This window comes from Pseudoalteromonas sp. L1 (genome assembly GCF_021728095.1).
In the GTDB taxonomy this organism is placed as follows: domain Bacteria; phylum Pseudomonadota; class Gammaproteobacteria; order Enterobacterales; family Alteromonadaceae; genus Pseudoalteromonas.
Genome location: NZ_JAKKCT010000004.1, coordinates 115,344 through 467,799, shown reverse-complemented (window position 1 = coordinate 467,799; position 352,456 = coordinate 115,344). Strand labels below are relative to the sequence as shown.

Genomic DNA, 352,456 nt, shown 5'->3' with positions numbered 1-352,456 from the left:
TGCGGACATTAGGCACTTTACTAGCAATGGCTATCGCAATAGCATCGTTTGCATCTGTTTTTTGACCTTGTCTAAATGCTTTAACAAATAAAGGGTCAAGCAACATGACTTTATGACCAAAGGATTGCGCAGTACGTGCAAAATATTGAGCGCTTGCGCATGCTTCCATAACAACAACGGATGGTTTTGCTTTAACTAATAATTCAAGCAATGCTTTGCGGTTGGTTTGTTTATTAAATTTAAGTTTATTACCTTGAAACTGCGCAACTTGGAAAATGTTTTTTGCTAAATCAATAGCAATTAAATTAGACTGTGTCATGTATGGACTCCTTAATTGGTAAAAGATGTTTTGCAATTTCTTTATACCGTACTCTCCCGTTAATGGGGAGGAGTCCATACATCTGCTACGTGACAAGGCCACCCCAACGCATTTGTCGTCGCGATTTTATATCGCGCTCTATGAGCGAACAGACAACCCATGGATAGTGAAATGGCATATACCGTCCACCTCTGCCATTAAGGTCACTAAAATAAGCCGTAGGCCTCAGTTTCTTCCTCTTCTTGGTTGCTCAGATGTTCTGGGCGAAATATAGCGCTTGGGTCAATGAGTAACGTATGCTTATTTTTCATTTTTATTAAACCGCGCATCATATTTTTGGTTTGTGGGTCTACATCAAAGCCGACGGACGTTAACTTATCTAAGGGTTTAATATCCTCTTTTTTAACGTTGATGTTGTCTTCTACTTTATCAACCAGTAATCCTATATGTGGTGTGATGCCATCCTTTGTAGTGAAAATAATAATCGGTTTATAGTCGAGGATTATCTGTTCTCTAGCAGACTCAAATAAACGTATTAGTTGGTTAAAGATGTGCCTCTTTTTTTCTTCAAATATATGGATTAACTTATCTTTAGGAAGGTTCTTTTGTAATTCGAGTAACTCACCAGCCATTGCATGTAGTGCTCTGTGGGGAGTATCAAATTTGTTAAGAATGTTTTGCAAGTCTTCATTGTCTGTTTTGAAGCTATTATACCACCGGCCAAAAGCGCATTTGTCAGGATCGGTTGATTGTGTAAACACAGCACCAGTGAGCAGGCTCTCTTCTAGTGCATTTAACCAGAGTTGGTGCTCTTTTTCTTTCTCAGCTAATAAATCTGTTAACGCAGCATTTGTTTTATGAGTCGATTGGTTATTAAGTACAATTCCTAAGTCAAATATAGGAGTGGGTGTATCCATATAGTCTTTAACGCCAATAAAGCTTTTATTTTCATTAGGTAGGGACGTTAGGTTATTTTCGTAACGTTCTGTTAGAAGAATATCGAGTATTTTAAGTGAAATGGTCTTATGCCCAACACGAAAATTAATCAGATCCATATTTCCCTCAAAGCCTTATTAAGTCTTTAAAGCATAGAACATTATTCTGATTTAGCAGTAGTTAATCTTGATTACTTTTAAAATATGAGCGATAAATTTTTTTATCACTATTACCAGTCTGCTCACTAAATAACTTTGCGAAGTCAGTATCTTCTTCAAATAGTGCATTTAACTTGGAAAGTAAGCATTGATTATTTAAAGGGGGAGAGCACTTTTGAGCAGCACTAACCAGTGCCACTGCATTTAGATAACCTTCAAAAATTATGCGATTTGCCTTCCTTTGGTAGGGCTTAATGTCTTCATTGAATTGCACGCACCAAGCGTTATCACACCGATTAGGATCGGGGACGACTTCGGTGACCATAATATTGCTTGGATGCTTAATTCGCTTGTATAGTTCATGGCTTGATGCAAAAGAAACGGCGGTGTAGTCGGGTGTGAAACCCTGCTGATAGCCTTTATTGATAAACTCAGCTAACGGTTTGTATGTACCTACCATACAGATTGCAGTCGCTTTACTTTGTTTAAGTTGCGTTAGTGCCTTTGCAATATCTTCGCTATTACGTTTAAATCGGGCAACTTCAATAGGTTTTATTTCATATTTTTCTAAAGCTAAAATTAAATTACTTTCAACAACATAACCAAATTCGTCAGCTTGAATCATTAAAGCAATTTTCTCATGCTGACGTTCTTTTACTAAATAATCAATTTGTTCAGACGCTTCATCTTGATAGCTTGCACGTAGGTTAAATACATTCGGCATTGAATCATTATGCAGGAAATCTGCACCTGTAAAGGGCATCAGAAAGGGAGTTCGATGCCTATCAAGCAAAGGTTTAATGGCATGTGCAGTCGGTGTTCCCATTGAACCAAATATTGCGTGGATGTTGTCGCTAAATAAAAATTGCCGTGTATTTACAACCGTATTTTTTGGCTCATAACCGTCGTCAGCAATTATCAGCTTGATATTTTGACCATTAATACCGCTATCAGCATTTATCTTATCGAAATAAATATTGCTGCCGAAAGCTAATTGCTCGCCAATTTCTTTTGCTGGCCCTGATAATGCTGTAGACATACCTAATTTTATAGGGGGGAGAGTGTCTTCGGCATGACCCAAAGTGGATAAAAGTGAAAGAGATAACAATATGCTCTTAATTGTCGATATTATTGAGAAGTTTAAAGTGAGCATACCAACCTTGCACTGCGGCTTTGAATTGTGTGTTTAATTCTTTTTTTCCGGACAGATTTGCTTCACTAATGAAGTGATCGGTACAGGATTGTTGTAATATTAGCCGAATAAGTATGAATTTTGTATCTTGATTGAGCAAGTTTAGACTAATTGGTGTATGCCAGATCAGTTGCCACAGTAAGGGTTGAGCATTAAATAACGAAAATTCAGAATTTATAAGGCGCTCAGCCCTGCTTAATAATACAGTTGGACATTCGCTTTGTGGAAAATGGGGTAATAATTCAGCAATCAGCTGCCAAGGTAAGTGACTAAAGTGGCCTAAAAGTTGTAACGAGAAGTCGTGTTTAAACTCACCAATGAGCTGTGTGGCTGAGTGCTTCGCTTGGCGGGTAAGTGGCTTTATGACTAAAGCCGAATGTTCCGCAGTTGCTTTATCGTGGCTAAAACCCAACTTAATGACCTTAAAACCATTACTTTGCCAAAACTTAACCAAGGATGCATTTGCGCCAAAGCTCGCACCGAAATAGTCGCAATTATCTAGTTGTTTTTCGCAGTAATTTAATAGGGCTGAACCTATACCTTGTTGATGACACTCTGGTGCGACAGCTATTCTCACAACTCTTGCAGAGCGTTTACATAAATCTTCTGTACTCTGGCTCAGTTGAGTAATGGTTTGTGCCATTAAATGGCCATGTGGTCTGCGCTTACCTATTTTAACTTGTTCTGCGATCTTAGCCGTTAAACCACCCTCAACAGCCACCAAACAAACTGCTTTTAGTGCATTTTCTTGCTTACAGATAGACAGTTGTAACTCGGGCGCATCAAGCAGTTGGCGTAAATCATTCACTGTGGTTTGGTAATGAGCCAGCGCCAGTAATGCCATTATTTGGCTAAGTAGTTGCTCATCATCAACGAGTTGTTCTTTGCTTATGTTTGCAAATTGGAATGGCTCACTACTTTGCGTGCTTGGGTACTTTGCATCGAGTAATAATAGTTTGCGTAGGCTATTTTCTAAAGGATCATGTTTAGCAAAGCGAACTGGCTCATCCAAAGTGATAGTCTTTAGTGATTTAAATTGACTACGTAAGTACTGTAAAAAACGTAACGTGTAACCTCGACCATTTCCTTCATAACCAACCATAGTGCTAGCAAATACGATTCGCGGATAGCTTTTCAGGATCTGTAATAGCATAGGAACCGGAATCGCCGCTGCTTCGTCGACAAATAGCAGATCGCAGTCAGGTTTTTCATGTAGGAGTGTATCTGGCGCAATATAGCTAAGGTTAGCTAGTTGCTTACAATTTTGCTCTTTAGTTATACCAAGCTCAGATGCTAAATGTTTAAAGCTTGTTTGTACGGCCTTGGCTTGGGTGGCACAAATAAGGATTTTTTTATCTTGAAGATTTGCAGCTGCAAGCCCTAAAGCAGCTGACTTACCACGACCCCGGTCTGCACTGATCACAAATGGGCGATTAGCGCGCCCTGTTGCGGTTTTAATAATTTGCTCAACACATGCTTGTTGTTGCTGATAATTTATCTCAGCAGTTGCTGGCGAAATGGATTGGTAAGTAGGAAGCGAGTGCTCAGTAAAATAATGTGGCTGCAATTTTAGCTTGGCGAAAAAACGCTGATTAAAAAAGCTGTGTTGAATCACTTCGCCATAAGAGGTAATACTTGTGAGTGCTGGGTCTTGCCACTTATCGTCATCGGGCAGCAAAAGTATCAGTACACCACCTGCTTTTACGGTACCTGCAAGCGCGGCTAGTTTATCGGCATATAAGCCGCTAAAACCATCAAAAATAGCGTGTTGAAACTCTTGGCCAAGAATTTGATGAGCATGTTTTGGAAACTTACTATTCGCTAATAGTGAGCTAGCGCTTAAAACATAGGTATTTTTAAGCGCTAATTGGTTTGCAAACTGATGGCACCAAGTTTCGCTGCCTTGCACAATGACAAGCTGGCGATGCTTTGCAATCACCAGCTCATTACACAGTGCTGTTATATACTCATTATAAGGCTTGAAGTCTTGCATACTGTGTTACAAGCCATTTGCTGCCTAGGTCATCAAAGTTCACTTGAATACGTGACTGTGCGCCGCTACCTTCGTAATTGAGTACGGTTCCTGCACCGAACTTGGCGTGTAAGACGCGTTGTCCTAAGTTAAAGCCACTATCTTCAAATGCAGCATGGGTTACTGATGGACTAAAACGACCTGCAGCAGGCGGTCTTGAAACTTGTGTTTTAATTCGGATTTCTTCGATGCAGTCTTCAGGCATTTCACGTAAAAAGCGTGATGGGCTGTGGTACTTTTCTTGGCCGTATAAACGGCGACTTTCTGCATGGCTAATATATAGTTTTTCCATCGCGCGAGTCATACCAACATAACATAGGCGGCGTTCTTCTTCTAAACGGCCAGACTCTTCATTACTTTGTTGTGATGGGAACATGCCCTCCTCAACACCAACCATAAACACCAGAGGGAATTCTAGGCCTTTTGCTGAGTGCAGTGTCATCATTTGCACCGCGTCTTCGTGCTCGTCAGCTTGACCTTCGCCAGACTCTAGTGAGGTATAAGCCAAAAATCCCTGTAGTGGTGAGCTGAACTCTTCATCTTCAGGGAGTTCGTATTGACCACAAGCACTAATAAGTTCTTCTAAGTTTTCTACGCGGGCACGGCCTTTTTCACCTTTTTCAGCTTGATACATTGCCATTAACCCCGAGCTTTGAATGGCGTATTTCGCTTGCTCTTCTAAGGTGAGATCGCTGATCTTATCTTCGATATGCTCAACAAGCTCTAAGAATTTAGTGACGGCACTCGCTGCACGGCCAGATAAGTGTTGCTGCTCGATAATAGCTTTTGCGGCATACCAAAGTGGCAATGACTCATTACGCGCGCAATCACGAATGTGGCTTAGTGTTTTATCACCAATGCCGCGAGCAGGGGTGTTAATAACGCGCTCGAAAGCGGCATCATCTTGACGGTTACCCACTAAACGTAAATACGAAAGTGCATCTTTGATCTCTTGGCGCTCGAAGAAGCGCATACCGCCGTAAATACGGTATTTTAAACCTTCTTGTAGCATCGCTTCCTCGAGTACACGAGATTGTGCGTTGTTACGGTATAAAATCGCGGCATCTTGTAATGCATTACCTGCATTTAGCCAACTACGTAGTTTGCTGCTGACAAAGCGCGCTTCGTCTAATTCATTAAACGCAGCGTAAACAGAAATAGGCTCACCATCATTGCCGTCTGTCCAAAGGCTTTTGCCCATGCGTTCAGCATTGTTTTTGATCAGCGCATTTGATGCTTTCAAGATTGTTGCCGTTGAACGGTAATTTTGTTCAAGGCGAATGGTTTCGGCTTCGAAGTCAGTTAAAAAGCGTTTGATATTCTCTATTTTTGCGCCACGCCAGCCATAGATACTTTGGTCATCATCACCTACGATCATAATACTGTTAGTGTTACCTGCGAGTAATTTTAACCAAGCGTACTGAATAGTATTGGTATCCTGGAACTCGTCTACCAGCATGTGGGCAAAACGCTGTTGATAGTGACGTAAAAGTGTTGGGTGGTTTTTAAGTACTTCGTAGCAGCGCAGCAGTATTTCTGCAAAGTCGATTAAACCAGCACGGTCGCACGCTTCTTGATATGCAGCATAGACTTTTAGCATCATCTGTTCATTAACATCGTAGGCTTGAATGTCTTTAGGTCGTAGACCTTCATCTTTTTTCGCGCTGATATACCAACCAAATTGTTTTGCTGGCCACTTTTTATCATCGATGTTCATCGCTTTAAGTAAGCGTTTGATCATACGTTGTTGATCGTCAGAATCTAAAATTTGAAAGCTTTCAGGCAAGTTCGCTTCACGGTGATGGGCGCGTAAAATACGATGAGATAAGCCGTGGAAAGTACCAATCCACATACCACCAACCGGTGCTTTTAAGGTTTCTTCTACACGAGTTCGCATTTCTTTCGCGGCTTTGTTAGTGAAGGTTACCGCAAAGATACTGTATGCAGAAGCTTGCTCAACTTGCATGAGCCATGCGATGCGATGAACAAGTACTCGAGTTTTACCAGAACCCGCACCTGCAAGTACTAGCATATTTTGCAATGGGGCTGCGACTGCATCCCGTTGTTTGTCATTTAAGCCATCGAGTAATTCAGAAACGTCCATCGTTACGCCTTTTCAATCTATAATGGGTGGAGTATAACAGGTGTTTATGCAAGGCTAAATAAAATACTGTTTTTATAAACAGCTATTTTGGCAAGTCATTAAAATTGTAAATAAAAATTGTGAATTTGACCGATTTTTAGCAAAAAGAACTAAAATCAAAATAACGGTATTTTTTAACACTTTGATTTGTAAGTCATAATAAGTTGGCATAAAGTGTGTTTATAAAAAGTATAATCATTAAAAACTACAGAGGTTAGTATGGCAGAGCAAGGTTCTGGCGGTAATGTAATCGCAGCAATATGTAATATCTTTTTTCCTGGTTTAGGACAATTGGTACAAGGTCGTTTAATGGCGGCGATTGCATTCTTTTTAGCATGGGTTATCAGTGGCGCGCTAATTTATGTTGCGATCGGTTTTGTATTACTGCCGATTGTCTATTTGTGGGCAATTATTGATGCTGCTCGTTTTAAATCACGACTCTAGCTGTTTTAAATAGCATAAACACGAGCGCCACTATGGCGCTCGTGTTGTTTAAGGCCGCAAAACTCGCTACGTTTAGCTGTAAACGGTATAATTAGCGTAATAACGTATTACGAGTACTCTTCATGGAATATCAATTTATCCGCGACCCAATTAGTGGTTTACGCATTAAAATCTCTTCTGAGCACGGCGTTATTGGTCGCTGGCTGAATGAAGAAATCGGTAAAGAAAAAGTCGCAATGGTGCAAGCTTTAATTGCTGCAGTGAAGAGCAGTCATGAGCCTTTAACCTTGCAAGGCCAAGAAATTGATTTGATTTTAAGTAAAGACGAAGCATTATTTGAAGCCCATGCACTACATCAAGACAACGAAGACTTAGTCGCCTACCAAGATGATGATTTAATGCTTGAAGAAGAGGGCTTATGCAGTGGCTGTGGTTTTGAAGACTTTGTTGATTTAATTGAATCTTGGCAAGAGTTTACGCAAGGGCGATAAGCAGAAACAGGTTCTGCTTATCAGTGGCTAGTTTATTGTTCATTGACTGATTTAACAGCTGCAAGTAATAAGTCTTCAGTTAAACGTACTTTATAATTTGGATTAGCATACTGAAAGTGAATTAACCCTTTTGTGTCAACCACAAAAACAGCAGGTACAGGTAAAGCCACCTTTGCTTCGCCATCTAGCGACACAAAGTTAACGCCAAGTTTATTACGATAGATTTTTGCGGTTTTATCATCCAGATAAAATGCCAATCCTAGTTGTTGGCTCAATGCCAAACTATCATCAGATAAAAGTTGATAGTTTGGGGAAGATATTTTGCTTTCAGCTAGCTTTTCTGGGCTATCTGGCGATATTGCGATAATTTGTGCATTGAGGCTTGCTAATTGCTTTTCAATTTTTTGCACACTGGCTAATTGCCTTGAACAATATGGGCACCAACCGCCACGATAAACAATTAATACCGTGGTTTTTTCTTTAAAACGTTCACCTAAAGAAATGCTTTTTCCAAACTGATCTTTTAAGTCAACACTTGGCATAGTTAAGCCTGGCAGTAATGGGCTAACTTGCTCAGCTGAGTTTGCAATATTCGTTGCTGTAGCTGCAATTGCTTGGCTAGATAGTACAAGTAATGCAGTAATAAGTAGTGATCTAAACATTAGGATCCTTCATGATTCTTTCTCGATTTTACAAACGACCTGTTTATAGGTGTTTTTATTTCATCAATGCCAAATTTAACTGTAGTATATAGGCAAATAAAAAATGCAAGTTGGGATAAAAAATGTCTGCTAATTTACAAAAACTCGTTGTTATGCTCGAAATGCAAAATGCGATGAATACCAAAGTTCATGAGCAATGGTTTAGCCAAGGTTTTGAATGGTATCGTGCAATTTGGGTTGAGTGTGCTGAAATGCTTGATCACTATGGTTGGAAGTGGTGGAAAAAACAAACTCCAGATACCGAACAAGTTATTTTAGAGTTAGTTGATATTTTCCATTTTGGTTTATCTTTACGCATTGATGGTGAAACCAGCTATGAGCAATTAGCCGCGCAACTTGAATCGGAATTAAGTGCGCCAGTTCAAGCGGATGACTTTAAACAAACACTAGAGCAATTAGCTGCGTCAGCAGTCGCTGAAAAGCGTTTTAATGCCGCTGCATTTGCAGGTTGTATGGCGAAAATCGGTATGGATATTGATGATTTATACCGCGGCTACGTTGGTAAAAATACCTTGAACTTCTTCCGCCAAGACCATGGCTACAAAGACGGTAGTTATATCAAAGTGTGGAACGGCCAAGAAGATAACGAACACTTAGTTGAAGTAGTTAAAAGCCTAGATACAGAGCATGCTGATTTCGCAAAGCTTGTTTATCAAGGCTTGGAGCAGCGTTACCCGAAGTAATACCAATCCGCAATAATACTTAATCATCTTGAGGGATAAAACCTGTCGCTAGCTGCGTTAAAAATTTCTGATTTAGAACAACTAAATAACGAAATTTTTGCCTTGCTATCAACAAGGTTTTATTGCCTCAAAATAGACTACTTAATTAAGCGAATTGGTATTATTCAACGGGTATAAATTCGCGAAAATCGATGGTCGATAAAAAGCCATCGAACTGCTTATGCGGTTGCTGACTATCAGGGTTGGCAACCGCAAGAATATGGCCAATACCAAACTCTTTTGCCGCATCGAGCACGGTAGGGCTGTCATCCACAAATAAAGTCCGTTTCTTATCAAACTTCCACTCTTGATGTACTTGTTGCCATAATGGTTGATGCTCTTTACTCACGCCATATTGGTGAGTTGAAATTACCCCATCTAAGTAATTATCAATAGCAGTGTGTTCAAACTTTAACATGGCACAATCTGGGTGCGCGTTAGTGAGCATGATCAATTGCTTACCAGCTTTTCTAAGCTCAGTTAGAAATGGCGGTACGTCATCACGCACTTTTATTAAATGTTGAATGTCACGTTTTAGCGACATTATTGGCAAATCGAGTTGTTGTTGCCAATAGTCTAAGCAGTACCAATTAATTTGCCCATGAACTTGTTGATAACGATGCAAAATGTCAGCTTTTGCTGCGTCTAAACTGATTTTATGTTTACGTGCATATTGCTCGGGAATAACAGTAAGCCAGAAATAATTATCAAAATGCAAATCGAGTAGGGTGCCATCCATATCTAACAACACAGTATCGATTTTTGACCAATTTAACATAGGCAATTCACTTTAAAAGATTTATGATGAGCATAACTGCCATGATAGCAAATTAATGCCAATGACACAGAAAAAGCATCCTACACCACCGCAAATTTTGTCTAATGAAGTTGTCGCTAAGAGTCGACTGTTCACCGTTGAATCCCTTGAGCTGAAGTTCTCAAATAACGAGCAAAGGCAATACGAACGAATTCGTGGTGGTGGAAGAGGTGCCGTCATGATCGTGCCTGTAACGGCTGATAACGAGCTGTTATTGGTGCGAGAATATTGTGCTGGCACTAATGATTATCAACTGGGCTTTCCAAAAGGCTTAATTGATCCAGGTGAAACTCCCGAACAAGCAGCAAATCGTGAGCTTAAAGAAGAAGTAGGCTTTGGTGCTAACTATTTTGCCGCCCTTAAAAAAGTCAGCATGGCACCAAGTTACTTTAATGCCACTATGCATATTTTGTACGCCGAAGACCTCTACCCTGAAATCTTACCAGGTGATGAACCTGAGCCACTTGTTGTTGTGAAGTGGCCGATGAGTGATTGGCCGTCTTTATTGCAACAAGAGGACTTTACAGAAGCACGAAGTGTTGCAGCTTTGCTATTATTAACAAAGTACTTAGAGTCGGGAGCTACCAATGAGTAATTTTTTAGAGCCTTGCATTCGTCTAGCTGAACAAGCAGGTGATGCCATTATGGCTATTTATCAGCAAGATGATATTGGTGCCGAGCAAAAGTCCGATCATACGCCCGTAACTAAAGCTGATTTAGCATCAAATGAAGTATTGATGGCAGGATTAAAAGCGTTGGCACCAGATATTCCTATTATGTCAGAGGAAACGCCAATCCCTGCACTTGCTGACAGAAAGCATTGGCAGCAATACTGGTTGCTAGATCCCATGGATGGTACGGGGGAGTTTATTTTAGAAAGTGGTGATTTTGCGGTTAATATCGCACTGATTGAAAATAATCGTCCAGTATTAGGTGTTATCCATTGGCCAGCGAAGCACGTTACTTATTTTGCAACTTATCAGCAAGGCGCGTTTAAGCGTGAAAATGGCCAAGATCAGAAAATTTCGGTTGCAACACCTGATAATTTAACTTTAGCTGTGAGTCGTCGACAAAAAATTGAAGCGGTAAGTCAGTATTTAAATACCCAATTCGCAACGGTCGCATTAGGCTCATGCTCATTAAAAGCGTGTATTATTGCAGAAGGTAAAGCGGATTGTTTTTTACGCATAGGGCCAACAGGTGAGTGGGATACAGGCGCATCTCAAGTGATTGTTGAAGAAGCGGGTGGCTGCATTACGGATGCTGAATTTAATCCTTTAACTTACAATCAACGAGAAAGCACAGAAAACCCAGATTTTATCGTTATGGGCCACCCTGATTGGGAGTGGCAAAAAATGATAAGTCCTCACCAACGAGCTTTTTAACAGCACTTTGTGTGCTTTTTGTTCGTTTGGTGGTGTTTTATTACTATAACTCTTGATTTCTAATCTTATTGCTATATGATAGCGCTCTCTTCGAAACAAGGCATCAATAACATGCTGTTGTTACTTAGAGATTACAGGCGCGGGATGGAGCAGAATGATAAATCATTCGTCGGACTCGCAAATACCTGAAGTCGAAGGTCGTCGGTTCAAATCCGGCTTCTGGGACTCTAAACATACAGGCGCGGGATGGAGCAGCCTGGTAGCTCGTCGGGCTCATAACCCGAAGGTCGTCGGTTCAAATCCGGCTCCCGCAACCAATTTTCTTAATTGGCTGACTTCTTAAATTAAGTGAGAAGTAAAACAAACTTAATATTCAGGCGCGGGATGGAGCAGCCTGGTAGCTCGTCGGGCTCATAACCCGAAGGTCGTCGGTTCAAATCCGGCTCCCGCAACCAATTTTTAAAAGATTGGTGTAATATTGGAACTATAAAGGTCGTCGTCACGGCGTGAGGCATTCACTCTTCACCTTCACAGCTCCCGCAACCAATTCTTTGAATTGGCTGACTTCTTAAATTAAGTGAGAAGTAAAATAAGCTTAATAATTTCAGGCGCGGGATGGAGCAGCCTGGTAGCTCGTCGGGCTCATAACCCGAAGGTCGTCGGTTCAAATCCGGCTCCCGCAACCAACTGAAATTACATAATAGACACGCTAAAGCGTGTTTTTTTATGCCTGAAATTCAGGTGTTTAGGCTTATAACCTAAAGGTCGTCGGTTCGTCCTCAAAGTTCACAGCTCCCGCAACCAACTGAAATTACATAATAGGCACGTGAAAGCGTGTTTTTTACGCCTATAGAAAGTGAAGATGCTCTTGAGGATCGAAAAAATCTTTTTATCTCATCATAATGTTTGTATTAATAGGCAATAATATGAAATCATTGTCTGCTAATAATATGGTTTCTTGCTTCAAAATAGTTCTCTTTATTAAACAGATTAATATTTTCCTTCTGCTACGTTTAGTGACTTGCATAATCTTCTCTTAAAAGATTGAAAAGTTTATGTTACAAGGTAGGTAAAATTACTTTTTAGTTACAAGTATGACTGAACTTTACCACTGGTTTGACTTAATTGGCGTGGCTGTATTTGCTGTATCAGGTACGCTGCTGGCCTATGATAAAAAAATGGATGGCTTTGGGGTTGTTGTACTTGCCACCGTAACGGCAATTGGTGGTGGTACGTTACGTGATTTAATCCTAGATGTTCCTGTTTTTTGGTTACATGATCAAAGCTATTTTTGGGCTATTTTATTTTCGGTATTTGTTACTACACGTTTAATTAATAAGCAGCGTTCGATTGAATTTAATACGCTACAGATAGCAGATGCATTTGGCCTAGCATTTTTTGCTGTTATGGGTGCTCAAAAAGCAATGTTGGCAGGTATGCCTGATACAACGGCTATTATTATGGGCGTTATTACAGGTTGCTTCGGCGGCATGATCCGTGATGTGCTCGCAGGTAATATGCCTATGCTATTGAAAGGTGAGTTATACGCAATTACCTGTATTGCAGGCGGAGTCGCTTATACGCTGGGTATTTCTTTTGGTTTTGTAACAGAGCTTGCGATGGTGATTGCAATGCTAGTGACGCTTGTTTTACGACTGGCGGCGATGAAATGGCGGCTAACGTTGCATATTTTTAAATATTCTGATTAAACTATAACTTAGGACTTGTTATAGGGACAGATTAAACGTGTCATTAGCTCGTATTTTTTCTCGTGCACAAATAGGCGTACAAGCACCTGAAGTTATAGTTGAAGTGCATTTAGGTAATGGTTTACCGGCTTTTCATATAGTTGGTCTACCCGAAACATCTGTGAAGGAAGCGAAAGATCGCGTAAGAAGCGCACTTGAAAACTCACAGTTTGGCTTTCCTGATCAGCGGATCACTGTTAATTTAGCGCCCGCAGACTTGCCTAAAGAGGGAGGGCGCTTTGATTTAGCCATCGCCGTAGGCATCTTGGTGGCATCAGGGCAGATTAGTTGTCCCGATATTCATCGTTATGAATTTTATGGTGAGCTTGCCTTAAATGGGGAAGTAAGAGGTGTGAATGCGATTTTGCCTTCCGTGCTCGGTGCTAAAGACAAAGGCCGTTGTTGCTTTCTTCCTGCCGATAATGACTCCTTGGCGAGTCTTGTTTCAGGGGTCGCACGAAAAGCAGTATATTCTATTCAGGATGTCTGGAACGATTTACTTAACCAGCAACCCCTTCCTTTGAATATTGAATACCCAGAGCAGGAATTAGATAGAGAATCTCTTCTCGATTTAAGCGATGTTAAAGGGCAACCAGGCGCGAAACGAGTATTAGAAATTGCAGCTGCTGGTGGGCATAATTTGCTATTTTTAGGCCCCCCAGGGACAGGTAAATCTATGCTCGCACAGCGTATGCCGACAATTATGCCCGCAATGTCTGACGATGAAGCGATTAGTACCGCAGCCCTCTATTCAATTATTGGTCAATCAGTCGATTTAGCGAATTGGCGGGAGCGTCCCTTTCGCAATCCTCATCATACGTGTTCAGCGGTCGCGCTTGTTGGTGGTTCGTCAAACCCAAAGCCAGGGGAAATTTCATTAGCCCACAATGGAGTGCTTTTTTTAGATGAGCTGCCTGAATTTGAGAGAAAAGTACTCGACTCATTGCGTGAACCTATGGAAACGGGCGTAGTAACGATATCAAGAGCTGCGAGGCAAATGGAGTTCCCTTCGCAATTTCAGTTGATTGCAGCTCTTAACCCAAGCCCAACAGGTAGCCATACAGATAAGCGAGCAACGCCTGATCAAGTGCTACGTTACTTATCTCGGGTGTCTGGGCCATTTATCGATCGTATTGATTTACAAATTGAGTTGCCAAGATTGACCAGTAGCCAACTACAAAGTACTGAAATAGAAGAAAGCAGCGAGCAAGTTCGCTCACGTGTTGAGCGTGCCTACGCAATTCAGCTTGAAAGACAAGGCAAAGTGAATGCGCGCTTGAATAATAAAGAAATGAATCGGTACTGTATTTTAGCACCTGCAGAACTTCAGTTTTTAGCTAAAGCCAGTGAAAAACTGGCTTTATCGCCTCGCTCTTATCATCGGGTGATTAAAGTGGCACGCACCATCAGCGATTTAAAAGCTCAGCCAAATATAACCTTAAGTGAACTAAAAGAAGCATTAAATTATCGGGCATTTGAGCGGCTAATTAGTCAGCTAACGCAACTCTAAAAGCTTAAATCGATAACATGTAACCTTTACCACGCACTGTAACAATACGCTTCTGATCCTTTTCATCACTTAATTTTTTACGTAGTCGACCAATCAATACATCGACGGTGCGATCACTAGGGCTCCAATCTGGTTGGCCAATCTCTTCTGAGATCTTTTCACGTGATGTTGCTTTACCTGCATTTGCAATTAAGCAAATAAGTACCTTGTGTTCAGCTTCTGTTAGGCGCGACTCTTCACCGTTAGGGGTAATCAAGGTTCGATTATCAGGGTGTAACTTGAAGTCGGCATATTCAATAAACTCTTCGCTTTCATCATCGTTTTGAGAGCTCTTGAGACGTTTGTGAAGTGCACGCATTCTAAGTTCGAGTTCAAGTAAGTCTACGGGCTTACATATGTAATCATCTGCACCTTGGGCAAGCCCTGCAATGCGATCGGCTTGAGAGTCTCTGCTTGATAGCATAATTACGCCAATTTCTGTGAGCGCATTGAGTTCTTTTGCTAATAGCAGACCATCACGTTTGGGCAGTACTATATCGATGATAGCTAAAGAGATTGCATTTTGTGAAGGGGCGCGAGATTGCACAATGCTCAGTGCATCGGCGCCTGTTGAGTCTACCTCAATCTCAAATTCAGTCTCTTTAAAATGGTTGAGAATACGTTTGACGAGTAGCTCATCATCTTCAACCAATAAAACTTGAATAGTCATTAGCTTCTATTTCACACTTGATTTGTTGTTATGTTAGCACTGTATGACAAAGAGTGAGAAGTGTAATGGATAGGTTTATAACTATTTCTTACAATTTAATTAGTTAGGTGTCGTAAAGTGAAAGAAAAGTTGAGTACTTTTGTAGTACTCAACTATATAAAAATCTACTTTTCAGCGTAAAGGTATTGCCACCATTGTGGCTGCTCTTTTAGATTTTTATCGAAATAAGCGAGCATGGTGTCCCACCAATCAAAGCGTTTGTCGCGTGCAAATATCTGATGGTCTGCGCCTTTGTACTCAATGAGTTCGACATCTTTTCCTAGTAACTTTAATGCCGTGTACATATTGTGACTTTCTCCAACCGGTACATTCGTATCCGAATCACCATGCAGTAATAATAATGGTGTGGTCACCTTGTCGGCATGAAAAACAGGACTATGTTGGCTGTAAAGGGTTGGATTATTCCAAGGGTAGCTATTTTTAGACGCCTCGTTAGAGTATAAGTACCCCCACCAGCCTTGGCCCCAATACGACGTAATATTAGAAATGCCAGCATGGGCGATTGAAGCACTAAACATATCCGTTTTGGTAGCCAGTAGCATAGTCATAAAGCCACCATAGGACGCACCTAAGTTGCCAACACGTTTGCTATCCACGAAGTGATACTGGTTTAAAAACGCTTTTGTGCCATCGATGATATCGTTCGCGGTGTACTCACCCCATGCATTTACGTGTTTAGCTGAGAACTCTTGGCCAAAGCCTGTTGCGCCCGTTGGTTGCACAACATAAACAACGTAGCCATGCTCAGCCCACAAGTTAAATGGATAGCGACCTGTAAAACCACGAGTAACAGGTGATGTACCGCCATAATAATAGACCAGTGCAGGGTACTTTTTGCTTTTATCTACGTTGTGCGGCAAGTAAACGCGGCCTTTAATTTCAATACCGTCTTTATTGGTAAAGTTAAACTCTTCAAGTGAGGCAATGGCAGTATCTTTATAGGCGATCGGTTTTGAATCCCATAATATTTTCGCGCGGCTTTTACCTAGGCTTAGTTGTTTCAGTTGCTGAGGTGTTGAAGCTGTAGTGCCAGTGAGCAAAATGCTGGGGTTGCGTTCTTTTGAATAACTAAATTGCTCAACAACATCAAAGCCAGCGTTCACCTTATTAAAGCGCTTTTTACTGAGATCATACTGGTAAAGTTGTACTGTATCTTGCTCTGTAACTTTTATAAGTGCATCACCATTTTCAAGTACATTGAGCTGGCCAATTGCAGGGGTAAATTCTTTGCTTAACGCTGTGGCTTTTTTACCGTCCCGACTTAACAGGTAAAGTTGCCCATCGTAGTTATTAGCAAGCATGCCTTGTGGTAGGTTACGCCCTAAACCATTGTTAAAGTCAGGACCTGCCGTTACATAAATCCCCTCGTTTGTGTATTTAGCCTGATTAAAGGTTTTAAATTGGCCAAGTACATTCAGCGCTGATGTAGCTAGGTTTAATTCAACCAGCTCAGTTGCAGGCTCGGGTGATAGTTGCATAGCTTGTGCTGAGCGACTCATTAATATGCTGCCACGTTTGGCATCAAAGTCTTCAAGTGAGTGGCTAAGTGGGCCTTGGCTTACTATTTTGCTAAGACCTGTGGCAATATCGAGCAAATAGACTTGCGATGTCGTACGAGCATACGACCAGCGATCTTGTAGGCCTTGATAGTGCTTAGTGAGCTTACCATTATCTTCAGGTGATTTTGACCAGTTAAAGATCAAGCTGTTTGAGTCATAAAATTGAAAGCCGTTCGCTCCAGAGAGGTTTTTAGCGATGACACTCAGCTGCATGGTTTTTAGATTTAAGCGTTTAAGCTCACCATTTAATAGATACACTAAACGTTTGCTGTCAGGGCTCCAAGTTATATTACTTGGCTGAGCTGACTCGAAACGATACAAAGTATTATTCTTGGCGTCTTTAAGCTCTGTAACATATTGAGCTTGATTGGCGGTGGCATCTTCGTAATGACGTTTGCTAGTGATGAAATAATCGCCATTGGGTGCCATTGACACAAAGTTAATTGTTGGCGCATCGAATAATTGCTTAGCCGATAAACCATGTTGCTGTTTAGCGCTAAATTGTAAAGCGTCTAGTTCAGATTTAGCCGTAAAATCAAGCTCAACCTGATTCCAGTTTGCGACTTGCTCCGTAATGATAACAATTTGATGATCGCCTTGGCTTAAGGCTAATTCATAGGCTTGATTTTTTTCTGTTTGTTTTTCGCCATCAATGAATAGCTGAGCGTTTTCAATGCCTTTTAAGGTCAATGTGCCTTGGCTGAATCGATCTGTTGAGGCTGTGAATTTAAGTGCTTGTAACCCACCAAGAGTTAACGCACTCACTTTGTCGAATGCTTGCCAGTCAACGTCATTACCAAACAAATGTATACTGTCACTGCTTGTTTGTAAGCTTGGCAATAAGTTTGCGATGATGGTATCTCGATGATCGGTTTGATACGGCTTAAGTTGCATATCTTCTGCAAGTGGGCCAATAAACTGAATGGCTGATTTGTCGATTGGGTCAGCCAAAGAGGTTGTGCTTAAGGCGCTGAGTACGAATGCACCAAGTGTTATTTTTAAATGGGTAGACTTATTCTGCCAAGTTCTTCTAAACGTCATAATTGAGCCTATAGTCGGTAATTTGAGCTAATATAGCACGCGCTAAAAAAGCCAAAAAGTGCTCTGCGTTAGAATGCAATCAGGGTTTGAGGTTAAGTCATACACTTGTTAAGGTGAGCAAGTTACCCCAAAGTGAGGATAGATAGTGACACTTTTACTTGTTTACATGGTCGTCGCCATTACGATTTCGTTTTTGTGCTCTGTGATGGAGGCGGTGTTATTAAGCATTACGCCCAGCTATGTTGCATTAATACGTAAACAACAGCCTCATTTAGCTAAACGTGTCTCTAAACTTAAAGATAATATAGATCAGCCGCTTGCCGCTATTTTAACTCTCAATACCATTGCGCATACCGCAGGTGCTGCGGGAGTTGGGGCTCAAGCAGCCGTGGTTTTTTCTGATGCCGCCGTGGGCGTTGCATCAGCTATTATGACATTATTAGTGTTGGTGCTGTCTGAGATCATCCCTAAAACATTAGGCGCTAATTATTGGCGCGCTCTCACGCCTATTGTCAGCCTTGGCTTAGTTGGCTTGGTGTTTATGTTAAAACCCTTTGTCTGGTTTGCAGATATTCTTACTCGTTTCTTGGGTCGCAATTACGATGAAGCCTATTATATTCGTCAAGAAATTGAGGCTATGGCGGATATTGGAACGGAATCGGGAGCGCTTGGTCAGGATGAATCTGAAATAATAAGAAGCTTATTACACTTTCGCCACGCTAAGCTCGATACGATCATGACACCACGTACTGTATTGTTCAAAGTACATAAAGACTTAACCGTTAATCAGTACTTGTCTGAATATGGCTCTTCGTCATTTTCTCGTGTACTGGTGTATGATCAAAATGGCGATGACATTATTGGTTTTGTGCATAAGAACGATATTATGCTTGCTTACCACCGATTAGGTGAAGACTATAAAATCAGTAAGTTAGTAAAACCTATCTATACTGTGCCGGAAACATTACACGTGCCAACCTTGCTTGAAACACTGTTGACTGAACGCACTCATATTTGCCTAGTCGTGGATGAGTACGGGGATGTGCAGGGAATTGTCACGCTTGAAGATCTCATTGAAGCGTTGATGGGCCTCGAAATAGTTGATGAACATGATCAGTCAGCCAATATGCAGCATGTCGCCAAGCAGCGTTGGCGACAGCGCCTAGAAAGTAGCAATACGATTGTCAGTGATGATAAGCGTCAGCCTTAACGCCTATAGCCAGCTGCTGTTTTAACCATTTGCCGCCATGATAAAGACCAATTTAAAAAGTCGTCTTTGGATTTTGGTCGGCATAGTAAAAAACCTTGCATAAGAATAAACTCTTTATACCTATCAAGGTAATCAAGCTCTTCAACGCGCTCGATTCCCTCTGCAACAATCGATAAGTCCTCTTGTATAGCAATATTTACTAAACTACTGACGATAACTTGTGAAAATTGGTCGGTTTCAATATTGCTGATCAAGGTTCTATCTATTTTTATTTCAGTAAAGGGCAGCGTTTTTAGTTGCTGCACATTGGTAAAACCTGTACCAAAATCATCAAGGGATATGCCAAAGCCCCTCATGCGTAAGCGATTAAGCGTTTCTAGCTGTGCCGCACTTCGTAAAGCATATTGTTCTGTTATTTCTAGTATTACTTCACTGGGAGTGAGCTTATTAAGGTGTAGGATTAGGGCCAACTTATCAGGGCAGCTTAAGTCTTCTAACTGGGAAGGGGATAAATTAAATGCCAGTTTTAAGTTAGGATCAAAATGCTCTTTTATCTCATTAAAGTCATTGGTTGCTTTTTCGAATAACTGAAAAGTGATGAGGTTAATGAGGTCTAAGTCTTCAGCAATGCAGATAAATCGATCAGGCAAGACGACTTCATCTTCTTTACTGGTGTTTATACGTGCCAATACCTCAATGCTTTCTACCCGATTATCATGGCGATTGATTTTGGGCTGATAGTAAGGAAGCACTTCATTGTGACTTATCGCATGCAAAAGCAGCGACTCTGAAATAGGTGATTTTGTTCGTTCAATGTGAACAGAAAAATGCTCAAGCTTTTGCAGCAATAAATAAACCTGATTCAATTGTACAGGTTTTGAAATGTTGCCAATCAGGTGGGCGTTATGCTTACGTGCCAAATCTGCCGCTAAATCAATGACTTTTGGATCCATTTCAGAAATAATGGCTATCGCACCATTGTATTTCATTTCACCTAAGTGTCGAATAAGCTCCATACCATCCATATCTGGCATATTTAAATCTGTAAATACGGCATCAAAGTAATGGGGTGCTTTTTTGATTTTCTCCAACGCATCAGCTGCACTTAAGCAGGTTGTGATATTTGTTATCTCGAGCTCATTCAATATGGCTTGCATAACAATTAAAATTGCTTTGGAGTCATCTACTACAAGTATGTGTCGGTTTGATTTCACCTTATTCACTCCATGAATAAATTAATCTTCTTTAAAAGTAGTAGGAAAAAAGTAGTTCGTCATGTTTTATGCTGGTCAGTGATGAAAAAAAACGCTACTTTAGAAATATTGTCAGTAATCTGGAATTATGCTTTTTCTAAATGTAATAGCTTAATACAATAATAGCGTTTAAAATCATTATGATAACGATACAGCTAAGCCTAGCAGATGAAATTTTTACCGTGCACCTTAATGGTTCGCAATTAGTAGGACTTTTTCATCACCAACAAGCTATTGCCTTTGAGTCGCCCAAGCAGTATTTGTATGAGTTTGACTTTCGAGGTGAGCGAGTCGGCTTAGATACGTGTAATGTTGATAACCGCTGCTTAGCTATTTACATAAATCAGCAATTTGCTCACCGATTAGTGATACCCACGATGACACCGACCAAACCCAAAAGAAGCGTTATTGGCCTTGTCGCTTTAGCGTTTAAATTATTTAAAAGTGCAAAAGTTGTTAAAGCAGCACTTGCTGGAGCATCCGTAGCGGGTTATGCATGGCTATTCTCGATAGAGTTTGCGTTGATGCTAATAGGGTGCTTGGTTGTGCATGAATATGGGCATGTCAGAGCAATGAAGTATTTTGGTATAAAAACCAAAGGTATTTACTTAATTCCATTTGTCGGCGGGCTTGCTGTTTCAGACGATAAAATTACGACTCGTTGGCAAGATGTTGTTATTTCATTGATGGGGCCTGCATTTGGTTTGATCACATCAGTGCTTGGTGTGGTGCTTTATTACGCAACTGAGATGGAGATATTCGCGGGTGTAGCAGTATTAAGTGCATTGCTCAATCTCTTCAATTTATTACCAATTCTCCCTCTAGATGGAGGGCATGTGCTAAAAAGTATTAGTTTCTCAATGCGCTCGTGGATTGGCCTAACAATGTGTTTAGTGGGTGTGTTATTAGGCCTTTGGCTTAGCTACACTTTCGGACTGATGTTGTTAGTGTTTTTCTTGTTTATTGGTGCGCTGGAAATACTTTTTGAGTGGCGTGAACGACATAATTCACATCTTGTACCATTAGATACTTATGGGCAAACCTTCTCAACTGTGATGTATGCGCTGGTGGTCGCAGGCCACGTAGCCGTAATGATGCACTTTGCTGATTCACAAAGCGCAATCTTAAGTCTGCCAATGAAAATCCTATCAAGTTAGTTTATAACGGAAGCCTGAGTCATGCTTCCGTTACTAGGAGCTAGGGATAAAAACTCAGCATTAGCGCAATAAACACACCGGTGATCACCAGTTGCACTAAACAAAAGCCCATAATATCTTTTGCTTTTAGTCCTGCTATCGCAAGTACAGGTAGGGCCCAAAAAGGCTGAATGAGGTTTGTCCATGCATCACCCCAAGCAACGGCCATAGCAACACGGGGTATGTCTGCACCAAGTGTTTGTGCCGCAGGTATGACGATAGGTGCTTGAACAGCCCATTGGCCTCCACCCGATGGCACAAATATATTCACAAAGCCAGCGCTTAAAAAACTCCAGAATGGCAGTGTTTCGGCTGTGGCTATTGCGATGAATCCTTCGGAAATTTGCTGGGCAAGGCCCGTGTTAACCATGATAGCCATAATGCCTGCGTAAAATGGAAACTGCACTACGATTCCAGCACCGCTTGGGATTGCTTGCTGTAAGCTTGTAAGTAAGTTATGAGGTGTTTGGTGCAATAAAATAGCACTGAATAAGAAAATGGCGATAACACTATTTAAATTTAAGCCACCGTTACTCAGTACAAAGTAATAAACTAGATAGCCAAGGCCGATGAGTCCCATTCCTATACCCAGTATACGGCTATGCTCAATCACTTCAGCAGGGCGGCTAGGGCTTACCGACTGAGTCGGTTCATCATCTAGCTTTGCAGGGTCAATATATATACTGTCTTTGTTGCTTGGCAGCATGTAGCGGTTTACAAGTGGCATAACAATAAATAAGCCAATGACAATTGCGATATTAAACCCTGAAAAAATAGTACTGTCTGTACCTATTACGCCGATACTTTGCTCTGAAAAGTGCCCGTCAGTTGCGATAGTCAGTGGTACTGAGCCTGCTAAGCCACCATGCCAGACAATAAAGCCTGAATAAGCACTGGCAACGAGTAACCGGTAATCAACGCGGACTTGTTTGGCAATCGCTTTTGCAAACAAAGCACCTGTTACTAAACCAAAGCCCCAGTTGAGCCAGCTTGCTAATAATGAAACGAACGTAACCAGTATAATTGCCTTGGCAGGTGTGCTAGCTAAGGCCGCAAGCTTGGTTAATAGATGTCGCATTACAGGCGTACTTGCCAGCATATAACCGGTTAGTAGTACTAACAGCATTTGCATGGCAAATTGTAATAAATTCCAAAAGCCGCTTCCCCAAGCCGTTAAAATTTGTACCGGTGTAGATGGTGTGAAAATACCCGCAACGATAAAGCTTAAAAAAGTTAATAAAATTACAAAAATAAATGGATCTGGCAGGTAACGCTCAACCAGTTTTGTGAATGGCTTTGCAACATGATTTAGCATAATTTTTATTGTTGTCAGTAAATTGATTGTGCCAATTAATCATGAAAACAACTAATTGGCAAATTGACGCGTCGCGGTGGGGTTTAAACTGAGCCTCTTAAAAAGTGCCCATCAGCATTTTTTGCGTTATTTAAAAGGCAATTATTTAAAAGACTATTTTTGCTGCTCAAGTACAGCTCTTAAACGAGATTGTACTTCCTCGACAAGCAAAATAGGTTGGAACTTAGACAAGAACGCATTACACCCTACCTTTTCAACCATTGCTTGGTTAAAACTACCACTCAAAGAGGTATTCAAAACAATATGTAAGTTTTTCAGACGGCTGTCTTGGCGAATTTCGTGGGTGAGCCTATAACCATCCATTGCCGGCATTTCAGCATCGGTGATCACCATCAGTAATTCTTTTTCAACATCCTTGCCCTCGTCTGCCCAGCCTTTTAGCATCTCTAATGCTTCAAGACCATTACGAGCAGGAATTATTTCTATACCTAATTGAGTGAGTGTATCACTTACTTGTTTGCGCGCAGTCGGGGAGTCATCGGCATGTAAAATTTTACGACCTGTGAACTCGTTGACTATATTTTGATCTAAAATGTCATCGCTGATTTGCACTTCGTATTCGATAATTTCAGCTAAGACTTTTTCAACATCGATAATTTCAACTAGGTGCTCTTGATTATCACGCTTAATTTTTGTCAGTGCAGTTAGGTAATGGTTTTTACCAATAGCGGTAGGTGGCGGCATTATGTCAGACCAGGTCATGTTGATAATCTGATCGACTTTGCCAATTAAAAAGCCCTGTACAGTGCGATTATACTCAGTAATTACTAAGTTAGTATCTTCAATGTGTTTCGCCTCTGGCATGTTAATCGCTTTACGCAAATCGATCACGGGAATAGATTCACCACGGATATCGACAACACCAGATACTTTCGGATGTGAATTAGGTATTTTGCTTAAGTGAGGAAGTTTAACAACCTCTTTTACTTTGAATACATTGAGCGCAAATAAGTGGCGGCTGTGTAGATAAAACAGCAAGAGCTCTAAACGATTTTCACCAACTAATTGTGTACGTTGATCGACTGAAGCTAGAACACCAGACATATTGCACCCTTAATACTTAATACAGAGAAAGTATAGTCTACTATTATTTTTCATCGACATGCATTAGGAATTTTCCACCAGTTGCTAAAACCTATGCATTACAGTACCGTATCGGTTAATTTCTTCTAAGATACATTGCAAGGATTATGCATCATATTTTTAACCGCTTAGTGGTACTTATACGCAGTCATATTGATCAGGTTAGCTGGCAGGCTGTGGTAATAACAACACTTTTCCATATGTTGCTTATTTGGTGGTTACTCGTGCTTGCAGGGGAGCAGGATCTCACGCCAATTAGCACCTACTTTTACTATTATGTTGTCACGACTTCTACAGTCGGTTATGGCGACTTCAGTGCCAGTACAGAGCTAGGACGCTGGATCGTTGCACTTCTACAAATTCCTTTTGGTTTGGCATTATTTGGTGTTCTGTTAGGAAAAACAGGGCAAACAGTTACTTACTTGATTAGGCGCGCTATGACGGGTGATAAAAGCTTCTCACATATTAACAATCATATAATTATCTTCGGTTGGCATGATACGCGGACAAAAAAGATGATTGACTATATTTTGGCAGATAACAAGCGTCTTGATCGACGCATATTGTTAGCAGTGACCGAGCAAATGGAACATCCATTTCTAGCCAATACACATGTTGATTTTGCTCGCTTAAGTAGTTTTACCGATATTGATGAGTTAAAACGTGTGGCTATAGAGCGGGCAGATAAAATCATTATTGATGGTCAAGACGATGACCAAACATTCACAACGGCATTACGCATCAGTAAATTGGTCAATGAGCAGTGTCATATTAGTGCTCATTTTGATGATGAGACTAAAATTGAGATGCTACTTGAGCATTGTAATAATGTTGAATGCAGTAGTTCTAAGTCTGCAGAAATTCTTGTACGTTCGATGCAAGACCCAGGTTCAAGCCGTGTGCAAGAAGAATTATTATCTACGCTACACGGTGACACGCAATTTAGCTTGCCAATACCGAAAGGTGTAAAAGCCATGACGTTTGGTAATTTATTCCATCACTTTAAACAAAGTCATGATGCGATTTTGCTTGGTGTGGCGCATAACTTGAGTGCTCAGAATATGGATTTAAATCCACCTCTTGATTATACCGTCAGTGAGGGGGATATTTTGCACTACATCGCTGTTGAACGTGTACTTAGTAATGAAGTTGATTGGTCTTCATTGGTGAGCGAATGAATGAAGTTGCGTTTTTAATCATTGTATTGAGTGCGTATATTTTGCCTGTAGTGATTGTTTTAAACAGCAAACGGACTCAGGGCCATGAAAAAAATGCATGGTTAATAGGGATTATCTTTTTTTCGTGGTTAGCACTCATCATGTACTTAACCATCGTGCCCAAGCATGGGCACGTTAAAAAAAATAAAAAGGTGAAAAGTAAACACTAAGTTATTTTAACTGTTTTAGTTTGTGTTCAATAACTGGATCGTCAGGAGCCAGTTGTTGCGCCACTTCAAGCAATTTTACGGCATCTTTAGGGTGTTGCTCTTGGTGTTTTAGAGCAACATCTAACAAAGGTTGCACATCAACGTTTTCTTGCTCTTCTTTTACATGCTCCGCTTTTTCATCAATTAAAATGTTATGGGCTGTACTCAATAGTGCCAAGCGGTGTGCAGAACTTGCATTCGCTTTGTTTAGACGGCGGTAGTAGTCTTCTTTAAAACGCAATGTACGTGTTTGCTGGCGGAACTGCGCAATATCGACTTGCTGGTGGCGCATAAAGTCAACGGCGACATTTTTATAAAATCCAAACTTACTTAGGTAAGTGGCATGCACACTGTGCCCCATCCCGAATACCCTTAAATGATTAAGCTGTGGGTAGCGCTTAGCGTGGGCACGGTCGATGCGATTCGTTGGGTCGTAAATAATGTAGCCTTTAGCGTGGCCTAAATCTAAGTCATGGTAATCGCCGTTCCAATCAAATTTTTGTGCGATATCTGTGCTGGAGCGATCATCCCATGGCGCTTTATCTTTGTTTTTGGTGCTGACAGGGTGAAATAATAAAACTTTATCAAGCTTTAATAAGTTGGCAAAGGCGCCTACAGCAAACCCACCTCGGCTCAAACCATAACCTAACCGTTCTTTAAACCCACTAATGAGAGGCGCTAACTGTTCAATGAAAAACAACAGATTACGGTGCCTAAACCAGTTGCTAATGCCTAAATGTTGAAAGGCGATAATATTTACATCTTGCTTTTTCGCGAGCTTATAAGCCCAAGGCGAAAAATCATCAGTAATATCATGTTCTTGATAATTTGTTCCAGCAGGAGAGAAGGTAATTAACAGGGGCTTGTTGGCATCAATGATATGATATTTTACATAAACATCGCCGAGCAAATCACCGCCAGCCATAGGCACAAGGCTTTGTTGCTCATCGCGGGTGAGGGTGGTCCATTCCTCTAACCAATATAATAATTTCATGCATGCCCCTTAGTACCTCTAAAATAAAGGGGCGAAATTATAGCAAAAATAGCAGCTCATTAAAAATGGCCACTACTTTATATGCTTAGCGTTCGCTCATTGCTATGATCTGTTGCCAGTCATGTTCGGTGACAGGCATTACTGACAGTCGTCCACCTTTTTTAAGGGCGATTTCGGTAATTGAGTCATTGGCTTTAATCGCTTGCAGGCTAACTAGCTTTTTAAGGTGTGCTTGATATTGCACATCGACCACAAACCAGCGCGGGTTATCAGCGGTTGCTTTGGCATCGTAGTAATCGCTATTTAAATCAAACTGTGTTGGGTCAGCATAGGCTTCGCGAGTCACCGTAGCGATACCTGCAACACCCACCTGTTTGCAACTTGAATGATAAATCATCACCAAGTCACCTTGCTTGATATCATCGCGAAGAAAGTTGCGGGCTTGATAATTGCGCACCCCATCCCACATAGAGGTTTGCTCAGGTGCGTTTTTTAGATCATCAATTGAAAATGCATCGGGTTCGGTTTTAAAAAGCCAATAAGCCATAATAAGGTGCTCTTACAAAGATTTACTTCCAATTAGTCTATAGTATCATTAAACGCTTGTCGGGATTGAGGATAAATAAATGAGCCAAGTATTAGATGATTTGCTGTCATTAATGGCGCTAGAAGAAATTGAACAAGGCTTGTATCGTGGCCAAAGCCAAGATTTAGGGTTTAGAGCCGTTTTTGGCGGCCAAGTAATGGGCCAAGCTTTATCGGCAGCCAAAGAAACGTTACCCGAGGGGCGTATTGTTCACTCTTTGCATTCTTACTTTTTACGCCCAGGCGATGCTGCTAAACCGATTGTTTATGATGTAGAAAATATTCGTGATGGTAAAAGTTTTAGTACTCGTCGAGTTAAAGCCATTCAATACGGTAAACCTATTTTTTATATGACGGCGTCCTTCCAAGGTGATGAAGAAGGGCTATCTCATCAAGCGCAAATGCCAAGTGTGCCACAGCCTGAAGAGCTAAAGTCGTCTCTTGAATTTTATCAAGCGAATGCCGAGCTTATCCCTGAACCTATACGCAATAAGTTCATTCGCGAAGTGCCGATTGAAATGCGCCCTGTGACTTTTCATAATCCATTTAAGCCACAAGTTATGGAGCCAGTGAAACATATTTGGTTTAAAGCCAATGGCGAGATGCCTGACGACCAGCGCATTCATAATTATTTACTTGCGTATGCATCGGATTTTGAATTTTTACCAACAGCCTTACAGCCCCACGGTGTATCGTTTATGCAGCCGAATATGCAGGTTGCGACGATTGACCATGCGATGTGGTTCCACCGCCCGTTTAGACTTGATGATTGGATTTTATATTCGATTGATAGCCCAAGTGCGAGCTCTGGACGTGGTTTGGTGCGAGGCCAATTCTTTGACCGTCAAGGCAACTTGGTTGCCTCAACGATCCAAGAAGGGGTCATGCGTCAGCGTTAACCTTTTGAGTGCTTAGCTTGGCTTTGCACTATGTCGTCAATTGACTGCCAGACGCGTGCTGGCAGTAATGCCTTAAGGTATATATACACTTCACACAGCTCACTGCTACCCGTTAAGCCTTGTTCTGTTTCAGTGATCAGCTTTTGCTCACGTAAACTTGTAATAAAACCAATGAGTACTTTCTTATCAAAGAATTCAGGGGTTTTAATGCCATGTAACGTCCCTAAACGCTCTGCCAATACTTGGCTTTCATGCTCAAGTTCAGCACGTTCAATGCCATGACTGGTTTGAATAAAACCAATAACGATTGCATAACGTTGTAAGGTTAAACTCAGTGCACGGCCTAGTATTTCTAGTTTTGCCAAGCAATCACTGCTGTTGGTGATTTTTATATTATCACCGTCAATTTCAATTAGGTCTTGATCAACAAAGCTGGCAAGAACACGAGTAATGTAGTTTTCATCTAACTCATGTAAGAACCACTCTTTGGCAAATAGTGGGTAAAAGCGTGCAATCAAGGCGTGGCAATCTGCCATCGTCGTTTTATGCGCTTTAAATAAATGCAGTGCAAGCAAGCTTGGCACAGCAAATAAGTGCAATACGTTATTACGGTAATAGTTGAATAACGTTTTCTCTTTGTCGTTGATAGCAATGATTTCACCAAACTCATCGCTGATAACATCAAATTTATTAAGCTTAAGCGCATGCTCTAATAGCTGCTCAGCCGTTTCGTCAGGTGTTGTTACTTTGTCGCTATAACTCGCGCTGCGTTGTAAATGTAGATAAAACTCAAGCTGAGCAATCAATTTAGGCTTACTTAACGCATGTTTATCATTAACCAATAAAATCATGGCCAGTAGATTCACCGCATTGAGTGCCGCGGCGCTATTAATATTAACCATGACTTTATCAGCAAGGTTGGCGACCTGTGGCCCAAGCCACTGTGGTTTTTGTACATCGGTTGGGTGAATAGATTCACGCCAATCAGGTTGCTGCTCATTCAGATATTGGTTTATTGAAATAGGATCGCCAAAGTTTAAGTAACCACGTCCATAGTTTTTCAGGTTTTTAATCGCTTTAAAGATACCTAATATCGACTCACCTTTTTTATCGTTACCGGCAAGTTCTTTTAAGTAGGTATTAATTTCCATTACGTGCTCATAACCTATGTATACAGGTACAATCGAAATAGGGCGATCAATACCGCGTAGCATGGCTTGCAACGTCATAGCGAGCATACCTGTTTTTGGCGGTAACAAACGACCAGTACGGCTACGGCCACCTTCAGTATAAAACTTTACTGAATAACCTTTGATAAACAGCTGACTCAGGTATTCTTTGAATACTGATGAATACAGTTTATTGCCCGCGAATGAGCGGCGAATAAAGAACGCACCGCTACGGCGGAATACACCACCTGCTGGGAAGAAGTTTAAGTTAATACCAGCAGCGATATGCGGCGGTACCAAACCTAAATGGTAAATAGAGTAGGTCAGTAATAAGTAGTCCATATGAGAGCGGTGACACGGCATATAAATAATCTCGTGGCCTTTATCAGTCAGCTCATTGACTTGTTCAGAAAACTTAATATCAATACCGTTGTAAAGCTTATTCCATAACCAAGTTAAAACGCGATCAGCAACACGAATGGTTGCATCACTGTAATTTGCCGCTATTTCATCAAGAAGTTTCAGCGCATTTTGGCGTGCTTGTTGTTGGCTGATATTTTTTTCTTTAGCTTCAATTTGAATGGCTTTTTTAATTGTTGGTGAAGCAAGTAGCGAATTGAATAGCTGCTCTCGCGATGGCATTTTAGGGCCTGTCGCAGCCAGTTTTTGACGTTTAAAGTGAACGCGTGCAACACGTAGTAGTTTGTGTGGTAGCTCATCTACGTCTGCTTTTTCGTTCACTAGCAGTGATAAGTCCAAGGGCTGACTAAAACGAATAAAATTATCGCGCCCAGAGAATAGCAACACAAAGAACTTGCGGAACCAACTTGGTGTGAGTGAGTGAGATACTAACGTCCCTAAGCCCGGTTTTTCTTTACCAGGGTTACGACCCCATAAAATAGTAACAGGGATCACTTGTACGTTTTTCTCACCTGATTGCATCAGGTGGTCAATAATTTGTTTGCCTTGCTGCAGGGCATTGCTTGGTTTGCTTTTGTTACCAAATAACGGTGGTGGGTTTTGAATACCGATAAAGCGATCAAGTTCCGCATTACCTAATAACTGCTCTTCGGTCGGGTTAGGTAAGCCGTATTTTTTACACACGCGTGCGAGTGCTGCCAAATCTGAGCGTGCATTAAGCTTAACTATATAGAAAGTCGGGTTAGCTGGGTTTAGGTTATATTGTTCAATCGGGTTGTCGGGCAGCACCTTGCTTCTTACAAACAAGCGGTTCATACCTGCCGACATAAAATTCAAACAACGATTAATGATACGCATCAACTCACCAAAGTAAATAAAGTAGTAATAGAGGCAAAAATAAGCGCAATAGAATAGCAATTATTAACTGGACTGACCATTTAAAAGCGATGCTTGCGCGCCTCAGACTGCACAAGTATAAAGTAAAGACGGCAATGTTATTGATAAAGTTCGAAAATTAAACAAATTTTAATTGGGCCTGTGGATTTTTTCAAAATTGTTGTTGCATTTATCACCAATATCACTATAATACGCAGGCTTTCAAAATTCCCTCGGGAACTTGGAAGGAAAGATTAAGCTTGGATTTCAAGCTAATAAAACAGGAACTCCGATTTGGAGTTCAACGTAGATATAAGAAAGCAGCCGACATCTTAGTTAGTAAGATTGTTTCGGTCGTTTTTTTATGCTCTTTTTAAATGCTCTTTATATTGAGGTTTAAGAATGTCAAATCAACGCATTCGTATTCGCCTAAAAGCTTTTGACCACCGTTTGATTGACCAATCAACGGCGGAAATCGTGGAAACTGCGAAACGCACTGGCGCACAAGTACGTGGTCCAATCCCACTACCTACACGCTTTGAACGTTTTACTGTACTAACTTCACCGCACGTTAACAAAGACGCGCGTGATCAGTACGAAATCCGCACCCATAAACGTCTGATCGACATCGTAGAACCAACTGACAAGACTGTTGACGCTCTTATGCGTTTAGATCTTGCTGCTGGTGTTGATGTTCAAATCAGCCTGGGTTAATCGGAAGATTAGAGAGGTTTTAGGAAAATGGCATTAGGTCTAGTCGGTCGTAAAGTGGGTATGACACGTATCTTCACTGAAGATGGTGTATCTATCCCTGTGACAGTTATCGAAGCGACTCCTAACCGTATTGCTCAGATCAAATCTGAAGCAACTGACGGTTATAACGCGCTTCAAGTAACCGCAGGCACTAAAAAAGCAAGCCGTGTAAACAAAGCAGCAGCGGGTCACTTCGCTAAAGCTGGTGTTGAAGCGGGTCGCGGTCTGTGGGAATTCCGCCTAAATGGTGGTGAAGGCGATTTTGAAGTAGGCGCTGAGCTTACTGTTGAATTATTCAACGAAATCAACAAAGTTGACGTAACCGGTACTTCTAAAGGTAAAGGTTTCCAAGGTGGTGTTAAGCGCTGGAACTTCAGCATGCAAGACGCGACTCACGGTAACTCTCTATCTCACCGTGCTCCTGGTTCAATCGGTCAAAACCAATCACCTGGTAAGGTGTTTAAAGGTAAGAAAATGGCCGGTCACATGGGTGCTGAGCGTGTAACGACTCAAAACTTAGAACTAGTTCGCGTTGACGCTGAGCGTAACTTGCTTTTAGTTAAAGGTGCAGTACCTGGCGCTATCGGCGGTGACGTTATCGTTAAACCAGCTGTTAAAGCATAAGTCCTGGAGATTTAGTGATGGAATTAGCAATTAAAGACGCTTCTGGCGCTCTTGAAGTTTCTGAAGCTACTTTTGGACGTGAGTTTAACGAAGCATTAGTACACCAAGTAGTTGTTGCTTACGCAGCAGGTGCTCGTCAAGGTACTCGTGCTCAGAAGACACGTTCTGAAGTAAGCGGTGGTGGTAAAAAACCATGGTCTCAAAAAGGTACTGGCCGTGCACGTGCTGGTACAATTCGTAGCCCAATTTGGCGTTCAGGTGGCGTTAGCTTCGCAGCTAAACCACAAGATCACAGCCAAAAAGTAAACCGTAAAATGTACCGCGGTGCGATCAAAAGCATCTTATCTGAATTAGTTCGTCAAGAGCGTTTAATCGTTGTTGAACAGTTTGGTCTTGAAGCACCAAAAACTAAAGAACTAGTTGCTAAGCTTAAAGAACTTGAGCTTAAAGATGTTCTAATCGTGACTGAAGAAGTAGATGAGAATCTTTTCTTATCGGCACGTAACCTATACAAGGTTGACACGCGTGATGTAGCTGGTATCGATCCTGTAAGCCTAATCGCTTTCGATAAGGTACTTATTACAGCTGCTGCTGTTAAGCAACTTGAGGAGGCGCTAGCATGATCCGTGAAGAACGTCTTTTAAAAGTGATCCTTGCTCCACACATCTCTGAAAAAAGCACTATCGCTGCTGAAGAGAACAACACGATTGTTTTCAAAGTAGCTTCTGATGCAACTAAGGCTGAAATCAAAGCTGCAGCAGAAAAGCTTTTTGAAGTAGAAGTAACTGGTGTTCGCACACTAAACGTTAAGGGTAAAACAAAACGTACTGGCATGCGTTTCGGTCGTCGTTCAGACTGGAAGAAAGCTTACGTTACTCTTAAAGAAGGTAGCGAGCTAGACTTTGTCGGCGGCGCCGAGTAATAAGGGGAGTTAGAATTATGGCACTTCAAAAGTGTAAACCAACTTCTGCGGGTCGTCGTCACCTGGTTAAAGTGGTTAACCCAGATCTACATAAGGGTAAACCTTACGCACCACTACTAGAGAAAAACTCTAAGTCTGGTGGTCGTAATAACAAAGGTCGTATCACGGTTCGTCACATCGGTGGTGGTCACAAGCATCATTACCGTGTAATCGACTTTAAACGCACTAAAGATGGCATTCCAGCTGTTGTTGAGCGTCTAGAGTATGATCCAAACCGTAGCGCAAACATCGCTCTTGTATTATATGCAGACGGTGAGCGTCGTTACATTATTGCACCTAAAGGCTTAAAAGCTGGTGATTCAATCCAGTCTGGTGTTGATGCACCAATCAAAGCTGGTAACACATTACCAATGCGTAACATGCCTGTAGGTTCGACTGTTCACAACGTAGAATTAAAACCAGGTAAAGGTGCGCAAATCGCACGTTCTGCTGGTGCATACGTTCAAATCCTTGCACGTGAAGGTCAATACGTGACTCTACGTCTTCGTTCTGGCGAAGTTCGTAAAGTTCCAGCTGACTGTCGCGCAACACTTGGTGAAGTAGGTAATGCTGAGCATATGCTTCGTTCACTAGGTAAAGCTGGTGCAAATCGCTGGCGTGGTATCCGTCCGACAGTTCGTGGTGTTGCCATGAACCCGGTAGATCACCCGCACGGTGGTGGTGAAGGTCGTACATCTGGTGGTCGTCATCCTGTGTCTCCATGGGGTAAACCGACTAAAGGTGCTAAGACACGTAAGAACAAGCGTACTGATAAGTTTATCGTACGTCGTCGTACTAAATAATAGTTGAGGAATAGCCATGCCACGTTCTCTCAAGAAAGGTCCTTTTATTGACCTACACTTGCTGAAGAAGGTAGAGAAAGCGTTGGAAAGCGGTGACAAGAAGCCAATTAAAACTTGGAGCCGTCGTTCAATGATCATACCTAACATGATCGGATTGACCATCGCTGTCCATAATGGTCGTCAGCACGTTCCTGTGTTTATCACAGACGAAATGATCGGTCACAAACTGGGCGAATTTGCACCAACTCGTACTTACCGCGGTCACGCTGCGGATAAGAAAGCGAAGAAACGTTAAGAGGGGAATGATAAATGCAAGCATTAGCTAAACATAAATTCGCCTCTGGTTCGGCGCAAAAAGCTCGTCTAGTTGCAGATCAGATCCGCGGACTTCCGGTTGATCGCGCTCTAGAAATCCTGGCGTACAGCCCTAAAAAAGCGGCTGTATTAGTTAAGAAAGTACTTGAGTCTGCTATTGCTAACGCAGAGCATAACGAAGGTGCTGACATTGATGAGCTACGTGTAGCTACGATCTTTGTGGACGATGGTCCTACAATGAAGCGTATTATGCCACGTGCTAAAGGACGCGCAGATCGCATCCTTAAGCGTACAAGCCACATCACTGTTGTGGTTTCAGATAGCTAGGAGTATAAGTAATGGGACAAAAAGTTCATCCTACTGGTATTCGCCTAGGTATCTCTAAACCTTGGGTTTCTACCTGGTACGCGAATTCAAAAGATTTCTCTGATCAGCTTTTTGGCGATCACAAAGTACGTAAATTCCTTACTAAGGAATTAAAAGCGGCTTCTGTGTCTAAAATCGTTATTGAGCGTCCAGCTAAATCTATCCGTGTAACAATTCACACAGCTCGTCCTGGTGTTGTTATCGGTAAAAAAGGCGAAGACGTTGAAAAACTACGTCAAGCAGTAACTAAGATTGCAGGTGTTCCGGCTCAGATCAATATTTCTGAAGTTCGTAAGCCTGAACTTGATGCACAACTAGTAGCTGACGGTATTGCGTCACAGCTAGAGCGTCGTGTTATGTTCCGTCGCGCTATGAAGCGTTCGGTACAAAACGCAATGCGTATTGGTGCAAAGGGTATCAAAGTTGAAGTTAGCGGTCGTCTTGGCGGTGCTGAGATCGCACGTTCAGAATGGTATCGTGAAGGTCGTGTACCTCTACATACTTTACGTGCTGATATCGACTACGCAACTTCTGAAGCCTTAACCACTTATGGTATCATTGGTGTTAAAGTTTGGATCTTCAAAGGCGAAGTTATTGGTGGTTTACCACTAGTACAAGAGCAAGAGAAGCCAGCTAAACGCGCGCCAAAGAAAGCCAAAAAAAGTGCTAAGTAGAGGTAGCGAGTAATGTTACAGCCAAAACGTACAAAATTCCGTAAAATGCACAAAGGCCGCAACCGCGGTTTAGCGCAAAACGGTAACAAAGTAAGCTTCGGTACTTTCGGTTTGAAAGCTACTGGTCGTGGCCGTATGACTGCTCGTCAAATCGAAGCAGCTCGTCGTGCTATGACACGTCACGTAAAGCGTCAAGGTAAAATCTGGATCCGTGTATTCCCAGATAAGCCAATTACGAACAAACCATTAGAAGTTCGTATGGGTAAAGGTAAAGGTTCTGTTGAATATTGGGTTGCTGAAATTCAACCTGGTAAAGTACTTTACGAAATGGAAGGTGTTTCTGAAGAGCTTGCTCGTGAAGCATTTAACCTTGCAGCGCGTAAATTACCATTCACAACAACTTTCGTAACTCGGACGGTGATGTAATGAAAGCTAGCGAACTAAAAGACAAAAGCGTAGAAGAGCTAAACGCTGAACTTCTAGGACTTCTTCGTGAGCAGTTCAACCTGCGCATGCAAGCAAGCACTGGTCAGTTAGCTCAGACACACACGCTAAGAACAGTACGTCGCGATATCGCGCGTGTAAAAACAATTATTAACCAGAAGGCAGGTCAATAATGAGCGATAAAATCCGTACTCTTCAAGGCCGTGTAATCAGCGACAAGATGGATAAGTCTTTCACTGTTGCTATCGCACGTTACGTGAAGCACCCAGTATATGGGAAATTCATCAAACGTACGACTAAACTACACGTACATGACGAAAACAACACAGCTCAAACTGGTGACGTAGTTACTATCTCTGAGTGTGCTCCTATTTCTAAGACTAAGTCTTGGACTTTAGTAGACGTTGTTGAGCGTCCAAAGAAAGCTTAATTTTTAATTAAGTTTACTTTTAAAAAGCCCCGGCACTTGCTGGGGCTTTTTGTTTTTGAACTTTAAAAACCATGTCAGTCAGTGTTTACTGTAATTCATCTTGGTATGAAAAAGCTTGCGTGATTTGATTTACAGCAATTCGCAATAGCGATCAAAAATAGACCACTCAATTAAATAGAAAATAACGATTGAAGTAATAAAGTTAACCGTGTCGTTTTAAGAAAGAGATATTTAATCATTTTTTTATAAGCGGGCTCAAAAATTATTATTGCCAAAAATAAGTGATGAAATACTTTTTCAGAATCAATCTTAAATAATAGGTTTATTTTTGAGCTATATTGTTGCCTTATTGTTTTATTTTTAATTTTGCATATGTTTTTTATCCAGTTTTATGTTTTTGTGAATTTATTGTTTATATGTAATATTATAATTAATAATGTGAGGTGTGGAGATTTCTTCTCTCTCAAGTTGCTGATTATATTGGTTATTTATTTGATTTACATATATTTACATATGTATCAATAGTTTTATTTAATTGTTCCTTTTTAAATTTATAATGAGCTTTGCGTTTATGTACCTTTATTGGTTATTGATATAGGTGTATTGATGTAAAACGCAAATAAAAAATAAAATAATCATTTGGAAGGGAAAATGAGCAAGTTAAACACATTATCATTTAATATAAAGGCTGCCCTATGTATAACAGGGCTTGGTTTATCACATGTTGCCACTGCTTCAGATGAAGCTAATGAGCAAGTTGAGCGTATTCAAGTTACGGGTTCAAAAATAAAGCGTATTGGTGATTTGTCTCCAACTCCTGTTACTGTTATTACGGGCGATGCGATGGTTAATGCGGGTATTACTAATGCCGCTGAACTATTAAGCGAGATGCCATCGGCTACAGTTGGTTTATCACCTGAGACAACAAACGATAACGTTTTTGCTAATGGCCTCAGTAATACAGACTTACGAGGTTTAGGTGCAGAACGTACGCTCGTACTTGTTAATGGACGCCGCTTTATTGCGGGTGCTCCTGGCAGTAGCGCCGTCGACTTAAATAATATTCCAACCGCAATGATTGAGCGTATGGAAATCTCAACAGGTGGCGCTTCTGCTGTATATGGTTCAGATGCGGTCGCTGGTGTGGTCAATATTATTACTAAGAAATCATTCCAAGGCTTTGAATTTGATGCATCAACATCGCAGCCTCAACAAGACGGCGGTGAGGAGTCTTATGTATCATTCACTTTTGGTAACGAAGGTGAAAAAGCAAGCTTTGTAACGAATATCTCTTATTCGGATTCAAAACAATTACGTGGCGATCAACGAGACTTTATTCGTAACGGTGTTATTTCTTTAGACCACCCTGATAACTTAAATGATGAAGATGGCATTCCTCGTCGAATCATTTATGATCAAACAGGTAACACAACGCTTGGCTTTTATAGTCCAACAGGTGATTTCTTCACATCTGATGGTCATTATATCTTTGCTGATGATGGTTCAATTCGTCCATTTGCAAGTGGTGAATATTTACCAGCAAGTTCAACGCCAGGTAGCCGTAATACGCAATATTATGTTGGTAATGAAGGCGATGGCTATCATTTCTTAAATCACAAATATGTACGTACACCACTTGAGCGTTTAAATTTATCATCGAATGTGAACTATGAGTTTAGTGATGCTCATTCAATGGCATTTGAGCTTACGTATTCAAATACGCATGCCTATGGTGAAAGCTCGCCTGCATTCCATACTTTAAGTGGTATGCGTACAGATAATGCGTTCTTTAGTGATGAGACAAAACAGTTTTTCTCTGATCGTGATATGGACACATATACAGCGTATATTACTACAGACGCACTAGGTAACCGCGTATACGATCAAAAGCGTCAGCTTATTCAAGGTGTTTTAAGCTTTGAAGGTGAAATAACTGATAACTGGTTTTACTCAGCTTATGTGCAACGTGGCTCAGTACAAGCGGATACAACTTGGCACGGTGAAATGCTTGTCGACAATTTTAATAAGTCATTAGATGCCGTTGAAATTGATGGCGATATTGTCTGCGCCGATCGTTCTGGAGATGAAGTAACTGCTCGTGAAGGTTGTGTGCCTCTTAATATTTGGGGAACAGGTCTTGCCTCGCAAGAAGCGCTTGATTATGTAAAGACAGATGCAACTCGCCGTGCAACAGTTGATCAAACAACTTATGGTGTAACGTTTAGCGGTGATTTATTTGAGCTAGAAGCGGGACCAATTGCTACAGCATTTACCATTGAGCATCGTAAAGAAGCATCATCAACATTGCCTGATCCCGCTATGCGTAAGGGATTGATTTTTAACAATCAATCTGAGGCATTATCAGGTTCATTTGATGTCAGTGAGGCCGCAGCCGAGTTCTCTATTCCGCTTGTTGTAGATGCATCATTTGCCGATGAAATTTTCCTTGAGGCGGCATATCGTTACATGGATTACTCATCAACAGGCACTGATGACGCATGGAAGTTAAGTTTTAACTATGTACTTAATGATGATATTCGTTTCCGTATTAATAAGTCTAAATCAGTTCGTGCACCGAACATAAATGAGCTTTATCAAGCCCGTTCAGAGACTTTTAACAGCTTTGATGACCCATGTGAACAAGGCCAAATTGATAATGCAGGTGAGTATAAAGAAAACATCATCAATAACTGTCGTTCGCAAGGCATTCCTGAAGGTTGGGTTCCAAGTGAAGACTGGAAGCGTACTAACCACTCTGGTTTCAATTTAGGTAATATTAATCTTGAAAATGAAAGTGCGCACGATTTAACTGTTGGTGTTATATACACACCTTCATTTGTTGATGGTTTAAGTATTACTCTTGATTATTGGGAGTTCGATCTTGAAGATATGATCCGTACACCTAAAGCAAAAACAGTGATTGAAAGCTGTTATGAATTTGAGAGTACAGATAATCCATATTGCCCACTTATTTATCGTAATAAAGATACCTTTGAAATTGATTCGTATGACCTGAAACCTATTAACTCTGCAAGTAACAGTATTGCGGGTACGGATATGGAAGTAACGTATTCATTTGATACAACATTTGGCTCATTCAGAATGAATATGCTTGCCACTTACATGTCTAAAAACGATGAAAACTTAACAGGTAAGGAAGCTGATAAACGTAATGCTGCAGGCGAGTATACAGATCCACGCTGGAAGGCACGTTTCACAACGAACTATACCTATGAAAACTTACAGGTAAATTTAATCGGTGCCTATCGCCACAGTACTGTTTGGTCAAACGACTGGGTAGCTGAAGATAATAACTATAACGATATCTCATCTTATACGAAGTGGGATTTAACAGCGCGTTATAATATTACTGATGGCCTACAAGTGCGTGGTGGTATGTTAAATGTATTTGACCGCACTCCACCAAGACACCCAAGTCTTTATGATGACGGTGAATACTTTGATTTGAACGGTCGCACCTTCACACTAGGTGTTAACTATAAGTTTTAATCCTTAAGTGTTTAGACAGCCCCAGCAAATGCTGGGGCTTTTTGATTGCGTTAACTCACATACTCAAAAAGGTACTGTTTTTTGTATCTGTTAAAGCTTTGGGCACTGAACTATTTCGTTTTTTTAACACTCTTAAAATAAAAAATGAGGAGTTTAGGTGTTAAAGGGAAGCTACAAAGCATGGATGATTTCAATTGCGCTGCATGCTGTAATCTTGTTTCTATTTGCGCAGCATATGCGGTCTGTATCTGTATCTGTATCTGTATCTCCTGTCTCTGATTCTGTGAATGTAATACACGCGTACGTTAGTGTTGATCTGACGGCTTTACCTAGTATAAAAAAAAGTGAAAAAATAACCTCAAAAGAAAAGCAGAATGACTCAAGGCTGAAACCGCAAACAAAAGAGGCTGAACCCAGTCATTTAGGACAGTCAGCTGATACAAAAGCGGCTAATCATTCCTTGATGAAGCCCAAAGCAGTTCAAGCTGTAGCCGCTAAACCCAGTAAAGGGGTAGAAACTCTAGCTGCTAAGCCTAAAACGAATAATGAAGAAACAGCTGAAAAATCATTTAAAAAGCTGAATCCTTATGCGCCAATCCCAGAGCTTAAGTTTGAAAATGGCTTTTCTAATGCTTCAGCACTTGGTCAGGTTAATGCTGCAAATAATAATTTGCCTGTAGGCAGGGTTACAGTGCCTACACAATTAACGGTCTCTGATAAAGCAACAATACTTTGGCAAAATGGCAATGGCAGCAAGCGAACAGAAATGCTCAATGGGCTATGTTACGATATCGATTTCAATTCGGTGTTTGGTAAATCTGGAGTACCAAGCGGATCGCCCAGACCCTGTGAGGATAAAGAGGCTAAATTATTTAAGGAAATAATGAATAAATGGCGCAAAAAATAACAAAACACTTTACCTCAACTTAACTTGAGCTTTTAAAGTAGCGTTTTTAAAAGGACGCTATTATGAACTCATTAGAAAACTACTTATTAAGTTTGCAACTTAATAACTATAACACTTCAATTTCACAAATCGTCGAAATACAGATTCGTACTTGGCAGTCGCTGCAATCGAGATCGCTTTATGCTCGGGAGTTGTTAGAAACATTAAAGGTCACGCATTATTCACTACAACAGCAACACCATGAGTTATTAAAGCACGTGCTGCCGCTACTTGGTTATCAGACCAAGCAGCAACACGACAACACGCTGTTGATAGAGCATAAACGACTCGCTCATTGGTTAAATTTATCTTGAATTGTCATTCACAAGTAACACTGCTAGCGTCAAATAAGCTGTTTTAAAAAGAGAGAAAAGTCGCTTAGTTTATGCAAGAGCAGCCAAAAATCATTATTTTAGGTAATGGTCCTATCAATACAGATCTTACTGAGCAAGTAAATAATTGCCCACGAGTGGTTAGGTTTAACCATTGTGCAGCAATGCCTGATTATTTAGGGCAACGTTGTACTGACTTGTGGTTGGTTGGGCGTGGCCGACAAGCCCTGAGTTTATTAAACACACCACAAATGTCTCTTGAAGGGCTGAGCCAGGTTATGATCACCGATCCAACTCCTAATCCTGTAGCGCAATGTTTTTTTAAATTGATACAACGTAAAAGTAAGATAGATTTCGGGGAAGCTCTAACTTCAATCTATGCGCAAAAGTGCCAAGTAGAGCGTTTAACAGCACAGTTTCGCCAATCATTATTAAATGAATTATTAGCCCTTGGTTCACCGATACATCGGCCTCGTTGTGTTAGTTCTGGTACTTTGGCAATTGCTTACTTTTTAGCGCAGTTTAAATACGTACATATTGCTGGTTTTGGTTTTCAAGGTTGGAAGCGTCATCCTTGGAACCTCGAAAAACAATTTGTGGAGCAACTCGTCGCCGAAAAACGAGTTATATTGTTAGATAGTTAAACCAGACACCTAGTTGAGCTAAGCGTCTGGCTTATGATGTTACCAAATCATCCCAACAAATTCAGGGTGATCGACAAATGGATTACGGTTACCTTGGTGCTCATATGCCGCTTGGTTGCGATCAAGCTCCAATTGACTAACAGGGTCCTCGTTGTGCCATTTCAGTAGCATTGCGACTACCCAATTCTCAAATACTTGATTTGATGTGCCGTTAAGTACAGCGTTACTGTAAGTAGTTTTATTTTGCCAACTTGCAATGACATTTTGATAGCGTGTTGCCATATAGAAATAGGCTCTTGCAAAATCGCCTTTAAACTCATCAATAGGTTCAAATACAGTACCTGAGTAATTTAAAGAACTCGCTGCGCTGCCCAGTTTACTACCATTACTAGAGGTATAGCTTGCGCTTCCTACTTCACCAAATGGGTAGTTACTGCGTTTAGAGTTTACATAACCATCGGTTGCGAAAATGTGGTGTACATCAGAGTTCATAGGCTCAACAGTGCCGCCAAACCAGCTTTTCGGAAAAGAGTGTTCACGGTTGTAGCAATCAGCTTCACTGTTATAAGTACCACATTGATCGCTTACGGCTACATAGTTGTAGCTATCTTGACCTGTCGGGTTTTCTGAGTAGCGGTCTAGAATTGAGTTATCGTTTTCAAAATACTTATCGCGTGAGGCAATGTCATAAAAACTCCAAATAGCAGAGTAACCTTGTGAGTTGTGATCTTTAATAATGTTGTACAACTCTGTTTTTAGAGCATAGCCTGTAAGGCCTTGTGTAGTCACATAATAGCCTGTCGGATCAGGTGGTGTTGTACCGCCATCATCACCGCCGCCAGCGCTATCACCTAATGTAAACGGTGTAGCCTCTGAGCTTTGGAAGCTTGCGCCACTGGCAAGCACAGTTTGGCCTAGAGAGAGGTTGTAGCTGCCATTACCGAACGAGCAGCACATGCCATCACCGTAACTATCAAAAATAGTGAATGTGTAGTCACCATCAATTAAACAGGCTTGCTCAATATACTGAGTATTCGCTGCATAGCTGCCGCCTGATGCCACCGTACTGCCTTGGGCATTCGTTATTTGCCAACTTGTTTCTTCACCATAGTTGTCAGTTGTGAGCGCTAACGAAACTTGATTATCAGTGCAACTACCTGTCGGTGGTGGGGTTGTGCCTGTACTAGGTGCGAAATTATCAACATAAACCACTTCGCTGCCATCAAAACCTGCTACGTCGTAAAAACGTAAGCCAACATTAATAGCGGTTGTTGTTGGAGCTGTGTACTGGTAGCTAATTTGTTGCCATTGATTGGTTAATGCTGAATTTGAATAATCTTGATAGCCATCAACCACTAAGCGTGCTTTCACACCACCTTCGGTATGGTAAACCCAAGCAGAAAACTCGTAGCTTTCACCCGCAACAACATCAACGAGCTGCTGTAAATCGGTATTGCTTTGTGTGCCAGTGTTAACTGTGACTTGTGCTGAATACTCGCCAGAGTAAACCACACTGTTGTTAGCAGTAATGCTGATGCCACTATCAATCGTGCTCCAAGCTGTTGGTGTGTTTGCTGACCAAGTTTCAAAGTCTGCATTATGAATATTTGCAAACGCTGTGTTGCTTAAAAAAAGTAAGCTGCTAGTAAGTATGAGCTTTTTCTTAATCCCGTATGACATAGATTTTCCCTATTACGTGTTTTCAAATGGTGGACAATAGATGATAACAATGACAGGTTTTTTACAGAATTGATAATTTTTGGATTATTTTATATACGCATTTGTTAATTAAAATTTACATTTCTGCATTGTTTGTATTTTGCTCACTTTCTAGTTTTGTTCCTATTTTAGGTTTGTCGTGTTACTTCTAAAAGCACTGTTATAGTTCTGTGGTGTAAAGATCACCCGACTTCAACAGCAATAATCAAATAATAACAGCTTGTTTAGGGGTCAAAATGAAGAAATATAATTTATTGGCGCATAGCGTTAAATTTGCTTTGTCATTAACTGCACTTTCTACTGTGGGTTATTCAATCGCAGCTGAAGAGGGAGTTGATGAAGTCGAGCGAATTCAAGTCACAGGGTCTCGTATCGCAAAACCAAAGCTTTCTCAGCCTACGCCAATCGTAACAATTGGGGCGGCTGAAATAGCCAAAGCAGGTACACCAGATTTAGGGAGTATTCTAGCCGAGTTTCCGTCTATAGGCGCGACCGATACTCTCTTTGGTAATAATGATGACAATGATGATGCAGGTATCAGCTCTGCTGATTTAAGGCGCCTTGGAGCCGCACGTACACTTGTTTTGGTTAATGGCAAGCGCCATGTTGCAGGGTCGCCAGGGTCATCTCAGGTAGACTTATCAACAATTCCAGCTGCACTCATTGACAGAATTGAAGTAATAACAGGAGGTGCATCGGCAGTATATGGTTCTGATGCGGTTTCCGGTGTTGTAAACGTGATTCTAAAAGACAATTTCGATGGCTTACAATTAAAGGCATCAGTTGGTAATTCAACCGAAGGAGTCGGCTCTAAAAATACCTCATTAAGTATTTTAGCGGGGACAGATATTGCCGGCGGTCGGGGTAATATCACTTTCTTTGCTGGCAAAGACCATATTAACGAAGTGATGGCAAATGACTTACGCCAGTCGGATAACTGGGGAACAGTTGATAATCCGCTCAGTCAAGGCGAGGAAGATGGTATCCCTGATCGTTTATCGAGGCCTCGTGTTTATTCGGATCGTATAAGTGAAAATGGTGTGTTAAACCCATTTGGTGCGCTTGGTGAAATTACCACGTTTGCAGATAATGGCACACCTGAATTAATGCCGATTCGTGAGTTCACAAATAGCTTTGCATTCGGTAATTTCCCTGATGGATGTGAGCACTGCTTTAAACTTCAAGACTATGAAAATGTATTACCTGAGCAGGATAAAATAACCATCGCATCAACACTTAATTATAATATTACTGACAACCATACATTTTACAGTGACTTTAAGTTCGTTCGCTCAGACATTAAACAACAGTTTCAGCCATCTTTTCGCTTTGGTGATATATTTATTAACGTAGCGGACAACCCCTACCTTGATGAAACGCTACGCCAGTCGTACCTTAACCAAGGTATTACAACAATAGAAATGTCTAAGTTTTTTGCTGAATTCGGTAATCGAAGTGCTGATAACCGCCGTGAGCTATTTCGATTCGTTGGTGGGGTTCAAGGCTTATTTACTCTAAGCCAAACTGATTTTAACTATGATGTTTACTATGTATATGGGCAAACAGATAACCGCCGGAACTCATTAAACGATTTAATTTCAGGCAATCTTGATGCTGCGCTTGATGCTGTTATTAACCCTGATACGGGCGAAATAGTATGTCGCAATCAAGTACCCGACTTACAATTACCAGATGAGGATGGAAATGAGTATGTTAACCCTGCCACTTTAAACCCCGCAGATTGTGTTCCTTACAATGCGTTTGGTTTTGACCAAGCATCAGGGGCTGCAAAAGATTGGGTAACGGCCGATGTGTCGCGTACAGATGAAATAACGCAAGAATTAATTGGCGGTAATATAACATTTGATACTGGGGAGTTTTTTGAGCTACCTGGCGGGCCAATCGGTTTAGCTGCTGGTTTTGAATACCGTGAAGAAACATCAGAAACACGTACAGATGAGCTGACAAAATCAGGTGTTTTAGCACAGGCAGCTACACCCGATGCATTTGGTGAGTATGATGTAACTGAAGGTTTTATAGAGGTGAGCTTGCCTTTACTGGCAAACCTTGCTTACGCGAAAGAACTTACCTTAGATGCCGCATATCGTTATGCTGATTACTCGCATGCTGGCGATACTGACGCGTGGAAGGTTGGTGTGTTGTATCAGCCTATTGAGGATATTCGTTTGCGAGGTACTTATGGTCAAGCGGTGCGTGCGCCGAATATAGCCGAAGCCTTCTCACCGATCTCTCCAGGCTTTGGCCGTGTTGCCGATCCATGCGATGCTGATAGTATTCTCGATAACCCTAATCGCGTTGCTAATTGTGCCGCAATCGGCATACCAGCAGGCTTTGAAGCAAACGATAATGCGAGTATAGATACTATTAGTGGTGGTAACTCTGAACTTGAATCTGAAACCTCAACCTCATTTACGGCAGGCATTGTTTGGACACCGAGCTTTTTTGAAAACTTTTCAATGACTCTAGATTATTATGATATTGAAATAGAAGACGCAATTTCATTTATCGCGACACAAAGTATTGCTGATAATTGTGTGGATGCCCCAGGAGGCCCGGACGAAAGTTTTTGCTCGCAAGTTGAGCGAGACCCAACAACGAATAATGTGACTTTAGTTCGATCTGGCTTTTTAAATGCAGCAGCTTTGACAACTAGAGGCCTTGAAGCTGACTTTGATTACAGTATGAAGCTGTCTGATTATGGTTTGGCAGGGGATTTAAGTTTAAACTTATTTGTAAATCATCTTTTAGAGCTAGAGGTTTTTGAATTCCAAAGTCGACCAGATAAAGTAAATGTGGAAGACGGTGAAGTGGGGGATCCTGAATGGCAAGCTCGCTTTTCAGCAACCTATGCTATTAACGATTTAGTTGTAAACTGGTCATCACGTTTAATAGATCGTTCTGCTCGTATCGACCTATCACCTGAAGGGGATATACCTGAAGATTTGAGCCCTGCCTTTGTGGGATCAATCGTGACCCATGACTTGTCTGCTAGCTACCAGTTATTTCAAAACACGCGAGTTGGTTTAGGTATTCGTAATTTAACCGATAAATTACCACCTGCTTATATTGCAGCCAGTGGAGCTAATGATGCAATTTACGATGCTATTGGTCGTCGTTTTTTTGCAAATGTTGTTATTGATTTTTAAGTAAAAATCCGTTTAAACAAAAAGACACTTACTTATATGTTAGTGTCTTTTTTTTAGTTATTTATAAAATTAATAACTAAATGGAATATCAAAGCAGATTCTATTCTTTTTTAATCGCGCGAGACCTCGTTATTCTTCACGCTCAGATAAACCTTTAAAGCGTTTTTATTTAGTCTTTAAAGTCGAAAAAATTGTTCGCGAAATGACAGTAGCAAGTTCGTTTCGCAGTTAACTTTTCAGGGTTACGAGGAATAAATTCATGTTGTTAAGTCAACTAAATGCAGCGGCGAGCCCGCTATCGCAAGAGCAAGTACAAAAGCTGCAAGGCTTAGTGGCTGAACTTAATCCAATTCAGCAAGCGTGGGTAAGTGGTTACTTAGCTGCGAGTGCCAACGCAGGTGCATTAACCGGTGGTGTTGCTGCGGCTCCAGCAGCGGGTGATGCAGCGCCGCTAACTATTTTATACGGCTCGCAAACGGGTAACGCAAAAGGCGTGGCAAGCAAGTTAAAAGAACAAGCCGAGTCACGTGGTCTATCGGTTAAGCTAGTAAACATGGCTGACTACAAACCAACTGCCCTGAAAAAAGAAAAGTTCATCACGGTTGTTGTTTCAACCTACGGTGAGGGTGAGCCACCAGAAGACGCTGAAAGCCTGCATGAATTCTTAACGACTAAAAAAGCACCAAAGCTAGATGGTGTTAAAGTGGCTGTGATTGGCTTAGGTGACTCAAGCTACGAATTCTTCTGCCAAACAGCAAAAGATTTTGAAGAGCGTTTTAACAAGCTTGGCGCAGAAACTATTTTCCAGCGTGCTGACTTAGACGTTGATTACGATGATGAAGCAGCTAAGTGGATTGATAGTGCACTTGATGCGTTTGAGCCAGATCTTAAAGCACAGCAACAAGCAAGTGGTGGTCAAGTTGTAGCGATGCCATTTGGTGCAGCGGCACTAGCAGCAAGCCAATACACCAAGCAAAACCCATTTGCTGCAGAGCTAAGTGTTGTGCAAAAAATTACCGGTCGTGATTCAAGCAAAGATGTGCGTCATGTAGAAATCTCATTAGAGGGTTCAGACATCACCTATACACCGGGTGATTCGCTAGGCGTGTACTTCTTAAATGACGAAGCGCTTGTTGATGAAGTACTTACGCTTACACAAATCGATGCATCTAGCACGGTTAAACTAGGCGACGAAGAACTATGTATTCGTGATGCATTAATCGAAAAATTAGAGTTAACCCAGTCATACCCTGGCTTTGTTGAAAAATACGCAACAGCAACGGGCAACCCTGAATTATTAAAGTTAGTTGAAGATAAAGCGGCAATGCGTGAGTACATCGAACCTCGCCAAATCTTCGATATTATTCGCCAAAATCCAGCTCAGCTGGAAGCGCAAACCTTAGTCGACTGCTTGCGTAAACTACAAGCACGTTTATATTCGATTGCATCTAGCCAAGCAGAAGTTGAAGAAGAGGTTCACTTAACGGTGGGTCTGGTTGAGTTTGATGCATTCGGTAGCGAGCACTTAGGTGGTTGTTCTGGCTATTTAGCTCGTCGTGCTGAAGAAGGCTGCAAAGTAAAAGTATTCAGCGAGCATAACGATAAGTTCCGTTTACCGGCTAATGATGAAACGCCAATTATCATGGTCGGTCCAGGGACGGGTATTGCCCCATTCCGTGCTTTTTTACAAGAGCGTGATGCCCGTGAAGCAAGCGGTAAAAACTGGTTATTCTTTGGTAACCCACACTTTACCCAAGACTTTTTATATCAAGTAGAAATTCAAGGTTACTTGAAGTCAGGCTTACTGACTAAAGTGGATGTGGCGTTTAGCCGTGACCAAGCGGAAAAAGTATATGTTCAAGACAAACTTCGCAAAAACAGCCAAGAGGTATTTGCTTGGTTAGAAGCGGGTGCACATTTGTATATCTGTGGTGATGCAAACCGTATGGCGAAAGATGTTCATCAGTCGCTTGTAGACATTATCAAAGAAAATAGCGGCAAAGATGATGAACAAGCTGAGCAATACTTAAAAGATTTACGTAGCGCAAATCGCTATCAGAAAGACGTGTACTAATCACGTTTAAAGCTAACAGCCGTCACTGTAACAAATTTAGGAAATACCATGAGCGAACAAGACAAAAACGTAAAGCTTTCTGATAACGAGCGTTTGAAAAGAGAAAGTAACTTTTTACGTGGCACAATTGAGCAAGATTTAAAAGACGAGATCACCGGTGGTTTCACTGCTGATAACTTCCAACTGATCCGTTTCCACGGCATGTATCAGCAAGATGACCGTGATATTCGCCCTGAGCGCGCTAAACAAAAATTAGAGCCGTTACATAACGTAATGTTACGTGCTCGTATGCCTGGCGGTATCATCAAGCCAGAGCAATGGTTAGCGATTGATAAGTTTGCTGAAGAGAAAACCAGCTATGGCAGTATTCGTTTAACGACGCGTCAAACGTTCCAGTTCCATGGTGTGCTTAAGCCAAATATTAAAGGCATGCACCAAATGCTTAATAGCGTGGGCATTGACTCAATTGCAACGGCGGGCGACGTAAACCGAAACGTATTATGTACAACGAACCCTGTTGAGTCTGAGCTTCACCAAGAAGCGTACGAGTGGGCTGCAAAGATCTCTGAGCACCTATTACCAAAAACCAAAGCATACGCTGAAATCTGGTTAGATGGTGAAAAGAGCGAAACCACAGAAGAGCCAATTTTAGGTTCAACTTACTTACCGCGTAAGTTTAAAACCACAGTAACAATTCCACCGAACAATGAAGTGGATGTGCATGCTAACGACTTAAACTTCGTGGCAATTGCAGAAAATGGCAAGTTAGTTGGTTTTAACGTGTTAGTGGGTGGTGGTCTTGCGATGACTCACGGTGATACAGCAACGTATCCTCGTAAAGCGGATGACTTTGGTTTTATCCCCCTTGAGCACACGCTGAAAATTGCTGAACACGTGGTGTCTGTGCAACGTGATTGGGGTAACCGCTCAAACCGTAAAAATGCAAAAACTAAATACACACTAGACCGTGTAGGTTCTGATGTATTTAAAGCAGAAGTTGAAAAACGTGCCGGTGTTCAATTTCAGCAGAGTCGCCCGTATGAGTTCACTCACCGTGGTGACCGTATCGGTTGGGTTGAAGGTATTGATGGTAAGCACCACTTAACGCTGTTTATTCAAAGTGGCCGTATTTTAGATTACCCAAATCAACCTCTTAAAACAGGCTGTCGTAAAATTGCCGAAATTCACCAAGGTGATTTCCGCATGACAGCAAACCAAAACTTGATCATCGCAGGTGTTCCAGCTGATCAAAAAGCGGTAATCGAAGAGATTGCTCGCAACCATGGCTTAATTGATGACAGCCATACAGAGCAGCGTAAAAACTCAATGGCGTGTGTGGCATTGCCAACGTGTCCGTTAGCAATGGCTGAAGCTGAGCGTTATTTACCAAGCTTAATTGAGAAAACTGAAGCGTTATTAGCTAAGCACGGCATCGGCGATGACAACATCATTATGCGTGTTGTGGGTTGCCCGAATGGCTGTGGCCGTGCAATGTTGGCAGAAGCGGGTCTGGTTGGTAAAGGTCCGGGTAAATACAACGTGTACTTAGGTGGTAACCGTGAAGGCACGCGTATTCCTAAATTGTATTTAGAAAATGTTGGCGAAGACGTATACCTAGAGGCATTCGATAAGCTAATTGGCCAATGGGCAATTGAGCGTAATGAAGGCGAGTGTTTTGGTGATTTTGTCATTCGCAAAGGCATTGTTGCTGAAGTTAAAGTTTCAGTAACCGATTTTCACGCATAATTTTATAAGCGACACCGCTTTAAGGTTTGGAATTAACCATGAGTGAATTTAAAAACATCTTAACGATGAGCAAAGAAGACCAAACAGCTATGCTGGCTGATATTAATGGTCTTCTGGCTGATAAAAGCGCAGAGGAGCGTGTTGCGTGGGCACTTGAAAACTTACCAAGCACGCACTTTTTGTCGTCGAGCTTTGGTATTCAAGCGGCGGTGATGCTGCATTTAGTGACATCACAGCAGCCAGATATTCCTGTGGTACTGACTGACACTGGTTATTTGTTCCCTGAAACCTATCAGTTCATCGAGCAAATGACAGAGAGGCTATCGCTTAATCTTAAAGTTTATAAAGCCCAGCTTAGCCCAGCGTGGCAAGAAGCGAAGTTTGGTAAACTTTGGGAGCAAGGTGAAGCTGGCATCAAGCAGTACAATCAACTGAATAAAGTTGAACCAATGACTCGTGCTTTAAACGAACTGGAAGCGGGCACTTGGTTTAGTGGTTTGCGCCGCGGGCAATCATCTAGTCGTGCTGACAAGCAAATTGTTGAAATTAGCCGTGGTACTGTGAAAGTGTATCCACTTATTGAGTGGAACAACCGAGATATTTATCAGTATCTAACTAAACATGATTTACCGTATCACCCACTTTGGGAGCAAGGTTATGTATCTATGGGCGATGTCCATACAACCCGTAAACTTGAACCAGGCATGACAGAAGAAGAGACGCGTTTCTTCGGTTTAAACCGTGAATGTGGCTTGCACATTGATGGTGATGGTATTTAATCCTATTTTCCTATCAGAAAATTCATAAAGCGCGACTTAGGTTGCGCTTTTTTTGTATCTTTTGTGTACAATTCGCGGCTTAGTAGTAGCATGGGGTCGTCGATGAGTCGTTTTGTAGTTTTCTTATTTTTTGTAGTACCGTTTTGCCAGTCAGAAGTATTGCGGGTTGGGCTACCAGACAGCGATTACCCTCCCTATCATTTTATGAATGCCGAACAAGGCGGTATTGTTCAAGACATACTGCAACGCTTTAGTGAGCAATATGCTATTGAGGTACAGTATTCGTATGCGCCAGAAAAGCGTTCGCAGAAAATGCTTGATGATGGGTTACTCGATGGGCGCATTGAATCTATAGATTGGTATACAGGGAGTAACCAGTACTATTGGAGTGAGGCGATTAGCTTTGTAGAGGATGTGTTAGTCATGCCATATGGCTGCCATATACCACCCATTGATGAACTAACAGGCTATGTATTTATGGGTCGCTATGCTTATACTTATCCCGAATTTGAGCATTATTTTGACAGCGGGGCGATGCACCGTGAGAATTTTTATTCAGAACGAGAGATGCTCTTAGCATTAATGGACTGGGATCATAATCAGCGTATTGCCGTTATTTCTCTAGATGCATTAAACTGGTATGTGAGCCGAGATGAAGTATTCAAAAAATTAACTGTAAGCACTTATAACGTGGGAAAAGCGCCACTTCAATTACAGTTTTCAGCAACAGCAAAAACATCTTTAATCAAAGAGCAGTTTAATGACTTTATAAAAAGTCTTAAAGCCTCAGGAGAATTTGCTAAGATTGTAAGTCGCTATCAATAGTAGGTAAATGGAAGGATGAAGCGTTTTTGTTATTTTGCAGTCATGTTGCTGCTGATTAGTGTTGCCCTGCTGTTTTACATTAAAAAGCCAGACGGTAAACCTTACCTAGAGCTGAGCATGTTCGAGCGTTACTCAGAAAAAGTAAGTGGTAATGTGAGTGATTTTGCTTCGCAAGGTGCCGATGTATTAAGTACACAGGCTAAAAAGTTAACCGAGAAATTGAGCTTTAGCAAAGACGCACATGCACCTGTCGTCGTGTATAAATGGCAAGATGAACATGGTCAGTGGCACTATGCTGATGCCCCTCACCCTAATTACGTTAGTACCGCGGTAAGTTTAGATCCTAACGATATTACTGTATTACCTGCAGAGACATTTCAAGTTGATGATAATCAACCATCAACCGTTAAAGCTGACGAAACATCTTCGGTACTTGGGGTATACGATGCTAAAAATGTACAAAAGATGATGCAAGACGCTGAGCGAGTAAAACAGCTTATGGAGCAACGTACCAAGCAACTTGAGCAGCAGCTAAAAGAGCAAGGTGGGAATTAACTTTGTTTGTTTTGTGCTGTGAGGTCGCTTTCTATTTTCATCAGTAAAATAGTGAGATAAATTTTGGTGGGCAAAGAGAACAGCACGCCAACAGCAATGCACGCTGCGCTGATCATAATGCCATGCACACCCATGCTATCACTTAAGTAATTACCAGCTAATAAAGAATGCCCCAGTACAATTAGGCAAATACCTAAAATAATAAAGGTTTTTAAGATTCGAATGATGGTTTGTTCAGTCATACAAGCACCTCACTTTAGCCTTAATTAAAGTGTAGGTGCTGTTGTTACTGACTGGATTGTTCTAAATCAAGCAATGTGTAACTTTCTGAAAGCTTTCTATGGTTGTGGATTAAAGTAAATTACTCGTAGATGGGGAGCATAGAAAGCCATCTTCTAAAGAAGATGGCTCGTTTTACTTGAAAAAACTACTGCTCAGCCAGCATATTACGCAGTACATACTGTAAAATACCGCCGTGTTTGTAGTAATCCCACTCTTTAGGAGTATCTATACGCACATCAACACTAAAGCTAATTTGTTTGCCTTCGCTGTTAGTAGCAATCACACTGACTTCATTGGTTTTGTCATATAAGCCTTCAAAGTCGAATGACTCTTGACCCGTTAGACCCAATGACTCATAGCTTTCACCTTCTTTAAATTGTAGGGGTAAAACACCCATACCAATTAGGTTTGAACGGTGAATACGCTCATAGCTTTGTGCAATAACGGCTTTAACACCAAGCAGAAGTGAACCTTTAGCAGCCCAGTCCCGTGATGAGCCTGTGCCATACTCCGCGCCCGCTAAAATAATCAGTGGCGTGCCATCTTGCTGATATTGCATCGCTGCATCATAAATACTGGCAAGCTCATCGCTTGGCTGCATACGGGTCACACCACCTTCGGTGCCTGGGGCTAATAGATTACGTAAACGTACATTAGCAAAAGTACCGCGCATCATCACTTCGTGGTTACCACGGCGCGAACCATATGAGTTAAATTGTGCCTTTTGCACACCGTGCTCTTGCAAGTAAAGACCTGCTGGGGCATCCGCTTTAATCGCACCTGCTGGTGAGATGTGGTCAGTGGTTACTGAGTCACCTAATTTTGCTAAACAACGCGCGCCACTAATGCTTGGGATCCCTGGTGGCTCAATCTCCATACCATCAAAGAAGGGCGCTTTTTTGATGTAGGTTGATGCATCGTCCCAGTCGTACAATTTGCCATCAGGAATTTGAATTTTCTGCCAGCGATCATCGCCTTGATACACATTGCCATAGCTTGATGCGAACATTTCTTTGGTCACGGTCTCTTTTACTAATTCATTGACTTCACTGACACTCGGCCAGATATTTTTCAGGTAAATGTCATTCCCATTAGGGTCTTGTGCTAGCGGCTCGTTGTACACATCAATATCTGTGCGGCCTGCAATAGCGTAGGCTACAACAAGTGGTGGCGAAGCTAAAAAGTTCATTTTCACATCTTGGTGAATACGACCTTCAAAGTTTCGGTTACCTGATAAAATAGAGCTGACTACCAGTTTGTGCTTTTGAATGGCTTCGCTGATCTCATCAGCCAGTGGGCCAGAGTTGCCAATACAGGTTGTACAGCCATAACCAACAAGGTTAAAGCCTAACGCATCTAAATCATCCATTAAGTCTGCTTTTTTCAGGTAGTCAGTCACTACTTGAGAGCCAGGTGCCAATGAGGTTTTAACCCAAGGTTTCACTTTTAAGCCTAATTGTTTTGCTTTTTTAGCGACTAAGCCCGCAGCTAAAATAACACTTGGGTTTGAGGTATTTGTACAGCTTGTAATTGCAGCAATGACACACGCACCGTCATTAAGCTCAAACTCCTCGCCTTTAAAGTTAACCTTAGCCGCCCCCATAAATTGTGCTTCGTTTACTGGCTCATCAGGGTTGGTTGTAGGGCCCTCATCTTCAATGCGCGCCTCTTGAATATCGCTTTTATCGCGATGCTGCATACGTTCATCTTGGAAGCCCTTTAAGTGCTCACCAATGATGTCGCCCGCTTTATCAAGGGCAATTCTATCCTGTGGACGTTTAGGACCCGCAAGGCTTGGCACCACATCATCAAGCGATAGCTCAAGAGTATCGGTGTAATGAGCTTCATCGCCAGGGTTTCGCCATAAGCCTTGATGTTTTGCATAATCCTCGATGAGTTTAAGTTGTTTATCGTCGCGGTTTGTTAAGCGCAGATAGTTAATGGTTTCATCATCAATAGGGAAAATACCGCAGGTTGCACCATATTCTGGTGCCATGTTGGCGATAGTAGCACGGTCAGCAAGTGGCAAATCGGCGAGTCCGTCACCATAAAACTCAACAAATTTACCCACCACACCGTGCTTACGCAGCATTTCTGTTACGGTTAGCACAAGGTCAGTTGCAGTCGTGCCTTCTGGCAGACGACCATTTAGCTTAAAGCCGATAACTTGTGGGATCAATAAGCTGATTGGTTGGCCTAGCATGGCGGCTTCGGCTTCAATACCACCTACGCCCCAACCAAGTACACCAAGACCATTAATCATGGTTGTGTGTGAGTCTGTGCCGACAAGGGTATCTGGATAAGCCAGTGATTTACCATTCTTTTCATCATTGAACACCACACGGGCTAGGTATTCTAAGTTGACTTGGTGAACGATACCGGTTGCTGGTGGCACAACTTTCAAGTTATCAAAAGCGGTTTGTCCCCAGCGTAAAAATTCGTAACGTTCTTTGTTGCGCTCGTATTCAAGTTTTGCATTTAAGTCGAATGAGCCATCTTCACCGTAGCCATCAACTTGCACCGAATGGTCAATCACAAGTTCAGCGGGTGAAAGTGGGTTAATTTTTGCTGGATCGCCACCGAGTTTTTCCATGGCGTCACGCATAGCGGCTAAATCAACAATGGCGGGCACACCTGTGAAGTCTTGCATGACAACACGGGCAGGCGTAAACGCTACTTCTGCTGATGGTTTAGCTTGCGGATCCCAGTTTAATAAAGCTTCAATATCTTGCTTTTTGATATTAACGCCATCTTCATTACGTAATAGGTTTTCGAGTAAGATTTTTAACGAGAATGGCAAGCGCTTTGCTTTATCGCCTAAGCCTTGTAAAGAGTGAATATGGTATTGTTCACCATTGATTGTAAGCTGTTTTTGGGTATCAAAACTGTTATTCATTATTTGCCCCTGTGGTTTTAACAAGCCGAGCTTGTTTTGTGTTTCCTTTTCGAGATATACACTAGCCTGTTGCAAACTTAATACCAGCTAGTAAATTTATTTTGCTGACGAAAAAGTATGCTACTTAAATAGTGTTGATGCCGACACTATTTATTTCAAGGGCAAGGGGGGATAAATAGTCAGTTAATTAAGGTGACTATTAAAAAAAGAATGTTTAGCTGAGCCATTCTTCGTGTTGACTTTTATGACTAACAAAAAGCAGTACAAGCCAATGATAATGACACAAAATGGTATTGCCAGTAATAAGATGCTAGCGAGGCTTGCTGAAAGTTCCGCTATAATAAAGGCAAGCGTTGAGCAAGGAGGGATATCTAGGCGGCTTGCTGCTTAAGCAAGTAGTTTTAGTCAAGCGGGAGGAGTCATAAATCACCTTTTATTGTTGTTATTATCGCATTCAATTAAAGGTGATTTATGTTAACTAAGCAAGCTCTAGTTAACCAAACGAGATAGGGCGACGGCCGGTTTTTTCGTCCACTTTTGGCTTTTTAGTACGCTTGCGTTTTGTTTTTTTCGGTGCCGTTTCGCTCGTTTCCGGTTGCGCTTTTTTCGGTGTTTCTGGTGGACGAGGATTCGGTGTTGCATCTTCGCTTAATGTTAATTGAAACAACTCACCATCAAAAGCGAGCACATCACCACTGTATAATTTTTTCCGTTTTATTGTACAAATTTCATAGTTTACTCCAACATAACCTTCACCTATTAGTGCTTTTGCCTGGCCTCCGGTTTCGACTAGGTCGAGCACTTTTAGCAAATTGCATAACTCTATAGGCTCTTCTTCTAGTTCAATTTCTATGAAATCTTCGTTCATGTTGGTCTCTCGTCATTTAATCCTAGCCATTATAAAGCCTAGCACTGGATTGAACCAAGATTAAATTTTTAACTTTTTAAAAGGGTTAAAACTGCTTTCGGAAAAATAATGATATTTTTTCAAAAGTAGTAAAAAAATTGCAGCATTTGCTGGGTACACTGCGCCCGTTCTAAATTGGTGTACTAATTGCTATAAGCAATCTCGTTTCATTTTAAATTCGTTCTGGAGAAGTAGTAATGGGCGTAAGAACAGCACTAAGAAAAGAGTTAATGGGGTTACAGGATTCGTCACTATTAGCCGCAGATGATGTGCGAGCTTTGCTTACAAAAGCAATCAAAGCTAAGCCCGAAAAGTCAGAACAAGGCTTCGCGTTAATTTCACGATTTAATGATAATCACAGTCAACTGGTTTTTGGTGAAAGTAATAAAGAAAAGCTACTCGAATATCAGACCCATCGTTTATTCAAAGAGATTTTATACACACGAAAAAGTTTTGATAAGTGGTTAAATAAATATTTAAATTAATTGTATTGTTTTCTTATTTAGACTACATTTGTAATCTTTATGAGGGAGCACTATGAAAAGGATTTATATACTATGCATGCTGTTTCTGTTAGCTAGCTGCCAGCAACCTACGGTCTACGTTTACACCGAAAATCTTGATGCGCAAAAAAAGAGTCAATTAGAGTTAGCATTACGCAATCAAAGTTTGCCTTACGAGTATGTTCAGCTTGATATTCCACGGGAGTTCTCTGAAGCCACACTCATGCTTTCGCAAGATAAAATACTGACTCATGAAGCAGAGCAACTAGGTGACATTATGCTGCAGCTTGGCTATCAACCCGTTATTAAATACATCACTGAAGCAAATCATGTTTACAAAAATGGTAACATCGGCTTTTACTTGAAAGAGCCAAGTGAGAAAGGCGAGTTTTCAATGCCTAGTCGCGTTTTAACAACGGGGTGTGATGAAGATAAGTTCAATGATCTTGTCGTGACATTCACAGATACACAGGCAGAGTTCACACTTAGAAGCGGTACGAAAGTGGTGCTCAACTGGGAGTATTTATACGGTTACCTAGTTATTTACTATAAAAATTACTCGCAAACGTATGCGCATTCTCAGCCTTTTATTAACACCCCATTTGGTGAAAAGCCCTCAGACACCTATTGGTTTACTGCACGGGTTAATGAACCAAGCTGGCTGAATTGCTCGTTACAAATTGTGTATATGGATTAGCCGCGTGACTCTAAATAATTACTGAGCTTAATGATGCGTTCACTCATTCCTTCGATGATACGATCTTTTATTTTCTCACGGATTACGTTTGGTAGGCGAGTAAGCGCTTCTGGTGTGATTGCCAGTACGATAGTATCGATCTTAGCCCGTGCACTGGTGCTTCGTTCACGGTTATTGATAAACGCGCCTTCACCAATAAATTCACCAGGCTCTATGCTGCCTAGCTCAACTAAATGGCTTTGCTTAAATACGGTAAGAGAGCCACTTAGTACAATATAAAGACGTTTGTCATTATCAAATTGTTTAAAAACCGCACGGCCTTGTTGTACTAAATATAAGTGACTAAACGATTCTAATAACACCTGTCGTTCACTGAGAGAAAACTCTCTAAAAAACGACAGCCTGTTAATGATTTCCATTTGTTTAATAAGCGGAATATGCTCGATTAACTTCATTGATTCACTGCGTTCATAGTGTGAAATTTAGCTAATATTGCGCTCTTTTAGCTTGCGGGTCAATGTATTACGCCCCCAACCAATTTTGATGGCTGCTTCTTGTTTGTGGCCTGCACAGTTTGCTAGTGCGGTTTTAATTAAGCGAGTTTCTAATTGTGCTTGAATCGCAGGCCAAATATTCTCTTTACCTTGTTTAAGTTCAAGATTAAGCCATTGTTGAAATGCATCTAGCCAGTCGCCTTCATGCTCTGTAGGGGCTGCGGCAATAATTTCGGGAGGTAAATCTTGCTCGCTGATAAGCTCGCCAGGTGCCATAACAGTTAACCAACGGCAGGTATTCTCTAGTTGGCGAACATTGCCAGGCCAATTGAATAGGCGTAATTGCTCAGTGGCTTTAGGGCTTAATATTTTGCTTTCGACTTGCAGTTCTTTAGCACTTTTATGTAAAAAATGTTGTGCGAGGCGTTCAATATCTTCGGTACGTTCACGCAGGGCGGGTAGGCGCAAACGCACCACGTTTAAACGATGGAATAAGTCGTCACGAAACTTTCCTTGTTTTACCAAGTCTTCAAGGTTTTGGTGTGTTGCGGCGATAATTCGCACATCGACCTTAATGCTTTGATGACCGCCAACACGGTAAAACTCACCATCGGCGAGTACACGTAATAAGCGAGTTTGCACATCGAGTGGCATATCACCAATTTCGTCTAAAAATAATGTTCCGCCATTTGCCTGTTCAAAGCGGCCTTTACGAATGCTGTCAGCTCCTGTGAATGCGCCTTTTTCATGACCGAATAACTCTGACTCCACTAATTCTTTAGGAATGGCAGCCATATTAAGGGCGATAAACTGGTTTTCTTTACGTGGGCTGTGGTTGTGTAGGGCGCTGGCGACAAGTTCTTTACCTGTACCCGATTCGCCATTGATTAACACACTCATACTTGAAGCTGATAATTTACCAATCGCACGAAACACCTCTTGCATGGCAGGTGCTTCACCTATGATATGGGCATTGGTTTGCGGTGCTAATTTACGTTTGGTTTTTTTTGTTGAGTTAGCACGACAGGCGCTTTCTACCAATGCTACGGCTTCATCTAAATCAAACGGTTTGGCAAGGTACTCAAATGCCCCTTTTTGAAACGCATTAACTGCTGAGTCGAGATCTGAGTGGGCAGTCATGATGATCACAGGTAAGCTAGGGTTTTGCTCAGCAATTGTTTCTAACAATGCCATGCCGTCCATACCTGGCATACGCACGTCAGAGACGAGCACTGTGGGCTGGCTAAATTTTAATGCATTAAGTACATCTTGTGCATTTGCATAGCTTTGGGTTTCAAATCCTGCTCTTGCCAGCGCTTTTTCTAATACAAAGCGTATTGAGGCATCATCATCAACTAACCAGACTGTTTTCATGATTACTCCAAAAAACCATTAATCCGTAAAAGGCAAATAGATATTAAATTCTGTATGACCAGGCCAACTGTCACAGTCTATGTGTCCGTCATGTTGGTCAACCAAGGTTTGCGCGATGGATAAACCAAGCCCTGAACCATTTTCTTTATTGGTGATCATTGGATAGAACAAAGTTTCTTTTAGATTCTTATCTATACCTGGACCATTATCCGAAATTTGGATCAGCAAGGTTTTTTTCGGCGCTTTACCAGGACGTCTATGCTGGTGGTTAATACGAGTTTTTATTCTAATTTCACCACCATCAACGAGAGCCTGTTGGGCATTACGAATAATGTTCAATACCACCTGCTGAATTTTACTTTGATCTATATACACATTAGGTATGCTCGGATCATAGTCTTTTACTAAGGTGATATTCGCACTATTATCTAGCATGCTTAGCTTGATTACTGACTCAAGTGCTTGGTGAATATTGCCATAGGATTTGTGTGGCAACTGATTCGGACCAAGTAATCGGTCGACTAGCTCTCGCAACCTGTCTGCTTGCTCAATAATAAGCTCTGCACATTGATCTCGTTCTTGCTGATCAACCTCGTACTGCAATAATTGCGCCGCTCCGCGAATTCCGCCTAACGGATTTTTTATTTCGTGTGCTAAACCGCGTATTAAATTACGCGCAGCTTGATATTGATGCATTTGATTGGAGGCTTGATCGTGACGAATTTCATCGTCCATTTGGCGGCATTCAAACAAAATGTAGTTTTCATTTTTGCTGCTGAGCCGTCGCGTACTGATTGTTAATTTAGCATGACGAGAATCGATGAACACCACGTCAGCTCTATGCTGATGGCAATCAACACCATCGAACAACGAGTACTGGGCGATACGTTTTAAATCAATTGAGTGATAGTTAAATAGATTATCGAATGGTTGGTTGATAATACGTTTTGGGCCTAAACCTAAAAGCTCACTTGCACTGTCATTTGCATAAACCAGTTTGAAGTTTCGGTCGAGCAAGATAACTGCAGTACTTAAATTTTTCCAGATACTGTCGAGTATTTCTGAGTCGAAGGGAGTATTACTGAGCATGTTTGCACCATTTTAGTGCGTTGCGATTAAGCATAGCTTAGCACAGCCATTCTGCATTGTGAGGTATCTATTTTAAAAAGTTAATTGCTGTTTAATACAGATGCTCTATGCATAAAAAAGGTGCTTACTGGGCTAACCGAAACGAGTTTATTATTCTCATTAAAAAGCTTAGCTTGCAGTGTGTGTTCGCCTCGATTGACTTCTCTAAGTGCAAAGGTTGTACTGCTACTGGCAACACCTAAAGGAGTGCCATCAACAAAGAGTTGTACCTTAAAGCCTGTTGCAAAGCGTGGGCTAATACGAGTCGTTACATAAACGGAACCGGTATTCTCTCTAACGGTGGCTTCATTTTCAGGTGAGGCTATTGTCACTTTAAAATTAACCGGTGTAACGTTAGGGCTGCTATCTAGAATGCTCGTATCGGTTGCTGGCATAGTGAGATTTTGCGTATTTAGCTTTACTTCAGTTGCGCCTGGACGTGGTGTATCAGAAAAGACTAAAACACCATTTCTATCCTTCCACGAATACACTTTCTTCTGAGCGGTACTATGACTAAAAGTACTAACAAAAGTTAGTACTGCTAACAATAAAGTTATGCTTTTCACTCTGCAACCCTGCATTTCTTAATCTATTTAAAACTGTAGAGGAGAATACGTCGAATTACCATTAAAAAAGCCCGCAAAGCGGGCTTGAGAACACACATTTATTATCTGATATAGATAATTCTGCTACAGCGTAATTACACGCTGTAGTACATTTCAAACTCAACTGGGTGAGTTGTCATGTTAAGCTTTTCAACTTCTTTGTTCTTCAGTGAGATGTATGCATCGATTAGATCGTCAGTGAATACACCACCTTGGGTTAAGAACTCACGGTCAGCGTCTAAAGAAGCAAGTGCTTCGCTCAGTGAAGAGGCAACTTGTGGGATCTCAGCAGCTTCTTCAGCTGGTAAGTCGTATAAATCTTTATCCATAGCGTCGCCAGGGTGGATCTTGTTTTTGATACCGTCAAGGCCAGCCATAAGCATTGCTGAGAATGCTAGGTATGGGTTAGCTGTTGGATCAGGGAAACGTACCTCGATACGACGTGCTTTTGCAGACGGTACCACAGGGATACGGATTGAAGCAGAACGGTTACGTGCAGAGTATGCAAGCATTACTGGTGCTTCGAAGCCTGGTACTAGACGTTTGTACGAGTTAGTTGACGCGTTAGCGAATGCGTTGATTGCTTTAGCGTGCTTGATGATACCACCGATGTAGTAAAGTGCTTCTTCAGAAAGACCCGCGTATTTGTCACCAGCGAAGATGTTTACACCATCTTTACCTAAAGATTGGTGACAGTGCATACCAGAACCGTTATCACCTACAAGTGGCTTAGGCATGAAGGTTGCTGTCTTACCATAAAGGTGAGCCATGTTATGGATAACATATTTCATCTCTTGGATTTCGTCTGCTTTTAATACCATGGTATTAAAGCGTGTTGCGATTTCGTTTTGACCCGCAGTTGCAACTTCGTGGTGGTGAGCTTCTACAACTTGGCCTAGTTCTTCAAGAACTAAACATGTAGCTGAACGCCAGTCGTGTGATGAATCAATAGGTGAACATGGGAAGTAGCCACCTTTAACACCTGGACGATGACCTTTATTGCCGCCTTCGTAGTCTTTATCTGAGTTCCATGCAGCTTCGATATCATCAATTTTGTACATAGAACCAGACATGTCTGATTTGTATTTTACATCATCAAATAGGAAGAACTCTGGCTCTGGGCCGAATAAAACAGTGTCAGCGATACCTGTTGAACGCATGTATTCTTCAGCGCGCTTTGCAACAGAACGTGGATCACGCTCGTAACCTTGAAGTGTTGAAGGCTCAACAACGTCACAACGTACGATTAAAGTAGCTTCTTCAGAAAATGGGTCCATTTTAGCAGACTCAGGTACAGGCATTAGTACCATGTCTGATTCATTGATGCCTTTCCAGCCAGCAATTGAAGAACCGTCAAACATTTTGCCATCTTCAAAGAACTCTTCATCAATTTGGTGATGAGGAATAGAAACATGCTGTTCTTTACCTTTGGTATCAGTAAAGCGTAAATCAATGAACTTAACGTCATTTTCTTTGATAAAATCTAAAACCGATTGTGACATGTGTCCTCCAATTGTTGGGTTTTATTTTTGCTGCATTATTGCTTTTGTTTTATATAAGCTGATTTCATGCCATATTTTTAACGTGTTGTTTAGGCTTATAAAAAAAAATAGAATAGGGTTTTGTTAAAACTTTTTGCACAATTTTGGTGCGTAAAAGTTTCATTATGGTGCATTACTTTTTCACGATGCCAAATGCACATAAATTGAACATACCTAATCGTTGAACTCTGCGCTTAATTTACTCTCAAAATATGGCTCATTACTCAGAATATCGCCAGTTTTTACTATTTGAAATGAATAAATTTCATAAATTTGTCATTTATAAAACAGATACTTAGAAAAAGCCTGAAGAAAGTTTATAAATTTATATTGGATAAACTTTCATCCATGCCATTATTAAGGGATAATATGCGCCCTTTTAAATCCTATGCTGGGACATCTGGTGAAAACTCAGATGAGTGCGTAGATCTTGCAGGATCAATGAGATTCAATTTCTCTGAGAAAAAATATGAGCATCGAAAAGTTAAGAAATATAGCGATTATCGCCCACGTTGACCACGGTAAAACAACTTTGGTTGATAAACTGCTTGAGCAATCAGGCACATTAGAAACGCGCGGCGGTAACGAAGAGCGCGTAATGGACTCAAACGACATTGAGAAAGAGCGTGGTATTACCATTTTAGCTAAAAATACAGCTATCTCTTGGAATGACTACCATATCAATATCGTAGACACCCCAGGACACGCCGACTTCGGTGGTGAAGTAGAACGCGTACTTTCGATGGCTGACTCAGTATTACTACTTGTTGATGCTCAAGAAGGTCCAATGCCACAAACGCGTTTCGTAACGCAAAAAGCATTCGCACAAGGTTTAACGCCGATTGTTGTTATCAACAAAATCGACAAACCAGGTGCACGTCCTGACTGGGTTATGGACCAAGTTTTCGATTTATTCGATAACCTAGGTGCAACTGACGAACAGTTAGACTTTAAAGTAATCTATGCATCAGCTATCAACGGCTGGGCAACAATGGATTTAGACACGCCATCTGACAACATGGAACCTATGTTCCAGATGATCGTTGACGAAGTATCTCCACCGGATGCAGATCCTGAAGGTGCTTTCCAAATGCAAATTTCTCAGCTTGACTACAACTCATACATCGGTGTTATCGGTGTAGGTCGTATCAAGCGCGGTACTGTTCGTCCTAACCAACAAGTAACGATTGTTAGTGCAGACGGTACTAAGCGTAACGGTAAAGTTGGCCAAGTAATGAGTTACTTAGGTCTTGAGCGTCACGAAGCAGAATCTGCGGGCGCGGGTGACATCATTGCTATCACAGGTCTTGGTGAGCTGAAAATTTCAGACACTATCTGTGATGTAAATACCGTTGAAGCATTACCACCACTAAGCGTTGATGAGCCTACAGTAACAATGACGTTCTCTGTAAATACATCACCATTTGCTGGTAAAGAAGGTAAATTCGTAACTTCACGTAACATCCTTGAGCGTTTACAAGCTGAGCTTGTTCACAACGTTGCGTTACGTGTTGAAGAAACTGACAACCCTGATAGCTTCCGTGTTTCTGGTCGTGGTGAATTACACTTAGGTATCTTAATCGAGAACATGCGTCGTGAAGGTTACGAGCTTGCTGTATCTCGTCCACAAGTAATTTTACGTGAAGTTGATGGTCAAAAAGAAGAGCCATACGAAACTCTTACAATCGACTGTCAAGAAGAGCACCAAGGTTCTATCATGGAACAAATCGGTCTTCGTAAAGGTGAACTAACAGACATGTCTCCAGATGGTAAAGGCCGTGTACGTATGGACTTTATGATCCCAAGCCGTGGCTTAATTGGTTTCCAAACTGAATTTATGACATTAACCTCTGGTTCTGGTCTTCTTTACCATACATTCGATCACTATGGTCCACACAAAGGCGGTACTATTGGTGCACGTAAGAATGGTGTAATGATTGCGAACGCAACGGGTAAAGCACTTACTAACGCGTTATTCAACTTACAAGACCGTGGTAAGCTATTCATCGGTCATGGTGTTGAAGTATACGAAGGTATGGTTATCGGTATCCATAGCCGTGATAACGACCTAACTGTAAACGCACTTAAAGGTAAGCAACTTACAAACGTTCGTGCATCTGGTACTGATGAAGCACAAACACTGGTACCACCACTAAACTACACGCTTGAGCAAGCGATTGAGTTCATCGATGATGACGAGTTAGTGGAAGTGACACCTGAGAACATTCGTATTCGTAAACGTCACTTAACTGAAAGTGACCGTAAACGTGCGAGCCGTGCAGCTAAAGACTAATAACGTCTTTTAGTTACAAAAAATATAAACCGCCGTATTGAAAAATACGGCGGTTTTTTTAGGCCTTTAAAATAAAGAAAAATAGAGCTTCTAGCTCCAACCTTTAACTTGTAAAATAAGGCTGCCTACAAAAACAAAGGAATCGATTTAATGGACAAGGAGCAAATGGACGCGCAAATTGCTTTTTCTCAGATGCAGCGAAATGAATCCATCAATGAGAAAATAGATGCGCTCAGGCCTAAGTGGTGGTCTATTATCAGTAAGTATGCAAGTTTTATTTTCACGCTTTTAGTTGTGCAATACTTCTTTCCTGAAACGATTGACCAGCCTGTTTTCTACTTTATTTTACTAATGATTTTTAATGTAAGTATTGCCCAGTACCATGAAAATAAACAATTACATAAACGATTAGACTTACTGCACAGTTTAATAAAAGAGACGAAAGTCTAACCGCTTTAGTGTGCTAGATTGATAGGGGCAAGACCTTACTACAATGACACTTGCTCACCTTCATTCAATATGTATAGAGGAACTTGGCTGCTCATGGCCTTTTGCATGTGCAGTAATCGCAGTAATGCAGAGTGACTAGAATGGTCGCCCATTTGCCAGCTTGAGTTACCATACCCCCATGGGATCATCACTTTACAGCTTAGCTCCTCAGCTGCATTTAACGCATCTTCAGGTGTTGTGTGTACATAGCGATACCATTTGCCGCTTTCTTGGTGGTAATAGGACGCTATCGGCATCAAACATACATCAATTTCGCCGTATTTTTGTTTAATATCCTGAAAATGTTTTGAGTAACCGGTATCGCCAGCGAAAAATAAGGTTTTTCCGTTTTGTTCGAGTAACCAACCATTCCATAAATCTTTATTGTGATCTTCATAAATCAAAGGCACTAAGATACGGCTGCTAAAGTGGTGAGCTGGCACGGCATGAATCGTTAAATCATTAATTTTAGTGCTTGCGTACCACGCCATCTCTGAGATAGTAAAACCACCGGTAGGAAAGTTATCTGCAAATCCTAAAGGCACTAAATAGCGTGGGCCATTGCCAATTTCTTCTATATCCGCTTTGTTAAAATGATCATAATGAATGTGTGAATACATCACCGCATCTAGGCCATCCAGCTCTACTTTTGTTGGCCAAAAACCAGGTTTGCGATAGATACCGCCTGCGAGTTTGAAGGCCAAGTCTACAGGTGAATCAAACTGATCCTTAACGGGGTCAAACAACAACTGCTCACCACTGGGTGATTGAATATAAAAGCCTGCATGACCCAACCAGCGAACTGTAAAGCCTGAATCGACTTTAGGTACTATTTGTTCGCTTTGATAGTGGCATTGTGAGTTGCTGTCGTTGCATACAAGCAGTTCAGACGTTTCATAGCAATTGTCGGTGCAAGTTGTTGGGTATTCTTTGTCACCGGGGTAAAGGTTATGGTAACGACCTGCCTGCTCTCCTTCGGTTTTTAACGGGGTAATCGTACCTTCGCCAGCAATAACATTAACAGTGTTAGAGTTGCTACAAGCTGCTAAAAGTGCAGCGGCGATAAGTGTAGGAAGTGTTTTTAAATGCATAACATGCTTACTTTTTATTCTTTGCCATGAGTTTAGCAAAATAAGATTTAAGATAAATCATTAAAAAGTAACAAGAGGTTACATAAAAAAGCCTACGTTTAAGTAGGCTTAGTGAAATGTGCGTAAGATGACTAGCTTGCTTTATTCATTTGCTCAATGAATTTATTTGAGTCTTCAATCGACTTATTCATGTCATCCATTAAAATTTTGATGTCGCGTTTTAGATTCGTAAACTCGCCTTTGATAGCTGTTACAGCTTGTGCATTAAGATTATGCTTTAGGTACAGTACGTTATCGTGAAGCGATGTTAATACAGGCTCCATTTTACTTTCAGCACTGCGCATTGAGCGTAACAGTTGGTCAAATTGGCGCTTGGTTGCATTAAGCTTTTTGCTGCTTTCACGCTTTAGAGAAGCGCTTTTATATTGTTCAAGCTCATCGCTCCATTCATCGAATAGCGCTTCGGCTACATCTTCAACTTTGTTGATGTTGGTGGTTACTTGATTCGCAGCTGCAAGGCTTGATTCATAATCATCATTGAGTTGGTTGTAGGCATCTTGTAGTTCGCCACCATCAAAGTTGATTAATGTGGTCAGCCTCTCTAATGCTGATTGAAATTCTTCTTGTGACTCTTGTTGAGACTCTTTAGTTTCTTCAACACGGTCAACTAAAATATCGCGCTTATGGACACCTACAGACTCCATGGCTGAATAATAAGCTGACTGACAGCCTGATAATGCCATGGTAACTGCAAATAGTGGTGCGCTTAAAAGTGTCAGTTTTTTCATTGAGTTCCCTTTTTGGATGCCTGTCATTTCAAATTATGTGGCGGATTGCTATGATTATCAAAACATTTTAGCAGAAAGTTGATTCTATGGATGAGAAGCTCAGTCGTTATAAGCTGCAAATAAGTATTTTCCTAAAGCAGCAACCTGGTTGGTGGATGCAGTATTTGACGCGATGTATCGATGATCAAATTACGGTTAATGCTGGCTATTTGGCGTATGTGACCTTGCTATCGATTGTGCCACTTGTTGCCGTAGGCGTGGCGATATTTTCTGCATTTCCTGGGTTTGAGAGTACCTTAGTGACAATCGAAAACTTTCTATTTACTAACTTAGTTCCCACATCGACCGATGTGATTAAGGAGCATATCAGTTCTTTTGCTGGTAACGCAAATAAGATGACGGCAGTTGGTGTGGGCTTTTTAGCTGCTGTGTCGTTGTTATTGATTAGAAATGTCGATGCCACTCTCAATCGTATTTGGCGAATTAAGAAAAAACGGCCGATGATGATTTCTTTTGCCGTGTATTGGATGGTTTTAAGCTTAGGGCCTGTGTTATTGGGCGCAAGTATTGGCGTGACTTCTTATATTGTGTCGTTAGTGTCGTTTGCTGATCAAGGAATCCCCGGTTTTAGTGGATTCTTATTAAAGCTTTTACCTTACGTTATTTCTATGGTGGGCTTTATTATGCTCTATACTTTAGTACCTAACACACGAGTTCCATTTAGAGCGGCAATACCAGGGGCTTTATTTGCAGCTATGTTGTTCGAGCTGACTAAAAAAGGCTTTGCACTGTATATCAGTCATTTCCCATCCTATGAAGTTATTTATGGGGCCCTGGCGACCATTCCTATTTTGTTTGTATGGGTATATTTGTCGTGGATTGTTGTATTACTCGGTGCAGAGTTTACGGTCTGTATCAGCCCAGAAAATATTGAAGACACCCCTGATATAGATATCTAAACTGACTGCACCTAAGGAGAACGAGGTGCAGTTTCATCCACAATACGTAGCTAACCGCGACTATCATCTGAGTGTAGGGGATGGTCATCAAATTCATGTTCAGGAATTCGGAGAGCCCAGTGGCATTGCTGTCGTTGTCTGTCATGGGGGGCCTGGTTCTGGACTATGTTCTGAAAACTGCCGATTTTTTGATCTTCAGCGCTATCGTGTAATCATGTTTAGTCAGCGAGGATGCGGTCACTCTACACCTCACGATACGCAAGCGAATACGACACAGGATTTGATCTCTGATCTTGAATTTTTACGTATCCAACTTGGCGTTAAAAAGTGGCTTGTTAGTGGTGAATCTTGGGGGGCAACATTGGCTTTGCTTTATGCTATTAGTCATCCTGAATCCGTTGCAGGGCTGCTTTTACGAGCTAGTTTCTTAGCCTGTGAAAGTGATTTTGCATGGTTGTATTCACAACAAGGTGCAGGCGCCCAATTTTACCCAGAAAGCTATAGAGAATTTGCAGGAGAACTACGCGATTGGTCGCAGCTATTAGATTTTTATCAATGCCAGCTTAGTAGTGAAGACCAAATAAATGCTAATAAGTATGCAAAAAGATGGTGTCATTGGGAGCAGGTTTTATGTCACGCCGAGCCATGTACAAGCTGGTGTATATCTGAACCCCACTCAGCACTGAATCAAGCACGATTAATGGTTCACTACTTTCGTCATCGTTGCTTTATTGAGGATCGCTATATTACGAAACACAGTGATATATTGGCACATATTCCTACTTGGTTTATTCATGGTCGAGCTGATTTGGTGTGTCGTTACAGTGCGGTGCAGCAATTAGCAGAGCAGCTCAATGCGCAATTGTTGATATTAGATGGCATTGGGCACAGCAGTGATAATCAGGTATATTTGGCGGCAATGCGACGTGCCGCAGATTTAATGTATATCAAGTTATCGAGGGATCAATGCAAGGCTTAATTCAAAGAGTTACACAAGCGAAAGTTGAAGTGGCAGGCGAGGTAGTGGGTGAAATTTCACAAGGTATTTTGCTGCTATTAGGTGTGGAAAAACAAGATACTGAGCAAAGCGCTCAGAAGCTTTTACATAAAGTTACTAATTACCGCATTTTTACCGATGAACAAGGAAAGATGAACTTAAGTTTGAATGATATCAAGGGAGAGCTTTTAGTGGTTTCGCAGTTTACGCTAGCGGCTGACACTAAAAAGGGCATGCGTCCAAGCTTTTCAAGTGCAGGTACACCAGCGCAGGCAAATGAGTTATATGAGTATTTTATCGCTCAAGCAAAAGAAGCTGGTTTACGTGTAGCGACTGGGCAATTTGCAGCTCACATGCAAGTGAGCCTGTGCAACGATGGCCCTGTAACGTTTAACCTATCAGTATGATTACTTTGTGATCATCACAATATGATTGACGTAGTTAGGAATTTTTTCAATACTTGGGCGTTTACCAAATTCAGTGATGAGTAAATGCTCAAGTTGTTTTAGTTGTGATGGGTGGTTAGATAAAAAGTTGATGAATAGTAAGCCATTTTTTGCCATTGCTGCACGTAACTTGGCATAAAATTGATGTTTAAATAAAAATAATGGTGCATCTACTTCACTGAATAAATCTAAAATAATCCAATCATACTCATGCCCTTGCTCTAACACCTGCTGAGCATCGAAACAGCGTAAATTATTATCATGATGACCACCAAAATAACGTTTGTAGCAGTGAATAATATCGGGGTTTTTATCAACAGAAGTTAAGTGGCTTTGTGGGTAGGTATGCTGTAAATAATTTCGGATAGCACCTCCACCTAACCCCAGCTCGAGTATTTTGTTGGGTTCTTCTAACTCTTGCCAAAGCCTTGCAAGGTACTGTAAGTGAGGGAAAAGTAATCGTGCTGGGCGGCGCTTTTCGACTACAGATTGTAATGTTTCATTAATTAACAGCCAGCGAAACTGATTCATTTGTCTTACTTGAATAGACTCTCTACCTTGCTTGTGCCAATAAATAAGTTGCCCGAGCCTGTGGCAATCTTCAATAAAACACTGTTTTATCGCGCCACTGGGTTCAAAAAAATGTTCCATATTTCGGGCCTTTAACTTTGTATGTATAAAGTATGACAATTACTTCAGCATAGACCAGCCTCGCTAAAGTGCCAATTGTGCAGTAGTTTTTACAGCGAAGAATAATAATTTTGGCTAGGTCACCAAAGTATTATTCCAACTTGATGGAAGATAGCGTATCGTAATTTGCATTCGTTAGGCCACGAAAAAACAACATGAGATGGCTGAATTATCACAGGAGTATTTATGTTTAAAGTGACCACCCCACAAAGCAGCGAAGATTGGCAAGCGTATTATTCATTGCGTTGGCAGGTTTTAAGAGCGCCATGGGGCGAGCCGCGCGGTTCTGAACAGGATGATTTAGAACAAGACGCAGAGCACCGCTTTATCAAAAATAATGATGGTGAAGTATTAGGTGTGGCACGCCTTCACTTTAATAATCATCAGCAAGCGCAAGTACGTTACATGGCGGTAGCCGAAGGTAACCGCAATCAGCATATTGGTAGCCGTTTATTACATGAATTAGAAAAAATCGCATGGACTCAAGATGCCGATGAGCTCGTGTTGTTTGCTCGTGAGCGAGCTCTTGATTTCTATAAGCGTCATGGCTATGAGTTAAAAGAAAAAGCGCATTTAGCTTATGATGACGTACAGCACTGGAAAATGGTTAAACAAAAACCTTCTGAACCAGGCTGGTTCCGCCACCCAAACTGGACACAAGTACTACAAAATACATGGCGTGAATCAATTCCAATTAGTGATGCGATGGGTATTAAAGTTGAAAGTTATACTGATTGGCAGTTTACTACCCGCGCTGATTTAGATGCGAACTTAAACCTTCACAACACTATGTTTGCTGGCTCTATTTATAGCTTAGCGACCTTAACAGGGTGGGGAGCAACTTACCTTGCGCTGAAAGAGGCAGGCTTTGAAGGAAATATCGTGTTAGCTGATGCTAACATTAAATACTTAAAACCACTTAATACCGACCCTCGAGGTTGTGTTGATGTGAAAACTTGTAAAGGTAACCTTAGCGAACTGGAAACAAAAGGCAAAACCAGTTATGTAGTGCCTGTCACTATATTTGATGGCAACGACGTTGTTGCAGAGTTTGAAGGGGTGTTTGTTGTGGTTATGTAGCATTAGTTGATTTTATGTTGATCTCTTAGATTTCTTGGCTATAGTTTAAGTTCCGATTATGGGTACATTGAAATAGGGATTGATATTATGTATAAATTTATTATCTGCTTAGTTTTGCTAAGCGTGTCAGGGAAAGCATTTAGTCAGGATTTTAAGGCTAGGATCTGTAAAGACTGTACTTATTCAGAAGCTAAAGAAATTGCGAAAAAGTTAAAGCCAAAACTTGTATGCCAGCAAGTTGGTAGAAATCCTAATCCTGTATTTGGAAGTGAAGAGCAATGCTATTCAACAACAAATAAAGTATTAGTGGTTAACCAAGCTACCCGTGAAATATTCGGTTTTTATAATGAGCATAGTAATCAAGGTACACCGCGTTACAATATGTCAAATACACTTAGAGATATGAGTAGCTACCCTACAGCAGTTGATACTTTGATTAATGACGTACTAGATACATATGCTCAGCTAGATGAGATCGCAGCGCAAGTTACAGCTGACTTTAATCAAGGGACGATGCCAAGTAGTACAGAAAAATTAAAATTCAATACATACAGTACTGCTAACACAACAAATGCGACTTGTGACAATGCGCCTGAGGCTAAAGCTATGAATGCGATGCTTGACGGACGAAATATGGCGAATGTTCAAAACCGTGCACAAGAATACGCAAGGCAAAAACAATTAGATACTCGCTCATTTCACAAGACACGCTTCACCGGAGTTAATTTTGGGGTCAGCGCTGGGGGTGTTTCTGTTGGTGGGACGTGGGAGTATATCCCTGAAAATAGAACTGTCATTCAAAATTTTACACTAAATACCGACGTGCCAGTAAACTATCCGCGAAATCAAGTAGCCTATGAATTAAGTTTAGATAGTGCTGGATTTATCGGGATTGAACTTAATAAAAATGCCACCATACTCGACGGTATATCTCTAGGCGTATTGAAGCAAGTTAATTTCTCTGTTTCACAAATTTCAAACTGCTTAGCTGAGTTGTTTGACAAAAAATTTCCAAAGTCAATAAGTAGCCCTGGAGGTGGTGCCATAGGTACTCCGGCAGGATCAGGAAGTGCGCCTTTAGGTTGGGGAAATATACCAGTTGTAAGAGGTGGTGGTAGATTAGGCACTTCTGGAGGTGGCGGCACGTGTACCCACCACTATTATGATCATCATGGCCATCCAATGGCGAGCATCCAGGGGGCATGCCCTTAACTTATAGTTAACTAAGCTAAAATGTAAAAGCACTAAACGTAGAATTGTTTAGTGCTTTTTGCTTCTCACTTAAAATCAACTAAATTAATACAAGCTAAAAATGAAACTTAAAGTAAGTCAGTTAACAGAATACCCACGCCAAAGCGTTCAATATCGGCGTTGTAATCAATCAAACTCTCACCATAACCATTAAAGTACTGTGCGTAACCTCGTAACCTGCCCCAAAGAGGGAAAGACCAATCGAGTTGAATTGCCCCGCGATTATCTGAGTTTAGATTATTGCGTGTCATAAAGCTGAATTCATGTTCGTTATAACGATAAGCGCCAGAAAACTCAAAGTACCCCATGTATTTATAGATATCAGGGTTGTCATCACCACTGGCTTCTAGCTCATCTTCTTTTTCATCTTCTGGGATGCGGTACCAAGGTTTAAAGCTAAACACAAAACCATCTTTTTCCCATAAAAAGTCTGCATAAATGCGATTCCATGAACGAGAATTCGGTTGGCTTCGGCCATTTGATTGATGTGATGCACCAATCGCAATTGCCATTTCATCTCCCCATAAGACATTTTCTTCATCAAGGTAGTTTATCCAGAATACCTCTGGCTCATAGTTGGTTTCACGAAATGGTGAAGAGATATCTTTGTTGTAAAACTGCCAAAACGACTGCATCGTAAACGCAAAGTACACACCTTGGTCTTTATCTGAGAAGCCTTCAAAGATAGGTACCTTAATTGACAGCTGATATTTTACTTCGAGGTTGTCGAGTGGCTCACCATTTGTTTCTTCTGCTAGATCTTTTAAACCGTCAAAAGGGCGAGTATTTGGATGCGATACGTAAGACAGTGGCAAGATATAGTTACGTTTATGTGGCGTGATTACATTGCGGTTTTTTTTACTTACTTCTTCGCGTGCTTTTCGTTTATCAAGTGCTGTAAGTTTTTTACTTTCATCTAAATCAGAGCACTTTTTTCGAAGCTCTTCGAGTGTTTGTTTACCGTCACCACCAATCGCTTCATTTAAAATACATTGTTTTACTAATTCGAGCGCGTCATCTTGTTCATTGGTTTTTGTTTCTTCTGTCTGCGCCATAACAGGTACAGAAAATAAACTAGCGACAGCTAGCCACGTGCGCCATCCCATTGCGATTTCCTTATTGAATAGAGGTGAAGTTAAGATAAGTATAACGATTTTTACATAAGTAACCGTGAACTTGTACTGAATTGTTAAATTTTTAGGTAAATAGAGCCCCAAGCGAAACTTGGGACTCTGCTGTTACGGCCTAAGCCGTGACTCTCACGCAATGAGAAGGGATGAGCTTATAGCTCAAATACGTTGGTAAAAAACTTATATAATTCGGTGCCTTGATTCACGCTTGCTGAAGCAAAATGTAAAATGGCTATTGCATCTTTATCAAAACTGAGTGTTTGTAATGGTTGTTCTGATAGGTAGCGCTCCATTCTTAAAATATGGGCTATAGGTTCACCTGCTTTAATATGGCCACCCAGTGGCGCTAGGTACTCCACCATGCCGCCCATGGGAGCGTAGTAAGCAATATAATCTTTGAGCATACAGGCATAGCGTGTCATCGCTTTGGGTTGATACGCTGCATCAACTAATACCTCTTTGTGGTTGAGGTAACTTAAAATGCTATTTGCATCTTCAAAGGCTGCACTTAAATCGATTTTTTCTTGGCTACCTAGCTCAACGGTGAATGCCTCGACTTGGACAGCGAATTCACGGCCTTGTTTTCCAAGCTCTTCAGATAACGACCACCATGGACAGAAACTCGCTTCATCCATCGCGCCATCAAAATCATTCGGGATCAATAACACATGTTCGATGTTGAAGTAGCGCGCGCTGTCTTTGGCGTATTCAGGGCAATATAAGTGCTGACTTGAGATAGGCCCAGTGTGAAGGTCTAAAACAATATCAGCCTGATGGGCAAGCTTTTGTAAGTTAAGGGCAATACGCTTACCTGTTGTTAGGCTGTAATCAGGGCCTGTTAGTTGGCTGTCGATATCAGCAACCAGTGCTTCTTTAAACGCCGCTTTAAGGGTCGCATCATCACTGTCTTTGTGCTGTTCAGCAATTTGTGATGGTAAGGCTTTGTTAAAGCGGTACATGCGGTTCCAGTTGGTGCCAGTAATTGGATCGAAGCGACCTAGCGTAAATTCACCTGACTTTTGGTTACAACCAATTGGGTTGGCATAAGGCACTAGAGTAATATCGCCACGCAGCTTGAGTGATTTTAGCTGCTCTAGCAATTGATAAATTACTGCATTACCTTGCACCTCAGCACCGTGCATATTGGCTTGTATATATACGTTTGGGCCTGTGCCATCGCCTTTTAAGCGATACACAGGAATTGTCAGTGGTAGGCCGTTGGCAATCTCGCCAACCACAATATTCTCTTGGCTAATGAATTCTTTACTCATGGCGATTACCTCAAATAATAGCTGGCATCTTCAGCGCTACGAATGCACTCAATATTGCCTTGTTCAAGGATGTATTCAGCTGCTAATTCGTGGCATAAAAAGTACGGCATACTTTCGGTAAAGCCATATGCCCCACATTGGCTGAATACCAACCAGTCTTGTTCATTTAAATCGCTTGCTAATTGGTGTTCACCCAAGCAATCAAGGGCGGTGCAAAGCGGGCCGTATAAAGTCATTGCCTTAGGTTCAGCCGTTGATTCGCGTAGTAACGCCGCAGGGAAATCTTGGCTTGTTACAGCAGGGCGAAGTAAATGGTTAATACCCCCTGATAAAATCACCTGCTGTTGATTGTAATTCTCTTTGCGCTCAACAACCGGTGTTGCGTAATGGCCACATTCGCCAACCGCATAGCGGCCAAGTTCCATCCAAAGCTCTTTGACACCAGCATCTGCTTTAATGCTCGCCAGGGTCTCGATAAGTGCAGACCAATCAAGTTGGTTAGCATCTTGGGTATAAGGAATGCCTAAGCCACCCCCTAAATCGAGAATATGAAGGTTAATATTTAATGAGCGTGCTAGCTGTTGTAATGGCGCAATCATCGCGCGCCATAGCTCGGCGAGCTTGTTAGTGCTCAGCATATTGCCCCATTGGAAAATATGCAGACCATCAAAGCTAAGAGCTGGATAATCACTTGCAGTGAGTGCTTGCCACTCATCACAGCCTAAACCAAAAGGAGTAAGGCTATCGCCGCCAAGTGGATTCTTTTCGCTGTCTGGCCAACGAAGTTGTACACGCAATAGAATTTGCAACTGACAATTTGCTTTTGTTGCTTCCTCATTTAACCAGCGAACTTGGTTAATGCTCTCGGCCACGAAGGTACGTACGCCGCGAGCAATAAAATGTGAAATTTGTTTAGGGCTCTTTGCAGGCCCTGTGTTGAGCACGCGCTCGCTATCGATGCCTTGAGCAAGTACTTGCTCAAGTTCACCTTTACTTGCAACATCAAAGTTAAACCCTGCGCTGTCTAAACATTGAATAATGCGAGACAGTGGGTTGGCCTTAACGGCATACCAAAGTTTCACATCGGTTTGCGCAGTTAGTTGCTTTAAATGTGCAGTTAATTTATCTAAATCATAGACAAAAAATGGCGTATCAAGATGCGTTGAAACGTGTTCAACCGCTTGCTTGATGGGCGTGCTCAAAAAGCTCATTAACGTAAAACCTCTTCTAACAGTAATGATGCATCGCTTTGTTCGTCACGGTATTTCACGATCAATGCACAAGACATGCTTAGGCCTTGCTCGCGAGCCCATGCATTTGAAGCTGGGCGAGAACCTGGGATTACAATCGCGTTTTCTGGGATTGCTTCACCTTTGTCTAGCTGGCGCTCATTCACACAATCGTAAACAGGAATGGTTGCCGATAAGCGCACACCCGGCGCAAGCACAGCCCCTTTTTTCACAACCACACCTTCAACAATAACGCAGCCTGCGCCGATGAATGCATCATCTTCAATCACTACTGGGCTGGCACCAATTGGTTCAAGTACACCACCTAATTGTACTGCTGCACTTAGGTGAACATTTTTACCTACTTGTGCACATGAACCCACTAGTGCGTGGCTGTCGACCATCGTGCCTTCGTCGATGAATGCACCAATATTTACATACGCTGGTGGCATAATAATCGTGCCTTTAGCAACGTGTGCGCCCCGACGAACACTGCTACCACCTGGTACCATACGCACGCCTGCATCGGCTGCAAAGCCTTGTGGTGCCAAGTTGTGCTTATCAACAAAACCACCTGGGAACTCAGTATTTGTGCCATTTTTGAAAGCTTCTAAAATGCCTTGTTTAACTTCTACATTGGCGTGCCAGTTGCCGTTCTCGTCTTGTGTCGCTGCGCGAACTGCGCCTGATTCTAAGTTGTTTAATAATTCTAACCAGCTCATGATAAAACCTGTTTTTAGTTCCAAGATAAAATTGTGTTGTTTGCGTGGGTGATGCTGTCTGTTTGCTCAAGCTCTAAATGCGTAAGCGGCGGACGTAAATGCGGGGTATTTATTTTACCTTGCAGGTGCATCAGTACTTTTACGGGGATTGGATTTGCCACAGCGAACAAACTTTGGATTGCTTGCGACCAATCGGTGAATAGATTTGGGTATTGACCACTTAAACTGCGTTTAACAAACTCATGGGTTTGACTCGGCCAAGCATTCGCGGCAACCGACACTAAACCTTTTGCACCAGCTTGAGCAAAATATGGCATAAGTGCATCATCGCCACTGAAAATGGCCAGAGTTGGTGATGCCGTTCTAAAACCTTCAAATTTACTAATGTCGCCACTGGCTTCTTTTAAAGCCCAAAGGTTTTTGTGCTCAGCAAGGTTTTTGATCACCTGCGGTGCAATCTCAACTGCACTTCTTCCTGGTACGTTATACAACATACAAGGGTGATGACTTGCGTTAAGTAGGCTTTCAAACCAATGTGTTTGGCCAACAACCCCTGGCTTTGCATACAGAGGTGAGCCCAATAGATAGCCATGAATAGGTAGTTGATTGCAGTATTCAACCCAAGCAATTTGTTGCTTAAGGTTCATACCGCCCACAGCAACCATGAGTGGTACTCTCGGTGCTAATTGGCAAACATGCTCAACAATGGCTTGTTGCTCTTTAAGTGAAAGCGCCAGTCCTTCACCGGTACTGCCAAGCAATAAAATGCCGTTATTTGCATCTTGCTGCTCAGCCACTAGTTGTTCAAGGGCCGTGTAATCGACCTCGCCAGATTCAGAAAATGGCGTGACAAGCGCTGTCCATAATGGATAGTCGTTTAAATCAAAATTGTTGATCATCTCTCACGAACTTATAAGGTATTCGAAGAGTTTATGCGGGAACATTTGAATGGAGCCGCATGTCGTCGTTCGAACAAGGTATAATTCGAAGAGCGAATGGGCTTAAAATAATAAAGACGCGACGGCCTTATTATACTAAGACCAGAAGCTCTCCACCAAACTAATCAATAGCAATTTGCTATTGTTGGTGACAGTCGCTGGGATTCAGCCCAGTCGCCCGAAATAAGCACCTCACAAACGGTGTTACTTCTCGGCGTTAATTCCCCTCACGTATGATCAACAGAGTCTGTGCTCTTCCCATACGCTACCTGAATAACGCACCTCTTCCAGCCCTTTATGCTCGCTTTAAAGGTTAAAGCCAACATAGTTAAATAGGGTATATTCGGCGATTAAAGCATTTTAGCCATCTAGGTGTCAAGACGAAGGATTTGTTTTTTAGTGACCGATTTTGCAACATGGTTACGTATAAGCGTGTTTTTACGTACACTTAGCGTTAACCAAATAAATTGGAAAAATGATGGAAAAATTTAACGATATTTATCAACGAGCCGTATCTCGAAAGGGCAGCGAAGAAATGCTGCATGCACTGTTATCAAACCCGCTCGATGATACTGATATTGCCAAAATACATGACGATTTATGGTTAGAAGAGTTCACGCGCAAAGTTTTTCAAAGTGGCTTTTATTGGTCTGTTATTAATAACAAGTGGGCAGGTTTTCGCGACGTGTTTTGGGATTTCAGTGTAGAGAAACTGTTGATGATGCCGCCAGATATGCTTGAGCAAAAAGCCAGTGACGAGCGAATTGTTCGTAATTTTAAAAAAGTACAAACGATCCCTGAAAATGCGTACATGATCCACGAAGTTGCCGAAAAACATGGCAGCTTCAGCCAATTTATTGCGGATTGGCCAACTGACAATATTATTGGCTTGTGGGCCTATCTTAAAAAACATGGTGCGCGTTTAGGGGGAAATACAGGCCCTTACGCTTTGCGAGCGCTTGGTAAAGATACCTTTTTACTTTCTCGCGATGTAGAAACCTACTTGCGTGCCCACGAGTTGATAGACGGCGGCTTACAAACTAAAAAATCGTTACAAGCAGCGCAAGATTTTTTCAATGAACTACAACAGCAAAGTGGCTATAGCCTGCAAGCACTTAGTCAGCTTGTGGCCTATGGGGTAGGTGATAACCGCGTAGGTGTAGCCACACGTTAAGGACAGTTATGAAACTGCAAACTCGATACACAGATATTAGTGAACTGCTCGCTATTGAAGATATGCCGAGCGCCGTTGCTGAGCCGCAATTGCTGCTCTTCAATGACAAGCTCGCTGATAATTTTGCGATTAATCACGACAGCGAATTCTTAGCTAAATTGCTATCTGGTTCAGCGATAGATAACGCCGTGGCACCGGTTGCACTTGGTTACTCAGGTCATCAGTTTGGTCATTTTTCACCGCGTCTTGGTGATGGCAGGGCGCATTTGCTTGGCGCTATTACAGATCAAGATGGAACATTGTGGGATGTGCAATTAAAAGGCGCAGGAGCAACAGTGTTCTCACGCGGTGGTGATGGTCGTTGTGCCATTGGCCCTGCAGTGCGTGAGTATATTATGAGTGAGGCGCTTGATGCGCTAGGTATCGCGACTACGCGCTGTTTAGCTGTGGTGACTACTGGTGAAACGGTATATCGAAATCCTCCTCGACCTGGTGCGGTCGTCACGCGTTTAGCTAAAAGCCATATCCGTGTTGGTTCATTTCAATACTTAGCAACACAGGGTGATATAGAAGGATTAGAAAAGCTTGTCGATTACGCTATCTGTTGTCATTTTCCTGAAATTAATAGCACTGGAGAACAGCGCTATATCGACTTTTTAACAGCTGTACAAGACAAGCAAATTGAGTTGATAGTAAGTTGGATGCGTGTCGGTTTTATACACGGTGTTATGAATACTGATAACACCTTGATAAGTGGTGAAACCATTGATTATGGTCCTTGCGCTATGATGAACAACTTTGATTTTGATACTGTGTTTAGCTCAATTGATCACCAAGGGCGCTATGCATTTGGCAATCAGCCGACGATTGCTAATTGGAATTGTGCGCGCCTAGCTGAAAGTCTATTACTTTTATTTAAAGACGAAAAACAAGCGCTTACAGACCTTTCAACGGTTATAAATAGTTTTTCAACTCGGTTCAATGACGCCTTTAATTTTATGTGGCAAAAAAAGCTGGGCTTAGAAAGCCTGGAAGGAGATGATCATATACTTGTTTCTGAATTGTTGACGTTAATGAAGCAACATAAATTGGATTATACCAACACATTTAATCTTTTGACTGAGTCATTACAGTCTCCGGTAACCATACCTGCCAATATAAAAGAATGGTATAAAAAATGGTTTTTAAGAACATCTACTCAAAGTTATAAAACGATGCGTGCTGTTAATCCTGCAGTCATTCCACGCAACCATAATATCGAAATGATTATAGGTGAATATGAGAACTCTGGAAAAAGCGCTTCACTGGAAGCATTTTTGAAAGTGATATCAAATCCTTATATTTATAAAGCTGAAAATACACATTGGTATGAGCCTCCTAAGGAAGGTGATGCGAATTATCAAACTTTTTGTGGAACTTAAAAAATTCCAGAAAAGGCTGATTGTTAGCTACTGTGCCTAAGTGTAATATTTAACACCTATGCTAAGAAATATGACTGAACACTTTTTATATAAGTTAACGCACCTAGTTATTAAGTCTATTTTTTAGTTAATTTATAGTCGTTGTTAATTAACAATAATAACGAGTTGTTAATTTGAATGACGATTTAACTATAGTATTAGGTAAGTTTTATATTATCACCTATAGTTTCTAATGACCTGAATCAAACTATGATTTGAGTTAGTAGTATAACCTGTTACCTATTAAGTATAGGTTAACAAATCGAAGAGTATTCTGCTTATAAAATGGGCTGGGATGACTTAGCTGAAAATTTTAATTGTGAAAATGGGAAGGAAACAATGAAATTAAAATCACTTACTATGGCGATCGCATTAGCTGCAACTAGTGCATCAACATTTGCTGCAGAGAAAGAAGGTTTTTATATCGGTGTATTCGGTGACTACTACGATGCATCTTGGATTGCAACAGATTACTCACCTAACGTGAGAACTGGTTATGCAACAGGTTTCGGTGCTGAGATTGGTTACCGATTCTCAGATTACTGGAGCGCTCGTTTAGAGTACGCTGATGGAAATATTGATACTGAACACCTAATCACGGGTGATAAGTACGACATGGACATGGATAGATACGGCATCGACATGCTGCACCATTTTTCTGGTGGTCCATTCTACGGTGTGTTAGGTCTTAAAGAAATTGATGTGTACGAGAAAAGTACATTTGCAAATATTGGTCTAGGTTACCAACACTTTGTAACTGAGGGTCTATCAGTTAACTTTGAAACATCTTACTACAGAGGTTTAGAGTTCAGTGAGTCAGACTTAAATGCTAAGTTTGGTGTAAGCTACTTATTCGGTCAATCAAGCGAGCCAGCGGCACCTGTTGAGCCAGCTCCAGTTGTTGTTCAAGAGCCAACAGATTCAGATTCTGATAACGATGGTGTAATTGATGCTGATGACCAATGTGCAAACACGCCGATGACAGACGCTGTAGATGCAACGGGTTGTACTTTGTATGAAGAGAAGCCAGTAACAATTAGCCTACTAGTTAGCTTTGCTCATGACTCAGCGGCTGTTCCACAACGCTACTTTGATGACATTGCTGAAGTTGCTACCTTCATGAAGGAAAATACAGACGCAACGGTTGTTTTAGAAGGCCATGCCTCAGCAGTAGGTGATGCTGAGTACAACATGACTCTATCTAAAAAGCGTGCTGATGATGTTGCTGATGAATTAATCAAAGACGGCATCTCTGAAGATCGTATTTCAACAAAAGGCTATGGTGAAGAGCGTTTGAAGAATGAAGCAAACACTTTAGAAGCTCACGCTGAAAACCGTCGTGTTGAAGCGCAACTAACGTCAACTCAACGTGTAAAAGTTATGCGTTAATAGTGAGTTGTAAGTTTTGAGAAACCCAGCCATATGGCTGGGTTTTTTTATGCCTAAAATAAGAATGATTCTTACTTAATAAATATTCATCTGAATAGCTTTTTTTTTAACTACTATTCATGTTATTTATAGTGAATATAAAGTGCCTAACCGCAGCATGGATTTTCATCTATACTTAAAAGCTTTATAATCAATCGTCAGAATACTATAAGTACTGGGTTATATATTTGGTATTTAGTTTAATACTACCGAGTACTTTCACGTCACCAAGAGGGCAATATTGTGCTACAAGAATATCGTAAACACGTAGAAGAACGTGCCGCGTTAGGTATCGTACCAGCGCCATTAGATGCTCAGCAAACGGCTGATCTTATTGAACTAATTAAAAATCCACCAGCAGGCGAAGAAGAGTTTATTCTTGATCTTCTTGTTAACCGCGTACCACCAGGTGTTGATGATGCAGCTTACATCAAAGCAGGTTTCTTAGCTGCAGTTGCAAAAGGTGAAGCGAGCTCTCCATTGGTATCAAAAGAAAAAGCTGCTGAGCTACTTGGTACTATGTTAGGTGGTTACAACATCGCGCCTATGATTGATCTTTTAGATGACGCAGCGTTAGCACCAATCGTTGTTAAAGGTTTATCAAATACATTATTAATGTTCGATGCTTTCTACGATGTAGAAGAAAAAGCGAAAGCAGGTAACGAATTTGCTAAGCAAGTAATCGAGTCTTGGGCAAATGCAGAGTGGTTTGTAAATAAGCCAGCTGTTGCTGAAAAAATCTCAGTTACGGTATTCAAAGTAACTGGCGAAACAAATACAGATGACCTTTCTCCTGCACCAGATGCATGGTCTCGTCCTGATATTCCATTACACGCTTTAGCAATGCTAAAAAATGAGCGCGAAGGTATCAACCCTGAAAAACCAGGTGAAGTGGGCCCAATCTCACAACTAGAAGAGCTTAAAACGAAAGGTTTACCTCTTGCTTATGTTGGTGATGTAGTTGGTACGGGTTCTTCTCGTAAATCTGCAACTAACTCTGTACTTTGGTTCATGGGTGATGATATTCCTCACGTACCAAACAAACGCGTTGGTGGTGTATGTTTAGGCGGTAAAATCGCGCCTATCTTCTTCAACACAATGGAAGACTCTGGTGCATTGCCAATCGAACTTCCTGTTGACGAGCTAAACATGGGCGACCAAATCGATATCTTCCCATACGAAGGTGTTGTTAAGCGTCACGGTACTGATGAAGTAATCTCTACTTTCTCCTTAAAATCAGACGTAATTCTTGATGAAGTGCGTGCTGGTGGTCGTATTCCACTAATCATCGGTCGTGGTTTAACGGATAAAGCACGTGCATCACTAGGTATGGAAGCTGAAGATATCTTCCGCAAACCTGCTCTTGTAACTGATTCTGGTAAAGGCTTCACATTAGCTCAGAAGATGGTTGGTAAAGCATGTAACATGCCTGGCGTACGTCCTGGTCAATACTGTGAGCCGAAAATGACCACTGTTGGTTCGCAAGATACAACAGGTCCTATGACGCGTGACGAACTTAAAGATCTTGCTTGTTTAGGTTTCTCTGCAGACTTAACAATGCAGTCTTTCTGTCATACATCAGCTTATCCTAAACCAATCGACGTAAACACTCACCACACACTTCCTGATTTCATCATGAACCGTGGCGGTGTATCACTACGTCCAGGTGACGGTGTAATCCACTCATGGTTAAACCGTATGTTATTACCAGATACAGTAGGCACTGGTGGTGACTCGCATACTCGTTTCCCTCTAGGTATTTCATTCCCTGCGGGTTCAGGTGCGGTAGCATTTGCAGCAGCAACAGGTGTAATGCCTCTTGATATGCCTGAGTCAATCTTAGTTCGTTTCAAAGGCGAAATGCAGCCAGGTATCACACTACGTGACCTAGTTCATGCTATCCCTTACTTTGGTATCAAAGAAGGTCTTCTAACAGTTGAGAAGAAAGGCAAAATCAACGAATTCTCTGGTCGCGTACTAGAAATCGAAGGTGTTGAGCACCTAACTGTTGAGCAAGCTTTCGAGCTTTCTGATGCATCAGCTGAGCGTTCAGCGGCAGGTTGTACAGTTAAGCTTTCTAAAGAGTCTATTGCTGAATACCTAGAGTCAAACATTGTAATGCTTAAGTGGATGATCTCTGAAGGTTACGGCGATGTTCGTACTATTGAGCGTCGTATCACCGCAATGCAAGAGTGGTTAGCGAATCCAGAGCTTATGGAAGCGGATGCTGATGCAGAGTACAAGCATGTAATCGAAATCGACCTTGCAGATATCAAAGAGCCAATCCTTTGTGCGCCAAATGACCCTGATGATGCACGCCTTCTTTCTGACGTTACTGGCGAGAAAATCGATGAAGTGTTCATCGGTTCTTGTATGACTAACATCGGTCACTTCCGTGCTGCAGGTAAACTACTAGATGGTTTCAGTGGTCGTATCCCAACTCAACTTTGGGTTGCACCACCAACGAAGATGGATAAAGACCAACTTACTGACGAAGGTTACTACGGTATCTTTGGTCGTGTAGGTGCTCGTATCGAAACTCCAGGGTGTTCACTATGTATGGGTAACCAAGCGCGTGTTGCTGATAAAGCAACGGTTGTGTCTACCTCTACGCGTAACTTCCCTAACCGTCTAGGTACTGGCGCAAACGTATTCTTAGCATCAGCAGAGCTTGCTGCAGTAGCAGCAATCTTAGGTAAACTTCCTACACCTGCTGAGTACCAAGAGTACGCAGCTAAGATCAATGCAACGGCAGCTGATACTTACCGTTACTTAAACTTCCACCGTATGCCTCAGTATACGAAAAAGGCAGATGAAGTAATCATTCAGCAAGCTGTTTAATAAGTAAATAGCGTATTTTTACTTTAAAGCCCGCATTTTTGCGGGCTTTTTATATTTTAGATTAAATTTTCATTATTTTGACTTTATCGATCTTAAAATTGATCAATAACTGCATTGAGTTTACATAATAACGCAATATTTTCCCTTCAATTGCATTAAAATCCTCGCCAATATTCTCAACATTTAAGGCGAGATCTTTATGACTACATTAAACAACCAGAACCTCTTACAACTTCGCTTTGTAAGCCAAGCACATATTGACGCAGTAAAGCCTTCTTTTGCTAACCTTCCTGCTAATCCATACGCAGATGGTGAATTTCGTAAGCGTCGTTATTCAGTAATTAAAGTTGTTGATGGTGAACTAAAACTACAAGCAACAAAAGCATTCGTACAAGACGACTCAATCAATACCTTTCAAGGTAATGTTGAGCGTACTTATGAGAACTTAGAAGATAGCCTATTAGCCACTGATGGCATGAAGCAAATCGTTAATCAGTTCCGCGATATGACGGGTATTAGCGATGACCGCGATATTGAAATTCACCAATTCAGAATGCTTGCGATCGACAGCGACACACCTGCTGCGCCAGAAGGTGTTCATCAAGATGGTTTTGATCACGTGTGTGTATGTGGTGTATCGCACGAAAACTTAGAAGGTGGTGAGCTACTTGTTTATGAACACCAGCAAGCAGAGCCATGTTTCAAAATGGAAATTAAAGACGGTATGTTCGCACTGATTAATGATCGTGAAGTATGGCACAACGCTACACCAATGAATAAATTAGACGCAAGCAAAGAAGGTTACCTTGATTGCTTCGTACTCACTGCGTAAGGGTATAGTATGAACTTAACGCAATTACGTCGCCAATTTCCTGCACTTATGCAACAAGTCGCAGGTCAGTCGCCGATTTTCCTTGATGGCCCTGGTGGCTCGCAAGTGCCGCAGTCAGTTTTAAGTGCCATGACTGCTTATTTGGGTTACTACAACTCAAACTTAGGCGGTGCATTTTTCTCAAGTGATAAAACTGTTGAGCTAATGGCAAACGCTCGCCAAGCCGCAGCCGATTTATTAAATGCGCCAGCTAAAGAGCAAATCGTGTTTGGTGCAAACATGACAAGCTTAACGTTTAGCTTTAGCCGTGCAATTTCGCGTGATTGGACTGAAAATGATGAAATTATTGTCACGAATGCTGATCACTTCTCAAACGTTTCATCGTGGCAGCAAGCTGCTGAAGATAAAGGTGCGACAGTAAAAACGGCGCTTATCAACGAAGCTGATTGCAGCTTAGACATGGCGCACTTTGAAAGCCTTTTATCTAGCAAAACAAAGCTTGTTGCTGTGACATATGCATCAAACACCACTGGTTCAATTAATGACATTAAACGCATTGTTGAGCTTGCTCATGCCGTTGGTGCGTTAGTCTATGTTGATGCCGTTCATTACGCACCTCATGAGCTGGTTGATGTACAAGCGCTTGATTGTGACTTTTTAGCGTGCTCTGCATACAAGTTCTTTGGTCCTCACCTTGGTATTGTCTATGGTAAACGCGAGCACCTTGAAGGTTTCACACCATACAAAGTTGAACCTGCAAAAGATGTTGTGCCAGGTCGCTGGGAAACCGGTACACAAAGCTTCGAAGCCCTGGCTGGCCTTATTGCTGCGGTTGATTACATTGCTGCAATTAGTGAGCTTGATGATAGTCATTCACGCCGAGAAAAGCTCGCTGCTGCATTTGCTACCACTAAACAACACGAAATGTCACTCAGTAAGCATTTCTTAACTCGCTTAGCAGATTATCCACGTATTAAGTTATTTGGTATTAATGATTTGGCGCGTTTAGAAGAGCGTACACCGACTTTTGCTTTAACGTTTGAAGGTATCGAGCCGCGTATCGTGTCTGAATTTTTAGGCAAACAGCATATCTGTGTGTGGGATGGTAATTTCTATGCACAAGGTTTGTGTAAGCAGCTAGGTGTATTAGATACCGGCGGTGTAGTACGTATTGGTTGTATGCATTACAACACTATTGAAGAACTCGATCAGGTTTTCGATTTATTTGATCAGTTATTAAAGATGTAAACACGTTACTAGTTAGCTATCAGAATGTCGTTTCTGATAGCTAATATAACAAGTTTACGACTGCGGCTGTCCATAAATTTGTTCTGCGCGGTTGAATAAAATCCACGACGTTAAAATATACTTATCATTTGAAATGGGCTTGTTGCCACGGTGAGTATGCGTGAAGTAACCTGGCGCTATTACCATAGAGCCTTGTTTTGGCGATATTTTACGTTGTTGATAGTAAAACTCTGTTTCTCCACCTTCTTCGACATCATTTAAGTAAAACATAAATAACAGCACACGATGCAAGGTTTCGTTATGGCCAATTTGTGGGTATACCTCACTATGCCAATACGGGTAGCCACCTTTATTAATATCGTACTTTTGTGCCTGAATAGGACCCATTCTAAAAATTTGCTGGACTAATAATGGCAGTTGAGGTTTACCGACTTCTTCATAGTTATCTTGTGTTAAATCAACTGGTTTTCCTGTTTTGGGATGATACACTTTCAACCCAAAGGCACCAATCATCATGAATATGTGCTCTTCAATGTATTTAAAGACGTAACCAGCAGTAACTTGCTGAATGTGTTTTAATTGTTCAGCATATTCTGGATGATTACTCAGATATAAGTCATGACTATCTTTCTTTGCTAAATCGATGCCGCCAGAGGTCATGCCCTGCTTTAAATGCGCGCTTTGTTCAAATAGCGTGATAAAGTTGTCGCAAAATTCTTTACTAAGGGCGTTTTCGTATACACGAATAAAGTCCGTCATGAGCTACCTTTTATTTATATTTTTTTATAGGGTTACTATGTTTACAGAAAAAATCTCGCCTCGTTTTAGCGAAACGGATGTTCTAGGGCACATCAACAATACCGTACTCCCCATATGGTTTGAAGCAGCGCGTGTCCCTATTTTTAAATTTTTTACACCTGATTTAAACCCTCACGACTGGAAATTGATTATTGCTAAGGTTGAAGTCAGTTTCGTCGGCGAGCTATTTTACGGCCATGAGGTTGAAATAAAAACAAGCGTGGAGCATATCGGTTCAAGTTCATTTGTAGTGAGGCAAGAAGCTTGGCAGCAGGGCACATGTTGCGCAGTCGGTAAAACAGTGTTGGTGCGCTATGATTTTAATAATAAATGCTCAAAAAAGCTTGATGAAGATGAAAAAACGGCACTTGCAGCACATTTATTCGCTTCAGAATAGGGCATTTATGCCGACATTCTTTAGTGCTTGAGGTAATATACGCGCTCATTATTTTGAGTCCGTATTTCTGGGTTACATGCAATGCTGTTAATGATTGATAATTATGATTCGTTTACCTATAACTTAGTGCAGTATTTTCAGCGCTTAGATCAAGATGTATTGGTAAAACGAAATGATGAAATCAGTATTGCTGAAATCAAGCAGCTCAAGCCTGAGCATATTGTGCTTTCACCTGGGCCTTGCTCTCCCAACGAAGCTGGTATTTCACTTGAGGTTGTTGAACAATTAAAAGGCCAGTTGCCAATTTTGGGAATTTGTCTTGGTCATCAATCTATTGCACAAGCTCTTGGAGCAAAGATCATTCGGGCCAAGCAGGTGATGCATGGTAAAACATCCGTTATTCAGCATACCAATCAAGGTGTTTTTACTGGGCTTGAAAACCCGCTTCGCGTGTGTCGTTACCACTCTTTGGTTGTTGATAAGCAAACATTACCCAATGAATTGACGGTTACCGCATGGACTGAAGTAAACCATGATTTAGACGAGATTATGGGCTTAATGCATCGTAACTTAGCGCTCGAAGGGGTTCAGTTTCACCCCGAGGCAATTTTGACAGAGCAGGGGCTTGAACTACTTGCTAACTTTTTAACTCGCTTCTAATCTTAAGTTTATTGAATTAACAATTATGAACGAAAAAACGCCTGTGCAAATAACTGAAAAAGATCGCCAACAAAGGATTGCAATGATGCTCGACGAGCGTGCGCATGACTTATTGCTTGGTCATAGTTTTGCACAACGTCAAATTGGTTATATTCATACACTTGAAATTGACTATGGTGAAAAAATCGAGCAACGCACTTTATTAGAGGTGGAAGTTGCCGCTCATAAGAAGCGCCAGAAATCCAGCACGGCCCACCATAAATACCGCGCACAAGCGAGTAAGCAATTACACCAAGTTATCGAAACGGCAATGAACAAGCAGCTTGAGGATATTGATTCTGTTATCCATGAAACAATTGGTATACAAGATGCTGTTCCAGCAATTATTGATATCCTCGCTGTAAAATCGGCTTCTGTAGGGCGAATTGAGCCTTTGGTACAAGACTTATCTTGGTTAGGGCGAGAGTTGGTCGCGCTTGTTAATTTGCCTTTTTATCGTAAGCAACGCAGTAAAAATACATCAGTTAAGGTCGATAACCCGTTATTAGCACTACGTTATATCGGGCTGGATAATTTAAAGTTTGTTGTGCCTACGTTTGCTGTACGTCATTGGATGCCTCATAGCACTGAACCATTTCCATTGTTAAAGCGTCGCTTACGTGATAATTCGATGGCGTGTGCGATTGCAGCGCAAGAGATAGCAAAGTTGAATGACGTTAATGAAGAACAGGCATTTACTCTTGGCATGCTAATGGATGTAGGCAAGATTGCCTTGGTAAGATTGTACTTGCGTACATTCGAACGTGTATGGCAACGTAAAGTGACTATGGCACGTGAAGAGCAGAATAAGGATCTTCATACCGCCCTGCTTGAACTTAAACCAGACCCATTATTTTTAAGTTCTTTATTGAGTAAGTTATCAATGACGATTACTACTAAAGTGATTGAACAAATGGCTTTTCGCTATTTGCCTTTCAAGGCGGTCATGGAGCAACTTATCTCGCCACATCCGATTAGCGATGAAAGTTTACCTTTAACTCGTGTTATTTTAAAAGCACGATGTTATGCACAATTTTTGAGCTTGAACGAACATCAGTTAGTTGAAAAAGACGAAATTCAGTCTTGGTTTACGTATTTTGGTTTTACTCAAACAGAGCTAAAACATCTGGCTAAGTGCAATTTTGAGAATTTCAATATCAAAATAAATTAAAAAAATTAACATTTTTTTTGCGACTATTCATTCATAGTTGAGTTCAATTCATCAACAATGTTTCGCTAATCTATATAAGCTTGCCCTCCTAGTATCGCGCCTTTTTCTTGTAATTTACTGATAAAATCACTTTCAAATACTTATTCACTATCTATGAAAAAATATCTCAAGCCCTTTATTTTCAAGGGCTGCATGAAAGTTTTCTAAGAGACAGATGGCAAATTTTCTGAAATAATGGATGAATGAAAATTGAACCAAAGAGTAATTTTGGTGATTTTGCGCTAAGCTCAATCGGCTCATTAAAAGGGCTTGTTTTTTACTTGCTAGTGCCATCTTACTCTGTGTGTGCTTACAATTATGAGGATATAAAATGACAGTCAATCGCGAATTATTTGATCAAGTAATGGTTCCAAACTACGCACCATCAAGTGTTATTCCAGTTCGAGGCGAAGGCTCTCGCGTGTGGGACCAAGAAGGTCGTGAGTTTATCGACTTTGCAGGTGGTATTGCTGTTAACTGTCTTGGCCATTGTCACCCAGCTCTAGTAAATGCATTAAAAGAGCAAGGCGAGAAAATTTGGCATCTATCAAATGTAATGACCAATGAGCCTGCACTGCGTCTTGCTAAAAAACTGACTGACGCTACGTTTGCAGAAAAAGTGTATTTTGCTAACTCGGGTGCAGAAGCAAATGAAGCGGCGCTTAAATTAGCACGTCGTTTTGCACTTGATAACTATGGTGAGCAAAAGTCACAAATTATCTCATTCAATAAAGGTTTCCACGGCCGTACATTCTTCACAGTAACGGTAGGCGGTCAAGCCGCATACTCTGATGGTTTTGGTCCTAAGCCGGGTGACATTGTTCACTGTGATTATAACGATTTAGCAGCATTTGAAGCGCTTATCTCAGACAATACGTGTGCGGTAATGATGGAGCCTCTGCAAGGTGAAGGCGGTATTATTTCTCCAACTGCTGAGTTTGTTGAAGGTGTGCGTGCGCTGTGTACGAAACATAATGCATTATTAATTTTTGATGAAGTACAAACGGGTGTTGGTCGTACTGGTGAGCTTTACGCGTACCAAGGTCTTAATGTAACACCAGATATCTTAACGACTGCAAAAGCGTTAGGTGGTGGTTTCCCAATCGGTGCGATGATCACGACAACTGATATCGCTAAGCACTTAAAAGTAGGTACGCATGGTTCTACTTATGGCGGTAACCCACTTGCGTGTGCAGTAGCAGAAGCAGCGTTTGATACAGTAAACACACCAGAAGTACTTAATGGCGTTAAAGAAAAATCTGCATTATTCCGTGAGCTACTAACGAATATTAACGACAAGTACAATGTATTCACTGAAATCCGTGGCGAAGGTCTTTTAATTGGTGCTGTTGTTACTGAGCAATTTAAAGGTCGTGCAAAAGAATTCTTAGTTGCTGGTACAGAAGAAGGCGTTATGTCTTTAGTTGCTGGTGCAGATGTTGTTCGTTTCACACCGTCACTTGTTATTCCAGAAGCTGATATCCGCGAAGGTATGGCTCGTTTCGAAAAAGCAGTGGCTAAAGTCGTAAACGGCTAATTATCCAACTGTCATTTCAGGGCAAGTATTTGCTTGCCCACATTTCTTATTTACCGTTATTTATAAGGGAGCAAGCGGACTCATGATGATCCTTCGCCCAATCCAGCAAAACGACTTTTCAGCATTAGTAAAAATTGCTGATGAATCAGGCCATGGCTTTACGTCTTTGCCGAATAATGAAGAGTTGTTACAAAAGAAAATTGATCACTCTGTAAGCTCGTTTGCAAAAGCTGCATCGCAACCAGGTGATGAAGGTTACTTGTTTGTTCTTGAAGATAGCGAAACCGGTGAAGTGGTTGGTACCTCAGGTATCGAAGCGGCGGTTGGCTTGGATGATGCGTTTTATCACTATCATTTGAGCAAGGCAATTCATTCATCGCGCACACTGAATGTTTACAAAGCGGTTGATATTCTTACGCTATGTAATGACTACACGGGTGCAACAGAGCTTTGTACTTTGTTTTTAAAAGATGGTTACCGTAAAAATAATAACGGTAAGCTTCTTTCAAAAGCGCGTTTTATGTTTATTAATCAACATAAGCAACGTTTTGCAGAAACAGTTATTGCAGAAATGCGCGGTGTTTCAGACGAAAATGGTGAAAGCCCATTTTGGCAATGGCTAGAAGAGCACTTTTTTTCAATGGATTTTCCGACTGCCGATTACTTAACAGGTATTGGCCAGAAAGTCTTTATTGCTGAGTTAATGCCTAAATACCCAATTTACGTCAACTTACTGAGCAAAGACGCACAAGCAGTTATTGGGCAAGTGCACGACAACACACGTCCAGCCATTGAACTGCTTAAAAGTGAAGGGTTTACCTTTAATGGCTATGTGGATATTTTTGATGCAGGCCCGACAGTGGAAGCAAAAGTAGATAATATCGCTACCATTCGTAACGCTAAAACACTTAGCGTAGAAATTGGTGAATGCCAAGGTGAAACTACCGCACTGATAGCAAACGATAAACTTGTCGATTTTAGAGCGACTGTAGCGCAAGTTAATTTGCCATGTGATGCAGATACAATCACATTATCAGCAGAACTTGCAAAAGCACTCCACCTTAATGCAGGTGACAGTGTATCAGTTGCCGCACTTTAAATTTAGGAGAGACAGTCATGACGCATGCAGCGCAATTTATTAATGGTCAATGGCAAGCAGGCCTTGGTCATGCATTTCAATCTGTAAACCCTGCAAACAACGACGTTATTTGGCAAGCAAACACAGCAACTGCCGAACAAGTAGATAGCGCAGTTAGTGCTGCGCGTGAAGCATTCTACAGCTGGGCTGACAAATCATTTGCAGCGCGTTTAGCGATTGTAAAAACATTCGCAGAAACATTAAAAGAGCACAGCGAAGAATTAGCGGTTGCTATCGCACAAGAAACCGGTAAACCACTTTGGGAAACACGCACTGAAGCAGGTGCTATGGTGGGTAAAATTGCTATCTCTGAAAAAGCATTTTTAGAGCGTACAGGTGATGTTGAAAACCCAATGCCACAGGGCCGTGCGATGATTCGTCACAAGCCTCATGGTGTTGTAGCTGTGTTTGGCCCTTATAATTTCCCTGGTCACTTACCAAATGGCCACATTGTACCTGCATTATTAGCTGGTAATACCGTGGTATTTAAACCGTCTGAGCTAACCCCCGCTGTTGCTGAGTTAACGTTAAAGTTATGGCAAAAGGCGGGTCTGCCTGCAGGTGTTATCAACCTTGTGCAAGGTGAAGTTGAAACAGGTAAAGCACTTGCATCTCATAAAGGGATCGACGGTTTATTCTTTACAGGCTCTTCACGCACAGGCCACATTTTACATGAACAGTTTGCAGGTCAGCCTGGTAAAATCTTAGCCTTAGAAATGGGTGGTAATAACCCTCTAATCGTTACTGATGTTGCAGATACAAAAGCAGCTATTCACGATATTATTCAATCAGCGTTTATCTCTACAGGTCAGCGTTGTACGTGTGCGCGTAAGCTGTTTTTACCAGCAGGTGAGCAGGGTGATGCAATCCTTGCAGGCCTTATTAAGGCGACTAAAGCGATTAAAGTGGGTGACTACGACGCTGAAGACCAACCTTTCATGGGCTCGATGATTTCAGCAGCGGCTGCTGCCGGTATGGCTGCTGCGCAACAGCAACTTGTTGAGCTTGGCGCTGAGGTGCTAGTTGAGCTAACGCACAAAGAAAATACCGGCTTTGTAACACCGGGTATCTTAGAGTGTACAAATGTAGCTAACTTCCCAGACGAAGAGCACTTTGGACCACTACTTAAAGTATTCCGTTTCACTGATTTTGATGCTGCTATTGATAAAGCGAATGACACAAGCTTTGGCTTGTCAGCAGGCTTATTAAGTGACAGCGCAGCAGATTACGACCACTTCTTACGTCGTATTCGTGCTGGTATTGTGAACTGGAACCGACCAATCACGGGCGCATCAAGTGCTGCACCATTTGGTGGTATTGGCGCGTCGGGTAATCATAGAGCGAGTGCTTACTATGCGGCCGATTACTGTGCTTATCCAGTTGCTTCGGTTGAGCTAGAAAAAGTAGCGATGCCGGCTACCTTAAGCCCAGGTCTAAAAATTGATTAATCGGTACTTATAGTTAAAAAAGCAGCCTAGGCTGCTTTTTTTGTATTAGCTTTATAGCAAAGGTAGCAATTAAAAGCGCTTTCTGCTTAAATCAATAGAGTTATAAATTTTATTAGGTGTACAGTGGTATGGTTTTAGATAGGCAAGGATACGATGATCTCGTCATGTATCTCACTCAAAATTTAGCGCTATTTGAGAAGCCTGGTCAAATAAAACCAGGAGCTCCTACCGTTTTAGAGTTAATTGAAGATGTTATTGCTGAGAATGTGATGCTTCTTTGTGAACAACATACAGAGCTAAACACAGAACAGCGAAGCCAAATAGTCCGTGAAGTTGACGGTATTGTGTATGACTTACAAGAAGTACTCAGTAGTGTAACTAATCAGCCAGTCACTGTTGAGCAGCATGCGTTTATCGATGAGTTTGCTGGCCTTGTGAAAAACTTGTTCGACAATGCCGTTATAGAGAGCGCATAACCTTTCAAAGCCTAATATCGTTTTTCGATTGCATATCAGTGTGACTTGCTTACAATCAAGCAAAAATAATTGTAAGAGACAAAACATATGCAAGCGAATGTAAAATGGGTAGAAGGTGACACTTTTATCGGCCTTTCAAATTCAGGCCACAATGTAGTATTTGATGCGGGTAGTGACAGTGCTGCACCAAGCCCAATGGAAATGGTGCTGATGTCAGCGGGCTGTTGCTCATCTGTTGATGTAGTAAGCATTCTTAAAAAAGCCAAACAGTCGTTTAGTGATGTACAAGTAAAGTTAACTGCTGAGCGTGCTGAGTCAGCCCCTCGCGTGTTTACTAAGATTAATCTACACTTTGTGGTTACTGGCGATAATGTCTCTGAAAAACACCTCGCCCGTGCTGTTCAACTGTCTGCTGAAAAGTATTGTTCGGTAGCCTTAATGCTTGATAAAACAGTAGAAATCACTCACAGCCATGAAGTTGTGCAAGAACAGGTAAAATAACGCTTTTTCCGAGCAGAAAATTCGTATAAAATCCGCGAACTTTTATTTCTGCTGGTGCAGGTTTCACTCGTTTTAAGGTTGGTTTAGCATGAATAAACCCTTCGATAAAATTAAGCTTCATGGCTTTAATAACTTAACTAAGAGCTTAAGCTTTAGTATTTACGATATTTGTTACGCAAAGACGGAACAACAACGTAAAGAATACATTGAATATATCGACGAACAGTACAGTGCTGATCGCCTTACCGATATTTTAGGTGAAGTTGTGGATATTATTGGTGCAAACATTTTGAATGTTTCTCGCCAAGATTATGATCCGCAAGGTGCCAGTGTAACTATTTTGATTTCTGAAGAGCCGATTGAGCAACAAACAACGTATGACGTTGATGAAGCGCCAGGTCCTCTTCCTGAAACGGTTGTAGCACACTTAGATAAGAGCCACATCTGTGTTCATACATACCCAGAAGCTCACCCTGATGACGGTATTTGTACGTTCCGTGCCGATATCGAAGTATCAACCTGTGGCATTATTTCGCCATTAAAAGCGTTAAACTTCTTAATCCACAGCCTAGAGTCTGATGTTGTAACAATTGACTACCGTGTACGTGGTTTTACCCGTGACGTAGATGGCGTTAAGCATTATATCGACCACGCGATTAACTCAATTCAGAACTACATGACTGAAGATACAAAAGAAGCGTACCAAATGATGGACGTAAACGTGTATCAAGAGAACTTGTTCCACACTAAGATGATGCTAAAAGAAACTGACTTGAATACTTATTTATTCGGGGTTTCTACAGCCGATCTTTCTGAAGAAGAAGAAGAAGTTATCTATTCTAAATTAACCCGTGAGATGCAAGAAATCTTCTACGGTCGTAATTTACCTGATACAGAGTAAGTTACAGGAAGAATTAAAAAACGGCGTATAAGTTAGCTTATACGCCGTTTTTTTATGCTTCTAATAGAGCACTGAATTGACTGCGCTTTTAAGGACTTATATGCTGATAAAAAGCTTCTGTTAAGGACAACTATGACAGTTAATCTCTCTCATTCTGTATTTCTTGCCGAGCAAATCTGCAAAAATGAAGGGCTTGCTGCTACAACAAGCGCAGTAACTCTTTATGAATTGATGGAACGCGCAGGAAAGGCCGTTTTTGACCATACGTGTGCTTACTTTCCTAATGCTAGCAGGTACGTGGTATTAGTCGGTGTGGGTAATAACGCCGGTGATGGCTATGTGGTTGCCCGATTAGCAAAACAAGCGGGTAAGCAGGTGACAGTGATCGCCGCCTTGCCTGACAAGCCATTAAAAGGCGATGCACTCACTGCTCAACAAGCGTGGTTTGATGCTGGTGGTACAATTACGAAGAGTTTAAGCGCATTCGATCAAGCCGATGTCATCGTTGATGGTTTACTTGGTACGGGTATTCAAAATGAAGTTCGCACGCCGTTTAGTCAACTTATTCAATTAGCGAATAGTAGCCGTGCCCCAATAATTGCGATAGACCTACCCTCAGGTATTCATGCTGATACTGGCTCAGTGTTAGGTGTCGCGATTAACGCCTTTGTTACTGTTACCTTTGTTGGGATTAAGCAAGGCCTTGTTACGGGGCAAGGAAGAGCACAAGCAGGCGTATGTGAATTTACCGACTTAGGGGTTGGTGAGGCCTTTTTAAAGCTTACAGAGCCAACGGCAGCGCTTATTAGCTATCAAAATTCCGATGCACTGCCTGCCAGAGAGAACAATAGTCATAAAACAAGTCATGGCAAATTACTATGTGTCGGTGGTAATACGGGTACTGCAGGAGCAATTCGTTTAACAGCAGAAGCAGCTCTGCGTACTGGTGCGGGTATGGTTAGAGTGTTCACGCATTCAGAATCTGTGCTTAGTGTGAGTATTGGCAGGCCAGAGCTGATGGTGAGTGCAGCAAACTTAACCGCTGCACTTGAGTGGGCAAGTTGTATAGCAATAGGCCCAGGACTTGGTTTGGATACTTGGTCAGAAGAGGTCTTTGAAACGGTTATGCAGTATTGTTTTACGCATAACAAGCCTTTGGTAATCGATGCAGATGCACTGACATTGTTGGCTCAGCACGCCTCTTCATTTCCAATTGTAAATTCGGTGATCACTCCACACCCTGGTGAAGCTGCCCGCTTACTTAACTGTAAAGCAAGTGATGTTGAAGCAAATCGCTTTGCTGCGGTAAGTGAGCTTGCACATAGCTACACAACAACCTGTGTTCTAAAAGGTGCAGGAACCTTAATGGCTAACAAAAACCAAGTATGGGTGTGTACAGATGGTAACCCAGCACTTGCTGTTGGTGGCAGTGGTGATGTTCTGACTGGCATTATTGCAGGGCTGCTTGCACAAGGGATAAATACAACGCAAACGGCCACTTTAGGTGTTACCTTACACGCAAAAGCGGGTGATATTTTAGCAAAGGCTGAAGGAGAGCGTGGAATGTTACCCTGTGACTTATTTAGCGTTGTAAGGCAGTTGATTAAGGAATTGGCGAGCACGAGCGATGACAAGTTTAGCAGGTGAGCCAAAAAAGTTTTCGGCTCAGTCTAACACAATCCTAGCTTGAACAAGCCAATATTGAGTTAACATTTTCATTGATTCAACTAAATCAAAATAACTAGATGGCTTGGTCATGAAAGCATTCGTACCTAAGCTGTAACATTGCTTAATATCAATTTCTGAGTCAGAGGTTGTAAAAATAATAATCGGAATATGACGATAACGCTCTGATTTTTTTAGCTCAACTAATGCTTCTTTTCCGCCCTTTCTTGGCATGTTTAAATCTAATAAAATAAGACTTGGTAAAATTTTATTTTTATCAAGTGACTCAAGTAATTGCATGCCGTCATCGACAAATTGAATTTTATTTTCGTCGACATTGTTTTCAACAAGGGCATCACGGATGAGCTCTTGATCATCAAGATCATCATCAGCAACTAAAATATAGCTCACAGAGCGTAATTTTTTAGTAAATAATTTGTCGTTAAACATTGGCAACCCCTGAATTTATAGAATGTGGCTTATCTGTGTTATGTAGCTACTTTTTCATAAAAAACAACAAATTAAATAATTAGTTACTCGAGTAGTATATACTTTAGCTAAGCAAGTGTTATATTAACTTGCTTATACCTATAATACAAACATAAGTTTATTAATAACGCGATGATATTAAATAACACTAGTACAAATAGAGTGACAGCTCTACGCGAAAAATTGAACCTTTCTCAACAAGAGTTTGCGGATAAAATAGGCATAACTCAAGGTGCTTTATCGCAATTAGAATCTGGCAAGTCGACCTTATCTCTCAGTACGATTACTAAAATCAGCCAAGTGTTTAATGTTGACTGCAATTGGCTTATTTTGGGAATAGAGGGGTATGATGATTCGCATTTTCAGAGCTATCAAAAAGTCTTAGAGACTTCATTCATTCCACTTGTAAAGGAAGAGGCTCATGCTGGTTATATAGATCAATGCAATGATGAAGGTTACATCAAAACCTTAGATGTCTATAAAATTCCAGGATTTGAAAATGGTAACTATCGACTCTTTGAAGTAGAAGGCGACAGCATGTTACCCACTATTCGCCCGAGAGAAACGGTTATCACTGAGCAAGTTAAAGACATCACACAGTTAGAAAACGGTTCTGTTTGCGTTGTTGTCACTAAGGATGGCATTGTTGCTAAGCGCCTGTTCCGTCATGACACAAACCCTGTCAGTTACTTATTTAAGAGTGATAACCCTGAATACAAAACATACTCTATTCAGGGAGATGATATTTTAGAGATCTGGCATGTGAAGGCAAAGATAAGCTCAATAACTGATCAGGAATCATATATTCAAAATCAGCGTTTTCAGTCCATTGAAAATGAAATTAGACAACTAAAAGAGCATATTAGTAGAGTTTTACCGCCACAAACGTAGCGGTAAAATACTAAAGTTGAGTTAACTCTACTTCTCTTAGCGGTAAAGTAACGTAAAATTGCGCACCTTCATTGATACTCGCTTGTGCTGTAATTGAGCCATAGTGGCGTTCAACTATTTTCTTACAAATTGCTAAGCCTAGGCCTGTGCCTTCGTAGGCATGTTTAGAGTGAACCCGTTCAAAAAGGTTAAATATTCTGTCTTTAAACTCGCTATTGAAGCCGATTCCGTTATCAATGACAGCGATAACAATATGCTCGTCTGTTCGCTCAACTGACTTAATTTCTATAATGGGTGGTTGATTTGGATGGCTAAATTTAAGTGCATTGAGAATTAAGTTTTGAAACAAGCGCTGGATTTGTCGTTTGTCGCCATAAATCTCACCAGCCTCTTCGATGTGAAACACCGCTGACTTGTCAGCTATAATTAGCTCAAGATCATCAAGAATATCATCAAAAATATCTTGTGCTAAAAAGCGACGAAAACCTTCACCTTTTCGATTGATCCTAGAAAAGCTCAGTACCCCTTTGATGAGTTTCTGCATTCTTTCTGCAGAGTACATCATACGTGAGATATACGACGCGTTTCTTTCTCCAATCTGCTCTTTAGAGTTTTGTAGGCGATCTCCGAACATTTGGATTTTACGTAACGGCTCCTGTAAATCATGGGATGCAACAAAAGCAAAACGTTCTAACTCTTTGTTAGACTCCTCCGCTTTTCGAAGTGCGATTTCAAGGTCAAGCTCGGCTTGTTGTCGGGTCAGTATTTCCGCTTTTAAAGCGACGGTTCGCTCATTCACTTTAGTTTCTAACACGTTGTTTAGCTTTTTAAGTCGCTCTGATTTTTCGATTACATGATTAATCAAATGATTGCGAAACTTTAACGCGCAAGAGATTTCGTTGGCTTTCCAAGGAGTGCACTTATTGCGAACATTTTCTTGCCATAAACGAAACGAGCTGCGAGGCATCAAGCGGTGACTACCGTCATCAAGAAACTCAATTATTTTTTCGGGTTTCCCTCCCCAATTCTTTGTTTCAATGACCTCTTTACGAAACCACATAATAAATAGGTTTTCATTCGTAGAGATGGGCATAGCAAGTACGCCACTTGCTACATTAGCAAACTTATTAAAGTCAGCATGCTCATTAGATAAATGATGATTATGATAAAGTAACTCATCTTCTAGATGGTGTTCTTTTATCCATTCAAACAAATCATTAATATCATCGTTTGCGGGCACATCACCAAAACTTTCAATATCTTTTTCTAGTCGCCATGCAACGCCATCTGCGTTTAGCATGCTAAGCAGAGCAGGGGCCTGTTTGCGTAAACCATCAATAAAAAAGACCTCTTCAGACATATGCTCTGCTATTTCTGCACTGATTGAAGTGGCATTGGCCTCTTGGATTGCTTCAACTGACTGTGTTTTCAGTGAGATAATATAAGAAAGCATCAAGCCCATATATTGCGCAACTTGTCGTGCTTCAAATGGAACAACATGACTTGAATAATGGTGGCAAGCAATCAGTCCCCATAATTTACCAGCAATAATAATACTGATGGACATTGATGCCTTAACCCCCATGTTGCGCAAGTATTGGCAATGGATAGGGGATACACTTCTTATTATACACGTGCTTAAATCTACCGGTTTATCTTGCGGGTAGATAGGGGATACCTCAGCATCTACATCGGCAAGTAACCTAATAGGATTACGCAAATATAAAGCGCGCGCTTGCTTAGGAATATCTGACTCGGGAAAGTGTTGGTGCAAAAATGAGTTTAACTCATCTTTTTTGGCTTCTGCCACGACCTGACCATTATATTCATGGTCAAACTGATAGAGCATCACGCGATCAAAGCCGGTTAAGTTGCGAACCTCTTTTACCGCCGTGTCGTATGATGAGCTTAGCTCTTTTGAATCTGCAATCAAATGAAGTGATTGTTTCATCAAGTAATTCATAGGGTCGAAACTTGAGTGCTCTTTCTTTTGATTAAACTCAAGCTCAATAAGTAGGTATTCATCGTTACGAGAAATAGCGCCTTTAATCGAGGTATCGGGCGATGTTCCTTTTATCTCAATATTAAGAGGATTAATTGCATGAAAGTCTTTTTCAGCTTTATTTTTCTCGATAATGTCGGCTGTATTTGCTGCAAACACATCACTGATATGTGAGCCCAGTAAGCGCTCTTTTTGTGTGTTTAAAAGTGCTAAAATGTTTTCGCTGAAATAGCATACTTTGAGTGTTTGAGGGTCAACAACAAGCAAGTAGCCATGCGGTTGAATAGAACCTGGAATATGAATGGGTTCTTTATGGCAATTATCTAATGAGACTTCAAACTTATTGCTCAATTTATATCTCCAAGTGATTGAGAGATTACGCTAAATGCGGTGTTCGCTCCCAATAAAATATCATCAGCCGAATTTGGATTATGGTTATGATACTGTTTTAGTGCTTGTATATATTGAGCCCACTTTTCACCCCTGAGCTCGCCATAACTATAAAAAAAGCGGATCCCTTCAAGCTCATTTATCCAACTGTGCTTTTTAAGCGCTTTAAATATGTGACCTCCACCCATAGTGGCACCCTCCATTACATACATCATTCCAAATGCTTGTGATACGTTATGGATATTATTTAGATCAACGTGCTTGTTTGAATTAGCAGATGGGACTTTTTGGGATGCCTGTAAATAAGCAATATCTTGCTCTAACCATTCAAGCTTACTGCGGCCAACAAGCAGTTGCTGGGTGGCACCATAAGCTGATACAGAGTGCTCCATCATTGAATAGCTATTACGCATCGCGATTAAAATGTTTAAATACGATTGCTGCGTCATATTTTTATCGAACAATACCGCACCGAGTTGTTTTTCTACGCAAGAGTGAAGCGGATCGGTACTCTTTTTTATAAAAGTATGAATGTTACTTTGACTGCTATCCTTAGTATTTATATCGGTGGCGTGTAATACAGCTGAATCCATTATTATCCTGAAGGCTTTTTTTAGTGCATGTGTGACGTACTTTGACCAGTATATACTTAGGTACAAGTATGTAAAATAGAAATTTAAGACTTTAGTAGGTGAGTGATAACTAAAATGCGCTTTTTAAATAACTTATCCCGCTAGTAAGTAACTATTTACTTTTAAAAGATAAATCAAAAGCAAAAACCCAGCCGAAGCTGGGTTTTTAAAGCAAAGAGCTTAGGAAGGGATGTTTATGTCGGGTAAGGAGTAGCCATTACTGGCTACCCCTCCCCTAAGAACCGTACGTGCGAGTTTCCCCGCATACGGCTCAAGCCTTTATAAATCTGAACCTAAGTACAGACCAGCGACACTAAAAATGATTTAATGTTCGGATAGATTAAACTTACTTATTAGTGAGTTTATTTCTTCTCCATTACCATTAGTCCATATTACCGTTGTGTGGCTACTATTCCGTTCAAAAGTAATTTCTAAAGTTAGAACTCTATCTTCTGGTAGTTTAGTATCATCATCGATATTGCTATGATTCCACCCGTTCGGCGTAAGATGCCAATGTACGCGTTTTTCTGTTGTCATTAATTTCTCCTTTAGTTGATTAACTTAAGCTTTAGGAACAAGTGTTCGTAAAGCTACCGCCACTATTCATTAGTGTTACTTCTATTAACGAGTCAACAATCAAAATCGTCCCATTAATTGTGTAACTGCCTATGACAATTAGGAGCGACAACAATAAATTATTCAGGTCATCTAAATCGCTTTTTACTATTTTCATAATATGGTGGGTATTCTAGTTGGTAATGGTATAGAAGTATCTTTGCTATCTGCGCAAAAGTACCTTCTTTATCTTGATGGTATGTTGCTTTCAGTTAGCAAAATGATGAGTTTAATAGAGTCAGTAAAACTTCGTAATCATGAATATAAACTACATAGTTTTCAGTGATTAGAATGCTTAAACGATTTGAGAAAAATATATCATTTAGGATGTACCATTTTAGTAATTATGAACTAGTATTATTTTATTAACTAAAATGAGAAGGGAAGCATCGTTGAATAGGTCATGTGTATTATTTGTTATTAGTCTTTTGTTTAGTTCTGCTTTAGACGCTCATTCTGGAAGAACTAACTCATCTGGTTGTCACACTAATCATTCCAACGGTAGTTATCATTGCCATAATAAAAAAACAACAGCCTCTGATAAACAAACATACTGCCATGTGCTTAATGATGAAAAACGCTGTGGTTACGCATACTCTACTTGCCAGTCCTTGAAAAAGAAATATGGTGGGTATTGTGAAATGTCGTAGTGGTCGAAGTTGAATATGTGCTCAAAAGCGAGTTGTTAGGTAATTTCTATAAGCGTTTGGAATCAATAATTTATTTCACTCTTAGCTAAAAAGCAAAAACCCAGCCGAAGCTGGGTTTTTAAAGCAAAGAGCTTAGGAAGGGATGTTTATCACATCATGCCGCCCATACCACCCATGCCGCCCATACCGCCCATGTCTGGAGCAGCTGGTTCATCTTTAGGGATCTCAGCAACCATTGCTTCAGTTGTGATCATAAGACCCGCGATTGAAGCTGCGTACTGTAGTGCAGAACGCGTTACTTTAGTTGGGTCTAAGATACCCATCTCAATCATGTCGTTGTACTCGCCTGATGCTGCATTGTAACCGTAGTTACCTTCACCACCTTTTACTGAGTTAACAACAACAGATGCTTCATCGCCTGCGTTAGTCACGATTTGACGAAGTGGTGCTTCCATCGCACGTAGTGCAACTTTAATACCGTGGCTTTGGTCTTCATTGTCACCAAGTAGTTCAGCAAGTTTGCTTGCTGCGCGTACTAGTGCAACACCACCACCTGGTACTACACCTTCTTCAACCGCTGCGCGAGTTGCGTGTAGTGCATCTTCAACACGATCTTTCTTCTCTTTCATTTCGATTTCAGTCGCTGCGCCAACTTTGATTACTGCAACACCGCCAGCTAGTTTAGCCATACGTTCTTGTAGTTTCTCTTTATCGTAGTCAGACGTTGCTTCTTCGATTTGTGCTTTGATTTGTGCAACACGGCCATTGATGCCCTCTTCTTCACCTGCACCGTCGATGATCGTTGTGTCATCTTTAGTGATAACAACACGCTTCGCTGTACCTAGGTCTTCGATTGTTGCTTTTTCAAGCTCTAAACCGATTTCTTCAGAAATGACAGTACCGCCAGTTAATACTGCGATGTCTTGCAGCATTGCTTTACGACGGTCGCCAAAACCAGGTGCTTTAACCGCTGACACTTTAACGATACCGCGCATGTTATTTACAACAAGTGTTGCAAGTGCTTCACCTTCAAGGTCTTCAGCAATGATAAGTAGTGGCTTGCTCGCTTTAGCAACCGCTTCTAATGTAGGTAGTAGCTCACGAATGTTAGATACTTTTTTGTCTACAAGTAGAATGTAAGGGCTGTCTAGCTCTACCGCACCTTTTTCAGCGTTGTTGATGAAGTAAGGAGACAGGTAACCACGGTCAAACTGCATACCTTCAACTACGTCTAGTTCGTTTTCTAACGACTGACCTTCTTCAACTGTGATAACACCTGAGTCACGGCCCACTTTTTCCATTGCTTGTGCAATGATGTCACCGATTTCTTTGTCAGAGTTAGCAGAAATAGTACCTACTTGTGCAATCGCTTTCGTGTCTGCACAAGGAACAGAAAGCGCTTTAAGCTCTTCAACTGCTGCAATGACTGCTTTGTCGATACCGCGCTTAAGGTCCATTGGGTTCATACCCGCTGCAACCGCTTTTAAGCCTTCGTTTACGATAGCTTGCGCTAATACTGTTGCAGTTGTTGTACCGTCACCTGCAGCGTCATTCGCTTTAGACGCTACTTCTTTAACCATTTGTGCGCCCATGTTTTCGAACTTGTCTTCAAGCTCGATCTCTTTAGCTACAGATACACCATCTTTAGTGATGACTGGCGCGCCGAATGATTTGTCTAATACAACGTTACGGCCTTTAGGACCTAAAGTTACTTTTACTGCGTTTGCTAAAATATTTACGCCAGTTAGCATTTTGCCACGTGCGTCACCTGCAAAAAGTACTTCTTTTGCTGCCATGATTAAATTCCTCTTAAATTCTATAAACGGGTTGCTAAACGAAAAGTAGGATTAGCCTACAATGCCTAGAATGTTGTCTTCACGCATGATCAGGTACTCTTGACCTTCGATCTTTTCAGTTTTTTCAACGTATGAGCCGAATAGCACTGTGTCACCAGCTTTTACTTCTAGAGCTCTTACTTCACCGTTGTCTAAAATACGGCCATTACCAACAGCGATTACTTCTCCGCGCGTTGATTTTTCAGCTGCAGAGCCAGTTAATACAATACCGCCAGCAGACTTAGTTTCTTCTTCTAGACGCTTAACGATGACGCGATCATGTAAAGGGCGAATGTTCATTTATTTAGTTCTCCTAACAGTTTCTGAACAGTACAGAAAAAATCGTGTGTTTTGCATGGGAGGTTGAGCCACCCGATGCATTTCATTGCCTTCAATAATGGGGGTGGCTTAAAAAAATCCAAGTATAAAAATTAAAAAATTTTAATCTTTTCTTTCATACTCACCATCAATCGTTGTTGGTTGGTGAGTGGGCTCTTCATGTTGTGGGGTTTTGCTATGGTATTGAAAGTGAGCAGAGCTGTGATTTGCTTGTGAACTCATACGCACCGTTGCTTGACTAGCAAGGCTTGCAGCAAGTTTGTTACGAATCGCAGGTGTTAGCAATAAAAAGCCAAAAACATCAGTCATAATGCCTGGTGTAACGAGTAAAACACCGGCAATAATCACACATAACCCTGTAAATAACTCTTTTGCTGGCATTTGCCCTTGTGCCATCTGTAATTGCACGCTTTGAATGGCGCCTATACCTTGTTGCTTCACTAATTTCGCGCCAACTATGGCGGTCACAATTACAAGTGCTATGGTGGCAAAGCCGCCGATCACTTCACTCACTTGGATGAGTAAAGCAATCTCCACGATGGGCACTAAAATAAATAATAAAAACAAAAATCTAAACATAACACTCTCTAAAAATGCCACTCTTACGAGTCAATGAAATATAAATAAGGGTGAACAGGTCTTTTTTCAAGGTGGAACCATGGATCACTGTCGCCGCTACACATTGTATCCGCTATCGGCTACTATGGTGCGACTCAAGTAATCAAATAAAGGTTCCTTATGACAACGCATTTTCGACTTATTTTTACGACCTGCGCAAATGATGCAGAGGCTCGTCAGTTAGCACAACATTTAGTGAAAGAGAAACTAGCTGCGTGTGTGAACATTTTGCCAACTGTTGAGTCCATTTATATGTGGGAAGGTGAGGTAACGAGTGAAACAGAAAGCAAGTTACTGATTAAAACTAAGTCAGAAAAAATGAATGAGGTGATCCAAACTATCAAGAAGTTGCATAGTTATGAGATACCTGAAATTCAGGTCGTTGATGTTGCTACAGGCAATTTAGCCTATTTTAATTGGATGGATGAGGTACTCAGTTAATGCGATCGTTCTTTTTATTACTCTGTGCGCTATGGCTAATGCCAGCCAGTGCAAGTAATAGCAACTTACTTGGAAACTTATTACAGCAACCCGCTGAGCAAACCTTTTTACCCGTTGATCAAGCATTTGTTTTTGACTTTGATCAGCAGGGCAAAACGTTATTTATTGGTTGGGATATTGCGCCAGATTACTATTTGTATAAAAAGAAAATTGAAATTATTGCAAAAGGTGCTGACATTGAAACGCCTGATCTGGGTGAGGGAGTCATCATCGAAGATGAGTTTTTTGGAAAGACTGAGGTATTTTTTAATTCTCTCAGTATTATCAATAAAGTCAGTAATGTTACTGAGGGAGCGGTTGTAAAAGTACGTTTTCAGGGCTGCGCTGAAGCGGGGCTCTGTTATCCGCCAGAAGTGCGTACTATCCCTTTATCTGTGATTGCTGGTGAGCAAGTTTCTGACAATGCGTCTACGGGTAACGCCTTGGCTGCATTAGGTGTAAATGCTGAGTCAGCTACTGTAAACCAAACGACTATTGATGAGAGCGCCAAGCCAGCTCAAGAGCAATCTTATACTGATAAATTGGCATCACAAGGACTACTTACCAATCTAGTTATTTTCTTTTTAGTGGGTATTGGCCTTGCGTTTACACCTTGTGTATTTCCGATGTTCCCTATTTTGTCTAGCTTGATCGCGGGTCAACAAAACCTATCAACCAAAAAGGCGTTTTCGTTGTCGTTTGTTTATGTGCAAGGCATGGCCGTCACATACGCTGCATTAGGGTTAGTGGTTGCGTCACTGGGTGGCCAAGTGCAAGGGTATTTACAGCATCCGACAGTGCTTATTAGTTTTAGTATTTTATTTGTGCTTTTAGCAATGTCGATGTTTGGTTGGTACGAAATTAAGCTGCCAAGTGGCATGATGAATAAGCTCACTCAGGTAAGCAACCAGCAAAAAGGCGGTAACTATGTGGGCGTCTTTATGATGGGAGTTTTATCTGGCTTGATAGCCTCACCGTGTACAACAGCACCGCTATCGGCAGCGCTTTTATATGTAGCGCAAAGCGGTGACTATCTAGTGGGTGGTTTAACCTTGTATGTGCTGAGTTTAGGCATGGGTATACCCTTGTTATTGTTAGGTACATCAGGCGGTAAGCTATTACCCAAAGCGGGTGGCTGGATGGAGCAAGTAAAAACCCTGTTTGGTTTTATCATGCTCGTTGTGCCGCTTATTCTGCTAGAGCGTATTGTTGATATTGAAATCATTTGGTTAATGGCGGGTTTATTAGCACTTGCTACAGCGCTTTATTTACACCATTGGCAAAGCGGGCAATCACAAGGCAAGTTAAAAACTGCATTATGGTTTGCTGCAACTTTATTAGTTGTTACTGGTGCGAGTTTAACAAAAAATTATTTTTGGCCCAGCCAAACTTCTGTAGTTGGAGCATCAGCACAAACACATGGCTTTAAACAAGTTGCTAATTTAACTGAATTGAAAGAAGAGATTGTTCAGGCAAGTAGCGAAGGGCGTTTAGTGATGGTCGACTTATATGCCGACTGGTGTGTCGCGTGTAAGGAGTTTGAACATTACACTTTTCCAGATACAGCTGTACAAAGCGAGTTTGCATATTTTGAACTGATCCAAGTTGATTTAACTGAAAGTGACGCTAAAACCATCGAGCTGATGGAAGAGTACACCGTATTTGGTTTACCGAGTATTTTATTCTTCGACACACAAGGTAATGAGTTAGTTGAGCAACGTGTTACAGGTTTTTTAAATGCCAAAGATTTTGCTGAGCATTTAGCAAAAGTACGAAAAACAGCAAAATAAGCGTAACTTTGCAGCGAAATCTTAAAACGCTACTCACTCGAGTGGCGTTTTCGTTTTTTATACCACTTTCAATTTGCAAATCTAATACATTAGGTTTGCTTTTTTTGAGGATAACTAGTTTTGTTTAGACTCAAAGCGTTTTCCTAATGAAGTTGTGTGCCTTGCTATACCTGCTCTTCACTTATTTGGATAGTGATTAGACCAGTATTTTGCTGCTATTTACGTCGAAATATCTATAATAGGTGGTTAACGTGAGAAATAGTTGCTATTTTTCATTTGAGCCCTTAAGTTAAGAAAGGGTTTAGAGTGAATATAGTTAAACTAGTTACTTAAAGGATATATCGCGTATTATGGCTGCAAAATTAAAGCTTTTAGTTATAAATGGGCCTAATTTAAACATGCTTGGCAAGCGAGAGCCTGAAAAGTACGGCACACAGTCTCTTGACGAGATTATGGCTGAACTTAGCAAGGTTGCTGTTGGTCACAATGTTGATTTGGCACATTTTCAAAGCAATAGTGAAGCCGCGCTCATTGAGCGTATTCACCAAGCTTGGCAAGCGGTTGATGCAATTATTATCAATCCTGCAGCCTATACGCATACCAGCGTCGCATTGCGAGATGCATTATTGAGTATAGACGTTCCCTTTTACGAGGTGCATTTAAGTAATGTACATGCTCGAGAAGCATTTCGTCATCATTCGTATTTTTCGGATGTAGCACAAGGCGTTGTAATCGGATTAGGTGCAATGGGTTATAAAGTAGCGTTGGAAGCTGCTGTTAACCGATTGCAAAACACACAATAATTTTTAAATAAACTAACAGGCGGGTCGTTCAATGGATATTCGCAAGATCAAAAAACTTATCGAATTAGTAGAAGAATCTGGTATTGCTGAATTAGAAATCACTGAAGGTGAAGAGTCAGTACGCATCAATCGTAACAATATGTCTGCAGCACCTGCAATGCAGTATGCACCACAACAGTTTGCAGCACCTGCGCCAGCAGCGGCACCAGCTCCAGTAGCAGAGGCACCAGCAGCAGAAGCGGCTGCTCCAGCTGCACCGACTGGCCACCAAGTTAAATCACCTATGGTAGGTTCATTCTACTCAGCAGCTTCTCCTGAAGCAGCACCTTATGTAGAGGTAGGTTCTAAAGTAAATGTTGGCGATACGTTATGTATCGTTGAAGCAATGAAGATGATGAACCAAATCGAATCTGATAAAGCAGGCACAGTAAAAGCTATCTTAGTTGAAAATGGCGAGCCGGTAGAATTCGATCAACCTTTATTCATCATTGAATAATAGCGCAACAAAAGGCCAACTCTATGTTAGATAAAGTAGTCATTGCAAACCGAGGTGAAATTGCACTTCGCGTATTGCGCGCCTGCAAAGAGCTTGGGATCAAAACTGTTGCTGTGCATTCAACGGCAGACCGTGATCTTAAGCACGTGTTACTGGCAGACGAAACAATTTGTATTGGTAAACCAGCAGCTACTGAAAGTTACTTAGATATTCCGCGCATTATTGCAGCGGCAGAAGTAACAGATGCGGTTGCGATTCACCCAGGTTACGGTTTCTTATCTGAAAATGCAGACTTTGCTGATCAAGTTGAGCAAAGCGGCTTTGTATTTATCGGTCCTAAAGGCGACACGATTCGTTTAATGGGTGATAAAGTTTCTGCAATTGAAGCAATGCGTAAAGCCGGTGTACCTTGTGTACCAGGCTCTGATGGCCCATTAACGGCTGACAGCGAACGTAATATCCAAATCGCTAAGCGTATTGGTTACCCTGTAATCATTAAAGCAGCAGGCGGCGGCGGCGGTCGTGGTATGCGTGTTGTACGTAATGAGAAAGAGCTAATTGATTCAATCGCACTTACACAGCAAGAAGCGAAACAGTTCTTCGGTAATGGTATGGTTTACATGGAGAAATTCCTTGAAAACCCACGTCATATCGAAGTACAAGTACTTGCCGATGGTCAAGGTAATGCGGTTCATTTAGGTGAGCGTGATTGTTCAATGCAGCGTCGTCACCAAAAAGTAGTTGAAGAAGCGCCAGCACCAGGTATCACAGCTGAAATGCGTAAATTCATCGGCGACCGCTGTACTCGTGCATGTATCGAAATTGGTTATCGCGGTGCAGGTACGTTCGAATTCTTATACGAAAACGGCGAGTTCTATTTCATCGAAATGAATACCCGTATTCAGGTTGAGCACCCAGTAACAGAAATGGTCACTGGCGTTGACTTAATCAAAGAACAGCTAAAAATTGCAGCTGGTCAACCATTATCATTCACACAAGAAGATGTGGTTATTCGTGGTCATGCAATTGAGTGTCGTATAAATGCGGAAGACCCTGAAACGTTTATTCCATCACCAGGTAAAATCACGCGATTCCACCCTGCTGGCGGATTAGGTATTCGTTGGGACAGCCACATTTACGCAGATTACACAGTACCACCTCATTACGATTCAATGATTGGTAAGCTTATCTGTTATGGTGAAAACCGTGATGTAGCAATTGCCCGTTCACGTAATGCACTGAACGAATTAGTGATTGATGGTATTAAGACGAATACACCACTGCACAAGAAAATTTTGTCAGATGAAAACTTCCAAAATGGTGGAACCAATATCCACTATTTAGAGAAAAAATTAGGTCTGTAAATCGTTTTAAATTGAAAAAGCCGGCACTTTGCCGGCTTTTTTGTGTCTGATTGAAGGTATGCTGGATTCTCGCCTTAAAAAAATATTCTGGTATGATTAATAAAGTAATGTGTTTCAAGTATTTCATGAGGTAATAATGACCAACAGCGTTGGCTTTCCATTGGCAGATGAAGCTGCCACAGTAAATATGGGCAAGCAACTTGCAATATTAATGGAGCAAGGGGCTGTGATTTATTTACATGGAGACTTAGGTGCCGGTAAAACCACCTTAACGCGTGGTATTGTGCAAGGTTTTGGTCATCAAGGTAAGGTTAAGAGTCCCACTTATACACTGGTTGAGCCGTACCAATTAGCTAAAGCGGATATTTATCACTTTGATTTATATCGCTTGGGCGATCCTGAAGAGCTTGAGTATATGGGGATCCGTGACTATTTTTCTCCACACGCTATTTGCGTAGTAGAGTGGCCTGAAAAAGGGGGAGAGTTTATACCCACGCCAGATCTTGATGTTACATTACGCTATGAAGGTGAGGCACGTGCTATTTTAATAAATAGTTTAACTGAGCGTGGCCATTCGATTGTAGAGAAATTGAAGAGCACGCAATAATAAACAGATAAAAATAAAGGTGTATTAGCAAAAATGGGTCGTTGTACATTTAAACTATTAACTATCTTAATGTTTTTGGTTGTAAGCCAAGTTGCGCTTGCACAAAATACAATTAATAGCGTACGTGTGTGGCCTTCCCCAGACAACACTCGGGTGGTGTTTGACTTAGATGATAAGCCTGACTTTAGCTATTTTATGCTGAAAAACCCAAGCCGTTTAGTCATTGACTTGAAAGACACTGACAAACTTAAAACGTTGCCAAGTATTCCTAAAGAACATCAAATTGTATCTAAATTACGTTACTCAAAACCTAAAGATGCAAAAAGCGTTCGTTTTGTATTTGAACTAGCCGGTGCAGCGAAGCCTGTTGTGTTTGCTTTATTACCAACAGGTCCTTATAAGCATCGTTTAGTTGTTGACTTACATGATAAAAGCTATCAATCGGCGCCCGCCGCGACAAACAGCACACCAGTTAAGAAAAGAGCAATTAACCAAGAGCGTGATATTGTGATTGCGATTGACGCGGGACACGGTGGTGAAGACCCAGGCTCAATAGGTCCATCTGGTACCTATGAAAAAGATATTACATTACAAATTGCTAAGCGACTCGAGCGTATGATTGACGCTGAACGAGGCATGATCTCGCGTATGGTACGCCGAGGCGATTATTTTGTGAATTTAAATACCCGTACTAGTCGAGCTCGCGAGAAAAAAGCAGATTTCTTTGTGTCAATTCATGCTGATGCGTTTACCAGTCCTCAGCCTAGTGGTGCATCAGTGTGGGTGCTATCACTGCGTCGTGCCAATTCAGAGATTGGTAAGTGGCTAGAGGATAAAGAAAAACATTCAGAGTTGCTCGGTGGCGCAGCCGGTGTGTTGAAAGACACAGCAAGCGAAAAGTATTTAGCCCAAGCACTGCTTGATATGTCAATGGATCACTCAATGAAAACAGGCTTTAGCGTTGCAGAAGAAGTGATGAATGAGCTAAAAAAAGTGGCTAAAATGCATAAGAAACGTCCTCAAGCAGCAAGCTTTGCTGTTCTTAAATCGCCAGATATCCCTTCTATTTTGGTAGAAACGGGGTTCATTTCTAACCCTAGAGAAGAGCGTTTATTAAAATCAGCTAATTATCAAGAGCGTCTAGCAGAAGCAATCTTTAAGTCTCTAAAAAGTTATTATCTACAAAATCCACCCGACGACTCATTATTTGCGAAGTTAAAAGCGCAATACCCTACCAAGCATAAAGTGAGGCCAGGAGAGTCATTAAGTATGTTAGCGAATCGTTATGGCACATCCGTTAATAAACTCAAAACGGTTAATAATTTAAAATCAAACACCTTGTTCATTGGTCAAGAGCTTGATATTCCGCAAAGTTAATCAATTTTTGTGTTAGGAAGATTATGAGTATTGAAATATTACCTGCACGATTGGCTAACCAAATTGCAGCAGGTGAAGTGGTGGAACGGCCCGCCTCGGTTGTCAAAGAGCTTGTAGAAAATAGTTTAGATGCGGGTGGCACACGAATTCAGATTGATATTGAACGAGGCGGCCATAAGCTCATACGCATTCGCGATAATGGTAGCGGCATCAGTAAAGACGAGTTAACTTTAGCTCTCTCACGCCATGCAACCAGCAAATTAAAGTCACTCGATGACCTTGAAAATATTTGCTCACTGGGTTTTCGAGGGGAAGCTTTGGCCTCAATAAGCTCGGTATCGCGATTAACGCTAAGTTCAAAACCAAAAGATCAAGAAGCAGCGTGGCAAGCCTTTGCTGAAGGGCGTGATATGGCTGTGCAAATAAAGCCAACAGCCCACCCAGATGGCACCACTATTGAAGTTAAAGATTTATTTTTTAACACCCCCGCACGACGCAAATTTCTGCGCACAGAAAAAACAGAGTTTTCACATATTGATGAGCTTATAAAGCGGATTGCATTGAGCCGGTTTGATGTCTCAATTACGTTAACGCATAACGGCAAAGTTGTGCGTCAATACCGTGCAAAGCCTAACCCAGAACAAGCAATTAGCCGTGTTGCACAAGTTGCCGGTAAAGTCTTTAGTGAACAAGGTTTGCATATTCAATCTGGTGAAGCAGGGTTAATGCTAAGAGGGTGGGTACTGCCTGTTGGTTCAAGCAATACGACTCAGTATACCTATGTGAATAACCGCATGATGCGCGACAAACTTATTTTGCATGCAATTCGCCAAGCATTTGAAGAAGTTGCAGGTTCTGAGGAACTACCTGGCTTTGTTATCTACATTGATATTGACCCACGTCAGGTCGATGTAAACGTGCACCCAGCCAAGCATGAAGTGCGCTTTCATCAAGGCCGTTTAGTGCATGACTTTATTTTGCAGGCAATAAAACAAGTTGTGGTGCCGCTGCAGCATGAAGCTGGTTTTACTGAGCACAATGACACGGCTTTTCAGCAGGCCCCGTTTGCAGAGTCGAGTCAGAGCAGCACGCAGTTAAGCTATACTGCATCAGTGCCTACAGAGCACTATGATTATCCTAAATCAGATTTACAGCCAACACGCTCAGCGAGTTACTCTGGCACAACAGGGCGTTCCGAAGGGGGTGTTAGTCGCGACAGCCAAGGGCGTAGTAAAACATCACATCAAGATGTCAATGCATTTTATCAAGGGATCAGTGAGCAACATGCTGCGCATTTTGATCAAGTACGGCCTGAGCCAAGCATTGCCACACCGGTTGTGGAGCAGACAAAACTTGCTAAGCTCATTCACGTACACCAAGGTGAATGCGTATTTAGTGAAGATAACCAACTATTTGCTGCGCATTTTAAGCATGCTTTAGCACTCGACTGGCAAGCGTACGTAGAGCAAGCAGGTAGCCTTGAGGGCAAAGCTTTGTTGTTACCTGTGCGAGTAAACACAAGTGCTGATGATATTAGTGCTTTAAATGCTCAGCAGTCGTGGTTTACCCTGCTAGGTTTTGATTTAGTGATTGAAAAGCAATTTGTGATGGTTAAAAAGCTTCCGCCTTGTGTCTATTTACTTGATGTTAGCAATGCTATTGAGCGGCTCATCATTGCTTGCAAAACCTCGCCAAGTTCCCTCGATGCATGGCTAAATTGGTTAGCTCAGCAAATTCCGACACGTTATTACACAAGCCAAGCCTTTATGGAGCAAGTTGCTCGGTTAGAAAATAATCCACAAACTATGCAACGTTTACGTCAAAAAGCGGTTAAAATAGAACTATCTCAGTTTTTAAACTAAGCAAGGTATTTAGGCTTGAATAACTTACCCGTGATTTTTTTAATGGGACCAACCGCTGCAGGGAAAACAGACTTAGCAATTTCGCTGTGTGAACATTTAAACACAGAAATAATCAGTGTAGATTCAGCGCTGGTGTACAAAGATATGAATATCGGTACAGCCAAGCCAGATGCTGATGAATTAGTACGAGCGCCTCATCATCTAATTGATATTATTGATCCTGCAGAAAGTTATTCAGTTGCTGATTTTCGTCGCGATGCGATTGAAAAGATTGATCTATTTCACAAGCAAGGTAAAGTACCTGTATTAGTTGGCGGTACAATGATGTACTTTAAGTCATTGATTGATGGTTTGTCGCCACTACCAGAGGCATCACCCGAAGTGCGGGCTGAACTCGAAAAGGAAGCAAAGCAGTTTGGTTGGCCACATTTGCACGCAGAGCTCGTTAAAATCGATCCTGAGGCTGCGAATAAAATGAGTGAAAATGATTCACAACGTATTAATCGTGCGCTCGAAGTTTTTCGTATAACTGGCAAAACAATGACAGAGCTACAAAAACAAAAGCAGCCAGCGCTTCCTTATACTTTTCATCAATTTGCTATCGCGCCTGCCGATCGCAGCGTTTTACACCAGCGAATTGAGAAAAGGTTTAAAATAATGCTTGAACAGGGGTTTGAAAATGAAGTTTCATCCCTATATAAACGTAAGGATTTACACCCAGATCTACCTTCGATTCGTTGCGTAGGTTATAGACAAATGTGGGATTACATTGCAGGCGAAATTGACTATGATGAAATGGTCTTTCGTGGTGTTGCTGCCACGCGCCAGCTTGCCAAGAGGCAGTTAACTTGGCTAAGAGGTTGGCCTGATGTTACATGGTTGGCCACGGGTGATGAAGAAAACTTGCAACGTGTAGTAAGTTCGCTAAGCTAGTAGTAGTTGAAAAATTTTTAGCTTTGTTAAATTAGTTCAGCTACTTAATTATAATAACACCTAGAACGAAGGAAAATAACATGGCAAAAGGCCAGTCGTTACAAGACCCATTTTTGAATGCGTTACGTCGTGAGCGCATTCCAGTATCAATCTTTTTGGTTAATGGCATTAAGTTACAGGGTAAAATCCAGTCATTTGACCAATTTGTTATTTTACTTGAAAACACCGTGAATCAAATGGTGTATAAACACGCTATTTCTACCGTAGTTCCAGCGCGTACTGTTAACTTCCAAGGTGCACAAGGAAGCGATGATTCAGAAGAGCAAGAGCCTGGAAATTTTTAAATTTAGGAGCGTAATGCTTGTTTGACCGTTATGAAGCCGGCGAACAGGCAGTTTTAGTTCATATCGACTTACCTAAAGAAGGGGATCGTGAAGATCTTCATGAATTAGAGTTGTTGGTATCTTCTGCTGGTGTTAGTAGTTTGGCGATTGTGCAAGGCAGTCGTCAAGCACCACATCCGAAACTTTTCGTCGGTACCGGAAAAGCAGAAGAGATCGCTGAAACTGTCAAAATCCACAATGCAGATGTCATCATTTTCAACCATCAACTAAGCCCGTCACAGGAACGTAACTTAGAGAGCGTTTGTCAGTGTCGTGTACTTGATCGTACGAGTTTGATCCTTGATATTTTTGCCCAGCGAGCGCGTACTCATGAAGGTAAACTTCAAGTTGAGTTGGCTCAGCTACGTCACATTTCAACACGCTTGATCCGTGGTTGGACTCACCTTGAGCGCCAAAAAGGTGGGATAGGTTTACGTGGTCCTGGTGAGACGCAGCTTGAAACCGATAGGCGACTTTTACGTGCAAGGATTAAGAATATTCGTGCACGTTTAGATAAGGTTGCTGTGCAACGTGAACAGGGGCGACGAGCGCGTACCCGTAATGAAATACCCACAGTCTCGTTAGTTGGTTACACTAACGCAGGCAAATCGACCCTGTTTAATCGAATAACAGATTCAGATGTGTATGCAGCTGACCAATTATTTGCAACACTTGATCCAACATTGCGTAAGTTAGATATTGGCGATGTAGGTCCGGTAATCCTCGCGGATACAGTTGGATTTATTCGTCACTTACCACATGATTTAGTGGCAGCTTTTAAAGCAACATTAACTGAAACCCGTGAAGCTGATTTACAGCTACATGTTATTGATGTAGCAGACCCGCGCCGTAAAGAGAATATTGAGCAAGTTCAGTCAGTTTTAAAAGAAATTGAAGCAGATGAAGTGCCGCAATTATTAGTGTATAACAAAATTGATGCGCTAGATGACGTTGCGCCACGTATAGATAGAAACGATGAAGGCCAACCGATTAGAGTGTGGTTATCTGCTCGAACGGGTGTGGGTTGTGAGTTATTGTCAGAGGCAATTAATGAGCTGCTAGCAAAGAAAATGCTGGCAGAGTCACTTAAATTACCTCCGCAGCATGGTCGTATTCGAGCTGCACTATTTAACCTAAATGCCGTTCATGAAGAGTGCTTTGATGAACATGGTAACTGGTTGCTTTCGGTTCGTTTACCGATGGCTGAGTGGAATCGTTTGAAAAAAGAAATGGGACAGGATCTCGATTCTTTTATAGTTACGGACTAAAAATCGTCAGCATTTGTTAATTTTAGTATGAGAAATGCTGTAGATTTGATAGATTTAACCCAATTCATTTAGATAACAATGGAGTATAGCTATGGCCTGGAATGAACCGGGTAATAATGGCAATGATAAAGATCCGTGGAATAACAAAGGCGGAAAAGATCAAGGCCCACCTGATTTAGACGAGGTACTGCGTAAATTCGGCAACAAGTTTGGCGGTTTATTTGGTGGTAACAAGCCAGGTAAAAACGGCGGCGGACTTGGTGGCGCAGGCATTTCTTTCATATTAATTATTGCCATCATCGTTTGGGCATTAAGTGGTATTTATACAGTTAAAGAAGCTGAGCGCGGTATTGTTTTACAATTTGGTCAGTTTAGTCGCATTGCAGAGCCAGGCTTACGTTGGAAAATGACGTTCATCGAACGTGTCATTCCGGTTGATATTGAGGCGGTACGCTCTTTATCTGCGAAAGGCTTTATGCTGACAGAAGATGAAAACGTCGTAAATGTAGAGTTTGAAGTGCAGTATCGTGTTATCGATCCTCACCTATATAAGTTCAGTGTAACGGATGCTGATCACAGCCTACAACAAGCGCTTGATAGCGCACTTCGTTATGTTATTGGTCATGTGAAAATGGACCAAGTATTAACAACAGGTCGTGAGGTCGTTCGTCAACAAACGTGGGATGAGCTAAACAAAATTATTGAGCCGTATAACCTCGGTATTATTGTCAGCGACGTGAACTTTAAGGACTCACGCCCACCAGGTGAAGTAAAAGATGCCTTTGATGATGCCATTGCAGCACAAGAAGATGAAGAACGTTTCATCCGTGAAGCAGAAGCTTATGCCCGTGAGATAGAGCCGCGTGCCCGTGGTCAAGTAACACGTATGACGCAAGAAGCTGAAGCATATCGCGAGCGCATTACACTAGAAGCGCAAGGTGAGGTAGCACGCTTTGAAAAGCTATTACCAGAATACCAAGCAGCTAAAGAAGTAACGCGTAAACGCTTGTACATCGATGCAATGGAAGAAGTACTTGGTAATAGCTCTAAAGTACTTGTTGATGTGAAAAACGGTAATAACATGATGTATTTACCTCTTGATAAAATTATGGAAAAGCAAGGCACCGCGACCCGTGTTGCACTGCCAAGTTCAAGTGATATCAAAGATTTGCGCAACAAGTTGAATACATCACGCAACAGTACGGTTAACTCGAGTAATGACCGTTTTGCAACTGATCGCTTTAATGAGGGGAGATAAGCAAAATGAAAAATTTTAGTTTAGTAATACTTGCCCTTGCGGTTGTTATGTCTTTTTCATCTATTTTTGTCGTACAAGAAGGTGAAAAGGCGATTGTATTGTTGTTCAGTAAAGTGCAGAAAGACAGTAATGACACAGCAGTAGTTTACGGCCCCGGCTTGAACTTTAAAGTGCCATTTTTCAGTCAAGTACGCCGTTTAGATGCACGTATCCAAACATTAGATGGTGCACCTGATCGTTTTGTTACAAGCGAGAAAAAAGACTTAATTGTTGATTCATACGTGAAATGGCGTATCAACGACTTTAGTGCATTTTACCTACGTGCTCGTGGTGATAAGCAGTATGCTGAAACGCTATTAAAGCAAAAGGTGAACAATGGTCTACGTACTAACTTTGGTTCTCGTACCATTAAAGAAATTGTTTCAGGTGAGCGTAGTGAGCTTATGGAAGAAGCGTTAGTACAAGCTTCTGAAAGTGCGCAAGAGTTAGGTATTGAAGTACTTGATGTGCGTGTTAAGCAAATTAACTTACCACAAGAAGTCAGTAGTTCAATCTTCCAACGTATGCGCGCAGAGCGTACTGCTGTGGCGAAAGAGCACCGCTCTGAAGGTCAAGAAAAAGCAGAAACAATTCGTGCTGAGGTTGATCGTCGCGTAACAGTTATGCTGGCAGATGCCGAGCGTAATGCGCGTACTGTACGCGGTCAAGGTGATGCAGAAGCGGCGGGTATCTATGCCAATGCTTATAACAAAGATGCTGAGTTCTTTGGTTTTGTGCGTAGTCTCGAAGCTTACAAGAAGACCTTTAAAGATAAGCAAGATGTTATGGTTATCTCTCCAGATAGTGATTTCTTTAATTACATGAAAGGGGCAAATGCCCAGTAATTAAACATCTGATGATGAAAGCCCTGCACTTTTGCAGGGCTTTTTTATTTCAGTTCTAAACTAATTTCTACGGGTTATAGATTTATAAGCCCCTGTTCTGGCTGTGGTTGTTTTAGTGAGTATGATGATAAAAAGCCGACCGCAGAAAAAATAAGCTAAACGGGGTGATCTTTCACCTCGTTTTCTGGTAAAATCTCGTCCTAATTTTTTCTAAGTGAATTTGCAATGGGTAAAAACGTTGTTGTACTAGGCACCCAATGGGGTGACGAAGGTAAGGGTAAGGTAGTTGACCTCCTTACAGACAAAGCATCTTTAGTAGTTCGTTATCAAGGTGGTCATAACGCAGGCCACACTCTGGTAATTAACGGTGAAAAGACGGTTTTACACCTTATTCCATCGGGTGTATTACGTGACAATGTTAAGTGTGTGATTGGTAATGGTGTTGTTTTATCACCAGAAGCGTTGATGAAAGAAATTGGCATGCTAGAAGAGCGTGGCGTGCCTGTGCGTGAGCGTTTATTAATTAGTGAAGCGTGTCCGCTTATTTTACCTTTCCACATTGCATTAGATTTAGCCCGTGAAAAAGCACGTGGCGATAAGCCAATTGGTACTACAGGTCGTGGTATTGGTCCAGCTTATGAAGATAAAGTAGCACGTCGTGGTTTACGTGTTGGCGATTTATTCAATCCTGAATTATTCGCGAGTAAATTAAAAGAAGTATTGGAATACCATAACTTCACGCTAGAGCATTACTACAAAGTAGAGCCAGTTGATTTCCAGAAGACATTTGATGATGCAATGGCTATTGCTGATATCTTAAAAGCAATGGTTGTTGATGTAACTGAGCTACTTGATCAAACGCGTTTAGCGGGCGACAACATCTTATTTGAAGGTGCGCAAGGTACATTGCTTGATATCGACCACGGTACTTACCCGTATGTAACATCATCAAACACAACGGCTGGTGGTGTAGCAACAGGTGCTGGTTTTGGTCCATTACACCTTGATTACGTACTAGGTATTATCAAAGCTTACACAACTCGTGTGGGTTCTGGTCCTTTCCCTACAGAGCTTTACGATGGTCTTGATAAGCAAGACTCAGTAGGTAAGCACTTAGGTGAGAAAGGCCATGAATTCGGTGCAACGACAGGTCGTTTACGCCGTACTGGTTGGTTAGACGCAGTGGCAATGCGCCGTGCGGTTCAAATCAACAGCATCTCAGGTTTCTGTTTAACTAAACTAGACGTTCTAGATGGTTTAGAAACTTTAAAAATCTGTACTGGTTACCAGTTAGAAGATGGCACAGTAACGAACGTTACGCCATTAGCTGCTGAAGGTTACGAGAAAGTAACGCCAGTATACGAAGAGATGCCAGGCTGGTCAGAAAACACAGTAGGTGTAACCTCAGTTGATGAGTTGCCTAAAGCGGCACTTGATTACATCAAGCGTATTGAAGAAATCACGGGTGTTCCAGTTGATATCATCTCTACTGGTCCTGATCGTGTAGAGACTATGGTATTACGCAACCCGTTTGCATAATCATCATAAATACTAAAAAAGCTGCTTCGGCAGCTTTTTTTGTGCCTAAAATTCACTCTGGAATGATATTTGTATATTATTTGCTAAGACTGACTTTATTTAAGTGATTTTGATGCGTGTTTTATTGCCCTTAACATTACTCTTTTCAAGCCTAAGTATGGCTGAAGAGCCTATTTCTGCGGTACCTCTGTATACAGAGAGCGAGCTAATTGGGCTTATTAATAAAAATACACATTTAGCACGTGTGAAGGCAGATGATTGCCAGTTAGTACAAGATATTGAAGCGCGAGCCAATAAAATGGCGCTACCATCGTATCAGTTCCTGTATGGCGATATGCTGGCCTATGCAGTCTGTGTTGATCGTAACGTAGAGCTGGGTGTGTATTATATGCGTCAAGCTGCTGAGCAAGGGTTAGCAGCCGCATTAGAACAACTTGGCCGCTATTATGATGTTGGGCGGTTGGTTCAGCAAGATAAAGCCATGGCCGTGACCTATTTGCGTGAAGCATCTGCACAAGGCAACTTAAAAGCACAAATGCGCTTAGTTAAGCTATTCAACCAAGGATATGGTAGCCCAAGAGACTATGAAGATGCCTATCGTTGGTTGTTTCACTCTATGGTTGCAGATAAAGCGCAGCATAAAAAAGTCGAGCAATTACTAGCAAAACTTGCGCAAAAAATGCCTGATAGTGTGGTTCGGCGCGCACGTTTACCTATGTAATTTAAACTGCTAAAAATAAGGCCAGCATATGCTGGCCTATTATTATTTATCTTCTTTTTTATCTTTATTTTTGCTCTGGTTAGGGTCTTTAAGAACCGATAACTTGGGTGGTTGTAAAGCAACGATGCGCTCACCTACTTGTGGTGTTTTCTCCATATTTGTAGTAAATGGTCTAATACGAACAGGAGAGTCGTCATCATCATCTTTTTCACCGTTTAAAATAAATAACGGAATAGCTTCACTATTAACTTCTTTATATTGCTCCCAGCTAAACTCATCTGAAATGCGTGTGGCACTCACTTTACCGCCTTTGGCAATTAGACTGCTTAAACGTGCATATGCGCCATTGTCACCAAATAGAATCTGGCGAGACAAAAATGTTGCGCTATCTTTGTTTGCTTTAGCGTGGTTAGTTGAAGAGCGAAGAGAAAATACATCCTTTTCATCTAGCAAATGCGAGAAATACTGCACACCCAATGCATTATGGTGACGGTTTGGTGAAAGTGCTAAAACACTACGAATGGTTGTTAAGGGTAAATAACGTTCGGCATGTTCAGACTGTGGATTACCATAGTAACAGGGCAGGCCATCCATACGCGCCATTTTACAGTTCTCCCATGCTGGATCAGAAAGATGCACAGGAATATTCTGTTCTTTCAGTCCACATGCTATGGCACGTGCAACATGGTTTGCACCAATAATTAAAATAGTATTTGGCGCGGGTTGACGCACTTTTAATAGTTTAGCCAGTGGTGTAGCTGTCAGGCTCTGCAGTACAACAGTGACGATGATTACCGTGAAAATCAGCGGCACGATTTTCTCTGCGTCTGCGATACCTGCTTCAACCATGCTCAGTGCAAACACTGAGCCCACAGCGGCTGCGACGATACCTCTTGGTGCTATCCATGAAAGTACAAGGCGAGACTTTAATGGTAGGTCTGAGCCGATAGTTGAAATAGCGATACATGCAGGGCGCGCGATAAATAGCACGATAGCTAAGAAAATAAACACATCACTGTGTAACATCATTAAGTCTGAAAGCTGTAAACGTGCTGCAAGTAATATAAATAACGATGAGATTAAGATCATCGATAAGTCTTCTTTAAACTCAAGCACGGAGTCTATTTCTAAGTCATCTTGATTGGCTAGCCAAATGCCAAATACAGTTACAGCCAATAATCCCGATTCATGACTGAGGTGATTTGATACAGTAAAGCTAATCAATACCAATGCCAAAATACCAAATTTATGTAACTCAAAAGGTAACCATTCACGGCGAATCAGTAAGGTTGTTAACCAACCTGCGACTACACCAATCGTTAAGCCAACCCCTAAGGTTTTAAACAAAGCAATAATTGTATGGCTGAATACTTCCCCTTGCCCAACAAGCATAACAGCTTCAAAGACAAGGACTGCGAATAAGGCTCCTATGGGGTCAATGACAATGCCTTCCCACCTGAGGATGCGGTCGATATCTTGGTTAGGGCGCATTGAATTAAGTAAAGGTGCGATAACTGTGGGTCCTGTAACAACAAGCACAGCCCCTAGTACTGCGGCGACTCGCCAATTAAGTTCTAAGATCCAATATGCGCTTAAACTAATAATAATACAGGTGGTTATCATGCCGATGGAGCAGAGATTTCGGACAACTTTTCCTATGCCTTTAAGTTCTTTAAAGTGCAATGTCAGCGAGCCTTCAAAGAGAATGACTGCAACACTCAACGAGACCACGGGGAACAATAAGTCACCCAGAAGGGCGTCGGGTTCAAGAACGCCACTGAAAGGTCCGAGTAATAAACCCGTTAGAAGTAAAAATAAAATAGCCGGTACACGAAACGCCCACGCTACCCACTGTGCTATTACAGAACACAAGGCGATCCCTGCTATATAAATTGCTGACATAGAATGAATTATCCTTTTAGCTTAAGCACCAACATCATAGATAATTGCTATTGATGACGATAAATTGTCGCTGACTTACAAATAAAATTGCTTACCTATTAAAGCTTACTCACCGCCATAGACACAAGAAAACTTATTACTCTAACTACGATTTTAGTCGTTATTAATACTTTTTGGGCTGTTATTGAAAACAAAACTGCCATAAGGTGATGAAAAATTATTAATAATAAAATGTATGCATTTAACTATTTGTTAAGTATGAACTATTTTCTATATTTATGGTAAGTATAAAATTAGTGATTAATATTTGCCCTTGATCTTTCACCTCTTTATACCGTATTATATTTCGTGTTCAAACAATTCGATATCTAAATGATTAACTTTACTTTTCATTAGTAATTAGAGTGTAGGCTCTAAGAAATCAGTTGTTTGCTTTATATATCGTGTTTTATACACTTTGTTTTCTAATTAAATAGAAATGAGCTGACGATTATTCAGTGCGTATTTATTACGAGTTGAATACAATAAAAGTTCATTATCTTATCAATGTTTAGCTCCCATCGTGGCGGCTAAATCTCGGTCATACAATCTACACCCTATCTGTCGGTGTACCAGATTGTATAGGCTCTATGTATGTTGTTATTAATAAAAGCCGCACACAGCTTTTTACAGCGATACATAAACAACACTTATCTTTTTTTATCAACTTATGGTTTATAACCGTTTGGTCTACTGACTGAATAAAAGTTGTGCTATATCTAAACGCAGTCCATGCGCGGACTAGTTGCGTGTGCAGATAAGTGTCTGTGACAAAGTGAGAATACTCAGCACGTTTAGTTTTTCTAAACGTGAGTCTTTTAATCAGCGGCTTTGATGACGCTGAACAGATAGTAAAATGGAAAAGTTGAACAGTTATGCAAAAGTTTAAATGGCGACGTATTGTACTTAAAGTTGGTAGCGCATTGATCGCACCGGAACAAGATGGGTGTCGTTCACGTTATTTATTGACCATTGCGCAGTTCATCGTTCGCTGTCGAGCACGAGGTATCGAAGTGATTTTAGTATCATCTGGTTCGGTGGCAGCAGGTTCGCACTTATTTCCTGAGCAAGAAACTCGCTCGGTAACGATGAAAAAGGCAATGGCAGCTGCCGGTCAAACAGAAATGATGGCTATGTGGGACCGTTTTTTCGACTTCCCTTCTGCGCAAATATTATTAACACACGGTGATTTACGAGACCGTGAGCGTTATACCAGCATTCGTGAAACGGTGTTCACTTTACTCGAACACGGTGTGCTGCCTATCATTAATGAAAATGATACGGTCACTACGGATGATTTAAAAGTAGGTGATAATGATAATTTATCAGCGATGGTTGCAGCAGCAGCAGATGCAGATGCTCTGATGATTTTTTCAGATGTTGATGGTCTTTATGACAAAAACCCGAACTTGCATGATGATGCTCTATTATTACCTGAAATAGAAAGTATCGATGAGTCAATCTATGCAATGGCAGGATGTGCAACCAGTGCAGTTGGTACAGGCGGTATGAAAACCAAGATTGAAGCTGCAGAGAAGGCGACATCGCACGGAATTACAACCTTTATTTTAAATGGTTTCAAAGAAGAAACCTTTAATCGCCTGCTTGAAGGTGACAACCCTGGCACTATTTTTATGCCTTATGAAAAACCAATGCAAGAAGCGGTGCATTGGATGACACACACTGCAAATGAGCAGGGCGAAGTTGTCGTTGAAGGCTCGTTTGATGAGTCTGACAGTCATGAGGATGGGTGTATTCGCAGTGATGAAATTGTTGCGGTGCACGGAGAATTTGGCGTAGGCGATACTATTTTAGTTCGTAGTGACGATGGTACACGTCTAGCAAAAGCAACAGCGAATTACAGTAGCTGTTTATTGAATTTTATTGCTGACAATGAGCAAAGTGAATTTAGCGAAAAAATGCAAGATTCAATCGGCCCCGTTGTTTCAGAGAAAGATATCGCATTATTGGAGAAGTCATGAGTTTAATTACGGATATTTCGAGTCAAGCTGCAAAAGCTGCAACCCAGTTAGCTTTGCTTGATACAGCCACTAAAAATCAAGTTTTAACTGAGATGGCACAGGCGTTACGCGAAAGCAAAGCTTTTATCATCAAAGAGAACGAAAGCGATTTAGCGGCAGCACGTGATAACAACCTTGCAGCATCAATGATTGACCGTTTAACGCTTAACGACGAGCGTATTGAAGCAATGGCTGAAGGCATCGAAGTAATTGTTAGCCTTGATGATCCTGTAGGTCAATTACGTGAAATCTCAGAGCGTCCAAATGGTATTAAGATCAGCAAGATGCGCGTACCACTTGGTGTTGTATGTATGATTTATGAAGCACGTCCAAATGTGACGGCTGATGCAGGTGCCCTATGCTTTAAATCTGGTAATGGTGTTATTTTACGTGGTGGTAAAGAAGCACTACGTAGCTCGCAAGCCATTGCGAGTGTGATGCATAAAGTACTTGAAAAGCATGGCTTGCCTGCTGCATTAATCTCAGTGATCCCAGATCCTGACCGTGGCTTATTAATGGAACTTATGCAGCAACGTGACACAATTGATTTAATCATCCCACGAGGTGGCGAAGGTCTAATTAACTTTGTAACTGAAAACAGTACCATTCCTGTTATTCAACACTTCAAAGGTGTGTGTCACCTTTATGTTGATAAAGAGGCTGATCTGAATGTAGCTATTAACTTGCTGTTAAATGGTAAAACTCAGCGCACTGGTGTGTGTAACGCATTAGAAGGCCTAGTTGTACATCAAGATATTGCTGATGAGTTTTTAAACCTGTGTGCTGTTGTGCTTCGTCAAGAAGGCGTGAAAGTAAATGCAGATGCAAAAGCGGCTGAATATTTTGACAACGCGACAGTGCTTGCTGATGATGAGTTTGGCGAAGAGTACTTAGACTTAGAAATCGCCATTAAGGTTGTGCCAGATTTTGCTGGAGCGATTGATCATATTGCTCAATTTGGTTCAAACCACACAGAAGTCATTTGTACTAAGGACCAAGCTGCAGCAGAGCTATTCCAGCGCAGTGTTGATGCGTCTGTTGTGATGGTTAATGCATCATCACGTTTTTCTGATGGTTCACAGTTAGGCTTAGGTGCTGAGATTGGTATTGCGACCACTAAGCTACATGCTTACGGTCCTATGGGGCTAGAGTCGCTTACAACTGAAAAATACTTAGTGAATGGCGAAGGTCAAATTCGTGAATAATCGCTAAAAAGTAACTACTTCTAAAAGCCGAGCTTTGCTCGGTTTTTTTATGTCTGATATAAAACGAAGACAATAATAAGACTAATTAAATAGCTTAGGTTAAGATGCTTTAAATTGATAATTTGGCAGATTGCCTAAAGAAGAGTAGGAAAGTGGTGGAGCTAAGCAGGATCGAACTGCTGACCTCCTGCGTGCAAGGCAGGCGCTCTCCCAGCTGAGCTATAGCCCCACATTCCTAAAATACAGGATGCTTAAGTCTTGCGTCTCAAGCGGGGTGAACTTTAATTATTTTTGTTTATTTGGTCAAGTGTTTTTTAAAAAATCATCGAATTTTTACCTAAGTCTTTTATTTTTGATAGACTAATGAGCATATATTGTTCAAGGCTTATCCAATAATGAAAAAAATAGCATGGCTTTTGGTTATTCTACTAACGGCTTGCGCCAGTCAAGACGACGCGCCTCCTTTCGAAATTAATAACAAACAGTTTTACGGCAAAAATGATGAACAAGGTAGCAAAATTTTTGCATACGTCGTGTCGGTGAAAGCACAAGGCAGGAAGCCACTAAACCTTGATAAGCCATTAACGCGAAGACAGTTTAAAGATTTTGCCGAGCAAGAGTATTTTGAAGAATCGAGCAGTTTAAAACTGATGCTTGAAGATCAAGCCGTTGAATTATTAAACCAAGAACTTAAGGCGCGAGAGTATTGCAACGATGAGCATATTATTGATGATGTGCTTTGGCGTGACTTAAGTGTACAACTACGAGGACGTTGTTTGTAAATGTATGCAGATAAAACCAAGCTTGCCGCTGCATTAGCTCAGTTAGATATTAACTATGATGTGATTGAGCACCCACCATTACATGGCAGTTTAGATGCTGACAAATTCATGGTTAATAGACCTGGCACGCGATTAAAGAATTTATTTTTGCGTGATAATGAAGGAAAACGCCATTTTTTAGTGATCACAGCGCATGACAAACAATTAGATTTAAAAGCAATAGCACAAATGCAGGGGCTTTCTCGTTTGGGTTTTGCATCCGATGAACGATTAGCGCGTTACTTAAAAGTGCCGCCTGGTTGTGTGTCCATGTTGGCACTGTTAAACGATAAACAAAATAATGTCACACTGTGGCTCGATCAAGAAGTGTGGTTTAACGAACTATTTCATTGCCATCCGTTTGAAAATACCGCGACATGGCTAATGAAAAAAGATGATTTAGAATTATTTTTCGAAAGCACTGGGCATCAAGCCCGTATTGTTTTCTTACCAGCTAAATAAACTAAGCTGAGGCCGACTAAACATACCAACAGCAATACCGCCATAAAGGCAACTTGGCCGTGATGTTGGTATACCAGCCCCGGCAGCAAAGAGCCTAAAGCACCGCCGCTGTAATAAAAAGAGACATATCCACCATTCGTTACACTGGCAGGTGCGCTGCTGATTTTATTTACTAAAGGCGCAGCACTTGAGTGGATCACAAACATTGCGCCACAAAAGCCAGTAAAAGCAATCACAAAAAGTAATAACTGTTGGCTCATCAATAGCACCATCGTCAGGCTATAAAATACAAATACCCAAGTTAGTAAGCGCCAAGGTGTTGATGATTTACGTAATAGCCAAGGTGTCGCTATAGATGCTAGTGCACCAAGCAAATAACCGCTATAAACAAGGCCAATATCTCGAGTATTCGTGATAGCGAAACTGTCTTGCAGGATAAATGGTAGGTAGTTTAGTAATGCTGCAAAGCAAAAAAACATACAAAACACCGCCCCGTAGAGCTTTAATACCAGCGGATCTTTTAATTGTTTTAGATACAATAGCGGTGATTTAGCTGCATGAATACTCGCGCCTTTGCTTGCTTTGGGAATGACGATTGCAAATATGATTAATCCTAACGCAATCACATAATAAAAACTTTGCCAGCTTAAAAAATCAGTAAATAAAGCGGCAAGCATACGACCAAAGTAACCACCGACAATCGTGCTGCCAATATAGAGCGTCATATTATGCTGTAGCTCATCGGCCTGATAAGTTACACCAATGTAGCTTGTCATGGCGGTGAGTGCTGCAGGTAGAGTAACCCCTTGAATAAAGCGTACCAATAGCAATAGCTCAAAGCTTGGTGCGTAGGTGAACGCAACGCAGCTTACAGCTAACACAAACATGGCAATCTTTAAAATTGTTAAGGGGTTTCGTTTAGCTAAAAACAAGCCATACACTAAAGGCGCAATGGCTAACGGCAGCATAGTCGCAGTCATTAAACTGCCAGCAGTGGCAGGTGATACAGAAAAATGGCTGGCAAATAATCCGAGTAAGGGTTGTGGGGCGTATAAAACAAAGAAAATAAATACAGAGCAAAGTAACAAATGTCGCAGCTGCATTTTTAGCTCCCTAAAGATAAAGCATAAGCTTATCGGGTATGGTTTTTTTTACAAGTTAAAAGGCGATTAAGATAATAAATATTGCGTTAAATCAAGGTGTCATGATTTCATCGCGTGTTAATCTCAAGGCGTTAAAGTAGATATCATGGAATCAAGTTGACTCAATACTGTTATTTGTTTGCATAGCTGATTAAAATAGCCTTAATTAGGCATTTTATTATTGGAATTTCGTTATGGGTTCATTACAAGATCAATTACTTAAGGCGGGGCTTACTACTTCGCATAAAGCTAAGGTAGCTAAAACTGAAAAGCGCAAACAGCAAAAGAAAAAAAAGAAAGGCGCCACCAGTAACCCCAGCGATTTACAAAAGCACATTGAGCAAACTAAACTCGAACAGCAAAAAAAAGCAGATGAGTTAAATAAAGCGCGTTTAGAAGAGCAGAAGCAGCGTGAACAAGTTGCACGCGTTAAGCAAATTTTAGAGCACCACAACCAAGATGAGATCCGTGGTGATCGCACTTTCAATTTTACGTACCAAAACAAAGTGAAAGAGTTGGACGTAAATGAAAAAACACAAAAAGCCCTTGCGGGTGGTCGCCTCGCGATTTGTGTTTTAGAAGGTCAGTTTTTTGTACTGGAAGATGAACCAGCACGAAAAGTCGCTGAAGTCAGCGAAGAATATATAGTGTTCCATGTTGAACCTGAAGATAAGCAAAAGGATGAAGATGATCCTTATGCTGATTTCGAAGTACCTGATGATTTAATCTGGTAAATACAGTTACTGTATAGGGTGTTTAAGTTGCGGTAACAATAATGTGTTTTTTTCGGGTGCAATATTCCTAAATCATGGTCTACACTAAAGAAAATGTTTTCTAACCCGTCACAAAGAGAAGATACAATGAGCAAGATAACTAAAATACTATGTGGGGCAAGCTTAGCAATGGCTGCTAGCTTTTCGTTTAACTCAATGGCAGCTGATGGTGCCACACTTTACACAGCAAAACTTTGCCAAACTTGCCATGGTGCAGAAGGTAAAGCACCAATTATGGCGCAATACCCTAAATTAAATGGCCAAAATAAAGAATATTTACTTGCACAAATGAAAGACATTAAGTCTGGTGCGCGTAGTAATGGTATGGCTGCAGCAATGAAAGCAATGGTTGCAAATGTATCTGAAGAAGAAATGTCAGCAATCGCAGACTACTTATCGCAAGTAAAATAATCTTCGTTTGTTATTTTTAAAGGCCACATCAATTGATGTGGCCTTTTTGTATCAGCTATTGATTATCATTAAATAGTTATTTAGACTTCTATACATCTATTTGTGCAGTGTCACATATACAAGGTTTTCCATGTTTGACTTACCAAAACTCGATTTAAAAAATAAAGTATCTGAACAAGAATGGCAGTTACGTGTCGATTTAGCGGCATGTTACCGCTTGGTGGAGCACTTTCGTTGGGGTGATCTAATTTATACTCACCTTTCGGCACGTTTACCAGGTACAGATCATTACTTAGTCAATGCCTTTGGTTTAAGTTTTGATGAAGTGACAGCATCCAACCTAGTTAAGGTTGATTTAGCCGGTAATATTCTTGATGACACGCCGTTTAAGATTAACCCTGCAGGTTTCACAATTCATAGTGCTATTCACGAAGTACGTGATGATGCTCACTGCGTTATTCATCTACACACAAAAGAAACCATTGCTGTGGCAACCCAAGAGAAAGGCCTGTTGCCACTAAGCCAGTATTCAATGTTTTCATTACCTTCATTGTCTTATCATGGCTACGAAGGCTTAGCGGTAAACAGTGACGAGAAAAAGCGTTTGCAAGATGATTTAGGCACCACCAATCACATGCTATTGGTTAACCACGGTGGCTTAACTGTTGGCCCAACAGTCGGTGATGCGTTTATGCGCTTTTATGATTTGCAGCGTGCCTGTGAAATTCAATTGGCGATTCAAGCCAGTGGTCAAACGGCAATCCCTGTACCACAACCTATTATCGATAATATTTATAATCAAGCGAATGTCGTGCACAGCGGCAGCACTGGTGGGCAGCTAGCTTGGCCGGCAATGCTGCGTAAAGCCTATCGTCTTGATCCTAGTTTTGCTCAGTAAGGAGTAACCATGAAAGTTAATCGCGTCGAAGTGTTCGATATTCATTGTCCAGACAGACCTGCTTGGACACCTGTTTTTGTGCGTATTCACACCGATGAAGGTATTAGCGGTGTGGGTGAAGCGGGTCTGGCTTATGATTTAGGTCATAGCGCAGCTGCGGCAATGATTAAAGAAATGGCTGATGCCTTTTTAATTGGTCATGACCCATTTCAAACAGAAAAACTATGGTCACGAATGTTACGCGAAAGCTTTTGGGGTTTAGGTGGCGGGCCTGTTGTGTATGCAGCAATGAGTGCCATTGATACCGCACTTTGGGATATTAAGGGTAAAGCGCTAGGTTTACCTGTTTACCAGTTACTAGGTGGTAAAGTTAACGATAAGCTTCGTACTTATGCATCGCAACTACAATTTGACTGGGATAGTGAATTCAAAGCACTTGTTCACCCACAGGAATACGCAGAAGCAGCACTAAAAGCCATGGCTGAAGGGTATGATGCGGTAAAAGTTGACCCAATCCAGTACGATAAAAACGGCAATACTTATTACGATCGCACTAACATTATTTCTCGCGCAGAAATGAAGCTATATCGCGCGCGTATGCAAGCTATTCGTGAAGCTGTAGGTGATGAAGTTGACATTATTTTTGAATGTCACAGCTTACCTGGCGCAACATCAGCAATTCAAATTGGTGAAATTGCTGAAGAGTTCGATTGCATGTATTACGAAGAGCCAGTGAACTACTTAAATCATTCATTACATGCAAAAGTTGCTGATAAAGTAGCGGTGCCAATTGCAGGTGGTGAACGTTTGTATAACCGCTGGGGTGTGCGCCCTTACTTAGAAGATCAAAGTATTGATGTATTACAGCCAGACTTAGGCTTGTGTGGTGGTTTTACTGAAACTAAAAAAGTGTGTGATTATGCTGATATCTTTGATGTGCGTATTCAAGCTCACGTGTGTGGCGGCCCAGTAGCAACAGCTGCTTCGTTACACCTAGAAACCGCTATTCCTAACTTTTTAATTCACGAACATCACACCTATGCGATTAAAAAGTGGAACCGTGAGCTATGTATTCAAGATCCACAACCTAAAAATGGCTTCTTCCAAGTATCAGAAGAGCCAGGGATCGGTATTGAGCTAAATGATGAAGTTGTTATGCGCTCACAGCGTGTTGAGATAAAGTAAAAGCGTTTAGGTAATGCCCCGTTAATCGGGGCATTACCTGATGACTTCGAGGCGATTGTTAATGTTTAAGATGGCTTCACATTCGGTCGTATCATTAAATGAAACGAGTACAGCTCTCTCTAGCCATGATTCGGGTTCAATAATTTCTCCCCATTTGACAGAACCAAAAGATAGATAAAACTTAAAAGGTGGCACAGGCCACATAAACGCTAAATTAGGTTGGGCATCAACTAAGAATAACCCTGAGCCCGAAAGCCCTATTCCAATACCTGCGGCTATTTGAGGTGATGTAGTTTTTGAGTTAGGTACTTCAGAATCACAGGTGATCGTTATTTGACCATTGTTGCTTTTTTCAAGTTTGCTAAAACAGTAACTTAACTGCTTTTTGTTGTATTGTAATCTCGTACATCCTTTTTCAGGCGGGTTAATGTCAAGGCATTGAGATGCAGCGGCGTTTATTTTAATGTTTTGACTTAATGATGAGAAACTAGGTTCCCTAACATCGCAAACAACACCTGGTTGTAAATGGCTTCCAGGTTGTGACCAAATAACATTGAAGATATCGCTCCATGAAAATCTTACCATTGTATTTGGTTCTGCATATTTGACCATCCATGCCAGTGTATAGAACGAACTATTCTGAGCTTGTTCTTCAGGCAACGTCATAAAGACACAAAAACTCGTTGCATTGCTGGAGTTATTTTTAACTTTTAAAGTATAGTTAGTCATTGCTCTGGCACACCTTCCTAAAAGATATTAAGCCCACTTAATTGTAAATAATTCTGCAATATTGATTGGACGTGTTTCAAGGTCACCCTCTGTCGTGATCTGAGTTTGAGTGCTCGCTGTAGGATTAACACCATAGGCAGGGGCTCCTTTTTCAGGATTAAGCATATTTACAGGCTTAAAAGTAATGGTATGTTGATGCTCTTTAAATATGTCGGGCTCTGTTGTACCCACTAGATCCCCCGTATTATTCGAATCACCTGACATTTTACGTTGTTTGGCATTTTTATCTCTACCTGCTGAGTTATCCCAAGCACGGCTGAAATATCCTCTAAAATCAGGTAATAAAGAGAACTCTCCTTGCTTGCCAAAGCGATAGTTTATGACCGAGTTTAGCCGTGTTTGATCACTGTTCAATGCAATTGGTATAGCACATAAAGGTAGTTCTTCCGCTGGTGCTTGTTCTGTTGCTACGTATTGTTTTCGCTCACCAATGACACCTGTAACAATGCAAGGCAGGCTAGCTAAAGCTATATAGCCCTTGTTTGCGAATATTTTTTTTACAGAAATAACGACAGACGGGGAAGAGCAAGAAAGTTCAACAAAAACAGTTTTCGCATCCATTGCAATATCTAATTCGGTAGATATATTGAGCTCTTGACTGTTTTGGACTGTATATGTTCTTTGGACATATGTAATACCGTCTGACAAGCAAAAATGAAGCTCGCCTTTTCCTTTAACATTTAACTGTGCCACACAGCTAATGTGTTCAGAACATAGGGTTTCTTTCCATCTTGGAAACTCGTGAATATTTTGTCGAAAGCGCATTGTGGCGTTTTCTTCTGTACTGGTAACGATTCGACAGCCGTTATTTTCTGAGCTAATTTGTGAACCACTGCCTGGATCACTGTATACCCAGCCATCGGGGTGGTTATACTTAATAGGTTGGGTATTTGTTTGATTACTAAAATAACGAAAATCGTGGTTATACACTAAATTTCTTTGTTGCATTGCAAATAATAAACTATCTATATCATAAGTATGTTGATTATCTAGAACAGCCATATCTGATTCCCTCCAATTAATGTGTGCGCCATCAAGCAGCGCACACAAATTAGCGTTAATTTAGTACTAAAACATTTTGGCTATTTAAGGTTGCGCTTTGCGTTAAAATTCCTTGATATGGAATTTCGAGGGCTCTGCCGCTGTTCATGATTGTTTGCGTATCTAAAATTTCGCCAGTTTTGAAGTTACCAGCAATAAGGTAATATTTAGGCTTGGGTGTCCATGTTAAATTCATATTTGGTTGCGTACTGACTAAAAAAGTACCCGCACCACTCATAGCAATACCGATCCCCGCAGCAGCTGATGGCGTGGTGTTTGAATTAGGTACTGTCTCGTCACAATTTGTAAAAATACTACCACTATTGCCTTTTACAGGAGAGCTCATGTTAAAGGCATCATTAACATTGTCGTAGCCTAAACTGACTGTATTCGCACCATCTAAATCAACTCGTTTTGATTGTGATGTTTTACAGATAACGCCAGGGCGAAGCTCTTGACCTGGTCTTGACCAAATTGCACTGTAGTCAATTTCCCAAGCAAATTCGGCAGTTGTTCCTTGATATGCGTACTTGCTAAACCAAGCTAATGTGAATACATTACCGCCAACATCTAATGATGGCTTTTCTTGGAAAATTGCAAATCGTGTTGGGTTAGTTGAGTCGTTTTTAACTGATAATTTATAAATAGACATCCTCGTTTCCTTTTAGTTGTGTTACATCGTGTAAGTAGGTGTGTACTTGGTATGTCAACCAAGTCACCAAAAGGTAGGTCTTCTATTTAGAGATTGTTATTACGAAGTATTACCAGCACTGTGTAATACTTTGTTATGGATTATTTCTCCCTAGTATCTAGATTGAGAAAGGAAGAGTGACTTCCTATCAATTTAGATTACAAAGGAGACAGTAATGAAATTAATTAATTCGGTTATCTATTGCAGCTTTATCAGCTGCCTATTTATTTCTGCGACTCAGGCGGCTGCAGACCCAAAATGTGATGTAACAGCACAATCTTTTGCTCATATTGAATTAAGGCATTGCACTGCAGGTGTACAAGCCAGTCAATTTTTACCTCAGTATTGTGCAACAATTAAAGATGCACAAAAATTTTGCGAACAAGTGCAAAATGCAACGAATAAATCACGAACGGTACAGCCTGATGGTCGTATTAGGTATGATGCTAACTTGGGGATAGTCGTTGGTACTCAGCAAGAGAAGTGCGCTCGCTTGATAATTAGACCAGATGGACAGGTCGTGACTCAGTTCCCTGAACTAAATGGTGCACCAGGAAACTGTTCTTAATGTTAATTTTGGAATAGATAATTATGAGAAAGGTCGTTCTATCATCTACAACATTAAATCTCGATGAGCCTGAATTTCAATGTTCTTTGACAGATGAACTTTGGCATGATGGTTATGAGTATGTAATGATGTTAGATGATGCTCCTATACTACAGCGATTTTGGAAGCATCAATATGGCCTAGAGGCTGAAAATCCGATACGAGTAAGTATGCTTAATCAGCTTACAGAAGAGCTTGATAAGTGTATTGCATGTTATCCTATGAATAAGTCGCTTGTGGCATTTAGCCTTGAATTTAAATCATTGATAAATAAAGCTGTAAGTTACAATTGTTCGCTACAAATAATAGCTCAGTAATCGACCAATGAATGGCTGTAGCTCAGCTCGTTGCCACAGCCATTTCTTAATTTTTAGGCTCTGTTGATTCACAATTCGGCCCCTTTACAATTGTAAAACACTTCCCTGCAAAACGAACTTTACCTCGTTTACGTTCAATCAAAACATCAGCAGAGAGTGTATTATTGAAAGATTCCATAAATTGTTTTCGCGCACGGTGGATCTGAATATTGACATGGCATTCATTAATACCAAGATCGCGTGCTAATTTCTTAACTGGTACCCAGCCCTGTACATCTTTCTCAAATTTATTTTCAATATCGGCCAGTTTATTGCGAGCCAGCAGCACGGTGAGATAGTGATGAGAGCGAACATCTAGGTCAAGTAATGTATTGTGTTGTCTTATTTTGAGTTCAGTTTGCTCTTCATCTAGGCTCAAGTTGAATATAAATTGAAGGTCATTAATAGGTGTTGGGCTTAAATTCAGAGTATTTTCTTGTGATGTCATTTCAGCTTGAAAAAACTGCCACAGCTGCTCTCCTATTGTTATTTGATGACCATCTTCTAAAGTAACTAATTGGTGAGTTTCAGTATTTTCATAGCACCAAGAGAGCCTATCAGGATCGTAAAAAATAACGGCTGTTGGGTGTTGGCTATCAGGTAAAAAATGATAACGTTCGAGCAAAATACAATGTGTGTTTGTGCCATTGATAGGTAGTAAAAGATCTCTGGGCGGATCGATAGAAGTTAATTGGTAATCTAAGTTATTTATTTCTGAAAAGCTTAGACGATCATTTAAGGCTAATGGGGAGTTGATTTGTTTATCAAGCCGTTTCCCGTTTAGCCAAATACCATTTTTGCTTAGATCACGAATATACCAGTGTGGCTCGACCCATTCTATTACAGCATGAATACGTGTCACTTCTGGGTAGTTTAATAATGTGTCAACAGAGTGGGCTAGCCGACCAAAGCGATGAAAGTCGCGCAGATAAAAGCTCACATCTGAGTTTAAACTAGCCAGTATAGCCATATAGCTCTCTTTTAGTCCTTGAATAGAAATATAACTTTATCATAGTGTGTACATTAATTTTGCATTTAATTAACATTGAATACTAAACTAATTATTTATATGTGATGGATCGAGTAGTTTGTGTTAGAGGATTACTATAAAAATATACAAGTATTGGCGCAAGGAGGGATGAGTACGATATACCTTGCAACGGATCGAGAGCTGAATAGGCAAGTCGTACTCAAAGTCATGAAATTAGCTGAAGACAATACTGAGCGAGCCATCAGTGAAGCAAAATTAATAGCGAGTTTTAATCACCCAAATATAGTGCAGCTTTATAAAATCATTCATCGAGACCAACAAGTTTTATTAGAAATGGAGTATGTTAAAGGGACTACGTTAGCTCATATAATGAAAGAGCAGAGGCTTACACTGACTGGAAAGCTAGAAATACTCATTCATATTAGTGATGGTTTAGCTGCAATTCATGATAAAGGCATATTACATCTCGATTTGAAACCGGCTAATGTGCTAGTTAGTAATGAAGACACAGTGAAAATAACTGATTTCGGTATCTCAAAAATCAAAGGAGTAGAAGCAACCGATATAACCAATGATTATGGCAGTTTAAACGCCATGTCGCCTGAGCAATTGAATAGTCAAACTATCGATTTTCGTAGTGATTTGTTTTCATTAGGGTTAATCGCTTATCAATTATTAACGGGCTATCATGCTTATTCAAAACAAGCCTCAAGCAGTACAGCGCAAGATTTAGCAAAACAAATCAAATCATTCCCTTGTTGCGCAAATTATGAACCGATCAAAGAGCTATCTGCTGATTTAGTGCCTTTACTAAAACAGTTATTAGCATTTAAAGTGGACAAACGTCCTGAAAGCGCTCGTGCCGTAGCATCTCAGTTTAGAGACGTTTTAGCCTCGCTTAGTTTCGACAGCTTGACCGTAGATGTTACAAGTTACAAAAATCATAACAACCTAAGCAAAAATTTTTTCAATAAAAGATTATCTCTTGTTGTGATTCTTTTTCTGTTATTAAGCGGTGGCAGTTGGTTCTGGTATTCATCTAAACCAATAGAAAGAATAGCTTTATTACCCGTAGAATTTATAGCAAATAGCCAAGTTACGGATGCACAAAAACGTTTACTCAGTCTTGGCGTCAAGGATGCAATAACCGAATATGTACTTGCTGATCGGAAGCTTGCTTTAATTGCGAGCAGGGAAGTTAAACAAACACAATTAATACTTGGTAAAGAAGCTGGCCTAAATGATTTAGCTGCTGCGCTTGGAGCTACTAAACTATTAATACCTTTATTAGACTGCAACCTTTTATCGTGTGATTTCACACTAAACGAACTAGATCAAAACGCCACAATGATAGGCACAACACGAAGTGCAACAGATAAAGAAAACTATCTAAATATTTATAACTCAACTCTATCTTCGATACAAAGCTTGCTTACTCCAAGCAGCTTGTCGAATAGAGAGCTGTTATTGTCAGATGAGTTTATCAGGCAATATGTGTCATTAGTTGCTCTGACTGCTAATGATTTAGGTAGCAGTCAAAAGCAACGCGCCATGGCTGAGTCTTTGTTGTTGCAACAGCCTGATTTTAAGCCTTTATATCCTTTATATCGAAAAATAGTTTTACGCCTTTATAAATCGTCAAAAAATGTAGAGCTCATAACAAAGTTACAATTTCAACTTGAACGATCGCCAACTTCATACCGTGAAAGCCCTGCTTATTTAGTTGATCTACTTGAAATATACCAGCATACGGGAGAGCACATTAAAGCTGAAAAAATTATTAGCAGAATTCAAAGTTCATCATTAGAGGAATACCAAAGAGAAATTATTTTGGCTATTTATTTTAAGCGTACAGGTCGCCTAGGAGAGTCTTTAAAGCACGCGAAGATGGCATATAAAATTAGACCCACTTTATTGGCAACCAGAAACCTTGCAATCGCGTACCTCACTTTGGGGAAACGTACTGACGCATTAAAATATTTAAAGGAAGTATTAAGTTATAACCCTGATGATGTTGTAACGCTCAAAACAGTCGCGGATGTATCTTTGTTATCTGGCGATTTGACGGCGGCAGAGGATAATTATCAAAAACTGATAGATTCGGGACAGCAAAGTGCCTCTATTTATAGTAATTACTCAATTGTTCTTTCTTTACAAAGTGAGCTTGTAAAAGCATTAAACCTTGCTGAAAAAGCCATGATGTTAGATACCAAAACAACCACCTTACAACTTAATTATGCTGATTTACTTTATTTGCAAGGCCGCTTTACAGAGGCCGAAAGCTTATACTTAAAAATTAGCGAGCAGCTTGGTTCTTCGCCGAAAAATGTTGCAGACCAGCTTGAAAAAGCGCAAGTGTTGATTCACCTAAATAGGAATCAACAAGCGATGAATCAGGTTGAACAGCTGTTAGCTGCTCAGCCCAATTTGGCTGAGGCATATTTTATCAAAGCAATGCTGCAAAGCTTATTGAATGAAAAATACTCAGCACTCGCATCGGTAGAGCAAAGTATAAATTTGGGATGGAGTCCAGTTTTTTACCGTCTACCTTGGTTTAAGGGGTTATGTTCTGAAAGTAAGTTAATGGGCTTAATAGGTAAAGAGCATTATTACTTTTTATGTTCTGTAAAAAATAACGCAGAGTAACCTCTGCGCTGGTGCTTTAAAGGGTTGGCTCCATATCTTCAATTATAACCCGTGGATCTTGTGAAAAATAACGCATAAGAGAGTTAGCGTCAGTGCTCTTTTTCGCAATTAATCGAAAATTAATTTCATAATTTGCACCTTGATCTAACTTGCCAGATACCGCTTTTTTTGGATTATCAGCTAATTGTTTACTCAATTCCGTTGATAAAGCGTGATGCGGTAAAATACTGGATATTGTGACAATTAATGATTTTCCATCGTTGGCAACAATACTATTGAGTTGGTAATTAAAGTTGTCTTTAGCATCTGAGAAATAGCTACCGTTTTCGGCAAAAGCCCACTCTGATTTGTTTGCAAGTTCGAAATAGAGATTCAAACTACCACCTGCAATAAGATCTTTGTAATTTACTTTAATTTCTTCTGCACTTGCTCCAGACTGAGAAGTGAGCTCCCATTGGCCATGGTCATTGGGAATAACAAAAAAGCTGAGATCATTCATGATATAAAGTCCTGTTTTGAAATTGAGGAGCTGCTTATTTATTTGATAAGCAGCTATTACTATAGGCTATCTAACAAGAACCCCAAATCGTGCCAGTCCATAACGGAGTGTTATTTGCGTATACCGTAGCTTTAATACCATTAAAGGGTGGAACACCTATGCGGAAACCACACGTTTGCATACATACTTTAACCGATGTACCGCTTGGAATGGGTAAACTAACTGAAAAGCAAATATTGCCGACCACTGGAAAGTTTACGCAAATTTTGCCATTTTCATAGCTTGCACCAACACATGCTGAAATCTGTGCGGCTAAAGTTGATGGATGAAACTCAAGAGGCTGATTAGATGCCGCTTCGTTTGTTGCTAGACTAACTGAATGATCTTGGGTTAGATCCGGCACTAGGCTATTGTTTTTATCACTGTCACACATGGTAAAATTCTCCTTGCTTAATTTTAAAGGTGGCAATAAGCAAAGGAACCTCTGAAAAGTTAATTTGCTTTTTGCCTGTTTGTGCAAGGAAAAGAATAGATAGATCTGTTTTAGGTTGTTATTACAGATTATTACGTGGCTGGTTTTTTATTAGATATCAATCAACTTCTTTACATTTTACCTGTGGTAGTAGCTCGGTAGCTTTACTATCTAAATGCCGGATAAAACATTGCTTATTTTTGATCAGCAGCTCAAAGCTGTCAGGTGTGTTATTAAACCCTTTATCTTGTGATTCATGTCCTTTCATATTACCTATTACCAACACGCTATTGTTTAAAAAAGCATCTTTATCGAGGATGATTGGCTTACTGTGCATTAGTCGGGAGATTCCCTGTGCTATGAGCTCACTTTGTGGTTCTGTAAGCTGTGCATGTTGGAGTTTTGGAGTGGGCTGCTGTGTTTGATGACTACAGCTATATAGGGCAAAAGATAAAACAAAACAGCTAAGTTGCAATTTCATAGGGGCTCCTAACGAGCAAGACTTCCTTTATGTATAGTTAGTCTTTAACTAATTTGATAGATATAACGGCTATTTTTGTTGCTGAGCTGTTGCCAAATGTGATGGGTATCACACAATGAAAAATAGTGCTCCCAACAACTGTTGTAGTCTACGTCAATTTGGCAAACAGGGAAATTACTGGCAAACATAATACGTTGCTCACCAAAGTAATTTAGTAAATTCTTAAGAAGCCATCGATGTGTGTCTTTACTCAATGAGCTAAATTCTAGTCCTGAAAATTTAATAGCAATATTACTGCAGCGGCTGAGTTTAATGATTGCTTCAAGCCATCTTTGCTCATCACTAATAAAGCCTAAATGATTAATCACTACACGTAATGAGGGAAGAGCCTGGCAGTATGTAATGAGCTGTTCGGTTACTGCATGGTTTTCAATTTCAAATTGGGCTTCAAACAGTAAGTTTTCGGCTGCTAGATAGGCAAGATTTTCAAGGCTATTTGGTGCACGTAATCGCCTTGCATCATCACCTTCGGTAATATCACGAATACCAACAAGCGTTGGTTGCCTAAGCTCAGTTATTGCGTTTATAAACTGGCTATCAGGGGCATCAATCTGACTATAGCTAATCGCTCTATAAGCAATATCTTTTAAATGTGTTGCAAGCCAATTAAGCTCATTCACTGGCGCTTGATTGTCAAAGCCAGCTTCAATATGTACGAGCGCTTCTAGCTCAAATGAACAGGCTGATTGCAGTTGCCCTACAGTAACAGGTGCTTTTATTTGTGTAAGGTTAGGCCACGCAGGGGGGCGTTCGCCTTGTAGCCAAGTGTATTGACCCTCGCTGAGGTTAAAAAAGTGCACATGGGGGTCAATAATTTTGTCGCTCATTGCGTGGTGTACCCACCATCAATGCTTTGTAAGCTGCCAGTAATAAAGCTCGCTTCAGGGCTTATTAAAAAGTTTATCAAAGCAGCTATTTCTTCAGGCTGCCCTAAACGGTTTAAAGGTTGCAATGCAGCTTCTTCGGCAACAATGTCAGCTTTATTAGCGCCGCTTCTTTGGCAGTAAGCATCAATCGCGTTATGAAATAATGGGGTTTCAATAGTGCCTGGGCAAACTGCATTTGCGCGAATATTAAACGCGGCATAATCCAGCGCAGTGGTTTTTGCCATTGATGCAAGTGCATGTTTTGTTAAGTTATAAGCAAACGAGTTTGGTTTGCCAATGATTGCCTGATCAGAGGCAACCAATACGATGCTGCCCCCTTGCTGGCTTTTCATGCTAGGTAATACAGCTTGAATTGCAGCATAGGCACCTTTCACATTGAGCGCAAACAGAGCATCAAACGTTGCTTCATCGGTGTTTTCAATGTTGGCACTTAAATGGCGACCTGCGTTTGATATTAATGCATCAACTCGGCCTGTTTCTGCAATTATTTCGTTAATCACAGATTTAACTTGCAGAGCATCACTGACATCACAGTGGCGATAGTTGCCCTCTGATGGCGTGATATCTAAGTTATAAACTGTGTATGCTTCGCGCTCTAAGCGCTCAACAACTGCTTTGCCTATGCCTTTACTGCCACCAGTGACAATTGCAACGTTTGTCATCATTTATCCTTAGTGGCTGTGGCCACAACCGCCTTCACCGTGCACGTGGCCGTGTGATAATTCTTCGGCTGTTGCTTGGCGAACATTGATCACTTCAACATCAAATGTCAGTGTTTTGCCAGCAAAAGGGTGGTTTAAGTCACAATCCGCATTAAAGCGACCTACTTTCACGATAGTCACTTGGTGGCGACCTTGGTTTGAATGCACGATTGCAGTCATACCTGGCTTCCACACTTTTGTGTTGCCTTGTAAGTGCTTAAGTGGGATGCGTTGGATTAGGTTATCAACGCGTTCGCCGTAAGACTCGCTAGGCTCAAGTGTTACGCTAAAGTTATCACCAGCTGCCTTACCTTCAAGGGCTTTTTCAAGACCTGGAAGCATGCCCTCAGTACCATGGATATATGAAAGTGGCTCACCATCTTTACTTGATTCGATTTGCTCGCCTGCTTCACTTAATGTGTAGTGAAACTCAACCGCTGAGTCTTTGCTGATTTGCATGTTTTTACTCTTTAGAATTTAAATATAAATGCCGATTTTACGCTAACCGCTTTGGCTGAGCAATCAAGGCTTTTTTAAAGAGCTTTCGATACCCGACAGTATCGTCTCGCTCGCTGGTGTATTATGTTTTGTGGGCTCGGCTTGTGGCAAATGTAATGTCAAAATCGTGCCTGGCTTTAATACGCTTGTTGCATTTAACTTATTCCACATCGCGACATCCTTGTGGGGGACATCATAGAGCCGGCTAATGCTCCAAATAGAGTCACCGGGTTTGACTTGGTAATCAACGGCAATAGTGGGGATTGTTGGTTCATTTTGCTCTAAGTAAGGACTAATTTTATAATCGACCAACAAGGACTTTTGTATTGTCTGTGGTTTATTTAAATGGAGCTGTTCACCAACTTTGATTAGGTTTGAGGCTTTATTATTTAATTTTTTCAGTGCCTCGACTGACATGCTAAAGCGTCGTGCAATACTGTATAAAGTATCGTCTTTTTGTACGGTGTATTGGCCTGCAAAGTTATTACGGAATAGTTTGCTCTGTAGTATAGTTTGCTGCTCCATTGGGAGTAATAAAGTATGTGGGCCATTCGGCGAACTTTGGTTTTTTAAGTAACCAGGGTTAAGTTTGTGCAATTGACTGCGGCCGATTCCTGATAGGTTTGCAATCACAGAAAACTCAAATTGTTGGCCAACATTAAATTCAGTTGTGAGTGGTTTATTTACCAGCTTTGGGCGCTTAAAGCCTTTTTCGGGATGCCTTACTAAGTAGCTGAGGGCTAATAATTTGGGTATATAATCTGCGGTTTCTTTTGGTAATGAGAGAGACCAGTAATCTGTTTTTTTTCCTCTTTTTTGATTGTCTTTAATGGCCTTCTTTACTCGACCCTCACCACTGTTATAGGCTGCTAATGCATGAAGCCAATTACCATTAAAGCGCTTGTGTAGGTAGCTTAAGTAAGCGAGTGCAGCATCGGTTGAAGCTAAAATATCTTGACGACCATCATACCATTGGTCGCTTTGCACACCGAAATGATAGGCCGTTGCGCCTACCAATTGCCATATTCCCACAGCATGTTCTGAAGAGCGAACTGTAGGTCTAAAATCACTTTCAACAAAGGGTAACAGTGCAAGCTCCATAGGGAGGTTCTGCTTTTCGACACGTTTAACAATGTGATAAAGATAAGGAGCGGCTCTACGGTTTACTGTTTCGAGATACTCAGGCTGTTTTAAATACCACTTTAAACGCGCAGTAGTCTGTTTATTGGTCTGAAAAACCAAAGAAAGATTATTTGCTATATGTTGCCATAGGTCATCAGAAGTTGGCTTAGAGGCTGGAATAGTTACTTTGGGTGACGGTAGCGCGGCAGTGGGTGAAGCATCTAATTGCTCACTGGTTTTTTCTTGATAGCTTAAGTTAGGCTCAAAGTGGTTAAAGATCTTTGGCTTATCATCTTGATTTTGTGGCGATTCTTTCTTAGTGGTTTGGCATCCTTGTAAACTAATAAATATGCACAGCAATAGAAAATATTTCAAACGTAATAGAGCCATATAATAAAATCCCTTTATTATTTTAGCGCTATTTTGAAGTTTTAGCCTGCTTTAGTCCAGCCTCAAGAAACATATTAAATGCACGTTCGCCAATTTCGTCGCTCTGATAGCTTTGTTTTATGGTTATAGGGAATGTTGTTATTAACTCTTCTACGGGGGCATTCGGCTGAGCTTTTACCTGCTCTTCAATCGTACTTAAAAATGCTATTGGTTTTGCAAGCATCGCGGGTGTGAGCTTTTCGCCATGGCCAGGTAAAATGGTTGTGATGGTTTTACTTTGCGCAAGCTGTGTGAGTGCGTTAAGCCATGGCACTAGTTGTCCATGACCTGGATAGGGCAGGCTATCAACCATATCGCCACCCAATAAGATTTGGCCATTATCAGCAAGTAAGGTTAAATCACCATATGTATGCGCATGATAGGGTTCAATGATAACTGGGTAATCGCCTAGATCAAGCTTGGTTTGTTCTGAGATGATAAGTGCGGGCTCTTTAAGCGATAACTCACGCCAGCGTAGCAAACGCTGTTTCGCAAGCGTTAACTTTTCTCGCCATGTATGTTGTTGTTCCTTAGGCAGATTAGCAAGGCGTTGGTAGCTAAGCTCAATACTTTTTTCATAGCTATCAAGCTTATCAGTAAACGCACGTTGTACATGTGCAAAGTTTTTTGCAACCTGTTGATGAACAACGAGCTTTGCTTTGGGAAATTGGGCTTGCAGTACGGCCATGCCAAGGAGGTGGTCGTCATGATAATGGCTGCCAACCAAATAACATAAAGGTGTTTTCAAGCGCTGCTTGAGGGTGCTGGCTAGTTGCTCTACCGCTGCAAAGTCGCCACTGGCATCGAACATTAACGCACACTCTTTTCCTTCGATAAGAACTTGGTTCGAATCGTAAAAGCGTAGCTTAGCTTGTTGCTCTAAAAATTGAATTTCTGGTGTAATGGTATGCCAAGTAACATTAGCATTCACGGTAAAACAGACAGAAAATAAAGCAGTTATAATTCCTTTTAGAAAAGCACGTGTACGCATTGTTAATTCGCTTGTTTATTATTCGAATGGAGAGTGTAAACAAAAAAAGCGCGAAATGCGCTTTTTTAAGGATCTAAATGTTGGCTTAGCTTATCGATTAATGAGTCATGCTGTTGCTCTTGTTTTGCTTGTTGCGATTTGACTTCGAGCAACTCATGACTTAAGTGCAACGCGGCCATTAATAAGGCTTTTTGTTCGTTACGAACAGCAGTGCGTTGCTTCATTTGTTCCACTAAGTCATTTAAATGTTGAGCTGCACCAACGAGCGCTTTTTCCTGCCCTTCAGGACAAGAAAACTCATGCTCTTTGCCTAGTAGCTCGACTGTGACACGCTGACTTTGTGGAGTGGCCATTAGCTAGCCTGATTAGCGCTTTGTAGCTTTTCAAGTAAGCCTGTTAATGTGCTGCTGGCATCCTTTTGCTTTTCTTCACTTTCAAGTACTTCAAGTTGTAGTGTTTCGTTTTCATCAAGTAACTTGGCGGTTTGATCTTTTAAGCTTTTAACTTCGCTTTCAAGTTCGCTATTTCGGTTAATTAGTTTGTCGATCAGTTGTTCGAGTTGGGAAAGAGTTTCGTTATTCATAAATGCGCTCATAAAACTGTGATTATTGTCATGCAAATGTAAAGGAAACTGTATCGATATGCCAGCATTTACGCCTGTTTTAGCGCATTTTTATTAAAAGTTAAGCTTCAATTCAGCCTCGGAGCATTTTTATTCATTTATGATTCACTCAGTGCTGAGTATTTAGGATCATTATCGGTTTATCGTGTACAATGAGGGCATCTATTTTTTGCGCACACTCGTATTTGGCGACTTATAAATATGCTTAGTTACCGACATTCTTTTCATGCAGGAAACCCTGCTGATGTAGTTAAACATTTAGTTTTAGCTGAAGTTCTTAAATATCAAACAATCAAAGATAAACCACTTGATTATATTGATACGCATTCTGGAGCTGGCTTTTTTGAACTTGCCGGAAGTGATGCACAAAAAACACAAGAGTATTTAGAAGGGATCGCTAAACTTTGGCAACATCGCAGTGAGCATAGCGCACTTAATGAGTATATCGAACTAATTAAGTCGTTTAATCAACAGGGGGATTTAGATTTCTACCCAGGCTCACCAAAAATAGCTGAACACTTCTTACGTCGCCAAGATAAAGGCTGGTTCTTTGAGTTACATCCACGTGATTTAGAACTATTGCAAAATAATATGCAAGGTAAGCGTTCTATTCGGGTACGTGGCGAGAACGGTTTTCAAGGGCTTGTGGGCTTATTGCCTCCTGCGTCACGTCGTGCTTGTGTATTAATTGATCCACCGTACGAAATTAAAGCTGACTACGACACGGTTGTTAATACTATTATTAAGGCTTACAAACGTTTTGCTACGGGTACGTATATGATCTGGTATCCGGTTGTTGATCGTGAACGTATCGATAGAATGGAAGCTGGTTTAATTGATTCTGGTGTGCGCAATATTCAGTTATTTGAATTAGCAACTGAAGCTGATACCGAAGTGCATGGTATGACGGCCTCTGGCATGATAGTCATTAATCCACCTTGGAAATTAAAGCAAACCATGGACGCTATCTTGCCTGAGCTAGTACAATTACTTGCACAAAACAGCGGTTTTTATCGCAGTGAACAACTGGTAGATGAATAACTTTATTCTAAACAAAAACGCCCAGTCTCTGCTGGGCGTTTTTGTTTGTAAACTAGTTCATATAGGTTGCAATAAACGTTGCCAATGGTTCATTGCTATCATCGAGTAAAATTAATTGCTCACCATTAATTGAAAACTGTGCTGTTGATGCCAGTAAGGCTGACATTGCAGCTTCGATATCCATTTGCTCCACACACATTTTTTTAGTGCTTGCAAGTGGGTTAAAGGTGAGAGTTTGCTCATTGATTTCATAGCTCCCAGAGAAACTATTACAACCTAAGAAGCCATGAGTTGAGCCATCATCTTTAAATTGAACAAAGGGCTCCTTTGTTTCAACGTTGAGCGCTTCACCAGCAATTGTCACTGCTTTCCAATAGGTATTGGTTAATGTCACATCTGGCTTTTTAGCGGATACTTTAGAGACGGTTACTTTGTATACATCGTCCATTGTGTTTTCTGAAAATGGGTTATTATGGGTCGTGCTTATGTAAAGTAATTTACCTTGGTTTTCTATGCGCGCACTGACGCTGTAGCGGTGACGATCGGCAATTTTACTTTCGTCATATTCTAGTGCCACGTTGTAAGGTGGAGCCCCATTTAATTGTACTTCTTGCTCACTGATCACATCTGCTTTTGCATCCATCTTTGATACATCGGCCAGCTGTACTTTTAGCACTGAGCCTGGTGGCAACATGCTACGGTCTAAATAAGTCACTTGGGTATTGAGTGTTTTCATTGTTGATTGCTCAGCTTGCGGCTCAGCTGAATCTTCACTACAACCGCTTAATACTAAGCTGCTGCCCAATATCATTAAGCTACACAGTGAGGCACGTTTAAAAGAGGAGAAGGTATCCGAAGCCATGATGTTTTCCTTGCGTTTGGAGGACTATCTGTTAAATAGCTTAAAATTCGCTGACTTAATCATAGCTTAATTATATAAAAAATGGGCATAAAGCCCATTTTATCACTCGTTATTTTTTAACGTATTTAGTTAATATGACAATACGTTGGCCATCTACGCGCCCTTCAATATGTTCAGGGTTACTGGTTAAGCCAATATTTCTAACCGCCGTGCCGCGTTTAGCGACCAAGCTACTGCCTTTAACATCAAGATCTTTAATAAGTGTGACTGTGTCACCTGCTTGAAGTACAACGCCGTTGCTATCAATATGTTTAATATCGTCATCTTCAGCAAGGGCTGTTTGCGCCCACTTTAGTGTGTCTTCTTCAAGGTAGATCATGTCTAATGCATCTTGAGCCCAGCCGTTATCTGCCGCTAGGCGTTTTAGCATGCGATAGGCCACAACTTGTACAGCGGGCGTTTGACTCCACATACTGTCGTTTAAGCAATGCCAATGATTTGCAGTAAGGTCGGCATTGTTTTCAATTTGATCTTTGCAGGTTTGGCAAACATAAATGCATTTATCAGAGTGAGCCTCTGTAACAGGTGGCACTTCGTACACAGATAAGTTATCTGTGGCAGTGCAAAGTTCACATTGGTTATTACTACGTTCAATAAGGGTTTGTTCAATGCTCATGGGAGGCTCTTTTCAGTTTGGAAGACTAATGCCAATTGCTTAGTTAAATGATCTATCTTAAAGCAAATCGCTAATAACAGCGTCCTAGTATAACAAAACCGCAGTTAAAGCGGAATAACCTTGTTTAGTGTAAGGGTATGGTTTTTGTGTACTTACTAATAATGGCGTCAATAGTGCCATCTTTTTTTAGACTGCGAATGGCGTCATTTATAACAGGCAGCATGGCTTGATGCTCTGATCTAAGCCTTATTTGTAAGTAGCCGTTTGAGTGACGTGCACCAAACGCAATCGAGGCATCCAATTGGTTTGCCCAGTACTTCGCACTAAGCTTGTCGATTATAATGACCTCTATTCTATTCATTTTTAACGCTTTTATTAGCTCTTTCTCTGAATGAAAGTCCACTCGTTTAAAGCGTTTATCATCATAATAGTAATAACCCAGTACGGTTCCGACAGGCTGTTTATTAAGGTGTCTTAACTGTTGCCAGTTTTGAATATTTTCCTCAAGGCTAACGAGGTATTCCTCAATTGCGAATAAGTTCTCAGAATAACGAAATAAATCACTTTTTTGCTCCTGCTCACTTAGCCACGCACGGCTGATAACATCAAAATCAATATTGCCTAAGTGAAGGTATTTAACCGTACGCTTAGCAGGCAGCTCTATGTGTTCAGCATCAATATTTGCGCGGGTAAGTATTTGAGCAATAACTTCAGGAAGAATACCCGGATTGCGTCTATTATCTATGTAATACGGGTAAAAATTTCCAGAGCCAGTGACATTATATTTTAACACAGGAAATTGCTCGGCATGGGCTGCCTGTTCAGAACTTAAATAGAATAAAAGTAAAAATAATGAGTACGTTAGTCGCAATGGGTTATATTAAAAGTTTGCCGTACACTGAGTGTGGTTGGATTTTTCTTATTTGGCAAGAAAACACCTTTCACTATACTAAGAACAGTTGTAGTGTTGATTTTTACAATTAAGCGGGATGTAAAATGTCAGAATTAAATATAGAAGGAAATAAGAGTCAAAGTGTGACTCAGTATATAGCTAGGCAACCGATATTTAATGCTGATAAAACTCTATATGCCTACGAGCTACTATACAGAGAGTCAACTGACAACGTATTTCCTCAAGGCACAAGCGATGGTCAAGCGACAGGGCGGTTGTTTTTTAATGCGCTCATGTTAATGGGGCTAGAGAAACTTACTGGCTTTCAACCTGCATTTATCAACTTGTCTACCGATGCAATATTGGATGATTTTCCAAAGCTATTGCAGCCTCAAAGTGCAGTCATCGAAATTGTTGAGCGTACAACGAGCATTCCTCACGTTGCTCAACGTGTAAAACAACTAAAAGATGAAGGCTACTTTTTTGCTTTGGATGATTATGACGGATGCGATAAATGGCAACCTATTTTGCCATTAATGGACTTTATTAAACTTGAAGTTGAACAGCCGCTCATTAAAACAAATATGATGATCAAAAAACTGAAACGTAGTTTCCCTAAAGCTAAAATTATTGTTGAGCGAATTGAAAATTACGAAGAGTTTGAGCAATTAAAAGCGGCAGGTTGTGACTTATTTCAAGGTTACTTTTTTGCTCGCCCCGAGTTATTAACGTATGGCAATGTTGAGCCTTCTAAAGTCGCAGTATTAGAACTTTTAAACTGTACGGCTCAACCGAATATAGACTTTGCTGCTGTACAAGAGCGTGTTGCAAAAGATTTGGGGCTGACTGCACGCATCTTAAAATTAGTGAATGCACGTTCAAGCAGTGCCCAGCAGACTATCAAATCTATTTCACAAGCTGTTATCTACTTGGGTGAAGACGCCATAAGACAATTTGTCCGCGTGCTTGCCTTGAGTGAACTGGGTAATGATAAACCCTCTGAGCTGACAAAGTTAGGGTTAATGCGTGCTAAATTTATTTCGTTAATGTTAGCACCTGGTGGAAAAGAGCTGGCAGAGCAAGGCTATTTGGTCGGCATGCTATCTGTTTTAGACGCTATTTTGGATATGGAGATTGACCTTGTTGCAAAAGAGTTTTCGTTAGGCTCTGAGTTGTCCAGTGCGCTGTTAAGCTTTAACGGTATGCTTGGCGGAACATTGAAACTCGTTAAAGCTGTAGAGGAAGAACATTGGCAGTCAGCAGATGAATTACTTGTGATGATTCGCCCCGCCTCAAAAATGGATGTTGTTTATGCAGCCATGTACGAATCAAGAGCCTATGCTGATGATGTATTTTCTACGCTCTCCTTAGTTACTGACTCGACTAGTTAAGTTAGTTATTATACCTAGCCTATTCATTTTTTTGGTTAGTTAAAATGCGTGTTATCTTCCCAGTTATCGCCATTATCGTTGCTTTAGCTTTGCTAATCCCAGGTGTAACTCAGCCAGTGTTGACTTTAGAAGGTAAAATAAACAAGTCGGAGCTGGCTAAAACAGGTATTGAAATGATTGCCGATGAAGGCGACAGAAATACTCGTAGTGTATTAATGATGGCATCAAGCATGTTAGGGCTTGATAAGCTTGAAGGTGAAATAGATGCCTACAAAAAAACACGCAGCATCTGGGGCACAGTGAGTGAGCTTGCCAACAATAAAAATTATTTGGTGGCAGCACTGATTGCTGTGTTCTCAATTGTTATCCCCACATTAAAATTATTGATGCAGTTAGTTTATTGCTTTTTACCCGCCACCAAGTTTAAGTGCGTACTTGGCCAACTAGTACAAGGCTTAAGTAAATGGAGCATGGTTGATGTATTTGTGATTGCATTGATTGTGGCCTATCTAGCTGGTAATGCCGACGGGCAAATGGGTGAGCTGATAAGAATGCATGCCGAGCTGGGCGATGGATTTTGGTTTTTTACCGGCTATTGCCTGTTTGCTATTGCAGCAACTAGCAGCATAAAAATAGATAAACCCTTGTCGAGTGCGTAAATTTCGGGCTACAATTTGGGCAGTTAATTTTTAAGGTATGATGATGGCGCGACTTTCAAGCTACTTATTGATAGCTATGATGCTGCTCACTTTTGTGGGTCAGTCAGTTGCGTCTGTTGCTATGGTGTGTGATATGCCACATGCCAGCATGCAAATGGACCATCACGCAAATATGAGCGCTGACAGCGACATGAGTGATATGGATTGTTGCCATGAAGATATCATGGATAACAGCGATTGTGCGTGTCCGTTCAATGCCTGTACAGCTCACTCACTCCTTCCTCTAAATAGCTTAGTTGTTAGTTCAATTAAGCAATCTGAAAAAGTCACCGTGTTAGGCGTAAGCCAACTCAGCTTTCATATAAGCTCCTTATACCGCCCACCTATTACTGCTTAAGCAGGATAGGTCTGTCTAAAATTCAGCATCACGCTGCAAGAACACCTCATTCTGCACCCTAAATCTATTTTTTTACCATTATTTAAGATTTTTGGAGCATGTGATGATTCACAGCAAATTGATTAAGGCGCTTTCTCTAGGCGCAGTTTTGATAACCTCAAGTTTAGTGAAAGCAGAGCCTTTGGCACTCAATCAGGTGATTGATTATGCATTGACTCACGAGCCATGGTTGCAGGCAAATAAATACCAGCAACAGGCAATAGAAGCGCAAAGCATTGCTGCGGGTACCTTACCAGATCCGGTATTAACTGTTGGCCTAATGAACTTACCAACCGATGGCTTTGCCTTTGACCAAGAAGGTATGACGCAATTCAAAGTGGGCTTATCACAACAATTTAGTCGTGGTGATAGTCTTGCCCTACAGCAGCAAGCATTACAGCAATCGGCTGAGCAATACCCTTGGCTTAGAGCAGACCGCCAAGCTCAGGTTAAAGCCATTGTTAGCGAAGCATGGCTAAACGCTTATCGCGCACAAAAAAGCATTCAATTGATTAACCAAGATAAAGCATTATTCAATCAACTCATTGATATAACAGAAGCAAGCTATGCTAATACACTTGGTGCGACTCGCCAGCAAGATATTATTCGCGCTCAGTTAGAGCTAACACGTCTTGAAGATAAGCTGGTGATGCTAGAGCAGCAGTTTGATAGTGCCAAAAAGCGACTGGCGCAATGGCTACCTATTGACATGCTAAATGGTGCAGTGAGTGATGAAAGTACCAAAGTGACCGCATTAATGCCTTATCAAAAGCTCGCCCCATCGGGTGTCACTGAAGTGTTGATGGGCCACCCAGCAATTATTGCTATTGAACATGCACTACGTGCTAAAAACACCCAAGTGCAAGTGGCTAAAGAAGCCTACAAACCACAATTTGGTATGAACCTAGGCTATGGCTATCGTGACGATACACTTATGGGGGACTCTCGCGCTGACTTATTCTCAATTGGCGTTAGTGTTGATTTACCGCTATTTACCGACAACCGTCAAGATCAACAAGTGAATGCTGCAATTGCCAGTGCAGAGGCGGTAAAAACCAGCAAACTTATTACCTTACAAAAGTTGCAAGGTCAGTACTTCAAGGAGCTTAGCCAATTAAGCCGACTAGCCCAGCGCAAAGCACTGTATCAGCAACAGCTATTACCGCAAATGGCTGAGCAAGCCGAGGCGACTCTAAATGCATACACCAATGATGATGGCGACTTTTCAGAAGTGATGCGTGCTCGCATTAGCGAACTAAACGCAAAAATTGATGCGTTAAACATCGAAATCGATAAACAAATAACCCTCGCTCGCCTCAATTATTACGCAGCAGCAAAAGATAACCGCATAAATGCAGCACAAAGCCAAGGAGCTAGCAATGAATAACACAGTGAAATTAGTTGTCGCTTTGGCGGTAGGTGCAGCATTGGCAACGGCTGTAAATAAGTTTGCTGAGCCAGATCATGCACAAATGCCAAGCGCTGAGAAAAAACCATTATATTGGGTGGCGCCCATGGACAGCAATTACCGCCGTGATGAACCGGGGTTATCACCGATGGGTATGGAATTGGTCCCCGTTTATGAGGAGCAAAGTAGCGCTGAAGACAGCCCTGGTACTGTGAGAATCTCACCAGCAGTCGTTAATAACTTAGGGGTAAGGACTGCGCCTGTGCGTTTTAAATCATTGCAAACTACCGTTGATACGGTTGGTTATGTGCAATACGACCAAGACCAACTCGTGCATATTCACCCTCGTGTTGAAGGTTGGATAGAAACCTTATATGTCAAAGCCGCAGGTGACCAAGTTAAGCAAGGCGAGCCTCTTTATACATTATATTCTCCACAATTAGTAAACGCACAAGAAGAGCTATTGCTTGCCCTTAAACGTAACAACGCGGTGCTGATTCGTGCGGCAAAAGCACGTTTAGCCTCACTGAATGTTTCTGATGATTTTATTGCGCGATTAGAGCAAAGCCAAAAGGTTAGGCAAAACATTACCTTTTATGCCAAGCAAAGTGGTGTACTGGATGAGCTAAATATCCGCGAAGGTTTTTATGTGAAACCAGGCACAACCATGATGAGTATTGCTCATCTAGAAGAAGTGTGGGTTGAAGCTGAAGTTTTTGAGCGCCAAGCAGGGCTTATTCATAAAGGCTTGCCAGTGACTATGACACTCGATTACTTACCAGGACAACACTGGCAGGGTAAGGTCGATTATATTTATCCAACTCTTGATGAGAAAAACCGTACCCTGCGCGTGCGTTTGCGCTTTGCTAACCAAGATGGCTTATTAAAACCGAATATGTTCGCTGAAGTCAGCATTACCACCAAGCCAACTGAACCACAATTAGTGATAGCCAAAGAAGCGGTGATCCGCACCGGTAGCCAAGACCGTGTCGTGATTGATTTAGGCGAAGGGCGCTTTAAATCAGTTGCCGTGACGTTAGGTCGTAGTGACAATCATGATGTCGAAATTTTATCAGGCTTATTGAAAGACGATAACGTCGTGGTTTCAGCGCAGTTCTTAATAGACTCAGAATCAAGTAAGAGTTCTGACTTTATGCGTATGCAAGAACCGGATAGTGACAGCGCAATGGTAAATGGCGTGATCAACAGTATTGACCGCGAAGCCAGAACCGCTGTGATAAGTCGTGAGGCTATCCCTAAGTGGGGCCGCGAGGCTGCAACCATGGAGTTTCATTTTTCGCCGCGTATTGATATGTCTAGTTTACAAAGTGATGATGAAGTGCATTTTACCTTTAAGTTGGTGGACAGTGAGTTTGTAATTTTTGACATCATGACCCTAAGCCACCCTATGCAAGGAGAAATGCAATGATAGCAGCCGTGATCCGTTGGTCAGTCGGTAATCGCTTCTTTGTATTACTGCTGTCTTTAATGTTGGCAGGCTTTGGGATTTTTTCTTTAAAGAATACCCCAGTTGATGCCTTGCCTGACTTATCTGATGTACAGGTTATTGTAAAAACCTCTTACCCAGGACAAGCGCCACAAGTGGTGCAAGACCAAGTAACGTTTCCGATCACCACAGCGATGTTGTCGGTGCCTGGGGCTGAAACGGTAAGGGGCTTTTCGTTTTTTGGTGACTCTTATGTATACGTTATTTTTAACGAAGACACTGACCTTTATTGGGCCCGTAGTCGAGTGCAAGAGTATTTGAGTCAAGTAAGTGCTCGCTTACCTGATTCAGCGAGGCCTGAACTTGGCCCTGATGCAACAGGGGTGGGTTGGATTTACTTGTATGCGCTGGTGGATAAAACCGGTAAGCACGATATTAGCCAGCTACGAAGCCTGCAAGATTGGTTTTTAAAGTTTGAGCTGCAAACGGTGCCAGGTGTATCAGAAGTGGCGTCTGTTGGCGGCATGGTTAAGCAGTATCAGGTGAATGTCGACCCCGATAAATTGCGTGCTTATGGTATTCCGCTGAGTTTAATTCAAACAGCAATTAAGCAAGGTAACCAAGAGCGTGGTGCCTCTGTGGTCGAAATGGCTGAAGCCGAATACATGGTCTCGAGCACAGGCTATATTAAAAGCGTGGTTGATTTAGAAGCCATTCCGCTGGGTACTAATGCCAATGGTACGCCACTGCAATTACGCGATGTGGCTGATATAAAACTTGGGCCGCAAATGCGCCGTGGTATTGCCGAGCTTAACGGTGAGGGTGAAGTAACTGGTGGTGTGGTGGTGATGCGCTTTGGTGAAAACGCCGAAGCAACCATCAAACTAGTAAAAGAAAAACTAGAGTCGCTTAAAAAAGGCCTGCCAGAGGGCGTTGAAATCATCCCTGTGTACGACCGTTCAAACCTAATTACCCAAGCACTTGATAACTTAAGCTCAAAGTTAATTGAAGAATTAATCGTCGTGGCCTTAGTGTGTGTGGTGTTTTTATTCCATATACGCTCATCGATCGTAGCCATTATTACGCTGCCAATGGGTATTTTAACGGCTTTTGTGGTGATGTATTGGCAAGGTATAAACGCCAACATCATGTCGCTTGGCGGGATAGCGATTGCCATTGGTGCCATGACAGATGGTGCTATCGTGATGATAGAAAATATGCATAAGCATATGGAGAAAACCCCACTGACCGACGAAAACCGTTGGCAAGTGGTGATGGACTCAGCCGCAGAAGTCGGGCCCGCATTATTCTTTAGTTTATTAATTATCACAGTCAGCTTTATGCCGGTGTTTATTCTTGAAGCACAGGAAGGGCGCATGTTCTCGCCACTGGCTTACACAAAAACTTATGCCATGGCGGCCTCAGCAGGTCTAGCGATTACATTGGTGCCGGTATTAATGGGCTACTTTATTCGCGGTAAGGTTATTTCTGAGCAGAAAAACCCTGTAAATCGCTTATTGGTGGCAGCCTATAAACCCTTGTTAAATGCGGTGTTAAAAGCGCCGAAAACAACGCTGGTACTGGCCTTAGTTTTGGCTGCTATCGGCTTTTATCCAGTTAATAAAATTGGTAGTGAGTTTATTCCTCCCCTTGATGAGGGAGATTTAATGTATATGCCAACGACTTACCCAGGTATTTCCATTGGTAAGGCCCGTGAAATCTTACAGCAGACCGATAAGTTAATTGCCAGTGTGCCAGAGGTTGAATCAGTATTTGGTAAGGTAGGTCGTGCTGATACTGCGACAGATCCCGCGCCGCTCACCATGATCGAAACCTTTATTCAGTTAAAGCCAAAATCACAGTGGCGCGAGGGTATGACCACTGAAAAACTGAAAAAAGAGCTCGATAATCTGGTTAAGTTCCCGGGGCTCACTAATGCGTGGGTTATGCCAATCAAAACGCGAATCGACATGCTTGCCACTGGGATTAAAACGCCTGTGGGGATCAAAGTTGCAGGGCCAAAACTGAGTGAAATTCAAAAAATTGGTGAGCAAATTGAAGTCATCTTAAAAGATTTACCGGGTACGGCTTCGGTTTATTCAGAGCGTGTTGCTGGTGGTCGTTACATCAAAGTTGATATCAACCGTGAAAAGGCAGCGCGATACGGTTTGAACATTGCTGATGTGCAACAGGTTGTTGCCACTGCTATTGGTGGTATGAATGTGACTGAAACCGTTGAAGGGCAAGAGCGTTATCCAGTTAACTTGCGTTATCCGCAAGATTATCGCGACTCGCCTGAAGAGCTTAAGTTGTTACCGATTGTGACGCCAAACGGACAGCGTATCGCATTGGCCGACGTAGCCCATGTCTTTATCGAAGATGGCCCGCCGGGTATTAAAAGTGAAAATGCGCGTATCAATGGCTGGAGCTTAATTGATATTGAAGGCAGTGATATCGGCAGTTACGTTGGGCGTGCGCAACAAGCGCTGCATGAGCAACTCGAGCTACCTGCTGGTTACTCAATTACTTGGGCGGGGCAATACGAATATATGGAGCGCGCAAAAGCTAAACTCAGTTATGTATTGCCACTCACCTTGGCAATCATTGTGGTGCTGTTATACCTCAACTTTAGAAGTTTTATTGAGGTGGCAATGATCATGCTGACCTTACCGCTTGCGATGATAGGCGGTATTTGGCTGATGTACCTTGAAGGTTTTAACTTCTCTGTTGCCGTTGGAGTCGGCTTTATTGCGCTTGCGGGGGTTGCCGTTGAAATTGGCGTAATCATGCTGGTTTATCTCAACCAAGCTTATCAAGATGCCAAAGCGCAATCAGCACAGTTTACGGTTACAGAGCTGCGCCAAGCAATTATTAATGGTGCTGGCCTTCGGGTTAGGCCAGTGATGATGACAGTGGCAACCATTATCATAGGTTTACTGCCAGTACTTTATGGTACAGGAACGGGTAGCGAGGTGATGAGCCGAATAGCAGCGCCTATGGTCGGTGGTATGCTAAGTGCTGTTGTGTTAACGCTTTTAGTCTTGCCTGCGCTTTATTTTATATGGCGTAAACGACACCTATAAATTTTACAGTGGGTGTGTAACTTGTACGCTCTTCTTACTATAAGTTACATACCTTTATATTTAAGGTTTTGATATTAATTGAGTTTTTTGCTGGTGTGATTTATGCACAGTCTTATTAAATTGATTTTAGTAAGGAATGCACATGCAAGTTAAAACAATACAACAAGTTTATGATTGGACTGTGATGTTTCACACTCAGATGGCTGCGAATTTTCACAGTGTTAAAGATTTATTAGACGAGCATAATCAAATGCTGGTGGATTATTATCTGCAATATGAGAAAAAACTAGCAGAAGATCTCGTTGGCTTTAAAGCGATTACTGAAATTAATACCCTAGATACGTATTGCTATGAGTATTTTGCTGAAAATCCTGAGCTTATTACTTTTAAAGACATCAGTACTGATCAGCAAATAGATGAGAAAGCTATTCAAGTCTATTTAACCTCACAACACCAGAAGGTTACTGATCTATATGAATATTTAGTATCTCGTGCCGAGACCCCTGAAACGATTGAGAAGCTTGAGCGTTTACTTGAGTTAGAGCAACAAGGTTTAAAGCAAATGATGCAAAGCTCTAACCGTCATATGGATATGTAATCGATTAACCTATTAATCTGCTTAATGAAAATCGAGTAAAAAGCCGACCTTTTTGAGGTATTTTTGCTCTTGCTGTAAGTCAGCCAAAAGCAAGGTATGTTCTTTAAGCCAGTTAGTATTAAATTTTAAGAACATACTATTTTGCTTGGCTGTGATTTCAAGTTTAAAACCTTGATCGGTTGTGCGTTTTTGATTCAGTAGTACTGCTAAGCGCAAAATCACAATGAGCCGTAATATTTCATAATGCTGCATGGTATGCAGTGTAGGGAACTCGTCCAAACGAATTTTTTTACGGTAAAAGCGGATCATACAACTTAGTAGAATTTGTTGTTGCTGCGTAAAGCCAGGTAATTGGCTATTCGCTACGATATATGCACTGTGTTTATGTAATCCCGACGAATTAACCCCTAAGCCAATTTCATGTAATTGCGCAGCCCAATCCAGTAGATTTATGTAGTCAGGGTCGGTAAGTTGCCAAGCTTCTTTGACTTGTTCTAACAGCCACTTTGCGGTTGTCGATACGCGAATAGCGTGTTCTTTATCTATGGCGTTGCGCTCAGATAGGTTCGCTATGGTATTCGTGCGAATATCTCTATGGGCGAGCTTTTGCTGCATTTCATGAAGCAAGCCTTCACGAAGTGAAAAGTCGCTGTATTGCATCGTTTTTATCTTAAATAGCCTGAATATGGCAATTAAAATAGCTAAACCACCACAAATACTGACTTGTCGCTCAGCTGTGAGACCTTCAATGTGTAGTGCGGGTATTTGTTTAGCAGCAATGAACTGAGTTTTTAGCTCTAATAATCGTTCTAATGTAATTAGCTCTTGCTCGGTATTATTGGCATTAATCATGGCAAGGATAGATTTAATCGTGCCCGATGTACCCACCACGGACTGCCAGCCTGCCGATAAGTAGTTTGCAAATATCACTTCGAGTTCTTGTTCAGCACGAACCTCAGCTTTGGCAAAGCGCTTAGCGGTAATTTGCCCATCTGCAAAAAACTGCTTGGTATAGCTGACACAGCCCATATTTCGACTCGCCAGTAATGTGTGCTTAAAGTGTTTGCCAATGATGAGTTCGGTACTGCCGCCACCGATATCAATGACTAAGCGGTTATCATCGTGATGGATGTAATGAGCAACACCTTGATAAATTAAACGCGCTTCTTCTTGCCCTGATATTACTTCGATTGGATATGGAAACACTTTACTCGCTTGGGTTAGGAACGAATGAATATTTTTAGCACGGCGTAATGTGTAAGTGGCGGCTACTTTGACATTCTCAAGGGGGAAGTCCTGTAAGGTAGTGGCGAATTGATTAAGAATGGCCAGTGCACGTTCAATAGCTGCTTGGCTTAAGTGATTTTTATCATCTAAACCATCAGCTAAATAAACACGTTGCTTTTCTTTATGTAAGATTTGCAAAGAGCCATCAACCTCTCTTGCCACCACTAAATGAAAACTGTTTGAGCCTAAGTCAACGGCAGCAATAGAGGAATAATCATTCATTATTATAGTTACTTTCCCATTTTTTGAGGTGGTCATAAATAGCTATTTGCGAACGTATTTTCTTACGATTGCCACGGCGCACATAGCTGTTTTTTTGTTCGCTATCGATTATGCGCGCTTTAGTTCTATCTTTAAACTGTAGCTCAAGAATATCAATAATGAGCTGCTTTAATTTTGCATCATATATTGGTGTGGCCACTTCAACACGGTGGTCGAGGTTTCGGGTCATCCAATCGGCTGAGGAAATATAGACTTTCTCCTTGCCATTATTGTGAAACACCATTACCCGGGGATGCTCTAAGAAGCGGTCTACAATACTGATAATACGAATATTATCATTGCCACTAAGTGATGACGGAACTAAAGAGCACATGCCACGTACAATAATGCGTATCTTTACCCCACGCCTTGCGGCGAAATAAAGATGATCAACGAGTTCTTTATCGACAAGGTTATTGATTTTTAATGTAATTCGACCCGTTTTACCCTGCTCAGCATGAGTTATTTCTTTATTGATCAATGAGGTGATTGTTTCTCTGGCATTGACAGGTGAAATCATCAAGTGATCGAATTGGAATGGTTTGTAACTACTTTCAATAAACCTAAATACGCTGTCAGATTCTTCCGTTATGCCCTCATGCTTAGTAAACAAACTAAAGTCGGTATAAATTTTTGCGGTTTTTTCATGGAAGTTACCCGTACCAATGTGCGCGTATTTAACGATGTTATGCTTTTCTTTGCGATGAATGACGCATAATTTACTGTGTACTTTTAAAGCAGGGATACCAAAGATAACTTTAATACCTGCATTACTGAGCGTTTTCGCCCATTCGATATTATTTTGTTCATCAAAGCGCGCTTTGAGCTCTACCATTACCGTGACGTGTTTACCGTTTTTTGCTGCATTTATTAGCGTAGAAACAAGGCGAGACTGGCTGGCTACACGATAAATGTTGACCTTAATCTGTGTGACATCAGGGTCAAAAGCTGCTTGGCGCACAAACTCAAGTAAATGATTAAAGGTGTGATAGGGGTAATAAAGTAAAATATCTTGTTCTGAGATGGCATCAAACACACTCGAGTGATTAGTAAAAGCAGTGCTTTGTAATGCGGGCAGGGGCTTGTTTTCTAAATACTGACGGCCCACATTAGGAAAGGCGATAAAATCACGGAAGTTACGATATCGACCCCCTGGGATCAATGCATCATGTTGACTTATATTAAGGCGCTTTTTCATCACTTTAAGCATGTCATCAGGCATACTTTCGTCATAAACGAGGCGCACAGGCTCGGCAGAAATTCGCTGTTTCAGGCCTTTCGACATTTTGTCGAGTAAACCTTCTTCAAGCTCATCATCTAAGTTGTATTCAGCATCGCGGGTGAGTTTTATGGCGTAGCATTGAATATCATCAAAACTAAAAAAGCTGCTAAACACATCGCGAATGAAATAAGCGATGATGTCATCTAGCATCACAATGGTTTTGTGACGGCGTGTTTTTTCGGGTGGCAAAATAACAAAGCGAGACACGCGATCTGTGGGAACTTCTAGCATCGCGTAATGACTTTTTTGATTCGTCATTTCGACAAACAAATAGGTCATGGTGTCGTTTATTTGATCTGAGTAGTCTTTCTTTTCAGAGAGTAAAATCGGCAATATATATTGCAGCACATTGTCGTGAAAAAACTTTTTAAGCCAGGTTACGTGAAATTCAGATAGTTTTTCAGGGAGTTCTACGTGAATATTGTGCTCATTTAAATCATTTAAAATATCTTTATGAATCTGATTAAATTTTTTGCCAAGCTGTAGCACTTTGCTTTGGATCTGATGAAGTAAAATCTCATCTTCTTCAAAGTTCGCATCAGGAATTTTATTAAGTAAAATTCGCCGTTTCACATCCGCAACACGTACTCTGAAAAACTCATCCATGTTATTTGAATAAATGCCTAAAAAGCGCATGCGTTCAATAATTGGGTTGGATTTATCTTTTGCTTCTTGTAGCACGCGCTCATTAAAAGATAGCCAGCTCAGTTCTTTGGCGAAATAACTCATTGCTGGTGATGAGGAAGGGGTGGCATTCATCTGATTTCTCAAATATCTATTATTAAATAAAAGATAGAGGATACAGATGACACAAGTATGACAAGCGTGTCAGTTTTGTGACACGCTTAATCTAGCTTAAGTTGTAGAAGTGGTACTTGGTTTAAGCATCCTCAATATCAACAATCAAGTCAGTGGTAATTGACTCAAGCGCTGTTATTACTTCATCTTTGTTCATGCCTACAGGCAAGGCGACCGTTGCAACAGCACTAAAAATAGGGACTCCCCAGTTCGGTGCGCTCTGCTGTTTTGAGTTCAGATGTGTAATGTTTGCACCTTTATGGCGTATTACACTGGCGAGCTCTTGTACGATTCCAGGTCTATCGTTGCCTGTTATTACAAAATTAATTTGCTCCGTTGAGACCTCTGGAAGAATATCTGAACCACGCTCGATTCGCACTTCTAAATGAGGTAGACCGTGCAAAGCATCTTGTAGTTCTTGTAAATGCTCCTCTGGTACAGCAGCTTCGATAATGCCTGCAAAGTGACCTGCTAAATGACTTAAATTACTCGATAGCCAATTGCCGTGATGGCTTAAAATTGTGGCCGAAATATCTTCAACGAGCCCCGGTTTATCGGGACCAAGTATGGTGATTACTAACTGCTTCATGCTTAAATCTCTATAAAATGCCTCTGAAAAAAATGAAAAAGGAGGGAGGCTTTGGTTAAAATGATTCTTATTATTGAAAAATAAGTCATATTGAGTATTGATGCTGTTTGAGTATTTGTCCAATTTTTTTCATATAGTTATAAAAGATTAGTTATAACAAAATCTTAGTCAAAGACATTGAACTTTCTTATGGCACGATTTAAGCCATACTTTAAAAAGATGTTAACTCCCCAAATAAAGTCGTTTATTACACTCAATTATGACGTTTGTAACAATACTGTCATCTTGGTGAAATATAATCCGCCCAACGTTAAGATTTAAGGGTGTTTTGATGACTTCCAATCCGAGTAAACCGACCTTTCATACGGATAGAAGCCGTCTATTTAAAGACAGGTTTGCCAAATGGGGTATTTCCGCAGGTGGTGTAATGGTGCTGATAGCACTGTTACTTATTTTCTTTTACCTTCTTTATGTTGTTCAGCCTATTTTTGAGTCAGCAAAAGTGGAAACACGTAACAGTGTGAAGCTAACGAATGCGTCTCAAGTTGTAGGGTTGGGCATGGAGGAGCAAACCGAAGTTGCTTTCTTACTAGGTGAAACAGGTAATGTGGACTTTTACAATATTGAAAAAGACCACTTTGGTAAGAAGATCACCACTCTTAATACAGAATTACCAAGCGATGTGAGCAGTTTTGCAAGCTCAGCACCGTTTCAAGGTCAATACGCTTATGGTCTTGAAAATGGCTCTGTGGTTGTCGTAGCGCCAAAGTTTTTAGTCACGTTTCCGAATAATCAGCGCCAGTTAACACCGCGTTTAGATTATCCTTTAGGTGACATTGCCCTTGAGGTTGATGAGCAGGGTGCGGCGATTACTAAATTTGCATTTAGCCACTATGAAGATAAAACTGCGGTTGTTGCTTTAACGGCTGACAAGCGCGTTTTATTTAGCAGCTTTGTGGGTGAAGAAAATATGTTCACAGGCGAAGTTGAGTGGGTTGTTGAGCGTACTGAGCTTGATATTGAAGGACGTGTTGATGAGCTATTAATTTCGCCAGATACAACGCGTACATTCGTTCGCTCTGCAAATCAAATTTATGTTTACGATACGCGTTACCCTTCAGAGGTTGAGCAAATCCAATTGCTTGCTGCAAATGAAGAGAACGCAAATCTTGTTTCAACTCAGCTATTAGCTGGTGCTAACTCGTTAATGCTTGCTAATGATAATGGCGAAGTCTCACAGTGGTTTGAAGTAAATACAGAAGATGGCCGTGAATTTAAAAAGATTCGTGCTTTTGAAACCAGTAAACAGTCTAAGTTAAATATTTTTACTGAATTTTATCGTCGTACTTTCTTCACCGCAGGTGCTAACGGTGAGTTAGGTATTTATTACACCACAAGTGATGCAAAACTGTGGCAAGGTAAAGTAAGTGACGGCCCAATTCAAAACTTTGCAATTGCACCACGCTCAAATGCTGCGCTTATTTTAGCGGATGATGCATTAAAAGTTGTAGAAATCCACAATGAACACCCTGAGGTGACTTGGTCTGCACTATGGCAAGAAGTATGGTACGAAGGCTACCCAGAGCCAGGTTATATCTGGCAATCAACCTCTGCCAGTGATGATTTTGAATCTAAGTTTTCATTGGTACCCATTTCATTTGGTACGATTAAGGCAGCGTTATATGCCATGCTATTTGCCGTGCCAATTGCACTTTCTGCGGCAATTTATACAGCCTACTTTATGTCGAGCGAACTACGTAAAGTGGTTAAGCCGACGGTTGAAATCATGGAAGCACTACCAACGGTAATTCTTGGTTTCTTAGCTGGTCTTTGGTTGGCACCATTAATTGAAGAGCACTTACCAGCGATTATCGGTTTATTAATTCTTTTACCATTAGGGATTTTATTAACTGCTTTTGGTTGGAATAAGTTACCGAACTCAATTCGTCATCGCATTCCAGAAGGTTCACACTCTATTCTATTGATTCCAGTCGTGTTATTCATTGGCTGGTTATCATTTGCTATGAGCGGCACAATTGAACTTTGGATGTTTGATGGTAATGTGCGTCAATTTCTGACTAACGAATTAGGCATGACATTCGACCAACGAAATTCACTTGTTGTGGGGATCGCAATGGGCTTTGCTGTCATTCCGACTATTTTCTCTATTGCTGAAGATGCCGTATTCAGTGTGCCTAAGCACTTATCAAATGGCTCTTTAGCGCTTGGAGCTACGCAATGGCAAACCCTTGTTCGTGTTGTGTTATTGACAGCCAGCCCTGGTATTTTCTCGGCGGTGATGATGGGACTTGGTCGGGCGGTAGGCGAGACCATGATTGTACTGATGGCTACAGGTAATACACCAATTATGGATTGGAGTATTTTCCAAGGGATGAGAACCCTTGCAGCGAACATAGCAGTAGAAATGCCAGAATCTGAGGTAGGTAGTTCGCACTATCGAATTCTATTCTTAGCAGCGTTTGTATTATTCATATTCACATTTATTTTCAACACAGTGGCTGAGTTTGTACGTCAGCAACTGCGTGATAAATATAGTTCAATGTAGGTGGAGAGACACGACATGGTAAAGCAGTGGTTTAAGTCTGGTTCTCCTTGGATTTGGATGACCGGCGGTGCGGTTAGCATCAGTTTAATCTCGGTTCTTGGCTTATTAGCCATGATTGCTTGGAAAGGTTTAAGCTTTTTCTGGCCATCAGAAGTTGTGCAGCTTGAGTTACAGGGTTCTGTAGCCAAGCAAACGGTAATTGGTGAAATTTATGACCGTGAACTTGTTCCAAAATCTCGTATTGAAGCGACGGGCGTTGATTTATCTCATTACGAAAAAGACGAGTTAGAGCGATTATTAATTAAAACCGGTAACCGTGAGTACGTTGATCTGGATTTCCGTTGGGTATTGGAAACGGATATTCAATCGCGTACTGCACCTGCTGCATTAGCGGTATTTGAACGCAGTAAAAATGGTAATTTTTACGGTTATGTCGAGCAGGTTTTTAAAGATGGTGAAGTGATTACTGAAAATAAAGTTGAAGTACTTTATGAGCTTGTGGAGCGTGCAGTTGAGTTAAATGACCAAGCACTGGATCTACAAAATGGCGACATTGGTCACATTAACTATGAACTTGAGCGTTTACGTTTAAAAGAAAAAGCATACCAGCTTGATAATGAACTTACCGATGAGCGTGTCGCTGAGCTTGCACAAGCACGTGCTGAACTTCGTGCTGAGTATTCAGAACTTGAAAAGCAATTATTTGCACTACGTAAAGAAGCAAAACGTGATCAGGTTACAGTTAAAGACATGCGTGGTGAAGTGGTGACTTTACCTCTTTATCAGGTGCTTGATGTATGGTTCCCGAATGACATGGGTTTCTTTGCTAAGCTTGGTCATTACTTTGCGCAACTAGGTAAGTTTGTATCAGATGACCCACGTGAAGCGAACACGGAAGGGGGGGTATTCCCTGCCATTTTCGGTACTGTTTTTATGGTACTATTAATGGCTGTTATTGTGACACCATTTGGCGTTGTTGCTGCAATTTATTTACACGAATACGCTGCGAAAAATGCAGTAACTAAGATGATCCGTATCGCGGTAATCAACCTTGCGGGTGTACCATCAATTGTTTACGGTGTATTTGGTCTAGGCTTCTTCGTATACATGTTAGGTGGCAGTATTGACCAACTATTTTACCCAGAATCATCGCCAAGCCCTGTATTTGGTACACCGGGTGTAATTTGGTCTGCATTAACCTTAGCGATTTTAACGTTACCTGTTGTTATTGTCTCAACAGAAGAAGGTTTATCACGTATTCCTAGTACAGTACGACATGGCTCATTGGCTCTTGGCGCAACTAAAGCAGAGACGCTTTGGCGTATCATCATTCCAATGGCAAGCCCTGCGATTATGACAGGTTTAATCCTAGCGGTTGCACGTGCGGCCGGCGAAGTAGCACCACTCATGCTGGTAGGTGTTGTGAAGATGGCACCAACATTACCACTTGACGGTAACTTCCCATATGTACATTTAGATAGAAAATTTATGCACTTAGGTTTCCACATTTATGATGTTGGTTTCCAAAGCCCTAACGTAGAAGCGGCACGTCCGCTGGTATATGCGACGGCATTCTTACTGGTATCAGTAATTATCGCCCTGAATATCACTGCGATTGGTATTCGTAACCATTTACGCGAAAAGTTTAGAGCTCTTGAGCATTAATACAGAATTTTTATAGGTAGACAGAAATGATTACAGTTGCACCACAGGTAAACCAAGCAAAAAGCGCGGCAAAACTCGATTTAGATAATCTAACGGCTGAACAAAAAGCATTAGAGATTAAAAACTTAGATCTATACTACGGTGATAAGCAAGCGCTAAGTGGCGTAAATATGAATATTCCGAAAGGTCAAGTAACCGCGTTTATTGGGCCATCAGGTTGTGGTAAATCAACACTTTTACGTTGTATCAATCGAATGAATGATTTGGTTGATAGCTGTCGTATCGAAGGCGAAATTTTGCTTCAAGGCCATAATATCTATGACAAAAACGTCGATGTTGCAGCGCTTCGTAGAAATGTCGGAATGGTTTTCCAACGTCCGAATCCATTTCCAAAATCAATCTACGAAAATGTTGTTTATGGCCTACGCTTACAAGGTATCAAAGAAAAGCGTAAATTAGACGAAGTGGTTGAACAGTCTTTGCGCGGTGCAGCGTTGTGGGACGAAGTGAAAGACCGCTTACACGATAGTGCATTTGGTTTGTCTGGTGGTCAGCAACAACGTCTAGTTATTGCTCGCTCAATCGCTATTGAACCTGAAGTACTTCTTCTGGATGAGCCAACGTCAGCACTTGATCCAATTTCGACGTTAGTGATCGAAGAGCTAATTAATGATTTAAAGAGCAAGTTTACCGTTGTTATTGTTACTCATAACATGCAACAAGCTGCACGTGTATCTGATCAGACAGCGTTTATGTACATGGGTGAGCTGATTGAGTATTCAGATACCAACACGTTATTCACGACGCCAACTAAGAAGAAAACTGAAGACTACATCACTGGCCGTTACGGCTAGCAACTGCCTAGCTTAGTGAACGTCAACGAATTTATAGAGGTAGACAATGGAACATAACATTAATAAACACATTTCAGGTCGCTTTAATCAAGAGCTTGAGAATGTGCGCAACCATGTTTTAAACATGGGTGGTCTAGTTGAGCAGCAACTAAATAGCGCATTAGATGCAGTAAGCAATGGTGATGCAGAACTTGCGCAAAAAGTGCGTGAAAATGACTATAAAGTTAATGCGATGGAAGTGAACATTGATGAAGAGTGCACGCGTATTATTGCTCGTCGTCAGCCAGCTGCCAGTGATTTACGTTTAGTCATTGCCATAGCCAAAACCATTGCTGATTTAGAGCGTATTGGTGATGAAGCAGAACGGATTGCAAAAGTTGCTTTAGATTCATTCACTAAAGACCAGCAAGACTTATTAGTAAATATTGAAAATATGGGTCGTCTAGTATCAAAAATGCTTCACGATGTACTTGATGCATTTGCTCGTATGGATGTGCAATGTGCGTTTGAAGTACACAAAGAAGATGCCAAAGTTGACCGTGAATATGAAGCTATTACACGTCAAATTATGACATATATGATGGAAGACCCACGCTCAATCCCAAAAATTATGGATTTAGTATGGTCTGTACGTTCTTTAGAGCGTATTGGCGATCGTTGTCAAAACATTGCTGAATACATTATCTATTTTGTTAACGGCAAAGATATTCGTCATACATCTCAAGAGGATATAGAAAAGTCGCTGTAAATTATCCGCTACTTTTCAATATTTAACCGAGCGGCCCAGTGGCCGCTTTGTCTATTATTGGTTATGTAAGGCAGAAAAAGCGTTCACAATCGAACACAATGCTGTAAAATTCGAACCTGCCAAAGCATACTAATTTATTAAAGGGTCAGTTATGCCTACAAATGCATTTTTAGGGGTATTTGCTAAATCTCCTATTAAGCCTATGGAAGATCACATTAAGAAAGTACATCAAGCAAGTAAGGCCTTGATCCCTTTCTTTAATCACGTTTTTAAAGAAGAGTGGAAAGAAGCGGAAGAAATCCGTCTAAACATTCGTAATTTAGAGCGTGAAGCGGATGATATGAAACGTGATATTCGCCTTCAACTACCGCGTGGCTTATTTATGCCAGTCGAGCGTACCGATTTACTTGAACTTGTTACTCAACAAGACAAAATAGCGAATAAAGCGAAAGATATTGCAGGGCGTGTCGTTGGTCGAGAAATGACTATTCCTGCTGAAATTCAAGAAGATTTCCTTGCTTATGTTGTTCGCTGTGTTGATGCAACTAAACAGGCATCAAAAGCAATTAATGAGCTAGATGAGCTATTAGAAACGGGCTTTAAAGGTCGTGAAGTTACTTTAGTTGAAAAAATGCTCGTTGAGTTGGACGCAATTGAACAAGACACGGATGACATGCAAATTAAAATACGCCGTCAATTGCGCGCCGTCGAAAATGAACTTAACCCTATTGATGCAATGTTCTTATACAAGATCATTGAATGGGTTGGCGACTTAGCTGATATTGCTGAGCGCGTAGGTTCTCGTCTTGAGCTGATGTTAGCTCGATAATTTAAAATCAGTTCAAATACGAAAAATTAAAGGTTTCACACAATGGATATCATTGCAAATTACGGCACGTTTTTAGTTTTAATTGCCGCAGCAGTCGGTTTCTTCATGGCTTATGGTATTGGCGCGAATGATGTAGCTAATGCGATGGGTACATCAGTAGGTTCAAAAGCACTTACTATTAAACAAGCAATCATCATTGCCATGGTGTTTGAATTCGCAGGTGCTTATCTTGCCGGTGGTGAGGTAACCTCTACCATTCGTAAAGGTATTATCGACGCGGCGCCATTTGCAGACATACCTGAGCTTATGATTCTTGGTATGATCGCCGCATTATTTGCTGCTGGTAGCTGGTTATTGATTGCCTCTTTCCTTGGCTGGCCAGTATCGACTACTCACTCAATTATCGGTGCTATTATAGGCTTTGCGCTTGTTGCGGTAGGTAGCGAAGCAATTCAGTGGAATAAGGTAATGGGCATTGTAGGTAGTTGGATTGTCACGCCTGCAATTTCAGGCTTTATTGCTTACCTCATTTTCATGAGTGCGCAAAAGCTCATCTTTGATACCGATGCACCACTTAAAAATGCCAAGCGTTATGTGCCTGTATACATGGGTCTTGCGGGCTTCATTATGTCACTTGTTACAATCAAGAAAGGCTTGAAGCATATTGGTATTAACTTAGGTGCCGTTGAAGGCTATGCGCTTTCAATCGCCATTGCGGTCGTGGTTGGTATTATCGGTAAGTTTGCGATTTCGCGTCTTAAAATCGACCCTAAAGCTGACAAGAAAATGCAGTTCAACAACGTTGAGAAAGTGTTCGCAGTACTGATGGTACTAACAGCATGTTGTATGGCATTCGCACATGGTTCAAACGACGTTGCTAACGCGATTGGTCCACTTGCTGCTGTTGTTAATATTGTGGAGCACAACGGTGAAATCGCGAAGAAAGCGGCTATCGCATGGTGGATTTTACCGTTAGGCGGCTTAGGTATCGTTGCTGGTCTTGCTATTTTGGGTAAGAAAGTAATTAAAACAATTGGTGAAGGTATCACTCACTTAACACCAAGCCGTGGTTTTGCTGCTGAACTAGCTGCTGCTTCTACAGTTGTTATCGCTTCAGGTACGGGTTTACCTATCTCGACGACACAAACGCTGGTTGGTGCGGTATTAGGTGTTGGTATGGCACGTGGTATTGCGGCACTTAACATGGGTGTTGTAAGAAACATTGTAGTTTCTTGGGTAATTACATTGCCAGTTGGCGCAGCCCTTGCTATTGTTATTTTCTACGTACTGAGAACTGCCTTTGGGGTATAAAAAAGTACTAACAGACTTTTAGCTTGAAAAGATCTCAATGCCCTAGGTATTGGGGTCTTTTTATTTGCAGGTAGTAAAAAAGAGTATGAATAACTTACCAAGTATTAAACAACTACAGTATTTACTAGCAGTCCATCAATATCAGCATTTTGGTCGTGCTGCGAGCGCGTGTTTTATTGGCCAATCTACATTAAGTAGTGCTATTCAAAATCTAGAGGAAACTCTGGGTTGTCAGTTGATTGAGCGAGAAAATCGCAGCTTAATGTTCACGGCAATCGGTGAAGAGGTCGTCGAGAAAGCACGTAAAATCATTGATGATACTTTAAGTTTAAAAGAGCTAACGAAAAGCTTCCTCACCCCCTTAAGTGGCACGTTGACATTAGGGGTTATTCCTACCATTGCCAGTTTTATTGCAGCGCCTTTGTATCATTTCTGCAAGCAAACCTTTACCGAGTTAGAGTTAATTTTGGTTGAGGATACCAGCGATAAATTACTTGATAAGTTAGAGCATGGGCAAATTGATATGGCACTGCTCGCATTGCCGTACGATACTGAAAAATTTCACACCCAAGTGCTTGCCAAAGATCACTTCAGCTTAGTGCACCATAAAGATTACACGCCAGCTAATGGTGTTGAAGATTTTAATTTACTACCCGATGCCAGTGTCTTTTTATTAGAACGTGAGCATTGTATGACAGGCCATGCATTAAGTGCTTGCCATCTAAATCGCTCAAGCTGTATTAACCCGTTTGAGGCAGCAAGCTTACACACTTTACTTAGTATGGTAGAGCATCAACTTGGTGTTACCTTCTTACCACAAATGGCGATCAATGCGGGCATTTTAGATAAGAAAGAGATGGTCGCAACACCTTCACAAGCTGATGCCTATCGTGACATAGGTATTGTGTGGCGAAAAACCACTGGGCGTATTAGGGACTTCAGACTATTTAGTCAACAGTTGGAGTTATTTCTTAATAAGCAATGTAGCTTAGACGGTCAATGTAACGAATAATAAAGAACCCCAAATAAAGAACCCCAAATAAAAATTTGGGGTTTTTTATTATTTAAACAAACTATTTTTTTCCTTCCCTCGACTAACATAATAACAAAACCATTAAAGGCAGATCAGATGACGAGGCTAGTGTGTTTTTTCAATCACTTGAAACATTAATTGCCAAGGCGCAACAGGGCAATAAACGAGCGTGGTTGAAATTAGTCAAACAACACGAAACACAGGTATATAACTATTGCTTACGGATGTTAAGCCATCCTGATGATGCAATGGACTTGATGCAAGAAGTATTTATTTCTGTGTACAAGAGTTTACCGAGCTTTCGTGGTGAATCGAGTTTCAATACTTGGCTTTATCAAATCGTGCACAGGCGTAGTGTTGAATATTATCGCCGTCGTAAACTGCATCAAAGCTTGGATGGTGTGCCAGAAGAAAGTTGTGAGCATAGCGAATTAGAGACTAATCAATTGCAATACCAGCAGCATCATGAACTCAAAGAGATGATGAACAATTTACCCTGGGAGCAACGTTTGGTTGTGGAGTTAAAATTTTTTCAGCACTGTACATTCGAAGAGATAGCTGAGCAATTAGGTATTTCGACCAATACCGCTAAATCAAGACTATACAGTGCATTGGGCAAGTTAAAAGTGCATTTGGAGGCCGTAGATGGCTAATTTAGATTCATTATTTACCGCATGGTTAGAAGGTGAAAACCTGACAGACGAACAAATTGAATTGTTACAAGCCAATGCTGAGTATGCATTAATGATGAACAATGCAAGTAAGTGGCAACAGCAAAGCCAAGAGTATGAAACAGTACCCGTTCCTCACTGGGACAGAGAATCAAGCATGCCAAAAGTACAAAAATCGCATCTGTTTTTTGGTTCAGGGATGTGGGCGATGGCTGCCTCAATTGCATTATGTGCTTGGCTATTTATGAGCAATCCGCAACAAGGAAATCAGCAGTTACTTGAACAAGTGGCAAAGCAAACGAATTTGTTAGAGTCGCAGCAAAAGCAAATTGATCAGTTACAAAATATTTTAACGGCGCAAAACCAAGTACAGCAGCAACATATGTATCAACTAGCCAAAGAAGCAATCAAAACAGGGCGAATAGAGCGCCAAGAAGATATTGCCAGCGTGCTTGCGTATATCAAAACGCAGCGTGCTCAAGACCAAGCATATTTGCGTATGCAGTTGAATGATTTAGCAGAGCAAGTGGACGGCAGGCCATTGCCAACCGTTGCCAACAATGTGGAGTATTAAAATGTCAAAGAACATGATAACCAGCGCAGTGCTATTGTTATGTGGTATAGCAGTCAACCCTGTGTCTGCCCAAAGTACTGAAGAGTTAGATCGAATCCAGCGTGAAGTCGGGATCATGGAAAAAATCCTAACAGCGGCTCTAAAGCAGGATACAGATAACAAAGTCAGAAATGTCTCAGCAAGTTATTTACAGCACCAAGGTGTGGTATTTAGCTTTGACGTGCGAAGCCATTCTCGCTGGTCAAGTGTATTCGCATCCGTGCCCGATGCACCACTTCCGCCGCTGCCTGACATTGACTTTGAAGAGATCAGCGAAATTGAAGTATTAGGTGAACATGTACAAGTTATTAGCGATGCCGTTGTTGTTAAAACGCAAGAAGCCTATCAACACGCGATGGAGGTGATGCGTGAAAGCGCAGAGCGTGTGCGCGAAGTTGCAGAGCAAGAGCGTGATGTTAGTCGAGAAATTCGTGATCTTGAGCGTGAAAAACGTGACCTTGAGTTTGATCGCCGCCACGATAAAGATGCCAAAGAACAAGAGCTTGAACAGCGCAAAAAAGAGCTGCAAGCATCAATTAAGGAGCTGGAAAAACAGCAGCAAAAGTTGTCTTTACAGCAACAAGCAATGCGTAAAGAGTTAGCGGAAAAAAAACAAGCACGTATTACAGAGCAAAAACAGCAGTTGGCAGAGCTTACACAGCGGGTGGATAAAAGCTTGTCACTGACTTTATGTGATTACGGTAGTGGATTAAGAACCCTGCCGAATGATGAACATGTTAGTTTTATTATTCGTGGTATTAGCGAAAATAAGGGCGAACAAATTAAAGTGTTTAAAAAATCAGACATTAAAAAATGTGTGGTGGGTGATATTAAAGCAGATGCCTTACTTAATCGCGCAACTCAGTATGAGTTTTAAAGTGGTAAAAACCTTACTAACAAAAAGCAGCCTATAGTGGCTGCTTTTCATCCATTGTAAAAGGTTTTAAGTTAGGTAAGAAGAGTAAGTAAACCCATACAACCAGATTAAAGTAGGGCACTAGCCCTAAGCTTGTGAATACTTTAACTGGGTACCCCTTAAAAGTTGCATTACGGTAACATTGATAAGCTATCCCTAGGTTAATGATCAGCAACAAAACGATTAATTGTGTCATCACTTTCTCCTTTATACCGATAATACATGAACTTAACGATGTTAAGTTATTTTCAGTATGTATAATCTAATAATTAATGTCATGTTTTTTGGGTTGTATCACCATAAAAGCGTGACATTTTGTGTTGGTGTGAATTAATTATAGATGAGTATTATCAGGATGAAAGTTAAAAAACCAATAAAATTGTTTAAAAATGTATCAATTTTAGGTGCGCGTTTGCTAGCTAGTTGTTAGCTAAAAAGTTTATCCGTAGATATTCTTTCAAGCTCGCTATTAATTTTTTCAACAGGTACTGGACGGGCAATAAAGTAACCTTGCCCGTAATCGATGCCTATTTCTTTTAGTGCTAAAAATATTTCTTTATTTTCAACATATTCAGCAACTGAGCGCTTATCTAGAGAGCGGCTAATATCATTAATTGCTTTCACTAACGCTAAATCGATGGGGTCGTTGAGCATGTCACGTACAAATGATCCATCAATCTTAACATGCTGTGCGGGTAGTTGTTTAAGGTAGTTAAAGGTACTAAAACCTGTACCAAAATCATCAATAGAGAAATGACAGCCTAAACTATTAAGGCGTTCTATCATTGCTCTGGTTGCGGCTAGATTATTAATACTGGCTGATTCAGTGATCTCAAAAATAATACGCGTTGGCTCAACGTTGTATTCTGCTAAGCTTGATTCGATATGTGGTAATAAGCGCTCATCTAAAAATGATTGCGCCGATAAGTTAATGGCGATTTGATTCAGCTCAGGGTACTCGGCAACACTTTTAATTGCATTTTTAATAACGCACTGATCCATCAAATACGTATCATTAAGTAGCTCTAATGCTGGAATGAATTGATTAGGGTAAACCAGTTCATCATTCAGCTTTAAACGTAATAAGGTCTCAAAATAGGCTACATGGCTACGTTTAAAGTCCCATATTGGCTGATAATGAAGCTCAATTGAATCATGCTGCAGTGCTTGGCGAATACTATGTCCCCACTCTAAACCCGCTTGCAAGTTATTATGGCTGCTGTCTTCTTTTGAGTAGCAATGCACTAAATTTCGGCCTAGGCTTTTTGCTACATAAAGCGCAATATCAGCTTGTTTAAGGCACTCGCTTGGGTCGTTGTTTTGTGCAGTAATCTGCGTCAGACCAATTGAACAGCTAATTGAGTAAACATGTCCTTCAGAATGGAATTGATGCTTTTCAATCGCCATACAAATACTTTCTGCGACTAAGTGAGCATCGAGCAGGGTCGTATTTTTCAATATAACTGCAAATTCATCACCGCCAATACGGCACACTAAGTGCTCTTCGCTAATATTGGCTGTAAATAACTGAGCCACTTCTTTTAAAACAATATCACCTTGCTGATGACCTTTACTGTCATTGATGATTTTAAAGTGATCTAGGTCGATGTATATCAGTGCGTGCTCTACATCGTTATTGGTATATTTAGCTTGGCAAATACGTTGTAATTGCTGGTCAAAGTAGTAACGGTTATGCAGCTCAGTTAATGTATCATGTAGGGCTAAGTGGCGTAATTGTAACTCAGCTTGTTTGCGTTCATGAATATTATCTATCGTCGCCGTGATGGTGGCTGAGTTGCGGCTATTTTTGATCAGTTGCATACGGCACTCAACCCAAATAGCATTGCCATTTTTATGCTTAAGTTGTATTTCAACTTGCTGCTGTTGTGCGCCGCCATGCAAAATGCTTTGCACTGTATCTTGTAATTTGTGTTGGCACTCAGGTAGGCAAAAGTCAGCAAGCGACTTCGCTAAACTTGATTTTATACCGTAGCCAGTCAGGCTTTCCCATGCCGGGTTTATAAAGCGAATATGGCCTTGTTGATCAAACTCAAGCACAACAGTATTAAGGTGAAGCAAAATACGTTGGTGAGCTGAAAACAGTTCTTTATAACGGCTTTGGCTTTGACTTAATTGCTCCACTTTTTGAGCAAACTCAGCATAACTCACCATAAAGTCTTCACGTCGCGCTGCATGATCACACACTTTACTCAATAAAGACTGATCATAAGGCGCACGAATAAAATCAGTAACGCCAGAAAGTAACAACTGCTCCGCGTAATCCGCATCATTGTTATCAATGATGGTGACGATCGCCTGTTTTGGATTATGCTGCAAAATTTCACTAATTAACGTGCCAGCAGGATCAGACTGAGACTGAGTTGCATCAATCAACACAATTGCAAACTTTTGCTGTAAGTAAGTAGCAAGTGCTGTTTTTGTCGACGTTGTATGCGTCACTGCAAAGCTCAATTTAAGTTGCTCAGTAATGCTGTGCGCTTTGCTGTTATCAGTTTCGAGAAGTAATAAATTAAGCCGACTACTTTTTTCTAAATGAGTTGAAAGCACATTCGCTAACACTTGTGGCAGCATATCTTGGCGTTCAAATGGTAATACAGCATCAATACCGTAACTGCGAGCTGTGGTCTCAGCAATACGCTCACAATAAATCGGCGGCGTAAGTAAAATGGGGGTATTTTTCGGTGTTTTTAATAGCCCAGAGCGGATCATGCGAGAGAAGCGCCAACCGTCTATTTTTCCGACTTCAAGACCTGTAATTATAATATCCACAGGGTGAGTTTTGAGGATTTTTAACGCGTCTTGAGAGTCATTTACTTCAATAAACGAAAAGACGTTAAGTTTATTGAGTGTTGACTTAATTGTCTCACGTTCTGCAACGCTAGCGTTTAAAATTAGCAGTTTCAACTGCTTTGCCATGGCGCTACTACCTCTTAACTTAACCCATGTTTAATGAATAAGTTAGAATAATGACATTTTGTCTAATCTACAAGCAAACTTTACCTAAAATGGCTAATAAGCCTGTTAAAATTGCACGACTTTTACCCTAGGTCAATATGCGCTTGGGTTTGCTTGAGGTAGTGAGCGTATCAGAGTAAACTTGGCGCGTTTTTATTTATAAGAGATACACTCTATGCGCGTGGCCGACTTTAGCTTTGACCTTCCAGATGAATTAATTGCTCGTTTTCCGAAAGCGGACCGTACAAGCAGTCGTTTACTCACGCTTGATGGCCCATCCGGTCAAGTAGAGCACAAAGTATTTAGCGATATTTTATCGCTTGTTAATGAAAATGACCTATTGGTTTTTAATAACACCAAAGTGATCCCTGCGCGTATGTTTGGGCAAAAAGAGTCAGGTGGTAAGCTTGAAGTGTTGGTTGAGCGTGTACTCGACGAGCACCGTGTGCTTGCGCATGTGCGAGCTAGCAAATCGCCAAAACCAGGCTCAAAAATCATTCTTGAAGGTAAGGCAGAAGCAACCATGGTTGCACGTCATGGCGAGCTTTTTGAGCTTGAATTTGCCAAAGACGAAAATGTCCTTGATATCCTAAACGACATCGGCCACATGCCATTACCACCTTATATTGACCGCCCTGATAACGAGTCAGATCGTGAGCGCTACCAAACGGTTTATGGTGAAAAGCCTGGTGCTGTTGCCGCGCCTACTGCAGGCCTGCATTTTGATGACAAATTAATGGCCGCTTTAAAAGAGAAAGGCATTAATATGGCATTTGTGACCTTGCATGTCGGTGCGGGTACATTCCAGCCTGTGCGCGTTGACTCAGTTGATGAGCATGTAATGCACTCAGAGTACATTGAAGTACCTGATGATGTGGTTAAAGCGGTAGCCGAAACCAAAGCAAAAGGCGGTCGCGTCATTGCCGTAGGTACTACATCAGTACGCTCGTTAGAATCTGCTGCTAAAGTACATGGCGGTAAACTTGATACTTACTTTGGTGATACCGATATCTTTATCTACCCAGGTTATCAGTTCAATGTGGTTGATGCCATGGTAACAAATTTCCACTTGCCTGAATCAACGTTAATCATGCTAGTCAGTGCCTTTGCAGGCCAAGAGAACATAATGGGTGCTTACCATACGGCGATTAAAGAACAGTATCGTTTCTTTAGTTATGGCGATGCCATGTTCTTAACGCGCAAATAAGCGTTAGTCATCTTATCACCCCGTAAAAAGCCCAGCATTTCACTGGGTTTTTATTTTTAACCATTCTTACTAAGTTATGTGTTGATATGAAGCCTCAGTGCGACGCTGAATTCTGCATCGTGGGAAGAGTTTAGCTAGCGGGCTTTTTATTTTCGAATTTAGCCCAATTAATAGTAATAAACCTGCAAACAGGGTAGAATCGAGCGGTTAAATTATAGCTTGTTGGACTGTTTTTCCGACACTGAGGATAATATGAAATTTGAATTAGACCGCACTGACGGTAAAGCGCGCCGCGGCCGCTTGATTTTTGAGCGTGGTGTAGTAGAAACACCCGCATTTATGCCTGTAGGTACTTACGGCACTGTAAAAGGTATGACGCCTGACGAAGTGAAAGATACTGGCGCGCAAATCTGCCTAGGTAACACTTTCCACTTAATGCTGCGTCCTGGCACAGAAATCATTAAGCAACACGGTGACTTACACGATTTTATGAATTGGGATCGCCCAATCCTAACTGATTCAGGCGGTTTCCAAGTATTCAGCTTAGGCGCAATGCGCAAAATCACCGAAGAAGGCGTGATGTTTAGCTCACCAGTAAATGGTGAAAAAATCATGCTTTCGCCAGAAAAAGCGATGCAAGTTCAGCGCGATTTAGGCTCTGACATCGTGATGATTTTTGACGAATGTACGCCATACCCTGCCACTGAAAAAGAAGCAAAAGATTCGATGGAGTTATCACTTCGTTGGGCTAAACGCTCAAAAGAAGGCCATGGTGATAACCCTGCTGCGCTATTTGGTATTATTCAAGGTGGTATGTACCCTGAGCTTCGTGCACAATCACAAAAAGGCCTAGAAGAAATCGGCTTTGATGGTTATGCATTAGGTGGTTTATCGGTCGGTGAGCCGAAAAACGAGATGATCAATATTCTTGATCACTGCGCGTACAAAATGCCTGAAGACAAGCCTCGTTACTTAATGGGCGTTGGTAAACCGGAAGACTTAGTTGAAGCGGTTCGCCGTGGTATCGACATGTTTGACTGTGTAATGCCTACGCGTAATGCCCGTAACGGCCACTTATTCGTTACTGGCGGCATTGTTAAAATCCGTAATGCCGTACATAAAACAGACACCGGTCCATTGGATCCTGAGTGTGATTGTCATACATGTAAAAACTATTCACGTGCATACTTGCATCATCTTGATAAATGTAATGAAATCTTAGGCGCACGACTAAACACGATTCATAACTTACGTTATTATCAGCGCGTGATGGAAGGCTTACGTAATGCCATCAGTAATGGCAAACTAGACGAATTTGTTGCAGATTTTTATGCACGCCGCGGCCAAGAAGTGCCAGAGCTTGCAGATACATCAGATTAAATTTTTAGAAAAATTAAAGAGGAAGAGAAATGAGTTTATTCATCTCAAACGCCCACGCAAGTGCGGCAGGTGCAGCACCAGCAGGTGGTGGCATGGAAATGCTAATCATGCTAGGTATTTTTGGTTTGGTATTTTATTTCTTAATCTACCGTCCACAAGCTAAGCGTGTAAAAGAGCATAAAGCCCTAATGAGTGCGATGGCGAAAGGCGACGAAGTACTCACGCAAGGTGGCTTAGTGGGTAAGATTACTAAAATCGCTGATGATAAAGACTTCATCGTGATTTCATTAAACGATCAAGCTGAAGTAACAGTACAAAAATCAGCTGTTTCTTCAGTATTGCCAAAAGGCACTATGAAGTCGCTATAACAATAAAAATAAGGACTCACACGTGTTAAACAAGTTTCCATTATGGAAGTATTTACTTGTTCTTGTAGTGTTAGTCGTTGGTATTTTATATGCCTCACCTAACTTGTATGGCCGTGATCCGGCCATACAAGTATCAGGCACTAAAGGTACTGATGCTGACCTCAGCGTACTCGACAAAGTAAATGCGACCCTCAAAGAACATAACGTTACTGTTAAATCAAGCAAACTTGAAGACGGACAGATCCTCGTTCGTTTTAAGAATGTTGAAGAGCAACTAAAAGCGCAAGACCTACTGCGTGATTCCCTTAGTGAAGATTACATCTCAGCAATCAATATGGCACCAGCTCAACCTGAGTGGTTAAAAGCATTGGGCGGTAACCCAATGAAGCTAGGCCTAGATTTAAGCGGTGGTGTTCACTTTACTATGGAAATCGACATGGCGACGGCGGTTGATACTCAGCTTGAGCAAATGGAACAAGATTTTAAAAGTGACTTGCGCGAAGAAAAGCTACGTTATCGCACCATTCGCCGCGTAGCAAATAGCGATCGTGTCCGAGTTGAAATGCGTAACGAAGAAGACAAAGATGCGGCAGAACGTTTCTTATCAACCCGTTACCCACTGAATGTTTATATTGATGATAGCAGCAGTGATAACGCTTTTTACGCCAGTATGAGCGAACAAAAGCTTAAAGAAATTCGTGACTACGCTATCAAGCAAAACGAAACAATCATTCGTAATCGTATTAACCAAATCGGTGTTGCAGAGCCTAACGTACAGCGCCAAGGTGCTGAGCGTATTATCGTGCAATTACCAGGGGTTCAAGATACAGCCCGTGCAAAAGAAATTCTGGGTGCAACAGCAACACTAGAATTCCGTGAAGTAGACGAAAATGCAGATGCAAGTGCCGCTATGCAAGGTCGTGTACCGCCAGGCACAGAAGTGATTATGGCACGTGAAGGTTATCCTGTAGTGCTGAAAAAACGCATCATCCTTGAAGGTAGCCATATCACGGGCGCGCAATCAGGTATGGATGAATATCAGCGTCCACAAGTAAGCATTAGCTTAGATAGTAAAGGCGGCGCAAAAATGAATGCCTTCACTAAGCGTGCTATCGGCAAACGCATGGCAACGGTATTCATTGAATACAAGCCATCAGGTAAAACAGACGAAAATGGTAAAGCACTGCCACCAATTAAAGTGGAAGAAGTCATTAACGTGGCAACGATTCAAGCCCGTCTTGACCGTTCATTCCGTATTACTGGTATCGATAACCCTGCTGAAGCACATAACTTAAGCCTATTACTTCGTGCCGGTGCTTTAGTTGCGCCAATTCAAATCGTTGAAGAGCGCACAGTAGGTCCAAGCTTAGGTCAAGAGAATATCGAAGCGGGTATGACTGCGGTTGCACTTGGCTTTGCGTTCGTACTTGTGTTTATGCTTGCTTACTACAAAGGCTTTGGCATGGTCGCTAATATTGCCCTAGGTGCTAACTTAGTGCTAATTGTGGGTGTTATGTCATTAATACCAGGTGCAGCGTTAACGCTACCGGGTATTGCAGGTATTGTACTGACAGTCGGTATGGCGGTTGATGCCAACGTACTGATCTTTGAACGTATTCGTGAAGAACTTGCTGATGGCCGTAGCCCGCAACAAGCCGTTCATTTTGGTTACGACAGCGCATTTAGCACCATTTTCGATGCTAATATCACAACACTTATTGCTGCAGTGATCCTGTTTGCAGTGGGTACCGGCCCAATTGCTGGTTTCGCAGTAACACTTGCGATTGGTATTATCACCTCTATGTTTACAGCCATTGTTGGTACCCGTGCGGTCATCAACTTATTCATTGGCGGTAAGCGTATTGATAAGTTGTCGATTTAGGAGTCAGCATGCAAATTTTAAAACTAGGTGGTAAAACACTGCCGTTTATGAAGTTACGTAAGTTTGCCATGACAGTGTCGACTTTGTTGATCTTGGCTTCTTTCGTTTCGTTTTTTACTAAAGGCTTGAACTTTGGTCTCGACTTCACTGGCGGTACTGCGGTTGAAGTGGGTTTTGCACAGCCTGCCGATCTGAAAAAAGTGCGTGAAGCCATTACTGAAAGTGGCTTTGAAGACTTTTCGGTACAGCTGTTTGGCTCAAGTAAAGAGATTTTAGTACGTCTTGCACCACAAGGTGATGGCGTAAAAGCTGAAGTGATTGGTAATCAAATCATTACGGCTTTAAAGCAAACAGATTCAAGCGTTGAAATGCGCCGTATCGAGTTTGTTGGTCCAAGCGTAGGCGAAGACTTAAAAGAGCAGGGTGGCCTTGCCATGTTAACTGCGCTTATTTGTATCTTGATTTACGTTGCGTTTCGATTTGAATGGCGTTTTGCGGTAGGTGCGGTATCTGCACTTTTACACGATGTTATCATCACGTTAGGCTTATTCTCAGTGCTTGGTCTTGAGTTTGACTTAACGATTCTTGCGGCAATTTTGGCGGTAATTGGTTACTCACTTAACGACACCATCGTTGTATCTGACCGTATCCGCGAAAACTTCCGTAAAGTACGTGTTGATGACACGATTGAAATTATCGATATTTCATTAACGCAAACTCTAAACCGTACATTAGTTACATCAATCACCACGATCTTAGTATTGATTGCGTTGTTCGTATGGGGTGGTCAAACGATTCACGGTTTTGCGACAGCATTACTATTTGGTGTGTTCATCGGTACTTACTCTTCTGTATACGTTGCTTCAGCAGTAGCGATTGCAATGGGTGTAAGCAAAGAAGACCTAATTCCAGAAGTAATTGAAAAAGAAGGTGCGGATCTCGATCCTATGCCTTAACAAGCCTAGCTTGATAAGAACCGCCCTGTTGGGCGGTTTTTTATTGGGAGAAATTTATGAAACATCTCTTAATGAGTCTATGTATTATCTACTTATTGAGTGCCTGTAAAGACCAGCAAGAGCAGCAATCAACAGCAACTCAACAATCACAAGAGGCGATTGCACAGCAACCACTAACAGCCTATGAAGGCTTAGCATGGAAAGTGTTAACTAGCCTGCAAGCCGAGTCGGATCAATTAATGGTTAAAGAAGCTATCGATAGCTTGATACACTCATCTGAGTCGCTATTTTTAGCAATGAAAACACAGCTACCAGAATGTGAAGCTAGTTTGTTAGTAATGGCTGATTATGTGTCTAAGATGAAAGCGACAAAGGCGGCACAGTCGAAGCCGATGGAGCTTACACCTACGTTACCTGATTTTACAGAGCCTCGCTGTTACCATGCGCAACAATTACTACTCAATTCTTTAGCTGTTTTTGCTATTGCTGAACAGGCCGCAATAACTGAACAAGACTACCATCAAGCTAAGTTAAAAATGATTGATAGTATTGCGCGTATTAAACAACTTAATTGAATAATCATCATGATGATAAGTTAAGTTGCCATAAAATTGTCATACAGAATTGCTACTTTAATCGCCTACTTTTAAAACAGACGCTAGGTGAAAGGTGAGTGAGCCACTACAGCGAATTTTAGATAACAATGAAATAAAAACCCTATTTCAGCCTATCTTTGATATTTCTAATCAGCATATCTTGGGTTATGAAGCCCTTAGCCGCGGTCCAAAAGGCTCTGAATTAGAAATGCCTAGCGCTTTGTTTCGCGAAGCAATTGCATGCAATAAAATTTCAGAGTTAGAGCTCTTGTGTCGAAGTAAGGCGATAGAAAACTTCGTTAAATTAAACTTACAAGGTAAGCTCTTTTTAAACGTAAGCCCAAAGACTCTACTCGACCCGTGCCACCCTAAAGGAGAAACATTGCATCTTGTTAAGCACTTTGGTTTGGCGGCGAATCGCGTTGTGATTGAAGTCACTGAGCAAGAAAAAGTGGAAGATGGCTTTTTACTACTAAAGACCATTGCTCATTATCGTGAACTTGGTTTTTCTATCGCTATTGATGATTTAGGTGCAGGTTATTCAGGTCTAAAGCAGTGGTCAGAATTGTGTCCTGATTTTGTAAAAATAGATCGCTACTTTATTGATCACTGCGACCAGAGCGTGGTGAAAAAAGAGTTTCTTAAATCAATTATTGTGCTTGCCAAAGCAACGAATACGCAAGTTATCGCTGAGGGAATCGAGCGGGCAGAGGAGTTACGTTTGCTTGAGGGGTTGGGTATTCAACATGCACAAGGTTTTTTACTGGAAAGACCAAGCTTGCAGCCCAGCTATCAAATTAATATTCAGTGCTTAGCGCACTTAGAGTCACCTGATAATTCGAGTAGTTTTGAGCAATCGATGGCTATTGGCTGGTTAGCTGTGGAATATGCCAGTATCGAAACAACCACACGCTGCAAAGATGCGCATAGTCTTTTTGAGCAAGATAAGTCGCTTACAAGTCTTGCTGTTCTTGAACACAACATTCCCGTTGGATTACTACACCGAGACCAACTAACAGAAGTATTCGCCGCACCTTATGGGCATGCACTTTATGATAAACAACCAGTGACATCCTTGATGGATAAACAACCTCTGGTAGTTGACGAAAATGAGTTACTGGATACGGTAAGTCAGCAAATTACCGAGTTTGAATTTGATATTCGTCGACACATAGTAATCACCCGAAATGGCGAATACTTAGGTTTAGCGCCACTGCGTAATATCTTAAAACACATTACTGAAGAAAAAATCCGCCATGCTCAACATGCAAACCCACTGACTATGCTGCCGGGCAATGTCGCTATTAACGAAGCGATTGAGCTGAGACTTCGCAATAATTATCCGTTCTCACTCGCGTACGTTGATTTAAACCACTTTAAACAATTCAATGACCTATACGGTTATGCCAGCGGTGATAGTGTGATTAAATTATTGGCAGAGGTTATTGTTGATGCATCTAGTCTCAGTAAAGGGTTTGTTGGCCACATAGGGGGGGATGACTTTATGGTGGTGTTTGATAAAGAGGATGCACAGACTGTTTGTCACAACATAATTACTTTATTTGAGCAAAAATCGCGTGCCTTTTTCACCCCAGAACATATTGCACAGGGCGGTTATTGGGCAAGCAACCGAGAAGGTAAAAAGCAGTTTGTTCCCTTACTTACACTTTCGATAGGCCTTGTGAAGCCCGATTTAGAGCTTTGTATCAATAGCCATCAAGTTGCTGCATTGGCAACTGATGCAAAAAAAGAAGCTAAACGTTATCAAACAAGTCATTTGTTTGTCTGTAAACGCAGTCGTCCTGCACCTGCGGTCGTGAGGCTCAGCAGTGTGAGTGATGAAACAGCACATATTGGATTATGAATTAATTTTAAGTTGGGCTAATTTCACTTGTACCATTTACAGGCTAGGTGTAGCTTAAAAAAAACACAATGATAAAAATAATAATGAAGCAATTAACAGCCGTAGCCTTTGTATTAATCACACTAATGTGCAGCCCAACTGTGTATGCCGATACCGTTGTTAATTTAGCAGTTGAACAACGTCCTCTGTATAAACGTGATGATTACCTTAATGAGCTGTTACTGAAAGCCTTAGAGGCTGCTCAATTCCCTGTTAAGATAAACAAAGTGTTGGTTCACCCCCATCAGCAACGAACCTTGCTAAGGCTTGATGCTAATCAAGCTGATATCTACTGGAGTATGACCAGCCCAGAGCGTGAGCAACTAGCCATTGCCGTGCCAGTCCCTTTATTCAAAGGGTATATTGGTAAGCGGGCATTACTGACAAAGCGGTCATTTTTACCTCGTTTTACCCAGCTTAAAAATAAGCGTGACCTAGCTCAGTTAACTGCTATACAGGGGCATGACTGGCCTGATACAAAAATTTTAGCTCAAAATGGTCTATCGGTTAGGCCATTAGCTAATTATCAAGCCATGTTTAGTTTAGTTATTGCAGGGCGCGTTGACTATTTTCCTCGCTCTTTCATAGAAGTTATGTCTGAGCTTGAGCAGATAAATGACGAGCGATTAGTGATTGTTCCCGATGTTTATATTAGTTACCCAACTGCATTTTATTTCTTTGTCAGTCATCGTAAGCCAGCGTTAGCGAAAGCGTTGCTTAAAGGACTACAAACGATGCAAGCATCGGGAGAGTTTGATGAAATGTTTAATCGATACTTTGCTGAAGGCTTAGCGAGCTTGCCATTTAAAGAAGGTAATACGATTGAAATTGCATTGGAAAATGAGTACTTTCAGCCACAAAAAAAGGAGCCTTAGCTCCTTTTTTAGATTACAACCGCTGTTAGCGAAGTAGTGATTCAGTTAATACTGGGCGAATTTCACGAATGATCGCTTGTGTTAACTTAGGTGCACCACAGATGATGTTGCCGCTTTGGTTGTAGTTAATACCACCTGCGAAATCAACAACCATACCGCCAGCTTCTTTTACTAAAAGCTCGCCCGCTGCTGTGTCCCATGGCTTAAGGCCAATTTCAAAGAAACCATCAACGCGACCCGCTGCAACATAAGCCATATCTAATGCAGCAGAGCCTGCGCGGCGAATATCAGCAGTGTGTACGAAAAGTGCTTTAAACGCTTCTGAGTATGCGTCTAAGTGATGTTTTTGCTTGAATGGGAAACCAGTCGCAAGGATAGAACCTGCTAACTCGTTAGTTTTAGTGACGCGTAAACGCTTGCTGTTAAGCTGTGCGCCTTGACCACGTGATGCTGTGAATAATTCACCACGAATTGGATCATAGATCACGGCTTGGTCTAAACGACCTTTAACTTTAAGTGCAATTGATACTGCGAAATGAGGAATACCCTTGATGAAGTTTGTTGTGCCATCAAGAGGGTCTACAATCCATTGGTAATCTGCATCTTTACCTTTGTGCTCACCAAGTTCTTCACCTACGATAGTGTGATCTGGGTAAGATTTTAAAATAGTGTCACGAATTGCGGCTTCAGCTTCTTTATCGATGTTAGTCACTAAGTCGTTAGTGCCTTTTTGTTGTACATCAACTTTTGATAAATCTTCGCTTGCACGAAGTAAAATTTTGCCTGCGTTACGCGCAGCGCGAACCGCAATGTTTAACATTGGATGCATAGCATTACCTTTGGGTTGTAAAAGAACGAATATATTTAAGCCGGCGTATTCTAGCGGTTTTTACTGCAAAGTAAACAACAAAGCAGAAATAGTTTTGGTTGTTTTTTGTACTGAGCTGATTTTAAATTAAATTTCGACCTTATAAATTTTAACAGCGAAAAACTTTTAGCGCAGTTTAGTGCTCCAATTCAACCCGATTTATCTCCAATAAAAGTGATAAACCGCAAACATGATCTACGATCAATTATGATTGACTGCACGATCTATATAGCCTCCAGAATTGCTTTCGTGCTAGAATTCGCGCAATTTTTGACATTCAGTAAGTAACAACGCAATGACACTTGATGATATTCGTATCGTATTAGTTAACACATCTCATTCTGGTAATATTGGCTCAGCAGCACGAGCGATGAAAACGATGGGTTTATCAAATTTATATCTTGTTGATCCTGCTTGTGAAATCGATAGTCATGCGAGTGCGCTTGCAGCGGGTGCAACCGATGTGCTCGGCAAAGCGGTGGTTGTTGATACCCTTGCCGATGCCATTGCTGATTGTTCTCTAACAATTGGTACTAGCGCGCGTTCGCGTACCTTATCATGGCCTATGGTAGAGCCGCGTGAATGCGGTGAAAAGCTCGTAGCAGAGGCTGTAAATGGCCCAGTTGCACTTGTGTTTGGTCGTGAGAATAGTGGTTTAACTAACGAAGAACTACAACAGTGTAATTACCATGTATGTATTCCTGCAAACCCTGAATATAGCTCACTCAACCTAGCGATGGCTGTACAAACGCTATGCTATGAAACACGCATGGCTTACTTGAATACACAGCCAAAAGCACAAGAAGAAGATGAAGCAACCTACCCAAGTGCTAAACAAACTGAGTTGTTTTACGAGCATCTAGAACAAACATTGAATGACACCGGCTTTATCATTAAACAACACCCAGGTTTAGTGATGACCAAATTACGTCGTCTGTTTAATCGCGCACGTCCTGAAGAAGCCGAGATGAATATTTTGCGCGGTATTCTTACCTCAATTAATAAGTCTATAAAATAATCACTGGTTATAAGTATAATACTTGACTAAATTACTCAGGTAATTACAATAACACCTAGTACTTGACTAATTTTGTCGGGTATTCGGTTTTATCAATGGTGAACATCTATTTTTATCAGATGATAATACTTGACTATTTTGGTCTGGTAATTAAAATTTGCACACCTTAGCGTGCAGTAACATCGGGGGCTCCATGAAGTTAACATCAAAAGGCAGATACGCAGTAACCGCCATGTTGGATGTTGCACTCCATACAAATGTGGGTGCAGTGCCCCTGGCCGATATATCAGAACGACAAGAGATTTCCTTATCATATTTAGAACAACTATTTGCCAGACTCAGAAAAAATGGCTTAGTGAGTTCAGTGCGTGGCCCCGGTGGCGGATATTTATTAGGGCGTGACGCAGATAAAATTTCTGTTGGTGATGTTATTAATGCTGTTGATGAATCTGTTGATGCAACTCGTTGTCACGGTGCAACGGGTGGCTGCCAAAGCGGCATGCGCTGTTTGACCCATACCTTGTGGTCTGATTTGAGCGCACGTATCGAAGAGTTTTTAAATAGTATTACCCTTGCTGAATTGGTTGAGAAATCAGACGTAAAAGAAGTCGCATCTCGCCAAGATAACAGCATCAATAATGCAATTAAGCAACTGGAAAACATTCAAGTAAGCTGTCAACTGTAGCTTGACGAAAGCGGAGAGAGAAATGAAGTTACCGATTTATTTAGATTACGCAGCAACCACGCCTGTTGATGAACGTGTGGCAAAAGAAATGATGCAATGCCTGACTATGGACGGTAATTTTGGTAACCCTGCATCACGCTCACACCGTTTTGGTTGGCAAGCTGAAGAAGCGGTTGATCAAGCGCGTACAGATATTGCTGATCTAATTAATGCTGATCCACGCGAAATCGTGTTTACCTCTGGCGCAACAGAATCAAATAACCTCGCTATTAAAGGTGCTGCGCAATTCTACAAAAAGAAAGGTAAGCACGTTATTACGGTTAAAACAGAACATAAAGCTGTTATCGATACATGTCGTGAACTTGAGCGTCAAGGGTTTGAAGTAACCTACATGGACGTTGAAGAAAACGGCCTTCTAGACCTTAAAAAGCTTGAAGAAACAATGCGTGATGACACAGTACTTGTAAGCGTAATGCACGTAAATAACGAGCTAGGTGTTATCCAAGATATCGCGACAATCGGCGAAATGTGCCGTGAGCGCAAAATTATGTTCCACGTAGATGCTGCACAAAGCGCAGGTAAAGTACTTATCGACGTGCAACAGTTAAAAGTAGATTTCATGTCGTTCTCTGGCCACAAAGTATATGGCCCGAAAGGTGTTGGCGCACTTTATGTTCGTCGTAAGCCACGTGCTCGTTTAGAAGCACAAATGCACGGTGGTGGTCATGAGCGTGGTATGCGTTCAGGCACTCTGGCTACGCACCAGTTAGTGGGTATGGGTGCGGCATTTAGAATCGCGAAAGAAGATTTCGAAAAAGATCATGCACATATCAGCGCACTACGTAAGCGTTTGATTGATGGCATCATGGCTGATATGGACGAAGTTTACTTCAATGGTGAACCAAGCCAGTCAGTGCCAGGTATTGTAAATATCAGCTTCAATTTTGTTGAGGGTGAGTCGTTATTAATGGCTGTTAAAGACATTGCTGTTTCATCAGGTTCAGCCTGTACCTCAGCAAGCTTAGAGCCTTCTTATGTACTACGTGCATTAGGCCGTAATGACGAGTTAGCACACAGCTCAATTCGTTTCAGCATTGGCCGCTTTACGACTGAAGAAGAGATTGATTACACCGTTGAACTAATCAAAAACTCGATCGGCCGTTTACGTGAGATGTCTCCTCTATGGGAAATGCATCAAGAAGGTATTGATTTAGATTCAGTTGAGTGGGCGCATCACTAAGTAGTGATGAACCGCCGCTAGCAGGTAGTGAGGATAGTATTATGGCTTATAGTGATAAAGTAATCGATCATGTTGAAAATCCGCGTAACGTGGGTGTATTAGACAAAAATGATCCGTCAGTAGCAACAGGCATGGTGGGTGCACCAGCGTGTGGTGACGTAATGAAATTGCAAATCAAGGTATCACCAGAAGGTGTTATTGAAGATGCAAAATTTAAAACATATGGTTGTGGTAGTGCAATCGCTTCTTCTTCACTTGTAACTGAGTGGGTCAAAGGCAAAACCTTAGACGAAGCGGCAACAATCAAAAACACTGATATCAGTGCTGAGCTTGAGTTACCGCCAGTGAAAATTCACTGTTCGATTTTAGCGGAAGACGCAATTCAAGCAGCAATTGCTGACTACAAAAGCAAACAAGCGAAGTAAGAGATAATTTCATGGCAGTGACATTGACAGATGCGGCAGCAAACCGCGTAGAATCATTTTTAGCAAATCGCGGCAAAGGCATTGGCCTACGCGTTGGCATTAAAACGACGGGCTGTTCAGGTCTTGCTTATGTTCTTGAGTTTGTTGACGACTTAGCAGAAGGCGACGAAATTTTTGAAAGCCGTGGTGTAAAAGTAATCGTTGATGCGAAAAGCTTAGTGTACATTGATGGCACTGAACTTGATTACACCAAAGAAGGTTTGAATGAAGGGTTTAAGTTTAATAACCCGAATCAAGCTGATGAGTGTGGATGTGGCGAAAGCTTCACGGTTTAAGCTCAAAAAATTTTCCTCGCTTGAAGCCCTGCCTATGTAGGGCTTTGTTATTTCCTGTTCACCTAGTTGGATAATGTAATGCGTTACTTTGAATTATTTGCAATTCCAGTTGATTACAATATTGATTTAGCGACGATAAATAAACACTACCTTGAGCTGCAACGTGCAGTTCACCCTGATCGCCATGCCAGTTCAAGCAGCCGCGATAAGTTACTTGCTGTGCAAAATGCAGCTGAAATCAATGATGCGTTACAAACTTTAAAACACCCCGTGAAGCGTGCAGAGTACATGTTGAGTGAGCTAGGTGTTGATATTCGTGCTGAACAGCAAACCTTACAAGACCCACATTTCTTAATGCAGCAAATGGAACTTCGCGAAGAACTCGAAGAGCTTGAAAATGCCGCAGATCCTGATGCAGCCATCGCGCAGTTTGAAACGCAAATTAAGCAGTTAGACAAGCAATATAGTCGTGAACTTGCTGAGCAATTAGCCAGCAATAATGAACAACAATGGCAAGCAGCTGCGGATAATATTCGTAAATTAAAGTTCGTTTATAAATTGCAAGATGAACTTGAGCGCATTGAAGACAGTTTATTTGATGATTAATTATTAGTTGTATAAAGCAGCTATTTAAGAGTTTAAAAAGAGCATTATGGCATTATTGCAAATTGCTGAGCCGGGGCAGAGCGCGGCACCACACGAGCACAAATTAGCAGTCGGTATTGACCTTGGTACGACTAACTCGTTAGTTGCTACAGTGCAAAGCGGCGAAGCCCGCACACTGACTGATTTAGCAGGCAATGCGATGCTACCATCGGTTGTGCAATACCAAGCAGATAGCATCGTGGTGGGTGAACGAGCGGCGGCAGCTGCCACTCAAGACCCTGCTAATACTTTGATCTCAGTGAAGCGTTTCTTAGGTAAAACGCAGGCTGAAATCGAAAAAAGCTATGGTCAACTGCCGTATCAATTTTGTGAGCATGATGGCTCGTTAGCAATCAGCACCGTTGCGGGCGCAATTAGCCCAGTCACTGCATCGAGTGAAATTTTAAAAGCCTTGAAACTTCGCGCAGAAGACAGCTTTGCAGGCCAAGATATTTTAGGTGCGGTTATTACTGTGCCAGCGTATTTTGATGATGCACAGCGCCAAAGCACCAAAGACGCTGCTGAGCTTGCTGGCATCAACGTATTACGTTTACTAAACGAGCCAACGGCTGCGGCTGTTGCTTATGGCCTTGATTCAGGCCAAGAAGGCATTATTGCTGTTTATGATTTAGGTGGCGGTACGTTTGATATCTCTATTTTACGCCTGCACCAAGGTGTATTCGAGGTGCTTGCTACAGGCGGTGATTCGAGCCTGGGTGGTGATGATTTTGACTCGCTATTGGTAGATTACTTCAAAAAACAAACCGGTGTGAGCGAGCTTTCTGCATCGGTACTGCGTTTATTTATTAATAAAGCAAAAGCCTGTAAAGAAGCACTAAGCCAATACCAAACAGTCAATGTTGGTTTAGAGTTTGATGGTCAAAGCCACAAGGTTGAAGTAACCCGCGAAACCTTTGATGAACTAGCACTTGATCTTGTGAAGAAAACACTGCGTTCTTGTCGCCGTGCAGTAAAAGATGCGGGTATCGAAAACGAAGAAGTACTGCAAGTGGTAATGGTTGGCGGCTCGACACGTATGCCAATTGTACGCTCTCAAGTTGCGGCATTTTTTGATAAAGAGCCACTGACTTCAATCGACCCTGATCGCGTAGTAGCACTTGGTGCGGCACTGCAAGCAGATGTACTGGTTGGCAATAAGCCAGATTCAGACATGCTGCTATTAGACGTATTACCACTGTCATTGGGTCTTGAGACCATGGGTGGCTTGGTTGAGAAAATCATTCCACGTAATACCACTATACCTGTAGCACGTGCACAAGAGTTCACCACGTTTAAAGATGGTCAAACGGCGATGTCACTGCATGTACTACAAGGTGAGCGTGAGCTAGTTGATGATTGCCGCTCGCTGGCAAAATTCAGCTTAAAAGGTATTCCGGCCATGGCCGCAGGTGCTGCGCATATTCGCGTAACCTTTAAAGTTGATGCAGATGGCTTGTTAAGCGTATCGGCAATGGAAAAATCAACCGGTGTGCAAGCTGAAATCCAAGTAAAACCATCATTTGGTTTATCGGATGACCAAGTTGCGAACATGCTAAAAGACTCAATGAGTAATGCCAAAGATGACATGCAAGCGCGTATGCTTAAAGAGCAACAAGTTGAAGCGTTACGCGTTGTTGAAGCACTAGAAGCATCACTGGCAACTGACAGTGCATTACTTGATGAACAAGAATTAGCTGCGTTAAAAGCAGAAATTGCTAAACTTGTTGCGGTACGCGAAAGCGCAACAACACCGGCAGAAATTAAAGCAGCAATTGAAGCTGTCGACAATGCAAGTAGCGAATTTGCTGCGCGTAGAATGGATGCATCAATCAAAAAAGCGCTGCAAGGGCAGTCAGTAGACGAAGTTTAACGAGGTAAGGTATGCCACAAATTATTTTTCTTCCACACGAAGAGTTATGCCCAGAAGGCGCTGCAATTGAAGCTCCTACAGGCGAAACCGTATTAGATGTTGCGCTTAAAAATGGTATTAGTATTCCGCATGCCTGTGAAAAGTCATGCGCGTGTACAACATGCCACTTAATTATTCGTGAAGGCTTTGATTCTTTAGATGAAAGTGATGAGCTAGAAGACGACATGTTAGATAAAGCATGGGGTCTTGAGCCTGAGTCTCGTCTTGGTTGCCAAGCAATTATTAAAGACGAAGATCTGGTAGTTGAAATTCCAAAGTATAATCTCAATATCGTTAATGAAGAGCATTAATTCTTAACGGCTTTGAATACCTAAAAACCGCTGTAGTTGCTTGGTCTACAGCGGTTTTTTGTTTTTTGCGGTCCGCTTTACTAGGAGGTTTTATGTCTGATTTAGTTTTTTCTGATTCGTTTATCGATGGTGACTTTTATTCTACGAGCCAGCGTTTTAGTGTAGATAACCCTGCAACCGGACAAGCAATTACCGATGTGTCTGATATTGATGAAGCTGGGGTTGAGCTGGCCATTAAACGTGCTGACGAGGCATTTAGCAAGCTAAAACAAACAACGGCGACTGAGCGTAGTGAAACGTTGCGTCGCTGGTATGAGTTGGTTATTGAGCACAAACAGCAACTTGCTGAGCTGATGACCAAAGAGCAAGGTAAACCTTTAAAAGAAGCATTAGGTGAGGTTGAATACGGTGCAGGCTTTATTAAGTGGTTTAGTGAAGAAGCAAAGCGTAGTTACGGCGACAACATACCAGCTACAGACGGCCAACATCGTCTATCAACCATAAAGCAGCCAATCGGTGTCGTTGCAGGCATTACACCGTGGAACTTCCCAATCGCCATGATCACTCGTAAGGTTGCCCCTGCATATGCAGCGGGTTGTAGTTTCGTGATTAAACCTTCTGAGCATACCCCTTTATGTGCAATTGCTTTGGCTTACCTTGCCGATAAAGCAGGGTTTGTAAAAGGGGCATTAAATGTGGTGGTCTCGGAGAATGCTAAAATGGTTGGCGAGATCATGACCGGGTCTGAGCGTGTACGTAAGTTCACATTTACAGGTTCAACCGGTGTAGGTAAGCAGTTACTTTCACAGTGCGCATCTACAATTAAGAACACATCGATGGAACTTGGTGGTAATGCACCGTTTATTATTTTTGAAAATGCCGATTTAGATGAAGCAGTTGCTGGCCTTATGGGGGCTAAGTTTAGAAACGCAGGGCAAACCTGTGTTGCTGCTAACCGAATTTTTGTTCAGCGCTCGGTACTAGAGACGGTGCTTGAAAAACTCACAGACAAAGTAGCTGAGTTAAAAGTTGGCAATGGCTTTGATGACGGGGTGGATATTGGCCCATTAATTTATCCTAAAGCAAAAGAGAAAGTACAAACGCTTGTGCAAGATGCGGTTGATAAAGGGGCGTCATTAATTGGTGATAACAGCGAACTTGAAGGCAGCTTCCAAGCGCCATTAATTTTAACTGATGTGACACCACAGATGGATATCTACCATGATGAAGTGTTTGGCCCTGTAGTCAGCATAATTGCTTTTGATGATGAACAAGAAGTCTTGCAGCTTGCTAACGATGTGCCGTATGGTTTAGCTGCGTATTTTTACAGTGAAAATATCAAGCAAGTTTATCGCGTAAGCGAAGCACTTGAATACGGCATGATTGGTATTAACGAAGGCCTCATTTCAAACCCCGTAGCGCCATTTGGTGGTGTAAAGCAATCTGGCTTAGGCCGTGAAGGTGGTCATCAAGGATTAGATGAGTACCTTGAAGAAAAGTATCTTTGCATTAAGGTCTAATCTCACGTGAAATAAATTTCACGCCTACCCCCGTAGGCGTCATGCTTGCATGGCGCGTTTTAAAGGTTTTGCAACATGCATCTTCGCGTGAAATAAATTTCACGCCTACCACCGTAGGCGTCATGCTTGTATGGTGCGTTTAAATCTTCACGCGAAACAAGTTCCACGTCGACATCGTCCCGTTTATTTCCGATAAAATGATAGCGCTGTCATTTTAGTTTTTATATGATAGGTATGAATAATAAACAAAAATGACAAGTAATACGGAAAAAATACCGTAAACTCAGGGCATAAACGAGGAGAAAGTAATGGGTTTTAAAAAGTCTGCACTCGCTGCAATGATAATGGCAGCGCCTATAATGGCAAACGCGGCACTCACACAGTCGCAGGTAAATCAGTTTGCTAAAGATACCGAGTTACTGTTTTCAGTTGAAGATAACTTTCGTAATAGAGACGCGGGCTTTTTAGGAAAAATCACCCTTAACAACCGCTCTGATGTTGCGTTACCTGCAGGTGAAAGTGATTGGCAACTTTATATCCATTCGGTTCGTAAAATTTCAACAGAGCATGTCGCAGGTCTTAATATTGAACATATTAATGGTGACTTACATCGTCTTGTGCCAACCCGTTCATTTAAAGGGTTAGCGGCAGGGGAAAGTTTAGATATTCCTTTCGATGCGCAAGTGTGGATTGTTGCATACAGTGATTTTATGCCACGTGCATTTTTTGTAGCAGGTAAGAGTAAGCCAGCCATCTTTGCTAATACAGACACTGAGGACTTTAAAGAGTTTGTTACGCCGTTCACTCGTGATAACCAACTATACCGTTACAACGAACCAAAAGATTTATCTGTTTTGGCAACGGCAAAAGTGCGTTTTGAAAGAAACAAGGAAGATAAAGTCGAAGTAAGTAAAGACAATGCATTAAAACGAATCATTCCAAAACCACAAAAAGTTGATTTTAACCGTGGCACAACAACACTAAACAGTGATTGGCAAATTAGTTACCAAGGCCAGCTTAAACATGAAGTTATGGTCTTCATGCAAGACCTGCAAGATGACTATGGAATTAGTTTAAAAGCTCAACCTGACCATATAAGCCTTGGCAAAGAAAAAATCATTCGCCTAAACGTTGATCCTTCTTTAAATACAGGTAAAGCAGAGAGTTACACACTGGAAATTGACGATGATGTCATTAATATCGTAGGCAGTGATAATGCTGGCGTATTTTATGCGATGCAAAGTGTATTAAACTTAATTCCAGCAGGCAGTAAAGACTCTGCAAATTTACCACGTCTTGAATTAGAAGATGCTCCGCGTTATGGCTGGCGTGGCATGCATTACGACAACGGTCGTAACTATCATGGCAAAGAAGCCATGTTCAAACTTGTTGAGCAAATGGCTCGCTATAAAATGAATAAGCTACATTGGCACTTTTCAGAAGATGAAGGTTGGCGTCTTGAGATCCCAGGCTTACCTGAACTTACCGATGTTGGCGGCTATCGCTGTTTTGATTTAGAAGAGCGCGAGTGTTTATTAACGCAACTTGGTACGGGGCCATTTAAATCAGGCTCAGGTAATGGTTACTTAAAACGTGATGAATTTGTTGAGCTATTAAAATTTGCCAAAGATCGTCATGTTCAAATTATCCCAGAAGTTGAAGGGCCAGGTCATGCGCGTGCCTCAATTAAAGCAATGGAAGCGCGATACCACAACCTGCTTGAAGAAGCTGAAAAAACAGCTAAAAATAACATCAAGTCACAGTCAGCTAATAAGGAAATTCAAAAAGTAGATATTGGCCCTGCAACACAATATTTATTGACCGATCCTAAAGACACCTCTGTGTACATGACAGTTCAAAATTACAAAGATAACTCGATGAATGTATGTATGGATTCAACCTACGCATTCTTAGATAAAGTGACCTATGAACTACAGCAGATGTACCGCGAAGCAGGTGTGCAGCTAAAAAATCTACACATAGGTGGTGATGAAGTGGGGGCTGGTTCGTGGATTGGCTCGCCGATTTGTCAGGCGCTGTTTGCTGATCCTAATAATGGTGTTGCAGGCCCTGCAGATTTAAAACCCTATTTTACTCAGCGTGTTGCGACCTTACTTGAGAAACGTGGCATCTCTCCTGGTATATGGGAAGATGGCATCATGTATGACCGTGAAAACTCGTTTAAGCGTGATGAGTTTCCAAATAAAACCTTTACCGTTAATACGTGGGACAACATCTGGGAGTGGGGTGTTGCAGATAGAGCGTATCGCTTAGCTAATGCCGGTTACCAAGTAGTGCTATCGCATGGTACGCATTTGTATTTTGATCACCCGTACGAGGCAAACCCTGAAGAGCGTGGTTATTACTGGGCAACCCGTTACACCGACACCAAAAAAGCGTTCAACTACATGCCAGATGATGTGTATGCCAATGCTGATTATACACGCACTCGCGAGCCAATTGTTAATCTAGAGGCGTTAGTTGGTCGCCCGTTACCTAAGCTTGAAAAACCTGAGAATATTTTAGGTATGCAGGGTCAAGTTTGGTCAGAAACAATCCGTACCGAAGAGCAAGTGCTAGCGATGATCTTCCCACGTATTTTATCGGTTGCAGAGCGTGCATGGCACAAAGCTGATTGGGAAGGGCAAAGCGTTGATAGCAAAAAACAAGCAAAAGATTGGGCGGAGTTTTCAAGTGCCGTTGGCTTAAAAGAGCTTGAAAAACTAGCTCAAGGTGGCATTAATTTACACTTGCCTGTGCCAGGTGGAGTGATTGAAAATGGTAAGCTGTATGCCAACAGCGCCTTTGCTTATTTGAGCATTGAGTACAGCCTAGATAACGGCCAAAGCTGGCAGTCTTATGCTGAGCCAGTAAAGGTTGATAGCAAGGAAAAAATAGCTCTGCGTACTCGCTTAAATGAGCAGCAAACCAGTCGCGTTACTTTTGTTGGAGAGTAATGTTTAAGGTATTTCGCGCGAAATAAATTCGCGCCTACGTGGTGTGTTTTTAACGGTTGCAGAGTGTGGCATCTTCGCGCGAAATAAATTCGCGCCTACGTGGTGTGTTTTAGCGGTTGCTAAGTGTGGCACCTTTGCGCGAAATAAATTCGCGCCTACTCGGTGTGTTTTAGCGGTTTCACAATGTGTACCTTTGCGTGAGTTAAGCTCATATCTAAAAGAAATATGTCAGCGCTGTCATTTTTGTTGCGATAGTGTTATAAATATTTAATATCAAATTTATATAATTAATCTAAATGAGCAGCATCGCAGGGCCAATGCATGCTGTGATTGGGAAACGTTATGTCAGAAACGAATAAACAAAGCAGCTTAGTGCCAATGGCAATAGTTGCGACACTGTTTTTTATTTTAGGCTTTGCCACATGGTTAAATGGCTCGTTAATGCCGTTTTTACAACAAATTTTACAGCTTTCACCGTTTCAGGCATCACTGATAATTTTCTCATTTTATATTGCAGTAACATTTACAGCGATCCCATCGGCGATGATCATTCGAAAAGTGGGCTATAAAAATGGCATGGCGCTGGGAATGGCAACCATGATGGTAGCAGGGTTATTGTTTATTCCTGCGGCTAAAACGCAAGTGTTTGCACTGTTTTTATTTGCTCAACTTGTTATGGGCGCGGGTCAAACTTTGCTACAAACAGCCGTTAATCCATACGTAGTGAGAATTGGACCAGAAGAGTCCGCGGCAGCACGCGTGAGTGTCATGGGGATACTCAACAAAGGAGCTGGGGTTATTGCACCGATTGTTTTTACCGCGCTGATTTTAAGTGATTTTACGGGGTTTGTTGGTAAAGAATTAACGCAGTCTGATATTGATGCCATGGCAAATGGTTTAATACTCCCTTATTTAGGAATGGCGATTTTTATTGGTGTACTCGGTTTTGCCGTCACTAAAATGCCATTACCAGAGCTAATCGACGATGCTGATGAGCAAAAACCAGGGCAAGTAAAGGAGGCGCTGAGCCACCCAAGCCTTGCGCTAGGGATTGTTGCATTATTCGTTTATGTAGCTGTTGAAGTAATTGCTGGCGATACAATTGGCAGCTTCGCACTTTCATTAGGTGTTGAAAAGTATAGTGTTATGACTTCATACACTATGGGTTGTATGGTATTGGGTTACTTTTTAGGAATTTTATTAATTCCACGCATATTGTCGCAGCAAGCTGCACTAACAATTTCTGCGATTTTGGGTTGTGCGCTTACAATAGCAATTGTTACAGTAAGCAATGAGTCTGTTTTTATTTCAACATTACTAGGCCTAAAATCGGTACTTCCTGATACCTTATTACTCATCGCTGTGCTAGGCTTTGCTAATGCGATTGTTTGGCCAGCAGTGTGGCCGTTAGCATTATCAGGTTTAGGCAAACTAACGAGTGTAGGCTCGGGCTTACTTGTGATGGGCATAGCCGGTGGTGCATTTGGCCCGTTATTTTGGGGTTTGGCAAGTGGCGGAGTTAAAAGCGCTGATGCCCAACAGGCAGCCTATATTGTGATGTTGCCTTGTTATTTATTTATCCTTTTCTATGCTTTAAAAGGGCATAAAATGAAAAGTTGGAAGTAATAATAAGCTTAAGGTTAAGTTATACAAACACTAACCTTGAGCTGTGAAAAGCATTTCTAGTAAATAGAAATAATCCCGTGTGTAATGCCACCGAAAGGTGGCATTTTTTTGTCAAAGCTAAATGGTACGAAAATTGATGTAAAACTGCTGTACGGAAATAAGATACTTTTACTTGTTTTTTAACGACTTTTTTCGTTTTCATCCCTTCATTTTTATGATCCAAGGCCAATAATTCCAAGATTATCTCCGGCTTAGTCAACTTAGCCAAATAGCTATTTATCAAATCAAGTCTTTGTTCCTCAAACATTATCCAAGCTTATTAAAAAAGCAAGGTGCTTACTAAATGAATGGAAGGGATGGAAATCAGGGGAACGCATTGAGATGAGTACTTGTGGATATTATGCTTTGCTGGCTAACACGCTAAGGAATACCCAGCCATTTTACCTAATTAAAAATTTAGATGAATTTAAAACGCCATCGAATATGGTAATATTCGCAAATACAGCAGATAAGCAAAATGGTATAGGCAATAGAGTCTTTATCAAGTAGCTATAAGTAAAAGCTTTAGAGCAGGGTAAGCTCTAGAGCCCCTAAAAGGATTAAAATGAGATATTTAGTAACAGGTGCAGCTGGTTTTATAGGCTCTGCGGTTATACGCCATATCATTGAAAACACAAAAGACTCCGCTATTAATGTTGATAAACTGACTTATGCAGGTAATTTAGAGTCATTGAAATCGGTTGATTCGAGTGAGCGTTATACTTTTGAGCAGGTAGATATCTGTGACCGTGAAGAACTTGATCGCATTTTTAGGCAATATCAACCAGATGCTGTGATGCACTTGGCTGCGGAAAGTCATGTTGATCGTTCAATTACAGGCCCTGCAGAGTTTATTCAAACAAATATAATCGGCACCTATAATTTACTTGAAGCTGCTCGTCAGTACTGGAATACATTAGAAGGTAATGTTAAAGAAAAATTTAGATTTCATCATATTTCGACAGATGAAGTGTATGGTGATCTGCCACACCCAGCAGACCTTGCTCTGGAAGAAAATGAGCAGCAACCTCAGAGTTTGCCATTATTTACAGAGCAAACAGCTTATGCACCAAGTAGCCCATACTCTGCAAGTAAAGCATCGAGTGATCATTTAGTAAGAGCTTGGGCTCGTACCTATAACTTTCCAACAATCGTCACCAATTGTTCAAATAATTACGGCCCTTATCATTTTCCTGAAAAGCTTATTCCATTAGTGATATTAAATGCTTTAGAGGGGAAAGAGCTGCCGATTTATGGCAAAGGTGATCAGATCCGTGATTGGTTATATGTAGAAGATCATGCCCGTGCCTTATATAAAGTGGTGACAGAAGGAAAAGTCGGAGAAACTTACAATATTGGCGGGCATAATGAAATGCAGAATATAGAAGTCGTAAAAATGATTTGCGATCTTTTAGATGAGTTAGCGCCAATTAAACATAAAGAGCTGAAATCGAAAGAGGGTGAATTATTAACTACATATTCTTCACTTATAAAGCATGTAAATGACCGCCCAGGTCACGATAGACGTTACGCTATAGACTCAACCAAAATGAGCAAAGAGCTTAATTGGAAGCCACTTGAAACATTCGAAACGGGCCTTAGAAAAACAGTACTGTGGTACTTAAATAACCTCGACTGGTGTCAAAATGTGCAAGATGGTTCCTACCAACGAGAACGCCTTGGTGAAATAAATCTCAACAAAACGGAGCAATAATATGAAAGGGATTATTCTAGCTGGGGGGTCTGGCACACGCCTATATCCCTTAACTCGTGGTGTTTCCAAACAATTACTGCCTTTATATGATAAACCGATGGTTTATTACCCATTATCTACTTTAATGTTGGCTGGAATTAAAGATATTTTAATTATAACCACGCCAGAAGACCTTCAGAGTTTTCAGCGAATTTTAGGTGATGGCTCAGATTTTGGTATTCAACTAGAGTATGCAGTACAGCCTAATCCTGAAGGGCTTGCCCAAGCATTCATTATCGGTGAAGAGTTCATTGGTAACAGTTCTGTGTGTTTGGTTTTAGGTGATAATATCTTTTATGGTCAAGGTTTCCCTAAAACATTAGCAAGTGCAAGTCACCGTGAAAGTGGTGCAACTGTATTTGGTTATCATGTTAAGGATCCGGAACGTTTTGGAGTCGTTGAGTTTGATGAGAACTTAAAAGCTATTTCTATTGAAGAAAAACCAGCTAAACCGAAATCTAATTTTGCCGTTACAGGGTTATATTTTTACGATAATTCAGTCGTTGAGAAAGCTAAAAAAGTAAAGCCCTCATTACGAGGAGAGTTAGAAATAACCAGTATTAACCAGATGTATTTAGAAGAAGGTACACTGCATGTCGAGCTATTAGGTCGAGGCTTTGCTTGGCTCGATACGGGAACACATGAAAGTCTTCATGAAGCCTCTAATTTTGTACAGACAATTCAACATGTCCAAGGGCTTAAAATTGCCTGTTTAGAAGAAATCGCATGGCGTAATAATTGGTTAACGGCAGAACAAATACTTGCGCTGGCGGAGCCGATGAAAAAAAATGAGTATGGTAAGTACCTTGTACAATTAGTCAGTAATTAAGTTCATGCACGACAAGAAAAAAATTAAAAGTGGTTTTATTTGGAGTGCATTAGATAGTTTAGGCACACAAGCAATAGCTTTAGCTACAAGCTTAGTTCTGGCTAATATCTTAGGTCCGGCAGTATTTGGCTTAATTGCCATGCTAACGATATTTATTGCGGTTGCTAATGTGTTTATTAATAGCGGGTTCAACGCTGCATTGATACGAAAGACAGACAGAGATGAGTCTGATTTTGCGACTACTTTCTATTTCAGTCTTGGTGTATCCATAGGCTGTTACCTATTACTATTTTTCTGCGCCCCTTATATTGCCCAATTCTATCAGCAACCAGAGCTAACTACACTAACCAGAGTTATTGCACTCGTTGTCGTGATTAATACTTTTTCGGCAATTCCCATTGTCAAACTCAGTGTAAGCTTAAACTTTAAAACGCAAGCTAAGTGCAATTTCATTGCACTTACTTGTAGCAGTCTATTAGCATTGGCTTTGGCTTATTTTGATCATGGTGTGTGGGCGTTAGTGGCTCAACAACTAGCATTAGCAATCATCAATGTATTGATGCTAAATATTTTGGTGCCTTGGAGGCCTAAGCGCAAGTTTTCTAAAGAATCCTTTAAAAATCTATTTGGTTTTGGTTCAAAGCTACTCTTATCTGGCCTGTTAGATACTATTTACAATAATATTTATAGTCTAATTATCGGTAAGCAGTTTACAGCCGTTCAGCTTGGTTTATTCAATCAAGCGAATAGGCTGTCTAGTTTACCTGCGGTTACTTTGACAGGGGTAATTCAAAAAGTTACTTTTCCTATGTTAAGTGCGATACAGCACGATACGAAGAAACTTGATGCATCGTACTTATTAACTTTGCAATTTGCTGCAGTAGTCATATTCCCAGTTATGTTTGGTTTATGCATTATTGCCAAGCCGTTGATTGAGATCTTATTAGGGCAAGAATGGCAGGGTACCGCAGAGCTTGTCAGTATCATTACAATGGCGTTAGTGCTTTATCCAATTCATGCTATTAATTTAAACATGTTACAAGTGAAGGGACGTTCTGACCTCTTCTTAAAATTAGAAATAATTAAGAAGATAACGATTACCTTAATACTTGTTGTGACGGTACCTATGGGTATTAAAGCAATGTGTATAGGTATGGTTGTCAGCTCTTATTTGGCATTATTTATCAATACTTATTACACAGGTAAGCTTTCGAGCTTAACGGCTTATAAGCAGCTGATAGCCTTGCTTCCGATTGCGCTTATTACCGCTTTTTCGGCCTTTTTGGGATATAGCGTTGGTATGAACTTCAGCAGCAATATTATTCAAATTATCACTATGTTAGGTGTTGCTCTAGGAAGCTATATTCTAATTCTAATTCTGATGCAGCGATCATTGCTTATTGCCTTAAAAAACACATTAAAAAATTAACCCTATATGGAGTCATTATAAATGATTGCCTTAAACAACCCTGTTAAACCTAACTTAAAAAAGCTCCAAAAATTACTCGAAAAAATAAATGATAATAGTTGGTTCACTAATTTTGGACCTATGCATAAAGAATTAACTGAAAAGTTAGAGGATTATTTATGTGTAGAAAACCTTTTACTGACAAATAATGGTACGTCAGCACTTCAAATCGCAGGTAGGGCACTTAACAGCCACTCTCTAATCTCAACACCATTTAGCTTTGTAGCTACTGTTAGCGCGTTTAAATGGCAGAAAGATGAAGTGGCATTTGCGGATATTGACTCAAGTAGTTTAAATATTTGCCCAGATGCAATTAAAGCTGCTTACGAACAAGGCTGTAAAGCTGATACTTTAGTTGCCACACATGTGTATGGAAACCCGTGTGATGTTCTTAAATTAAAAGATCTTGGCGAACAAAAAGACTTTAAAATTATTTATGATGCCGCGCATGCTTTTGGTGTGAAAATCAATGAACAATCAATTTTAAAGTATGGGGATGCGAGTACATTGAGTTTCCATGCAACCAAAGTTTTTCATACGGTTGAAGGTGGAGCTGTTATTTTTAAAGATAAAGACAGCTATGAAAGAGCTGAGCGACTCATTAATTTTGGATCTAACCCAAGTGATTCGAACCATGTTGGCATAAATGCAAAAATGAATGAGTATCAAGCAGCTGTTGGTTTGGTTAACCTTGAAGAAATAGATGATGTGCTTGACCATAGAGCTGAGTTATTTCATGCATACAGGCAAGGTTTAAAGGATGTAGTTAAGTTACCTACTTGGCACCCAGAAGCAAATGCTAATGGTGCTTATATGCCAATCTTGTTAGACAGTGAGAAACAGCTAAAGAAAGTGACTCAAGCGTTAGAAGAAAATAATATTCAAAGCCGCAATTACTTTGCTCCTTCATTAGACCGAATCTTTGTAGATGAACACAATTATGGAACGTCCAATAGCTTAAAAGCATCAGAAAGTATCTTGTGTTTGCCTTTACATGCGCATTTAAAACTACACGATATTGCAACCGTTATCGAAAATGTAAAAAAAGGATTGTAGAAAATATGGCTTTTTATACACAAATTGAATTAGAAGCTTTGGGATTCAGGCATGTAGGTAAGAATGTCAAATTGTCAAAATTAGCATCTATTTACAATGCGGCAAACATAGAAATTGGCGATAACAGTAGAATCGACGACTTCTGCGTTTTATCAGCGGGAAAAGAGGGAATTAGTATAGGTAAGTACGTGCATATTGCTGTTTATACATCATTAATAGGTGCAGGAAGAATTACGATGGAGGACTATACATGTCTGTCATCAAGGTGTTCAGTATACTCTAGTAATGATGACTATTCAGGCGAATATATGACGAACCCAACGGTTCCAAGTCAATATACCAATGTTAGTCATGCACCGGTTACAATCAAAAAGCATAGTTTAATTGGAGCTGGAAGCATTATTTTGCCAGGGGTGATAATTGAAGAGTGCGTTGCAGTTGGTTCTCTATCTTTGGTCAATAAATCTCTTGAGGCTGGTTTTGTATATGCAGGGCAACCTGCTAAAAAAATCAAGCAACGCAGCAGAAATTGTGAAACGCTGGAAAATGAATTATGTTCGAAAAACTAGTCGCACCTTGCGAGAAAGAGGTTACTAAACACTGGTTATATGCTGATCAAGTTTTCACTTCGATTATTTGCACAACATTTAATCAAGAATGCTATATCCGCGATACAATTGAAGGTTTTCTAGCTCAAGTTACAGAGTATCGGTTTGAGATTATTATTCACGATGATCTCTCTACTGATAACACGCGGGCTATCATCCAAGAGTACCAGCAAAAATACCCATCAATAATTAAACTCATACTACAAGATGTAAATCAGTTTTCGATCAACATTAACTTGCCCTTCAAACATTCGTTAGCAATTGCGCAAGGAGAATATGTTGCCCTTTGTGAAGGGGATGATTTTTGGGTGGATAGTAGTAAGTTGCAGAGGCAGATTCTGGCACTTAAAAAACATAACGATCTGAACCTATGTGTACACAATGCATACATTATAAACTCTGAAGAGGAGCCACACTCTTCATACCAGTTTCCTACACGAAAAGAAGCTACTCATATCATTGATTATGCTGAAATATACAAAGTACACTCACAATTTTGCCCAACAGCATCAATGTTTATAAGAAAAAGTGTCTTGGATAACCTACCTAGCTTTTTTTATGATGCGCCAATCGGAGACTTTTTCCTGGAGGCTTTCTCTGGAATTAATGGAGTTGTTTATCTACATGAAAAAATGAGTGTCTACAGACGTGAAAGTCAGAACTCTTGGTCTTCTGAAACAGTAAATAATACCGTGAAATTAAAAAAGCATAACTTACGCATGATAGAGTCTCTCGATAAACTAGAGCGTTACCTTGAGCCTGAATATTCTCGTAATGTAAAAATAAGAAAACAATACATATTTGGCCAATTGTGTACTCAAAGCGTGTTGCAAAATAAATATTTAGAGTCAGTAAAATACTTTAATAAATATCGTGCACAAGGCGCTGCTTTTAAATCACTGCTAAGTTTACTGTATCGTTGTTCTAAAACGCTATTTATGAGACGTGCATTTTAGATATTACAGCTTCAACAAAAACTAACCTGCAGCGAAAAGGCTACTTAGTATCTATTAAGTAGCCTGAAAATGACATTATATTTATTATTAGGGCTTAGAGCTTATTTTTAGGGGGAGAGCTTTTAATCTTATTGCTACAAAAACGCTACTTGCAAATAGGGAATTTTGTCGACACTGCGCACTTCAAAGGAGTTTAAAAAGTAAGTGAAGTTTAATTTGATAAATAAGAATATTTATAGAGGAAAAAGTGGGGCGACTGATGGGGCTTGAACCCACGACAACCGGAATCACAATCCGGGGCTCTACCAACTGAGCTACAGCCGCCACTGAGATACACCTCGATTGGTGTGGCGCGCATATTACATAATTAATATCACCTTGTGAAGTCCTAAATAGAAAAAACTATAAAAAAGTTTCTTTGCTCGGAAAATTCAGAAATGGCTATTTAGTCAGTTGGTGTTCAGTTTTGCGGATTAGACTCTCGGCTTCTGCAATAGAGCAATCACTCATTTTTTAATCTGTCTGTAATTTAATGATTTTTTAATCAAAGATCATATATAATTTGTACAGCGTTATGCTAAAAATGAACTTCAGGAGAGAACATGGATACTATAATGAACTGGATCAATGAGAATTCAGGTTTAATCATACATTACGCCATTCAGGGTGTGTTGGCGCTAATTATTTTCCTTATCGGTGGCCGTATCGCAAAATTTTGTGAAGGGTTAACTGAAAAAGCTTTCGACAAGAAAAAAGTCGATAAAGCGGTAGGTTCATTTGTAGCAAGCATTGTGTATGCGATCGTATTTGCTGCAACAATCCTAATGGCACTTTCGCAATTAGGTATTGAAACAACATCATTCATCGCTATTTTAGGTGCGGCTGGTTTAGCGGTTGGTTTAGCACTACAAGGTTCATTATCTAACTTCGCATCAGGTGTACTGATCATTTTACTTCGTCCTTTCAAATCAGGTGACTACGTTGAAGCAGGTGGTAAAGCGGGTACAGTTAAAAAGATTGAGATCTTCTCTACAGAGTTACGCACGCCTGATAACAAAGTGATTATCATGCCAAACTCAAAAATCATGGGCGATGCCATTATTAACTACTCACGCGAATCAACACGTCGTATCGATCTAGTGATTGGTGTTGGCTATGATGCAGATCTAAAAGAAGCAAAAGCAGTGCTAAAATCAGTGCTTGATAAAGAAGAACGTTTACTTAAAGACCCTGCTTATACAGTTGCTGTGTCTGAACTTGCTGATTCAAGTGTTAATTTTGTTGTGCGTCCATGGGTCAACTCGTCTGATTACTGGCCAACGTACTTTGATCTAGTAGAAAACATTAAGATCGCATTAGATGATGCAGACATCACTATCCCATTCCCGCAAATGGATGTTCATTTGCATAAAGAAGACGCAAGCGTCAAATAAAAAGCAGTAAAGGTTATTTTTTAATGAAATTAAAAGCTTTATCAATTCTAGTTGCAGCCTCAGCTGCAACTAGCGCATTCGCAGCTGACGAAACGAAAACGTGGGATGTAACCAGCGAATTGGGTGCAATTATCACTAGCGGTAATACTGAAACAACCACATTAAAAGGCGGTATAAAGGTATTACACAATCTTGAAAGCTGGAATAACGAATATAAACTTGACGGTCTTTATAAAGAAGATGAAGTTGAGAATGATGCGGGCGAAAAAGAAACGCAGCGTACTAATGAAAAGTACTCATTCTCTGCGCAAGGTAACTATAAATTAAACGAAAAGCACTCACACTTATTCATCTACGGCTCGCACGTATCTGATTATTTTGGTGCATATCGTAACGAAACAGTTATCTCAGCAGGTTACGGTTTACGTTTAATCGACCGTTCAGACATGTGGCTGAACGCTGAAATTGGTCCAGGTTATAAATACTTCCAATACCCTGATGACAGCACTGAAATGGATGACAACGGTAATTCACTTGCCGGTGAGCGCGAAGGTGAAGTCATTGCGTTAGGTAAAGTTGATTACAACTGGCAAATTTCAGAAAGCGCACGTTTTACTCAGCTTGTATCTGTGGAATACGGTGATACAAATACCAAAACACGCTCTGAATCAGCTATTTTGGCGAAAATCAACGGCTCTCTACAAATGAAAGTGGCGTATAACATCACTCATAACTCAGATGTAGCAGACGACAAAGAAAATACCGACACAGAAACATCATTAACGTTAGTTTATAGTTTCTAAGCGCTTTAATTTAAGATTGAATGGGTAAACTTGTTTACCCATTTTTTTTGCTTAAAAAATGATGTAGTATGCGGCGGTTAATCTTTATTTTCTTAGAAGGGAAACTTTGTGAAGTTTTTTAGGCTTGTAATCGCTCTTTTTATATCGCTTTTATTTATAACAGAAGCGCACTCCGTCACTCCGACCAAGCAGCAAATTGAACAATTTAAAAAGCTACCTAAATCACAGCAAGAAGCTATAGCAAAGAAATATGGCTTGGATATAAGCATGCTGGATTCTACCAACAAGGATGGCGAATCGCTTGACGATGAGAATAACAGCTCAGTGATGCCAAGAGATTTATTCGGTGAGAAAAAAGATAATAAAGAAGAACTCACGGATGAAGAAAAATTCAAGCCTCAACCTGATGAACTTAAGCCTTTTGGTTATGAGTTGTTTTCAGGAGAGCCTACAACATTCGCGCCAACAGAGAGCGCACTGGTACCAGACACCTATATTGTAGGTTCTGGTGACACATTAACGGTTAACCTATTTGGTAAAGAAGCATCAACTGAAGAGGCAACGATTGACCGTGAAGGGCGCTTAACGGTTGGTTCGCTTAAGCCTGTGACTGTCGCAGGTATGCAGTATGCTGATGTAGTTCAGTTAATTAAAGCAAAAGTTCAGCAAGAAATGATTGGTGCAGAAGCATTTGTATCAATGGGTAAAACACGCTCTATTCGAATCATGGTGTTAGGTGAATCTTATAAACCAGGCGCTTACACGGTTCCTTCACTTGCTTCGATTACCCATGCTCTGTTTGTTAGTGGTGGTATTTCAGAAATTGGTTCGTTACGTAACATACAGCTAAAAAGAGCGGGCAAAACGGTCACTACTCTTGACTTATACAACCTACTTATTAAAGGTGATAGCAGTAACGATGTAATCTTAAAGCCTGGCGATGTGGTATTTATTCCGCCTGTAGGTATGCAAGTAACGGTTGATGGTGAAGTACGTCGTCCTGCTATTTTTGAATTAAAAGAAGGCGAGTCTAGTCAAGATCTTATTGCCATGGCAGGTGGTTTTAGTGCCGCTGCGTTCCCTCAAAAATCAGTAGTAGAACGTTATACAGGTCATAGCTCAAAAACTGTATTGCAATTAAACCTATTCGACAAAAACGCCTATACACCAAAAAATGGTGACACGGTAAAAGTGCCTTCATCAAGCCAAGAGCTAGACGATGCGGTGACTCTAATTGGTGCAGTTTCTCATCCTGGTAACTATTCATGGCATGAAGGTAAAACGGTTAGCCAGTTATTTAACTCGCTTAAATCTGATTTACTGCCAATTGCGGATTACGATTACTCACTCATTGTACGTGAAATTAATGTTCGTGGTGATATTGAAGTCCATCAGTTTTCTCTTTTAGATGCAGTAAATGGTAAGCAAGATTTAGAGCTTAAGCCGCGTGATATCGTTGTGGTATTTAGCCGTTTTCAATCAATTGAAAGTGAAGAAAATGCTTTAAACACAATGGCACTTACTAAAGAGCAGTTAAAGCAGCAAGAAAAAATCAGATTATGGGATGAATATGAAGAGCGTAAGTTTTATGAGTTCATCGATTTAGGCTCGTCATTCGATAAAGACTTAGCACTCAGTGTCGCTGAAGAAGAAGAGGAAGAAGTTTTATCAATTACAGAAATGCTCACAAACAAAGATGAGTTAGAAGATGATGAGTATGCTGTATTTAGCCGTAAGAAATTACTAAAACCAATTTTAGCCAAGTTAAATCAACAAGCAACTAAAGACAGTGGCTTGCAGATTATTGGTGTGCGTGGTGAAGTATTTTACGAAGGTGTGTATCCGATGCCTGTTAATGCGGACGTACATGATGCGATTGCAGCTGCTGGTGGCTTAAAAGAGTCTGCTTTTTTACAAAATGCTGAGGTAACGCGATTCGCAGAAAACTCAGACTTACAGCATATTAGTATTGATTTATCGACCTTAAATACAAAACAAGGCACAGAGCATTTTGCTTTAGAAAGTAAAGATACAATCAATGTTTACCCAATTCCTAATTGGCAGCAAGACAGAAAAATTAATATTCTTGGCGAAGTTAAATTCCCAGGGATTTACAGCATTGCAAAAGGTGAAAGCTTATCGAGCGTAATCAAGCGTGCTGGTGGCTTTACTGATTTTTCTTTCCCTGAAGGGGCGGTATTTACCCGTGAAGCAATCAGACTACAACAACAGCAGCAATTAAATAAAATATCAGAAGACCTACGTCGTGATATTGCGTCTAAAAGTTTCAATAACTCAATTACTGATGCATCACTTTCTTATCAAGATATGGACAGCTTGATTAAAGACTTAGCTAAAGTGAAAGCGGTTGGCCGACTGGTTATCGATTTACCAGCCATTGCCAGCGGTAAACGTGATTTACAAGTTGAAGACAGCGATGTGTTGTATGTTCCTTCAAAACGTAACAGTGTTGATGTTGTTGGTGAAGTAAACTTCTCAGGTTCGCATTTATATCAAAATGAACTGAGTTTAGATGATTACCTAACACGCAGTGGTGGATTAAAACCGCGTGCTGATGAAGACCGCATCTACATTATAAAAGCCAGTGGCCTAGTAGAAGTACCAAACCGAGGTTCTTGGTTTGCGGTTAATAACGAATTTGAGCTATCACCTGGGGATACAATTGTTGTACCTCTTGATACCGATTACATTGATAACTTAACTCTTTGGAGTTCAGCAACACAAATTATGTATCAAATGGGTGTAGCGGTTGCCGCAATTAGCTCATTAGGTAACTAGACTATTTGATGAAAGCTTATGTAATCAAATTACTTAAACGTGTAATAGAGCAACTTCAAGTTGCTCTATTACCTTTATGCAGTAAATCCCCAATACTGTCTGGCTTGTATTTTACTTTTTTCTCGCGAGATTTTTTTTACGAGCACCAAGCAATACTTAAAGCTCGTCTTGCATATAACAATCAACAAGGCATGCATGGTAAATCAAGTGCCTTATTAAGACGCAATATACACCGCTTAGAAAAGGGGCTCATAATGCAGCCTAGGCGTAGTGTATTTGCACTCGATTATTTAACAGAGACATTAACGGCTTACCAACTTGCAGTAACCCAATCAAATGTAGAACAGTCAGAATTGCAATGGGCAACGGATGTTCTCAGCGAGTATTTTTCTGTTGTAGATAAACAGCATTTAACTATCGCAAAAAATTATGCTGTATTTCAGCAGCTATCTACGGCATATAGCGGTTTGAAAAAGCCGTACGCTTACCAACAAAAAGAGCCACACCAAGTTAGCTATGAGCAGTTTTTAGCGTTAACCAAGTTTCGTACCTCTGTACGTTGGTTTGAGCAAAAGCAAGTTGAGCTAGAAAAAATTGAAAAAGCACTCGCTGCTGCACTGCAAGCGCCGAGCGCGTGTAATAGGCAGCCTTTCGAATTTTATTCTATTACAGAACAACCTTTGCTTAATAAACTGGCTAACTTACCAGGTGGGACGGCAGGGTTCGCAGACAATATTCCACATTTGATCGCCGTCGTTGGAGATTTATCGTATTATCCATTTTCGCGAGATCGGCATGTGATATATATAGATGGCTCGCTTGCATCCATGCAGTTTATGCTAGCACTTGAAACTTTAGGGTTGAGTAGTTGTCCTATCAACTGGCCTGAACTTATCACTTTAGATAAACGAGTCGCTAAGTTACTTGACTTACCGCAGTACAAGCGAGTTGTGATGTTCATTGCTGTAGGCTATCCCGCCAATTCAGGAATGATACCTTATTCAGATAAAAAGCAAGCGAAAGATATTTTAAAGCAGCTTTAATGCTTGAAAATTCGTTATATCGACAGCTATTTTCCTGCTTGATATACTCAAGCAAATTTAAATTTAAGGAGTTTTCATGAAAAAAAATAAAGGTTTCAGTTTAATGGAACTAATGATAGTGCTTATCATTCTTGGGCTATTAGGTTCTTTGGTTGCTCCTAAATTATTCTCAAAAGTAAGCTCATCGAAAATTAAAACTGCGGTTGCACAAATGCAGATGTTTGAAACAGCTATCGACACATATCGTTTAGATATGGGCACCGTGCCACCAACATTACAAGCATTACGTAGAAGCGAATCGGCAAGTTGGGATGGTCCTTACCTACCAAAAGACATTCCGCTAGACCCGTGGGGCAAAGAATATATTTATAAAGTACCGGGTGAAAACGGTGCACCTTATACCATTATGAGTTATGGCCTAGATGGACAACCTGGTGGTGAAGGTGAAAACGAGGATGTGATTCATAAATGATCGATCTTAGCCAATTACTTGCTGAGCAATTTAAAGTATCTGCCGCTGACATAGACAAAGCAAAGTCATATCAAAGTAGATACGATGGTAGGCTAGAGCAAATTTTAGTTAATATGGGCTGTTTAACTGAAGATGATTTAGCCCCTTTGTACAGTAAGTTATTAGGCTATCCGCTGTTTTCTGTCGATGACTACCCTAATTGGCAACTTCCTGAAGGGGTTGATGTAACACTACTTCAATCGCTCAAGGAACTAGATTGCGTATTACTTGAGGCGGGTGATGTATGGACTTTGGCCTGTAAGGACCCGCTTTCGTTATCGCTGGCACAGTTTATTCAGCAGCATGATGTCGATGTCAACATACTCGTTGCAACTGAGTCACAGCTACAAACCTTTTTTTACGAGATTCAAAGTACCTCAGAAAATAATATTGAGGATGATGAACTCACCGGTGATGAAGAGGCCAGATTAAGAGAGCTTGCTTCAGAAGCACCAACAGTAAACCTGTTAAACTCATTGATCACCAAAGCGCTGGCAAGAGGCGCGTCAGATATGCACCTTGAACCGCATCAAGGGCGCTTTCGTGTGCGCTACCGAATAGACGGTGTGTTACATGAAGTGGATAAACTTGCGCCTAAAATGCAGTTACCAATCACAACGCGTCTAAAGATATTGTCAGGCATGGATATCGCAGAAAAGCGTCGTCCTCAAGATGGTAAAATAGAACTGCGTATCGCTAACCAAGAGCTTGATATACGTGTTTCCGCTTTACCGCTCAACGATGGTGAAAGTATTGTTTTACGTTTCTTATTAAAAGACTCAATTCGCTATGATATGTCGGTACTTGGTTTGTCTAATGATACACAAAATCTTATTCAGCAAGACCTACGTAAAACAACAGGGGTTATCTTGCTTACGGGCCCCACGGGTTCAGGTAAAACCACAACCCTTTACACGTTCTTAAATGAACTTAACCGCCCTGATGTCAAAATTATCACGCTTGAAGACCCAGTGGAGTACCAACTAGAAGGCGTAAACCAAGTACAAGTTAATAACGATATAGGGTTTAACTTTGCTGCGGGTTTACGTTCAATAGTACGTCAAGATCCAGACATTATCATGGTCGGTGAAATACGTGACGCAGAAACCGCTCGTATCGCTTTGCAGTCAGCATTAACAGGGCACTTAGTTTTTAGTACCGTGCACACCAATGACGCAGCAAGTGCTTACACCCGTTTGCTCGATTTAGGTGTTGAAGAGTTTTTACTTAATGCGGCGCTGGTGTCTGTTGTTGCTCAGCGTTTGGCTAGGCGCCTATGTCAGCACTGTGCGACACCTTTAGAAGATACCAGCGAATTACTTGCCCAGTATCCGTTAGAACAAGTTGCTAAAAATGCCGCAATCAGTGAATTAAACATCAAGCAAGCTGTTGGCTGCGAACATTGTAATCACACCGGCTTTAAAGGCCGAATTGCGATTAACGAATATTTGCGATGCGATGACGAAATAAAACAACTGCCTAAAAATGATCAATTTATTTCTAAAGCACAAGCCCATAATGCGCAATTGAAGCGCCGTAACCTGATGCAAGATGGTTTGTATAAAGTGGTTACTGGCGTGACCACCATAGATGAAGTATTGCGGGTAGCAGGCTAATGGAATTTGAATATAAAGCCATTGATAACCAAGGGGCGCGGCATCAAGGTGTCGTCAATGCTGCCAGCCAAGCAGAGGCACAAAAAAAACTCCTCGCAGATGGTTTAAATGCATTATCTATTAAGCCTATAGCCAGTGCTTCGAGCATCAGTGGCTTATTTTCACAAAAAGTAAGCCTTGATCAGCTAGAGTTTTTTACTAGCGAGTTGGCGCTTTTGCTAGAAAGTGGCATACGTGTTGACCGCGGTATCGATATCATTAAAAAAGCAAATGGTCACCCAGCGTTAACACGGCTATTGAGTCAAATCTCGGCTTCTTTAAAAAAGGGCTCGTCACTGAGCGAAGCCTTTTCAGAGCATGAGCATTTATTTGGCCCTTTATATATCAGCTTACTGAAAATAGGTGAAACCTCGGGTAACTTACCAGAGGTGCTTAATCGCCTATCAAACGATTTGAAGTTTCAAAAAGACCTTCGCACACAAATTAGTACCGCGTTAACGTATCCAAGCGTTATCTTTTTTGTGTGTATTATGGCGGTTTACTTTGTGCTTACCTTCATTGTGCCAAAAATGTCGGGTATTTTTACCGACCTTAGCCAAGCGCCTTGGTACACACAAATGATCATCAATGTGAGTAACTTTTTTGTTGATTACCAAGTGATTATTATTGGCTCTGTGGTGGCCGCAATTATGGGATTGTCATATGGTTTAAAGCGGCCTGAGGTAAAAAACTGGTTTTACATAAAAATCTCGCGCTTACCAGGCATTGGCAGCGTAATTTTAACAGCAGAACGTATTCGCTTTTCGCAATCTATGGCGATGATGCTAGAGGCTGGCCTACAACTAGATACCACCTTAGAGCTCACTGCAAATACCTTAAAACACCCAGAACTGAAACGTGATGCAAAACTAGCGTTAAAACAATTAAAAACCGGTAAGCAACTGAGCCAAGTATTAGAGAAAACACGTATTTTTCCTGACTTTTTCTTATCTATTATTAAAGTGGGTGAAGAGACAGGCCGACTACCTAGAGTGTTTTCTGAGGTTGCACAGCGCAGTAAAGCCGAACTTGAAAGTGTGATCAAAAAGCTGACGACTATGCTTGAGCCCATCATGCTTATTTTTATGGGGGGCTTTGTAGGTGGCATCGTCATAACAATGTTAATGAGTATGGTCTCTATTAATGATGTCCCATTCTAAAAAAGCCGCTGGCTTCTCACTTATTGAGCTAATGGTTGTGATGGCAATCATGGCGATTGTTATGGGTTTGACCGGCGGGTTAGTCACCAAGGCGGTTGATCAACAAACGCGCCAAGTTGAATTGCAAAAAGTGAGGCAACTATTTAAACGCCTCAGTTATCAAGCTTACTACTCTGGTTTTCCTATTAATGTTCGTATGCAAGGCAGTGAGATCACGATTACAGTTAATCAGCAAGTATCAAGCATGCAATTTGAGCAATTAGTGTTTTCACCTAACGACTACCTAGTTGCGACTAACTCATTAGTGACCCCAAATAGCTATAAAATACTGCGCGCAGACACAATTCAAGAATACAAACTCGAGAGTATGTTTACCCCTTATGAAAACTAACCAAGGCTTCACCTTAATTGAAGTGCTCATAGCTGCGGTTATATTATTCTCATCGCTGGCAATAACAGCACAACTTTACAGTGCTAGCAGCTTATCTGCCGAAAAAGCAGCAAACACAGCTCAGTATTATCAAAGTGCTGAGCTTGTTATAACGAATATAAAGTCGCAGCTTAGAGAGCGTTATCAAACCACAAAACAAAAAGAGTACAGTGGTGTAACACAAGCTTTCGGTTTCGAATTTGAATGGCAGGCAACAACACAAACAATGATAACCCCGCCAATGGAAGTCGATGAAGACTTTCCGCCTGATGCTCGTTTTCCTATCTTTCTAGTTGAAGTAGAAGCACCAAAGTCTGGGCGCTCTTTTCAATTTAGGGTGGTTGCATGGTAAAGCAAAAAGGCTTTTCACTCATTGAGCTTATGATCGCCACAGCGCTGTTGTCTATGGTTATGTTTACAGGTTACTTTGCATACAGCCTATATACAGACAAATGGCAAAAGCGAGCGGACCATTTTTGGCAGCTTAACCAAAGTGCACTCGGTACAGAGGCAATTATAAGAACATTAGAAGCGGCAAGTGTGTATATTGTTCGCGATCAAAAAGAGCAATTTTCAATATTATTTGCAGGCCAGCAAACTGAAATCACACTTGTCACCAACACAGGCTTATTTTCGAATGAAACTGCGCTTATTAATATTAAAGCAATTGACCAAGATAACGGACTACAAAGCTTACTTTATAGTGAAATGCCTTTAAACAACACATTGTTGTTAAACTACCCAATAGAAGAAAACTGGCAGTACCAACATATCTTAGTAAACGACATTGCGAAGATAAATTTCCAGTTTTACGGCTGGGAAACCTTACAAAATGCCGTTGCTGGTAACCTTGATAGTGCTGAGCTATCAATTGGAGAAACGCGTGTTAAAAGGCGTTGGTATACAGAGCATAACCTCCCTAACAACAGGCTTTTGCCTAATAAGTTAGCGCTGTTTTTTGAAAATGAACAACAGCAAGTTACTCACATACAGGTTGATTTGATTAACGTTTCGTACCTTGACCTAGTTAGACATTTAAGGCTGGACGTTTAATATGAAAGCTCAGACAGGTATTGCACTTATACAAGTCCTTATTATTTCCTTTATTTTGGCCTTATTAGGGATTTTTATTAATCAGTCGATACAACAGCAAGTCAAAGTAACGCAGCAAATTCAAAACAAGTTTGCAATGCGTTTGGAGCTCGAAGAGGCCGAAACTCAGCTATTTTCAGCCTTATTAGCCCATAAAAAATACCAAGACACTAATAGTAATAACCAACTAGTTAAAAATTGGAACTTCTATGGTGAAGAGTTTAGATTAAGCGATTCAATATTTATAAGCTTAATGGACATGAAATCATTATTTAGTTTGAATATTTCAAGTCCTGATCTGATCAAAAATTTGTTAGTTCAACTCAATGTTGAAGAAAACACAGCACAAACCTTTGTAAGCTCGTTGACTGATTGGAAAGACGAAAACGATGTAAGTCGTGTCAATGGTGCTGAGGCCAGCTTCTATAAGCAGCAAGGTAAACGTTATGTTCCCCGTAATGGTTATTTACAAAGCGTAAATGAAGCGGCTCTTATTCGAGGCGCTGAGCAAATACCGAAAGAATACTTTGCACGCTATTTCTCAACAGAAATGGTGACAGGTTTTAACCCAATTAACGCACCAGAGGCTATTTTAAAAGCGATAATAAAGGATGGATCGACAGCCAATAAAGTGTTGAAACGCAGAGCAGCAGGAACACTAACCAGTTATGACTTTTATTTGCTAACAGGAATTGAAGAAGGTGAGTTTATAAATTTTGTCACAGGCAGCAAAATAAGAGTACAATTACGTGTTGTTTTAAATGGTGCGCAGTTGAGCAAGCAATATATTTTAGATGCTACTCCACGTTCTTACATAAAACCTATGGTGTTCTCTCAAGTTAGCTGGAATAAATCGTGAAATTAAATCAACTTACAAAATCAAGATTATTAAACACGCAGCTTAAAAATACTTTAGGCTATCTCGCTAATGGGGGAATAACCCCTATTTATGAGGACTGCACTCACTTTAAGCCGTTTTTTGTAGTGGTTGCTAGAAAGCACTACAGCATCACTCGTAAAAGTTACCCTGCGCTCAACATGACAGAGCTAAAGGCATTACTGAAAATAAATCAGCAACAATACAGTGATGTAAAGCCGTTAGTTGAAATAAAGCCCAACAAAGAAATTGATGGTTTTGATGTAACAACAATCGTATTTGATCAAGAGTGTGCAACCCTTGCTACAGGAAGCAAAGTGCTGATCCCTGAAACGGCTATTCTATCTAAGCAAAGCACGGCAGAAAAACAGCTTTTTGAGCTTAATACGCCACAAGGTGTATTGTTTTTTAGTCGTTCAGGCACAAGTACTCATAGTGCCTATTGTAAGGGACTCATTCAAAATATAGCGGCATATAAACACAGTATTGGTCTTGCTGATGACATAAAGCCAACAATTATTAGTCAATCCGCTTATTTTCAATTTTTGGCTGAGCAATTTAATGCATTAGCCATTGCTGATTTAGCTAAAGTAAGTGTATTTAATTACCAGCATAAAATTAAAAGTACGCAGCTACATGCCCTATACTGGGGGCCACTCATTAGTGTTACCTTGTACTTTGCTGTTATGGCTGGATGGCAGTGGTTAAGTATTAATGCCACGAAGCAAGCAATTGAAAATCAAGCTGATAATGCTAACCAGCTATTATCACAAAAGCAGCAACTTGATGATTTGAACAATAAAGTTACCTTACTAGAAACACAGGTTAAACAAAATCCTGCCGTTTTTTCAGACTGGGATATAGTCCACAGCGCATTAAGTACAGGCATGTTAATAGACAAGTTTTCATCACGCCAAGGAGTGATCACATTAAGTGGTGAATCTAAAAGCGCGAATACGACAATCGCTGCAATTGCTAAGTTATCTCAGGTTGATAGCGCCATTTTTAAATCAGGTGTGCGCAAGTACAGAGGTTCTGAAAAGTTTGAAATTGAGATAACCTTGCATACAGATGTACCTGCAGGAGCAAAAGCGAATGGCTGAACTTATAAAATATAAGCATTATTTAATTGTCACCGCTGCTTTAATTTTTGGTTTATATATTACCGAACCATTAATGCTAGCCTACGATGAGCTTAAACAAACGAATACGCTTAATCAAAAGCGTGAAACTAAATTAACAGCCTTACTTTCTGAGCAGCAAGTACTCGCTGAGCAACTAGCGTTAGCCGAGCAAAATAAATCGAAATTACAAGCTCTTATGTTTAATAAACCCTCGGAGAGCGACTTTAAACTCACGGCTCAAACACTTTTGGAGTCAACCTTAGAGCCTGTAAATTGTTCAATAGAGCGGGTTGCGTGGCGAGGCGAAACACCAATAAATGAAAACATTAGCCAGTGGCGACTCAGTGTGCGCTTTAACGGTGATGCATTATGTGTTGTAAAGGCCACTAAAAAGCTGGAATCATTAACGCCGTTAATACGCTTTGCAGAATATAATTTTACCAGCCGAGAGTGGAATGGAAGTACAACACAGTCATTAACGGGTGATATTGATCTTATTATGTGGAATAACCGTCAAGTGCTCCAACCACAAGAACAGGAGCCAGCAGCATGAATTGGATAATCGCAGCCATCTCTGTTATGAGTGTCATGTTTTTTGCTGTTCCTGAATTGCTTGACTCAAGCACAGAGCAATCCAGTAATAGTACTGATATTACAGCATTAACTATTTCTGAGTCAGCATTAAAGCAAGATTCACCGTCGTTATTATTAACTCAATTGCAAAACGAAGCAGACAGCATAAAACGCCAGCAACTGGCTGAGCAAAAGCAAGCCGAGAGCAAAAATAAAAAAACAGCGGCTGAAAATGAACTCGTATTCGGCGATCAGGTTTTTCACTTGTTAGGTATTTTTAACCAGCAGAACAAAGTGTTTGTGATTATAAAAAATGACCAACAGCAGTTAGTAAAAGCCACATTAGGTGATACACTGGGCGGCAATGTAAAGTTAATTGCTGTAACAAATAACACCATTACCCTTGCAAACGAAACACAAACAAAAGAATTTAAACTTTTTCAACGGCAGTCTCATGAACAATCACCTTCATAAATCAAGCGCATTACTTTTTGCTATTTTATTTTTTAGCACTGGCTGTGCTTCATTAATTGATCCGACTAGCAGTACGCGTGCAGAAAAAGTCGATGTAGCAAACTCTTTCTTAAAAGAAGATACACAGTTGCAAACAGGCGATGAAGTACCGAACGCTTCTGAACAAGACGATGAAGAAAAAAACACTTTCACGCGACTTAACCGCATTGACGAAAATGCTAGCGTAAAGCTCGAAATTGATTTGTCGCGCCAGTTTTCAAACCAAGCCAGTTATCAGGTGTCGGTCAATGAGCTACCGTTAAACGATTTTATTCACTACACCCTAGGTGAGTTATTACAGGTTTCTTATTACATTGAGCCGTCTGTTAAGTCAGCTAAAACACCTATCACGTTAGAGCTAAAAGAAAAAGTATCGGCAAAGCGTTTGTTTCAGTTGTTTCAAGAAATACTCTCACAAAATGGGGTGAATATTACCCTAAATGACGACGTGTTTTATGTATTTCCTGAACCCAAAAAAGGCAATAAGTCAGATGTTGCTTATGGCTTTGGCCGCACCCCAGAGTCTGTTCCTAATGTGTCAGGTACTATCATTCAAGTTGTACCAATGAAATACGGTGTGTCGGTTAGCATGCGAACCATGTTTTCAGCATTAGTAGATGCGCGTATTTCGGTTGATCAAGAGCAAAACACACTAGAAATACAAGGCAAAAGAACACAAGTGTTAAGAGCCTTATCGCTCGTTGAGCTTATAGATACGCCTGCGCTTGGTAATAAAGCAACGGCATTACTTAGTTTTAATTACATTGACTCTACAACCTTTATCGAAAAAGTGACTGAGCTACTTGAGCAAGAAGGAATTGCAACAAGCTCGTCAAGAGGTAACTCAGCAACCTTGAAGTTTGTACCCCTTGAGCACTTAGGTAAAATTGTTGTATTCGCGACTGCGAATGAAATACTTGACCGTGTTGAGTATTGGGCCAACCAGCTTGATAAACCAGCCACAGGGGCTGAGCAAAGCTTTTATATTTACCACCCTAAATATGCGCGGGCTTCTGACTTAGGGCAAAGCCTAGCATCGTTATTAGGGGGCACTTTTAAAGGTAAGAAAACAGCTGAAAAAGCAAGTACCGATGCGCCAACACCTGATAATGCATCAACTCAAGCGTCTGAAAATACTGTGAGTAGTATTGAAGGCGATGGTATTCGCTTGGTTGTGGATGAGCGCGCTAATGCCCTTATTTTTTACTCGACAGGGCAATATTACCAAGAGCTACAACCTATAATTCGCCAGCTCGATATAATGCCTAAGCAAGTGATGATGGAAGTGGTGATTGCTGAGGTCAAGCTCACCGGCAGTTTTTCTAAAGGTGTGCAGTATGCAATAGAAAGTGGCGAAGCCACAGGCCGAAAAGAAAGCTTTAGCTTTAACACTGATGGTGAAGGGGCATTTAATTACTCGATTGTTGGTTTACCGGGCAATATAAGCGTGAACTTATCGCAAACAGATGGCCTTGTGAATGTGCTTTCGCGCCCAACGCTGCTGGTACGTGATGGCGTAGCTGCCAATATTAGCGTGGGTGATGACATACCAACCGTTGGTAGCACCACCACAGACCCAATTAGTGGTGACCGCCAAACCACAGAGGTGGAATACCGTAAAACCGGTGTTGATTTAACGGTAACGCCAACCATTAATGCCCAAGGGACGGTGATTATGACGATTAAACAGAATATTTCTAACGTGTCGCCAGATGGTAGTGGGGCAGGAAATAACCCGTCTATTTTTGAGCGTACCTTAAGCACTGAGGTGGTGGCAGGTAACGGCCAAACAGTGATGCTGGGCGGCTTAATTAGTGAGAATAAATCAAACGGTGCCTCATCAGTGCCATTTTTTGGTGACCTACCTGTGCTTGGCCACTTATTTAGAACAGACAGCAGTAGCTCAGATAAAACCGAGTTAGTGATATTGGTTACCCCTAAAATTGTTCAAAATGCAGAAGACTGGCAACGGGTAAAAGACAGCTTTATTAAAGGCTTAGAAAACATTACCTTTTAATTGCTGTAAATCGCTAAAGTACTGTGAGTAGAGTGACGATATAAATACTAAGGTGCCGTTTGAGTGTTACGCTAAACGGCCTCACTTTTTTATTAGAGTGGTTGTAAGCTTTTTGTGCTAAAGGTTGTTTTACAATTGCTACCAAATAGTTAAATTCGAATTTTAGTTGTGTAATTGCTCTAATTGTGCAAAAAAAGTGCTAAATAGCTGTAAGAATGGTAAAATTGTATAAATAATCACTTGAAAAGATGTGCCTTAAAAGATAACTTTAGGTTGTTCAGTCAAAGTTAAGTTACGTAATAAAAAAGCGGTAATAAAACGACAACTGTGCGTACTAAACAACATTACATAAAACTGTAATGTAGGCTTGTTATAAGGAGCGTGTTTGCTTTAAATCAAAAATGATTTAATAATGCATGCCAGTAACAATTTTATACTTGGGTTAGTTATTCGTTATATGCAATAATCAATTGTAAATAACAGGTGAGTGTTAGGTAGGTTTGTTGTAAAAAGTATTAAAAGCTGTTTATAGCAAGCAAAATTCATATTAAAAGTAGTTTAAATTGTGAACAAAGTTGCAATTTAGCTGTAATTACTTGACATCTCTATAATAAGCCCTTAAATTTGCATTGATCTGGCAAACCTCCAGCCGGAACAATAAAAAATCTTGGTGTATTGCCTTCATTAACAATATGCCAGTTTCATGAAACTAGGAGAATGGAAATAATGAAACTATTCAAAAAAGCACTACTAGCTACGGCTGTATTTGGTGCAATGGGTGCACAAGCTGCTTCTGTATCTAGCGATCCAATCAAGCTATCTTCAGAAGGTATTGCTGCAGGTTTAACAGCTACAAATGTAACTTTACCAATCGATATCGTGATCAATGCTGCAACTCCTGCTGCATCAACTATCACTTTAACTTTTGATGATAACGTTGATCTTTCTGAACTAGAAGCTCTACAAGGTGCTGCAACTTCAGTTCCAGTTTACAATGATATCAACACTGGTCGTGGTTATGTTGACTTCGCTGGTGATGCTGATACTACTCTAGATGAAGGTGTTGCTTTCAACTATGGTACTGGTTCATTCACTTTTGACCGTTTCTCAGTTGATGCTGATGCAGGTACAATCACTTTTGATGTTAACCTAGGTAACGCGATCACTGCAGACTCTGCTTTCCGTGTAACTTTCGATAGCACTGGTGCAATCCTAGCTAACGATGGTATCGAGGTTTCTGGTGGTTCATCAGTAACTTACTCTTCTGTTGATAGCAATGACGTTGCTTTAGAAACAGGTTCTGGTGTAATCGCTATCGAAGAATCACAATTCGCTTTCGCAGTTGCTAAAGGTTTTGACGGTCGTATCGAACGTGTAACTCAACAAGAGTTCTCTCGCAATGGTGACGACGCAACTAATGCAACAATCGACACTCTAGCGTTCACTTTCTCTTCAAATGAATCGCTTGAAGCTGCTCTAGCTACTACTGATTTAGCAGTAGAGTTCGCTGGTGATTTCGATAACGGTGCTACTGTAGCTGCTGACCAACTTGAAGACGGTGACTTAGCTGTTGCTGCTGCTGGTGCAATGACTGTTGCAGCTGACTTCTCTTCAATTGATTTCGCTTTAGGTGCAGCTCCTGCAGTAGTTACTGGTGCTAAAAATACTTACACAGTAACTTTCACTGGTAATACAGGTGCAGCTGGTACACCATCAGCAATCGTTATTCCTCAAACAGGTAATATCGAAGCTAAAGCTACAGTTTCTGCTACAGCAGGCGGTGCAGCAATCACTCCATTAGTAATTGCTTCTGACGTTGACGCTGGTTCTTGGGCTCTTGATGCAACTGTAATCAACATCCCTTACTTCCCAGTAGGTTTTGAAGGTCTTTCAACTTCTGTACACTTTGCAAACGAGTCAGCTAACGATGCAGACGTAATCGTAACTGCAATCGACCAAGCTGGTAACGAGTACGATGGTACTCTTGCTGACCTAGCTGGTGATACAGTAACTAAAGTATCTCAAGTAGCTATCATGGAAGCTCTAGGTGCTCCTGCTGGTTCTAAGTTAAGCGTTACTTTCAACATCGACGCTAACGAAGGCGATGTTAATGCATACGCATTCAGCAACGCTGGTACTGGTCGTCAAGCACTAGTAACTTCACAAGAAAAAGGTATCAAGTAATTAATATTACTTAATCTTTTTTGAAAAACCCAGCTTAGGCTGGGTTTTTTATTTTTAAGTACTTTTTAGCACTTAAAAACAATCAAAAAAGCCTCTCTGATTTTTTCCTATCATACTTGCCCACAGACGCAGTTATTAATATGATGGCGACTTCTTAGCATGAGGTATAAGCCTCTAAACTACCTTAAGGATAATGACACGATGTACAAAGCACTCTTATTTACCGCTTCTTTATTGGTTTCAGGTGTGGCGGTTGCAAATGACAGCGCATGCCAATTTGATATTAAGTTTTCTTCATTACCTAAAGTTAATTCACAAACGGTGAACGCCTCACCGACGGTTAAGGTCGATATAAAACAATACCTTGCAACTAAGGTAGTAAAAGGTGCAGAAATAGCTTCAAATGTGATGTGTCAGCACTTAACAGGGCATGCTTACACCGGTTCAGAGCAAGAGTGGGCGGGGTTTATTGATAACGGTATAAAGGGCTTATTACGAGCTGGTGTGACTGATGTACAGTTTACGAAAGTCGGTACTAATGATGCTGTGTATAACGGTGAACTTGCCAATATAGAATATATTTTTACCGGTGATAATGGCGGTAATAAGCAAGTTATTCATAACCTTGCATTACTAGATAAGAAAAATAACCAAGTAATTACCATTTCTGTTAGTGGTAATGAAAAAGTCAGTGATGAAATTAAAAGCGAATACACTCAACTGGTAAATTCATTTAGCCTTTAATGCTTTTTTGTAGACGATTTTAACTTTTCTAAAATCGTCTACTTCTCGCTTTTACTCTTCACCTCTACTCACCCTCACCTCTACGTATGCTGATTTTAAAGCGTACTGTACTTGTCTTTTGCGCGTAGGTAGTTTTCGGTTTCAAATCGGCATAAATGCTGTATTTGTTGGTTAATGTGCGGTTCATTTAAATAATTTTGCAGTGTGTCTTTCACACTTTGCTTTTGCTTATCTAAATGGCTTTCGGTTGTATTATGACTGCCAATGTTAATCTGCTTACCTGTTAACGTGTGTATCTGAGAAGAAAACCCATCCAGATTATCTAAAAAACTCACCACGCTGTATTTTTCAAGGTTATCACTGAACTCACTTTGCATTGTTTTAGCATCGTGCTCATCCCTAGCAAAGCGGCCAGCAATACACATACTGGTAACATTGGCCATTTGCCAACCCCTGCGGTGCTGCAAAATGGTGTCGACCTCTGCTGTGAGGTTATCGTAGTTTAAGTTGTTAGGTGCCATCATTGGCAATGAGTTGGTCAGTTTGTTGTATAGGTAGTTCGACTTGAATCGGCTTACTGGCTCACGCAGCACAGTCACAAAGTGATACTGATTGGCAAACTGATTAAGTAATTGTTTGTTTGTTGTTACATGGCCACTTATATAGGGCCAGTCTTGTGCAAGGTGGTATGCAAGCAAGCCAGTTAATTGTTTAGCATGGTGATCGCTAAACTCACTAATACTATCTAGATCAGTAATTTCGCGGTTCATACCTGCTAGGCTCATGGCAATGGCACCTTCGCGACTAAAGCGAGGTTGACCTGCAATAGCAAATTGCTCGCGCATGGCTAAATCAATAGAAATACCTCCCGATTTAGGTACGTGTACAAAGCAGATTGGTTTTGCGTGGTTATGGCTGTTTTTAGCAATACGCCTAAAGGCAACGTCGTAACCAAGTCGGTTAATTATTTTTTTTACTGTGCTTTTCATACTGTACTTTTAAATCGTGAATGAGGTTTATCAAAATTGGCACAGAGTGTAACACAGCTTGGTGCAATACTTTTGCGTACTCCCGAGTTTTTGCGTTAATAAACAAAAAGCCATAGCTTGCAACCATATAAGCAATAATTGTTGCCCATGCAGCCCCTAAGCCTTGGTATTTAGGTATGAGTAATAAGTTGAGTAAAATATTTACAACAGCCCCTAAAAGGTTAGAGAGCAGGCTGTATTTATAAAGTTTTTCAAGAATAAGCCATTTAGATAACACAGCTCGCTGAAAAACAAACAAACTTGCAAAAATATGAACACTAAGAATAGCGGCACTGCTTGTGTATGCTGAGCCATAAATCAGTGCAATGATGTTGTCAGCAAAAAACCAAGTCGCTAAGCTTAAAATAATGGCAGAGCAGGTTAGCACTAGGATCAATCGCTGTAGTAACTGTTGATACAGGGTAGGGTGTTTAAAACGACAATGGCTAAGTTGTGTTGTATAAACATTGGCTATTAATACTGGAAACACATACCAAAATTCAGATAACTTAGCCGCTGCGGCATAGAAAGCCACTGCTTCTGTGTTAACTAGGTTAGCAAGCATTATCTGATCTATTTTTAAATAGATAACGGCTGCAACGCCTGAAAATAACAGCCATTTTCCTTTTTGATAAAGCGCAAGGTAAGTTTGCTTTTTGGGTTGTAGTTTATAAACCTGATGATGCTTTTGGCTGGTATACATAATGTAGTAACACACGCCGATCAGTACGGTCTCAAGCCCTTGTAAAAAAATAAGTGTTGTTAAATCAGCTGCATTAATAATAGCGATGAGTTTTGCAATATTAATAAGTGTTATGGTTACAAGGCGTAGCTTTACCAACTGAGATACTTGCTTTTTAGCTATATAGAAAAATTCCAGCACATATAAAAATGTGAAACCTTGCATAGCGACTAACATGATTATCAGCCCTGCTTGCTGATGATCTAAATTAAAGGCGTATAAGCACACTAAGGTAGTAATCGCTAACGAGACAATGGCACCCAATAAGCGAATAAGTAAGGCAGACTTTATATAGTAGTGGCTGTTTGCAGGGTATTTTACGATGTATTTAGTAATAATATTATTAAGCCCCATGACTGCCAATGGGCTGAAAATGGCAGCAAACGAAACTATGTAAGAAAACTCGCCAAATAAGTCAGGGCCAGCTAGCCGTGCTAATAAAATATTGTTTATAAAGCCAAGGCCAAGTAGCACAACTTTTTCGATGATAAGCAGTAGTGAGTTTTTAACGTTTGAGCTCATTTTAGGTGTTTTATTGCCTATTTGAACGGGTAGTTTATCGTAAATCAAAGAAATTGCACGGAATGCTTGAATGACTGTAGATTGCTGTATATTCTTACTCGCTTTGCGTTTTCATTCAGTTTGGGTTGCTTGTGTTAGTTGAAATTAAGGGTGTTCAATTTGTTAATAAGGGTGCGGAGTTGATGCTTGCATCGATTATTGCGCAGTTAAATAAAGCGTTACCAAATGCTGAAATTTGTTTAGTGCATAATGCTAACTCACCTTATGTAAAACGAGCAAAAGTAGGTGCATACCAAAAGATCAACCTGTGCAAAAATATTCTTGACCTTAATTGGCTATTTTATTGTGTTCCGTCTTCAATACGTCGTTATTTTAAAAATCGCTTTGGTATTGTCACTGAAGCGGATGTTGATGTGATTTTAGATGCGTCAGGTTTTAGTTATGGCGACCAATGGTCTGATCTCGTTTTAAGACAAGTGGCAAGTGTTGTTAAACGCACTCAGTCTCGCTCAAAGCATTATATTTTTATGCCGCAATCGTTAGGGCCTTTCTCGCGCGATGAAAATAAAAAGTATGCGAAGATCGCGTTTTCTAATGCAAGCCTTGTGTTTGCAAGAGAGCAGCCTTCGTATGAGCACATTGTAGAGCTTGTGGGTGAATCAACTAATATTAAGCAAGCTCCTGATTTTACCAATTTATTTGTACCAACAGCCAAGCCTGAATACGACATATACCAGGATCATGTTATTTTGATCCCTAACTCAAAAATGCTCAGTAAAAGAAATAAAAACACATGGTGGCGAGAGAACTATGTCACAACCTTGGCTCACTTGGCTAACCAAGCTATTAAAAAAGGGGAGAAGGTGATTATTCTCAATCACAGTGGGGCAGATGACGCACCGCTGTGCCATGAAATTAATAGCTTGTTAGACACGCCTTGCGAAGTGGTTGAGCCAGCAGATGCTGAGTCAGTCAAAGCATTAATTGCCAGAGGCAAACTTATTATTTGCTCACGCTTTCACGGTTGTGTGAGTGCGCTTTCTCAGGCTATTCCATGTATTGCAACTGGCTGGAGCCACAAGTATCAAGAGCTTTTTAGAGAGTACGGCTCTGAGGAAACGCTGCTCCCTGCCAATGTTTCACCAGCGAGTTTAGATGCTTTACTCAATACGTGTTTGAACGAAAACACTGAAAGAAAGTCTCAGCTAGAAAATTACGCGATGAAGTATAAGCAGCAAAGTAAAGACATGTGGCAAACGCTGCTGTCTACCATACAGTAACTGTTTTTTGGCTCACGATTAAAAGTTGCGCTAACTGACGGGGGAAGTCAGCTTTAATTCAGTTCTTAATTGTATGATTACATGTTAGTAACGAAGTTTTACAGTTTGTTTTTATGTTTGCTTGTAAGGTAATTGTAATTCTTATATTATTTTCGGCCTTTGTCTCGTTCGTAACTATAAAAGGTACGGTTTATATGTGTGGGTCAAAGTTTAGTTTTTAGTTTTATAACTTATAGGTACTAATCGGTAGCTAAAGTTAGGTTTTTAGTAAAACAAGGGTTACAGCTGTTAAAACGTTTATGTCTTTTTATTTGTAATCATCTATAATGATAGGCGTTTTGATGATGTTTCGGGGTACTTCATGTTGATTAAGGTTTATTTTCTGTGATTTTAACAACTATTGCACTTTTTATGTGCTCGTTTTTGAGCCTTTTTGTATTTCGAAAATTTGCCATTTATATAAATCTTGTTGATCAGCCAAATATGCGTAAACATCATAACGGCCCTGTCCCTTTAGTGGGTGGCTTGGCTGTTTTTGTTGTTGTATTCAGTTATTTAGTTATCTACCCCGATTCAATCTCTTCCACTTTTATTTATTTGTTTTGCGCCAGTATATTATTAGTAATAGGTGTTTTTGACGACTTATACGATATTAGTTTCCGATTAAGGTTATTAGTACAAGCGTTTATTTCAACCATGATGATGGTGTTTGGCGAGTTGGTTTTTACCAATGCAGGACAAATCTTCGGTGGCTTTGATTTAGAGTTGTCGTATTTTAGTTATCTCGTTACCGTTGTTGTGGTAGTGGGGGCAATTAATGCTTACAACATGGTGGATGGAATCGATGGTTTATTAGGTGCATTAGCGACTATTACGTTTGCTTCGCTCGGTCTGTTATTTTATTTCAATGGTCAAATCCAGCTAGCTGTATTCTGCATGGTTGTTGTTGCAGCGACGATTCCTTATATATTAATGAATTTAGGTATTCCTTTAGGTCAGCGCTTTAAAATATTTATGGGCGACGCTGGCAGTACGGTGATAGGTTTTAGCGTTGTTTGGCTTTTACTCGAAGGTTCGCAGTCAGAAAGCGCAGCCTTTAACCCTGTTACAGGGCTGTGGATTGCGGCTATTCCAATTATGGATGCGATTTCTACCATTATTCGCAGAATCAAAAAAGGCCAGTCTCCATTTAAGCCAGACCGAGAGCACTTACACCATATTCTACAAAGATTAGGGGTTGGCCCTAAGATGACCTTGTTTGTTATTTCTATGCTAGGTTGTTGTTTTGCGTTAGTGGGTATTTTAGCCCAGTTAAACTCTGTTCCTGACTACTACATGTTTTACGGCTTTATCTTCTGTTTAATCGTATATCATCAAGTTATGGTTAACATATGGCGATTAACAGTACGTGCTCGCCGATTTTTTGGTATTTCAAAAAAGCAGCCAGAGGGAAAGGCTCATAAAGTTAAGCAATAGCTTTGTTATTGCTTCTGTATTAGTGAACAACCTAGGTAATGCTAAGTAAATTAATAAGGCAGACTGGAACGCTGATCAGCGGAAATTTATCTGCGTCTGTCCTTAACTTCTTCTCTGTCGCCATCTCGTTGAAAGCATTAGGTGTTGAGTCTTTTGGAGAGGTGACTCTACTTCAAGCTTACATATTGGTTTTAAGTCTGTGTTTTAATCCGCAAGCATGGCAGGGCGTTATTCGCTACTTTTATCTTGAAAAAGATAAAGCATCTCTTATTGTGTTAACCCTCAAGTATGATCTGATATGTGCCCTCATCGGGACTCTAATTGCGATATGCTTTGCACAAACCTATGCAGAGAGCTTCAACTTGCAGCATCACACTGAATTATTGCAGTGGTGCTCAGTATATATCCTACTTAATCAAACTAGCGTTGCTATAGGTGTTTTGCGTTATCAGGAACGCTACAACGTTTTGGCGATGCAGGCAATCGTTAGCGCTGTGTTGTTTTTTCTGTGCGCATTATTAGGGTACTGGAAAAGCTTTGGTGTCGGTTTTTTTGTAACGGCGTACCTTCTGACTTTAGGTGTGGGGGTTATTTATATACAATGCCACAGCAGTCGGTATGTTGCTTCATTGATAAAAAGCCAGAGTGATTGCAACTTACTGTCTAATGATAAGAAAAAAGAATTTAACCGTTTTAATTTGACTGTACACATGACCTCGTTGGCCGATATTCCAGTCAAGCAATTAGACACTATTTTAGTGGGTGCTGTTGTCTCCGTCGGTGCCGCTGGTGCTTATCGTGTTATTAAGCAAATAGCCACTATCTCAACAAGGTTAACCAGTCCTTTAAATCAGGTTTTATACCCAGAGGTTAATGTCTATTTAGCTGAAAAAGCATATGACAAAGTCAAAAAGATAATGTCAAAAATAGTGCTGTTACTATTGTTACCTTCTCTTGCATTTGTTGCTGTTGCAAGTATGACATTTGATTACTGGGTTGTGACTCTTTTTTCTGCAGAGTTGTTGGTTTACAAGTGGCATATTGTGGTATTTATGATTGTTCATGCAGTATCAGCTGCATTGACTCCTATACATCCTGTTTTTCTGGCTTTAGGTTATGTTAAGAGTTTATTACTGATTACGCTTTTTTCTAATCTGGTTTTATGTTTAGGGATCCTAGTTCTAGGGGCGAAAATTGAACTTTGGGGAGTGCTTTTTGCTATCTTCGCTCAATATTTATTGACTATAGCATGCAAGCTCCCTGTAATTTTAAGTAGATTAAGAAAGGAAAAGAATGAGGGTTCTACATTACATACCTAATTTTTCAATGAGTACGGAAACATTTATTTATGATCAAGTTACAGCGTTGGAAAAAGCGGGGATAGAATCTGCGGTAGTGACAGCTAAAAGAGTCAATGAACAAAGCCGTCCTTTTGAACTTGTCTACTTTTGCCCAATTAAAACGGTTATTAATGAGCGCTTTACACAAGCATTTGCCCTAAGGCTACAGTTGCTGCCATATATGATTGACTACAAACGTTGGCAAGAAGTGATTGACGAGTTTAAGCCAGATGTTGTTCATTGCCACACTGGTAATGGGGTGAAGACATGGATGCACGTAAGTGAAAAACTGAACCTCAACATACCAACATTGGCATCATTGCATGGCTCTGATGTAAATAGTGAGCCTTTAATTAGGGCTAAATACAGGGCTGTACTTAAAAAAGCTGGCAGCAAAGATTTTATAAAGTGGACTGTTCCTTCAGAGTTTTTAAAACGTAAAACAGTCGAAAATCTGGATGTTCCGAGAGAAAAAATTACAGTTGTGCATAACTCTTTTAATTCTATGTTTTTGTCAACAAAGCAGGAAAAGAGTTTTGATACTTTGAATATTGTCTCGGTTGGACGCTTAATTAATTGTAAAGGTCATGAATTTTTGATTCGTGCATTGGCTGTTTTACATAAAGACTACCCTAATGCGACCCTCACCCTTATTGGTGGTGGCGAGCTTAAGGAGCATTTACAGGGCTTAACTGACCAGTTAGCTTTAACTAAGCATGTGAAATTTATCGATATGGTGAGTCATCAAGCATTACCAGATCTTCTTTCATCGTATAATGTTTATGCGCAGCCGTCGATTCGAGATGATGTTACATTTCAAGAAGAGTCTTTTGGTGTAGCAGCACTAGAGGCAATGGCATCGGGTTTAGCAACGGTTGTTTCAGAGTGTGGTGGTTTAACTGAGCTGGCTTCATTGGTCGATACACCTGCAGTGAAGGTGGTGCCTCAAAGAGATCCTGAGTCATTGGCAGGGGCAATAGCTGAGTTATATAAAAATGAAGCGAGTTTAACCCTTGCGCAAAGACATAAATTAGCTGAGCTATTTTCAATAGACATGAATACAGCAAGTATTAAAAGACTTTACAGCGAGTTAACTCAGTAGTTCAGAACGTTAAACCGTACTTTTCAAAAAAAGTACGGAGTTACTTTTTTAGGAGCTTACTTGTTAACTCATCCGCGAGGAAAAAAGAGTCTTTGCTGTAGGGAACAGGCTCATACGCGATGATATCTTCTATATGACCTTCTATAAGGCTTACATCATGGCAAACCAAGGCATAGTTGTTTCTTTCGATATATAGGGCTAAATCTGATTGGTGTTTATCGACTCTGTCAAAATTTGGCACGACAATAATTTTTTTGTTGAGCTCTAATAGTTCAAAAACAGTGCCAGCCCCCGCGTGTGTAATAACAATATCTGCATCGGCAAGCACGCTTGAAAACTCATTTGAACGAGCGAAAGAGTTGCCATTTTGAGGCTTGTATTCTCCCGTGCCTATCTGAAAAGTAAATGAGAACGCGGTCAATTTTGTAGCGGCTTGGTCTACCGCACGAATTAAAGAATCAAATGATGATGAGCCTACAGTGACAAGGATTTTCATAAGCGTCCACAATATTTTGCATTTTTATAGAGGGTAAGTTGCTCTTTATTTTGCACCCAAAATTCACTGCATATTTTCGACATCCATTTACCAGTGAAAGAGCGTGTATAAAAGCGACAAAACGTCTCGATGAAAATGACGTTTTTACCCATAGCTCTTAGAATGATAGAAGGAATAATAGCCATACCTGGTCCGGTTGAAACGATCCCCGTCACTTGGTATTTATGACAAATCTTTAGCGTAATAACGGTAGAGCGAAAGAGTCCAACCATTGCCATTAACAATGACTTTAAACGATTCTCTTTGTGACGAACATCACCTAGTTTGAAATGTGTTACTCGTGAACATAGTGGAGATGGCCCTAAAGATATAAACTTAAGTTCTGACTCTTTAATGTGTTTATATAGTAAGCTCATCTCTTTTTTGTGCCCACCTTCCCCATATGCGAGAATAACGACTGGTTGTTTTGACATGCTTATTGATTTCTATTCGATTTTAGGTTCATTTTTGTAATCGGTTCTTATGGCTATAAAGTCGGGGGACAAAAGATAAGAAACACACATGCTTTATGATAACGAATTCAAAAAACATTTCCTAGCAGCAATTACTTAACGCTAGTTTTATCAGCATTTTTAAGTGAAATATTCGCGGGCGTAACTAAAGTTTTTAAATCTATTTTAATCATACCTTCATTTGCTATAATGCCTGACTTTTAGTAGTCAGTTGGTTGAGAAACTCCATGGAAAGTAAAGGTATAAACTTAACATTTTCTAAGTTAATGAAGTATAAATGGGTAGTTGTAATTGGTACTCTACTTTCGGCAGCATTGTCTGTATATGTGGCTATGCAGCAACCAAATAAATACACAGCAAAAGTCTACTTGGTCCCATCTAATGCTAAGGAAGGCGGTGGTCTTAATAAATTAGCTGGTCAATTTGGTGGTCTTGCAAGTATGGCGGGGATATCGCTTGGTGGTTCTGAGGCTGACGAAGTTGAAACAGCAATTGAATTTATGAGAAGCAGAGGCTTTATTCAACCGTTTATAGAAAAAAGGAACTTACTACCAGAGTTACTTGCTCTAAAGGGGTGGGACCAAAGCACTGACACCTATATTTATAATCCTGAAGTTTACGATGCTGAGCAAAAAAAGTGGGTAAGAACTCCGCCTCCTGGTAAAGATGTTGAGCCTTCGCCGTGGGATGGTTATATTCCTCTACTGGGCAGCTTCGATGTACTTTATATGAAAAAAAAGGGTGTCGTTCAGCTAGAGGTGACTGCGCTTTCACCAGAGCTATCAGTTAATATTACTAACTGGTTAATTGAAGATATTAATGCCTTTTGGCGTGACAAAGACCGCAATGAAGCTGAAGAGGCTATTAATTACCTACAAGAGAAAGCTGCGGAAACTAATGTCGCTGAGTTGCGCTCTTTATTCTACGAACTTATTGCGGATCAAACTCGCTCAAAGTTATTGTCTACGGTCGGCGATTTTCACCTAGTAAAACCTTTATCTCCGGTTATTTATCCTGAAGAGAAGTCGGGCCCTTCTCGCGCTCTTATTTGCTTAGGAATAACATTTTTTGGAGGCCTTGTTTCTCTAATTGTTGCATTTATTCTTGCGTTAAGAAAAAAGGCTTAAAAGCAATGACGACAGAACATGTTAAGCCTTGTGTGTTGCTCACGAGTAATCAATATAAACCTAATATTGGTGGAATTGAGAACTCGCTTTATCACTTAGCACAAGAATACCTTCTGCTGGGCTATGAAGTTGTTATTGTAGCCAGTGATCTCAACCCAGAAAATAAAGAATTACCTGAAGTCGAAATAGAAGAGGGTGTGACTATTTATCGCTACTGTTTCGGACGCAGCAGAGGTTTAGGGCGAGTGTTAAAGCAGACTTATAATGCTGTTAAGCTTTATAAAAAAGTTTTACAGCGTCACTCACCGTTATTAACTATTTGTCGTTTTCACTTTAATGTTCTGTATTTAAAAGCCCTAAAATATAAAAATATTGTTTATTTAGTGCCTGGGGTTGTTGCTAACGAAACAAAAGCCAGCTACAGAGCTAATGATAATAAGCTACTAAAGCTAAAAGGGCACCTATCATTTTTTTTGCATAAAACTGTGCAACGTATGGCATTTAATAGCGCTGATAAATTATTTGTTTTCAGCGAAAACATGCAGCAGCAAATCCGAAATATTAACCGCTCTAAAGCAATGAATATTTGTAAGCCAGGCGTTAGTTTGTCTCGATTTAGTTTGGCGACACAAACTGAAAAATCTCAGCTAAAAAAAGAGCTAGGTTTACCAGAGCAAAGCAAGGCTTTTTTATGTATAGGACGCTTTGTGAAAGCAAAGGGGTTTGATACTGCAATTGAAGCTTTAAAGCTTTTAAACGACAACAATGCGTCGCTTTGGCTACTAGGTGAAGGCGCTGAAGAGGCTGAATTACGCGCACTTTCTGAACGGTTAAATGTTAGTGATAGAGTGATCTTTTTAGGTCGCCAAAGTTGCCCTGAAAATTATTATAAAGCAGCTGACTTTTTCATTATGTCTTCAACATATGAGCCCTTAGGGCAAACCATTTTAGAAGCGTTATCGTCAGGCTTACCTATTATAGGTGCGAAATCGAGCAGCAACGTAGTTACTGCGACGAGTGAGATTTTGGAGCCTTCAAACAATATATTGGTCGATGAGTATTCTGCCTCTGCCTTTGCCAGAGGAATGACGAGCTTAATGGCTTTACCTGAGACGCAGTATGCTCAGTTACAATATGAAAATAGAGAACTTGCAGAGCAAAAATTCAGCTGGCGTGTGCTTGCTAAGGAGTTAGCAGGTGATTTCTAAGTTATTCTATTATTTATTAAAAATCATTAGTAGAGTCGTTAGTTCTGATAAATTACAGACTAAAATTGATCGCTTAGGCTATGCATTGAGTATCCAAAAATACACCAGACAAGGTGCTCAGATTGGAGAAAATACACTTATTATTGATACTAAACTCTCGTCTTCATCTAAAGGAGACCGTTTTTATATCGGTAAAGATTGCACTATTACCGGAGCTACACTTTTAGGTCACGATGCTTCTCCTACATTGTTTTTAAAGGAACTGGTGGTTCACAAAGATAGCTATAGGAAAGGATCTCGGCGCTCTTACCGAAAAGCAATTACCATCGGCGATAATGTTTTCATCGGTTGGGGGAGCATTATTTTACCTGGGGTCACTATTGGAAGTAACACTATCATTGGTGCAGGAAGTGTTGTCACAAAAGATATTCCTGATGGAGTGGTTGCGGCTGGAAACCCTGCTAAAGTTGTCAAGTCTACAGACGACTACGTTACAGCTTATAGAGAAACCCTTAAAAAAGAGCCCGGTAATTTCTGATGTTAAAGCTCTTTTTTTCTAACGATGATGGGCCTTCATATGCGGATAAGCTATGCGTATTTATGATGAGCCTTTATCTACTTGCTGATGTTGCTTCTGGATTTACTGTTCTTCAGTTAGGGGTGGATTTAAAGCTGTCACTGCTATACAAATTACCATTAACTGGATTGGTGCTGTTACTCGTACTGAAACTTGATCCAAGGTATTTTATTTTCTTATGCCTTTTATTAGCGATACTGCTCATGGGGCCGGTATTTCAATTACTCTCATACGCTGATACTTTCTTTTTTATTACTGACTTCTCAAACGTGTATAAAATCCTCATGCCAATGTCTATTTTTATTTATTTTGGCCTGTTGGCTGCGCGTTGGGGGTTGTTTACTAGAAAATGGCTCGAAAGAATATTAATTAGTAATTTTGCTATCCTGTGTTTTAACTTATTTTTAGGGGCGTTAGGTTTTGGTCGCTCAAGTTATCAATTAAGAGATGGTGAAACGGCAGGTTCTAATGGTTTTATATATGCGGCAAATGAATTAGGTGCGACCATGGTCGTGCTTTTCTCTTTCATGCTTCATATGTGTTGGAACTATAAGCGTAAGTGGTACATTGTATTTTCTTTATTTACTGTGCTTTGTGGCTTACTTGTCGCCACTAAAACTGCCATGCTCGCTGCTGTAAGTCTTGTGTTTATTGTGCCTATTCTCAATGAAAGAGAGAGGCTGTTTAAAATGACTAAGCTGAAATTATATATTCTTGTACCTATGTTCTGTGCTATAGCGGTCATTGTATATGTAATTAACGATTTACTCATGGCTTTAGGCTTGTACGACAGACTCATGTGGGTATTGAGCCAAAAAGGCGTTTTAGGAATAATTCTATCTGGCAGAGATGAATTTGCACAAGAATTGTTAGTTGTTTACGTTAATTACCTAGAATTTTGGCAGCAACTTATTGGGGTCGGAACTGCGGGAATCGCTGAGTTTATCCCTATAAAATACTCTGCAGAAATTGATGCGATCGATGTATTAGTTTACTTTGGATTCACTGGCTTATTTGTATGTTTTTCCTTTTACTTTTTTACCTTTATTAAAGCCTTAAAGCAGTGTGTTAGGCCTGAATCTATTTATAGTCCTGCGGTGTTGGCTGGTACTCTTATCCTGCTATTTTTATCGCAGCTGAGTGGCCATGTTTGGATTTCTGGCACGTTAGGGATTTCACTCGGTTGTTTTGTATCGTTATTATGGGTAGACACGGAAAGTAGGAGTAACTCATGACATCATGCCAACCTCTCGTGAGTGTTTGGATACCAACCTACAACCGACTTTCACTTCTCAAAAGAGCTGTTGAGTCGGTAAAAAAGCAAACTTATAAAAACATAGAAATATTTATCGTTGATAATGGCTCTACAGATGGGACTGTTGAGTACTTAAAACAGTTAGCTGGCGAGAATGAAAATATTCGCTTTCACTGTTTTGGCGAAAATGAGGGCGCATGTCGTGCTCGCAACTATGCAATTCAACATTCTCAAGGTGAGTATGTGACAGGCCTTGATGATGATGATGAATTTTTACCAACCAGAATCGCAGACTTAGTTGAGGCATTTGAAGAGAAATATGCCTTTGTTTGTAGCGGCTATATTTGGGATTACGGTCAAACTCAACGACCTATCTTAAATTCAGATATGATCATTGATATAGATGCTCAGCTGAACTTCAATCAAGCGTCTAATCAAGTTCTTACTAGGAGAGCGCGCTTAATAGAGGCAGGATTATTTGATGAGTCAGTTGTGTCATCTCAGGATTGGGAACTGTGGACTCGAATGATTTTGAAATTTGGTGCTGCGAAACGAATAAGTACTCCTTCATATATAGTGCATACTGCTCATGACAAACCCAGAATTACGGATAATCAAAAGAATCGCTCTGTAGGGTTCCAACAATTTTACGATCGGTATGGTCATTTAATGTCAAAAAGAAACAAAAAGTGTTTTGATTTTTTGGTTTATTACAGTAGCGGTCAAAAAGTAAGTCTGCTAACTGTATTTAAATACTTTACTCCTCCTATTGCTGGGAAGTTACTGAGAGCATGGCTGGCTTCGTTATTTCCTAGACTTGCTAAAAAGAGATTAGAGCGTTTTAGAAAGGTTCAAAAATGAGTAAGATTTGTTTTATTGCAAACCTTTTTCCATCAAAAAAAGACCCTTCATTTGGTAGCTTTGTGGGTAAAAATTATCTACAGCTTCAGACACAAGGGAATCATATTGTAAGTAAAGTCGTTATTGATCACCGTGCTTCAGGTTTTGCAAAGCTTATCTGCTATATAAAATTCATTGCAAGCGGGATGTATGCGATAAGTAAGCGGAATTATGACTTCATTTATTTTCATTACTTAACATATTCGACCCTTTGCCTTATTCCTTTTCTATTGGTTGGAAAGCCGAAGTACGTAGTAAATATTCATGGTGATGATCTTGTTGGTAATACAACTATCCATAAAGTAATGGGATTTGCGTCTAAGTTAATATTAAAAAAAAGTACTGCAGTCGTTGTTCCATCATCCTATTTCAAAGATAAACTTCTTGAGCTACATCCTTGGTATGATAAGGAGAAAATTATTGTATCTCCGTCTGGTGGTGTGGATTTTGATATATTTAAACCAACCATCAGCCCTTCACCATCTTTTTTTACTTTAGGGTATGTCTCTCGAATAGATGAAGGGAAAGGGTGGCAAGAATTGCTAGAAGCCTTAGTGTTAATTAGACAGTCTCACCCTCATTTGATTAGTAAACTAAGGTTGAATATCTATGGCACAGGCGCAGAGGTTGACGAACTAGTAAACACAATAGCCAACAGTGACTTATCTTCGTTGGTTACATACTATGGGGCATTAGAGCCAAATCAATTAGTTGATAAGTATAGTGAAATGGATGCATTTATTTTTCCAACTCACAGAGAAAGTTTTGGTTTAGTGGCCGTAGAAGCTCTTGCATGTGGAACACCCGTTTTAGCATCCAATATCAGCCCAGTGAATGACATAGTCATACCTAGTAAAAACGGTTTACTGTTTGATGTAAAAGATAAAAACTCTATTGCCGATACAATCGTCGAATTACTAGAAATGGCACCTCAAGACTATGAATTACTGAGCTCATTTGCTCGTCAATCGGTATGTAACTATCGTTCAACTGAAGTCGCGCAGCATTTAGAAAATGAACTTAAAAAGCGATTATTACCCTAGGAAAGTTTAATGAAAATCACTATTGTTGGAACTGGTTATGTAGGCTTATCAAATGCAATGCTACTTGCTCAGCATAACCAAGTTATTGCACTGGATATTATTGAAGAAAAAGTTGAGTTGCTTAATTCTGGTAAGTCGCCAATTATCGATACAGAAATCGAAGCATTCTTGACGAATAAAGATTTACAGTTTTCGGCAACCACAGATAAGCACTTAGCATTGAAAGATGCTGAATTTGTGATTATTGCAACACCCACTGATTACGACCCTGATACTAACTATTTTAATACGGGTTCAGTTGAAGCGGTTATTAATGATGTTTTAGCTATCAATCCCGATGCAACGATGGTGATTAAATCTACGGTTCCAGTTGGCTTTACTAAAGCAATAAAAGAGCAGGTGAATAGCGACAATATCATTTTTTCTCCAGAGTTTCTGCGTGAAGGTAAAGCGCTTTACGATAACTTGCACCCATCGCGTATTATCGTTGGTGAGAAAAGTGAGCGTGCAAAGGTATTTGCTGAGCTATTAACCCAAGGGGCAGAAAAAGAACATATTGATATTTTGTTTACTGACTCAACGGAAGCCGAAGCGATTAAGCTTTTTTCAAATACCTATTTAGCAATGCGTGTAGCCTATTTTAATGAGCTGGATAGTTATGCCCAAAGTCATGACCTTGATGCTAAGCAAATAATTCAAGGTGTTGGTTTAGATCCGCGTATTGGCTCTCATTATAATAACCCTTCGTTTGGGTATGGCGGATATTGCTTACCAAAAGATACCAAGCAATTACTAGCAAACTATAAAGATGTGCCGAATAATATGATTCGAGCAATTGTTGATGCAAACTCGACAAGAAAGGACTTTATTGCCGAATCAATTATTAAACAAAACCCTAAAGTCGTAGGGATTTATAGGCTGGTCATGAAGTCCGGATCTGACAACTTTAGGGCTTCAGCTGTGCAAGGCATTATGAAGCGCATTAAAGCAAAAGGCATTGAGGTTATTATTTATGAGCCTAGCCTACAAGAGAGTGAGTTCTTTAATTCAGAAGTCGTAAAAACAATTGATGAACTCAAATCACGCGCCGATATTATTATTTCTAATCGAAATACCGATGAATTGGCTGATGTAGCTGAAAAAGTGTACACACGCGATTTGTTCGGTAGTGATTAGTTATTTATTACCATAATTAAATGTTAACCAAGTCTTTTATCTTTAGGTGAGAGGCTTGGTTAATTCAATAGTATGGTTTTATTTTGCGCTATATTTCCCCACGTTTTTTTCAACACAAAAAGTGTCATTATTTATTGTTAACATGAAGAATATTAATAATAAATTACCTTAGGTTTGATATAATGTTCCCCTTTTGAGTGGTATAATTGTTCCCTCGTTACGGCAAATAAACGCTTTTCGTAAACGCATTATTTTAGTCACAATTTAGTACTTTATTGAGTTGAGCGCGTAACAATAAATGATTGATTATGTCGCACCCTGTTTTTACTCATTAAGTCATAAAATAAAAAATAGTGGGTATTAAATTAGCCTAGCGACTTAGCCTAAAAGGGCATGAGCCTCAAAGGGTTACCATATTTGATGAAGTGAGCGAAGTTTTGCCTCGCTTGTATGAGTAGTAAAAGTGATGATTTGTTCATATTCGAGCAAGCTTTACACTGCTAACTTAGTTATAAATTTGAGTTAATATTTAAAAAAGGACTTAATATGAAAGCTGTTATCCCTGTTGCGGGTCTTGGAACTCGTATGCTTCCAATGACCAAAGCCATTCCAAAGGAAATGTTGCCGCTTGTCGATAAACCTCTTATTCAATACATTGTTGATGAATGTGTAGCGGCAGGCATTAAAGAGATTGTGCTTGTAACACATAGCTCTAAAAATGCCATTGAAAACCACTTTGATACCAGCTTTGAGCTCGAAGCGACACTCGAAAAGCGTGTTAAACGCACTTTACTAGAAGAAGTACGCTCTATTTGTCCTGATGATGTGACGATTATGCATGTGCGTCAAGGCGAAGCAAAAGGGCTTGGTCATGCGGTATTGTGTGCGAAGCCTATCGTAGGTGATGATGACTTTGTTGTTGTGCTACCTGACGTCATTCTTGATAGCTATACCGCTGATCAAAAAACAGAAAATATTGCAGCTATGATCAAACGCTTCAAAGAAGTCAGAGCAAGCCAAATCATGCTTGAGCCTGTTGCAGCTGAAGATGTTAGTAAATATGGTATTGCTGATATTGGTGGAGTGACGATTAAAGCTGGCGAAAGCGCACCGATCAAAACAATGGTAGAAAAGCCAAAAACTGAAGAAGCGCCATCGAATCTTGCGGTTGTTGGTCGTTATGTATTGTCTAAAGCTATTTGGCCTATCCTAGCAAAAACCTCGGCAGGGGCTGGTGGCGAAATTCAATTAACAGATGCAATCGATGCATTAATGGAAGCTGAAATAGTCGAAGCGTTCCACATGAGTGGCCGTTCGCACGACTGTGGTGACAAGCTAGGCTATTTAAAAGCAATCATCGAATACGGTATGCGTGATGAAAAGCTAGGTGCTGAGTTTTCAGAGTTTGTTGCACAAGCAGTTGCACCACAGCCAGCTCATTTAAAAGCGGTTTAATACTGTTTGCTGGTTTAGAGTACACAGAACGCCTGCATTAATGCAGGCGTTTTTGTTTCTAATCGTTATTGACTAAATTAGATACAAGTAGTCGCGATTTTATGTCGCGCAAGTCAAATGCAGCCAGCCTAATCCTAATCGCGACTTTATGTCGCGCAACAACCTTAATTATTGATTTCTAAAATCGCTTTAAGGGTATGCTCTTTATCAAGAATATCGCGATACAGTGCAAACTGATTACGAGCCCGCTCTAAATTGTGGTTCGCATGTTTAGTGGCAAAGTAATTATCACCATCAATAAAGTCAGTCAAAAAGCGTAAGCCAATCATAAACGTCATGACTTTGGTGCCTAGCCAAAAGCTTTGTTTTTCGGCATCGGTGATCACATTTTGCAGCGGTTCAACATAGCCTTTTACAATTGCTGCGAAAATTTCTTCACGCACGCGAACATTATTTAAGTTAGTTGAATCCTCTTGCTCAGGTGAACAGAATGTACGTACCATATCGCCAAAATCAAACAGCCAATAGCCAGGCATACAGGTATCAAGATCGATCACCGCTTTCGCACTGTCTGACTTTGTGCAAAACAGCATATTGTTGATTTTGGTATCATTATGGCAAGGTCTTAAAGGAATGGTGCCTTCAAGCGCTTTTAGTTCTGCAACGAGGCTTTGCTGTTCTAAGCAAAAATCAACATCGTCTTGGCATAGTGCAGTTCTGTTCAGTGGGTTTTGCTCTAGCACTTTTTTGAAGGCATCAAATCGCATTTCTAGGTTATGAAAGTTAGGAATAACATGGTGTAACTGTTCAGCCTGAAAATCTTGCAGAGCAAGGGCGAATTGACCAAATGCATTGGCCGCAGTTTGTGCTTGCGAGATGCTGGCTACAACATCTTCACTATAACTGCCGCCAATAAATTCGAGTGCGCGCCATACTCCTTGGTCATATTCAACCAAAAAGTCATTTTCAATAGTGGGTACGTGACGAATAATATCTAAATCATACTCACCATTATTATTTTTCTTAGTTAAGTGCTGTTCTATTAAACGTGCATTCTCAACGAGCTTCTCAGGGGCTGGAAATACATCCGTATTTAACTTTTGTACCACCAAGGCCTGATCATCTGTTTTAAGTAGCATGGTTGTGTTTATATGACCATTTCCAATTGGCTTTAAGCTAATATTGGCGTCGTTTAGGCCATAGCACTGAGATAAATGCTCAGCTACAGGGTTTGACTTCATTGAGAGTTCACTCTTCATTTTTGATTGCACTGGGGCGATGACTGCTATTTCTTCCGTGATATAATTCATAAAGCTTTTTCGAAACCTTTTCTAGCTCTGATTTGTAAGTCACACCATACCAAGGTGATTGTGCTTTATAGACAATGACAGATTGATGTTTACCTTGGATGGCGGCTTGGATTTGGTCGGGCAAATAATACTCTTTTGTGACACCGTTGTCATTACTTTCTAGGAACTCAAAAAAGCCGCTTTCTAAGTAATTGAACACATCGGGAGTTATTCCCCAAAAGCTCATGGAGCCTAGTGAGTCATCTGTCATCGCCACTCTTTTACCTTGCGGCGTATCGCCGTAGAGAGTGGCATTTTCGCGTTCAATATTTAAGTATTCGATCACATTAGTGAGTTGCTGTTGTTCATCTACCTCACATAGCCCACGGTTAACTCCCCCTTCATCTGACAGAGTTTGGCTAATAGGATAACCAACCATGGCCCATTGCGTGCTGTGCTTAAAGTGCTCAGCAACTATTTCAAACGAAGTATCGCCATAATAGTCATCAGCGGTGATCACAATTGCAGGGTTATGTACATAAGGCTTTGCACAAAGCAGTGCATGCCCAGTTCCCCATGGCTTGATGCGATCTGCAGCTAGGTGGCTGAACTTATCGGGTAACGCATCAATACTTTGCTCAACTAATACAACATCGAGGTCATCAGGAAGCCGAGGTAAGATTGTGGCCTCAAGTTCAGCACGAATTTTTTGATTAATAATGATCACAACTTGGCTAACACCCACTTTGACTGCATCGGCGATACTTAGCTCCATGATTGTGCGACCAAGAGTTGGAATTTCAGCGATTTGTTTATTTCCGCCAAAGCGACTACCTAAGCCACCAGCTAATACAACTAAAGTGAGAGAATGTTGTGCCATTATATCTATTAAATAAAAAACAAAATCTGAGTCTATCAGAAACAAGCAAAACGTAGGAGGCGTTTTAATATTGAATCGTTTATTTACGGTTGGAGCCATTCTGTGGGCATTATTTTAGCGAGTAATGTTTACTCGCATCCCCTTTACCTCAATGGTATATTGTCATTTGTGGTATTACATTGTTTAAGTAGAGTGGGCGATGGCAAAAGATAGGTATGCGCCTAAAGCGCTGGGCGATATTATGGCAGGGCTCAATAGCCGGCTTGCGTCCTATGCAGGCAAGGCGCAAGGGCTATCGAGTCAACAAGCTATACTGAATGACTTTTTAGGCGAAACATTATCAAAAAAATGCCGAGTGAGTAATTATCGTGACGGCACTTTGATGATTGAGGCGGTCTCTGCCCCGATTGCGCTGCGCTTAAATTATTTAAAAATGGACATGCTTTCGCACTTTCGAAAGGCAGGCATGGCTGAACTCGGACAAATTAAAATTACTGCTAACCCACAAGCAACCCAGCGTTTGTCAGCGAAATCAGAACAAGATAAAAAACCAGTTACAAAACGTCAAATGAGCGAGCAAACAGCCGATTACCTAAGCGCTATCGCCGCAGATGCACCACCGTCGTTAAAAGCGAAGTTAGAGCGTTTAGCGCAACATGGTCGTAAGAAGTAACGTGTAGGCGTGAAATTTATTTCACACGAGGGCTGCGGTTTACTTGAATTCAAAGTGTGCCTCGCAAGCATAGGGCCCGCAGATTCGCCTTTTTTCTTTCCTGATCTTGATTTTATTTCGATTGTCGCCATATCTACTCAGTGATTTAATTTTTACGCATTAGATCAAAGATTACGGCTAATTTTTAAATTTTCTTGCTGAAAATCCATATCTTCACACACAGAAGGTTTGATGTTGCGCAGACTCTGGTATGATAGCGCACGAAATAAGCTGTGTTTTAAACAGCGTACTGATAAATTGTTAATTAATATGCCCTACATCATGAGCATAAGCGCATATTAATTATCAATTAAAGAAAGTGGGTTAGCTAACGACTAGCTAACAAAGAATATATTGTAACGGTTTTATCATGATATCTAATTTATTTACCAAGATTTTTGGTAGTCGCAATGACCGCACTATTAAAAACCTAAGAAAGACGGTCGCACTGATCAATGCGCTTGAAACGCAATTAGAAGGGCTTTCTGATGAAGATCTAAAAGCAAAAACAGCAGAATTTAGAGAGCGTTACGATAACGGACAAAGCCTAGATGATATCTTACCAGAAGCATTTGCTGTGGTACGTGAAGCATCTAAGCGTGTAAACGGCATGCGTCACTTCGACGTACAGCTACTTGGTGGTATGGTTTTACATCAAGGTCGCATCGCAGAGATGCGTACCGGTGAAGGTAAAACACTAACAGCAACATTACCTGCCTACCTTCGCGGTTTAACAGGTAAAGGTGTTCACGTAATTACCGTGAATGACTACCTTGCAAAACGTGACGCGGAAACTAACCGCCCATTATTTGAATTCTTAGGCCTAACAGTGGGCTGTAACGTACCAGGTATGATGCCACAGCAAAAGAAAATCGCTTATGCTGCTGATATCACTTACGGTACTAATAACGAATTTGGCTTTGATTATCTTCGCGATAACATGGCATTTAGCATCGAAGAGCGTGTACAACGCCCACTTTACTATGCGGTAGTGGATGAGGTGGATTCAATCCTAATCGATGAAGCGCGTACGCCGCTAATTATCTCAGGCCCAGCTGAAGACAGCTCTGAGCTTTACATCGAAATCAATAAAATTGTGCCAGAACTTGAGCTACAAGAAAAAGAAGATGAAGAAGGCGTTGAAGGTGACGGCGACTTCACTATCGATGAAAAATCGAAGCAAGTTCACTTAACTGAACGTGGTCAAATTAAAGTAGAAGAACTATTGATTGAGCGAGGCTTAATTCAAGAAGGTGATTCACTTTACTCAGCTTCAAGCATCACATTATTAAGTCATGTATATGCGGCACTTCGTGCTCACAAGCTATATCAAAAAGACGTTGATTACGTTGTTAAAGAAAACGAAGTTATCATCGTTGATGAGCACACTGGTCGTACAATGGAAGGTCGTCGTTGGTCTGAAGGCTTACACCAAGCTGTTGAAGCGAAAGAAGGTGTACGCATTCAAAACGAAAACCAAACATTGGCATCAATCACATTCCAAAACTACTTCCGTTTATACGAAACACTAGCGGGTATGACAGGTACAGCAGACACAGAAGCGTTTGAGTTCCAGTCTATCTATGGTCTAGATACAGTAGTAATGCCTACGAACAAGCCGATGATCCGTGATGATCGTGCTGATCTTGTGTACTTAACACAAGAAGAAAAGTACGAAGCAATCCTTGCTGATATCAAAGATTGTCAAGAGCGCGGTCAACCGGTACTTGTGGGTACTATTTCTATCGAAAGTTCTGAGTACTTATCGCAATTCTTACGTAAAGAAAAAATTAAGCACAACGTACTTAATGCGAAATTCCATGCGCAAGAAGCAGACATCGTTGCTGACGCGGGCTTACCTGGCACAGTAACCATTGCAACTAACATGGCCGGTCGTGGTACCGATATCGTGTTAGGTGGTAACTGGCAAAGTGAGGTTGAAAAGCTTGAAGAGCCAACTGATGAGCAAATCAAAGCGATTAAAGAAGCGTGGCAAAAACGTCACGACGCGGTAATCGAAGCGGGTGGCTTACATATCATTGGTACTGAGCGTCACGAATCTCGCCGTATCGATAACCAGTTACGTGGCCGTTCGGGTCGTCAAGGTGATGCGGGTTCAAGTCGTTTCTACTTATCAATGGACGACGCGTTAATGCGTATCTTTGCTGGTGAGCGCATGACGAACATGATGCGTAAGCTAGGTATGCAACGCGGCGAAGCGATTGAGCACCCTTGGGTTAACCGTGCAATCGAAAACGCACAACGCAAAGTTGAAGCGCGTAACTTCGATGTTCGTAAGCAATTACTTGAATACGATGATGTAGCAAACGATCAACGTCGTGTTGTTTACTCACAACGTAATGAGCTACTTGAAGAAGGCGATATTTCAGAAACTATCACTGCAATTCGCGGCGATGTGCTAAACGGTACGATTGACCAATATATTGCACCACAAAGTCTAGCTGAAATGTGGGATATTCCAGGCCTTGAAGAGCGCTTAAAGCAGGATTTCTTAATCGAGCTACCTATTGCACAATGGTTAGCTGATGATAATAAACTGTACGAAGAAAAACTTCGTGAGCGCATTGAAGAAGCGGTTGAGCAAACATATAAGCAAAAAGAAGAGATGGTAGGTGAGTCTGTCCTACGTCAATTCGAAAAAGCAATTATGCTACAAAGCCTAGACCAACACTGGAAAGATCACTTGGCAGCGATGGATCACCTTCGTCAAGGTATTCACTTACGTGGCTATGCACAGAAGAATCCGAAGCAAGAATATAAGCGTGAGTCGTTCGAGTTATTCTCTGAAATGCTTGAGAACTTAAAAGTCGACGTTGTCGGTATTTTGAGTAAAGTACAAGTTCGCGCTGAAGAAGATGTTGAGAAAGTTGAAGAGCAACATCGTAAGAGCGAAAATGCACCGCGTGAATACCAGCACGAAGAGGCAGAGCACCTTGGTGGCGAAACACCACAAGATGCTGTGGTTAGCCATCGTGCAGAACCAAAAGTCGGTCGTAATGAACCGTGTCCTTGTGGTTCAGGTCAAAAATTCAAACAGTGTTGCGGTAAATTAAAGTAACCTAAGCATTGAGATAAAAAGCGACGCTTGCGTCGCTTTTTTTATGATTGAGGAAATATAAAATGACTAAAAAAATAGTGCATGTTGCAGTCGGCGTTATTTATAAAGATCAGCAGCTATTTATCTGTAAACGTCCAGATGACAAACACCAAGGCGGCTTGTGGGAATTCCCCGGCGGTAAGGTAGAGCAGGGCGAAAGCGTATTTACAGCGCTACAGCGCGAGTTACTAGAAGAAGTAAATCTAACCGTTAATGGCAGTGAAGAGCTAATCGTGATCGAACATGACTACGGCGATAAATGCGTACGCTTAGATGTGCATATTGTTGACGACTTCACAGGCACTGCTCATGGCGCTGAGGGGCAACAAGGTAAGTGGGTAGCAATTAATGAACTTGATACTTATGCTTTTCCTGCTGCCAATGTAGAAATAGTCGAAAAGATAAAGCAAAAATATGCGCTTTAAATCTAGATGAAGGCGCGAAGTTTCCTTCGCGCAAAGATTATAGTTTGTGCTATGTTGAAAACGCGCCCTGCAAGCTATTGTCCGCTTGGTGGTGTGTAATTCCCTCTTTCTCTATCAAAAGTCCTGAGATAAAATAAAATTACACTAAATAGCGTATGATAAATATATTCTAATATTATATGCCTTACTTGTTTACGGTATCATAGCTTCTCTATTCAGTGTTTTTTGACCTACACTTTTGTTTTTTGTCAGCGTTTAGTGCTGAACCTCTTTTTTAAGGTTAACAATGAAATATTTAGTCACCGGAGCCGCGGGTTTTATTGGTGCTGCGACGTGCCAAAGACTATTGACCGCAGGGCATGATGTTATAGGTATCGATAATTTAAATGATTATTACGATGTTAACTTAAAACTGGCTCGATTGGCTCAATTTGAATCTCATGAGCGCTTTTCTTTTAAAAAGCTTGATATAGCGAATCGCGTTGAAATGGCTGAGTTATTCGAAGTAGGAAAGTTTGAACGCGTTATTCACTTGGCTGCTCAAGCTGGTGTACGTTATTCGATTGAAAACCCTGATTCATACGCTGATTCAAACTTAGTTGGACACTTAAATATTTTAGAGGGATGTCGCCATAACAAGGTAGCACATTTAGTGTATGCGTCTTCTAGTTCTGTATATGGTTTAAATGAAAAAACACCATTTGAAACAAAAGATAGCGTTGATCATCCTGTGTCATTTTATGCGGCAACTAAAAAGGCGAATGAGTTAATGGCGCATAGTTACTCGCATTTATATGATTTACCCACCACAGGGTTACGCTTTTTCACTGTGTACGGCCCATGGGGTCGCCCAGATATGGCGCCTTTTATTTTTACTAAAAAGATGCTTGCAGGTGAAGCGATAGATATCAATAACAATGGCGATATGTGGCGCGATTTTACTTATATTGATGATATCGTTGAGGGCGTTATTAGGGCGGCAGATGCTATTCCACAGCGTGATGAACACTGGCGAGTAGAAACGGGGTCACCTTCGACAAGTTCTGCTCCGTACCGTGTTTATAACATTGGTCATGGTAGCCCTATAAATCTAATGAAGTTTATTGAAGCAATCGAGTCTGAGCTGGGTATTGAAGCAAAGAAAAACTTCCGAGAAATGCAACCGGGTGATGTTTATAAAACGTTTGCAGATACCCAAGACTTATTTGCTGCAACAGGTTACAAACCAGCTATTGGTTTAGAAGAGGGTGTAACAAAGTTGGTTACTTGGTATAAATCATTTTATAGCTAAACTATAAAGCCCAAATACAATAGATGATTGAGCTTCGACCTGCGGATGTTTGTAAGGTAACTATTATCTTTATTTAAGTAATTGCGACCTTACAAAATAAGCGTCTATTTGTTTCCCACTATCGCTTAAATATGCGACTCATCGCTTTTGATAAGAATTGTTACATATTCGATTTTATTGTTTTGCTTGAGAGGTTTATGATGGACAAAGCGAAAGACTGCCTATTCGTAGTATTTCGAAGATACCTCTAACTATACGATAAGTACGGGAACCTCATGAAAAAAGTAACACTTACCGCGGCAAGTATTGCACTTGCGCTCGGTCTTGTTGGTTGTGGTGAAAAAGAACAAGAAACTAAAGCACCAGCAACTGCTGCCGTCACTGAAGCAAAAGCGCCTTTAAATTCAGGTATTGAACTGGCGAACATGGATAAGTCTGTTCGCGCACAAGATGACTTTTACTATCATGTAAACGGTGAATGGTTAGAAAAAACAGATATTCCAGGTGATAAATCAAACTACGGTTCATTTACTCAGCTTTATGATGATTCGCAAAAAGCGATGAAAGAAGTACTCGAAAAAGCGGCGGCAAATACCAATGTTAAGCCAGGTTCTGATGAAGCAAAACTCGCTGCATTCTATAACAGTTACATGGATGAAGCTGCTCGTGAAGCGGCAGGCATCAAGCCATTATCACCAGTACTTGAAAGCGTTGATGCTGTAAAGAGCAAGTCCGATCTTGTTGCTTTAATGGCTGAACTTCGTATTAAAGGCGGTAACTTGCCGTTTGGTTGGTACGTAAATAACGACGCAAAAAACTCTAGCGAAAACGCGATGTATGTTTATCAGTCTGGCTTAGGTTTACCCGATCGCGACTACTACCTAAAAGATGATGAAAAATTCACAAAAATTCGTGAAGCTTATCAAGCATACGTAACTGCTATCTTAAGCAAAGCGGGTGTCGCTGATGCAGAATCTGCGGCTAAAGCTATTATTGATCTTGAAACACGTATTGCTGATGCACAGTGGAGCCGAGTAGAAAGTCGTGATGCAACTAAATCTTACAACAAGATGAGCGTTGCAGATGCCAACAAACTTACTGGTGACTTTGATTTTGCTGCTTACCTTGATGCGTCAGGCATCAAGACTGAAGATGTCATTGTTCGCCAACCTAGTTACCTAGAAAAATTTGCAGGTATCTATAGCGATACAGACTTAGCAACTTGGCAGAACTATCTTAAGTTCCACTTTGTTAGTAATTATTCTGCGTTATTAGATAAAGAGCTCGTTGATCTTAACTTTAATTTCTACAGCACAACACTTCGTGGTGTGACAGAGCAATCACCACTTTGGAAAAAAGCCGTTGATGCATCAAACGGTGTGTTAGGTGAAATGCTGGGTAAAGTGTACGTTAAAGACAACTTCCCACCTGAAGCGAAAGCACGCATGGAAGAGTTGGTTGATAACGTAATCAAAGGTTACGCCGTTGCGATTGAAAACCTTGAATGGATGAGCCCAGAAACAAAAATTGCTGCTAAAGCAAAACTTGATAAGTTCACACCAAAAATCGGTTACCCAGATAAGTGGAGAGACTACTCAGCACTTGAAATGAAAGGTGATGACTTAGTGGGTAACTACATTCGCCATAGCGAGTGGGAATTTGCAGATATGACTGCAAAACTAGGTAAGCCTGTTGATCGTTCTGAGTGGCACATGACACCGCAAACAGTAAACGCTTACTACAACCCTGTGAACAATGAAATTGTATTCCCTGCGGCTATTTTACAACCACCATTCTTTAACTTAGAAGCAGATGATGCTGTTAACTATGGTGCAATTGGTGCGGTAATTGGTCACGAGCTAGGTCATGGTTTTGATGACCAAGGTGCGAAGTACGATGGTGACGGTAACTTACGTAACTGGTGGAGCGAATCAGACCTTGAACAGTTTGAAGAGCGCACCGGCCAGTTAGTTGCTCAGTACAATGAATATAAGCCATTTGAAGATGCTAGCGTAAATGGTGAGCTTACACTTGGTGAAAACATTGGTGACTTAGGCGGTCTAACAGTTGCCTATACTGCTTATCAATTATCACTGGGTGATGAAAAAGCGCCTATCATTGATGGTTACACAGGTGATCAGCGTTTCTTTATGGGATGGTCACAAATTTGGCGTCGTAAATACCGTGACGAAGAGTTACGTAACCGCCTAATGACAGATCCACATTCACCAAGCCATTACCGTGTAATCGGTATTCTTTCAAACATGCCAGAGTTCTATCAGGCGTTTGATGTAAAAGAAGGCGACAAGATGTATATCAAACCAGAAGATCGCGTAAAAATCTGGTAATTGATTATTGATTTAAAAAAGCTCTGAGTGAACGCTCAGAGCCTTTTTTGTATATGTTTTATTTTTCAGGAAGCATTTCAACGCAGGAATGGCTGTAAAAATCCGTACCATTTACATCAAGCGGCTTTCAGTTTATTAAAATAATTTAAACCATAATCGCATCTTTCAGATACTGGAATAATTCTTTGTAACTCTTAGCTGGTTTTTCTGCTTTTACTTCTTTGGCAGCGCCGCGCACTAACTGGCGCATTTTTTGGCGCTCAAGTGCTGGATATTGCTCAATAGTTGGATTAATTAAGTCGTCACCTTGCTTGATTAAATCATCTCGAAGCTTTTCGATTTTATTCATTAATACATCAGCTTGGTTATTTTTGTTCAGCATGATGTCGATCATGGCCTGAATTTCGTCCACGTTTTCTGTGGTACGTAATACTTTTGCGATGTAGTTTAAGTTACGGCGGTAAGCATCACTTTTATCACTGACCTTATCAGAAACAACTAACGCTTCTTTTAAATCGTGATTGAGCGGTAAACGATCACGTTGCTTTTTCGGCATTTTTGCGATTTCAGCACCCAGACCATGATATTGCATGGCTTCACGTTTTAATTCGCTTTTTGATACGTAAATAATTTCTTCTTCGATAAGTGGCTTTTTCTTCTTCGCCATAAGGATGCTCATTCAGTAAACTTAACTATTCGCTATTATACGTCATTTAGTTAATGATTAATATTAGCTGATGCACGTCTCGCAGTGTGTTAGCATTCGTTACACTATAAAAAATAGCAGAACCTAGGACACACAAGATGAAAGATCCTATTTATCAACACATTTCTGAAGTTAAAGACGCGGTCAGCGAAGTACTCGAACATGCAAAAAAGCTCGGTGCAACAGCAGCAGAAGCGGCGATGTCGAGCACGTCAGGTTTGTCTGTCAGTACACGCATGGGCGAAGTTGAAACAATAGAGTTTAACCAAGACGGTGGCTTAGGTATCAGTGTTTATGTGGGTAATAACAAAGGCTCTGCTTCAACGGCCGACTTAAACCCTAAAACATTACGTACAGTGGTCGAAAAAGCCATTGATATCGCAAAATTTACTTCTGACGATCCATACAATGGAATCGCTGATAAAGAGCTACTTGAGTTTGCGCCGCTCGATTTAGATTTATACCACCCGTGGGAGGTAAGCCCAGAGCAAGGTATTGAACTTTGTCATCAAGCAGAACAGGCGGCACTAAACGCCGATGAGCGTATTGTAAATTCAGACGGTGCAAGTTTTTCTTCTCACCAAGGTTTACGTGTTTATGGTAACAGCCATGGCATGATTGCAGGTTACCCGCGTACGCGTCATAGCATTAGCACTATGGTGATTGGTAAAGAAGGCGAGCAAATGCAGCGCGATTCTGCCTATACCGTAGCGCGCCATAAAGATGATTTAAATGACGCTGCAAAAGTGGGTCTAGAAGCAGCAACAGAAACCTTGGCTAAACTTAATAGCCAAAAGCTCGGTACCATGAAAGTGCCTGTTATTTTTAGAGCGGATATTGCCAATTCATTATTCGGCCATTTAGTGTCGGCGATTGGCGGTGGTGCGCTTTATCGTAAATCGAGTTTCTTGCTTGATAGTTTAGGAACTAAAGTATTTAGCAATTGTGTGAATATCTCTGAGCGCCCGCATTTATTAAAAGGTTTAGCATCTTCGCCGTTTGATGTTGAAGGTTTAAAAACCGTCGATCGTGAAATTATTCAAGGCGGTGAGCTGCAAACTTACCTGTTAGCAAGCTATGCAGCGCGTAAACTATCGATGGCACCAACGGGTCATGCTGGTGGTATTCATAACTGGCTAGTTGAACAAACCCATGCCGATTTGAAAGCGCTATTAAAAACCATGGGCACAGGCTTATTGGTAACTGAACTTATGGGTCAAGGTGTGAACACGGTGACTGGTGATTACTCACGTGGCGCAGCGGGTTTCTGGGTTGAGAATGGTGAAATCCAATATCCTGTAAGTGAAATCACAATTGCTGGTAACTTAAAAGATATGTTTAAAGCGGTCGTTGGCTTAGGTGGTGACATTGAGCGTCGTGGCGGTATTCAAACAGGCTCTGTATTAATTGAACAAATGCAGGTTGCGGGTAGTTAATTCATCAATAACTAATCATTTTTTAAGAGCCTCACTTTAGTGGGGCTTTTTTATTTGAAAAAACGCTTTACCTAAACTTAACTTGAGGTTTTATCTTGATGGCAGTTTAAAAATAAAAAGGAAAACTACCATGTATTTAGAACACGTAAACCTTGTTGTTAGTAATGTTGATGCCATGCTGCACTTTTATAAAGTCGCATTCCCGCACTGGCGTGTGCGTAGTCAAGGTGACAGCACATGGTCTGGAAAACCACGCAAATGGCTGCACTTTGGTGATGATTACCAATACCTTGCATTAAGTGATAACGGTGAAGATGAAAATCGTGATTTAGCGGGTCATCAAGTTGGCCTTGCCCATTTTGCTTATGTAACAAACGACATTAATGCCGTCATTGAACGTCTTGTTTCAGCCGGTTATGAAATTGATAAACACGGCCCAGAAAATCCATACCGTAAAAATGTTTATTTTATCGACCCCGCAGGTTTTGAAGTGGAGTTTGTAGAATATTTCAGTGATATTCCAAGTGAAAGGAATAATGATCTTTGATCTCGCCGTGAAATTCATTTCGCGCGGTAGTTGTAGCAGCAGGTTTACCACGCGTCATTTGTTACCTATTGCGCGATGTAAAATCGCGCCTACAAAGGTGGTTTCGGTTTGATAAAAGCGTGAAATTTATTTCGTGTGGTGGTTGTAGGTGCAGGTTTACCCTGCGTCATTTGTTCCTATTGCGCGATGTAAAATCGCGCCTACAATATCTCGCAACTTTTACTGCACCTTGTTCATTTCTTTCCAACTGGCTTTCAGGCTATTGGCAAAGCTGATGAACTTTTCTTTCATGGTACGCTTTACTTTGATCTCTACTGAGCCTAGCCATACGTTACCTTCAATGGTAATGGTTGGGCCCTGACCTTTATTTAGAGCGACTGACTTGTTTTCTACGCTGCCAATAACGCTAAACAGTTTAGATACCACATTGACATGTTCAGGCACGTAGATTTCGTCGTTACCTAAAATACAGTTTACGTAAATAGTGACATGCTGATGCTGGAAAATCGCTTCGCTAAAGTCGAGTTCGATTGAGCCTAAGCAGTTTGTGAGGTGAATTTCTTTTGGCACAAGCCACTGGCCGCTACGCTCATTTGAACCAAGAATACTGCGTAGTTGTAAGTTTTCGTTGTCACTGCTATGGCTGTAGTGAGGTTTAAATTGCGCATGCTTATGCGATTTGTAATCTGTATCAGCTTTTAGCGCTAAGTCAGCAACAAGCTCAACAAGTACTTCATTGCACGTGGCTGCCATTGCTTGATCTAGTCGGCGTTCAAATGCTTCAGCTGAAATAACTGCATGACTGTAGTTATAAATGAGTTGGTCAATGACTTCTTCTCTTACTTGATCGATTGGACGATCTTCGAGTTTAACGGCCATGGTAGTTCCCTGTTGTGATTATAAAGTGATTCTTCTGTTATTCGATATAAAGCAAAGCTTAGGCCAAATTTTATTTATATAAAAATCAAGTTGTTGTGTTTTTTGGCTTATTAGCAACTTCGTTAAATTAACCATAGATTAATGTTATCTGCAATTAATTGGTTATTTTTGCAACATTGTGAACTTATTACCGAGCAGCCTGTAAATTGTTACCGAGGAGAATATGTGTCTTGAATAGATTGAAGTGTAACCTATTGATATTAAGGTGATAAATAGTTGGCATCAAAGTCGCATTAAGTAATGTGTCTTTAATCAAAAGGAGAAAGATTATGAATACATTCAACAAGTCTATGATTGCCGCGTTAGTTATTGGTGCTACTAGCATGTCAGCTCAGGCAAGCAGCTGGGAAAATGAAAGTAAAGACGCTTGGATTGATGGTAAGGCAGAAACTGTTCTTTTAATGAACACAAATCTAAACAACTTTGACATCAACACAGATGTAAAAAATGGCAAGGTTGTACTAACTGGTAAAGTGAATAGTGAGCTTGATAAAGAGTTAGCAGAAGAGCTGGTATTAAGCTTAGATGGCGTAACTGATGTTGAAAACAAGCTTACAGTCGTAAAAGACATGAAAGCTAAGCACGCCAAAAAAGAGAAAGGTGATTCAGCTGAAAGTGATCTAACAGATGCAAAAATCAGCACTGTGATTACAACTCGCTTCCTATTTAATTCTGAAGTAGGTGGTACTGATATCGATGTAGATACTGATAAAGGTGTTGTAACCCTTAAAGGTACCGTTGAATCAGAAGCTGAAAAACAGCTTGCAGTAAGCATTGCAGAAAATGCTGAAGATGTTCGCAAAGTAATCGATGAATTAACGATTGTTGCTGAATAATAAGTAATTAATGAAAGCCCAGCTTTGGCTGGGTTTTTATTTTGTTTTCAAGGAGTGAATCATGGACTTAATTCGCATTATATTGTCAGTTTTAATTCCCCCTTTAGGTGTATTTTTACAGGTAGGTTTAGGTGCACAATTCTGGATTAATATTCTTTTAACCTTATTAGGGTACATTCCAGGCTTGATTCATGCTGTGTATATCATTGCTAAACGATAATTGCACACAAGGATGACTTAGGAGCACAGCATGGAAAAGCTGTAGGAATAACGGATTATAAACCGCAAGGAGTTACATAATGGAAAACGTAGCAAAGCATAATGGAAAGCAAGGAAGTAACAAGGCGTTATGGACAAGCGCACAATGGCAACGCTTTATGGAAAAAGTGAACGGATAATTGCTAAGGAGCGGCAAGTGGTAAGGAACCTAAAATGGATGAAGCTAGCGTAAGGAGGTGACTATATGGAACAAGTACAAACGCAATCAAAACAAGGAATGGACAAACAAGGAGCTGCTTTATGGAATCAGCAGCAGTGGCAAGACTTTATGGATCATGCGAAAGCAGTTGCGCCGCAGGTAACAGGGAAGGCTGACGATAAAAACCCGATATTATCTTCAGGTGATATCGGGTTTTTAATCACATCAGCAATTTATCTTTATAACTTAAACTGATTAACCGTTTTATTTAACGAGACTGCTAACTCATTCAAATCACGGGCTTCATCAGCCAATTCATGAGCATGATCTGCCGTGCTATTCACTAAATGGTTAATAGCCGCAAGGCTGTTATTGATATCTTCTGCGACTACCGTTTGTTGCTCCGTTGAAGTCGCAATTTGATGACTTTGATCTTGCACATTTGTCACTGATTGTGCGATGTCTTGCAGTGCTGTAAGCACAATTTGTGTTTGTTCAACAGAACCTTCAGCGCGCTCTTGTCCTTGTTGCATCATCGTTGATGCTTGCTGAGCAATCTGTTGCAATCGGCTGATCATATTACGAATATCATCAGTTGACTCTTGCGTTCTGCTTGCCAATGAACGAACCTCATCAGCAACCACAGCAAAACCTCGACCTTGCTCGCCTGCACGCGCTGCTTCAATGGCAGCATTAAGAGCCAGTAAATTAGTTTGTTCTGCAATAGAGTTGATCACATCGATGACGGCACCAATATTGCCACTTTCTTGCTCAAGACCAGCAACGACTTTAGACGCTTCACCAATGTGACTTGCTAATGCGGTCATGACTGACTGAGCCTGTGTAGAACGTTTTGTGCCATCAACAGTAATGGTTTGTACTTGTTCAGCAGCATTATTGGTATTTTGTGCATTGCGCGAAATTTCGAGTACTGTTGAGGCCATTTCAGTGACTGCTGCACTAACACTGTCTACCTGTTGTTTCTCTTGTTGAATTTCATCATTGGTTTTTTGTGACACTGTTTTTAGCTGTGAAGCTGCTTGGCTTAACTGCTCCGCTTGCGCTGCAGTATTGAGCATCATTGCACGCAATTTATCGATAAAGGTGTTCATATGCAGGGCTAATTGACCCACTTCATCGTGACTTTTTATATCAATTTTTTGTGTTAGGTCGCCATCTCCTGAGGCGATATCACGCATAATATAAGTTAGCTTAGTCAATGGTTTGGTGATCATTTGCGTAGCCCAAAAGATCATTGCAATGATAATCGCGAGAATAATGATCACTGATGTTGTGGTTGTCATTACGGCATCATTGACAGGCTCATCAATCATGCTGGTTGGAATTAAAATACCTACATACCAATCAAGATAAGGGGTTTCTAATTCAAGGCGATTGAAGACAACGTAATACTCTTCTCCTTTAAAAGTGATGAAGCTACTACCGTCTTTTTTACTTTTCATAACACGATTTAATTCGCTAAAGCCTGATGTATCGTTAAATTGTTTCTCCAGCGCTTCTAGGCCTTCTTTGCCATTTGGGCTTTCGTCGGTAATTGATAGTTTGTGACCTGTTCGTTTTGAAAGGTGCACAACTTTTTGGTTGCCATCAAGTAAAAAACCAAATCCTTGACCGTTGAAACGAATATTCTCGACCATGTCGTTAATATTGTTGAGCTGTAAGTCGACACCACCAAAACCAATGAGTTTATTTTGGTTATACACTGGTTGTTGTACAACCGCCGATGCGTTGCCTGTGGTTAAGTCAACGGAAATAGGGCCGACATAGAGCTTGTTTATTGCTAACGCGTCTTGCCACCAACCACGTTTATAAGCGTAATAGGGGTCACCATTAAAGTGTGTAGTACGCTCATTTTCTTTAAAGTATTCACCGGTGGTTGCTGAGGCAAAAAAAGCAGATAGAATGTTGTCATCATTACCACTGATGCGTACAAAGTCTTGATTGATGCTGTCGTACCCAGGTTGGTTATCAAGTGGTTGATCACGCTCAGTCCAATTTTCAAACCAATTCACTAAATGTGGGTTAGTAATAAAAGTTTCAACAACTTTACCATAGCGAGCAAAGTAACCTTGCATTGAAAGTCGCTCACTTTGTAGATAACTGTCAGCTTCTCGCTGAATTGCTTGTCGTGATAAGTCAGCAATGTGACTAACAAAAAAGCTCGACGCGATGATAAGTAGTACACTGATCGTCCCACCGATGAGAAGTAATATTTTTTTACGTAAAGAGAGGTTGTTTAACATAGGTGCACGTGTTTTTATTATTAGCTAGAGTAATCTATCTAATCATATTTGCACCCAAATCGCTACAAGGCAAAGTAAAGTTTGTTAATAAAATAATACATAACACAAGGGGATGTCACCAAGTGATTGTTAATGATAATAAATTAGTGGTACTAGGCGCTGGCTGGCTAGGGGAAGCACTTTGTCTTAAGGCAAAGGAGTTAGGTTGGCAGGTGCAAGGCACAAGAAGAGAGGTCAAGCATGACTATGACTTTCAACGCCAATTGATATTACAACCAAGTGGATTGAAGCATACTGTCTCTTTAAAGGACGCGTGGTGGGTATGTGCTATTCCACCTAAAAGTCGTGATAGTCAAAGTGATTACCTAGCAACGCTTTCTGCTAGTTTAGAGTTAGCTAAATCGCTGCAATGCCGTGGGGTTATTTTATGTTCTTCAACGGGTGTGTATAACAACGCTGATAATACATATACAGAGCAAAGTACTATTGAATGTTCATCACCTCGCCAACAGCTTTTGTATGATGCCGAACAATGCGTGCTACAAGCGGGCGGTAAAGTATTGCGGCTGGCAGGGCTAGTTGGGCCAAACCGTGAACCAGGGCGGTTTGTTGCAGGTAAGGAGCTTAAGAGTTCAAGCCAACAACTCGTCAATATGGTGCATCGAGACGATGTTATTCATGCTATTTTCAAGTTGATTGAAGGTTGGTCAGATGCATCTGCAATCTATAATGTAGTCAATCCTGCTCACCCAACAAAAGTTGATTATTACCAGCAAAAGTGTGCCGAGCAGGGTAGCTCTGAGCCAAGTTTTACCAGCGATGAGGCCAAGATGCGAATCATTGATGGCTCGGCAATTGAGTCTTTAGGCTTTCAATATCAGTGGCCAATTTAAGCGGTTATTTTTTAAAGGTTAAATGCCCTCCCAGTCTATATTTACTGCCTGGGGAGACTAAGCGTGCAAAGCTTACGATCCCCTCAGAGCACCAAGTTCGACGAATAACCTGCAGGCAAGGCTCTTCATTATAGAGGTTGAGCCACTGACACATTTCATTATTTGGCATGATTGCTTCAACTGTATGTCTTGCTTCTGTTAGCGGGGCTGCACTTGAAAGGTATTCGTGGGGAGTCAGGGTGTGAAAGTTCTGTTGCAAATAATCTTTAGCCAGCTTTGGATTGACGAAACGCTCTTCAACTTGTAATGGTTGCTCATTTTCATTGTGGACAATAACACTTCGATAAACATGACTATCAATATCAACACTCAATGCTATAGCAATAGGCGCAACGGCTTGTATTGATTCCATTACTAAAATTGTACAGCTGTATTGGCCATTTCGAGCTCGAACTTCGTCGGCAATATTTTTTATCTCAAGGAGAGAAGACTGTGATTTTAAACTGGCAACAAAGGTTCCGAGCCCTTGGCTACGAGTTAGAATGCCAGCATCTGTCAGTTCACTCAGTGCCCGTCTTGCAGTCATTCTACTTACCTTGAATTGATTGGTTAATTCATTCTCTGATGGCACACGATCGTTTTCTTGCCATTGGCCGGAACGAATATTATCAACTATAAATTGCTTTATCTGTGCGAATTTAGTGATGCTCATTGAAGGCGATGTATAAAGTTAATAGTATGTTACAAGGTGGCATAATTATCTTGTATATACAAGGTGACTTGATAAACTTTACGTCTATTTTAGTTATCTGCTTTGAGCATAGCTAAGTCAGGGCACTGCAAAATTCAGTATAGGTGAAAAATGCACACAATGAATAATAATGAGTCACACTGGGATCTACTAATTACAGATGCCAATATTGCTACAATGAACCCTGCTATTGATGCACCCTATGGTGCTATCGAAAATGGCGCTATTGCTGTTAAAGATGGGAAGATTGCCTGGTTAGGGAAACAAGCTGAGCTACCAAAGTTTGATGCATTAGCTACCCCAACCGTGTCAGCGAAAGGGCAATGGCTTACACCCGGTTTAATTGATTGTCATACTCACCTTGTTTTTGCTGGAAGCCGTGCCGAAGAGTTTGAACAACGACTTCAAGGTGTCAGTTATGAGCAAATAGCTGCAAATGGCGGGGGGATTGCAAGTACTGTTCGCGCTACGCGTGAAGCTGATCATGAAACATTATTTGTTGCAGCAAAAGAGCGTTTAAATGCGCTGTTTTCAGAAGGGGTGACAACGGTTGAAATTAAATCAGGCTATGGTCTTGATTGTGAAAACGAAATTAAACTTCTCGAAGTTGCGCGCTTATTAGGTGAAAACCATCCGGTTGATGTGAAAACGACCTTTTTAGGCGCTCATGCATTACCTTTAGAATATAAAGGTCGTAGTGATGAATATATCGATCTTGTGTGTGGTGAGATGTTAGAGCGGGTCGTCCAAGCCAACTTGGCTGATGCGGTCGACGCATTTTGTGAGAATGTCGGGTTTAGTAATGAGCAAACACGGCGTGTATTTGAAGCCGCGAAGAAATATAACTTACCTGTAAAATTGCATGCTGAGCAGTTATCAAATCAGCATGGTGCAGAGCTTGTCGCTGAATTTAATGGTTTATCAGCCGATCATATCGAGCATCTTGATGAAGCTGGCATTCAGGCTATGGCAAAAGCGGGTACCGCAGCTGTATTATTACCGGGTGCTTTTTACTTCTTAAGAGAAACAAAATATCCGCCGATAGAGCTGCTACAGCAGTACCAAGTGCCCATTGCTATTTCTACTGACTTTAACCCAGGTACTTCGCCACTGTGTTCGTTGCATTTGATGATGAATATGGCATGTACTATTTTCCGTATGACTCCAGAGCAAGCATTAGCTGGGGTGACTCGAAACGCCGCAGGTGCATTGGGTCTTGATGATCGTGGCGTCTTAAAAGTGGGTGCTCGTGCTGATATTGCCCACTGGCAAATATCTCATCCTGCACAATTAAGTTATCAGTTTGGTGTAAATAAACTGTCAAATCTGTGGATTTTGGGTAGACTAAATTAGATAGAGCTTTTACACAGTTTGGATTACATGTCATTGATTGCTAGTTTAACAAGTGCCAGTACAAGTCTTCTCTTTGTGAGTGGAGATGTCATTGCTGTGTTTTTGGCAGGTGCACTGTTTATGGCTATGGTATGTGCGCTGTGTGTGACTCAAAATCCTATTTTACGACTCAGCCTAGTGGTCAATGGTATGCTAGGCCTTGCTATCCTGAGTTTAAGTGAGCCTTGGCTGATTTTGCTTTTGGCGATCAGTTTTTGCTTCCATCTTTGGCAGGCATTCAGAACCACTAATTGGTTAGCCATTATTATAAGTGTCACAGCAGCATTGTGTTTTGCGGTGTTGTTTTCTGCCCATTTATTACTGGATGTTGCTTTTTATTGGCTCGTATCTGCGGTAATAATTCTGACTGTGTCGGGCTTTTTCAACTACGAAGAAGCCAACGAAGAGGAAGAAGTTCCTTCTGTATTAACTCATCATAATGATATGGATAAAACGCCTCTAAGCGACTTGCCTGATCGTAAAGCGTTGCAAGATGGCTTTTTACACTTTCGACAGCAACACCCGAATAATTGCGCTTTAGTGGTGATACGTTTAGAAGGCTTTGAAAGTGTAAATCAGCATATAGGTCGTGATTTTGGAGACTTGTTGCTTGCGCAATCAGCCAGCCGTATAAAACATCAACTTGAATCAGATTCTGTACTGAGTGTCGCGGCCCCTTCAGGACTTCATGAAAAGCTTGTTCATTTAGGTGGATTAAATTTTGCGTTTATTTGTTCACTTGAAGAGCAGCAACATCATCATGAGCAATTAATTAATAAAATTAGGCAAGTAACCTTAAAGCCATTTAATGTGGCAAATTGCACCATTGAAGTGAAAGTTAGAGCCAGCTACGTTAGTTGTGATAACCCAGAACATAGTTTTGATAATTTGCTCTCGTTTGCCAATCTTGCGCTTGATTCCAACCCGAATAAGGCTATTGTGCCTTACCATGCAAATATGATGGTTGAACAGCTTGAACAACAAGCACGACTGCGCGAGTTGTCTAACCTTGATTTTGCCAGCGAATTAGAGCTGTATTTTCAACCGATTATTCGTAATAGTGATGAGCACATAGAGTTTTTAGAGTTGTTATTGCGATGGCAGCACCCAAAGCAAGGTATTTTGGCTGCTAATAAGTTCATTGATGATATACGTGTTGCAGGCCTTGGTTATCCTGTCGCTGCGTATGTAATAGAGCGAGCAGCAGAGCTTGCGATGGCGCTGAGAATGGAAGGGATTGAGCTTCCTCTAAGTATTAATGTGTTTGGCCCCGAAATGCTCAATGAAGAGTTTATTGAATTTGTCGATCGTATTTTCAGTGAACACCGCTTAGAAGTGGGTGACTTGATCATTGAATGTCCACTTGATTTGTTTATGAATCTTGATGATCAAGGCAAAGCGATGATAGCCAGATTAAATAGTATTGGTATCAAATTATGCGTAGATGGGTTTGGTGATACCCCTATTTTACTTTCAAAACTGCCAAACTTAAATGTGGAGTACATAAAAGTAGCTCCGTCGCTTACTGCTGACTTCGCTCATCAAAGCCAAGTGCGTAGCTTGGTATCTGGTATGGTTGATATGCACAACCAAAACAATGCAAAAGTAATATGCGAAGGGGTCGAAACTCAAGAGCACCTTAAGTTTGTTAAGTCGCTCAATGCCTATGCGGCTCAAGGATATTATTTTAGCTATCCGTTGAGTAGTGTAGGGATGATGTCTTGGTTAAAGCAGTGGCGCTTAGAGCATCAATGATTATAGCTGTGGGTTTACCCCACGTTGCTTATTACGTGATATAAATTGCGCGATATAAAATCGCGCCTACAATCTTAACCTCGAACTAACCTGCTTCCCTGGCTTGTAAGTAAGCGTTCACAAGGGCGGTGATGATTTGGCCAGCATCGTTCATTCCTGCTTCTAAACCAACCGGATGTTGTGAGGGCGCACCTTCGCATAAGTGTAAGTAATGCGCATTGCTGTTGCTTGCTGCTACATGTACAAAGTGTTCTGCATCTGCGACACTAAACCCGCAGTTTGTATAAGCACTCACAGGCATTAGTGAAATACTGTCGAGATCGACTTCAACTCCTAATGGCGCTTTACTTAAACGTGCTGTCGCTTGTTTGCATGCAGTTGATAGGTCAATAGTACGGCGTACTTGAATATCTTGATAACTATCAAAGGTGAAGTGAGCGCTTTTGAGTGCATCAAGTATCGCTTGATTATTTTTAAACTCATGTAAGCCTATGACGTGATAATCAGCGAGATGATTTTCTTCAAAGGCATACCTAAAGCCATTGCCGCTGTGACGACCTTCGCATTCTCTAAAATCTGCATGAGGGTCAAGGTTTATAGCATGAACGGGTTTATTATACTGTTTACTTAAGGCTCGCAAAATTCCTAAGCAGTTGTTGTGCCCACCGCCAATGACGATAGGTTCTAAACCCGCAGCGAAGATCATTGCAAGCACGTGCTCAACGCGGGTATCTATTTCTGCACAAAGCTGGCGTAGCTTAGCCAATTCGTCATTGTTTTTATTATCAAGGTGTGTGGCTTGTTGGTGTAAGTCATCAAGCGCCACTTCGCCTAGTAGCAATACGCGCTCATGATTTAAAAACTGGTTATGTGATTGATTTAGGAAGCGTTTTAAAAAGGCAGACCATGCTTGGTGTGAGCCACCATTACCTAAATTTGCCCGTGGGCCAATATCTTCACATACTCCAATCAATACATAGCGAATCCCGAAGTGTTTCGCATCAATTAAAGCTTGTTGGGCGTTAACATGGGTATCAAGTAAAGACAGTGCTTGCCATGCTTTTTGTTCATTTAAGCGGCGTGTACATAAATGTTCTACAGCCGCTCGTTCATAAATTTTAAGGTAATCAGTCACCGAGTTTAGTCTTCTTCTATTACTTCTAACTCTAATTCTTCGGCAGATAAAAGAATGCCAGTGCTGTCTGCATAGATAAAGTCGTCATCAAAAAACGAAACCCCTGCGAAGTTAACACCAATGCCGTCTTCGCCGGCACCTTCGCTATCAGCTGCTACGGGAATTGAAGCAATCGCTTGAACACCTAAGTCGAGTTCTTCTAACTCATCAACATGACGAATTGCACCGTAAACGATGATACCTTGCCAATTATTTTCTAATGCGATCTCAGCCAGCTCAATATCGATTAATGCACGGCGAGTAGAGCCGCCACCATCAACGAGTAGAACACTATCAGTTCCATCTGTTGATAAAATTTCGCGGATCAGCTCATTGTTTTCAAAGCATTTAACAGTTTTTACTCGACCACTAAAGCTTGAGCGTCCACCAAAATTAATAAACATTGGTTCGAGCACATCAACCACATCTGCAAAGTGGTCGCATAAATCCGAAGTGCTGTAATCCATTTTTTCATCCTCTAAAGAGACTGTCTGTTTAGTATTCAGTATACCTTGATACAACTCAATAACAACGACTTAATGTGGGTTTATTGGTTTAAATCAAAGGATTTTGTGCACCGCAACATTAGTGTCTCAAAAGCGTCACCTAATTGTTATTTTTAACGCCTAAGCTGAGATGAGTATAAAAATTAGGCGCAAAGTATGACAAGGAGCTCACCATGGCAAACAACATACTTACAAGGTTAGCAAAGGTTGATGAGCAGCTGTTTTTGAGTGTCTTCAATGACGCTTCGCCAAATTGGGTGAAAAAGTCAGCAATCGGTTTATCAAAGACGGGAGATGGCGGGTTATATGTGGTGTTGTTCATTGCTCTTTGGTGGTTTACAGAGCAATTACACTTTCAGCAACTTGCACAGTGTCTATTATTGGGTTTTGCAATAGAACGGCCTATCTATTTCTTAGCAAAAAAACGGATTGCAAGGGTGCGTCCATGTGATTGCTTAGTCAAAAGTGCTTATTTGATCCCGAGTGACCAGTTTAGTTTACCGTCAGGGCATAGTGCAGGAGCATTTGTCGTGGCCACAATATTGGCTATTTATTTTCCTGAGCTTGCATTTGTCTGTTTTATGTGGGCATCAGGTGTAGCCATATCAAGAGTGGTAATTGGAGTACATTATCCTGCCGATGTATTGATAGGAGCGGCGATGGGGTCGTGTTGTGCAATGTTAGCTGTAATGGTGGTGGAATATCTATGAGAATTTTATATGGTATCCAAGGGACGGGAAATGGTCATATCACACGCGCTCGTGTCATGGCAACGACCTTTAGTACATTGGGTGTTGAGGTAGACTATGTGTTTTCTGGTCGAAGTGAGCTTGATTACTTTGATATGGACGATTTTGCCGACTACAGAACATTTCGGGGTTTATCGTTTAATAGTAAATCAGGGCAGGTTGATAGCCTAAAAACCCTAAAGAATGCACGCCCTTTACAGTTATTAAAAGATATTAAAAACTTAGACTTGCGCCGCTATGATTTAGTGTTCAATGACTTTGAACCTATTACAGCGTGGGCTGCCAGACAGCAAGGAATACCTGTGGTAGGTATGAGCCATCAAGCTGCATTTTTATCAGATAAAGTGCCTATGTTTGGTCGGGCTTTCTTGCGGCGTGCACTTATACGTAATTATGCACCAGCGAATGTTTATCTAGGTGTGCACTGGCAACCTTATGCTGAGAATATTATTCCGCCATTTATTGCAAACCATCACCATGACAACCCTGTAATGGTCGAAAACAAAGTACTTGTATATTTACCATTTGAAAACCTAGACAGTGTTGTTGATTATTTAAAGGATTTCCCTGAACGTGAGTTCTATTGCTATCACCCCGATGCCAAGGATAGCTCAATAGGCAATATTCATTTGCGTGCGCCATCAAGAGTCGGCTTTTTAAATGATTTAGCCAATGCGGGTGGCGTTATCGGTAATGCGGGGTTTGAGCTTGCTAGTGAAGCCTTACAATTAGGTAAAAAGCTACTCTTAAAGCCACTTGGCAAACAATTCGAGCAAGGTATCAATGCACAAACGTTATTAGCGATGGGAGCTGCACATGTCATGAGCTACTTGAATCCAAATGCAATGGATGACTGGCTTCAATCCCCTCAAAATAAAAAACTGAATTTTCCGAGTGATCCAGCTCCATTAGTCGACTGGTTGCAGAAAAAACAATGGCAACAGCTAGATAAGTTGCATCATCATTTATGGCAACAGGTTGATCTGGGACAAAAAATCATTGTATAAGCGTTTTTTATAGCGGAAAATGCATGCAAAATTTAGCTGCTTTCAATAATTTAGCTATACTCTAAAATGCATATTTCGATGGGGCACTTTGAATGAATGTATTACAAAACTTAACTATAAAGCGTCGTTTACAGTTAAATGCGCTGGTTGTTGGTCTTGCAATGGTTGTGATGCTGTGTGTAATTATCTTTGAGTCGCGCATGATGCTCAAGCTCAATGAAACAATTCAAAATGCTGAAGAGCTCGATATTCACGAGCTCGCTATGCGTAAGCACGAGAAAAACTTCCTATTTTACAAAGATGTAGATAGCCTTGAGTTATTCGAAAAAGAATATGGTTTTTTAAAAACCAAAATGGCACGCCTTGATGAGTTACTTGCTGATTTATCAATGGATGCAAGTAAACTAAATGAATTTAGAGGGCTTGCGAAAAGCTACTATGAAGATTTTCAGACAGTTGTTGTGCTGCAAAAGAAAATCGGTCTACACCCTAAAGATGCGCTTTATGGTGACTTACGAGGGGCTGTTCATCAGGTCGAAACGTTATTAAGTGAGCGCGAAAATTTTCATTTGTTAACGCTCATGTTGCAGCTGCGCCGTGCAGAAAAAGACTTTATGTTACGCTTTGATTTAAAATACTTAAGCAAGTTTGATGACCTGGTTGAAACATTCAAAGCAGAGATCAGAAACTCACGATTCGACGCCAGTTATGAAAGTCAGTTACTGAGCTTACTAACCACCTATCAAACAAAGTTTAAAGCATTAGTCGATGCGCAGGTGGCACTTGGCCTTGATTTAGAGTCAGGCGCATTAGGTGAAATGAAGGCCAGTGTTGAGAAAAGTGATGCTATTGTCTCTGAACTCACTAGTGACACCAAAGCGTTTGTAGAATCAAGCGCAGCGCAAGCACAGTTCATTGCCGTTATGGTATTTATTATTGCCAGTATTGTGGTTATGGCATTGGTTTACTTTACCAGTCGTTCGATTATTCAGCCAATTGAGCGTGTTTACCACACGATTAATGAAATTCGCCGCAGCAATGACTTAAGTATGGCGATTGCTCAGTCAGGTAAAGACGAAATTACCACCATGTCTATGGATTTCAATAGCTTGATTGGTGATTTTAAAAAGCTAATTTATGAGGTCAATACTGCACTAGGAACGCTAAATGTTGCTACTGAGCATTTATCAGAAACAACCGCTGCGACTAGTTCGGGTATGCAAGAGCAGTTACACGAAGCAGATATGGTTGCCACAGCAGCAACCGAAATGCAGGCAACAATTCAAGATATTTCTCATAACACTGAAGCAGCAGCCAAAAAAGCAGAGTCAACCAACTTAAGTGCTCAGCAAGGTCGCTCTGAAGTTGAATCAACCGTGGTGCAAATTAACCACCTGTCTGAGTCATTAGGTAATGCATCGAATGTTGTATCTCAACTTGAAAAAGATGCCGAAACGATTGGCTCAGTACTTGATGTAATTCGTGGTATTGCAGAGCAAACCAACTTACTTGCTCTGAATGCGGCAATTGAAGCTGCTCGCGCTGGTGAGCAAGGGCGTGGCTTCGCTGTGGTTGCTGACGAAGTACGTTCACTGGCACAGCGCACGCAAGATTCAACGCAAGAGATTGAGAGTATTATCTCCACTCTACAAGGGCGTACTCAAGAAGTGGTGAGCATTATGCAGGAGTGCCGTGCACAAGGTGGCGAGAGTGCAGATCAAGCCAGCAAAGCGGGTGAGTTACTGCGTTCGATTACCGAAGATGTGCAAACTATTATGGAAATGAGTACACACATTGCAACGGCAATCGATGAGCAAAGCCAAGTAGCCTCTGAGGTTAACAAGAATGTGGTTCGCATTCGTGATATAGCTCAAGAAGCGTCAGGCCATGCGGCAACCAATGCGCAAACCAGCGAAGAAGTATCTGAGCAAGCGCGTGTGCTTTATCAAGCAATTGATAAGTTTAAAGTTTAATACATTTTCTGGAGATAAAATAAAAGCGCGTTGACAGGTCGTCATCGCGCTTTTTGATTTTTGATAGCCTCTACTAAGGCACAAATTTAATAGGCACGCTGTCTTTGTTAGCTTCGTGCTCTGTGACTCGCGTTTGGTATTTGTGCCAAAGTTCATCATGATTGGCTTGTAAGTCTGCTAAGTAATGCCAGCTGTATAAACCGCTATTATGATTATCACTAAATACTAAGCGCAGAGCATAATGGCCAACCGGCTCAATCTTACTAATCGCTACTTGCTGTTTATCAAGCACCAGTTTCATAGGTTCGTTGCCATGACCTTGTACTTCTGCTGAAGGCGAGTGAACACGCAAAAATTCAGCATTAAATCGCGCAATAGAGTCATCATCAAAATGAACATCTAAGACTTTACTTACAGTGTGGTAATGAACTTTAGTGACTTCTTTCATGTCAGCCTCGAATAGACGATTTATAAACTAAAAAGCCTCCAGTTGGAGGCTTTTGATTATAACGCTAATTTGTTGATTAAAGAATGAAGCGGCTTAAGTCTTCATCTTCAACAAGTGCACCTAAGTGCTGCTCAACATAGCTTGCATCGATTGTCAGTTTTGAGCCTGCTTTTTCAGATGCATCAAATGAAATTTCTTCCATTAGTTTTTCCATCACAGTGTGCAGACGACGAGCACCAATGTTTTCGGTTTTCTCGTTAACTTGCCACGCTGCTTTAGCAATACGCTCAATTGCGTCATCAGTAAACTCAACATCAACTTGTTCTGTTTTTAACAGTTCACGTTGCTGCTCAGTGAGCGATGCGTGAGGTTCGGTTAGAATACGTTTGAAGTCATCTGCTGATAGTGCTTCAAGTTCAACACGAATAGGTAAACGGCCTTGAAGTTCAGGGATCATATCTGATGGTTTAGACATCTGGAATGCGCCTGAAGCAATAAATAACATGTGATCAGTTTTCACCATGCCGTGCTTAGTGCTTACTGTTGAGCCTTCGATGAGTGGTAGTAAGTCGCGTTGTACACCTTCACGACTTACATCAGGGCCAGATGCTTCACCACGTTTACAGATTTTATCAATCTCATCGATAAACACGATACCGTTTTGTTCAACTGCGAAAATAGCCTGCTCTTTTAACTCTTCAGGGTTAACAAGTTTTGCTGCTTCTTCTTCAACTAGTAGCTTAAACGCTTCTTTAATTTTTAGCTTACGCTTGCTGCGCTTATCGCCACCCATATTTTGGAACATGCTCTGTAGCTGGTTGGTCATTTCTTCCATACCAGGAGGAGCCATGATCTCAACATTAGGCTGTGCTTGTGCAACATCGATATCAATTTCTTTATCGTCTAGCTGACCTTCACGTAATTTTTTACGGAAAGATTGACGAGTTGAAGAGTTCTCTTCGGTTTTTGACTCACCAAAGGTATCGCGTGCTGGTGGCAATAAAGCATCTAAAATACGCTCTTCTGCCGCTTCTTCAGCGCGATGTTTGAATTTCTTAGTTTGCTGTTCACGTGTCATTTTAATCGAAATATCAACTAAGTCACGGATGATAGTCTCAACTTCTTTACCAACATAGCCCACTTCGGTGAACTTAGTTGCTTCCACTTTAATGAAAGGGGCATTAGCAAGTTTTGCAAGGCGACGAGCAATTTCAGTTTTACCCACACCTGTAGGACCAATCATTAAAATATTTTTTGGTGTTACCTCTGCACGTAAATCATCGCTCAGTTGCATACGGCGCCAGCGGTTACGTAGCGCGATTGAAACTGCTTTTTTAGCTTTTGCTTGGCCAATAATATGTTGATCAAGCTCGTGAACGATTTCTCTTGGCGTCATCTCAGACATAGCAGTTCCTATTACAATTCTTCAATGGTTTGATAGTTATTCGTAAATACGCAGATATTACCTGCAATTGTCAGGCTTTTTTCGACGATTTCACGAGCACTTAAATCGGTATTTTCCAGTAGTGCAGTGGCTGCTGATTGTGCAAAGTTACCACCGCTGCCAATGGCAATAAGGTCATTTTCAGGCTGCACCACATCGCCATTACCAGTGATAATTAATGAGGCGGTTTCGTCTGCGACTGCAAGCAGAGCTTCAAGCTTTCTAAGGGCGCGATCACTACGCCAGTCTTTAGCCATCTCAACGGCAGCCTTGGTGAGGTTGCCTTGGTGCATTTCTAATTTGCTTTCAAAACGTTCGAATAGGGTGAAGGCATCAGCAGTACCGCCAGCAAATCCAGCGATTACTTTGCCATTATAAAGGCGTCGAACTTTACGGGCGTTGCCCTTCATTACGGTATTACCAAGTGAAACTTGGCCATCGCCACCAATAACGACCTTGTCGTCGCGGCGTACACTTACAATAGTGGTCATGTTTTTCCTCATCTTCGAGCGGCAAAGCCGCTCGTAAAAAGCGATTGATGAGGTGTTTATATGGGTGAATGAACTAAAATCAAGTCCAAAGCCAAATACCGCAGCCCATTATTTTGATGCGTTTCAGTTTATTTTTGTCACTTTCTGCTTGGCGTTTGGTTTTATAGGGCCCTAAGCGCACTTTGTACCATACGCCATTACTTCCTTCGACGCGCTTAGCTTCTGCAACAAGGCCTGCAAATGCTATTTTTGCTTTGAGGGTTTGTGCTTGTTCAAGTGTTCTAAACGAGCCACATTGCATAACGTATGGGCCTTTTTGTTCAAGTTCTTTTACTTCAACTTGAACTTCATGCTCTTTTATTTCTTTTATAAACTCAGGCGGTTTAGGTTTTGGAATCACCTTTTCTTCCGCTTTAGTCGGATTGGCTTGCTGCTCAACAAGTGCAGGGTCAGCATTGTGCTTTATGTACCACAAGCCATAGCCAAAGCAGCCCACAAGAATAATAGCAATTAGGACTAAAACAACTGGAAAGGGTTTTTTAGTGGGTGCCTGCTTTTTATTATTTCGATTCGATGGTTTTTTATTTATGTAATCGTGTTGTGCCATGATTCTCTATTGGCCTTTAAATCATATCTATAGGATCAACGTCTAAGCTCCACCGCACCTTTTGCGCAAGTTTACTGGTACTAATATAGTCAACCATTTGCGCTAAATACTGGTGTAATTGGGAACGCTCCTGCGCTTGAATATGTAATTGGAACCGATACTTACCCGCCACACGTTCCAGTGGCGCGGGGATCGGGCCGAGCAATTGTATACCAGATACACTCTGTACAGGAACCAAATCAGTTAAAAAATCCATAACTTGGTTTATGTTATGCCCTTCAGCACGCATAATCGCCATATTCGTAATGGGGGGAAGCTGAGCATCTTCTCGCTCGGTCAGGGCGTAACGAGCAAAGTCGTGGTAGCCATTATTAACGAGATCTTGCAGTAGCGGGTGCTCAGGAAAGTGAGTTTGCAATAACACTTGCCCAGGCTCACCACTACGTCCAGCACGGCCTGCTACTTGTGTTACAAGTTGCGCTAAATGCTCAGTGGCACGAAAATCACATGAATAGAGGCCACTATCCACGTCTAAAATCAGTACCAAGCTAACATCGGCAAAATGGTGGCCTTTTGCCAACATTTGCGTCCCAACTAAAATACGAGCGCCACCTTGGTTGATGTCATCGAGGGCTTTTTCTAGGCTACCTTTACGGCGTGTTGAATCACGATCGATACGGCTAATGGGAATATCGGGAAAGGTTTGCGTTAAAAACTCTTCGATTTGCTCAGTGCCTTTGCCGTTTGGGAAGATCTGCGTGCTGCCACAATCAGGACACTGATGAGGCACGCTATGCTGTTCACCACAGTGGTGACAAATCATTTGGCCAATGGCTTTATGAAATGTTGCGCTGGTACTGCAACGTGAGCACTCACTTAGCCAGCCGCATTCATGGCATATAAGTGTAGGTGAAAAACCACGGCGATTTAAAAATACCATTACTTGCTTGCCACGCTGTAAATGCTGGCGCATATAAGCAAGACTGGCATGAGCGATACCGGCTTGTTCTGGCTGGCCTTTCATATCCAATAGTTGAAACTGATTATCGGTGCTGGTTTGTGCTCGCTGTGTTAGACTAAGTAGCTGATATTTATTAGTAATCGCCTTATGCAAGGTTTCTAAGGCAGGTGTCGCGCTGCCGAGTACTAGTGGAATATTATGTTGAAAGGCTCTGTAAGCGGCAAGATCTCGTGCATGGTAGCGTAGTGTATCTTGCTGTTTAAATGAGCTGTCATGCTCTTCATCAACAATGATCATGCCTAGTGATGAAAAAGGTAAAAATATACTCGAACGTGTGCCGATAACTATCGCACAACTGCCTTTTTCACAAAAGCGCCATGTTTGTAGGCGCTCGTTATCAGTGAGTGCCGAATGCCATAGCATAATGGGCGTATCTGGAAAGCGACGACGAAAACGATTGACGGTTTGTGGGGTTAGACCTATTTCAGGAACCAAAACCAAAGCTTGTTGGCCTTTTTTTAATACTTCTTCAAGGCACTGTAAGTAAACTTCTGTTTTGCCGCTGCCAGTCACACCTTCGAGTAAAAAGCTTGCAAATCCATGCGCTTGGTTAATGGTAGTACAAGCGACAGCTTGTTCTTTATTGAGAGTCGGTTTTTTGCCCACTGTGGGTGCGTGTTGCTGCCATTGATTGTCATGCTCAATAAATTGTTTGATTAGCGCTTTCTCAAGTAGGCTATCAATTGTTTTCTTATTAAAACCGAGCGCTTTTAATTCGGTTAACGAAGACTTACCCGACTGCGCAAGTTGTTTTAATAAGTTGAGTTGCGTTTTCGCTCGTAAAGAGGGGAGCTTTGCCCCTTTTTCGGTCAACTCAACCATATTAATGCTGGTTTTATCAGGGCATTCACCTTGTCTTAATGCTGCTGGCAGCGCGGTATGTATGGTCTCACCCAAAGGGTAGCAGTAGTAGCGAGCTGTAAACTTTAATAGCTCTAAATGACGTTTGGAAAAAATAGGGGCTTCGTCAATCACCTCTATGATGGCTTTTATCTTCTCTTTAGGGATGTCAGTACTTGTTTTCGTGGCAAGTATGACTGCTACTTTTTTTTGTGGACCGAATGGCACAAGAACACGCATGCCCGGCTGCAATTCAGTGTTATGCAACAGCGGTTCAACTTTATAATCGAAGGTACGCGGTAAAGGGACTTTTATGGCAACTTCTACAAAGTGCATGGTGGCTCAACGAAAACAAGAACAGACAGATAATGTACTAAAAATAGTCGTAAAAACCTACCAACAAATGCTAAACCAAGCACCGTCTGTTTATTTTTTTAGCGAAAGATGCATTTAAAGCTTGTCGCAGAGCGTATTGGCCTATAAAATACGCGGCCTATTAATTGTATTAACGACGTATGGTGCCAGACTACGGGTTTGGAGAGCGATGCGGCCTTAACTAGAGGTTCCCTATGAAAGAAGGTATTCACCCTAAGTACGAAGCTATCACTGCAACTTGTTCATGTGGTAACAAATTCGAAACTAGCTCTACTTTATGTAAAGACATCCACTTAGACGTATGTTCTGAGTGTCACCCGTTTTACACTGGTAAGCAAAAGATTTTAGACACTGGCGGCCGTGTTGATCGTTTCAACAAGCGCTTCGGTGCACTTAGCAGCAAGAAGTAATATCTGCTGTTTTGTTAAAAAAAGCACCTTAGGGTGCTTTTTTTATACCTGATATTTATAAAGCATGATGTTAGACGTTATGCTGAACCTGTTATTTTCACTCACTTCCTATATAGCTATTTTTGCTTGTTATGCTCATTATGTCGCTAATTTTGCAGACAAAGTGCAATCCCTTCGCTATATTCTTAGATGTATAAATGATTCTAAAAGTTATAAAAAGTAATAAATTTAAATAACTTTGTAAGTAAATGCTGGTAATGTCGTCGAAATGGTTGTTTGGAACTAATTTCGGCTATTTGCAGTGTTCGTGCATATAAAATACAAAAACAGGTGCTTAAAAGGTCATAAATAGGTGAATTTTTATGTCTGATTAATCGCAACTATGCACAGAAGTTGTGGGTAAATCCTTTAAAATTAAGCGATATAGCATATAACAGGATAGACCTGATAATACTTGGAATTTTTATACATTACAGGTATCGTACTGATGCAAGCTCTCTCACTTTTTAACTTTTTTGCAGGATACTATCGCGTTATGTCAGATTTCCGTGAACAAGCATTACATTACCACGCTCACCCCGTTCCAGGTAAAATTAGTGTTGAATTAACCAAGCCGGCCGAAACGGTTAACGATCTCGCTTTAGCTTATAGCCCAGGTGTGGCTGAACCGGTTCGTGAAATCGCTGCTGACCCAGCAAATGCTTACAAATATACTGGTAAAGGTAACATGGTTGCGGTTATTTCAAACGGTACCGCAATTTTAGGTTTAGGTAACCTAGGCCCTCTTGCATCAAAACCTGTCATGGAAGGTAAAGCCTTATTATTCAAACGTTTTGCTGGCCTTGATTCAATTGATATTGAAGTAAAACATCGCACTACAGAAGATTTCATCAATACGGTTGCAAACATCGCTGATACGTTTGGCGGCATCAACCTAGAAGATATTAAAGCACCAGAGTGTTTTGAAATTGAAAAAGCGCTTATCGAGCGCTGCGATATTCCAGTTTTCCACGATGACCAACATGGTACAGCTATTGTTACTGCTGCCGGTATGCTTAATGCCCTTGAAGTACAAGGCAAAGATATCGAAGATGCCATTATCGTATGTTTAGGTGCTGGTGCGGCAGCTGTTGCTTGTATGGAGCTGTTAATTAAGTGTGGTGCATTACGTGAGCATATCTATATGCTTGACCGTAAAGGTGTGATCCATACTCGCCGCGATGATTTAAACGAATATAAGCAGTTATTTGCTAACAACACTGATAAACGTACATTACAAGACGTTATTGCTGATGCGGATGTCTTTGTAGGTGTATCTGGGCCAGATCTATTGACGGCGGATGACTTAAAGCTAATGGCAGACAAACCAGTTGTGTTTGCGTGTTCAAACCCAGATCCTGAGATTGCTCCAGAAGTTGCACACAGTGCGCGCAATGATTTAATTATGGCAACGGGTCGTTCAGATTTTCCTAACCAAGTAAATAACGTGCTTTGTTTCCCGTTTATTTTCCGTGGTGCGCTTGATGTGCGTGCAACGGCAATTAATGATGAAATGAAAATTGCAGCTGTACATGCTATTCGTGGTATTGCCAAAGAGCCAGTACCAAGCGAAGTATTAAAAGCGGCTGGCGTTGAATCACTTGAGTTTGGTGCCGAGTATATCATTCCGAAACCAATGGACCCGCGTTTATTACCACGTATCGCACGTGCTGTTGCAGAAGCGGCAGTTGAATCGGGCGTTGCGCAAATTGAAATGCCAGAAGATTACATGCGTTAAGTTTAATTAAGCGAACTAGTTTAACGCGAATAAAAAACTCAGCCTTTGCTGAGTTTTTTTATGCTTGTGAATCGGCGTTTATCCGATGGCTTATTCAGAATCAAGTACAGGGATATCTAATCCCATTTCTAGCATGATCTTTTTAACTTCTTCAGGGACTTTTTCAGGGTTGTCTTTGCGTAAGTCGTCATCATTTGGTAATGGCTGACCTGTAAAAGCATGTAGAAAGGCTTCGCATAGAAGTTCACTGTTTGTCGCGTGTCGCAGATTATTGATCTGACGACGTGTGCGTTCATCTGTTAATACTTTTAGTACATTGAGCGGAATTGATACGGTAATTTTTTTAACTTGTTCTGATTTTTTACCGTGTTCTGCGTATGGGTGAATGTATTCACCGTTCCATTTAGCCATAAGTTATTTCGTTGCCTCGGTTATAAGTAGCTTACGCCTTTTTCACAGCGCAAAGATGCGGAAATTTTATCTCTTTAAAAAAGATAGTCAAATACTAGTTATTTAGCCATCTAGTAGTGTAAATGTATAAACTTCCATGTGTGAGTCACAAATGCTTTGACTTCTTATAATTGATCATCTAACCTTTTAGACGTCTAAACATCCAATCAATGAATAGGTGATGAAATGAGTGAAAAAAATAAAGCGACGATAGCTGTTCGTCATGGTATCGAAGCTGATAAACATCATGGTGCTGTCGTTCCACCTATCTATTTATCAACCACCTATTCATTTGCTGATTTTGATACTAAACGTCAATATGACTACGGACGCAGTGGTAATCCAAATCGAGATATCTTAGCTGAAACATTGGCTGAACTTGAAGGTGGTGCAAAAGGTATTATTACTGCAACAGGTATGTCAGCTGTGCATTTAGCGACGCAGCTATTAAACAGTGACGATACTTTAGTGATCCCACATGACTGTTATGGCGGTAGTTACCGTTTGTTCACGTCATTAGAAAAACGTGGTTTATTGAAGTTAAAGGTGTTGGATTTAACTAAAGCTGACAATCATCAAGAAATTTTAGCAATCAAACCAAAGCTTATCTGGATAGAGACACCCAGTAATCCAATTTTGCGTTTAACTGATATAAAAGCAATCACTTCGGTTGCTAAGCAATGTGGCGCCTTAGTTGCTGCTGATAATACGTTCTTATCACCAGCACTACAAAATCCAATTCAGTTTGGTGTAGATATCGTCGTACATTCAACGACTAAGTATATTAATGGTCACTCAGATGTAGTGGGTGGTGCAGTGATTGCTGCAACACAAGAGCTTGGTGATGAACTCGCTTGGTGGGCAAATAACATTGGTATCACAGGTGCACCATTTGACAGTTATTTAACCCTTCGTGGTTTACGAACATTAAATGTGCGTTTAAAACAACATCAAGAGAATGCGTTTGCAATCGCTCAGTATTTAGAAAATTCGCCTTTTGTTAGTCAGGTTTATTACCCAGGTCTTGCTTCTCACCCTCAGCATGAGCTCGCTAAAGCACAGCAACGTGGCTTTGGTGGCATGGTGAGCTTTGATATTAAAGGTGATATTAACGACGCTGCTGCGTTTTTAACAAGCTTAAAAGAGTTTAGTCTTGCAGAGTCATTAGGTGGAGTTGAGAGTCTTATTTGTCATCCCGCAACAATGACTCATGCTGGCATGGAACCTAAAGCACGCCTTGAGGCAGGTGTGGGCGATACACTCATTCGTATTTCTGTCGGTATTGAAGATATTAACGACCTAATTGCTGATCTTGAGCGTGTTTTCAATCAAGTTAAACCAGGCGAAGGCTTACAAGCGAGCCAACCTAAAGGTGCTCAAGTACAGTCAACTAGTCAGCAAAATACATCGTTTAAGTTAACGCCTGCACATACGGCATTGTGGTAGAAGAAATGGTTAATATTGTTCATAAATTTGGTGGTTCGAGCCTAAGCTCGGCCGAGCGGTATCAAGCAGTTGCGAACATTGTGTTGGCGAACACTGAGCAAGGCGATTGTGTTGTTGTATCAGCCTCTGGGAAAACGACAGACACACTTGTAAAGCTCTGGCAGAGCTATCAACAAAATGATAATCAAGCTGTGAGTGATATTTTATTGCTTATTGATAATAATCAGCGTGCACTAATCGAGCAGCTATTAGTGTCGCAGAGTAAGCAGCATGCATTAGCTAAACTAAAAGATGAATTAGCATCACTGACAGAGTTAATTGCCCAGCAACAATTACAAGAAGCACCTTTACTTGCTCATGGTGAAGTTTGGTCTGCTCGATTACTTGCAGCCTATTTAAATCAACTCGGTTTAGAATCTAAAGATGTTGATGCAAGACAACTCTTTACTTTGCATGATGGTCAATTGTTACATCAAAAAAATCAGCAAAGTTGCAGTGAGTTAATCAGCCATAACCAGATCAATGTTGTAACAGGGTTTATTGCCGCTGATTGCCAAGGCAATACCGTAACGCTAGGGCGAAATGGCAGTGACTACAGTGCCACACTACTGGCTAGTTATACCTTTGCAAAGCAGGTATCAATTTGGACTGATACACAAGGTGTATTTAGTACAGATCCTCGCAAAGTTAAAAATGCTGTTAAATATAACAAGGTATGCCGCGAACAAGCGAATTTGTTAGCCCGCTTAGGTAACCCTGTATTGCATGCTAAGACATTGTCGCCGCTAAAAGGTAGCGACATTAAACTCGTTGTAAGAAGCAGCTTTGACTGTGAGGCAAGCCCAACAGAGGTTGTAAAAGAGGGGTACAGTAAAGCTAAACGTTTTATTACGACCCTTGATAACATTGACTTACTTCGTGTTGATAAATTAAGTAGTGGCGAAGTGGGTGAGTTGAGCCAGTTGATTCAGCATAGCCTGCATCACTTTGTGAAAGCCGGCGATACGTATCTATTAGTGCCAGGCTCGTGTACACATCAAGTTGTAAGTTACCTTGCAGGGCGTGCCAATATTGTTGAGTCAAATTTAAGTGGTTGTGCAGTGGTAGCGCCAAGCAGTGATATTAGCTCACTCGCAGAGCAAACAACGGCGTTATTAAAAGAGCAAAGTATCAACACACGCTTTGTACAGCAAGATGAAAACTACGTGTTAGTTTTAAAAGACCAAGCGATTGATAGTGACGTGTTGACCTTACTACACGACAAGTTAATTAATAAAGGCCAAGAGTTGGCTGTGATTGTTGCTGGGCTGGGTAATGTGGGAGAGGTATTCCTGACACAACTACAAGCGCAGCTAAAACGCCTTTCAGAGCACTATGAAGTGAAAGTGGTCGCTTTACTTCGCTCTAAGCAAATGCTGTTTAGTGCTAGTGGTTTAAACACTGAGATGTGGCAAGAGCAGTGGCAAAATGAAGCGCAAAACTACGAAAAAGAAGAGCTACTAACACGTATTAGTGAACTTGATTATGAGCACAAAGTGATCGTAGATATCACAGCTAGTGAAGCGTTTAGCCTCTTATACCCTGATTTTGTTGAGCTTAACTGCCACCTGATCAGTGCTAATAAATATGCTGGTACTGCAGCTAATAGTTGGTATCAAAACTTACGCACTAATTTAGCTGAGCGTAATTTATTATGGCGTTATAACACCAGTGTTGGTGCAGGTTTGCCTATCAACTTTGCACTTGCTGATCTGCAAAACAGTGGTGATAAAATTAACCGTATTGAAGGCGTTTTTTCGGGTACTCTGTCGTGGTTATGCAGCAGTTATGATGGCAGCGTGCCGTTTTCTGATTTAGTCCTACAAGCGCAGCAAATGGGTTATACAGAGCCTGATCCTCGTGAAGATTTATCGGGTCGAGATATGCAACGTAAGCTGCTTATTTTAGCACGTGATCTCGGTCTTGATTTAGAGCTTGATGATATCGCTTTAACTCCATTAATGCCTGAAGAGTTGGCTGCGGGTAGCTGGCAAGATTTCTTAGCAAATAAGCATTTACTTGATGAATTTATGACGGCAAAAGCTGAACAAGCACAAGTCGAAAATAAACTTGTTCGCTATACCGGTGCGATTACCATTACTAATGGTAAAGTGAAGGCTGAAGTTGGCCTAGTTAATGTCGCAAAAGACGATGTGCTGGCAAGCCTTAAGCCCGGTGACAATATCTTTGTTATTAACTCACAGTGGTATACCGATAACGCTTTGGTAATCCAAGGCCCTGGTGCAGGAAAAGAAGTGACTGCGGCAGGCGTTCATTCTGATTTGTATTGGTTGGTAAACAACCTAAAATAAACCTTGTTTATCGTGTAATAAAAAAACCGTCAAATGAAGTGACCCCCAATAGTTGGACATTCCAATTACTGGGGGTCTTTTTATTACACTCAATTAGCTAAAATAGCTCTTCTTCTGTTGAAAGATTTTCTTCGAATATATCCGTTGGCTGATCGAGTACATATTTTGTAGGTGCTGTGCCCTTAATAAAGTACTCAAAGCGGCTGGTATAATCATTTTTATGACTAAGCAAGCCCGTTGCTAAGTCAATACGAACAGACACCAGTCCTTCAGGTAACTCAATAGGTGCCTCAGGCATGCCATCGAGCGCGACACGCATAAAATCAACCCAAGCTGGTTGAGCCGTTTTAGCACCTGATTCTGCCCCCGATATTTGTGATTTATCTAGATTATTATTGTAGGTTGAACGGCCGAGTGGGTTACCAGGATTATCGAAGCCAACCCACACTGAGGTCATCACGTTACGGTTAAAGCCACTAAACCAAGTATCAACAGAGTCATTGGTTGTACCGGTTTTACCCGAAAGATCACGGCGCTCGAGTGCTTGAGCTCGCCAGCCTGTACCACTCCAGCCCGTTTTGTGGGTCCAACTACCGCCACCCCAAACTGCGCTATGCATCGCTTGTGAAATTAAGAAAGCATTTTGCTTTGAAATGATACGCGGTGCACAACGCGGCGCAGTATCCGATTGTACTGAATTTACCTGGTCACTGTCGGCTGTATAACTAGTAAATGATGCTGGCTCAGGCGTGTCACACGCAAGCTCTGGCTGTGTTTTAAATATCGTATTGCCAGAAGAGTCCTGTATTTCAGTAATAAAATACGGGGTGATAAGGTGTCCACCATTTGCAAAGCTACTCATCCCTCTTGCCAGTTCAAGCGGTGTGATTGAAGCACTACCTAATGCAAGGGATTCACTGCGATTAATATCGCTATTCAAAAAGCCAAATTTAAGTAGGTGGTCTGCGGTGCGTTGTAAGCCAACACCGCGTAGTAATCTTACAGAGATCACGTTTTTAGATTGTGCAAGGGCGCGGCGGATACGAATAGGACCGTTATACACCGCAGGGCTGTTCTTTGGACGCCATGCAACACCTTGACTTTTATCCCACTGATTTATTGGCGCATCATTTAAAATAGATGCCAATGTGTAGCCATTTTCTAGTGCCGCAGAATAGATAAACGGCTTAATATTTGAACCCACTTGACGTTTTGCTTGAACAGCACGGTTGTATTGACTTTGCTCAAAGCTGTAGCCCCCAACGATAGCCTTAATACGGCCATCTTGTGGGTCGAGCGATACGAGGGCACTTGATGCCTCTGGTATTTGGCTCAAAATGTAGCTGTCATCAGCGTTTTTACGAAGCCATATCTGTGCACCAGCTGTGAGGATTTCAGCAGCTGTTTTTGGCGGAAAGCTCTGTCTATAGCGGGTGATATATTTTCGCGCCCATTTTAAGCCATCCCATTCAACCGTTACCTGTTCACCATTTTTAAGCAATACTTGAATTGATTGTTCTGCAACTTGTGTAACGACACCCGTTAATAGTGGACCAAACTCTTTGACGTCTTTTAGCTTTTCTAAAATCGCGTCTTTATTAAGTGGACTTTCTGTTTCACTATCCCATAGTTGAGCTGTTGCACCTCGAAAGCCATGGCGCATATCATAGGCATGGAGGTTATTGACTAAAGCATCTTGTGCGGCCTGCTGTATCTCAGAGTCGATACTTGTAAATACCCTAAAGCCAGTATTGTAAGCGCGTTCATGACCAAAACGCGCGACCATTTCTGCACGTACCATTTCAGAAATATAGGGCGCGTATACATCAATTTCAGCACCGTGAAACTTAGCCGTGATTGGTGCGCTGGTTGCTTCATCATACTGTGCTTGTGTAATGTATTTTTCTGTATACATACGGCCAAGCACTACGTTTCGGCGTGCTTTAGCACGTACAGGGTTTCTGATAGGGTTTAAAGCAGAAGGGGCTTTTGGTAAGCCTGCAATCATCGCCATTTGCGCAAGGGTTAACTCGTTTAGGTCTTTGCCATAATAAACTTGAGCGGCGGCACCGATACCAAAAGCGCGATTTCCAAGCTCAATTTTATTTAAGTACAGCTCAAGAATTTCATCTTTACTAAGAATACTTTCAATATGCAGGGCGATAAAGATCTCTTTGACCTTACGAATATACGCTTTTTCTCGAGTTAAGAAAAAGTTACGAGCTAACTGCATAGTTATAGTGCTTGCGCCTTGTTTCTTTTCACCTGTGGAAATGAGTACAATGGCAGAACGAACAATACCAATAGGATCAATTCCTATATGTTCGTAAAAACGGTTGTCTTCAGTTGCTAAGATCGCATCAATGAGTGGTTGTGGTATTTGATCTATCGTGACGGGAATACGTCGTTTTTCACCAAATTGATTAATCAATAAGCCGTCCCGAGAAAAAACCTGCATAGGTGTCTGTAACTGAACGTCTTTTAATACCTGAACGCTAGGAATGTCAGGTTTAACGTAATAGTATAGACCGACTAAAGTAATAAGGCCTAAAAACGAGCAGATGATAATAAATTGTAAAGTTCTCTTTAATAAAATCACTTATATTTTCCCTAAATAGACTCCCAATTAGAATCGGAGACTGCTAGTATATATTGATTAAAAAATGAATAATATTTTTTCAGAAAAAAATTATAACTTGTTTATTATTAAAACAAAGGCCAAGTTGCAAACATGTTAAGTCAGCTATTTAAAAAGCCTTCATCTATGATGGTAGGGATCGACATTGGATCGCATTGTATCAAAGCGGTGTTGTTGCAGAAAACAGACGCAGGTTTGCGACTTGAGGCTTTAGCGATAGAACCTATGCCCAAAGGTGCAATATCTGAACGATCAATTCAAGATATTGAAGCAATTGGCAATGTGATTACTAAATTAAAAAAGAAACTACCCAAATCAGTTCAGTCCGCGGCCGTAGCCGTGTCTGGACAAACCGTGATCACGAAAGTCATTTTTATGGATGTATCATTAACTGATGCTGAATTAGAGTCACAAATAGCCATCGAAGCAGATAGCCTTATCCCTTATCCCCTTGATGAAGTGAATATTGATTTTGAAAAACTTTCAATCAATGAGGCTGATCCAAGCAAAGTGAATGTTTTACTTTCTGCTGCGCGAACTGAAAGTGTCGAGGCACGAGTGAGTGCGCTTGAAACAGCTAATCTAAAAGCAAAAGTTGTTGATGTTGAAAGCTACGCATTGAGCCGTGCTATGGACATCTACTATCAGCAGCTACCAAGTGATGCCTTTAACAAGTGTGTAGCCGTCGTTGATATTGGCGCCGTATTGATGTTGGTGAGTGTTGTTCAAGCCGGTGAAACGATATATACCCGTGACCAAGTATTTGGTGGCGACCAGTATACTAATAGCATTGTTGGCTACTACAACAAGAGCTTTGATGAAGCCGAAATTGGTAAAACAACCGGTGATTTACCCCCTAATTACACCTTTGAGGTACTTGCACCATTTCAAACATCGCTATTACAGCAAGTAAGGCGTGCAGTGCAAATGTTCTTAACAACCAGTGGTAAAGATCAGGTCGATTATATTGTTTTAACCGGTGGAACTGCCATGATAGATGGATTAGATCGTCTTTTGATTGAAGAATTAGGGATCCATGCAGTGGTTGCAGAACCTTTTGCTAATATTGAGATAGCCCCAAAAATAGATCGTAACGTTTTACAACGTCATCGTACGCAATTTGCAATAGCGACAGGGTTAGCATTAAGGAGCTTTTCATCATGCCACATATAAATCTGCTACCTTGGCGTGAACAGCAACGAAAAGAGTCACAAAATAAATTCGTCACTATTTTGTTTGCTGTTGTGGTGATCTGCTTTTTGAGTATGTACATCCTGAGCTCTTTTTATAGCGGCCTGCGCGAAGGGCAAAATATTAAAAATGATTTTTTGAATACAGAAATAGCATTACTGAATCAACGTATTCGCGAAATTAACGAGTTGGATAAAAAGAAAGAAAGCTTACAACAACGCATGCGCTTAATCGAAGAGTTACAAAGCAGTCGCAACCTAGGTACGCAAATTATGGACGAAGTTGCGAAAATAGTGCCTGCGGGAGTGTACTTAACTAAATTAGAGCGCCGTGGTAACAGTATTCATGTTGTTGGTCGTAGCGAGTCAAATAACCGTTTATCAACCATGCTACGCCAAGTTCAAGGCTCTTATTTACTTGAACGACCTATCATGCAAGGCATTGTTGCAGGTGAACAAACATCAAGACTACTGAGTGACTTTAATATGGAATTTTATGTTAAGCCATTTGATAAGATAGGCGAGGCGCGCAATGAACCTTGATATCAAATCGTTAACAGAAATAGATTGGAATGAAATAGAGCTCGAAAACATGGGCGATTGGCCTATCGCCGTTAAAGTTCTGTGTTGTAGCTTTGTTGCAGCTATTGTACTTTACTTTAGTTACAGCTTATTGGTGTCTGATGAAATAGCGAGTTATCAAGCCGCTGTTGAGAAAGAAACCCAATTGCGCACCACCTATAAGCAAAAGTACGCTATAGCGAGTAATTTAGAACTATATCGTCAACAAATGATTGATATGGAAGAAAAGTTCTCGCAGCTATTGAAGCGCTTACCGACCTCAAATGAAACCCCCGGATTACTCGATGACTTATCTTATGTGGGAACAACCAGCGGTCTTACATTCTTGAAAATTGGTTGGTTACCTGAAATAGAAAAAGAATTTTATACTGAGTTACCAATAAAAATAGAGGTTGTGGGTACTTATCATGAGTTTGGTGATTTTGTTGGTAAAGTCGCACAGCTTCCTCGTATTGTGAGCCTTCATGATTTTACTATTCAAACCTTAGGGAATGATGAGTTAACGTTTAGTGTTGTTGCTAAAACATACCGTTATGAAGGAGGGACTAAAAAGTGAAACAGCTCCCCTTAGTAATCATGATGAGTTTATTGCTCAGCGCATGTAACGATGATACCTCTGAGCAAAAAGAGTTTATTGATCAGGTTAAAGCAAGTACAACGCCGAAGGTCGAGCCGATTCCACAAATGGCGAATTTTGAGTATTTTGAATACAGTGCGGGTAAAATGCGCAGCCCCTTTGTAGCGCCTAAGCCGGAAATTATTCAAAATAATCTCGTGCAGGTAAAAAACTGCTTACATCCCGATCCTGATCGTGTTCGCCAGCCACTAGAAAAATACCCACTTGATAACTTATCAATGAAAGGAACAATTGGCCGAAGTGGCCAAACATGGGCACTGATCAAAGCGGCTGATGAAACTCTTTATCGGGTTACTGTTGGTAATTATCTTGGTTTGTATCATGGCGAAATAAAAGAAGTGCATGACAATTATATACAATTATTAGAATTAATCCCTGATGGGGCTGGTTGTTGGAAAGAGCGTCTGACAAAACTAGAAATGTTAGAGGCAAATACAAATGGTGCAAGTTAATCGTATGAAAAGTAAAAACAAAATGCATAAAGCAACGACTTGGTTAAATGATATGCATAAATATATATTAGCTGCATTAGCGTTTTTTATGGCGCAAGCTGCTGTAGCCGCTCCACTATTATATGACATACGTTATAACCCATTAATGAAAGGCGAAACACAGTTACAACTCGTCTTTGATGAAGCACTCACCTTTGAGCCTAAAGTGCAGGTGTATAACTCGCCAGCTCGTATTGAGATGCTATTCAGTGACGTAGGTGTTGATAACAATGTACGCGATGTGGCCGTTAACCAAGCGGGTATAAAGCATGTTACAAGCACAATGACTTCAGAAGGTCTAAAAGTGACGGTATCTTTAGAGCGTTTGAAAATTTATAAAACAACCGCTAAAGATAACATAGTCAGCTTGCACGTTTCGGACAACCCAATAACATCTGACGAAGCAGATCCTCTTTCTGCAAAGAATAATTATATCAATACAATTCAGTCGATAGATTTCCGCCGTGGTGAAAAGGGTGAAGGGCGTGTACTTGTATTTTTGCAAGATACACAAGCTGCCATTGATGTTCACGAAAGTGGTGGGAAAATTGTCGCGGAGTTTCACCACACAGATATTTTAGATGATCTTCTTTATCAATTAGATGTACTTGATTTTGGCACTGTGGTTAGCTCAATCGAAACCTTTAAAGAAGGTAATATGAGCCGTGTTGTCATTGAGCCCAATGCTGCGTTTAAATTTACTCACCAACAAATAGAAAATATTTTTACCCTCACTGTTGAGAAAGATGATTCACAGCGAGCTTACCTTGATGGTGGTATAGAGTATCAAGGTCGACCAATGACCTTAAACTTCCAAGATATTCCGGTTCGCGCCGTTTTGCAGATTATTGCTGGATATAATGAGTTTAACTTAGTGACCAGTGACTCTGTAACAGGAAACATTACATTACGCTTAGAAGGTGTGCCATGGGACCAAGCGCTAGATGTTGTGTTGAAAGTCAAAGGTCTAGACAAACGTATGGATGGCACTATTTTAATGGTTGCGCCATCTGAAGAACTTGCTGCCCGAGAAGCAAAAGAATTAAAAGCAAAACAACAAGTCGAAGATTTAGAGCCTCTATACAGCGAGTATATTCGACTTAATTATGCAAAAGCCGAAGAGTTTGCGGACTTACTAAAAACCGACACCAATAGTATTATTTCTGCGCGTGGTAGTGTGTCAGTTGATAAACGTACTAACACATTGCTAATCAAAGATACCGCAAAGAGTATTGAAAGTGTTCGTCGTATGGTTGAAACCTTAGATATTCCGGTAAAGCAAGTGGTGATTGAGTCACGTATGGTAACAGTACGTGACAATGTTCAAGAGGACTTAGGCGTTCGTTGGGGCTTTAGTGATCAACAAGGGAGTGATGGGATTGCTGGCACATTAGAAGGTGCAGAGACGATTTCGAATGGGGTTATTCCTAATTTATCTGACCGACTCAATGTAAATTTACCAATCTCAAACCCTGCGGGAAGCATTGGTATGCATGTAGCAAAACTTGCAAATGGCACCTTAATTGATTTGGAGCTGACAGCGCTTGAGGAAGAAAATAAAGGTGAAATTATTGCAAGTCCTCGTATTACAACAGCAAACCAGCAAAAAGCGCGCATAGAACAAGGTACTGAGATCCCTTATGTTGAAGCGGCATCAAGTGGTGCAACAACGGTGAGCTTTAAAAAAGCAGTATTAAGCTTAGAAGTAACACCGCACATCACGCCAGATAACAAAGTCATCTTAGATCTTGTGATTACACAAGATACACGTGGTGACACTGTTCAGACACCAACAGGACCTGCTGTAGCGATTGATACCCAACAGATTCAAACACAAGTGTTAGTTGAAAATGGACAGACGGTTGTGCTTGGCGGTATTTTCCAACAGCAAATCGTCAATTCAACAAAGAAAGTTCCCCTATTGGGTGATATTCCGTACTTAGGTGTTTTATTTAGAAGCACCAGTGAATTTAATGAAAAAAGAGAGTTGTTGATCTTCGTAACACCAAAAATTCAAATCGATTAGGTGATTTTTTCTTAATCAACGAGCAATTAACCTGTTTAATTGCTCGTTATATGGCTTTTTATGTTAATTGACTTGAAATACCCAATCAATTACTGAGATAATCCCCTCCTTAATTTTGGGGCCAGGTCGTTAGGCGGGGTTTTATTTCAAATTTTAGAGTTCGTTTGTACTAAAAAGATATGGCTGAGAAACGTAATATATTTCTAGTGGGCCCTATGGGGGCTGGCAAAAGCACAATTGGTCGTCACATTGCTGACCAATTACACCTTGAATTTTTCGATTCAGATCAAGAGATCGAGCGTCGTACTGGAGCAGATATTGCTTGGGTATTCGATCTTGAGGGTGAAGAGGGCTTTCGACTTCGTGAAGAAACTGTTATTTCAGACTTAACTGAGATGCAAGGTATCGTTCTTGCAACCGGTGGTGGTTCTGTGATCAGTAAAGAAGTACGTAATAAGCTTTCTGCTCGTGGTATTGTTGTATACCTTGAAACACCGATCGAAAAGCAAGTTGCACGCACGCAGCGCGACAAGCGTCGTCCATTATTGCAAACAGAAGAAGCACCGCGCGATGTATTAGAGCGCTTAGCTGAAGAACGCGAACCGCTATACAAAGAAGTCGCTGATTTTGTTGTCCGCACTGATGAACAAAGCGCAAAAGTTGTTGCTAATCAAATCATCGAGAAATTAGATTTTTAAAAACCAAGAATAAAAGGAAACTAGCGATGCTTGAATTAACTGTTAATTTGGACGAGCGAAGTTATCCTATTTATATTGGTCAATCTGCACTTCAATACGAAGGTCGACTCCGTGAACATATCGGTGATTGTCGACCTGTTATTATCACCAACGACACTATTGCACCTTTATATTTAGATGATGTAATGAGGTCGTTGGCTGATCTTAATCCGCTCTCTTTTATTATTCCTGATGGTGAACAATATAAGTCACTAGAGTGGTTTGAAAAGATTTCAGCATTTTTACTTGAGCATAACTGTGGCCGAGACACCTGCTTAATCGCTTTGGGTGGTGGTGTGGTTGGCGACTTAACGGGCTTTGTGGCTGCGTGTTACCAACGTGGCGTGCCGTTTATACAAGTACCAACAACCTTACTATCACAGGTCGATTCCTCGGTGGGTGGTAAAACAGCGGTAAATCATCCGTTAGGTAAGAACATGATTGGCGCTTTCTATCAGCCACAAGCGGTGTTCATTGATACTAAATCTTTGCATACGTTGCCTGAGCGTGAGTTTGCAGCAGGTATGGCCGAAGTCATTAAGTACGGGCTGATCTACGATACAGAATTATTTGCTTACCTTGAGCAAAATATTGCCAACCTTAAAGCACTCGATGAGCAAACATTACAACACGTGATTTACCGTTGCTGCGAAATAAAAGCGCTTATTGTTGCTGAAGATGAAAAAGAAGCGGGCTTGCGTGCATTATTGAACCTAGGTCATACGTTTGGTCATGCGATTGAAGCACAGATGGGTTATGGTAATTGGCTACACGGTGAAGCGGTTGCAGCTGGTATGGTATTGGCGGCAAGGCTAGCACACAAGCGTAATGATTTATCACAACAAGAGGTTGAACGTATTGAAGCGGTTATTGCTCAATACGATTTACCTGTGGAAGCGCCAGATGATATGACTTGCGAGCAGTTTCTTGCTCATATGCGCAAAGACAAGAAAAATAAAAAAGGCACTATTCGCTTTATTCTTCCTACAAAATTTGGTCAATGTGCGCTGGTTAGTGATGTAACTGATCAGCAGGTTTGTGATTTACTTATACGCTGATGCAATCGCAAATATTGCCTAGCCGTGCTGCGCTAGTTGATCGAATCGCCCTGCAGTTTGAATATGGGCAAAACCTAATATGTTTATTAGGTCCTTCTGGTTTAGGGAAAAGTTATCTATTAGAAACTTTTATTACCGATAAGTACCTTGAGTTTAATAAAGCTTTTGTACAACTTAACGGTAAAATGACGGATCAGCAATTCGTTACTGATTTACTCGAACAGAATTTTCGCAACCCGCTTATCGATCACTCATTAACACTTTCAGAGAACTTTTATCAGCTCTATAAGCAGCAGCCATGTGGCGATTGTTTATGGGTCATCGATGGTGGTCGTCACTTATCAGAAGAGCTCGTTCAGCAGCTTGAACTTATCGCAAAGCAAAGCCCCAGTACCCTCTATATCCTAATTGCCTCGCAATCGGTAGGGCAGTTTACACAAGCCGTTGAAATTCATCTTGAAGCTCTCAATATGAGTGAGAGCAAACAATTGATGCGTTGGTTTTTTCCTAACTTGCCAGTTGAAGAAGATCCTGTTTTTCGCACTTTTGTTGAAGAAGCTAAGGGCAATCCGGCTCTTTTATTGGCTTGGCAGCCACAAGAACATACCGCTGATATTCGTGAACCAGAAAAAAGTTATAAATTACTCTACTTACTCTTATTACTGCTAACAACCATGCTGCTGATAATTGGCTTTTTATACAAGGCCGATATGACCGAGTGGTGGAAAGAACATTATCAACAAGATACAACAGCAAAGGTTGCCACTGCGCTACCAGCTGAAAAAATCATAGCACCAAGTGATAAAGCTCTTGAAAAAGCACCTATTGAAACCACTCAGCAACAAAGTAATGAGCAAGAACAACCCGTTGCTACGCTATCGCATGAAAATAACGTATCAGCAATTGTTGATAGTCTAGCTATTCCTGCACCTGCTGAACCTCAAGAAACGACTGAAAGTGATGATATCGCCACTGATTTAGTCGATGTATCTGCAGAGCAAGATAAGCTAACAGAGCCCACTGATGTCGCAACGTTAACAGGAAATGCCTGGTACTTAGCTGAACCTGATGGGCGCTTTGTTATTCAATTACTGGCAGTGACTAAACAAGAGATTACCGATAAGTTTATTACAGAAAATAACTTACAGGATACAGTTCATATATACCAAGCACTACGTAATGGTACACGTTGGTGGATTGTTACTTCCGGCAGTTATGAAACCTTAGGTGACGCAAAAAAGGCTGCTTTACAGCTTTCTGATAATGTGCGTAAAAATCAGCCTTTTTACAAAAAAATAAGTAAAATTAAGCAAGAAATCGCCTCACTAGATCAGTAAAATAAAACAGATTAGTGTAGAATCGCGCAACACTGAATTGAAGTTAAGAGCAGATGCAGCAAAAGACCAGAGCCTTCCTTAAGTGGGCAGGTGGAAAATACAGCTTAGTAGAAGATATTCATGCCCGTTTAAAAAAAGCGAGCGCGAGCGCTGATACCTTAGTTGAACCTTTTGTTGGTGCAGGTTCTGTTTTCTTAAATACAGATTTCAAGCATTACATTCTTAATGATATCAATGCAGACCTTATCAACCTATATACCGAACTAAAACGCACTCCGGATGAGTTTATTAGTGATGCGAAAAAACTATTCGTTGAATTAAATAATCATCCAGAAGCCTATTATGAGTACCGTGTTCAGTTTAATCAAAGTAATGATGTGTATGAGCGTGCTATTTTATTCTTATACATGAACCGCCACGGCTACAATGGCTTATGTCGCTACAACCTCAAAGGCATTTTTAATGTGCCTTTTGGGAAATATAAGCGCCCATATTTTCCTGAAAAAGAAATGAACTTTTTTGCGCAAAAGGCACAGCAAGCAACCTTTACTTGCTTAGGTTATAACGAAGTATTTAAGCTCATTCCTGAAAATGCGGTTGTTTATTGCGATCCACCTTATGTGCCTTTGAGTAAAACGGCCTCGTTTACCTCGTATGCGAAAGGGGGCTTTAATTTAGATGATCAAGCTAACCTTGCAAACCTGGCAGAGCAAACGGCATTTGAAAATAACACCCCTGTGCTTATCTCAAACCACGATACAGTGTGGACTCGGAAAATATACAGCCAAGCAGCACTTGATGAGATTCAGGTGAAACGCACAATTAGCCCAAAAGGTGGCTCGCGGAATAAGGTAAATGAGTTGATGGCTATGTATTTAGTACCAAAGAAACGGTGAAATAAATAGCCGCTACGAATAAGCTAAATAACACAAGAGCAATAGCAATGATCGTGCTTAATGAATGCTCTTTGAAATCGGCCTGACGTTTATTTTCTGATTGCACACCAAAAAAAGCAGCGAAAACACTTTGTAACGCGCTAAAAAACTTACTCATTGGGCTTAAAATTTTGAGCCTAAACTACTAACTTTCTTTGATTCTTCACTACTTGTTAGTAATTCTAGTAAATCTAAATAATGGAATTGTGCGCTGCGGCTATCACCTGTAAGCCAAGAAAACCAACCTGTTTCTTGTTCGGCTTGCATACATTGATTAGCACTTGAAGAAAGGCCTGTTGTGTTACATTGACAATTTGATGCAGTTAATAAAAAGTCGTCATTCTCAGTTGAAAGCGAATGTGCAAAAGCAGCAACAGTCAGTGCGGACGCGATTAAGATCCCAGTTTTAAAAGCACGCATGGTAATAACCTTAGTTTATGTTATTTAAACAAGCATACCTAACAATTGCTCAAATAACAAACTTAATTAGTGCTGAATTTAAGGAAAAATTAATAAAATTAGTGTCTTGAGGTAAGCTTTATGTTTGATTTTTGTGTGTCAAAATCTAACTATGCGAATAAATTAAATAATTTATTACTCATACTTAAGTTTAGTTAGCTTAATGGGCTCGTTCATAGTGTTTATTTACCTCACAAAGAGCGCGGTGTTTTAATCGGCTAGCTATTGGGTTACATTATGCGCTCTTCTTGCAGTCGCAAATTATGATGGAATTTCTCATGTTGGAAACATTACAAAAGTATTTAATAGCCCCGTCTATACTCTCGGCCGATTTTGCTCGCTTAGGTGAAGATGTTGATCGTGTACTCGCAAGTGGCGCTGATGTTGTACATTTTGATGTAATGGATAACCACTATGTGCCAAACCTAACTTTTGGCCCGATGATTTGTAAAGCGCTGCGTGACTACGGCGTGACGGCACCGATTGATGTACACCTCATGGTAAAACCAGTCGATCGTATTATCCCAGACTTTGCAGAAGCAGGCGCTTCAATTATTAGTTTTCATCCTGAAGCCAGTGAACATATTGATCGCACCTTGCAGCTCATAAAAGACAGTGGCTGCCAAGCTGGTTTGGTGTTCAACCCTGCAACCAGTCTTAGCTATCTTGAACATGTACTCGATAAAGTCGATGTGGTGTTATTAATGTCGGTTAACCCTGGCTTTGGTGGCCAAAGCTTTATTCCACATACTCTTGAGAAGCTTCGCCAAGCGCGTAAAATTATTGAGCAATCAGGCCGTAATATTCGTTTAGAAGTCGATGGTGGGGTTGGTGTTGATAACATTGCTGAAATTGCAAAAGCAGGCGCTGATATGTTTGTTTCAGGCTCTGCGATTTTCAATCAACCAGATTATAAAGCGGTAATCGATGCAATGCGTAACGAACTTGCGAAGGTTGATTCATGAAGTACGATGCAGCATTTTTTGATTTAGATGGCACCTTAGTCGACAGTGTTTATGATTTATACATAGCGATGAACCTGACTCTGACTGACCTAGCATTTCCGGTTGTTAGCCAAAAGCTGGTTGAAAGCTGGGTAGGAAATGGTATAGAAACGCTTGTAAAGCGTGGTTTGAGTGGCGATATGCAAATCAGTGAACATTTAGATGAAGCTCTTGCTGAGCGCGCCATTAATTTGTTTTATCAGCACTATGACCAAGTTGTAGGTGACTATAGTGCGCTTTATCAGCATGTAGAAACGGGGCTTGCTGCGCTTGCTGGTATGCCTAAAGTGGTGATCACCAACAAAGCACGTCGTTTTACTGAGAAGTTACTTGATAAACTCTCACTGACCAGCCATTTTCAGCTGATTGTCTGTGGTGATGATATGGCAAAGAAACCATCACCTGAGCCTTTGCAATTTGCATGTCAGCAACTTGATGTAAGCCCAGAAAAAGTAGTTATGATAGGCGATTCAAAAAGTGATATTTTGGCTGCCAAAGCAGCTAATATTGAAGTTGTTGCGCTAGGTTACGGCTATAACCAAGGTGAAAACCTCGCTGATTTCAATCCAGAGTACCTCTGCGAGAATTTCTTAGATATAATACCTGTTCTTACCCAAAGGTAAGTGCATTTTAAATTCGTCTTTTTAAGTAAAAATATAAAGGAACATCATGAGTAAACCAGTAGTGTTAAGCGGCATTCAGCCAACCGGTGGTATGACAATAGGCAACTATGTTGGCGCTATTAACCAGTGGCTTAAGCTACAGGAAGACCACGAAAGTTTCTTTATGTTAGTAGATTTACATGCCATTACTGTACGTCAAGATCCAGAGCAACTACGCTCGCGCGTGCTTGACGGTATTGCGCTGTATGCAGCATGTGGCATCGACCCTGAAAAATCGGCATTATTTGTACAATCTCAAGTGCCAGAACATGCTCAGCTTAGCTGGGTGTTAAATTGTTATGCGCAAATGGGTGAGCTTAACCGTATGACGCAGTTTAAAGATAAGTCGTCAAAGCATGCGAATAACGTAAATGTGGGCTTATTCTCTTACCCAGTGCTGCAAGCGGCTGATATCTTGTTATATCAGGCTGATCAAGTGCCAGTGGGTGAAGATCAAAAGCAACATCTTGAGTTAACACGTGATATTGCAACACGTTTTAACAACTTATACGGTGATGTTTTCAAACTACCTGAACCATACATCCCTGAGTTTGGTGCACGTGTAATGAGCTTGCAAGATCCACTGAAAAAAATGTCTAAGTCAGATGAAAATCCAAACGGTTACATCATGTTATTAGATGAGCCGAAGAAGATTGAAAAGAAACTGAAAAAAGCAGTCACAGATTCTGACGAGCAAGCGCGTATCTACTTTGACCGTGAAGAAAAACCAGGTGTATCTAACTTACTCACTTTATTATCAGTTGCAACTAAGCGCTCAATTGAAGACTTAGTACCTGAATACGAAGACAAAATGTATGGTCATCTGAAAAAAGACACTGCAGCAGCTGTTGTGAGTATGATTGAGCCAATCCAAGCGCGCTTTAAAGAAATTCGCGAAGATCAGTCACTACTTGATAGCATTATGAAATCAGGTGCTGAAAAGGCGAGTATCCGCGCTGAAAAAACATTAAAAGCTGTTTACGATGCGGTAGGTTTTATCCCTCGTCCGTAAGCTTTTCAACAAATTATTGAAATAAAAATACCGCTGAATAGCGGTATTTTTTTATTAAAAACTCAGCACGATTAATACTGTAAACAAACAGATAAGTGCAGCAGTTTTGTCTGTTTTTTCCATTTTTCTTCCTCATCAGCGCTCAACTGTGCAATCACGTAGCCTTTACTTACTGCGAGTATCGATATTCTTTTTAAATCTAATTCTAATAGGGAAAAATAAGCTTTTAAGTCATTTTATTTTTGTGGTTTTGCCTTTTGATGATAGTTTGAATACAGCAAATAGGAGCTTGGAGGTTTTGATATGGGTTTTAAAGTAAAACATTATGCGGCTAAAACCGTGCCTGCGAATAGCTCATTAGAATGGGAGCTAATCTTAACTGAACTTATCATTGGTAGCCTTTGTGCTGCATTCGCAAAGATCGGCTATGATGCTGCTATGTTACTTATTTTTATACCCAACTTAGTAATCGCCTTAGTTTGCTTTGGCTTTATTGGGCTTTCGATATTTCATTTCATCAGAGAAAAACGCAGTAAGCCAAGTGAGTAGTATTGATTGCTGCGGTATTTTTTTGTCTGCTATTTAGTAACTGGCAAGATACCTGGTGAGTCACAAGCAATCACTTCAAAGCGGTAGCCATATTCCGCATTGTTATCTGGGGTTACTTGTACAATTTCGTAATCATTCAGTTCAATCGCTTTACTGTTTTCTGTTTTTATACAGCGGGAGTAACTATCCGCCTCAAAGCTGTAAGCAAACATAGCAATTAAGCGTTTACTGCGTTCAAAGTAGCCTTTGGTATCTAAAAACTGGCGTAGGTTTTCGGCTGTTTCGCCATCACCGTCAAGATTAACGTCAGGCTTTGGTGTGAGTGGTTTCTCTGAACTGTCTGGTAGTTGTTGTTCTATTTTTTCACTGAGTTCTTCAACCGCTTTTTGCTGCTCTTCACCTGACTCTTTAGCAATGGCTTTACTATCTGCAAAGGTACTGACAATGTTGTCGAGTACTTCTTCAGGCGGTTGGTCGTCAATAAACGAAATCAGGTTGATCAATACCACTGACGCTAGTACGAAGCGTACTATGGCGGTTAATAGTGGCGAATAGCTTTGGCTTATAAACTTAATTCGCTCAGAGCCAAATGGTTTTATCAGTAATAAAGCAAAAATATAGAAAGGTAAAAAAAGTTGAAATAGTAATAGGGTCGCTAAGCTAATGCCCATCGCCCAAGGGGGTAAATATAAGAGAGTGGCAAAGTTATGTGTGTAGTTAAAGTGAGTTGATGAGACATGAGTTACATCGTTCACAATACCACTCGCACCTGCCAATACAAAGTTAGCGATACTGGCGTAGAAGATTAAAATCAACGCTTTGCCTGCAAGTGAATGCCAAAGCTGATTAAATTTGGGCCAAAATTCTATAACGAGAGCGATGATCGTAATGGTGGCACTTAACCAGCCCGATTGCAGAACAATCAGGCTGCTTAATGCTAACAGATAGAGCTTTTGTGCGGTACTTAAGTTAAACCAAATCGCTTGTATGCGCTCAACCAGCCTTGTTTTATGTGGCTGCCAGCTACGTTGCTGTTGTTGAAGCTGTTTATTCGCGCGCCATTTTGCAATTTTTAAATACCTACGCACGCATTATCCTTTTTATAACAGTGGTTTTAAGTATCTTCCTGTGTGTGAACGCTCACAATCAGCGACCTCTTCAGGTGTACCAGAAATTAAAATTTCACCGCCGCCTGAGCCACCTTCTGGACCTAAATCGACAATCCAGTCTGCGGTTTTAATCACATCAAGGTTATGCTCAATAACAACTATGGTATTACCGTGATCGCGTAAGCGGTGAAGTACTACTAATAATTGCTGAATATCAGCAAAGTGTAAACCCGTAGTTGGCTCATCAAGGATATATAAGGTTTTACCGGTATCGCGTTTTGACAGTTCACGAGCCAGTTTCACACGCTGCGCTTCACCACCTGAAAGAGTCGTTGCCGCTTGACCTAAGCGAATATACGATAAGCCGACATCCATTAAGGTTTGCAGTTTACGTGCAATAGCCGGAATTTTATCAAAGTAGTCACGGGCATCTTCAACAGTCATTTCGAGTACTTGGTGAATGTTTTTACCTTTGTACTGTACTTCGAGGGTTTCACGGTTGTAGCGCTGACCTTTACATACATCACAAGGTACATATACATCAGGTAAAAAGTGCATTTCTACCTTGATCACACCATCGCCTTGGCACGCCTCACAACGACCACCTTTAACGTTAAAGCTAAAACGACCAACCTTATAGCCACGCGAACGGGCTTCTTGAGTACCCGCAAATAGCTCACGAATACCGGTAAAAATGCCGGTGTAAGTGGCAGGGTTTGAGCGCGGAGTACGGCCAATCGGGCTTTGGTCAATATCAATGACTTTATCAAAATGATCCAGACCTTGAATTGACTTATACGGTGCCGCTTCGGCGGTCGTTGCGCCATTGAGCTCTGTATGAGCCAGCTTAAATAAAGTGTCGTTGATAAGCGTTGATTTACCTGAGCCTGATACACCCGTGATACAGGTCATTAAGCCAAATGGAATACGTAAATCAACGTTCTTTAAGTTGTTACCTGTGGCACCAAATAACTCAAGCCATTTGTCGGTGGTTTGATGGCGAGCCGTTGGTACTTCGATTTTCTTTTCGCCAGAGAGGTACTGACCTGTGATTGAATCTTTACTCGCTAGAATATCGTCGTGGGTACCCTCGGCAATAACATGGCCACCATGAACACCCGCACCAGGACCAATATCGATAATATGGTCTGCAGCGCGAATGGCATCTTCGTCATGCTCAACCACAATCACTGTATTGCCTAAATCGCGCAAGTGAATAAGGGTTTTTAATAGGCGGTCGTTATCGCGCTGATGCAAACCAATGGATGGCTCATCCAATACGTACATTACACCAACCAGACCTGCACCGATTTGACTTGCTAAACGAATACGCTGCGCTTCACCGCCAGACAGGGTGTCGGCACTTCGCTCAAGCGATAAATAGTTAAGGCCTACATTGATTAAGAAAGATAAACGGTCACGAATTTCTTTGAGAATTTTTTCGGCAATTTGCGCGCGCTGGCCTGTCAGACTCAAACTTTCAAAAAATGCCATGCTTTCACCAATACTCATTGTGGTGATAGCTGGTAGATTCGTTTGACCAATAAATACGTGGCGAGCTTCTTCACGCAATCGAGAGCCATGACAGCTCGGGCACGCTTGGCTCGTTTGGTATTTAGCCAGTTCTTCACGCACTGAGTTTGACTCGGTTTCACGGTAGCGGCGATTCATATTATTTAAAACGCCTTCAAACTCATGGTTACGCGTAATTAAATCGCCACGGTCATTGCGGTAGTTAAAGGCAATTTTAGTTTTACCTGAACCTTCAAGAATCACCTTTTGAGCTTCTTTACCAAGCTCTTGGAAAGGCACTTCTAGGTCAAACTTATAATGCTCTGCGACTGCTTGCAGCATTTGGAAGTAATAAAAGCTGCGTTTGTCCCAGCCTTTAATTGCCCCGCCCGATAAACTTAGCTCTGGGTTTTGCACAACACGGTTTGGATCAAAATACTGACGCACACCTAAACCATCACAGCTTTGGCATGCTCCCGCCGGGTTATTGAACGAGAATAAACGTGGTTCAAGCTCACTCATGGCATAGCCACAAGTTGGGCAGGCGAAGTTGGCAGAAAATAGCATGTCTTCGCTGAGCGAGTCGTCCATTGCCGCTACATGGGCAATACCACCTGATAGCTCAAGGGCCGTTTCGAATGATTCTGCTAAGCGCTGTTGTTGACCATCTTTTACTTTAAAGCGGTCAACCACGACCTCGATAGTATGCTTTTTATGAAGCTCAAGGGGTGGTGGATCTGATAAGTCACAGACTTCGCCATCAATACGGGCGCGGATAAAACCTTGGCTTGCTAGTTGTTCGAGCAGCTTAACGTGCTCACCTTTACGATCTTTTACCACAGGTGCGAGCAGCATTAGCTTGCTACCTTCTGGTAGGGCTAAAACTGTGTCGACCATTTGGCTGATCGTTTGTGCGGCAAGTGGTAAGTCGTGAGTAGGGCAGCGTGGCTCACCTACGCGGGCAAACAATAAACGTAGGTAATCGTAAATCTCAGTGATTGTACCAACTGTTGAACGCGGGTTATGCGAGGTCGATTTTTGCTCGATAGAGATAGCTGGAGATAAACCTTCGATGTGATCGACATCGGGTTTTTCCATTAGCGATAAGAACTGTCTTGCATACGCTGACAGTGATTCAACATAACGACGTTGCCCTTCTGCATACAAAGTATCAAACGCTAAAGACGATTTCCCTGAACCAGATAGGCCAGTGATAACTATCAGCTTATCACGGGGAATGGTTAGGCTGATGTCTTTTAAGTTGTGCGTGCGGGCGCCTCGGACTTCAATGTTTTCCATGCTATCTCGTTTTATTACCTAATTATTTTTTCAGTATCTCATAATACGCGATAAGATTAATCCTTGATCAAAGAAAAAATCATCACTTACAGGTGATTATTTAGTTTTCGCTTGTGGTAGAATCCACGCTCACATTTTAATAGACAGCAAGATCAGTAATTCATGACAGCATCTTCACTCAACTCTCGAGAAAAACGCGCAGCCGTTTCGTTGGCGAGCGTATTTGCATTCCGTATGCTTGGCCTATTTATGCTGATGCCAGTATTGGCGATTTATGGTCAGCAATTAGAAGGGTTTTCGCCACTGTGGATTGGCTTTGCTATCGGTGCCTATGGTTTAACACAAGCCGTGCTGCAAATTCCGATGGGTTGGTTGTCTGATAAAATTGGTCGTAAAAAAGTGATTATTGGTGGCCTTTGTGTGTTTGCACTTGGCTCTGTTATTGCGGCAACCGCTGAGTCTGTGCAAATGGTGACACTAGGGCGTGCACTGCAAGGTATGGGCGCGATTGCCAGTGCCTTATTGGCGCTGGCTTCTGATTTAAGCCGTGATGAACAACGTCCGAAAGTTATGGCCGTGATTGGCATGTGCATTGGTATGAGCTTTGCTGTTGCCATGCTACTTGGGCCAATTGTTGCTGCCTCTTGGGGAGTTGCTGGAGTATTTTGGCTTACCGCAGGGCTTGCCATTTTAGGTATTCTAATCGTGTTATTTTTAGTGCCTAATGCGGTAAGTAAAGCCCCAAAAGGGGATACGCTCGCAACTTTAGATGACATTAAACAACTGATTAAACACCCGCAATTAGCACGCCTTGATTTTGGTGTAATGCTGCTGCACCTGACATTAACCACTGTATTTGTCGCCTTACCAGGTCAGCTTATCAAAGATGGTTTAATTGCAGACCATCATTGGTATTTATACATCCCTGTGCTGTTTTTAGCGTTTTTCTTGATGGCTCCAATGATGATAGTGGCGATTCGAAAAGAAAAAGAGAAACAAGCCTTTATTGGCTCAATCGCGCTGCTTGTTTTAAGTATGCTCGCGATGTCGTTATGGGTTGATTCGGTGATTGGCATTGGTATTTGTATGCTGGTTTACTTTATTGCCTTTAACTTTTTAGAAGCAACCATGCCTGCACTTGTGTCGCGTATTGCCCCTGCAAATCAAAAAGGTTCTGCGATGGGGGTGTTCTCATCAACGCAGTTTTTTGGTGCCTTTTTAGGTGGTTTATTAGGGGGTTACGTTGCTCAAGTGTTAAGTGCGCAAGCAGTGTTTGCGGCGGCGGCACTTGTTGGGTTAATATGGCTTATCCTTGCTTGGAATATGCAAGTCCCACCAAGAAGTAAAATTATTAGCTTAATGACTGAATTAAGTTCAGAGCAGCAGGCACAAGCGCTTGCTTCTCGTCTAGTTGCTTTACCGGGCGTAATTGAAGCAACGGTTGTTTGTGATGAAAATCGCAGCTATTTAAAGATTAATGATAAAGAATTTGACCTAGACCAAGCACGTAAAGTGGCTGGTTTAATCTAACGTTTTATAGGAGAAGTTCCATGGCACGCGGTGTGAACAAAGTTATCTTGGTTGGTAATTTAGGCCAAGATCCAGAAGTACGTTATATGCCTAATGGCAATGGCGTAGCGAATATCAGCATTGCTACGACAGATAGCTGGAAAGATAAAAACACAGGGCAAATGCAAGAGCGTACTGAATGGCACCGTGTTGTGTTATTTGGCAAACTCGCTGAAGTAGCTGGTGAGTATCTTCGTAAAGGTTCACAAGTGTACATTGAAGGTCGTTTACAAACGCGTAAATGGACTGATCAATCAGGCCAAGAAAAATACACCACAGAGATCGTGGTAGACATGGGCGGCCAAATGCAAATGTTAGGTGGCCGTGGTGGCGATCAGCAAGGTGGTGGTTATCAAGGTGGCCAATCACAAGGCGGTTACCAAGGTGGTCAACAACAAGGTGGCGGCTACGGCGGTGGCTCACAACAAGCACAAAGCAATAATAGCTATGCGCCACAACAACAGTCTGCGCCAGCACAGCAGCAACAGCGCCCGCAACAGCAACCTGCACCACAACAACAAAATAATAACCAGTATGGTGGCGGTTATGGTCAACAGCAGCAAAACAACGCGCCACAACAAGGCGGCGGCTTTGCGCCTAAACCTCAAAATGCACCACAAGGCGGCGCATCAAACCCGATGGAGCCACCAATCGATTTTGATGATGATATTCCGTTCTAATTCACTCGCATTGAGTGTTTGAGTTATTTAAACCCAGCCTAGTTGCTGGGTTTTTTATTGCTTTAAAATGGCTTTGTTATTTTGTGTAAGCATGCAGCTGTCGGTTACAAAATAATTATCATTAGCACTTTTTGCTAGGTGTTTAAAATTACATGACTTTTGACAGCGTTGGTCTTAGGATAATTCTGAAATTGCTTTTAATCGCTCTGTAGCCTTGTATTTATAGGGTTCTTGAACAACACTTTGTGTATGTTTGAGCAACAAAGCTGTGAAATGAGAAAAGATTTTACCGCACATATTAAGAAATCGGAGGCCATTTATATGGCGGCCGTTTTTTTGCTATTAGTTGTTTTTAATATTTTTTTAAGTGATGTACTACACGAAAAAGTACATAACTCAGGGACTGAGCTTGCCAAGCAAGTCTATGACTTAAGTCTCGATCCTGTTTCCTCACATGACATTATTGCAACTTTAGTTCAAAGCCAAGGGTTTGTGATGAATACGGCAGAGGTATCACCTAGTTTAGCTAAGTTTATTGATCTAGAGCAGGAAGTTTTTAGTTATAAAACGGTGAGCCTCCGGTTATTTCATTGGCCTTCTTGGTTAGTGGAAAGCCATTTGTTTTTGTTTCTAAATTTAATCTTGATTGGAGCGTGTTATTGGGGGTTACGTCGCTGGCGAATGGCGCTTAAAACACCGATGCTGGAAGATACAAGGATTAAGAAGCAAGCTCAATTGAGTGAAGGTGAGCCAGAAAAGCCTCGTAAATCAATAACACCAAAGCTTTTGCCCCATCAAGATTTGAACATTCTGTATGGTGTTCCTACCAATTATAACCATTTATTTTCGTTATTTTTTTGGAAAACTCCTTTTCCTGAAAACTTGGATGTCGATAATTATTTTAAATTAGTGATTGCTAAAGGATTTGGTGAGTTGGTTAATCGCTCTGTTAAGTTGCTCCCTTCAGGGGGAATAGCAGTCACATTGAATAGCGTCCCTGCGACTGAGGTTGATAAATACACTAAGCGATTGCATCAAGTTATCTACCAAGCATGTCTTAATTATCGCAGTGACTTGTCCCGCAGTGATGTAAAAATCGGGGTATGTAATTACCGTACAGGCGCAGATCAAGCGGTTGTTTATCAATTGACTAAATCGGCTCTTGCGCTAGCAAAACAAAGTGCTTGGCAACATATTCATCGCTTGCCATTTGGGCACACGCAATCGAGTGTGCTCGCTGACAGCAAAGAACACTTATTTGAATATATAAAGAAAAAGCACTTTATGCTTTTTTTCCAACCGTTATTTGATTTGCAGACCGGCGATATCCTTCAGCATGAAGCGTTAATTCGCATTCGTCATAAAAGTCTCGGGCTTTTGGCTGCGCGTCATTTTATCCCGCAGATGAGCAGTAAAAAGGATGTACTTTTACTTGATCAAACGGTTGTTTTGCAGGTAAAAAAAATGCTGTTGAGTGAGCGAGGGGCAATGGCTGTTAGCATCAACTTACATGCTCTGAATTGGTTTAACAAAGAGTTTTGGCAGTGGTTGAAAGATGAGATGCGAAGCTGTGATACGGTCAGTAAGCTGCAATTTGAATTAAATGAGGATGATTTTTTAAAGCAGCGCCATCGGTTAGCAGGGCAGTTAGATTGTTTGGGAAAATTGTCGGCAGGTGTGGTGATTGATAATGTACGCAGCGCAGAGCATTTACCTCTTTACCGTGAACTTGCTAATTTTTGCGCCATAAAACTTGCGTTTGAGTTAATACACAATATTGATACTAACAAGCAACAGCAAAAGATCGTGAAGCAAATTATTGCAAAAGGGCATGAATTAAGTTGCCCTGTTTATGCCGTGGGTGTTGAGACACAAAATGAGTTAGCAACGCTGAAAAATTTAGGAGTGGTTGCTGCACAAGGGTTTTATTTTGCTGAACCACTGCAAAAGTTGGCGGATATTACCCCATATAGCTGACCGTCGCTAAATTAAGCCCCTGTACTTTAACCCATTTAGACCTTGTAACCCGCCTGTGTGGATGGCGGTTATTACACTTCCAGATGTAAAGTAACCTTGCTCAATTAACTGCCAAATAGCATACATCATTTTTCCACTATAAATAGGCTCAAGGGGAATGTTGTATTGGTGTGTAAAGGTTTGGCAAAAACGCCATAGCTCATCAGAAAACTTGCCATAACCGCCATCATGATAGTCACATAAAAGTTGCCAGTTGTGCTGTTCTTTTGCTTTTTTACTGAGTTGTTTTATTTCTTCGATTAAATAATCAGCTTGTTTAAGGACAGCAATACCTAAAAGGGTTGTTTGATTGCTCGTTCCTTCTATTAATCCTGCTAATGTGCCACCGCTACCAGTTGGGCAAATAATATAGTCACTGGGTGGTAAGCTTTGTGCCAATTCCATACAGCCTTTAATCGCAGCAAGGTTTGTTCCCCCTTCAGGCAAGATGTAAGCATTAGGAAACTGCTTTTGTAGTTCGTCTAAGTAATGGGGGTCATGACGCTGGCGGTAAGTAAGGCGATTGACCGGATGTAGCGTCATACCAAAGCGCTTTGCATCGTTTAGCGTCGGGTTAGCTTCATCAAGTAAGGGGCCACGGATAATACCATGAGTTTTGAAGGCAAATAGTTTTCCTGCGATTGCACTGGCATGGATATGATTTGAGAATGCGCCACCAAAGGTTAACAGCTCTGATTTACCCTGTTGCTGCATTATTTGTAAATTAAATTTAAGTTTTCGCCATTTATTGCCGCTTATTTTGGGGTGGATCAGGTCATCACGTTTGATAAATAACTGTAAGTTATGCGCTTCTAACAGAGGGTGGCAAATGGGTTGAATGGGTGACTCACAACTAATATTCACGATGCTACTTAGATAAAAAATGGGGCTCAATTATAGCAAAATCGTCATATAGATAGAAATTAGTCAATTAAACTAAAATGATTATGTTATTTACTGGCATCAACTAAGGTAATAGTTGTAAACTCAGATAATAATTGAACAAAGCTTGTGTTTTGCCTTGCAAGTACATAGCATAAGAGTTTAATTATAAAAAATAATAATGACCAAATAATTGCCGCTTTTTGGGAATGGAATATATGCGAATAGCTCCTTTATCTCTGTTAATTTCAGTTAGTTTGCTAGCAACGAGTGCATTTGCACAAGATACTGCTACGGTAACTGGAATTGAATCAGAGATCAGTAAAAAACAAGCCGAATACGATAACTCGACCGTAATCCTCGAAAAACACCTAAAAGAAGAAAGTCAGTTACAAAAACAACTCGAATTATTACGCGCACGCTCAACTGAGCTAGACAAAGAAAAAAACCAAGCGCTTGATGCAATGAACGAGATGTACCGTCGACTTATTGATGACCCAACACTAGATATCAGTAATGCGCAAGCACGTTATCAAAAAGCAGTGGTTGATCATAAACAGAACAAAGATGATATTTCGATGCAATTAGCGGCAATTGCTTCACACAGAAAAGATATCGAGCAAATTCGCGTAGCGAAACATACGCAACTAAACACATTAGAAAGCTTAAAAGAGCAGTTGGCTACAGCACGTGTCGAGCGTTTGCGCAATGAGTTTACTCGTGAAGGCACTTTAGAAGTTAATCACACAATTAACTGTAAGCGTACCGAAACACTTGCAGCGTGTGAGCAGCGCGGCCAACAAATGGGCTTACAAAAAGCCACTAAACGTTTTGTGGACCAAATTTTTGCTAACTTAACCGAAGAACGCCTTGTTGAACCAAAGCGTAATCTTGCTGGTGCACAAGTTAAAATTCTTAGCAGTCATGTTGTAAATAGTGCGTTTAGCGGTCAAGGCAATTACAACGTGAACTTAAGTGTAACAATGCGCGGTGACGTAAACAGTAGTCGCTTATGTAGCTTACTGAATTTGGATAATCGTTTTTGTGCTGATTATGGCACGCCGTTGGCTGGCAGCTATCAACCAAACTATACAACGACTTACTCCGATAGTCAGTTAACATTCAGTGACTCTCAGGATAATAGTAAGGTGGTATCGGTTTCTCGTATGAGTGAGGAGCCGGTAAGTGATTATTCTGTAAAAAAGCCAGTAAGGGTTGAACCATTACCTGATCTAAAAAAATCTAAAATGGTTGAATTAACGCTTCGTTCTAATGTCTATGATGATGAAGTGTTTATAGATGGCGTCAGTTTTGGTTCTACTAAACTTACAACATCATTACCTGTTGGCTTTCATAATGTAGAAATTCGTAAGCGTGGCTACAAAAGCTATCAAGTTCGCCTAGAACTTAATAAGTCACAAACAATTCATGCCAAGCTAGTAAAAAAGCCTGAGCCAGTTGTTGCAGCTATTACAACCGCTGAGCAACCATCATCAGCACCAGCGGCAAGCATTGTGAATAAAACGAATACGGCGAGTCTCGTTGTCATTCCGGCAGGTAAATTTAAAATGGGCGATATCAACGGCAGTGGTCTTGCCAATGAGCGTCCAGTGGTAGAGAAAACCATTGCTAACTCCTTTGCGATGCAAAGTAAAGAAGTGAGCGTTGGTGAGTATGAACAGTTTGTTGCCAATACAGGTTATAAAACAGAAGCCGAGAAAAATCGTGGCTGTGCTTATTACCTAAATGGTGAACCGGTGTGGGAAGCAACCCTAAACTGGCGTAATCCAGGTTTTGATCAAGACAGTGATTTTCCGGCAGTGTGCTTAACCTACAACGATGCTAAAGCATATGCAGATTGGTTGTCGGGTCAAACTGGCCAGCTATTTCGTTTACCCAATGAGGTTGAATGGGAATACGCTGCACGTGCAGGTAAAGAAACTGAATACCCTTGGGGTAATGAAATTGGTAAAAACCTAGCGAATTGTGGTTGGTGTGGCAGTGAGTGGTCTAACAAAAGTGCTGCGCCAACAGGATCATTTTCTCCTAATGCATTTGGCCTATACGATACTGTAGGTAATGTATGGGAGTGGACAAATAAAAAATCGGAACAGTCTGATGTGGCTGTTCGTGGTGGGGCATGGAATTTCGCACCTAGCTTGGCTCGTGTATCTACGCGTTTAATTTTAGCGCCAGATTTTCGTGCAAACTATATTGGGTTTCGTCTAGTACGCGAACGATAAATTTAATAAGGAAGCAGTGGATGCTTCCTTTTTTAACAAATAAAGAAGGTAGCTGCGCTTTTTCATGGTGAGCATGATAGAGTGAAAGCAGCTAATATAAGAACGTATTTTCAAAGGTCATCCAGCCTCATGTTTAAAAAACTTCGTGGTATTTTTTCAAACGATCTATCGATCGACTTGGGTACAGCCAATACCCTAATCTATGTAAAAGAAGAAGGAATCGTATTAAACGAGCCTTCAGTTGTTGCTATTCGCCAAGAGCGCGCTGGTGGTCCTAAAAGCGTTGCCTCTGTGGGAACAGAAGCTAAGCAAATGCTTGGTCGTACTCCTGGAAATATTAAAGCGATTCGTCCAATGAAAGACGGTGTAATTGCCGATTTTTATGTGACCGAAAAAATGCTTCAGCACTTCATTAAACAAGTACATAACAACAACTTTATGCGTCCAAGCCCGCGTGTACTTATTTGTGTGCCATGCGGTGCAACACAAGTAGAAAAACGCGCCATTCGTGAGTCGGCAATGGGGGCAGGTGCTCGTGAAGTGTATTTAATTGAAGAACCAATGGCTGCGGCAATTGGAGCAGGTTTACCTGTATCTGAAGCAACAGGCTCAATGGTTGTTGATATCGGTGGTGGTACCACTGAAGTGGCTATTATTTCTTTGAATGGTGTGGTGTACTCATCATCTGTACGTATTGGTGGTGATAAGTTTGATGAGGCAATTATCAACTATGTGCGCCGTAACTTCGGTAGCTTAATTGGTGAAGCAACCGCTGAAAATATTAAGCATCAAATTGGCTCTGCATTTAAAACAGATGAACCTGTTGAGATTGAAGTGCGAGGCCGTAACCTTGCCGAAGGTGTGCCGCGCTCATTCACGCTTAACTCACATGAAATCTTAGAAGCATTACAAGAACCACTGATGGGAATTGTAAGTGCTGTGATGGTTGCACTTGAGCAGTCTCCACCAGAGCTTGCATCAGATATTTCTGCACATGGCATGGTATTAACCGGCGGTGGTGCATTACTAAAAGATTTAGACCGCTTACTGATGGAAGAGACGGGTATTCCTGTTGTTGTTGCAGATGATCCTCTTACCTGTGTTGCACGTGGTGGCGGCAAGGCACTCGAAATGATTGATATGCACGGTGGTGACGTATTTAGTTACGACTAATGAAGTTAATGTTTGGTCGTACAATCTCTTTGCAACTGCGACTTTTTGTCGCAGTGCTTTTGAGTGTCGTTTTGATTGTGGGTGACCGCTATACACAAGGTGGTACAACTATTCGCACCAGCTTAAATACCCTTGTAAGCCCACTTATCTATCTTGCTAATCTGCCTTATGAACTATTTAGTATAGGTGCAAAAAACCTTCATACACGCGATCAACTTCTTACAGAAAATGAAGCACTTAAAAAGAAGCAGCTACTACAAAGCGAACAACTACAACAGCTAGCCTTTTTAAGTCGTGAAAATGATAAGTTACGTGCTTTATTAGGTTCATCGGCTAAGCAATCTAATCGGAAGATCATTGCGCAAGTATTGTCTGTTCATTCAAACCCATATAGTCACCAAGTGGTGATTAATCGTGGCACAACCGATGGCTTAAGTGAAGGCCAAGCTGTCATCGATGAAATGGGGGTTGTTGGGCAAATCACGCAAGTTGGATCGACAACTTCCCGCGTATTATTAATGACCGACACCACACACGCTACGCCAGTACGTATTTTACGTAACGATGTACGCACAGTGGTTGAAGGCATTGGTAAGATTAATGTCGTAAAACTTTCACACGTGCCTCATAGCCTTGATGTACGCATAGGTGACATCTTAGTGACCTCTGGGTTAGGAGGAACTTTTCCTGAAGGTTACCCAGTGGCCGTTGTGACAGAAATCAATCGCGATGAAGGTCACCCATTCGCGCAAGTGTATGCTGAGCCTATTGCACAGTTGGACCGTATCCGCTTATTGGTTGTGCTGTGGCGTAACCAGCAGGAGAGCATAAGTAATGAATAGTCGCTATTCCTTGCTAATCGCAATTAGTATCTTCTTTGCACTGGTGATGGCATTGATGCCATTGCCTATTTCATTTGAACCTTATCGACCTGATTGGGTGTTAATGGTGCTGATGTACTGGTCGCTCGCAGTACCACATCGTCTTAATATCGGCACCGCTTGGGTGGTGGGGTTATTAATGGATTTGGCTTCGGGCTCACCACTTGGTGTGAACTCATTAACTTACTCTGTGTGTATTTTTATCACGGCAAGTAATTTTCAAAAAATTAGAAACTTTTCTCTATGGCAGCAGAGCATATTAGTGGCTCTGTTTTTAACGCTTTACCACCTTATGCAATTTTGGCTTAATCATTTCTTGATGGGGGTTTATTTCAGCCCGCATTACTTATGGCCAGTGCTAACCGGCATGCTTTGTTGGTGGTGGATTTTCTTAATATTGCGTAAATACCGCCGTCATTTCAGGATTAGATAATGCAAACCGCAATTTATTTGGCGTCTGCATCACCGCGTCGAAAAGAGTTGCTCAGCCAACTTGGTATCGAGTTTTCTCAATTTAGCGTTGATGCAGATGAAAGCCAATTCCCAAACGAGTCTCCTCGTGATTATGTTGAGCGTTTAGCGAGACTCAAAGCACAATCTGGTGTCGCAATGGGTTACACAGACCGCCCTGTGCTTGGCAGCGATACCGTGGTAGTGATTGATGACACCGCACTTGGCAAACCGATTGATAAAGCTGACTTTATCGCAACAATGAAGCGCCTATCAGGGCGTACTCATCAAGTGATGACCGCCGTAGCTATTGCTGACAGCCAGCAAGTAAAAAGCTGTCTTGTTGTCACTGATGTGACTTTTAAACAATTAAGCGATGACGAAATCGATGCATATTGGCACTCACAAGAGCCACAAGATAAAGCCGGTGGTTATGGCATACAAGGTCTAGGCGGGCGATTTGTGAGTCATATTTCGGGTAGCTATTTTGCGGTTGTCGGCTTACCTTTATATGAGACAGAGCAGTTATTAAACGAATTTTTAAGAGGGTAACATGAGCACAGAATTACTGATCAACGTTACACCGAGTGAAAGCAGGGTTGCGCTTATTGAAAATGGCGTACTGCAAGAGATCCAATTAGAGCGAATTGGCAACCTTGGGATTGTTGGTAATATTTACCTCGGTAAAATTAGCCGTGTATTACCAGGCATGCAAGCCGCATTTGTAGATATTGGCTTAGACAAAGCGGCTTTTTTGCATGCGTCTGATATTGTTAACAGCGCCTCTATTGTTGAAGGTGTTGATGAGCAACCCATCAAGAAAGTACAAGATATCCGCGAGCTTGTTCGCCAAGGGCAGCACATCATGGTACAGGTGGTCAAAGATCCTCTTGGTACAAAAGGGGCGCGTTTAACGACAGATATTACGATTCCATCTCGTTACTTAGTGTTTATGCCTGATGCGACACACGTAGGTGTAAGCCAGCGTATTGAAACCGAAGAAGAGCGTTTACGCTTGAAAAAAATTGTTGCTGAATACGGCGATGAAGATGGTAGTTTTATTGTTCGTACTGCTGCCGAAGGGGCAAGTGAAGCTGAACTTCGTCACGATGCTGAGTTTCTAAAAAAGCTGTGGCAAAAAATTGTCACTAAGCGCAAAAAAGTAAGCAAAGAAAGTATTTTGCATGAAGACCTCACACTGGCGTTTCGAACTCTTCGTGATTATGTTGGCGAAGATATGGAGCGAATTCGTGTTGACTCTAAATTAACGTATCAAGAACTAAAAGAATTTACTGAAGAGTTTGTACCAATTCTATCCGGCGCGCTTGAATATTACCCTGGTGAGCGACCAATCTTCGACTTATTTGATGTTGAAACCGAAATTCAAAAAGCCCTGCATCGTAAAGTTGAGCTTAAATCGGGCGGTTATTTAATTATTGACCAAACTGAAGCGATGACCACCGTTGACGTAAATACCGGCGCGTTTGTAGGCCATCGTAATTTAGAAGAAACTATTTTTAATACTAATATTGAAGCAACATCAGCGATTGCCCGTCAGTTACGTTTACGCAACTTAGGCGGCATTATTATTATCGACTTTATCGATATGGTCAGCGACGAGCACAAACGCCGAGTGCTTCATTCACTTGAGTCAGCATTGGCAAAAGATCGCGCTAAAGCCAACATAAATGGCTTATCTGCACTAGGCTTAGTGGAGATGACTCGAAAGCGTACACGCGAGAGTTTAGAGCATATTTTATGTGATGTTTGCCCTGCGTGTTCTGGACGAGGCTCACAAAAAACGGTTGAAACAGTCTGCTACGAGATTCTGCGTGAAATTGTTCGTGTTAATCGCGCTTATGCTGCTGATAAATTTATGGTGTATGCTGCGCCATCGGTCTCTGAGGCACTTATCAATGATGAGTACCATAACCTTGCTGAACTTGAACTATTTATTGGCAAGCAAGTCAGTATTCAAACAGAGAGTTTATATAATCAAGAACAGTTTGATGTGGTAATGATGTAATGAACACAAAGACGGTCTGCTTTTATTGTATACGCAAGGTATGGCAAGTATTTGCTATTACCCTTGTGTTGCTGGCCGTTATTGTCTCTGTTTTAAAGTATACACTTCCCTATGCCAATGATTATAAAAGCAATATTGAAACGTTTTTATACGAGCAATTTGATGTCAACCTATCGATAGGTTCTATCTCTGCGAGCTGGCAAGGAAAGGGGCCTTTATTAGTTTTAGAAGATATCTCTTTTGAAGATAACCAAACATCGCCTATCGCTTTAAATATTGATAAGGCGAGCCTTGAAGTTAATCTTTGGGAATCACTTAAAACTCGTCAATTAAAGTCGAACTACTTTGTCATTAATGGTTTCCATGCCGATGTAGACTTACCTACAATGCTGGAATTAAGCAGTGAACAACAAAGTAATAGCTTTGAGCAAAAAGAACTTATCGAAAGCTTGTTTTTAGGGAAAACAGGTCACTTTGCTGTGCAAGATAGTAGCCTTAATTTTATGTTAGGTGATGGCAAAGCACGTAAACTCATTCTTGAAAACATTGTTTGGCAAAATACACCTGAGCAGCATCAAGGCGCTGGTTCATTAGCTTTACCTGGCATCTCCGTGGGGAGTTTTGATGCGCGAATGGCATTGAATGGTTCAACACTTGAAACCATGGCGGGTGATATATATGTAGAAGCAGCCAATGTAGATGTGTCTAAATGGCTTGCACAATTTATCAATACCGATAAACAGCAATTGCATTCAGATATGAACTTACAAACGTGGGTCAGCCTTGAAAAGGGTTTGATCAGTGATGTGAAAGTGCAATGGCAACCCAGCTTTGTAAATTGGCAACAAAACCAAGAGTCGCATCAAATCAACCTAAGTAAAGGCGGGTTCCACTTGTTTCCTTGGCAGCAAGGGTGGCGTCTGAAAAGTACCGGCCTGACCTTTGAAAGTGATTTAAAGCAATGGCCGACACTGCAATTTGAAGCCCAACTTGGTAAGCAAAATAAAATTTGGCTTAAGCAATTTGATTTTGCTTTATTAGCCAAACTGGCCCAATTAAGTAATTTTGAAGTACTTACTCCATTTCTAGATCGCCAACCAAATGGGCAATTAAGTGATGCGTATGTTGAGTTTGGGCAAAATGAACAATGGCAACTCTGGTTTAAAGGTGATCAACTAAATTGGTTGTCACTAAACGGCATCCCTGGTGGTCAAGCAATTAGAGTAGATGGTTTCATTAACCAGTCAGCTGGTCGCATACAACTTCATGGAGAAAACAACCGCTTATTGACCAACGGCAGCTTTAGCCAAGATATTGCCTATAACCAACTCAATATTGAGCTCGATTTACATCATTACACCGACGGCTGGCGAATCAGTAGCGATAATTTATGGCTTGATAACGACGAGGTGACGTTTGCGGCAGAAATGATGTTAAGTCTAACAGATGAACCTCGCTTAGATTTATATGCTGAAGCGTATGCACCTGATGCCACAGTAGCAGGGCATTACTTTCCTTTGCCTGTAATGAGTGAGAACTTAGTTAATTATTTAAATGGTGCCATCCAAGGTGGTGAAGTAAATAAAGCGCAAGTGCTCTTCTCAGGGCCTTTTGAAGGTTTTCCGTTTAGGGAGCAACAAGGTCAATTCGAAGTATTGGCGAACGTCAATAACGCACAATATCAATTTTCACCAAGTTGGCCTGCGGTTGAAGACGCTAACGTGACGCTGCATTTTGAAAATGAGCGCATGGATATCTACAGTAAGTCGGGCACGCTTGTTAATTTAGAGCTTGGCGACAGCGTACATGTCAGCATTGCTGATTTAATGAATGCCGAAATGCTTAAGGTTGCCATTAATAAACGCGCTCATGGCGAAAAGTTAACGCCTTTTTTTGCTGCGACGCCACTGGCAAAACCTTTAGCAGATGTTTTTGAAGTTGTGCAAGCTCAAGGAGAGGCGGCCGCAGAAATTGAGTTATTGGTTAACTTACGCTCAGGGCATGTTGATGCGATAGGTGAAGTAGAGCTTGCAAATATTCCGGTTTATCTTGCGCAGCCAGGTATAACCCTTAACCATATGACCGGCATTGTTAAATTTAATAATGACAAAATCGATTTAAATAATGCTAAAGCTGATTGGATGGGGATGCCGCTAACCGCTAACTTCAGTAGTGAGAATGTTGCTGATAATTATCGTGCAGAAATAGCGATAAAGCTTGCTCTTGAAGCTGAACCACTAATTGAACAAGCGCATGGTCTCTTAGCGGGCTATTTAACGGGTCAAAGTGATGTAGATATTAATGTGTTGCTTAACTTCTTGCCAAATGATTTTAACTACCGTGCGGACGTAGGTGGTAATTTGGTGGGGCTGAGTAGTCAATTACCTGCTCCCTATAATAAAAATAAGGAGCAAACATGGCCACTTACGGCCGTTGTACAGGGTGACAGAATTTCAAACTTGATCACTGCAAACGTAAATGAACAGGTTTTCTTTAATGCTATTTTAGATAATGGCGAACAAAAATTTAATAACGTACATTTAATTTTGGGTGAGCAAGACCTCGGCCTTAATCGTGACGGTTTTGCTGTATCAATTGATTTACCACAGACAGAACTTGCACCTTGGTTTGGTTTAATTGACCAAATTATTGCGCTCACAAAAGTAAAATCAGACTCACCAAGTGTGATGCCAGCGTTTAATAATGTAACAGGTAAATTTAATAAGCTTGCGTTACACAATATCGACTTTAATGATTTTGAATTTCGTTTAGCACCAAAGCAATCTGATTTAGAGTTGAAACTAAATGCCAAAGAGTTACGCGCCGATGCACTTATTCCAACCGGTGAAACGCGCAGGCCAATTCAAATTTTTACTGACTACTTACGTATTAATTTTAATGAAGCAGCGCCAGAGCAAAGCAAAGATGTCGGTGAACCAGAAGACTTAAGCTGGTTAACGCGCATTCCTGCTATCGAGTTTAACTGTGAAGATTGTAAAGTCGCAGATTATCAACTTGATAAAGTCAAAAGTAGTTTAGTCGGTGAGCAAGGCGCACTCTTATTTACCGAAGTGGTCATTGATAAAGGCGATCATGTACTTAGAGGTAAGGGGCAATTTGCCGAAGGCCAAACACGTTTTACTGGTAACTTACAAAGTGACGATATTGGTGAGTTATTTGATGAGTTTGATATAACAACCACCGTTAAAGACTCAGACGCTGATATTCAATTTGATTTAGCGTGGCAAGGTGCGCCGTATGACTTTGATGTACCAACCCTGATGGGAGAGCTAGATTGGCGCTTAGGTGAAGGCCACCTTGCTGAGATAAGTGATGGCGGTGCGCGAGTATTCTCATTGTTAAGCTTAGACTCCTTAGTGCGTAAGCTAAAACTGGATTTTAGAGATGTGTTTTCGAAGGGCTTTTTCTACAACAGTATGAAAGGGACTATGCAGCTCGATAAAGGCATTGCTTATACGCAAGATACCAAACTTGACGGTGTACCTGCTGACTTGACCATTAAAGGCCATACTAACCTAAATACCCTTGAGATAGACTATGATTTGGCAGTCGCACCCCAAGTGACTTCAAGTATTCCTGTTATAGTTGCATGGATGGTTAATCCTGTAAGTGGTTTAGCGGCACTAGCCATCGATAAGGTTATTCACTCTGCCCGGGTGATCTCAGAAATTAATTTTAAAGTCAGTGGTAGTATGAGCGATCCTGAGGTGACCGAAGTCGATCGTAAAAGTCGAGAAGTTACTTTACCACAAGCTGCACAGAGCCAACCGCAATCCTCCTCACGGTTAAAATTAAAAGACGCGGCATCATCTGCGAGTTTACAAACCAATGAAGGCTAATATGTCGGGTCAGGTTTTAGCATTACAAATGTGTTCTGGTATCAATGCAGAACAAAATATGGCGTCTTTGAGGCTGTCATTACAGCAGTTACCTAAAATGCGTCCTTTATTGGTATGCCTACCCGAAGCTTTTTTGATCTTTAGTAAAAGTAGCCAAGCGAGTTATCAATTAGGGCTTAAAATTGATGATTATAAAGCACAACTTGCAAAGCTGTGTAAGCAACATGATATTTGGCTAGCTGCTGGCACCGTGCCTGTTTCGCAAGATAATGGAAAATATTTAGCTGCCTCATTTTTATTTAATAGCCAAGGTAATGTAGTCGCGCAGTACAATAAAATTCACCTATTTGATGTCGATGTTGCGGACTCCACTCGGTGTTATCGTGAGTCAGATGCGACACAAGCGGGTAGTGATATTGTCGTGGTTGACTCACCCTTTGGTAAAATTGGTTTAGCAGTATGTTATGATCTGCGCTTTAGTGGCTTGTTTAGTGCTATGCAGCGACAGGGTGCTGAGCTAATTTTAGTTCCTAGTGCCTTTACTGTTGTTACCGGTGCTGCTCATTGGCATCACTTATTAGCTGCCAGAGCAATTGAAACACAGTCTTATGTAGTTGCAGCTGCGCAGTGGGGAGATCATGAAAATGGTCGGCAAACATATGGCCACAGCATTATAATTTCGCCATGGGGAGATACGCTCAGTGAGCTTCCAAGTGGCACAGGGTTTATCAGTCATACACTTGATTTAAACCGATTGAATAAGATACGCCAAGACATGCCTGTGCAGTCTCAGCAACGATTTAGAGAGCATTTATTATGAACACGGTTGAACAGCATTTATTACAAGACAGCCAGCTAACACGAGAAGAACTCGAAAAAACGCTCGCCTTTATTCACCAACATCAAGTGGACTACGCCGACTTGTATTTTCAATCAAGTCATCATGAATCGTGGGTACTTGAAGATGGCCTTGTGAAAGAGGGGTCATATAATGTTGAACGTGGGGTTGGTGTTCGTGCTGTCAGTGGTGAAAAAACAGGGTTTTCATACTCAGATGCAATCAACTTAGAAGCGTTAAATAAAGCGGCGACTGCTGCGCGTAGTATTGCAGATGCAGGTGAAAATAAAACAGTTCAAGTATTTAGTGATGTTGCTGCAAAACAACAATATGCACCGCATCAACCTATTCAAAGCATGAGTGATAGCGATAAAGTAAACTTACTACGTGAGCTTGAAAACTATATTCGTGAATTAGCGCCTGATGCAGAGCAAGTGATTAGCTCAATGTCGGCTGTGTATGAAGAAGTACTTATTGCAGCCAGCGATGGCACATTTGCAACCGATATTCGTCCGCTTATTCGTTTAAACTGCTCAGTATTACTTGAAAAGAACGGCCGCCGTGAACGCGGTGGTGCTGGTGGCGGCGCGCGTTTAGATTATGGTTATTTTAAAGAGTTAGTTGACGGTAAGCCTCGTTGGATGGGATACGCAGAAGAAGCGGTTCGCCAAGCAAAAGTAAACTTAGAAGCAATTGATGCCCCTGCCGGCAGTATGGAAGTCGTATTAGGTGCAGGTTGGCCTGGGGTATTACTTCATGAAGCCGTAGGTCATGGCCTTGAAGGTGACTTTAACCGCAAAGGCGCATCAGCGTTTAGCGGCAAAGTAGGTGAAAAGGTAGCATCTGAGCTATGTACCGTAGTGGATGATGGCACCATTGCTGACCGCCGCGGTTCATTGAACGTAGATGACGAAGGGACTCCTGCTGCCTATAACGTACTTATTGAAAACGGTATTCTAAAAGGCTATATGCAAGATAAGCTCAATGCCCGTTTGATGGGTGTTAACCCTACAGGTAATGCGCGCCGCGAATCTTATGCTCATTTACCTATGCCGCGTATGACCAATACGTATATGTTAGGTGGCGAACATAGCCAAGCAGATATTATCAGTTCGGTGAAAAAAGGCATTTTTGCGCCGAACTTTGGTGGCGGCCAAGTAGATATTACCTCAGGTAAATTTGTGTTTAGTGCATCGGAAGCCTATTTAATTGAAAATGGTAAAATCACTCAACCAATTAAAGGGGCTACATTAATTGGTAACGGCCCTGAAGTGATGCAGCAAATCTCAATGGTGGGTAATGACCTTGCGCTCGACAAAGGTGTAGGAGTGTGTGGTAAAGACGGCCAAAGTGTACCAGTAGGCGTTGGTCAGCCAAGCCTTAAAATTGATAACTTAACTGTTGGTGGTACGGCATAAAAACTTAATTTAACGTGTGTTTACGCTAGTACGTAAACACACTGTAATCCCTTATTCTTGAGTTTCTATCAATAATCTTCCCTTTTTATAATTTGTGACCTAAAATAGGTACCTTGCTTATTTTATATCGGTTAGGTCACAGTGTTTCATCGGTTCATTTATTTATGTGTATTCTTGTTGTTGCTATCTGGGTGCAGCAGTTTGTCGCACGAAGAGTGTATGCAAGCTAGTTGGCAGGAATTGGGCTATGACCATGGTGTTCAGGGGTATAGCTATGATCAGGGTAAAGACATTGTCTTTGCATGTAGAGAGTTTGGTATCACGCCTCAGTTAGAAGAGTACAAGAAAAGCTATCAACAAGGACTTGCTGTATTTTGTGTACCAGAAAATGGCTTTACCCTCGGTATTCAAGGACAAGCCTACAATGGTGTATGCAATGATGAGCACTTTAGAAGAGCATGGGAAGAGGGGAATGATCGCTATCAAATTGAAGCAAGAAAAGCAGAAATAGATCAAAGAATAGATACCATAAATTGGCAGCTTCAATCTATTTCGAATGAATTGAGCAATAAAAATAACTCAAGCGAAAAACGTAAAGAGTTGAGATATCGACGGACACAGCTAGAAAGAGAGCGTAAAGATTTAAGAAGAGAAAGGTCACTTTTACCTTTACTCGACAAGCTTCCCTCATTTCATTTTAGATATGAGCTGTAATTAATTTAAGAGGATACTATGAAAAAAATATCAGTATTAATGGCTTTTTTGATGCTTGCCGGTTGTGCCTCAGAATCAAATTTGCAAGACCATGAGCAACGCGCTTTACTCGACCATCACTGTTTGGGCGGCGAAGTTGAAGCAAATTATAACTATACATTTTTTAGCACAGATGCTGATGAAATGAATAAAAGCACGGTGGACACAGTGTGTCACCCAGTGAAAACCCAATCTGAACTTGAAAAAGATATAAGAACAGGTGGTTATAACTGATCTATCAATAAAGCCTGCTGTAGCAGGCTTTACCTAGCCTATAAGTAAATAGTTTAAACAGTACTAAGCATCCATATACCCGCCGCAATCATAAATAAGTTTTCGCTCAGAGAAATAAAACCGAGCGGCACATTACTATCTCCACCTACACAGGCACACTTGAGTTCTCGTTTATCAATGTATACAGCTTTAAACACAGATATAGCTCCAATGCTACCAATAAACAGCGAAAATGGCGCAACAGCTAAAGCGGGTAATTCAGCCACCATGCCAATGGCAACATACGCCTCAATAAACGGGTAAATATAGGCATAGGGCACAACACGCATGGCGAGTAAATCATAAGTAATAAATGAATTTGAAAAACTATATAAGTCTTGCAGTTTTTGAATCGCGAGCACTGCCATTGTCAGTGCAACAAATAGCATTATGTTCTGCATCGACAGTAAAGCGGTGCCACTAGCATAACTAAAACCACAACTCAGTAGCATGGTCACTGCGAAAATGGCTAACACGGGCGTGTAAGTTGTGCCTTGTTGCCCTGCTTCTGGCAGATTAAAAAAGTCGCGTAAATCATCGTAACCACCAATGCGTTTATTATCGATAAAGGTTTGCGGTGTGGTTTTTACATCATACTGCTGTTTAAATTTATCGGTTTGCTCACGGTTTGTTAAATGACGGTCATCAACATCGTAGCCGTTACGCTCTAGTAAATCTTTTGATTTTAAACCGAATGGGCAAATATGCTCATCGGTCACCATGCGATATAAAATTGCAGACTTAGACACAGTGCCTCCTTGTAAAAAATGCCTTGTTTACTGCGTAATAATTGCTTAATTACACAGTAAACAAGGGCAAATTCTTGCTTAACTGATTACTTTATTAACAGTTACAAGGTTTGTGCCAACACTGTTTATTGCTTAGTTATGGTTAAAACAGCATCCATCACTGGATCGACACCTGCAAAGTAATCTTTTAATACCCTAAATCCTTCCTTTGATTGTATTTTGAAATAGGCTGGTTAATGGCAATTTATACCTGAATAAGTTAGAATTATCGGTATCATCGGAGGGGTTATGGCTACCAAAACTTCTAAGACTAGCAATCAGCAAAAGACCAAGTTTATGCCCGATATGGATAACTTTAAGGTCAGTTTAAGCTACGAAGGTCTAACGTTGAAAACGAGTAATGAAGGCAAAAGTATTGCTGAATTGAAGCGTAAATATGCACGATAAATATGGGGTAGCTCAAGATAAATATTGCTACCCTGACTCTGATGTATTAATTAATCTGTTAGATATTCGAGAACCGGATATATTAGATCAAGCCGAAGCTGAGTTTACCGCTGAACGTTATAGAACCTATGACTCCTCTCAACAGCCTCTATCTAAGTTTTCACTTGAGCATTTAAAATATCTTCATCATCACTTATTCCAAGATTTATATGTGTGGGCAGGTCAAATTAGGGATGTTGATATCTCCAAGGGTAATACCCGCTTTTGTACTTGGACGCGTATCGATCCTGAAGCTAAAAAGTTATTTCGAGGCATTTCGGCAATATCGAATTGTTAGAATAATGATGAGCTAATTGAAAAAGTAGCAGACTTGTTTTGTGAACTTAATTTACTTCATCCATTCCGTGAAGGTAACGGCAGAGTGCTGCGCTTCTTTTTTGAGGAGATGTTATATACCATCGGTTATAAGGTTTCATGGCCTCCAATTTCTCAGCAAGAGTGGATTGATGCGAATATTGCAGGTGTTAATTTGAACCTAGATTTACTTAAACGTATTTTTAGCAAAGCTATTTCTGAACTTTGATAGTGTGCTAAAAGCGCTGATAAGTTTATTTTAGTAAAACCTTGTGGCAGCACCACAAGGTTTTAATATTGACTCGCAACGCGAGTTTATCTCATAGTAACAAACTCTTCTGAGCCTGTTGGGTGAATCGCCACAACAGCATCAAAGTCTGCTTTGGTTGCGCCCATCTTCATGGCAACAGCAAAGCCTTGAATCATTTCATCTACGGTAAAGCCAATGCCGTGTAAGCCAACAACTTTTTCGTTATCACCTGCACATACTAGCATCATGTTGCATGCTTGGCGGTGTTGTGTAACCGCGGTATACATAGCAGCAAAGCTTGATTTATAAACTTTAACGTTTTCTTCGCCATATTGCGAAATAGCTTCTTGCTCCGTTAAACCAATCGTGCCGATTGGTGGGTGGCTAAACACCACAGTAGGCACTAGCTCGTAGTCCATCTTTAAATCATCAGGTAATTCTTTATTGAATAAACGCTCAGATAAAATACGGCCTGCTTTAACGGCTACAGGTGTAAGTTCGATACCGTTTTCGATGATATCACCCACTGCATAGACGTTCTTAGCAGTGGTGTTTTGGAATTCGTCTACTTTTACATAACCACCTTCATTGACTTCAACCCCCGCAGCTGCAAGATTGATCTTATCAGTTGTTGGTGTACGGCCAATGGCCCAAATTACTTCATCAACGTTTTGGCTGTGGCCATTTTCAAAATGAATCGTTAAGCTACCATCGCTTTCTTTAACGACTTCTTTTGGCGTGCAATCTGTATGAAGAGTCGGGCCTTCTTTAGCCATAATATCGACTAGGGTATCAACGATGTATGGGTCAAAAGTACGCAGTGGTTTGTTTTTACGAACAAACAGGTGGGTTTCTGTGCCAAGGCTGTGGAGTACGCCTGCGATTTCAACGGCAATATAACCCGCACCAATAACAGCCACACGTTTTGGCTGTTCGTTTAATTCAAAGAAGCCGTTTGAGTCAATACCAAGCTCAGCGCCTGGGATATTAGGAATAGTAGGGCGGCCACCTACGGCAACAAGAATATGGTCAGCAGTGTATAGTTCACCATTAACTTCAACCGTTTTGCTATCAACAAATTTAGCAAAGCCATTGATTACAGTCACGCCATTGCTTGATAAATACTTATTGTAACCTTGGTGAATACGGCCTATGTACGCTTCGCGACTTTCTACTAATTTAGCCCAGCTAAAGCTTTTTAACTCAACATCAAAGCCATAATCAGGTGCGTAAGCATTAATAGCTTCAGCCACTTGTGCACCATGCCACATCACTTTTTTAGGAACGCAGCCCACGTTTACACACGTGCCGCCCATGTGTTTTGCTTCAATAAGTGCCACTTTTGCGCCACGCATTGCTGCTCTGTTAGCAGAAGCGATACCGCCGCTACCGCCACCAATTGCAATGTAATCAAAATGCTGAGCCATAGTTTGTCCTCAAAAATAGATAACTTTTCTTTAATTAATCGATAATAGCATAATAAAGACCAAGGTTAAGCCCCTTGTATTTCATCAATTTGCCCCAACCTCAGAATCATCTTCGCATTAAAAATTGAGAACGAAAATGACAATTGCAGAAAATAATCCACTTATTGGTTTAGAAGGGCTTCCACCGTTTTCTAAGATTGAACCAGCGCATGTGGTGCCAGCGTTAAAAGCGGCAATTAAAGAGTGTCGTTTAACTATCGATAAGGTCTTGGCAGCTAAGTCACATACGTGGAATGATTTGGTGCTTCCACTTGAAGAAGCCGACGATAAGCTATCACGACTATTTTCACCGGTATCTCATATGAACTCAGTCGTGAACAGCGATGAACTACGAGAAGCTTATGAGCAATGTTTGCCGTTGTTATCGGAGTACTCAACGTTTGTGGGTCAGCATCAAGGTTTATACGATGCTTATAACGCACTTCACAGCAGTGACGAATTTAAAACATTAACCATTGCCCAGCAAAAAACTATTACTAATGCACTGCGCGATTTTGAGCTATCTGGTATTGCGCTAAAACCAGAGCAACAAAAGCGTTACGGTGAAATTAGTGCGCGTTTATCAGAGCTTTCATCTAAGTTTGGTAATAATGTAATGGATGCCACACTTGCTTGGCAAAAACATATTACTGATGAAAGCGAGCTTGCTGGTTTGCCTGAATCTGCATTAGCTCTGGGTGCTGATACGGCAAAAAGTAAAGATCTAGATGGTTGGGTATTCACGTTAGATTTTCCATCTTATTTACCTATCATGACTTACGCAGATAACCGCGAATTACGTGAAGAAACATATACCGCGTTTGTTACTCGTGCGTCGGATCAAGGTCCGAATGCGGGTGAGTTTGATAACTCAGAGATTATGAGCGAAGAACTTGCGCTTCGTCATGAGCTTGCGCAGTTACTTGGTTTTAACAGTTATGCAGATATGTCATTGGCAACAAAAATGGCAGAATCACCTGCTCAGGTATTTTCATTCTTAGAAGATTTAGCAGCTAAGTCTAAGCCACAAGCCGAGCAAGAGCTGGCTGAGCTAACGGCTTACGCAAAAGATAAACACGGTGTGACGGAGCTTGCCGCGTGGGATTACGCTTATTACGCAGAAAAGCTTAAGCAAGAGAAATACGCGATTTCTGATGAAGTACTGCGCCCTTATTTCCCTGCAAATAAAGTATTAAATGGCTTATTTACCACAGTAAATCGCTTATTTGGTATTAACGTTAAAGAAGTGAGTGACTTTGATACTTACCATCCTGACGTACGTTTCTTTGAGATTTACGACAGTAGCAACACGCTACGAGGCCGTTTCTATTTAGATTTATATGCACGAGACCGTAAGCGTGGTGGCGCATGGATGGACGATTGCATGGGTCGTAAAGTACGTGCTAACGGAGAGCTACAAACACCCGTTGCTTACTTGGTGTGTAACTTTAATAAAGCAGTGGGTGATAAACCTGCACTGTTTACTCATAACGAAGTAACAACCTTATTCCATGAGTTTGGTCATGGTATCCATCATATGTTAACTCAAGTTGATGCAGCGCCAGTGGCGGGTATTAACGGTGTTGCATGGGATGCGGTTGAATTACCAAGCCAGTTCTTAGAAAACTGGTGTTATGAAGAAGAAGCGCTTAACTTCATCTCGGGTCACTATGAAACAGATGAACCACTACCAAAAGAACTGCTTGATAAATTGCTCGCAGCAAAGAACTTCCAGTCTGGTATGCAAATGCTGCGTCAGCTAGAGTTTTCGTTGTTTGATTTTACGATTCATCATACTTATAAAGCGGGTGAGCCTTGTAATATTCAAGCTACACTTGATGATGTGCGCAGTAAAACTGCCGTTGTTAAAGCGCCAGCATTTAACCGTTTTCAGCATGGCTTTAGCCATATTTTTGCTGGTGGCTATAGTGCAGGCTATTACTCGTATAAATGGGCAGAGGTTCTTTCGGCTGACGCATTTTCTAAATTTGAGGAAGAAGGGATCTTTAATCAAGAGACAGGGCAGGCCTTCCTTAACAATATTTTAGAAAAAGGAGGCAGCGAGGAACCTATGGAACTATTCAAGAAGTTCCGAGGCCGTGAGCCACAAGTTGATGCATTGCTTAGGCACAGCGGAATTGCAGCTTAAATAGTGAGTATTATTGGAAAGCGCCGAAAGGCGCTTTTTTTATTAAAAAATCTTAGCAAAATCAACCTTGCGTACTATGCTTTTAAAAAGCTATTTACAGGATTAAAGCATGTCGAAACTGGTGTTAGCCATAGATGATGACAAATACGTACATCATGTAATTGAAGAGTCACTTTCAGGCTTTTGCACATTGATCCATGCTAAAAATGGTGATGAAGGGTTAAGACAAGCATTTAAATATAATCCAGATATTATTTTACTAGATGTTGAAATGCCTGGAAAAACAGGGTTTGAGGTATGCAGTGAATTAAAGGCTAATCCACAAACCAAAGATACACCCGTGATGTTTCTATCTGGGAAAAAGGAACTTCCTGACCGTGTTAAGGGTTACAATTCAGGGGCTTCTGACTATATTGTTAAACCCTTTAATGCTGAAGAGTTAATGGCGCGTATCCGTGTTTTGTATGAATACCGACAGCATTCTAAAAAGCTAAAAAGCGATGTGGAGCGCGCGCAAATAACGGCTGAAATAGCCATGACAGACTCAGGCGATATGGGACGTATTATGCGCTATGTGGGTCAAAGTTATCATGCACATGATATCCAATCGCTGTCAGAATACATGTTTGAGTTTTTTAACCCAATGGATCTCGATGTAGTGCTTGCTTTTTGGTATCAAGATATCGGGATCTTTTGTGGTGCAGAGGGGGCTGTTTGCCCACTAGAGCGTGAGTTACTTGAAAAACATCGCGATGCAAACCGGTTCGTCGATTTCAGTCATCGCACTATTATTAATTACCCAAAAGTGTCCATGTTAATTAAAAACATGCCACTTGATGATGCTCAGTTGTATGGCCGATATAAAGACTTGTTTCCGCATATTCTTGAAGTGACCAATGCGAAAGTTCAAGATATGGAAGTCAATGAGCGAGCACTCACACAGGCTAAGCAAATCGGCAATGCATTTAGCGAACTGTCGGAGCAAATGTACCAGCACAGTTACTCACGAGAACGGGCTGTCGAAAAGTTTGCTGTGCAACTAAGTGAGCTGAATAAATCAGTTGAACAAAGTAAGTTACTAAATAGCGATGAAATCGTTTTTCATTTACAGCACTTACAACAAACCCAGTTACTTTTTGCCTCGCTGAATGATGATCTTGAATCGATTAAGTTTCAGTTACTCCATATTATTGAATCACGTAGTGAGCTATTGAGTAATTTACAAAAAATGGCAGAGCCTAGCCACACAGAAGATGTGACATCACAAACGGATATCGAGCTATTTTAAGCCATGATATACTCATGGCCATTAGTATAGCTCGGAGTTTTACGTGGTAATTCATTGTCCTTTTAAAGAAATGCGTCCTTATTTAGATGCTATAGAGCAGCGCTTTGGTTTAACTGAATGGGCGAACAGTAATGACGGCTTTTCATTGCATTATGATGAGCAAGGTCTGAGCTTAAAAAAGAAAGATGAGCCTAAACTAGGGGCTATTCACGTTGACTTTGTCACAGGAGCGGCGGCGCACCGCCGTAAATTCGGTGGTGGTAAAGGCCAAGCAATTGCCAAAGCTGTAGGGTTAAATAAAGGAGCCACACCCGTTGTACTTGATGCCACGGCAGGGCTTGGGCGTGACGGTTTTGTGCTGGCGTCGCTTGGTTGTAAAGTTATTTTGCATGAGCGCCATCCTGTGGTAGCTGCGCTATTATTTGATGGCCTCGAACGCGCTTACGGTGATGCTGAAATTGGTGCATGGATGAAAAAAAATATGAGCTTAGTATTCGGTTCGAGCCATACTCTACTTGCTCAGTGTAACGATATACCAGATGTCGTGTACTTGGATCCTATGTTTCCGCATCGTGAAAAATCAGCCCTAGTTAAAAAAGAAATGCGAGTATTCCAAGCGCTGGTTGGCGCTGATAGCGATGCAGATGATCTTTTAGATTTTGCCTACCCGCTTGCGAGTAAGCGAGTCGTGGTAAAGCGACCTGACTACGCGCCATTTTTAAATGATAAAACCCCCAGCATGCAGATCAAAACTAAAAAGAATCGTTTTGATGTATATGTGAAAGCAGCAATGACCTAACCTATCCTTTAGTATGGCTTTTGATTGATAATTTCTGGTTATTAGGTTGGTTTACATCAAATTGTCATAAAAGGTTAATATTCTACGCGCGTAACGACTTTGGGGATTATAGTTTATGCGCGTGTCATCATTTACTCGGCTACTAGCCGTTTTACTCACACTTGCCAGTATCTTGTTAGCGGCGACCTTGTTTTGGGCAAGTCAAACTCTATTAAATTTAGAGCAACAAGATAACGCTTATAATAAACTCAAAAATACGCTCATTATTGATTTAAAAAGCCACCTCGATGACTATTTAGAGCAAGGTGATAGTCAATATCTTAATTTATCATCGGCACTGATTGCTGAGGTGATAAAGCAAGACTTAGCGCATCTTCCACACGATTTAAATTCACACCTATCAACTCAACTCTCAGCATTAGATAAAGATATCAATGATAAATATCGTGCTTTAGGTAAGTTATCGGGTAACGAAATGGCTTTATTGGACAACTCGCTTAGGCAAATGGCTGGCTCAGCCTCCTCGCTGATAGGCTATGCTCGTAAAGCAAAGCCGCAAACAGATTTAGCGCTTGAATATTACCAACTTGGTGCCGATTATTATAATGAAGTGACATCACTTGCTTTATATACCTACAAGCTGGTTTTAAGCTTTGATCAAGACACCAAAGCAAGCCTTAATCAAAGCGTAGAAAATTTAAATGCATTAGCAAGCAAAATTGATACGCTTGAAAACCTAGGAGTGATGAGTGAAGTCGATGAAGATGCTTTATTTTTTGGTGAAGAAGCCGAAGATTTAGCCGGCGATATTAAATCGGAGTTAATAAGTTGGCCTAAGCGTTTTCCTCGTGATTTAGCCTCAACGCTAGAGCAAGCTGAGCAGCGTCAAACGGGTATGCAAGCACTGCGAGAACAAATTGCGGCCTTATCGGCAACGGTGCTTGGGGCTGAGCAAAAACTAAAAGACGAACAAAGCCAGCTTAAACAGCACGTATTTATTGTATTTTGTATTGCGATTGGCATGTTAGTGGTACTTGCAGGCGGTGTTTATTTTGTACAGCGTAATCAAGTTTTAAACCCGCTGCGTCAGTTACGAGATGGTTTCGCATTCTTAATTGAAAGTAATGAGCTTAAAAATATTGAAAGCAAAAATCCAAAAACTGAAATAGGGGAGATAGCTCATTATTTTAATCAGTTAATTGAGCGTCAACGAATTGAAGCGGAAGAGCGTGCGCAAATGCTCAAAGTGATTAATGACTTTATGCTGGAAATGAGCGAGCACTTACATACTATTGCTCAAAAGACCGATGCTAGCCACACTCAAGTTGAGCAAAATCAAGGGCTACTAAGCGATATTCAACATATTGGTGAACAAGTTAACACCATTAATAGTCAAGTGGCTGACAACGCAAAACAGACATTTGATGCCATGGAGCAAAGCCTAGGTTTTGCAGATAGTATGCTAACAGCAAGCTCACATACTGAGCAGCGTGTTGAGCAAGGGTTAAATAGCTTAAAAGAGCTTTTAAAGGGCGTGGATGATGTTGGTCAAGTTATTGAAGTAATCAAAAATATTGCTGAGCAAACTAACTTGCTAGCATTAAATGCCGCTATAGAATCGGCTCGTGCAGGGGAGCATGGCCGAGGTTTTGCGGTTGTAGCTGACGAAGTGAGAAAACTTGCTAGACAAACTCAAGGCTCACTTGATGATATTAACAGTCAGCTTAATCGCCTAAGTGAAAACTCATCAATGGTATCAACTCAAATAAGTGCCCTTGCTAACGATGCAGAGTTACAAACACAAAATGCCCAAGAGCTAAAACGTAACTCTGAAGGCGTTGCTGATAACGCGCAAGATGCTAACAAGGTCGCGTTTGATGCGATGGAACTAGCTAAACAGCAAAATGCATTACTCGAAAACTTTAGTCAGTCTATGCAAAGCATGAAAGGCCAAGTGAGTGAATCGAATGTGCTGGTAAGTGATATTCAGCAGCGTTTACAACAGCAAATGCAGACAATTAAAACTAGCTTAGGATTATAAGTGCTTCAAGTAGACTGAAAAGCACAAAAAATAGCGACATTGCTGCTCTTTCTATAATGGGGAATGTATTATTTAACTTCTTTAAACCAAGTACGGGGTGAGCGCACTTGGTTTGAACGGTATAATCTTTACCCTACCTTTTACTGCGTGGAACATCACTGGATTGATACATTGATATTTGATGATTATCTGGATCTGCGATTTCTGCTGACCAGCCACCTGGTGCATGGCTTACAGGGGTGACAATAGTTGCTCCCTTTGTTGCGAGTGTTTCGACTACGTCATCAATCCCACCATCAGCTAACTCAAAAACAATAATGGGTGAGTTTCCGGGCTTTGACTCCTGCTTGAAAAAGAGTAGTTCGATGTCATTTGCTGTTTTTGCAAGCAGCCAACCCTCTCCATCTTCTTCCATTCTTTGAATGTTTATTCCGAGCGTATCACGGTAAAACGCTTCTGTTTTATCTAGATCGCTAATGTAATAACAAATTGCGCCAATTTTACTTTTATCGAGCATGGTTCTTTTCCTGTTTTTTAATAGATATCACCCTATGTTGCCGTGCAAGGTTATTTTGTGAGGTCACCATAAAAAGATGTCCATCAGGGTCATGGCTTGCGAGTGTCGCTTCATCACGGCATGGCGCATTAAGAAGTGCTTTGCGTATTTGCCCAAACGGCAAATCTTCAGCTAAACCTTCAAGTTCAAGTATTTGTTTTGCACCGGTTTGTCGCCAGCGGCGCTTAATCTCGGCTATCCGCTGCCTTAGAGCTGCGTCTGATACTCGCAGCAGCCAGATGATTTCTTTTTTACAATGCCCTGTTAAAACTAAAAGCGCTGTTGTTTTAAGGCTAGTCGGTAATAAATTAACAAAGTCGGTTGCTGTGTCGTCGTTGTATGTGTGTATATTGTTTGTATTAGTTAAAGTTGCTTCACGCTTTTTTCTTCTTGCGGCAGAACGCGCATTAAATACAGATTGATTACGCAGTACACCCATAAGCCAGCGACGGTTCTTTACACATGTTAGATCTGAGCGCTTAGCTTCAACTGCAACAAGCAGGGCAGTTTGCAGTAAATCTTCAGCCTCTTCTTTGTGTAATGTCACCTTATGGGCATAGCGTAAAAGGTTTGCGTAATAACTTTTATTATTCATAGCGCTTAGTGATTAAAAGTAGAGTTAGTAATTGATATATAGTTTAATTAAACCTTACTCTTTCATACTGCTAATGTATATTTTCTTTCAAGGAATTACGATGATCGAACAAGGCCAAACTTTACCTACTGCAACCCTTAGCGAATTAACCAGCGAAGGGTTGCAAACCTTATCAACTGACGCATTATTTGCTGGTAAAAAAGTAGTGCTATTTGCTGTACCTGGGGCATTTACGCCTACCTGTTCAAACGCTCACTTACCTGAGTTTATTACGCTGGCTGATAAAATTACCGCCAAAGGCGTTGATGCAATTTACTGTGTATCAGTGAATGATGCATTTGTAATGAAAGCATGGGGGGAAGCACATAACGCTGAGCATATTCGTATGTTAGCAGACGGTGATGCTAGTTTTACCAAGGCGCTCGGTTTAGATAAAGATACCGCTAGCTTTGGTGGTGTGCGTTCAAAACGCTATGCAATGATTGTCGACGACCAAACTGTAACAGGCTTGTTTGTTGAGCAAGATAAAGAATTTACAGTAAGCCGTGCAGAGGCTATTTTAGCTAAATTATAAAACGAAAAAAGCCGGACGAGAGTCCGGCTAAAAGTCCCAAGGGTAATCGGGGTTTATTAACGATTCAGGTTAATATTGTGCACCAAGTGTTACACCTGAGTAGGCAGAATAACCATTTAGCATCACGTGGTATGTACCTGCTGTTGGGTTACTGATTGAACATACTTCGTTATTACCGCTTTCATAAGGGCGGCAATCATACGTTGTTGTCGTTGGAGCGCTACCTGCGCGAACATATAAGTCTGCATCGCCCGTACCACCACTTATAGTAAATGTAACACTCGTTGCGCCTGCAGGTACTTCCATTGTGTAGTAGGTTTTGCTGTTTGCTGCGCCACTTAAGCTTGTTAATGCTTGGCCATTTTGTAACTCATTGCCTGTTGTTGGCGGCTGAGTTGAACCAGATGCTGCTGCAACCGCGGCGGCTGCATCGACAATACCTGTACCACAGTTATTACATGTAGCTGGGAATGAGCGAGTGGTTGATTTTAAAATGCTTTCAATTTCATCTGGCGTTGCAGAAGGCTTCTTTTGTTTAATGAGTGCGGCTACACCTGCAACATGCGGTGCTGCCATCGATGTACCTTGCGTGAAATGATATGAATCACTGCTTGGGCCATTTGCGCCTGAGTTATGAGTTGATAACACACCCTCAGAATCATTCGCAAAGCTTTGCGCACCGCCAGGGGCTGCAACATCAATGTTACTACCAAAGTTAGAGTAATAAGCACGACCACCGTTACGACCAACAGAGGCAACGTTTACAACGCCATTACAGTTACCTGGGTTGTAGTTAGCCGAATTATCATTACTGTTACCAGCAGCGATAATAACAACTGCGCCGTTGTTACGTGCTTGATTTATAGCATTTTGTGTTGTTGAGCTACATGCACCCCCACCACCTAAACTCATGTTGATAACATCAGCAGGGTTAGCATTTGCTGGTACACCAGACACTGAGCCACCTGACGCCCAGATAATACCGTCTGCAATGTCAGATGTTAAACCACCACATTTACCTAGTACACGCACAGGTACAACTTTCGCATCATAAGCAACACCAGCAACGCCTTCACCATTATTTGTTACCGCAGCAACTGTGCCTGCTACATGAGTACCATGCCAGCTAGAGTTTCTATCTGCTTTTGGTGAAGGATCGCCATTTCGATCAACACCACACTCACCGCGTACAACTGCATCACCTGGGTCGCGTGCATCGCTGTCACGGCCACCACCATCGTTGGCCATTGATAATCTAGTAATCATATCGTAGCCAGGTAAAAGGTTTGGGTTTAAATCAACATGCGGGCGGTAACCTGTATCAAGTACAGCAACAGTTACACCGCTACCAGTTGCGCTATCCCATGCTGTTGGTAGATTTAACCCGCCTGCTTGCTCGTAGTAATGCCATTGATCAGAATAACGCGGATCATTAGGTGTTGCAAAAGGCTGCAATATTTGGTCAATTTCAATGTATTCAACATTGCCAGTTGCCATAACTTCTTGCATAAATGCTTGTGCTTCATTGGCTGAAAGTTTTTTATCAGCGCGCATTACGTGATGATTACTCATTGCCATTGCACGTACATACTGAGCTTTTGCTAAGCCTTTTTGACTGCTGAAATTTTTTACAAAACTTTGCGCTCTTTGATTCATCATAGCAGGCGTTTGCTCAGCGGCAGACATCGTTGTCATATCAGTGCTGCTATTTTTGTATTTAATGATAAATTGCGTGCCAAAATCGTTTTGACCTTGTAGCTTTGCATCTGTATCTGCCATTGATGGTGATAACATTTGGTTTGGCGCGGCCATTGCTGCTGTTGTTCCAAAAACTGCTGTGAGGCTCAATGCAATTGCGCACTTTTTCAAGTTGTTAGTAGTCATAATGATCCCTAGATTGTTAGAAGTTGCTTCGCACCATTTTCCGCGAAGGGGTACAAAGGTAAAATAAATGTAAATATAGTTAAAATATCGTTTTGTTATGTTTGTCTCTATTTTGGTTATAACTAAGTGTATAGATGGCTAAATATAACTATTAATTAGGTTTTTCTGCTCTTTTCTAATTATAAAGTTTCAATTTAATGTTATAGAGTTTTTGCTTTATTTCGTTTTTCGGGTTTATCTTTTTTCAAAAAAATAACTAAGCTAACAACGAGCGCGTAATATCTTGTTATAATCAGCTAAATTTTTTTAGTGAGTATGAGTAATGACCCAAGTAGATGTAATTGTGATTGGTGCCGGTGCCGCAGGTTTAATGTGTGCAGCACAAGCAGGCTATCGAGGTCGCAATGTTACTGTGCTTGATATGGGCAAAAAGCCTGGCCGTAAAATTTTAATAAGCGGTGGTGGGCGTTGTAACTTCACCAATGAAAACGCAAGCCCAGACAACTACTTGTGTACTAATCCTCACTTCGTAAAATCCTGTTTAAGCCGTTATACCCAACATGACTTTATTGAGCTGGTGGACCGTCATGGTTTGGCTTATCACCATAAAACCTTGGGCCAGCTATTTTGTGATAACAGCGCGCAAGATATCGTTGATATCCTTTTAACTGAGTGTGAGTGGGCTGGGGTAAACATTGCTCTTCGTAACGAAGTACTTAGCGTGATAAAAAACGATGCTGGTTATGAAGTTATAACCGAGCAAGACACTTATCAATGCGAGTCATTGGTGGTGGCATCTGGTGGTTTAACCATGCCGAAACTTGGCGCATCACCCATTGGTTATAAAATAGCTGAACAGTTTGGCTTAACGGTGTTACCAACCATGGCCGCATTGGTGCCATTTACTTTGCACCAGCATGATAAAGATCGTTTTGATGGTTTATCGGGGATCAGTATCCCATGTGTAGTGACGAGTGAAGATGGCATCCAGTTCAAAGAAAATATCCTCTTTACTCATCGTGGCTTGTCTGGGCCCGCTATTTTGCAAATTAGCTCGTTTTGGCGTGCAGGCCAGAGCGTTTACATCAACTTATTACCTGAGCTTGATTTAAAACAGCAACTTGAGCAGTGGCGTCAAAGCCAAGGTCAAAAGTCACTAAAAAATACCCTTGCAACCATTTTACCCAAACGCTTTGTTGAAATGCTGCACGACACCAAAGCAATACCTGATTGCAATGTAAACCAGTTAACCCATGCACAGGTCGACGCGCTACATGACTACATTCACAATTGGCAAATTAAACCCAACGGCACTGAGGGCTACAGAACAGCCGAAGTTACACTCGGTGGCGTAGATACCGATGAGTTAAGCTCAAAAACCTTCGAAGCAAAAAAATCAGCAGGTCTTTATTTTATTGGTGAAGTAACCGACGTCACTGGTTGGCTAGGCGGCTACAACTTCCAATATGCGTGGAGCTGCGGCTTTGCTGCAGGGCAGTATTGTTGATTATAGTTGCTAGTTTTTGTCTACAGGTTCTAGGAGTTAGGCCCTAGACTGCCACTTGCTTGTAGGTCGTGATTTAGCGCGTTTTTATGAAGTCATAAATGACGACCTACTAACCTATTACTCCTTCTAGGCTGCCACTTCAACACAATTGCGGCCGTTACTCTTCGCTTTATACAATGCTTTGTCAGCAATAGTGAGTGTTTCTTTTACGGTTGTTGAAGCATGAGCTACGCTGTGTACACCAATACTCACGGTGAACTGCACGGTTTGTATTTCATCAATCGTGATGTAGGTTTCTTGTGCCTTTTGACGAATACGCTCTGCAACTTGCTTTGCATCAAGTAGGTTACAATTGAGTAGTAATACAAACTCTTCGCCGCCATACCGACAAGCTATATCAGCAGGGCCTTGCTCTGAGGTGAGTATATTGGCAAATGCGATAATGACTTTGTCGCCAACATTGTGGCCATATGTGTCGTTAATGTTTTTGAAGTGGTCGAGATCAGCAATTAGAAGGGTTAGCTCTTGCTGATTGGTTGCCATAGCGGCAATCAGTTCTTCACTTTTTCTGTCAAAGTAACGGCGATTGTACAGGCCTGTCATAGGATCCGTGTCGACTAAGCGGTTGAGCTCTGTTTGCTGTGCTTTAATTTTTTCGAGGTTTTTAATTCGGTAGGAAAGAATAAACGCCATCATTAATGCTTCGAGCAAAATACCTATCCCAACGCCGTGACTATTGATTACGTTTGCGTCACTGATCCCTTTGTAATAAAGCACCGCTAGCATATTGAAAATAACGAACATAGAGTGGCCGAGTAAAAAGTATTTTGCCAGCGTATTACCTTTGCGCCATAGCGAAATGGATACCCCAAATGTCACCGTCATCATTAATGCAGCCAAGCTGCTGGCTGGTTTTAATGCACCCACAATATCGAACAAGCTATAGATAAAGTCAGCCACTAGTAAGAACAAAATAATTGAAAGCGCGATATGCTCTTTAGGGTAGTGCTTCTTTGTTTCGAAAATAAGCATTACAAAGATTACTAAAAAGCTTGGCATGCTCAGCAAATTGGAATTGAGCTGTAACAGCTCGGCACTAAAAATACCGAAGAAATTAGCGGCGATACCATAAGATAGCGCCACCCAAACAGTGCCAGAAATAAGATACAGTGCGTAAACAATATTCTCGATTTTACGTGCCGATAAGTACAAAAAGAAGTTATAAATCATCAGCGCTAACATCATCCCAACAAGCAGCGCAATGTAATTACCATTCCCGACAAGGGCTCGCTTTGAGTGCTCTTCATCAAAAATAGCTAATGCAAACCACTGATGAGAAAAGGTGACGCTTTTGACGTAAATTGTCTTTTGTTGGTTAGGTTCGACATAAAACCAAAACACAGCACTACCACCAAACATATTGGCTTTAGGGCCTGCCTTATCAAGCTGAATAACCAATTGGTTTATCAATTGTCCTGCTTGTGTTTCGTAAAAGCTGACTTCTTCTAAATGATAGGCATCTGGGTTATGCACAAATAAGCGTAGGGTATCGCTGTTGCTATTTTTTATTACTATTTTGGACCACGTCGTTTTGGCATTAGTGCCTAAAGTAAGTTCGTTTTGACTGTTGATAAAGTTTTGCTGTTGAACTTGTGCGAGGGGCATAGAACCTGTTTCATCAACAAAATAGCTCATATCAAACTGAGTGAGCTCTACGCTACGTTGATTGATATTTACAATGGGGGAATTATCTGCGCGGCTTTGTGTAGCCGTACTGAGGCATAACGAGTAGATAACAAAAAACAGTAAAAAGCGCGCAACCATCCCTAATACCTGTGTTCAAACAAATATGGTAGTAAAGGCTTATTTTTAACTTAAACCGCTGTCTTGTCGAGGAAATTATCAACGAAAATAAAAAAGCCGCTAACTTAGCGGCTTTGTTGGTTGCGAAAATAAGTATTAACGTAGGTCGAATCTGTCTAGCGTCATTACTTTAGTCCACGCTGCTACGAAGTCATCAACGAACTTCTGTTTAGCATCGTCAGATGCATACACTTCAGCAATTGAACGTAGCTCTGAGTTTGAACCGAAGATTAAATCGACTGGAGTTGCTGTCCACTTAAGCTTGCCTGATTGACGGTCACGGCCTTCGTAAACACCTTCCTCAGAAGACTTAGACCACTTCGTTGACATATCTAATAGGTTAACGAAGAAGTCGTTGCTTAATGTGCCAGGTTTCTTCGTGAATACACCGTGTTTAGTTTGGTCAGTATTCGCGTTAAGGGCACGCATACCACCTAGTAGTGCAGTCATTTCTGGTACTGATAAGCTTAGTAAATCAGCGCGTTCAACGAGCATTTCAGCCGGTGACTTCCATGCTGAGCTGTAGTAGTTACGGAACGCATCTGCTGTTGGCTCAAGTACTTCGAATGATTCAACGTCGGTCATTTCTAATGACGCGTCCATACGGCCTGGCTTAAATGGTACTGAGATAGAGAAACCCGCATCGCTTGCTGCTTTTTCGATTGCAGCCGCACCACCAAGAACAATCATATCTGCTAGTGAAATTTCTTTACCACCCGATGCTTTTTTGTTGAACTTAGTTTGGATTTTCTCAAGCTTGTTCAGTACTTTAGCCACTTCTTTCGGGTTGTTTACCGGCCAATCTTTTTGCGGAGCAAAACGAATACGTGCACCGTTTGCACCACCACGCATATCTGTGTCGCGGTAGCTTGCTGCTGATGCCCAAGCAACACGCACTAGTTCAGATACAGATAAACCTGAATCTAAGATGTTTGCTTTAAGTGACGCGATATCTTTGCTGTCTACTAGTTTGTGGTCAACCGCAGGGATGTAGTCTTGCCAAATTAATACTTCTTCTGGCACTAAGTCACCTAAGTAACGAGCACGTGGGCCCATGTCACGGTGGTTTAGTTTGAACCATGCTTTAGCAAATGCCAGTTCGAACTCTTTCGGATCGTTTAAGAAACGCTCTGAAATCTTACGGAACTCAGGATCTGCTTTTAACGCGATATCAGTTGTGAACATGATAGGCGCATGACGCTTACCTTTAATGTGTGCATCTGGCACTAGGTTAGACGCTTGACCATTTTCAGGTATCCACTGAGTCGCACCTGCAGGGCTCTTAGTTTTAACCCACTCAAAGTTGAATAGGTTTTGTAGATAATTAATTGACCAACGTGTTGGTGTCACTGTCCATGCACCTTCAAGACCTGAAGTGATGGTATCTTCTGAGTGACCTTTACCACATTTGTTTTTCCAACCTAAACCTTGCTCTTCGATACCCGCTGCTGCTGGCTCTTTGTCTAAACACGTCGCTTTTTTCGCACCGTGTGCTTTACCAAAGCTGTGACCACCGGCGATTAGCGCAACGATTTCTTCATCGTTCATTGCCATGCGGCCGAATGATAAACGAATGTCGTCTGCTGCTAGAAGTGGATCTGGGTTACCGTGAGGGCCTTCAGGGTTTACATAGATTAAGCCCATCTCAACGGCCGCTAATGGGCCTTTAAGTTTGCCTTTTTTGTCACGACGTTCGTCAGTGAGCATTTTGCCTTCAGGGCCCCAGTATACGTAGTCTGGTTCCCAATCATCTTCACGACCACCGGCATAACCGAAGGTTTTGAAGCCCATTGATTCAAGCGCAACGTTACCTGTTAACGCCATTAAGTCAGCCCAAGAAATGCTGCGACCGTATTTTTGTTTTATAGGCCAAAGTAAGCGACGTGCCTTATCAAGGTTCGCGTTATCAGGCCAGCTGTTTAGCGGGTCGAAACGTTGTTGACCACCGCCTGCGCCACCACGACCATCAAACGTACGGTACGTACCTGATGCGTGCCACGCCATACGGATGAAGAATGGACCATAGTGACCGTAGTCAGCAGGCCACCAGTCTTGAGAGTCAGTCAATACTTTCTCAATATCTGCTTTCACTGCGTTTAGGTCTAACTTTAAGAATTCTTTTTTATAATCAAAGTAAGGACCCATAGGATCAGACTCTGCGCCATGGGCACGAAGTTGGCTAAGATCTAATTGTTCTGGCCACCAGAATTGGTTTGATTTGATGTCGTTAGTAGCTTGTACGCCCGTTGCCACCAACAGTGATACTGCAACAGCTACTTTAGACAAGGCTGAGGTCGATTTTTTAAACATTGTGTAGTCTCCAGTTAGAAGTTGCGTGAAATATAGTTATGTTCTGATTAACTTTCCACTTACAAACTGGGGTTTAAATCGATTGATAAAATCGAAAAAACAGATGATATGATTGATTTTATAGAACAAAGCCAGCAAAAATGCTGGCTTTGGAGGAGGTGTTCAGTAAGCTTAAATTTAGCTTATTGTTTATTCTTCAATAAAAGGGATGCCATTTTTGATCCACTCAGCAGCAGGTTTGCCTTTTAAGTAGTGATCAAAATATTCCATCATGCGTACCGAGAAATCCACTTGGTTAGGGAATTTCTTCAAGTGATGTGGTTCACCTTCGTATTGTAAAAAGGTGGCATCTTTACCCGCACGACGTAGTGCTAGGTAGTATTGAACCCCTTCGTGCCATGGCACCGCATCATCTTTGTCACCAAACATAATCAGAATAGGGGTATTCACTTTATCGGCGAAGAACACCGGTGAGTTTTCGATGTATAGCTCTGGCGCTTCGAATAAGGTTTTACCAATTCGGCTTTGTCCTGTTTCGTATTGGAACTGACGCGCAAGGCCTGATTTTAAACGAATACCGCTATACGCACTGGTCATGTTAGATACTGGCGCACCCGAAACAACCGCTTTAAACATATCTGTTTGGGTGATCATAAAGGCGCTTTGATAGCCAGCCCATGAGTGACCTTGTAAGCCAATTTTATCGGGATCAGCAATGCCTAAATCAATTAGCTTTTGAGTGGCGTTGATCATGGTTTGTGTTGATGATTTACCAGGGTGACCAATTTCAAAGCGGATATCAGGTAAGAAAATCGCATAGCCATTTGAAGTAAACATCGGGAAGTTAGGGCGATGATTTAATTCCATTTTCGGGAAGTCATACATGCGTTGGCTCATATAGCGGTAGAAGTACACAACCACAGGAACCTTGTCACCTTTTTTGTAACCCGCAGGTTTGATCAATACGCCTTGCAAGTCTTCACCATCAAACCCTTTGTAGCTAATCAGCTCAGGTTTTTCACCCCATGCAAAATTACTAACTTGCGGGTTTAGGTTGGTAACACGCTGTGGCTTTTTGAAGCTAAAGTCAGTTTGGTAGTAATCAGGAAATTGCTGATATGTTTGCGCAGTAAATAGATATTTATCGGCATTTTTCGCCTTTTTCACGACATCATAACGCTTTTTACCCGAAAGTACTTTGCTTACTTTATTGCTTGATAAGTCAAGTTTGGCGATTTCGGTTTGTTTATCTTGCAGGTTAGTTGCGCTTAGTAATAATGTTTCGTCTTTGGCAAAGCCCACTTGGTCTTTATCAAGTTTAATAACACGATACTGGGTATTCGTTTCTTTACCTTGGGTTAAACGCGTTGCCTTTTGTGTTGCGACATCAAAAGCCCAAATATCAAATTTACTGTAAACCAGTACTTGGCTGCTGTCGTTTAACCAGCCAGCAAAGCCATAACCTAGCTGAGGTGATGGGTAGTCATGCTTATCATCGGCAAAAATCGCGTTAATTGCTTTAGATAAGGTCGAAACTTTGTTATTTCCTAAATCTTTAAGTTGAACTTGGCTGTCTTGAAAAAATGCCGCATATTGACCATTTGGCGCAAGGCTGGGTCTAAATGGATAATCGTTGACGATAGCGGTTTGTTTACCTGTTTTAACGTCAACACTGTAATAGTCTGCGTAAAAACCACCGTACATTATGCGTTCTAGGTAAGGCAGGTCTGAATAGCCTAATAGCGCTTCGCGGTTAGTGTTAAGTGAAACCTCAGGCATACTTGGTGTACTTAGCTGCACAACCTGCTGACCATTTACGTGATACACCGCTTTATAATGACGAAGCTTGTTATTTTCATTCCATTGTTGCTCTTCACGTGGCTTAATTTCAGTGTCTTTATTGTGCCAAACATTAAGGCCTTTATGGTCGCGAATGGTATCGAAATCATATAAAGAGGCTTCGTCTGTGTATTCTTTTGCTTCGATCTTTGCCGTTAATTTCGGATGATTTTCAAAGTATAAACGAGCACCATCTTCAGACCATGTTAGTGAGGCTGTTTTGCCAATAGTCCAGCTATTATCAGCTGAGTTTATGGTCGATAGGGCACCGTTTTGTAAAAGTTGTAAGGTATGGTCGCGACGTCGTGTATCATCATTAACGTAGTTACCAATTAACAGCGCTGCGGTATTACTATTTGGTTGCCAGGCAATTTTATTGGCAACCACACCAGGCTCATCAATCAGTACGCTGGTAGCAAAGTCATTGTTAAGCGTAACTAATACAACTTGGTTGTCGGCACCATCACTAAAGCTTTGGCTTGCTAGTAATTGCTCGCCAGTGCTGCTCATTGCATAGCTAAACACATTGTTTAGGGTGTGAGTGGTTTTGTCTTGAAGGTTAACAAGCACTAAATCAAAGCTTTTATCTTTTTTATCTGGTTTGATTTCGCTGCTGTTTTCGTCTTTTTCTTGGTCGTCTTTTTTATCTGCTTTCTTATCGAGTCGGTAAGCAAGCCAAACACCGTCATCTGATAACGCATAGTCTTTTACATCATTAAATGTCTGTTGCTCACCGTTTTTAGTATTGACTAAAACAAGGTTGTTTTTTAGTTCGTCTTTTTTCTTGGTGGTTTCTTTTTCAAGTAGGGTCGGTACCTGAGTAAACGCCACCCAATTTGCCGCTTTATTAATTGTAGGGCGAGTACCGCGCTCAACGCTTGCAAGGAGGGTGTTATTGTCTAATGCATAAACCTGACCTTGTGCATTGCCGCGATAAGGGTCGGCACTGAAAGTAAGAATTTGGCCATCTTCAGACAGTTGGGTGCCTTTTGCGTATTTAAAATCAAACACGTCTTTAAATTGCAGAGCTTCTTTTGCACTGAGCTGTGCACTACCAAGGCTTGCCACTAAGGCTAAGCTCAAAAGTGATAATTGCGCTTTCATTTATCTTCTCGTTGTTTTTAAATTTACGCGTTCAGTGTAGCGTTTTTAGTAAACAATTCGAGTAGATACGATAAGTTGCTTATTTAGGGAGTTGAGCTGTAAGCCTAAAAACTTTTCGGTAGGTTTTGTAATAAGAGGGCACAGCGGGGTTACCCGCGTACTTTTGATTAGACTGTTGCGCGATATTAAATCGCGCCTACAGCTAACTTACAACCAAATCTTTTTCAGTTCAGGCCATTGTTTTTCAAATTGCGCACTCGGTTTCGCTTTAAAGTCGCTGCGCACGAATTGATTCATCTTACCTTCAACGTAAGCCAGTAAGAAGTTGGCTAACGTCGTTTCGTCAGATTGGAATGCTTTACCTTCACGAAGCTTACGTTCACGAAGAACTTGCTTAAATTGCGTTTCTAGCTTTTCGAATAAGCCTTGCACACGTTCACGCAAGCGCTCTTGCTCACCTTGCAAGGCATCACCAGTTAAAATACGGGTAATACCTGGATTTTTTTCGGCGAATGCTAATAGTAAAAGCAATATATTGTATACGCGTGTTTGACTCTCTTTTTCATTTTCTAGAATGAGGTTAATACGCGATAGCAGAGTATCTTCAATAAACTCAATCAAGCCCTCAAACATCCGCGCTTTACTCGGAAAATGACGATAAAGCGCAGCTTCAGATACGCCCACTTCAGCCGCTAGTTTGGCAGTAGTGATACGTTGACCTGGGCTGGTTTCTAACATTTGTGCGAGTGCTTGCAGAATCTGCTCTTTGCGATTACTTCTTTTTGTCGCAGGCATGACCATTCCTTTCTTATAATTTATTACTTGCGCTGTATAGACTCAGACAAGCCATTTTTTGTGCAAATGAGAGGCTTATGTTAATGTTTTATTCAGCTTCTTTCCAGCATTTTTACAAACGCTTGGCAAGCTCTCTCATAACACTCATCGCTAAATCTTTTTTGCTACCAACCGCTAAATCTTGCTGCTCATTGTGCCAGAACAGTGTTAAAGCATTATGATCAGAATTAAAGCCAAGGCCTTCTTTTGACACATCATTTGCACAGATCATGTCGAGATTTTTATTTTTTAATTTACCTTGGGCATAGCTTGCAACATCTTGTGTTTCGGCGGCAAAGCCAACCGTGTATGGGCGGTTTTCGTTAAGTGCAGCAACGTTAGCGATGACATCTGGGTTTTTAACTAAGGTGAGTGTGAGTTCATCACCTTGTTTTTTCATTTTTTGATCTTCAATTGCGGCTGCGCGGTAATCGGCAACGGCAGCACAGCCAATAAAAGCATCAGACTGTACAGCAAGTTCCATTGATGCGATTAAAAGCTGCTCAGCGCTTTCAATGTAAGTCAGCTTTGCATTCGCTGGTGCTTTAATTGTCACTGGTCCTGAAATCAGGTTTACCTTTGCACCTAAAGCAAGTGCCGCCTCGGCAAGGGCATAACCCATTTTTCCTGAGCTGTGATTAGAAATATAACGCACTGGATCGAGGGCTTCTCTGGTTGGCCCTGCTGTAATTGTAATGGTTTTGCCAGTAAGTAATGGCTCAATGTTTGGCTGTGTACACAGCGCTACCAGTTCATGAGGCTCTAGCATACGCCCCGCACCTACATCACCGCAGGCTTGCGAGCCTTTACCAGGCCCCCAAATTGCTACCCCGCGATCGGCGAGAGTATTAAGGTTAGTCTGCGTTGCCGGATGTGCGTACATTTGTTGGTTCATCGCCGGTGCGACAGCCACCTTGGCTGGCGTTGCTAATAAAAGCGTGGTGAGTAGGTCATCAGCTATACCCATCGCCATTTTTGCTAATACATTGCTGGTTGCAGGCGCCACTAAAATCAAATCTGCCCACTTGGCAAATTCAATGTGTCCCATTGCGGCTTCAGCTGCAGGGTCAAGTAATGAATCAGACACAATCTCTCCACTGACGGCTTGCATCGTCAAAGGGGTAATAAAGTGCTTGGCTGACTCTGTCATAACCACTTTTACTTCGCAGCCAGTGTCTTTTAAGCGTCGCACTAGCTCTGCACATTTATAAGCTGCAATGCCGCCACTTATACCTAGTAAGATTTTTTTATTTGCTGATTTTGTCATTACATAAAGTTTAACTTTGCTCGATATGCGCTAACGATAGCAAATCTTTGCCAATTTCATGAAGTTTTCTTTTTTAAAGGAAGGAAAAAAGAAACTTTTGTTGTACAGTTTAATCTGTTTGTTTCTTTTTGGGGTACTTTGATGTCGTTAAAGGATTTACCATTGTCAGCTCGACCTCGTGAAAAGCTGCTTTCACAAGGCGCTAAAGCGCTCTCAGATGCAGAATTGTTAGCTATCTTTTTACGCACAGGTGTTGCAGGTATGAATGCGATTGAATTGGCTGAACACTTATTACGTATTAATAGTACATTGCAGAATTTATTTAATGCCAGTGAGCAAGCGTTTTGTTCTCAAAGAGGGTTAGGAACTGCAAAGTATGTACAGTTACAAGCGGTATTAGAGTTAAGCCGACGTTACTTACTTGAGCAATGCCAGCGAGAAGAGGTATTTAACTCTCCTCAAGCAGTGTATGACTACCTGACTATTCAATTAAGGGGCTTGCAACAAGAAGTATTCATGGTGCTTTATTTAGATAGCCAAAATCGATTAATAAAAGATGAAGTGCTTTTCTATGGCACTATAAATGCTGCTTCTGTGTATCCCCGTGAGGTGGTTAAGGCTGCCTTAAAGCAGAATGCGGCGGCACTTATCTTTGCTCATAATCATCCAAGTGGAGTGGCGGAGCCTAGTGAAGCAGACAAGTTAATTACTCATAAATTGCAGCAAGCACTCTCGTTAGTCGATATTAATGTGCTTGATCACATCATTGTGGGCGGTAAAAACTGTGTTTCGTTTGCTGAACGAGGATTAATTTAAGCGAAGCTAAGACAGGAGTGTGTTAAAAATGAGCAGTTTAGCGGTTTTTTAGAAATTAGTTTAATTTAAATGCAGTTTTTACTTTCCCTAAGGGCTTTCGATCATTATAATTGGCCGCTATCAAATTTACACATGAGCTGATTGGATAAGATCTGTTACTTGATCTTTGCCTGCATAAGCTGTATAAAGAGCGCCCTTCGATTTATCCCGGGGCACAAATACATGGCCTAAGGGAAAATTAAGCTCGAGCGAAGTTATTGGAGATATATAGACATGTCTAAAGTATGTCAAGTTACAGGTAAGCGTCCAGCGGTTGGTAACCACCGTTCACACGCGAGAAACGCGACTAAACGTCGTTTCCTACCTAACCTACAAACGCACCGTTTTTGGGTTGAAAGTGAAAAACGTTTTGTAACATTACGCACTACGACTAAAGGTATGCGTATTATCGATAAAAAAGGCATCGACGCGGTTCTTACAGAAATCCGTGCTCGTGGCGAAAAAGTTTAAGGAACTGAATCATGCGCGATAAGATCCGTTTAGTTTCAACTGCTGGTACTGGTTTTTTCTACACTACCGACAAGAACAAGCGTAACATGCCTGAAAAAATGGAAATCAAAAAATACGATCCTAAAGCTCGTAAACACGTGATTTTCAAAGAAGCTAAAATCAAGTAATTTTAGTTTTTCAGAATCTCAAAAACCCAGCTTCGGCTGGGTTTTTTGTTTTTACAGCGTAGAAAGCAATAATTCAGTACAAGAATCTAACTTGGCTTGCTGTTTTATCTTGCTTAATTATCAATCTAAGCGTAAAATGCGCGCTCATTTCGGCTTATTAAATTTAATTCCTTGCCTTAAACCGACTGGCCGAAACGGTAGAAGGCTCTATTAACCGTAAGGAATATCCATGCGTCATTACGAAATCGTATTCATGGTTCACCCTGATCAGAGTGAGCAAGTACCTGGTATGATCGAACGTTATACTGGTTCTATCACTGAAGCTGGTGGTACTATCCACCGTCTTGAAGACTGGGGCCGTCGTCAATTGGCTTACCCAATCGACAAGCTTCACAAAGCTCATTATGTTCTTATGAACGTTGAAGCACCTACTGAAGTAATCAGCGAGCTAGAAACTACTTTCCGCTACAACGATGCAGTGCTTCGTAACTTAGTTATGCGTACTAAAGACGCTGTAACTGAAGCATCTCCTCTTGCAAAAGAAGAGAAGAAAGAAGCACCAGCTGCTTAATCGTTTTGAGTCCAAGCATGGCGCTTGCAGTTGAGACAAAAAGATGAGCCAACCGCTTAATCCTTATATGAATCAGCTGACACTATCTGGGGTTGTTTGTAAAACCCCCAAGTATAGTCAAAGCCCTGCTGGTGTTCCGCATTGTATTTTTGTTCTTGAACATAAATCAATGCAAGTTGAAGCAGACCTTAACCGTAATAGTTATGTCAGGCTTCAAGTGGTTGCCAGCGGTGCGTCAATGCAGCAACAGACTCAACAATTGCACGTTGGGCAACAAGTGCAAGTGACGGGGTTTTTAAACCGTCATGAAGGCCGAAATGGCTTAAGCCAATTGGTCTTGCATGCTCAACATATAGAAAGAATTTTTTGAGGAATTTTACTCATGGCACGTTATTTCAGACGTCGTAAGTTCTGCCGCTTTAAAGCGGAAGGCGTACAACAAATCGATTATAAAGATCTAGCTACTCTTAGAAACTATGTTACAGAAAGTGGCAAAATCGTACCTAGCCGTATCACAGGTACTAGCGCTAAATATCAGCGTCAGCTAGCAACAGCTATCAAGCGTGCTCGCTACTTAGCCCTTCTTCCATACACTGACTTACATAAGTAAGCAGCGGATTAACAGTTTTTAAAAGGTGTAGAGACATGCAAGTTATTCTACTAGACAAGATCGCAAACCTAGGTGGCCTAGGTGACCAGGTTGTAGTTAAATCTGGCTTCGCACGTAACTTCCTTTTCCCACAAGGTAAGGCAGTTCCTGCAACTAAAGCTAACATCGAAACTTTCGAAGCACGTCGTGCTGAGTTAGAAGCTAAGATCGCTGAAGATCTAGCTGCTGCTCAAGCTCGTGCTGACAAGCTAGAAGCATTAGCTGAAGTAACACTAGTTTCTAAAGCTGGTGACGAAGGCAAATTATTCGGTTCAATCGGTACTCGTGACATCGCTGACGCTATCTCAGCTGTTGGTGTTGAAGTTGCTAAATCAGAAGTTCGTTTACCTCTAGGTACTATCCGTGAGACTGGCGAATTTGACGTTGCAATCGCAGTACACTCAGACGTAACAGCTACTATTAAAGTAATCGTTATCGCTGAAGCTTAATAGCAATATTAAGTAATAAAAGCCGTGCTTTGAAGCACGGCTTTTTTGTACCCGCTTCTTTTCAATTGGTACAAAAGCAGCTTTATAGTCTTACCTATATTTTAAACATTAGTACTTTTATCTTAATTCCTTCTTCTTGATTAGTATAATTGGTGTACTCAATATGAAATTGCTTAAATTGACACCGACAACGCTGTCATTTATATTTGATTCGTAAAAAAGTGGTAAGGATTTAAGATTGAAAAGTAAATTATCATCAAATAATAATTATAAACAACGTGGATTTACGCTCATAGAAGTTCTCATTGTCATCGCTATTTTAGGTATTTTATACAGTGTGGCATTACCTGCTTATACCGAGCATATGCAGCACAGTAGACGTGCTGATACTCAACAAGTTTTATTACAGTATGGTGCCAGCCTCGAACGCATATATTCGAGAAATGGTGGCTATCCTAATGCATTTACAACACAAAATACTGATTACTACACCTTTACGTATACGCCAACGAAAAAGGCTCCTGGAGCCGTTGTTGATTTTAAAAACCGTGGTTTCAATTTAAAGGCAACGCCTAAGTCTGGCTCAGCTCAGGCTGGAGATCGCTGTGGTGAACTCATGATTAAACATGACGGTAGTAACAGTGCTGCTGTAAATGATTGTTGGGAGTAGCTGTTGTGCATAAAGCGGCTGGGTTTACTTTAATTGAGTTAATGGTTGTGCTTGCGATTATTGGTATTTTAGTCAGTCTTGCTTTTCCGTCGTTTAGCCAGCAAATCCTACAAGACCGTATTGTAACAACAGCTAATCAACTCAACAGTATTTATAAATATGCTCGTAGTGAAGCTGTAAAGCAAGAGCGTCAAATTAAATTGGTGGTCAATAATAATCTCTGGCAAGTTACTTTAAACGAAGCGGGATCAGATACTGTATTAAAAGAGTTTGCAATTACTAAGGCTGGCGTAACAGTAAACCTAATTGCGCTAACCGTTAGTGCAAGTGGTGAAGTTGACCAGCAAGCCCAAATTGATATTAAAGATAATCACACCAATACCACAGATTATGTAATGTGTGTCCTTAAAAGTGGTCAAAACTGGTTAGCTGAATCATCAAAGGGATGCGCATGAAAAAGCAAGCTGGCTTTTCTTTATTAGAGGTAATGATTTCGGTTGTGATTGCTGGTATCGCTTTACTTGGTTTAGCTGCTGCTCAGTTAAAGTCGCTACAATATGCAACAAATAGCTTTCACTACACGGTGTCTTTAATCCAAGGTCAAAATAGTATTGAACGGATATGGCCTCGCATTTGTGAAATTCAAAAAACTAACCCCGCACTTTTCCAAGATGCTGATTTTAGAGCAAGTTTGGCCCCCCAAGTAACTGATTATCAAATTACGATTCCTGCGACTTATAATGATGATATGCAAATTAATGTTGCGTGGGTTGATGAGCGCATGACCGATAATGCAGAAAATCAAATAAGTCTTAATGCCAGTTTTCCTGACTTGTCGGCAGTGTGTCTATGAATAAATTAGCACGCGGGTTTAGCCTTATTGAGTTGATGGTTGCCTTAGCCGCAGGGGCATTTTTACTTGCTGGTGTGAGTTTGTCATATGCAGCAATTAAAGGCACGATTGAAGTCAGTAAAGAGCTTGAAAATGCGCAAGAAGTTATTCGCTATACCAGTAAAGTATTCAACCGCAGCATTAAGCAAACACAGCTTGTACCCTCCATTAGTGCGGATAAATCAACCATAACAATCACACAACCAGAGGGCGTGATTGCATGTAATGGCACTTTAACCACGGGCGTTATGACAGAAGTGTACAGCCTAGATAATAGTAGTTTAATGTGTTCACTCAATGGTGCTGCCGCTGAGCGTTTATTAACGGGCTTAGAAAGCGTGTCGTTTAGCTTATCTGGAGAGCTGGTTAGTATTGTTGTTAAACCCCAAAAACTACCTGCTCAATTTGGTGCAGGAATTAATATTGATGTTGCTCTAACAAACACTATTTTAGTGAACGCATATGGTGGAAATAGTGTCTAAAAAACAACAGGGTTTTACGCTTATAACAGTATTAATTTTAACCGGAATGGCTAGTGTTGTTGTGCTTAGTTCATTACGAGAAAATATTGTTCAAGAGCGATTAAGTGGTAATTTTCAGAAAAAGCTCAATAGCCGCCTATTGGCAGAAAAAGGGGTGTTCGAGCAAGCTAAACTACTACAGCAAACATTGAACCGTGAAGGTGTGCTGGCCATAGATGAACTAATTGATAAAACGGGTAATGCCAGTGGTGTAGGGGTGATTGGCGATGATGCAAAATTTACCGCTTTACTAAGCAAAAACCTTGATGGTGAACTGGAAATTGCAAGCTTAGGTCAACGTTATGCAGGTGATGCTCAAAGCAATTTAGTCGCTCGTTTTAGTGTGCAAGGGGGCAAAGGGAGTTCGGCATTTACCAATGCAATGGTGGGTTGTAAAGGTGTGAATTTGTCAGGTAGCGGCACCATCGATAGTTACGACTCAAGCAAAGGAAGCTACGAAGAGACAAAATCGAGTGATGGTGATGTATCGACAATTGATGGCGATTCAGATGTTGTTCTTTCAGGGCATTCACCTATTAAAGGTGACGTAAAAGCAACGGGCGTTATTTATTTAAATGGCTCATCTCCGATAATTGGTAATATACGCTCAAATACGGGAGTTAATATTTCATCAGGCAGTGGTTTACGTATTGATGGTAACGTATACACACGAGGTTTTTATATCCATAAAGGTGGTCGGGTATCTGGGGTTGTTAGAGCCAACGGCGATGCTTCTATGCAGTGGTCAACTTATATTGATAATACACAAGGCGAAAGCTTAGACATTATGTATGGTGGAACGGGTAATTTTAAAGATACCTATAATAATCAGCAAGATGGTGTGCACTATAGTAATCGTAAGTTTAACGTGAACCCAAATGTAGAGCCCATCACAGTCGCAGATCCAAGTGCTCCAGATTATGACCCTACAAACCCTGATACAAGCTGTGATCCTTTAATCATCCCCGAGAAAATGGCACAGCTGCACAGCGACACTGACAGTTATCATTCGCTATCAATTGGGCCTACCCAACAGTTTAAACTAACCAATGAAAAGGGCTTTTTTAGCCAGAATGGTAGCCAAGTGATACTCCCAAGTTTAAGTGATGTATTTTTATTTGATACCAAGATTCAAAACCAACCACATGGTTCGACAAGTAAGGAATATGTGTTTGCCCTAGACAAGTTAAAATTGACCAGTGATGGAAAAATGGAAGTTTCAGGGGGCGATGTTATTTTATTTATTGATGGTGACTTTTCGATGGAAGGGGACACGCGTTTAACGATAAAAAAAGATAGCAGCTTAACGATACTGATCACTGGCAAAATTAATATAGGGGCCGGTGCGAGTGTGATCACAGAGCAAGAGGGCTTAACGACAAGTGGTCATCCATCGTTGTCATTCTATTCATCATTTACTGGTGTAAATGGTGTGCAATTTAGTGGTGCTGCAAATCTATATGCGGCAATTTACGCACCTTTAACAACAGTAAAATTATCGGGCAGTGGTGAACTGTTTGGTAGTGTTCGTGGTTCAACGATTACTGCCTCAGGGGGCAGTGGCGCTCACTATGATGCTGGCCTTTTAAAAGTGCAAAATGGTGGAAAACCATCAACGCCTGCTCGAATCGTGTTTTTAGGTTGGCGTTATAAAACTGAAGAAACTATTCAACAAAACAGTGAAGGCACGTCTACTAACTAGCTATAAATAGTGTCAGGTCAACTAGTTGCCCTGACACGTTAAAAAAATTTAATTTCATTTAAACCTTTTGAATCTCCCCTTACGTCTAATACACTAAATTCACAATAATAATCATAAAGGACGACATCCAGGATGTTGATAGATGCAGAACAAGCGTTCGTCCAGCAAAGTGAGCATGCCTTAATTGAACGCGTTAAAAGCGGTGATCAAGGTGCTTATGCAACACTTTATGAGTTGCATGTGAAGCGGGTTTATAGCCTTTGTTTGCGATTACTTGCAGATAAAGAGCACGCCGAGGATGCGACACAAGAAGTGTTTGTGCAGTTATGGCACAAAATAGCGAACTTTGATGGGCGTTCACAGTTTTCCACATGGTTACACAGTGTTACCAGTAATATTGCGATTAGCTACATTCGCAAACACAAAAGCTGGTTTCAGAAAGTAGTGAGTTTTGAACAAAGCGGTATGGATGAGCAAAGTGCAGCTGATTGCAACGGTTTTAATGGTCTCGACAAATTAGTGCTGAGACTGCCTGAGCGAGCACGCATGGTTTTTGTGCTCCATGCTATTGAAGGCTATCGCCATGAAGAGATAGCAAGCATGCTTGATATGGCAGTCGGTTCAAGTAAATCGCAATTTCACCGTGCAAGGCAGTTATTAAAAGAGTGGTATGAAAATGAGTAAGCCAGAATTTGAACAATTTTTAAATGACTCGCTTAATCAAAAGCAAGATATTGGTCCAGAAAAAGATCTCTGGCAGGGTATTGAGCGAGCAATTGCAAGGCCGCAAACGCAGCAATCAGATAAGCCAACGCATGGCTGGAATAAGCTCGCTGCTGTTGCCGCTTGTTGTATTGCAGCACTTTTAACTGTGCAGCTTTTTGTAGGCCAACACGGTGAGTCAAACAGCATGATGGCAATGAGCAATTATTTTACTAAGCAAAAGCAAGGTTTATTAGTGCAGTATCAAAACCAACCTGCATTAACAGATAACTGGCAGCAACAGTTAAAAGAGTTAGAAGAAGCTGAGAGTGCCATCAAGCAGGCTCTCGAGAATGAACCAGAAAACCCTGCTTTATTACAAATGCTATCGCAGGT

Annotated in this window: 325 protein-coding genes, 5 tRNA genes, 1 pseudogene and 1 riboswitch (1 of these 332 running past the window's edge); of the genes and pseudogenes, 230 read left to right on the top strand and 101 right to left on the bottom strand. The window is 41.1% G+C overall.

The window, feature by feature from the left end; translation table 11 throughout:
- From L3V38_RS15105 to uvrD, 5 genes are all read right to left on the bottom strand, one after another.
- On the bottom strand, positions 1–319 hold a 319-nt coding region (locus tag L3V38_RS15105), incomplete at its 3' end, for a transposase (protein WP_346729916.1).
- A gap of 206 nt (positions 320–525) precedes the next feature.
- The gene (locus L3V38_RS15100; RefSeq protein WP_237119896.1) at positions 526–1,374 is read right to left on the bottom strand and encodes a CZB domain-containing protein; all 849 of its coding nucleotides are present in this window, start codon (positions 1,372–1,374) and stop codon (positions 526–528) included.
- Between the two features lie 61 nt (positions 1,375–1,435).
- Entirely contained in the window at positions 1,436–2,566 is a 1,131-nt protein-coding gene (locus L3V38_RS15095) for an ABC transporter substrate-binding protein (protein ID WP_267136391.1), read from the bottom strand.
- Positions 2,529–4,598 (bottom strand): GNAT family N-acetyltransferase, encoded by a 2,070-nt coding sequence (locus L3V38_RS15090; protein WP_237119894.1) that lies wholly within the window; start codon positions 4,596–4,598, stop codon positions 2,529–2,531. Before L3V38_RS15090 ends, L3V38_RS15095 begins: the two co-directional genes overlap by 38 nt.
- Positions 4,576–6,741, bottom strand: coding sequence for a DNA helicase II (gene uvrD / locus L3V38_RS15085; RefSeq protein ID WP_237119893.1), 2,166 nt, complete (start codon positions 6,739–6,741; stop codon positions 4,576–4,578). The genes L3V38_RS15090 and uvrD overlap by 23 nt, the downstream gene beginning before the upstream one ends.
- A 258-nt stretch (positions 6,742–6,999) precedes the next feature.
- Between uvrD and L3V38_RS15080 the strand changes: the two genes are divergently transcribed.
- Both L3V38_RS15080 and L3V38_RS15075 read left to right on the top strand, forming a co-directional pair.
- Complete coding sequence (locus tag L3V38_RS15080; protein WP_130149110.1) at positions 7,000–7,224, top strand: hypothetical protein; 225 nt, start codon at positions 7,000–7,002, stop codon at positions 7,222–7,224.
- 122 nt (positions 7,225–7,346) lie between these two features.
- Entirely contained in the window at positions 7,347–7,715 is a 369-nt protein-coding gene (locus L3V38_RS15075; RefSeq protein WP_130149109.1) for a YacL family protein, read from the top strand.
- 32 nt (positions 7,716–7,747) lie between these two features.
- Here L3V38_RS15075 and L3V38_RS15070 read toward each other — a convergent pair whose 3' ends face one another.
- Positions 7,748–8,377 (bottom strand): peroxiredoxin-like family protein, encoded by a 630-nt coding sequence (locus tag L3V38_RS15070; protein WP_237119892.1) that lies wholly within the window; start codon positions 8,375–8,377, stop codon positions 7,748–7,750.
- A gap of 122 nt (positions 8,378–8,499) precedes the next feature.
- Here L3V38_RS15070 and L3V38_RS15065 point away from each other — a divergent pair, with 122 nt between their 5' ends.
- On the top strand, positions 8,500–9,120 hold the full coding sequence (locus L3V38_RS15065; RefSeq protein WP_237119891.1) for a dUTP diphosphatase: 621 nt from the start codon (positions 8,500–8,502) through the stop codon (positions 9,118–9,120).
- A 160-nt stretch (positions 9,121–9,280) separates the two neighbouring features.
- On the opposite strand, the gene yrfG is transcribed toward L3V38_RS15065, so the two are convergent.
- Positions 9,281–9,937 (bottom strand): GMP/IMP nucleotidase, encoded by a 657-nt coding sequence (gene yrfG / locus L3V38_RS15060; protein WP_237119890.1) that lies wholly within the window; start codon positions 9,935–9,937, stop codon positions 9,281–9,283.
- A gap of 61 nt (positions 9,938–9,998) precedes the next feature.
- Here yrfG and nudE point away from each other — a divergent pair, with 61 nt between their 5' ends.
- The 7 genes from nudE to L3V38_RS15025 all read left to right on the top strand — a co-directional run bounded on the left by nudE (position 9,999) and on the right by L3V38_RS15025 (position 14,619).
- Positions 9,999–10,571, top strand: a complete 573-nt coding sequence (gene nudE / locus L3V38_RS15055) for an ADP compounds hydrolase NudE (protein ID WP_237119889.1) — start codon at positions 9,999–10,001, stop codon at positions 10,569–10,571.
- Positions 10,564–11,361, top strand: coding sequence for a 3'(2'),5'-bisphosphate nucleotidase CysQ (gene cysQ, locus L3V38_RS15050; protein ID WP_237119888.1), 798 nt, complete (start codon positions 10,564–10,566; stop codon positions 11,359–11,361). Before nudE ends, cysQ begins: the two co-directional genes overlap by 8 nt.
- 240 nt (positions 11,362–11,601) lie before the next feature.
- Positions 11,602–11,678 (top strand) — tRNA-Met (locus L3V38_RS15045).
- Positions 11,679–11,739: 61 nt separating this feature from the next.
- A tRNA-Met gene (locus L3V38_RS15040) sits at positions 11,740–11,816 on the top strand.
- Positions 11,817–11,970: 154 nt separating this feature from the next.
- A tRNA-Met gene (locus tag L3V38_RS15035) sits at positions 11,971–12,047 on the top strand.
- Between the two features lie 408 nt (positions 12,048–12,455).
- Positions 12,456–13,070 carry a trimeric intracellular cation channel family protein gene (locus tag L3V38_RS15030; protein WP_062568185.1) on the top strand — a complete coding sequence of 205 codons (615 nt, stop codon included), beginning with the start codon at positions 12,456–12,458 and terminating at the stop codon, positions 13,068–13,070.
- Between the two features lie 37 nt (positions 13,071–13,107).
- A complete protein-coding gene (locus L3V38_RS15025; RefSeq protein ID WP_130151456.1) occupies positions 13,108–14,619 on the top strand; it encodes a YifB family Mg chelatase-like AAA ATPase in 1,512 nt (503 codons plus the stop codon).
- A gap of 4 nt (positions 14,620–14,623) precedes the next feature.
- Here L3V38_RS15025 and L3V38_RS15020 read toward each other — a convergent pair whose 3' ends face one another.
- Together L3V38_RS15020 and L3V38_RS15015 are read right to left on the bottom strand one after the other, a co-directional pair.
- Positions 14,624–15,328, bottom strand: coding sequence for a response regulator transcription factor (locus tag L3V38_RS15020; RefSeq protein WP_130151457.1), 705 nt, complete (start codon positions 15,326–15,328; stop codon positions 14,624–14,626).
- Positions 15,329–15,492: 164 nt separating this feature from the next.
- The gene (locus L3V38_RS15015; protein ID WP_237119887.1) at positions 15,493–17,988 is read right to left on the bottom strand and encodes a S9 family peptidase; all 2,496 of its coding nucleotides are present in this window, start codon (positions 17,986–17,988) and stop codon (positions 15,493–15,495) included.
- 145 nt (positions 17,989–18,133) lie between these two features.
- On the opposite strand from L3V38_RS15015, the gene L3V38_RS15010 reads away from it, so the two are divergent.
- Positions 18,134–19,198 carry a hemolysin family protein gene (locus tag L3V38_RS15010; protein WP_130151459.1) on the top strand — a complete coding sequence of 355 codons (1,065 nt, stop codon included), beginning with the start codon at positions 18,134–18,136 and terminating at the stop codon, positions 19,196–19,198.
- On the opposite strand, the gene L3V38_RS15005 is transcribed toward L3V38_RS15010, so the two are convergent.
- Positions 19,195–20,421 carry an EAL domain-containing response regulator gene (locus tag L3V38_RS15005; protein WP_130151460.1) on the bottom strand — a complete coding sequence of 409 codons (1,227 nt, stop codon included), beginning with the start codon at positions 20,419–20,421 and terminating at the stop codon, positions 19,195–19,197. The genes L3V38_RS15010 and L3V38_RS15005 overlap by 4 nt on opposite strands.
- Positions 20,422–20,591: 170 nt before the next feature.
- Between L3V38_RS15005 and L3V38_RS15000 the strand changes: the two genes are divergently transcribed.
- On the top strand, positions 20,592–21,608 hold the full coding sequence (locus L3V38_RS15000; protein WP_237119886.1) for a site-2 protease family protein: 1,017 nt from the start codon (positions 20,592–20,594) through the stop codon (positions 21,606–21,608).
- Between the two features lie 40 nt (positions 21,609–21,648).
- Here the strand turns inward: L3V38_RS15000 and L3V38_RS14995 are convergent, their stop codons facing one another.
- On the bottom strand, positions 21,649–22,962 hold the full coding sequence (locus L3V38_RS14995) for a TIGR00366 family protein (protein WP_237119885.1): 1,314 nt from the start codon (positions 22,960–22,962) through the stop codon (positions 21,649–21,651).
- A gap of 153 nt (positions 22,963–23,115) precedes the next feature.
- On the bottom strand, positions 23,116–24,066 hold the full coding sequence (locus tag L3V38_RS14990) for a chemotaxis protein CheV (RefSeq protein WP_237114693.1): 951 nt from the start codon (positions 24,064–24,066) through the stop codon (positions 23,116–23,118).
- Between the two features lie 146 nt (positions 24,067–24,212).
- Between L3V38_RS14990 and L3V38_RS14985 the strand changes: the two genes are divergently transcribed.
- Both L3V38_RS14985 and L3V38_RS14980 read left to right on the top strand, forming a co-directional pair.
- Complete coding sequence (locus L3V38_RS14985; RefSeq protein WP_237114694.1) at positions 24,213–25,283, top strand: potassium channel family protein; 1,071 nt, start codon at positions 24,213–24,215, stop codon at positions 25,281–25,283.
- Complete coding sequence (locus L3V38_RS14980; protein WP_130151465.1) at positions 25,280–25,492, top strand: hypothetical protein; 213 nt, start codon at positions 25,280–25,282, stop codon at positions 25,490–25,492. The genes L3V38_RS14985 and L3V38_RS14980 overlap by 4 nt, the downstream gene beginning before the upstream one ends.
- A gap of 1 nt (position 25,493) precedes the next feature.
- On the opposite strand, the gene L3V38_RS14975 is transcribed toward L3V38_RS14980, so the two are convergent.
- Both L3V38_RS14975 and L3V38_RS14970 read right to left on the bottom strand, forming a co-directional pair.
- Positions 25,494–26,525, bottom strand: a complete 1,032-nt coding sequence (locus L3V38_RS14975; RefSeq protein WP_237119884.1) for a cytosolic protein — start codon at positions 26,523–26,525, stop codon at positions 25,494–25,496.
- A gap of 85 nt (positions 26,526–26,610) precedes the next feature.
- Positions 26,611–27,072, bottom strand: coding sequence for an EVE domain-containing protein (locus L3V38_RS14970; protein WP_237119883.1), 462 nt, complete (start codon positions 27,070–27,072; stop codon positions 26,611–26,613).
- Between the two features lie 79 nt (positions 27,073–27,151).
- On the opposite strand from L3V38_RS14970, the gene tesB reads away from it, so the two are divergent.
- Positions 27,152–28,009, top strand: a complete 858-nt coding sequence (gene tesB / locus L3V38_RS14965; RefSeq protein WP_130151468.1) for an acyl-CoA thioesterase II — start codon at positions 27,152–27,154, stop codon at positions 28,007–28,009.
- Here the strand turns inward: tesB and plsB are convergent.
- A complete protein-coding gene (gene plsB / locus L3V38_RS14960; protein WP_130151469.1) occupies positions 28,006–30,456 on the bottom strand; it encodes a glycerol-3-phosphate 1-O-acyltransferase PlsB in 2,451 nt (816 codons plus the stop codon). The genes tesB and plsB overlap by 4 nt on opposite strands.
- A gap of 420 nt (positions 30,457–30,876) precedes the next feature.
- Here plsB and rpsJ point away from each other — a divergent pair, with 420 nt between their 5' ends.
- From rpsJ to L3V38_RS14885, 15 genes are all read left to right on the top strand, one after another.
- Positions 30,877–31,188, top strand: a complete 312-nt coding sequence (gene rpsJ, locus L3V38_RS14955; RefSeq protein ID WP_002957900.1) for a 30S ribosomal protein S10 — start codon at positions 30,877–30,879, stop codon at positions 31,186–31,188.
- Between the two features lie 27 nt (positions 31,189–31,215).
- Positions 31,216–31,851: a 50S ribosomal protein L3 gene (gene rplC, locus L3V38_RS14950; RefSeq protein ID WP_036974218.1), complete on the top strand. Its 636-nt coding sequence runs from the start codon at positions 31,216–31,218 to the stop codon at positions 31,849–31,851.
- Between the two features lie 17 nt (positions 31,852–31,868).
- On the top strand, positions 31,869–32,474 hold the full coding sequence (gene rplD / locus L3V38_RS14945; RefSeq protein WP_062568199.1) for a 50S ribosomal protein L4: 606 nt from the start codon (positions 31,869–31,871) through the stop codon (positions 32,472–32,474).
- The gene (gene rplW, locus L3V38_RS14940; protein ID WP_054552368.1) at positions 32,471–32,773 is read left to right on the top strand and encodes a 50S ribosomal protein L23; all 303 of its coding nucleotides are present in this window, start codon (positions 32,471–32,473) and stop codon (positions 32,771–32,773) included. Before rplD ends, rplW begins: the two co-directional genes overlap by 4 nt.
- Before the next feature lie 17 nt (positions 32,774–32,790).
- Complete coding sequence (gene rplB / locus L3V38_RS14935; RefSeq protein ID WP_036974212.1) at positions 32,791–33,615, top strand: 50S ribosomal protein L2; 825 nt, start codon at positions 32,791–32,793, stop codon at positions 33,613–33,615.
- A 16-nt stretch (positions 33,616–33,631) separates the two neighbouring features.
- Complete coding sequence (gene rpsS / locus L3V38_RS14930) at positions 33,632–33,910, top strand: 30S ribosomal protein S19 (protein WP_010376377.1); 279 nt, start codon at positions 33,632–33,634, stop codon at positions 33,908–33,910.
- Between the two features lie 14 nt (positions 33,911–33,924).
- Complete coding sequence (gene rplV, locus L3V38_RS14925) at positions 33,925–34,257, top strand: 50S ribosomal protein L22 (RefSeq protein ID WP_055016519.1); 333 nt, start codon at positions 33,925–33,927, stop codon at positions 34,255–34,257.
- Between the two features lie 11 nt (positions 34,258–34,268).
- The gene (rpsC, locus tag L3V38_RS14920; RefSeq protein ID WP_062568200.1) at positions 34,269–34,970 is read left to right on the top strand and encodes a 30S ribosomal protein S3; all 702 of its coding nucleotides are present in this window, start codon (positions 34,269–34,271) and stop codon (positions 34,968–34,970) included.
- Positions 34,971–34,982: 12 nt separating this feature from the next.
- Entirely contained in the window at positions 34,983–35,396 is a 414-nt protein-coding gene (gene rplP / locus L3V38_RS14915; protein ID WP_036974208.1) for a 50S ribosomal protein L16, read from the top strand.
- Complete coding sequence (gene rpmC, locus L3V38_RS14910; RefSeq protein WP_004588692.1) at positions 35,396–35,587, top strand: 50S ribosomal protein L29; 192 nt, start codon at positions 35,396–35,398, stop codon at positions 35,585–35,587. The genes rplP and rpmC overlap by 1 nt, the downstream gene beginning before the upstream one ends.
- Entirely contained in the window at positions 35,587–35,844 is a 258-nt protein-coding gene (gene rpsQ, locus L3V38_RS14905; RefSeq protein ID WP_054552372.1) for a 30S ribosomal protein S17, read from the top strand. Before rpmC ends, rpsQ begins: the two co-directional genes overlap by 1 nt.
- A gap of 651 nt (positions 35,845–36,495) precedes the next feature.
- Positions 36,496–39,354 (top strand): TonB-dependent receptor, encoded by a 2,859-nt coding sequence (locus tag L3V38_RS14900; protein WP_237119882.1) that lies wholly within the window; start codon positions 36,496–36,498, stop codon positions 39,352–39,354.
- Positions 39,355–39,538: 184 nt separating this feature from the next.
- Positions 39,539–40,261 (top strand): hypothetical protein, encoded by a 723-nt coding sequence (locus tag L3V38_RS14895; RefSeq protein ID WP_237119881.1) that lies wholly within the window; start codon positions 39,539–39,541, stop codon positions 40,259–40,261.
- 62 nt (positions 40,262–40,323) lie between these two features.
- A complete protein-coding gene (locus L3V38_RS14890) occupies positions 40,324–40,614 on the top strand; it encodes a hypothetical protein (protein WP_237119880.1) in 291 nt (96 codons plus the stop codon).
- 71 nt (positions 40,615–40,685) lie between these two features.
- Positions 40,686–41,276 carry a hypothetical protein gene (locus L3V38_RS14885; protein WP_237119879.1) on the top strand — a complete coding sequence of 197 codons (591 nt, stop codon included), beginning with the start codon at positions 40,686–40,688 and terminating at the stop codon, positions 41,274–41,276.
- A 39-nt stretch (positions 41,277–41,315) separates the two neighbouring features.
- Here L3V38_RS14885 and L3V38_RS14880 read toward each other — a convergent pair whose 3' ends face one another.
- Complete coding sequence (locus L3V38_RS14880) at positions 41,316–42,956, bottom strand: endonuclease (RefSeq protein WP_237119878.1); 1,641 nt, start codon at positions 42,954–42,956, stop codon at positions 41,316–41,318.
- A 275-nt stretch (positions 42,957–43,231) separates the two neighbouring features.
- Here L3V38_RS14880 and L3V38_RS14875 point away from each other — a divergent pair, with 275 nt between their 5' ends.
- From L3V38_RS14875 to L3V38_RS14850, 6 genes are all read left to right on the top strand, one after another.
- Complete coding sequence (locus L3V38_RS14875; protein ID WP_237119877.1) at positions 43,232–46,162, top strand: TonB-dependent receptor; 2,931 nt, start codon at positions 43,232–43,234, stop codon at positions 46,160–46,162.
- A 259-nt stretch (positions 46,163–46,421) separates the two neighbouring features.
- The gene (locus L3V38_RS14870) at positions 46,422–48,236 is read left to right on the top strand and encodes an assimilatory sulfite reductase (NADPH) flavoprotein subunit (RefSeq protein ID WP_237119876.1); all 1,815 of its coding nucleotides are present in this window, start codon (positions 46,422–46,424) and stop codon (positions 48,234–48,236) included.
- Positions 48,237–48,284: 48 nt separating this feature from the next.
- A complete protein-coding gene (cysI, locus tag L3V38_RS14865) occupies positions 48,285–49,982 on the top strand; it encodes an assimilatory sulfite reductase (NADPH) hemoprotein subunit (protein ID WP_237119875.1) in 1,698 nt (565 codons plus the stop codon).
- 38 nt (positions 49,983–50,020) lie between these two features.
- Complete coding sequence (locus tag L3V38_RS14860; RefSeq protein ID WP_237119874.1) at positions 50,021–50,761, top strand: phosphoadenylyl-sulfate reductase; 741 nt, start codon at positions 50,021–50,023, stop codon at positions 50,759–50,761.
- A 102-nt stretch (positions 50,762–50,863) separates the two neighbouring features.
- Entirely contained in the window at positions 50,864–51,586 is a 723-nt protein-coding gene (locus L3V38_RS14855) for an ABC transporter substrate-binding protein (RefSeq protein WP_237119873.1), read from the top strand.
- 15 nt (positions 51,587–51,601) lie between these two features.
- Positions 51,602–52,141 (top strand): DUF4124 domain-containing protein, encoded by a 540-nt coding sequence (locus L3V38_RS14850; protein ID WP_237119872.1) that lies wholly within the window; start codon positions 51,602–51,604, stop codon positions 52,139–52,141.
- Here the strand turns inward: L3V38_RS14850 and L3V38_RS14845 are convergent.
- The 3 genes from L3V38_RS14845 to L3V38_RS14835 form a co-directional block, all read right to left on the bottom strand.
- Entirely contained in the window at positions 52,138–52,383 is a 246-nt protein-coding gene (locus tag L3V38_RS14845) for a hypothetical protein (protein WP_237119871.1), read from the bottom strand. The genes L3V38_RS14850 and L3V38_RS14845 overlap by 4 nt on opposite strands.
- Positions 52,384–52,568: 185 nt before the next feature.
- On the bottom strand, positions 52,569–55,319 hold the full coding sequence (gene acnA, locus L3V38_RS14840; RefSeq protein ID WP_237119870.1) for an aconitate hydratase AcnA: 2,751 nt from the start codon (positions 55,317–55,319) through the stop codon (positions 52,569–52,571).
- Between the two features lie 493 nt (positions 55,320–55,812).
- Positions 55,813–56,187, bottom strand: a complete 375-nt coding sequence (locus L3V38_RS14835; RefSeq protein WP_130151486.1) for an RNA-binding S4 domain-containing protein — start codon at positions 56,185–56,187, stop codon at positions 55,813–55,815.
- A gap of 236 nt (positions 56,188–56,423) precedes the next feature.
- Here L3V38_RS14835 and L3V38_RS14830 point away from each other — a divergent pair, with 236 nt between their 5' ends.
- The gene (locus tag L3V38_RS14830; protein ID WP_130151487.1) at positions 56,424–56,711 is read left to right on the top strand and encodes a hypothetical protein; all 288 of its coding nucleotides are present in this window, start codon (positions 56,424–56,426) and stop codon (positions 56,709–56,711) included.
- A gap of 52 nt (positions 56,712–56,763) precedes the next feature.
- Positions 56,764–57,426 (top strand): hypothetical protein, encoded by a 663-nt coding sequence (locus L3V38_RS14825; RefSeq protein WP_237119869.1) that lies wholly within the window; start codon positions 56,764–56,766, stop codon positions 57,424–57,426.
- Here the strand turns inward: L3V38_RS14825 and L3V38_RS14820 are convergent.
- The 5 genes from L3V38_RS14820 to glnA form a co-directional block, all read right to left on the bottom strand.
- The gene (locus L3V38_RS14820) at positions 57,423–57,881 is read right to left on the bottom strand and encodes a cyclic nucleotide-binding domain-containing protein (RefSeq protein WP_062568218.1); all 459 of its coding nucleotides are present in this window, start codon (positions 57,879–57,881) and stop codon (positions 57,423–57,425) included. The genes L3V38_RS14825 and L3V38_RS14820 overlap by 4 nt on opposite strands.
- Positions 57,882–57,908: 27 nt before the next feature.
- The gene (ntrC, locus tag L3V38_RS14815; RefSeq protein WP_237119868.1) at positions 57,909–59,294 is read right to left on the bottom strand and encodes a nitrogen regulation protein NR(I); all 1,386 of its coding nucleotides are present in this window, start codon (positions 59,292–59,294) and stop codon (positions 57,909–57,911) included.
- A gap of 18 nt (positions 59,295–59,312) precedes the next feature.
- The gene (gene glnL / locus L3V38_RS14810) at positions 59,313–60,383 is read right to left on the bottom strand and encodes a nitrogen regulation protein NR(II) (protein WP_130151490.1); all 1,071 of its coding nucleotides are present in this window, start codon (positions 60,381–60,383) and stop codon (positions 59,313–59,315) included.
- A gap of 80 nt (positions 60,384–60,463) precedes the next feature.
- A complete protein-coding gene (locus L3V38_RS14805) occupies positions 60,464–60,988 on the bottom strand; it encodes a DUF4124 domain-containing protein (RefSeq protein ID WP_237119867.1) in 525 nt (174 codons plus the stop codon).
- 134 nt (positions 60,989–61,122) lie between these two features.
- Positions 61,123–62,529 carry a glutamate--ammonia ligase gene (glnA, locus tag L3V38_RS14800; RefSeq protein ID WP_062568222.1) on the bottom strand — a complete coding sequence of 469 codons (1,407 nt, stop codon included), beginning with the start codon at positions 62,527–62,529 and terminating at the stop codon, positions 61,123–61,125.
- A 508-nt stretch (positions 62,530–63,037) separates the two neighbouring features.
- On the opposite strand from glnA, the gene typA reads away from it, so the two are divergent.
- Both typA and L3V38_RS14790 read left to right on the top strand, forming a co-directional pair.
- On the top strand, positions 63,038–64,861 hold the full coding sequence (typA, locus tag L3V38_RS14795; protein WP_237119866.1) for a translational GTPase TypA: 1,824 nt from the start codon (positions 63,038–63,040) through the stop codon (positions 64,859–64,861).
- Between the two features lie 150 nt (positions 64,862–65,011).
- Entirely contained in the window at positions 65,012–65,311 is a 300-nt protein-coding gene (locus tag L3V38_RS14790; RefSeq protein ID WP_237119865.1) for a hypothetical protein, read from the top strand.
- Positions 65,312–65,349: 38 nt separating this feature from the next.
- Here L3V38_RS14790 and L3V38_RS14785 read toward each other — a convergent pair whose 3' ends face one another.
- Together L3V38_RS14785 and L3V38_RS14780 are read right to left on the bottom strand one after the other, a co-directional pair.
- Positions 65,350–66,441, bottom strand: coding sequence for an MBL fold metallo-hydrolase (locus L3V38_RS14785; protein WP_237119864.1), 1,092 nt, complete (start codon positions 66,439–66,441; stop codon positions 65,350–65,352).
- Between the two features lie 131 nt (positions 66,442–66,572).
- Complete coding sequence (locus tag L3V38_RS14780) at positions 66,573–67,229, bottom strand: DUF2959 domain-containing protein (RefSeq protein WP_062568226.1); 657 nt, start codon at positions 67,227–67,229, stop codon at positions 66,573–66,575.
- An 86-nt stretch (positions 67,230–67,315) separates the two neighbouring features.
- On the opposite strand from L3V38_RS14780, the gene L3V38_RS14775 reads away from it, so the two are divergent.
- The 3 genes from L3V38_RS14775 to dtd are packed head-to-tail and all read left to right on the top strand — an operon-like array spanning position 67,316 to position 69,592.
- Positions 67,316–68,188, top strand: coding sequence for a virulence factor BrkB family protein (locus tag L3V38_RS14775; protein ID WP_130151494.1), 873 nt, complete (start codon positions 67,316–67,318; stop codon positions 68,186–68,188).
- Positions 68,189–68,213: 25 nt separating this feature from the next.
- Positions 68,214–69,167 (top strand): alpha/beta fold hydrolase, encoded by a 954-nt coding sequence (locus L3V38_RS14770; protein ID WP_237119863.1) that lies wholly within the window; start codon positions 68,214–68,216, stop codon positions 69,165–69,167.
- Positions 69,155–69,592, top strand: a complete 438-nt coding sequence (gene dtd, locus L3V38_RS14765; protein WP_237119862.1) for a D-aminoacyl-tRNA deacylase — start codon at positions 69,155–69,157, stop codon at positions 69,590–69,592. The genes L3V38_RS14770 and dtd overlap by 13 nt, the downstream gene beginning before the upstream one ends.
- Here the strand turns inward: dtd and L3V38_RS14760 are convergent, their stop codons facing one another.
- Positions 69,593–70,282 (bottom strand): SAM-dependent methyltransferase, encoded by a 690-nt coding sequence (locus tag L3V38_RS14760; RefSeq protein WP_130151497.1) that lies wholly within the window; start codon positions 70,280–70,282, stop codon positions 69,593–69,595.
- Between the two features lie 225 nt (positions 70,283–70,507).
- Here L3V38_RS14760 and L3V38_RS14755 point away from each other — a divergent pair, with 225 nt between their 5' ends.
- The gene (locus tag L3V38_RS14755; RefSeq protein WP_237119861.1) at positions 70,508–71,401 is read left to right on the top strand and encodes a bifunctional GNAT family N-acetyltransferase/hotdog fold thioesterase; all 894 of its coding nucleotides are present in this window, start codon (positions 70,508–70,510) and stop codon (positions 71,399–71,401) included.
- A gap of 87 nt (positions 71,402–71,488) precedes the next feature.
- A complete protein-coding gene (locus tag L3V38_RS14750; protein ID WP_237119860.1) occupies positions 71,489–72,613 on the top strand; it encodes a hypothetical protein in 1,125 nt (374 codons plus the stop codon).
- A 107-nt stretch (positions 72,614–72,720) separates the two neighbouring features.
- On the opposite strand, the gene L3V38_RS14745 is transcribed toward L3V38_RS14750, so the two are convergent.
- The 5 genes from L3V38_RS14745 to dapA form a co-directional block, all read right to left on the bottom strand.
- Positions 72,721–73,758: a phospholipase A gene (locus tag L3V38_RS14745; RefSeq protein ID WP_130151500.1), complete on the bottom strand. Its 1,038-nt coding sequence runs from the start codon at positions 73,756–73,758 to the stop codon at positions 72,721–72,723.
- A 176-nt stretch (positions 73,759–73,934) separates the two neighbouring features.
- Positions 73,935–75,053, bottom strand: coding sequence for a succinylglutamate desuccinylase/aspartoacylase family protein (locus L3V38_RS14740; RefSeq protein ID WP_237119859.1), 1,119 nt, complete (start codon positions 75,051–75,053; stop codon positions 73,935–73,937).
- 5 nt (positions 75,054–75,058) lie between these two features.
- Positions 75,059–76,264: a PLP-dependent decarboxylase gene (locus tag L3V38_RS14735; protein ID WP_237119858.1), complete on the bottom strand. Its 1,206-nt coding sequence runs from the start codon at positions 76,262–76,264 to the stop codon at positions 75,059–75,061.
- A complete protein-coding gene (locus L3V38_RS14730; RefSeq protein ID WP_054552405.1) occupies positions 76,264–77,004 on the bottom strand; it encodes a 2,3,4,5-tetrahydropyridine-2,6-dicarboxylate N-succinyltransferase in 741 nt (246 codons plus the stop codon). The genes L3V38_RS14735 and L3V38_RS14730 overlap by 1 nt, the downstream gene beginning before the upstream one ends.
- A 14-nt stretch (positions 77,005–77,018) precedes the next feature.
- Positions 77,019–77,903, bottom strand: a complete 885-nt coding sequence (gene dapA, locus L3V38_RS14725; protein WP_130151503.1) for a 4-hydroxy-tetrahydrodipicolinate synthase — start codon at positions 77,901–77,903, stop codon at positions 77,019–77,021.
- 137 nt (positions 77,904–78,040) lie between these two features.
- Positions 78,041–78,237, bottom strand: a riboswitch (Lysine riboswitch).
- Positions 78,238–78,420: 183 nt separating this feature from the next.
- On the opposite strand from dapA, the gene L3V38_RS14720 reads away from it, so the two are divergent.
- From L3V38_RS14720 to L3V38_RS14695, 6 genes are all read left to right on the top strand, one after another.
- Entirely contained in the window at positions 78,421–79,116 is a 696-nt protein-coding gene (locus L3V38_RS14720) for a DNA-3-methyladenine glycosylase I (RefSeq protein WP_237119857.1), read from the top strand.
- Positions 79,117–79,124: 8 nt separating this feature from the next.
- A complete protein-coding gene (locus tag L3V38_RS14715) occupies positions 79,125–80,537 on the top strand; it encodes a protein adenylyltransferase SelO family protein (RefSeq protein ID WP_237119856.1) in 1,413 nt (470 codons plus the stop codon).
- 378 nt (positions 80,538–80,915) lie between these two features.
- Positions 80,916–81,965, top strand: a complete 1,050-nt coding sequence (locus L3V38_RS14710; RefSeq protein ID WP_130151506.1) for an OmpA family protein — start codon at positions 80,916–80,918, stop codon at positions 81,963–81,965.
- A gap of 282 nt (positions 81,966–82,247) precedes the next feature.
- On the top strand, positions 82,248–84,845 hold the full coding sequence (gene acnB / locus L3V38_RS14705; protein WP_130151507.1) for a bifunctional aconitate hydratase 2/2-methylisocitrate dehydratase: 2,598 nt from the start codon (positions 82,248–82,250) through the stop codon (positions 84,843–84,845).
- 199 nt (positions 84,846–85,044) lie between these two features.
- Positions 85,045–85,677, top strand: a complete 633-nt coding sequence (locus tag L3V38_RS14700; protein ID WP_130151508.1) for a 2OG-Fe dioxygenase family protein — start codon at positions 85,045–85,047, stop codon at positions 85,675–85,677.
- A gap of 9 nt (positions 85,678–85,686) precedes the next feature.
- Entirely contained in the window at positions 85,687–86,925 is a 1,239-nt protein-coding gene (locus L3V38_RS14695; RefSeq protein ID WP_237119855.1) for a cysteine desulfurase-like protein, read from the top strand.
- Between the two features lie 54 nt (positions 86,926–86,979).
- Here L3V38_RS14695 and L3V38_RS14690 read toward each other — a convergent pair whose 3' ends face one another.
- Positions 86,980–87,684 carry a 2OG-Fe(II) oxygenase gene (locus L3V38_RS14690; RefSeq protein ID WP_237119854.1) on the bottom strand — a complete coding sequence of 235 codons (705 nt, stop codon included), beginning with the start codon at positions 87,682–87,684 and terminating at the stop codon, positions 86,980–86,982.
- 37 nt (positions 87,685–87,721) lie between these two features.
- Between L3V38_RS14690 and L3V38_RS14685 the strand changes: the two genes are divergently transcribed.
- The 10 genes from L3V38_RS14685 (at position 87,722) to L3V38_RS14640 (ending at position 97,677) form a co-directional block, all read left to right on the top strand.
- Positions 87,722–88,120 carry a thioesterase family protein gene (locus L3V38_RS14685; protein ID WP_237119853.1) on the top strand — a complete coding sequence of 133 codons (399 nt, stop codon included), beginning with the start codon at positions 87,722–87,724 and terminating at the stop codon, positions 88,118–88,120.
- A gap of 81 nt (positions 88,121–88,201) precedes the next feature.
- Entirely contained in the window at positions 88,202–88,780 is a 579-nt protein-coding gene (locus tag L3V38_RS14680; protein WP_130151512.1) for an aminodeoxychorismate/anthranilate synthase component II, read from the top strand.
- 49 nt (positions 88,781–88,829) lie between these two features.
- Positions 88,830–89,990 carry an HDOD domain-containing protein gene (locus tag L3V38_RS14675; RefSeq protein ID WP_237119899.1) on the top strand — a complete coding sequence of 387 codons (1,161 nt, stop codon included), beginning with the start codon at positions 88,830–88,832 and terminating at the stop codon, positions 89,988–89,990.
- Positions 89,991–90,360: 370 nt separating this feature from the next.
- The gene (locus L3V38_RS14670) at positions 90,361–91,566 is read left to right on the top strand and encodes an aspartate aminotransferase family protein (RefSeq protein WP_237119852.1); all 1,206 of its coding nucleotides are present in this window, start codon (positions 90,361–90,363) and stop codon (positions 91,564–91,566) included.
- A gap of 82 nt (positions 91,567–91,648) precedes the next feature.
- Positions 91,649–92,665 carry an arginine N-succinyltransferase gene (astA, locus tag L3V38_RS14665; RefSeq protein WP_130151514.1) on the top strand — a complete coding sequence of 339 codons (1,017 nt, stop codon included), beginning with the start codon at positions 91,649–91,651 and terminating at the stop codon, positions 92,663–92,665.
- Positions 92,666–92,682: 17 nt separating this feature from the next.
- Complete coding sequence (gene astD, locus L3V38_RS14660) at positions 92,683–94,152, top strand: succinylglutamate-semialdehyde dehydrogenase (protein WP_130151515.1); 1,470 nt, start codon at positions 92,683–92,685, stop codon at positions 94,150–94,152.
- A gap of 128 nt (positions 94,153–94,280) precedes the next feature.
- The gene (locus L3V38_RS14655; protein ID WP_062568248.1) at positions 94,281–94,628 is read left to right on the top strand and encodes a DUF3802 family protein; all 348 of its coding nucleotides are present in this window, start codon (positions 94,281–94,283) and stop codon (positions 94,626–94,628) included.
- 87 nt (positions 94,629–94,715) lie between these two features.
- A complete protein-coding gene (locus L3V38_RS14650) occupies positions 94,716–95,129 on the top strand; it encodes an OsmC family protein (RefSeq protein WP_054552421.1) in 414 nt (137 codons plus the stop codon).
- Positions 95,130–95,217: 88 nt separating this feature from the next.
- Positions 95,218–96,030, top strand: a complete 813-nt coding sequence (gene speD / locus L3V38_RS14645; protein ID WP_054552422.1) for an adenosylmethionine decarboxylase — start codon at positions 95,218–95,220, stop codon at positions 96,028–96,030.
- 132 nt (positions 96,031–96,162) lie between these two features.
- Positions 96,163–97,677: an NAD(P)H-hydrate dehydratase gene (locus tag L3V38_RS14640; protein WP_237119851.1), complete on the top strand. Its 1,515-nt coding sequence runs from the start codon at positions 96,163–96,165 to the stop codon at positions 97,675–97,677.
- An 18-nt stretch (positions 97,678–97,695) separates the two neighbouring features.
- Here L3V38_RS14640 and L3V38_RS14635 read toward each other — a convergent pair whose 3' ends face one another.
- Positions 97,696–98,145 (bottom strand): response regulator, encoded by a 450-nt coding sequence (locus L3V38_RS14635; protein WP_062568251.1) that lies wholly within the window; start codon positions 98,143–98,145, stop codon positions 97,696–97,698.
- A gap of 201 nt (positions 98,146–98,346) precedes the next feature.
- On the opposite strand from L3V38_RS14635, the gene L3V38_RS14630 reads away from it, so the two are divergent.
- The gene (locus L3V38_RS14630; RefSeq protein ID WP_165381497.1) at positions 98,347–99,075 is read left to right on the top strand and encodes a LexA family transcriptional regulator; all 729 of its coding nucleotides are present in this window, start codon (positions 98,347–98,349) and stop codon (positions 99,073–99,075) included.
- Positions 99,076–99,085: 10 nt separating this feature from the next.
- Here the strand turns inward: L3V38_RS14630 and L3V38_RS14625 are convergent, their stop codons facing one another.
- The 3 genes from L3V38_RS14625 to L3V38_RS14615 form a co-directional block, all read right to left on the bottom strand.
- The gene (locus L3V38_RS14625) at positions 99,086–101,428 is read right to left on the bottom strand and encodes an ATP-binding protein (protein WP_237119850.1); all 2,343 of its coding nucleotides are present in this window, start codon (positions 101,426–101,428) and stop codon (positions 99,086–99,088) included.
- Positions 101,425–102,060, bottom strand: coding sequence for a biliverdin-producing heme oxygenase (locus L3V38_RS14620; protein WP_237119849.1), 636 nt, complete (start codon positions 102,058–102,060; stop codon positions 101,425–101,427). Before L3V38_RS14620 ends, L3V38_RS14625 begins: the two co-directional genes overlap by 4 nt.
- Before the next feature lie 363 nt (positions 102,061–102,423).
- Positions 102,424–102,636, bottom strand: coding sequence for a hypothetical protein (locus L3V38_RS14615; RefSeq protein ID WP_237119848.1), 213 nt, complete (start codon positions 102,634–102,636; stop codon positions 102,424–102,426).
- Positions 102,637–103,088: 452 nt separating this feature from the next.
- On the opposite strand from L3V38_RS14615, the gene L3V38_RS20250 reads away from it, so the two are divergent.
- Positions 103,089–103,364 (top strand): YHYH domain-containing protein, encoded by a 276-nt coding sequence (locus L3V38_RS20250; protein WP_276574292.1) that lies wholly within the window; start codon positions 103,089–103,091, stop codon positions 103,362–103,364.
- Positions 103,365–103,513: 149 nt separating this feature from the next.
- Here the strand turns inward: L3V38_RS20250 and groL are convergent, their stop codons facing one another.
- The 3 genes from groL to L3V38_RS14600 all read right to left on the bottom strand — a co-directional run bounded on the left by groL (position 103,514) and on the right by L3V38_RS14600 (position 106,117).
- A complete protein-coding gene (groL, locus tag L3V38_RS14610) occupies positions 103,514–105,160 on the bottom strand; it encodes a chaperonin GroEL (protein WP_237119847.1) in 1,647 nt (548 codons plus the stop codon).
- Between the two features lie 51 nt (positions 105,161–105,211).
- Positions 105,212–105,499 carry a co-chaperone GroES gene (locus L3V38_RS14605; protein ID WP_062568255.1) on the bottom strand — a complete coding sequence of 96 codons (288 nt, stop codon included), beginning with the start codon at positions 105,497–105,499 and terminating at the stop codon, positions 105,212–105,214.
- A gap of 141 nt (positions 105,500–105,640) precedes the next feature.
- Positions 105,641–106,117 (bottom strand): FxsA family protein, encoded by a 477-nt coding sequence (locus tag L3V38_RS14600; protein ID WP_130151522.1) that lies wholly within the window; start codon positions 106,115–106,117, stop codon positions 105,641–105,643.
- A 159-nt stretch (positions 106,118–106,276) separates the two neighbouring features.
- Between L3V38_RS14600 and cutA the strand changes: the two genes are divergently transcribed.
- From cutA to L3V38_RS14525, 15 genes are all read left to right on the top strand, one after another.
- Positions 106,277–106,597, top strand: coding sequence for a divalent-cation tolerance protein CutA (cutA, locus tag L3V38_RS14595; RefSeq protein ID WP_237119846.1), 321 nt, complete (start codon positions 106,277–106,279; stop codon positions 106,595–106,597).
- Positions 106,597–108,426: a protein-disulfide reductase DsbD gene (locus L3V38_RS14590; RefSeq protein WP_237119845.1), complete on the top strand. Its 1,830-nt coding sequence runs from the start codon at positions 106,597–106,599 to the stop codon at positions 108,424–108,426. Before cutA ends, L3V38_RS14590 begins: the two co-directional genes overlap by 1 nt.
- Positions 108,427–108,776: 350 nt before the next feature.
- Positions 108,777–109,229 carry a type II 3-dehydroquinate dehydratase gene (gene aroQ / locus L3V38_RS14585; RefSeq protein ID WP_062568259.1) on the top strand — a complete coding sequence of 151 codons (453 nt, stop codon included), beginning with the start codon at positions 108,777–108,779 and terminating at the stop codon, positions 109,227–109,229.
- A gap of 31 nt (positions 109,230–109,260) precedes the next feature.
- Complete coding sequence (gene accB, locus L3V38_RS14580; protein WP_054552429.1) at positions 109,261–109,725, top strand: acetyl-CoA carboxylase biotin carboxyl carrier protein; 465 nt, start codon at positions 109,261–109,263, stop codon at positions 109,723–109,725.
- Between the two features lie 23 nt (positions 109,726–109,748).
- The gene (accC, locus tag L3V38_RS14575) at positions 109,749–111,089 is read left to right on the top strand and encodes an acetyl-CoA carboxylase biotin carboxylase subunit (RefSeq protein ID WP_130151525.1); all 1,341 of its coding nucleotides are present in this window, start codon (positions 109,749–109,751) and stop codon (positions 111,087–111,089) included.
- 136 nt (positions 111,090–111,225) lie between these two features.
- Complete coding sequence (gene tsaE, locus L3V38_RS14570) at positions 111,226–111,696, top strand: tRNA (adenosine(37)-N6)-threonylcarbamoyltransferase complex ATPase subunit type 1 TsaE (RefSeq protein WP_130151526.1); 471 nt, start codon at positions 111,226–111,228, stop codon at positions 111,694–111,696.
- 69 nt (positions 111,697–111,765) lie between these two features.
- Positions 111,766–113,073 (top strand): N-acetylmuramoyl-L-alanine amidase, encoded by a 1,308-nt coding sequence (locus L3V38_RS14565; RefSeq protein WP_237119898.1) that lies wholly within the window; start codon positions 111,766–111,768, stop codon positions 113,071–113,073.
- A gap of 23 nt (positions 113,074–113,096) precedes the next feature.
- Positions 113,097–114,935 carry a DNA mismatch repair endonuclease MutL gene (gene mutL / locus L3V38_RS14560; RefSeq protein ID WP_237119844.1) on the top strand — a complete coding sequence of 613 codons (1,839 nt, stop codon included), beginning with the start codon at positions 113,097–113,099 and terminating at the stop codon, positions 114,933–114,935.
- Positions 114,936–114,950: 15 nt separating this feature from the next.
- Positions 114,951–115,868, top strand: coding sequence for a tRNA (adenosine(37)-N6)-dimethylallyltransferase MiaA (miaA, locus tag L3V38_RS14555; protein ID WP_237119843.1), 918 nt, complete (start codon positions 114,951–114,953; stop codon positions 115,866–115,868).
- A gap of 80 nt (positions 115,869–115,948) precedes the next feature.
- Positions 115,949–116,212 (top strand): RNA chaperone Hfq, encoded by a 264-nt coding sequence (gene hfq, locus L3V38_RS14550; protein ID WP_062567174.1) that lies wholly within the window; start codon positions 115,949–115,951, stop codon positions 116,210–116,212.
- 17 nt (positions 116,213–116,229) lie between these two features.
- Positions 116,230–117,519: a ribosome rescue GTPase HflX gene (hflX, locus tag L3V38_RS14545; protein WP_130151530.1), complete on the top strand. Its 1,290-nt coding sequence runs from the start codon at positions 116,230–116,232 to the stop codon at positions 117,517–117,519.
- A 91-nt stretch (positions 117,520–117,610) separates the two neighbouring features.
- The gene (gene hflK / locus L3V38_RS14540; protein WP_062567176.1) at positions 117,611–118,777 is read left to right on the top strand and encodes an FtsH protease activity modulator HflK; all 1,167 of its coding nucleotides are present in this window, start codon (positions 117,611–117,613) and stop codon (positions 118,775–118,777) included.
- Between the two features lie 5 nt (positions 118,778–118,782).
- Positions 118,783–119,661, top strand: a complete 879-nt coding sequence (gene hflC / locus L3V38_RS14535) for a protease modulator HflC (protein ID WP_130151531.1) — start codon at positions 118,783–118,785, stop codon at positions 119,659–119,661.
- Positions 119,662–119,886: 225 nt separating this feature from the next.
- Positions 119,887–121,200 (top strand): adenylosuccinate synthase, encoded by a 1,314-nt coding sequence (locus L3V38_RS14530; RefSeq protein WP_130151532.1) that lies wholly within the window; start codon positions 119,887–119,889, stop codon positions 121,198–121,200.
- 112 nt (positions 121,201–121,312) lie between these two features.
- The gene (locus L3V38_RS14525) at positions 121,313–121,921 is read left to right on the top strand and encodes a tetratricopeptide repeat protein (RefSeq protein ID WP_130151533.1); all 609 of its coding nucleotides are present in this window, start codon (positions 121,313–121,315) and stop codon (positions 121,919–121,921) included.
- Positions 121,922–121,963: 42 nt separating this feature from the next.
- Here L3V38_RS14525 and L3V38_RS14520 read toward each other — a convergent pair whose 3' ends face one another.
- Positions 121,964–123,823 carry a sodium:proton antiporter gene (locus L3V38_RS14520; RefSeq protein ID WP_237119842.1) on the bottom strand — a complete coding sequence of 620 codons (1,860 nt, stop codon included), beginning with the start codon at positions 123,821–123,823 and terminating at the stop codon, positions 121,964–121,966.
- A gap of 914 nt (positions 123,824–124,737) precedes the next feature.
- On the opposite strand from L3V38_RS14520, the gene proB reads away from it, so the two are divergent.
- Together proB and L3V38_RS14510 are read left to right on the top strand one after the other, a co-directional pair.
- Positions 124,738–125,844, top strand: coding sequence for a glutamate 5-kinase (gene proB / locus L3V38_RS14515; protein WP_130151535.1), 1,107 nt, complete (start codon positions 124,738–124,740; stop codon positions 125,842–125,844).
- Positions 125,841–127,088: a glutamate-5-semialdehyde dehydrogenase gene (locus L3V38_RS14510; RefSeq protein WP_237119841.1), complete on the top strand. Its 1,248-nt coding sequence runs from the start codon at positions 125,841–125,843 to the stop codon at positions 127,086–127,088. Before proB ends, L3V38_RS14510 begins: the two co-directional genes overlap by 4 nt.
- A 153-nt stretch (positions 127,089–127,241) precedes the next feature.
- On the opposite strand, the gene L3V38_RS14505 is transcribed toward L3V38_RS14510, so the two are convergent.
- Positions 127,242–127,317, bottom strand: a tRNA-Ala gene (locus L3V38_RS14505).
- A gap of 166 nt (positions 127,318–127,483) precedes the next feature.
- Here L3V38_RS14505 and L3V38_RS14500 point away from each other — a divergent pair.
- Positions 127,484–127,870, top strand: coding sequence for a hypothetical protein (locus L3V38_RS14500; protein ID WP_130151537.1), 387 nt, complete (start codon positions 127,484–127,486; stop codon positions 127,868–127,870).
- A complete protein-coding gene (locus L3V38_RS14495; protein WP_130151538.1) occupies positions 127,871–128,371 on the top strand; it encodes a prolyl-tRNA synthetase associated domain-containing protein in 501 nt (166 codons plus the stop codon).
- Here the strand turns inward: L3V38_RS14495 and L3V38_RS14490 are convergent.
- Complete coding sequence (locus L3V38_RS14490; RefSeq protein ID WP_237119840.1) at positions 128,338–129,474, bottom strand: MFS transporter; 1,137 nt, start codon at positions 129,472–129,474, stop codon at positions 128,338–128,340. The two genes, L3V38_RS14495 and L3V38_RS14490, sit on opposite strands and share 34 nt — an antisense overlap.
- Before the next feature lie 233 nt (positions 129,475–129,707).
- Here L3V38_RS14490 and L3V38_RS14485 point away from each other — a divergent pair, with 233 nt between their 5' ends.
- From L3V38_RS14485 to L3V38_RS14470, 4 genes are all read left to right on the top strand, one after another.
- Positions 129,708–130,247 (top strand): DUF2058 domain-containing protein, encoded by a 540-nt coding sequence (locus L3V38_RS14485; RefSeq protein ID WP_062567186.1) that lies wholly within the window; start codon positions 129,708–129,710, stop codon positions 130,245–130,247.
- 126 nt (positions 130,248–130,373) lie between these two features.
- Complete coding sequence (locus tag L3V38_RS14480) at positions 130,374–130,697, top strand: c-type cytochrome (protein WP_237119839.1); 324 nt, start codon at positions 130,374–130,376, stop codon at positions 130,695–130,697.
- A gap of 130 nt (positions 130,698–130,827) precedes the next feature.
- On the top strand, positions 130,828–131,595 hold the full coding sequence (locus L3V38_RS14475; protein ID WP_054552449.1) for a class II aldolase/adducin family protein: 768 nt from the start codon (positions 130,828–130,830) through the stop codon (positions 131,593–131,595).
- 9 nt (positions 131,596–131,604) lie between these two features.
- A complete protein-coding gene (locus tag L3V38_RS14470; RefSeq protein ID WP_062567189.1) occupies positions 131,605–132,780 on the top strand; it encodes a mandelate racemase/muconate lactonizing enzyme family protein in 1,176 nt (391 codons plus the stop codon).
- A gap of 33 nt (positions 132,781–132,813) precedes the next feature.
- On the opposite strand, the gene L3V38_RS14465 is transcribed toward L3V38_RS14470, so the two are convergent.
- From L3V38_RS14465 to L3V38_RS14455, 3 genes are read right to left on the bottom strand one after another with little or no spacing between them, the layout of a single operon-like run.
- A complete protein-coding gene (locus tag L3V38_RS14465) occupies positions 132,814–133,509 on the bottom strand; it encodes a hypothetical protein (RefSeq protein WP_237119838.1) in 696 nt (231 codons plus the stop codon).
- A 27-nt stretch (positions 133,510–133,536) separates the two neighbouring features.
- Positions 133,537–134,571, bottom strand: coding sequence for a hypothetical protein (locus L3V38_RS14460; RefSeq protein ID WP_237119837.1), 1,035 nt, complete (start codon positions 134,569–134,571; stop codon positions 133,537–133,539).
- Between the two features lie 55 nt (positions 134,572–134,626).
- A complete protein-coding gene (locus tag L3V38_RS14455) occupies positions 134,627–135,262 on the bottom strand; it encodes a hypothetical protein (RefSeq protein ID WP_130151545.1) in 636 nt (211 codons plus the stop codon).
- A gap of 214 nt (positions 135,263–135,476) precedes the next feature.
- Here L3V38_RS14455 and L3V38_RS14450 point away from each other — a divergent pair, with 214 nt between their 5' ends.
- Together L3V38_RS14450 and L3V38_RS14445 are read left to right on the top strand one after the other, a co-directional pair.
- A complete protein-coding gene (locus tag L3V38_RS14450; RefSeq protein WP_237119836.1) occupies positions 135,477–135,869 on the top strand; it encodes a hypothetical protein in 393 nt (130 codons plus the stop codon).
- 23 nt (positions 135,870–135,892) lie between these two features.
- The gene (locus tag L3V38_RS14445) at positions 135,893–136,225 is read left to right on the top strand and encodes a hypothetical protein (RefSeq protein WP_237119835.1); all 333 of its coding nucleotides are present in this window, start codon (positions 135,893–135,895) and stop codon (positions 136,223–136,225) included.
- 46 nt (positions 136,226–136,271) lie between these two features.
- On the opposite strand, the gene L3V38_RS14440 is transcribed toward L3V38_RS14445, so the two are convergent.
- Complete coding sequence (locus tag L3V38_RS14440; protein WP_130151548.1) at positions 136,272–137,234, bottom strand: FHA domain-containing protein; 963 nt, start codon at positions 137,232–137,234, stop codon at positions 136,272–136,274.
- Positions 137,235–137,354: 120 nt separating this feature from the next.
- Here L3V38_RS14440 and L3V38_RS14435 point away from each other — a divergent pair, with 120 nt between their 5' ends.
- Positions 137,355–139,901: a protein kinase gene (locus tag L3V38_RS14435; RefSeq protein WP_346729913.1), complete on the top strand. Its 2,547-nt coding sequence runs from the start codon at positions 137,355–137,357 to the stop codon at positions 139,899–139,901.
- Between the two features lie 16 nt (positions 139,902–139,917).
- Here L3V38_RS14435 and L3V38_RS14430 read toward each other — a convergent pair whose 3' ends face one another.
- From L3V38_RS14430 to zapB, 10 genes are all read right to left on the bottom strand, one after another.
- The gene (locus L3V38_RS14430) at positions 139,918–140,400 is read right to left on the bottom strand and encodes a hypothetical protein (protein ID WP_062567194.1); all 483 of its coding nucleotides are present in this window, start codon (positions 140,398–140,400) and stop codon (positions 139,918–139,920) included.
- Between the two features lie 70 nt (positions 140,401–140,470).
- Positions 140,471–140,833, bottom strand: a complete 363-nt coding sequence (locus L3V38_RS14425) for a hypothetical protein (protein ID WP_130151550.1) — start codon at positions 140,831–140,833, stop codon at positions 140,471–140,473.
- Positions 140,834–140,990: 157 nt separating this feature from the next.
- Positions 140,991–141,353: a hypothetical protein gene (locus L3V38_RS14420; protein ID WP_237119833.1), complete on the bottom strand. Its 363-nt coding sequence runs from the start codon at positions 141,351–141,353 to the stop codon at positions 140,991–140,993.
- A gap of 44 nt (positions 141,354–141,397) precedes the next feature.
- The gene (locus tag L3V38_RS14415) at positions 141,398–142,240 is read right to left on the bottom strand and encodes an amidohydrolase family protein (protein ID WP_237119832.1); all 843 of its coding nucleotides are present in this window, start codon (positions 142,238–142,240) and stop codon (positions 141,398–141,400) included.
- On the bottom strand, positions 142,237–142,962 hold the full coding sequence (locus L3V38_RS14410; protein WP_237119831.1) for an SDR family oxidoreductase: 726 nt from the start codon (positions 142,960–142,962) through the stop codon (positions 142,237–142,239). The genes L3V38_RS14415 and L3V38_RS14410 overlap by 4 nt, the downstream gene beginning before the upstream one ends.
- Positions 142,963–142,971: 9 nt before the next feature.
- Complete coding sequence (locus L3V38_RS14405) at positions 142,972–143,460, bottom strand: peptidylprolyl isomerase (protein ID WP_130151556.1); 489 nt, start codon at positions 143,458–143,460, stop codon at positions 142,972–142,974.
- A 63-nt stretch (positions 143,461–143,523) separates the two neighbouring features.
- Positions 143,524–145,011, bottom strand: a complete 1,488-nt coding sequence (locus L3V38_RS14400) for a transglycosylase SLT domain-containing protein (protein ID WP_237119830.1) — start codon at positions 145,009–145,011, stop codon at positions 143,524–143,526.
- A gap of 28 nt (positions 145,012–145,039) precedes the next feature.
- A complete protein-coding gene (locus tag L3V38_RS14395; RefSeq protein ID WP_237119829.1) occupies positions 145,040–146,041 on the bottom strand; it encodes an MBL fold metallo-hydrolase in 1,002 nt (333 codons plus the stop codon).
- A gap of 65 nt (positions 146,042–146,106) precedes the next feature.
- Complete coding sequence (locus L3V38_RS14390) at positions 146,107–146,394, bottom strand: cell division protein ZapA (protein WP_237119828.1); 288 nt, start codon at positions 146,392–146,394, stop codon at positions 146,107–146,109.
- Positions 146,394–146,624, bottom strand: a complete 231-nt coding sequence (gene zapB, locus L3V38_RS14385; protein WP_130151560.1) for a cell division protein ZapB — start codon at positions 146,622–146,624, stop codon at positions 146,394–146,396. Before zapB ends, L3V38_RS14390 begins: the two co-directional genes overlap by 1 nt.
- Positions 146,625–146,864: 240 nt before the next feature.
- Between zapB and rlmJ the strand changes: the two genes are divergently transcribed.
- On the top strand, positions 146,865–147,704 hold the full coding sequence (rlmJ, locus tag L3V38_RS14380) for a 23S rRNA (adenine(2030)-N(6))-methyltransferase RlmJ (RefSeq protein WP_237119827.1): 840 nt from the start codon (positions 146,865–146,867) through the stop codon (positions 147,702–147,704).
- 52 nt (positions 147,705–147,756) lie between these two features.
- Here the strand turns inward: rlmJ and L3V38_RS14375 are convergent, their stop codons facing one another.
- The 3 genes from L3V38_RS14375 to L3V38_RS14365 form a co-directional block, all read right to left on the bottom strand.
- A complete protein-coding gene (locus L3V38_RS14375; protein ID WP_237119826.1) occupies positions 147,757–148,566 on the bottom strand; it encodes an META domain-containing protein in 810 nt (269 codons plus the stop codon).
- A 109-nt stretch (positions 148,567–148,675) separates the two neighbouring features.
- Positions 148,676–149,242 carry an alkylphosphonate utilization protein gene (locus tag L3V38_RS14370; protein ID WP_130151563.1) on the bottom strand — a complete coding sequence of 189 codons (567 nt, stop codon included), beginning with the start codon at positions 149,240–149,242 and terminating at the stop codon, positions 148,676–148,678.
- 124 nt (positions 149,243–149,366) lie between these two features.
- Positions 149,367–150,035: a transporter substrate-binding domain-containing protein gene (locus L3V38_RS14365; RefSeq protein WP_237119825.1), complete on the bottom strand. Its 669-nt coding sequence runs from the start codon at positions 150,033–150,035 to the stop codon at positions 149,367–149,369.
- Positions 150,036–150,238: 203 nt separating this feature from the next.
- Between L3V38_RS14365 and L3V38_RS14360 the strand changes: the two genes are divergently transcribed.
- From L3V38_RS14360 to L3V38_RS14330, 7 genes are all read left to right on the top strand, one after another.
- On the top strand, positions 150,239–151,525 hold the full coding sequence (locus L3V38_RS14360) for an HDOD domain-containing protein (RefSeq protein WP_237119824.1): 1,287 nt from the start codon (positions 150,239–150,241) through the stop codon (positions 151,523–151,525).
- A gap of 44 nt (positions 151,526–151,569) precedes the next feature.
- A complete protein-coding gene (locus tag L3V38_RS14355; protein ID WP_237119823.1) occupies positions 151,570–152,184 on the top strand; it encodes a paraquat-inducible protein A in 615 nt (204 codons plus the stop codon).
- Between the two features lie 43 nt (positions 152,185–152,227).
- Positions 152,228–152,581 carry a hypothetical protein gene (locus tag L3V38_RS14350; protein ID WP_237119822.1) on the top strand — a complete coding sequence of 118 codons (354 nt, stop codon included), beginning with the start codon at positions 152,228–152,230 and terminating at the stop codon, positions 152,579–152,581.
- A gap of 103 nt (positions 152,582–152,684) precedes the next feature.
- A complete protein-coding gene (locus L3V38_RS14345) occupies positions 152,685–154,007 on the top strand; it encodes a TolC family protein (protein WP_237119821.1) in 1,323 nt (440 codons plus the stop codon).
- Positions 154,000–155,457: an efflux RND transporter periplasmic adaptor subunit gene (locus L3V38_RS14340; protein ID WP_237119820.1), complete on the top strand. Its 1,458-nt coding sequence runs from the start codon at positions 154,000–154,002 to the stop codon at positions 155,455–155,457. The genes L3V38_RS14345 and L3V38_RS14340 overlap by 8 nt, the downstream gene beginning before the upstream one ends.
- Complete coding sequence (locus L3V38_RS14335) at positions 155,454–158,558, top strand: efflux RND transporter permease subunit (RefSeq protein WP_237119819.1); 3,105 nt, start codon at positions 155,454–155,456, stop codon at positions 158,556–158,558. The genes L3V38_RS14340 and L3V38_RS14335 overlap by 4 nt, the downstream gene beginning before the upstream one ends.
- 142 nt (positions 158,559–158,700) lie before the next feature.
- On the top strand, positions 158,701–159,156 hold the full coding sequence (locus tag L3V38_RS14330; protein ID WP_237119818.1) for a hypothetical protein: 456 nt from the start codon (positions 158,701–158,703) through the stop codon (positions 159,154–159,156).
- Positions 159,157–159,177: 21 nt separating this feature from the next.
- On the opposite strand, the gene ppx is transcribed toward L3V38_RS14330, so the two are convergent.
- The 3 genes from ppx to L3V38_RS14315 form a co-directional block, all read right to left on the bottom strand.
- Positions 159,178–160,665 (bottom strand): exopolyphosphatase, encoded by a 1,488-nt coding sequence (gene ppx / locus L3V38_RS14325; RefSeq protein WP_237119817.1) that lies wholly within the window; start codon positions 160,663–160,665, stop codon positions 159,178–159,180.
- Positions 160,658–162,745 (bottom strand): polyphosphate kinase 1, encoded by a 2,088-nt coding sequence (gene ppk1, locus L3V38_RS14320; protein ID WP_237119816.1) that lies wholly within the window; start codon positions 162,743–162,745, stop codon positions 160,658–160,660. The genes ppx and ppk1 overlap by 8 nt, the downstream gene beginning before the upstream one ends.
- Before the next feature lie 121 nt (positions 162,746–162,866).
- The gene (locus tag L3V38_RS14315) at positions 162,867–163,373 is read right to left on the bottom strand and encodes an ACT domain-containing protein (protein WP_062567215.1); all 507 of its coding nucleotides are present in this window, start codon (positions 163,371–163,373) and stop codon (positions 162,867–162,869) included.
- A gap of 331 nt (positions 163,374–163,704) precedes the next feature.
- On the opposite strand from L3V38_RS14315, the gene L3V38_RS14310 reads away from it, so the two are divergent.
- The 10 genes from L3V38_RS14310 (at position 163,705) to L3V38_RS14265 (ending at position 174,540) form a co-directional block, all read left to right on the top strand.
- Positions 163,705–165,939: an ABC transporter permease subunit gene (locus L3V38_RS14310; RefSeq protein WP_237119815.1), complete on the top strand. Its 2,235-nt coding sequence runs from the start codon at positions 163,705–163,707 to the stop codon at positions 165,937–165,939.
- A 15-nt stretch (positions 165,940–165,954) separates the two neighbouring features.
- Complete coding sequence (gene pstA / locus L3V38_RS14305; protein WP_130151575.1) at positions 165,955–167,604, top strand: phosphate ABC transporter permease PstA; 1,650 nt, start codon at positions 165,955–165,957, stop codon at positions 167,602–167,604.
- A 26-nt stretch (positions 167,605–167,630) separates the two neighbouring features.
- Entirely contained in the window at positions 167,631–168,458 is an 828-nt protein-coding gene (pstB, locus tag L3V38_RS14300) for a phosphate ABC transporter ATP-binding protein PstB (protein WP_062567218.1), read from the top strand.
- Between the two features lie 46 nt (positions 168,459–168,504).
- The gene (gene phoU / locus L3V38_RS14295; RefSeq protein WP_062567219.1) at positions 168,505–169,206 is read left to right on the top strand and encodes a phosphate signaling complex protein PhoU; all 702 of its coding nucleotides are present in this window, start codon (positions 168,505–168,507) and stop codon (positions 169,204–169,206) included.
- 151 nt (positions 169,207–169,357) lie between these two features.
- Positions 169,358–170,035 carry a TIGR00153 family protein gene (locus L3V38_RS14290; protein WP_130151576.1) on the top strand — a complete coding sequence of 226 codons (678 nt, stop codon included), beginning with the start codon at positions 169,358–169,360 and terminating at the stop codon, positions 170,033–170,035.
- A 42-nt stretch (positions 170,036–170,077) separates the two neighbouring features.
- The gene (locus L3V38_RS14285) at positions 170,078–171,346 is read left to right on the top strand and encodes an inorganic phosphate transporter (protein ID WP_130151577.1); all 1,269 of its coding nucleotides are present in this window, start codon (positions 170,078–170,080) and stop codon (positions 171,344–171,346) included.
- 85 nt (positions 171,347–171,431) lie between these two features.
- Complete coding sequence (locus L3V38_RS14280; protein WP_237119814.1) at positions 171,432–172,358, top strand: hydrogen peroxide-inducible genes activator; 927 nt, start codon at positions 171,432–171,434, stop codon at positions 172,356–172,358.
- A 131-nt stretch (positions 172,359–172,489) separates the two neighbouring features.
- A complete protein-coding gene (locus tag L3V38_RS14275) occupies positions 172,490–173,032 on the top strand; it encodes an RNA polymerase sigma factor (RefSeq protein WP_062567223.1) in 543 nt (180 codons plus the stop codon).
- Positions 173,025–173,624 carry a hypothetical protein gene (locus L3V38_RS14270; protein ID WP_237119813.1) on the top strand — a complete coding sequence of 200 codons (600 nt, stop codon included), beginning with the start codon at positions 173,025–173,027 and terminating at the stop codon, positions 173,622–173,624. The genes L3V38_RS14275 and L3V38_RS14270 overlap by 8 nt, the downstream gene beginning before the upstream one ends.
- A 1-nt stretch (position 173,625) precedes the next feature.
- The gene (locus L3V38_RS14265) at positions 173,626–174,540 is read left to right on the top strand and encodes a hypothetical protein (RefSeq protein ID WP_130151580.1); all 915 of its coding nucleotides are present in this window, start codon (positions 173,626–173,628) and stop codon (positions 174,538–174,540) included.
- A gap of 31 nt (positions 174,541–174,571) precedes the next feature.
- Here L3V38_RS14265 and L3V38_RS14260 read toward each other — a convergent pair whose 3' ends face one another.
- Positions 174,572–174,775, bottom strand: coding sequence for a hypothetical protein (locus tag L3V38_RS14260; RefSeq protein ID WP_062567226.1), 204 nt, complete (start codon positions 174,773–174,775; stop codon positions 174,572–174,574).
- Positions 174,776–175,005: 230 nt separating this feature from the next.
- Positions 175,006–177,516: an EAL domain-containing protein gene (locus L3V38_RS14255; RefSeq protein ID WP_130151581.1), complete on the bottom strand. Its 2,511-nt coding sequence runs from the start codon at positions 177,514–177,516 to the stop codon at positions 175,006–175,008.
- Between the two features lie 214 nt (positions 177,517–177,730).
- Between L3V38_RS14255 and queA the strand changes: the two genes are divergently transcribed.
- The 8 genes from queA to L3V38_RS14215 all read left to right on the top strand — a co-directional run bounded on the left by queA (position 177,731) and on the right by L3V38_RS14215 (position 186,722).
- Positions 177,731–178,762 carry a tRNA preQ1(34) S-adenosylmethionine ribosyltransferase-isomerase QueA gene (queA, locus tag L3V38_RS14250; RefSeq protein ID WP_130151582.1) on the top strand — a complete coding sequence of 344 codons (1,032 nt, stop codon included), beginning with the start codon at positions 177,731–177,733 and terminating at the stop codon, positions 178,760–178,762.
- 252 nt (positions 178,763–179,014) lie between these two features.
- Positions 179,015–180,142, top strand: a complete 1,128-nt coding sequence (gene tgt, locus L3V38_RS14245; protein WP_058583935.1) for a tRNA guanosine(34) transglycosylase Tgt — start codon at positions 179,015–179,017, stop codon at positions 180,140–180,142.
- A 29-nt stretch (positions 180,143–180,171) separates the two neighbouring features.
- Positions 180,172–180,510, top strand: a complete 339-nt coding sequence (gene yajC, locus L3V38_RS14240) for a preprotein translocase subunit YajC (protein WP_062567230.1) — start codon at positions 180,172–180,174, stop codon at positions 180,508–180,510.
- A 22-nt stretch (positions 180,511–180,532) separates the two neighbouring features.
- Complete coding sequence (gene secD / locus L3V38_RS14235; RefSeq protein WP_130151583.1) at positions 180,533–182,392, top strand: protein translocase subunit SecD; 1,860 nt, start codon at positions 180,533–180,535, stop codon at positions 182,390–182,392.
- An 8-nt stretch (positions 182,393–182,400) separates the two neighbouring features.
- Positions 182,401–183,348, top strand: a complete 948-nt coding sequence (secF, locus tag L3V38_RS14230; protein WP_062567232.1) for a protein translocase subunit SecF — start codon at positions 182,401–182,403, stop codon at positions 183,346–183,348.
- 56 nt (positions 183,349–183,404) lie between these two features.
- A complete protein-coding gene (locus L3V38_RS14225) occupies positions 183,405–183,923 on the top strand; it encodes a hypothetical protein (protein WP_237119812.1) in 519 nt (172 codons plus the stop codon).
- 94 nt (positions 183,924–184,017) lie between these two features.
- Positions 184,018–185,808: a bifunctional diguanylate cyclase/phosphodiesterase gene (locus tag L3V38_RS14220; RefSeq protein ID WP_237119811.1), complete on the top strand. Its 1,791-nt coding sequence runs from the start codon at positions 184,018–184,020 to the stop codon at positions 185,806–185,808.
- An 83-nt stretch (positions 185,809–185,891) separates the two neighbouring features.
- Positions 185,892–186,722: a transporter substrate-binding domain-containing protein gene (locus L3V38_RS14215; RefSeq protein ID WP_130151586.1), complete on the top strand. Its 831-nt coding sequence runs from the start codon at positions 185,892–185,894 to the stop codon at positions 186,720–186,722.
- A 25-nt stretch (positions 186,723–186,747) separates the two neighbouring features.
- Here L3V38_RS14215 and suhB read toward each other — a convergent pair whose 3' ends face one another.
- Positions 186,748–187,551: an inositol-1-monophosphatase gene (suhB, locus tag L3V38_RS14210; RefSeq protein ID WP_130151587.1), complete on the bottom strand. Its 804-nt coding sequence runs from the start codon at positions 187,549–187,551 to the stop codon at positions 186,748–186,750.
- 334 nt (positions 187,552–187,885) lie between these two features.
- Here suhB and trmJ point away from each other — a divergent pair, with 334 nt between their 5' ends.
- The 17 genes from trmJ (at position 187,886) to L3V38_RS14125 (ending at position 206,970) form a co-directional block, all read left to right on the top strand.
- Positions 187,886–188,608: a tRNA (cytosine(32)/uridine(32)-2'-O)-methyltransferase TrmJ gene (gene trmJ, locus L3V38_RS14205; protein WP_237119810.1), complete on the top strand. Its 723-nt coding sequence runs from the start codon at positions 187,886–187,888 to the stop codon at positions 188,606–188,608.
- A 193-nt stretch (positions 188,609–188,801) separates the two neighbouring features.
- Positions 188,802–189,293, top strand: a complete 492-nt coding sequence (gene iscR, locus L3V38_RS14200) for a Fe-S cluster assembly transcriptional regulator IscR (protein ID WP_130151589.1) — start codon at positions 188,802–188,804, stop codon at positions 189,291–189,293.
- A 22-nt stretch (positions 189,294–189,315) separates the two neighbouring features.
- On the top strand, positions 189,316–190,533 hold the full coding sequence (locus L3V38_RS14195; protein ID WP_062567239.1) for an IscS subfamily cysteine desulfurase: 1,218 nt from the start codon (positions 189,316–189,318) through the stop codon (positions 190,531–190,533).
- A gap of 41 nt (positions 190,534–190,574) precedes the next feature.
- A complete protein-coding gene (gene iscU, locus L3V38_RS14190; protein WP_062567433.1) occupies positions 190,575–190,958 on the top strand; it encodes a Fe-S cluster assembly scaffold IscU in 384 nt (127 codons plus the stop codon).
- Positions 190,959–190,969: 11 nt separating this feature from the next.
- Positions 190,970–191,293, top strand: coding sequence for an iron-sulfur cluster assembly protein IscA (iscA, locus tag L3V38_RS14185; protein WP_062567240.1), 324 nt, complete (start codon positions 190,970–190,972; stop codon positions 191,291–191,293).
- Positions 191,294–191,371: 78 nt separating this feature from the next.
- Positions 191,372–191,899 (top strand): co-chaperone HscB, encoded by a 528-nt coding sequence (hscB, locus tag L3V38_RS14180; RefSeq protein WP_237119809.1) that lies wholly within the window; start codon positions 191,372–191,374, stop codon positions 191,897–191,899.
- 46 nt (positions 191,900–191,945) lie between these two features.
- A complete protein-coding gene (hscA, locus tag L3V38_RS14175; protein ID WP_237119808.1) occupies positions 191,946–193,808 on the top strand; it encodes a Fe-S protein assembly chaperone HscA in 1,863 nt (620 codons plus the stop codon).
- Between the two features lie 11 nt (positions 193,809–193,819).
- Positions 193,820–194,158: an ISC system 2Fe-2S type ferredoxin gene (gene fdx, locus L3V38_RS14170; protein WP_062567243.1), complete on the top strand. Its 339-nt coding sequence runs from the start codon at positions 193,820–193,822 to the stop codon at positions 194,156–194,158.
- 92 nt (positions 194,159–194,250) lie between these two features.
- Positions 194,251–195,678 (top strand): NAD-dependent succinate-semialdehyde dehydrogenase, encoded by a 1,428-nt coding sequence (locus L3V38_RS14165; RefSeq protein WP_237119807.1) that lies wholly within the window; start codon positions 194,251–194,253, stop codon positions 195,676–195,678.
- Positions 195,679–195,986: 308 nt separating this feature from the next.
- Positions 195,987–198,635 (top strand): family 20 glycosylhydrolase, encoded by a 2,649-nt coding sequence (locus L3V38_RS14160; protein WP_237119806.1) that lies wholly within the window; start codon positions 195,987–195,989, stop codon positions 198,633–198,635.
- Positions 198,636–198,977: 342 nt separating this feature from the next.
- Complete coding sequence (locus L3V38_RS14155; RefSeq protein ID WP_237119805.1) at positions 198,978–200,261, top strand: sugar MFS transporter; 1,284 nt, start codon at positions 198,978–198,980, stop codon at positions 200,259–200,261.
- A gap of 604 nt (positions 200,262–200,865) precedes the next feature.
- Positions 200,866–202,014 (top strand): dTDP-glucose 4,6-dehydratase, encoded by a 1,149-nt coding sequence (gene rfbB, locus L3V38_RS14150; protein ID WP_130151596.1) that lies wholly within the window; start codon positions 200,866–200,868, stop codon positions 202,012–202,014.
- Position 202,015: 1 nt separating this feature from the next.
- Positions 202,016–202,882, top strand: coding sequence for a glucose-1-phosphate thymidylyltransferase RfbA (rfbA, locus tag L3V38_RS14145; protein WP_130151597.1), 867 nt, complete (start codon positions 202,016–202,018; stop codon positions 202,880–202,882).
- Between the two features lie 4 nt (positions 202,883–202,886).
- Complete coding sequence (locus L3V38_RS14140; RefSeq protein ID WP_237119804.1) at positions 202,887–204,311, top strand: lipopolysaccharide biosynthesis protein; 1,425 nt, start codon at positions 202,887–202,889, stop codon at positions 204,309–204,311.
- Between the two features lie 21 nt (positions 204,312–204,332).
- On the top strand, positions 204,333–205,406 hold the full coding sequence (locus tag L3V38_RS14135; protein WP_130151599.1) for a DegT/DnrJ/EryC1/StrS family aminotransferase: 1,074 nt from the start codon (positions 204,333–204,335) through the stop codon (positions 205,404–205,406).
- Between the two features lie 5 nt (positions 205,407–205,411).
- A complete protein-coding gene (locus tag L3V38_RS14130; RefSeq protein ID WP_130151600.1) occupies positions 205,412–205,975 on the top strand; it encodes an acyltransferase in 564 nt (187 codons plus the stop codon).
- The gene (locus L3V38_RS14125) at positions 205,960–206,970 is read left to right on the top strand and encodes a glycosyltransferase (RefSeq protein ID WP_237119803.1); all 1,011 of its coding nucleotides are present in this window, start codon (positions 205,960–205,962) and stop codon (positions 206,968–206,970) included. The genes L3V38_RS14130 and L3V38_RS14125 overlap by 16 nt, the downstream gene beginning before the upstream one ends.
- A gap of 248 nt (positions 206,971–207,218) precedes the next feature.
- On the opposite strand, the gene L3V38_RS14120 is transcribed toward L3V38_RS14125, so the two are convergent.
- Positions 207,219–207,294, bottom strand: a tRNA-His gene (locus tag L3V38_RS14120).
- A gap of 278 nt (positions 207,295–207,572) precedes the next feature.
- Here L3V38_RS14120 and L3V38_RS14115 point away from each other — a divergent pair.
- From L3V38_RS14115 to L3V38_RS14035, 17 genes are all read left to right on the top strand, one after another.
- The gene (locus L3V38_RS14115; protein ID WP_062567247.1) at positions 207,573–208,403 is read left to right on the top strand and encodes a mechanosensitive ion channel domain-containing protein; all 831 of its coding nucleotides are present in this window, start codon (positions 207,573–207,575) and stop codon (positions 208,401–208,403) included.
- Between the two features lie 23 nt (positions 208,404–208,426).
- Positions 208,427–209,206 (top strand): DUF481 domain-containing protein, encoded by a 780-nt coding sequence (locus L3V38_RS14110; protein ID WP_130151602.1) that lies wholly within the window; start codon positions 208,427–208,429, stop codon positions 209,204–209,206.
- A gap of 108 nt (positions 209,207–209,314) precedes the next feature.
- Complete coding sequence (locus tag L3V38_RS14105; RefSeq protein ID WP_237119802.1) at positions 209,315–212,005, top strand: SLBB domain-containing protein; 2,691 nt, start codon at positions 209,315–209,317, stop codon at positions 212,003–212,005.
- Between the two features lie 8 nt (positions 212,006–212,013).
- The gene (locus L3V38_RS14100) at positions 212,014–213,048 is read left to right on the top strand and encodes a nitroreductase family protein (protein WP_130151604.1); all 1,035 of its coding nucleotides are present in this window, start codon (positions 212,014–212,016) and stop codon (positions 213,046–213,048) included.
- Positions 213,049–213,124: 76 nt separating this feature from the next.
- A complete protein-coding gene (gene gspG, locus L3V38_RS14095; protein WP_130151605.1) occupies positions 213,125–213,520 on the top strand; it encodes a type II secretion system major pseudopilin GspG in 396 nt (131 codons plus the stop codon).
- The gene (locus tag L3V38_RS14090) at positions 213,517–215,175 is read left to right on the top strand and encodes a GspE/PulE family protein (protein WP_130151606.1); all 1,659 of its coding nucleotides are present in this window, start codon (positions 213,517–213,519) and stop codon (positions 215,173–215,175) included. Before gspG ends, L3V38_RS14090 begins: the two co-directional genes overlap by 4 nt.
- Entirely contained in the window at positions 215,175–216,374 is a 1,200-nt protein-coding gene (locus tag L3V38_RS14085) for a type II secretion system F family protein (protein ID WP_237119801.1), read from the top strand. Before L3V38_RS14090 ends, L3V38_RS14085 begins: the two co-directional genes overlap by 1 nt.
- On the top strand, positions 216,358–216,765 hold the full coding sequence (locus L3V38_RS14080; RefSeq protein ID WP_237119800.1) for a type II secretion system protein: 408 nt from the start codon (positions 216,358–216,360) through the stop codon (positions 216,763–216,765). The genes L3V38_RS14085 and L3V38_RS14080 overlap by 17 nt, the downstream gene beginning before the upstream one ends.
- The gene (locus tag L3V38_RS14075; RefSeq protein WP_193988208.1) at positions 216,755–217,156 is read left to right on the top strand and encodes a type II secretion system protein; all 402 of its coding nucleotides are present in this window, start codon (positions 216,755–216,757) and stop codon (positions 217,154–217,156) included. The genes L3V38_RS14080 and L3V38_RS14075 overlap by 11 nt, the downstream gene beginning before the upstream one ends.
- On the top strand, positions 217,150–217,857 hold the full coding sequence (locus L3V38_RS14070; RefSeq protein WP_130151610.1) for a prepilin-type N-terminal cleavage/methylation domain-containing protein: 708 nt from the start codon (positions 217,150–217,152) through the stop codon (positions 217,855–217,857). The genes L3V38_RS14075 and L3V38_RS14070 overlap by 7 nt, the downstream gene beginning before the upstream one ends.
- Before the next feature lies 1 nt (position 217,858).
- Entirely contained in the window at positions 217,859–218,755 is an 897-nt protein-coding gene (locus L3V38_RS14065) for a type II secretion system protein GspK (protein ID WP_237119799.1), read from the top strand.
- A complete protein-coding gene (locus L3V38_RS14060) occupies positions 218,752–219,876 on the top strand; it encodes a hypothetical protein (RefSeq protein WP_237119798.1) in 1,125 nt (374 codons plus the stop codon). Before L3V38_RS14065 ends, L3V38_RS14060 begins: the two co-directional genes overlap by 4 nt.
- The gene (locus L3V38_RS14055) at positions 219,869–220,450 is read left to right on the top strand and encodes a hypothetical protein (RefSeq protein ID WP_237119797.1); all 582 of its coding nucleotides are present in this window, start codon (positions 219,869–219,871) and stop codon (positions 220,448–220,450) included. Before L3V38_RS14060 ends, L3V38_RS14055 begins: the two co-directional genes overlap by 8 nt.
- Positions 220,447–220,944, top strand: a complete 498-nt coding sequence (locus L3V38_RS14050) for a hypothetical protein (protein WP_237119796.1) — start codon at positions 220,447–220,449, stop codon at positions 220,942–220,944. The genes L3V38_RS14055 and L3V38_RS14050 overlap by 4 nt, the downstream gene beginning before the upstream one ends.
- The gene (locus L3V38_RS14045; RefSeq protein ID WP_237119795.1) at positions 220,925–223,000 is read left to right on the top strand and encodes a secretin N-terminal domain-containing protein; all 2,076 of its coding nucleotides are present in this window, start codon (positions 220,925–220,927) and stop codon (positions 222,998–223,000) included. The genes L3V38_RS14050 and L3V38_RS14045 overlap by 20 nt, the downstream gene beginning before the upstream one ends.
- A gap of 726 nt (positions 223,001–223,726) precedes the next feature.
- Positions 223,727–225,184: a hypothetical protein gene (locus L3V38_RS14040; RefSeq protein ID WP_237119794.1), complete on the top strand. Its 1,458-nt coding sequence runs from the start codon at positions 223,727–223,729 to the stop codon at positions 225,182–225,184.
- 201 nt (positions 225,185–225,385) lie between these two features.
- The gene (locus L3V38_RS14035) at positions 225,386–225,928 is read left to right on the top strand and encodes a hypothetical protein (protein WP_237119793.1); all 543 of its coding nucleotides are present in this window, start codon (positions 225,386–225,388) and stop codon (positions 225,926–225,928) included.
- A gap of 95 nt (positions 225,929–226,023) precedes the next feature.
- Here L3V38_RS14035 and L3V38_RS14030 read toward each other — a convergent pair whose 3' ends face one another.
- Together L3V38_RS14030 and L3V38_RS14025 are read right to left on the bottom strand one after the other, a co-directional pair.
- Positions 226,024–226,917 carry a sulfotransferase family 2 domain-containing protein gene (locus tag L3V38_RS14030; RefSeq protein ID WP_237119792.1) on the bottom strand — a complete coding sequence of 298 codons (894 nt, stop codon included), beginning with the start codon at positions 226,915–226,917 and terminating at the stop codon, positions 226,024–226,026.
- Positions 226,889–228,220: a flippase gene (locus L3V38_RS14025; RefSeq protein WP_237119791.1), complete on the bottom strand. Its 1,332-nt coding sequence runs from the start codon at positions 228,218–228,220 to the stop codon at positions 226,889–226,891. Before L3V38_RS14025 ends, L3V38_RS14030 begins: the two co-directional genes overlap by 29 nt.
- Before the next feature lie 131 nt (positions 228,221–228,351).
- Between L3V38_RS14025 and L3V38_RS14020 the strand changes: the two genes are divergently transcribed.
- The 4 genes from L3V38_RS14020 (at position 228,352) to L3V38_RS14005 (ending at position 233,418) form a co-directional block, all read left to right on the top strand.
- A complete protein-coding gene (locus L3V38_RS14020) occupies positions 228,352–229,500 on the top strand; it encodes a polysaccharide pyruvyl transferase family protein (RefSeq protein ID WP_346729912.1) in 1,149 nt (382 codons plus the stop codon).
- A 384-nt stretch (positions 229,501–229,884) separates the two neighbouring features.
- On the top strand, positions 229,885–230,976 hold the full coding sequence (gene wecA / locus L3V38_RS14015) for a UDP-N-acetylglucosamine--undecaprenyl-phosphate N-acetylglucosaminephosphotransferase (RefSeq protein WP_341803734.1): 1,092 nt from the start codon (positions 229,885–229,887) through the stop codon (positions 230,974–230,976).
- 38 nt (positions 230,977–231,014) lie between these two features.
- On the top strand, positions 231,015–232,295 hold the full coding sequence (locus L3V38_RS14010; protein WP_237119789.1) for a lipopolysaccharide biosynthesis protein: 1,281 nt from the start codon (positions 231,015–231,017) through the stop codon (positions 232,293–232,295).
- Positions 232,270–233,418 carry a glycosyltransferase family 4 protein gene (locus tag L3V38_RS14005; protein ID WP_237119788.1) on the top strand — a complete coding sequence of 383 codons (1,149 nt, stop codon included), beginning with the start codon at positions 232,270–232,272 and terminating at the stop codon, positions 233,416–233,418. The genes L3V38_RS14010 and L3V38_RS14005 overlap by 26 nt, the downstream gene beginning before the upstream one ends.
- Positions 233,419–233,458: 40 nt before the next feature.
- Here L3V38_RS14005 and pssE read toward each other — a convergent pair whose 3' ends face one another.
- Both pssE and pssD read right to left on the bottom strand, forming a co-directional pair.
- Complete coding sequence (gene pssE, locus L3V38_RS14000; RefSeq protein WP_237119787.1) at positions 233,459–233,914, bottom strand: PssE/Cps14G family polysaccharide biosynthesis glycosyltransferase; 456 nt, start codon at positions 233,912–233,914, stop codon at positions 233,459–233,461.
- A complete protein-coding gene (gene pssD, locus L3V38_RS13995) occupies positions 233,911–234,387 on the bottom strand; it encodes a PssD/Cps14F family polysaccharide biosynthesis glycosyltransferase (RefSeq protein WP_130151625.1) in 477 nt (158 codons plus the stop codon). The genes pssE and pssD overlap by 4 nt, the downstream gene beginning before the upstream one ends.
- A 266-nt stretch (positions 234,388–234,653) precedes the next feature.
- On the opposite strand from pssD, the gene L3V38_RS13990 reads away from it, so the two are divergent.
- The 8 genes from L3V38_RS13990 to galU all read left to right on the top strand — a co-directional run bounded on the left by L3V38_RS13990 (position 234,654) and on the right by galU (position 243,167).
- Positions 234,654–235,553: a Wzz/FepE/Etk N-terminal domain-containing protein gene (locus L3V38_RS13990; RefSeq protein ID WP_130151626.1), complete on the top strand. Its 900-nt coding sequence runs from the start codon at positions 234,654–234,656 to the stop codon at positions 235,551–235,553.
- A gap of 5 nt (positions 235,554–235,558) precedes the next feature.
- A complete protein-coding gene (locus L3V38_RS13985; protein WP_237119786.1) occupies positions 235,559–236,761 on the top strand; it encodes a glycosyltransferase family 4 protein in 1,203 nt (400 codons plus the stop codon).
- A complete protein-coding gene (locus L3V38_RS20280) occupies positions 236,751–237,299 on the top strand; it encodes a DapH/DapD/GlmU-related protein (protein WP_346729911.1) in 549 nt (182 codons plus the stop codon). Before L3V38_RS13985 ends, L3V38_RS20280 begins: the two co-directional genes overlap by 11 nt.
- On the top strand, positions 237,299–238,573 hold the full coding sequence (locus L3V38_RS13975) for an O-antigen ligase family protein (protein WP_130151628.1): 1,275 nt from the start codon (positions 237,299–237,301) through the stop codon (positions 238,571–238,573). The genes L3V38_RS20280 and L3V38_RS13975 overlap by 1 nt, the downstream gene beginning before the upstream one ends.
- The gene (locus tag L3V38_RS13970; protein ID WP_237119785.1) at positions 238,570–239,454 is read left to right on the top strand and encodes a glycosyltransferase family 2 protein; all 885 of its coding nucleotides are present in this window, start codon (positions 238,570–238,572) and stop codon (positions 239,452–239,454) included. Before L3V38_RS13975 ends, L3V38_RS13970 begins: the two co-directional genes overlap by 4 nt.
- Positions 239,451–240,536: a glycosyltransferase family 4 protein gene (locus L3V38_RS13965; RefSeq protein WP_237119784.1), complete on the top strand. Its 1,086-nt coding sequence runs from the start codon at positions 239,451–239,453 to the stop codon at positions 240,534–240,536. The genes L3V38_RS13970 and L3V38_RS13965 overlap by 4 nt, the downstream gene beginning before the upstream one ends.
- A gap of 9 nt (positions 240,537–240,545) precedes the next feature.
- On the top strand, positions 240,546–241,712 hold the full coding sequence (locus L3V38_RS13960; RefSeq protein WP_237119783.1) for a nucleotide sugar dehydrogenase: 1,167 nt from the start codon (positions 240,546–240,548) through the stop codon (positions 241,710–241,712).
- Positions 241,713–242,258: 546 nt separating this feature from the next.
- Complete coding sequence (gene galU, locus L3V38_RS13955; protein ID WP_130151632.1) at positions 242,259–243,167, top strand: UTP--glucose-1-phosphate uridylyltransferase GalU; 909 nt, start codon at positions 242,259–242,261, stop codon at positions 243,165–243,167.
- Positions 243,168–243,331: 164 nt separating this feature from the next.
- Here galU and L3V38_RS13950 read toward each other — a convergent pair whose 3' ends face one another.
- On the bottom strand, positions 243,332–244,408 hold the full coding sequence (locus L3V38_RS13950; protein ID WP_130151633.1) for an aminoglycoside phosphotransferase family protein: 1,077 nt from the start codon (positions 244,406–244,408) through the stop codon (positions 243,332–243,334).
- Positions 244,409–244,415: 7 nt separating this feature from the next.
- Positions 244,416–245,336 (bottom strand): NTP transferase domain-containing protein, encoded by a 921-nt coding sequence (locus L3V38_RS13945; protein ID WP_237119782.1) that lies wholly within the window; start codon positions 245,334–245,336, stop codon positions 244,416–244,418.
- A 199-nt stretch (positions 245,337–245,535) separates the two neighbouring features.
- On the opposite strand from L3V38_RS13945, the gene L3V38_RS13940 reads away from it, so the two are divergent.
- The 5 genes from L3V38_RS13940 (at position 245,536) to L3V38_RS13920 (ending at position 253,230) form a co-directional block, all read left to right on the top strand.
- A complete protein-coding gene (locus L3V38_RS13940) occupies positions 245,536–246,009 on the top strand; it encodes a DUF721 domain-containing protein (protein WP_237119781.1) in 474 nt (157 codons plus the stop codon).
- Positions 246,010–246,418: 409 nt separating this feature from the next.
- The gene (gene secA, locus L3V38_RS13935; RefSeq protein ID WP_237119780.1) at positions 246,419–249,127 is read left to right on the top strand and encodes a preprotein translocase subunit SecA; all 2,709 of its coding nucleotides are present in this window, start codon (positions 246,419–246,421) and stop codon (positions 249,125–249,127) included.
- 62 nt (positions 249,128–249,189) lie between these two features.
- Positions 249,190–249,591: an 8-oxo-dGTP diphosphatase MutT gene (gene mutT, locus L3V38_RS13930; protein ID WP_130151637.1), complete on the top strand. Its 402-nt coding sequence runs from the start codon at positions 249,190–249,192 to the stop codon at positions 249,589–249,591.
- Between the two features lie 286 nt (positions 249,592–249,877).
- Complete coding sequence (locus L3V38_RS13925) at positions 249,878–250,882, top strand: NAD-dependent epimerase (RefSeq protein ID WP_130151638.1); 1,005 nt, start codon at positions 249,878–249,880, stop codon at positions 250,880–250,882.
- A gap of 275 nt (positions 250,883–251,157) precedes the next feature.
- Positions 251,158–253,230, top strand: coding sequence for a M13-type metalloendopeptidase (locus L3V38_RS13920; protein WP_130151639.1), 2,073 nt, complete (start codon positions 251,158–251,160; stop codon positions 253,228–253,230).
- 145 nt (positions 253,231–253,375) lie between these two features.
- Here the strand turns inward: L3V38_RS13920 and yjgA are convergent, their stop codons facing one another.
- Complete coding sequence (yjgA, locus tag L3V38_RS13915) at positions 253,376–253,897, bottom strand: ribosome biogenesis factor YjgA (protein WP_062567435.1); 522 nt, start codon at positions 253,895–253,897, stop codon at positions 253,376–253,378.
- Between the two features lie 137 nt (positions 253,898–254,034).
- On the opposite strand from yjgA, the gene pmbA reads away from it, so the two are divergent.
- Together pmbA and L3V38_RS13905 are read left to right on the top strand one after the other, a co-directional pair.
- Positions 254,035–255,372 (top strand): metalloprotease PmbA, encoded by a 1,338-nt coding sequence (pmbA, locus tag L3V38_RS13910; protein WP_130151640.1) that lies wholly within the window; start codon positions 254,035–254,037, stop codon positions 255,370–255,372.
- A gap of 130 nt (positions 255,373–255,502) precedes the next feature.
- Positions 255,503–255,919 carry a VOC family protein gene (locus L3V38_RS13905; protein ID WP_130151641.1) on the top strand — a complete coding sequence of 139 codons (417 nt, stop codon included), beginning with the start codon at positions 255,503–255,505 and terminating at the stop codon, positions 255,917–255,919.
- Between the two features lie 219 nt (positions 255,920–256,138).
- Here the strand turns inward: L3V38_RS13905 and L3V38_RS13900 are convergent, their stop codons facing one another.
- A complete protein-coding gene (locus L3V38_RS13900) occupies positions 256,139–256,798 on the bottom strand; it encodes a LiaF domain-containing protein (protein WP_237119779.1) in 660 nt (219 codons plus the stop codon).
- 329 nt (positions 256,799–257,127) lie between these two features.
- Here L3V38_RS13900 and L3V38_RS13895 point away from each other — a divergent pair, with 329 nt between their 5' ends.
- The 3 genes from L3V38_RS13895 (at position 257,128) to L3V38_RS13885 (ending at position 258,367) form a co-directional block, all read left to right on the top strand.
- Positions 257,128–257,694 (top strand): BON domain-containing protein, encoded by a 567-nt coding sequence (locus tag L3V38_RS13895; RefSeq protein ID WP_130151643.1) that lies wholly within the window; start codon positions 257,128–257,130, stop codon positions 257,692–257,694.
- Between the two features lie 61 nt (positions 257,695–257,755).
- Positions 257,756–257,914 carry a YqaE/Pmp3 family membrane protein gene (locus tag L3V38_RS13890; RefSeq protein WP_064971745.1) on the top strand — a complete coding sequence of 53 codons (159 nt, stop codon included), beginning with the start codon at positions 257,756–257,758 and terminating at the stop codon, positions 257,912–257,914.
- Positions 257,915–258,157: 243 nt separating this feature from the next.
- Positions 258,158–258,367, top strand: coding sequence for a hypothetical protein (locus L3V38_RS13885; protein ID WP_130151644.1), 210 nt, complete (start codon positions 258,158–258,160; stop codon positions 258,365–258,367).
- Here L3V38_RS13885 and L3V38_RS13880 read toward each other — a convergent pair.
- Entirely contained in the window at positions 258,352–260,376 is a 2,025-nt protein-coding gene (locus tag L3V38_RS13880; RefSeq protein ID WP_130151645.1) for a methyl-accepting chemotaxis protein, read from the bottom strand. The genes L3V38_RS13885 and L3V38_RS13880 overlap by 16 nt on opposite strands.
- A gap of 122 nt (positions 260,377–260,498) precedes the next feature.
- Here L3V38_RS13880 and L3V38_RS13875 point away from each other — a divergent pair, with 122 nt between their 5' ends.
- Positions 260,499–261,269, top strand: a complete 771-nt coding sequence (locus L3V38_RS13875; protein WP_130151646.1) for an NADP-binding protein — start codon at positions 260,499–260,501, stop codon at positions 261,267–261,269.
- Between the two features lie 4 nt (positions 261,270–261,273).
- On the opposite strand, the gene hutC is transcribed toward L3V38_RS13875, so the two are convergent.
- Positions 261,274–261,981, bottom strand: a complete 708-nt coding sequence (gene hutC, locus L3V38_RS13870; protein WP_130151647.1) for a histidine utilization repressor — start codon at positions 261,979–261,981, stop codon at positions 261,274–261,276.
- Positions 261,982–262,131: 150 nt separating this feature from the next.
- Here hutC and hutI point away from each other — a divergent pair, with 150 nt between their 5' ends.
- Positions 262,132–263,373, top strand: a complete 1,242-nt coding sequence (gene hutI / locus L3V38_RS13865; protein WP_130151648.1) for an imidazolonepropionase — start codon at positions 262,132–262,134, stop codon at positions 263,371–263,373.
- Positions 263,374–263,493: 120 nt separating this feature from the next.
- On the top strand, positions 263,494–265,167 hold the full coding sequence (locus tag L3V38_RS13860) for a GGDEF domain-containing phosphodiesterase (protein WP_205989580.1): 1,674 nt from the start codon (positions 263,494–263,496) through the stop codon (positions 265,165–265,167).
- An 85-nt stretch (positions 265,168–265,252) separates the two neighbouring features.
- Here L3V38_RS13860 and L3V38_RS13855 read toward each other — a convergent pair whose 3' ends face one another.
- Together L3V38_RS13855 and rraA are read right to left on the bottom strand one after the other, a co-directional pair.
- Positions 265,253–266,302: a formimidoylglutamase gene (locus L3V38_RS13855; RefSeq protein ID WP_130151650.1), complete on the bottom strand. Its 1,050-nt coding sequence runs from the start codon at positions 266,300–266,302 to the stop codon at positions 265,253–265,255.
- A gap of 5 nt (positions 266,303–266,307) precedes the next feature.
- Positions 266,308–266,808 (bottom strand): ribonuclease E activity regulator RraA, encoded by a 501-nt coding sequence (gene rraA, locus L3V38_RS13850; protein WP_130151651.1) that lies wholly within the window; start codon positions 266,806–266,808, stop codon positions 266,308–266,310.
- A 212-nt stretch (positions 266,809–267,020) separates the two neighbouring features.
- Between rraA and L3V38_RS13845 the strand changes: the two genes are divergently transcribed.
- The 3 genes from L3V38_RS13845 to L3V38_RS13835 all read left to right on the top strand — a co-directional run bounded on the left by L3V38_RS13845 (position 267,021) and on the right by L3V38_RS13835 (position 270,576).
- Positions 267,021–267,557 carry a phosphatase PAP2 family protein gene (locus tag L3V38_RS13845; protein ID WP_130151652.1) on the top strand — a complete coding sequence of 179 codons (537 nt, stop codon included), beginning with the start codon at positions 267,021–267,023 and terminating at the stop codon, positions 267,555–267,557.
- Positions 267,554–268,603 (top strand): MJ1255/VC2487 family glycosyltransferase, encoded by a 1,050-nt coding sequence (locus L3V38_RS13840; protein WP_130151653.1) that lies wholly within the window; start codon positions 267,554–267,556, stop codon positions 268,601–268,603. The genes L3V38_RS13845 and L3V38_RS13840 overlap by 4 nt, the downstream gene beginning before the upstream one ends.
- A gap of 92 nt (positions 268,604–268,695) precedes the next feature.
- Positions 268,696–270,576, top strand: coding sequence for a HAMP domain-containing methyl-accepting chemotaxis protein (locus tag L3V38_RS13835; RefSeq protein ID WP_130151654.1), 1,881 nt, complete (start codon positions 268,696–268,698; stop codon positions 270,574–270,576).
- A gap of 73 nt (positions 270,577–270,649) precedes the next feature.
- Here L3V38_RS13835 and L3V38_RS13830 read toward each other — a convergent pair whose 3' ends face one another.
- From L3V38_RS13830 to priA, 5 genes are all read right to left on the bottom strand, one after another.
- Positions 270,650–271,024, bottom strand: a complete 375-nt coding sequence (locus L3V38_RS13830; protein WP_130151655.1) for a gamma-butyrobetaine hydroxylase-like domain-containing protein — start codon at positions 271,022–271,024, stop codon at positions 270,650–270,652.
- 76 nt (positions 271,025–271,100) lie between these two features.
- Complete coding sequence (gene hslU, locus L3V38_RS13825) at positions 271,101–272,429, bottom strand: HslU--HslV peptidase ATPase subunit (RefSeq protein ID WP_130151656.1); 1,329 nt, start codon at positions 272,427–272,429, stop codon at positions 271,101–271,103.
- Between the two features lie 11 nt (positions 272,430–272,440).
- Entirely contained in the window at positions 272,441–272,959 is a 519-nt protein-coding gene (gene hslV, locus L3V38_RS13820; RefSeq protein WP_130151657.1) for an ATP-dependent protease subunit HslV, read from the bottom strand.
- Positions 272,960–273,038: 79 nt separating this feature from the next.
- Complete coding sequence (locus L3V38_RS13815) at positions 273,039–273,566, bottom strand: SPOR domain-containing protein (protein ID WP_130151658.1); 528 nt, start codon at positions 273,564–273,566, stop codon at positions 273,039–273,041.
- A 16-nt stretch (positions 273,567–273,582) separates the two neighbouring features.
- Positions 273,583–275,763 carry a primosomal protein N' gene (gene priA / locus L3V38_RS13810; RefSeq protein WP_237119778.1) on the bottom strand — a complete coding sequence of 727 codons (2,181 nt, stop codon included), beginning with the start codon at positions 275,761–275,763 and terminating at the stop codon, positions 273,583–273,585.
- A 233-nt stretch (positions 275,764–275,996) separates the two neighbouring features.
- Between priA and rpmE the strand changes: the two genes are divergently transcribed.
- Both rpmE and L3V38_RS13800 read left to right on the top strand, forming a co-directional pair.
- Positions 275,997–276,212: a 50S ribosomal protein L31 gene (gene rpmE / locus L3V38_RS13805; protein WP_036973208.1), complete on the top strand. Its 216-nt coding sequence runs from the start codon at positions 275,997–275,999 to the stop codon at positions 276,210–276,212.
- A gap of 535 nt (positions 276,213–276,747) precedes the next feature.
- A complete protein-coding gene (locus tag L3V38_RS13800) occupies positions 276,748–277,989 on the top strand; it encodes a malic enzyme-like NAD(P)-binding protein (RefSeq protein ID WP_237119777.1) in 1,242 nt (413 codons plus the stop codon).
- Between the two features lie 90 nt (positions 277,990–278,079).
- On the opposite strand, the gene metJ is transcribed toward L3V38_RS13800, so the two are convergent.
- Entirely contained in the window at positions 278,080–278,400 is a 321-nt protein-coding gene (metJ, locus tag L3V38_RS13795) for a met regulon transcriptional regulator MetJ (RefSeq protein WP_062567295.1), read from the bottom strand.
- Between the two features lie 225 nt (positions 278,401–278,625).
- Between metJ and metB the strand changes: the two genes are divergently transcribed.
- Both metB and metL read left to right on the top strand, forming a co-directional pair.
- Entirely contained in the window at positions 278,626–279,885 is a 1,260-nt protein-coding gene (gene metB / locus L3V38_RS13790; protein WP_130151661.1) for a cystathionine gamma-synthase, read from the top strand.
- A gap of 5 nt (positions 279,886–279,890) precedes the next feature.
- Entirely contained in the window at positions 279,891–282,236 is a 2,346-nt protein-coding gene (gene metL, locus L3V38_RS13785; protein WP_237119776.1) for a bifunctional aspartate kinase/homoserine dehydrogenase II, read from the top strand.
- A gap of 97 nt (positions 282,237–282,333) precedes the next feature.
- Here metL and L3V38_RS13780 read toward each other — a convergent pair whose 3' ends face one another.
- The gene (locus tag L3V38_RS13780; protein WP_237119775.1) at positions 282,334–284,835 is read right to left on the bottom strand and encodes a PBP1A family penicillin-binding protein; all 2,502 of its coding nucleotides are present in this window, start codon (positions 284,833–284,835) and stop codon (positions 282,334–282,336) included.
- A gap of 132 nt (positions 284,836–284,967) precedes the next feature.
- On the opposite strand from L3V38_RS13780, the gene L3V38_RS13775 reads away from it, so the two are divergent.
- The 9 genes from L3V38_RS13775 to L3V38_RS13735 all read left to right on the top strand — a co-directional run bounded on the left by L3V38_RS13775 (position 284,968) and on the right by L3V38_RS13735 (position 293,828).
- On the top strand, positions 284,968–286,047 hold the full coding sequence (locus tag L3V38_RS13775) for a pilus assembly protein PilM (protein ID WP_237119774.1): 1,080 nt from the start codon (positions 284,968–284,970) through the stop codon (positions 286,045–286,047).
- Positions 286,035–286,607: a PilN domain-containing protein gene (locus L3V38_RS13770; protein WP_130151665.1), complete on the top strand. Its 573-nt coding sequence runs from the start codon at positions 286,035–286,037 to the stop codon at positions 286,605–286,607. The genes L3V38_RS13775 and L3V38_RS13770 overlap by 13 nt, the downstream gene beginning before the upstream one ends.
- Positions 286,597–287,202 (top strand): type 4a pilus biogenesis protein PilO, encoded by a 606-nt coding sequence (locus tag L3V38_RS13765; RefSeq protein WP_062567301.1) that lies wholly within the window; start codon positions 286,597–286,599, stop codon positions 287,200–287,202. Before L3V38_RS13770 ends, L3V38_RS13765 begins: the two co-directional genes overlap by 11 nt.
- Positions 287,199–287,735 carry a pilus assembly protein PilP gene (locus L3V38_RS13760; RefSeq protein WP_237119773.1) on the top strand — a complete coding sequence of 179 codons (537 nt, stop codon included), beginning with the start codon at positions 287,199–287,201 and terminating at the stop codon, positions 287,733–287,735. Before L3V38_RS13765 ends, L3V38_RS13760 begins: the two co-directional genes overlap by 4 nt.
- Positions 287,722–289,800 carry a type IV pilus secretin PilQ family protein gene (locus tag L3V38_RS13755; protein ID WP_130151666.1) on the top strand — a complete coding sequence of 693 codons (2,079 nt, stop codon included), beginning with the start codon at positions 287,722–287,724 and terminating at the stop codon, positions 289,798–289,800. The genes L3V38_RS13760 and L3V38_RS13755 overlap by 14 nt, the downstream gene beginning before the upstream one ends.
- A 179-nt stretch (positions 289,801–289,979) precedes the next feature.
- Entirely contained in the window at positions 289,980–290,498 is a 519-nt protein-coding gene (aroK, locus tag L3V38_RS13750) for a shikimate kinase AroK (protein ID WP_036973192.1), read from the top strand.
- 26 nt (positions 290,499–290,524) lie between these two features.
- The gene (gene aroB, locus L3V38_RS13745) at positions 290,525–291,595 is read left to right on the top strand and encodes a 3-dehydroquinate synthase (protein ID WP_237119772.1); all 1,071 of its coding nucleotides are present in this window, start codon (positions 290,525–290,527) and stop codon (positions 291,593–291,595) included.
- Positions 291,595–292,932, top strand: a complete 1,338-nt coding sequence (locus tag L3V38_RS13740) for an AAA family ATPase (RefSeq protein WP_130151668.1) — start codon at positions 291,595–291,597, stop codon at positions 292,930–292,932. The genes aroB and L3V38_RS13740 overlap by 1 nt, the downstream gene beginning before the upstream one ends.
- Positions 292,933–292,985: 53 nt before the next feature.
- On the top strand, positions 292,986–293,828 hold the full coding sequence (locus L3V38_RS13735) for a Dam family site-specific DNA-(adenine-N6)-methyltransferase (protein WP_237119771.1): 843 nt from the start codon (positions 292,986–292,988) through the stop codon (positions 293,826–293,828).
- Here the strand turns inward: L3V38_RS13735 and L3V38_RS13730 are convergent.
- Positions 293,800–293,985 (bottom strand): DUF2970 domain-containing protein, encoded by a 186-nt coding sequence (locus L3V38_RS13730; RefSeq protein ID WP_237119770.1) that lies wholly within the window; start codon positions 293,983–293,985, stop codon positions 293,800–293,802. The two genes, L3V38_RS13735 and L3V38_RS13730, sit on opposite strands and share 29 nt — an antisense overlap.
- A 5-nt stretch (positions 293,986–293,990) precedes the next feature.
- On the bottom strand, positions 293,991–294,287 hold the full coding sequence (locus tag L3V38_RS13725) for a hypothetical protein (protein WP_237119769.1): 297 nt from the start codon (positions 294,285–294,287) through the stop codon (positions 293,991–293,993).
- Between the two features lie 317 nt (positions 294,288–294,604).
- Between L3V38_RS13725 and rpe the strand changes: the two genes are divergently transcribed.
- From rpe to L3V38_RS13705, 4 genes are all read left to right on the top strand, one after another.
- Positions 294,605–295,291 (top strand): ribulose-phosphate 3-epimerase, encoded by a 687-nt coding sequence (rpe, locus tag L3V38_RS13720; protein ID WP_237119768.1) that lies wholly within the window; start codon positions 294,605–294,607, stop codon positions 295,289–295,291.
- The gene (locus tag L3V38_RS13715; protein ID WP_237119767.1) at positions 295,288–295,953 is read left to right on the top strand and encodes a phosphoglycolate phosphatase; all 666 of its coding nucleotides are present in this window, start codon (positions 295,288–295,290) and stop codon (positions 295,951–295,953) included. Before rpe ends, L3V38_RS13715 begins: the two co-directional genes overlap by 4 nt.
- 46 nt (positions 295,954–295,999) lie before the next feature.
- Positions 296,000–297,004 carry a tryptophan--tRNA ligase gene (gene trpS / locus L3V38_RS13710; protein WP_130151674.1) on the top strand — a complete coding sequence of 335 codons (1,005 nt, stop codon included), beginning with the start codon at positions 296,000–296,002 and terminating at the stop codon, positions 297,002–297,004.
- A gap of 303 nt (positions 297,005–297,307) precedes the next feature.
- A complete protein-coding gene (locus tag L3V38_RS13705) occupies positions 297,308–297,553 on the top strand; it encodes a hypothetical protein (RefSeq protein WP_130151675.1) in 246 nt (81 codons plus the stop codon).
- Positions 297,554–297,582: 29 nt separating this feature from the next.
- On the opposite strand, the gene L3V38_RS13700 is transcribed toward L3V38_RS13705, so the two are convergent.
- Complete coding sequence (locus tag L3V38_RS13700) at positions 297,583–298,641, bottom strand: hypothetical protein (protein WP_237119766.1); 1,059 nt, start codon at positions 298,639–298,641, stop codon at positions 297,583–297,585.
- Positions 298,642–298,653: 12 nt separating this feature from the next.
- Positions 298,654–301,473 carry an excinuclease ABC subunit UvrA gene (uvrA, locus tag L3V38_RS13695; RefSeq protein ID WP_237119765.1) on the bottom strand — a complete coding sequence of 940 codons (2,820 nt, stop codon included), beginning with the start codon at positions 301,471–301,473 and terminating at the stop codon, positions 298,654–298,656.
- Positions 301,474–301,635: 162 nt separating this feature from the next.
- On the opposite strand from uvrA, the gene L3V38_RS13690 reads away from it, so the two are divergent.
- From L3V38_RS13690 to L3V38_RS13680, 3 genes are all read left to right on the top strand, one after another.
- Positions 301,636–303,003, top strand: coding sequence for an MFS transporter (locus tag L3V38_RS13690; protein ID WP_130151678.1), 1,368 nt, complete (start codon positions 301,636–301,638; stop codon positions 303,001–303,003).
- Between the two features lie 20 nt (positions 303,004–303,023).
- Entirely contained in the window at positions 303,024–303,722 is a 699-nt protein-coding gene (ssb, locus tag L3V38_RS13685; RefSeq protein WP_237119764.1) for a single-stranded DNA-binding protein, read from the top strand.
- Between the two features lie 321 nt (positions 303,723–304,043).
- Entirely contained in the window at positions 304,044–305,699 is a 1,656-nt protein-coding gene (locus L3V38_RS13680; protein WP_237119763.1) for an EAL domain-containing protein, read from the top strand.
- A gap of 6 nt (positions 305,700–305,705) precedes the next feature.
- On the opposite strand, the gene L3V38_RS13675 is transcribed toward L3V38_RS13680, so the two are convergent.
- Positions 305,706–306,602, bottom strand: coding sequence for a pyridoxal-phosphate dependent enzyme (locus L3V38_RS13675; RefSeq protein ID WP_130151681.1), 897 nt, complete (start codon positions 306,600–306,602; stop codon positions 305,706–305,708).
- A gap of 236 nt (positions 306,603–306,838) precedes the next feature.
- On the opposite strand from L3V38_RS13675, the gene L3V38_RS13670 reads away from it, so the two are divergent.
- From L3V38_RS13670 to L3V38_RS13620, 11 genes are all read left to right on the top strand, one after another.
- Complete coding sequence (locus tag L3V38_RS13670; protein WP_062567318.1) at positions 306,839–308,863, top strand: formylglycine-generating enzyme family protein; 2,025 nt, start codon at positions 306,839–306,841, stop codon at positions 308,861–308,863.
- A gap of 129 nt (positions 308,864–308,992) precedes the next feature.
- Positions 308,993–310,036, top strand: a complete 1,044-nt coding sequence (locus L3V38_RS13665; protein WP_036973172.1) for a rod shape-determining protein — start codon at positions 308,993–308,995, stop codon at positions 310,034–310,036.
- Positions 310,036–310,878, top strand: a complete 843-nt coding sequence (gene mreC, locus L3V38_RS13660) for a rod shape-determining protein MreC (RefSeq protein WP_193988248.1) — start codon at positions 310,036–310,038, stop codon at positions 310,876–310,878. The genes L3V38_RS13665 and mreC overlap by 1 nt, the downstream gene beginning before the upstream one ends.
- Positions 310,871–311,350, top strand: a complete 480-nt coding sequence (gene mreD, locus L3V38_RS13655; protein ID WP_062567319.1) for a rod shape-determining protein MreD — start codon at positions 310,871–310,873, stop codon at positions 311,348–311,350. The genes mreC and mreD overlap by 8 nt, the downstream gene beginning before the upstream one ends.
- Positions 311,350–311,919: a Maf family protein gene (locus L3V38_RS13650; protein WP_130151682.1), complete on the top strand. Its 570-nt coding sequence runs from the start codon at positions 311,350–311,352 to the stop codon at positions 311,917–311,919. The genes mreD and L3V38_RS13650 overlap by 1 nt, the downstream gene beginning before the upstream one ends.
- Position 311,920: 1 nt before the next feature.
- Positions 311,921–313,393, top strand: a complete 1,473-nt coding sequence (gene rng / locus L3V38_RS13645; RefSeq protein ID WP_062567321.1) for a ribonuclease G — start codon at positions 311,921–311,923, stop codon at positions 313,391–313,393.
- A complete protein-coding gene (locus tag L3V38_RS13640) occupies positions 313,393–317,253 on the top strand; it encodes a YhdP family protein (protein ID WP_130151683.1) in 3,861 nt (1,286 codons plus the stop codon). Before rng ends, L3V38_RS13640 begins: the two co-directional genes overlap by 1 nt.
- Position 317,254: 1 nt before the next feature.
- The gene (locus L3V38_RS13635; protein ID WP_237119762.1) at positions 317,255–318,073 is read left to right on the top strand and encodes a carbon-nitrogen hydrolase family protein; all 819 of its coding nucleotides are present in this window, start codon (positions 317,255–317,257) and stop codon (positions 318,071–318,073) included.
- Positions 318,070–319,509: a metalloprotease TldD gene (gene tldD / locus L3V38_RS13630; RefSeq protein WP_062567324.1), complete on the top strand. Its 1,440-nt coding sequence runs from the start codon at positions 318,070–318,072 to the stop codon at positions 319,507–319,509. Before L3V38_RS13635 ends, tldD begins: the two co-directional genes overlap by 4 nt.
- 219 nt (positions 319,510–319,728) lie before the next feature.
- Positions 319,729–320,223 (top strand): DUF2799 domain-containing protein, encoded by a 495-nt coding sequence (locus L3V38_RS13625; protein ID WP_237119761.1) that lies wholly within the window; start codon positions 319,729–319,731, stop codon positions 320,221–320,223.
- A gap of 18 nt (positions 320,224–320,241) precedes the next feature.
- The gene (locus L3V38_RS13620; protein WP_228074395.1) at positions 320,242–320,496 is read left to right on the top strand and encodes a hypothetical protein; all 255 of its coding nucleotides are present in this window, start codon (positions 320,242–320,244) and stop codon (positions 320,494–320,496) included.
- A gap of 53 nt (positions 320,497–320,549) precedes the next feature.
- On the opposite strand, the gene L3V38_RS13615 is transcribed toward L3V38_RS13620, so the two are convergent.
- Positions 320,550–321,284, bottom strand: a complete 735-nt coding sequence (locus tag L3V38_RS13615) for a glutaredoxin family protein (RefSeq protein WP_130151686.1) — start codon at positions 321,282–321,284, stop codon at positions 320,550–320,552.
- Between the two features lie 288 nt (positions 321,285–321,572).
- On the opposite strand from L3V38_RS13615, the gene L3V38_RS13610 reads away from it, so the two are divergent.
- Both L3V38_RS13610 and L3V38_RS13605 read left to right on the top strand, forming a co-directional pair.
- Complete coding sequence (locus L3V38_RS13610) at positions 321,573–321,731, top strand: hypothetical protein (RefSeq protein WP_237119760.1); 159 nt, start codon at positions 321,573–321,575, stop codon at positions 321,729–321,731.
- Positions 321,721–322,314, top strand: a pseudogene (locus L3V38_RS13605) (Fic family protein). Before L3V38_RS13610 ends, L3V38_RS13605 begins: the two are co-directional and overlap by 11 nt.
- 86 nt (positions 322,315–322,400) lie before the next feature.
- On the opposite strand, the gene gorA reads toward L3V38_RS13605, so the two are convergent.
- Entirely contained in the window at positions 322,401–323,762 is a 1,362-nt protein-coding gene (gene gorA, locus L3V38_RS13600) for a glutathione-disulfide reductase (protein ID WP_062567330.1), read from the bottom strand.
- A 136-nt stretch (positions 323,763–323,898) separates the two neighbouring features.
- On the opposite strand from gorA, the gene prlC reads away from it, so the two are divergent.
- The 4 genes from prlC to L3V38_RS13580 all read left to right on the top strand — a co-directional run bounded on the left by prlC (position 323,899) and on the right by L3V38_RS13580 (position 330,078).
- The gene (gene prlC, locus L3V38_RS13595) at positions 323,899–325,950 is read left to right on the top strand and encodes an oligopeptidase A (protein ID WP_237119759.1); all 2,052 of its coding nucleotides are present in this window, start codon (positions 323,899–323,901) and stop codon (positions 325,948–325,950) included.
- Between the two features lie 109 nt (positions 325,951–326,059).
- Positions 326,060–327,238: a response regulator gene (locus L3V38_RS13590; RefSeq protein WP_130151688.1), complete on the top strand. Its 1,179-nt coding sequence runs from the start codon at positions 326,060–326,062 to the stop codon at positions 327,236–327,238.
- 43 nt (positions 327,239–327,281) lie between these two features.
- Complete coding sequence (locus tag L3V38_RS13585; protein WP_237119758.1) at positions 327,282–328,037, top strand: class I SAM-dependent methyltransferase; 756 nt, start codon at positions 327,282–327,284, stop codon at positions 328,035–328,037.
- Between the two features lie 115 nt (positions 328,038–328,152).
- Positions 328,153–330,078: a methyl-accepting chemotaxis protein gene (locus L3V38_RS13580; protein ID WP_237119757.1), complete on the top strand. Its 1,926-nt coding sequence runs from the start codon at positions 328,153–328,155 to the stop codon at positions 330,076–330,078.
- A 133-nt stretch (positions 330,079–330,211) separates the two neighbouring features.
- Here L3V38_RS13580 and L3V38_RS13575 read toward each other — a convergent pair whose 3' ends face one another.
- Together L3V38_RS13575 and L3V38_RS13570 are read right to left on the bottom strand one after the other, a co-directional pair.
- Complete coding sequence (locus tag L3V38_RS13575) at positions 330,212–330,595, bottom strand: VOC family protein (protein ID WP_237119756.1); 384 nt, start codon at positions 330,593–330,595, stop codon at positions 330,212–330,214.
- The gene (locus L3V38_RS13570) at positions 330,585–331,229 is read right to left on the bottom strand and encodes a sigma factor (protein WP_237119755.1); all 645 of its coding nucleotides are present in this window, start codon (positions 331,227–331,229) and stop codon (positions 330,585–330,587) included. Before L3V38_RS13570 ends, L3V38_RS13575 begins: the two co-directional genes overlap by 11 nt.
- A gap of 100 nt (positions 331,230–331,329) precedes the next feature.
- Between L3V38_RS13570 and L3V38_RS13565 the strand changes: the two genes are divergently transcribed.
- Positions 331,330–331,803: a peroxiredoxin gene (locus L3V38_RS13565; protein WP_130151693.1), complete on the top strand. Its 474-nt coding sequence runs from the start codon at positions 331,330–331,332 to the stop codon at positions 331,801–331,803.
- 69 nt (positions 331,804–331,872) lie between these two features.
- Here the strand turns inward: L3V38_RS13565 and L3V38_RS13560 are convergent, their stop codons facing one another.
- Positions 331,873–333,687, bottom strand: a complete 1,815-nt coding sequence (locus L3V38_RS13560; protein WP_237119754.1) for a S8 family peptidase — start codon at positions 333,685–333,687, stop codon at positions 331,873–331,875.
- A gap of 322 nt (positions 333,688–334,009) precedes the next feature.
- Here L3V38_RS13560 and L3V38_RS13555 point away from each other — a divergent pair, with 322 nt between their 5' ends.
- Complete coding sequence (locus L3V38_RS13555; RefSeq protein WP_237119753.1) at positions 334,010–335,194, top strand: NAD(P)/FAD-dependent oxidoreductase; 1,185 nt, start codon at positions 334,010–334,012, stop codon at positions 335,192–335,194.
- Positions 335,195–335,320: 126 nt separating this feature from the next.
- Here the strand turns inward: L3V38_RS13555 and L3V38_RS13550 are convergent, their stop codons facing one another.
- From L3V38_RS13550 to coaBC, 5 genes are all read right to left on the bottom strand, one after another.
- Positions 335,321–337,018: a diguanylate cyclase gene (locus tag L3V38_RS13550; RefSeq protein WP_237119752.1), complete on the bottom strand. Its 1,698-nt coding sequence runs from the start codon at positions 337,016–337,018 to the stop codon at positions 335,321–335,323.
- 135 nt (positions 337,019–337,153) lie between these two features.
- Positions 337,154–339,367 carry a catalase/peroxidase HPI gene (gene katG, locus L3V38_RS13545; protein ID WP_237119751.1) on the bottom strand — a complete coding sequence of 738 codons (2,214 nt, stop codon included), beginning with the start codon at positions 339,365–339,367 and terminating at the stop codon, positions 337,154–337,156.
- A 189-nt stretch (positions 339,368–339,556) separates the two neighbouring features.
- Positions 339,557–342,310: a prolyl oligopeptidase family serine peptidase gene (locus L3V38_RS13540; protein WP_237119750.1), complete on the bottom strand. Its 2,754-nt coding sequence runs from the start codon at positions 342,308–342,310 to the stop codon at positions 339,557–339,559.
- A gap of 207 nt (positions 342,311–342,517) precedes the next feature.
- Positions 342,518–343,105, bottom strand: a complete 588-nt coding sequence (gene slmA / locus L3V38_RS13535; protein ID WP_062567343.1) for a nucleoid occlusion factor SlmA — start codon at positions 343,103–343,105, stop codon at positions 342,518–342,520.
- Between the two features lie 112 nt (positions 343,106–343,217).
- The gene (gene coaBC, locus L3V38_RS13530; protein ID WP_237119749.1) at positions 343,218–344,411 is read right to left on the bottom strand and encodes a bifunctional phosphopantothenoylcysteine decarboxylase/phosphopantothenate--cysteine ligase CoaBC; all 1,194 of its coding nucleotides are present in this window, start codon (positions 344,409–344,411) and stop codon (positions 343,218–343,220) included.
- Positions 344,412–344,552: 141 nt separating this feature from the next.
- Here coaBC and radC point away from each other — a divergent pair, with 141 nt between their 5' ends.
- The 14 genes from radC to L3V38_RS13460 all read left to right on the top strand — a co-directional run.
- Positions 344,553–345,227 carry a DNA repair protein RadC gene (radC, locus tag L3V38_RS13525; RefSeq protein WP_237119748.1) on the top strand — a complete coding sequence of 225 codons (675 nt, stop codon included), beginning with the start codon at positions 344,553–344,555 and terminating at the stop codon, positions 345,225–345,227.
- A gap of 273 nt (positions 345,228–345,500) precedes the next feature.
- Positions 345,501–345,737: a 50S ribosomal protein L28 gene (rpmB, locus tag L3V38_RS13520; protein WP_036973115.1), complete on the top strand. Its 237-nt coding sequence runs from the start codon at positions 345,501–345,503 to the stop codon at positions 345,735–345,737.
- 11 nt (positions 345,738–345,748) lie between these two features.
- Positions 345,749–345,904: a 50S ribosomal protein L33 gene (gene rpmG / locus L3V38_RS13515; RefSeq protein WP_022946036.1), complete on the top strand. Its 156-nt coding sequence runs from the start codon at positions 345,749–345,751 to the stop codon at positions 345,902–345,904.
- 229 nt (positions 345,905–346,133) lie between these two features.
- Positions 346,134–346,475 (top strand): 30S ribosomal protein S6, encoded by a 342-nt coding sequence (gene rpsF, locus L3V38_RS13510; protein ID WP_036973113.1) that lies wholly within the window; start codon positions 346,134–346,136, stop codon positions 346,473–346,475.
- Positions 346,476–346,542: 67 nt separating this feature from the next.
- Positions 346,543–346,845: a primosomal replication protein N gene (gene priB, locus L3V38_RS13505; protein ID WP_062567440.1), complete on the top strand. Its 303-nt coding sequence runs from the start codon at positions 346,543–346,545 to the stop codon at positions 346,843–346,845.
- Between the two features lie 12 nt (positions 346,846–346,857).
- Positions 346,858–347,085 (top strand): 30S ribosomal protein S18, encoded by a 228-nt coding sequence (gene rpsR, locus L3V38_RS13500; RefSeq protein WP_002962753.1) that lies wholly within the window; start codon positions 346,858–346,860, stop codon positions 347,083–347,085.
- A gap of 35 nt (positions 347,086–347,120) precedes the next feature.
- On the top strand, positions 347,121–347,573 hold the full coding sequence (gene rplI, locus L3V38_RS13495; protein WP_062567345.1) for a 50S ribosomal protein L9: 453 nt from the start codon (positions 347,121–347,123) through the stop codon (positions 347,571–347,573).
- 238 nt (positions 347,574–347,811) lie between these two features.
- Positions 347,812–348,243: a type IV pilin protein gene (locus tag L3V38_RS13490; protein ID WP_130151701.1), complete on the top strand. Its 432-nt coding sequence runs from the start codon at positions 347,812–347,814 to the stop codon at positions 348,241–348,243.
- Between the two features lie 5 nt (positions 348,244–348,248).
- A complete protein-coding gene (locus L3V38_RS13485) occupies positions 348,249–348,698 on the top strand; it encodes a GspH/FimT family pseudopilin (protein ID WP_130151702.1) in 450 nt (149 codons plus the stop codon).
- Positions 348,695–349,096, top strand: a complete 402-nt coding sequence (locus L3V38_RS13480; RefSeq protein ID WP_237119747.1) for a prepilin-type N-terminal cleavage/methylation domain-containing protein — start codon at positions 348,695–348,697, stop codon at positions 349,094–349,096. Before L3V38_RS13485 ends, L3V38_RS13480 begins: the two co-directional genes overlap by 4 nt.
- Positions 349,093–349,617, top strand: coding sequence for a prepilin-type N-terminal cleavage/methylation domain-containing protein (locus tag L3V38_RS13475; protein ID WP_237119746.1), 525 nt, complete (start codon positions 349,093–349,095; stop codon positions 349,615–349,617). The genes L3V38_RS13480 and L3V38_RS13475 overlap by 4 nt, the downstream gene beginning before the upstream one ends.
- Positions 349,610–351,358, top strand: a complete 1,749-nt coding sequence (locus L3V38_RS13470) for a polymer-forming cytoskeletal protein (RefSeq protein WP_237119745.1) — start codon at positions 349,610–349,612, stop codon at positions 351,356–351,358. The genes L3V38_RS13475 and L3V38_RS13470 overlap by 8 nt, the downstream gene beginning before the upstream one ends.
- 132 nt (positions 351,359–351,490) lie before the next feature.
- Positions 351,491–352,042: an RNA polymerase sigma factor gene (locus L3V38_RS13465; protein WP_130151706.1), complete on the top strand. Its 552-nt coding sequence runs from the start codon at positions 351,491–351,493 to the stop codon at positions 352,040–352,042.
- Positions 352,029–352,456, top strand: the 5' portion of a protein-coding gene (locus L3V38_RS13460; RefSeq protein WP_205989574.1) for a hypothetical protein. Its footprint extends 61 nt past the window's final position; the window shows 428 of its 489 coding nt (coding positions 1–428); the start codon lies at positions 352,029–352,031; the stop codon falls past the right edge of the window. Before L3V38_RS13465 ends, L3V38_RS13460 begins: the two co-directional genes overlap by 14 nt.

Coding starts and splice junctions, on each gene's coding strand:
- L3V38_RS15100 (WP_237119896.1), bottom strand. CDS start 1,374: ATGGATCTGATTAATTTTCGTGTTGGGCATAAGACCATTTCACTTAAA.
- L3V38_RS15095 (WP_267136391.1), bottom strand. CDS start 2,566: ATGCTCACTTTAAACTTCTCAATAATATCGACAATTAAGAGCATATTG.
- L3V38_RS15090 (WP_237119894.1), bottom strand. CDS start 4,598: ATGCAAGACTTCAAGCCTTATAATGAGTATATAACAGCACTGTGTAAT.
- uvrD (WP_237119893.1), bottom strand. CDS start 6,741: ATGGACGTTTCTGAATTACTCGATGGCTTAAATGACAAACAACGGGAT.
- L3V38_RS15080 (WP_130149110.1), top strand. CDS start 7,000: ATGGCAGAGCAAGGTTCTGGCGGTAATGTAATCGCAGCAATATGTAAT.
- L3V38_RS15075 (WP_130149109.1), top strand. CDS start 7,347: ATGGAATATCAATTTATCCGCGACCCAATTAGTGGTTTACGCATTAAA.
- L3V38_RS15070 (WP_237119892.1), bottom strand. CDS start 8,377: ATGTTTAGATCACTACTTATTACTGCATTACTTGTACTATCTAGCCAA.
- L3V38_RS15065 (WP_237119891.1), top strand. CDS start 8,500: ATGTCTGCTAATTTACAAAAACTCGTTGTTATGCTCGAAATGCAAAAT.
- yrfG (WP_237119890.1), bottom strand. CDS start 9,937: ATGTTAAATTGGTCAAAAATCGATACTGTGTTGTTAGATATGGATGGC.
- nudE (WP_237119889.1), top strand. CDS start 9,999: ATGACACAGAAAAAGCATCCTACACCACCGCAAATTTTGTCTAATGAA.
- cysQ (WP_237119888.1), top strand. CDS start 10,564: ATGAGTAATTTTTTAGAGCCTTGCATTCGTCTAGCTGAACAAGCAGGT.
- L3V38_RS15030 (WP_062568185.1), top strand. CDS start 12,456: ATGACTGAACTTTACCACTGGTTTGACTTAATTGGCGTGGCTGTATTT.
- L3V38_RS15020 (WP_130151457.1), bottom strand. CDS start 15,328: ATGACTATTCAAGTTTTATTGGTTGAAGATGATGAGCTACTCGTCAAA.
- L3V38_RS15015 (WP_237119887.1), bottom strand. CDS start 17,988: ATGACGTTTAGAAGAACTTGGCAGAATAAGTCTACCCATTTAAAAATA.
- L3V38_RS15000 (WP_237119886.1), top strand. CDS start 20,592: ATGATAACGATACAGCTAAGCCTAGCAGATGAAATTTTTACCGTGCAC.
- L3V38_RS14995 (WP_237119885.1), bottom strand. CDS start 22,962: ATGCTAAATCATGTTGCAAAGCCATTCACAAAACTGGTTGAGCGTTAC.
- L3V38_RS14990 (WP_237114693.1), bottom strand. CDS start 24,066: ATGTCTGGTGTTCTAGCTTCAGTCGATCAACGTACACAATTAGTTGGT.
- L3V38_RS14985 (WP_237114694.1), top strand. CDS start 24,213: ATGCATCATATTTTTAACCGCTTAGTGGTACTTATACGCAGTCATATT.
- L3V38_RS14980 (WP_130151465.1), top strand. CDS start 25,280: ATGAATGAAGTTGCGTTTTTAATCATTGTATTGAGTGCGTATATTTTG.
- L3V38_RS14975 (WP_237119884.1), bottom strand. CDS start 26,525: ATGAAATTATTATATTGGTTAGAGGAATGGACCACCCTCACCCGCGAT.
- L3V38_RS14970 (WP_237119883.1), bottom strand. CDS start 27,072: ATGGCTTATTGGCTTTTTAAAACCGAACCCGATGCATTTTCAATTGAT.
- tesB (WP_130151468.1), top strand. CDS start 27,152: ATGAGCCAAGTATTAGATGATTTGCTGTCATTAATGGCGCTAGAAGAA.
- plsB (WP_130151469.1), bottom strand. CDS start 30,456: ATGCGTATCATTAATCGTTGTTTGAATTTTATGTCGGCAGGTATGAAC.
- rpsJ (WP_002957900.1), top strand. CDS start 30,877: ATGTCAAATCAACGCATTCGTATTCGCCTAAAAGCTTTTGACCACCGT.
- rplC (WP_036974218.1), top strand. CDS start 31,216: ATGGCATTAGGTCTAGTCGGTCGTAAAGTGGGTATGACACGTATCTTC.
- rplD (WP_062568199.1), top strand. CDS start 31,869: ATGGAATTAGCAATTAAAGACGCTTCTGGCGCTCTTGAAGTTTCTGAA.
- rplW (WP_054552368.1), top strand. CDS start 32,471: ATGATCCGTGAAGAACGTCTTTTAAAAGTGATCCTTGCTCCACACATC.
- rplB (WP_036974212.1), top strand. CDS start 32,791: ATGGCACTTCAAAAGTGTAAACCAACTTCTGCGGGTCGTCGTCACCTG.
- rpsS (WP_010376377.1), top strand. CDS start 33,632: ATGCCACGTTCTCTCAAGAAAGGTCCTTTTATTGACCTACACTTGCTG.
- rplV (WP_055016519.1), top strand. CDS start 33,925: ATGCAAGCATTAGCTAAACATAAATTCGCCTCTGGTTCGGCGCAAAAA.
- rpsC (WP_062568200.1), top strand. CDS start 34,269: ATGGGACAAAAAGTTCATCCTACTGGTATTCGCCTAGGTATCTCTAAA.
- rplP (WP_036974208.1), top strand. CDS start 34,983: ATGTTACAGCCAAAACGTACAAAATTCCGTAAAATGCACAAAGGCCGC.
- rpmC (WP_004588692.1), top strand. CDS start 35,396: ATGAAAGCTAGCGAACTAAAAGACAAAAGCGTAGAAGAGCTAAACGCT.
- rpsQ (WP_054552372.1), top strand. CDS start 35,587: ATGAGCGATAAAATCCGTACTCTTCAAGGCCGTGTAATCAGCGACAAG.
- L3V38_RS14900 (WP_237119882.1), top strand. CDS start 36,496: ATGAGCAAGTTAAACACATTATCATTTAATATAAAGGCTGCCCTATGT.
- L3V38_RS14895 (WP_237119881.1), top strand. CDS start 39,539: ATGATTTCAATTGCGCTGCATGCTGTAATCTTGTTTCTATTTGCGCAG.
- L3V38_RS14890 (WP_237119880.1), top strand. CDS start 40,324: ATGAACTCATTAGAAAACTACTTATTAAGTTTGCAACTTAATAACTAT.
- L3V38_RS14885 (WP_237119879.1), top strand. CDS start 40,686: ATGCAAGAGCAGCCAAAAATCATTATTTTAGGTAATGGTCCTATCAAT.
- L3V38_RS14880 (WP_237119878.1), bottom strand. CDS start 42,956: ATGTCATACGGGATTAAGAAAAAGCTCATACTTACTAGCAGCTTACTT.
- L3V38_RS14875 (WP_237119877.1), top strand. CDS start 43,232: ATGAAGAAATATAATTTATTGGCGCATAGCGTTAAATTTGCTTTGTCA.
- L3V38_RS14870 (WP_237119876.1), top strand. CDS start 46,422: ATGTTGTTAAGTCAACTAAATGCAGCGGCGAGCCCGCTATCGCAAGAG.
- cysI (WP_237119875.1), top strand. CDS start 48,285: ATGAGCGAACAAGACAAAAACGTAAAGCTTTCTGATAACGAGCGTTTG.
- L3V38_RS14860 (WP_237119874.1), top strand. CDS start 50,021: ATGAGTGAATTTAAAAACATCTTAACGATGAGCAAAGAAGACCAAACA.
- L3V38_RS14855 (WP_237119873.1), top strand. CDS start 50,864: ATGAGTCGTTTTGTAGTTTTCTTATTTTTTGTAGTACCGTTTTGCCAG.
- L3V38_RS14850 (WP_237119872.1), top strand. CDS start 51,602: ATGAAGCGTTTTTGTTATTTTGCAGTCATGTTGCTGCTGATTAGTGTT.
- L3V38_RS14845 (WP_237119871.1), bottom strand. CDS start 52,383: ATGACTGAACAAACCATCATTCGAATCTTAAAAACCTTTATTATTTTA.
- acnA (WP_237119870.1), bottom strand. CDS start 55,319: ATGAATAACAGTTTTGATACCCAAAAACAGCTTACAATCAATGGTGAA.
- L3V38_RS14835 (WP_130151486.1), bottom strand. CDS start 56,187: ATGAACGAAGATTTCATAGAAATTGAACTAGAAGAAGAGCCTATAGAG.
- L3V38_RS14830 (WP_130151487.1), top strand. CDS start 56,424: ATGGGCGTAAGAACAGCACTAAGAAAAGAGTTAATGGGGTTACAGGAT.
- L3V38_RS14825 (WP_237119869.1), top strand. CDS start 56,764: ATGAAAAGGATTTATATACTATGCATGCTGTTTCTGTTAGCTAGCTGC.
- L3V38_RS14820 (WP_062568218.1), bottom strand. CDS start 57,881: ATGAAGTTAATCGAGCATATTCCGCTTATTAAACAAATGGAAATCATT.
- ntrC (WP_237119868.1), bottom strand. CDS start 59,294: ATGAAAACAGTCTGGTTAGTTGATGATGATGCCTCAATACGCTTTGTA.
- glnL (WP_130151490.1), bottom strand. CDS start 60,383: ATGCTCAGTAATACTCCCTTCGACTCAGAAATACTCGACAGTATCTGG.
- glnA (WP_062568222.1), bottom strand. CDS start 62,529: ATGTCACAATCGGTTTTAGATTTTATCAAAGAAAATGACGTTAAGTTC.
- typA (WP_237119866.1), top strand. CDS start 63,038: ATGAGCATCGAAAAGTTAAGAAATATAGCGATTATCGCCCACGTTGAC.
- L3V38_RS14790 (WP_237119865.1), top strand. CDS start 65,012: ATGGACAAGGAGCAAATGGACGCGCAAATTGCTTTTTCTCAGATGCAG.
- L3V38_RS14785 (WP_237119864.1), bottom strand. CDS start 66,441: ATGCATTTAAAAACACTTCCTACACTTATCGCCGCTGCACTTTTAGCA.
- L3V38_RS14780 (WP_062568226.1), bottom strand. CDS start 67,229: ATGAAAAAACTGACACTTTTAAGCGCACCACTATTTGCAGTTACCATG.
- L3V38_RS14775 (WP_130151494.1), top strand. CDS start 67,316: ATGGATGAGAAGCTCAGTCGTTATAAGCTGCAAATAAGTATTTTCCTA.
- dtd (WP_237119862.1), top strand. CDS start 69,155: ATGCAAGGCTTAATTCAAAGAGTTACACAAGCGAAAGTTGAAGTGGCA.
- L3V38_RS14760 (WP_130151497.1), bottom strand. CDS start 70,282: ATGGAACATTTTTTTGAACCCAGTGGCGCGATAAAACAGTGTTTTATT.
- L3V38_RS14755 (WP_237119861.1), top strand. CDS start 70,508: ATGTTTAAAGTGACCACCCCACAAAGCAGCGAAGATTGGCAAGCGTAT.
- L3V38_RS14750 (WP_237119860.1), top strand. CDS start 71,489: ATGTATAAATTTATTATCTGCTTAGTTTTGCTAAGCGTGTCAGGGAAA.
- L3V38_RS14745 (WP_130151500.1), bottom strand. CDS start 73,758: ATGGGATGGCGCACGTGGCTAGCTGTCGCTAGTTTATTTTCTGTACCT.
- L3V38_RS14740 (WP_237119859.1), bottom strand. CDS start 75,053: ATGAGTAAAGAATTCATTAGCCAAGAGAATATTGTGGTTGGCGAGATT.
- L3V38_RS14735 (WP_237119858.1), bottom strand. CDS start 76,264: ATGAGCTTTTTGAGCACGCCCATCAAGCAAGCGGTTGAACACGTTTCA.
- L3V38_RS14730 (WP_054552405.1), bottom strand. CDS start 77,004: ATGAGCTGGTTAGAATTATTAAACAACTTAGAATCAGGCGCAGTTCGC.
- dapA (WP_130151503.1), bottom strand. CDS start 77,903: ATGATCAACAATTTTGATTTAAACGACTATCCATTATGGACAGCGCTT.
- L3V38_RS14720 (WP_237119857.1), top strand. CDS start 78,421: ATGGAAAAATTTAACGATATTTATCAACGAGCCGTATCTCGAAAGGGC.
- L3V38_RS14715 (WP_237119856.1), top strand. CDS start 79,125: ATGAAACTGCAAACTCGATACACAGATATTAGTGAACTGCTCGCTATT.
- L3V38_RS14710 (WP_130151506.1), top strand. CDS start 80,916: ATGAAATTAAAATCACTTACTATGGCGATCGCATTAGCTGCAACTAGT.
- L3V38_RS14700 (WP_130151508.1), top strand. CDS start 85,045: ATGACTACATTAAACAACCAGAACCTCTTACAACTTCGCTTTGTAAGC.
- L3V38_RS14695 (WP_237119855.1), top strand. CDS start 85,687: ATGAACTTAACGCAATTACGTCGCCAATTTCCTGCACTTATGCAACAA.
- L3V38_RS14690 (WP_237119854.1), bottom strand. CDS start 87,684: ATGACGGACTTTATTCGTGTATACGAAAACGCCCTTAGTAAAGAATTT.
- L3V38_RS14685 (WP_237119853.1), top strand. CDS start 87,722: ATGTTTACAGAAAAAATCTCGCCTCGTTTTAGCGAAACGGATGTTCTA.
- L3V38_RS14680 (WP_130151512.1), top strand. CDS start 88,202: ATGCTGTTAATGATTGATAATTATGATTCGTTTACCTATAACTTAGTG.
- L3V38_RS14670 (WP_237119852.1), top strand. CDS start 90,361: ATGACAGTCAATCGCGAATTATTTGATCAAGTAATGGTTCCAAACTAC.
- astA (WP_130151514.1), top strand. CDS start 91,649: ATGATGATCCTTCGCCCAATCCAGCAAAACGACTTTTCAGCATTAGTA.
- astD (WP_130151515.1), top strand. CDS start 92,683: ATGACGCATGCAGCGCAATTTATTAATGGTCAATGGCAAGCAGGCCTT.
- L3V38_RS14655 (WP_062568248.1), top strand. CDS start 94,281: ATGGTTTTAGATAGGCAAGGATACGATGATCTCGTCATGTATCTCACT.
- L3V38_RS14650 (WP_054552421.1), top strand. CDS start 94,716: ATGCAAGCGAATGTAAAATGGGTAGAAGGTGACACTTTTATCGGCCTT.
- speD (WP_054552422.1), top strand. CDS start 95,218: ATGAATAAACCCTTCGATAAAATTAAGCTTCATGGCTTTAATAACTTA.
- L3V38_RS14640 (WP_237119851.1), top strand. CDS start 96,163: ATGACAGTTAATCTCTCTCATTCTGTATTTCTTGCCGAGCAAATCTGC.
- L3V38_RS14635 (WP_062568251.1), bottom strand. CDS start 98,145: ATGTTTAACGACAAATTATTTACTAAAAAATTACGCTCTGTGAGCTAT.
- L3V38_RS14620 (WP_237119849.1), bottom strand. CDS start 102,060: ATGGATTCAGCTGTATTACACGCCACCGATATAAATACTAAGGATAGC.
- L3V38_RS14615 (WP_237119848.1), bottom strand. CDS start 102,636: ATGACAACAGAAAAACGCGTACATTGGCATCTTACGCCGAACGGGTGG.
- L3V38_RS20250 (WP_276574292.1), top strand. CDS start 103,089: ATGAGAAGGGAAGCATCGTTGAATAGGTCATGTGTATTATTTGTTATT.
- groL (WP_237119847.1), bottom strand. CDS start 105,160: ATGGCAGCAAAAGAAGTACTTTTTGCAGGTGACGCACGTGGCAAAATG.
- L3V38_RS14605 (WP_062568255.1), bottom strand. CDS start 105,499: ATGAACATTCGCCCTTTACATGATCGCGTCATCGTTAAGCGTCTAGAA.
- L3V38_RS14600 (WP_130151522.1), bottom strand. CDS start 106,117: ATGTTTAGATTTTTGTTTTTATTATTTATTTTAGTGCCCATCGTGGAG.
- cutA (WP_237119846.1), top strand. CDS start 106,277: ATGACAACGCATTTTCGACTTATTTTTACGACCTGCGCAAATGATGCA.
- L3V38_RS14590 (WP_237119845.1), top strand. CDS start 106,597: ATGCGATCGTTCTTTTTATTACTCTGTGCGCTATGGCTAATGCCAGCC.
- aroQ (WP_062568259.1), top strand. CDS start 108,777: ATGGCTGCAAAATTAAAGCTTTTAGTTATAAATGGGCCTAATTTAAAC.
- accB (WP_054552429.1), top strand. CDS start 109,261: ATGGATATTCGCAAGATCAAAAAACTTATCGAATTAGTAGAAGAATCT.
- accC (WP_130151525.1), top strand. CDS start 109,749: ATGTTAGATAAAGTAGTCATTGCAAACCGAGGTGAAATTGCACTTCGC.
- tsaE (WP_130151526.1), top strand. CDS start 111,226: ATGACCAACAGCGTTGGCTTTCCATTGGCAGATGAAGCTGCCACAGTA.
- L3V38_RS14565 (WP_237119898.1), top strand. CDS start 111,766: ATGTTTTTGGTTGTAAGCCAAGTTGCGCTTGCACAAAATACAATTAAT.
- mutL (WP_237119844.1), top strand. CDS start 113,097: ATGAGTATTGAAATATTACCTGCACGATTGGCTAACCAAATTGCAGCA.
- hfq (WP_062567174.1), top strand. CDS start 115,949: ATGGCAAAAGGCCAGTCGTTACAAGACCCATTTTTGAATGCGTTACGT.
- hflK (WP_062567176.1), top strand. CDS start 117,611: ATGGCCTGGAATGAACCGGGTAATAATGGCAATGATAAAGATCCGTGG.
- hflC (WP_130151531.1), top strand. CDS start 118,783: ATGAAAAATTTTAGTTTAGTAATACTTGCCCTTGCGGTTGTTATGTCT.
- L3V38_RS14530 (WP_130151532.1), top strand. CDS start 119,887: ATGGGTAAAAACGTTGTTGTACTAGGCACCCAATGGGGTGACGAAGGT.
- L3V38_RS14525 (WP_130151533.1), top strand. CDS start 121,313: ATGCGTGTTTTATTGCCCTTAACATTACTCTTTTCAAGCCTAAGTATG.
- L3V38_RS14520 (WP_237119842.1), bottom strand. CDS start 123,823: ATGTCAGCAATTTATATAGCAGGGATCGCCTTGTGTTCTGTAATAGCA.
- proB (WP_130151535.1), top strand. CDS start 124,738: ATGCAAAAGTTTAAATGGCGACGTATTGTACTTAAAGTTGGTAGCGCA.
- L3V38_RS14510 (WP_237119841.1), top strand. CDS start 125,841: ATGAGTTTAATTACGGATATTTCGAGTCAAGCTGCAAAAGCTGCAACC.
- L3V38_RS14500 (WP_130151537.1), top strand. CDS start 127,484: ATGAAAAAAATAGCATGGCTTTTGGTTATTCTACTAACGGCTTGCGCC.
- L3V38_RS14495 (WP_130151538.1), top strand. CDS start 127,871: ATGTATGCAGATAAAACCAAGCTTGCCGCTGCATTAGCTCAGTTAGAT.
- L3V38_RS14490 (WP_237119840.1), bottom strand. CDS start 129,474: ATGCAGCTGCGACATTTGTTACTTTGCTCTGTATTTATTTTCTTTGTT.
- L3V38_RS14485 (WP_062567186.1), top strand. CDS start 129,708: ATGGGTTCATTACAAGATCAATTACTTAAGGCGGGGCTTACTACTTCG.
- L3V38_RS14480 (WP_237119839.1), top strand. CDS start 130,374: ATGAGCAAGATAACTAAAATACTATGTGGGGCAAGCTTAGCAATGGCT.
- L3V38_RS14475 (WP_054552449.1), top strand. CDS start 130,828: ATGTTTGACTTACCAAAACTCGATTTAAAAAATAAAGTATCTGAACAA.
- L3V38_RS14470 (WP_062567189.1), top strand. CDS start 131,605: ATGAAAGTTAATCGCGTCGAAGTGTTCGATATTCATTGTCCAGACAGA.
- L3V38_RS14465 (WP_237119838.1), bottom strand. CDS start 133,509: ATGACTAACTATACTTTAAAAGTTAAAAATAACTCCAGCAATGCAACG.
- L3V38_RS14460 (WP_237119837.1), bottom strand. CDS start 134,571: ATGGCTGTTCTAGATAATCAACATACTTATGATATAGATAGTTTATTA.
- L3V38_RS14455 (WP_130151545.1), bottom strand. CDS start 135,262: ATGTCTATTTATAAATTATCAGTTAAAAACGACTCAACTAACCCAACA.
- L3V38_RS14450 (WP_237119836.1), top strand. CDS start 135,477: ATGAAATTAATTAATTCGGTTATCTATTGCAGCTTTATCAGCTGCCTA.
- L3V38_RS14445 (WP_237119835.1), top strand. CDS start 135,893: ATGAGAAAGGTCGTTCTATCATCTACAACATTAAATCTCGATGAGCCT.
- L3V38_RS14440 (WP_130151548.1), bottom strand. CDS start 137,234: ATGGCTATACTGGCTAGTTTAAACTCAGATGTGAGCTTTTATCTGCGC.
- L3V38_RS14430 (WP_062567194.1), bottom strand. CDS start 140,400: ATGAATGATCTCAGCTTTTTTGTTATTCCCAATGACCATGGCCAATGG.
- L3V38_RS14425 (WP_130151550.1), bottom strand. CDS start 140,833: ATGTGTGACAGTGATAAAAACAATAGCCTAGTGCCGGATCTAACCCAA.
- L3V38_RS14420 (WP_237119833.1), bottom strand. CDS start 141,353: ATGAAATTGCAACTTAGCTGTTTTGTTTTATCTTTTGCCCTATATAGC.
- L3V38_RS14415 (WP_237119832.1), bottom strand. CDS start 142,240: ATGAGCGACAAAATTATTGACCCCCATGTGCACTTTTTTAACCTCAGC.
- L3V38_RS14410 (WP_237119831.1), bottom strand. CDS start 142,962: ATGACAAACGTTGCAATTGTCACTGGTGGCAGTAAAGGCATAGGCAAA.
- L3V38_RS14405 (WP_130151556.1), bottom strand. CDS start 143,460: ATGCAAATCAGCAAAGACTCAGCGGTTGAGTTTCACTACACATTAAGT.
- L3V38_RS14400 (WP_237119830.1), bottom strand. CDS start 145,011: ATGGCTCTATTACGTTTGAAATATTTTCTATTGCTGTGCATATTTATT.
- L3V38_RS14395 (WP_237119829.1), bottom strand. CDS start 146,041: ATGCGTACACGTGCTTTTCTAAAAGGAATTATAACTGCTTTATTTTCT.
- L3V38_RS14390 (WP_237119828.1), bottom strand. CDS start 146,394: ATGGCCACTCCACAAAGTCAGCGTGTCACAGTCGAGCTACTAGGCAAA.
- zapB (WP_130151560.1), bottom strand. CDS start 146,624: ATGAATAACGAAACTCTTTCCCAACTCGAACAACTGATCGACAAACTA.
- rlmJ (WP_237119827.1), top strand. CDS start 146,865: ATGCTTAGTTACCGACATTCTTTTCATGCAGGAAACCCTGCTGATGTA.
- L3V38_RS14375 (WP_237119826.1), bottom strand. CDS start 148,566: ATGGCTTCGGATACCTTCTCCTCTTTTAAACGTGCCTCACTGTGTAGC.
- L3V38_RS14370 (WP_130151563.1), bottom strand. CDS start 149,242: ATGAGCATTGAACAAACCCTTATTGAACGTAGTAATAACCAATGTGAA.
- L3V38_RS14360 (WP_237119824.1), top strand. CDS start 150,239: ATGTCAGAATTAAATATAGAAGGAAATAAGAGTCAAAGTGTGACTCAG.
- L3V38_RS14355 (WP_237119823.1), top strand. CDS start 151,570: ATGCGTGTTATCTTCCCAGTTATCGCCATTATCGTTGCTTTAGCTTTG.
- L3V38_RS14350 (WP_237119822.1), top strand. CDS start 152,228: ATGGCGCGACTTTCAAGCTACTTATTGATAGCTATGATGCTGCTCACT.
- L3V38_RS14345 (WP_237119821.1), top strand. CDS start 152,685: ATGATTCACAGCAAATTGATTAAGGCGCTTTCTCTAGGCGCAGTTTTG.
- L3V38_RS14340 (WP_237119820.1), top strand. CDS start 154,000: ATGAATAACACAGTGAAATTAGTTGTCGCTTTGGCGGTAGGTGCAGCA.
- L3V38_RS14335 (WP_237119819.1), top strand. CDS start 155,454: ATGATAGCAGCCGTGATCCGTTGGTCAGTCGGTAATCGCTTCTTTGTA.
- L3V38_RS14330 (WP_237119818.1), top strand. CDS start 158,701: ATGCAAGTTAAAACAATACAACAAGTTTATGATTGGACTGTGATGTTT.
- ppx (WP_237119817.1), bottom strand. CDS start 160,665: ATGAATGATTATTCCTCTATTGCTGCCGTTGACTTAGGCTCAAACAGT.
- ppk1 (WP_237119816.1), bottom strand. CDS start 162,745: ATGAATGCCACCCCTTCCTCATCACCAGCAATGAGTTATTTCGCCAAA.
- L3V38_RS14315 (WP_062567215.1), bottom strand. CDS start 163,373: ATGAAGCAGTTAGTAATCACCATACTTGGTCCCGATAAACCGGGGCTC.
- L3V38_RS14310 (WP_237119815.1), top strand. CDS start 163,705: ATGACTTCCAATCCGAGTAAACCGACCTTTCATACGGATAGAAGCCGT.
- pstA (WP_130151575.1), top strand. CDS start 165,955: ATGGTAAAGCAGTGGTTTAAGTCTGGTTCTCCTTGGATTTGGATGACC.
- pstB (WP_062567218.1), top strand. CDS start 167,631: ATGATTACAGTTGCACCACAGGTAAACCAAGCAAAAAGCGCGGCAAAA.
- phoU (WP_062567219.1), top strand. CDS start 168,505: ATGGAACATAACATTAATAAACACATTTCAGGTCGCTTTAATCAAGAG.
- L3V38_RS14290 (WP_130151576.1), top strand. CDS start 169,358: ATGCCTACAAATGCATTTTTAGGGGTATTTGCTAAATCTCCTATTAAG.
- L3V38_RS14285 (WP_130151577.1), top strand. CDS start 170,078: ATGGATATCATTGCAAATTACGGCACGTTTTTAGTTTTAATTGCCGCA.
- L3V38_RS14280 (WP_237119814.1), top strand. CDS start 171,432: ATGAATAACTTACCAAGTATTAAACAACTACAGTATTTACTAGCAGTC.
- L3V38_RS14270 (WP_237119813.1), top strand. CDS start 173,025: ATGGCTAATTTAGATTCATTATTTACCGCATGGTTAGAAGGTGAAAAC.
- L3V38_RS14265 (WP_130151580.1), top strand. CDS start 173,626: ATGTCAAAGAACATGATAACCAGCGCAGTGCTATTGTTATGTGGTATA.
- L3V38_RS14260 (WP_062567226.1), bottom strand. CDS start 174,775: ATGACACAATTAATCGTTTTGTTGCTGATCATTAACCTAGGGATAGCT.
- L3V38_RS14255 (WP_130151581.1), bottom strand. CDS start 177,516: ATGGCAAAGCAGTTGAAACTGCTAATTTTAAACGCTAGCGTTGCAGAA.
- queA (WP_130151582.1), top strand. CDS start 177,731: ATGCGCGTGGCCGACTTTAGCTTTGACCTTCCAGATGAATTAATTGCT.
- tgt (WP_058583935.1), top strand. CDS start 179,015: ATGAAATTTGAATTAGACCGCACTGACGGTAAAGCGCGCCGCGGCCGC.
- yajC (WP_062567230.1), top strand. CDS start 180,172: ATGAGTTTATTCATCTCAAACGCCCACGCAAGTGCGGCAGGTGCAGCA.
- secF (WP_062567232.1), top strand. CDS start 182,401: ATGCAAATTTTAAAACTAGGTGGTAAAACACTGCCGTTTATGAAGTTA.
- L3V38_RS14225 (WP_237119812.1), top strand. CDS start 183,405: ATGAAACATCTCTTAATGAGTCTATGTATTATCTACTTATTGAGTGCC.
- L3V38_RS14215 (WP_130151586.1), top strand. CDS start 185,892: ATGAAGCAATTAACAGCCGTAGCCTTTGTATTAATCACACTAATGTGC.
- suhB (WP_130151587.1), bottom strand. CDS start 187,551: ATGCATCCAATGTTAAACATTGCGGTTCGCGCTGCGCGTAACGCAGGC.
- trmJ (WP_237119810.1), top strand. CDS start 187,886: ATGACACTTGATGATATTCGTATCGTATTAGTTAACACATCTCATTCT.
- iscR (WP_130151589.1), top strand. CDS start 188,802: ATGAAGTTAACATCAAAAGGCAGATACGCAGTAACCGCCATGTTGGAT.
- L3V38_RS14195 (WP_062567239.1), top strand. CDS start 189,316: ATGAAGTTACCGATTTATTTAGATTACGCAGCAACCACGCCTGTTGAT.
- iscU (WP_062567433.1), top strand. CDS start 190,575: ATGGCTTATAGTGATAAAGTAATCGATCATGTTGAAAATCCGCGTAAC.
- iscA (WP_062567240.1), top strand. CDS start 190,970: ATGGCAGTGACATTGACAGATGCGGCAGCAAACCGCGTAGAATCATTT.
- hscB (WP_237119809.1), top strand. CDS start 191,372: ATGCGTTACTTTGAATTATTTGCAATTCCAGTTGATTACAATATTGAT.
- hscA (WP_237119808.1), top strand. CDS start 191,946: ATGGCATTATTGCAAATTGCTGAGCCGGGGCAGAGCGCGGCACCACAC.
- fdx (WP_062567243.1), top strand. CDS start 193,820: ATGCCACAAATTATTTTTCTTCCACACGAAGAGTTATGCCCAGAAGGC.
- L3V38_RS14165 (WP_237119807.1), top strand. CDS start 194,251: ATGTCTGATTTAGTTTTTTCTGATTCGTTTATCGATGGTGACTTTTAT.
- L3V38_RS14160 (WP_237119806.1), top strand. CDS start 195,987: ATGGGTTTTAAAAAGTCTGCACTCGCTGCAATGATAATGGCAGCGCCT.
- L3V38_RS14155 (WP_237119805.1), top strand. CDS start 198,978: ATGTCAGAAACGAATAAACAAAGCAGCTTAGTGCCAATGGCAATAGTT.
- rfbB (WP_130151596.1), top strand. CDS start 200,866: ATGAGATATTTAGTAACAGGTGCAGCTGGTTTTATAGGCTCTGCGGTT.
- rfbA (WP_130151597.1), top strand. CDS start 202,016: ATGAAAGGGATTATTCTAGCTGGGGGGTCTGGCACACGCCTATATCCC.
- L3V38_RS14140 (WP_237119804.1), top strand. CDS start 202,887: ATGCACGACAAGAAAAAAATTAAAAGTGGTTTTATTTGGAGTGCATTA.
- L3V38_RS14135 (WP_130151599.1), top strand. CDS start 204,333: ATGATTGCCTTAAACAACCCTGTTAAACCTAACTTAAAAAAGCTCCAA.
- L3V38_RS14130 (WP_130151600.1), top strand. CDS start 205,412: ATGGCTTTTTATACACAAATTGAATTAGAAGCTTTGGGATTCAGGCAT.
- L3V38_RS14125 (WP_237119803.1), top strand. CDS start 205,960: ATGTTCGAAAAACTAGTCGCACCTTGCGAGAAAGAGGTTACTAAACAC.
- L3V38_RS14115 (WP_062567247.1), top strand. CDS start 207,573: ATGGATACTATAATGAACTGGATCAATGAGAATTCAGGTTTAATCATA.
- L3V38_RS14110 (WP_130151602.1), top strand. CDS start 208,427: ATGAAATTAAAAGCTTTATCAATTCTAGTTGCAGCCTCAGCTGCAACT.
- L3V38_RS14100 (WP_130151604.1), top strand. CDS start 212,014: ATGAAAGCTTATGTAATCAAATTACTTAAACGTGTAATAGAGCAACTT.
- gspG (WP_130151605.1), top strand. CDS start 213,125: ATGAAAAAAAATAAAGGTTTCAGTTTAATGGAACTAATGATAGTGCTT.
- L3V38_RS14090 (WP_130151606.1), top strand. CDS start 213,517: ATGATCGATCTTAGCCAATTACTTGCTGAGCAATTTAAAGTATCTGCC.
- L3V38_RS14085 (WP_237119801.1), top strand. CDS start 215,175: ATGGAATTTGAATATAAAGCCATTGATAACCAAGGGGCGCGGCATCAA.
- L3V38_RS14080 (WP_237119800.1), top strand. CDS start 216,358: ATGATGTCCCATTCTAAAAAAGCCGCTGGCTTCTCACTTATTGAGCTA.
- L3V38_RS14075 (WP_193988208.1), top strand. CDS start 216,755: ATGAAAACTAACCAAGGCTTCACCTTAATTGAAGTGCTCATAGCTGCG.
- L3V38_RS14070 (WP_130151610.1), top strand. CDS start 217,150: ATGGTAAAGCAAAAAGGCTTTTCACTCATTGAGCTTATGATCGCCACA.
- L3V38_RS14065 (WP_237119799.1), top strand. CDS start 217,859: ATGAAAGCTCAGACAGGTATTGCACTTATACAAGTCCTTATTATTTCC.
- L3V38_RS14055 (WP_237119797.1), top strand. CDS start 219,869: ATGGCTGAACTTATAAAATATAAGCATTATTTAATTGTCACCGCTGCT.
- L3V38_RS14050 (WP_237119796.1), top strand. CDS start 220,447: ATGAATTGGATAATCGCAGCCATCTCTGTTATGAGTGTCATGTTTTTT.
- L3V38_RS14045 (WP_237119795.1), top strand. CDS start 220,925: ATGAACAATCACCTTCATAAATCAAGCGCATTACTTTTTGCTATTTTA.
- L3V38_RS14040 (WP_237119794.1), top strand. CDS start 223,727: ATGAAACTATTCAAAAAAGCACTACTAGCTACGGCTGTATTTGGTGCA.
- L3V38_RS14035 (WP_237119793.1), top strand. CDS start 225,386: ATGTACAAAGCACTCTTATTTACCGCTTCTTTATTGGTTTCAGGTGTG.
- L3V38_RS14030 (WP_237119792.1), bottom strand. CDS start 226,917: ATGAAAAGCACAGTAAAAAAAATAATTAACCGACTTGGTTACGACGTT.
- L3V38_RS14025 (WP_237119791.1), bottom strand. CDS start 228,220: ATGAGCTCAAACGTTAAAAACTCACTACTGCTTATCATCGAAAAAGTT.
- L3V38_RS14010 (WP_237119789.1), top strand. CDS start 231,015: ATGCTAAGTAAATTAATAAGGCAGACTGGAACGCTGATCAGCGGAAAT.
- L3V38_RS14005 (WP_237119788.1), top strand. CDS start 232,270: ATGAGGGTTCTACATTACATACCTAATTTTTCAATGAGTACGGAAACA.
- pssE (WP_237119787.1), bottom strand. CDS start 233,914: ATGAAAATCCTTGTCACTGTAGGCTCATCATCATTTGATTCTTTAATT.
- pssD (WP_130151625.1), bottom strand. CDS start 234,387: ATGTCAAAACAACCAGTCGTTATTCTCGCATATGGGGAAGGTGGGCAC.
- L3V38_RS13990 (WP_130151626.1), top strand. CDS start 234,654: ATGGAAAGTAAAGGTATAAACTTAACATTTTCTAAGTTAATGAAGTAT.
- L3V38_RS13985 (WP_237119786.1), top strand. CDS start 235,559: ATGACGACAGAACATGTTAAGCCTTGTGTGTTGCTCACGAGTAATCAA.
- L3V38_RS13975 (WP_130151628.1), top strand. CDS start 237,299: ATGTTAAAGCTCTTTTTTTCTAACGATGATGGGCCTTCATATGCGGAT.
- L3V38_RS13970 (WP_237119785.1), top strand. CDS start 238,570: ATGACATCATGCCAACCTCTCGTGAGTGTTTGGATACCAACCTACAAC.
- L3V38_RS13965 (WP_237119784.1), top strand. CDS start 239,451: ATGAGTAAGATTTGTTTTATTGCAAACCTTTTTCCATCAAAAAAAGAC.
- L3V38_RS13960 (WP_237119783.1), top strand. CDS start 240,546: ATGAAAATCACTATTGTTGGAACTGGTTATGTAGGCTTATCAAATGCA.
- galU (WP_130151632.1), top strand. CDS start 242,259: ATGAAAGCTGTTATCCCTGTTGCGGGTCTTGGAACTCGTATGCTTCCA.
- L3V38_RS13950 (WP_130151633.1), bottom strand. CDS start 244,408: ATGAAGTCAAACCCTGTAGCTGAGCATTTATCTCAGTGCTATGGCCTA.
- L3V38_RS13945 (WP_237119782.1), bottom strand. CDS start 245,336: ATGGCACAACATTCTCTCACTTTAGTTGTATTAGCTGGTGGCTTAGGT.
- L3V38_RS13940 (WP_237119781.1), top strand. CDS start 245,536: ATGGCAAAAGATAGGTATGCGCCTAAAGCGCTGGGCGATATTATGGCA.
- secA (WP_237119780.1), top strand. CDS start 246,419: ATGATATCTAATTTATTTACCAAGATTTTTGGTAGTCGCAATGACCGC.
- mutT (WP_130151637.1), top strand. CDS start 249,190: ATGACTAAAAAAATAGTGCATGTTGCAGTCGGCGTTATTTATAAAGAT.
- L3V38_RS13925 (WP_130151638.1), top strand. CDS start 249,878: ATGAAATATTTAGTCACCGGAGCCGCGGGTTTTATTGGTGCTGCGACG.
- L3V38_RS13920 (WP_130151639.1), top strand. CDS start 251,158: ATGAAAAAAGTAACACTTACCGCGGCAAGTATTGCACTTGCGCTCGGT.
- yjgA (WP_062567435.1), bottom strand. CDS start 253,897: ATGGCGAAGAAGAAAAAGCCACTTATCGAAGAAGAAATTATTTACGTA.
- pmbA (WP_130151640.1), top strand. CDS start 254,035: ATGAAAGATCCTATTTATCAACACATTTCTGAAGTTAAAGACGCGGTC.
- L3V38_RS13905 (WP_130151641.1), top strand. CDS start 255,503: ATGTATTTAGAACACGTAAACCTTGTTGTTAGTAATGTTGATGCCATG.
- L3V38_RS13900 (WP_237119779.1), bottom strand. CDS start 256,798: ATGGCCGTTAAACTCGAAGATCGTCCAATCGATCAAGTAAGAGAAGAA.
- L3V38_RS13895 (WP_130151643.1), top strand. CDS start 257,128: ATGAATACATTCAACAAGTCTATGATTGCCGCGTTAGTTATTGGTGCT.
- L3V38_RS13890 (WP_064971745.1), top strand. CDS start 257,756: ATGGACTTAATTCGCATTATATTGTCAGTTTTAATTCCCCCTTTAGGT.
- L3V38_RS13885 (WP_130151644.1), top strand. CDS start 258,158: ATGGAACAAGTACAAACGCAATCAAAACAAGGAATGGACAAACAAGGA.
- L3V38_RS13880 (WP_130151645.1), bottom strand. CDS start 260,376: ATGTTAAACAACCTCTCTTTACGTAAAAAAATATTACTTCTCATCGGT.
- hutC (WP_130151647.1), bottom strand. CDS start 261,981: ATGAGCATCACTAAATTCGCACAGATAAAGCAATTTATAGTTGATAAT.
- hutI (WP_130151648.1), top strand. CDS start 262,132: ATGCACACAATGAATAATAATGAGTCACACTGGGATCTACTAATTACA.
- L3V38_RS13860 (WP_205989580.1), top strand. CDS start 263,494: ATGGCTATGGTATGTGCGCTGTGTGTGACTCAAAATCCTATTTTACGA.
- rraA (WP_130151651.1), bottom strand. CDS start 266,808: ATGGATTACAGCACTTCGGATTTATGCGACCACTTTGCAGATGTGGTT.
- L3V38_RS13845 (WP_130151652.1), top strand. CDS start 267,021: ATGGCAAACAACATACTTACAAGGTTAGCAAAGGTTGATGAGCAGCTG.
- L3V38_RS13840 (WP_130151653.1), top strand. CDS start 267,554: ATGAGAATTTTATATGGTATCCAAGGGACGGGAAATGGTCATATCACA.
- L3V38_RS13835 (WP_130151654.1), top strand. CDS start 268,696: ATGAATGTATTACAAAACTTAACTATAAAGCGTCGTTTACAGTTAAAT.
- L3V38_RS13830 (WP_130151655.1), bottom strand. CDS start 271,024: ATGAAAGAAGTCACTAAAGTTCATTACCACACTGTAAGTAAAGTCTTA.
- hslU (WP_130151656.1), bottom strand. CDS start 272,429: ATGTCTGAGATGACGCCAAGAGAAATCGTTCACGAGCTTGATCAACAT.
- hslV (WP_130151657.1), bottom strand. CDS start 272,959: ATGACCACTATTGTAAGTGTACGCCGCGACGACAAGGTCGTTATTGGT.
- L3V38_RS13815 (WP_130151658.1), bottom strand. CDS start 273,566: ATGGCACAACACGATTACATAAATAAAAAACCATCGAATCGAAATAAT.
- priA (WP_237119778.1), bottom strand. CDS start 275,763: ATGCACTTTGTAGAAGTTGCCATAAAAGTCCCTTTACCGCGTACCTTC.
- rpmE (WP_036973208.1), top strand. CDS start 275,997: ATGAAAGAAGGTATTCACCCTAAGTACGAAGCTATCACTGCAACTTGT.
- L3V38_RS13800 (WP_237119777.1), top strand. CDS start 276,748: ATGTCAGATTTCCGTGAACAAGCATTACATTACCACGCTCACCCCGTT.
- metJ (WP_062567295.1), bottom strand. CDS start 278,400: ATGGCTAAATGGAACGGTGAATACATTCACCCATACGCAGAACACGGT.
- metB (WP_130151661.1), top strand. CDS start 278,626: ATGAGTGAAAAAAATAAAGCGACGATAGCTGTTCGTCATGGTATCGAA.
- metL (WP_237119776.1), top strand. CDS start 279,891: ATGGTTAATATTGTTCATAAATTTGGTGGTTCGAGCCTAAGCTCGGCC.
- L3V38_RS13775 (WP_237119774.1), top strand. CDS start 284,968: ATGTTAAGTCAGCTATTTAAAAAGCCTTCATCTATGATGGTAGGGATC.
- L3V38_RS13770 (WP_130151665.1), top strand. CDS start 286,035: ATGCCACATATAAATCTGCTACCTTGGCGTGAACAGCAACGAAAAGAG.
- L3V38_RS13765 (WP_062567301.1), top strand. CDS start 286,597: ATGAACCTTGATATCAAATCGTTAACAGAAATAGATTGGAATGAAATA.
- L3V38_RS13755 (WP_130151666.1), top strand. CDS start 287,722: ATGGTGCAAGTTAATCGTATGAAAAGTAAAAACAAAATGCATAAAGCA.
- aroK (WP_036973192.1), top strand. CDS start 289,980: ATGGCTGAGAAACGTAATATATTTCTAGTGGGCCCTATGGGGGCTGGC.
- aroB (WP_237119772.1), top strand. CDS start 290,525: ATGCTTGAATTAACTGTTAATTTGGACGAGCGAAGTTATCCTATTTAT.
- L3V38_RS13740 (WP_130151668.1), top strand. CDS start 291,595: ATGCAATCGCAAATATTGCCTAGCCGTGCTGCGCTAGTTGATCGAATC.
- L3V38_RS13735 (WP_237119771.1), top strand. CDS start 292,986: ATGCAGCAAAAGACCAGAGCCTTCCTTAAGTGGGCAGGTGGAAAATAC.
- L3V38_RS13730 (WP_237119770.1), bottom strand. CDS start 293,985: ATGAGTAAGTTTTTTAGCGCGTTACAAAGTGTTTTCGCTGCTTTTTTT.
- L3V38_RS13725 (WP_237119769.1), bottom strand. CDS start 294,287: ATGCGTGCTTTTAAAACTGGGATCTTAATCGCGTCCGCACTGACTGTT.
- rpe (WP_237119768.1), top strand. CDS start 294,605: ATGTTGGAAACATTACAAAAGTATTTAATAGCCCCGTCTATACTCTCG.
- L3V38_RS13715 (WP_237119767.1), top strand. CDS start 295,288: ATGAAGTACGATGCAGCATTTTTTGATTTAGATGGCACCTTAGTCGAC.
- trpS (WP_130151674.1), top strand. CDS start 296,000: ATGAGTAAACCAGTAGTGTTAAGCGGCATTCAGCCAACCGGTGGTATG.
- L3V38_RS13705 (WP_130151675.1), top strand. CDS start 297,308: ATGGGTTTTAAAGTAAAACATTATGCGGCTAAAACCGTGCCTGCGAAT.
- uvrA (WP_237119765.1), bottom strand. CDS start 301,473: ATGGAAAACATTGAAGTCCGAGGCGCCCGCACGCACAACTTAAAAGAC.
- L3V38_RS13690 (WP_130151678.1), top strand. CDS start 301,636: ATGACAGCATCTTCACTCAACTCTCGAGAAAAACGCGCAGCCGTTTCG.
- ssb (WP_237119764.1), top strand. CDS start 303,024: ATGGCACGCGGTGTGAACAAAGTTATCTTGGTTGGTAATTTAGGCCAA.
- L3V38_RS13680 (WP_237119763.1), top strand. CDS start 304,044: ATGGCGGCCGTTTTTTTGCTATTAGTTGTTTTTAATATTTTTTTAAGT.
- L3V38_RS13670 (WP_062567318.1), top strand. CDS start 306,839: ATGCGAATAGCTCCTTTATCTCTGTTAATTTCAGTTAGTTTGCTAGCA.
- L3V38_RS13665 (WP_036973172.1), top strand. CDS start 308,993: ATGTTTAAAAAACTTCGTGGTATTTTTTCAAACGATCTATCGATCGAC.
- mreC (WP_193988248.1), top strand. CDS start 310,036: ATGAAGTTAATGTTTGGTCGTACAATCTCTTTGCAACTGCGACTTTTT.
- mreD (WP_062567319.1), top strand. CDS start 310,871: ATGAATAGTCGCTATTCCTTGCTAATCGCAATTAGTATCTTCTTTGCA.
- L3V38_RS13650 (WP_130151682.1), top strand. CDS start 311,350: ATGCAAACCGCAATTTATTTGGCGTCTGCATCACCGCGTCGAAAAGAG.
- rng (WP_062567321.1), top strand. CDS start 311,921: ATGAGCACAGAATTACTGATCAACGTTACACCGAGTGAAAGCAGGGTT.
- L3V38_RS13640 (WP_130151683.1), top strand. CDS start 313,393: ATGAACACAAAGACGGTCTGCTTTTATTGTATACGCAAGGTATGGCAA.
- L3V38_RS13635 (WP_237119762.1), top strand. CDS start 317,255: ATGTCGGGTCAGGTTTTAGCATTACAAATGTGTTCTGGTATCAATGCA.
- tldD (WP_062567324.1), top strand. CDS start 318,070: ATGAACACGGTTGAACAGCATTTATTACAAGACAGCCAGCTAACACGA.
- L3V38_RS13625 (WP_237119761.1), top strand. CDS start 319,729: ATGCAAGCTAGTTGGCAGGAATTGGGCTATGACCATGGTGTTCAGGGG.
- L3V38_RS13620 (WP_228074395.1), top strand. CDS start 320,242: ATGAAAAAAATATCAGTATTAATGGCTTTTTTGATGCTTGCCGGTTGT.
- L3V38_RS13610 (WP_237119760.1), top strand. CDS start 321,573: ATGGCTACCAAAACTTCTAAGACTAGCAATCAGCAAAAGACCAAGTTT.
- gorA (WP_062567330.1), bottom strand. CDS start 323,762: ATGGCTCAGCATTTTGATTACATTGCAATTGGTGGCGGTAGCGGCGGT.
- prlC (WP_237119759.1), top strand. CDS start 323,899: ATGACAATTGCAGAAAATAATCCACTTATTGGTTTAGAAGGGCTTCCA.
- L3V38_RS13590 (WP_130151688.1), top strand. CDS start 326,060: ATGTCGAAACTGGTGTTAGCCATAGATGATGACAAATACGTACATCAT.
- L3V38_RS13580 (WP_237119757.1), top strand. CDS start 328,153: ATGCGCGTGTCATCATTTACTCGGCTACTAGCCGTTTTACTCACACTT.
- L3V38_RS13575 (WP_237119756.1), bottom strand. CDS start 330,595: ATGCTCGATAAAAGTAAAATTGGCGCAATTTGTTATTACATTAGCGAT.
- L3V38_RS13570 (WP_237119755.1), bottom strand. CDS start 331,229: ATGAATAATAAAAGTTATTACGCAAACCTTTTACGCTATGCCCATAAG.
- L3V38_RS13565 (WP_130151693.1), top strand. CDS start 331,330: ATGATCGAACAAGGCCAAACTTTACCTACTGCAACCCTTAGCGAATTA.
- L3V38_RS13560 (WP_237119754.1), bottom strand. CDS start 333,687: ATGACTACTAACAACTTGAAAAAGTGCGCAATTGCATTGAGCCTCACA.
- L3V38_RS13555 (WP_237119753.1), top strand. CDS start 334,010: ATGACCCAAGTAGATGTAATTGTGATTGGTGCCGGTGCCGCAGGTTTA.
- L3V38_RS13550 (WP_237119752.1), bottom strand. CDS start 337,018: ATGGTTGCGCGCTTTTTACTGTTTTTTGTTATCTACTCGTTATGCCTC.
- katG (WP_237119751.1), bottom strand. CDS start 339,367: ATGTTTAAAAAATCGACCTCAGCCTTGTCTAAAGTAGCTGTTGCAGTA.
- L3V38_RS13540 (WP_237119750.1), bottom strand. CDS start 342,310: ATGAAAGCGCAATTATCACTTTTGAGCTTAGCCTTAGTGGCAAGCCTT.
- slmA (WP_062567343.1), bottom strand. CDS start 343,105: ATGCCTGCGACAAAAAGAAGTAATCGCAAAGAGCAGATTCTGCAAGCA.
- coaBC (WP_237119749.1), bottom strand. CDS start 344,411: ATGACAAAATCAGCAAATAAAAAAATCTTACTAGGTATAAGTGGCGGC.
- radC (WP_237119748.1), top strand. CDS start 344,553: ATGTCGTTAAAGGATTTACCATTGTCAGCTCGACCTCGTGAAAAGCTG.
- rpmB (WP_036973115.1), top strand. CDS start 345,501: ATGTCTAAAGTATGTCAAGTTACAGGTAAGCGTCCAGCGGTTGGTAAC.
- rpmG (WP_022946036.1), top strand. CDS start 345,749: ATGCGCGATAAGATCCGTTTAGTTTCAACTGCTGGTACTGGTTTTTTC.
- rpsF (WP_036973113.1), top strand. CDS start 346,134: ATGCGTCATTACGAAATCGTATTCATGGTTCACCCTGATCAGAGTGAG.
- priB (WP_062567440.1), top strand. CDS start 346,543: ATGAATCAGCTGACACTATCTGGGGTTGTTTGTAAAACCCCCAAGTAT.
- rpsR (WP_002962753.1), top strand. CDS start 346,858: ATGGCACGTTATTTCAGACGTCGTAAGTTCTGCCGCTTTAAAGCGGAA.
- rplI (WP_062567345.1), top strand. CDS start 347,121: ATGCAAGTTATTCTACTAGACAAGATCGCAAACCTAGGTGGCCTAGGT.
- L3V38_RS13480 (WP_237119747.1), top strand. CDS start 348,695: ATGAAAAAGCAAGCTGGCTTTTCTTTATTAGAGGTAATGATTTCGGTT.
- L3V38_RS13475 (WP_237119746.1), top strand. CDS start 349,093: ATGAATAAATTAGCACGCGGGTTTAGCCTTATTGAGTTGATGGTTGCC.
- L3V38_RS13465 (WP_130151706.1), top strand. CDS start 351,491: ATGTTGATAGATGCAGAACAAGCGTTCGTCCAGCAAAGTGAGCATGCC.